Origin of the sequence: Spirosoma foliorum (genome assembly GCF_014117325.1) — a bacterium.
Taxonomy (GTDB): Bacteria; Bacteroidota; Bacteroidia; order Cytophagales; family Spirosomataceae; genus Spirosoma; species Spirosoma foliorum.
This window is the reverse complement of record NZ_CP059732.1, coordinates 3,686,785-4,148,157: the sequence shown is the minus strand read 5'-3', so window position 1 is coordinate 4,148,157 and position 461,373 is coordinate 3,686,785. Positions and strand designations below refer to the sequence as shown.

The following is a 461,373-nucleotide window of genomic DNA, read 5'->3' as shown; positions in this document are numbered from 1 at the left end:
AGCGGAATTGAGTGCCCACACGTGGAGTCGGTTGACTTTCGGGAGCCGTCGATTTCTGTTCAACAACGTCTGTAACCGCCGGTGTCCACGCCTGGCGTATACGTTTTGAGCGCTGTGCCATTAGAGCGCTCCAATTAACCGTTTTGGTCGACAAGGAACGACTGTTAGCCAGTTCATAACTTGCTGATGCCACCGATTGCTCCGCTGATGCAGAAGTCCTGTTCGTAGAAGCAGTCGGGTCGTTGGGCGGTAAATTGGTGTTTCTGGTCTGGTTAATAGCCGATTGTCCCGCATACGATTCAGATTCGTATAAGTTGTTTCGGTTGGTGTCGCGACCTTTTTGTCTACGTCCTGCACGTCTATTACCTGCCAGTCGATTCGATTCGTTGCCGCTCATTTCTGAAGAGTAGGTCGAATTCTTCTCACTGGCTGACGGCGCATTGGTCGTGCCTGTCAGGGTTGGAGAGGCAAGATCTGAAGTATTCCTGTCACTGGTTAAAGGAGTAGAAGAAACGCCATATGAATCAGTTTTCTGGTTGGAGTTTAGGTCATTTTGTTGGCGTGATAAACCGGAGTTGACAGGAGCACGGCCCGTCTCAGCATATCGTTGATCAGGTGGCGTTTCTGTCCTAACATCATGACGCTCTTCTGAGTGATCGAATTGCGAGCGAGAAGGTACCTGCACATAGCGGGTTATATAAACCGTGTCGCGTTGGCCGGAAATATTTTGAGCCGCTGCTGATTCCTGATTTTGTGAAGGCTGAACAGCGTTATCTGCTTTGGCCAATGTTGGCTGTTCCTGCGCTGGCGACATTGGAGCCACCTGTGTTGAATCAGACTTCTGTTTTAGTTGGCCAACGGTTTTCTGTAGATCGCTGATCTGGCTCCGTTGCCAGACGCTGAATGAGATCAATGCAGCTGTACCAACAGAAGCAGCAGCCATGAACCAGGGGTGAGTCGACCAGACACTGCCACTGAACGGCTGACCCGCTCCAGCCGAACCAGGCAGGGGAGGGCTAGCCTGCTGAAGCGTGGCTTGCATTCGCGTCCAGTCTTTTTCAGTAAACTCCGGCCGAATACTTTCCAGTTTTCGCCGGATAATATCGGAAAATCGGTCAGTTTTCATGATATGGTATAGTAGCCCCAGGGCTAGAATTTTCGTAAAAAGGATAGGCTTGTTTAATGAGTACCTGTAATTTCTGCCGGGCACGAGCATAATTCGAGCGCACCGTTGCCTCGTTATGACTCAAGATCCCGGCAATTTCGTGGAGCGTATAACCATCCACCACGTGCATCATAAATACAGTTCGGTAGGTTGGGGTAAGTTGCTGCACAAGGGCCAGAATCTCCTCCGCTGCAATCTGATCGACAATGTTTTCGTCGAAAGTGACCTGCTCACCCGCTTCGAGCGATGTATGTTGTTCGAACCGATGATTCTTACGATAATGGCTTATGGCTGTATTGACCAGGATAGTCCGTAGCCAGGCCTTGAACGGTAATGTTTCGTCATAGCTGTCTAAATGTTGAAATGCTTTAAGAAATCCTTCGTTCAGAACATCTTCGGCTTCTTCGGAACTTGACGTATAGCGCAGACAAATACTTTTGGCATAGCCAAAAAACTGCTTAAACAGCGTTCGTTGGGCTCGTGGGTCATTGACACGACAAGCCCGAATGACGCTTAGCAGATCATTATCAGCAAACGGAGACGATTTTCGGAAAAACAAAGTTCGATCGGATTTACGTTAACAACCTGACTCTATCCTACTCTACGCGTTTCAAACGTAGAACGTTGCAATTATTGTTTTGGTTGATAATTATTTTTCTGAGTTGGTTGCCACAGTTGGCCTACTACCTACGTAAAGGGATAAAACGGGTTTATTCGCCCCGTTTTTGTTGACTGATGAACGTGTTAGTAATTGGCGATGAACATACCTACGGCTTTGGTCTGGAGGGAGGAAACTTAAGTTATATCGGGCATTTTATTCGTCAGGTCAGCCTTGCCGGGCAGGCGGTGTCGGTAGAAGCCTATGCGCATCTGACAATGGCACAAATGTCGTCAACACTCGCGCAGTTACCGCTTAATCGTTATGACTTAATCGTACTGCAATTGGATCACCGGATTCTGCAACCGTCAGCATTTAATTCGATTGACGTGCCTTGTTTGGCTGCGCCAGTTTTGCTACAACCCTTTGATTTGAAGTTAGATAGCACCGGGACTCAGGTGTTGAGTCCGCTTAAGGCTGCGAAGACGTTACTAGCCTCGCTACTCCGTTCTCGTCGTGCTATGGCCTTGTCTATGTTATTGAAACAATTACGGCCTTATCGACATAATGTGCTGATTATAACACCATTTCCTCATCTGAATCGGGCTAATCAGTGGGTTCGGCAGCGGAGCCGGAATGTGCTATTGGATGAAGCGGATAAGCAGTTATTTAGTGTGTTCGACTCCGATTCGATTATTCGTCCGCAAGAGGAATATTTTTTAGTAAATGACCCCCAACACCTGAATGCGATCAGTCATGAGTTATTGGGCCGTTCTTTATTCGATTTTTATCTATCTGCTCCAACCATTGTTACCATTCAGGCGATTAGGCGCTATTATTAAATAGTTTTTGACAGGATTTACAGGATGAACAGGATTTGTTTGTCGAAATAAATCCTGTTCATCCTGTAAATCCTGTCAAAAACTATTAGTTCTATATCGATTACGAACGGAAAGCTGACTTTTTCCGGAGCGCATCGTAACGCAGTAACGCTTCCAGATAGTAGTAATCCGCGTAGATGATTGGTGTGTCGACTTCGCTTTTTTGAGGTTTATGACCTACGCTATGCTTCAGAATAAAATTGTTGTTTTCCCCCAGATTAGCCTTGTAAGCCGGGCTAGACAGGCTCTGCAGCATTTTCACGGCCGACTGATAGTACGTTTTTGCCGACGGGCCGCCGTAGGTGCATAGTTCGAGTAAAGCCGACGCTGTAATGGCACCTGCCGAAGCATCCCGCTCTTCGTTTGGAATATTGGGCGCATTGAAATCCCAGTATGGAATTTTATCGGCTGGCAGGTTTGGGTGATTCAAATAGAAATCAGCAATGTGACGGGCGAAATCCAGGTATTTCTTGTCTTTCGTTTCGCGATACATAACCGTGAATCCGTACAGACCCCACGCTTGTCCCCGTGCCCAGGCGGAATTATCGGCATAGCCCTGCGCCGTTTTCTTGGCAGCCACCGTACCATCTGGATTATAGCAAACCACATGGTAGCTGCTGTAATCAGGCCGATAGTGGTTTTTCATGGTGTTGTCGGCGTGCGTAACGGATAGGTTATAGAACTCCTTATTCCCCGATGTTTTTGCCGCCCAGAACAGGAACTCCAGATTCATCATGTTATCGATGATAACCGGGTACGTATAGTTCTGGAATTTATTCCACGATTTAATAACCCCAACCTTAGGATCGAAACGGGTAGACAGTGATTTTGCGCCAGTGAGTAAAATAGGCGGATACGCTGGATTTTTGGTGAGTCGGTAACCATTGCCGAAGGGGCAGTAGAGCATGAATCCCAGATCGTGCGTGCCGGTATTGTACTGCTCTTTGGCTACGGCCATCGTCCATTTGTTGGCAGCCTCTTTCCAGACGGGAGCTTTGGTGCGCTCATAGATGTGCCAAAGCGACCCACCAAAGAAACCACTACACCACCAGTCTGATTTTCGGTCGTCAGGCGTACCGTCGGGTTTTGTCGACTGAGGGAATTTAGTTGTGTCGGGGTGGCTTTTCAGCATTAATTCGTATTGCTTGGCGGCAAACGCAAATTCGTTATCGACTTTTAAGGGCGTTTGGGCAAAAGCAATTGGCCCAAGTAATAGTAGAAAAAGATAAATGTGTCGTTTCATCCGGATTTAGTGAGGAGCCAATTGTTAGTGAAAGAGCCCCCAAAATGAGATAAGAATAAAAAGGATTGTTTATAACCGATGCAGGGAATGTTTTTATTGAGAGGGAAGAACGCTACCTGACTTCTAAACGAATCAGGGGTGAACCTGATTTACAGATCCACCCCTGATTCATATGACAACAATGGCTAAATATGTACGACTGCGGGTTTCGGTTTTGGCGTATTGTCCTGTTGAGGTTCTTCAGGCTTTACATCCTTCCGACGACTCATATAGGTGTAAATAACCGGCACGACATAAAGCGTCAAAACGAGCGAGAAGATAAGCCCACCCACGATAACAATACCAAGTGGCACTCGGCTTTTTGAGGCCGACCCCAACGCCATAGCCAATGGTAATGCACCAAAAGCTGCTACAAGAGTTGTCATCAAAATAGGACGCAAGCGCATCGCTGCCGATTCGGCGGCTGCCTCAAATTTATTCTTACCCGTCAGGCGTTGTTCGTTCGCAAACTCCACAATCAGAATCCCGTTTTTAGTAACCAGCCCTACCAGCATGATGATACCAATCTGACTGAAAATATTCAGTGTCTGATTAAACATCCAAAGCGAGAAAACTGCTCCGGCCAGCGCCAACGGTACCGTAATCATGATAATGAGCGGATCGACAAACGAATCGAACTGGGCGGCCAGGACTAAGTAAACCAGAATCAGCGCCAGACCGAAGGCAAACAGCGTGTTTGACGAACTTTCAGCATAGTCACGCGAAGGACCGGAAAGGGCCGTCTGGAACGTTTGATCAAGTGTTCGGGCGGCAATCGCGCGCATGGCATCTACACCGTCGCCAATCGTTTTACCAGGAGCCAGACTAGCCGATACAGTCGCTGATTTAAACCGATTGAAGTGATACACTTGCGGGGGGCTACTGACCTCCTGGAATTTAACCAGGTTATCTAACTGAATTAGTTGACCATTATTGGAGCGCACGTAAAACGAGGCTAAATCAACAGGAGCGTCGCGGTCTGCCCGGTCTACCTGACCAATAACCTGATACTGCTTGCCGTTCATCAGGAAGTAAGCCAGACGACGGTTACTAAGCGCTAGTTGCAGTGTTTGAGCAACATCCTGCACTGAAACCCCCAGGTTGGTCGCTTTCTCCCGCTCGATGGTGATGTTCAGCTCCGGTTTATTAAACTTTAGATCGACATCAGAAGTCTGGAAGGTAGGATCTTTCTGCACTTCATCCAGGAAGGTCGGTAACTTCTCCCGGAGCTTCTCAAAATTCAGGTTTTGAATAACGAACTGCACCGGCAAGCCACCTCCGCGTCCAACCTGAATGGTCTGATCCTGCGTCGCAAACATGCGGGCCTCGCTGAACTTTTTAAGATTCTTCGTTAGGTAATCCACAATGTCCTGCTGTGATCGCTTCCGATCAGCAGCATCGACCATGTTCAACATCACAAAGGATGAGTTAACCGCTCCTGCTCCTGAAAAACCAGGTGCTACAACGCTAAAAGCCAGTTTGTTTTCTGGGATGGAGTCAAGTACAAACTGTAGGACACGGTCGGTTAGCGCAGATTGGGCTTCAAAGCTGGTACCTTCTGGCGATGTAATCGAGATCCGGGTTCGGCCTCGGTCTTCGAGTGGGGCTAACTCCGATTTAAGCATCGAGCCCAGACCGAAAATCAGTGCTAAACAGGCAACAATCATGGCAAAAGCCCAACCTCGCTTGCGCATGAAGCCCATGAGCGACTCGCGATAGGAGTCGTCCAGCCATTTGAAAAATGGTTCTGTTTTTCGATAAAACCAGGACTGTCCGTGATCCTTACTGGTTAGTTTGACACTTAATACCGGGGTCAGCGTAAGCGATACAAAAGCCGAAATTAATACGGCTCCAGCCACCACAATCCCAAACTCACGGAACAGCCGCCCAACGAAACCTTGCAGGAAGATAATCGGCAGGAATACAATGGCCAGCGTGATCGACGTCGAGATAACCGCAAAGAAGATTTCATTCGAGCCTTCTTTAGCCGCTTCTTCGGTATCCATGCCCTCTTCAATCTTCTTGAAGATATTTTCCGTGACTACGATACCATCATCCACCACAAGCCCAGTTGCCAGTACGATTCCCAACAGCGTTAGGACGTTAATACTGAAATCGGCCAGGTACATGATAAAGAAGGCACCGATCAGCGATACGGGAATATCGATCAGTGGGCGGAACGCAATCAGCCAGTCGCGGAAGAAGAAATAAATAACCAGTACAACCAGTACGAATGAAATAAGCAGCGTTTCACCTACTTCTTCAATGGCTCGTCGAATGAAGATACTTCGATCAGTACCAACAAAGACAATGATATCCGGTGGAAGATCTTTCTTCAGCTGATCAAACCGATTATAAAACTCATCAGCGATACTTACGTAGTTGGCACCTGGCTGAGGAATCAGCGCCAGAATAACCCCTACGGCTCCGTTCTGCTTGGAGTTTGTTTCTTCATTTTCAGCGCCTAATACCGCATATCCAACATCTTTGAAACGGATGATCTGGTTGCTCGTTTGCCGAAGAATCAGGTTGTTAAAATCATCTTCAGTTGTTAACCGGCCAACCGCTTTTACTGTTAACTCAGTTGCATTGCCATACACTTTACCACCAGGTAATTCGACGTTTTGCGAGGTCAGCGCATTCTGGATGTCCTGCGAGGTTAGTCGGTAAGCCGATAGTTTGATTGGATCAATCCATAAACGCATCGCCTGGCGCTTGAGCCCGTAGATATTGGCCTGGCTAACGCCTGGAATGGTTTGCAAGCGCTCCTGAAGTACGTTTTCGGCATAGTCCGACAATTGCGTTGCGCTACGGGTTGTACTCTGAACGTTCATGAAAATGATCGGTTCCGAGTTAGCATCCGCTTTGGTAACAACCGGTGGCGCATCAATATCCTGAGGAAGCTGTCGCTGAGCCTGCGATACCTTGTCACGCACATCGTTGGCAGCTTGTTCCAGATTCGCGTCAAGGTTAAACTCAACGGTAATCGTGCTAGCTCCTAAAGCACTGATCGATGAAATCGTTCGAATCCCTTCGATACTGTTCAGCGACTTCTCAATAGGCTCCGTAATCTGCGACTCAATAATTTCGGGGTTTGCGCCTGTATAGTTCGTTCGGACCGAAATGACCGGAGGGTCAATAGCCGGATATTCACGTACACCTAGAAACGTGAATCCGATAACGCCGAACAGCACGATCACGATGGACATCACCATCGCGAAAACGGGCCTGTTTAAGCTTAATTCGGGTAGACTCATTTTCTTTGTTGAGCTTGAAACAGTGAACGTAATTTATTTGATAGCCACTTTAGGTGTCCCGGATACGGTGATGACTTTGCCGATTTTAACTGGCGCATCGGGTTTTAAAAACAGCAAACCCGTTGTTGCTACCGTATCACCAACGCTCAGACCCGACAGGATTTGAATAACCCCTTCTGTACGAAGTCCTGTTTTCACATCTTTAAACTGCGCTTTGCCATTTTTTACGACAATCACCTGATTGGTACGTGTTTGTGGAATAACGGCCTGCGTTGGCACTACCAGGCTGTTGTTGTTCTGAACCGTTAACGTGACCCGAGCAAACGCGCCAGGCCGGAATTTGGCTGATGCATTATTAACTCGTGCCCGAATCTTCAGGTTACGGGTTTGCTCTTCTACACCTGGTTCAATTGCATATACCACACCCTGGCTTGGCTCCGAAACGCCATCTACATTAAACGAAATCTGACTGCCATTGTGTACAGCCTGCCCATATTTTTCTGGAATCGAAAAATCGAGTTTGAGCGACGAAATTTGCTGCAACCGGGCAATGAGTGTGTTAGGTGATACAACAGCACCATTACTTACATTTCGCAGGCCAATAACCCCTGAAAAGGGTGCATGGATTTCTGTTCGTTGCAGATTGGCTTTAACCAACTCAATGTCGGCCAGAGACGAACGAAGGTTGGTCGTTACAATATCATATTCCTGTTGGCTGATACCGCCACGTTCCAGCAATTGCTTGTTCCGTTCTTCGGTACGCTTGGCATTATCAGCCTGCGCCTGAAGCTTTAACAATTGTGCTCTCAGATCAGCATCGAAGAGCTTCACCAGCAAAGCACCTTTGGTTACTGCATGACCTTCCTGAATGTTAAGCTGAGTAATACGGGCTGATATTTCGGGGTAAATATCGACCTGCTCGGCGGCTAATAACGAGCCTCCAGATACGATATCTTCTCGAAGTTGTTGTGATACGACTACAAAACCATTAACGCTGGCAGGAGCGCCACCACCGGGTCCGCCTTTGCCTCCCGGTCCACCTTTTCCGTCACCTCCGCCTTTTCCGCCCCCACCAGGGCCACCGCCCGCAGCCCCAGGAGCCGGGTGTAATACTTTGTTGTAGTAAATAATCCCGCCGAGTACAGCAGCGACGAGAGCGAGAGCAATCCATCTTTTCACAGGGTAATAATTTGCAAGAGGAAACTTGATTTTTAACGATTAAAAGTCCGTGCGTGTTTTTAAACATGCAAAGCTATTAATGTTGACGACTTTATCAATCGTACCTACTTGAAAATGAGTGGTTTTTTGCGCTTCAGGCTGCTCAATAAGTTAGGGGGTTTTGTCCGTAAAAACCCTTACTCGAGGGTAGTTGATTGGCTGGTTTTTTCGGGAGAAAACAAATGGTATAGTTTTCATAATGAACTAGATAAATGGCAATGCCTATGCATAGTTGGCCTCGTTTTTTTATGTTACTGTTCAGGAAGTACTTAGTTTACTTATTTCGCGCCGATTTAAAAAAAAGTGTTTATGCACATACTCTTTTTTTTTTAGCCACACCAGTGATGAAATAAGCCGATCAAAAACGTAGACTGATTAGCTCGCCAGATAACTATCAATAAGCCCCTTCTTTACGCCTGCAGGCGCATTTCTGCTATGATCAATGAGGCCGTTTATGGTGGGATGTATTGTAAGGCTACGCATCAATAACCATCAGTAATTCGCTAATCATCATGGCTGTAGCCCCCCAAACCCGATAACCCTGAACTTGATAAAATGGTGCATCGATGAGTACTCCCCGGACTTCAATCTGACTATCGCCAACAATAGTCTCGTCCAAAAGTGTGTCTAAGTTGACCTCGACAACTGCTTCGACTTCGCGCGGGTCGGGGTAAAAGTCTGGTCGATAGGGGAGAACACCAACGACGGGTTGGACATAAAAATTACTCGGCGGAATAAACAACTCTGTTAGTAGTCCCAGCACTTTTACGTCTGATACGCGAATACCTACTTCTTCCTGGGCTTCGCGAAGAGCTGTACGCGTCAAATTTTCATCGATACGCTCCATACGACCACCCGGAAAAGCCATTTGGCCAGCATGAACGCCATCATATTGAGGCCGAAGAATAAGCGGCAGGTAAATAGAATGCTGATAAGGATAAAAGCAAATCAACACTGCCGACCGACGAGTACGCTCATTGGGTTTGAACCCCTGCCGATACCGATTTGCCGACGCCATTTTTTTGTGCGCTGTTTCGCCCGGAAGTGGCTTTTGAAGGCGTTTCCGCAGGTCTTCGGTAAAGTTCTGAAATGAGGTGTCGATCATTACTGGTTTGAGGTTTGAGGTTTATGGCAATCGGTCTACGGTGGGTTCGTGCAAGAGCTGTTGACACTGGTTCACCGTGAACCAAATACTGTAAACTGTAAACCTATTTATACAACTTAACTAATTCCTCTGCGCAACGTTCACCGTCCATAGCTGCCGATACAATGCCACCTGCATAGCCAGCCCCTTCGCCACAGGGAAATAACCGTTTTACGTCCACATGTTCACAAGTCTCCCGATCTCGCGGGATACGAACGGGCGATGATGTTCGGCTTTCGACACCAATAATCTGCCCGTCGTTACTTAAATAACCACGCATCTTTCGCCCGAAATCGCGAAGTCCCTGTTGCAAGGGATGGGCAATGTGATCGGGCAGTACGTCGCTCATATCGACCGATACCAGTCCTGGCTGATAGGAGGTTGGCAGGAGGTCCTTCGAGACGCGCCCGTCCACAAAATCAACAATGCGTTGGGCCGGTGCTGTTTGAGAGTGATCCACTCCCGACAGGTTTCCCATCTTACAGGCCCATCGCTCAAGGTCCTGTTGCAATGCCAGCCCTGCCAGTGGCCCCTCATCGGCGTAGGGCCGTAAATCATTGTCTGAAATGGCAACGACCAGCCCTGAATTGGCATACTGCGAATCCCGACGGGAAGGCGACATCCCATTGACAACTAACTCTCCAGGAGCCGTTGCTGCCGGAACAATAAAGCCCCCCCGGACACATACAAAACGAAAAAACGCCCCGTTCTACCCCTTTGAAACGGGTTTGTGTCACTAAACTATATGACGCTGCTGGCAAATAATCGCCCCGATTAGGGCGATGGTATTGAAACTGATCAATCAGCGACTGCTGATGTTCGATCCGAACACCCATCGCAAACGATTTCGCTTCGATACGAATCTGATGGTCATGTAACAGGTAAAAAATATCCCGTGCCGAGTGCCCTGTAGCTAAAATGACACCAACTCCCAATACGGTTTCGCCATTCGCTAAAACCACACCTTTCAGTTCATTTCCGGATACAATCAGGTCGGTTACCTTGGTGTCAAACCGGACTTCGCCACCAGCATTCAGGATGCTTTCGCGGAGGTCGGCAACCACATTGGGGAGTTTGTTGGTGCCGATATGCGGGTGTGCATCCACCAAAATCTGCTCAGTAGCGCCGTGGGCGACAAAGATTTCGAGAATCCGCCGGACATCGCCCCGTTTGGTTGAACGCGTATAGAGCTTACCATCAGAGTAGGTGCCCGCTCCGCCTTCACCGAAACAATAATTCGATTCAGGGTTAACGATGTGGTCTTTATTAATGGCGGCCAGGTCGCGTCGGCGGTTCCGCACATCACTGCCTCGTTCGAGTACGATCGGTTTTATGCCTAATTCAATCAGCCGAAGAGCTGCAAATAGTCCGGCTGGACCAGCACCTACAACAACCGCCTGTGGAGCATGGCTTATATCCATTTGCGGTTTGCGGTAATTGATGAGCTGAGGGGGCGTTTCGCCAGCAAACACGTCGGCCTCGACCTGTACGCGTACCTGGCGATTTCGGGCATCAATCGATTGACGACGTTTCCGTACTACAATATCTTCTGTATTGGGTAAGCCAAGCTTGGTCAACACCTGCTCCCGAAAAGCCAGGTCATCAAGAGCTAGTTCAGGGGGTAAGGCAAGCGAAAGTTGATGAATCATGATGAAAGTGGCCGGGTTGTTCCGGGTGTACGGTCAGTCGGCAGATCAGTAAGCGAAACTACTTAAAGTTACTCAATTGTTAACAGGGATGGGCTGATTTGGGTTCTTTCCGATTATTCCTAAATATTTTCATTGGGGAAAGAGTATGGTCTTACGTTGAGCAACTATTTCCTTTGTTAAGCGTAGTGGCCACATTCTCAGTGAGCAGGTTTGTAATACTGCTTCCGACCGTGGTCTGTTACCATAGAAATCAATCCTAAATCGACCAGTTCTGGTATCAAGTAAGAAATAATGACAAAAAAAGTAAGTCTTTTCAGTACACTGCTGCTAGTCAGTCAGGTCTTGTTGGCCCAAACGCCCTGGTCGCAGCGTATGGTTGCATCGATCATGGCCAACAATCCAGATTCCATTTCGTACAAGCGAGAAGATGGGACGAAGGGTGTGGCCCACTGGGAATACGAAACGGGCGTTCTTTTGGAAGGTGTCAAACAAGTTTGGTACCGTACGGCCGACGATCGTTATTTCAACTACATCCAGAAAAACATGGATCGGTATGTAACGGCCGACGGCAACATTCGAACCTATAAGTTGGAAGATTATAACCTGGATTTTATCACGCCGGGTCGGTCGCTGTTGCTGCTGGCTCAGCAAACGATACCTGGAAGAGAAAAGTATCGGAAAGCTGCCGATCTGCTGCATAAACAACTAATCGAACAGCCTCGCACCAAAGAAGGAGGCTACTGGCATAAAAAGCGGTATCCGTACCAGATGTGGCTCGATGGTTTGTACATGGCGGAGCCATTTGCAGTCGAATACAACTCGTTATACGGCGACTCGAAGCACTACGACGATATTATCAATGAGTTTGTATGGATGGAAAAACACGCTCGTGATACGAAAACGGGTTTGATCTATCACGGTTGGGACGAAAGTCGGGAGCAGAAGTGGGCAAATCCCAAAACCGGAAACTCACCTAACTTCTGGAGCCGGGCGATGGGCTGGTATGCTATGGCGCTGGTTGATGTACTGGATTATATTCCTCAATCGAATCCGCGCCGTGGTGAATTGGTAGCCATTCTACAACGATTTATGCCCGCTTTGGTAAAGTATCAGGACCCGAAATCGGGCTGCTGGTATCAGGTAACCGACCGCATGGGCGATAAAGGTAACTATCTTGAGGCATCGGGTTCGGCCATGTTTGTGTATGCCTTGGCGAAGGGTGTGCGGATGGGTTATTTGCCCGCTTCAATGATGGCAGCCGCTCGTAAAGGCTATGATGGTATGCTGAAAACCTTCATTTCGACCGATGCCAAAGGACTGATTCACCTGGAGAAAACCGTTGTTGTTGGTGGATTGGGTGGAACGCCTTATCGGGATGGCAGCTACGAATATTATCTGAGCGAACCCATTCGTCAGGATGATTTGAAAGGTGTAGGGCCGTTTATTATGGCCAGTGTTGAAATGGAAATTGCCGCCGAAGACGGGCTTGGGAAAGGTAAAACAGTTGCCGTTGATAACTACTTTAACCACGAGTCCCGGAAAGGTAATGTACATACAGATGGATCGGTGGAGCAGGAGCCCTTTCATTATACCTGGGATGATCGCCAGCATTCGGGGTTTTTCTGGTGGAAGAATATCTTTAACGATCTGGGCGCGAAAACAACCACGATAACGGGTGCTCCCACAGCGGCTTCATTGAAAGGTGTTAATGTGTATATCATCGTTGATCCCGATACACCGAAAGAAACGCCAAAACCGAACTACGTCACTGAAGCTGACATCAATGCCATTGCCAATTGGGTGCAGGCTGGAGGAACACTGGTGTTGATGGCCAACGATACATCGAACTGTGAACATACCCATTTCAATCAACTGGCGGCCCGGTTTGGTATGCAGTTTTTGCCCAAAAACCGGAATATGGTACAGGGAAATCAATTTGAGCAGGGAAAAATCAGTATACCTTCTGGAAACCAGGTGTTTCCCAATACTCGGATGGTTTACATTAAAGAATTATCTCCGCTTGGGATAAAGGCGCCGGCCAAAGCAGCAGTAACCGATTCGGGCGATGTTATTATGGGCGTTGCTAAAGTAGGAAAGGGAACCGTCTTCGCTGTGGGCGATCCCTGGCTATACAACGAATACGTTGACGGGCGTAAAATTCCTGCCCAATACCAAAATTTCCAGGCAGCCAAAGATCTGGCAACCTGGTTATTAAGTCAGGGCTCGTCAGCGGGAGCAAATAAGCGTTAATTTTTTTGTCATTCCGACGAAAGGAGGAATCTTAAAGTATCCTTGCTAGAGAACTAAGAAGCCCTAAGATTCCTCCTTTCGTCGGAATGACAAAAAACTCATCCTGGGTCTATAACCTCATAGTTTGAACTATGGGCTGATATCAATACTTACAACGTCAACGCCTTCATTTGTTTCACCGCATAATTGGCGGCTCGGGCGGTGAGGGCCATGTAAGTCAATGAGGGATTTTGGGTGCTGGTCGAGGTCATGCAGGCACCGTCGGTTACAAAGACATTTTTGCAGTGATGCAGTTGATTCCAGCTATTGAGCAGTGATGTTTTTGGCTCGCGGCCCATACGAACACCACCCATTTCATGATTTTCACTGCCGGGTAAACGCCCGGTATCTTGTGTGCGGATGTTTTTGAACCCTGCCTTCGTGTACATTTCGGTGAACTGCTCGAAGAAATCCTTGAGAATTTTCTCGTCGTTCTCATCATAACCGACCGAAACCCGCAACTGAGGTATTCCCCAATTGTCTGTCAACGTCGAGTCAAGTCGTACTGTGCTATTTGCTTTGGGAATGGTTTCGGCCATCATGGCAGAACCAACCTGCCAATCGCCCAGTGTGGGATTAATCAGGTTTTGTTTCAACGAGGCCCCAATGCCATCCTGATTCTGAAGCTCCGCCCTCGACGAATAGAACGTAGCAGCGTACCCCCTCAAGAAATCAGTTTCTTGCTTAAACACATTCCGAAATCGGGGAATATAACTGCTATTCGGGCGACGACCATCGGTGGTGGAATCCAGATTACCGTCGTAGATTGCCGTAACGCGCCCTCGGTAACTATGGAACGCCATGTGCGTGCCCATTAGCCCATTGTCATTTCCCAATCCGTTTGGAAATCGATTGGAGGTTGAATTCAACAGAATTAGGTTGGTATGTAGTGCCGATGCATTCACAAAAATAATGCGGGCGTAATACTCAGTCATTTGCCGGGTTTGAGTATCAATAACACGAACTCCTGTTGCCTTATTTTTATGCTCGTCGTAGATAATTGAATGGACAACCGAATTGGACTGAAGTGTGAGTTTTCCTGTACGGAGTGCCCAGGGAATCGTCGAAGCATTGCTGCTGTAGTAACCGCCGTAGGGACAGCCGCGCTCACACAAGGTTCGATGTTGACACTTTGCACGACCTTGTTGATAGTGAATGGGTTGAGGCTGGGTAAGGTGAGCCGCCCGGCCAATAATGACATGCCGATCTTTGTAACTAGCCGCAACCTGTTTTTTGAAATAAGTCTCAGCACACGACATTTCATGGGGCGGCAAAAACTCGCCATCGGGTAGTGTCGCCAGGCCATCTTTGTTACCCGTAATGCCCACAAACTTCTCGACACGACTGTACCAGGGCGCAATGTCGGCGTAACGAATTGGCCAATCGACCGCAAAACCGTCGCGGGCAGGACCGCCAAAATCGAAATCACTCCACCGCTGCGTTTGCCGTCCCCAGGTTAGTGACCTCCCGCCCACCTGATAACCATGCATCCAGTCGTAGGGCTTTTCCTGTACGTATGGTTGCTCGCTGTCTTTAGCGAAAAAATGCATGGTCTCTTCGTGGAAGGCATAGTTCCGGCTGGCAATCGAGTACTCCTGCCGAATATGAAGTGGCACCTGACCGCGGTGCTCAAACTCCCAAGGATTGAGCACCGCGGTCGGATAATCCGTTACGTGCTTCACCTCCCGACCCCGTTCGAGCATTAATGTATGAAGGCCATGTTCAGTAAGTTCTTTTGCGGCCCAACCGCCACTCATCCCCGAACCGATGACAATGGCATCGTATGTGCGATCTTTTACACTATCAATGAGCAGATTGGCCATAGTAAAATTGTTCAGCCCGTAGGTACAATTAAAAAGTGTAAAACCTCAGCTTTTTAACTATACTGGGCGTTCTGCCATTTGCTTTATCACAGCATCTAAACGCTCCTGAACGGTGTAATCGCCACGTAATTCAAGAATGGGGCAGCTAAGTTTTTTCATCCAGTTTTCGTGCACGACCAATGATCGTCTGGTCGATAAGGGATTGTCGTAGCCTGATGCCCAGCTAATAAACTCTTCGAAGAGCTGATTTCGATGCTCATCTTCATAGATCACACTTCCGTATCGGGTAAATTCTCGTTTTCGTAATCGATCGAGTCGTATATCGGGTGGAATCCAGAGAAAAACGGCCAGATCAAACGCCGAGAACCACTCGTCACCCCAACTCACTAACGAGCCGCCGACAATGAAACCAGGGCGCTTTTCTAGGGCACTACGCAACTGATTGTTCCGTTTGATGGGATCTCGTTTGACGGTAAATGGCGGGTCGGAAGGCTCCCAGAAAAAAAGAATCTGTGTCAAAATAAGGCAAGCCGGTTTGGTTAGCCAGGGCGTTTCCCAGCGTGGTTACCCCCGAACCTGACGCTCCGAAAATATGGACTTTCATACTTGCTAATTTATGCCGTCATTCGGTAAGAAAATAGCGGGCTGAGCCAGCCTACTGTTTTTTCTGAAGCTTGACAAAAATACCCATTCCTACAACAAGATGCCCTTTTCTGGGTTAACTCCCTATGCAAGCCCCCTCCCTAACTCCGCCCCGAAATAAGGTTGATTCGTTTGAGTCGCCTGATTTCTATTGCATTGATGACCTGCTCACGGCCGAACACAAATTAGTTCGGTCGGCTGTACGAACGTTTGTGAAACGAGAGATTACGCCCATTGTTGAAGAGTGTGCCCAACGAGGTGAATTCCCTGACCATCTGGTTAAGAAGTTCGGACAGATCGGTGCCTTTGGTGCTACTATTCCGGTTGAATACGGAGGGGGAGGCCTGGACCAGATTTCCTACGGTCTGATGACTCAGGAAATTGAGCGGGGTGATTCAGGTATGCGCTCCTGCGTGTCGGTACAGAATTCACTGGTGATGTACCCAATTTTGACCTTCGGGTCAGAAGAACAGAAGAAAAAGTACCTACCTAAACTGGCAAAAGGCGAGCTACTAGGCTGCTTCGGCTTAACAGAACCCAATCATGGCTCCGATCCGGGTGGTATGGAAACCAGCTTTATCGAACGCAGTGATTACTATTTGCTCAATGGGTCAAAACTCTGGATTACCAACGCCAACATTGCTGATATCGCGATTGTCTGGGCCCGAAACGAGCATGGTAAGGTTCGGGGGTTGATTCTGGAACGGGGCATGGAAGGATTTACAACCGCCGAAATCGGCAATAAATGGTCGCTGCGGGCGAGTAGTACGGGGGAGCTGATTTTTCGGGATGTGCAGGTTCCGAAAGAAAACATACTCCCTGAAGCGTATGGCTTGAAAAGCGCCCTGAAATGTCTGGAGCAGGCCCGTTATGGCATTTGCTGGGGTGCCTTAGGAGCCGCTATGGAATGTTACGAAGTAGCCCGACGCTATTCCCTCGAACGCATTCAGTTCAATAAACCTATTGCGAGCTTTCAATTAGTGCAGAAGAAACTGGCTGAAATGCTGACCGATATTACGCAGGCGCAATTACTCTGCTGGCGACTAGGTACGCTCAAAAATGAGGACCGGGCGACGGTCGCGCAGATTTCGCTGGCCAAGCGGAACAACGTTGAAATTGCCTTGAAGACTGCTCGTGAGGCCCGCCAGATTCTGGGCGCTATGGGCATATCGGGTGAATATCCCATCATGCGCCACCTGATGAATCTTGAATCGGTGAGTACGTATGAAGGTACACACGATATTCAACTGCTAATTCTGGGTGCCGAAATTACGGGGATTCCGGCGTTTAAATAACCTTGGAGCGTTCTGGCGCGAGCGTTTGCTCGTGCTTGCCAATATAAGCGAGTATATACTCGCGCTCATGAATAGGCACGGGCAAATGCCCGCGCCAGAACGTCCACCTCCGACACAAAAACTACTGTTCCGCAATTTCCTTGATCTGTTTCAGGAAATCGCTCATGCCGTTTACAGAGTGATTATAGCCTTCTTCGGTGGCGTATCCCTGTTGCGTCCAGGTGAACTCGGTCTGATTGTCGTTTTCGGCTCTTAACGTGTAAGTTACAGTCGAGTAATTTTCAGGCTTATCTTCCAGGCCAGAAAAACCACTCCAGTAGCTATAACTGAGGAGTTTGTTGGGCACGTTTTCCAGGATCACCCCTTTATCCCGATACGTTTGCTCGCCGTATTCGCCCTGAAAGATAATCTCACTCCCAATTTTCCAATCGGTTACGGTTTCGGTGCCGAATAGATATTCTTTGATAAGATCAGGGGTCGTCAATACGTCCCACACTCTGGCTGGGCTGGCGTTGATGTCGATAGATTGGGATACAATAAGGTCGTTGCGCATGGTCGTTGACTAAATGAAAATTGATGGCAAAGGTTCGTAAACTCACTGACAACAGTGTGTCAGTAGCGTTTTAGCCAGCTATAGGTTGTGCTGCGTAATGTGCCTGTATTTCATCGGCTAGTTGCTGCATCATAGTTCGTAATGATTCAGGGTGTTCAATCGTCACAGAACTGCCGTACATAAGCAGCCAACGGGCCAGACCTTCTATGTAAGGCGTTTGGAAATATACCCGAACGTGTTCGCCGAGATCTTCCTCGCTCTCAAAACCATAGGCGTATTTCTGCTCCTGCATATAACGGGCAGCCGATTTAGGGAATAAAACAGTCGCGTTATTTACGGGCCAATCCTGCCCCATTCGATTAAGATATTCCTGTAAGGATAGGCGTTCGGGACGAGAAAAGCGTTGCCCGGTGTTGGTCAGTTCTCGAATGCGATCCACCCGGAAATCGCGGTAGTCTTGCCGGATGCGACAAAAGGCGATCAAGTGCCAGCACATGCGGTAATGATGGAGGCCAACTGGCTCAACTTCCCGTTCGGTTTCGGCGTCGTTATACTGCGAATGATACTGGAGCAATAACACTTGGTTTTGGGCGATGGCGTGCTGAATATGCGTCAATAAGCCATCGGAATAGGGCTGGCGATTTCGGGGTTTGGCCACCGAAATGTGCGCATCCAGATCGTCGAGCCGCTCTTGATCTGTGCGTTTGAGAACCGATTTTATTTTGAACAGGGCCGATTCAAATTCGGTCCGAACCGATTCATCAGCCCATTTTTCAATTAACTTGCCGCCCATCAAAAGTGCGCTGGCTTCGGCACTAGTGAACATGACGGGAGGCAGGTGATAGTCGGTCAGGAAATAGCCCACACCTGCTTCGGCTCCGATAGGAACGCCCGCTTCTTCCAGTGATCGAACGTCCCGATATACTGTTCGTAGGCTGATACCGAATCGTTGCGCTAACTCTTGAGCACGAACAACGCGCTTGGTTTGCAGATGAATCAGGATGGCAGTCAGGCGGTCAAGACGGTTCATTATGATGCTGTAAAAAAGACACGCGCAAATTACAATAGACCGCTGATTTTTAAGAGCAATCTGATTTAGTTATGATTTTGTATCCAGTGGAATAAACAATTGACTTTATTTTGCCCGCAAACTCATGTAATCATAATCGCTCCTATCATTCATAAAAATCTGCGGTCTATTAAAATTTGAACAAGTAGCCCTTTTTTTGCGTAGAGTCATATAACAAAACCCAACACGTATACAAATGAGTACTATTCACAACAATACCCACCAACACCGCTTCGAACTGGAAACTGACGGAAAGTTGTCTTTTGTAGAATATCAGTCCGTAAATGATGAAACCCTAGCGCTGGTTCATACCGAGGTTGATCCTAGTTTAGAAGGACACGGTGTTGGCTCAAAACTGGTAGAAGGCGTTTTGGCCTATGTCGAAGATCATAATCTGACGATTGTACCCCTTTGCCCTTTTGTATCGGCCTACCTGAAGCGCCATCCCGACTGGAATCGAGTTGTCTCGACTTCGTATACAACGACTGGTTTCTGAGTTTAACCATGAAGCGTTTTGTGTTTGCGTTAAGTCTGTCCGTTTTAAGTAGCCTGACTACTTTCGGACAGCTAGCGAATTACCGTGTGTTTTTTGGGCTTACGAATCAGCAACCTCGTCAGGTTGTCCTACGCCAGTGGAAGCAAGGCCAGCAAATTCGTTATTTGGTACTTAACCCACACACGCTCGAAACAGCTATAGTCAACCTGCCTCCGACTAGTGTTCGGGAATTGCCCTGGCCGAATCTGTTAGAGCAAATCAGTCAAACACCCTATGCCCAAGCGCTTCGACTTGAGCAAACGCGGGACTACAATTTGCAGGATGCGGGTATTGAGCGGGCCGATACAACTGAACGTGGTTTCAGTCTGACCATTGACTTGTGTCCATCTACAAAACCGCTGACTCGGACTGTATTTGAGCAACTGATTCGGGCGTTTGAACCGGAGGAGAAACCAATTCCTATTACCATTACAATTACCGGACTTTGGATGGAAAGCCATCTGGCGGACTTGGCTTATCTGAAAAGTCTGGTTAGCCGGGGTGATCTGGACATTACATGGGTCAATCATTCGTACCACCACCGATACAATCCACGGTTGCCACTCCCCATGAATTTCCTGCTCGAAGCGGCTACTAACCTGAACGATGAGGTACTCCTGAACGAGCAGGCCATGCTTAAAAATGGGCTGACACCGTCTATCTTCTTCCGATTCCCTGGCCTCGTTTCCGACAAGGCAGTATTCGATCGGATATTGGCTTTTGGCTTATTGCCCATTGGTAGCGATGCCTGGTTAGCTAAAAATCAGCAGCCCAAACAGGGTAGTTTGGTTCTCATTCACGCTAACGGAAACGAACCACTGGGCATCGCCGATTTTATTAACCTGATCCGCCAGAAATCAGCTGTTATTGAAAACAAAACCTGGCTATTGTACGACCTGCCAGCTAGTGTGGCAAAGGAGAAGTGAGTTGATGTAAGATGTATAATGTAGGGTATATGCTATACGATTTGTAATTACCTTGGTTTATAGTATATATCTTACATTATATATCCTACATCATGTATCTCTTCGCTTTTCTAACTCCTCGATTTTCTTCCGAAGTTGCCGCACCTCATTGATGAGAATTTTTACGTCGCTATCGGTTTGTTCCTGATCGTCTTCTACAAAAAAGTTAGCTACGTACCCTGTAAACGTACCAAACAGACCAACACCGGCAATCATTAAAACGGCGGCAATCAGTCGCCCAAAGGTTGTGATGGGAAATTTGTCGCCGTAGCCAACGGTGGTAATGGTAACGAATGCCCACCAAAGTGCGTCGGAAGGGGTTTTGATATTGGCTTCGGGTACACGTTCGGCGTAAAGAATGGCTACTGCGCCAAAAATCATCAGTAAAATAGAACTGAGCAGTACAACGGCCAGCGTCCCATTGGCTCGATTACGGAAGAGATAATTCAGGAAACTACGTATCGAACGAAACGAACGAATCATTCGCAAAATCCGGACTACCCGAACCAGTTGGCCTAGTCGAAACCAGTCGAGGGCTGGAATACTGGCTAACAAATCAATCCAGCCCCATTGCAGAAACGCCCATTTGTTCGGAGCCTGATAAAGTCGGAGAAAGAAATCGTAGAGAAAATAAATACAGATGCCTGTATCGATCTGATCGAGCAACTGCCTGGTTTGCTGGTGCATAGGCACTAACTCCCGAACAAGCAAGGCAACGACAATATAGACCGATAACACAAGCATGATCACTTCATGCAACGTGAGTTTGGGCGAAACCGGCTTTTTGCGGGTACTCATGGTTTTCGAGGTACGGGCGGGTGCAAGGGCGAAATTCGATCTTTTTTGCGTATCCACCGCCAAACGTCCGTTAGGAAAGCTGGATAGAGTGAAACACCAATGCTATAGTAACTTCCGTTGAAATTCTGATCGATGGCGGTTTGGAAGATCGAAACCCGGTAGCCGATCTGAGCACTTAAACCGACCCAGCGAGTGGCCCGCCATTGCCCATAAGCACCGACCTGGAGCGGTACAAAAAAATCTCGACGAGATCGGTCAACTGGCACATTCTGGCTCAAATTGAGCGGTATAGCATAGGCAACTCCACCGCCCAGCTCTACCGGTAAACTAACTAGCCAACGTTTATTATTGACCATATTCCACCAATACATCGAACTGATAAACCACATATCAGTGCGGGTGTAATAGTTGAGGTTGATTCGTTGGGCAGCACTCCGTCGCCAGTCGATCAGGCGGAGGTAGGTTGCATAATTTAACCAGTAATACCCAATTGTTAGTTGATGTCGTTTGCGCCCATAGGTAAATCCCGCATTAACGCCCCATACGTTAATATGCTGACGTTCGAGAAAAGAATCCCGAAAATCGAGATTAAAAGCAGGTTTTAGAGCAGGCGGCTTTGGCCGGACCGAATCAGTTGGTGGTAATGAGTCGGGCAGTGTAAGTAACGACGAAAAGGCGAGTAAGCAAGCAGCAAGCATAATGCTCTACAAACCCGAAAAACAGCTTTTGAGTTACTAATGCTCGTTTCTATTGATTCTGTGGATTCGATATTAGCCTAATCGGCCTTTTTTGTGGTGTCAGCTGTTTGCTCCGTTCAGCGTAGTCTGTGACTACGCAGTCGCGTTATCCGGTCTCCGACCGGCGTTTAAATGAATAGAATAGATACGTATTGGATAGATCAACTGCTCCAAGGATCGTTATTATAGGAATTTATCAAACCGGTCGGAGACCGGATAACACTCTGGCGTAGTCTCAGACTACGCCAAACGAAGCTACTGCACCTAGCTAGCTCAATCAAAACTCAACGTGTGTTCGTAAGGCAAACAAATTGACTGGTCCTCGATCACCATTATAGCCCGGATTTTGAACCAGCTGGTAGTCTAATGTCAGATAAAGTGTGTGAGCAAGACGGGCTTTATAGAACATTTCGAGGCTATTTTCGGGCTTATAATTTGGCAAACTTCCATCGCCGAGCATAAAACCTGAGCCTCCCGCATTTAAGAACGCAATATGTTCGGCCGAGATACCATTTTGGGCTAACGCTATTCCTACCACATCGTTTTGCCGATGCCAGCGCGTTCCACCAATGTAAGCGCCTAACGAAAAGCTGCGGTCTATTTCAGTAAAGGCCCAGGTAGCCGTTTGCCCATTGTTCCAGCTAGCTCGACCAAACACACCACCAACGTCACCAAGCGGTTGCTCGAAATTCAGGCCGAAACCGTATTTGACTCCACCGTAGTTTGTGCCCGTAAGAATGTAGGCAGGATCGGTGGGGTAGGTGCCCGCCTGTAGTAATTGCGTGGCGGAAGCATAGGTGGGTGCTTTTGTAACGTTCCGAAATCCCAGTAACCGGACGGTTCCGGCCCTGCGTAACACCTGGAATTTGTGTTCAAGTTCAAGCGTGAGCGCATTGGATTTTCCAACATTCCAGTCCAGCACGTTGCCATTTGCCACAATAGGCATCAACGAAGCCGCTACCCGAACCGCATACGTTGGCCTAATATATTCGGTAGCTAAACTCCAGGTGTACCCGCGTGTATTGGCCGGATAATCCCAGGCTCCCATATTCATGAGCGTCCAATTGAAAAACTGACTTCGGGGGTCGTGGGCGTAGGCGTTGTTATCGAAGATATCGGCAATCGAGAATTTCCCGGCAGTGATCACCAGCCTGGATGCTGGAATAGGTTCTTCTACCTGATTCGCATCAGATTGGGCTTCCTTAGTAGGACTTTTATCGAGCCGAATAATCTGTTCGATGTAAAAACGGGCGATATAGAGAGCTGGGCGGGCACTCCCAATCCGAAAGGTTTCGCCATTGGGGAAGCCCGCTATGCCAACCGCGGGCGCATACAAGCTTTCATCGTAGGGAGACTGGCTATTGCGATGCCCTACACCGCGCCCCCCGGCAAGTTCTGGATTGAGATAAACGGCCGCACCTTTCCATAAACGACGGCCCAGAAAAAGGGTTGTGGTAACTGATAAAGCCGTGTCGGGTTGGGCGCTGAGTGTATTCCGGCCATCATATCCGGCACCTTTGAAACCCGTATGTCCCTGGGCAATAGTCGTAAACTGAAAATGCAAACTCCAGTTCTGGAGCGAGTCGAGGTAGTTGTTGTTATTATCCTGTTGTGCCTGAGCGGTTCCCGTTACCAAGAGAAAAAACAGGCCAAACCAATGGTGCGTTCTTGAGTTGTGTTGCATGAAGAGTATAAGCAGAATCAGGGGCTTGTTTTTTAGATGATAGATAATGAATAATAGGTAATGAATAATGTAAAATGAATAATGAGTTAGTGGCTAGAAGTTCATTACCCATTATTCATTATCCATTTTACATTATTCATTACCCATTCACTTATACCCCTGATTTAAGAAGGTAACCCAAACCCATAGTGGTATGAATGAGCTTATGGTCAAATCCGTGATCAATTTTTTTGCGTAGAAAGTTGATGTATACCTCTACCTTGTTCGTGTTCGACGACATAGTACTGTCCCACACTTTCTCCAGAATTTGGGCTTTTGTGACAACGCGCCCGGCATTTTCGACCAGAAAAGACAGTAGTTGGAACTCCCGTGCGGTCAGGCTAATGCGTTTGCTGGCACGATAGGCGGCTTTCTCAGCTACATTCAGCTGGAGATTATCGACACTGAGGATAGTGGGCGAGTTGAACCCTCCGATTCGTCGGCGATGCAATGCATAAATACGGGCGAGTAATTCAGTTGGGTCGCAGGGGCTCACCAGATAATCGTCGGCGCCTGCATATAAACCTCTGGCTTTATCGGCCGGGGTACTTTGAGTTGAGAACAGTAAAATCGGAGTCGAATCGTTCTCCTGCCGAAGCCGCCGAATGAGGTCGAAGCCATCCAGATGGGGAAGTTGGGTATCCAGTAAGATTAAATCAAACCGCCCATGAAGAGCCATGGTAAGACCCGTAAGCCCGTCGGTTGCGATTTTTATAATATACTCTCGTTCCACTAAAATCCGATTGAGGAAGTCGATAGAGGTATAATCCTGTTGAATCAGTAAAATTTTCATAGGCCAATAACCCATTGGGTTTATTTGGCCCCAAAAGTGTTGGTCCAACTTTAAATCGGTTTTAAAGGCGAATTAAAACTCGTTTAAATTTGAGTTAACCTATTAAGTATTAATACCGATAAGTTGATAAATAACTGGCCGTAACTGATTGCCCTTATTTTTAAGCAATAATTAATAACGCTTTAACAACGCCTTAACGGTAGAGTGGCTATTTGCCGACCAATCAGCCGGATTAATTTAGTATCCCGCGTTTATCTTATGGCTCATTTTCGATTTCCCACTTTTCTTCGCATCAGTATTTTTCTGGGTTGGTTAGGTATAATTTCGCCTGTCGTGGCCCAGCCAACTTCCACGCCCCCCAGTACGTTGCCAGTTGCTGACACAATTCGGCAAAGCCTGCCACAACTCGAACAATTATTCGTGGAGCGTAATTTCCAATTGCTTGCGCAACGGTATCAGATCGATATTGCCGATGCGGCTATTACGCAGGCTGGCTTACGTCCAAATCCGAACCTGTGGTTTCAGGGCAATTTGTATAACCCGAATACGCACAAGATTTTGCCCTTTAAGACCCCTTCTCAGGCCGACCAGAACGCGGGTATCTACAATAGTGGCTATTTTGCTGTTCAGTTGCAACAGGTAATTTTACTGGCAGGGAAGCGGAGCAAGCTGGTAGCCCTGGCCGAAAGCAACAAATCATTGGCCCGACTGGCCTTTCGCGATATCATGCGAACGCTGCATTATCAGCTCTACACAACCTACACCAATTTATACTACGACCTCCAGGGGCTGAAGTTGTTCGAGGATGAACTAGGTCGGCAGCAACGATTGCTCGAATCGTACCGAATAGCGCTTCAATCCGGGGGCGTAGCGCCCTATGAGGTAACCCGACTGGAGGTGGCGATTCGGGACTTACAAGCCAATAGTGCTAATTACCAGACACAAATTGCTGATGATCAGGCAACCCTACGCATATTGTTACGACAATCAGCTAAATCGTTCATACTACCTACTGAGTTGCCACCCTTAAGAACGACACTCCCAGCTTTGGCAACAGCACTCGATTCGGCTCAGACCAATCGACCCGATATTGGCTTATCGCAGGAACAGATCAACAATGCCGAGCGTAGTTTATCGCTGGAAAAAGCCCGGCGAACCCCCGATTTAACAACGGGTGTGCTTTATGAGCGATACGGGAATGCGTATAGCAACTTTACAGGCTTTCAATTGTCGATGGACTTACCCGTTCGAAATCGAAATCAGGGCGCTATCCGATCGGCAGAAACGACGCTGAAAAGTGTAACCAGTGGCCTGGAAAATCAGCAGGTTGTGGTGCAAAGTGATGTGTTGAACGCCTTCGATAAGCTCAATACGTACTATGCCCAACTGGCGGCCCGGCCAGCGGGTTATCTGGATCGGATTCAGAATATTTCGGTCGAAGCGACCAAAGCCTATAACTCACGTTCCATTGGTCTGCTGGATTATCTGGATAAAATACGGACCTACCAACAGGCTCAATTGAATAACCTTAACCTGCTGAATAACCTCTATAACACGCAGCAGTTACTGAATTATACCACCAACACACGATTTTTTTAGTTTATGAAAAAGGTGCTGTATATCGTAGCCCTTGGGCTAGCTGTGGCTGCGTGCGGTCATAAAAATACGGAGACTGAAAAAGCCCCCACATCAAGTGCTGATTCGAGCAGTAGTTACCTCACGGATTCGGTTCGGCGGATGAATCCCGAAGACGAACTGACTCTGAACGGCACGGTTACCTTCGATCAGGATAATGTCGTGCGCGTGTTCCCGTTAGTGAGCGGGAACGTCGAAAAAACGACTGCTTCGCTGGGTGCTTATGTTCAGAAAGGGCAGGATTTAGCGCTGATTCGATCGGGAGATATTTCTACGTATACAAATGATTACCAAGCTGATAAGTCCGATTTGGAAGTTGCTCAACAGCAACTGAAAAACGTATCGGCACAGTATAAATCGGGATTTGCTTCGGAAACGGATTTCCTGACGGCCAAGAATAACGTTAAAAAAGCGGAAGATGAACTGAGCAAATCGGGCAATATTCTGCGTGTTTATGGGGGCAGTACGTCTGGCACGGGGCAGCCTTACTTCTCGGTTAAAGCACCCATTGCTGGCTACATCGTAGAGAAAAATGTTAACACGGGTCAGGATCTTCGATCGGATAATCAGAATCCACTGTATACCATTTCAAGTCTTCAGCAAATCTGGGTTCTGGCCAATGTGTACGAGCAGGATATTCCGGAAATTAAACAAGGGCAACCTGTTGATTTACAGGTGCTGGCCTATCCAGATAAGACCTTTAAAGGTGTCATCAGCAATATCAGCAGTGTGCTCGATGAGCAGGCTCGCGTCCTGAAAGTCCGCATTGTACTCCCGAATCAGGATGGTCTGCTGAAGCCGGATATGTTTGCCACCATTCACGTACACTTGCCAAATATGAGTGCTGCCGAGGGCGCCAAATCGCTGGCTGTTTCGCAGAAAGCCGTGGTTTTCGACCGCGATCATTATTACGTGATTCTACAAACCGGCAAGGATAAATACGAAGTCCGGGAGGTGAAGGTATTGAAAAATACAACCCGCTATGCGTTCATAGAAGGGGGTAATCTCAAACCCGGCGATATCGTCGTAACCGAAGGTAGTTTATTGTTATACAATGATTTAACGGACTAAATTAATTGTGAATGATTGAATGAGTGAATGATAGAATGTGTCAGATGGACTATTCATTCATTCTATCATTCACTCATTCAACATTATTCTCACCATGAATAAATTCATTCGCAGTATAATCACCTTCGCACTGACGAATCGGTTTGCCGTATTTTTTGGCATTGCGATCATCATCGTTGGGGGCGTGGTCGCCTTTCTGAATACGCCCGTCGAAACCTTCCCTGACGTTACGAATACCAACGTTATTGTGATTACACAATGGCCCGGTCGGTCAGCGGAAGAGGTGGAACGTTTTGTTACGTTACCGCTCGAAACCGAACTGAACTCGGTGCCCCGCAAGAGTACGCTGCGATCTGTATCGTTGTTTGGTCTGTCGGTGGTGACTATGATTTTCGAAGATGGGGTCGACAATTTTACGGCTCAAACCAATGTCGCCAACCGGATTGCCAGCGTTGACCTGCCCGATGGCGTCAGTGCCGAAGTTGAGCCGCCGTATGGCCCTACGGGTGAGATTTACCGCTTTACGCTGGAGAGTAAAACCAAAGACATTACCGAACTCAAGACGATTCAGGACTGGGTTATTGAGCGGCAGATCAAGAGTGTAGCGGGCATTGCCGATGTGGTGAGTTTTGGAGGTAAGGTAAAAACGATTGAAGTCGATCTGAACCCAATCCTACTAGCGAACTACGGCTTCACCGCAATCGATGTCGATCAGGCGATTCAGTCAAGCAATATAAACGTAGGTGGCGATGTCATTAAGCAGGGCAACCAATCGCTGGTTGTTCGAGGTATTGGCTTGCTGACCAAACCCGAAGATGTGGCCGGCATTATCATTGATAACGTGAAAGGTGTGCCCATTAAAGTACGGGATGTCGCCACGGTCAAAGAAGGATTCCAACCTCGATTGGGGATCGTTGGTCGCGATAAACAGGACGATGTGGTGGAGTGTATCGTGGTGATGCGTAAGGGCGAAAACCCGAACGATGTAATTCCGGCGTTGAAGGCGAAGATCGATGAGCTAAACAACAGTATTCTGCCCAAAGACGTCAAAATCAAGACGTTCTACGACCGGACAACGCTCAATAATTATACCCTGCACACGGTCGGCGAAAACGTACTGACGGGTATTTTCCTGGTCACGCTCATCCTGTTGATCTTCCTGGCCGACTGGCGTACTACGCTTACCGTGGCGATTGTGATTCCATTGGCCTTATTGTTTGCCTTTATCTGCCTGCGTCTGAAAGGCATGACGGCTAACCTGCTCAGTATCGGGGCGTTGGATTTTGGTATCATCATCGATGGAGCGGTGGTAATGGTCGAAGGGTTGTTTGTGATGCTGGCCCATCGAGCGGAGCAAATGGGCATGATGAAATTCAATCGTCGTTCCAAATTGAGCTGGATTGCCCAGAATGCCACCGAGTTAGGTAAATCCATCTTCACCTCGAAGATTATCATCATTACCGCTTTACTGCCCATTTTTACCTTCCAAAAGGTAGAAGGAAAGTTGTTCAGTCCCCTGGCCTGGACCATTGGCTTTGCCCTGACGGGTTCGCTGATTGTGAGTCTTACGCTGATTCCGTTGCTGTGTAGTTTGTTACTGAACAAACAGGTGCGTGAACGGCACAACCCGGTGGTTAATGGGCTGGAAAGAGCCTATGTGCCCGCCTTGAACTGGGCCATTCGTCAGCCCGCTTCCATCATGGGTATTGCGCTTGGTTCGCTTGGCTTATCGGTTTATCTGTTCCTGTTTCACATTGGTTCGGAATTCCTGCCGCAGTTGAACGAAGGCTCTATTTACGTACGGGCGAGTTTGCCTTACTCGGTTGCCTTAGACGAAAGCTATACCTACACCCGCAAGTTTCGGGCAATTTTTGAGGAGTTTCCTGAGGTGCGGGGCGTTATTTCGCAAACCGGCCGCCCGAACGACGGTACCGATCCAACGGGCTTTTTCAACAACGAATTTTTCGTTGATCTCTACCCGAAAGAAGAGTGGAAGCGAGACATCACTAAGGATGAACTTGTTGAGCAGATGCAGAAGAAACTGGCTCGATTTAAGGGGATTTCCTTCAACTTTTCGCAGCCTATTTCCGACAACGTAGAAGAAGCTGTATCGGGGGTAAAAGGCTCGATGGCCATTAAAATTGTGGGTCAGGATCTGGACGTGCTGGACAAAGAAGCCACCAAAGTCTTTAACGTCATGAAAAAAGTGCCTGGCGTAAGCGATCTGGGCGTGTTTCGAAATCTGGGGCAACCGGAGTTTCGGATTCAACTCGATCCGCAGAAACTGGCTTTGTATAACGTTCCCACCGATGTTGCCCAGTCGGTTATTGAAACGGCGATTGGTGGTAAAGCCGTGACGCAGTTCTACGAAGGCGAGCGCCATTTCGATATTAAGGTTCGGTACGATGAACGGTTCCGATATTCACCAGAACTGATTGAAAACTTGATGGTTCCCACGCGTTCGGGTAGTAAAATTCCGCTTAAGGAATTGGCCGATATTGGTACACGCTCAGGACCAGCCTTTGTCTATCGGGAAAACAACGCCCGGTTTATTGCTATCAAATTCTCCGTTCGTGATCGCGATTTGGGCAGCACGATTGCCGATGCCCAAAAACAGGTGGCAGATCAGATTAAATTACCGCAGGGATTCCAGATGCGTTGGGCGGGGGAGTTCGAAAACCAGACCCGTGCTGAGAGACAATTAGCGATTGTTGTCCCCATCAGTATTACCATCATCTTCCTGATTCTGCTGTTTACGTTCGGTAGTGCACTCGATGCCACGTTGATTATCCTGAATGTACCGTTTGCATTGATTGGCGGTATGCTGGCCCTCTGGATCACGGGCATCAATTTTAGTATCTCGGCGGGGGTAGGATTCATCTGTCTGTTTGGTGTATCGGTGCAGGATGGGGTTATTCTGATCAACCGGTTTAAGGAAAACCTGCATAATAAACTGCCTATCAGCGAAGCCATTCGGGAGGGGGCGCTCACACGGGTTCGACCGGTGGTGATGACGGCTCTCATGGCCTCGTTAGGGCTTTTACCCGCAGCCTTATCGACCGGGATTGGCTCCGAAACCCAGAAACCATTGGCTACGGTTATGATTGGGGGACTGATGACCTGTACGGTGCTGTCGCTCCTGATTCTGCCCGTCACTTACGAACTCATTCACAGTCGACGCGCTCGAAAAGAGTTAGCCCGTCACGAATCGAAAACGGTTGATTTGCCAAATCATCCCTAAAACCAAAGAGGGGTCAGGTTTTCAAACCTGACCCCTCTTCATTTATACTATTTTCTTATCGCCAATAGCCATTAACCCAGACATTGCCCCGACGTCGGTGTACCCAATAGCCAGGTACCCAAACGGCACGGTGTCGAGGTGCCCAGTAGCCAGCCCGATAGCGGTAATTTGGACGGTAAGGCCGAGCAACCCATGCCTGACGATGATATTGCATAGGTGGGCGCGCGATAACGACACGAGTTCTGGGTGGCATAGGCCGGCGTACATAGACCTGTGCATCCGCATAGACAATTGAACACAAAAGTAAACCGGAGAAAAGCAGACTTTTAAGGATGGTTTTCATAACGATTTAGAATTAAGGTATCACTTGTTGAAAGGATTCCAGCTTAAGCGTATTGGTATAGTCGGCTACGTTTAAATTGGAGACTCACTACTATGTAACTGCATAATACCGCTTAGAGTTAGAATTGGCCTGTAGGTTTAATGGAAAGTAAATCTGTTAAGAATTTAAATTTCATGTGACCAAAGTAGTATCATGACGATCGTCACTTACACTAGTTGAAAGGATAACATCTGGTATTAGTAGTTTAATGAGCATAGCAGATCGATATACAATGCGTACTAAAGCGTTCCTACTGGCGGTATTGATGGTAATTACCGTGACCTCGACTTTTTCGCAAAACCGAGTGCCAGTATTTAAGGAAGATGTGCCTCTGGATTCTATTCGCCTAAGCGATCCGTTTATTTTGGCCGACAAGGCTACCTCAACCTACTACATGACCGGGACAGGTGGGCTGTTGTGGAAAAGTAAAGACCTGAAAAAATGGGCAGGCCCGGTCGTCATTGTCAAAACAGATCCGAATTCCTGGATGGGAAAGAATCCTATGATCTGGGCCGCCGAACTGCATCAATACAAAGGCAAGTACTATTATTTTGCCACCTTCACGAACCGGGACGTAAAAATTGATACAGTCGGTGAGAATATTATCGAACGCCGTGCCAGCCACGTTTTAGTCAGCGACAAAGCCGAGGGGCCTTATGTTCCCATGCAGGATGCCACCTACCTGCCCGCCGATAAGCCTACGTTAGACGGTACTTTCTGGATAGATAAAGATGGAAAGCCTTATATGGTTTATTGTTATGAGTGGCTGCAAAATCTGAATGGAACTATTGAAAAGATAGAGTTGAAACCCGATTTAAGTGGGTCGATAGGCGAGGGGAAGCTGCTTTTTCGGGCGAGTGACAGCCCGTGGAGTCGCGAGAAAGTGAATGATAAAGTTGGTCCGAATAAAGTAACGGATGGGCCTTATTTATTCAAGACAGGCTCCGGCAGGCTGGGCATGATCTGGACCAGCTGGATCTACGATGTGTATACTCAGGGTGTTGCTTACTCGAAAAGTGGCACGCTGGATGGCCCCTGGATACAGGAAGCCAATCCGATAACTCCGCCGAATTATGGGCATGGCATGTTGTTTCAAACACTGGATGGCAAGTGGTTAATGTCGCTTCACAGTCATAGAAAGAGCAATGGTCGTACAGTACGGGTTCCTCACCTGATAGAGGTAGACTTTTCTGGCGATAAGCTGGTGGTTGGTAAGCCTTATATACCTTAACTGGTTCGGGAAATTAAACGAGTGTCCATTTTTATTCATCCCCTTAAAACCTTCACTCATCCGGCGAATGTCGATGTTCGGAAGCTTTGATTTTCAGGACTTCAGGGTTGAATCTACTTTTGATTCGTCAAACAAAAACACGTAAACAATAGACAAATCATGAAAAAGATTCTTCTTCTGATTGCAGGACTGGTAGCCAGTTCAGCATCGTTCGCTAATCAACCTGTTGCTCAGCCTTCAGCTCCTCAGACGCATGTAATAATGACTCCTGAGCATAAAATCAAACTTTATGTTCAGCCTTTGCAAACAAAAGGTCAGGTTACCATTCTGGATGCTAACGGTCAGCCGGTATACACATCAAACGTAGCATTGCAAAAAGGGTTGAGTCAGCAGTTCGACCTGTCTAACCTAAGTTATGGTACGTATCGATTATCCCTGGCAACGGGTTCGCAAACGCAGACGAAGACGTTTGTTGTGCAACCCAATCCGAATGAGAGCTTTGTTGTTCAGGATTAATCATTGCCACGCATCGATAGGAAATAAGGTAATATAAATAATTAGCCCTGGACAGAAACAAGCATCGACCGATGTCTGCCTAGGGCTAATTTGTGTTTATTGTAAATAGGAAGAGAAACGTGGCGAAGAAGTAGCCAGTTGGCCTAGTTTTCTTTTTACTAATCAATTATGGTCGCAAAGCTAACGTACCGGCAAAGATGGCAATTAGCCATTCGGCTGCTGTTTCTGTATTCACCCCTTACGCTCTATATCAACCTGCCCGAATCGGTTCGGAGTCTGGGCAAGGTGGTCGAATTACTACCATTTATAGCTGCTATTTTCCTGATTGCACTGGGTTTATACTTCATCTGGATTTCGGCTACGGACTGGATTCAAAATCAACTATTTCAACGATTTGGCGAGGAGTTTTTGCTCGATTTCAACTGGCGGGCACTGATATTGACCATGCTTATTTCGCTAGGATTGGCTGTGTTGTACGCTCTGGTTTTTCAGCTGATCATCACTGGGTTATTTAAGCTAATTTTTTACGTTGGGCTGATTCCCCAACACTCAGAGAAATCCCAGCCGTTTACGCCCGAAGTGTTTGCTTATCTGCATCGGGTAAACAATGTGTTTAACCTGGTTATCATGTTATCGGCCTTTTATCTGACACTTATTTCACGATCGTACCAGCAGTTAAAAGATGTGCAGCTCCGCGCCGAACGGTCGGAAAAAGAAGCTGCGCTGAGTCAGGTCGAAGCCCTGAAACATCAACTGAGCCCGCATTTTCTGTTCAACAGCCTGAGTATTCTTACGTCGATGGTGCATGAGGATGCCGATCTGTCCGAAAAGTTTATCAAGCAACTCTCCAAAGTGTATCGCTACATTCTTGAGCAACGGGATCAGGAACTAGTTGCTCTGAAAACCGAAATAGAGTTTATCAGAGCCTATACATTTCTGCTCCAGATTCGTTTCGAAAACAAGTTCGATGTGCTGATTGAGATTACGCCAGCGGAGGAAGAACAGTATAAAATTGCCCCCTTATCGCTTCAACTGTTGGTCGAAAATGCAGTGAAGCATAATCGGATGTCGATAACCGAGCCATTGCAGGTGCGTATCTATTGCAAAGGCGATGTGCTGGTGGTAGAGAACCCCTGGTTACCGCGCAATCAGCCTGATTTCTCGACTGGTATCGGCTTGAAAAATATAATCAATCGCTATGCGCTGCTAACACCCAGACCGGTATCGCATGGTCGGCAAGATCAATCGTTTGTTGTTGAAATTCCCCTTTTATCATGAACGTCGTCATTATTGAAGATGAAGATCGCAATGCGCGCCAACTGGAGCGTATGCTGAAAAAATATGATCCCACCATTCATATTCTGACACAATTGCCATCGGTAAAAGATGCGGTTGAGTGGTTCAGCACGCACCCAGCACCCGATTTGGCATTCATGGACATTCACCTCGAAGACGGGCTCGTTTTCCGGCTTTTCGAGCAACTAACCTTAACGCTGCCCATTATTTTCACGACGGCCTACGAGGAGTACATGATCAAGGCCTTCAAGGTAAACAGCATCGACTATCTGCTCAAACCAGTTGATTACGACGAATTGGTGGCTGCTCTCGAGAAGTTCAAAACGATTCGATCGAAGCCGGAGCTTTCGGACTTGAGCGCGCTTTTTCAGATGATGCAAAAACCGCAGGAAAGCCGGTTTCGAGAGCGATTTATGATTAGCATTGGGACGAAAATTCATAGCGTGGAGGTGACGAGCACAGCCTACTTTTTTTCGGAAGAAAAGGCCACCTTTCTCGTGAACAAAGACGGCCATTTTCTGCCACTCGAATATAGTCTTGACCAGCTGGCAGGCATGCTAGACCCCAATCAATTCTTCCGCGTCAACAGACAATTTCTCGTCGCGCGATCGGCAATTCAAACCATTCACGCCTTTTCGGCAGGGAAACTAAAGCTGGATTTGCTGCCACCCGCCCGCTTAGAGGTATTTGTCAGCATGAGCCGTATGTCGGAGTTTAAAGACTGGCTGGGGCGTTAAGGTTGGTTCTACATCTAAATCAACGAACTTAAAATTGGATTAACCATAATTTAGGCAGGACGGCTTTGGTTATTTTGTTATATTGTTGGTATTCAGTGGTATGTAATTTTTCGCAGTAGCCTGTGGTATTAAAAAAGAATTAAACTGTTGTTCTGCTAGTAAAAAATGTTCTACAAGGGTAGCCCACGAGCCAATAAAAAAAGCCACTCTAAGTGGCTTTTTTTATTGGCTCGTGGGCATAATCATATCCGAGTAGATGCGCTTTCTGAAAAGAAAATTTAAGGGTTGCGCAACCCTTCTAAATAAGCTTCCGTATTGCTTCTATAAAAATAGAAAATAGTTCACGGACTGATTGTAGTAGGCAACCCTTTTTATGAGGGCAATGGATTGTATTTTCTGTTTTTTTAATCAACTGGTATAAATACTCAACCTATTGGCTAGTGAATTCACAATGGTAACAGCTAGGTCCAATCCACTTAATTGGGAAGTTAAGAAACGAGATACGTTAAATATTCTTGTTTATTCTCATATTTTTCAATATCCTCTCTCTGAGAAAGAAATTTTCGAACGAGGTAAAATAGAGGCTGATGAATTAGTCGTATGTCTTTCAGAACTTGTTAGGGAAAGAAAGATTTTTTTGATAGACAATTTCTATTGTTTACGTAATGATAAAACAATCATTGAAAGGCGAAAAAATCGTAACAATAGAGCACTGAAATATATGAAAATAGCTCGAATTGTTACTCGAATTATAATTAATTTCCCTTATATCCGTGCTGTATTCCTATCGGGGTCTATCTCTAAAGACTGTGTGGACCCTGATAGTGATATTGATTTTTTTATAATTACTGAACCTAAGCGATTATGGATTGTTAATTTTTTTTGTAGCTGTTTCAGACGATTCTTTTTGCTGAATCAATCTAAGTTTTTCTGCTATAATTATTTGATTGATAGTAAGCATTTGTCTATCGATGAACGTAGTTTATATACAGCTATCGAGCTTAAGACATTAGTGCCTCTATTTGGTTATAAATACTATAAAGAAATGGCTTTAGAAAACTCGTGGGCAGCTGATTTTTTTCCAAGATTTTCACTCTTGCCAGATAAGGATGTTACAAAAAAACAGTCATTTATTCAGAAGGTGTTAGAAAAATGTTTTAATAATGATTTGGGAGAAAAGATGGATAAGTGGTTGTTAGATTATTCTATAAAAAAAAGGAAGAGGAAATTTAACCCCATACTTTTCGAGCAACCTAATTATTACATAGACCTGCAAAGACATGTAGCCAAGTCTCATATTCTTGCTAAATACCCTAAAATTATGAATAGTTACACGCAAGGTATTAGTGAGATTGCATAGTTTAATAGCAAATGAAAAGGAAGGTATTACTGACTAACACCTATTTCTATCGCTTTGACAAAAAGCAATGGAAAGCACAGAAACCATATCCTCCTTATGGGACGATTCTGGCTGCTGCCATATTGCGTAAAGCGGGCTACGACGTTTCTCTTTTCGATACAAACTTAGCGAAGTCAACGGCCGAGATTGATCCTTATCTTACGAATACAAAGCCAGATTATCTGGTCATTTTTGATGATAATTTTAATTACCTCAGTAAAATGTGCCTCACGGTTATGCGAGAGGCTTGTTTCGATTTGATTCGATACGGGAAAGCTGCTGGCTGCCAGATAATTGTTAACAGTTCTGACGCTACGGATCATTATGAAAAATACCTTCAGGCTGGTGCTGATGTTGTTTTATTAGGTGAATCAGAGCAAATGCTTCAAACAGTTTTAGGCAGAGATTTAGCTAATCTTGGCGAACTGAAAGGAGTGGCCTTTATGAAAGATCAGTATGTTGTGCATATTCCTAAAGGAGCCAGTTTGCCTGCTCTGGATGAATACCCAACGCCAGCTTGGGATCTCGTACGGCTTAGTGATTATGAAAAAATCTGGCAGCAATCGCATGGCTATTTCTCTCTGAATATTGCTACTACACGAGGTTGCCCTTTTAAATGTAACTGGTGTGCAAAACCCATCTATGGTAAGCGCTACAATTCCCGATCTCCGCAAAAAGTGGCCGATGAATTGAGCTATCTGGTTAGCCAGGGAGCCTCTCATTTTTGGGTATGTGACGATATTTTTGGACTAAAACCTGGTTGGGTAAAGGAGTTCAGGCAAATTATTAAGGAGAGAAAGCTGAATCTTAAGCTGAAAATTCAGTCGAGAGCGGATTTGTTAGTAAAAGAAGATACGATTCAGGATTTAATCGATGTGGGCCTTGATGAAGTTTGGATAGGAGCGGAGAGCGGTTCGCAAAAGATTCTGGATGCTATGGATAAGGGCATTACCATTGCTGAAATAGAACAAGCTACACAAGGTTTGCAGCAGAGAGGAGTTAAAGTAGCTTTCTTTTTACAATATGGTTATTTAGGCGAACAGTGGGAGGATATCCAAAAGACCCTGACTATGGTGAAACGGCTCTTACCTGATGATATAGGTATTTCCGTCTCGTATCCATTGCCAGGAACTGGGTTTTACGAGAAAGTAAAAGCGCAACTTCAACGTAAGCAAAATTGGGAAGATTCTGATGATTTGGCTATGCTTTATAAAGCAACATTCTCAGCCAAATTCTATCGACGCTTGCACGAATACACGCATCGGGTTTATCGGAAAGAGAAAGCAGTTAGAGGTTGGCAAAAGAGCTCTGCAAAGGCCTTGCTGAAGCTACCATACTTATGGGCACGTGAGCGGCTGAGCTTTCAGGGAGTGAAGCTACTTCTACCTTAGACCAAAGACGATGATGCGATATCTGGACTATCTGGCTCAACAGAATAAACCTTATCTCCACGCAAAAGGTGAGCTAGCGACTGAACACCTGATCCAGTGGCTTGATTGTCAGCCAGAAGAGCAGATTTTAGAGTTTGGTGTTGGGACAGGTGGCACGTTGGTCAAAGTTGTATCTCGATATAGGCAGACAACTTTTTGGGCTGTCGACAAGTCTAAGATAATGATTAAGAAAGCTTCGAAACGATTGGCTTTTTGCTTGCTTAAAGACCGAGCCACTATTAAGAGAATCGGTCAAAACCAACTGAATGATTTCGCGGATAACTCTTTCGATAAGGTCTATGTTGAGTCAGTTTTGGGCATACAAAATGGCCCGACATTATGTGAACTGATAGCTCAATTTAGTCGCTTATTAAAGCCTGCTGGTAAATTGATTTTTAATGAAACCATTTGGCTAATGAGTACCGATATGATAGAAGCCACGGCATTCAATATATCTGCTATTGAACAATTTGGCCTTCCTCAGGCAAGCACGGATTATCCGTATCTGAACGATTGGAAAGCGTTGTTGGAAAAACATCATTTTACGGTTCTAAAAATTGAAAAAGTAGATGTATTAAATAGGATTCAAGTGAAGGAGAAAATCAATGAGAAACTTTCTCATCTGTTTACCACATTGGGTAATCTTTACGGAAAAATGTTTTTAATGAAAAGAACCCAGATTTTTGAACAAAGTTTTAATCTGTTTGCATCTGAACGAAAACTGATGGAAGGGTATCTGGTTATGGCTTTAAATAATAAATGAATTGCTTGAAATTATGCTGAATCATCTCATCGAAAATGAAGCCGCTAAAATGGCATTTACAAAACAGTCAACTGTTTTCGATCAGACGTATGGTGATAATGAAATTGTTCAATATAAGCGGATGAAAATTCGCAATCATTTTGAAAAACAGTTAAAATCAGGCAGCTCTATTTTAGAATTGAATGCTGGTACCGGGGAAGATTCTATTTATTTGGCACGTCAAGGACATTATGTACATGCTACTGATGTTTCGGAGGGGATGCTACGTCAGCTAAGCCAGAAAATAATATCCGCTCAACTATCAGATTCGGTTACCTATGAACAAACATCTTTTCTTGCTTTAGAGAACCTGACAAAAAGTGGGCCTTATGATGCTATTTTTTCAAATTTTGGTGGGCTGAACTGTACAAATCAACTTGATAAAGTATTACACTCGTTTAGTACTCTAGTAAAATCAGGTGGAGTTGTAACGCTAACGATTATGCCACCTTTTTGCCTATGGGAATTTTTACATGTATTTAGAGGATATTTTAAAGTAGCTTTTCGTCGACTGTTTGCTAAGAAAGGAGCTAAAGCACATATTGATGGCATTCATTTTTTATGTTGGTATTATCAACCTTCGTATATTATTGAGCACTTAAAAGAAGAATTTGAATTGATTGAATTAGAAGGAATATGTACCATTGTTCCACCTTCGTACATGGAGACTTTTCCTGAGCGATACCCAATGTTGTGGGATTTTCTGAAAAGAGCAGAAAATAGCTTTAATCGTTTTTACCCGTTCAATAGGATTGGTGATTATTATACGATCACATTGAAGAAACGTACTGCATAAATAGAACGCAGATAATTATGATTAACACTGATTAAATCATAATTATCATAAGAGGCTGCGCTCTATTGTAAATAAAATGTAAACGGATGGATATTATAAAGCGTACGCGAAAAACGTTTGGAAAATGGGTGCTCATACCCATTACCCGATATTATTTGTCCAAAGAGAGAAAAGTAACAGTTGGTACTATTCAGCTAAAAATTCCGCCTGGCGTATTTCATCCGACCTTATTTTCAAGTACGCTTCTTTTACTGGAATTTACTGCTACCCAATTAATAGGAGGGCTAAAGGCGCTTGAATTAGGGGCTGGATCTGGACTATTATCTATTGCGATGGCACAGAAAGGAGCCAATGTCACAGCTTCAGATATTAATCCATTAGCGTGTACTGCAATTAAAGATAATGCACAGATAAACTCAGTAAATATTGATATCGTTCATTCGGATTTGTTTGCCAAGCTTAGCGGCCGATTGTTTGATATAATCCTCATTAATCCTCCCTACTATCCTAGAGACCCGAAAAATGATGCTGAAAAAGCCTGGTTTTGCGGTATTGATCATCTATATTTTAAAAATTTATTCCTTCAACTAGCCTATTTCTTAACCGATACGGGCTATGCGATGATGGTGCTTTCAGAAGATTGTCACATTGATAGAATCCAGCAATTAGCTATTGAAGGGAATTATCGGTGGGAGCTCTACGCAACTCCGAAAAGAAAAGGCGAGATGTATTATTTAATTAAACTATCCGCTTAGGTAATCTGTCAGGGCCAATCGATACTCAAACGTTATCGTAATGAAAGTCAGAACGAAGGTTATACTTTTTAATCCACTTGTAACTAAGTACAAGCCTAGAATTCCACTGTCTATTTTGCAAGTGGCAGCGTCTATTTATGGAAAATATGACTTTGTTTTGGTGGATGGCAATCGCGAAAGTGATCCCTGGAGTAAACTGAAAAATTATCTGGATACGGGAGAATATGCCTATTTCGGCTGCACAGTTATGCCCGGTCCGCAGTTGCGCCAGGCTATTCCGTTTACGAAGAAAATAAGGGAAGAATACCCGCATATCATAACCATATGGGGCGGTTATTTTGCCTCCAATCAATACAAAGTATCGCTGGATTCTGGGTATGTCGATTATATCGTAAATGGGATCGGTGATTTGGCGTTTCCGGCTTTGCTGGATGCGTTGGAAAACACGCAAGATCTGCGTCGAATCAATAACTTAATTTTTATCGATAAAGGGACGCTGGTCAAAACCCATAAAATCACCTCGATTGATATGGATTCACTGCCTGTGCTTCCTTATCATGAACTCGAGAAATTTTATCCCATTCAGTCTTATTTCGGAAAGACGCATCTGGGACGAAAGACTACCTTATATCATAGCAGCTTCGGTTGCCCGTTTACCTGTTCGTTCTGTGGCATTGTGCCTATTTTTGAAGCACGATGGAAAGGCTCATCGGCCGAACGGCTGTATCAGGATGTCAAATATTTGAAAGATACTTATGGTGTCGATTCAGTTGAGTTCTGCGATAATAACTTCTTTGTCTCCGAAAAGCGCGTTCGGACGTTTTGTGAACTGATTGAACAAGACCGTATTCAATGGTGGGGCGAAGCACGCATTGATACCCTTGACAAGTTTTCGGACGATACACTGGCCCTGATGAGTCGGGCGGGTTGCCGGATGATTTTCCTCGGTGCCGAGACAGGTAATGAAGATACGCTGAAAGCCATCGATAAAGGCGGTACACAAAATGCAGCGCAGATGATTCGCTTTGCCGAGAGACTGGGCCGGTTTAATATCATTCCTGAGTATTCGTTCGTACTCGGTTTCCCCGCCGAAACGCAGCAGCAGGTGATGGCCATGATTGATGACGACATTGAGTTTATCAAAAAGGTAAAACAGGCGAATCCGGCTACTGAAATCATCATGTATGTATACAGTCCGGTGCTCACCGAAGGCAGCGATTTATATGAGAAAGTGAAGGCCAGTGGGTTTGTTTTTCCGCAGAAGCTAGAGGATTGGCTGGCCCAGGAATGGAAAGGGTTTGATCTTCGCAAAAATCCGCTTACGCCCTGGCTGAGGGCGTCAATGGTCGACAAGATTCGCAATTTTGAAGTAGTGTTGAATGCCCGTTTTCCGACAGCACAGGATGTGAAGTTAAGTTCGTTTCAGCGGAAAGCTATTTCGGTTCTTTCGAAGCTTCGATACCGAACAAATTTCTTTCATTTTCCCCTTGAACTTAAACTGCTACAACGATTTTGGCTTCGATACCGGCAACCAGAAACAGAAGGAGCTACAATGCTTTAATGCGTACTATGGCTATTCATCAATGCATAGAACAATCGCCTACTATGGAAGGCGTTTATTTGCTCTCGCCTTATATGCCTGAATGTACGCACGAAGAAGCCTATCTGCAGGTTCGAACAAAAGAGGATCGGGTGATGAGTGACGATTTAGTTAACCTACTGCCTGACTTACCCGATGGCACTCCACATGCTCAGGAATGGCAACTTCGAAAACAAACGGCCAATCGTTTTTGCCTGGATTTAGCTCAGTCCCAAACTACTACGCGCATTCTGGATTTAGGCTGCGGTAATGGCTGGTTTTCAGCAAAAATGACTGCCTTACCTCAGGTATATGTGGTAGGCCTGGACCTGAACCTGCCGGAACTGCAGCAGGCACAAAAGCTCTTTGGCAGCCCTAAACTGACTTTCTGCTATGGCGATATCTTGACGGGCTTATTCACCCCTGAAAGTTTTGACAGAGTGGTACTGAACGCTGCCTGCCAATATTTCCCTTCCATCGAAAAACTCGTAACGGTACTGTTTGATGTGTTAACACCGACCGGCGAAATCCATATTCTGGATAGTCCTTTTTATGAATCTCAGGACGTGGAAAGCGCCCGTAAACGAACACAGGCCTATTACCAACAGTTGGGCCATCCGGAAATGGCACACTATTATTTCCACCATACATTTCAGGAATTAGCGCCTTATTCTCCGATTTATAAGTATAGAAAAGCGAGCATCTGGCAACGGTTATTAAGACAGAATCGGAGCCAGTTTCCCTGGGTTGTTATTCGGAAAAAAAGGGAGTGAATGGGAGTTATTTTTTAACCGCAAAGAACGCTAGGGCCATTTACAAAGGTCGCAGAGGGTCTGGGGATTTTGTGATCTCTGCGGTAAAAATATAGCTAAATCGCTGCTAACATCTGATATAAGCCACTATAGCATTGGTACTGGATTTTCCAATCATGACGTTTGCTCCAGGCAATGCCGTTTTTTCTTAACTCCTCATAATGAGTAGGATCATCTACTAACTGAAGCACTTTTTGCGCTAACTCATTAGCATCGCCTACTGCTGCAGCTATTGTAGCGGTTCCCTCAAGGTCGGCAATCAGGCCTACTCGGGTACCACATACCACCACGCCTGACGCTATAGCTTCATTGACCACCACCGCCTGCGATTCCCATAGGGATGTATGCAATAGAATATGGGTCTTCGCCAGCCATTCTTGAAGCTGGTTATTGGGCTGGTAGCCATGGAAATAAACAGTATCGGCCAACCCTAGCTTCTTCGCTAACAACTGCATTTCTCCGTGCAAGGTATCCAGGCCAATCAAGTCCAAACGTGCGTCTACCTGTTGACTAATTCTCTGAAAGGTGTGGAGTAGCGTCGGAATGTCTTTGACTCGATTTAAATTGCCCACATACAGAAAACGATAAGGCGGCTTAAGGAGTTTGGGAACAATAGAAAACTGCGCTAAATCTACACCAAAGGGGATGACTACCAGCTGCTTTACAGTGAGCTTAGTGGTGATTTTTCGAGAGTGGTGCTGAGTTAAGGCTACAACAACATTGGCGTGCCGAGCAATTTGCTGAATCAGTTTTCGCTTAAACGTGGTCTGGTAAAGGCCATAGTTGATCGAAGATAGATTGGCTACTTCGCCCCCCATAAATGTTACAATGGTTTTAAGTCGCAGGAAATTCGCCAACTGTATGGCCCAGAAACCCGCCGGATAAGCCCAGAAAGCGTGTATAATGGAATACTTTTTTTGCCGATGCTGCTGAAGCATCTTAAAGCCGATGTAGGCCATCCGAACTAAAGTGCTGCGTTTTTCGCTGAAGGGTGTGCCAATCAGCTGGTATCCGTTGGGTTGGTAATTGTCGTCAATCCGGACCATCGAAAACACGGTCAGGTCGTAATCCCTAGCAATAGTTTCGCAGAGTTTAACCAGGCAGACTACACCTTCAGAACCTATGCCTACACCCACTCCGCCGTAAATCAGTACCGCAATTCGTTTTCTGGCCATTGGGTTGCAAGTAGTTTTTTACCTAGTTCCACAATCATTGCGGGGTCGTACCGACTTAAGCAGGGCGGCACTGTGCCGAAAGAACAATCGACTTGCATACAATTGCCACAAGGTAGATCGTCCGAATTGAGAATAACCATATGAGTGCCTTCCTGCGCGCTCCGATACTTATGGGTTGACCCAATCAAGGCAATTGTTGGTCGTTTCAGTGCCCAGGCCATCTGCATGAGTCCGGAGTCTTCGGAAATGACAAGGCTCGTTTTGGCCAGAATCGTAAAGGCTTCTGAGAGCGTTGTTTGGCCGACCAGATTAATCAAGGCGTCACCCAGTTCCTGTTTAAAAAAAACGGCTTTCTCGGCGATTTTCGGAGTACCCAGCACCAGAAACTGAGCATTCGGATAGCTGGCCAACCAGAGTCGGGCAAATAGAACATAGTTTTCGGGCGCCCAATGACGACTGGCAAAAGCGCCTGCTGGATTCAGGACAATTAACTGTTTTTGACTATCCCAACCCTGTTCAGCGAGCATCGATAGGCCCAGCTTGTTATCCTTAAGCACTAAAACAGGATGTTTAAAATGACTAATTAACCCCGTTTGCTGAATCGCTCTCAGGTTGCGCTCGGCGGCAGTAAAGGGCGTAAATCGCTCAAATTCCGTGAAGGTTTTACCCACAAAACTGCGACTAATAATCTTCGAAAATGTATTGGCCTGTAAGTCTAAAACAGCGTCGTATCGCCTTAAAAGCAGTTGGGGTAACAGACGCAGTGTGCAGGCGAGTTGACGCCATCGACGATGACTATCTGTAAACGTAATTACCTTGTTGACAGCCGTTATATGGCGAGCCAGATCGACTTGATTGGCTCGGGTTAAAAAGTCAATGCGCGTATTTGGGTACTGATCCTTAAGTTGTTGTACAAACGGAAACGTAATGATGACATCGCCAATGGCCTGAAGCCGAATCACTAAAATCCGTTTAGGACTAAATGGGTGATTCCACTTTTTTGCCTTGGCTGCGAAAAGCATATATATGACTTAAGTGTATAGAAAGCGTTGAAAGGTATTAGCAGAAATCTTAATGCCTTTGTCTGTACGGAGAAGCTGACTGTTCAGTTGCGTTGGTGTTACAACAACCTGCCCTTAAAGAGTTGATGGCAATGCGCAAAAGCTATCGCAAAATAGGACTACTGATTTTCGCCCAATTCAAACAGACTAGCCTTTATTAAAAACACTTGTAATTTTTCCATGAAAAAATAGTGGAAAATGGGTAAGTATAGGCTAGCTGCAATGAGAATCCCCTTTACCTTTAATGCGTAAACAATACATATTGGCGATTAGACGTAGGCAATTACCCTTGTTTCTTAGTGCCTAGCTATTACTTCCTTTAACCGATTGAGTCAATTAATATGAACAAAAAAGTACTCCTGGCTTGCTTGCTTCCCGTGCTTGCTGCAGGGCAGCCCGCTCCACTCCAACAAGGCTTTCAGACTCCGCCAAATGCGGCTCAACCGCGCGTTTGGTGGCATTGGATGAACGGTAATATCACCAAAGAGGGCATTACCAAAGACCTTGAGTGGATGAAACGCGTTGGTATTGGCGGCTTTCAGAACTTCGACGCCAGCCTGTTTACGCCCAACGTTACCCCAAAGAAGCTCGTGTTCATGACACCCGAATGGAAAGACGCTTTTAAACACACGACCAATCTGGCAAAAACGCTGGGTCTCGAAATGGCCATTGCCGGTTCGCCGGGCTGGAGCGTGACGGGCGGCCCGTGGGTGGAGCCCAGAGATGGAATGAAAAAATACGTCTGGACCGAAACCGTAGTTGAGGGAAATAAACCTTTTTCGGGAAAACTGCCGCAACCCTCATCGGCTGCGGGTAAATTCCAGAACGTACCCCTGGCTTCAGCGAATGTACTGGGCGGGCCACCGAAAGAAATACCAAGTTATTACGCCGATGCAGCTGTAATTGCCTATCGGTTACCGGCTGCCGAAAAGCCATTATCAGCCCTGAATCCGAAGATTACGTCGAGTGGAGGCACTTTCGCACTGGCTGATCTAACCGATGGCGATTTGGCTAAAACGACGATGCTGCCCCCTATGGAAGTGGGGCAGGATATGTGGATTCAGTTTGAGTTCGACCAGCCGCAGACGTTCAAAGCATTTACCATCGTAGGGGCACCCGTTGCTGGTGAGTTGGCCGAATTTCGGGGAATGCCCGATAATCGGGGCCTGAAAGTAAGTGACGATGGCGTAAACTTCCGTGATGTCGTGATTATTCGGGGCAGCACCGTATCGCAGAGCACAATGGGAATTTTGCCTACAACGGCTAAAATTTTCCGTTTCACATTCAAAACTGAAAAACCGGAAGGTAGCCCGTTTGCAGCTATGTTCGGGGGTAGTTCGGCACCGGGTAAGCCGCAGGGTGTCCCTGTCGCTGAGCTAGTGCTGCATAACACCGACCGGATTGACCTTTTTGAACAGAAAGCCGGTTTTGCTGCCTGGAAAGAAAGCACGCACTCGCTCGTGAAAGCTGATGCTGACGCTATTCCATCTACCGATGTGGTGGATCTAAGCACGAAAATGAACGCCGATGGCACCTTGAACTGGACACCGCCAGCGGGCAAATGGGTAGTTATGCGGCTGGGCTACTCGCTCACAGGCCGGGAAAATCACCCTGCATCACCCGAAGCCACTGGCCTGGAAGTTGACAAGCTGGACAAGATCGCTGTTCGGAAATATATCGACACCTATCTGGATATGTATAAAGACGCCACTGGTGGCCAAATGGGCGCTCAGGGACTGCAATATATGGTACTAGACAGTTATGAGGCTGGCCATATGACCTGGACGAAGGATATGCCTGCTGAGTTTCAGAAACGACGGGGGTATAGCCTCACGCCCTGGCTACCCGTTCTGGCGGGCCGGATAATACAGAGTGCCGAAGCCAGCGAGAAATTCCTGTGGGATTTTCGCAAAACCATCGGTGAACTGATTGTCGAAAATCACTACGAAGTAATTGGTGATGCACTGCACGCCAGAGGGATGAAACGGTATACCGAATCGCACGAAAACGGCCGGATTTACCTGGCCGATGGTATGGACGTAAAGCGCCTGGCCGAGATTCCCATGTCGGCGATGTGGACGCCGGGTAGTCTTGCTGGAGGTAGTAATGAGGAAGTTCGGAGTGAGGCCGATATCCGGGAAGCGGCTTCAGTAGCGCACATCTATGGTCAACCGTTTGTTGCGGCTGAGTCGATGACATCTGTTGGAAATGGGTTTAGCTGGCATCCTGAAAAACTGAAACGGACAGCCGATCTGGAAATGGCCTCGGGGCTCAATCGCTTTGTGATCCATACATCTGTCCACCAGCCACTTGATGACAAGAAACCAGGGTTCTCGCTTGGGCCTTTCGGGCAGTATTTCACCCGACAGGAAACCTGGGCTGAACAGGCGAAAGCCTGGACAGATTATCTGGGTCGGAGTTGCTTCCTACTTCAGCAAGGAAGACCTGTTGTGGATGTGCTGTACTATTATGGGGAGAACAACAATATCACGCAAATTTGTGCGGAAAAACTCCCCGATATTCCTGCTGGTTACGCATTCGACTTTGTTAACGCTACAGCGCTGAAAAATGCATTGCGGGTTGAGGGAGGAAAGATTGTTGCGCAAAGTGGTCAGCAGTACCGCCTATTAGTGTTGGATGGATCGGCTAAACTGATGACGTTACCCGTATTGAAAAAGCTAGGCGAACTGGTGAAAGCTGGACTGAAGGTAGTAGGCGAAAAACCGGAACGCTCCCCAAGTTTAAGCGATAACCCGGCGGAGTTTACGACGTTGGTTAACCAAATCTGGAGCAACCCAAATGTGTCGACCAAACCAATAGGGACGCTATTAGGTGAGATGGGCGTGCAAAAAGATATGGATATACTTCATGCGAACTCCAAAATCCTATATGTGCATCGCCAAACTAACGACAGCGACATTTATTGGCTGGATAGCCGGAGTGAGAATCCAAGCGAAGCCCAAATCAGCTTTCGGGTAACTGGAAAAGTGCCTCAATTGTGGAATCCGCAAACGGGTAAACTGGAGAAAGTATCGTACCAGCAAAAGGACGGCCGGACAATTATACCACTTACGTTTGAGTCGTGGGGAGCCTATTTCATTGTTTTCCATGATAAATCGACAGTGGCTTCGTATACTACCCCTGCCGTTACTGAATCGCCGGTTGCCAGCATAACGGGAACCTGGAACGTTCATTTCCAGGAAGGCCGGGGCGCTCCGCAACAGACCACAATGACTTCGTTGGCATCGTTGACGGAGAGTGCAGAGCCGGGTATTAAATATTTCTCCGGCACGGCTACTTACGACAATTCGTTCGATTTGCCAGCGAGAAGTAAAAACGCATCTTATCTGCTCGATTTGGGCGATGTGAAAAACATTGCTGAGGTGATTGTCAATGGTAAATCGGTGGGAACTGTCTGGAAGAAACCGTTTCGGGTCGATATCAGCGGGGCTTTGAAACCAGGTCGTAATTCGGTACAGGTTAAGGTGACCAACTTATGGGTAAATCGCCTGATTGGTGATGCGCAACCGGGCGTAACCAACAAAATTACCTATACCACTTTGCCGTTTTATCGAGCCGATTCGCCAGTGTTGTCGTCGGGTTTGCTGGGGCCAGTGCGCGTGTTGTCCGTTACGACGGCTAAATAATGTGGGCTATATTTTTGTCATCCCGACGAAGGAGGGATCTTAAAGTATCCCCAGTTGAGCGTAGTATTAACTACGTTCGAGTGTTATCCGGTCTCTGACCGGGGGAAATAAATTGGAAAACCGGTCGGAGACCGGATAACAACACGGCGTAGTCCAGAGACTACGCCCAACAAAGTGATTGCTATTTTTTGTCATTCCGACAAAGGAGGAATCTTAAAGCCCCCTTGTTAGATCAGCAAGAGACCTTAAGATCCCTCCTTTGTCGGAATGACAAAAAATAGCTAAATTTTTATTACTCCCTTATGCCACTACTTATCGAACTGTCTGTTTGAGAGCGGTATAGCGCTTTTTTAACGCTGCTTTCTTCGAAGCATAAGCTGGATTATAGGCCAGATTTGTGGTTTCGTGTGGATCGTGAGCCGTGTCGTACAACTCTTCGTATTCATGTTCGATAAAATTCATGTACTTGAATGTAGGCGTCACAACTCCCTCCACTTTTGGGAGTCGGGGACTGCCCATAAAGGTGTGCTCATAGAAAAAGTCTGGTCGAGCCGCTACTTTCTTTTGTGCCAGCTTAATTAGGTCGACACCCTGCATATCAGGCGGAGTAGCAACTCCAGCCAGCGCCAGAATCGTAGGAGCAATGTCGATGTTGAGCGCCATTTGCGTGGGCCGGGAGCCTTTCAGCGTTGCAGGTAATGAGGAACCATAGACCAGAAGCGGCACTCGAATGGATTCTTCGTGACCATACCACTTCCCTTCCAGGCCATGTTCGCCCAGATAAAAGCCATTGTCGCCCATAAAAACAATGACCGTGTTTTTGTCCAGATTCAGGCTTTTAAGTTGGGCTACAAGCTTCCCAACTACCTCGTCCACACCTGTAATCAGCCGATAGTAGTTCCTAACAGTTTCCTGCCGACGTTCGGAGGTAGAGAAAAGGGGCTTCCACCGATCTCTGGCTATGTTCTGATCCGTCTTGAAAAAAGCCGGAAACCGTTCCCAGTAGATCGGGGAGGCTGTTACAGGCTCAGGAATTGTGACATCGCTGTACAGATTTTTGTAGCGGGCCTGTACAGGATAGGTTGGCGGATTACCGTCTAACTCGTGAGGTGCTTTAAAACTAACCGATAGGCAAAATGGCCCCGGCCGTGATGGACTTTTTGACCCATAGGTTTCCAGAAATTTCTGGATATCGTGTTGCACGCTATCCGTATGATGGACGAGCTGACCCGATGCGTTAATAAACTCATAAGGCGGCTGCCCTTCTTTCCCGCACGACCAGTAATCATAGAACTGGCTGGGGTGGTCTTTCCCTTCGCCAACACCATATTTACCGATGAATCCGATGGTATAGCCAGCCTTTTTCAACAGCAGAGGATAGGTTTTGGCCAATGCTTCGGGGGTAAAAGGCGTCGTAAAATCATTGATTCCATGCCGGGATTCGTATTGACCACGTAAAATACTGGCCCGACTAACGCAGCAGATTGCCGTTGTTACGTAAGCGTTCTTAAAGAGAATCCCTTTATTCGCCAGCGCATCCAGATTTGGCGTTTTAATGATCGAGTTTCCCATCGCCCCGAGTGCATCCCAGCGGTGATCGTCTGTCAGCAGAAAGATGATGTTGGGGCGTTTCTGAGTAGGTATTTTCTGGGCAAGCAATGGGTTGAACCTGTTGCTGAACCAAAGAATACCTACCATTAGGATAGTCGCAAAACAAGGATTGGTTAGTCGTTTCATCACGGACTAGTACTAAATAATTCTAAGGATTACTCCGATTTGACTTTTTCTGTCGCAAGAGTAGCCCCTTTATGAAGCAAAGCCGCCAGTTCTTTTACCGTTCCTGCGTGTTCAGGTTTGCCGGATAGATTTGTGAACTCATCAGGATCGGTCTGATGATCGTAGAGTTCAACGCCAGCTTTGCCTTCGTCCCATTCGGTATAGCGCCAGCGTTCGGTGCGGACACTACGCCCAAAAATTTTATTCCGTAATACCTGCGAGTAGGCCGGTTTTGCCCAGGATGCATTCGGGTTTTTGAGTAAAGGCGTTAGGCTTTTGCCTGCCAGATCAACTGGTGCTGGTAAGCTACATAAGTCTGCCAGGGTAGGGTAGAGGTCCACTAATTCTACCGTTCGGCCGGAGGCTTTCCCGGTCACGCCACCGGGTACCGAAATTAACAGGGGTACGCGGGCCGAGTTTTCGAACAGACTCTGTTTCATCCATTGGCCATGCTGACCAACGTTATAGCCGTGATCGCTCCAGAGTACAATGATGGTGTTGTCTGACAGTTTCAGATGGTCCAGCGCATCCAGCAACTTGCCAACCTGAGCGTCCATGAAGGAAATAGTGGCGTAGTAAGCCCGTTGTGCCTCCCGCCGTTCGGCTTCGCCAAGACCCCAATGTGGAGGTTTCGTGAACAGGGCTGCTTCCGGAATATCGTCCAGATCATTGGCCTGCTCTTTAGGCAGTGGGATTTTATCCAGCGGATATTGGTCGAAATATTTCTTAGGCGCAACGTAGGGTGTGTGAGGCCTGAAAAAACCTACGGCCAGAAAGAATGGTTCGTCTTTTTTCTGCTCCAGTAACCGAACCGCTTCGTTGGCAATCAGGCCATCCGTTTGTTCATCGTCTGTCCCTTCTGCTTCATAATAACAAAGGGCGCTACCCAACGGCCGACCTGGCGTTAGATTCTTAATCTTTGATTCTTCGACCTTATCGCGCCCTTTGGGGTTAATGACCTGGTTCCAGGAAATAGGATCATCAAGACCATCTGTACCAATCTGCGCTGGTACGCCATAGTGGAAAATCTTACCAATACGCGCGCTGAAGTAGGCGTTATTTTTGAACAACTGCGGCAGGGTTACTACATCAGGCAGATTCTTTCGGAAGTGCGTTTGCAGTTCGTAAATCCCGGTTTTGTCGGGACGGTAACCCGTCAATAAGGACGAGCGGCTGGGACTGCAAAGTGGGTATTGGGTATAGGCCCGATCAAACTTGACACCCCGTTTGGCTAACCGATCAATATTCGGCGATTGTACAAATGTGTTTCCATAACAACCCAGATCGTTGTTCAGATCGTCGACGGCAATGAAGAGTACGTTGTACTTTTTCTTGGCGGGAGGGTCAATGGATTTGAAACCAGTTAGAGTGGCCAGACTCACAAGGCCATAAGCAATGAAACGTAGGGATTCTCTTTTCATGACTAATTGGGCTTATTCGGTGAAACTTTTTAGCGGTTCCAGACCGGGCAGAATAGATTTGGGTTGCCCCGGATCACCGGGTTTCCAGGGGGGAAGTTTACGGAACTCAGCTGCAAAAACTTGCCGGATTTTCTCGGCTTCGGGCGAACCTTTGCCAAGAGCAATGGGGCTGGTTTCTTCCAGATCCTGACTTAAATCGTAGAAACGACCGTCCTGATACAGTTTATAGCGATGATCCCGGAAAAAGCGGGCCGAATGCTTGTCGGCCGCTGGCGAATGGATGGGGCTGTAATGGGAGAAAATCCATTGGCGGGGCTTACCTTTCTCGCCTTTGATCTGTGGATAAATACTAGTGCCGTCTATATTCCAGGCCTTTGGGACAGGCACATTCATGATATCGGCAAAGGTGGGCAGGAAGTCCGTAAAGTCAACCAGGTCGTTGGTTTCGTGTTGTTTGTACCGATTGCTTCCCCAGTTGACAATCAGCGGGACGTGGTGACCCCGATCGAGGGTGAGCCCTTTTCCTCCGGGAATCCGGGTGCCATCTTTAAGCGTCGTAATCACTTCATGGCCAGTGCCATTATCACCCGTAAAAATAATGATGGTGTTCTCGTACAGATTCAGCTTTTTTAGCCTTTGGATAATCTTGCCTACGTTCTTATCCGTGTAGGCAACCATGTCCCGGAAGTTAAGCGTGTCTTTGGTTTGTCGCCCGGCTGGATTCGTTTTCCAACTCTTACTATCGGGCGTTGGCAGGAACGGTTCGTGCACCAACGCCATGGGATAATAGGCAAAAAACTTCCGGTCTTTATTCGTCTCGATAAAATTGAGCAGGTAGTCTACGAAAATATCTGGGCCGTAATCATCGTCGGTGCTGCTGAGTAGCTTACCGTCCTGTTCAATCAGCGGTTTGGCGTATCGTTCGCCTTTTTTACGAGGCTGAGTTAGTTGCCACAGACAATACTTATCGAACCCAAAATGATTCGGAAGTCCCTGATTTGGACCCAGTTGCCATTTTCCGGCAATAGCCGTTGTGTAACCCGCATCCCGAGCCAGGTGCGCGAAGGTTTTCTCATTCTGATTCAGAAATCCGAACTGTGTATAGTTTTTGTAATTGTATTTGCCCGTCATGAGCTGAACCCGAGAGGGCGTACAAAGCGGCTGAGAAAAGCCGTAATTGAACTTCAGCCCGTCCTGAGCGAGTTGGTCGATAATGGGCGTTTGATAGGTACTGCCATAAGTACCAATGCATTCTTTACCCATATCATCGGCTAGTATCAGAATGATATTTGGCGATTCTTTTTTTGGCCGAAGCCGACTTTGTGGATTGGGCGCTGACTGATAGCGTAAGTCCCAGTAGGCCAAACAGAAATAAGCAATTTTTCATAATGTAAGTATTTGGAATAAAATACATTAGCTTGATTTTTTTGTCATGCTGACGAAGGAAGCATCTTCGGTAACTTAATAATTGCCTTATCCGAAGATGCTTCCTTCGTCAGCATGACAAAAACAAATAAGTAGCCAGTTGATTTTGTCCGTGAGCGAGCCGACTTAACGAGTTGCCGTTGGTGCACCTGGTATGGTCCAGTTTGTGGGGGGGGAGCCAGCCTTTGGGTTGAGAAGGAAAAGGGAATGGAATAACAAATTTTTTGAAGTCTGTGAGCGCATTCGTTAACTGAGTAAACTCGGCTGGGTGCGAAGCCGCTACGTTCGTTGTTTCGGAGTTGTCCTGACTAAGATCGAACAGTTGTCCTTCATTTAATTTCCATCGTTTTGTCACGACAGCCTCATGGCCCAGGAAGAGCGTCCGGTCGGGCAATGTTTCGCCCTGGAGTGCGCGGATCACGTCGATACCATCCGTTTTAGGAATATTGGGTGCCTTAGCCAGACGAGTCAGTGTGGGAAGTACATCAATGAAGCCAATAACTTCATTGATCTTTTGGCCTCCCTCGATTTTGCTTTTCCAGTAAACAACAGAAGATGAGCGAACTCCGCCTTCCCACTCCGTATGTTTGGTGCCTCGTAACGGATCGTTGTTGCCGCCAAAGGTGGGGATGCCACCGTTGTCACTCAGAAACCAGATGATCGTGTTGTCGGCAATGCCTTTCTCATCAATGGCTTTCAGGATCTGGCCCAGTGCATTGTCCATACCGGTCACCATGGCGGTGTAGGTTTGCCGAAGGTTGTTTCCCCGACCTTTTTTACCATAATCAGGCGTGTTGAATTCGCCCGGTTGACCACCACCACTTGTGAACCCTTCCTGTGATTTCGACGGGTCGTAGCCGTTTTTCAATAAATCACTTGCCTTTGCCTGAAGAGGAGCGTGAACCCCATTGAAAGCCACGTAGGCCAAAAACGGCTTCGAGGTTGGCGAGTCCTGAATAAACTTGACGGCTTCTCGCGCGACCAAATCAACAGAATAGCCCGTATCGGCACTGGTTTCGAAGTTTCGGTGCCAGTCGAGCGCACCATTTCTGAAATGGGAGTAATAATCAATAGCACCATTGTAATGGCCGTAGAACGATGTAAAACCCCGGTTCAGTGGATGGTATTTTGCATCGGAATGACCCAGGTGCCATTTCCCAAAGGCGCCCCGACGATCGTACCCGGCTTTGGCCAGCACATTGGCCAGTGTTTGTTCTTCAGGTGGTAAGCCACCAATGGTATTGGGTCGGATAACTTCATTCCGAATACCAAACCGATCGGGATATTTGCCTGTCAGTAAGCCCGATCGGGTGGGACTGCAAATAGCGGCTACGTAAAATCGGGAGAGTTCCCGACCTTTCTTCGCCAGCGCATTCAGGTTCGGCGAAATGATTTTCGGGTTATGAAACCCGACATCATTCCACCCCAAATCATCGGCCACAACAATGACGATGTTCGGGGTTCCTGGCCGTTGTGCATATACCTGTGGAGTCGACAGAAGAGCACAAATTACCCAACTAAGTGGTAAACTTTTTGAGAGCAGACGGTTCATTGGAGAGTATAGATTAATGATTATGAACAATGAGTAATGAATAATGAGTAATGGATAATGCTTAGTGCATGGATTAGTGTATTGAAATTCAGTACTTTATCGGTTTTTGTTATCCATTACTCATTGTTCATTATCCATTATTTATCAATTACCAGCCCGGATTTTGGGTCAGTTTGGGGTTAAGGTCAATTTCCCGTTGTGGAACAGGATGGAGGTAGTGCTTTTCTGCCGCATTCGGCTTACCTGCTGCATGCAGGGCCGTAATCATGCGTTTGGTACGGATGAGGTCGAACCAGCGCTGAAATTCGAACATCAACTCTAGTCGACGTTCGGTGTAGACCGCTTCGCGGAACTGCGACTGAGTCAGATTTTCTAATGCAGCAAGACCAGCCCGTTTCCGTACCCGGTTAATGGCCGTGTACGCTTCTGTAGTGGGCGAACCCGCTTCGTTCAACGCTTCGGCATAAATCAGCAGAATTTCGGCAAACCGGATGACGGGAATATTCTTAGCCGATTCGGTTGGGTTAGCCGTCTGAGCTGGATCGAAATATTTGAAAAATCGGGGATCAAACGTAACGGCCTTTCCTGTTGTCGGGCTAACCAGCGAGGTGAAGAAGGTAACATCCCGTCGCTTGTCAGTTGCTGAATACAGTTTATAGACATCCGGTTGGGGTTCGTCGGTACCAGCCGATGCAACACCTGCAATGCCCACCGGCGTAGCCGACGACGCCAACCGATTTCCCTGACCATTGACATTTGATTTACACTGAACAGAGAAAATATGCTCCTTCCCGTTCTTGGTGGCCACATTAAAGACATCGGCGAAGTTTTCGAACAGATCGTACCCATACGGGCCGTTGATAACCTCCAGACTCTTGGTCGCGGCTTTGCTCCATTCCTGCCGGGTTAGGTAAACTTTGGCTAAAATGGCTTTAGCAGCACCACCCGTTGCCCTGCCCGCATCAGCACCGCTATACGAATTGGGTAACGCTTCGGCATCGGTCAGGTCACTGATAATCTGCTGATAAACCTGCTCTGCTGGTGTGCGGCTCACCTGAATTGCTTCTTTCTCCAATGAGCCTGTTTCCTGGACTATAAGCGGTACATCGCCCCACAAACGTACCAGAGTGAAGTAGGTTAAGGCGCGCAGAAATTTAGCTTCGTTGATCAGCCTGGTTCGCAGGGTTTCGTTCATTGAAATCGCCGGAATGCGGGCAATCGCAATATTGGCGCGGTTAATGGCGGTATAGCTTTCTTTCCACAATTCATCGACGCGGTCGTTAGTGGTCGAGTGAGCTAGTACTGCAATAGAGCGAACGTCGGCATTGGTCACCCGAAGACCCGCAATGGCATCATCCGACATGATTTCGAAAGCGAGGTGAAACAGCCGATTGTACATCGTTAGGCCACCATTGTTGAGGGCACCGTTGTACACACTATTCACGGCCGATATCGCATCACTTTCGGTTTTGTAAAATTGCTCTGCAGTGAGCAGGGCCTGGGGATTCTCATTTAAATCGGTGCAGGAGGTCAGAGCCAACAGCCCAATCGAAAAGATCAGTGCCTTTTTCATGCGTAAAATGAAGACAGTAAGTCGATTAAAATGAAATACTTAAGCCAGCCAGATAGGCTTTGCTGCTGGGATAAACACTGTAGTCGATGCCCAGATTAAGCGTACTTTGCTCATTACGGCTTACCTCGGGGTCGTAACCGCTGTAGCTCGTGAAGGTGAATAGGTTTTGAGCCGTCACGTACACTCTAACCTGGCTGGATCGAATTTTCGACGCGATGCTTTTGGGTAAATGATAACCCAGCGACAGATTTTTAAGCCGTAAATACGACGCATCTTCTACATACCGACTCGTGTTTACCGGGGCCGGGTCTTCAAACGCACGTTGGATTGTATTACTTGGGTTAGTAGGCGTCCACCGATCCAATGCCGTTATGGAAGCATTCTGCTGACCGGTCAGAAGCTCAAGCTGCTGTTTGTTCTGGTTGAAGAGTTGATTGCCGTACGAACCCTGGAAGAAAATGCTCAAATCGAAGTTTGCGTACGAGAAATTGTTCGTCAAGCCGCCAATAAACTTGGGCTGGGCATTGCCAATAATCGTCCGGTCGTCGGTTTGCGTAATTTTTCCGTCGCCATTAATATCGACATACCGACGATCTCCGGGTTTAGTTTTCGTGGGATCAATGGTTGGCAGCTCGGCAATATTATCGGTAGTCTGGAAAATACCGTTCGTCTGGTAGCCATAGAAAGACCCCAGCGGTTCGCCAACTTTAGCAATATTGGCCCCCGAAATGATATAGCTGGCCCCATCGCCCAGACTGACAACCTTATTGCGGTTGAGCGAGAACACCAGATTCGTATTCCAGGAAAATCTGCCGCGTAGATTTTGCGAGTTAATTCCCAGTTCAATTCCCTTATTATCAACCGTTCCATAGTTCTGCAATGAAGTTGATTGACCAGTTGTGTAAGGGATTGGCACGTTCAGGAGCAGATTCGTGGTTCGTTTGTAGTAGGCGTCAAAAACGATACTCAGGCGATTCTTAAATAAGCCTAAATCTATCCCCGCATCGTATTGAGCAGTTGTTTCCCAACCCAGATCAGGATTGGAAATTCGGCTCGGAGCAAAGCCAATTACCGTCTGATTACCAAAGAAGTACGTGTTCGTTGCTAAAGTCGCCAACGATAGATACTGCCCGATTTCCTGGTTTCCGGTAATACCAGCGCTCAGTCGAAGTTTCAGATTGCTAACCGAGGGTACTGAGGCTAAAAATGATTCCCGACTCACGTTCCAGGCAAATGCCGCCGATGGGAAATAACCCCATTTCTTGTCTTTCCCGAAACGGGAAGAACCGTCTGCCCGTCCACTGATGGTCAGGATATATTTCTGATCGAACGAATAATTGACTCTCCCTAAAAATGAATTTAAGGCCCATTGAGTCGCGCTGGAAGAAGGTTGCGTATAGACTGATCCACTTCCTAAGTCGTTGTAAGTCAGTTGGTCGGTAACGAATTGTTGCGAGCCAGCTATAACGCTTTCGTTCTGATAAGCCTGTTGCGTATACCCAACAACCGCGTTGATCGAATGCCGCCCACCCAGGCTACGGCTGTAGCTTAACGTGTTTTCATTCAGCCAGCTCGACGCAAATTTACTACCTACAGAGGCCGTACCCGTTGCGCTTGCATTAGCTCCCTGATAGATTGTAGATGGTACATAGCGATTCTGTTTGTTATTGATAATGTCGGCGCCAAACGAGATTTTAGCCACCAGCCCTTCGGCCAGCGTGTATTCGCCAAATACGTTGCCTAACAGACGATACGTAGTTGTTTTATTGATCTCTTTTTCGAGTGTGGCGATGGGATTCCCTAGCGGTGTCTCAAATTCACTTTGGTAGGTATACTCGCCCGTAGCAGTCCGGATAGGAACCGTAGGTGGCATGGACAAAAGCGCATTCACGATGCCCGCATTGGCAATCCGGGCAGAAACCTTACTTGCGGTAAAGTTTGTCCCAACCCTGAATTTTGCCGAGAAATCACGGTCGAGGTTGATGCGAATAGAATAGCGATCGAAGTCGGTATGGCGGAGAATACCGTCCTGTTTAAAGTAGTTTCCCGAAATCGCATAACGCGTACGGTCGTCACCACCCGTCATGCTCAGTTGGTGATTTTGAATCAGAGCCGACGTAAAAGCCTCTTTTTGCCAATCAGTGCCGCCCGTCAATGCCTGAAGTTGGGCATCGGTATAATAAGGCGCTTTTCCTGAATTAGCCCGAGCGTCGTTTTTTAGAAGGGCCCAATCGCGGGCGCTTGTGAGCACATCAACAGTTTTTAGAACACTCTGCTGGCCATAATACGTCTCATAGGTTATGCTGTTTTGGCCCGCTCTCCCTTTTTTGGTAGTAATCAAAACAACGCCATTGGCACCTCGTGAGCCATAAATAGCCGTCGCCGAGGCATCTTTCAGCACTTCCATTGACTCAATGTCGCTGGGATTCAGACTGGCCAGCGCGTTGATGCTTGGGCCACTGACAACGCCAGCGTTTGCATCGGTATTATTGTTATAAACCGGGAAACCATCGATTACGTACAAGGGCTCATTACCGCCTGTAATCGAATTGCCACCCCTAATTCGAATGCTGATGGCACTACCTGGCTGGCCCGAGGTTTGAGTTACCTGAACACCGGCTGCCCGGCCCGCCAGCGCCTGATCGAGCGATGAATTGATGGTTTTGTTAATCTGTTCGGTATTTATTGACGAGACAGAACCAGTCAGATCCGTTTTTCGCACCGTACCGTAGCCAATCACAACAACTTCGGAGAGTTGTTTGGAATCGGCTGCCAGTTCAATATTGACTGGATTACCTTCGGCAATAATTTCTTTTGACTGATAGCCAATAAAGCTGATAATCAGTGAAAATGGAAGTTTTTGGCCCGTTTTGAGCGTAAACTGGCCGTTGGTGTCGGCCGTTCCTCCGTTGGTTGTTCCTTTAATTAAGACGGTAGCTCCAATGAGAGGTTCACCTGTTCGCTGGTCGGTTATTCGGCCGCTGAGCGTGGTATTAATGGTTGGCGGAATGGGCTGCGCCAATACTACAGCCGGAATTAATAGACTTAATCCCCAAAGAAGCCGGACGCGGCCCGATAGAGTTTTTATCATTACTTTGCATTGGTTACGTGAGAAATGAGGCAGGCCAGCTGATGTTGGTAGCATCTGAAGGCTCTGAGAATTGCTTCGGCAGTTTCTGTCTTGTTGTGACTATCCGGGACGGTTGGCGCCGTTCCGGATTTTTTATGTGCCGAGCTGGTGGCAATTACTGCCGCTGGTATTTTGGGTTGTTAGGTAATCATATCAGTTGAGGTGAAAAATTGACATATATTCTATGGGGTTAATAGAATATAAATTAATGAACTAGATTGCGTTGAAGTCCTGTACTACGTAATTTGATGAAGGGTCTAGAGCGATGAAGTAACTGCGTAGACTTGGTAAGAAAGGGCGTTACGGCTGTGTAATGGCTTAGCAGCAACAGCTTATAAAGACAGAAAGGGTTCTGTTTTTATAAAAGCCGGAATGGGTACGGGTAGTGAAAAGATTGACTGCTTTCATATATATGCTTTATTCCACAGAGTAGTTGGCGATACTCTTGTAGTTTGATTGGCAAAGGTGACTAGCGATTTTTCTATTTCCAAGAATTTTTACAAAAATCTGATAAACAGCTATTTACCTAATACTCTATCGAGATATACTGTTATAGACTACTATTCCTACAGAATAGAATTTATTTGAGTCTGGCTTTAGTTTTACCCAGAAATCAGGCTATTGGAGTGCGAGTGATTGGGCAAACTAATTTTTAGAAAGTTAGAGGTTCGACCTTTGTCTGGGCCAAGCTCCAGCTTGGCCATTGTTTACTAGAATTGAACAGGCCAAGTTGGAGCTTGGCCCAGACAAGGCCACTAGCTTTTATGTAATAGAGTGGTAGCGTGAAGTTTAAGTAAGCTCAGTAACTTCCTCTTTCTTTTCCCGAAGTTGTTTCGTCGTTTTTCGTGAACCATCATGACTCCAGCCGGGAGGTCCGAAAATATAACCCAAGGCAGCCCGAAGTGATGTTGCCCGCCGAATGTCCTGCCCAATCGCTACCCACTCGTGAAAAGCAATCCGGACGGGATTATGCGAATTGACATTCGTGACCAGACCGTACGTTGGCCGATTCCGCTCTATTTCAAACGTACCGAACATACGATCCCAGATAATAAGGATACCCGCGTGGTTTTTGTCCAGATAATCGAGGTCGGAGCCATGATGTACCCGGTGATGGGAGGGTGTGTTGAAAATAAACTCAATCGGTTTGGGAAACTTGTCGATGAGTTCGGTGTGAATCCAGAACTGGTATAGCAGGCTGATCGACTGCATGGTCATGATCGCTATGGGCGAGAAGCCAGCTAAGGGAAGCCATATCCAGAAAATGAAAGCGCCTGATAAGTTACCTGTCCAGGTTTGACGTAGGGCCGTACCGAGATTGTATTTCATGGACGAGTGATGCACTACGTGCGATGCCCAAAAATATCGGCTACTGTGGCTGATCCGGTGAAACCAGTAGTAGCTAAAATCATCGGCAAAAAACAGGATTGCCCAGGCCCACCACTGAGTCATATCAATCGTAAACAGTCGAAATTGATAGGCTAGTGTAAAGGCACCCAGAACCATAGCTTTCCCAATGACGGCGCTGATAATAACGTTACCAATTCCCATCGACAAACTGCTGGCCGTGTCTTTAGATACGTAATAATCTTTCTGTTGTTTGACCGTTACAATAATTTCGACAACCAGCAGAATAACAAAACCTGGAATAGCATACTGAATCAGATCTCTCATAATTTTTCTGACTTTTATGCAAGTTAGTATCTTTTAAACACAGAGAGCACGGAGGATTACACGGAGCACACAGATTTATTTTTCTGTGAACTCTGTGCGATTCTCCGTGCTCTCTGTGTTTAAAAAATTAAACCTTTTTACCGATTCATCGACGTTAAAAACTCTTCGTTGTTCCGGGTGCCTTTCATGTGGCCAAGCAGGAAGTCCATGCTTTCCATTGGATTCATATCGGCCATGTGCTTACGAAGAATCCAGACACGTTGTAGCGTTTCTTTGTCTAGCAGCAAATCTTCCCGACGTGTGCCCGATGCCATAACATCAATAGCAGGATAAACCCGTTTGTTGGCTAGTTTGCGGTCTAACTGGAGTTCCATGTTGCCGGTTCCTTTGAATTCTTCAAAGATAACCTCATCCATTTTCGAACCTGTATCGATCAGCGCCGTAGCAATAATGGTCAGCGAGCCGCCATTTTCTACATTACGGGCTGCCCCAAAGAATCGCTTAGGTCGGTGAAGTGCGTTTGCATCGACACCACCCGACAGAATTTTGCCCGATGAAGGAACGACCGTGTTATACGCCCGTGCCAGACGAGTGATCGAGTCGAGCAGAATCACGACATCATGGCCGCATTCAACCATGCGTTTGGCTTTTTCGAGCACCATGCTCGATACTTTTACGTGACGGTCGGCCTGCTCATCGAAGGTGGATGAAATTACTTCGGCATTCACGCTACGGGCCATGTCGGTCACCTCTTCAGGGCGTTCATCGATCAGGAGTACGATTAAGTATACTTCTGGATGATTCCGGGTAATGGCATTGGCAATTTCCTTCAACAGAACAGTCTTACCTGTTTTGGGTTGAGCCACAATCATACCCCGTTGACCTTTTCCGATCGGCGCAAATAAATCCAGTACCCGCGACGAATAATTGTCGGGTCGGTTGCTGAGATGAAGTTGCTCTTCGGGGAAAAGGGGAGTCAGGTATTCGAATGGAATCCGGTCGCGGATTTCTTCGGTTGTTTTCCCGTTGACGGTCGATACGCGCAGGAGAGCAAAATATTTTTCGCCTTCTTTGGGCGGACGGATAGCACCGCGTACCGTATCGCCCGTTTTCAGACCAAATAATTTAATCTGCGAGGGCGAGACATAAATATCATCGGGGCTGGCCAGGTAGTTATAATCTGCTGAACGAAGGAAACCGTAGCCACCGTCCTGCATAATTTCCAGAACACCCTCGTTGTCGATAATACCATCGAACTCCCGAATGTGCTGGTTATACTGCCGACGAATACGGTTTTGATATTCCTGAGCTTCACGAGCGGGTTGGCTCAATTGGGGTTGGGGAGCCTGACCACCTTCTGCCTGGGCAGGTTGATCCGCTTGCGTTTCGGTAGGTGTAGTTGTCTGCTCAACGGTTGCATCGGTAGCAACTGCGGCTGGTTCTGCAGTCGACTGAATATTGGCTGCATTCTCTTCCGAAACAACGGTTGGTGTCAAAAACTCATCGTCAGCCTGACCACCGTAGTTTATAGCTGTTTCGTCCGTAACAATCCGCTGGGTTCTTGGGCGTTGGTCGCGACGCTGGTTATTGTCTCGTAGATCCCGTGGGTTGTTTGAGCCTTGCCCCGCATCGTTGCGTTGCCGATTATCCCGTTGTCCATCTGGACGTAGGTTCCGCTGCTGATTTTGGTCAGGGCGGGTGCTTCGATCTCTATCGTTACGAGGGGCACCTTGTCGGAATGAACGATCGGCAGATGAATTACCTTCGTCGCCATCGCGTCGGTTTTCGATACGATTCCGACCAGGTTGGGTAAATTGACCATTCCGCTGACCGGGCTCACGGTTAACGCGAGATTGCGGAACAGGGGTAGTTGTCTGTATAGGAGCGGCTGCTTCTGTTGCGACTGGCGTTTCCGCAGGTACACTTTCGGCAGTTGCCGGGGTGCTAATTTCAGGTGCCGGGGTCGGAGCCGTTTCAACTACTGGGGTAGGAACACTCTGCGCTACTTCATCTGCTGCGCTTGGCTTGGTTTCGACACGCTCACGTTTGACACGTTGACGTGGCTGGGCACTCGGTATACTATCGGGCACAGGCGTAACATCGACTGAGACCGGTTGGCTTTCCTGAACGGGAACCTCATCAGCCACGGCAGCGGGCGCTTTGACACGTCGATTACGCTTCGGTGCTTCTTCAGGCTGAGCCGTTTCTTCGGGACCGGGACGTTCCGACTGTTGTTTTATGATTTCGTAAACCAGTTTTTCTTTTGTGAATTTGGCGATATTACGAATGCCAAATTGCTCGGCAATTGGGTGAAGCTCGGAGAGAAGCTTCATGTCTAATTCTTCTTTCTTAAACATAGAGGTCAGGTTAGCGATAAACCTTGAAAGGACCGCCTGAGCGGTAAGGATATAAGTTGAGGATTGTTGATAGTAAGAAACCGCTGTTTTGGTAGGCGCGTTAAGAGACCTGGTTGGTCTGGTTGTGGGGTTATTGATTAATGAACCAAACTAACCTCAACAAATTCAAGTGATTACGTATTGAAAAATAAACCAAAAATATAACTTGGAGTGATTGCCTGATCCAAACTTCACCGTCTGGTGGGGCCAGATGTAGTGTTTACTAAAAACGTTTGGAAAATGGCGGTTCGCCGTTGCGATTATCAGCTGTCGTTATGGGTTGTATCTATTTCTGAAGAACCCAAACCTGCCAACTAGATTGATGGTAACAAAGGTAATGTTTTGTTGCGGTATTATCAAGGAAACGTTATTCTGTCAGAAATGTTTCCTGAATATTGAATAAAAAAAGATTTTAATTGAAAGTTCATGCCTTGGTAGCAGGCAATCATCATGCCGATTCGTTGTAGCTACACCATACGTTCAAAAGTTCTTTTGTGTGCCTTGATTGTCATATACGATAACGATAGCCTTGGTAAAGGGGAAAGCGTGATTCTGTCGTTAAAAAAACTTAAAACCTCCAGGCTGAATAAATTTTGTTCGCTACATGAGCGTTGCATTTTCAACTATGGATCGAACAGATACGTCCTATCATAATCTGCAAGTTTCTCCAACCCTGGTTATCGACTGGGGGAATACCAGCCTGAAAGCCGGCTGGTTTGTTGGGTCGATGCTGGTTGAAACAGGTCGTTATGCTTCACCCGACGAACTGTTTTTTGCGCTTGCCAACCGCACCAGTGAGCATGTTTTGGTTTCGTCGACTAGCCGTCCGGCCGATGAAATTCGGACTCGATTAGTAGGGTTACAGACTGATTTCTGGGTGCTGGACAGCCAAACGCCTATACCCATACGCAAGGCATACGATACGCCTAACACCCTTGGAGCCGACCGGGTTGCGGCTGCAGTAGGTGCTATGACGTTATTTCCGGATCAGGACTGTCTGATTCTGGATCTCGGAACCTGCCTAACTGCCGACCTGATTGATCGCGATGCTGTATTTCAGGGTGGGCTGATTTCGCCGGGTTTACACATGCGCTTTCGGGCCATGCACGAGCAAACGGCCCGGCTGCCATTAGTTGACTCCGCCGAGGAGTGGCCTGACTTGACGGCTAAAAATACAAGAGCGGCCATGCAGAGTGGCGTGATGAACGGACTGGCCTTTGAACTGAACGGAATCATCGACTTATATCGTCAGGAACGACCCGATATTAGGGTGATCCTTTGCGGTGGCGATGCTCCTGCCTTTGAAAGTCGTCTTAAACAGCCGATATTTGCAGTGCCCGAATTGGTGCTGACTGGATTGAATCGAATTTTACGCTATAATGTTGAGAATTTACAAGCGGATACGTCGGACGTTAACGCATAGTTTGCTGGCCGTTGCCGCAACATCGCCGATGGTATTGGCGCAAGGATTGGGTAATTCACCCTATTCGTCTCTGGGTATCGGAGAAATGTACAGTCCAGGCAATGCGACCAATATGGGCATGGGCGGTGTTGGGGTAAGTAATGCCAGCGGTTTCTATCTGAATCTTCAAAATCCGGCATTGTTGGCTCAACGCAGACGCTTTACTGTCTTTGAAGTAGGCTTGATCGGAAAATCGGCAGGCCTTAGCCAGAACATTAGTAATACAGAACAGAGCCAGAGTAATGTGGCCGGAAATCTGGGTTACCTGGCATTGGCATTTCCGGCTAGTTCTCGCTGGAACATATCTTTAAGTTTAAAGCCGTACACGTTTGTTAATTACAACACACAGGAAAATACGGCTGTGCCCGGCACACAGTATCTGGCCTCGTATAATTACACCGGGCGTGGAGGCTTGAACAAAGCAACGTTTGCGAATGGATATCGGATTACCAATAACTTCTATTTAGGCGCTGAAGCTTCATTCCTGTTTGGTAACGTTACCAATTCGGCCGATTCGAGAGCTGTTACCAGTACGACCGATTTGTTGGTGACGCACTTAAATCGGGTTAACTATAGTGATGTCGTCTTTAAACTGGGTGGTGCATGGCGCCCTAAACTAAGCGATAAATGGACGCTTAATTTGGGAGCTACCTACGAACCAAAAGCGCGCATCAAAGCACAGCAGACAGATATTTATCAACAAACATCCTTGTCTGGGCTTGCCATTACTGCCCCTGATACAATTCGACTCAACTCAAACAGTAAAGCAACCTTGCCCCAGCAGATGCATTTTGGGATTAGTCTGGAAAAGGCGAATCAGTCATTATTGGTGGGCGTTGATGTTGGCCTGCAGAAGTGGAGTGAGTATCGTACCGCTGATAATAAAGCGGGTGGCCTGTTTGATGCGATGACGTTTGCCTCTGGGATTGAGTACACGCCTAAACCGACTTCAAACCGTTACCGTGATCTGATCACCTACCGTGCAGGTTTCCAGTATAACCAAATGCCCTATAAAATAGGGGGCCAGGCCATTAATGATGTCAATGGGAGTATCGGCCTTTCGCTACCACTAGGGTATAACCTGGTTAACCACATAACCTTAGCCTTGGTGGCGGGCCAGCGAGGTGTATTGACGGCTAATCAGATTCGCGAGCGCTATGTGCAGATTGCACTAGGCTTCTCGTTGAACGACTGGTGGTTCATTAAGCGGGCTGTTGACTAAATGATAATGAATGATGAATAATGAAAAATGGAAAATGACGAGTAGGAAAATGATTTTGCTGGCGACAAGAAGCCAGTATCTTCGGAAATCTTTCTATTATTCATTACTCATTATTCATTGTTCATTAATACTACTGGCCTGCGGAGAACGTAAGCAGATTAAGAAAGTAGAGCCCTATAGTGGCCCTATTGAAGAAATCAATGACGTAAAGCTGCTTTATAGTGAAGCGGCTTTACTAAAAGTGAAGCTGACAACGGCTAAACAACTCCGCTATCTTAACGAAAATCGACGTTACCCCAATCCTGTTAATATTTCGTTTTTTAACCCCATGGGCGATGAAATAACAACGATTCGCTCCGATTCTGGCCGTTATGATAAAGCGAAGGATATATATGTGGTAATGGGCAACGTTGTGGTCATTAACAAGCAAAAGCAGGAAAAGCTTCTCACGCCTGAATTAACCTGGAGTCCCGTAACCAAGAAAGTATATACAGACAAACGGGTAACAATTCTGAGCCAGTTGACGGGCGAAAAACTCTACGGAATGGGCTTAGATGCGAATCAGGATTTCTCCAAATATGCCATACGGAAAGTAACCGGTGTTTTCAATGTACAAACCGGGATATAAAGTCGTTTTAAATAGATTTTTATAGATACTGTGAAGTTCTGTTAATTCTATTCCATGGATTCTTTTTTTGTTAACCAATGGAATAGAATCAACAGAATCTTATAGCGTCACTAGAATCTGTTTTGGTAACTGAGATCTGCATTATTTACACGCTTCCAGAATAGGTTTTATCGATTTGACGTCTGTCAATTTGGTTTCGTTTCCCCACTCATTGTAGATATACGTAGCTAGCTCGGCAATTTCCAGGTCACTTAATTGTGGTTGCGGAGGCATTGGACGATTATAGGGTTTACCATTCACCACTATAGGTCCTTGTTGGCCATACCGCATCAGACAGATAACTTTGTTTTTATCCCCTAGAAAATCTGATTTAGCAATTGGCGGATAAAGCGAAGCGAGACCTTCGCCTTTGCTCTGATGGCAATTGGCACAATTGTTTTTATAGACCAGAATCCCCTCCGTAATATATCGTTGCCGCTTTATTTCTTCTTCGCTTTGGCACGATACTAGGCCAATAAGAATACCAAAAAAGCCGAAAAGGCTGGTGAGTCGAATCATGGTTTGTACTCAGCCAAGAGCCGAGTCATATCGGTCATTAATTTATCGACACCGGCTTCTGTTGTGCCATCATAGATGCCTCGTATGTGTTTTTCCTTGTCGACCAAAATAAATGCACCGCTATGAATGACACCTCCGGGGGCTGTGCTATCTGCCTGTGCCGTAACCATATAACTACTCTGCCCGAGATCGTAAATCTTGTCGCGGTCGCCAGTTACAAACAGCCATTGACGGCCTGTTACGCCTAAGTTTTGCGCAAACTCTTTCAGCACAGCCACCGAGTCATGTGCTGGGTCGATGGTATGCGATAACAACATGACATCTGGATTGCCCTTGAATTTCTCGTAAACCCGCTTTAGTTGCACCTTCATTTTTGGACAAATGGTTGGACAACTGGTAAAAAAGAAATCGGCTACATAAATTTTATTGTCGAGTGTTCGGGCCGTTACCGTGTCGCCATATTGGCTAACGAATTTGAAATCCGGAATGGATTGATAGACAGAGTCTGTCTCTTCTTTCCCATTCACCACCTTGGTAACAGCTTCCCGCTGGCCTAGAATAGGCAGTTTATCCGTCGACGAATTACCACAGCCCCATAGAGAAGAAATAAAGCCAATTACGACAATCCACCCACTATTTTTTCTCCAAAAACTGCTTGGCTTGTTCAATGCTGGTATTAACTTTTTTCTTGACATCCGTAATTTGATCTTTTTGTGCGGCCAGATAATTCAGCGCTTCGTCGGAAGAGAGTTTTGCGAGTGTATCGCCATTGTATTGAGCCATCCAATTGTTCATAAGGCTATCAGCAACGAGCAGATCCTGGTTCAGTCGAGTCACTTGTGCTTTTTCCTCATCGACTCGTACGGTGGCTGCGGCTGAGCCATTGGCCTTCAGGCTATCGAGCGATGTGCCACGCTGATTCAATTGTTTCTTCAATTTGACGAGATCGCCCATTACTTTAGGCATAATCTCATCATGAATGGCAAATACCTCGTTTTCTGCCTTTTTAACGGCCTCTTCTCCCGAATTACAGGACCAGAAAGCACCGCTAAGGGCAACTAAGATGGCAAGTGTCTGTGTAGTTTTGTTCATAGAATGGAGTTATGTATAATTGGTATATGAGGTAAGATATATGATATAGGGTATATGATGTATTTTGGGAATCTATATCATACATCCTACACCATACATCATTACTTTACTGTTGCGCGTTTTTTCAGGATTTCACGAGCATTTTTGAGGACGCTCGCCGACGGATTTTTACCACCAATCATTTGGGCGATTTCGTTGATGCGTTCGTCCAACGTTAGTTTTTTAATTCGGCTAACCGTTTTGTCGGACGAGTGATCTTTGTAAACGAAATAATGCGCAGTGCCTTGTCCGGCTATCTGATGGAGATGAGTAATGGCAATAATCTGGTGACTGTGCGACATATCGTGCATCATGTTGCCCATTTTAATGGCAATTTCGCCCGATACTCCCGTATCAATCTCATCGAAAATAATAGTCGGTAGTGATCGTTTACTAGCCAGAATATATTTAATCGCCATCATCAATCGCGAAAATTCACCACCAGAAGCCACATTTTTCAGTTGCTGAGGTTTCATTCCCTTATTGGCACTGAACAAAAACGATATCGTATCGACTCCCGCGAGGGTTGGTTTACTTGTTTCAGCCTGAATCTTTAGCGATGCGTTTGGCATGCCCAAGTCATACAACAAGGTGCCAATTTCCTGCTCGATAGGGGAGAGCACAGCTTGCCGGGAAGCCGACAAGGCTTCGGCAGAGATTTGCAATTGAGCGTATGCGGCTGAGGCTTGTGCTTTGGCTTCGCCAAGGGCATCGTCCAGGTTCAGCACTTTGCTCACTTTCTGGGCCAATTCGTTCCGTAAAGCAATCAAGGCTTGCACATCTTTAACCTGATGCTTGGTCTGGAGTTGGTACAGTAAATTCAGGCGTTCGCGAATAGTTTCCGCACGAACATCGTCCACTTCTACCTGATCTTGCTCCGTGCTGATTTCATCGGCTAAATCACGTAACTCAATCAGACTGCTTTGCGCCCGTTGCTGCAATTGTTCATACTGATCCGAAAGCTTACTGATGTAGGCCAGATTACTAACCGCACCCTTTAAAAAGTCAATGACGGATTGTTCGGTATTGTCGAGGTATTCGTAGGCGAGTTGCAGACGTTCCTTTATTTCCTCCGCATTCTCCAGAATTGTCAACTCTTGTTCGAGCGATTCCTGCTCATCGGGTTGCAGTTGTGCTTTGACTAATTCTTCGTACAGAAAGTTATTGTAATCAAACTCTTTTCGCATCGACGCGGCTTCCGATTGCAACTGATCATAAGCAGCCTTCTTCGTTCGATAAGTTTGATAATCAGTACGATAGCTGCGTAATAAATTGTCGTTCTGGGCGTACGTATCAATAATTTCCAATTGATACTCATTAGACCCAAGCAGAACAGAATCGTGTTGAGAGTGAATGTCCATCATCTGGCTTGTTACCCGACGAAGGGTTTCCAGATTGACCGGTGTGTCATTGACAAACGCCCGCGATTTACCACTCACACTAATTTCCCGACGAACAATGCAGGTATTGGAATAGTCTAATTCTTCTTCATCGAAAATACGTTCGATGGCGTAACCAGTTACACCAAATGTACCTTCAATAACACATTTCTGTTCAGGATTATATAAAGCGCGGGTATCTGCCCGGTTACCTAACAGCAACCCAATAGCCCCTAACATGATTGACTTTCCAGCTCCTGTTTCGCCCGTGATAATATTCAACTCACGGTCGGGCATGAGTTCGAGTTCGTCAATCAGTGCATAGTTTTTTATTAGTAAATGCGATAACAAAATCAGAAACAGTTAACAGTGAGCAAGTACCAGATTAAGCTACTAAATGGAATAAGCAGCCATACATAAGTAACAGGAATAGTGGTCGTTGTTGTTCGCTCACTGAATTAATTTTCGGTAATTTTCTGTCTTGGCCGGGTCCAGATACGAAAGTAAATCGAAGGCTTTCTGACGCTCGGTAGGGGTGCCTTCGAATAGAATATTATAGAGTTCCTGCGACTTAGCGTCAAAAAACGAATTAAGCAGTACCGAATTGGGCATCTGAAGGCCAATGGTACGAATCGTAGCCAGTAAATCAAGGATCTGTTTTCGTACCTGTACGGGGTTGCCTGCAAACATATCTAATCCCAAGCGGTGGTAGGTGTACATGCCATCGCGAAAAGGAATTAATTGCTGATTCTGCAGATTCTCGATGAGCCAATACCGGTTACGTCGGTCACCCCCGGCTTGCCAGGCCCCATTGGATGATCCCTGCTGAGCCAGATTCGTAATGCTATAAGCTTTTTGTATAAACTGACTCCCGCCTTCTTTGCTAAATGTGTCATAATCAACGGCCAAAATGACATTAGCATAGTAAGCCAGTAACGAAGTCAGGTCGTCTGAGAATTGATTTTCCCGAAAGTAGACCGGCGTTGTTGGTAGGTAAACAAAGTTGAAGGCCCGGTCTACGTAGCTAAAAATGGTCGTTTCGTAGTTGGTACCATAAACCGGGCGAGTAACAACAATTTGGGCCGTGGCTTCGAATACTCCCTGCGACAATGATTTCACCAGGTTGATGTTCATGGAGCAGTTAATACGCTCGTTAACGGCAAACTGTTCGTTGCTCCAGCGCCGGTTGTTCATAAACTCCGTAATGATGCCCTTCAACTGGCTTACGTAGGCAAAATCTGTTTTCTGCTGGGCAAACAACTGGTCAGAGTTAACTGTCACCTGACAGTTCAACTCTTGTGCCTGAGCAAAGGCAGACAAAAAGAGTAGCAAAAATAGAGTATGTACCGTTCGCATTCGAAATGATTTGCTGTATAAATTATGCTTTTTCTCCATTATAAACAAATGATAGAGAGCGCATTAGGGTTAGGTAGGGCTTTGCAACGGGTTGAGCTTTTGGACAACTAAGTTCACCAAATCCTGTGCCACATCATCTTTCGATTTTAGCGCAAATTCGTGTGTTTGTCCCTCTTTGTCAATAACGGTGATTTTATTCGTATCGTGTCCAAAACCAGCACCAGCATCGCGTAATGAATTTAGCACAATCCAGTCCAGATTCTTTGCATGAAGTTTCTTTATTGCGTTTTCATACTCATTATCTGTCTCCAGAGCGAATCCCATCATCAATTGATTGGGTTGTTTCTGGGTTCCGAGCGTGGCAGCAATGTCGGTGGTTTTAGTGAGTTCGAGGGAAAAGAAGGTTTCTTTTTTCTTGATTTTCCGATCGGCGGGGTGAGCTGGTGTATAATCGGCAACAGCCGCACTTAGTACAACGATGTCGGCTTCACCGAAAGCTAGTAGTGCAGCTTCAAACATCTCCTGAGCTGATCGAACCTGAATCCGCTGGATGCCTGGATGAGCGATTGATAGGGTAGTAGGGCCACTAACTAACGTGACGATGGCTCCGGCCATCGCAAAAGCACTGGCAATGGCATACCCCATTTTTCCGGTCGAATGATTGCTAATGTAGCGGACGGGATCGATGGGCTCTTGGGTAGGTCCCGCTGTGATTAAAACACGTTTCCCCGCCAAATTACCTATTTCTTGAGGGCTGTCTTTTTTCTCAAAAAACTCGTGGAGCAATTGTACAATCGTTTCGGGCTCGGCGAGTCGGCCTTCTCCAATTAGGCCACTGGCCAATTCGCCGTGTTCAGCCTGGATAATGTGATTGCCAAATGATTCGAGTCGACGCAGGTTTTCGACTGTTGTTGGATGACGATACATATCGACATCCATAGCGGGCGCGAAAAATACCGGGCATCGAGTAGACAAATAAACCGCTGCCAATAGGTTATTGCATAAACCTGTTGCGCAACGAGCCAGTGTATTTGCCGAAGCAGGAGCGATAACAATCGCATCTGCCCACAAACCCAACTCTACATGATTGTTCCAGCTACCATTGCCTGATTGCCCCGATTCGGAAGATACGAAGGTTGACAGAGCTGGCCGCTTTGATAAGGTAGCGAGAGTCAATGGAGTAATAAAAGCCTGAGCGGCTTCGGTCATGACAACCTGAACTTCGGCTCCTGCCTTAACAAGCAGGCGAACTAACAGGGCCGATTTGTAGGCTGAAATACTGCCTGTTACACCAACAAGGATATGTTTCCCCGCTATTGACATGGATTTAGGAGGTCGCTAGGCAAGCGTCGATACACATTCACTTCCCACTAGAATAGGAGTGTATGCTCATAGACTATTTATTGTGGGTATCGTTAAACACTAAAAACCGCACGGTGAATCTACCGTGCGGTCCTGAAAACAGAAAACAAAGCAAGCTTATTGCTGAGCTTCTTCGTTAGAACGCCAGTAAACTTTTCCTTCCAGAAATTCATCCGTAGCAATCGAAGTTGGCTTCGGCATGCGCTCGTAGAATTTCGAGATTTCAATTTGTTCGCGGTTTTCGAAAACCTCTTCGAGGTTGTCAACTGCCGAAACAAACTCGGAAAGTTTGTTGCTTAACTCTTCTTTATTTTTGGTGGCAATCTGCCGGGCACGTTTAGAGATGATCGAAACCGATTCGTATAAGTTGCCCGTTTGAGCGGCAATCTTATCGTTATTTCGGGTAATGATGGATTGATTTGTGGCCATGTTTTGATTTATGGTTTAATAATTACGAGCCGGGCCGCCGGAGCGGTACGATTTCAAATTACATTCCTGGGCTAGCCATAATTAACGTAATTCGTAAATCGCAATTCATAATTTAATTTGCGGCTGTCACTTTTGCCGGAAGATTCTTAAGCTTTTCTTTTTCCTTTTCACGTGCCTGTTCTGCTTTATCCAACCGATCGATTTCCTTCTGGCTGGTCTCGAACATTTTTTCGGCTTGTTTCAGGTACTTACTATTCGGATACTTATCAATGAATGCCTGGTGATAACTAATCGCTTCCTGATAACGTTCCTTTTGCTTGTTTTCCAAACTATTTTGAGCCAGGCTAAATTCTGCATCCACTTTCAGATACGCCAATTCCTCATTGTATTCAGAATCGGGGAATTCTTTCTGAAAGTTGTTAATAGCAATGACCGACGATTTATAGGAAGCGATGTTAAAGCCGCTGGTTTTATAATAAAGCTTGGCTTTTTCGTAAGCTTTTCGTTCCAGCTTACCCCGTAAATCCAGAATCTGCTTCGTAGCGTCATCCCGGTACTTACTGTCAGGGTAGGCATTGATAAAATCCTGTAAAGCTGATGTTGCCGTCAGGGTATTCGACTGATCCAGATTAAAGGAAGGCGTATCGCGATAGAGCGAATAGGCGTACATATACATGGCTTCCTGGGCATAATCTGACCGGGCGAAGGTTTCATAGAACTTCTTGAACAATGTTGAGCTTAACAAATACTGTCCTTGCTGATACTGTGTATACGCATAATAAAATTGAGCCATTTCCGACTCATTACTGCCTTTCAGTACAGGAATTAATTCTTCAAACAGGAGTCCAGCGCGGTACCAGTCTCCTTTTTTATAATAAGCAATAGCTCCTTTGTACTTAGCATCATCGCTACCACTTTTCTGCAATTTTGAGAATGGGCTACACGAACCCAGTAAAAATACTACCCCAATTCCCAGCAGAATCTTACCCAAATGACGTTGTTGCATATGCTTGCAAAGATACAAAAAAAATACAGGCTACACCGTTTTAACGACGACGCAGCCTGTGATAGTGCTGAAAATAAACAGTAAATAAGGCTGTTTAAACTATTTTAACAAATCAGGCCGGGCTATTACTGATGGCGAACAAGCAAGCGTTTAGTCGCTACTTTCTTCCCATCAACGGTGAGCTGATAGAGATAATACCCGGTATCTAGCGGGCGGGTAATAATCCGAACTTTGCGATCATTACGATCTAGTTCTATCTGCTCATATCCAGCTACAGGTGTTCCCAATATATTCAGTAGGACCAACTTTGCTTCCGTAGCCGTGCCGCTGAACTGATAGTCTAACTCAGCCACATCATCGGCTGGGTTAGGGTAGGCGTTCGAAATCCATAGCTTATCGTTGGAAAACAGACGGTTATCAGTTTTACCTTCCTGTGCAGGGGCTGATCGTAGTTCAGTAGCCTGAGCCGACACTTCTGCCGACGACGCACGGGCAGTTGGCTTAGAGCCTGCGTTCGGAAGCAACAGGGATCGATAATGTTCGTTGATCGCCGAGTTTTTATTGAGCGTTATTGACCGATCAAGTCCCGACAAGGTCGGGTTAGGCATAATCGCAAACCGTTGAGACGGTAGTCGAGATGCACTGGTTTTCTGTGGCGATGACGTTCGGCCCAGTTCGAGTCGGCTCCCTTTCCGGACATCCGTATCCCGCGGAGCGACCTGCGCTCGGAGCGGGATAGTTGCCGTTAGCAAGCCCGTCAATACACCAATAAGTATAAATTTCTTCATGTAAGTCTATTCAGGTACACACCTATTCACCACAAACCTATTCAGCTTAAAAGACAAAGTCAACTCACTATTGTCTAAAAAATTGTTAAAAAGCTTAATTATTAACTTTTCGAACCAATTTTTGAGCCAAAGGTTTGTTTTGGCCCTTCTTTTTTAATGGTTTTTTCACGGCTGGTTTTTCAGTTGGTGGAGTTTCGAGCCATAAAACCTGCCCCTTGGTAGGCTTTTCTGCTTCACGCCACCGAAAACCATCCAACTCTTTCGTCTCACCAGTTATTTCCTTGGGGGGAATTAGTTGAGAATCCGGGTGACCGTAAAATCGAATTCGACCAACTTTATTATCGGTGAATTCGATGTTCATCCGACTACACTCAACGTGATTCAACCCAATTAATTTATTTTTCTCATTCAGGGCATAATAGATACTCTGCCCATTCCCATCAACAATAACCCGTTCCAAGGTGGTCTGTTCCTGCAGTCGAACGGAATCGGGTGTTGTTGATTCGTTTTTTCTAGTGGATACGCCTTTGGGTAGGGTATTCGTTGCAGAGGCTACTGCATTTTTGATCGTATTTGTCTGCGCGTTTCGTTTTTTGTTTGGCTGTACTTCATTGGAAGCCACCGAAATAGTGTCAGGATTTACCAGTTTTGTGGCAAAATAAGCGGTAATGGTACGCCCTTTAACCTGATTGAAATTTTTAAGCGTATCGAGCGAAATGACGAATGATTTTGCTTTCAGATACATCGTATGAATCCGATTATTTTTGAGTAAAACGGTCATCGAATCGGCCTCCATCTGGTACTTATTCTGGCTCCAGAGAATGGGTTTTTTATAAAAATAAATTGTCGAATCGGCCATGTCATAAATGAGCGAATCGCATTTACTTTGCATGTCTGATTTATAGACAAAAACATTTTTTTGACCCACCAGTCGACGGGTGTTGGTTACCTTATTATCGAAGGAAAATAACGTATCTGCTCGCAAATAGAGGGTGTCATTTGTTGTTTCGTTCGCGAGACTTTTAGCAACCGCGTGGCCCGTAACCCGCGAGATTCCTGCTTTTCCATTATAGCGAACATGATCGCCCAGAATGACGGCTTTACGGTCTTTCGCAACCATAATTACCTTGCCTTTGGCAATGCCTAATTCGGATACATTGTCGTAATAAAGGGAATCTCCAGTGAGCCGATATTTCGGGGTTTCAACAGTTGCCCGGCGCTGGAAATTCGAGATGCCCGTTGTGGTATTGTATTGACCTGCAACGGCTGTCAGAACACCATCTTTGTTCTTGATACGGGTTGGCCCCTGAAATGTGGCCAGCCGAGTGAGCGAATTATAAAGCAGCGAATCGCCAGTGAGCGTACCTTTGGTATTTACTAAACGAACATTCCGGCGAAATGTAGAAAGCTTGGTTCGGGTATCATAGTAGCCTTCGAGGCTGGTCAATACGTTTTCTTTATCGACAATACGGCCGGGGACAGGGTAGTGCGCAATACCCGATACCATATCGTAATCGAGTTGAGCGGTGGTTAGGGTCATTTTGCGGTCGCGCATGACAACGTGCCCCCGCATATTTGCCTGGCGGGTGTTACCATAATAAAACATCGTGTCGCCCCGCACATTGATCGTGTCACCCTGAACCAATCGAACGTTACCATAGGCTTCGATTACGTTAGTCGTCACGTTCTGGATCGCAAGGTTGCAGTACATAAGTACACCTTTGTGCCGCAGCCGCACGTTATTATGCAACTTTCGAACGACTTGACCAGGTATATTAAGCACAACCAAACTATCGGCGTGGAATAGCTCGACTTTATCGCCAGGACCAGCAGCTACAGATGCTCCGCCTACCTGAGCCAGGGCATCAGTAGAAGAAACCAGAAAAAAGAGCCAGATGAATGTGAATAAAATACGAGAAAATAAACGAATCATAAGACAAAACTACGGCTTTGGGCCGACACCGGATGTTAGAGCAGCGTTTTTTAGCATTTATTAACGACAATCAATTGTTCGGCTCCAATGATCGTGTGTTGTTAGCAATTAGTGGTGGTATTGACTCGATGGTGATGGCCGAATTGTTTCACCGAATTAACCAACCAGTTGCAATAGCCCACGTTAATTTTGGTTTACGAGGGGCAGAATCTGAGGCTGATGCCCTTTTTGTTCAGAACAAGGCCGAACAGTATGGGGTTCCGTTTCATGGCACTCGTTTCGACACCAAAGCTGTGGCTGCCGAACGTGGCGTTTCGATCCAAATGGTTGCTCGAGAACTTCGGTATACCTGGTTTGCTCAACTTCTCGACGAATATAAATATGCTTGTCTGGCCACAGCCCATCATCTGAATGATACCCTGGAAACCCTGCTGCTTAATCTGACACGAGGTACGGGATTAGCTGGCCTGCATGGTATCGCCAGCAATCAGAATGGCATTGTTCGGCCATTGCTATTTGCAACTCGCCCTCAGTTAGTTGCTTACGCAGATGAACGAGAGCTGCTTTATCGAGAAGATAGTTCGAATAGCGACGATAAGTACGCACGCAATCGGATTCGGCATCATGTTGTCCCTGTATTGACGAGTCTGAACCCCGGTTTATGGCAAACGTTGCCCCGTACTATTGAGCGTTTGAGAGCTGCCGAAACAGTAATGCAGGCTGAGCTTGAGCGATCCTGGCAGCAAACAGCCGAAGTGAAGGGACAGCAGATTAGTTTGCCAACAACTAAGTTAAAGGCGTTGCCGGAACTTGATTTTCGACTGGCAAATTGGCTGAAACCATTTGGCTTTACAGATGACCAAGCAAATCAGATCGCAAACGCTTTAAATCGACCCATCGGGCAAGTGTTTAGCTCAACAACACATCGGATTAGCCACGAACGAGAAGGATTATTGCTCGAACCGTTGCCATCGCAGCTATATCCCGAAATTACGTTAACCACCCTGGCGAGCGGTCTGGTAGAAGTAGGTGGGGCGTTTTCGCTGACCATCGACGAAATTGAAAAGTCAGCCGACTTTCGCCCACCTGCCGATTCCGCCATCGCTTGCCTGGATGCGGATAAATTACAACTCCCGCTGACCATTCGCCCCTGGCGACAGGGTGACCGTTTTCGACCGCTTGGGTTAAATGGGCATAAACTAGTCAGTGATTTATTAAACGATCTGAAATTGAGTCGTACTGAGCGAGAACAAACGGCGGTACTGCTTTCCGGCGATCAGATTGCGTGGGTCATCGGTTACCGCATCGACCATCGGTTTCGGGTGCAGGCAGAAACTAAACGAATAGGTCGATTTTTGTTGAATTCAAAAGCTGATTCCTAGCTTGAGTAGCTATTCGAGAAATTGTATTTTAGTGTGATAAAACGCGTTTCATGTCCTTTTAGAACTGATCTTAAGCATGATTTTATAAAATTGGCATCCTATTTGATATGTTTCCGGCGAGACTAACTCACTAATACCATGAACCGAATTGTACGAGTCCTACTACTAACAGGACTAGCCTTCTGGAGTCTGAATGCCCAGGCACAAAGTGCACGGCTACGAGCGGCTAATAAGCAATTTGATAATCTTAGCTATGTAAGCGCAGTACGGGCATACGAAGAGTTTTTACGGGTCGATAAAAAGAAAGATCCCGCCGAAACTCGCGATGCCCTGATTAAGCTCGGCTATAGCTATCGTAAGTTGCAGGATACCCGAAATGCTGAGCGTGTGTATGGCGAACTGGTTAAATCATATACCGATTTAGACAGCGAAGTTTACCTCTATTATGCACAATCGCTGGCGGCTAATGGTAAGTACCGGGAGTCGCAGAAAATGTATAGCCAGTATGGTGAAAAACAGGGCCAGGACCTACGTGGACGCCGATTTACGGTGTCTTATATGGATATGAGCCGGTTCTATCAGGATTCATCCTCGTACCGGATGTACAACCTGCCAATCAACTCTCGTCAGGCCGATTTTAGCCCGATGTATTATAAGGGTGGAATTGTTTTCGTGTCGGCGCGTGATGAGTCGGGGGTAGTAAAACGGGTGTTCAACTGGAACCAGACGCCATTCCTGGATCTCTATTTTCATCCTGACACAAACCAGCTTCGTGTTCCGGGAGCTGATCTGAATCGCTCAGTTAACTCGTCTATTTTGGGGGGTGGTAGCGATGCGAAAGCGGGAAATACGGAAGCTTCTGCCGATGCACAACCCTTGTCGAAAGCCGAGATTTTTAGCCGTACGCTCAATACCAAATACCACGAGGGACCAATGACCTTCACGAAGGATCAAAACTTTATCGTCTTTACCCGAAACAATACAAGTAAGGGAAAAGCTGGTAAAAGCTCGGATGGTGTAAAAAAATTGAAATTGTACTCTTCCGTGAATAAGAATGGTAAATGGGTTGATATCCAGGAGGTGCCATTCAACAGTAGTGAATACTCTGTCGGTCACCCTGCATTCTCGGCTGACAACACCAAAATGTACTTTGCTTCAGATATGCCGGGCGGTTATGGCGGCACAGATATTTACGTAGTCGAATTTAATAACGGCCAGTGGGGAACACCCGTAAATATGGGTAAGGAAATTAATACGGAAGGTAACGAAATGTTTCCATATGCTACAGAGGGTGATGACTTGTACTTCTCATCCGACGGACATGAAGGTCTGGGTGGCTTGGATGTATTTGTGGCCGAACTAAAAGATGGTATCGCCTATAAAGGCGTTCAAAATGTAGGCGCACCAATCAACTCCGAAAAAGATGACTTTGGTTTCATTACGGATAAAAACCGCACGACAGGTTTTGTGAGTAGTAACCGTAAGAAAGGGGTAAGCGACGATGATATCTATTCGTTCCGACGCACCTGTAAGCAGCTGAACATTCTGGTATATGACGCCAAAACCAATGTCCCACTCGAAAACGCCGACGTTCGGATTTTACGGAATGGTGTCAATCAGGACCTGCGACTAACGAATGTACAGGGACGCACGGATTTGTGTGTGGATTCGAACACCGAATACGAATTCAAGGCGATCAAGGAAGGGTATGCCATGAACAGCGTTCGCTTCTCGACTCTAACCCAATCACCAAAACCAGTCATGAACGTGTCGATTTACTTAGAGAAGTCGGAGAATACGTTGGTGAAGGGAGTTATCAAAACCGAGGTGAACCAGCAGCCTGCCAATGGCGTGAAAGTTACGCTGCGGAACGAGAAAGACAAATCTGAGCAAACCGTAACGACTGGCCCTGATGGTGGCTACGAATTCGATGTAAAACCGAACGCACCTTATACGATTACGGCTCAGAAAGACCGGTATGCAACTAAAAGAGCCCAGTATGGCAAAACGAAGCGCAAGTCGAAAGTTGTTACCGATTCGCTGGGTTTATATGGCGTAGGCGACGTGTTCCAACTCAAGAACATTTACTACGACCTGAACAAGTTCTTTATTCGGGCCGATGCGGCACATGAACTCGATCACGTACTGGCAATTCTGAAAGAATATCCACAAATGCAGATCGAATTGCGCTCGCATACCGATGCTCGTGCTACCGATGCGTACAATATTCGCCTGTCGGAGAGTCGTGCCCGTGCTGCGATGGATTATTTAGTAGCAAGAGGGATTCCGGCTAATCGATTAGTGGCGCGTGGATATGGAGAATCGGAAATTTTGAACGGTTGCGTCGATGGGGTGAATTGCACGGAAAACGAACACCAGCAAAATCGCCGGACAGAGTTTAAAGTCTTAGCTGTGCAGTAAAGAATCAAATCATATAAAACCTATAAGGTTTCCAAAACCTTATAGGTTTGAAGCAAAAGCGGCCCGTTGAAAAACGGGCCGCTTTTGCTTTTTAGAAACTCACTTACGATTGCTTAACATGTTTCTTATGCACCGCTGACGTCGTGGTTTTAGACTTCATTGACGGCGCCGTGGTTTTCTTCACCGTTGTGGTTTTTGATACGGGTTTGTCTTGCGAAGGTGTGTTAGCAAACGTGCTATTGATACAAAGAGAGGCTACTACGAAAGCAGCCAAAATGGATTTTTTCATGAGCTTACGAATGGTTTTAGTACAAAGCGCACCTTTTAGGTGAACTTCCTGAATGAAAGTTCGACTCCTAGTCTGAAGAGCCGATGAATGATAACTTAAAAGGGAGTTAAACTGTTATCACACGCACCGTAACCGATAGCTGCCCTACATGCCGCATCGTGTGTTCGGCGGAGTGTGTTAGTAAGCCAATCACGGTTGATGGTAGCTGCGCCCGTCCAACGCCACGTACTTCGGTTAGGGTTTGTTCATCGGTACTACGAAGCTGGCCAATCGCTTTTTCAACCTGCTCCGCAAACGAACTCACTAATTCCTGAACAGATAGATGTACTGCGCCCGGTTTGCCTTCTGATGCTAAGAACGCTAACTGGTCGGGCGAAAGGGCTTCCTGTCGCGCATACGTGAAGAGCCGATCCAGTACGCCCGTTAGGTGTTGCAGATGAAAACCGACGGAGGCTACGTTTGCGGGCCGTTCCCAAAGCAAATGTTCTGGAAAATCGTGCATCAGGGCGCTTACCTCTTCGCGAGCCTGCATCAGCGCGTGCGCTATGGGTTGAACGAGGGGCGGTATATTAGATAAAGGACCGCGGAGCCAGACTTCACGCGTTTCAATGGGAGGTTGCATAGGTGTACTTACTTAACTGGGCCGACGAATGGACCAACTATAGGCAAAATAGGACCAAAAATTTTATTTACAACGACTTTCCTTTTTGTACCTACGCCTATATAGCTAAACAACGTCTGATGGTTTCACCAGTTAAACACCTATTGTATGCGACTCAACTTTAGCATTTGTCTTAGTATTTTAGCACTGTTTGTAACACTTACATCCTGCGAAGATCACCGAATTCCAGCAGCTCCGCGATTTCGGCTAAAAAAAAGTTACCTATACATCGTCGACCTCAACGTCCTATTCCTATAGCATGTATAATTATGACGATAGTGGCCGCTTAATGAGTATAATCGACAATACGGTTATACCTACTGTAACCTCTTATGCATTTGGCCGGACGACTATGGAATATGATAGTCAGGGCAGATTATCACAAATAGAAAACCTGATAGAACCCACCAACAACAACCCCGTCCTTACTTTTTACTACAGAACGACGTATGACTATGATGCTAACAGCAATATCGTTGCTATAAAAAAATATAAAGTTTTCAAGTCCGATCCTGCCCATCCATTTCTTCAGGAAGATAGTAAGCTAACGTATGGAAGCACAGTGTTTCCCGTAAAAATAGACACGAAAATTAACGATGGATCTCAATTTGACCCAGAGCTTGACTTTACTCAAGAGTATACGTATAGCGCAGGTAATGTGGTTGAGGTAAAGCGTACCGATAGACCAACCCATTACAACGGTTATAATACCTATACGACTAGTCAGGTACTTCAATACGATGATAAACCCAATCCGTTTTACGGGTTAATTATAGGAAGCCCTGATGTCAGCACCTTCAGCAAGAATAACGTCATAGAAAGTACCAGACTTTACACTTATGATACCAATGGCTTATTAAGCAAGATTGCGCTACGCGATGGTACCTCTGAAACTACTTATGAATACGAATCTTACTAATGTATGTAGTTTGTAAAGGGAAATCACCTTACTCAAATCACAGTCCCCCCCGTCGGCATAGAACAAGCTTCCGGTGCTATACGATGAGGCATCGGAGGCCAGAAAGAGCGCCAATGGGCTGATTTCGTCGGTGGTACCCATACGGGCAATGGGAATATGTTTGGTGAAGCGAGCCAGCGTTTTTTCGTCCTGCCAGAGTGCCTGACTGAACTTGGTTTTGATCAGGCCGGGACAAATGGCATTCACGCGGATACCGTCAGTGCCCCATTCCTTCGCCAGTACTTTGGTGAGCATATTCAAGGACGCTTTGCTGACGCTGTACATGCCCAAACCAGGGTCGGGCGTGTGACCTGCAATGCTGCTGATCATAATAATGCTGCCACCTCCACGGGCTTTCATGCTGGGATAGCAGAGTTTGCTTAGCTCAAAAGGAGCCTTTACGTTGGCTTGCATGATTTTGTCGAAAGCCGCACCATCGCAATCGAGCGAAGGACCAAAAACAGGGTTTGACGCTGCATTGTTGACCAGAATATCAATGCCGCCGTAGGTTGCAATCGTCTTGTCGACTAGCTGCTGAAGCTGGACCATATCACCAACGTGGGCAGCAATGCCGGTTGCCTCGCCCCCCTGAGCTTTGATGTCGTTGGCGAGGGCATCACAGGCATCTTGTTTCCGGCTGCTAATCACAACCTTTGCACCAAACCGGGCAAACACACGGACCATGTCTTCACCGATGCCTTTACTAGCCCCGGTAATGATGGCGACTTTTCCAGTAAGGTCAAAAAAGGATTTTTCGGAAGGGAGTATGTCTTTCATAAAGGTTTACGGTTTGAGGTATTCGGTTTACAGTGACCCGGCTAGCGACAAACCACCGTAAACCGAATACCTCAAACCAAACACCATTTATTACTTTTCAAAGAAGCAGACTGAACCACCGACCCAGTCTTTGTTTTTGTTGAAGTTAACCCCAATCATTTCGCCCCGACTCAGGCGACTAAGGTTTGTAATTAGCGTTGGTTTTGGGTCTTCTTTAGGCCAGATAAACAGCATTCGAATCTCGCACTTCACCAAACCATCCAGCGACTGAATAACGGGCTCGTATTTCACCTTTCGCTGAAGCAGATACCCATCGCGCTGATTGGCTGGAATAGCATCGAGATCGGCCGTGGTGATGTTCAGTTTAACACCGCTACCAGCGAAAGAGAACAGCGGTTTTAGAACGTAATTTTCTAAATCAGCCGGATATTCACTCAAATCCGACAGATAATAACTGGCAGGAACGTACGGGCTTTTTAGCAATGGAAGCGTGTACTTGCTGACTCGGAAAAACCAGTTTGGATGACCCACCCATTCCACATCCACATCATCGGTGAGATGAAAGTCGCTTTTTAAGTCAGGAAAATTCTGTAAGTCGTCAAAAATCAGGCGGTTGTAAATGCGCTTGATTCGTATTTGCCGACCATCCTTTTCGTAAAACAGCGCACGCCCTTCTTTTCTGATTTTAGTCAGGCAGACGGGTGCAACGCCCAGCGCCTGTTCTGTCAGGACAAAGTCAATGCGTGTTTTTTGCTTTTCGGGATAGATTTCCAGTAAAATGACTTCTTCGGGCTGGCAATCACCCACGATCATTTGACGGAGTTGTTCCAGATATTCCGCATTCGTATCGACGTTGAACAAATGTGATAGATTATCAGGAATGGCATAAATCGTACGGAAAAGATTGGCTACATAAGGCTGAAACCCGTATAGTGACGGGAAGCCCTGTAGTTCAATAAGTTGGGGCGTCAGTTCTCCGTGTTCATCTTTACAGACGGCAAAATCGACCGCCAGAAACTGGGTATGTGCATCTTCGTTCGGGACTTCCTGACCATCTGGAATCGCTTTTTCAGTCAGCTTTTTGAAGTCATCACGGGTAATCACGCTGACAATGTCATCGCAAGCTTGCAGAAGCTTGTCTGTCAGTATTTTCGGTACAAAAACAGGCGTTTCGGCTACACGAAAATCGAGTTGATCGGGCAGATCAGCGTTTATTTTATCCAAAAAAGCCCGGTAAGTTTCCGGGCTAAAAGCTTGGTTGAAAGTTTCTCGAACGGATTGTATCATAGATTTTTTATGACAAGCTTAATTCTGTTCTATAAACTGTTCGGTCAGGTCCAATGCCTGAATGGCTTGACTTAAAAAGCTGGGCAGAATAACCGACTCGGTGAGCGCAATTTTATCGGGGTCCTGTAAATAGGCCACCATGTCGTTGTACTTCTCCTGACCGAAATTTGAGATGATGTGATTCCGTTTTTCGTCTTGTAGAAAATACCGTAACATCCCCTGATTATCCGCTTCGGGGTGAAATTGGGTACCAATAATTTCGGGCGAAAAACGAATAGCCATCACTGCGCGATCAAGCAGAACGTGCGGGCGGATCTTTTCCAGACACAAAATTGTAGCTCCCATTTCGTCCAGATGCTCTGCATTTGGCTCTGTAATCTGGTAGTCTCGCGAATCAACCGCGTAAAACGGATCAGGTAAGCCCTCAAAAAGAGGCTCTTCGGCACCCTCATCAGTTTTATGAACCGGAAAAATACCGAACGAAGTAGACCGGCGACGACTCAGTAAGCCCAGATCAAGATGGCGAACCACCAGTTGGAACGAGTGACAAATCAGGAAAACAAACTTCTTGCGATCGTTAGTTTGATTCCAGTTGATAATCTGGTCGATCAGGTCGAAATAACGAGCTTCCCATTCTTCTGATGAAGCTAATGGACTACCTGGGCCACCCGACGAAATATAGATATCGTACTCTAAATCAGGGATTTCGTTTTTTGATCGGACATCGAATACGTCATAACTAAGTTCGTCCTGCGTATTCCCCTGCATGTTCCGAATCTGTTGTAGAATACAACGCATACCTTCGTTGGCGTGGTTGTTATTCATGTCCAGAACGGCAATTTTTACTAAATTCATAGGTTGTAGTTACGGCTAATTGTTGATGATAGTCGTTCGGAAAATAACTGTCAGATACCCAAAGAAGTTTCTTCGATAATATAATCCATAACACTCTTAAAGCTATTTGTCTCTTGAAAAACAGCCAGTTGACGGTCGGCACCAGTACCCATTTCGAGGATTTTGAGCACGTATTCGCATTCTTCGCGGCTGCCAAGCTCGTCTACAACGTCGTCGATAAAACTTAGTAATTCGTGAATCAGCTGGTGGGTAGGAACCTCTTCCTGCTTCCCAAAATCAATCAGTTTTCCTTCGATACCATAGCGGGCAGCCCGCCATTTGTTTTCATTGATCAGGATGCGTCGGTAGGGGCGGAAGTTCAGATTTTGCTTGTGAAGCTTATAAATTTTGGCCACCAGTGCCTGCATAATAGCCGCCAAACAAATGGTTTCGTCGATACGCATTGGTACGTCACAAATGCGGAACTCAATGGTATCGAAGAAGGGATGTAAGCGAATATCCCACCAGATTTTCTTCCCGTTGTCGATACAGCCCGTTTTTATCAGCAGGTTGATGTATTCGTCATACTCAGCCGCTGACGAGAAAAAGTCAGGAATACCCGTACGTGGAAACTTGTCGAATACTTTGGAACGATATGACTTGAACCCCGTATTCCGACCTCTCCAGAATGGCGAATTGGTGGAGAGCGCGTAAATGTGGGGTAGAAAATACCGCACAGCATTCATGATCTGAATACCCTCATTCCGACTTTCAATGCCAACGTGGACGTGTAAACCAAAAATGAGGTTTGAGCGGGCCACGTCACGCATTTCTTCAATCAGTCGATCGTAGCGTTCGTTCGGCGTAATAAGCTGCTCCTGCCAGTCTGAAAATGGGTGTGTTCCGGCAGCCGCAATCTTTAACCCCTGCTTTTCGGCCAGCTCGATAATCATCTTGCGGAGATACGTAACTTCCTGGCGTGCTTCCTGAATATTGGTGCAGATATTAGTGCCTACTTCAACCACCGCCTGGTGCATTTCGGCCTTTACGCGCTCCTGGAGAACTATTTGACCACCGTCAACGATCTTCGACATGTGCGAACGAAGCTCGCCCGTGTTGGGGTCAATTGTCTGAAACTCTTCTTCAATACCAAGGGTGAATACGGGCATTAGTGTCGTGGGTTAGAAAAATGCAGTTTCGTATTAGTTGAGAAACGAAGAGGTAAGATAATAGTTTTTCGATTGGTGCGCTATGGCCTGCAACGACAATTCAATTTTTTTTATTAACCAATTATAAACGCTGGCGGCCAGCAGATAATTTGCGCAACATATTATCGATAGCCCCAATATCATTGAATTGGAATCAGCTTAAAGGTTCGATCAAGCGCATAATGCACTGTATCGGCTGTTTTTTTTGTACCCATTGTAGCACTCAGATAGGTTTTTGAATAATAATAGATCTTGGGGTCCTGCCATCTGTTCGCAATTTGTAGGGTTGTTAGCGAATCTAGTTTCGAATAGTAATTGATCGAGTCCAGATCCGCTTTGGCGGTATTACCAGAGGCCGTGTATCGTTTTGAAAAATAGGCCATCTTCTTGCCATAGCTTTCCTTGCTAAGGGTATCCAGACGCCCCGCGCCAATCATAACGAAGTCAGTGGTTTTTAATGCATGGATGGCTAGGTCTTTGTTTGATTTTTCAAGATAACGGCGGATGCTGTCGTCCATTTTACCGCAAATTTTCTCCTTGCTAGGCGCACAGGCAGCTAATAAAAAGAGGAAACAGACAGGGGAAATATATCTCATGGTTGCTGTTTTAGACTGCGAAACTAATCGTAGGTCAGGTAAAGTACGGCTTTGTTACTGGAATTAAACGGTTAATTTTCGACAGGACTACAGGAGTAGATAGGATATCGTTGACTAAAATCCTGTCTACTCCTGTAGTCCTGTCGAAAAAAAGAGATACAGCCTGTGTTACAATTCAGGCATAATAAACTTGTTCTACAACCGACCATCTTTATCTACGACCTTCCATTGATTTTGTGGTTATCGGGGTCGCTGGTTTTTGCACTAATTAAATCGACATTGGGTTTCTCTTGCAACGTCAATCGATTAATCAACAGGTATTAACCACGAAGACTGGATACGTGATCTAAAACGCGGCACATATAGCCTGTAAACTTCAAGTAGCGCTACATGACAACCCGTTCATCAATCTATACCGCGCTTAGTAGTAAGATGGCAGACCCACCTAAACGAAATATTATCGAAACCGTGAAGCAGTACGGAAATCGGCTGTCGCGCTTTATTCGTGGACAGGTGAAATCCGAAGAGGACGCGGAAGATATTTTGCAGGATGTCTGGTATCAACTCAGCAAAGTAGTTGATCTCGATGGAATCGAAAGCATTAGTGGTTGGTTGTTTCAGGTGGCTCGCAATCGAATAACAGACACGTATCGGAAGAAAAAAGAAGATCCCTTATCGGAGTTAATGATTGAAGATGACGAAGGGGAGATCAATTTTCGGGAGATTCTATTAGCTGATGCGCAAACGCCCGAAGACCAGTTCTTTAAAGATATTTTCTGGGACGAATTAATGCGGGCACTGGATGAGTTGCCCGAAAATCAGCGGAGTGTGTTTGTTCAAAATGAGCTGGAAGATCGCACCTTGCAGGAAATTGCGGATGAAACCGGCGAAAACCTGAAAACGATAATTTCGCGAAAACGGTACGCTGTGCAACACTTGCGGAAGCGGCTACAATCCCTGTATAACGAACTCAATAACCTGTAAGACAATGAGAAATTACCCTGGCCGAAGACGATTTCGTTTCTTCTTTCCGGTGTTCATCCTGATGGCCTTATTCTTTTTTTCGTTTGTGGTCTATTGGCTCTGGAATAGAGTACTGGTTGCGGTTGTTCCCGTGAAAGCCGTTACCTACTGGCAGGCAATGGGCTTACTGGTTTTGAGTCGAATCTTGCTGGGAGGATTTAAAGCGGGCCCATCGGGTGGGCGCTCGTTTGATGGCGGAGGTCCTGCCTGGCGCGAGAAGTGGCGCCAAATGAGCGACGAAGACCGAGCGAAATTCAAAAATGAATGGCGACGACGGAGCGAAGATCGCTCGTAGCTGTTGTACATAAACCTAGTGATAAGCCCTCATCAGATGCATCTGGTGAGGGTTTTTAGTTTAACATGATTAATGGATAGAATCTGAAATTATCAACTGATTGTCAGTTATTTATAATATCATTTTTTGTCATCCCGACGCCAGGAGGGATCTTCGGTAAATAACCAGTTGCCGAAGATCCCTCCTGGCGTCGGGATTGTAAGTTTGCTCTGAACAAATAATCTTTGGTTCTCCAGGTCATACCTACGTCGGGATGGTCTAAAAGACCGGTTGTCATGATCGGTAGCCTGGAGAGCCAATCTCATGGAACCCGGACAGTTCAGTGGGCATATAGCCCGTTTCACAATGATGTCGAGAGCATGAGTAGTATCCCGCTTTTTTCGTTTTTAGCATGAACCAACCAGCTATCTATTACGGGGTTGATGTCAGTAAAGAGACCTTACACATCAGCTACCAAATCGGAATCGATGCCAATGGGCAACCCCAATGGGCCTATCAAACCCTGCCCAACCAAGCGGACTCCATTGAGCAATGGGCTGCTGAACTGCCCGCCAATAGCCACCTCATTTTCGAGCATACAGGTACCTATTCGGCTCGATTAGCTTGGGTATTAGCCCTGCAAAATCGCCCCTTTAGCCTCCTTACGCCCAACCAAAGCAAAGGCTTTGCCGCCACTCTGAAGTCTATCAGCAAGACCGACCGGAGCGATGCGGCACTATTGGCGCGCTACGGACAAGTCTTTCAGCCCCAGCCTTCGCAACTGGCCGATGAGTCTCTACATCAGCTTCGCCAACAGCACAAACACCTCAACGACCTGCGAATCAGTCAGCAAGCGGTGGCTAATCAGCTTCATGCGCTGTCGTTCGACCCCCGGGCCAGTCAGAAAGTCAAGGCTAGCCTGCTGGTTCTCCAACAGAGCTACCTGACTCAGATTGCGCTCTTTGAAGAGGAACTGGATCAGCTGAGTCAACAGGAGTTGCAGGCCATTTCGGAGCGGATGCAGCGGGTCAAGGGGATTGGGCCGGCTTCCTCTCAAGCCTTGTGCACGGCCACCAATGGGCTGGCTGGATTCGAGTCAGCCAAAGCGGTAGCTAAGTTCGTGGGCATTGCCCCCAGTCAAACTCAATCGGGCAGTTCGGTTCGTCGGCGTGGTCGGATGGCCCGCACGGGTTTAGGGTATGTACGGGGCCTTTTATACATGGCAGCTCGTTCGGCCCGTAAATACAATTTGGGCTGTAAAGCGCTTTATGATCGGCTACGGGCCAAGGGTAAATGCCACAAAGTGGCGATGGTGGCGGTGATGAATAAGTTGTTGCATCAGGTGTTTGTGGTGGTGAAGAAGAATATTGAATTCGTCAATGGGTTCAGCCTATCCAAACAAAATTTGGCTTAAAACTTGTTTTTTGACACAGTTCATGACAAAAAACTAGTATAATTCTATTCGTAAATCGGCCATAATTTACGTTAGTGTACAGGGTTTATTGTGAAGTCAGGTTCCAAAACCCGACTTGGTGAGGTTTCTCAAAACGGACACACTTTACAAGTTTTTTTAGCCTTGGTAAAGTAATCTCTTCTCTGATCCGTCATCCTTAATACAACAACAAATAACTAGATAACGACAATGAACAATAACCTTGTAAAATCAATTGCTGCCGGTGTACTACTGGGAGCCGCTTTATTCATCATGCCTTTTTTCCTGATTCGGCTGGTGGTTTTCTTCCTGATTATCGGGGCTTTGTTCCGCCTTTTTGGGGGTAGGCGTTTCAGGAGGGGTGGATGGGGGCAAGGTCGAGGCTACGGTTATATGCCCGCCTTTGCCGACCGAATTCGCCAGATGAGTGACGAAGAATACAATCAGTTCAAACAACGTTTCGAGCAGGGTGGTCGCTGTGGTGATTATTTCAACCAGAAAGGCACTGGAAATTCGACGAACGACACCTCAGCAAACGTATAACTAATCGCAACAAATGAGACAACGCTTAAACCCCTGGGCCGTGATCATTACGGCCGGGCTTACCTTCGGGAGCCTGATGACGTTCATCGGTCCTCATGCCTATAGCCATCGAGGTTGGGGCTGTTATAGTTATCAGAATCATCACGATTGGCACAATCATGGTGGCTGCAAAGGACATCATATCGATAAACAACTAACCCAGTTTCGGCTCTACCCAAAGAGCCGTAAAACAACCCAATAATAACACCAGCCAGACCCAGTTGGGGAGTTGAGCGGTGGTTGTTCGGGCAGTAGTTCCTTCAAGGGATGAAGACAACGAATGGGCTAGCATAAACTGACCGACAAGTGTCCGATTCGCAATTGGATCGTTGGGTGTCAGTCGATTGACGTACAACGCTAATGAGTCCTGCACCGATTGCCAACCCGATTTGCTGAACGATGAGGTTCCCGTTGCCGAGCGGTCATTCATTGGAGAGTAACGTAGGCGAAGCGTATCCTGCCCAACACGAAGGCTCGTTAACCGGTTGGTGGGGTTATTGACGGAAATCGTGTGCCGAATACCGCTGTATACAGGCGCATCTACCTGAACTGTATTTTGGTCCGATTCCGATAAGCGAGCCAGTACGGCTGTCCAAACCCGATTGTAAGTGACACTATCACCGCTCAGCGACAGGGGGTAAGTTTCGCTCAACAGGCTAACACCCACTCGTCCGGTTGTTTGCTGAGCCGCAATTGGGTAGCCTGCTACTGAAAACTGATTGGGGCTATCGGCAAATCGATAGGGGAGGGCGTTCAGACCGTTGCCCAGTGGAATAAGTGGTTCGTTGTTGATTTTACGTACCTGCCAACGACTTCCCAATGCCAGGTTAATGGTGCGACAATCGACTTCCGGATTTGTCAGATTAATAAAAAGAACCGCTTTCCCATCAGCAATGGCTTTTTTGACTACTGTGCTGGCTGCGTTGATGGGTTCGGTGATGATCAGATCGGGCGTAGTTTTACCTCCTGATTTTCCCGCCTTGTTAATGCTTACCTGACTACTGATAGCTTTCGACAGCGCGGCCGATACCGTTACCGTGTATCCTTGCTTACCCAGCCAATCGGCTAAAGTCTTGCTCTCAAAATCGGGGTTATTGAGCAAAATCTGAACCGTGAGTGGATCGGTTGGCCGAGTAAAGAAATTAAGCGTGTCGAGCGTAGTGGTTCCGAGTACGATTTCTGCCTGACTATGGCCTTTGGTAAATGCTGGAAATTGAAATGTAAAGGCGTTTGCTCCTTCGTGCAGCGCCACACTATCCAATGTCTTGTTACCAAACCGGACCTGGAGCGATTGCTTTTTTGAGGATTGAAGCCGACCCGTCACCTGCTGCATTTCGCCCAACCGAACGATACCTTTCCAATGAAGAGCCTCAAGCTGATCGGGTTGATTATAAGGAATCCACTGGACTTGTGCGTTACTCAGTTGCGTCAAGGTTTCAGTCGGAAATTGCTGACCAATCAATGTGATCGAATCATAGTTCGCTTTTATGGTCCGACTGTTAAAACTCTCGTCAATATGCAGGCTGTCTTTCAGGTGTCGGGCAACTGAAGCCGGAACGTCGTCGCCAACTAGCAAAGCGTGCGTTGTTGCTCGGGAAATAGGCCATTGAATTTGTAGAAAATAAGCAACCAGAACCAGCCAAAGCAAACTATTTAACCCCGCCCGAATCCACTTTCGATTACTGGAAAGAGAATCATTGCGAATAATGAGCCAAAGCTGAACAACAAGTAAGGCCAGCAAGGCTACCGCAATAAGCCAGGAAATAGGTGTAGTCCAGTTGATGGTAGTGTGCATTTCTATTAATGGATAATGTAAAATGAATAATGGATAATGTAAAATGGATGGGACACATTATTCATTTTACATTATTCATTATCCATTATTTCAAATGCCGCCAGAAGGCTTGTTGCAATTTACGGTCGCTTACGTACGATGCGCCGGTTCGTTCCGACGCTCCTGTTAAGGCGTATAGCTTTGTTTTTAGTCCTGTTTTCTCTGCTGAAGAAATCGACTTGCCGCCTGCTAATTTCTGAAGTGTAGCCAGCGCCGACCAGTTTTGCAGATTTCCGTTTATCGTAGGATCAGACAGGGCGTTGCTAAGCTGCTGTGTTGTTAGCCGTTGTTGATTGCTGAGTGTTGGTAAATCCAGATAGCCCAGAACGGTGGCTACCAGCGATTCAATTCGTTGCTGGCTGTAGTTACGCTCCTGCTTGAACGCGTCCGTAACGTTTTTGAACTCGCCTGTTAAGCGGGTTTCTTTTTCCTTCGTTTGCGGAGGATCGAATCCTGTTTTCTTCACATACGTCCGGGCTTTCTGCTGCGACAGTTTCAGGAATTTAAGGGCTTCCTGCTCATACGGCAAGGCTTTTTCGGGCTCATACATGCGCAGATGTAATTCCGATTGCCACATATTTTCGAGCGCCGTTTTCAACAATGCCCGCGTCGATTGTTCGTGGAACGTGTTCGTTTCTGCATCGTCGTGGTTATGTACGTATTGCTCCATTAGCGCGGCTAGCGGATCTTTACTATCATCAGCCGCTCCATGACTATGGCCATGATCATGATCGTCGTCGTCGTCATGATGCGCTTGGGCCGGACCGCTGTGATCGCCTTCGCCCTCGTCGTGTTTGTGCATGTACGCGTCGATGGACGCCATGCCTGACACGGGGGCTGCATCGCTATGCGCATGACTATCTCCACCAATGGACTTCTCAAACTCTTCGCCCAGAAACTGGCCATAACGTAGTCGTAAGGCTTTTTGATCGAAGCCAATTTCATTCGACTGGCTTTTGAACGCGTGCGTTGGATTTGACTTGTCCACCATTTTCTTGCGGGTGGCAATCAATTTTTCGGTGTCGATAATAATCTGCCGTTGACTCCGGAAATACTCAGGCATAATGTTCACCGCCATTGTTGCCAATTCACTTTCTTCGACCTTGGTTGTGTCTTTGTAAACGACAAAATAGGTATCTGACTTGGTGAAATTCGGTTCGGGCTGGCGATTGTCGAAAGCGGCCCAGTAATAGTAGAGTTCATCGCCGGGTGTGAAATTGAGCGCTTTCAGATCAATGGCTTTCGTCAGTCGGGCTTCCTTGAAGTTTGTTGGACTGAGCGGGAATTTCATTTCCCGGAACTTTACATTTTCGCCGGAACCTCGCGCAACGGTGGCTACAATAAAGGCTTGCGAAATGCTGAAATCATCGGAAAACTTGGCTCCGATGTTCATTACTTTCGGGTCTTTAAGATAGTGGAACTGATACAATACTTTTGAATCGGGTTCGATCTTAGGAGCTAGGTCTGGCTTGGCTTCAAGTCGGTAAAAATCAGATTGATAAATGACTGAATCTTTGTTTTCAGCCGTTCGCCAGTAGGCTTTGATTGCGTATAACCCCGAGCTAATGAGCCGATCCTGATACGTAAACCCATCACCCGCCTGTTTAAAGGCTAACTCCTGCCCGCGACTACCAACAAGCCGGACGGATACGTGCTGATTATGACTAAATGCTACTTGCCATGTCAGGTTTGACCCAACAATCGACGATGCGTTTAGATTTGTTGAGTTTGTTTCGGGCAACCGTGTATAAGCTGGTGGTTGAATTCGTAGACTTGCCGACTCGAAGGTGGGCGGAGCAGGTTTACTTTCTGGTATAATGGTCGCCAGAAATCCACTCTTTTTAGGGCCCGATTTTGGCCCGTTTTTCAACATCGGAAAACCGATATAAACAGCCAGCGCACCCAAAAGAAACAGGCCATATACCCCTGCTTTCGACAAGACGACAACTGGTACCTGAACATGTTGAATTTGCTGATTCAAGCGGTCAAGCTGGAGTTGCTCGGCCAGATTGAGCTGAGGCTTGGTTAACAGGGGCAGGCTGTATTCGGTATCACCGACCGTCTGGTGAATAAGCCGAATGGCAACGGGCTTTTTGTCCTGATAGAGTTTGTTGAGGACGGCCCCGATCCCAAACCCAACCAGACCTGCTGCAATAGGCCAAATAGACGGTCCGGTAAACGTGACTGTCAGCAAATAGGCCGAAGTGGCCAGCAGAAGACAACGCAGCAGGGCGTTGGCATACAACTGGTACGTGACCGACGAGATAAGGCGTTTCAGTTCGTTCATGCGTTTTTAGTCAAAGCAAGCCAGCGTTCGAGTAATACTAAAACGATAAACAACAGAAGTAGTGCGTTTTGAAGGCTCGCATGTTGTTCCGTTGTTGGTTTGGTTGAGGGTATAAATAATGTCTTCAAGTCACTGTGAGTCAGTGGCTGTGCCGTTGCTATCACGTTATAGTGCTGTAGTAACTGTTCGCCCAGCCATTCGGGTAGCTGCCCATTTTCAACACGCTCAGATGTTTGAGGTGTTAGAGTTTCGTTGGTCAAAATGACGTTAGAAAAGGCGGTAGGTTGCACGTTCCCAGAGACGATAAACAACGTTTGTGGCGATGACTTTGCGGGCACTTGATCGCTGAGTACCCAGTCGTATACCTGATTAGGGCTTTGTTTGTCGTCAATTACCAAATCCAGGCCATATACATCGGTCAGGGCAGCAAGAGCAGCCGCAACCGTTTGTTTTTCGTGTGCGTTACGATAGCTCAGTAGCGTTCGGATGGGTCCTGAATGCGTAGGCTCCGATTGGAATTTTAACGAAGGGTCCAGCGAAGGACTGCTCGTTAGTTTACCTGTTCGATTGATAAATAGTTTTTTGCTGTCTTTTAGAAGCAGGTAAGCACGAGGCTGACTTGTCGAATCAGGTATACTGTGCAATTGAAACCGCGCCGGAACCGAAATGGCCGGAACCTCAGCAAGCGCCTGATTATTACCGATATAAAGATGTAGTTCGTTATGTTGTACATCCAGCTGATTAATAGCTGTTTGCAACCGTAACGGGTCAAGCTCGGTTACGTTAGAAAAGTTGTAGGACTTGCCATCCATTTTTTCCAGATGTTCATCCGCCCAAACAACCTTTTCGCCTTTCTTGACTGCTTCCGTTAGCTCAAACTTGAAATTATCAGCAACTGCTGAACTAGGTTGTACTAAATGGATTTTCTGGACTTCTGATGGCTTTGTAAACCAGTTCAGAAGCGGCTGGGCAAGTAAAATAGCCAGTAAAATGAGGAGCAAACACCGAACAATCAGTAGTAAAACGTTATCAAGCTGAAGCCCCCTACTTTGTTGCTGTTGTTTTTCGACAAGCCATTGCGTAGCCGCCCAAGGCAAGGGTTTGCCATGCTTCTGATGCCAGAAGTGGATGATGACCGGAATAATAACGGCCAACGCACCCCACAGGAAAAGTGGCTCAACAAAGGGCATAAATGTGTGTTTGGTTTATGTTGGTATTGGGTTTATGGTTTTCGGTATTCAGTTTACGGTTGGCTGAGGCACGTCTAGCTAACGCGTCAGCCAACCGTAAACTGAATACCGAAAACCTAATACTATAAACCTATTTTCAACTTGTCAAAAACTGTTTCAAAACAATGGCTATCGGATCGCTTAAGCGAACGCGAATCAGCCGGACATGCGGGATGCGGAGACTGACGTCCAAATTGGACAGATAATCTGTTGCTCGCTGGCGAACGGTATCCCGAATGGCATCGGCTTGTAGTTCAATTTCTTTTCCTGATTCCAGATCCTGAAACCGGTAGAATCCACTGATCGAAAAATCGACTTCCTGATCGCCCAGGAGCTGAAAAATGACAATTTCCCGTCGAGGTCCGGCCACTTTTTGAATCAGATTCACCCACTCATCATTCACCTGGAGAAAGTCGGAAACAATAACGAGCATCTCACTTTGCTTACGACTGAACTCCGGGAATGAAGTGGCCGTGCTCGTCCATGGGCCGTTTGCCTGGGCGGCTTCAAGCGTTGCTACGAGTTTTAGAAAAGCCTGTTTGCCCGCCGGAACCAGCGTATGTATCGCGCCATCCTTCAAACTGTACAGGCTTATCTGATCGCTCTGTCGATTGGCCAGATAGGCCAGCGAAGCCAGCAGAATTTTAGCGTATTGCAATCTACTGATGCCCGCTTCCGTGTAGTTCATCGAGCCCGACAAATCAATCACAAAGCGAATCTGCTGGTTACTTTCCGTCGCCGATTCGCGAACCAGGTATTGATTCGACTTCGCAAATAATTTCCAGTCTATCCGTTTCGGATCATCGCCCGGTGTATAATGCCGGAATTGTTCGAACTCAGTTCCAATACCCGATCGCTGGCTGGCCTGAATACCCAATAACGACTCATCGCTGACTAATTTTCCAGCCAGTTGCAGATTATTGAGCTTGATGAGATCAGTTGTGAGCATAATTATACGGTACGTGGTTTACAGTATGCGGTTTATGGTTTACGGCGGTTCGTGGCTACGGAAGCTATGCGAGAATATGCGGGCTTCAACCACCGTAAACTGTAAACCATAAACCGCATACTGTAAACCGTAAATCTTTACGCCAGTCTAAGCTCCGTTAATAATTGCTTGATCACCTTGTCGGTCGTGATACCTTCGGCTTCGGCACGGAAATTAAGGGCAATGCGGTGACGTAGAATGGGATAAGCCAACGACTGGATATCGTCGGGAATAACCGAAAAACGTTCGTTGAGCACCGCACGGGCTTTTGCGCACAACACCAGCGCCTGTCCGGCACGAGGCCCAGCCCCCCATTGGCACCACTGTTTTACGTACGACGAAGGAGAACCATCGGGACGGGTAGCCCGCACGAGTTTATTGATGTAGCTAATCAGTTCATCGCTGATATGTACTTCGCGAGTCAGTTTTTGCAGTTGAATAATATCCTCATCCGAAAGTACCGTTTTCAACTCAGGACGAGCAGTGCCTGTCGTGCTTTTCAGGACGTTTAATTCCTCTAGCTCACCGGGATAGCTAAGTTTGATGTACAGCAGAAAGCGGTCTAACTGGGCTTCGGGTAGGGGATAAGTACCGGCCTGTTCGATTGGGTTTTGCGTCGCAATAATCAGGAAAGGCTTCGGCAAGGGATAGTTTTTGCCACCATAAGTAACCTTATACTCCTGCATGGCTTCGAGCATTGCCGCCTGTGTTTTAGGCGGAGTCCGGTTGATCTCATCGGCCAGTACGACGTTGGCAAAAATTGGCCCCTGATTGAAGACGAAGACTTTATGGCCCGTTTCCAGATCGTCTTCCAGAATCTCCGTCCCGACAATGTCACCGGGCATCAGATCGGGCGTGAACTGAATACGCTTGAAACGCATGGCCAGGGCATCCGACATGGTTTTTACCATCAGTGTCTTCGCAAGTCCAGGAACACCTTCCAGTAAGCAATGGCCACCCGCCAGAAGCGAGATCAAAACCTCACCAATGGCATCTTCCTGTCCAATAATGACCTTTCCAATTTCTTTTCGTAGCTGAGGCAGCTTTGCCACCAGCGCTTTGTAGTGAGTTAAGTCTGTTGATTCCAACTTGCTATGTGTATCAGGTTGTATGAAGTGATGTATGATATAAGATGTATGAAGTATGGTTGTCAATACATCATAGATCATACATCCTATATAAACTCATGCTGTTAATGCGTATGTCACAATATTGACTCCGAATTTAGTGTTGTCTTCGGCCAGAAAACGCTTGTTTCGGAAGTCGTAATCCCACTCGCAACCGTAATCTTTGTTGCTATACAGAACGCCAATTCGACCATTTATCATGATGGCTTTCAGGTAATCATGCACCAAATCATCGCCCCAGCCATTCAACTCAAACGAGGTTGTGGGCGGGCCTTCTGGAAACTTAAAAAAGCAGGTATAGATGGGGTGTGAATTAGGTATTTTCTGCAAGGCTTTCGGTCCAAATGTACGGGCCATTTCCTGCTCAAATGACTTGGCAAAAAGGCCGTCGACATCGTGGTTGCAATCGTCGACAAAGACGAAGCCACCGTTCTGGACATAGCGCTTGAAGTGGTCACGCTCCTGTGCCGAAAATTCAACCAGTTTGTGTCCGCTGAGGTAGCAAAACGGGCTTTTGAACAGGTCTGGACTGCTCAGCTGCACCACTTTTTCTTTCTGATCAACCGGCAAAGTTGTGTACTCCACCAGCGAGTGCATCAGGTTCGATGGCATCCGCTGGTCCGTTTCCCAGTCACCAGAAGTGTATTGGATTCGAGTGAAAAAAAAAAGGTTTCAAGCGCGTTTGTTGATGATGAAAGTATGCCAGTATAAATACTGTCAGTTGTTAATCAATCTGCCGATATTACTATTAGCAGTTAATATTATATTCATTTTAGGGGCTGTTTGTAAAACGTGGATAAACAGCTCAAAACCTACATTTTATGCTTAAAAATACATGTTTTGCCGTTAAATAACTAAGGATTTAGCGGTTTTTCCATCACAAAATCTTCCATAAGGAAGCCATCGCCAATATCGATGTCTTCGGTACCAACTACCGAAAATCCCATTCGCTCGTAGAACTGAATAGCCTTATTATACCGATTGACGTTTAAGCCCAGATGGGTATTGTGATGAGCCGTAGCAATGTGGCCAACCTGATCGATCAATAATCGGCCAACGCCCTTGCCCTGGCTGGCTGGGAGTAAATAAATTTTGTGGATTTTGGTGAGGGGCTTACCAGTGTAATCTAACTCGTAAGAAACATAGCCAAGATACTCAGTGCTATCGGTGTTTTTCGCGATCAAGAAAACGTGCTTTTTTTCGTTGATCTGGGTAGTTAGTGCATCCTGGCTATACATCATTTCGAGCATGTAGCTAATCTGATCGGGCGACAAAATTTCTCCAAACGTATTGGGCCAGGTCTGATAGGCAATGTCGCGAATGAGGGGTAAGTCTTGTTCGGTGGCTTGGATAATGGTGATCATTGGAGAATACCATTGTTGGTTTCTGTAGTCAATTGAATTGCCTCAAGAATCTGTTCTTTAGTCATTCGTGCCAAAAGCTGGTAGCTTCCTTAAAATGAATAATCAACTGACTGGCTTGCTATCTAAGTAAAGCGTATCCGGATCCAAGTCAAGGTCATTAGGCCAAACAATTGATCCATTGAAAGCCCTGATCCCATTAAATAAAGAGGTGTCCTGTAATTCCTGAAAAATACCAATGGACAGGTATGGCTTTACGTCAAATAGCCTACGTTCTTTATTTGTAAATTGAAGTTCAAGACAGTAATTATCAAGAGGCTTTACAGCTGTCACACGAGGGTTCATGCTTATTTATTTTAAAGGGTCGATGGGGAATATTCGCTGCCCGTTAATGGCTAATTGCCAATCGGCCATGAGATTTTCTTCGATCCAGGCATCAACTAATTTTATTTTCCCTTTCGGTAGCTTGCCTTCCAGGAGCTCGCCACTTTCTATCGCGAAAACGGCTTCCATTTCATCATAACGAACATGAATATGGGGCAGATGGTGTTGTTTATTATCAAGATAGTATAGACTGACAATCAGCCCGTAAAACATTGATATAACCGGCATAAATAGATAATTCAGTAGTATAGAAGAATTTGACCTTTAGGCGAAACTATACTTACTTGACTATAAAGATAGCTAAAAGAAAAATTGGGTAGCCCAGTCAGATATTGACCAGACTACCCAATAAATTTACACTGCATCCGACAAACTCGTAAACGTAAACTCTCGAATTTTCATCGGCGGCACGAGGTAGTTGCGATCGGTTTCGGTACTGACTACCCGCTCCGGTTTGCCCAATGATTCGAGGTTGTTGAGCATGATGATCGGGCTTTCGTTGAACCGGAAATTCTTGATCGGATGCTTGATCTTGCCGTTTTCAATGTAGAACGTCCCGTCGCGGGTAAGGCCGGTGAGCAGGATGGTCTGCGGATCAACTTCCCGAATGTACCAGAGTTTCGTGACGAGAATGCCGCGCTGAGTACTCTTGATCATGTCTTCTAAGGATGAATTACCCCCCATCATGATCATGTTATTCGGGTAAGGAATGGCTTTTTTGCCCTGTTTCTGCGCCCAATACCGTTCGTAAGACAGATTTTTGACAACGCCTTTTTCAATCCACATCATCTTTTCCTGTGGACGGCCATCCCCTGACCAGGGCGATGCGGGTAATTCTGGATTCGTAGGATCGGAGTAGATCGTAACCCGTTCGTCCACAATCTTGTCCCCGATTCGAGATTTGCCTCCTGCCTTGCTGAAATACGACCGCCCTTCGTCGGCGGAGCGAGCATCCATGTTGAAATAGATGTTTTCGAGCAAGACAACAGCGGCTGTTGGTTCCAGAATTACCGTGTATTTACCAGGCTCAATGGCCCGCGCTTCGGCAGAACCCTGCGCCTTCTGGATTGCAATACGCGTTGCGGCTGCAGTATCCAGCTTGGAAAAATCGCTATAGCCCCTTGCTACATAACCCGACCCTTTTCCATCAGGTGTACGGACGGTTAAGGAGAAATTGACGCTGGTACTTGGGTAGTAAGCAAACAGGCCTTTGGAATTCATCATGGCATTGTAGCCATAATTGTCCTGCAAAAAGCCAGCAGCCGTTAAGTTCTTTTCCCGCGAGAGTTGCAGACTTTTATCAACTGCAGTGGCACGGGTATCGGGTGTAATTTTGGCGGTTGAATCAAAGAAACCACTCGATTTTACATATTGCTGGGGTCCTAAGATGCCTACATATTCAGGGTTTTCGGGCGCGAGTTTGGCTAACTCTTCGGACCGGCGTACCACTTTTTCGAGCGATGCATCATCGAATTCGTCGATGGTTGCGGTGCCAACGCGTTTGCCGTAGGCCGATTGTACGACTAAATTTTTATTGATAAGCGAGCCGCTGGTTGAGACTTCGTTACGGGCGTAACGGAGGTTTCCCCGTTCTTCGCCCAGGAGGTTCACTTCGCACTCGTCGGCTTTCGAGTAGCTGAGAACTTTGGTGAGCAGTGCTTTCGCTTCTGCTTCAGTAAGGATGATGGCCATATTGATTTACGAATTACGGTTTACGAATTACGATTTGTGACGAATGATAAAATGAATTGCTGAGGCTCATTTATGATTCGTAAATCGTAATTCGCACATCGTAAATGAATTAGATTTTCCGGGCTGTATTGATCACATTGACACCATTGAAGCGGGCGGTGCTGCTACCGTGCGAAACGGCACTCGATTGCGGAGGCTGACCTTTTCCGTCGAAGAAGGACCCGCCGAGCCGGTAATCGTTCTCGTCGCAGACGGCAACGCATGAGTTCCAGAACTCCTGGGTGTTCGATTGATAGGCTACGTCTTTGAGCATGCCCGCAATCTGACCGTCTTTGATTTCATAGAACAACTGACCGCCGAACTGGAAGTTGTAGCGTTGCTGATCGATCGAGAACGAACCATCACCAATGATGTAAATGCCTTTTTTGACATCCTTAATCATATCCTGAACCGATAAGGGCGTTTTGCCAGCGGCCAGCGATACGTTGGCCATGCGTTGAAACTGCACCGAACTCCAGCTATCGGCATAGCAGCAGCCTTGTGATTCTTTCTCACCAATGATGTGCACCTGATCCCGAATAGCCTGGTAGTTCACCAGCGTGCCATCTTTAACCAAATCCCATTTTTTAGTGGCAACGCCTTCATCGTCATAACCAACCGCACCCAATGAACCAACTTGAGTTTTGTCGGCAATCAGGTTCACTTGTTTACTGCCGTAGTTGAAATTCTTCGATTGCCATTTATCCAGCGTAGCGAAGCTGGTTCCGGCAAAATTGGCTTCGTAGCCTAATACGCGGTCGAGTTCAAGGGGGTGACCTACTGATTCGTGGATGGTGAGCCAGAGGTGTGAGGGATCGAGTACAAGGTCATATTTACCGGCTTCAACCGACTTCGCCGTATGTTTGGCCCGCGCTTGTTTGGCGGCTGCGGTCACATCTTCGAGCATATCATAGCCCTTGTTGTAGCGAGTAGTGATACCCGTTACTTTGTCGGCGGGATTTACTTGCAGATAATCATAGCCCATGCCCATGGGCGCACTCAGGGCATTTCGGGTTTCAAATTTTCCGCTTTTCGGATCAATGGCTGTCACGTTGAAAATTGGCCAGATCCGGTGAATATCCTGATCGGCATAAGTGCCATCGGTCGAGGCAAAGTATTTCTGCTCGTTAACCATGAACAGAACGGAATTGACGTAGTTAGCCCCGTTTTTTAGCGCGGCATCATTGACCGAAAGCAGTAAATCAACCTTTTCTTTGATGGGCACTTCGAACGCATTGCGTTTGATAGGTGCTTTCCAGCTTACTTCGCCATAGCCTTTTTGAGCAGCGAGTTGAACGGGTTGCTTCATCAGTTTGGCATTTGCTTTCGCAATAGCCACTGCTTTTTCGGCCGCCTGAGCGGTGTCGGCTTCACTTTTGGCGTCAACTACGGCAGCAAAACCCCAACAGCCATCGGCAATGACGCGAACGCCAACTCCGTATGACTCAGTGTTTACGATGTTCTGCACCTTGTCTTCACGCGTGATAACGTACTGGTTCAGATAGCGCCCAATCCGAACATCGGCGTAGCTGGCACCTTTACTTTTGGCCGCATTCATGGCCGCATCGGCCAAACGTTTTTTTACGGCTACATCCAGGCCCGGTTCCAACAGTACTTCGGGACTGACGGTACGAGAAAAAGCGGGCGGTTTAGGCAACAGGATACCAGCGGTTCCCATGCCAATAAGTTGGTTGAAATCTCGACGATTCAATGTTTGGTTCTCCTATTTATTGAATTAAGTGAAGCGTAATTAAAAGCACGGCCAAGATACAGGTTAACGCCTGAAATCTAGAATTTAACATCATAATTCACGCCAATCACCAATAGTTATTGATGAATTGCGAATAAAAGCCAAATCATTAAAAGTTGCCCGACTTAATTTTTGGATGGTAAAAGATTAATTTAAACGGTAATCCAAGGCAAAAAATAAAGGAGCCACACCAGTAGTATGTCTCCCTTGTCCTTGAAAAGATTAACTACAGAGGCACAGAGAACACAGATATCTTTCTACTAGTTGTTCTCCGTACCTCTGTAGTTAAATTTAAACCGCGTCTGATAAACTTGTGAACGTAAAGTCGCGGGCTTTTACGGGTGGGATCAGGTTGCCCCCCACTCGTATTGGGGCACCCAGGGCTTCCACATTATTCAGGACAATGACCGCACTTTCGTTGAAGCGGAAGTTCTTGATTGGGAACTTGATCTGCCCATTTTCGATGTAAAACGTCCCATCGCGAGTGAGGCCCGTTTGTAACAACGTTTTGGGGTCGACCATCCGAACGTACCACAAACGGGTTACCAGAATACCCTTATCCGTGCTTTTGATCAAATCGGCCAGCGATTGATTACCACCTGCCATAATGAAACCTGTAGGCGGAGGTACCGCTTTAACGCCCTTCTTATCGGCCCAGAAACGGGAATAGCTCATATTTTTGACTACCCCGTTTTCAAACCACGTTATTTTTTCTTGTGGACGTCCGTCACTAACGGCACCCCCTCCACCGAGAAAGGAACCTGTACGATTCCGGCCTTCGCCAGCAAAGGGTTCACTGGGGGCTTCCAGGTTCATTGGATCAGAATAAATGGTGACACGTTCATCCAGCATTTTTTCGCCCAGACGAGTACCGCCCCCTTTTTTGCTAAGGAAACTCCGGCCTTCGTCGGCCAGCCGGGTATCCATGCCGCCCATCATACTCTGTAATAAAGTACCCATTGCGGTAGGTTCCAGAATTACGGTATACTTGCCTGGTTCTAAGGCTCGTGCGTTCGTCGAGGCCAATGCTTTCTGCATGGCAATACCTGTTACCGAGCGGGTCTTTAGTTTCGAGATGTCGTTGAAATCGCGGGTGACATAGCCCGAGCCAGTGGCATCGGCTGTTCGGACGGTAACGGAAAAGTCGACCGACGTGGCTTTATTGTATCCAAACAATCCCTTGCTATTCGCGATAGCCGAAAAGCCCGCCGAGTCCTGCATGAATCCTGCTGCACTCAGATTTTTTTGTTCGCAGGCGTCAACGCTGTCAAAAGCGACCTGAGCCCGGTATTCAGCGTCCATCTTGGCCGTATTTTCGGAATACATGGGCGTTTCAAGATAGGTCTGCGGCCCAATCATGGGCATATATTCGGAGTTTTCGGGGGCTAGACGGGCAATTTCCTCGGCCCGCCGAACGGTTCGTTCAATAGCCTTATCGTTGAACTCGTTGATGGTTGCCGAACCCATCCGTTTGCCGATTCCAGCTGTGATTAACAGCGACATGTTGTCGAATTCACCACCGGAGGAGACGCTATTTAGAGCATAGCGAATATTACTCGTTCGGCCTCCGCCCAGGCTGACACTCATTTCGTCGGCTTTAGAAAAAGACAACGCTTTATCCAGAATTTTCTTTGCTTCTTCTTTAGATATGATGGCCATAAAGAGTTTTCGGTTTGTGGTTTACGGTTTTCAGTTTATGGTTGGTTGATGCATGAGTTACAGACGCGTAAGCTCCCCGTAAACCATAAACCGAAAACCGTAAACAATTTTATATTTTCCGTCCCGTGTTGAGTACGTTTACGCCGTTGAAGCGTGCTGTTGAGCTGCCGTGCGACACCGAGTTGATTTGAGCGGGCTGACCTTTGCCGTCGAAGAAAGTGCCCCCCATACGGTAGTCGCGTTCGTCGCATACTTTTACGCAGGAGTTCCAGAATTCCTGTGTATTGGACTGGTAAGCCACATCCCGAAGCATTCCGACAATTTGGCCATCCTTGATTTCGTAGAATAACTGACCGCCAAACTGGAAGTTATACCGCTGTTGGTCAATGGAATAGGAGCCGTCGCCGATGATGTAAATGCCTTTTTTGACATCCTTGATCATCTCATCGACTGAAAGTCGCTCTTTACCCGGTGCCAATGAAATATTCGCCATGCGCTGGAACTGAACGGTGCTCCAGCTATCGGCATAGCAACACCCCTGCGACTCGGTTTCGCCCAGCATATGAACCTGGTCGCGGATGGCTTGATAGTTGACCAGAATGCCGTCCTTAATAATATCCCATTTCTTGGTTTTTACGCCTTCGTCATCCCAACCTACGTCGCCCAGCGAGCCCGGTTGCGTTTTGTCGGCGAAGAAATTGACGACCGGACTACCGTAATTGAAGTTTTTGGACTTCCATTTATCGATGGTGGCAAATGAAGTTCCGGCCAGATTCGCTTCATAGCCCAATACCCGATCCAGCTCGGTCGCGTGTCCAACTGATTCGTGAATCGTTAAATAGGTATGCGATGGGTCGAGTACTAAATCCCATTTGCCGGGTTCTACAGTCTTGGCCTTTAGCTTCAGGCGAGCCTGTTTAGCGGCTGCTTCGGCATCTTCAAGCATATCGTAGCCCTGATTGTAGCGAGTTGTCACGCCAGTCAACCGATCGGGAGGGGCTGTTTGGAGGTAATCGTAGCTTCGACCCATTGGCGCGCTTAGGGAATCGCGGGTTGCCATAAGACCGCTTGCTTTGTCGACCGCCGTAACGGTGAAATTGGGCCAGATCCGATGAACATCCTGATCAATATAGGAGCCATCGGTCGAAGCAAAATATTTCTGTTCATTGATCATGAACAAGGTATTGTTGATAAAGCTAGCCCCATTTTGCATGGCGATACCATTGGCTGTCAACAACAATTCCACTTTCTCTTTAACCGGAATTTCAAACGAATTCTTCTCGACTTTCGTCTTCCAAGAGACCTCGCCAAAGCCTTTCTGCGGGGCCAGTTGAATTGGTTTTTTCATGAGCCTGGAATGGGCTTTCGCAAAAGCGACCGCTTTTTCGGCGGTTCGGGCTACATCTTCCTCGCTTTGCGTATCGCCAATAGCGGCAAATCCCCAGCATCCATTGGCAATTACCCGAACGCCCACGCCAAACGACTCCGTGTTAATGATGTTCTGCACTTTGTCTTCTCGGGTCATCACGTACTGATTCAGGTAGCGACCAATACGAACATCGGCATAAGTTGCTCCTTTCGCGGTGGCAGCGTGTAAACCAGCGTCGGCGAGCCGTTTCTTAATGGCGATATCCAGGCCGGGTTCCAGTAATTCTTCGGCGGTGACAGTGCGAGCGAGGGCTGGTATTTTGGGCATGAAAAGCCCGGCAGCACCTAGCCCCAAGGTTTGAGTAAAGTCTCGACGATTCAAGTTGTATTTCTCCTATATGGTTAAATTGAGCAAAAACGAGTAGTCGACTTTAGTAGCAATGGAAGTGGAGAGATGTAGGCGATTTATTTTAAAATCGATTTAAATTATGAAATTAAATACCTATAAAAAATAAATTTCATATAATTAATTTTGAATTAATGTATATAGTCAACTAATTATTTGTTAATTGATAAAACAGGGGAAATTAGTTGTAAAACTCAACTGAACGGCAGTTTATGGCCGCTCGAATTAAGGGTTATCTGACGTAACGTGTTTATGTATAGGTAATTACTTAGCGCCTATATCGGGGACACGAAACGAGGATACGACCAGAGTTTAGCCCAGACAAAAACAAAAAAGCGAAGGCCGTTATCTCCCGATAATGGCCTTCGCTTTTGTACAAAATGAATCAACTAAATCTACACGGCATCTGACAGGCTCGTGAACGTAAAGTCCCGAATCTTCATGGGTGGGATCAAATTACCACCTGCCCGAACGGGTTTGCCCAAGGCTTCTACGTTGTTGAGCATTATAACCGGACTTTCGTTGAACCGGAAATTCTTGATCGGGAACTTGATCTGACCGTTTTCGATGTAGAACGTCCCATCGCGGGTAAGGCCCGTGTACAATTGCGTTTGTGGGTCAACAGCGCGGATGTACCAGAACCGGGTTACCAGAATGCCTTTATCTGTGCTCTTGATCAGGTCGGCCAATGATTGGGTACCACCCAGCATGATGAAACCGCCCGGTGCCGGAATTGGCTTAACACCTTTCTTATCAGCCCAGTAGCGAGAATAGTACATGTTCTTAACAACACCATTCTCAATCCAGGTCCGTTTTTCCTGGGGCAGACCATCGCCACCACCGCCACCAAAGCGGCCCTGGCCACCGCCACCACCTCCTCCGCCAAATGGCGATAGGGGTAATTCGGGATTCATTGGGTCGGAGATGAAGGTAACACGCTCATCGAAGAGTTTTTCACCCAGACGAGTGCCGCCCCCTTTCTTGCTCAGGAAGCTCCGGCCTTCGTCGGCATTCCGGGCATCCATGCTCCGCATCATATTCTGGAGTAATTCCACCGAAGCGGTTGGTTCCAGAATAACCGTGTATTTACCCGGCTCCAACGCCCGTGCACTTGCCGATGCCAATGCTTTTTGCATGGCAATTTCGGTGGTTACTTTGGTATTGAGCTTGCTAACGTCGTTTACATCTGGGTTAGCATAACCTGAACCCAGGCCGTCGGCGGTACGGACAGTAATGGAAAAATCGACTCCTGTAGACCGATTGTACCCGAATAACCCCTTACTGTTGCCGATGCAGGCGAAGCCAGTGGTGTCTTCCATATAACCCGCAGCCGTCAGATTTTTCTTTTTACAAGGATCAATGCTATCGAAGGCAGCTTTGGCCCGGAACTCAGGGTCAATTTTAGCCGTGCTCTCCGAGTACGTTCCCGTCTCCAGATACGTCTGAGGTCCCAGCATAGGCATGTACTCTGGGTTTTCGGGGGCTAGTTTGGCAATTTCTTCGGCCCGCCGAACGGTCTTTTCCAGCGATGCGTCATCAAACTCGTTGATGGTTGCCGTGCCCGAACGCTTGCCATATACGGCGGTGACTGCCAGCGACAAGTTGTCCGATTCGCCACTGGTCGAAACCGAGTTGCGCGCGTAACGAATGTTACCTGTCCGGTTTCCGTTCAGGCTGACACTCATTTCGTCGGCTTTCGAATAAGCCAGTACTTTATCGACTATTTTTTTTGCTTCTTCTTTCGTTAAGATGGCCATAATGATTTACGAATTACGGTTTACGAATTGCGAGTTTCGCATACGATGTATCTACTTGTGAGTTCATGATTGCCCTATTAAATCGAACATCGTAATGCGTACATCGTAAATCCTTATATTTTTCTTGCTGTATTGATCACGTTAACACCGTTGAAACGCGCTGTTGCACTGCCGTGCGATACCGCGCTCGATTGTGGTGGCTGACCTTTTCCATCGTTAAAGGCACCACCAAGGCGGTAATCGCTCTGGTCGCATACAGCTACGCAGGAATTCCAGAATTCGCGTGTGTTCGCCTGATAGGCCACATCTTTCAGCATACCAACGATCTGGCCATCTTTGATTTCGTAGAATAATTGACCGCCGAACTGGAAGTTATAGCGTTGTTGGTCAATGGAGAACGAACCGTCGCCGATGATGTAAATGCCTTTTTTTACATCCTTAATCATCTCATCAACCGAAAGCTTTTTCTTACCCGCTTCCAACGATACGTTAGCCATACGCTGGAATTGCACTGAACTCCAGTTATCGGCGTAGCAGCAACCCTGCGATTCTTTCTCGCCAATGATGTGCACCTGATCGCGAATGGCCTGGTAGTTGACCAAAATGCCATCTCTGACCAGATCCCATTTCTTGGTTTTCACCCCTTCATCATCCCAGCCAACTGCACCCAGCGAGTATTCCTGCGTTTTGTCGGCCACCAGATTTACTTCTTTGCTACCGTAGTTGAAGGTTTTCGTTTGCCACTTATCGAGGGTAGCGAAGCTGGTTCCGGCATAGTTGGCTTCGTAGCCCAATACACGGTCGAGTTCGAGCGGGTGACCTACGGATTCGTGAATGGTTAACCACAAGTGGGATGGGTCAAGAACAAGATCATACTTACCCGCTTCAACCGACTTCGCTGTCAGTTTGTCTTTGGCTTGTTTGGCGGCTGCGGTAATGTCTTCGAGCATGTCATAACCCTTGTTATAGCGAGTCGTAACACCGGTTTGCTTGTCGGCAGGGTTTACTTGTAAGTAATCATAGCCCATACCCATTGGCGAACTCAACGAATTACGCGTCGAGAACTTTCCACTTTGTGCATCAACGGCAGTTACAGTGAAACTTGGTCCAATCCGGTGAATATCCTGATCGGCATAGGTGCCGTCTGTTGAGGCAAAATACTTCTGCTCGTTAACCTGGAACAGCACGTTGTTCACGAAATTGGCACCGTTTTGCATAGCCGCAGCGTTGCAGGAGAGCAACAAATCGACTTTTTCCTTAACCGGAACTTCAAAGGCGTTTCGTTTGATGGGCGCTTTCCAGCTTACTTCGCCGAAGCCTTTCTGTGGGGCTAATTGCACCGGCTCGGTTAGCAGTCGAGCATTCGCTTTTGCAATAGATACGGCTGTTTTAGCTGCTTTCGCGACAACAGATTCATCGCGGGCATCGCCTACTGAAGCAAAGCCCCAGCAACCGTTGACAATAACACGAATCCCAACGCCGAATGATTCGGAATTGATAATACCCTGCACCTTGTTTTCACGGGTCAGAACAAACTGATTCAGGTAGCGACCAATACGCACATCGGCGTAGGTGGCTCCCATTGATTTAGCTGCGTTCAGAGCGGCATCGGCCAGGCGTTTCTTTACAGCCACATCCAGGCCTGGTTCCAGCAGGGCCTCGGCAGATACAGTACGGGAAAAAGCAGGAAGGGAAGGCATCATAATGCCTGCGGCTCCCATGCCCAATAGTTGGTTAAAATCGCGACGATTCATGTGTTTTTAGTCGATAGTAAGTAGTCGGTAGTCGTAAGCTGAAAAAGTGCCAATCAATAGTCTTTCTAGCAACTATTGACTGACGACTAACGACTTTTATACGGCGTCTGATAAGCTGGTGAAGGTGAAGTCTCTGATTTTCAAGGGGGGGACTAAATTTCCTCCGATTCGAACGGGTTTACCCATGGCTTCGAGGTTGTTGAGCATGATGACCGGGCTTTCGTTGAAGCGGAAATTCTTGACCGGAAACTTAATCTGACCGTTTTCAATGTAGAACGTCCCGTCGCGGGTCAGGCCCGTATAGAGTAACGTCTGTGGATCGACTGGACGGATGTACCAAAGGCGAGTAACCAGAATCCCTTTCTCCGTGCTTTTGATCATATCGGCCAGCGATTGCGTACCGCCTTCCATAATGAAGTTACCGCCCGCGGGAGTGGCATGTACACCTTTCTTCTCGGCCCAATAACGGGAGTAAGGCATGTTTTTTACGACTCCTTTTTCAATCCAGGTTACTTTTTCCTGCGGACGCCCATCGCCACTGAATGCACCGTTCGGTACTTCGAGATTGGTAGGGTCAGAATAGATCGTAACGCGTTCATCGAAAAGTTTTTCGCCCAGACGAGTGCCACCACCTTTCTTGCTCAAAAAGGAACGGCCTTCATCGGCATTCCGCGCATCCATCGACCGAACCAAGGCAACCATCAGCGATGCATCGACGTTTGAAACAAGCGCTGCCGGTTCCAGAATAACCGTGTATTTGCCCGGTTCCAATGCTCGTGCGCTCGACGATGCCATTGCCTTCTGCATAGCAATTTCGGTCATGTTTTTCGTGCTAAGCTTCGATACGTCGGTTACGTCCTGCGTAGCGTAGCCAGAACCCATGCCGTCGGCTGTGCGCACGGTAATCGAAAACTCAACCGAGGTTTCCCGGTTGTACGCAAAGAGCCCTTTGGTATTCCCGATGGCATTGAACCGGGTTGAGTCCTCCATATAACCCGCAGCCGTCAGGTTCTTTTTCCGGCAGGGATCAAGACTTTCGAAGGTTGCCTGAGCCCGAAAGTTCGGGTCCATTTTGGCGGTATTTTCGGAATAAGGGTCCGTATTCAGGTACGTCTGAGGCCCCAACATAGGCATATACTCCGGGTTTTCGGGAGCTAGTTTGGCAATTTCTTCGGCCCGTCGAACGGTCTTTTCCAGCGATGCGTCATCAAATTCATTGATGGTCGCTGTACCGGAGCGTTTTCCGTAAACTGAGGTTACGCCTAGCGACAAGTTAGTGCTTTCGCCACTGGTCGAAACCGAGTTACGTGCATATCGGATATTTCCTGTACGCCCACCCGACAAGTTGACACTCATCTCATCGGACTTCGAGTACGAGAGCACCTTGTCAATTATCTTCTTTGCTTCTTCTTTGGTTAGGATGATTGCCATATTGATTTGCGAATTACGGTTTACGAGTTACGATTTTCTACGAATGGTAACTCGTAAACCGTAATTCGTACATCGTAAATTCTCTTAAATTTTCCGTCCAGTATTGATTACGTTAACGCCGTTGAAACGGGTAGTTGCACTGCCGTGCGAAACGGCGCTGACCTGCGAGGGCTGGCCTTTACCATCGAAGAACGAACCGAATGTGCGGTAGTCATCTTTGTCGCAAAGCTGGGCGCAGGAGTTCCAGAATTCCTGGGTGTTCGATTGGTAAGCTACATCGTCGAGCATACCAACGATTTCGCCATTCTTGATTTCGTAGAATAATTGACCGCCGAACTGGAAGTTATAGCGTTGCTGGTCAATGGAATACGAACCCCGGCCAATGATGTAAATGCCTTTGTCGACACCTTTAATCATGTCGAAAACCGAGCGTTTTTCAGTACCTGGCTGTAGTGATACGTTCGGCATGCGCTGGAACTGCACCGAATCCCAATTGTCGGCATAGCAGCAACCGTTTGATTCCTTTTCGCCCAGAATAGCCGCCTGATCACGGATAGCCTGGTAGTTCACCAGAATGCCATCTTTAATCAAGTCCCACTTTTTGCAGGGAACGCCTTCGTCGTCATAGCCAACGGTTCCGAGTGTGTAAGGCTGCGTTTTATCGGCTACAATGTTGACTAATTTGCTGCCGTAGTTGAAGGTTTTGGTTTTCCACTTATCTAAGGTGGCAAAACTGGTTCCGGCGTAGTTGGCTTCGTAACCTAACACCCGATCGAGTTCGGTGGGGTGACCAACCGATTCGTGGATGGTCAGGCCGAGGTGATTGGGATCTAGTACAAGGTCATACTTACCCGGCTGGACGGTTTTGGCGGTTAATTTTTCCTTGGCCTGTTTGGACGCCATAATGGCATCCTCCACCATGTCGTAGGAGTTTCGGTAACCAATTAGTCCGTTAGGCGCTTTGATTTTCTCCGAATCCAGGCCGTCGAGGTATTCATACCCCATACCCATCGGCGAACTAATGGCATCGCGGGTTTTAAACTTTCCGGCTGCCCGGTCAACAACCGATACCGTAAACGTTGGCCAGATCCGGTGAACATCCTGATCGATGTATGAGCCATCGGTCGAGGCAAAATACTTTTGCTCGTTGATGAAAAACAGGTTCGAGGTAACGAAAGCCGCTCCGTTTTTCATTGCTTCTCCATTCACATTCATCAGCAGATCAATCTTCTGCTGAACCGGAATGTCGAAGGCGTTTTTCTTGATGGGCGTCTTCCAGCTTACTTCACCAACACCTTTCTGTGGTGCCAAGACAACCGGCTCCGTTTGAAGTTTGGCATTCGCTTTGGCAATGGCTACGGCTGTTTCGGCACATTTGGCAATGGCGTCTGGCGTGACATTGCTGGTGGCGGCAAAACCCCAGGTTCCATTAGCAATAACCCGGATACCTACGCCAAATGATTCGGCGCTAGTGATGTTCTGTACTTTGGTTTCGCGGGTGAAAACGAATTGTTGTAGATAGCGTCCAATTCGAACGTCGGTGTAGGTGGCCCCTTTACTTTTGGCTGCGTTAAGAGCGATGTCGGCTAAGCGTTTCTTGGCGGCTGTATCGATGCCTACGCCCCGGCCGCTGGCTTCACGCAGGTACTCGGCTGATACTGAATTGCCGAACACGGGGACACCAGCTGTTAGCAGGCCACCAATGCCTAAGCCAGACAACTGGATAAAATCTCGTCTTTGCATGTACTCAGAAGAAGATGATTGTTGATGAGAGAGCTTAATATACTCCCGGAAAAAGCACGAATATGGCTAAAAAACGTGAACTGATTAATATAGAAGTTTTATTTTGTGACAAACGGTGAACCATAAGTGGGCTAATATTCCCAATATTATTCGGTAAAATTGCTCATACGCAGTTTATTCGGAAAGAACAGAAACCGGGAAATTTGCGCTTGTTTATGGCTATTTATACTCAACAGTTGGCGGAGCATTTTGAGGGCTCGTTAATTTTGATTCACGCCAGCATTCGCGATCTGGAAGAGAAGAAAATCTTTGCCGACTGAACCGCCGGACTGTCTTGAATGGATGGGATTTCGCTGTCCCCGCTGAGCGTAGCTTCTGGCCTACGCCAAATAAAGATGACTTTTAGTCATGTATGCATTGAAACACGAGCTGAAGCCCGTGGGTACAATTAACCCCTTAACAAATCTAGTTAGTAAGTCGTACCAATGTTCGGGTAGCGGTAGCAGGATGACGGAATCCAACTTCAAAGAAATTGTCGAGGTATAGCTCATTCCCCTTTTGCTCGATGTAAAAGGGGGCGTAATAAATAGTGCTAGCGTACATGTCGTAAACACTGATCGTATCACCCTTTAGGTAGTATCGGTAGAAGCCACTACCGAGTTTTGGGGCAAGATAGCCCGCTGGGTTAATCTCTCTACCTCGGTTAACCAATAGCGTGTTTGCTGATGAACTGCCAGTTTGATCAAGGTTAAAGATAATCGTGTCCTTTCGAGCAGATTTCTCAATCCAGGTGCCAGTCAGTCCATCGGCCGAAGGTGCAACAGGGGCAGATTGTTTACAGCCTGTAAAGCCTATACTCAGCGCGGCTAGATAGAACAATGGGCGCATAGGTAAAATGGATAATGTACAATGGATAATGAATGATGAGGTTGTGCTGATAACCAATAGGTTAATTTACATTATCCATTATCCATTATCCATTAGCCATTATCCATTGTACCACTACTTCTTACTCTTCTTTGGCTTCTCTTCTTTTACTTTCTCGGCCTTAGGTGCTTTTTCTTCTTTGGGCGCTTCCTTCGTTTTGGGGCTCTTTGATGATTTCGCTTCCGGAGTCGTCTCTACCGCTTCCTGACTCATCACCGATCCGCGTACAAATGTTCCCCAGGTAAGGTTGTCTTTACCTTTCTGCAATTTTTTAGCCCGTTCGATCGCCATGTTAGCAGCCGCTTCGACTACCCAATCGAAATTCTCCTGTCCAACCGAGTGGATATCGGCATCAGGAGCCGGATTGCAGAAATCAATAGCGATGGGGATACCGTCGCGCACGGCAAACTCAACCGTATTGAAATCGTACCCGAGTCCGTGGTTTAATTTCAGTACGTAATCGGTCATGGTGGCGAGGAGTTTCTTGCCCGCGTCGCCAGTGGTTTTCATTTCGGCGGCATACCGTAGGTGATGCGGGTTACGAGGTTCGTAAGGCATAATGCGCACATCTTTGCCACCAATGCAATAGCATCGGAAATAATCGGTAAAGTCTATGGCTTCCTGGTACAGCATAACTAGCTGACCTGTTTCGTCATAGGCTTTAAACATCTCATCTGGATTATCGACTTTATAGACGCTTTTCCAGCCACCGCCCGCATGAGGTTTCATGAAGGCAGGGAAGCCAATATGCTGAAAAATACCATCCCAGTTCATGTGTTTCAGGTTACGAAACGAGTTATGGTTGGTATCGTCTGGTCGTTCTTTAGAGGGTAGCAAAATGGTTTTTGGAACCGGAACCCCGAGTTGAACGGCGAGAGCATTATTGAAAAATTTCTCATCGGCACTCCACCAGAATGGGTTATTGACTACAGCTGTGCCAGTTAAAGCTGCATTTTTTAAGAATGCCTTATAAAAAGGTACATCCTGCGAAATCCGGTCGATGATAACGGCATAATCGGTTGGCACGCTTTGTTCAACCTGATCAATACTGACAAATTCGGCCGGAAAGGCACTTTGCTTTTCGTTGACTCGATCGATAAAGGCCTGTGGGAATGTGTTCTCTTGACCGAATAAAATACCTATTTTGGATTTGGGGCTCATAGTGAATTAGTTAAGTGCTGAGTAAAGTGATGTTGGTAAAACGATAAGATGGCAAGTTGATTACTTAACTAAGGCAAGTTGCAGTTGTTAAGGCAGAAAAACAAAAAGCCTCGTTTATGACTAACGAGGCTTGGGGAAGATCTGGAACAGAAATCAATTGTAAAATGCCGAGCATACATATTGACTTAATATGAAACCTTGTTCATTACTGCGTTGAATGTACATGTGTAACCCTTGAGGGGTTGTACGAAAATTGGGTCGAACAAGTGAAAAAGTTAACATAGAGGAAAAAAATATGCTTAAGTCTTTTTACTAGCAAGCAACTATTATACCGATTTAGTGATACAAATAGATTAAAAAGAAATTAAAATCAGGTGTTTTACTATATAAATTGCTTAAAATAATGTCTTTAAGTGATGCTCCAGGTGTAAAATATAATCTTCGATAAGCCATGCTAATGACTTATTGACAGTGTTGCCGCTTATCTGAACCGGATTTGTTAAGGTGTCGGAAGGTATTGCATCAACAATATGCAAAACCTGTGTGTTAAGACTGGCCCAAAGTGTTAACAAGTGCGTTACAGGAAGCTGTTGGTATTGGTTAACACCAACTAATTTGTTCTGGTTGTAGGGCTGAATAAGGTAGGGCCCATCTGCAAATTGGGCATCCGTAAACCGCTTCAAGTTATTGATTGCCGAATCAATTAAATGACCGAGAATCTCCTTTCGAGACCATTTTCCTGGAGCATGTTGGGTTAACTCGCTTTCGGATAAAGCGCTCAGCTGGTCTGGCACTTCGTAAATGTAAGCACGCAGACGGTCGAGAGCGCTGCTTAGAGTGTCTGTTGGAAGCATGAGAAATGGAAGCCGCGTAAGCAATTGTGCAAGTAAAACCTATAAGGTATTAGAGACCTTATAGGTTTATTGTCAACTAATTAGCCTGAACTATAAAAAGAGCTAAATCTGGCTTAAATAGCGGGGGAACTGATCCTTCCAAACGGGCCAGTCATGATTTCCCCAGGGCGTTACATCTAATTGGTGACGGATTCCCTTACGACTCAGAATTCCCGACATCTGATAATTGTCTTCTTTACAGAAATCGTACTCCGAAGTTCCCAAAACGATATTCATGTGGTAGAACTGATCGTTATGCGCATTGGGCAGAAAATCGGGTGGGTTATTGAAATAGACGTTATCATCGTAATAGCCACCCAAAAATGACCGAATATTGAATGCCGCGCCCATAGTGAGCAGATGCCCAACCTGTTCTGGGTGGCGGAAGGCAAAGTTCAGTGCGTGGTACCCACCAAACGAAGCGCCCGAAACGCCAATCTTCTGCACATTACACTCCCGTTGAATACCCGGAACGAGTTCCTCGTGTAAAAAACGATCGTAAAGAACATGGTTCCAGATACGAGTGCCGGGATGTAGGTGTTTGGCGTACCAGCTATCGCGATCAATACTGTCGATGCAATACAATTTGACTTTGCCCGTCTCTACAAACCAACGTGCAGTTTCGGTTAAACCAAAGTCTTTGTATTCATAATAATGGCCCATAGAGGTCGGGAACAGCAGTACAGGGTAACCCCAGTTGCCGTAAACCAGCATCTCAATATCCCGGCCGAGGTGATGCGAATACCATTTGCGATAATCTTCCTGCACGGTGTTAATTGGTTGATGAAAACGTTGAAAATTTCGGTTGAAAATAGAACAAATAGCTGGCTCAGGCAAAAAAGACAGGCTCATGAATCGAAAAAAATGCCTACTTTGTGGTTTGTGAAGAGTATCATTTCGTTATTTCTTGTATTTATGGCTGACTTTATACCAGCTTCAACCTGTGCTGAACCACCCACCGTAACGGTTCGGCACGACGATTCATTATTTTCTGTTCCTCTCAAGCGAATCGTTCATTTAGATATTATCTTGCCCCCTGATTATCAGGCTTCCAATAAAGTGTACCCTGTTTTATACCTCAATGATGGCCAGGATCTGGAGCGGCTGAGAATGACCACAGTCCTAGACTCACTTTATCAGAAAAAAGCTATTCAACCGTTTGTACTGATTGCAATCCATGCCGGCGACCGAATTCAGGAGTACGGCACAGCAGCACAGGCTGATTATATGAATCGGGGGAGTAAGGCTGGTTTGTACACCGATTTTCTACTGACTGAACTGATACCGTATATCAAAAAGCAGTATCATATCAGCGTCGAACCTGCACAGTCTGTAGTGGCTGGCTTCTCATTGGGTGGTTTGTCGGCCTTTGATATTGTCTTTCATCACCCCGAGCGGTTTTCTAAGGCGGGCGTTTTTTCGGGTTCATTCTGGTGGCGTAGCAAAAGCACAGCAGATGGCTATCGGGATGAAACCGACCGCATTATGCACGACCTCGTTCGGAAAGGAAACTATAGCAAAGGGCTGAAGTTTTGGTTCGAGACTGGCACCGAAGATGAAACCAGCGATCGCAATAACAACGGTGTTATCGACGCCATCGACGATACGCTGGACCTGATGAGTGAACTGGTTAAAAAGGGCTATCGCTATGATACTGATGACGATCATCAGTCCGACATTCGCTATGTTGAAATCAAGGGTGGCAAACATAATCAGGAAACCTGGAGCGCTATAATGCCTGATTTCCTGACGTGGGCATTTCCTGCAAGCGAAAGAGCAAAAGATTGAAAAAGTGGTTTACCAGTACGATAAAGAAATTCACTAGCTTACGACGCTATGAAAATATTGCTGATAATGAAGGTGCTAGCCCTGGCTATCTTACTAGCCTGCAAAGCCCCAGACCTAACTATTCCTGGTAGTACGACTACTCTGTCTACTGCTCCCAAACTCATCTGGTCGGATGAATTTACGAAATCGGGACTACCCGATTCAACGAAGTGGGTTTATGAAGTAGGGGGAAATGGTTGGGGAAATAATGAGCTGGAATATTACACAGCCCGACGTCCGGAGAACGCCCGTATCGAAAACGGAAAACTCATTATTGAGGCCCGTAAGGAAGCCTACGAGGGAAAAAACTACACATCGGCCCGCTTACTGACTAAAGCCAGATGGGAACATGGCCGGATTGAAGCTCTGGCTAAATTGCCTTCCGGTCGTGGTACCTGGCCTGCTATCTGGATGCTAGGCGAAAAGGTCGCTACGGCTGGCTGGCCGCTCGGTGGCGAAATCGATATTATGGAGCACGTGGGTTTCGATGAAGGCGTTGTGCATGGCACGGTACATACAGAAGCGTACAATCATGTAAAAGGTACGCAAAAAGGACAGCAGGTAACAATTAAAGATGCGACAAGTGCCTTTCACCTATACGCCATTGAGTGGACGGCCGATAAAATCGATTTCTTCGTTGATAATCAGAAATACTACACGGTTGAAAAATCAGTTTTGGGCAGTGAGGTGGCTCAGTGGCCTTTCGAACAACCGTTTTATCTGATTCTGAACATGGCGGTCGGCGGAAATTGGGGCGGCCAAAAAGGCGTTGACGAGACGATTTGGCCCCGGCGTATGGAGGTAGATTATGTGCGGGTTTATCAGTAAGGAAGCCTAAATTGATTTCCTCTAAAATCAATTAGGTAACAGCGTCAAGAATTGCCAAATTCAGTATCTTACCTGCTGTAAATCAACCTGAACTTCCTCATGAACTATCGGCTACTTCTTATTTTACTAGGGCTACTCAGTGTGGGCGTCCATGCCCAGCCCAACGCTGGCTCGACAACGTTTTCTGTTTCGTTTCCGAGTACCCAGAGTAAGGCCGCGTTAGATGGGCGTGTATTGCTTATTCTGGCTAAAACCAATAAGCCGGAACCTCGGTCTCAGGTGAGTGATGCAGTTGAAACGGCGCAACTGTTTGGTCTGGATGTGAACGACTTACAACCTGGCCAGGCAGCCGTGGTCGATGCCAGTGCCTTTGGTTATCCAAAGCGGAGTTTGAAAGACCTTGCACCCGGCGATTATTATGTGCAGGCCGTTTTACACAAATACGAAACGTTTAAGCGCAGCGATGGCCACACAGTGAAACTGCCAATGGATAGGGGAGAAGGCCAGAATTGGCGAACAGCACCCGGAAATTTGTTTAGTAAGCCACTAAAAGTCAGTATAATAGCGAAAACTAAGCAACGTATTTCGGTGGTGATGGATCAGGTAAATCCGGCCATCCCCGAACCCAAAGACACAAAGTTTATCAAGCACATCAAAATTCAGAGCAAACGCCTGACTGAGTTTTGGGGGCGCCCGATGTATCTGGGGGCTAATGTGTTGTTGCCCGCCGGTTTTGATGAACACCCTGAAAGCAAGTATCCGCTCTGTTTGTTTCATGGCCATTTTCCCGCTGATTTCGACGGCTTTAGCGAAACCCCGCCACCAGCCAACATGGATACTACCGATTACATCGAACGGTTTCATGTTCATGGTTATAAAAAGATTGTAGCTCAGGAAGCCTATGATTTTTATGAAAAATGGACAGGCAAAGACTTTCCTCGGATGTTAATTGTAGAAATCCAACATGCCAACCCTTATTATGACGATTCCTATGCCGTAAACTCTCAGAATCTTGGTCCCTACGGCGATGCGATCATGTATGAACTCCTGCCCGAAATCGAAAAGCGATTCAGGGGAATAGGGCAAGGATGGGCCCGGTTTACGTATGGCGGTAGCACGGGTGGTTGGGAGGCTCTGGCGGCACAGGTATTTTATCCCGACGAGTTCAATGGTTGTTTTGCCGCCTGTCCAGACCCCATCGCGTTTGATGCTTATACAGTATTCAACCTTTATAAAGATAAAAACGCCTATTATTCGGAAGGGCCATTTCGTCGGACACCCCGACCAAGTCAGCGTAATTACCTTGGACAGGTGAAGGTTACGATGGAAGAAACCAACCATCGGGAGTTGGCTATTGGTACGCACAATCGCTCTGGCGATCAGTTTGATATTTGGGAGGCTGTTTACTCACCCGTTGGCGAAGATGGATACCCCAAGCGAGTATGGAATAAACTAACGGGCGAAATCGATTCGACGGTGGCAGCCTATTGGCGTCAGAACTATGATCTGATGCATATTTTGAAGCGTGACTGGAAAACGCTTGGACCCAAAGTAGCCGGTAAGATTCATATCTACTGCGGAGATATGGATAATTACTATCTCAACAATGCAGTTTACTTAATGGAGGATTTCCTGAAAACGGTTAAAGAGCCTGCTGCCAACAGCGAAGTAGCCTATGGCGACCGAGCTGAACACTGCTGGAATGGCGACCCTACCCAGCCAAATTATATTAGTCGTCTGCGTTACAATACAATGTACGTGGATAAAATTCTGAAACGTATTGAAACATCGGCTCCCCAAGGAGCTGATTTGAAAAGCTGGCGCTATTAAATGCGTTTCAGGAAGTTGTAAGGTTATCGAGTTGTGAAGTTTAAGTAAGCGTAAGCCAACTTTACAACTCGATAACCTTACAACTTTATAAGGTTGATAAAAAGGCCATTGTATCTACACCATCGGCATAATCACTTAAGCCAGGGCGTTGAGTTTGACCAAAAGCAACGCTGTTAGGATACCATCCCTTTGCCGAAGCTACGACCTGAATCTGGCTGGCATGGTCAGTTAACCAGGCCGATGCGTCGTCCTGAGTTTGGTAGGTCTGGAAGTAAAGAACAGAGATAGGCGATACCAACCCCGGATTTTCGGTTACCAGCAGAAAGCCATTATCGAAGTGAGGAACTGCATTGATCAGATAAATCGATTTATTGTAATCGTAGTTATTCTGATACTTGTGATTATTGAGGTAAAAAGAGATCTGCGGTTCCAACGCGCGTAAAAGAGGGACAAAGTCGTAACCATCCGGAACTAATATAGTAGATACATTGCGGCAGCCAAGCCCAAAATAATCTAAAACATCGTGCCCAAGTTTCAGAAACTCTTCTTCATTCTCTTCACCCATTAACAGCCCAACTGATGTGCGATTTTTACGGATCAGATGCGGCTTCTTGGCAAAATAGTATTCGAAATAGCGGGCTGTATTGTTACTACCAGTGGCAATGTAAACATCGGCGGCATTTAACCGTTCGGCTTCTTCAATCCACGGATCGAACGATGGGTTGATCTCCTTTATTTTTTGTATTAAATAGTGAATTAATACAAAATCCTGTGAGCTAAGCTTCGCTAAAAGCCGATTACCACTCATGAGTACACAAAGTAGATCATGAAAGCCAACGGCCGGGATATTACCCGCCATAACAACCCCGACTGTGCGGGCGGGCGTATTCAGAGCCTCTGTTTTGAGCGACGGATACTGGTCAATCCAGGCAGTGAGTTTATCGACCGACAGGAACTGGTCTGCAATAGCCCGCAGCGCATTTAACGAGTTAGCAGGCGTGAAAAAATTATTTTTGTGATAGGCCCGTTGGGCAATTTCGTCCAGTTCGGGCTGTGAACTGGCTGAGCGAAGAAAGTCGCCCAAAGCCACGAACGTTTGCAGGCGTTCTGATTGAAGCATGAATTAGATAAACAAATGGAATACACCATCAACTAATGTAATGAAATATTAGTTTGCCGCCAACCTTTAAATAGTTATATTTGTTGTTCAATTTAAGAAGTCATATTTTTAGCGTATATAAATCAGACTGCTCATGGCAATCATGATCACCGACGAGTGCATCAACTGTGGTGCCTGCGAACCCGAATGCCCAAACACGGCTATTTACGAAGGCGGGGTTGAATGGACCTGGGGTGGAGGAACCGAATTAACCGAAGTCGATTTTGGCGATGGTACAGTTGTGAGCGGCAAAGCTCCCCAAACGCCTGTCTCAAACGAATTCTATTATATTGTATCGGATAAGTGTACCGAATGTGTAGGCTTTCATGAAGAGCCTCAATGTGCAGCCGTTTGTCCGGTAGATTGCTGTGTACCCGATCCAGACGTTGTTGAGGAAGAAGAAACCTTACTAGCTAAAAAAGCATGGTTACACGCCGAAGCTTAATAGTATAGTCGATTAAGAAAAATCTGGCAAAGCCCGATCAGTCCGCTGATCGGGCTTTGCTGCTTTATACGCGTTTATTGGCTCCAAATCGTGGATAATAGCCCCAAAATCTGATAATTTTCTACAAGAAGAATATTTGGTAAATTGATTTATAAGCCAAATAAATTAAAAAATTTTATTTTAAGTCATTTTCAGTATTTCTAATAGAATTAATAGTCTATTTTCAATAATATTGACTAAAAAACACAAAAACGAGTGTTTTTTTTGCACTATAACTTGCATACAATAATTTCTATGACAACATTTGCTCAGAAATATAACCTACGTCGGATCTTTACCCCGCCAAATTATTAGTATGAAAAAAGCAATTTTACTTATTAACTGTTTGTTTCTTGGTTTTGTCGCTCAGGCGCAGGATTCTACAAGTGCCACTCCTGGAAAGTTCACCTTCTCTGGTTACATGGACACCTATTATTTTGGAAACTTTAATAATCCAAAAAGCCAGTCGAACTTAGGTTTGAATGGTTCAGGTGTTGGAAATGCTCGCGCATTTGATCAGAAGGCTGGTCAATTCGGAATTGGCTTGATTCAGGCTAAAGCGGTTTACTCGGCTAGCAAAGTAGATGCTGTAATGGACCTGACATTTGGAACATTCGCTGATCTGGGAAACTATGGTAACAACGTAGGTTTACTTGGAACTCCTGGTTCAACGGCTTTAGCTATTAAACAAGCGTACATTGTTTTTAAAGCAACCGACAAACTGTCGTTCACGGCTGGTCAGTTTGGTACGCACATCGGTTATGAGGTGATCGACGCTCCGATTAACTATAACTACTCGCTCTCTAACCTATTCAACAACGGTCCCTTCTATCATATCGGCTTGAAAGCTCAATATGCATTCAGCGATAAGGCTTCGTTAATGTTAGGTTTGGTTAACAACGTTGATAACCTGGTTGATAACAACAAAAAGAAAGGCCTGATCGGTCAGTTCTTCTTCTCGCCAGTTGCTGGCTGGAGTGTTTACCTGAACGGTATTATCTCAAACGAAGCATCGAAAGACATTACCAACACAAATGGCACTGTGGCTGTTTCGGCTGATGATGCTATGTATCAACTCTTCGACCTGACAACTACTTACCAGATTACCTCTAAATTCTTCTTGGGTCTGAATGCTGCCGCTGGTTCACAAAAGGGTGATTATCAGGGTGTAGGCGGTCCAGTTACGTCGAAAAGCTGGGGTGGTGTTGCTGGTTATGCTAACTACGCATTCACCGACAAATTTGGCTTAGGCGTTCGTTACGAAACATTCGACAACAAAAACGGCGCTCGTGCCCTGACAGACGCTGCAGGCAACGGTGCTAGCGTTAACTCGATCACGGTTACCGGCAATATCACAGCTGCGGATGGCCACGTCCTCCTCAAGCCTGAACTGCGCATTGACAGCTACTCGGCTAACAAATTCGAGAAAAACGACGGATCGCTCTCAAAATCACAAGCTACCCTCGGTATGGCTGCCATCTTTAAATTCTAGTACGCGTACCACGTTTTCTTAACCTAATTTAATTTTTAACTAGTACAACAAAAAACCTCGATTACCATGCAAAAGCCCAATTACATTCCTCTAGTTCTGTTGGGAATTGTCGCCATTCTTGGTGTAATTCCCGGTTTCAACTCCGTTCCGACGCAAATCGTGACGGAAGGCATCAACTCAGGTGATACCGCCTGGATGCTTGTCGCTACTGCCCTGGTTCTGCTGATGACGCCTGGTCTGGCGTATTTCTACGGTGGAATGGTTAACAACAAAAACGTTATTTCTACAATGCTCCAAAGCTTCGTAGCGATGGGTGTGATCAGTATTTTGTGGGTAGTTGTTGGATTTAGCCTGGCATTTGGCTCATCGATTGGCGGTTTCATTGGTAACCCAATGGATCACTTCATGTTCAAAGGCGTACTGGATGGTAAGCCTTGGTCGTTAGCAGCTTCGATTCCACTGGTTGTATTCGCTTTCTTCCAATTGAAGTTTGCGGTTATTACACCGGCTCTGGTAACGGGTTCGATGGCTGAGCGCATCAACTTTCGCTCGTATGTTCTGTTCATGATTCTTTTCAGCTTGTTCGTATATGCACCATTAGCACACATGACCTGGCATCCAGATGGTATCCTGTTCAAATTAGGTGTGCTTGACTTTGCTGGTGGAACAGTTGTTCACATGTCGGCGGGTTGGGCTGCTCTGGCTGGTGCTTTATATCTGAAACGTCGGAAGTCGCATCTCGAAGCTAGCTACTTTCCACCAGCTAACATTCCATTTGTATTGTTAGGCACAGGTCTGCTGTGGTTTGGCTGGTTTGGTTTCAACGCTGGTTCGGCGGTTGCTGCCTCACCACTTGCTGCTTCTGCTTTCGCTACTACGAATACGGCTGCTGCAGCTGCTGGTCTGGCATGGGTATTATTCGATGCTGCTAAAGGCAAGAAAGTATCTGCTCTTGGTTTCTGTATCGGTGCTGTTGTTGGTCTGGTAGCTATTACGCCAGCCGCTGGATTTGTTACTATTCCGAATGCCATTTTCATCGGGACGGTTGGTGCAATGATATCGAACTATGTAGCTCATCTACGTTCAAAATCTACGCTCGACGATACACTTGACGTATTCCCTTGCCACGGTGTTGGTGGTATGGTAGGTATGGTGATGACGGGTATTTTCGCAAGCAAAGGTGTTAACTCGGCCGTTGTTGACGAAGGTCTTGCATTTGGCCAAACGACGCTGTTCGTTAACCACATGATCGCCCTGGTTGGTGTTTCAGTTTTTGCCTTCGTTTTATCGTATGCTTTGCTTAAAGTAACAGATTTGATTCTCCCACTTCGTGTAACCGAAGAGGACGAGAAGTCTGGTCTGGACGTAAGCCAGCACGACGAATTCCTCATCGAAGCTTAATAATGTATGATGTATGATATAGGATGTATGGCCTTTCGTCAGCAGTCTATATCATACATCCTATATCATAGATACTTCAACAGAGCCACAGGCACCTGTCTGGCCTATGTCTGGCAGCTTTATCTGTGGTTTTGTTGTACTCATGGAGCCGTTCCCGCCTGGGAGCGGTTTCCTATTTTGTAGGAAATTGACTTGTTAAATAGCTCGCATACGATTGTTTTTGGGATTGTGCTCAACTTCGGCCAGTCCCAACACCTCCATAAGCGGAGGAATATACATGCCGAAACGACCGCGAAGCCCTTTCTTTAAGCCATACCATCCTCCAGCCGGATTATCGACCGATCGTCCCCAGGCTTCAACGGTTCCTTCTTTCGCTGGTTTTTGTTCATCAGCAGCACCCAGTTCCATCCAGTCGCCGTGCGCCTTGAGCATCTTGTGCAGATCTGCCAGACAACGGTAGTCGTAGTGTAAGACGGTTTTGCCGACCGTACATACCAAAATATCGCTACCGTCTTTCTCCGCTTTATACATGGTGTATTCGGCAGTGCCTGGGGGAGTCTTCAACCGCCAGGGACTTTCTTTTATACCGTTACCGTGTTCCATTCTTGAAGGTATTTAGGAAAGTAAAACAGCCAGTAAGGCTATGATTGCTGGAAGTGCCTGCACGAAAAGGATGGATTTCTGAGCGGTTAGCGCACCGTAAATACCGGCAACAATAACACATCCAAGGAAAAAATAGGCAACGTTTACACGCCATGCACTATCGTCAATCAATAAAGACCAGATGAGCCCAGCGGCTAAAAAGCCATTGTAAAGCCCCTGATTAGCGGCCAGTGCTTTGGTGGGCTCAAACAGTTCCGGAGCAAGGGATCGGAATGTTTTGCGTCCTCGGGTTGTCCAGGCAAACATCTCAAGCCATAAGATATAGATGTGCTCTATGGCAACAACGCCGATCAGAATTTCAGCAACTAGTTTCATGAGGTAAAGGAAGTGTTGGTTTACTCGAGTCTAGAGAAACAAAAAAGGCCGGTAGTTATACCGGCCCAAGTTGCTTAAAAATCAGTGGTGTTCCAATACTGTGGCATGTTCTTCTGCCTCCATTAGCCCTTCGGCGTTGATGGCCGTGAGCCGTACAGGTAGTGTTTCGTTAATGCGTAATGGATCGTATTGCGCAACTACTCGAACGTAGTTTTCGGTGAATCCCTGCATTTTACCATCTTCGATGTCTTCCTCAAAGAGTACCGTAGCATCCCGACCAATCTGCGACTCATAAAAAGCCCGTCGTTTTTTGTCTGACAGGATATGAAGCATTTTCGATCGCTCGGCTCGCACATGACCGGGTACTACTGGCTTAATACCAATTGCCGTTGTATTAGGTCGCTCGGAATAGGTAAACACGTGCAGGTACGAGATGGGAAGTTCGTTCAGAAACAGGTAGGTTTCTTTAAACTCGGTATCGGTTTCGCCAGGATGTCCAACAATGACATCTACTCCAATGCAGGCATGAGGCATCAGCTCCTTTATTTTCTGTACCCGATCAGCATACAGTTCGCGTTTGTACCGACGACGCATTAGACCCAATACACGGTTGCTACCCGATTGGAGGGGCACATGAAAATGGGGTACAAATCGCTTTGATTGGGCAACAAACTCAATAACTTCGTCGGTGAGCAGGTTTGGCTCGATGCTCGAAATTCTGAATCGTTCAATTCCGTCGACCTCGTCTAAAGCTCGTACCAGATCAAAAAAAGTTTCCTGACGCTGGCCATCGACCAACCCAAAATCACCAATATTTACCCCGGTTAAAACGATCTCCTTAACCGCACCGGCGGACCGTCCCCGTTCCGCAATTTCCTTCGCAGCGCGAACTACGTTGGCAACCGTATCGGAGCGGCTTTTGCCGCGGGCCAGAGGAATGGTGCAGTAAGCGCAAGGGTAATCGCAACCATCCTGAACTTTCAGGAACGTACGTGTCCGATCGTTGAGCGAGTAGGAGGCATGGTATTCAATCGCTTCTTCAATAGGTGAGTTGAATACTTGCGCTGGTTGGCCACTTGGCACTTTCTCGAATGTAGGCATGAGTTCATGCAACCGGAATTTCTCCGATGCACCCAAAACCGCATCAACACCCGGAATCTCCGAAATTTCTTTGGGCTTCAACTGGGCATAACACCCCAGAATAGCCACGTAACCATCGGGGTTTATTTTCTGCGCTTCGCGAACAATCTTCCGGCATTTTTTGTCGGCATTGTCGGTCACAGAGCAGGTGTTGATGATGAAGATGTCGGGCTGTTGATTGAATTCCACGCGCTCGTAACCATGCTGTTCCATCAGGCGGGCCAGGGTCGAGGTTTCGGAGAAGTTCAATTTACAACCGAGTGTATAGAAAGCGACTTTTTTCACAGTTAGTAATATATCCTGCAAAATTACAAAAAAATGGCGGGGCCGGTTCCGTTTTAACGTTGGATGACAGTACTTCCGGGCGATGTTGTCAGTAAATAACGACTGTCATCCATTGAGTCTGTATTTTTGTCTTACGTATGCACTTATTCTATCAACCCGGCCTGGATGGCCCCAACCCGCCTGAGTATTTAAGCGAAGATGATTCGCGCCATGCTATTAAAACGCTTCGACTTGGAATTGGCGAGCTAATTGCTGTAACTGACGGACAAGGAAACCGTTATGCGGCCGTTATTACAAAAGCCGATGCTCGACGGTGCGCCTTTCGAATAACCGAAACGCAAACAACAGCGCCGAGACCATTTTCTATTCGAATTTGTGTGGCCCCGACCAAAAATCTGGATCGCATCGAATGGTTTGTGGAAAAAGCCGTAGAGATTGGCATTGAGCGGATTAGTTTCTTTTTTGGGCAACATTCTGAACGGCGGGTACTGAAACTGGAACGAATCGAAAAGATTGCCGTATCGGCCATGAAACAGTCATTGCAATCGTTTTTGCCTATATTAGATGAAGCGATTCCATTTGGCGATCTGTTGAAAACCATCTCGGAGGAGCAACGATTTATTGCTCATTTGCCAGCCAACGAACCACCTGTGCATTTGGCTAAGGCGGCAACAGTAAACGGAAAGTACACCGTGTTGATTGGCCCAGAGGGTGATTTTTCGGAAAAAGAGATTCAACAGGCTATTGAGGCTAATTTTAAGATGGTAACGCTTGGACCTAATCGACTGCGTACCGAAACAGCCGCTTTAACGGCTTGCCAACTATTGAACTTTATAAACGCATGAAAAAGCTATTGCTGACAGTATTCATTATTCACTGTTCATTATGCATTGCCCAGGGTCAATATGCCTATAAAATTGCCAAGTTGAAATACAATGGCGGGGGAGACTGGTATGCCAACAAAACCTCGTTGCCGAACCTGATAAAGTTTGTCAATGCTAATTTGCGGATGAATATCTTCCCGGAAGAGGACATTGTTGAACCCGGTAGCCCCGATCTTTTTGGCTATCCGTTTGTTCATATGACGGGCCACGGCAACATTACATTTAGCGATGCCGATGTACAGAATATGCGCCGTTATCTGATGTCGGGTGGTTTTTTACACATCGACGATAACTATGGATTGGATAAGTTCATTCGTCGGGAAATGAAGAAAGTGTTTCCCGAACTCAATTTTGTTGAGCTTCCTTTCAACCATCCCGTCTATCAGCAGAAGTTCAAATTTGCGAGTGGTTTACCTAAAGTGCATGAGCATGATGGCAAAGCCCCACAGGGTTTCGGCCTGATTTATCAGGGTAGATTAATCTGTTTTTACAGCTATGAGTGCGATTTGGGTAATGGTTGGGAGGATCAGAGTGTTTATAATGACCCCGAGCCGGTTCGTCAGCAGGCTTTACGTATGGGCGCCAATCTATTACAATATGCGACGACCACAAATTAATTAAAGTATTATTTGGGGAAAGAAACCCAAACCGGTCGAAAAATCGTTAGTTTTGTAGTAATATTCTTAGTGACTCGTCTTGTTCACCTTTTAATTCATTAAGCTTGTGATTGTACTGGCCGCATTTCTTGGACATTGGTATCTGTCCCTGTTCTGCCAAACATTTTTTCTACACCGTTATTCTGCCCATAAAATGTTCTCGATGAGCAAATTCTGGGAGCGTTTTTTCTATGCCTTAACGTATGTATCGCAAGGTTCATCTTACCTAAGCCCACGGGCGTATGCCGTGTTGCACCGGATGCACCACGCGTTCAGCGATACTGAAAAAGATCCACATTCTCCGCATCACACTAAGAATGTGTTCACGATGATGTGGAAGACCAAAGATATTTATAACGCTGTTCTGCACCGCAAGCAGGCCATCGAAAAACAATTTGATCGGAATTATCCAGAATGGAATTTCATCGAAAAGTTGGGTGATTCGTGGGTATCGCGGGCAAGCTGGGGTGTTCTATATACCATATTCTACGTCTTTGCCTTTATCTATCTGGATATGCACTGGGCGTTTTTCTTCCTGTTGCCTGTTCACTTTGTAATGGGACCCGTGCATGGTGCTATTATCAACTGGAGTGGTCATAAATATGGTTACGCCAACTTCGACAATCAGGATAAGTCGAAAAATTCGCTGATTCTGGATGTTGTTATGATGGGGGAATTATTCCAGAATAACCACCACAAACGCCCCAATTCGGCAAACTTTGGTGCTAAGTGGTTCGAATTTGATCCAACTTTCCCACTCATTGGCATTCTACACAAGCTACACGTTGTTCGGTTAAGACCGTCGGCTGAAGCGAAGAAAGCACAATATGAAGTAGGCCACGATCGCCGGGTTGAGGTTGAGGAGGTTGAAAAAGAAATAGAGGCTTAAGCCAATTTAATTTCTCGACATAAATAAAAAAGCTCCGAGTACTCGGAGCTTTTTTATTTATGTCATTCCGACGTCAGGAGGAATCTTAAACCTCCCAATAAGTCAACCTTGAGATTCCTCCTGACGTCGGAATGACATAAAAGACTATAACAACACTTTCGCTACATCCTGCCAGGATTTCACGCGCCTGAACTGGTTGTCCTCCCGATTGTGTAAGGCATCAAAAAGCAATCCTTCACCCTGAAAGGTGCGAAGGTTGCGGGGCATGTCATCGATCAGATAAGCCGTGTTCAGAACGCTCTTATCACCCATGAAAATGTAGTTGTGCCACGAGATAGCTGGAAAATGCTCTTGGAGCCAATCCCATTTTTCACGCAATGAGTTTGGAAACTCCTGCGCTGCCGATGCGATGAAAATGTCGTATTTCTTCATCAGATCGGCAATCACATCCTGAGCGCCTTCCATTACCGGAATATCCCGAAAGAATCCAGGTTCGTAGACTCGCTTCGAAATGGCGTCGTATTCGTTCTCGTCGAATAATTCGTGAAATGATTTTTCTTTCAGTTCCTCGAGTGTGTAGCGAGGCATTTCGCCTTCCAGATAAAGCCGGATAAATTTGGCGTGCGTGTCGGCCATGACATCGTCCATGTCAATAGCAATGCGTTGTTTCATAAGGGTTGTCTGAACCGGGATTTATTTGATTTAACTGATTGACTTTGATTCTAGCTCATTGATTTTACTTGGAAAGAAAGCTGGGTATGAAAATCAAAGTCAGTCAGTTAAATCAAATAAATCCCGGTTCAGATTTTTAAGGTTGTATCAAATTTTTCTAAATAATCGGCTACGCGCCGTACGAACTGGCCGCCTAACGACCCATCGACAACACGATGATCATAGGAATGCGAAAGGAACATTAATTGTCGGATGCCGATAAAATCACCTTGTGGCGTTTCGATAACAGCTGGTTTTTTAACAATCGCTCCGAAGGCCATAATGGCTACCTGAGGCTGCACAATAATAGGTGTACCCATCAGGTTGCCGAACATTCCGATATTGGAGAACGTATAGGTTCCACCCGCCAAATCATCGGCAGTAAGCTTATTTTCTCGAGCCCGTTTGGTAAGGTCATTCACTTTTTTAGTCAAGCCGACCAGATTATATTGGTCAGCGTTGTGAATGACGGGGACAATCAGATTGCCACTTGGTAGGGCTACTGCCATGCCAATATTGATAGCTTTTTTTACTAAGATCTGGTCACCCTCCACCGAAATGTTAATCATCGGAAAGTCTTTAATCGCTTTCACGATGGCTTCAAGCAGAATAGGCGTGTACGTTAGATTTTCGCCGGTTTGTTGCTTAAATCGATCTTTGATCTTCGTACGCCATTCAACAACAGGCGTCAGATCGGCTTCGACAAACGAGCTGACGTGCGGGGAAATCTGCTTCGACTCCACCATACGCTGTGCAATCATTTTCCGCATACGATCCATCTGAATAATATCAGTCTGGCCGTTTAGGGAGCGTGGGGCAGGGGGCAGGGAGCTCGGTGCTGGGTGTTGGGATGGCGTAGTCTGGAAGCCAGTACTCCGCGCTCCTTGCCCCGCGCTCCCTATGCCTGGCAATCTTCCTTCTGCCCGATCAATGACGTAGGCAAGTATATCCTTTTTAGTAACCCGATTTTCGGCGCCAGAGCCCGGAATCCGATCAAGCTCATCGCGGGAAATACGTTCCTCCTTCGCGATATTCAGCACTAAAGGTGAGTAGAAGCGATCAGGGAAAGCGGTTGCATTGGCTACCACCGTTGCGGGGCGGCTGCTCATAGCCGAAATAGTGGCTTCCAACTCGCGGGCCGATTCGGTTATTTCAATGCTTTCGGTTTCGGCAGGTACATTGGCGATGTCTCCAATTCCTTTGGGTGTCTGATCCGCATCATCCGAGGCCGTTTCGTTGGGTTGCGACCCACCAGCAACAGGCTCTGACTCAGTTATAGCGGACTCCTCGGCTTCAATCCGGGCAATAGGGGCTCCAACGGCAACGACATCGCCATCTTTTACCAACAACTCTTTCAAAATGCCATTGCAGGGAGCGGGGACTTCAGTATCCACTTTGTCGGTCGCTACTTCCAATACCGATTCGTCGGTTTCAATGCGGTCACCAGGTTTTTTCAACCAGGTGATGACCGTACATTCCATTATACTTTCGCCCATTTTGGGCATGACCATATCGATGAGAGCCATTTTTGATGTATGAAGTATGATGTAGGATGTAGGATGTATTATATATGATGTATTCAGGAAAACTATACTATATCACATATTATACATCCTACATCCTACATCATATATTTAAAAGTTCTTCCCGCAGCATATTTAGCAAATACGTGCTGGTGAGTTGAATATTCTGGTCGCGGTATTGGCCAAGTTTCAGGAGCCGGGTAACGGTGCGCTGATCGGTGGAGCAGGCAATCCAGATGGTACCAACTGGTTTATCGGGTGTACCACCGTCGGGGCCAGCAATGCCGCTTGTGGCAATGCCAACGTTTGTGCCCAATGCCTTTCGGACTCCTTCGGCCATTTGACGAATCGTTTCTTCACTGACAGCTCCGTATTGATCCAGTGTTTCGGGTTTAACCCCTAAGGCGCTTACTTTTACGGCATTGCTATAACTGACAATGCTTCCCCAAAAATAGGCCGATGCGCCCGGCACCTTGGTAATTTGAGAGGAAACATAGCCACCTGTGCAGCTTTCGGCTATACCTAGTGAAAGGTTTTTGTCTTTCAGAAGTTTGCCAATAACCTCTTCCAGTTCGTCGTTATCGAAGCCAAATACATTTTTTTCGATCAAGGGCATAACCTTCTGAACTTGTTCGGCTAACTCTTGATCGAGTAACGCGTTGTCGTCGCCAGTGGCGGTTAAACGCAGTTTTACACCACCGAAGCTAGGAAGGTAAGCGAGCTTGATATGATCGGGTAATGCGTCTTCCCAGGCTTCAATACGTTCGGCCAGAAACGACTCGCCAATGCCAACCGTCCGAATCATCTTATGCTTGATGATTGGGGTCTGGAAATGCTCGGTCAATTTGGGTAAAAACCGATTGGTCATGAGGTGTTTCATCTCAAATGGTACTCCCGGTAATGAGATGTAGACCCGTCCCTGATGCTCGAACCACATGCCGGGAGCCGTTCCCCAATCGTTTTGGATGTAAACAGCATTGGCAGGTAGGTCGGCCTGGGCGCGATTGAGGTCGGTCATGGCGCGGCCCCGCTTCTCAAAAAAACTCGTTACAAACGCCAAGGCGGTTTCGTTGCGAACCATGCCGACACCAAAATAGGTGCAAAGCGTTTTCTTGGTAATATCATCTTTGGTGGGGCCAAGGCCACCAGTAATGATGATTACGTCGGCACGCTGATGGGCTTCGTTCAGAATTTGTAAAATGGCATCAGTCTGATCGCCTACTGATGACTTGCGAACAGGGCGTATACCAATGTTGGTGAGTTCGGTACCAATCCACTGCGTATTCGTGTCGGTAATTTGTCCGAAAAGAATTTCGTCGCCGATCGTAATGATTTCGGCACGGATCATGTTGGTCATTCGCGTTACATGGATCGCATGATCCAGTCTTAAGTAGCTAGAACGGATAACGAGTTCTATTAAACCTTCGTTTCGGCTAGCGGTCAAAAGTACGAAAAAACGATTTAGCGCCGTTGACCGTTATAAAATGGCAACCTGATTAATTCCAATTATGAAAAAAACTGTTCTCGTAACCTCATTACTGGCTCTGACACTCAACCAGGCTAGTTTTGCTCAGGATTCAACTCGTCAGAAGTCAACGGGAGGGGGGATTTTCGGCAAAATCATTAATGCCGTTAGTCAACCCGCTGGTGCATCAGGTAGCCTGACCAACACCGATATCGCATCTGGGTTGAAAGAAGCACTGCGTATTGGTGTAACCAATGGTTCGGCTCAGGCGTCGGCGCTGGATGGTTATTTTAAAAACCCACTCCTCAAAATAGCCTTTCCGCCCGAAGCGCAAAATGTAGCCGCCAAACTTCGGCAGATAGGATTCAGTAAACAGGTGGATCAGTTTGAGTTATCGCTGAACCGGGCGGCCGAAGATGCTGCCAAAAAAGCCGCTCCTGTGTTTGTGAAGGCGATTACGTCGATGAGTATTCAGGACGCCGTTGGTATTTTACAGGGCCAAAAGGATGCCGCCACGCAGTACCTCCGCCGAACATCGGGCCAGCAGTTGGTGACAGAGTTTACGCCGATCATCGATAGTACGCTTAAGAAAAACAATGCAACCAAGTACTATAGCGACTTGGTGAATACCTACAATAAAATCCCCTTTGTTCAGAAGGCTAATCCCAATCTGACAGCCTATGCAACGGGCAAAGCTGTTGATGGATTGTTTATTCTAGTGGCACAGGAAGAAGAAAAAATTCGGGAGAACCCAGCCGCCCGGGTTACGGATTTGCTGAAGAAAGTATTTAGTAAGCAATAAGTAACGTGGACCTCTGGTCCGCATTGCCAGAAGCTAGCATTAGTTTTCAGCAATGCGGACAGGATGTCCGCGCTACTCCATATACGAGTCGTTATTGATGTACTCCAGTTTGTTATTCCATACTAGCGCAATCTGAGTCGCGCGCTGCCGTACCTGTTCGGCAGTTTCTCCTGTGAAATTTTCGGTTATTGTTTGGGAAAATAGCTGCAACCAGCGCTCAAAATGATCGATGGTGAGCGTATGCTTCTGGTTTACGATTAAGTGCGGGCGGAAAGGATGTCCATCATAAGCGTTATTTCCCAGGATAATCGACTCCCAGAACGCATACATTTTGGGTAAGTGTTTCGACCAGTCTACCTGTGCCACATCGGTGAAAACGGGGGCAAGCAGTGCATCTATTTGTACTTTCTCGTAAAATGAATCCACCAGCAACTTGACTGCTTCTGGGGAATCCAATACTATTTTGGACATATTGTTACGGTTTCAGTTTTCGACAGGATTGTCACTCAGAACCGTGGCACGGCTCTGAGTGACAATCCTGTCGAAAGAACCCCAAGTTAACCCGGAAACGTTTCACTATAAGCGTCGGGTTTAAAGCCCAGCGCCACAATTTGTCCATTTTCTTCAATTAATGGCCGACGAATCACGGATGGTTTTTCAATCATCAGGGCAATGGCCGCTTCGGCGTTGGTTGGCTTTTTTTCATCGGGTAATTGCTTCCAGGTCATGCCAGATCGGTTTACCAGCTCTTCCCAAGGCTTTTGTGTAAGCCAGTGTTCAATCGTTTTTTTGTCAATTCCCTGTTTTTTGTAATCGTGAAACTGGTACTCAACGCCGTGTTCGGCGAGCCAGACGCGGGCTTTTTTTACAGTATCGCAATTGGGAATAGCGTATAAGGTATACATGTTAGTAGATTTCTTGGATGGACAAATTTAGTAGCGAGCTGTGAAACCCACACCGTATTAATGTTTGTTGCCAATCAAATCGCGGGTTTCCAACCGCACTATGTATTTTTGCCTCATGAAAAAATCAGACATTCACTTCGCAGTTGAACTGGATAATCAGAATATCCCCGAAAAAATATACTGGGAAGCCACCGACAATCCGAACGAAGGACTTAGCGATACCCGTGCCATTGCCATTGCCCTCTGGGACAATTACCATAATAGTACGCTAAAAATCGACCTCTGGACAAAAGAAATGGAAGTGGTCGATATGAAACGCTTCCTGATTGAAATAATGAGTGGTATTGCCGATACAGCTATTAATGCAACGGGCGATAAACGGATGGCCACCGATATCGAAAATACCTGCCGAGTGCTAAGTAAGCGGCTTGAAGAAGAAATTAAAGAGCAGCAAAAACAGCAATAGTAAACACGAAGCCAACATATTGGCCGTTAATTTGCTGATGCCTGTTTACCAATGATTTTACGATTCATGAAAAAAATTCTGCTGCTGCTCTTTGTGGCAACGAGCGCCCTTGCACAAAAAGGAATTCAGTTTAAACCCGTACCGGTTGAGAAGGTATTTCAGGAGGCAAGACGAGCGGGGAAACCCGTTTTTATCGAGATTTTTTCGCCCACCTGTCACGTTTGCGAAAGCTTCAAACCGACGCTGGCCGATGCGCGAGTAGGGAAGTTCTATAACGATAAGTTCCTAAATACGCAGTTAGACATTAATCAGCCATCAACACGGGCGTTTTTAGATAGCCGTCGGTTGTTTGTGCCGTCGTTACCACTTTTTCTGTACTTCGATCCGCAGCAGAATTTGATTCACTTTGCCATGAGTAATAACTCAACGGATGAAGTGATTCGGCATGGAAACAATGCCCTTGACCCAAAAACGCGAAGCCAAACCATGAAATCGCGTTATCAACAGGGCGAACGATCGGCTAATTTCCTGATCGACTATGCTATGTACAGCCGTGTGACGAAGGACACGGTCGCGAATATGGCTGCCATGAACGACTATGCCAGGCAGCAATCGGCTGCAACGTTTGCCAATCAGACAAACTGGCTGGCGCTGCAAAAGCTTGTTCTTGATTCCGAAAATCCCATTTTTCAGTATATGCTGAGCCATATGGATACTTATCGAAAGGCGTATGGAGTTCAGGAAGCACAACAGGTTGCAGAAAATATATTGATGTCGTCGTTGTTCAGCGGCCGGGGCGCTCAGTTCCCTATTTCGCGCATTCTTGATATTCGGCAGGATCTGGTTAAAATTGGAATCGACCCTAAGGTAGCGGCTAACCGGACGTTACTGCCCGAAGTGAACGCCTATTTTCGGGCTCGTCAGACGGGAAAAGCGGTAGAACGAATGGATAACCAGGTCAATTCTAATCAGTTGACGGTTTTGGAATACCAATATATTTCACATCTTTTTAACCGGAGTAGCCCCGATGCCAGTGATGTACCAACCGTGGTAAAGTGGATTAACAAAGGGCTTGCCCTAAAACCTGGTCCGAAAGAACAGGGTGATTTATATTACGAATTGGCTGAAGCTTATCGGCGTGCTGGTAAAACTGCCGATGCGCAGAAGGCCGCTCAAAAATCGATGGAACTAGCCCAGGCGAGCCATAACGATACGCGTAAGAACGTTGAACAACTGGGGAAATTGAAGTAGATCAATACAGAAGAGTCAACAAAAAGGGGCTTCCATTGTAATGGAAGCCCCTTTCTGTTGACTCTTCTGTGTGAAGGTATTATTGAACTATGGCAACCGCACATCATAATTTTTTAATTTGGAGTGAGCCTCTTTTTATTTTTGCTGAGTAAAAAAGCTTATAAATGATTGCTATCCGTAACCTTTTCTGGGGATTTGTACTTACTTGTATTTTTCAGGTTACTCTTTTTGCTCAATCTCGTTCACTCCAAATACGTTTACAGGAAGCCAATCAGCAGGCTGTACTGGGAGCTACCTTACAACTGACTGATCGGGCTGATACGACCCGCAAGTTGTATGCCCTCAGTGATACCGCCGGGAAGGCCGTCTTTTCTATCGCTGCTGGCCATTCTTATCGTTTAGTCGTCACGTCAGTTGGCTACAAACCGATTCGCAGAGAGCCGTTACCTGGCGTTGGACAAGCTGCTGTGACGCTGATAATGACGCCCGATAACGTGCAATTGCAGGCCGTTTCTGTAACAGCTGCCAAAGCGCTCGTTCGTCAGGAAGATGATAAAACCATTGTTGACCCCGAACCGATTGCTGCCACCAGTACCAGTGCTTACGAATTGCTGGAGAAAACACCCGGCCTTTTTCTGGACCCCGATGGTAATGTGTACCTAAGTAGCACAACACCCGCCACGATCTATATTAATGGCCGGGAGCAGAAAATGAGTGCCGCCGATATTGCGTCTATTCTGAAAAGTCTGCCCCCAAACAGTATTGCCCGGATGGAGATTCTCCGGACGCCCTCGGCCCGTTACGATGCCAGCAGTAGTGGTGGTATTGTCAATATTGTGCTGAAAAAGGGAATTAGTCTTGGCTTAACGGGTTCCGTCAATGCGGGGTTTAATCAGGGTCGTTTTGGAAATCAGTTTGTTGGGTTGAATCTTAACAATAGTCAGGGCAAACGGTCATCTTACCTGAACTTGAATTATACACGAAGAAATTTGTATGAGCAAGTTCAGACAAACCGAGCGTTTGCACCCGATTCCATTTTGCGGCAAGACGCCTATACAACCTATCCCGCTCAGGTTTTTTATGCTGGTTATGGCCTAGGGTTTGAGCTTTCCAAAAAATGGGATCTTAATCTCGACGGACGTTTTTCCTGGAACGAATCGTCGTCATCGGCCAGTAACAGTAATCAGATCAGCCAAATTAGTACGAATCGTTTAGCGTCGGATAACCTGAACCTGACGGATGGCAGTAACCGGATGCTGTCAATCAGTCAGGGGCTAAATACGAAATACAAAATCGACACACTTGGCTCTGAACTAATTACCGATGTGTCCTATAATTTCACGGGCAATCGGGGCGATCAGGTTTTTTCGACCCAATACCTCCAGCCTGAGGGTGCCACTACATTTGGTGATGGCAACTTTGATTCACAACGACATCTTATAACAGCTCAGTCGGACTTAAAATATAAGCTATCGAAATCCATTACGCTCGAAACAGGGGTGAAGTCCACCTGGCAAAACTTTACCAGTCAGCAGAATTATTTTAGTTTGATTAACACGCAGCGTCTGCCCAATACCGCCCGTACGAATGCCTTTGAGTATCGCGAGAATATAAATTCAGGTTACGCGCAGGTGTCAAAAACCTTTGGTTTGTTCATGTTGAAAGGCGGGCTGAGGCTGGAAAACACGAATATGGATGGCCACCAACGTATACCAACCGATACGTCGTTCAAAATCAACCGGACAGACTTGTTTCCGTATGTCTACCTGAGTCGCCGGGTTGCCAAGATTGCTGGTTATGAATTACGGAGTTATCTGGTATATCGTCGCTCGATTACGCGTCCGGCTTATGATTACCTGAACCCGGCTGCCCGCTATGTGGATCAGTACCTATACGACCGGGGAAATCCGGCTTTACGACCCCAGTTTACCGAAAATTATGAAGTGAATATCAGCGTCGAGGACAGACCATTGTTTGCGATTGGCCAGAATAATACACGGGATATTTTTACCAATGTCGTGTATCAGGACCCTACAAACCGCAGCCTGGCTTATCGAACCTACGATAATCTGGGAACCAATAAGGAGACCTACTTTCGACTACTAGCCGGTATTCCACCCATCAAACGCTATTTCTTTGTGTTTGGCGCTCAGTATAACCATAACCAGTATTCGGGTGTCTACGAAAACAAACCCCTGAATTTCTCGCGGGGAAGCTGGTCGTTTTTTACCTACCATTCCTTGAAAATCGATCCTCGGTCTACGGTAACGCTTAACGGATTTATCCGGACTCGTGGTCAACTTCAATTTTATGAACTGAGCAATTTTGGGGGGCTGAACTTAAGTCTGAATCGGAAATTTATGGATAATAAGTTGCTGGTGACTTTTACCGCCAACGACATATTCTTTACCAATTTTTATGAATTTACCCTACAGCAAGGTAGTGTATCGGCCACGGGCTTACGGCGGAATGATACGCGTCGATTTGGGATGACCCTGCGCTATAATTTTGGGGTTCGTAAGAAAGAAGAGCGAGTCAACATGTTCAATGTTGATGCACAGCCTCAATAGTAACGCGGTGGTGCGGCATTCCGACATCTTTTCCGCAATGCTAGAGCGATGCGGAAAAGATGTCCGCGTTACAACTATCGCTGATAGACTGGCCGTGTGAAAGGTGGCTGAAGGAGAATATGAAACGAATTTTCATCGCCGAGCGCAACAGCCCGACGAAGATCGTTTTCGGCCTGTGGTAGTTGTCGGAGTTGAATCCGGGCTAAAGCGCGCCAACGGTAGGCATCGGGTTGTTCGTCCCGGAAATGCCAGACGGCCTTATCAAACTCCCGAAATGCCTGTTGAAACTCGTTGGTATAATAGAGTGCAATACCACGATCTAAATAACAATCTGCCAAGGTGTTATCCCGGCTAATGGCTTCCGTTAGGTCGTAAATGGCGGAGTAGTAATTCTCCTGAATAAGCTGGCATTTGCCTCGATAGGCATAAGCAACAGCCGATTTTGGGTACTGCTGAACGGCCTCATTGAAGTAAGGATAAGCTTCAGTAGCATTGCGTTTTTGAACTAACTCAATACCTTTTCTGAATCGTTTCCGGTCTTTATCGGCAATAGTATCGTGATCGACCATGAAATATCGGATGGTCAGATAAAGCCCAAAAAGCAGACCTAACAATACAACTTCCATATCCCCTTCTGGTTTATTCTACCCAGTCAATAGACCGCAGATTTTAGGAAAAATATGATTTCAAAAAATCATATTTTGTTGACTAACGTATCAAATTAAGTTTTGATCAATACTTGTTAAAAATTGTATTTGATCTTAACGATCATGACAATCAGCGTTCCAGTCAACCTTTGCGAATTTAGTTGTTCAGGGCTGATTCGACAAGTAAATAACTCAGTTTAATGTAGCCTGAATGGCTTTGGGTAAACTTTTTCGAACGAGTTCATACGAATGATCAATCCACTCCTGAAGTTCTGATGTACGAATGCTGCCATCAACCGTAACCGTGTTCCAGTGGGTCTTATTCATGTGGTAACCGGGCGTTACGGCAGCATATTCTTCGCGAAGCTGTACAGCCCGTTCAGGGTCACACTTTAGGTTAATTGTCGTCGGTCGACTTTCGGTCGACAGTAGAGCAAACATCTTTCCTCCGACTTTAAAAACCAGCGCATCGCCACCAAAGGGAAACGACTCCGTAACGCCCGGTTTGGCAATGCAATAGTCACGTATTGTTTCGGTATTCATCGGGTGCAATGACGAACGCTATAGACAATGATGGCAATCAAAAACATGACAATCGAAACCCGGTTGATGCCGTGCATCATGCGCAGGTTTACGCTAGTCGGCTGGTTTGGATCAGGCTTGCGAAATACGCGGATGAAATAGGCGAAAACAGGCCCAATTTTGAGGTAATCGATGAATCTGTTCACAATAGTTGGGTTTTCGGTATTCGGTTTTTGGTATTCGGTTTACGGTTGGCTGGCGCATGAGAGCTTACGCGCCAGCCAACCGTAAACCGAATACCAAAAACCGTAAACTATTATTCATTCACTAAACTTGGTTCAATCCAACGGTCGTCTTCCCGGATGAGTTCGATCAACTCATCGACGGCCCGATCAGCAGGGACCGATTTCTTGATAACCTGCTGACCCCGGTACAAGGCAATTTTGTCACGTCCAATACCTACATAGCCGTAGTCGGCATCGGCCATTTCGCCGGGACCGTTCACGATACAGCCCATAATCCCGATTTTAACGCCTTTCAGGTGATCGGTGCGCTGCCGAATGTGAGCCGTCGTTTCCTGCAAATCAAACAGAGTCCGACCACACGATGGGCAGGATATATATTCGGTTTTGGTAATACGCGTTCGGGCTGCCTGTAAAATGCCAAATGACAGGCTGTTGAGGGTCTTAAGTGTGTTAGTCTGTGGTGTCGGGTTCTCAAACCCGACACTATTGCTGACGCGATTTTGTCGGGTTTGAGAACCCGACACCACAGACGCCACACTCGACAACATAATCCCATCACCCAGGCCGTCGATCAGTAATCCACCGACATCGGTTGCTGCGTAAAGCGGAATATCTTCAGAAGGAATGTTTTCATAAACACGCTGCACCACAACCGGTGTTGTCAAGCCTTGATTGATAAGTTCAACAAACAACCGGCGTAACTCTGGCATCGCATGTGCATTATCTGTTTTAATCAGGAGCACAACCGTTTTATCGAAACGGAGTTGTTCGAGTAGTTCGGCAGAAAGTTTGGGTAGCGTTAGTTGAACAAAGTTTAACCGTTCCTGAAGCTGCCCTTTTTTGGCATTTGCTTGCAGATACGCATCGATAGTCAGGAGCGGAAACGTGTTGATTTTGTCTGAAACAGTTTGCCAGACGGCATAATCCAGAATTTGTTTCAGTCCATTGGGCAACATGAACTCCGCTGGATGCGAACCGGTGTAAATATAGTCGGCACCCAGATCATTCATCCGCCACTTGTCGGGTTCGGGTAAATAAAAATGACCGATTGGCTTTAAATCATCGTGTTCCCGAACGGGCGTCTGACTGAAATCGGCAATGACACGCGGTACATTCTGACCACCGAAATTGGCCACTTCATGAGTAGTCCGACGCGTGTATTGAAATGGATTGATCGGATATGAGTTTACCGCTGGAATAGGCTTACTTTCCGCTGCCCGATTGGTGTACCGGTCAATGAGAGCCTGAGCAACGGGAGCTTCCCGTTCGGGTTCTTCGGTTAATGAGACTCGAACCGTATCACCAATGCCATCTTCGAGCAGTGTTCCAATACCTAGTGCCGATTTGATACGACCGTCTTCGGCTTCACCCGCTTCAGTCACGCCAAGGTGTAACGGATAGGGCTTTAGTCCTTCTTCATCTAGTCGTTGCACCAGCAATCGATAAGCCTGCACCATTACCTGCGGGTTGCTCGACTTCATCGACAATGTAATGTTATAATAATTCTCGTCTTCGCAAATCCGTAGAAATTCCAGGGCCGATTCCACCATACCAGCAGGCGTATCGCCGTAGCGACTTAGAATCCGATCAGAAAGAGAGCCGTGGTTAGTGCCAATCCGCATGGCTGTGCCATATTCTTTGCAAATGCGAATCAGCGGTAGAAATTTCGCCCGAATACGCTCTAGCTCAGAGGCATAGGCTTCGTCGGTATAATCAATAAATTCAAAGCGCTTGCGGTCGGCGTAATTGCCGGGATTGATGCGGACTTTCTCTACAATCCGAGCAGCCAATTCTGCGGCATTGGGAGTGAAGTGAATATCGGCCACCAGTGGCGTAGTGTATCCCCGTGCCCGAAGTTCTTTGCGAATATTCTCCAGATTCTGCGCTTCCTTCACACTGGGAGCTGTGATCCGTATGTACTCACAACCGGCCTCAATCATCCGGATACTTTGCTCCACCGAACCAAGCGTATCCATTGTATCGACGGTTGTCATGGATTGAACCCGAATTGGGTAATCAGATCCCATCGGTACATCGCCAATATTGACCGTGATGGTTTTCCGGCGGATATACTCTGTTAGCGAAGGGGTATATAGAACAGGTGAATCTGGCAATGTTGCCAATGAAGAAGGAGTAAGCAGCGAATCGAGCATACAGGTAGCGGCAGAGCCGTTTGACAGAACAAAGGTACGGAAAAAGCGGCTTTCCGGTTTTACCTCTATTCAATTGGCAAACGTAAGGTTGACGCTAAATGTTCGCTTAAATGGCTCATTTATAAAACCAAAATAAGCCTGACAGTGAGACTGTTAAATTATTTTTAATAAACAATAATCTGTGCATCCTGTTAAAGATACCAGCAAGATGCTCAAACTTTCAATTAGTTTGGGTGATCACTGAAAACGAACAATACATTTTAGTTGACAACTCAAAAACGTTATGAAAACCAAGCTATTAAGTGCGTTTGCACTTGCCTTTTTGCTTAGTGTCGGTGCTTACGCACAGGACTCTACAGCCACAATGAGTAAGAAAGAAATGCGGAAGCAGGAGAAAGCTGAGCGGAAAGCACGTCTGAAAGACGATCTTAAAAATACAGGCCGAGCTGCCGGTGAAACGACAAGGGAAGTAGGGCAGGGTATTAAAAGTAAAGCAAAAGTAGCCGGAGAGGCAATTGATACAACCGCCCAACGAACGGGCAGGGCAGTCAATAGAGGCTTAGACAATGCGTCTGATGCAATTTCTACAGAAGCCCGAAAAGTAAAAGATAAACGGGATTCAACGAGAGCTGAGAAAGCCCGTCGGGATTCGTTGTAATTAATTTGTTCTAAGGTTAATGTTTCAGGTTCTAAGTTGACTCATACACAGGGTAGTACGCGTTAACTTGGAACCCGAAACATTAAATTTGAAACAGTTTTTACTCAAGTTTCGCACACACTTTGGCATATTTCCCGCGCCAGTGTTTCCACCGTTTGTGCGACCAGAGCCAGTCGGAGGGGTGCTTACAGATGCTGGCTTGTAGTTTATCTCGGTAGTCTTCCAGAATAGCCCCCTGCGGCAGATTGGTATAAGGAGGCTCTGCAATGAGCTTGAACGTTCCTTCGTAATAGCCCCGGCGCACCCGAATCAATTCCAGAAAAAACACAGGTAAGTTACGACTACGGGCCAGTCGTTCGGTACCCGGATAGAAAGGCGTGTCGCGGTGTAGAAAATCCATCCAATAGCCCTGTTCCGGTACATCAGGCACCTGATCGGCGACAAGCGCAATGACACGCGGAATGTCTTTGCGCACGACCATCTGGCGAGGTAGCAAGTTCATTGGTGTTGGAACGGCACCATGACTGGCGCGAACCTCCTGCATGATCTTCTCCATTTTGGGGCTGGTTAACGGCTTATAGACACTGTCGACTGGAATATCAATAATGACCGCTGCCGACGGTACCCACTCCCAATTGCACTGATGCGAACCAGTACAGATTACGGTTTGCCCTTCAGTCAGAAAATTCTTAATTAACTCTGGATTAGTATAGTGAAACCGCTTTTTTAATTCACAAGGAGAGATAGAAGATAGCTTGATCGTTTCGACGAGTATATCAGTCAGGTTACGATAAAAATCGTTTGCAATTAAACGAATGGCTGCCGGAGATTTCTCAGGAAACGAGAGCCGTAAATTTTCCAGAACGACCTGTTGACGATAGCGAACTACGTAGACAATAACAAAGTATAAGACATCCGAAATGCCATACAGAATACCGAAAGGCAAACGGGACAAAAGTCGAAAAAATATCATTTAGGCGTACAGTACGGACGTAAGTATAAGACCCCTTACTGCCCTAAATATAAAAAATACTAAATTATTGATCAAAAATCATATTGTTATTCTGAGAAATAACGTACTTTCTGGTCGAAAAAACACATTAAAATAGCATTAATTAAGTACAGTTACTCCAGCTTTGCGCCCACTTTCGCGTATTTCCCGCGCCAATGTTTCCACCGTTTATGCGACCAAAGCCAGTCGGAGGGATATTTTTTTATCGTATCTTCAATCCGGTCACGGTAACGTTCTAAAATTGTTCCAGGCGGCAAATCGGTATACGGCGGCTCTGCAAGAAGCTGAATCGAAATTTCGTAATAGCCCCTGCGTACGCGCACGGGTTCCATATAAAATACTGGTAGATTTCGGCTGCGAGCCAGTCGTTCGGCACCTGGGTAAAAGGGTGTATCGCGGTGTAAGAAATCAGTCCAGTAGGCTTGCTCAGGAACGTCAGGTACCTGATCCGACATAAGGCCAATGAGCCGGGGTGTATCTTTACGGGCTACCATCTGCCGTGGCAACAAATGCATATCGGTAGGGACAGCACCAAAACTGGACCTGATTTTATACATCAGATCATTGAAAAATGGATTTGTTAGTGGTTTGTATACACTATCGACAGGGATTCCCTTAAGTACAAAAGGGCCTGGAAGCCACTCCCAGTTTCCCTGATGGGATGTCATCGCAATCGCTGTCTTTCCGGCTTGTATCTGTTCCAGAACTAACTCCGGATTGATAACCCGAACATGTTGCTGTAATTCATCGGGCGAGAAGGTGGGTAGTTTGAGGGTTTCAACAAATAAATCGGCCAGATTATGGTAAAACCCCTTCATAATCAATCGGATCTCAGCAGGGGACTTCTCGGGAAAAGAATGTTCTAAATTGTCGAGAATAACCTGACGTCGATAGCGGATTACTCGGAATAGTAAAAAGTACAAAACATCAGAAATGCCATAAAGTACTTTTAAGGGCAAACGGGATAATAATCGAAAAAAGATCATTTAAGTAACGTAGAGCCTACAAAAGTCGAAACTTCTGTTTTATCGAAAATTAAAAAAATACTAAAACTCGTTGGTGGTATTGAATTTTTGCTTTATTTGTGAACGGATACTTTATGTAATCATTGGAAAAGCATTCATTGGGGTCTCATCCGACCAGTTTACTAGTTGAATTACACTATTTGCCCTGTTTAGATTATATGTCGGGGCTGTTGCGGTTTGGAAGAGTACACATTGAAGCATACGAGCATTACCAGAAACAAAGTTTTCGAAATCGGTGCACGGTTAAGACGGTTAACAAAGTTGATGCCTTAACAGTGCCCGTTCAACACGGAACTCGTCATCAGCCCATTCGGGATCTTCAGATTGCGAATGATCAAAATTGGCAGTTGCACCACTGGCGATGCTTACAGGCAGCTTATGGGAAAGCTCCTTTTTTCGAATATTACGCTCCTTATTTTGAGCCGGTCTATCAAAAAAAATGGACGTTTTTATTCGATTTAAATTATGAACTGCTGACAATTTGTCTGAAATTGCTACAGTGGCGACTACCATTGAACCTGACAGAATGGTACGAAAAAACAGCAACGGTCGGTCTATTTGACGCTCGATCGAAGCTAAATCCGGGAAATAGCCCTGAAACGTATGTATTCCATCAGCCAGTGGTCTATCCACAAAATTTTGGCGTTGATTTTGTACCAAATCTTAGTATTGTAGACCTGTTGTTTTGCCAGGGACCGTCCGCATCAGACGTGTTGAAGGCCGGCCTTCGGGAGTGAACAAATCCTTAAAACTCTTCGTTAGGCCAGTATAGTAGCTTACCTAAGGAGACCCTAAAACGAATGGAAGCAAAATTCTCAAACCGCGTAAAGGAAGTCATCACGCTGAGTCGGGAGGAAGCCTTACGCTTAGGCCACGATTATATCGGCACGGAACACCTCTTGCTGGGTATGATTCGTGAGGGTGAGGGTGTGGCAGTGGGCTTACTGAAAAAACTCGGTATCTCACTCGACGAACTCCGGGTCACTATTGAACAGGCCACGAAAGGAACGGCTACCAACAACGTGAAAAATTTAGCGAATATCCCACTGACTCGTCAGTCGGAGAAGACGTTGAAGATCACTTATCTGGAAGCTAAGATTTTCAAAAGCCCGCTCATTGGTACGGAGCACCTGTTACTGTCGATTCTGCGCGATGAAGACAATGTCGCCACGCAGATTCTCAATAAATTCAATATTAATTACGAAGTCATTAAGGAGATGCTCGAATATCAATCTTCGGGAACCCGCCCGGTGATGGGACCCGAAACCGACGATGACGACAACGACCGTGGCATGTTTGGCGGAAGCAGTTCCGGTTCAGGCAAAGACCCAAAAGGTTCCGAAAAATCTCGGACACCTGTGTTGGATAACTTTGGCCGAGACCTGACTAAACTAGCTGAAGTTGGCAAACTCGATCCCATTGTTGGTCGCGAAAAGGAAATTGAACGTGTGGCCCAGATTCTGAGCCGCCGGAAGAAAAACAACCCGATCCTGATTGGTGAGCCAGGGGTTGGTAAAACCGCCATCGCCGAAGGACTGGCTCTGCGCATTGTGCAGAAGAAAGTTTCGCGGGTGCTGTTTGGTAAGCGCGTTGTTACGCTTGATTTAGCTTCTCTTGTGGCCGGTACAAAATACCGTGGCCAGTTTGAAGAGCGAATGAAAGCCGTAATGAACGAGCTTGAAAAATCACCGGAAGTAATCCTGTTCATCGATGAGTTGCACACAATTGTAGGTGCAGGCGGTGCCTCAGGTTCACTCGATGCGTCGAATATGTTCAAACCAGCTTTAGCGCGGGGCGACATTCAATGTATTGGTGCCACAACCCTCGATGAATATCGTCAGTACATTGAGAAAGACGGCGCTTTGGCCCGTCGTTTCCAGATGGTAATGGTCGATGCTACGTCGATTGATGAAACCATCGAAATTCTGAACAACATCAAGGACAAATACGAAGATCACCACCACGTCGATTACACCAAAGAAGCTATTGAGGCTGCGGTGAAACTGTCGGAACGGTATATCTCGGATCGGTTCCTGCCTGATAAAGCAATCGACGTAATGGACGAAGTGGGTGCTCGTGTGCACATTTCGAACATCACCGTTCCTGAAGATATTCTGAAGCTTGAAGAGCAGATTGAGAATATCAAGAAGGAGAAAAATCAGGTTGTTAAAAGCCAGAAGTACGAAGAAGCTGCTCAGCTTCGCGATAAGGAAAAACGCCTGATCGATCAACTTGAGCGGGCAAAACAACTCTGGGAAGAAGATACCAAGAAACGTCGTTATAAAGTTACCGAGGAGAATGTGGCCGAAGTTGTGGCTATGATGACCGGTATCCCTGTAACGAGCGTATCGAACGATGAAGGCAAGAAGCTTGTCAACATGGGTGATGAACTGAAAGGCCGCGTAATTGGTCAACAGTCAGCCATCGACAAGCTGGTGAAAGCCATTCAGCGAACACGCGTTGGTCTGAAAGATCCGAAGAAACCAATTGGTTCGTTTATCTTCCTTGGCCCAACGGGCGTAGGTAAAACGGAGCTTGCGAAAGTATTAGCTACGTACCTGTTCGACAAAGACGATGCACTGGTTCGTATCGACATGTCGGAATACATGGAGAAATTCAGCGTAAGCCGTTTGGTTGGTGCACCTCCGGGCTACGTCGGTTATGAAGAAGGCGGTCAGTTGACGGAGAAAATTCGTCGGAAACCATACAGTGTTGTGTTGTTGGACGAAATCGAAAAAGCACACCCAGATGTATTCAACATTCTGTTACAAGTGCTTGACGATGGTATCCTGACCGACGGTCTGGGTCGCCGGGTTGATTTCCGAAACACGATCATCATCATGACCTCGAACATTGGGGTTCGTGATCTGAAAGACTTTGGTGCAGGTATTGGTTTCTCAACCAAGAAATCGGCCGAAACGCAGGACGAATTGATGAAGAGCACGATTCAAAGTGCGCTCCGTAAAGCGTTCTCGCCTGAGTTCCTGAACCGTCTGGATGATGTGATTGTGTTTAACTCGCTCCAACGCGAAGACATCCACAAAATCATTGACCTGATGTTGGGCAAGCTCCTGAGCCGTGTTACGAACCTGGGCTATACCGTTGAACTAACAGAAAAAGCGAAAGACTTCCTGGCCGAAAAAGGATACGATCCTCAATACGGTGCTCGTCCGTTGAGCCGTGCTATCCAGCGCTACCTCGAAGATCCCGTTGCAGAAGAAATTCTGAAAGGGGAGTTGAAAGAAGGCGACGTAATTCTGGCCGACTACAGTGGCGAAGGCGAAACACTAACAATTACAGTGAAGAAGCCTGAAGCAGTGGTTGAATAATCGATTACTGATTTATACAAAAAGGGGCTGACTTCTAGAAGTCAGCCCCTTTTTTTATTAGTAGCGCGGACATCTTGTCCGCATAGCCATTTGCTTTTTGCTATGCGGACAAGATGTCCGCGCTACTTAAATATTCTTCTGTTTCACTTGATCAATCAGATACTCGCTCGTACGCATAGCACTGGCCAAGATGGTCCAGGTTACGTTTTTGTCGCCCTGTGACACAAATGGAGCGGCATCGACAACGAACAGGTTTTTCACATCGTGCGCTTGTTGGAATTTGTTCAGCGCCGATTTTTGTGGGTCGTTGCCCATGCGAACTGTACCGACTTCATGGATAATCCGTCCAGGAGCGGCTAGACCGTATCCGTGTGCTGTGTTAGGACCTGGTTTGGGACCTAGTGGAGTGCCGCCCATTGCATGGATAATTTCTTCGAAGGTATCCTGCATATGTTTAGCTTGCTTCACTTCATAATCCGACCATTTGTAGTGAAAACGCAGAGTCGGAATGCCGTACTTATCAACCTTGTTCGGATCGATTTCACAATAGTTACTTTCGAGAGGGACTGGCTCACCCCTTCCCGACATGCTAACGTAAGCGCCGTAGAATCGACGGTAATCGTCTTTGAGGCCTGCGCCATAGCCACCAGCGGGTTTCATTTTTCCATCACGACCTGCAATCGAACCGTTCTGTGATTCTATTCCTCCACCATAGCCTGCACCAGGCATTCCCATACCACCGCCGTACTCAATATGGTACCCACGGGGGAAGTCTAACTTCTTGTTGTCCAACCACCAGGGCGTAAACACGTGCATGCCGCCAACGCCATCTTCGTTGTAGCGCTTACGATCCATTAAAGCAGGTATAAAACCAGATCGGCTGGCACCCGTTGAATCGTTTAGGTATTTTCCTACGACACCACTGCTGTTAGCTAAGCCATTAGGGAATCGAGGAGATTTAGAATTAAGAAGTATCCGGGCCGATTCGCAGGTGCTGGCTCCCAGCATCACAGCTTTAGCCTTTACGGTAATTTCCTGTAACGAACCCTTGTCTACATAACTAATGCCCGTTGCCAGACCCGTTTGTGGATCGGTAAGCACTTCACGGACCATGGCTCCGTTGACAAGCGTTACATTTCCAGTCTTAACGGCTGGAATACAGAGTACCGACGAAGCCGAAAAATCGGCATAAGCCTGGCAGCCCCGATTACATTGGCGACAATAAAAACAGGAGCCCCGTTCTTTGTTTATCGGTTTGGTCAGAATACTTAGTCGTGATGGAATAACCGGAATCCCGATGCTTCTGGCCCCTTTCCGAATCATCAACTCATGGAGACGTGGCTTGGGAGGAGGAAGAAAAATGCCATCGGGTTCATTCGGAAAGTTCTCAACAGATCCAAAAACACCGATCAGACGGTCTACCCGGTCATAAAAAGGTTTAAGATCTTCATACGCAATTGGCCAGTCGTCGCCAACACCCGATAGCGAACGGCGCCGAAAATCGTCGGGACCAAATCGCATGGAGATACGGCCCCAGTGGTTTGTTCTTCCCCCGAGCATTCTGGACCGAAACCACCCAAATTCGGTACCATCTTTGGCCGAATAAGGCTCGCCATCAATTTCCCAACCACCCCAGGCCGCATCAAAATCGCCACCCGAACGGAACTCGGTACTTGCGCCACGCCGGGGGGACTCCCAGGGCCATTTGAGTTGGGTAATGTATTTTGGGTCAGCTGGGTCGTAATAGCCACCTGCTTCGAGCAGAATCACTTTTGCGCCTGCTTTGGCCAGCATGTAAGCGGCCATACCGCCACCCGCACCCGAACCAACAATCGCAACGTCGTAGGTAACAGGAGCCTTTTTGATTTGTGGGATGTCCATTAGAAAAGGGGAGTGCTTAGGAACGTTATTAACTACTGGTTAAAGTAAGGAAGCTGGTAAGTTTACTGCTATTCAGGCTGAATGGGCTATTATGAACATGTCCCCTTACCGTAAACGTTGAGTGGCTATCGTATGGCTTCAACACACTCGGCCACTTTATCCGTATTAATGATATCGACCCCTAATTTCTTTAGCTGTTTCCAGCCATTTGGCGTGTCGGGAATGGCCCAGAAGCGGATCGGTTTATTATCACTGTGGGCACGTTTGATTACCCGTTTGAGCTTGTCCCGGTCTGCGTCGGGAATATCGCCAATGCCGTTCCATCGTGAATACGATTGGAAGTTGTCGCTGATAAGAGCTACTCGCTGAAGGGTTTCTGAATCGTACACTTCGCTGGGCCTTCCGTCAAATTGAAGCAAAGGGTAGTCGAAGTAAACGGGTATTTTAGGCCGCTCTCCACTGATAACCACCTGTACTGCCTTGGTATTGGCCGCCCGGTTAAAGACCGGTAAATTTTCCTGAAGTAGTGTTATCAATGCAGGCAGCACTTCGGCAGGGTTTTCTTTTACATCGATCATCAGGTTAAACGTGTAGTCTCGATCAGGACTCGGTTTGTCTTTATTCTGCAAAAACAATCGTACAATAGGCTTCAGATAGAGCGAATCGAGGGTTGGAGCATTGGCGGTCGGTTTCTCATGCGAAACAACCAGTTTACCATTCAACAGCCAGACATCGGCCTCAATAAAATCGGCACGCTTTTCGTAGGCATTTACAAAAGGCTGAGGTTGTGCGTAATCGTTGTGAGCTTGTATTTTCTGAGCATAGGTTACTGCTGTAGTCAACCATAGCAAGGCAGGTAGGATGTAGGAGCGCATAATAAATGGCTTAATTTGAGGTAAATTAACGCAGCTTACTCGCTAAACCAAAACCCGGAGTTACCTTGTCGTTTCGGACCAAACCGCTAATTTTGACAAAACTTATTAAAATAAAAATGTAAAATGAATAATGTAAAATGTATAACGATAAAGTAGGCTTCATCTGCTTTACTATACATTATTCATTTTACATTGCTTTTATCAATGGATTTACTGAAAGGAAAAGTTGCCCTCATTACCGGAGCCTCACGCGGAATTGGGCGGGCTATGGCACAGAAATTTGCGCAGGAAGGTGCTGCCGTTGCCTTCACGTATTTATCAAGCGTAGAAAAAGGGCAGGCGCTGGAAGAAGAACTTCGTGCATTTGGTGGCCAGGTTAAAGGATATCGTTCAGATGCCTCGAACTATCAGGCTGCTGAAGAACTCGTCAATCAGGTGATCGCCGATTTCGGCAAACTGGATGTACTCATCAATAATGCCGGTATTACCAAAGACGGTTTGCTCATGCGTATGACCGAAGAACAATGGGATACCGTAATTACCGTTAATTTAAAGTCGGTATTTAACCTGACGAAAGCAGTGACCAAGCCTATGATGAAGGCAAAGTCGGGCTCAATCATTAACCTGACATCTGTAGTGGGTATTCGGGGGAATGCAGGTCAGGCTAACTATGCCGCATCCAAAGCAGGAATCATTGGGTTTACCAAATCGGTTGCGCTGGAGTTGGGCTCACGGAATATCCGTTCCAATGCTATTGCACCGGGCTTTATCGAAACCGAAATGACAGGCGAAATCAATGAGAAGGCACTCGAAGATTGGAAACAGCAAATTCCGATGAAACGAGGTGGTCAACCCGGGGAAGTAGCCGACTGTGCCGTTTTCTTAGCTTCCGACCTTTCCCGCTATATTACCGGGCAAGTGTTGCAGGTAGATGGCGGAATGCTAACCTAATGGATTTACGATTTACGAATTACGATGTACGATTTCGTTACAGATTGCGTAATTGGTAAGTCGTACATCGTAATTCGTAAATCGTAAATGACCTTCTTTTTTCAATCCTCGCCCTGGTGGATTTTGGTTTGCCTGCTTGTGGGAGCAGCCTATGCGTTTGCCATGTACCAGCCACTGCCTCGCCTTGTAGGTAGTGGTGTAACGGTTGGTGGTTTCGACAAGCGAACGACATATGGGCTGGCCGCATTGCGGTTTGTAATCGTAAGCTTCCTATGCTTTCTGCTGCTCAACCCCCTGATCCGTAGTCTCAGAACGCTCACCGAAAAACCCAAGGTCGTGCTCGCTGTCGATAATTCAGAGTCGGTGGCAGCGGCAGGGCGTCCGGCACTGAACAAGGCGCTGGCTGGTTTGCAAACGCTACGGCAGCAGTTGACCGACAAAGGATTGGATGTGGCGATACGAACGTTTGGAGATAGCGTTACGGATGCCGATCTTACCCAAATTCCCTTTACGCGACGCACCACAGATTTATCGGGCTTATTGTCGGGTATTCGTTCTGACTACGAAGGGCGTAACCTGACAGATGTTGTACTAGTGTCGGATGGGATTTTCAATCAGGGCATGTCGCCTACGTTTGGCCAATATCCATTTGCTGTTCAAACAGTCGGCCTTGGCGATACGATTCCCAAAAAAGACATTCAGCTTAAAGGAATCGTTGCGAACCGGATTGCTTACCTGGGTAATCAGTTTCCGGTCCAGGCCGAGATTGTTAGCAATGGATTTCAGGGGCGAAGTGCAACGGTTGTGTTGCGACAAAATGGTAAGGAGCTTGGTCGTCAGTCTGTCAATTTTGGCAAAAACGATACGTTCAACCAATTGACGTTTCAGGCGACGGCAACCCAAAAAGGCGTTCAGCATTTTGTGGTAGAGGTACTGCCACAACCGGGCGAATTCAGTACACTCAATAATCGCCAGGATGTTTATCTGGATGTGATTGATGGCAAAGAGAAAGTTTTGCTGTTGGCATTAGCTCCTCACCCTGATATAAAAGCCATTCGCAACATTCTGGAGCGAAACCAGAATTACGAACTTGATATCCGGATTCTGACCGGAACACCCGCAGAGGCCACTCCACCAGCAGAAAAGACGTATGATCTGATTATCCTGCATCAGATTCCCGATAATGGAGGGGTAGGTACTCCATTGATTCAAAAGTATTTGGCGAAAAATACGCCTGTATTATTTGTATTGGGAAATCAGTCTTCACTTGGGCCGTTTAACAACTCAAACTCGGTAATGCAAGTGTCGGCTCAGCCCAATCAGAGCGATAAAGTAACGGGGGCATTCAATCAGGAGTTTAAACAGTTGAACTTCGACCCGGCCCGGCTCGATATTTTATCCAAACTACCTCCTCTCTTGACGCCTTATGGCGAATACAGATTACAGCCTGGTACTGAAGTGGTGCTTTGGCAACAGGTGGGTAGTATTCGTACTACCAAGCCCTTGCTGGCGTTGAATGTGACCAGCCCACGCAAAACGGCCGTACTGGCAGGAGAGGGGTTATGGGCCTGGCGTCTGGAGGAATATGCCTTGACCAATAAGCAGGAAGTTGTTGATGAACTGATCCAGAAAGTTATTCAGCTGATTTCGGTAAAAGAAGATCGCCGGAAGTTGCGCGTATATCCTATTCGCAATGAGTTTGTTGCTGGCGAAAAAGTTGTTTTCGAAACCGAGCTCTATAACGACATTTATGAACGGGTATTTGATAAGCCCGTTCGTCTGGAAATCAGTGATGAGAAGGGCGTAACTCGTTCGTTCAATTATACGCCCACAGCCGCTAACAGTCGGTTCGAGATCAGCCGTTTGCCCGAAGGAGCCTATCGGTTCAAGGCGAGTGTAACGGTCAATGAGAAGGCTGAACAATCGTCGGGGCAGTTTGTCGTGCGCGATCTGCAACTCGAAGCCCTTAATACCACAGCCGACCACGGTATACTTCGCCAACTGGCCCAGCAAACAGGTGGCCAATTCTTTACTGCCAACCAAACCGACGAACTCGTTCGGAAATTAACAGCTCAATCACACCCAGCCCGGCTGACAAGCACGGAAGAAATGAATGAGCTAATTAACTGGCGTTGGCTGTTCTTTGTCGTACTGACACTGGCTGCTGTTGAGTGGGGTCTGCGGAAGTTTTATGGTGGGTATTGATCCACTAATTTTAGTAATTAACATTCCTAAACTTTTATACATAAAATCAGTGTTTTCTGCTCATAAGGCAGAAACCTTATCTTCTTTTGTTCGTCTCATAAACAATGACTACGATGGAAACGCCAACCAAACCCATGACCGCCCGCGAAAAAATCCGCAAACTTGTGGAAGTTAAAGAACAGGTGCAGAGGGAAGCGCGTGAACGATACCAGAATGATCCTGAGTATCGGGCAGTATTTGAACGACTGAGAAAAGAAAATGCCGAAAGACGCGCCAAGAAGTAATTATAAATTTGTTTGGGTCGGAGGAGACCATAACGTTTATGCCTTTACGACCAATGGAGAAATTGGTTATGAAATTAGATTCGTGCCGTCTGCGTACTTATTTGTAGATTATATTGACGAGCATGTTAATGCCTTTGAAATGGTAATCGCGGTGGCGGATAATCCAACAGGTGGTCGAATTGCCTATGATCCGCTTACTGAAGATACAATCCGGGCTATTTTTAAGGACTTCTTCCGTTCGCTTGAGCATGTGATTATCTATATCTGCGATAGCTCGGATGGCCGTGAGAAAGCCCGCTTCAGAAAATTTACCAGCTGGTATTACAAGGATATTGAGACTATGCCCGTGGATCTGTTTAAGATGGATGCCTATCTCCCAGATGGCGATCGAACTACCATTCTCTCGGGTATTTTGAGTACAAAGCATCCTCACTTCAGCCAGTTTGTCGAGCTGTTCAAAAATTTGTCAGAAGCGGAGAAATAAACTCCATTACGCCCCACTTGCTTCGGCTTCTGCTCGCATGGCGTATTGAACAAACCGAATATCGCTGAACGATACATCATTGCCCAGACTCTGCCGGACCTCGGTCAGTGTTTCAGAAGGATAATTCTCGAGGTATGATCGTATAGTGGCAATTTTTTTTGCGGGTAATAACGCATCAACAGTTAAGTCGCCAGTACCAACGTATTTGACTAAGTGGCTTTCGACAGTAGAAACGGCTAAACTGCGTTCTGCAGCAATCTCTGCAATAGTTTTTCCAGATTGGAAAAAGGCTAGTGTGATAGCAGGCGATAGTTCCTTCGGCTCTTTGGGCGGTTTCGGTTCTTTAGGTGTCTTTACTTTTGGGGTTGATGAACTCGCTACGCGCCCGACTGGGTTTTCCTGAACAATGCGGAGGATTGCAGCGCCGATTTGTCTTACTTTCGTTTTCCCAAATCCCTTGACGGCCAATAATTCTGCCTCTGTCGTGGGGCGGACACGAGCCAGTTCGACGATGGTTTTCTGAGGCAATACCATAAAGCCCGACGTGTTATGTTCACCAGCCAGATCATTTCGCCACTTCATTAAGGCTCCATAAAGTCCACCACGAGAAGACCCATCAGAGGCCGCTTTCTCGGCAGCCTGAGGCTCATGTTTTTTACGTTCAGGCTGGAAATCCAACTCGGCCCGATTGCGGGTTTGCAAATAGGCTAAGGCATTGAAGCCTTCCCGACAGGTTTCAAAACTGCGCAGTTTAGTAAAAAGCTCCTTTTCCAATTCGTCCAGTGATTCCAGCATCAGATCACGTACTTTCTTGTTATCGCAATCGGTAGGAAAGCGGTGCAGCAAAGGAAGCAATTCGGTGCTGAGCAGGGCTTGAAAGTAGTTCCCCGCCTTTCGGACGCGCTCCTGTAATTGTGGATTGGCTTCCGGTAACTGGTCACTAGCGAAGTAACTCGGCAATTGTTGTAGAAAACGCTGAGTCACATCTCGGGCTTTATCGCGCAGGAGATCAGTGAGTTGAGTGATGATCGGGCTGGCTTCTGCATCTAAACTACTGGCGTGTTCGTTAACAGTCCGTCGGCAGCGATACAATAACGAGTTGGCACGTTCGAACGAAAATAATTCCTGTAATAAGCCTTGCTGATTAGTTCGTTTGGCCTGATACAGATGCTGTTCATTTGGAGTTTGTTGCTGAACCTGTTCGTGAAAATCTTCTAGCTTAAGTTCCGTTTTGATGCTGTGTGATGGAATCGGAGCCCGCAAAACCAGCCCATCGAGCGTTTTGCAGCGACTTAGGGCCACATAGACTTGCCCATGTGCAAAAGCGGCTGAAGCATCGATAATTGCTTTTTCGAACGTAAGTCCCTGACTTTTATGGATGGTAATGGCCCAGGCCAGCTTGAGTGGAAACTGCCGGAACGTGCCAATAACTTCACCTTTAATTTCTTTGGTAGTTGGATCAAGGGTGTATTTGATGTTCGTCCAATCGGCCGGGTACACGGTAATTACCTCGCCATCCTGCTGACTCGTGACATAAATGACATCCTCATCCATATCCGTTATCCGGCCAATTTTTCCGTTGTAATACAGCTTTTCCCGTGCAATATCATTCTTAACAAACATTACCTGAGCCCCAACTTTCAGATCGAGACTAATTTCAGTAGGGTAGGCATGAGCCGGGAAATCCCCTTCAACTGTTGCCGTAAAGGTTCGTAATGGCTTTTTGAGGCTTTGTAATTTCGTGCTGTTGATCTGCTGAGCCGTCGTGTTGTGGGTCGAAAGGGTAATATAGCCTTCGGTATCACTGGGCGAAAAATCCGGAATGTAGCGTTGATTGAGATCGGCGAGTTGTGCCTGCGTGACGGTTTTTTCGCGGATGCTGTTGAGTAGGCTAATAAATCGCTGGTCGGATTGACGATATATGTGGGTTAGTTCAATCGATACGTAAGGCGTCTGACGGAGAGCACGACTACTGAAAAAATAACCAGTGTCGTAATACGGTTGCAGCAACTCCCATTCGTCGTCTTTAATGACGGGAGGCAACTGTTGCATATCGCCAATCAGCAGCAACTGCACGCCACCAAATGGCCCTGAATTAGATCGGTACCGCCGAAGTACTTCGTCGATCCCATCAAGCACATCGGCCCGAACCATACTGATTTCGTCGATGACGAGTAAATCGAGGGTACGCAATAAATTGATTTTCTCTTTGTTAAACTTCTTGCCTTCGCGTTGAGCAGTACCCGGTGTCAACGGCCCAAATGGAAGCTGAAAGAGCGAATGGATCGTAACTCCACCGGCGTTGATGGCAGCCACACCTGTTGGCGCTACCACCGCGAGACGCTTGGCACTGAGTTGCTTAACCTGTTGCAGGAAGGTTGTTTTACCAGTCCCCGCTTTACCAGTCAGGAAGATATTCTGGTTCGTGTGCAGAACAAAATTGTGAGCAAGGGCAAGCTTTTCGTTTACGGGAGCGGGCATAAAAACACACAGGAGATAAATAACAAAGATACTTATTTCAATAGAACGCTGATTTTTATGGTGGTGAAGATTTATACTGATTTTTAATTTAAAAGGTATGATATCCATTCCTTCGTACAGCTTTACCTTGTCATATAGATCATAAAAATCAGCATTCTATTTTTCGTTTTATAGACGATTTCTTAGGTTAAACGTCATCCGATAGTAGCTTATCATCCTTTTGCAAGGGCAATCGTAAGGGCTCCAGCAGCCATCATCACGGCTCCTGCAATAACCTGCCAACTCAATTTTTCTTTCAGGAACACGGCGGCCAGGATGATAGAAAAGACAAGTGAGAAATTGGTCAACGGTGATACCTGAGACGCATTTCCTAGTTTTAACGCACGAAAGGAAAGGAGAGACGATACGCACGTTAGTACACCCGCAATAAGTAAGTAAATCCAGACACGTCGTTCAATCCGCGCTAGGTCAGGGAGATTACCCTGGGCGATCACCACCGTCCATGATACCACTACAATCAGTACCGACTGAATGGCAAATGCCAGACTGGAATCAACATGTTTGATACCTGCCTTTGAGAGTGTAACTACAGTGGCGGCAGCTAAAGCGGCTGATAAGGCAAAAACAATCCACATAAAATTGAAAGACAGTGTATAGCCTATAAAGCCGAAAGTATGGCGAAATGATTTGAAAAACTTTCAGTACAAGTTACGACTGCTCAAGGCTCAGCCCACATCACTCGCTTAGTAAACCTAAAAGTCCGACTTGTAGGCAATCGTAACGCTTACTAGTTGATACCGTTTACGTTTATGTTAAGTAATTATTGATTTAATATTATTTCTATAAAGGACATTTTATTAAAATTTAATAATTTAAAAAGCAGAAATATCGGTATTTAATATAAGTAAATAGGCAGATTTATAATAAAAACTACAATTCTGTGCAAACGTTTGTCTAGGGTATTGCAAACGTTTGCACAGCCGATTCTCGACCAGTGAGCAGGCCTTCCCCCAAATTTTCTGTTGAGTCCGGAGCCTTATCTCCCTAGCTTTAATCTTGTTTTAACTTGAATGTTAAGCAAATGTTAACAAATCTGGTTGCATATCGGCAGATGGTTTTCTCGTTGTGCTGAGCACCTAGCGACATTCATTAACGGCCTCAACGTACCCATCAATTTGTAGTCTTCCTATTTTCTAACTAACTGTACAACCTGCATATGGTACACTCTCTACAAGACTGTAGATCATCCCTCATGTTCGCAAGGAGCTTCCGCATTCCGTTGCTGATTCTCCTCACCTGCCTGACATTTTACTCGACGTACGCCGGTACAATCAAGATGGCCAATTCGGTAGTAGTCAATAGGGCTGAAACGCCAGCCGACATTACCATTACGGGTGTTGTCAATGATGTAAAAGGGAATATCCCTCTGCCGGGCGTAAACGTAACGATCAAAGGCACCACCCGTGGCGCAACTACTGATGCGCAGGGTAGATATCGAATCAACGTAGCGGGTGCTGCGGATGTACTGGTCTTTTCATTCATTGGCTATGTGAACAAAGAAGAAATCGTTGGTAATCGCACAGAGATCAACGTAACAATGGCCGACGACCAGAAGCAGCTCGACGAAGTTGTGGTAACGGCTCTGGGGGTGAAGCGTGAAGAACGCTCCCTGGGTTATGCTGTTCAGAAAGTATCAGGTGCTACCCTGCAAACCGTGAAAGGTGTGAACGCGGCTACATCGTTAACGGGTAAGGTGGCCGGGCTTTGGATTAAAAATAGTACTGAATTCAACGAAGCGCCATCACTCTTACTCCGGGGTGAAACGCCTTTGTTGGTGATCGATGGCGTGCCCTATGGGAACATGACGATCGGGAACATTCCGCAGGATGATATCGAAAGTATCGACGTCCTGAAAGGACCAACGGCTGCGGCTTTATACGGTTCGCGTGGGGGGAGCGGTGCCGTTATTGTGACAACCAAACGCGGAGCTGGTTCGAAGGGGCTAACGGTAACAGTCAACTCCAACAACATGGTTAATGCGGGGTTCCTGATGTTGCCAGAAGTGCAGCATTCGTACAGCGCTGGTCTGGGTGGCGTATATGACCCAACCGACTATGTATGGGGGGCCAAACTGGATATTGGCAAACGGGCCATGCAGTGGAATCCAATCTCTAAACAGATGGAAGACATGGAGTTGGCCTCGCGTGGCAAGAACAATTTTCAGGATTTCCTGGTACCGGGCGGTATCACAAACAACACTGTGAGCATCTCACAAAGTGGAGAGAATGGGAGCTTCCGGGTTTCGCTGAACCATATTTATAACAAAGGCCAATTCCCGAATTTGAAATCCAATGCGATGAATTTCTCCGTTTCGGGCGAAATGAAGGTCGGGAACAAATTCACGTTGTCGAGCCAGATGGGGTACAACCGGAAAACAGCCCCTCAAATCTCGGGATCAGGTTATTCCGCGCAGGGCTACATCTACAATATCCTGATCTGGATGGGACCTGAATATGACCTGAGTCTCTACAAGGATAACTACTGGCTAACGCCGAACGTACAGCAAAACTGGCATTACAAGGCCTGGTATGATAACCCATACCTGATGGCGTACGAAAAACTGAACGGCATCGAGCAGAATAAAGTAAACACCAATCTGACGGCTACGTATGAAGTGTTTCCAGGCGCCAAAATCATTGTTCGTCCGGGGTTTGATATGTTCTTCAATAATGAGACCCGACGCAATCCGCCCAATATCCTGTCGACTCGTGGCTGGACAGCCAATGGGATGTATTCAATCGATCAACGGAATGGCTATAGTTTCAATGGCGATGCCTTGTTGACCTACAACAAATCCGTTGGCAAGCTGGATATCGATGCGCTGGCAGGCGGAACAATTTATACCTATGGCAACAAGGAACTCTACAGTTCCACTCGCGGAGGGATTGTGGTACCGGGCTATTATTCGCTGAATAACTCAATCGAACGGCCTGACGTAGTCGTTAACCCGAACCCAAGTACACAAGCGTCACTCTTTACAATTACTGATGGTACGCCTTATGGGAGAAAACAGGTCAACAGTGTATATGGTAAGCTAACGCTCGGCTATATGAATGCGCTCTTTCTGGATGTAACCGCCCGAAATGACTGGAGTTCGACCATGCCGCAGAGTTCACGTTCGTACTTCTACCCATCGGCCGGGGGGAGCATAGTGATGAGCGAATTCCTTAAGATGCCTACTGGTATTGATTTCTGGAAAATCCGGGGTTCCTGGACGCTCTCTAAAACCGACTTGGGCGTATTTGCCAACAACCAAACCTATTCGACCACAACGGCTGATTGGGACAACTTCAACTCGGCAACCTACCCAACAACCATTCGGAACAGCGCGGTGAATCCGGAAACCAACCGTACCTGGGAGATTGGTACGTCGGCTTACTTCCTGGGCAAACGATTTAAGCTCGATGTAGCTTACTTCAATAAGTACAACTATAACATTCAGACGAGTGCCACGGTCTCATCAGCATCCGGCTTCACATCTACCCTCATCAACACGGGCCAAAGCTACATTCGCAAGGGTGTAGAAGTAAGTCTGGACGCTATGTTAGTCAAGACGGGTAGTTTCCAGTGGAATGCAGTTGCCAATTATTCCTTCAATCACCGGTACTTTAAAGACCTTGACCCCGTTTACTCAGCCGTTAACCTATGGACCATACCCGGTGGACGAACCGACACCTATACGGGCCGGACCTGGGTTACCGACCGCTCGGGCAATTTAGTTCACCAGGCTAGTGGTTTGCCGCTGGCCAGCAATTACAACTACCTGTATGGCTATACCGACCCTAAGTTTATCTGGGGCCTGGCCAACAATTTTAAATGGAACAATTTCACACTTGGCCTGAGCTTCGACGGACGCGTTGGCGGTCTATTGAACAACTATAGCTCCTACAAAATGTGGGATACCGGTTCGCACCCAGACAGCGACAACCAGTGGCGTTACGATGAGGTGGTGAACGGCAATAAATCGTATGTGGGTCAGGGTGTGAAAGTTACGGGCGGAACCATCACGTACGATAACCTCGGTCAGGTTACCAGCGATACCCGTGAATTTGCTCCGAATGATATTAAAGTATCGTACCAAAGCTATGCCCGTACCTACGGCGATGGCACACGGGGCGTAACCAATGCGACCTTCCTGAAGCTACGCGAGGTCTCGATTGGTTATACGCTTCCCAGCGCATTTGCCAGCCGCATTGGTGCCCGTACGGCCAGTATTTCACTAACGGGACAGAACGTGCTGATGTGGGCGAAAGCATTCCGCTTTGCTGATCCAGACAAAGCCGATGACACCCAGCTTACCTCGCCTTCGGTTCGCTACGTAGGGGCTAATATTCAACTTACGTTTTAATCATGATCAACGCCTTTCGAATGAAAACGACTTATAAACACTGTATACTCGCTGGGCTGTTGATGATAGCATCGACCAGCTGTTCCCATTTCGATGAATTAAACGCCAACCCCGACGCGGCTGTAAATGCTACCGCACCCATGTTGGCAACTAAGCTCATTCTGAATATTACGGACGAGACAATCAGTACCAATAAAACGTTTATGCAGCCGGGTATGCTGGGTAAAACGATCCTTTACACCGAGTTTGCGGAGGATATGCAGTACAACAACCTGGGCCGTACCAGTTATGACGTACTGCCCGTGCTGACGAACGTGGAGAAAATGCTGAATTACTCCGTAGCGGGTTCGGTGAAAAACTCGTACACGGCACTCGGGCATTTTGTGCGGGCCTGGAAGTTCTTCAACCTAACGATGCGGGTGGGTGATATTCCTTACAGCAACGCGTTGAAGGGCGAAAGTAATAATGTGGCGCCAACCTATGACACCCAGAAGCAGGTGTTTCAGGGTATCTTAAATGAGTTGGACGAAGCCGATAAATTGTTCGCTCAAGGGGCAACGTTCGATGGAGATCCTGTTTACGCGGGTAATGTTACGAAGTGGCGTAAACTGGTCAATACGTTTGAGTTACAGGTGTTGCTCAATCTGTATAAGAAAACCAGCGATACCGACCTGAAAGTAACGGAGCGGTTTAAAGATATTGTCAATAATCGGCCTGTTTTTACAAGTAACGCCGATAATTTTCAGCTGGTTTATTCCGACAAAGCGAGTCAACGGTATCCGTTTTATAAACTGAATAATCAGGCGATGATCTACACGATGGTCTCGAGCACATTAACCGATAAGCTAAAAGCGCTGGACGACCGTCGGTTGTATTATTATGCGAACCCATCGACTGTGCAACTAGCGAAAGGCAAAGCGGTTAATGACCCGACGGCTTACATCGGCACTGATCCGTCGATGGTTTACGCTGACGTAAGTAAAATCTATGCGACTAAAGATTTCTCGAACGTCAATAGCCGCTACATGGAATTGCCCGCCAGCGAACCCGTTTATTTACTAAGCTATGCGCAGTTAAAGTTTATACTGGCTGAGGCAACCGTTCGGGGGTGGATTTCGGGGACAACGGCAGCGGCCTATTATACAGACGGTATTACGGCAGCTATGAAGTTTGTGATGGATAACACGCCCAACGATCCGGCTTATCACCATAACATGCCAATCACTGCCGATTACATCAGCAGCTATGTGGCATCGGATAAAGTGAAATTAGCGGGTACGTCAGAGCAGCAGATTGAGCAGATAATTACGCAGCAATTCCTGAGTACGTTTTTACAGGCTCAGTACAATGCATTCTTCGAAAATCGTCGGACAGGCTATCCTGTTTTTCCGGTTAATCCGGCGTCAAACATGAACGTACCGGGTAATAAGCTGCCCGTGCGCTGGCTATATCCGCAAAGTGAACTGGATTACAACGGTACGAACGTAAAGCTGGCACTGACCAATCAGTATAATGGCAATGACAACACCAATGAGCAAATGTGGATTTTGAAGTAATAAATCTTGAAATGACTGGCGCGGGTTTGAACCCGTGCCTTTTCATTTCGTCAGTATTCACTGCCACGGGTTCAAATCGCGCCAGCGCCTTATTATTAAATCATCAATTACTGAATAAAGAATCGGTAAAAACGGGTACTTTTTGGACCTTTAATCGTATCTTGATAAACAGTTACTGACTAGTATGGATTCCAGACGGGATTTTCTTAAAAAAGCAGCTTTACTCTCAACGGGTTTATCGGGCATCCTTCCCGAGTCGATTCAAAAAGCGTTTGCGATTGATCCACACCCCGGCACCACCTATCTGGATGCTGAACATGTGGTTATTTTGATGCAGGAAAACCGCTCGTTCGATCATACATACGGCATGCTTCAGGGCGTCCGGGGGTTCAACGATCCCCGAGCGATTAATCTGCCGAACAAAAACAAAGTCTGGCTGCAAACCAACGCAGCGAATGAAACTTACGCTCCGTTTCGACTAAATCTGAAGGATACGAAAGCTACCTGGATGAGTTCGTTGCCGCATTCCTGGGAAAATCAGGTCGATGCCCGCAACGGAGGGAAGCAGGATAAGTGGCTGGATGCCAAGAAATCGGGCAATAAAGAATACGCGAAAATGCCCCTCACAATGGGGTACTACAACCGAGAAGACCTTCCGTTTTATTACGCGCTGGCCGATGCCTTTACGGTGTGTGATCAGAATTTCTGCTCGTCGCTAACGGGAACCACACCGAACCGATTATACTTCTGGACGGGGGCTCTTCGCGATCCGCGCGATCCGAAGGCAATGGCTAACGTACGCAACGAAAATGTAGATTACGATTCGGAAGTTGATTGGACCACGTTCCCTGAACGACTGGAAGACCTCGGGATTTCCTGGCGGATTTACCAGAATGAGATCAGTTTATCGACCGGACTTCAGGGCAAGCAGGACGAATGGCTAAGTAACTTCACCGATAACCCAATCGAGTGGTTTTCGCAGCACCAGGTTCGTTTCCATCCGGCTTACTATCCCTTTATTCAGAAGGAAGAGAAAGCTCTTCCCGAACGTATTCAGGCGTTGGAGGCCAAATTGAAAGCTCTGCCCGAAACCGATAAGGACTACGTTCATACGAAACGGGACTTGGCTAATCAGCAGGAGTGGCAGAAAATCGTCAAAGCTGATTTGGTGAAATATACGCCCGAAGCCTACAAGAAGCTGTCGCAACGGGAAAAGAATCTACACGAAAAGGCATTTACCACTAACGTAAACGATCCTGATTATCGGACGCTAACCACAAAAACGTATCAGGATGGTAGTGTTGAGCGCAAATTGGAAGTACCGAAAGGCGATGTATTGCATCAGTTTCGCGTTGATGTAAAAAACAAGAAGCTGCCTACCGTTTCCTGGCTGGTGGCTCCCGAAAACTTTTCCGATCACCCCGGAGCCCCCTGGTATGGTGCCTGGTATATTTCGGAGGTGATGGATATCCTGACCCAGAATCCGGATGTCTGGAAAAAGACGATTTTCATACTGGCCTACGACGAAAACGATGGCTATTTCGACCACGTTCCACCGTTCGTTCCAGCCCATCCCGATCAGCCAGAAACCGGTTTAACCAGCAAAGGCATTGATACACGCTTGGAGTTTGTTACCAAGGAGCAGGAGGATAAACGCCCCAATAAAGGCCGAACCGGGCCAATTGGGCTAGGCTTCCGGGTACCCCTGGTAATTGCATCGCCCTGGAGTCGGGGTGGATTTGTGTGCTCGGAAGTGTTCGATCATACGTCTACGCTTCAATTTCTGGAGAAGTTTCTGAGTCATAAAAAAAGCCAGAAAGTCGAAGAACCTAACATCAGCGCGTGGCGCCGGACTGTTTGTGGTGACCTAACTTCCGCCTTCCGACCCTATCAGGGTGAGAAGATCAAACTGCCTGAATTTGTTGCCAAAGAAGCCTTTATCGAGAGCATACATAAGGCGCAGTTTAAACCCGTACCTAGTGGTTACAAAGCATTTAGTGCGGATGAAATTCGGGAGATCAATCAGAACCCGGTAGCTTCTTCGCATATACCTACGCAGGAAAAAGGAATACGTCTCGCCAATGCCTTGCCCTACGAATTATATGTTGATGGCCACACCAGTGGAAAGCAATTCACCCTAACGTTAGCGGCTAAAAACGAAGCTTTTGGCAAACGAGCACTGGGCGCTCCTTTTCAGGTTTATCAGGTTCTACCTGATGATGTGAAAATTCGGTCATACACCGTTGTCGCTGGCGATCAGCTCAGTGGCTCCTGGTCATTGGATGGGCCTTACCATCTCTGTGCATATGGGCCAAACGGGTTCCTGCGCGAATTCAAAGGAGCCGCGAATAACCCGGCTATCGAAATTTCATGCGCTTATGAACGAGATGCTAAAAAGCAACTAACGGGTAATGTGCTGGTGAAACTCAAGAACCTAGACCCGCAACGTTCTCATGTTGTCCAGCTTACCGATAATGCTTACCATGCAAAAGGAGAGCAGAAAACGTTGGATAAGTCGGGGACGAAAGGTGCCCAGCAGACCATTGTGATGAACCTAAAAAATAGCCACAACTGGTATGATTTCAGTGTAAAAGTTGCCGGAGTTGATAACTTCGAACAACGATATGCTGGCCGTGTCGAGACGGGTAAGGTTGGTTATAGCGATCCCTTGATGGGAATGGTTATCAGTTGAACTGCTCTGAATGGCGCGAGTATTTACTCGTGCCTATTATAAAGGCCAGCATTCGCTGGCGTATAAGTCAGACATTCATTGCGCCAGCGAATGCTGGCCTTTATAATAGGCACGAGTAAATACTCGCGCCAGATAGAATCCAACAATGACAGAAAACCCACCGGCACTAAAAAAAGCGTTAAAGCCTATTCACTTGTGGGCTATCGGGGTAGGACTCGTTATATCCGGTGAATATTTTGGCTGGAATTATGGCTGGGGTGTAGCCGGTACGGTGGGTCTGCTGATCGCTACACTCATTATTACAGTACTCTATTTCACATTTATTTTCAGTTTTACCGAGCTAACTACGGCCATACCAAACGCGGGTGGGCCGTTCGCTTATGCGTTGCAGGCATTTGGCCCGCTCGGAGCGTTGGTGGCAGGTTACGCAACGCTGATTGAATTTCTGTTTGCCACGCCCGCTATTGGTTTGGCCCTCGGGAGTTATGTTCACTTTCTATACCCTTCGATTCCGGTAGTCTGGTGTTCGGTTGCGTCGTTTGTGGTTTTCACGGTTATCAATCTATTGGGGATAAAAGAAGCGGCCTGGTTTTCACTGATAATGACAATCATTGCTATCGGTGAATTACTGCTTTTTATCGGCGTTGTGTATCCGCATACCAGCCTGGATACGTTCATGCACAATCCGATGCCCTTTGGTTGGCCGGGCGTGTTTGCTGCGTTGCCGTTTGCCATTTGGCTGTTTGTCTGTCTGGAAGGCATCGCTATGGTTGCCGAAGAGGTAAAAGAGGGCAGTAATGCCATTGCCAAAGGTTACATCTCAGCCGTATTGACCCTTGCTTTTCTGGCTCTAACCGTCATGGTCAGCGTGGGCGGCATTACCGAATGGGAAAAACTAGACCATCTCGATTATCCGATGCCCGAGGCCATTGCGATTGTACTCGGGCGACAAAATCCACTAACCAAATTCTTTGCCAGCGTTGGTTTGTTTGGTTTGATTGCTTCGTTTCATGGGATTATCATAAGCTATTCCCGGCAGATTTTCGCGTTGGCACGCAGCGGTTATTTACCGCATGCTCTTTCAGGGGTGAGTAAAACCCGTCAGGTCCCTTATTGGGCTTTACTGGTCGGAGCGATCTTTGGTATTGTGGCGCTTATTGCGTTGGATACAAGTAAGTTGGTTGTTCTGTCAACGATTGGTGCTGTAGTTGTTTACGTCATTAGCATGTTGTCGTTGTTCAAACTGAGGCAGAGTCAGCCTACGATGTTGCGACCGTTCAAGGCGCCATTTTATCCGGTTGTTCCTGCCATTGCACTCTTGCTGGCACTCGTAGCCCTGTGTGCGATGATCTATTTTTACAGCTGGTTGAGCTTGTTGTTTTTTTGCGGTTTAGTGGCTGTTATGGGTTTATTTTATGTATCAGGTCGGTATCGGAAAATAAAAGAGGAATGGGAGTTACCCCACCCCCGGCCCCTCCCCTGAAAACAGGAGAGGGGAGAAGGCTCTCCCTATAATATTCCTCACTCGGCAAAACCAAGCGAGAATGTAAGTCGACTTCTGTCTTTAGCCCCTCTCCTTGAAATAAGGAGAGGGGTTGGGGTGAGGTAAATCATTATTAATCATGGACTATCATTGCACTATCGGCAATTTCAGGTATAGGTTCAACGACCTGAAGGAACTGCTTGCCAAAGCGAGTCCATTGCGGTCGGGAGATGTACTGGCTGGGTTGACGGCTGAAAGCTACGAAGAACGGGTGGCTGCTCAAATGACACTGGCCGATGTGCCGTTAGTGACCTTTCTGAGTGAGGTTGTCATTCCTTATGAGACAGATGATGTTACCCGCCTGATTATCGACACACACAACAAAGCCGCTTTTTCACTTATCAGCCATTTTACGGTAGGTGATTTGCGGGATTGGTTATTGAGCGACGATGCTGATACCATAACACTCCAACAAATTGCTGGTGGCCTTACCCCCGAAATGGTGGCTGCTGTATCGAAATTGATGCGGAATCAGGATCTGATTCTGGTCTCGAAAAAGTGCGAAGTCGTCACCCGATTCAGAAATACGCTGGGCTTACGGGGACATTTGTCCGTTCGTCTGCAACCCAATCACCCCACCGACGATGCTAAGGGAGTTGCCGCCAGTATTATCGATGGATTGCTTTACGGAAGTGGAGATGCCACAATTGGTATCAACCCCGCAACCGACAGTCCGGCGGCAACGTCGCGCTTGTTACACATGATCGATGGGGTACGGGAACGCTTTGCTATCCCAACTCAGAGTTGTGTATTAAGCCATATCACAACAACACTGGAGCTTATTGAACAGAATGTGCCCGTCGATCTGGTTTTTCAATCTATTGCCGGTACCGAAAAAGCCAATGCCAGTTTTGGCGTCAGCCTACCATTGTTGCAGGAAGCTTACGAGGCCGGTTTGTCGCTGAAACGGGGTACGGTTGGCAACAATATCATGTATTTTGAAACTGGCCAGGGGAGTGCTCTATCATCCGGAGCACATCATAACGTTGACCAGCAAACCTGCGAAGTTCGAGCGTATGCCGTTGCCCGACAGTACAATCCATTCCTGGTTAATTCGGTGGTTGGGTTCATTGGGCCCGAATATCTGTTCGATGGAAAACAGATTATCCGGGCTGGCCTTGAAGATCATTTTTGTGGGAAACTGATGGGCTTGCCAATGGGCATGGACATTTGCTACACTAACCACGCACAGGCCGATCAGGATGACATGGATACACTGCTGACGCTTCTGGGCGTAGCGGGCATTAATTTCATTATGGGAATTCCGGGTGCCGATGATATTATGCTGAACTATCAGTCGACATCATTCCACGATGCCTTGTATCTTCGTCGGGTACTTGGCCTGCGACCAGCCCCCGAATTTGAAGAATGGCTGTTACGGCAAGGTATCATGGATTCGGTAGGCAATCGATTATCAACAGGATTACAAAAACAACTTTATACGACTTTGGTGGGGTAATTAGCGAGGAGCAGGGTGCCTGGAGCTGGGAAAAGTACTGCCCTGAGCCCCTGCCCCGTACTCCATCCCCCTGATTTTCCGCATGAGCGACATAAAAAAAATAGGGATAGAGCCTGACGAATGGGAGCCACTCAAGGCGTATACGAATGCCCGAATTGCACTTGGTAAAACTGGTATTTCTATTCCGCTGAAGGAGTCGCTTCAATTCAAAATGGCGCACGCCCATGCAAAAGACGCCGTTTATTCTCATCTGAATTTGGCTGGTTTACAGGCTGATCTGGAAAAAACGGGCCTACCTATTCACCATCTACAAAGTCAGGCGGAAAACCGGGATATTTATTTGCAACGGCCAGATCTGGGCCGTTTATTGGCCAGCCATTCTGCGGATAAACTTCGCCAACTTAATGCCGCTCCTGCTGACATTAGTATTATCATTGCCGATGGGTTATCGGCAACCGCGATTAATAAATACACTAGCCCTGTCGTCAATAGGTTAGTCGAAAAAGCCCGTCTGGCTGGGTATTCGCTGGCTCCTCTGGTACTGGTTGAGCAAGGGCGGGTAGCCATTACCGATGCTATTGGTGGAATTCTTCGTCCCCGATTGGCCATCATTTTGATAGGTGAACGACCCGGCTTGAGTGCGTTCGATAGCATGGGTGCATATATTACCTACGACCCCCAGCCCGGTCTTACCGACGAACGTCGAAATTGTGTGTCGAACATTCGCGACCTAGGGTTGCCGCCAGAACTAGCTGTGGATAAACTTATGTATCTTATCGATTCAGCTTTCCGATTGCAGATAACAGGTGTAGCGTTGAAAGACAACAATGGGCTGTTGGATAGTTAGGCAGGCTTGGTTGATTGTTAGTCAGGTTTGGTCAAGGATTGTCAGGTTTAGTCAAGAATAGTCAGGTAGTAGTCAGCAATACTTGACCAAACCTGACAATCCTTAACCACACCTGACTAACAATCAACCCCTCAAGTTTCTGACAACCAGTTCTGGTTGGAGCATTATCTGATGAAATCGCTTTCCATGAAGATCCATATCCTGATTGGTGACTGATAATAAGATTTCCGCAGCCTTACGGCCAATCTGGTAGGGATATTGTTCGATTGACGCTAAAGGTGGGTTTTCTAAATAGGCGGTAAGCGGCAAATTGGAAAAACTAACGAACGAAATATCCTTATTTATCTGAAGACCATACTCTCGACAGACTTTTATTGCATCCAGCGCTACATAATCGTTAAATGCCAGTACGGCATCGGGTGGGGTCGCAGAGGTTAATAGTTGCGTCATTTTCTCCGTAATATCCTGCGTGGTTAAGTCAACCCGCTTAACCAGGGCATTTTCTATAGGCAAGTTATCTTCAAGGAGCGCCTTGATATAGCCACGATAGCGTTCTTCGCTGGATACCAATGGGTGCGGTCCATTCAGAAGGGCAATTCGTTTGAATCCCTGAACGGCTAACCATTTCGTTGCTTCATAAGCCCCCTTTTCGATAGCACAGCCGACCTGATGCGTTTCTATCTTAGGCGGAATTCGATCAAAAAGTACCACAGGAATCCCCCGATCAATCAAATCCTGTACATGCTGGAAGTTTTCCGATTCTTTAGCCACAGATAGCAAAACCCCTTCCACCTGATTGGCGGCCAGCACGGCCAGAATTTGTTTCTCCCGCTCAAACAGATCGTGCGATTGGTACAACGCAACGGTGTACTGATTGGCAAAAACCAACTCCTCCACCCCGTTAATAACTTCCGAAAAAAAGTTTTCCCGAATTTCTGGTAACACTACAGCAAACACACCCGTTTTACCCCGTTGTAGATTACGGGCGGTTGTGTTAGGACAGTATTTCAGCCGGGTAGCGAGTTTCTGAACGGCTTCGCGGGTTTTTTGACTAATGCGTGGATTGTCTTGAAGTGCTCTGGAAACGGTAGAAGGTGATATCGCTAACTGTCGGGCAATTCCTTTAATTGTAACTGTATCTTTCATAGCGTTTGGTGCGCAATTGGTCAAAATAGGCCATTTTAGCAGATTGAGCAATAAAATCGCCGTTTATCTCTCGACTTATTATTACTTGAATCAGTGTTTTTAACTCTATCTAGGTTTTCTATAACGAAGGGTAGATAAGCTGCTGAAATGATTTATAAAATTGATGGAAGGGATTTTTGACTATCTGCGTTATACTTTTGGCATTTTATAAGTAGTAGTCGATAATCGTCAGTCAAGAGTCACTGGTAAATGACTCCTAAAACTGACGACTATCGACTCGTGACTAATGACTATTATGAATATTGGGGATAAAGTCCGGCTTCTCCGGGCAAAAGAACAGGGAGTGGTGTCGCGGTTTTTGCCGGGCAACATGATTGAAATTGAAATTGAAGACGGATTCCGCATTCCGGTGATGCGGTCAGAGCTGGTGCTGGTTTCGCCGATGGAAGCTGAACGGTTGCTGAAGCCGAGTATTTATGAGCCACAAAAAACGGTGACGCCTGCTGCGCCAGTCATTCTGTCGAATCAGGGTATTTATCTGGCGTTTGTTCCAGTCAATGATCGAGAATATACGCTACACCTCATCAATAATACCGACTGGGAGTTTCCGTATACATTAGGCGAAGAGTCGGCTGGTGTTGGGGGAGGAGTACAATTTCGTGGACTGCACAGTGGTTTGTTGAAACCCAAGTCGCAGCAGAAAATGAATGACCTGTATGCCCACGCCAAATTTGAAGAATGGCCAACGTTTGTTGTACAGGGGTTGTGGTTCCGGGCTGGAAAGTCCTCGTTACGACAACCATTAATGAAGCGATTTAAAGCTCGCGCAACCACGCTGTTCAAAAGCAAAACAACCGTGCCTGTTCTAAATCAGCCCGGTTTTCTGACGCAGTTGGATGCTGAGGCTGTAGAACAGCCGACTCCTGCGAGTCAACAGCCGAAGCCAACGACTATCCGGCCTGATGAGTTGAAAGCTGAAATGTTCAAGTCGAAAGCAGAACCGACGAATGTTTCCATTGACCGACCTACTGCCGTTGTGGATTTACATGTCGAAGAGCTTTTGCCCAAAGGTCCAGGCAATCGTACGCCCGCCGATCTGCTAAAACTCCAATTGGATACATTCGAGAAAACCCTCGAAAACGCTATTGCGAGCGGCATGCGTGACATTACGTTTATTCATGGGGTTGGAAGCGGGTCTCTACGAACAGAACTTCACAAGCGATTGGGGCAGCACGCCAATGTTAAATTCTTTGAAGACGCTCAGAAACAGAAATTTGGCTATGGCGCCACGAAGGTTACGCTTAAATAGTTGGACGGCGCAAGGCTCTTGCCTTGCGCCTGCTATTCCTCGGCCTCTGTTTCTGTACGGGCTATCCCTGTGTTTCTGTTTTTTTCTGTTAAGTTGCGGTCAGCCAGCCAGCAATCGATTAAATCCCAAAGCACCTAAAGAAGCCTATAACATCACTGAAATGGAAGTCCGAAATGAACGCTTTTTATCGACCGTCCACGTTCCTGTGTCCATTGCATTGGGTGATGTTGAGCGACAGATCAATGCGCAGGTCAATGGTCTGATTTACGAGGATAATAGCCTGGAAGACAATAACCGTGATCAATTCATGACGAAAGTCTGGAAACGCGGTACTATTCTCGTGACGGCGGAGGACAGCCTGTTTCATTTCACAGTTCCGTTGCGCATCTGGGTGAAAGCTGGTGTATCAGTATTGGGTTTTACGCAGTATAAGGAAACCGAATTTGAGATTGATCTTCGGTTCAAAACCAAATTTGACCTCGATAAAGATTGGTCGGTTCATACCCAAACACAGGCCGATGGCTACGGCTGGGTGCGTAAGCCAACGGTGAGCGTTGTGGGTGTAAATATTCCGATTACGAACTTCGTGAGCCGAATGATCGACAAAAATTTAGGCACTATTACTAAAACAATCGATCAGCAGGTGCGCCGGAATGTAGACATCCGAACCCCTGTCCTGAAAGTCTGGAATACCCTTCGTGAGCCTTATCTGTTATCTGAAAAATACCGGACTTATCTACAGGTTGTTCCTAAACGGGTCCTCATTACGCCTTTGCGTTTCGAAGGGCGAATTATTCGGGCTACGATTGGTATTGAAGGGTTTACGCTGACAACTACCGGGGCCAAACCAGAAGTTCATCCGGCGGTATCATTGCCCGATTTAACGGTGGTATCTCAGGTAAAGGATGATTTTCAGATTGGTTTATTGAGCGAAGCGACGTATCCGGAAGTGGCTAAGATTGCCGCTGAAGAGTTTGTCGGAAAATCATTTTCATTCAATGAAAACCGCTATCATGTTACAATCACCAGCATCGACTTGTATGGGCAAAATGAGAACTTGATTATAAAGGCCGGCTTGAAAGGAACGATCAATGGCGATATTTATCTGCGCGGACGCCCTTACTACGATGCCCACGATCAAACGATCTCGTTAAAAGATCTGCACTTTGATTTAGATACGAAAAACATACTGGCACAATCGGCAAGTTGGTTATTGAAAGGCACCTTTGCCCGAACACTCGAAAAGCAACTTACCATCCCGGTTGGTTCTCAGATTGCCGACATGCAGAAACTCTTGCAGCAGCAGCTCAAAAATAATCAGTTGGCCAAAGGGGTCGTTATCAATGGGCAGATTGATGAAATCAGGCCTGATCAGGTTTATTTGACTCCAACGGCCATGTTAGCCGTTGTAAATGCTCACGGACGGCTTGATGTAAAAGTGGAGGGATTGCAATAACTCCGCAATAGGAAATACAAGTGTCATTTGGCCTCTATAAACGCGGGCCAGGGTCTGGTTAATCGAAGGGGATACCCACGATAACCAAATCCTGGCCCGCGTTTTTTGTTTCCGTACTACTTCGCTAAATATAAATCTAGTTAAATGGTACTATTAAATTCTGTCATTTATATGAAAATACATATAATCTAAGGTTGTTTTGTGAAAATTAAATTTAAAGGTTAAAATCTTGTTAAAATGCCATTAATTCTTTGGTTGTGAATGTAAAATCGAAATTTTTTGAGTGTTTATACTTAAAAATACTGTGTTTTGATATCAAGGTTAAATAATGATTAAATTTGTACTATACTAATAATAGACGATTATAGAATTTGATATTTAATTGATTTGATGATTAGTTTATATTGTAATAATATGATTTATAATTTCATTATTACTTAATTTATTGGAACTATAGTTCAATAGTGTGCATAATTCAGAATTATATTTTGTTGTGTAAATAAATGCCGATGCGGATATTTATATAATATTTTTAATACGAAATTTTGAATTGAATCATCGGGAATATAGTTTTGTCGAATGATCATAGCTAAGTACTATAACCTAGCATGGTATTAACTTAATCAACACTAACTTGTATATGAGGAAAACTATACTGCTGAGCCTCTTCTTGATGTGCTCAACGCTGGCAGTCTCCTGGGCTCAGGAACGGAAAATTACAGGTACAGTAACGTCTGCCGAAGACGGTAGCTCACTCCCAGGCGTATCGGTCGTTGTGAAGGGAACCACAGTGGGGGCGGTTACAGATGCGGGTGGTGGCTATTCAATTGCTGTTCCTGCAAAAAGTACATTAGTGTTCTCCTTCATTGGGATGGCAACGAAGGAAGTTGAACTGGGGGCTAGCTCAGTAGTGAATGTTAAATTAGCTACCGACACGAAGCAACTCGCTGAGATTGTGGTAACTGGGGTAGGGGTTGCTACCGATAAACGGAAGATTGCCATATCGGTTGAATCGGTTTCTGGCAAAGATTTACCCCAAACGCCATCTGCTTCCGTCGACCAGGCGCTGATCGGTAAAATTCCAGGTGCGCAGATCACCAGCCGGAGTGGTACACCGGGTGCCGACGTAAACATTCTGCTACGGGGTATCAATACCATCAACCGGGGTACGCAACCAATGATCCTGATCGATGGGATTCAGATGGGAGCTACCAGCCTGCAAACCATTGACTTAAACTCAATTGAACGCGTTGAGGTAGTTCAGGGTGCAGCTGCCGCTACTATTTATGGTGCGCAGGGTGCTAACGGGGTTATTCAGTTGTTTACCAAAAAAGGTAAGAATGGCACGATGAACATCGATTTCTCGTCCAGCATTGCTGAGAATACGTATTTAAATAATGGTGGCGTGAGCAAGGCGAAATTCCACGCGTTTGCTACCGATGCCAGTAACAATATCATCGGTTCGTCGGGTAAGCCAATCGTGTATGATGCTGTGAATGGGATTTATTCGGAAAACGTACAGTATAACTCGACAGATCCGACCGCTACCAATAGCAAGCCTTACGACGCCAACCTGCAATATCACGATCACTTCTCGTATTTCTTCAAACCGGCGAATACGATCAACAACAGTGTCGCTATTACGGGCGGAGGTCCGAAAGCTGACTTCGGCATATCGGCATCGAACAGCCATCAGGAAAGTAACATTCGGGATAATGGCTATTGGGATCGGAGTAACTTATCCGCTAACATTGGTGCGCAACTGGCAAAAGGATTGACGTTACGTTCGATCACACAGTTAGCGTACACGAGGAGTACCCTGAAATCATCGGACCGGACTATTCTGTACAACTTGTTGAATGCCTATCCATTAGCTGATTTTGATCTGAGAACTACAGATGGGTCTATTCCGCTGAACATGAACCAGACGATTGGTATCAACGCGTCGAACCCATCGTATCGGCAGGCTTATACCCGGAACAACGACAATAAGGTTGACATCATTCAGAACTTCAACCTGAACTATAAGTTTCCGAAATATGTAGACCTGGACCTGAAATACGGTCTTAACTTCCAGACCCAAAACCGTGATCTGGAATACGCTAACCAGGCCAATAATGCGAACAACAAATATTGGTTAACCCAGGGCTCTACGAACTATATTTCTAATTACAACACTACGAATACAGGTGATCTGACGAAGTATGTAAATAGTAAAGTGTTCCAGAACTTCCTGGCTACAGCTACGGCTACGTTTGATTTTAAAGAAGATTTCCACCTGAACCTGCCAATCAAATCGACTACGCAGGCGTTGTTTGACTGGCGTAACAGCAAGGTGAAAGAATATACCGTTGCGTCTATTGGTTTACCTGCTGCGTATAGTCCTTACAATGCAGCTAACACAACCTCGTGGCGTGTGTATCGGGATTACGTAGAGCCTTTCATTACGTACGGTTACCTAGTGAACCAACGGTTTGAAATCGGTGAATTTGCGGGTATTTCGGGCGGTTTCCGAAGCGATTATTCGTCGGCATTTGGGCAGGGTTCCAAGCCATTTACCTTCCCACGTGGCGACGCTTACTTACGTATTTCTTCGCTTAAATTCTGGCAAAATAGCCCCGTCAACTCCTTCCTGCCTGAGTTAAAGCTACGGGCGGCTTATGGACAAGCGGGTATTCAGCCTCAGCCTTTTGACCGATACGTGACCATTACACCATCAACGGTAGGGAACACAACGGCGTTCTATTATGCTAACCAACAAAGTAACCCAGCTCTGGGGGTAGAGGTGTCGGAAGAATTGGAAATTGGTACCGACATGGTATTCAGTTTATTCAAGGGTAGCAGCTGGTTAAATGCCATTGCTTTATCGGCTACTTATTGGGATCGGAAAACGAAAGACGCTATCTATCAGGTAGATGTGGCTCCTTCGGTTGGTTTGGGTAAATTGACGGATAACGCCTTTACATTAGGATCGAATGGTCTTCAGATGTCGTTGAACTCAACGGTTTATCAGGGTTCTAATTTCAAATGGAATACGACCATCAACTTCGGTAAACAAAGCTCTCAAATACTTGCTGTTCGGGGTGATGCGCCGATCGTGGTTACGTCGAACGCTGGTAGCACAAACTATGTGTTGAAAGCCGGTGAAAAAATTGGTCAGTTGTACGGCTACAAATCCCTGCACAGTGTTGATGCTCGCGATGCGAACGGTAACCCATTTATCCCAGTAGCTGAACAAGAGCAATACACCCTGGCCAGCAATGGCTATGTGGTGAACAAAGCCACCAAGCAGCCTTACTTTACGGCCGACAAATTCAGTTTTGGTGATCCAAACCCGAAATTCAATATGTCGTTCATCAACGATGTAACGTTCAAAAACTTCCTGACTTTCGGCGTTCAGTTTGACTGGGTTAACGGGAATCACCTGTACAACCAAACCAAAGAGTGGATGTATCGCGATGGTATCCACAGTGAATATGCCAACCCATTCACAATTGATGGACAAACGGGTGCCTGGACGGCTTTCTATCGGGGTGTTTATGCGCAACGCACAGCCAATGGTACGAAAGATTACTTCTACGAAGATGCTTCGTTCCTGCGCCTGAGAAACATCTCTATCGGTGTTGATTTTGCTAAAGTGTTCAAGATTCCAGCGGTTAAACGTCTTCAACTGGTTCTGTCGGGCCGTAACCTCTGGACACTCACCAAGTACACCGGTTTCGATCCTGAAATTAGCTCAGGAACATCCAACTCGGCCTGGGACCGTGGAACTGACCACAGCACGATGCCAAACTTCAGGTCGTATCAGGCTGCTTTAAACTTCGGATTTTAAGGGAACCCCATCGTAAAAAACTGATCGTATGAATAAGTTAAAAATATATGCCTTAACGCTGGTCTTCTCCGGGTTTATGGCGTCCTGTAAAGAACAACTGGACGTTCAGAACCCTAACCAGCCCTCTTCGCCAGCCTTGAAAACCGAAACGGGTCTGATCTCGTTTGGTGAAGGCTTCTACATTACCGGGTTCAGGGACGTAAAATATTACGATGGTGTTCCGGGCTATTTCTGGTCGGGCGCTATTGGCAATCATGAATTGATGGGTGACGTAATCGGAACCGACATTGCCAACGTCTTTATTAACCAGATCGGCGCACCCAATCAGGTTACGCTCGACGACGGTACCATATTGGTCAACCCAAATTCACCCAGCAAACAGATCGATTTTCTGCGCATTACGGCTAACGTTAACTCGACAGGTTTCCAGAACTCCACCTATTACGAGTGGGCGTATATGTACAACCTGAACAATGCGGCTAATACCCTATTGGCGAACATTGATGCAACGACCTTTTCGGGTGAGGCCGATACGAAAAAAGGTGTCCTGAAAGCCTGGGCTTACTGGTGGAAAGGCTATGCCTATTCACACATTGGCTCGATGTATTACGCTGGCATTATCAACGATAAGGCAAATGGCGAAGTACTGAACGGTACCAACGGCAATTATGTAACGAAAGAAGCGATCATTGCTGAGTCGAATAAAAACTTTGATGCTGCTGCTACAATTCTGGGAAGCTTAACGGCCAGCGCCGATTATACCGCTACAATGACGGGCTTGATTCCTAGTTTCAACCGGGTTGGTAAAGGTGGCATCCTGACGCCAGCTATGTGGGTGCGTAACATCAACACGATGAAAGCCCGGAATATACTGGTAAATACACGGGTTAGCGCCATGACTGATGCTCAGTGGGCCAGCATTCTGACACTTACCAATAGCGGTATCCTGGCTTCTGACCTTGTTTTTACAGGGCGTTCCAACGCTGCTGGCGATTTCCTATCGCCAACGGCAGGCACTGTTTCTGCAAAAACAACAGGCGCTAACAACACCTATAAAATCTCTGAGCGCCTGATTCAGGATTTTAAAACAGGTGACCTGCGGTTCTCTAATAACTTCGTGCAACGTAGTTCGCCTTACATCGGTGAAACGTCTCGTGGTAACGCATTCTTTACCCGGTTTAACCTGATTAACCGGGGCGCATCTGGCTCAGAAGGTAGTGCGTCTGTTATCACGTATTCAAATACGAATGCAGGTGGCTACGAATTATACCTGGCTAGCTCGTACGAAGAGAACCAGTTAATGAAAGCCGAAGCACTGATTTACACGAGCAAAATAGAAGAAGGTCTGGCTCTAATCGATGAAGTTCGTAAAGCACAGGGCGCTGGTTTAACCGCTGTTGCCGGAACGAGTCTGTCGCTTGACGCAGCCAAAGAAGAACTACGTCGGGAGCGTCGGATTGGCTTATTATTCCGGGCCTTGTCGTTCTACGATGCTCGTCGCTGGGGTCTTCTGGAAACCGGTCGTACGAAAGCGGTGGCACTTAGCCGCACGGGGGTTGTTAGCACAAATGCAACTATCTCCTATGGATACCTGGATTATTGGGATGTACCGGATAACGAAATCGCGTATAACCCACCAGTAGCGGGTAGTGCCGCCACAAAAAATCCGAAGACTAACTAGATTTAGTACGCTATTTTGTAAAAAGACTCCCGGTTGGCAGTAGGAAACTACTGATGCCGGGAGTCTTTGTTTTTAGCTACCTTTGTGGTCCCTGATCAATACGAGTTGGCTTATCGCGTCTGAGCAATTGGGCGAGGAAAGTCCGGGCAGCATAGGGCACCCTACTTCCTAACGGGAAGGAGGATGGTTGGGAACGACCATTCGACAGCCAGTGTCACAGAAAATATACCGCCAGATTTGAGTTGTAGAGTTGTTCAGTCGGAAAGTTGTAAAGTTTTATTAGCACAGCAATAAACTTTATAACTCGTTAACCTTACAACTTTACAACTCAACCTTGGTAAGGGTGAAAAGGTGGGGTAAGAGCCTACCGCCCAACGGGCGACCGGTGGGGCAGGATAAACCTTAGGGGCTGAAAGACCAAATAAGCGTCGGACGTGGGGCGGCTCGTTCCCGTTCTGGAGAAATCCCATCCGGGACGATCCAGATGCCGACGCGGGTAGGTCGAACGAGGTGGCCGGTGACGACCATCCCAGATAAATGATAAGCCATTCCACGCTTGTGGGAGGACAGAACCCGGCTTATAGACTCGTGTTGAAAAGGGTTTTTAAACGTTTCAGGTTTCAGGTTCCGTGTTTCAGGTTTATTTGATCGTCAGACATTTAAACTTAAAACATTGAACTTGAAACCTGAAACTTTTTTCGTACCTTTGCGGCCACGTTTTACAGGGGGGATGCGTCTCCCATCAAAACCAATCAAGCACAAATGAGTGTTAAAATTCGTTTAGCGCGTCGTGGACGCAAAAGAAGAGCGATTTACGATATCGTGATTGCAGAGTCAACCTCTCCTCGCGATGGCCGTTTCATTGAAAAAATCGGTTCGTACAATCCCAACACTGACCCTTCGACTGTTGTATTGAAGTCGGAGCGGGCTGTTTACTGGCTCATGGTTGGTGCTCAGCCGACTGATACCGCGCGTTCGGTATTGTCGCACGAAGGCATCATGTATCGCAAGCACCTTCAGGTGGGTGTGAACAAAGGTGCTATCACACAAGAACAGGCCGATGCGAAATTCACGACCTGGCAAGAAGAAAAACAAGGCCGTAAAACCGGTGCTGCTGAAACCAAATCGCAATCGAAAGAGCAAGATCGCGCTGCTCGTTTAGAAGCGGAGAAAAAGGTGAACGAAGCTCGCGCTGAAGCTATTGCTAAGAAAAACAAAGTAGAAGAGCCTGTTGCAGAAACTCCAGTAGCTGAAGAAGCTCCTGCAGAAGATGCTGCTCCTGCTGAAGAAGCACCTGCTGCGGAATAATTTTTTCGCCGGTTCCTGGGTAACCAGTACTTCAGTAAATTTGTAAAGAAAGAGCCTGTTCGTTTCTGGACAGGCTCTTTTTATAAGTAATGCGGCTGGAAAGCCGTGCTTTTGGGTTTAAAAGTGGCTTCCCAGCCGCATTCCCTATGACAAAAGACGATTGTTATCAAGTAGGTCATATCACCAAGACGCATGGCGTTAGTGGTGAACTAGTGCTTTTTCTGGATGTCGATAACCCTGCCGAATACGCAGATCTGGAGTCGGTATTGCTGGAAGTGAAAGGTGAATTGATTCCATATTTTATCGAATCAATCGCCATCGTGAAAGGTAGTCGGGCCATTATTGCTTTCGACGATGTGGACACCATCGAACAGGCGGAGCGTTTAATTAACTGTGGTGCCTATTTGCCATTGGATGAATTAGAACCGATCACCGACGAAACCCGTTTTTATTTTCACGAAATTGTTGGTTATCAGATTGTCGATGCCGAAGCTGGTGCATTAGGCATTGTGCAGGGCGTGTACGCTATGAATGCGCAAGACCTGATTGCTATGGATTACGAAGGTAAAGAGGTCCTGATTCCAATCAATAGTGATATTGTTAGGACAATCGATCGTGCCAATCAAAAGCTTAATGTCGCTTTACCCGACGGTCTTCTCGCTATTTACATGGAAGATAATAGTAAGGATGAAAGTTCAGAAATAAACGGCGACGAAGCGGACGACGATACCGATGAGGATTGATATTATTACCTGTCTGCCGAAGCTTCTGGAGAGCTTTTTCGCCCATTCTATTCTACAGCGGGCACAACAGGGCGGTTATGTGGAAGTCGTTGTCCACGACCTGCGCGATTATACGCTGGATAAACATCGGCGAGTAGATGATTATGCCTTTGGTGGCGCAGCGGGCATGGTGATGCAAATCGAACCGATTGCCCGATGTATTCGTGCGCTACAGGCAGATCGGGCTTACGACGAGATTATTTATATGACGCCAGATGGTGAGCGATTGAATCAGAAAACGACCAATACACTCTCGTTGCGGCAAAATCTGATTATTCTCTGCGGGCACTACAAAGGTGTAGATGAACGTGTTCGGGAGCTGTTTATCACTAAAGAAATCAGCATTGGCGATTACGTGCTTTCGGGTGGTGAACTTGCCGCCTGCGTGCTTTCAGATGCTATTATCCGTTTGTTGCCAGGAGTTCTGAATGATGAAACATCGGCACTAACCGATTCATTTCAGGATAATCTTTTAGCGCCCCCAGTCTACACTCGTCCGGCCGAATTCGAAGGCCACCGGGTGCCCGACATTCTACTATCGGGTCACGAAGCCAAAATTGACGAGTGGCGTCACGAACAGGCCTTGGCTCGAACCCAGGCAAGACGCCCTGATTTGCTGGAAGAATAACCGTAGACCTAAGTTAATAAACCGAATGGCTGATATTGAGTTATAGACGTACTCAATATCAGCCATTTTTTATGCAACTGTTAGTCGTAGGAGCTACCGGGGGAACTGGTAAACAAGCCGTTGAACAGGCACTGCAACGGGGATACTATGTCACGGCTTTCGTGCGCGATCCGGCGAAACTAGCGATTAAGCATCCGAATCTAACAGTACTGACCGGTGATGTTCTCAAGCCAGACACGTTACTTCATGCTGTTCGACGACAGGACGCTGTTTTCTGTGCATTGGGTAGTCGCCCTGGCCAGAACAACCCTGTTGTAGCGGATGGTACGAAAAATCTAATCACAGCCATGCGACAGGCAGGGGTACGCAGATTGCTGGTGGTATCGTCGCTGGGTGTTGGAACAAGCTATGAAGAAGCGTCTTTGCCCAGTAAATTCTTTATCAAATTAGTACTCAAGGGCGTTATTGCCGAAAAGGAAATACAGGAACAAGCCATTCGGCAGAGCAAACTTGATTGGGTCATTGCTCGCCCAACCCGACTGACAAACGGGCCACTTACGGGCAAGTATCGATTAGGTGAACATTTACCCTTTTCGCTATTTGCATTGCCTAAAATCAGCCGTGCCGATGTTGCTGCTTTCCTGCTTGATCAGTTGGATAAAGATGAGTACTTGGGTAAAGCTGTTACGATTACGGGAAAATAAGATGCCTTGAAAATCTATTAGTCTGGTTGTGAGCTGACGATCTTGCAATCGCACCGCTTGGTCTCGGCTGGTAAGGTAACGGGTTTATCGAAACTACTATTAGGGGCCAGTGTGCGGGTAAACGTGGTATATTTCTCTTTAAGCTGATTGCCGGCTTCGTCGAAGGCAATTATTTTTACCGATACATCTTTATGAGAACGGGATGAGTGGTTTTTTACAACCACGTTAACCGTCGATGTTACCAGTACATTGTCTATCTCCGAACAATCGACGCCTAAATCAATTGTTTTGGTTGAAAGCGATGTATGGTTCAGTTTTGAGATAACGAAAAGAGAAATCCCCCCGAAAATAACGACAAGCAGAATCAATCGCACTAATGCTTTCATAAGTACAGTTAGGGGTTATTGGCTTCCAGAGCCTTTTTCGCTTCTTTTTCCCGTCGCTTTTGCTCCCGTCGTTCCTGCCGAAGTTGCTTGCGGGTTTTAACAGTGTCGGTAGGGGCTGGTTCGTTCGTGATGACGTCAGGTGTTGATCGGCGTTCAGGCTGAACCGTTGATTGCTCCTCATCCGTTCGTTTCTCATCGGCTTTTTTGCCTTTAAATAATCGGCGGAAGAAGTTCCCGATTCCGGTACCTCCTTCGCTGTCGTCGTCGGCATCAACATCTGCCGGATCTGTCATTAGGCTGTCGCTTTGGAATAAGGAATCTACAGGAGCAACCTGACGACGAAGTCCTTCGCGAAGGCGAACGCCATAAAAACCGTAAGCGCCGGAGTCCGGTGCCGTCAGGCCACGTCGGGACATAATCCGACCAATAAGTCTAAAGTACCCACGTACGTTTCGTACCTGAAGGGTGCCATCTGGCACGAACCAGTTTAAAGCGGCTTTAGGACGGGGTACTACAAAGGCTAGAAAAATACTTTCGCCCAGATCAAGTTCAGAGGGACTTTTGGCAAAGTAATAGCGGGCAGCTTCTCCAATGCCGTAAATATTTTTTCCCCACTCAATAATATTGAGATAGACCTCATACATCCGTTCTTTGGGAATGATATGCTGGTTCTCGATCAGCCAGACAATCAGGATCTCTTCAACCTTGCGAGAAATCGTCTTATTTCGATTTAGGAAGACGTTTTTTACCAACTGCATCGAAATCGTACTGGCTCCTCGTTTAAATGATTTCTCTTTAAAATTGGTCGCAATAGAGACGCGGAAAGCTTTCTCGTTGAATCCCTTATGCGTAAAGAAGTTATAATCTTCCGAGGTTAACAACGCGTTCCGAAGATCAGGCGAAATCTGGTCGATAGGGGTGTAGTCCGGATTTTCGGGGCCAACAACAATATCCCGAACGGGTTTGCCTTTCTCGTAAGGAGTATAAATAAACGGCTGGTTGATGGCCGCGAAATCCGTGCGACCCATTTGCAAAATCTGGAAGCCTTCGGAGGTTAAACCAGAATCAAATTTTACGGAATCGGGAAGCGAGGAATCTAATTGGAAATCAACATCATACCGGAGCTTGCCGGAGACTTTCATCCCTTCAAGCGATTCAAACAATCCTTGCGGAAATGAATTGAACAGCGCCTGAGCGTCCATAGGGCCCGTATGTAACTGGGCCTCATAAATTTTCGTTGGCTTGAGCGTATATTTTAGGAAAGGATGGGCGCTGACTTCTCCTAAGTGTAAGGTTGATGAGCTATCGACACCCACATAATTTTCGCCAACAAACAGGTGTGCATCTATAGCTGCCCTTGGCACCAGCACATCAGCGCGGGCAATGGCCGGATGGTTAATCCGTAAATTCTGAACAGAACCCGCTCCTTCAAGCCGAAACTCACCACCCGAACGATCAACCTCATGAAGTTCGGCCCGTAAGGTATCAGCCTGGAGCTTTAAGTTAAATTTCTTCTGAATATAAGGGAGTTCAATTGGCTTCCCTTCGGCATATAGGGCCAGATTATATTCCCGGCTGGCAGGATCAGCGGTACCTGTCACGTGCCAGGTTGCCTGATTGCCGTTTAGTTTTAGTGTTGAGGCTACGTCTTCGTCTTTAATAACCGCTGTTTGGGTTAGCAGACTTAGAGTATCGTCCGTATCCATAGCCCGAAACTCCAGATTGCTGATATTCAGATCATCGGGAATCTTAGACAGAATATTGTCGATCAGGTTTTCGGTTACATCAGCCAGATTTGTACGCTGGGATGATTCAGCCGAACGGTCAGCAGTTGCTGTAGAATCGCGTTTTTTGTGAAGCAGGAAGTCAATATTCGTGAGCGAATCACGCTTTACAACCTGAACAAGACCATTTTCGAGGGTCATGCCCGACAAGCCGATTTTACCAGTCAGTAACGGCCAGAACCGGACTGCCAGTTCAACCCGTTGGATACGAGCCAGACTGTCGCGCTGTTCAGGCACGACTGAAATATCCGTGAATGCCAGCGAGCTTAATCCGGTAAATTTGGCTGAGCCAATCCGAACATCAAGATGATAATCCCGTTTTGCTTTACGGATTCCTCGTTCGAGGGCAGTTTTTAACAGGCTTTCGCGCTTGAAATAAGCCACGCCAGCACCTACACAGGCCAATAAAAAAATACTCAGAAATATCCAGCCAGCGATACGCAGAGCCTTCTGTTGACGATCCGTCATGCTTAGTCACTATTCTCGAATCGCAAAGATAGGGAATTGGGAGGAGGAAAGGGAATTAGAAGGAGGAAAGGGACCAAGGGGAGGAGAGGGAAAAAAGGGACAAGAAGATAAAATAGTATTCTTTTATCATTTCAAACCTCTCTTCCCTTTCGTCCCTTTCCTCCTTCTAATTCCCTTTCCTTCTTTTTAAAAATCCAGATGACAGTTCGTCCAGCCGTCGTCGAAGCGGGTACCAAACTGCTTATAAAAGCCAATAGCAGGCTCATTCCAGTCCAAAACTTGCCACATCATACCGGTGCAATGGGTTTCTTTGGCCGTTTCAATGGTAGCATCCAGTAGGAGTTTTCCGACGCCATAGCCTCGAAAATCTTCCGTCACAATAATATCTTCCAGGTACAGACGCTTGCCTTTCCAGGTCGAATAGCGGAAGAAGTACAGGGCCATACCGACAATATTTTTGGTGTCTGAGTCTTCGGCCATAATCATCCCAAAAAGAGGGTTGGGGCCAAAGCCGTCAAGCGCCATTTGTTCAACGGTGTTGCTAACCTGATCGGCAGCTCGTTCGTAAACGGCTAATTCCATTACTAAAGCAAACGCTTCAGGGATATCCTCAAGGGTGCCAGGTCGAATTGAAATCATTTTTTAATGATGAATGATGAATGATGAATGATGAATGATGAATGATGAATGATGAATGATGAATGATGAATGATGAATATTTTTGCTCTCAGCGATTACTCTTTGCGGTGAGAATAATGCTACGGATTAATTTTAGTAATTCGTTGGCATCCTGATAAATGCTTTCAAATTCGGCTATAGTTAGATAGTCTGTTGCATTCAATAACTCAAGCCAATATAATGTCTCGTCGGCTTCTTTCTGAGCAACACCCATTTTGTGAATGAAATCAGCTTTACTTTCTGCATTATTGCCTTCACGTACATTTGCTCCTACCGATGTTCCAGATCGTAGCATCTGTTTGCTCAGCACAAATTCTTTTTTAGTGTCTTTAAGATGCTGATAAAGTCGGATAATGCGAATGGCAAAACGAAAACTCTTATCAAGAACAATATTATCCTTTTTCATGGTACAAGTAGGGCAAAGCGGGTAAAATTCATCATTCATCATTCATCATTCATCATTTTCCACTTTCTCCATTTATTAAGGGCTGCCTGGAAATCGTCGGGTAGGTCCGAGTCGAACTGGAGCCATTCTTTCGTTCGGGGGTGGGTAAAGCCCAATGATTTAGCGTGGAGAGCTTGCCGGGGTAATAGCTTGAAGGCATTTTCAACGAAGGCTTTGTAACTTCCAACCGGATTGCCTCGTAAAATACGATCTCCACCATACATGGCATCGTTGAATAACGGATGCCCAATGTGCTTTAGATGCGCCCGAATCTGATGGGTGCGGCCCGTCTCGAGATTACACTGTACCAACGCAACATAACGTAACTCTTCCAGGGTTTTATAATGCGTAATGGCCCATTTTCCCTTGGTCTCATCGTCGTAAATTACCTGCACTTTCCGATCTTTTATTGATCGACCAATGAAACCCGTAATGGTGCCATCAAGTGGATTGGGAACGCCCCAGGTAAGGGCGTTGTAGGTACGCTCAATCGTATGCTCGAAGAATTGCCGGGCCAGATGCGTCATGGCATACTCGGTTTTGGCAATCACCATTAACCCCGACGTGTCTTTGTCGATTCGGTGTACTAAACCCGGACGGATTTCTCCGTTACGCGATGTGGGTAGATTCTGGAAGTGATAGACCAATGCATTGACCAGCGTACCATCCCAGTTTCCATGAGCGGGGTGAACAACCATGCCCGCAACCTTATTGATGACCAGCAGATCGTCGTCCTCAAAGACAATATTGATCGGGATATTTTCAGGCTTGACATCGGTATCACGAGGTGGATGAGCTAACGAAATCGTTATGACATCCAACGGTTTTATTTTGTAACTGGCTTTGGTGAGTTTATCATTTACCCGAACCGATTCGGCATCAATAGCTGCCTGAATTTTGGTTCGGGTTGCGTTTTGCAGCCGATCCATCAGGAAGCGATCAATCCGCAATAGTCCCTGGCCTTTATCCACCACAATTCGATGGTGTTCGTATAATTCGTCGTCTTCTGGTAATTCGTCGTCTAGTTCTGCCATTTTCTCAACTAAAACCTATAAGATTTCTTCAAACCTCCTAGGTTTGTACAAGACAAAATTACGGATTATGAACGAACTTGCCCGCCAGTTAGCTCATTTGGTGGGAAACTCGCCACTTCAGCTAGTTGAAGATCCTTTTCCTGAGCCCGTTACGATCCGTTTATTCCTAAAACGTGACGATTTGTTGCATCCGCAGGTATCGGGCAATAAGTGGCGTAAACTCAAGTATAATCTTCTGGCTGCCCGCAATCAGGGTTTTTCAACCTTGTTAACCTTTGGCGGAGCCTATTCCAATCATTTATATGCGACGGCTGCGGCTGGGCATGTGTTCGGTTTTAAAACGATTGGCCTTGTTCGGGGCGAAGAGCTTGCCGATAAGCCGCTCAATCAAACCCTCGCTTTTTGCCGACAAAGCGGTATGCAGTTACAGTTTATTAGTCGAGCCGATTATCGACGAAAAGAGGAGCCTGATTTTCTGAATGCGTTATTTGCCGAATTCGGCCCCTGCTATAATTTGCCGGAAGGCGGTACAAACGAACTGGCTATTCGGGGCACGGCTGAAATTATTCCAGAAATTAGTACACAGTTAAGCTATACGCCCGATTTTGTATGCTGCCCGGTTGGCACAGGCGGTACTGTAGAAGGGCTGGCCAAGTCGGCATCCGAAGAAACAAAAGTCTTAGGCGTGATGGCGTTAAAAATTCCTGATGTCGACAAGCAGGGAAATTGGCGGCAACTGAACGATTATCATTTCGGTGGATACGCTAAAACCACGCCTGAGTTGATTCAGTTCATTCAGACGTTTGAACGAAAAACAGGTGTCTTACTCGAGCAGATTTATACCGGAAAAATGCTTTATGGTATTTATGATCTGGCCCGAAAAGGATTCTTCCCGGATAACGCAACTGTTGTGGCCGTTCATACAGGCGGGTTGCAGGGGAGGAGTGTGGAGTTGACTATGACGAATCAATAAAAATCCCCTATTTTTCCAATATGGAAACGATTTTCACGACCGAGCGAGTCAGGCCCTTATTGGCGCGAGTTCAGGAATTTGTTCAATACGAATTGATTCCGCTCGAAGACGGATTTTCGCATAACAATCTTGGCGCTATTATTCCCATTCTTGATCAGAAACGGAAGTTGGTCAAAGCTGCCGGTTTGTGGGGATTGCATCTGTCAAAAGAGGAAGGGGGACATGGTCTTACGTTGTGCGAATTTGGTCAGATTAGTGAAGCATTGGCGCATGCGCCCTTTTTCGGACATTATGTGTTTGGGTGTCAGGCACCTGACATCGGCAATACCGAATTACTTCACAAATTCGCTTCGGAAGAGCTGAAAGAACGGTATTTGAAACCACTGATGGCAGGCGAAATTCGTTCCTGTTTCTCAATGACCGAACCCGAGTTTGCGGGCTCAAACCCTACCCGAATGGCCACCTTAGCCGTACGCGATGGAAACGACTACGTGATAAATGGGCGTAAGTGGTTCACATCCTCGGCCGATGGTGCTGCTTTTGCGGTGGTAATGGCTGTAACAAATCCGGATGCCGCCCCGCACCAGCGAGCCAGTATGATTATCGTTCCAACCGATACGCCTGGCTTCAACATTGAACGTAATATTCCCGTTTTTGGCGAAGCGGGTGAAGGCTGGTTTAGCCATGCCGAAGTGACGTATACCAACTGTCGGGTTCCGGCTGCAAACGTGATTGCAGGCGAAGGTATGGGTTTTCGACTGGCGCAGGAACGGTTGGGGCCCGGACGCGTTCACCACTGCATGCGTTGGGTTGGTAATGCCGAAAAGGCGCTGGATTTGATGTGCAAACGGGCTGCCACTCGTGAGATTGAAGAGGGCGTGATGCTGGGCGAAAAGCAGTTTATTCAGGATTTCATTGCCGAAAGTCGAGCCGAAATTGATGCCTGCCGATTGTATGTACTGAACACCGCTCACATGATCGATACGGTCGGCGTAAGCAATGTTCGGGATGCTGTTTCGGCCATAAAATTCTACGTGGCCAATGCTTTTCTGCGCGTACTCGACCGGGCCATTCAGGTGCATGGTGCCCTGGGCGTTACGGACGATACCGTGCTTTCTGCTATGTATCGGCATGAACGAGGAGCCCGTATCTGGGACGGAGCCGATGAAGTACATAAGCAAAATCTGGCAACCAATATTCTGAAAAAATATGGACTGGACATTAAGCAAAAAGCAAAAGAGCTGCGTCAGTTTCGGCAAATGATGGCAGCCGAGTCATCTCTATAAAATACTGTAAACGATTGATTAATAGGGTTGGATAGTATATACCCTATATCATACATCCTATATCAAATGCTTTCTCTCGATGCGCCCCGCGCTGTTCGCTCTGGCGAAGAACTTGATCTGAATCTGTTGCATGAGTACCTCCGGCAGGTTGCTCCTTCGGTAGGCGAAATTCAGGAAGTACGGCAATTTGCGAACGGCTTCTCTAATCTGACGTATTGGCTTAAAACCAGCACTCAAGAGTATGTACTGCGCCGACCGCCGTTTGGGGCCAACATTAAAGGAGGGCACGACATGGGCCGTGAGTTTCGGGTATTGTCGCTGTTAAAAGGGCATTACGATAAAATTCCAGAGCCTATTGTTTACTGCGAGTCAGCGGATATAATTGGCGCGCCATTTTATATCATGACGCGTATTTCAGGCATCATTTTGCGTGCGCACATGGCCCCAACCTTGAACCTTGACCCTGCCTGGATGCGTGAGTTATCGGAGGCATTGGTCGATAATTTGGTAGCTATTCATCGTTTAGACATTGAGAAAACGGGACTCATCCAGTTGGGCAAACCAAACGGCTACGTACAAAGGCAAGTGGAAGGCTGGAACCAACGCTATCGGACTGCCGAAACCGATAAAATTGAATCCATGAATAGCGTTGGCTATTGGCTTCAACAGAATTACCCTATCGATCACGCGCCTGCTTTTCTGCACAACGACTACAAATTTGACAATGTCCTATTCGCTGCTAACGAAGCCACAGGCGATCCGCTACCGCTTATTAAAGGTGTATTGGATTGGGAAATGGCAACCGTCGGCGACCCGTTGATGGATTTGGGGGCTACCCTTGCCTATTGGTCCGAAGCGGAAGACAGCCCAGCGTATAAAAACTTCAACCTGACCTGGCTACCGGGCAATTTAACCCGGCAGGAAGTGGTGGCTCGTTATGCCGAACAAAGCGGGCGAGACTTGAGCCAAATTCTGTTTTATTACGTATTCGGACTGTATAAGAACGCCGTAATTGCCCAGCAGATTTATACTCGCTGGAAACAGGGACATACTAAAGACGCTCGCTTTGGGCATTTGCTGCCCATGATTATTGAGTTGGCAGATAATTCAGCAAAGGCTATCGAGCGTGGGGAGATTTAACTTACTTTCTAGAGTCAGTTAGTAAATCATCGAAAGCCAAAAGTAAGCGACGACGGTAAGGGTTATCTAGTCTGAGAATCAGGGAGATAAAATAATGCTCGCCCGCTTCGTCGGTTAAGGTGTCGTTGAATTGGAAATAATCAACGCCTTTATAATAATGGAACCAGCTTAAAAACTTGCGTTGCCTTATACGGCCACGCTGGTCGGATATATCGCATATATAGACAACAATTCGCTCATGTTGCTCAAAAAAATTACTAAATATCCGAGCAATCGTTGGAGGAACTAATGGATCTCCTGGTGGGCGTTTCCCCAAAGGATTGTCGATAACGGCAATAGTTATCTCAAAAACAAATGGCTGAAGGTCGGGGTCGTTAGCAAAAATATAGCCGCTCGGCCTAAAACTGACCTCGTAAAGAATTCTATTGCTTGTTCTAAACAGAAAAGAATCTGTTTTTTCATTCGTTACCTCATAACCGAACAATGGGCGTTCCTCTTTCTGCATTCTTACGATCCAGTTCGGCCACTAGGGCTTGTTTGGCGGGATTGTTTTTATAATCTTCAATAGCCTGTTTTTCAGCTTCTTTCTTATTGGCTACCATTTGTTTGACAATAGCTAAAGCCCGCTCATGCCGTTCTCCTTTTTTAGGTTTTTCTGTTGTCATGGCTTATGTATTTTTAACGCTTAAAGCTAAAACCAATTTTGGGATAAAAAAATGCCAGTGACCTCTAGTGTACACTCGCCCGCCGGAGTCGATCGTTCATAGCCCAACCTAGTCCCTGATTGGGTAGGGGTTCAGCGTAAATAATGTCGATGGGGAGCGTGTCTAAGGCACGCAGGTGCGCGAAGAGATTTTTAGCCGCTTCGTTCAGATCGCCTGTGGGGGAGAGAATTCGCTGATGGTCAGTTGAAATGCCGCCGAATGGTTCCCGAAACACTAAAGCGCCTGCCCGCTCATTCGGTTCAGGAGTATGTCCCGCAGCAACCAGAATTAGCGGTTTGCGGGGGGCATAGTGACTGCTTAACATGCCCGGCGCTTTCGGGTTCGAGGTCGAATGGGTTTGTACGGAAACGGGCCCAACTACTTGCTCGATTTGTTCTAAAGCCATACCCCCCAGCCGAAATACGGTGGCCTGGTTGTTCTCAAAACCTACAATCGTTGATTCAATACCAACACCTGCCGGACCACCATCCAGAATATAGGGTATTTGATCGCCTAGTTGATCGGCGACGTGCTGTGCAGTAGTTGGGCTGATATAGCCAAATGGATTAGCACTCGGTGCGGCCAGGGGAAAATCGAGCGAACGCAGTAAATCGAGCGTAAGTGGATGATTCGGAATCCGAACCGCAACAGAAGGTAAGCCTGCTGTGACGAGGTCTGGAATTAAGTCGCGTTTGGGAAGAAGCAGCGTTAACGGACCGGGCCAGTAGACCTCTGCTAGTTTTTGGGCTGGCTCAGGAATGTCGGTCACAAATTGGTCGAGCTTTTCGAGCGAGTCCGTATGAATAATGAGCGGATCGAAAGAGGGGCGATTCTTGACCTGGAAAATTTTCAGGACAGCATCCAGATTAAATGCATTTCCGGCTAATCCATATACTGTTTCGGTAGGGATGCCCACCACGTTTCCTGCCTCCAGAAACTCCTTCGCTAGCTGCGTATTTGTACCAATCTGTGCCATGGTACAAAGATAAGGGAGAAAGGAGGAAGAGGACGAGAGGGCAGAAAGGATTGGTCTATTTTCCCTTTACTCCCTCTCGCCCCCTTCCTCCTTTCTCCCTTCTTTTAATGATGATGATGACCATCTGGGCCATGCGCATGGCCATGCGTTAGTTCATCCTCTGTGGCATCCCGAACGTCGATTACTTCGACATCGAAATAAAGACTCTGATCGGCAAGGGGGTGATTTGCATCGACCGTTACCGTATCAGGGCCAACTTCAGTTACGGTAACAACCTGACCCTCATTGGTCTCAAATTGCATCCCAACCTCAATCTTCTGGCCGCCAAATGCCCGAAGAGGAACAGCTTCTACCAATCGGGAATCACGTTTGCCATACCCTTTCTCGGGAGAAACGTCTATCTGAAAATGGTCGCCTTTCGTACGACCTTCCAGTCCTTCTTCCATACCCGGAATGAGGTTATTGGCCCCATGTAGATAATATAATGGATCTTGTCCCTGGCTGGAATCTAAAATGTTACCACTACTATCACGAAGGGTGTAGTGAATAGAAGCTACTTTGTTTTTTGTAATATTCATATGGTTTTCTAGTGAACTAGGTTCGTTCTTCACCGACAACAAGCGAAGAAATAAAGGTGCTTGTGGTTTAGATTTAATTGATAATCCCGCTTAGGCCTGATAAGTTTGGTTGATAGAAACTTTTTTTACTTTCTGCCTGATTTAAGCCTATCTGGGACTCTCGTAAAATGACGCTTCCAGTAGGTTAAGCTAGACTGTGATTACTTCTCGCAAGGCTTTTTCTTTGGCGAGAATATCCTCCATTCCTTGACGATGAAAATCCGTCGGTCATCTTTATAATCTCCTTCCAGTAGTCCAGATGTGTGTAGAAGGCAACAGCCAGAAATCGCTATCTTTGCTTTATGAATGAGCGCTTCAAATTTTGGCTCAAGCGCGTTGGCTGGCTGGGCTTTTTCTTCTTCCTTATCAAAGGCCTCCTTTGGCTGTTGATTCCATATCTTATTGCAAAGGGCGTTTTCTCTAAATAAATAACGTTGTCCCTTTCGCTCATTTTCTGACTTTCTGGGCAATTTTCTGCTGTTAACCTACCGTTTACTCAATAAATCGGGGCGATTGCTTCGGGCTTATCTTGTGGTAAGCTGTATGTTTCATTTCCAACTAGACTCAATTAGCATGAAAAAGAAACTCGGTTTGAGTGGGGTAGTGGCGTGTGTACTGCTCTCTGGACTTTTTGTAGCAGCTAATGCACAAACGCAGAATTCGGCGGGCCAATTGGCCACAAGTACGACATCCGAAGCTAATTCGGTATTGAAACCAAGTCATTCGGTGACGAATAAAGACTTGGCGATCAGTGCTGCCAGATCGGCCAGGCACACGACGTTGTTTAGGGCTATGCGTGTATCAGGCCTGACGGAGCAGGCGAGCAGTAAAGGCCCATATACCGTGTTTGCACCTACGAATGAAGCCTTCGATAAACTCCCCGCCGGAACACTGGATGAGTTAATGAAACCTGCTGCTAAAGCTAAGCTACAGAAGTTGTTAGCTTATCACGTCGTGAAAGGTAAATACACGGCCGATCAGTTGCAGGATGGACAGAAGCTTAAAACGGTAACGGGAGGCACTCTGACTGTCGGCAAGCAAGGTGAAACGCTAAGCATCACCGACGGAGCAGGCAACACAGCCACCATCGATCAAGGGGATGCTGAAGCGACTAATGGCTTAGTGTATTCAATTGATTCCGTATTAATGCCAGGCACGAAATGATGTTAAACTCTGGCGCGAGTATGTACTCCTGCCTTTTTGATAGAGCAAGCATTCGCTTGCGTCAGTGGATACTGACTTATTAACAGGCACGAGTACATACTCGCGCCAGAGTTTAATAAACAATACTCTAGCTTACTAGTTTGATAGACTAATGATTAGATAGAAACTTTACAGGTAAGATTGTTATGGAAAATCAGGAAAAAGAAGATATCATCCGGGCCAAGCAAGCCATTTCGCCCGCCGGTTTGGCAAACCAATCGATTGAAGGCAATAGTGGCCCAGGTAGTCAGATTGACGCAGAGGAGTTAGAGCCCGATGCGTTGGAAGAAGACTATATGGATGGCGACAACATAGCTGCCAACGTGCGGATGACGCATCCAAATCGAAACCCCAACCCTAAGCCGAATATTGACAAGCCGGCGTATAGCTAATCAACGAAACGGGCAACTTGATCAGGGTTGCCCGTTTCGTTGTTGGGCAATTCAGGAAAAAACAAAGGTAGGTTTGACTAGTTGTTGTACTAGTGAAACACAACAATACGCATGGATAACCTGGATAAACGAAGAATTGGAATTGGTGTTGCGGTAGTAGCCAGTCTGGTACTCCTGTTCTTTGTGGGTAAGTGGTTTATTAAACAGAAAGCAACAAAGAAAGAACAGGCTAAAGTTGAACAGACTCGTCAACAAGCGGAAAAGAAAGCAAAACAAGCACTCGTAACGCTACACTCTGTCTGCCGTTATGCCGATTCGGTTGGCATTGATACGACCCGATTTGGGACTAAAGCTGGACTTGATCAGGCTGAAACCGAAGAAAAGCTGGCTGACCTCCTTCTCGAAATTCGTTATGGGAAAAAGCCTTCCCGACTAGAGTTTAGTGGACTAAAGGAAGCTGTTGACTCTAGTTGGACTCAAAATGTATACGAGGCCAGTAAGCCCACGGCTTTGGTAAAGCTTGCACCGTTTGGGCCTTACAATCAGTTGGTGGGGCACTATAGCCGTCTGCGAAAATTAGCCAGATCGAATCCTGCATTAGCCGACTCACTGCGATTAATTCGACAGACGCTTAACTTCTATCGGTATGTCAATCGCTTCGATGCCGACCGGTTTGTACTCGTCAATATTCCGGCGGGCGAATTGAACGTATTTGGTCGAGCAGGCGAACGGCTATTACCCATGCAGGTTATTGCCGGAAAGCCCGATAAGCGCACACCCTGTATGACCACCTATGTGCAGGATATTGTGGCCTATCCGTACTGGAATGTACCACAGAACATCGCACTGGATGAAATGCTACCTCGCATGAAACGGAACATTGCGTTCATCTACAATCAAAATCTTCAAATTCTGAATGATAAGAATCAGGAAATCGACCCCGAAGAAATAGATTGGGATAGCTTATCGACAACTAATTTTCCCTATCGTGTTCGGCAGGCATCAGGTTGTGAGAATTCGCTGGGGCTATTAAAATTTGATTTGGCTAATCCACTGGCCATTTACCTGCACGATACCAATAGCCGGGACTTATTTACGCAAACCGCCGATCGCTGGCGAAGTCATGGCTGCGTTCGGGTGCAGAAACCAGTTGAACTAGCGAATCTGATTTTAGGTAGTCAGACATTTGATGCTGCGTTTATGACTAAATGCCTGGTCGACCAGAAACCGCGCACATTGAGCATTCCAAAGCCGTTCCCGGTTTTTATTGCCTATAACATTGCCGATGTCGACGCGACGGGAAAACTACGGTTTTACAAGGACGTGTACGCACTTGACAAATAAGCCGACTGTTTCAGATAATCGGGGTTAGGAGCATACACAAATAAGCACGAACCGCCTTTAACCGCCTGAATAATGCCTTTAGAATCGGCGTACGGCACAGCTGGGCATCCCTGACTACGACCTAACCGACCTGTTTTACGAATAATATCTTCACAGACGTAATCGGCACCGTGTAGCACAATATTTCGGTTGAAGACATTGTCGTTGAAGCCTTTTTCCAGCCCTTTTAATTGCAGAGAAAGGCCATGTTTACCCATGTAGGTATTGAGCGTCTGGTAAAAGCCTAAACTGCTCTGGAACGATGATTGCGTATTCGAAAACTGATTGGGAACCAGATCGCCGGAGTTGCGACCGTGAGCTACATAGGTGTTAAAAACCAGCTTTTTGTTGAACAAATCGACAACGTATAGCCGTTTATGGTTTGATGGCTGGCTTAAATCAACAATCGTTAGCATCGATTTGGCCGTATCCATTTTCTGCCAACCGCGCAGGGCATATTCGAAAACAGCTCGTTGTAAACCAGTTTGACTTAGATTAAGCTCATCGTAGATGCCAAGGCGTCCAACAGCTTTAATCGTTTTAGGGGCCGAGACAGGGGCAGCAGTTACAACGTTACGGGTAGAATTGAGTCCGGTGGTAGCAAAATAAATAACTACTAAACCAACCAGAAGCAAAAGAACATTCTTCATACCGACAAATAGGCGTGTTTTATGGGTTTATGAGGATGTATATTGACAACAGACTCATAGGTGTTTTAATTCGATGAAGATACTACTTTTTCTCTAAAAAAATTATCGTATGACCGCTTACGAACAAGCTGTTCGAAATGAATTGACGCGCTGGCAGCAGGCTATGCAAAAGCAACCATCGACTTTTGGTAAGCTTTCTACATCGCTTCAACATCGGATTAATCGTATCATTCCCAGTCGCGTACATGCTATTATTACAGCCACGATCAAGCAAATGACGCGCGCTGTTTTGTTCGGGGCGAAGTTTCTTACGCGTACTCCTGTGCTTGGCGAAACACTGGCTCAGCGCGATTCAGCTGTAGCCAAACGAATTGATTTTTATCGGAAAACCAGCGCTGCCGAAGGGGGTGTTACGGGCGCTGGGGGCTTTTGGCTAAGCATGGCCGATTTTCCGATATTGCTCGGTCTGAAAATGAAAATGCTGTTTGAGATTGCCAGTTTGTATGGTTTCTCGGTGAGTGATTACCGCGAGCGCGTTTTCATCCTTTATGTTTTTCAGTTGGCTTTTTCGAGCCAGGAACGTCGGCAAGTGATTTATGAGTATGTAGCTAACTGGCCCGAACATAGTCGACAACTACCGGAAGATATCAATCAGTTCGACTGGCTAACATTTCAGCAGGAGTATCGTGATTATATTGATCTGGCAAAAATGGCGCAATTGATTCCCGGTATCGGGGCTGCGGTTGGGGTAGTGGTCAACTATCGACTCGTTAACCAGTTGGGTCGAACCGCCATGAATGCCTACCGAATGCGGCTACTGGCTGAGAATCCTGCGTTGTTGCAAGGGTGATGTCTCATCAGAACTTTATTTATCGAACATACTGAGCATGTTGGCAAGGCCATTTTGGGAGTGTAAGGAGGCCGTTTGCTCTAATGTGATTCCGCCAATTTCAGCAAATCTAACCAACATCTGTTTCTCATACTTGGCAATGGCTGTTTGCACATCCGGGAATTCACTGCTGGTCAGACACTTGCTCAGTTCTAACGCGTCGAGCATAGCCATATTGACGCCTTCGCCTGCGTAAGGGGGCATCAGGTGGGCGGCATCGCCCAACATGGTAAGGTTTGGTAGCGTATTCCAATGCTGATCTAAGGGCATGCAATACTGTGGGCGGGGTATGAACGGAGCGTCTGCTTTTTCGAATAGTTCGAGCCAACTACTATCCCAGCCTGCAAACTCCCGTTGAAACCAGGCCAATACCTGCGCGTTATCATTGAAATCGATGCCACTCGTGTGAGCCCAATTCTCATCGGTTTTACTTCCGGTGTAAAATACAAGACTTCCATCTCCCTTAGAGCTGACAATCAATGTTTTTTCGTCGCTAATGGCAAATATTTTACCTCCGTTTAAAAGCGTATGAATACCCGGAGCTGTGGTTGCAGAGTCATAGACTTTGCCTTCAACAACGGTAATGCCTGAATAAAAAGGCTTGATAGGAGTAATAAGTGGACGTATTTTTGAATTGGCTCCATCGGCAGCAATAACAATGTCGGCAAGAGCAGACGTACCGTTTTGAAAATCAAGTTTCCAGCCATCGCCAACGGGCAATAGCGAAAGAAGGTAGCTATCCCACACAACCGTATCTGGTTGTAAGGATTCCAGCAGAATTTTTCTTAGAGGCCCTCGGTCGATTTCGGGCCGGGATGTTTCGTGGTTTTCCTTTGTATCGTCGTCGTAGAGGATCGTTGCGTGTTTATCGACAATGCGAGTTTTGTCGGCTCCTGGGCGGAAATTGGCATTGAAGGCATCCGTCAAACCAGCTTCCTGAAGGGCCAATAGTCCTGAGTCATCGTGAAGATCAAGGGTTGCCCCTTGTACCCGAACATCTTTATTTACATCTCGTTCGTAGACGTTTACATTGGCTCCCCGCTGTTGTAACAGGCGGGCGAGTGTCAATCCGCCGGGGCCTCCGCCCACAATGGCTATTTGTTTATTCGTAATCAACATGGCTGAATTCGTTTATTGTGGCACAAAACTACTTTCAGGGCAATGTTGAAAATTGTATAAATCGGTCGTTTTTGTTTTTGGTGAGTTCCTTTGGCGTAACCCCCGAGAACTTCTTAACTTCTTTAATAAAGTGAGCCTGATCGGTAAAATAGTGTTCGGGAAAAAGCTTTCCTTCTTTAATTTGGGTAAACGACGATTTATAGCGTAAAATAGTACAAAAAGTTTTCAGCGAAAGGCCAAACCGCTGACTAAAGTATCGATTGATCTGGCGACTGTTCCAGTGAACGGATTCGGAAAGTTCATGGACAGATAAAGCCCCTTCTGAGCTATAAATCAGGTCAAATAATTTTCGTTTTCGCTCGTCTACATTGCCTTTTAGTTGGCCAATCATCTTGCTGGAGACTTTAGTGCAAAAACTGCTAAAATCACCCAAGTCGTCCTGAGTAATTCCCCAAAAGTCGTTCGGTAAATAGTCGACTTTGTTTACCAGCGACGAAATCGTTGTATCGAGGAGATAATCGATTGCCAGTAATTTAAAACTGATCGCAAAAATGATGGATTGAGGGGCAATGGCGCTTTGGGAAGGCTCACTCGCTAAGCCAGCGATTGTGACATGGAAGGGTTCATTGATTGAATATGAGAAGAAGATATCGAATCGACCATCTGGTAGAACAACTACTTCCTTTTCGACATTGGTAGGATTGGCAAGCATCCAGAAACTTTCCACAAAATCGGAAAGCACCGGATCGGGTTGGATGAGTTGGTAGTCGAGGTCAAAGTCTGCCACTAAAGTCCAGAAGTTTCAAGTAAGACAGTCGATTAGGTTAATGGGCTGCCTGATAATACCAGCAACAGCCATGAAGAACAGTATCCTGCACCCGAACAATTATCCTTACTCATCAACTGTTAACTGCCGATAAGATGTCTAAAACGTATACGCCAATTGCGTTACTAAACTAAGCTCGAAAGACGAATCATTGGTAGTGGCGCCACCCAATTGGCCAAACTTATACGTCCAGGTGGGTTGTGCCATGAGCGTGTAGCGATTATTTACTTTATAGCGGGCACCGGCACCGAGCATTCCATTGAAAATAGGGCGGGGCGACGATAAAAGCCGTAGATATTGCGTTGGCTCATCTCCTCGTCGGACAACCACTTGGGAGGTAATTGGTAAATCAACAAAGACACCAAGCGAAAAATACGGAGATAAGCGCTGAGTCGACGAATAGTAGTTCAGTAAAAGTGGAAAGCGAATCACTCGGTTATGTACTGTCACGGTTCCGGGCCCTGCTAGGGCTTGACGCGCCTGACGAAGGCTCTGCTGTTGAAACCAAATACCTGATGATACCGACCAGCCGGGAGTGTAGTTATACAAAATTGATAGGCCCGCAGAGAAACCGGTCGACCATCGGCTGCCACTTATATAGACCGGCTCTACAATTTGCCCATCACTTTCAGGATAGAAATAGCGGTAGTTATAAACTGTGTGGGAAAACGCTGGCGACAGTGTAGGTGCAATCGATAATGTCGGCTGACTCCGGGCTAGCGCAGCCGAAAAAAGCAGGAGAGCAACCAGAAAACGTAAACGCATGTTCATAACAAAGCGGCCAGTTGAGTAGCGGAAAGATACACCGACAAACCGAATCGAGCAGTTAACTTCGCCCCAAAATTACCAGCCCACGTCTGTACTCATGCTCTTTTTAGGTCTTAGTATACTGCTTTCGGTACTGTTGCTATTGAATTTTCGGATATTTCCTCGTTACGAAGTCAATACGTTTCAGGCAATTGTATTCAACTATCCCGTTTGCTTTATGACGGGCCTGTTGTTGCTACCCGCGGGCCAATCGTTCGCCATTGATTTTTCACAAACCTGGACCTGGCTGGCGTTCGGACTAGGCGTGGGTTTTATTTTGACCTTTCTGCTCTCGGGAGCATCTACGCAGCGGATGGGTATCACGGCTACATCGTTAGCCAATAACCTGTCGTTAGTTATTCCGGTCTGTTTTAGTCTTTTCGTTTTCCAGACGGGCGGTAAAACCTTTGATCTCTTAAATTATCTGGGGCTGATTCTGGCCGTTGTTGCGGTAGGGCTGAGTACCTATAAAAAGGAACCGCCAACTGTTGAAGCAGATTCGTCAGCTAAACCCACATCGCGCCGATTGGGGGCAAATGTATTGTTGCCAGTTGCTGTATTTTTGTTTTATGGAGCAACCAACACGATGATCAATTACATGAACATCCGCTATATTCCTTCGGCTGATAAAACCATTCAGGTAACACTGACGATGGTACTGGGAGCTATTGTAGCTGGATTGCTGATGCTAGTTGTGCGGATCATTCAGGGGAAAGAAAAAATTCAAGTCAAGAGTCTGATTGGCGCTGTAACACTCGGCGTCCCCAATTTTCTGAGCTTCTATACCCTGTTGTTGGCGTTGTCGGCTTTTGGCAGCAACGGCGCTTTTGTGTATCCGCTTTATAATATTGGCGTTATTCTGGTGGCTGCGATGATGGCTGCCCTGTTTTTTAAAGAGCAACTTTCTACTGCGAATAAAATTGGTCTGGCTTTAGCCATTCTGGCCATTGGACTGATTTCGTGGCAGGAACTAACAGCACTTATATAGCGGACGTTTCGCCCCAAAATTGCTCGATTACCGACCAGGCTGAACCAGAATCGACGTTTACGGAAGTAAAAACAAAGTTGCCAGTGCTTACCAATGCGCGGAGAGAATAATAATCTTTGCGTATCCTTTTGCGTTTAAACACATGAGAACAAATCGTTTCTATTTACTAGCTGGCTTACTTCTGGCAGTAGCCTTCATAACGCTCTCGGCGTATTCGATAAAAAAGCTGGAGACACCTTCGACACCACCGCCCCTTACTCGTCCGAATGCCGTCCGGCCCAATATTATCTTTATTTTTTCGGATGATCATACGCATCAGGCCATCAGCGCTTATGGGAGCAAACTGGCTAAAACACCGAACATTGATCGGATTGCGAATGAAGGTGCCATTCTGCATACCAACATCGTCACTAATTCGATTTGCGGACCCAGTCGGGCTACGTTGCTGACGGGACAATTCAGTCACGTGAATGGCTATAAACTCAACGAGAAAGTATTTGATGTTCGGCAGTCGGTATTTCCGGAAGAATTGCAGAAAAATGGGTACCAGACGGCCTGGGTTGGGAAAATGCACCTGGGGGCACTTCCTCATGGATTCGATTACCTGAATGTATTGCCAGGGCACGGGCATTATTACAACTCAGACTTTGTGAATTCGAAAAACGAGACGGTTCGGTATCCGGGTTATGTGACCAACGTGATTACCAAACTTTCGCTCGACTGGCTGAAGCAGCGCGATGAGTCGAAACCGTTTTTTCTGGTTGTCGGACACAAAGCCACCCACCGCGAATGGCTGCCCGATATTCCCGATCTGGGCGCTTATGACAACAAAACATTCCCGTTACCATCGACCTTCTACGATGATTACAAAGGGCGTTTAGCCGCTCAGGATCAGGACATGACGATTGATAAAACCATGCGCCTGCAAGAAGATCTGAAAGTGCATATCGACTACGAAAAGAGTGGTACTTATAATCGGTTTACGCCCGAGCAACGTAAGCCTTTTCAGGCCTATTATGATAAAATAAGTCAGGAGTTTGATGCGAAGAAGCTGACCGGCAAGGCATTGGTCGAATGGAAATACCAGCGCTATCTAAAAGATTATCTGTCAGTTGCCAATTCGCTGGACCGGAATATTGGGGAGTTACTCGCTTACCTGGATAAAACAGGTCTGGCTAAAAATACGGTGGTGGTGTACGCATCTGATCAGGGCTTTTACATGGGTGAGCACGGTTGGTTCGACAAACGCTGGATTTACGAAGAATCCCTGAGAACGCCTTTCGTGATCCGGTATCCAGGCGTGGTCAAACCACACACGCACATCAACCAACTGGTTTCTAATATCGACTGGGCACCCACGTTACTCAGCCTGACGGGTACAGCTATTCCAAAGTATATTCAGGGCGAATCGTTTCTGCCGTTATTGAAAGGAGAAAAGACGAATTGGCGAAAAGAAGCGTATTATCATTATTACGAGTTCCCGCAGCCGCACCACGTATCCCCGCATTTCGGCATTCGAACCGAACAGTACACATTGGCTCGGTTTTACGGACCGAAAGATTTCTGGGAATTGTACGACATTAAAAAAGATCCGCACAATCTGCATAATTTATACGGTTCAAAAGGTTACGAAGCGATTACGGCTGATTTAAAAGGAAAACTAAAGAAGGAGATTCTGAAGTATAAGGATGAAGAAGCGCTTAAGATTTTGGAAAGTAACTAGTGAAAAAATAACCTCACCCCCGGCCCCTCTCCTGAAAACAGGAGAGGGGGGAATAAGGACGCTTATTTCAGATTTAGGAAATGAGAAAATGGGTACCCATTCTTTAATCCCTCCATCGTTTTCAGGCCGGGCCGACGTTCGGGAGGGGTTGGGCGGTCGGCTGCTGCCGTGGGGTAGCCTTCTCCTCTCAGCTTGTCTATTCGGTTTTAGCTTAACAAGCTGCCAAACGTCCTCCAAATCAGCCGAAGAACAGGCAAAGGCATCCGCCGATTCTGCCGCTGCCTGTATTGCAAAGGGAATGCCATCGCGATCGGCTGCTATTCGGAACGCTGCTTCCGGACCTGAATCGGGCACTGGAACTACGGAAGGGATGGTTCTGATTCCGGGGGGTACGTTTCTAATGGGTGCTGATGAGTTTGTAGATGCGCGGCCCGTTCATTCCGTAACGGTGAAAGGTTTCTGGATGGATGAACACGAAGTTACCAACGCTGAATTTGCCAGGTTTGTAGCGGCAACGGGTTACCAAACCATCGCCGAACGACCCTTGAATCCGGCAGATTATCCTAATGTGCCCGTTGAGCAATTAGTACCTGGTTCGGCAGTATTTAAGCCAACAGCTCAAAAAGTGTCACTTACGAATCCGTTGCAGTGGTGGGAATACGTAAAAGGCGCTAGCTGGCAACATCCAAAAGGAGCTAATAGCTCGATCAAAGGGCATGAAAACGAGCCTGTAGTTCATGTAAGTTATGACGATGCGCTTGCTTACGCGAAGTGGGCTGGAAAACGCTTACCAACCGAAGCCGAGTGGGAGTTTGCCGCTCAGGGTGGCAAAGGAAATCATACTTACTATTGGGGAAATGAATTGAAACCGGCTGGTAAATGGGTCGCCAATATTTACCAGGGCAGTTTTCCCGATCATAACACAACCGAAGATGGTTTTGTGGATGTCGCCCCCGTGAAGTCATTCCCCGCAAATCCATATGGACTGTACGATATGGACGGTAATGTCTGGGAGTGGTGTCAGGATTTTTATCGACCCGATTACTACACAAAATTGGTTACTAATAATCCACAAGGCCCAACCGACAGTTACGATCCCGATGAACCCGGTGCCGTGAAGCGTGTACAACGGGGAGGCTCGTTCTTATGTAGCGATGAGTACTGCATTCGGTACAAAGCAGGTAGCCGGGGCAAAGGCGAAGTAAGCAGCGGAAGTAATAACCTTGGCTTTCGCTGTGTTCGGGATAAATAAACGGTAGAACCGCACGGGCGGCCCCGGCGGATTGAGATGATTAGTATGATTTACACAGATAAAAATCTTTTCAGATCATAGTAATCACTCAATCCGTGTTCCATCTTATCCCCCAAATCCCGCTAAAATTTCGTACCTTTGTAGTTCAATCTGAACGAAAAACCACGACATGCTATCGGTACAAAACGTCTCACTTCGCTACGGTAAGCGAGTTCTTTTCGACGACGTAACTATAAAATTTACACCCGGTAACTGCTTCGGTGTTATCGGCGCTAATGGAGCTGGTAAATCAACACTATTGAAAATTCTGTCGGGTGAAATTGAGCCGCAAACTGGCTCAGTAACCATGAGTCCTGGCGAACGTATGTCGGTGCTGAACCAGAACCAGTCTGCCTACGATGAATTTCCTGTTCTACAAACCGTCATTATGGGCAACAAACGCCTGTATGACATTATGCAGGAGAAAGATATCCTGTATGCCAAAGAAGAGTTTACCGACGCCGACGGCGAAAAAGCGGCTGAACTCGAATCGGAATTTGCCGAGATGAATGGTTGGGATGCTGAATCAGACGCGGCCACTTTATTATCGGGACTGGGCATTAAGGAAGACCTACACTACTCGTTGATGAGCGATATCAACGGTTCTGAAAAAGTGCGGGTACTATTAGCGCAGGCGCTCTTTGGTAACCCCGACGTGCTACTGCTTGACGAGCCGACCAACAACCTCGATGTTGAATCGGTGATCTGGCTCGAAAACTTCCTGGCTAATTTCAATAACACCGTTATCGTGGTTTCCCACGACCGGCACTTCCTGGATCAGGTTTGTACGCAAATTGTAGACGTTGACTTCAGCAAAGTGAAGCTCTTTGCGGGTAACTACTCATTCTGGTATGAATCGAGTCAACTGGCGTTGAAACAACGGCAGGATCAGAACAAGAAAACGGAGGATAAGCGGAAAGAACTGGAAGAGTTTATCCGGCGATTCTCGGCCAACGCGTCGAAATCGAAACAGGCTACCAGCCGGGCTAAATTGCTTGAAAAACTCACGCTGGAGGATATTCAGCCGTCATCCCGGAAATATCCGTACGTAAACTTCAAACCCGAACGTGAACCCGGCGATCAGATTCTGACGGTCGACAATCTGACCTATACTTCTGAAGACGGCACGAAGCTGTTTGAAAATCTATCGTTTACCATGAACCGGGGCGATAAGATTTTCCTCTATAGCCGCGATGGGCTTGCCGTTTCAGCTTTGTTGGATATTCTGGCTGGCGAACGCAAAGCCGATTCGGGTACATTCCGTTGGGGAATTACCATTACCATGTCGTATTTCCCGACAGATGCTGAGAAGGAAAAATTCTTCCAGACCGATCTTAACTTAGTTGACTGGCTACGGCAGTATTCGGTTGAAAAAGATGAAAGCTTTATTCGAGGTTTCCTGGGTCGTATGTTGTTCTCGGGCGAAGAATCACTGAAGAAAGCTACTGTATTAAGTGGGGGCGAAAAAGTGCGGTGTATGCTATCGAAAATGATGCTGTCGGGCGCCAACGTCCTGATGCTCGACGAGCCTACCAACCACCTTGACCTCGAATCGATCGAATCGTTGAACAATGGCCTGATTGACTTTAAAGGCCCGATTCTGTTTACCTCGCACGATCACCAGTTTGTACAGACGATTGCGACGCGTATCATCGAAATCACCCCGGCTGGTATCCTTGACAAATTGATGACCTACGATGAATTCATCTCTGACGATCGTGTGAAAGCACAGCGCGAGGAGTTGTACGCAGCAGTAGCATAGGAAGAATACTAAACAAAAAACAAGGGAGTGGATATTTTAAAATATCCACTCCCTTGTTTTTTGTTTATTTAAGCTATGTTTGCCTGACAGATAGATTGCTTTTCATGAATTACCCGAGTTATGATGTTGCTGTTTCTAAAAATAAGTCGCGCTACGAATTTATTAGCGTAGGTAGGAAAGGACATATCCGGAAAATTGTAGAGTACTCTTATCTTGACGGTCTTAATCTTTGGAATCTTGGCTTTGGTGATTTTGATCCAATTAGTAATAAAATTGACGATGAAGTAATTTCAGACAATGGAGATGGCCGAAAAGTCATTAAAACTGTTGCATTGACATTGGTCCAATTCTTAGAGGCATACCCGAAAGAAACTGTAATCTTTATGGGAAGCGACTCGCGCAGAACCTTACTTTACAATCGTATAGTATCACAATTTTATAACGAATTTTCAGAAAAGCTACTAATTTCGGGATGGAGTCAGGAAGGTATTGAAATTGATATTGAAACTGGCAAACAATACATTGCGTTTATTATTCGTAAATCCAGTTAAGTAAACAATCGGATGACTATGAAGAATTTAAAAGGAAAAATCGAGGGTAAGTTCACTATTGATCCCACAATGGATGAACGATATGGTGATAAGCCGCTCTTTCCACATAAAATTGAGCGAATTAAAAACCTGCTTAAAGGCACTAAATTAGACCCTGCTACATTGAATCAAAGAACCGAAGTTTAAAGTCAAACACATACTAATTAATGTCCTTGATAAATTGATATACTAATTGTTTGTCATTGAAGGATTGTCGACTAACACACAAAGAATCGTATGCAACGATAGCGTAAAGCATCCTATTAACAACTTACAAACGGGGAATCTGGTAAATCTGCCAGATTCCCCGTTTTCTTTTTAGCCATTACCCTGTATTTACTAGTTATATCCTAAAAACTACCAGACACTATTCTATGCAGTCTTTTGATGTTATTGTTATTGGTACAGGATCGGCCGGAAAAACGGTGGCTGAAGCTGTTCGTCAGGCGGGTAAAACGGTGGCTATTATCGATAAATTACCTTTTGGAGGGACTTGTTCGCAACGTGGGTGCGATCCTAAAAAAGTGTTGGTAGGAGCGGCCGAAGTTATTGCCCGATCAGAACAGTTGGTTGGAAAGGGAATCAAGGCCAAGGCTGCTATTAACTGGCCGGACCTGATTCAATTCAAAAAAACATTTACAGAATCAATACCGGATCGAACCGAGAAACAGTTCGCGGATGAGGGCATTATTTCCTTTCATGGGGCGGCTACATTCTTGTCAACGAATACGATCCGCGTAGGGCAAAACGAGCTACAAGGTACCCATATAGTTATTGCAACTGGCCAACGCCCCAAAACACTTAACATTCCTGGGGAGGAGTTGCTCACAAATAGTACTGGCTTTATGGAGCTTGCCCAGCTTCCTAAGAAAATCGTGATGATTGGGGGCGGTTACATTGCTTTTGAATTCGCGCACATTGCTGCTCGTGCTGGCGCGAAAGTGACGATTCTTCATCAGGGCAAACGCCCACTTGAGGCTTTTGATGCCGATTTAGTGAAGCTTTTAGTAAAGGCTATGGAAGCGATTGGCATTAAGATCATTCTGGAAGCAAGCGTAACGTCAGTAAAAGGTAAAGAGGGTAATCTTACCGTTAGTTATCGACAAGGCAGGAAAATTCATTCGATCTCGACGCAATTGGCGGTTCATGGAGCTGGGCGTGTAGCCGATGTTGCCGAGCTGGCGCTGGAGAAGGCGCATGTTGATGTGAATGAGAAAGGAATAACCGTCAACGAATACCTGCAAAGTGAGTCAAATCCTGCAGTTTACGTTTGTGGAGATGCATCAGATAAAGGACCGCCCTTAACACCCCTGGCATCTTATGAAGGGAAGATTGTTGCTGATAATATCCTAAAGGGCAATCGACGTACCTATGATGACGCGCCAATTCCATCGGCTGTTTTCACGGTGCCGACGTTGGCGTCTGTTGGCTTAACGGAAGAGCAAGCCAAGGAGCAGGGACGCAACGTAAAGGTGCTATTTCAGGAAACGACCGACTGGTATGTTAGCCGACGTATTAACGAGCCATATACAGGCTTCAAAACGCTTGTTGATGCGGATACGGGTCAACTAATAGGAGCGCATTTACTTGGCTCGGGCAGCGATGATCTCATTAACCTGTTCACACTCGCCATGAAGCATGGCATTTCGGCAAAAGACCTAGTTGGTACGTTATTGGCTTACCCCACGCATGGGTCTGATTTGAGTTCGATGCTGCCGGAGTAATGCATTGTTGTAGATAGTTGGTTCTTAGCGAGGAAATACTCGCTGAAGAGCCCCCCAGAGTCGTTTCTTTAAGTTTTGATCCGCTTCAATAGTAGGCAACGAGTCTGCCATCAGGAACGTTATGCCTTCGAACCGAACAGGCGAATAGCGATCCATCATAATATCGAGGTTTATTCGCTCAAAGGGTACCCCAAACGTAATGAAGTGATTGATGTATTTGCCGCGCAACAGTTCGGGGAAGTCCATATCTCGCACGCCATGCAGGTTGAGTAAATCAACTCCTTCGACGTTCAGATTGACAGCTTTTAAAATTTTCTCCAAGAATAATAAGTTACTAGGATCTAACTCTTCATCGGCCAATAAAAGAACTTTATGGTTGAGCTGTGGTAGTCGAGGTTGCTGAGTGGGGGGTAGTACAGAAGGAGTTGTTGGTCTTGGGGCTGGTTGAGGCAATGGTTCTGGCGTATGAATTAAAACAACAGGTTCAGGTTGCGCAATAACTGGAGGAGTAATAGATTCGATTGGTGCCGGAGCGATTATTTTCGAGTCCACTTGAACCAGCAATGTCTCTGCGGATAAGGTATCCAACTCGGCTAACAAGTCAATAGGCTCTGTTACATCCTGGGAAATGGTGAGAACTGTATCAACCGAATTAGACTGTAAAGCAGCTGATGTATCCCAAGGTTCGCCGGGGAGTTTAAAGAGCGAATCGTTCTGATAAAGAGTTTGATAAAAATTCTTGGCGGACATAATTTGGCGGCACCCCTGGTTCGGTTGGTCAAAAATACGCAAAAAAGCCGCCCCTGCTTGTTTGTGAACAGGGGCGACTTCAGCTCAATGCTAGTTAACTATTCAATAATTGATCTCTTGTTTGCTGGTTGAAATGTTGAATAAATCGTAAATCCAGCAATAACGCGTTACACAACTAATAAAAAGGACTATCGAAAAGCTAATGAACAGATAAGAAACAATCTCAGACAAAAGCCCTAACAAACAAGGTGCTAGCAAATCAACAATGAGTATGGCCCGCACAATTTGGTCCACAAAACTGATATTTTTTTTGAATAGCATAAGTTAAGATAGTTACAGAGGAAAGTGAAAGTAATTAAAAAATTATATAAACACAATATAAGGATATGATTATCAGATTATTTCAACAAAAAAAGCCCTCGTGTACACGAGGGCTTTTTTTGTGTATAATTAATGTATAAAATTAAGCAATCACGGCGCGCCGATGGATTATGGCTTCACGGTCAGGGCTTGTCGAGATGAAATTGATCGGTAAGCCTAACACATCTTCCAGGAAATATACATAGTCTGCCAACTCAGCAGGTACTTCCTCGAAAGAGCGCATATTCGTCAGGTCGGTCTGCCAGCCTTTAAATGATTTGTAGATAGGGGTTACCGCCGTATCGCAAAGATCATAGGGCATCTGTTCTGTTGTACTTCCGTCTGGCAATTCATAGTGCGTACACACCTTGATTTCGTCGAAGATGTTGAGCACATCAACTTTCATCATCACCAGTTGAGTCACGCCATTAATCATAATCGCATACTTCAGAGCAGGCAAATCGAGCCAGCCACAACGGCGAGGACGACCCGTAGTTGCGCCAAACTCGCGACCTTCTGCCCGAATGCGTTCGCCCGTTTCGTCAGAAAGTTCTGTAGGGAAGGGGCCACTACCAACGCGAGTACAATAGGCTTTGAAAATGCCGAATACTTCACCAATCTGACGGGGAGCTACGCCCAGACCTGTACAAGCTCCGGCAGTCATCGTGCTCGATGAGGTTACGAATGGGTAAGACCCGAAGTCAATATCAAGCAACGAACCCTGAGCGCCTTCGGCCAGAATTTTCTTGCCGCTTTGTATCGCATCGTTTATCGCATATTCACTGTCGCTCAGTTGGAATTCCTTCATGAACTCGACAGCACCAAAGAACTCGGCTTCGGCCTGAGGTAGTACCGACGAATAATCGAAATTGTTTTGATCCAGAATGACTTTATGAATCGCGACCAGCTTGTCGTATTTAGCACGAAAGTTTGGTGATTCTACATCGCCAACCCGTAAACCCAGCCGAGCAACTTTATCCTGATAGGTTGGGCCAATACCACGGAGCGTTGAGCCAATTTTCGACTCACCTTTGGCTTGCTCGTAAGCAGCGTCAAGGAGTCGGTGAGTTGGGATAATGATGGAGGCTTTGCGGGAAATCTGTAGATTCTGGGTTAAGGATAGATTGTACTTTGCCAGTCCGTCGATTTCTTTTTTAAACACAATCGGATCAAGCACTACGCCATTCCCTATAATGTTGAGGATATCGTCACGAAAAATACCGGATGGAATTTGGTGTAACACATGCTTCAAGCCATTAAATTCAAGCGTATGGCCAGCATTTGGACCACCCTGAAACCGGGCTACCACCTGGTACTGTGGAGCCAGTACGTCCACAATTTTACCTTTTCCTTCGTCGCCCCACTGGAGGCCTAATAAAACATCAATCATTCTGAATGAGCCGCTAGCGCGGTTATAGTTATACTGATTCTCTATGGAGAGTGAAACTTACGTTCGGTATCGGTCGTATTTTACCGATTTCTGGAAGATAGGCAAGCCTCTACTGATGAACGATACGGGTTATGTTTAGGCCCGAATAGCACACATCCTATAGCATACCTAAACATTTACTCTTCCATAGCTACAGCAACCTCCTGTGTCTCGTTCGGAATATCCTTTTTGTTCTCGCAGAAATCGCGGGCGCAGGAACCGTAAAAGATCAGGGAGTGGTGCATCACGTTGAATTTCAGCATATCGCCAACCATGTTCTGGATATTCTGAACGCGTGGGTCACAGAATTCCATCACCTTATGGCAATCGGTGCAAATCAAGTGGTCGTGCTGACGGAAACCGTACGATTTTTCATATTGCGCCAGGTTTCGACCAAACTGGTGCTTAATAACTAAATCACAGTCAACGAGTACGTCGAGGGTATTGTAGACGGTGGCCCGGCTAACCCGGTACTTCTTATTCTTCATGGAGATATACAACTCGTCCACATCGAAGTGGTCTTTGCGATTGTAAATCTCTTCCAGAATAGCAAAACGTTCGGGCGTTTTTCTGAGGCCCTTCCGCTCGAGATAAGCCCTGAAAATCATCTGGGCGGCCTCTAAATTCGTTTGTGTCGGCGCAGGCATATCCGGTTCCGATTAGGTGAAAGTGCAAATGTAAGTAAGTTTGGTTCAAGGTTTCATGTTCTAGTCGATAAACATGAAACCTTGAACCTGAAACACGTTAAGAGTCGAAGCGAACGACTTCAAAGACACCCTGAACGCGCTCTAATTTGCGCATCAGGATTTCGAGGTGGCTTGTATCGTGGACGTAGAGCCGAATATTGCCTTCAAAAATTCCATCCTTCGAATCAATCGCCACAGAGCGCATGTTAATGTGCAGCTCGTTGCTGATAACGCGAGTGACATCGTTGATTAAGCCTACCCGGTCGGTACCCGTAATGCGAAGGCCAGCCAAAAACGCCAGTTCTTTCTGGGACGTCCACTTGGCCTTGATAATCCGATTGCCATGATTCGACATCAGTTCAACGGCATTGGGGCAGGTAACTCGGTGAATTTTAATGCCTTCGTTGATTGTCACGAAGCCAAAAACGTCATCGCCTGAAATCGGGTTACAACATTTCGAGAGCGTATAGTCGATCTTATCCATGTCCTCGCCAATGAGGAGCATGTCGGCATCAGCCCGCTCGCCGTGAATTTTTTTGAGTTCTTTTACAAACGCCTTCGCGTCGGGCAGAGCATCCGTATTGAGCTTATTGGTACGATTTTCCTTGGCTTCTTTATCGGCTTTGAATTTCTTGAGTTCGCCAACATCGATATGTCCTTTACCAACCCGATAGAAGAAATCATCCGTTGTTTTAGAGCCAAAATAGGCCCGCAACTGATTGATGATTTCATTGGTCATCTCGATCCGAAGTAAGCGCAACTTTTTGTTGACCGCTTCCCGGCCATCGGTCACGTAGCGCTTATTTTCTTCCTTGATTAAGTCTTTAATCTTTGTCTTCGCCTTCGAGGTGACAACGAAGCGCAACCAGTCTTCATTGGGCTTTTGCCGGTTCGATGTGATGACCTCAACCTGATCGCCGTTTTGCAGGACGTAACTTAGGGGCACGAGCGTATTGTTGACTTTGGCCGCCATGCACCGTGCACCAATCTGGGTATGGATATCAAAGGCAAAGTCGAGGGCCGTTGCGCCCCGTTGTAACACCTGAAGATCGCCTTTAGGGGTAAAAACGAAGACCTCTTCGCTATACAGGTTGCTCCTAAAATCGTCGACAAACTCGATGGCAGCCTTTTTGTCGCCACTACCTGCCGACTCAATCATATCGCGAACCTGGCTAATCCAGGCTTCAATCCCGGCGCCGGTCTGCGTATCGTTACCTTTATATTTCCAGTGAGCCGCGTAGCCTTTTTCCGCAATTTCGTTCATCCGTTCCGTACGAATCTGCACTTCTACCCACTGCCCCAGCTTACTCATAACGGTTGTATGAAGCGATTCATAACCGTTGGTGCGCGGTGTACTGATCCAGTCTTTCAACCGATCGGGGTTAGGCTTGTAGTGATCCGTAACGATGGAATAAGCACGCCAACAAGCTGCTTTTTCCTCATCGGGCGGTACATCCAGGATAATCCGGACGGCAAACAAATCATAAATTTCCTCAAACGGTTTTTTCGATTTGTTCAACTTGGTCCAGATCGAGTAAATAGACTTCGGGCGACCTTTAATGATGTATTTAATCCCTGTTTCGGCGAGATCTTTCTCAATAGGCTCGATAAATCGGCCAATAAATCGATCGCGGGCGAGTCGGGTTTCCCGTAGTTTCTTCGCGATATCTTTATAGGCTTCTGGCTCTACGTGCTTTAGATAAAGGTCTTCAAGTTCTGATTTGATCGTATACAAACCTAACCGGTGCGCCAGCGGAGCATAGATATAAATCGTTTCGGAGGCAATCTTCAACTGCTTGTCGCGGGGCATCGAATCCAGCGTTCGCATGTTATGAAGACGGTCGGCGAGCTTAATCAGAATCACTCGAACATCATCTGACAGTGTCAGCAACATTTTTCGGAAATTCTCCGCCTGTTGTGAGGAGCCGTACTCAAAAAAGCCCGAGATCTTGGTCAGGCCGTCAATAATTCGGGCCACTTTGGGGCCAAAGGCCCGGTCAATGTCGGCAATTGTGGTATCCGTATCTTCAACAACATCATGTAGGAGGGCGGCTACTATACTCGTCGTTCCGAGACCAATTTCTTCAACAGCAATTTGGGCAACAGCCAGGGGATGATATATATAAGGTTCCCCTGACCGGCGACGCATGTTTTTGTGAGCCTCTGCCGAGGTATTAAACGCCTTCTTAATCAGTTTAGCGTCATCTCCCTTAAGCATTGGCTTGGCCGCCCGCAGCAATCGCCGGTAGCGTTTCAGGATTTCCTGTCGTTCCAGCTCTAAATCAATTACGGGCTCGGTATCAGATTGACGTTCGACTGCATTCATCATAGGGGTGTCTTTGGTGGGCCTTGCCCTTCAGTTGTACTCTACTACCAAGATAACAAAATAATAATCGAAAAATGAGCGAAGATTAGCTAAAAATAAAACCTTCTGTAATTTTTCTTGGAGAGTTAAAATCTTTTCGTACTTTTGCAGTCCCAAACCGATGCATAATGTAAGATGCATGATGAATAAGGGCGGTTACGCATACTACATTATTCATTCTACATTGTTCATTGACGGCTACCTGCGGGCGTGGCGAAATTGGTAGACGTGCCAGACTTAGGATCTGGTGCCGCAAGGCATGGGGGTTCGAGTCCCTCCGCCCGTACAAAGTTTAAAAGCGAAAGAGTGAAAGAGCGAAAGAGCGTTGTCTGTAACAATTCACTCTTTCGCTTTTTCACTCTTTCGCTCTTTCATTTTAAACCGACACAAACGTGGATATTACGCTCGAAAAAGCAAGCGACACTAATGCTTCGCTGAAGATTACCCTGACCCCAGCTGACTATAAGCCAGAAGTAGATAAAAAGTTAAAAGATTACGGCCGTAAAGTTCAGCTTAAGGGCTTCCGTCCTGGCCACGTTCCGGCTTCGCTGGTTCAGAAAATGTACGGTAAAAGCATTTTGGTCGATGAGATCAACGCGATGCTGAGTAAAACCGTTAGTGACTATATCCGCGAAAACAAACTGCAGGTTGTAGGTGACCCTGTTCCAGATCGTGATTCAGCCGATGCGATCGATTGGGATAGCCAAACCGATTTCGCATTTAGCTATACACTGGGCCTTGCTTCAGAATTTGATATTGATTTTAGTGATCTGCCAACTGTAAACCAGTATGAAATTCAGGCTGGTGAAGCAGAGGTAGATACAACAATTGCCGAGTTGCAGGAGCGTTTTCATGCCCACGCACATGGCGAGGAAGTTGGCGAAGGCGACACCATCTATGGCGAATTAAAGCAAATTAGTGGTGGCGAGTTTACAGCCAAAACAGCTTTTCCAATGAACCAGATGGCCGAAGAGGCTAAAGGTCAGTTTGTTGGCAAGAAAAAAGGGGATGTGGTTACCTTCGTATTGGAACAGGCATTCCCAGATGAAAAAGCTCGTGCCAATGCTACCGGCGTGAAAAAAGAAGAAGCCGCTGATCTGACCGGTGAGTTCACCTTTGAAATTGACGATATTACCCGCCACGAGCCTGCTGCCCTGAATCAGGAGTTCTTTGATAAAGTACTTGGCGTAGGTGCTGTTGAAAATGAAGAGCAGTTCCGGACGAAAGTAGCTGAGATTATTAAGAGCAACTACGGCCGTGAGTCGGAGCAACTGTTGCGGTTGGACATTGAGAAAATGCTGATTGACAACACCCCGATTTTACTGCCCGACGAGTTTTTGAAAAACTGGTTGATGGAAGTAAACGAGGGTAAGTTTACACCAGAGCAAATTGACGAGCAATACGACGACTTCACGAAGTCGGTTAAATTGCAGCTCATCAAAAATAAAATTGCTGATAAAGCTGACATTAAAGTTGACTTCGAAGAAGTATTGAATGCAACTCGTCAGATGGTGCGTGAGCAGTTTGGTTTTGCCGGTAGCGAAGATGAGGAGATGAACAAAACCATCGACCGCATTGCCCGTAACTACCTCATGGATGAAAAGAACAATGGTCAGAATTACACCAGCACCTTTAACCGGGTGTTTGATGATAAAGTAATTGGCTATGCTAAAACTCAACTGACAACTGCCTCGCAGGATATTACAGTTGATGAGTTCAAAGCACTGGTAGAAAATCGTTAATCGATTTCCTGCACTTAACAAAACGGCCCGATCTATTTTAGATCGGGCCGTTTTGTTTTAATTAAGGTGTATTAAAAATGGCTCAGCTTCCTCGATAGCGCGGCCCAATTGGCGATTTAAATAAATTCGCTGATCATCAATGTAAAAGGCAAGTTCGCCATCGAATTCGCCGGTGAAAAAATAACCATTGGCGAAGTAGCCTGTTCCCCGATCAAAATAGCGATTTAAGCGTTGGGTAGTCAATTGACTTGCTAAATCGTCAACTGACTTAGGCAAGCGCCCCCGCATCCATTCGACTAGTGAGGTGATATCCTGGATCTTGCCCGTAACGCCAACACCCTCGTAAAAATCAATGCGGTGCCCTAGCTCCGACGATTGACTCAATAATTCATCGCTGACCATAATTAGCTCGGCGAAGGCTACTTTCCAGAAGCTATCGTCAAGTGATTTTGGGTCAAACAGGGGAGACTTTAACAACTGGTGTACTCGATTTAAACGCTGCTTAATCTGATCGGCGGTGTATAACATAACTCGACTGGGTTTTGTAAAAGCCGGCCACGGTTCTTACATGATATTGGGATAAACCACGGTGCGCCGTTGCGATAGCACGGCTTTTTGCAAAACCTTGGCAAAAGAGTTGACTTTTATCTGTGCCTATCGTGCATAAGCCCTGTTCTGATTGACTTATCCGGCCGTTGAGACTGAACAATTACCGGGCGAAACGTCCGGTCGGATAGCGTACCCCAACCAATTTGCTGGACCATTCTGACGAGTTGAACAATTAATTTCTGTATCATTTTTTGCTGCTTTAAGCAGGGTTATGTAAGCGTGTATTGTATAAGGTAGAGTGAACAGGAAATGATCTTCTCAACAATTTATTAATCTGCCAAACCATTAATCGTATGGATTCCTTCTTGAATATCAACCTCTAAGCTTTTGCCTACCCATTGATGAAGGTCAATGCCATTTAAATTAAGTGCATCCAGATTGATGCCTTTCTTCAGTAATGCTCCCCGCTGAATACGGATCGGAACGCGGGTTATAAAGCCATCGCCGATTTGGGTAAAAAGGTAATTAAAGATAATTGTCATGAAAGGCTTGGGTAGCCGCATAGCTGTATATCGAATCCTTAACTTCCTAAAGGCAATCGCCCAAATTGTGGAATCAGATCAGATCGTTTGGCTGCTTGCTCTTCGGTTAAAAATAAGATAGTTCGGGTGGTGCCTTTGGCAATGTAAGGCTTCTTACTGGCTTCGGCTAGCTGATGAGCCGCGCGCTGACGTTCCTGGGCTGTTAACTTTGGCGGATGACTCATGGGGCTTATTTTTTACGTTTTAAAATAGGGATTTGACGGGTAATGACTCTAAAAGGCTGATTCATGCTGGTCATAGCAATGTACGCTGGCGTACCTGAAATTAGTTAGCGAAGTGGTTAGTGGCTGGTGAGGCCCCAAGATGGAGGAGAGAAGTGCTAATCGCGACGAGTTGCGTACCTTGTTTCTACTTGCATTGGCGTAATCGTCCATTATCATTGGCATTTTACTGCCCGTAAGCAAGTGCACAACAAGGGTTATTCTAGTTCAACACGTTTTTCGACGAAAAGATTGTAAATAGTTGAAATACTTATTTTTACGTCGGTTATTCGTCAGGTAAACGCGTCAATGTATTGGTGTAGGTAAGCACTGTTTCTGCAAGACCCGCCGTACCTGTTAGTGGTGCTGCGCTGGCTGGGTTCGAGGTACAAGCCAATGGAATGTGGCCCTCAGTAGCCAGCATCCCCGACGTGGGATCAAGGCCAATCCAGCCTGCACCAGGAATATATACTTCTGCCCAGGCATGTAAGGCAAGCAAATTGCGTTCTTCAGGATTATCGGAATTGGCTTCCTTCGTTTTTTCGAGGCCCACCTGAGCTAAATAGCCTGAGACAAAACGAGCCGCCAAACCCAGATTCCGCAGAATTTGTACCAATAACCAACCTGAATCCCGACAGGAACCTATGGCTAATTTTAAGGTTTCGTCGGGTGTTTGTACACCCGGCTCCATGCGGATACTATAGGCTATATCCTGGTTAACCTGCTTGTTCAGATTAATCAAAAAATCGATCGTATTCTGTTTTGATCGATCAATCTTCTGCAGCCATTGGCTTAAATAAGGGCCTTGCTCTTCGGTCTCCAGGTAGGGGATAAGGTCTTTTTTTAGCTGATCCTCATACACAAATGGGAACGAATTAGCGTAGGTATCCAGAAAAAAATCGAAGGGGTTGACTGGTGCTAACGTAGCCACAATCTCCACATCAATGGACATCAATTGCATTGACTCCCAGAAGTCGACCCGGGCGATGAAATTGCCAAAGGGGTCTTGTTGCCAGTGAAGTGTGTGGTTCGTTGGGCGAATCGTTAGTGAATAGGATTCAATAATAGCCGGACAGTGGGCTGCCGGTTTAAGCCGGATAAAATGAGGAGACAGAAAAACCGCCCGATCGTAGTCGTATTGAGTATGGTGATGAATAGCGACGCGAACGGCCATAGTGATGAAGGGCTAGTATAATGAATTTGTCCACAGAGGTACAGCGAGCACAAAGGTGTAAAATTCTGAAAATGAAATTTTTAATTCTTTGTGTTTCCCGTGCTTCTATGGACAAAAGTGCTGTATAATCTTTCCTGATTACACTTTTTCGAACACTAGGCGGTAGTGCTCCATAGTCTCATTCTGAAAACAAACCCGATTGGGGCTTACTCTGAATACAGCAATCAGGTCCTGGAAAGGCTTATTCGTCAATAATTTAGGCAACAGCGAAGCATACAAAAAGTACTTCTGTAAGTTGAACGCCCGGAACCGTTTGCGCCACTGGCCAATGGTTTCGATATAATCCAGTCGACCACTACTTTGCGATACGAGCTTAAAATACGGCTTGGCATTGCGAATTACCTGCTCAGGACCATAGGGGAGCCACGAACCTGGGAATTGAGCAATCATGAGTGCCAACGCGTAGGAAGGAGAGTCTTTAGGGGCATCCAGGCTGATTTCCTCAAATGGAATCATATTTTTACCGAACACCATGGTCTGCATGTAGAAACGACCGCCCACAGGTAGCAGATCATTGAGTTTGGTAAAGAAATCGGCATATACCTGATCCTGCTGACCTGCCTGATATTGCTCCACCGAACAGAAATGTTCCATACCACCAATGCAGCTAACCGCATCGAACGTGCCATAATCGGCGGGGGTAATCAGTCGGCAATCTTTAATCTCAACCTCCAGACCATTTGCCCGACAGGCTTCGGCTTGTCCTTTAGAAAGGGTCACCCCACGACCATTGGCCCCACGCCCTTTAACGAAGGTCAGAAAGGGCCCCCATCCGCAACCCATGTCGAGGATACGTGTTCCTTTGCCAACACGCAGGCTATCGGCAATAAAGGCATGTTTCTGACGCTGTGCCTCTTCCAGCGTCAAAGAGAAATCTCCGTTATACATAGCCCCGCTATAATCGCCGGTTTCCCCTACGCTTAGGCGAAAAATCTTATCAATGGTCGTGTACGTGAAGTCAAGGTCTTGTTGTGAGGCCATAAAGCGGAGAGGAAATGGGAGTAGAGGATGAGTTAAGAAATGATGTAATTCAACACTGTTGGAATGGGCCTATCGTGAACTGGATAAAATAGGCTTCGCTGTCGGCGTTGGGTTTTGGCGGGCCATCGAATGTGCTTTTGCCGATACGGTTACAGCGTCGGGCTGACGACCCAGTTTTTGTAAAAGCCGGAAATGTGACGATAAGGCTGAACCGAAGCTTTGATTTTCGATATAAGGGAGTCCAAACTCGTGGGCTGTACTCTTGACAATGTTGGTAATGGCCGGGTAATGGATATGGCAAACCTTAGGGAACAGATGGTGTTCAATCTGTCGATTTAACCCTCCGCAGAGAAAAGCAGCCATGGCACTGCGGGGTGCGAAGTTAGCCGTTGTATGCATCTGATGGATGGCCCAGGCATTTTGAATATCTCCGTGTTCATCTGGCAAGGGGAAATCAGTACCTTCAACAGCGTGAGCTAGTTGAAAAACAAGGCCTAATACTAAGCCTTCGGCGAGGTGCATCAGAACAAAGCCAATAAGGATTTGCCACCAGGCCAAATCAAGTACCAGAAAAGGCAGTACTAGAAAAAAGAAATAATAGATCGCTTTAGACGCAAATAACTTGATGTACTCGCTACGGGGATGTGTTGAGTTGTCATGATGGCCAATCTGGCTCTTGAAGAACTTTACATAATCCTTCCGGAACACCCAGGATAAGGACGCTAATGCGTACAATGGAAATGTGTACCACTGCTGGTAACGATGCCAGGGCTGAAGCTCTTCGCCGGGATCTAACCGTACGAGGCCGGGAGCAAGGTCAATATCTTCATCATGACCGGGAATATTGGTATAAGTATGATGGACAACGTTGTGTGTGATTTTCCAGATATACGGATTGGCTCCCAACAGATAAAAACTGTTACCCAATAGCCGGTTGACCCAACTGTGAGCCGAAAATGCACCGTGTAAACCATCGTGGGAGACATTGAACCCAATGAACGCAGCGAACATACCCAATACAATGGCCATGCCCAGCATTGGCAAAAGGGTAAACTGGTTCGACATAATCAGGACGTAGAGTACGGTATAGCCAACTAAAAAGAAACTGGCCTTGGCCCACATAGCGCCATTGGCATGTGGCGACAGAGACCTCTCGGTAAAATAGGCGTCAACTCGTTTTCGAACTGTTGGATAAAACTGTGATCGACTCGTATCCTTAAACTTTAATGGGGTTCGCATTAATAAAATCAATTAAATAGTTGACCGATATCCTGAATTTGGCTCAGAATCGGTAAGGCTAACCGGCCCTTCTTTGATAATTTATACTCTACACGCGGAGGCATTTCTGCATATGCCTTTCGTTTCATTACGCCCAGTGCTACCAGTGCTTTTAATTCGCCAGCCAAGACTTTCTCGCTGATGCCGGGCAGTAACTCACTGAGCTGAGTGTACCGGAGCGTTTGCTCTCCCAAAAGCAGGATAATATACAATCTCCATTTTCCGCTAACCATTGCCAGCGCTTTGTTAATCAGGCGTAAATCTGGTTTTTTGAGGCCCTCATGCCGGTTAATTGACATGGCTATCGTTCGTCAATAGAACTGTATGGACACAATTATCCAGGGCAGTGAAATCAGGGAAATCGTAAATATGTACGATAGAGGTAGTATGTAAAAGATGAAAAAGACTGGACTGAAAGTTGAGAAGGGTTAACCTAGATGGGAAACCTTGTTGAGTAGAGCAAACCGTTGCAAGATATACAATACTATCATTACTCAAACCAACCACTTAAAAACTTAACGAACAAAAACGAAAGCAATTATAGAATAGCCTATACTATATTTTAGGTAATTAGCTTACACGCAGGTAAGTTTTTGTAAAACTGATGATAACTGTCAGAAAATCAGTGATTAACTGGATATATATACGCTGGATTATTTTTTCTGGATTTTACAAAATAATAATCCCCGGATAGTTTATGCCATTCCGGAATGGCATAAACTATCCGGGGATTGTCAAAAAGAGTTTGATCTACTGATATTGGATATACATCGGTTTGGGCGTCAGTGCCAGCACCTCTTCGGGCGTCATAATACGAGAGCCTGGTTTGCGGAAGTCATTGTCATAAAACAGTTTGAATCCGGTATACTGTACAGGCTCTTTCTGGATGTAATCGTGGTAGGAGTCCTTCTTAAGAACAGGCGGTCCCCAGCCGTCCATATCCATCACAATCTGGACATTGGGATCGAGCTTGATGTTTTTGTAATTTTTGATCATTCCTTGCGTGAATCGGTGAACGACCAGCACTTTAGGAGGTAAATTGTTTTCCTTAACAATCTTGCTTAAAAATTGCACGGCCTGGTTAACATCAGCAGCATCGTAAGACCCAATTTTGGTGCCTGGTTTTGCACCCGTTACCATCGAGAATTCAGGATCGATGCCCAGGTGAACAAACGGAAGTTTCAGGTATTTTTTCAGGTATTCCATTTCAGGACCAAGCGGAGCATGCCCACGCTGAATGTCCAGAAATACAATAGATTTATGGTCGTTCCCCCATTTTATAACCTTTTTGATCGTCTTGTCAGACATACGGAGTCGGTAACCACCGTCTTTGCCGGGAGCGCCCTGCGCTGATATAGACACTAAATGCAAAGCTGACTGAATCGGGGTAGCTGGATCGGCTTTTTGCCAGTTCTTAATTTCATTGTCGAGCCGTTCCAGCATTTCCTCTTTAGGATATTTGCCCAGAATCCCCATTTTCTTGGAATGTGGGTTGCCGTAATAAGCAAAGATTCGGTATTTAGGTATCAGCGGGCCAGCAGGAGGAGCAAAGGTTAGCGAGTCGAGGGTAGAGTCTCCGGTGCTAACACCACGGGTTGACGCAACGGGTTCTGCGGCTGGTTTGCCCGACGAGTCTGGCGCTGTTTCGGCTGGTTTCGCGCTGGCTTCGGTAGTAAGTTTTCCCGTTTTTGACGAATCATCCTGTTTTGATTGCGAAGAACAGCTGGTAAGCTGACAAACCGCTAATAATGAGAGCGCGGCTAAAGAAAAGCGCATACTATAAAAATGAGTTAAAAGTTGATTCGTAAAAAAAGGGTTAGACTCCGGTGCGAAGGAGTATTAACCCTACGGTGCAAGTATAGAATCTTATTGTAACTTTTCAAAGCACTAATTCACCTAAACCTTGACGGACAACGGCGAACTCGTCATCTGTAGCGTCAACAATTGTAGAAGGAACGTTGCCTCCATAGCCGCCGTCAATGACGATATCGACCAGATTCTGAAATTTCTCGAAAATTAATTCTGGATCAGTGGAGTACTCAATTATTTCATCTTCATCCCGAATCGATGTTGTAATAATTGGGTTGCCAAGCTGATGGACAATCTGACGTGGAATATCATTGTCCGGTACACGAATACCCACCGTTTTCTTGTTGGTATTGAGTAACTTAGGTACGTTGTTTGTTGCTTGGAGAATGAACGTAAACGGGCCAGGGAGCAGGCTTTTCATTAACTTAAACGCCTGATTGCTTACGCGGGCATAATCGGCAATATGGCTCAGGTCGTAACAGATAAATGAGAAGTCGTTTTTGGTAGGCTTGATGCCTTTAATGCGGGCTACTCGTTCAACGGCCCGGGCATTATGAATATCGCAACCCATACCATAAATCGTGTCGGTTGGGTAAATAATCACAGCACCATCACGCAGGGCTTTCACGATATAGTCAATCCGGCGTGGGTCAGGATTTTTTGGATAAAGCTTAATAAATTCAGCAGACATAGTAACCTACTAACGAAAAACTACCCCGCTCGGTTTCGCCAACCACGAACAGGTTGCCATTGGTGGTAAATTCGATAAAATAGATTGACCGGGAAATGGAATCGGCTCAGTAGCAGAATGAGCCGGGTTAGCAGATCAGGTTGCGTAATTTGTTGAAGAAGCTTGCCAAATTGCGCAACCAGCTCGAATTGCTGGGCGTAAAACGCTTTCCGGACAAATGTTTGGATTCGAGCGGCCAGGGCCTGAAATTCATCGGGCGTAGCACAAAGGGTAAAGGCTTTCTGACAAACAATTAGCGTTGAGGGTAGGAGGTGGTTATAGGGCTGTATAACCTGGGTTGATAGCGCAGTAGGAAGGAGCCGTTTTAAGGTCAAAACTGCATCGATATACGCATATTGATAAGTCCGCGCGGATCGTACCCACAGGTCAAAATCCTCGTAGCTAAGTGTCTCGTCGTAGCCGCCCAGTTCAATGAGCATATTTCGTCGCATCATCATGGTTGGTGTACAAATAAAATAAGCTTTCAGAAGGTGCATGAAAACGAATCCGATTGGCACATCCACAAGTGTATGGCCGTTGCTGTCGACGGGATAATGAACACCTGTTTTTTTTCCACCTGCATCGATGTAGGCGGCATTAGAAAAGACAACGCCATAGGTAGCTGGCAATTGCTCGAGTACGTTCACCTGCCTGCTTATACGGTGGGGCAGTAATAAATCATCCGCCGAAAGATCAATAATATATTGCCCCTGAGCGAGCGCCAATCCCTGATTGAATGCTCGATTTAAGCCTACATTGACCGCATTCCTGATAAATCGGATGGTTGGAAATAATTGAACAAATTCGCCAATACGGGTTGAAGAAAGGTCGGTGCTGGCATTGTCAATGACGATCAATTCTATAGTTGGATAGTCCTGTTCAATTACCGATTTCAGCGCCTGCAACACATAATCCTGGTGATTATGGCAGATACAAATAACCGTTACCCAGGGCAGTAATTGAGTTTGGCAAGAATTTAGTGGTGGGTAGCTTAAATCGTTTGCCAAAACAGTTATAAAAAAAAGTTGCGACCCTTGCAGCTACCGCCCTTTCCCTAAAGGGCCTGATAGTTAGGGGTCTATGTTTCGGACGGATAGACACCCAGTTCGTCATCGGTCAAATTTTTAAAATATTTTTCCCTTAGATGTAAGATTGGCTCGATTTTTGGGATTTTCTGACCGAACGCGTTTTGGTCGTACCATTCGTGGTGCTTGACCGAAGCGTGTGCTTTTACATTTATGGGTTAGGTTTTGCAAACGTCATCTCAAGTCTCTGAGGTGGCGTTTGTTGTTTTTGCCGCTACACTCGGGTGTTTATCCCCTTCAAGATTGTAGAGCGACACGTTCATTTCAAACCCAAGAATGAGTAATAACGAGATCAGGTTGATCCAGATCATCAACGCAATCAGTGTGCCAATAGAGCCATATACTTTGTTATACGATCCGAAATTGGAGACGTAATAGGAAAACCCGAAGGTGGTCAGCACAATCAGAACCGAGGCTGTAATGGCTCCCGGCATAATAAAAATCCAGTTCATATTGACGTTCGGCCCGAAGCGATAAATGACCGTAATAGCCCCCACAAACACAGCAAAGACAACCAGGTACCGGCCAATAGCGAGTAGATTGATGAAAACAACGTTGTTCAGGATGCCAAAATGAAGGAGGTAGTCGCTCACGATGCCTCCGATAATTAAGACAACAATGGCCAGAATTAAAGCGAAGGCCAGCGTGAAGGTGAGACCAATGGCAATAGCTCTGATTTTAAAGAAACTCCGCTTTTCGGCCGAATGATAGGAAGAGTTAAAGGCCTGCATTAACGCAACCAATCCACTGGTGGCCGAATACAACGCCAGGACAAAGCCGAAGGAAAGTACACCGCTTCGGGGCCGACTAATGATATCCTGAATTGTGGTGTCGACTGTACTGAATGTATCTCCTGGCAGCAATTCCTGGAAGAATTTCATGATCTGATTCTGAAGATCAGGAATGAAGCTGATATAAGGAATTAGGGTAAAGAAGAAAATAACGGTTGGGAAAACGGCCAGAATAAGACTATAGGATACAGAAGCGGCCCGCTCGCTGGTGTCGTTGTCAGTAATCTGAGCGAGCATCCGTTTTAAAAACGAATACCAGGTCGTTTTTGAATTGAACGGATGATTGGCATGTAGCCAGACCCGAACACCACGTAATGCTTTAAATCCTAAAAGTTTGTCGAACATAAGCTAAAAGTCGTTAGTCGCAGGTGGGGTACAACCATCAATACAAATAGTCGATAATAGCTCAGTGAGCAGACTAATTAGCGACTATCAACTTTTAAAACCTACTGATCAAAGAAAGGTTTGGCCGCTTCGACCAGATCTGTTGGGGCTGCACAAGGTCGACCGGTTTCTGTTCGGACAAATACAAGGGTTGTCTGGCCCGTATTTAATAGTTGGCCCTCCTGATTAAATATCTCATAATCAAACATCAGTCGGGTTTTAGGAAGTTGCGGAATAGTTACCCGGATCGTGAGTAGATCATCGTATTTGGCAGGACGGATGAAGCGGGACGTAAGATCATAGACCGGCATTGAAATGCCATCCTCTTCCATTTTTTTGTAGGCCAGCCCTAAATGTCGGAGTGCTTCAACCCGTCCGATTTCGTAAAAACGAGCATAATTCCCGTAATAGACAATGCCCATCTGGTCGGTGTCGTAATAACGAACCCGAATATTCGTAACGTCGTGGATAATCATAAAATAGGGAGGAGAGGGAAGAAGGGGAGTAGCGGGAAGAAAAGGAGGAAGGGGCAACGACCAACGGTCAATCCTTCCTCCCTCTCTTCCCGCTACTCCCCTTCTTCCGTTTATTTCATAATCTTCATGCGTGTCAGGGCCTGCTGATACAGACGCGCGTTAGCCAGGTGTTCGGCCAGCGTTTTGGAAAACGTATGGTAGCCGTTGAAACGAGCATCGACCACGAAATAAAGATAATCGTGCTGTTCGGCGTTCAGAACGGCATCGATGGTAGTTGGAGCAGGCAGGTTGATTGGACCAGGAGGCAAACCTGCATACCGATAGGTATTATACGGCGAATCGACGGTCAGCTGCTTATTTAATAACCGACGGATGGTAAAATCACGCAGGGCAAAAATTACGGTTGGATCGGCTTCCAGCTTAATGCCACGTTTCAGACGGTTCAGGTACACGCCTGCCACGCGAGGTTGCTCGTCACGTTTGTTGGTTTCAGAAGCCACAATAGAAGCAAGTACCTGCACTTGCGTTTGACTCATACCCAATGCTTTCGCTTTGGCCTGACGTTCGGGCGTCCAGAACTTTTTGTATTCGGTACCCATACGCTCCAGAAATGCTTCAGGTTTGATTGTCCAGAACATCTCATAAGTGTTTGGCAAGAACAGGCAAACAATCGTAGTGGTATCGAAACCGAACTTCTGACAGGTGGCCGGATCGTTGAGCAATTTGCCGAGTGCTTCGGGACCAAATTCAAACTTGCTGCCGACTCGTTGAATAAGATCGCTTTTTTGCCGCATGCTGGTGAAGGTCACGGGCATAGCATCCTGATTGCCACTACGAAGTTTAACCAGCGCTTCCCGGTTGCCCATGAGCGGCTTAATCTCATAACGACCTTCTTTGACTAGTTCAGGGTATTTCATCATTTTGGCCAGAAACCGAAAGGACGTCTCATCGTTGATAACCTTATGCGTTTTTAGCGTATCCATGACCGACTCAAACGTAGCTCCTCGTGGAATGAGCAGCGCAAACGTTTTATCGCCATCGTTTACCTGAAGGTTCGGACTTCTGAAAACCTGCCAGAAATAAAACGAAAATGTCGTTAGCAGGATAGAAACGGTGAGGAAAAGAGCAATTTTTAAATTACGAGACATAATAAATGATGAATGATAAATGATGAATTATGGTCGGACTGGCGTTTCAGAGACGAATGACATGGAAATAATTCATCATTTATCATTCATCATTCATAATTCAGTTTGCAAATTTACGCCAAATCATAACTAATCATCCTACTGCACATGAAGTCTGCATTATCACTCATACTACTTTTAGGATTGACAGCCTCTTGCCGTACACAGGTCGATAGCCCACGCTCCATGAATCCGGCGGCCGCCGTCCGTCAGAAAGCCATCGACGAGATTCGGGAGGCAGACCAGAATTTTAGTATTATGTCTGAAAAACAGGGTATGGCGAAAGCCTTTACGACCTATGCTAGCGATGATGTGATTAAGCTCAACGACGGGACCGCTCCCACGATTGGATTTGATTCGCTGAGGGCTCAGATGAGTCGCCTGCCAGCCAATGGACCCGTTTTGACCTGGCAAGTCCTGAAGGCCGATGCGGCTACATCGGGTGATTTAGGCTATACGTTTGGTCAATGGATGCTCACGAAAAAAGACGATGCCGGAAAACGGAGTGCCCAATATGGTGTTTACGTAACGGTCTGGAAGCGCCAGCGCAACGGCCAATGGCGGTTTGTGGTCGATGGAGGCAATAGCACACCCGAGCCGAAATAGAGTTTGTAGTTCGAGGTTTGTGGTTTGAAGTTCGTGGTTCGTTATTAATGACACGCCAGCAACTACAAACCTCGAACTACGAACCTCAACTTCACCTAATTTCAAAAATGAATGTGTAAATTTGAGCGAACCAAATCCAGTCACTTTGGACGTTCGTTCACTTTTCTCTCGACGTAGCCCCAGCGGCCCCTCTCTTTACACGTTCTCCTTTTGGTTACTCTCGGTTAGTAACTTCCTGTTTTCGGCCAGTTTTTCGATGATGATTCCTGAGTTGCCCGCCTATTTGGAAAAAATGGGAGGACGGGAATATGTTGGGTTGATTATCGCGCTCTTTACATTTACGGCTGGTGTATCGCGGCCATTCAGCGGAAAAATTACGGATACCGTCGGGCGTGTTCCGGTTATGGCCTTCGGCTCGGTTGTCTGCTTCGTTTGCGGATTGCTCTATCCCTATTTGCTCACGGTCTGGGGTTTTCTAACGCTCCGACTCATTCACGGTTTTTCTACAGGAACAAAACCCACAGCTACCTCGGCCTATATAGCCGATGTGGTTCCGGCCAATCGCCGGGGCGAAGCAATGGGTATGCTGGGTTTGTTTACGGCCATGGGTATGTCGTTGGGACCCGCCATTGGCAGTTGGTTAGCCACCGATTTTTCCATGAATATTATGTTCTGGACATCGTCCGCCTTTGCACTGATGTCAATCGGTATCCTGCTCCGAATGCCCGAAACACTCAAGCAGACACAACCCTTTCGACTCGGATTACTTCGTCTGAAAAAAGACGAAATTTTCGACAAAAATGCCATTCCTCCTTTTCTGGTTCTGCTGTTACAATCCTTTTCGTCGGGCGTTATCCTGACGGTCATTTCCTCGTTTAGTGCGTCGCTGGGCGTTACAAACAAAGGGTTGTTTTTTACGGTATATACAGTTGCTTCCTTAGCTATTCGGCTGGTTTTCAGTCGGACATCAGATCGCTATGGCCGCATTCCGGTACTGTTTATTTCAACAATCGTGCTGGCGTTTTCGATGGGGTTATTAATCTTAACCGATTCAACGTTTTTATTCTGGACAGCGGCCATTTTTTACGGTATGTCGTGGGGGATGAATTCACCAACGGTAACCGCCTGGACGGCTGATCTAAGTGACGAGAAGACGCGGGGACGAGCGATGGCTACGATGTACATCGCGCTCGAAGCGGGCATTGGGTTAGGTGCTTTGGGAGCGGGCTGGGTGTTGAATCACTTTGACGGTGAGTCGGGAATCGACGCTTCTTTTGCTGTTTCGGGGGTATTAGCCCTTGTGGCCGTTGTGTACCTGGGATGGTTATGGCGGAAGGACGTTCCATTGCAATCGCATCAGATTGACGAAGCCGACGAGGTGGCATTATTGGACGGGGAACCCTGATGGAAGCTATTGAACCCAAAATTCGCCCACTGGTCGATGTGTTAAATAGTACGGGGCTTATTCGCACGTTTTCAAGTTGCGAGGGTCATTTTTTGCCCGAAGATCAAACACTTGTTGATCGCAATCACGCCGAAGTCCGGTTTTTGCCTGCCGATGGGATTTCAATTGAAGAAGTTGAGAAATGGCTGACTTCTATAGTAATCCGCTTCAAAACCAGACATGGGCTGATCCCCGTAAAGGTGACTGCTTATAAACTGTACACACCTATTGGTGACGAAGCTGTTGAAGAAACGTTTGTTCTCCAGTTAACGCCTTTTAATCGTTTTGAGCCACCTGATCGGAAGCGGGCTGATATTGATCGGGCCATTGGACAGGTTGTGGTATTGGTGTAGCGTGGACATCCTGTCCGCATAGCCGAGGGCTAATAAAATTCAGCTTAAAAATTAGCCTTCGGCTACGCGGATAGGATGTCCACGCTACACAAGTCATTACAAAATGAACTGACTCAAATCCCGGTTTTTTACCAGCCCATTCAGCCGTTCGTTTACTAAATCTTTGGTTATAACAACTTGTGCATTAGCGCCAATAACGTCCGGAATATCGAACATGAAGTCGTTCATGAGATGGCTTAACACGGTTTGTAGCCGTCGGGCGCCAATGTTTTCGACGTCGCTATTGACTTCAAAAGCAATCCGGGCCAGTTCGCGAAGGGCATCATCCTGAAAGGCCAGGCTAACGTTTTCGGCTTGCAACATGGCTTCGTATTGTTTGGTTAGTGCGTTCTTGGGCTCTTTTAAAATCTGATAGAAATCATTCTCCGACAGACTTTGTAATTCGACCCGAATTGGGAAACGCCCTTGTAATTCAGGAATCAGATCGCTGGGTTTAGCTACGTGGAAAGCTCCAGCGGCAATGAACAAGATATGATCGGTATGGATGACGCCATATTTTGTGTTTACGGCACTCCCTTCTACAATCGGAAGCAAGTCGCGTTGTACACCTTCGCGGCTAACATCCGGACCTCCTCCGCCATTACCTGAACGGGCAGACGCTACTTTATCGATCTCATCAATAAAAATAATGCCCGCATCTTCGGCCTTGCGAATGGCTTCATCTTTTACTTCGTCCATGTCGATGAGCTTGGCCGCTTCGTCTTCGAGCATGATTTTACGCGCTTCGGCAATGCTTACTTTGCGCTTCTTACCCCGCTTGGGCATCATGCCGCCAATCATCTCCTGAATATTCATCATTGATAGATCATCGACCGAACCACCCATAATACCGATGTTGGGCGTTTGGCTTTGCTGCACATCGATCTCGATTCTCCGATCGTCCATTTCACCTGATCGGATTTTTTCGCGGAAGCGTTCGCGGGTGCGTTCGTTTAGCTCAGCATCCGAATCTTTTTTCTCATTCTCGAAACCCAGTTGGCCGTTGGCAGGCTTTACGGGAGGAATCAGAATATCCAGAATCGCATCTTCAACTAGTTGTTGAGCTTTGGCCTGCACCGCTTCTTTTTTGGCAGCCCGTACCATATTGACGGCCTGTTCAACTAAATCGCGCACCATGCTTTCAACATCGCGACCAACATAACCGACTTCGGTAAACTTCGACGCTTCCACTTTAATAAAGGGTGCATCGGCCAGTTTTGCTAGTCGACGGGCGATTTCGGTTTTACCAACGCCGGTTGCCCCAATCATTAGGATATTATTCGGCGTAATTTCGCGTTGCATATCGGCGGGGCTGTTCATTCGGCGCCAACGGTTACGGAGCGCAATGGCTACGTTTCGCTTGGCATCCTGCTGGCCGATAATGTACTGGTCCAACTCGGCAACGATTTGCCGGGGGGTAAGGTCTTTGAGTGAGTGGGTCATTGAAAAAAATGGAGCGTATTTGCGCTCCCTTTTATAGAAACACAGGAAACATGAAATTGTGCCAAAAGAACGACGAAATTTGGGTTTTAGACACGTACATTAAAATCATAAGCAAATTCACTTTACTTCTTAATCATCAATTACACGCAGCATGAATCTTAGTCGACTACTAGTTTTTAGTCTTTTTATTGTCACGGCGCAGGCCCAGTCGCCCATTAATTTAATTCCCCAACCTGTTAGTGTTCAGCCTCAAGCTGGTGTATTTACACTTACAAAAGGAACTACAATTCACTATAATCAGGCCGAAGGAAAAGCCGTTGCTGACATGCTTAGTCAGCAACTGAATACGCCAACGGGCTTTGGATTAGCGGCAAAATCAGGTAAAACGGGCAAGATTCAACTAAACCTGACCGAAACCCCTAACGTGCAACTGGGTCAGGAAGGGTATACGCTCGAAGCCTCGCCGAAAGGGGTTGTGATTACAGCTAACCGCCCGGCCGGATTGTTTTACGGCATGCAAACCCTGACTCAACTTTTGCCTAAAGAAATTGCGGGTAAGGTTGTCGTGACGAAGAACTGGACGGTGCCTGCCGTTAAAATTACAGATTACCCGCGCTTTGGCTGGCGGGGAATTATGTTTGATGTAAGCCGCCATTTCTTCACAAAAGCCGAAGTAAAACAGTATATCGATCAGCTGGCCAAGTTGAAATACAACACCTTTCACTGGCATTTGACCGACGATAACGGCTGGCGAATTGAAATCAAATCGCTGCCGAAACTCACTTCTGTAGGTGCCTGGCGTGTAGCACGAGCAGGCCACTATGGCGATCGAGCCGAACCTAAACCCGGTGAACCAACGCCTTATGGTGGATTTTACACACAGGACGACATTCGGGAGGTGATTGCCTATGCCCAGGCGCGTAACGTAACCATTGTTCCCGAAATTGATGTGCCTGGTCATAGCATGGCAGCTTTAGCGGCTTATCCTGAACTGAGTTGCACCAAAGCCATCGTGAGCGTTAATCCAGGAACGGCGTTTTCGGATTGGTACGGTAATGGGACGTTCAAAATGAAGGTTGAGAATACGCTGAACCCATCCGATGAGAAGGTGTATGAGTTTTTAGATAAGGTATTTACCGAAGTGGCCGCGCTCTTTCCAAACCCATACATTCATGTTGGTGGCGATGAGTGTTACAAAGGTTACTGGGCGAATGATCCGGGTTGTCAGGCGCTGATGAAGCAACTGAATATCCGGCACGTTGAAGATTTACAGGGTTATTTTATGGGGCGCGTGGAGAAAATCCTGACAGCGAAAGGCAAAAAACTGCTGGGTTGGGATGAGATTTTGGAAGGGGGGATTTCGCCAACGGCTACCGTTATGAGCTGGAGGGGTATAAAAGGTGGTATCGAAGCCGCCAAGGAAGGCCATAATGTGGTGATGACTCCTACAACCTTCGCGTATCTGGATTATAATCAGGGCGACCCAACGGTTGACCCCCCAATTTATGCCTTCCTGCGAACCCAGAAAAGCTACAGTTACGAGCCGGTTCCAGATGGCGTGGACGCCAAATATATTCTGGGTGGGCAGGGTAACCTTTGGACCGAACAAATACCCTCACTGCGGTATGCTGAATACATGACATATCCACGGGCCTGGGCACTGTCGGAGGTGTATTGGTCGCCAAAGGAGGTCAAAAACTGGCCAAATTTTGTGCAACGCATGGAAAGCCATTTTGAGCGGGCCGATCTGGCCGAAATCAATTATTCGAAAGCGATATACGATGCCATCGTAAAAACAAGCATGAACGATGGTAAACTGCGATTGGAACTAGCCAGTGAAGCGCCGGGTCTGGATATTTTCTATTCGATCGACGATACGATGCCCGACCAGTTTTCTACGCGCTATACTCAACCCGTAGATCTGCCAGAAGGACCTATTAATCTTCGCGTAATCACCTATCGCGCAGGGAAACCCATTGGGCATCTGATTACCCTCTCACGAGATGCATTGCAGAAGCGGATTGGGCGATTTTAATTGAAATAGAACGCAGATTTTTATGATAACTATGATGGCAATAGTTTTGAGAAATCTTAATAATCATAAAGATCTGCGTTCTATTTCATCAGAAAACGCCTTCATATACATCACCAACTTGCATTGTAATACTAAGTGCGCGGATGTCAAAGGAATCTGTTAGGCTTGTATAAAATGCGTACTCCCACTTGCTCCCTGTGCGTTGGTAAACTTCAACCAGCGGCTCGGCTTGAGAAACAATCAGATAGCACTCAATAGATGACAGGGCGATGTATTCGTGGAATTTCTCGTCGTGATCGACGCCCGAGGAGTTTTCCGAAGTCACTTCAACGGTTACTACAGCACGATGAACGATGTGCGTATCGTCAACATCATCCGTCGGAACAACCATAATATCCGGGTAACGATACTTTCGGCCAGGAACAGTACGGAGTTTAACGTCGTGGTTATATACCTTGAAAGGCTTTCCCTTCAATGCTACTCGTAAGGTTAGATAAATATTACCTCCGATTTCATTTGCTTTCTTTGACTCGCCGGGCATCTCAATTAGAATTCCATCTACAAACTCGTGCTTTACCTCTGAATTCGCTTCGAATTCGAGGTATTCATCAACTGTGTAGATGCGCTTTTGAATTTCTTCCGCTATCATATTGAGTTGCTTTTGGTTGACTAAAAGTAGCTAGTATTTGTGTGAGATCAAATCGGTGATAAGATTTATTTGGTTACTTAAGCCACCTATCCAAATCAATTCGCAATGACAACTGACTGGTTCCGGCAGTGGGTACCGATGTGAATCGGGCGTAGGTTAATTGGAAGCCTTTTGCCTGTACTGATGCTCCGAAAGAAATACCTGCGCCCACTCCGCCGGTTGTCAGCTTGCCTTCCTGGTGTTTCTGGTGATTGTAGCCTACTAACAGATTGACGTTTCGGTGAACTAATAGTTCGACACCCACATTGAGATGCCGGGCTATTTTCTCGGTTACACTGGTTGTTTGCGGAATAGGATTGCCACTCAAGTCATAACGAACATTCAGGTTTGGGTCGTTATAGCTGATATCGAAACGCTGAAGATGATGCGCTGTCAAGGTTAGCCGAATAGGAGCGTGCTCAGGTTTGAGCGTTACACCTGCCTGTAAATCAAACGGTAGATCGGCATCGAGAGAACCGTAATTTTTGATCAGATACCCCACATTCTTAGCGACTAGTCCGAAAGTGAGATCCTTTTTGGGATGTCGCCAAACCCCGCCCAAATCGGCCAGAATACCAAAGGCTGAATACATTTCAATGCTGGAACCAACCGCTTTAATGGTTGCCCCCAATGTGAAGTTACCTTCGGTACGAGCGTGGGTGATACTTAGGGCGTAATCATTGGCCGAGAAGGTGCCCATGGTATTGCCTGCCGGGTCGGTCATGGTAAACTGACCATAGCTTAAATACTGCAACCCAGCTGCCCACTTTCCCTGCGACTTTATGGGTAAACCATAGTGTAAGGTGTAATATTTGGCCGCTGCCAGATACGGCATCAGGCTAATAGCCAGTTGGTTATCCTTGACCGAATCGGCTAAAGCAGGATTGTTGAGGTGATATGAGCCATCGGGACTTGTGGCTGTAGCGATTTGCCCGCCCAATGCAGCTACCCGAGCATGAGTAGGCAGGTCGAGAAATGAAAAAATACGCTGTCCACTCAACGGTTGAGCGACTGTTAGAATGGGCCAAAGCAAGGCCAGAAACAACGAAATGAAACAGGCTTTCAAGCGGACGTCAGGCGCAGTTTTTTACAAAGAAAGCCATTTTTTAACCCAGCAACCGCATGTGTGTCAACATTCAGACGAAAAGACCATTAACTGACTCAAAACGAATACCCAAACTTGATACCGTATGAAATACTGAGCGTTGGGCGAATGGGTGTTGAAAAAGGATCAAGCAGAATGGTCCTGTACGAATCATAAAAAGAAAGGCCGTCTGGAACGTGAGAGCGGTCGAGATCGTACCAACGAATGCCAAGTCCACCATAAAAATCGCCCAGAAATCGATTGTTGCGGGAAAGTGGAAACTGACGGCCAAACTTGAGGTGACCAGCCCAAACTCGTTTGCTGATAGGTGCCGAATACATCTGGTAATATTGGCAAGGTCCAGTGTCGCAGCCTTTGCCAACAGTGCCATTTTCGAAGGCATTTGTTTGCTTAAAAAGCCCTTCCAGAGCGATATATGATCCAACAGGGCCGCCCCGCCAGTAATACCGCCACTCGGCCCGCCCTCGCCAGATTTTCATGTCTGTATAGCGAGATCGTTGAGAAACATCCCAGAGATTCATGCCTTGCCAACCATAGCCAAATTCAGCCTGTATAGATTGGTGTTGACCCACAAGTCGCTCGACGCCAAACTGAATAGTATTGCTGGGGTCGATTAAGCTGGTTGGGGCAAACTTAACCACCCAACGCTGACTCTGTTCGGCATAAAATGGATGTAAGGGCAGCGGTTTTTCTGACTGAGCTAAGGCCGACGTAACGCCTATCGCCAGAAAAACCAGTAAGTCTATTATACAATTTCTCATGGCTGAACGGGGATCGTGCTGAGTAGCTTCAGCTGTTTGAGGTTAGCGTAGCTGTACTCATAAATCCCCTTCGGCCCCGTTACAATCAGTATTTTTTTTGAGGGAATGACGTCGTATGTTTTCGTGTCGTAGAAATACTCCAGTTCCTTAACGTTGGTCGGGTCACTGATGTCCATTAGCCGCAAACCATAATCGCCCTCACCAACGAACAATAAAGTACTATCGACACCGAGGCCACGAGGGTTTGTCATCGGATAGCTCTGTAGCAATCTCGGATTAGATAAATTACTAATGTCAATGACGTCCAGCGTATTAGCTATTATTGATTGGTTTCGGCAGTTGGTGCCACTTCGTAGCGTTACATAAGCATACTTACCCTGAACGACCACCGGGTCGCAGCTTAACACGTGGTTGTAGATACCGACCAATTTTGGGGCATTCGGTTGATTGATGTCATAGATATACATGCCCGTCTGAGTGCCAATAAACAGGTTGTTCTGGTAAGGAAATATCGTTTCAACACCGATGCCAAGATTCGTTTTGCTTCCTTTCTTGGGGTCGCTGCTGTTCGAAATATCGTAAGCCTGTAGGTCTGTATTATTGACCATGTAGAGCGTATTGCCGCTGACCGTAAACCGGGCCGTTGAGCCACCTGTTCCTGCTCCCGGCGTGGGGCCAACACTACTGCTATTCGAGCAGGAGGTCAGGATCACTAAAGTAATAAGCGCGTAGAGAAATAATTTCATGGGGATCATCAGGTAAGGGACCGCAGATTTTTTAGGATGATTTTAATGCTCATCGTAAGCTTAAACATCAGCGAGTTATTGTCAGGAGACGTTTTACCGATAGCATTGTGGATTCTCAACCGTAGCCTTTTCCCAACGGACAACCGCGCCTTTATTCGGGTCAGCACATTCGAAGCGGACATTTGTTGCGATGGGGTAAGCCGCGTATGCGAATGCATTTTCGATACGTTTGACAACTCGGACGTTTAGTGGATTGGCAATATTGAGAGCCACCAGATCCGTTACATTGTCGGCATAAAGGATGCTGTCTTTAATGGCTAACTCCTGATTGCCGATAATGGAGATAAAGGCCAGTTGTACAGGCTTTTCCGGGTCTTGATTATCCAGAATATGAATGCCGGCACCTATGTCGTTGATAAACAGGTAATTGTCTTTGAGGTAAATCTTTCCGACATTTTTGAGCGGTTGAGGAGGCAACGTCTGTATCGTTCGAATATCGGCGTAGGAGGCATAGATTGGGCGATAGGTATCGCTCGTAGCGGATGGGGGCGGAGGTGTATAAGGGTGCCCGCATCCATCGAGCAGGAGGCAGCAAGCGAGTAAGAAGAAGGCGTGAGAAAGTCGATTCATGGTGCAAATGTGTTTGGTGGCTTTAGGATACAAAATCAATCCAGGCCGTTGTAATTCGTAAGAAAAATTAACTTTGTCTATACTTGATTTCACGAAGCCAAATTATATGCAACCGGAAGCTCATCCAGAGGCCAGTCAGGCCAATTCCCTGCGATTGTCTAAAACCGAAATTCTATCTGCTAAAAATGCCGAAGCCGAATTGGGTGGTGGGCAGAAACGGATTGATGCTCAGCACAAAAAGGGGAAATTGACCGCTCGCGAACGAATCGCGCTTCTGGTAGACGAAGGGTCATTTGAGGAAATTGGAAAGTTTGTCATGCACCGCACCCGCGACTTCGGCATGGACAAAGAGCATTACCTCGGTGATGGCGTTGTGACCGGTTATGGTACGGTTGATGGGCGACTTGTTTATGTATTTGCTCAGGACTTTACCGTTTTCGGTGGAGCCTTATCAGAAACCCACGCCGAAAAGATATGCAAATTGATGGATCTGGCGATGCAAAACGGCGCGCCGATAATCGGTCTGAACGATTCGGGTGGTGCCCGGATTCAGGAAGGAGTTTTGTCGCTGGCCGGTTATGCCGATATTTTTTACCGCAATACACGGGCTTCCGGCGTGATTCCGCAATTATCGGCCATTATGGGGCCGTGCGCTGGGGGAGCCGTCTATAGCCCTGCCATTACCGACTTTATTTTCATGGTCGAGAATACGAGCTATATGTTTGTGACTGGACCTAACGTCGTGAAAACCGTTACACACGAGACGGTCACGGCCGAAGAATTAGGAGGAGCGAGTACACATAGCACTAAATCGGGAGTCACCCATTTCTCTTGTGCGAATGAACTAGCTTGTATTCAGTCGCTTAAGCAACTGCTTAGTTATATCCCCCAAAACTGTGAAGATGAACCGCCGATGCTGGCCTACGAGCCATCCGACGAAACTCGATCTGCGTTGAATACTCTGATTCCTGATAACCCAAACCAACCTTACGACATGCGCGAGGTAATCGACGAACTGGTGGACGCCGGTAGTTTCATGGAGGTTCACAAGAATTTTGCTGAGAACATTGTCGTCGGATTTGCGCGAATTGGTGGACGAAGCATTGGTATTGTGGGTAACCAACCGGCTGTTTTGGCAGGTGTACTGGATATCAATGCCAGTACGAAAGCGGCTCGTTTTGTGCGTTTCTGCGACTGCTTTAATGTTCCCTTGTTGGTTTTGGAAGATGTTCCGGGTTTCCTGCCCGGTACTGATCAGGAGTGGAATGGCATCATTAGCAACGGAGCTAAATTATTATTTGCCTTCTGCGAAGCGACCGTACCGCGCGTAACGGTCATCACCCGAAAAGCCTATGGTGGAGCCTACGATGTGATGAATTCCAAGCACATTGGTGCCGATATGAACTATGCGTGGCCATCGGCCGAAATTGCGGTAATGGGAGCGAGCGGAGCTGCCGAGATTATTTTCAAGCGCGAAATTGCCGAAGCCGAAGACCCACAAGCCAAGTTACAGGAGAAAGTACTGGACTATACCGAGAAATTCGCCAATCCGTACCGGGCTGCACATCGGGGCTACATCGATGAGGTGATCATGCCCGATCAGACTCGCCAGAAACTCATCCGGGCGTTTAAGATGCTGGAAAACAAAGTCGCTAGCATGCCCAAGAAAAAACACGGGAATATCCCGTTGTAACAGATTTGCCTTACGCATTCATCAATAACCTATGAAAATAACGTTACTAACCAGTAGCTTTCTTGCTCTTTCTCTAGCGACACAGGCACAGCAACGGCCTGCACTGACTGCCAGCCAGTATGAACAGGCCCAGCGATTTCTTGGGTCGAACGTTGAGTCGTTTGTTGATCATAGTAGTGTTCGCCCCAACTGGTTGCCGGGTGATCGATTCTGGTACCGCGATTTAAACGCCAAAGGCAGTGAATTTATCCTGGTAGACCCGGCGAAAGGAACCCGGTCAGCTGCGTTTGATCATCAAAAACTAGCCGATGCCCTGTCAAAAGCAACGGGTAAGACATACGAGGCCGCCAAACTGCCGTTTCAGCAGTTTAGTTATTCGCCGGATAATACGTCAATTATTATTCAGGCTGATGGTAAACAGTGGAAATATGAGCTTCAATCCGGTCAGTTGACGGCGGATGCGTCTGTGATTCCATCCATGCCCAGCGCCGAAGGCCGACGTGGCGGAGGAAATGAAGTACTGTCGCCCGACAGGAAACAAGCGGCTTATATCAAAGACTATAATTTATGGGTTCGTACGGTGCAAACCGGTGCCCAAAAGCAGTTGACTACCGATGGTATAAAGGATTTTGGGTATGCCACCGATAACGCTGGCTGGCGTTCGAGTGATCGGCCTGTATTAGCCTGGTCGCCGGATTCGAAGAAAATTGCCACGTTTAAGCAGGATCAGCGTACTGTAAGTGATATGTATCTGGTGACTACGAACGTGGGGAAGCCTACGTTAAAGCAATGGAAATATCCGTTACCGGGCGATAAAGACATCGCTACCATTCAGCGTGTCATTATCAATGTCGATGAGCCGAAGGTGATTTCGTTGCAGATTCCCGCTGATCCTCACCGGGCTACATTAAGCGATGATATATCCAGTAGTGGAACGTTCGACGATGTAAACTGGACTGCCGACGGTGCAAAGCTGGCATTTGTATCGACCTCACGCGATCATAAACAGGAAAAGGTTCGGCTGGCTGATGCCGTTACAGGAGCTGTACGTGAACTATTCGAAGAAACAGTTCCCACGCAATATGAATCGGGCTGGGGATCTATTAACTGGCGCTACCTGGATAAAACCAACGAATTTATCTGGTTTTCGGAGCGAGATAATTGGGGACATCTCTATTTGTATGATGCCGCCACCGGAAAGCTGAAAAACCAGATTACCAAAGGAGACTGGTTGGTTACGAAGTTGGTAAAGGTTGATGAAGCAAAACGAATGGTGTACTTCATGGCCAATGGTCGGCAGGCAGCTAATCCCTATTTTAGTCAGTTCTGTCAGATTGGATTTGATGGTAAACACTTCGCTGTGCTTACACCCGAAGAAGAGAATCATCAGGTAACACTTTCGCCATCAGGTACTTATTTTATCGATAGTTATTCTAAACCCAATACTCCCGCAGTCACGGTTGTACGGGCGTTGGATGGAAAGATGAGCGTCGGCCTTGAGAAAACGGACATTTCACGGCTGACAGCTACTGGCTGGAAACCTCCGATGCCAGTTACAGTAAAGGCCCACGATGGTAAAACCGATCTATATGGATTGCTGTACATGCCGACACACCTTGATGCCAGCAAGAAATATCCGATAATCGATTACATTTATCCCGGCCCACAGGGCGGAAGTGTAGGCAGCTGGTCATTTTCGGCTGCCAGAGGTGATAATCAGGCATTGGCTGAACTTGGGTTTATTGTCTTTCAACTCGAAGGAACCAGCAATCCCTTACGCTCCAAAAGTTTCCATGATATGAGCTATGGAAATATGGCCGACAATACATTAACCGATCAGATAACCGGCATCCGGCAACTGGCGCAAACCTACGCCTATATCGACACCACACGCGTGGGTATCTGGGGGCACTCAGGGGGAGGATTTGCCACCGCTACAGCCATGTTTCGGTACCCTGATTTCTTTAAAGTTGGTATTTCAGAATCGGGTAACCACGACAACCGCAACTACGAGGACGACTGGGGCGAACGGTATAATGGTTTAACGTCTGCCTCTGACTACGCTGCGCAGGCTAATCAGGTGTATGCTAAAAATCTGAAAGGTAAACTAATGCTGGCGCATGGGATGATGGACGACAATGTACCACCTTACAATACCTTGCTCGTTGTTGAAGCCCTTGAAAAAGCGAACAAAGACTATGACCTGATTGTGTTTCCCAATAGTGCCCACGGATATGGCAGCTATTCGCCTTACATGACCCGTCGGCGTTGGGATTACTTTGTGAAAAACCTGTTAGGAGCTGAGCCGCCGAAAGAGTATCTGCTAGAAATAAAGCCTGACCAACGTAATAGTGGTAGGTAATTGACTGATTAATGAACTGTAACCCCGTGAAACCATATGGCAACACCTACACCAGAAAAACCGGGCAGCTTATTGAGAACTGTATTGATCGGACTGCTGATTATTTTCAGTCTGGCTCTCGTAGTCGGCACGTTGACGGTTATATTTCCTTAAGAGTAATTGATGACAGTCAGTTATGCCATATCTTCTAAGGTATGGCATAACTGACTGTCCTTAAATTGAATCCAGAATAATGGCGCAGGCTTCCCGAATCTGATCTTCTGTAATGATTAAGGGCGGTGCAATCCGCATCGAATTGTTGCAGAACAGAAACCAATCGGTGATGACGCCCGGCCCGGAAGGCCCTTTTTCAATAGCCCGGTCGATGACAGGCTTCAGTACGTCGAACGAGTCAAATTCAATGGCGAGCATTAACCCTTTTCCCCGTATTTGCCGAATAGCCGAGTGCTGTAATAACTGCCGAAATAATTGACCTTTAGCTTCGGCCTGTTCATGCAATTTCTGCTCCTGAATCACTTGAAGGGTGGCCAGTGAAGCAGCCGCCGAAACTGGATGCCCGCCAAACGTAGTGATGTGTCCTAGAATTGGGTTGTTTTTGAAGACACTCATCTTCTCTGCCGAGCTTATAAATGCCCCAATGGGCATGCCTCCCCCCATCCCTTTAGCGCATAGTAAAATATCGGGTATGGTATTTACCCCTTCAAAGGCCCAGAACGTTCCGGTCCTACCAAAGCCCGTCTGAATTTCGTCGAAAATCAGTAACGCACCTACTTCGGTGCAGCGTTGTCGGAGAGTTTGGAAATAAGTCGCGTCGGCTAAGCGAACGCCGGCCTCACCAGCCACGACTTCTATAATAACAGCCGCTGTTCGCGACGTGATTTTCTCAATATCGTCCAGATTTCCATGTTGAATATGCCGGACATCGGGGAGGAGCGGACGGTAATTTTGTTTGAAATTTTCATCGCCCGAGAGCGAAAGGGAACCTTGTGTAGAGCCGTGATACGCGTTGAAGCAACTGATAAATTCGGAGCGCCCCGTGTAGCGTTTCGCCAATTTCATCGCCCCCTCAACAGCCTCTGTACCTGAGTTGGTGAAATAGACATTATCTAAGCCAGCGGGCAGGGTTTGGGCCAGCGCATGAGCCAGTTGAGTCTGAGGAGTCTGAATGTATTCGCCATAAACCATCAGGTGCAGGTATTTATCCAACTGGTTCTGAATGGCTTCTAGTACCTTTGGATGCCGATGGCCAACATTGCTTACGCCAATGCCCGAAATCAGATCCATGTATGGTTTTTGGTCGCCCTGCCGGAAAAGATAAATGCCTTCGGCTCGGTCAATTTCCAACCCTAAGGGGAAATCGGAGGTCTGGGCTATATGCTGGAAAAATAATTGTCGGTGTGTAACCGTTGGCATAATAAATCTATCAATAGTACTTCTCCGATCCTAACACCGTCAACCAGTATGTCAGTATGACGGTGTTAGGATTTGAGAAACAGTTAGTTAATGCTTGCATTCCGGAATGCAGTAAAACAATGGTCAAACCAATTGATCTATTACTGTCCAAAATCACCCCAAAGGTAGGCCTTTTGTTATTGCGGCAAGTCAGGATAGAGCCATTGTCCAATTTCATTCGGATTGATCTCCGCCAGTAATGGAAATACTTCCGATCTGACCAGGTAGACCAGCTGGCGTAAGACTTTACCTGGAAAGCCATCATAATCTACATAACCTACAAACGGGATCATCGCCACCGTGTACTCGACCGGCTCAGATAAGGCAGGCATAGCAATACTATGCTTCGTACCATAATAGTAGTGTTCAGAGAAAAGCGCTTTCATGTCCATCCAAATCGCTTCTCCCAGCGGCTCGGCATGCGAACGGTTGACATCCGTGTAAACCATAAACTGGACGTAACCGGCCAGCTTTCCCATTTCTTCAACATCATCCTGAATAAAATTCATAACATAATTGATTTGTGTTATATATATTTGATTTGAAATATAAAAGTAAAGAAAATAGGATAGCTAATGTGCCATATCAGTAAATAATGGCTAAAATTGGTTGGCCTTTTTGGTGAATTTTATGAGTGAAAAAGAGTTTGCTGTAGCGGTACTGGCCGTTAACTCATTGCCATTTGTGGACACGGTGAATGTCCCCGCAAATGTTGGTATAGCTTTCGTCGAATTATCGCCCCGACTAACCGAAGTGTTACCGCCGGCGCGGAGTGTTCTGCAAATCAACAGGGATGATTTCTCAGTTGAGGAGGTAATTCGGCTCTACAATGTTTATGTCGTCGAACATCTGAATGAAGTAGCGGGCTTAGCTCATCAATTGCTGAGGGAGGCCCAATACCAGCAACGAAAAAAACGCCAGCCCCAATGAGGCCGGCGTTTCCGCTTCTATCCACACCTATCATGACCCAAAGGCACATGAAGATCTTCAAAACTAATTGTTTGTTGTCGGAAAGACGGCGATTACCAATGCCTTTCTTAGAATACTAGCCTTTTTATTATCCAGTAGGAATTCATATTCAATTTGACCATTGGCAAGTATCGTTCTGGACCCTTGCATCATCTCAATTTCCATGAATTGAAATACTTCACCCTTAAATGTCTTTTCCGCTTCTGGATTAAGGGTAATGGTTGTTTTGTGTGGACCAACTGGCTGCCTGTTATGGTCAAGCTCGCAGGTCATATTTATCAGATTTATCATGGCTGCTTAAGTGAGTTCAATCAAAAATGGCTTTATATAATGCGATGACCAGACCGACCGCGAAACCTAGCAAACCCAGTACCGTCCATTTGCCCTGAAGTGTAGCGGGTCGAAATTGAAAGCAGATCAGCAGGATGCCGATGCAGAAAATGATGGTAAAAACAGGGTGCGCTTTGATGATTGAGTAGTTGTGAAACATTGAGTTGAAGTTGTATCAGGTTTCGAAATGCGTACAAAACCTAGCGTAATCGTACATTTTTTCTCTGTACAGGGTTAGCCTTCGGCATAATCCCCACTTTTAAGCATTTCGGCGTAGGTATCCTTGGCCTCCTTTACGTCGTTAAACTTTCTGAGGTATCGCCAGCCCGTTGCACCGTCGCCTTTAGTCTGTATTTTGATAATAGACTCTCCACCACCATAACTGATCTGAAGCCGTATTAATGATTGATTCTTTGCCGCTGCAGCCTCTAACTTATCTTGAACACGGGTGTAAGATTCGACAGGTTTATCAAAGGCTGGAACTAAGGGCCGGAAATCATAAAACAAATTGAGTTGATCAGGATCGTATGCTTTCATAAGTCATTCTAAAAGATTTCAGGAAACTCCTCGTAATTCTTCCAGGTCAATTGTCCAATCTTTTTACCTTCCCGGAGGGCGTTCCATGCTTTGATGGTAAGCGCCATCCGCTCAGCTGGAGTAAAATTGAACCGACCATCACGTGCCAGCTGCAGCTTCGTTCGAAGTAAAAAGACCGGATGTCCTTCGGTCAGGTTGAGGCCAGTACTGATCTGATTCAGAAAATCAGTAGCCTGTTTGGAGTCGACTCCGCTTAACAGGTGATGCAGGGCTGTCCACTCGCCAGGATTCAATAGTTTACAACGTTTTACCCAGGCATGGGCTTTAGTTGTTGATTCCTCCAGATCATATTTCCGGGCAAAGTCAAGAATTTCAGCATGGGTGATCACCTTCACTTTTCCGCCCATCGTTGGCAATGAGCCCCGCTCTTTGAGAATCAATAGTTTTATGGCAGCGGCCATGCAGGTAAAGTTTTTCATGCCCGACGTGGCTAGTACATCACTCGCCGATCGGGCACGGCCAGTGTCCAGTACTGAGAAAATCTCCTCCTCGCAATGGCGGGCTACGTAGACATGTTGGGCCGTTTCACTGAGCAGGATTGCCCGGAGCCGATGTTGTCCATCGAGGAGCCGACCGCTGGCGCTGATCTTGATGGGATCACCTGTCACCTGCCAATCGCCAGAACGCATTTGGTCCGCCAAAAACTTAACGTGGCGCTCTTTGCAGGGCCGGTTGTCGGTATTGCCATCGAGGATTTGCTGGGCCAGCTCGGGCGTGATGAGTTCAAGTTGAATTGTCATATTGTGCGGGGGGGGGGGGGGGGGTAATTCCTGACTTTTTCGAGACAACTCGGTCGGGATTTTTGAAAAAGGTGATTTCCATGCTATTGGGTTTTTTCCTGTTTACGTTTCTCAATCTCCTGATCAATAGCCTCCAGATGCAGATGCGCCCATGTCGGGTCCCAAGGGGTGACAGACCTCGCTGTTCGACTGGCCATCTCCTCCCGCCACTTGCCGAGCCAGTGGTCGGTCATTTTTACGTAACTCTGAGCGATGAGCGGGTAATCTGCCAAACTTTTTGGCGCACTCGATTCGGGTTGGTTAGCGTCCATTGGTACGGGAGAGAGTTTAAAGTTGTAGATCCACTGGTGTCGTTGCATGAGCCATTCCACTAGTTGCAACCAGGCTGAGGCTTCGTCAAGTGTGGCGTTCATGAGTTGCATAGCATCGATGATATACGGCCTTCGATTGGTAATCACCCCGTCCTGATCAGGCGGGTGCAGGAGCGTATAGAAGTTGCGGTTAGGCACCTTACCTGCCCACTGCCAGGATTGAACGTCCCAGTCAGTGGGCAGGTAGATGGTTGCACCAAGGGGCAGGGTGTCCAGCTCTTGGATCGTCATAGTGGTTCGAAGACTATGCGGAATCCCCAGTTCGCTGGCAGAAAGTCCTTAATTTCCGGATCAGCGGTAGACGAACCATTCCAGTAAATGCGGGGCACAAAAAACTGATTTCGGGATTCTTCGTCAGTCAGTCCGTGCGTTTTCAAAATGGCCGTTTTGCCCGTAACCGGATGGCGGAAAATGAATGTCCATCGGCCATCTGCACAAACGGGATCTGGGTCTATAAAGACCTCCTTCATGCCCTGATCGTGAATGCCATTCAGGAAAACCTGTGCGTTGATTCTGGCCTGTTCCAAAGTGCCACCTTCAACCTGGGAGCCGGGATTAATGAGTAGCATCAACAGGCAGGTTTAGCAGTTCAGGATTTTCATAGATATTGCCAACAACGACACAATAATGATCCATTGGGAAGGTGCCTTTCTCCGGACTTATAAGCTCGATAGTCCTAAAACCACCTTGATTGTCTTCGTAAACTACTTTATGCAAACAGCGTGTGCCGTCCGAAATAGCCCCGATATAAGAGCCAAAATCTAGTATGTCACCTTCGTAGATGTCCTGACCGTTTTTATCCCGGAGTCCAGTAAATTCTAAGGGCATCATAACATCACGCGGAATGATGGACGATAGGCGAGTATGAACTCCACTGACGTTTATAAATTGGCCTGTTGTCAGTAAGGTCAGTTGATCAGCGGCCATTTGTTCGGCGGAGAACATTTTGCCGACTTTGAAATGCCAGGCTCTAAATTTTATTTGTCTCATTTGGCTTTTGGATTGGCTGAAAGCAAGGTTGAGAATTGTACGACTCGACGAGTCGAACCCTATAGCCCGGATGACTCCGGGCTGTGATATTGGTTGCGGTTGTGTAAGCACTGGCGGCTTTGTCCTTCACTTCGACGCGGCCAGTGATCAGGTTGTCTTTTTCCCTGAACTGTTCGATGTAGTAGTGCATAGCTACATGGTGATGTTAGGATCGTAGCGGGGTGTTACTGCATAGGGAGTCAAACCCTGTGAATTGGTACTTTCACCGCATTTTTCACACTTCATATCCGGAATGACGTTTATGTAAAAATTGGCGTCGTCATAGCAGCTGTTGTCAGTCTGCTGGTGGCCACAGGCCTCGCATTCAAACGTAGCTGAGAAGTCCCGCCGAAGCCAGTTAAAGGTTTTAAGGATTTTCATCGTCTTATACTTCGAAATGCTAATTCACGATAGAGTTCAACTTGACACTCGGCGGTTAATTGCTGACGGGCTGGATGACAAACCACCTCACCGCTTTGGGCGTTTAAGATTCCAATCAACCTGTCGCCATTCATTAGTGTATGATTAGCTACTTTCTCGTTGGCCAGCATCACTAGGTCAGTTGGAACAACCAAATACATAAAATCGGTATACCCCAAGTAGTCGGCAATCTTGACATCAGCCAGCAAATCGGATTTGGTTACCTTAATTTCAAATCCAACCGTAAACAATTCATCTCCCCAAGCTCTGTAATGAGGCTTAACGACGGCTACTGCATCGAACCGTCGACGCTGCGGCTTAGGCCTATTAAAACGGGTCTTCTGATCGGTTGGAATACGAATCGTTACTTCTCGCTCTACGTTAAATTGGGCTTTGGTGGACATTTGGGCAGTAAATGGAAAAGCTGCCAATACGAGCGGATCAACCCACCAGCGGCCATTGAGCCAAGCCAATGCATCTTGTGCGGTCATTGCTTCGTAGCTGGTTTTGCGTGTTCAGGTTTCAGCACAACGACATCACGCACCGCCCCGCCAGCGTTGAGTTTCTCCACCATTTTATCAAGCAATGGGGTCGCCCAGTCGGGAATGTATTTGTCGGTGGTCTGAATCAGCACTTTTGGGAATTCGTACAGTCCCCGACCCAAACCAAACTGAACAGCGGCCCGTTTCATGGCATCACTGATGCCACCCTTCACCGGCTCGATACCGGTTCGGGACGCGCCGTCGGTCTTCCGGATCATTTCGCCACCGGGCAGAATGGCCGTGATCGTGCAGAGAAAACCGCCGTCGATTTCCTTGATTTCGTTCTGCCAGCCCGCCCAGCCAAACTGATCGTCGAAGCGTTGCATCACACAGCGATTGGTGATGTACGGCACCACAATGATCTTCTGACCATCCTTGGTTTGAGATTGCACCCTCCACTCAATTTCGTGAATGGTCAAAGGAGCACTTAATACGTTTAAGTCCATTAGGATTGTGAGGGCTATTTGTTGAGTTCTTCTATAAGGGCATCAGCCAAAGCCACTGCGCTTGATACAATTGATTTGGTCGTGTATTGATTGTTAACATCCTGGGCTATGATGCCGACCATTGCCTTAGCAGCAAAGTATTCGCGTATAGTCAAACCAAGTTGTGCCATACCTTCACCTAGGTCGAGCGGAAAGGCGTTTTGATCTCCGTTATTTTCCATATAAAAAGTTGAATTATGGCCCGACCAGACGGCCGGGCCGTTTTAGTTTATCACTTATGGGTTAGGCTTTGCAAACCGGTCCGCCGGTGCGGTCAAGGATCAACCGGTCAGCCCGGAATGATCGCCAGCCATCGGCCAGCGTATCGTAGTACGGAATGGCCAGTACCGATTTGGCCGGTTTGGGTGCGGTGGTCGTGGCCGGTGCGGCTCCGTAATAGCCGACGGCAAATCGTTCCTCCCCTTTTTCTTTCAGATAGAAAAAGCTCACTGGCTTGATCAGCATTTCGGCTTTCAGGCGGATAGTCACCCATGCCCGTTTTTGAGCTTCCCCAAACGAAAGCCCCGTTTTTCTCAGCGCATGCGCCAGAATCATTGCTTGCTTTCTCATTGCGCAGAAGAGGTTAACATGGCCAATTCCGTTTCGAACTGCTCAATCATCCCTGCGCAGTAATCAATCTGTACAGCTGTCTCGTGTGAGGGCTCCACCTCATTCTTTTTGCTGAGTAGCGTGTGCATGTCACGCCAGCCCTCCAGCTGACGTTTTAGGAGCTCGGCCGGGGTAACGGGAGCCGGGGTTTGTGTTGAATTTTCCATTTATGTTATCTTTTAGATTTATTGTAAAATAAGGCATTGTAAGGCTAAAAAACAACAAAAAGAACAAAAAAATAAAATGTAAATTGTTGTATATATTTGTCGAAACCCTCTTATTATGAAGTCAGAAAAGATTTCCAGCATCAAACCGGATCAGCGTAATGCCAATAAAGGCACCGTTGAGGGGACGAAGCTGTTAAACAAGTCACTTAAGGAACTCGGTGCCGGCCGCTCAATCCTCGCCGATGAGGCTGGCAATGTCATCGCCGGCAATAAGACCCTCCAGGCGGCAATCGATTCAGGCATGGAGGACGTCATCGTCGTCGAAACCGATGGAACCAAGCTCGTCGTTGTCAAACGGACCGACCTGACCATTGACTCTCCGGAGGGGCGAAAGTTGGCGCTACTCGATAACAAAGTCAGCCAGGTAAATCTGGATTTTGATGTAGAGGTCATTGAATCGCTGGCGGTAGACTTCGACATCGATCTGGACGACATCGGCTTTGGTAAAAAAGGCGCGGGTATTCAACAAAACGAGGGTGGCCTCACCAAACGTTTTATTGTTCCGCCCTTCAGTATTCTCGATACCCGTCAGGGCTACTGGAAAGAGCGAAAGGAACACTGGCGTACACGCATCGGTGATTACGGTGAAAGTCGAAACGCTACGCTTCGAAAGTCAAAATCTGCGGATGATCCGAGCTACTATCGCCAAAAGACCGCCGTCGAGCAAAAATTAGGGAGAATGCTCGATAATGCAGAATTTGAAGCCAATCATTATGTCCGATCGACAAACCTACCCGTCGGCGTATCACTGCTCGATCCGGTTTTAGCGGAGGTGGTTGTTCAATGGTTCGGAATTGATGGTGGCCAGGCCTTTGACCCCTTCGCGGGTGATTCGGTGTTCGGCTTTGTCTGTTCAGCTTCGGGCATAAGCTTTACCGGCATTGAACTGCGGGCTGAGCAGGCCGATCTGAATCAGGCCCGAGTGGATACTGAAAGCCTGCCAGCCAAATACATCTGCGCTGACGGCCGACAGGTGGCCACGTATCTGGAGCCCGAAAGTCAGGATCTGCTGTTTTCTTGTCCGCCTTATTTTGACCTGGAAGTTTACAGTGATCTGGAGAATGATGCCAGCAATCAGAAGACCTACGCGCAGTTTTACCAGATCCTCGACGAGGCCTTTCTGCATTCAGTGGCCTGTTTGAAACAAAACCGGTTCGCGGTCATCGTCGTCGGCGACATCCGTCATAAATCGACCGGCGCTTACTACGGCTTTCACCTGGATATTATCAACACCATGCGCTCGTTCGGTTTACACTTCTATAACGAATGCATTCTGATCGAGCAGGCCGGTAATGCCGCTATCCGGGCCAGTGGCCAGATGAAACACCGGAAAGTGGTTAAGACCCACCAACAGGTTCTTGTTTTTTATAAAGGCGATCCTCGTCAAATTAAAACCCATTTTCCCGAAATCGTTTATGAGCCCGAAGATTTGGAATCATTCGGTATGGATACCGATCACCAATCCGAAGACGCTGAAGGAGGAATTTGACCGAATCCTCACCCTGGCGACCTTCAACGTCCTGCATTTTACAGAACATCACTTTGAGCCTGAGGGCTGGACTGCGCTTTGGCTACTTGGCGAGTCCCATTTGGCCATTCATACTTTTCCGGAGCACTGCACCTCGTACGTCGAACTCTCCAGCTGTATGATGGATAAGTATGTCGTTTTTTTAGAATGGCTTGAAAAGCTTCCTGAAAATCTGGAGAAAGGTCCAATGGTGAATTTAAATCTTCCTCTAGATTACCGGGAAAGACTAAGGCTACTGCAGGGAGATTGGAAACCCAAATGACAATAAGATTACCGCCTGAGAACAGGCGAATAACAGGCGCAGGCTATGCCAATTCCGAATCAAGAGCTGAATCAATTTAAGCCAGGTCAATCTGGTAATCCGGGTGGTCGGCCAAAAGGCCCGATTACTCAGTTTTTGCGCGAACTGGGGGATAGTGATGAATTGGAAATTACGCTCGTTAAAACCAAAAATGGGGAACGGGGAGATCCGGTAAAGTCTACTCTTTCGACCAATGGTGAGCAGACCATCAATCAATTTATTGCAGCCAGACTTCTGCAAATGGCAATGGGTGGCGATATCAAAGCCATCAAAGAAGTGCTGAACCGCACAGAGGGCCGGGTTCCTCAGCCTATCAAACTGGGTGGCGATGCTAATAATCCGCTGGGCGTTATGCTGATGCTACCTGAAAACGGCCGATTAGACCCACCACCTTCTAACATTCCGCCGGCACAAGAACCCAATGAGTAATTATCAGGTCGCACCGTCGGACGGTCGAAAAGTCATTCAGCCCCAGCCCGGTTTTCAATATCAGTTCATGGCCTCCAGAGCTGATATTACGATTGCCGGTGCGGCCGCTGGTGTAGGCAAAACCTACGCCATGCTGATTGATCCGCTTCGGTACTGCGCTAAACTACCTGATTTTGAATCCGTCTTTTTCCGGAGAACTTACCCCGAAATTACCAACCCTGGGGCCATTCTACCGACCTCCAACACCATCTACCCGCTTTGTGGTGGTCGGTTGTCGGACATGGACTGGACGTTTTACAACGGCTCTAAAGTTGTATTTCGACACCTCCAGCACGAGAAAGATATTCATGCCTGGCAGGGCTCGCAGATTCCGGCCATTTATTTTGACGAGCTCACCCACTTTACCCGTACTCAATTCTTCTACATGCTTTCCCGAAATCGTAACCCACATGCCAATGGGTTACGCTCGTTTATGAAAGCTACGTGTAATCCCGATCCGGATAGTTTTGTCGCTGAACTAATCGAGTGGTGGATTGACCAGGTAGAAAATCTGGCGGACAGTTCGCCCAATCCGAATTATGGCTACCCCATTCAGGAGCGTATAGGTGTCCTTCGTTACCTGGCCGTCGATAAGGACGAAATGATCTGGGGAGATACCGCCGAGGAGGTTATTGAAAAAGCCCCCCACCTGTTCGAAGGTGAAAACGCCGGCGTTCGGCCTAAGTCCATCACGTTCATACCTGGTAAGATTTACGATAATAAAATCTTACTTCAGAATGATCCAGGCTACCTGGCGGCTTTGATGTCTTTACCCGAGGCTGAGCAAAACAAGCTCTTAAAGGGGAACTGGAAGGTTCGTTTTGATGGAGCCGCCCTCTATAATCCGGCCTCGGTTTCGTCCATCTTTGGCAACTACCTGATTTCACCCCTGGGCAGCGCGCCCCCTGCGCGCTACATCACGGCCGATATCGCCAAATTCGGCCGGGACTGGACGGTAATCTATGCCTGGATAGGCTGGGAAATTGTCGGCTGTGTGGTGTTAAAGGTGAATGACTCAGTCGAGGCTGTTGCGGCCATTGAGTTTTTACGGTCAAAGTTTGGCATTCAGGAACACAACGTGCTCGTCGATCAGAACGGGGTCGGCGGTGACGTGCTGGGGTTGAAGCCCCGCTACGTTGGTTTTTTAAATAATGGCAAGCCGCTCGATGATCCCCAAATCCGGGAAAAAGAAAACTATGAAAACCTCAAAACCCAGGTCTATTATCGAAATGCAAACCGGATCAATGGGGGAGCTATGCGGGTTAGTCTGAATGCTGATAACACATGGATTTATGAAAGTGTAGAAACGGGCATGTTTGTTTCCGGCGTGGCTACCTACAACCACAACCGCCATAACACGACTAAAACCAAGCTAAAGGGTAAAGTCGTCGACATTCGTGATCTGATTGTGGCGGACCTGCGAGCCATCCGCAAAATAGCGGTTGACCCAACAAAGCGCCTTCGCATTAACAATAAGGATGAACAGAAGATCCTTCTGGGGGGCCGTTCCCCTGACTTTGGCGACGCAATCGCTATGCGCGAATTCTTCGAACTGAATCGTAAACGGCCCGACTTCAAAGGGGCCGACTATTCCTAGAATATCAATAATTTTAAGTAAGCCTTATTAACAATTGTTTTTTATTATATTTTTGCCCTATAACACATGCCCCACTACGGACGGTGCGGCAACTGACTCTCAGTTTATCTCCAAACCGTCATGAAATTTCTCTCCTGCAATGCCATCACTGGCACGGCTGCTCAGATTACGGCGTCTAACTGCATGACCCTGCTCGGGCAGGCCAAACGCATCGGTTATTTCGAGTTACCCCAAACGGCCGCCATTGGCGACGCCACCTCAACCTTAGCGCAGGGTACCTACACAGCCCTGCAGGCCGCATCGGATATCAGTAAAATGATTCTGCCCAAGCCCAAAATCTACGGCCCTGAGCTAACCGGTACTGAACCTGTCACGGTGGGGAGCAATGACAACACCACGCCCGACGGCATCACCATTATGCGTGGTCAGACTGTGCCGACTTTTACGGGTAAGTATACCGGTCTCAATCCAACCCAATACGGCCAGTTTGAGGACCTGTTTGCCCGCGGCAATCAAAACGCTGACTTTGATACCCTCGGCGGTATCTTCTTTTTGGGCGATCGGCAGGTCATCATGACCGATGACTTTAAACCCATTCCGTTTCACTCGATCTTCATCGGTGACCCAACGGGTATGCAGCTGCACGATTTGACGCAGTTCATGTTCCGCTTCGAGATGGAAAAAGGCTGGTACCGCTCTTGCAAAGTGTTTGATCTCAACTTCAACCATAAGCTGTTGTGAAAAAACTGCGTATGACCCAGCCAGCTGAAGGCCCACACCTGGCTATTGTTCGAGAGTTTGAGGATGCCCATGCTGAGGCCATCCTGGAGGCCCAAAAGCTACCCGGCGCTACTGTTTGCTGGGAGGCCGTGACCAACAAAACGGCCACAACTGAGGGGTATTCGTTAGTGCCTACCCTTTCCCAACCCACAGAGGATACCCCCGCCGAGTAGATGCTTACGCCCAACGATCCAATAGTTAAAAAGGCCGATTCGAAGCTGCTCCGTCAGGCCCTGCTCGACGATCAGCGCCACCGGTTACACGCCGAAGCTGCCCCCGACGCGGCTTCGGCGTCGCCCTATTGGAAGAAATGGGTAGCCGAGTACCTCGAACCGACTATTCCGTCGATTTCGACGCTTGATCAGTTAAAGCGCGATATCGTATGGCCACTGGTGAGCAATGAGCTCGTCGATGATATTTCTGATTCGGCTGCCGCTGTGCACGGGGCTCAGGATCGTTACATCGCCATCGAGCTATCCGATGAAAAGTTGCAGATGGATGCCGAGCAGTACATCGAGCGAATTGACATAAACGGCTTTGTAACCCGCAAATGTCACAATGCGTTGTTTAACGCGCCGAACTCGCTGATTGTCATTGATCTGCCTGCCGAGCAGAAAACGGATTTTCCTGAGCCGTACCCGTATCTATTGCGAACCGATAAAATCCAGAAAGCTGAAGCCGCTAGTGGCCCCAACAAAGAAGGATTGATGAAGTTCGCCTATTTCGATACGGATACGCGGAACCAACGAGCACTCTTCGACGAGTCCGATTTTGCGATTTTCCAGAAAGTTGATGGGTCAGCTGAATGGAAGGAGATTCTGCGCGAACCCCACAACCTGGGCTTTTGTCCTGCCTTCAAAGTGTGGGCTGACGTCGACGATACCAACCCACTGGCCTCCAATACGCTGATTCGCCCCAGTCTGGGCCTGTTGGATCGGTATATTTTCGGCGATGGCGCCATGCACAGCAATGACCTCAAAGCGGCCTTTGCCAACTTCTGGCATATGGAAGAAGAGGCCAGAAGTTGCGACTATCAGACGGAAGAGGGATACCGTTGCCAGAATGGCTATGTTGAATATCCTAGCTTGGATGGGCGTGGAGAGATTCGGGCTGATGTAGAGCCTATTCGCCGTAAGTGTCCACGGTGTAAGAAAAAACGGCCACCGGGTGGACCGGGCGGTCGCATCCCGATTCCAGTGCCCAAAGACAAGGAAGACGCTGATCTGCGTCCACCGGCTGGCTGGATCGATGCGCCACTGCTGAGTCTGGAGTACATTCAGAAAAAAGTCGCGGCCCTGCGCGCTCAGATTCGGCGGACGGCGACCGGTAGCGAAGCTGGTCCACAGAATGACCAGGCGCTCAATGAATCGCAGATCTTATCGATTCTCGAAGCCGCCCGGCAGGTAGGCGAATATCTGGCTGAATACTTTGAGATCACCCACAAGCGCATCTTGGACGGTGTATTGCGGCTACGATACGGCGCTGCCTACATCGGTTGTACCGTGAATTACGGCCGGCGCTTTGCAGCCCTGTCGGGTGATCTGCTGATGAAGCTCTACGAGATGGCGCAAGGCATCGGCTCTCCCTGGCTACTGGAAGAAATCGACGGTATGCTCCAGGACTATTATGCCCGGTCTGACTCATCCCGCGCACTCCGTTTTAAGCTGATCAATAAGCTCAATCCGTACCCATTCATGTCACCCGAACAGCTGAGTACGATTGGCATCGATCTACTAGACCCAAAAGGCTACGCGTTGAGCGTCGGCCTTATGGGTTTTATCAACCGTTTCGAGCGGGACGAATCCATTCCCATCGAGCGCTTTGGTATTCAAACGCCTTTTTCAAATCGTGTTTCCCAAATTTTAGATTCCTTAAAAAGCTATGTCGACGAAATCGAACCAGCAAAGCCCCCCACCAGCGATCCCGCCAGTGGGGGAAACCCAAACCCAAGGTCAGGCAAGTCAGGACAGCCAAACCCCGCCAACCGAAAACCAGCAGGAGCCGGCAAGTGAACCGCCTTCTGAGCCAATGGTGCCCCTTAGCCAGGTGACCTCTATTGTGGAGGAGCATGTAGCGAGAGCCCTGGCTAAACGTGACGAGGAAGCGGCTGAACTGGCCAAAACCAAGGCTTTGGAGGTGAGTGCTCTGGCAACTCAAGCTGTTGCCCCGCCTGCCAACAGCAACTTCCCCTTCGGCAATCAGGACGATGACGAAGAGTTTGATTTGTCAAAGTTGCTGCCTGGTAGCACTGAGTTTCCAGCTGATAAAGTGACCATCGTTATTCAAACCTACTTCAGTAAGCCTTCGGGTAAAGAATTAGAGGATGAAGATGAGCGTCGAGTTCAATTTATCGATCCTCAGGATTTTGCGGCCAATACTAAACCCGATAAAGAAACAGGGATTTCCACCTACGATTTAATGGGGCTTCGGTTTACGGTCATCAATAAGCCTGTTGGCAAATAGTCAACTTTTTAACGAGTAATCATCAGTCAATTTTAACTAGTCTACGGACGGACACAACCAATGCCAATCACAGTCGACGAAATCAATGCGCTCACCGATGAGCAGATTACCCCCGAAATCGAAGCAGCTCTGTTTCCGAAAATCGAAGCCCGCGCCACCGCTTATTTGACCGGAAAAGGTCATATCGTCAAGCCCAAAACGGAATATGATACGGAATTTGCCAACGAACTCGAGAAGAAAAAGAAAGAGTTTGCAGACAGCGAAGCCCCCCGGTTTTACGGTGCGATGGACAAAATGCTGGAGGCCGTAGGCTACAAAAAGCCCGACGGTATGTCAACAGCTTCTTACGTGGAAAAGCTCTCGAATGAGGGCAAATTGCCATTTACGGCGGCTCAGTTAGAGAAACTGGAAAAGATGCTCAAAGGGGAGGGCGGTTCATCGACGGCTGAAGAATTGATTCGCCAGGCAAAAAAAGACCTGGATGATTACAAGGATACCGTCAAGAAGGAGAAGGAGGGCGATTTTGCCAAACAGGTAAAGCGTGTTGTTGATTCTTCGCTCAAAGCGGCACCGGTGCCCGTGAATCCAAATCTGAAAACAGACGCTGAAAAAGCCTCAGCTAAGAAAGCAGATATTGAAACGATCACGGCCACGTTCAACACCGTTTATGAAGCTGCTGAAGACAAGGATGGTGTGTTGTTTTTCAAAAAGAAGGGTACGGACACCCCTCTGATGAATGCGACCACTGGCGAGCCAATGACTCCGCTCGAGATCATTCAGAAAAATCACTCCATTTTCCTTGCTCCTCAGAACCATCAGCAGAAAGGTGGTGGCACCGGTGGCGGTGGTGGTGCTGGCGGTGGTGGTGCCAAATCATTGGCAGACATTTTCACGGCTGCCAGTGAAGCGGGACACAAGACCAACTCACCCGCCTGGAAAACCTTCGTCAACGACGAAAAACAAAAGGCAGGCCTGGTATAGGTCTGTTGATTTAAAACGGTCAGGCCTCCCGGAACGGTTCCGGCTGACCCCGACACTACGGACGGTGCGGTTCAACGAGGTTTAGTTACCCTCAAAACCCGAATACAGTATGTCACTTACTGCATTAACCCTGCCCGAAATGATCCTGGGCGTGGACACCGGCGAATTCGGGGCCTACGAAAAGCGCATGTCGCATTACGGAGCCCTGAACGCGTTTGTGAATAATACGACCAAATTATTTGGTGCCGATGCGCTGGCCAAAATTCGTAAACAGCCATTTACCCGCACGATTAAAATTCCGCTGCTCAACAAGTACTCGGCTACAGTGCTAACCGTGCGCAGCTGTACGATTTCCCCACCGAGCATTTCGCCAACGCTCAAAAGTCTGACCCGCATTCACATGGCGGTGGATATGGGCGTAGTGCCCGATGATTTCGAGGATAATTATACGACCCCTCAGCAGGCTCTGCGCCATCAGTACATCATGGCCCGGAAAGAAATCCTGCGCCAATTGGATACGGTTGCGGCCGCTACGTTGGATACCAACAAGGACACCGTGATCAACTCGTGGGATGCCAATCATCCACTGTATACGCGTTCGGCCGGTGGCTCTTATCAGTTACCAGCAAGCAAGCCCGAAGATTTCTATATCAACATGACGACGATCATGGACGAAATGGATGTCAGCGGACCTTACTTCGATATCGCATCGACGATCGCTAAAGCCGATAAACTGCGCCTGCAGTATCCCGGTGGTGGTTCGGCACTCGATACCCGTTCTCTGATGGGCGAAGCCGGAATTCAGGAGTTCGAGACCTCGAACCGGATTGCCCGTGGTACCAACCGCACTGTTCACTACGTCGGTCCAATGGGTTCGATTGGCGTGGTTAACATCATCGACAAAGCGTACCGGAATGCGCCGGAAATTGGCTCAGCGGCCGATATCGCACAATGGGAAAAAGCAGGCAATATGTCCGATATCAACCTATGGGGCCGGATGTCCGATGACCTGTTTGAAGGTTGGGAATGGGGTGTATTACAGCGGGTTGACTGCGTCGACGAAAAGATTGCGTATTCGACCAAATTATCGGCCGATTTCTGCTTCGCCACCGACTTTACGTCTGATAATACGACGCCGATCAAGCGCTTTGAAATGGTTCAATCGCCTATTTAGTCAATTTTAGGGAGGGTCGAAAGGCCTTCCCTACCTGCTTTTTAGGTTAATATTCACTTCTTATTTATTTCAAACTTTATGAAGTTCTTACTTGGAATCATAGCTGCCATTGTTGTCGTTGCATTCGTGGCGGCCGACACGGTGCCTTATGTTACATACCCAACGACGAATCGAATTGTCTATTCGACAAACGCTATCGAATTACAGGATTCGACGACCAAATACGTGGCCACCATTGAAAAAGGCACCGTTCGGGTGCTCACCCGTGGTACTGGGGTTGGCGCAACAGCTGCCTTTATCGATCCGCATGGCCAGGCCGTGCTCTGGAAAGGCACCGTGGCCAGTATTCGAATTGTGGGGATCGCTAATAGCGACTCCCTGAAGGTCCTGTCGCTCAAGTCAACGCCGTTTAAGTAGGTCTGGGTTTACTGTTTAGGTTGGTTTGTTTAAAACCCTCTCTATTGTTGGAGGGGGTTTTTTTATCAGAAAAAACGATGGGTGTACTAGAAAAAACTAAGACTACCGACAAGGAGTCTGCTGATCAGATCAAAGGCGCAAAGCAAATTCTGTTTGGCGCTAAACAACAGGGCCTCAAATACGGACGGGAACGCTTTTTTGAGTTTGGCGAACTGGCGGTTATTGAGTTTGATGTTCCAATCAATAAACGGCTGATTCGGCTCCAGTATCGTTACGATCCGCTGAATGACTCACTAATCCCAATTGCTTAGCCATTATGCTCGATACCAAAGAATTATCTAAATCGTTGGCCGGTGTGGTTGGTCTGTACGCTGGGTTTCTCTCCAATCCAGATCTGCCGGCGGCTGTTCACGCCAATCCGGAAGTCTATCTGTCCGATGCGCACAAGCTGCTTCGCCCTGAAATACTGTCCGCACTTGGCCCAAACCTGGCTAAGTACGATTTTGCTGCCTACAGCCAGGAAAAACCGTATAATCTGTATGATCTGGTTTGGGTAACTCAGGAGGGAGGAGCAGGAAAATTGTACGAAAGCCTGGCTTCCAATAATTCCGGCCATGACGTGACAGATGCCGATTATTGGCAGGAAACCAGCCTACTATCGGCCTGGTACAGCCGGATCGAACGGGGAGCCATTAATAAACTGGCTCGTGCGCTTGCCCAGAATCCACCAGCACCCGCTCTGTTGCAGCTGCAGCCGCTCTACAACAAAGAAGCCAATTTGCAGGGTGCTATTAACAAAGCCGGGCGTTTTGTCGGGCATCGGTTGCGGATCAAGGGCAGAAATACGGCCTTTCTTATCGGCCGGTTAGGCCTCCAGCTGACCGGTGGCGGAACCCTGACCAATATGCCCATTTACCTGTTTCACTCGGAACAGGCTGAGCCAATCGGCGTCTTCTATTTATCGGGCACGGTTACGGGGCGCAGCCTGTGGGTCGATGTTAATCAATACCTGTACTGGCGCAGAGGAGGCTACTATACGATCGGTTACTTTGAAACAGATTTGCCGATGGGTGTGTCGGCCGTTGGGGCCCAGCGTGGTTTTTCGGTCGGAACCTGTTCCTCCTGCTTAGGCGTCGATTTTGTGTACGCGCAAAACCGGGTGCCGTTCGTGCATATTCAGCCCATATATGTCATGGGCAATCTGACTTCGGGCGTTCAGTCATGGGTCGACGAATCCGAAGTTTCGCTTCAGACCTGGGGAATCAACCTGACGATTGAAGCCCGGTGCGACGTGACGCAAACCCTGCTTATCAACCGGGATATGCTCACCAATGCACTGTTGCATGTAATTGCCTGTGATGTACTGGAGGAAATAAGTACATCCGATCGGATCAATGGGACAGCCGCGCAGTTCAAAAGCCAGGCGTACGTGGCGCTCTATGGGCAATCCAATAGTAAAACGGATTTTGGCTTGAGTACAGCCAAAAACAAGTTGATTACCGATCTGAAAGCGGTTATGGCTAAGCAATCGCCTACCTGTATGCCCAGCGAAGCCCCCAGAAAAGGGATTCGATTTGCATCGATGTTTGACGATGAATAACGATGGCCAGACGGAAAATAGACCTGCGTACCTGCTTTATTACGCCACTGCTCAAAATTACACCGGAGTTATTGCACCGGATCATGGGCGAAGTCATCGAAGCGAACGCGGCCTTTATCGAAAACCTGAACCGGGCGCAACTCTTTGACGGCAAACGGCCCGATGGCTCCGATATCACGCCCGAGTATACCGAAACAACGGAGTTTATAAAAAAAGAGAAGGGGCAGCGCTACGATCGGGTGACTATTCACGATACGGGTGCCACCTACGAATCGATTTTTACCGAAGTGTTTGCCGATCGCTTTGAGCTGGAGGCCGATGATCCCAAAGTGCCGGAACTAGTTGCCAAGTACGGCGATCTATTCGGACTGACAGAAGAATCGAAAACCAAGCTCATCATCTTTATCAAACCTCAGTTTATTGCCAAACTAAAAGCAGCCATTGGATTATGAGCGAAGCCTTAAACATTCCAACCGAAATAGAAGAAAATGAAGCTGGCCTAAATGGGATCGTGACGATCATTCAGTCTGAGTTGATGGGGTTGGAATGGTTGCAAAAAAACGCATTGGGTCGCCTGAAGCCCCAGTTGGTAGCTGGTAAGCTGGAGCCTTGGATTCAGCGTTCGGCTGACAGTGCCGAATACTACCCGGCGTATCCCAACGATACGGTCGATTCGTTTTCGTGTCTGTATTTCCATGATGATGAGGAGTGTTTTAATGAAATATATGTCAAACGAACGCTGTCAATTATTGTATGGGCTAATCTGCAGGCCATCAAATTATCGAAAGAGGAGTTAAAAAGGGACGTAAGAGGCCTGCTTCGGGAGTTGGACTGTGTTATGGAGCTTGGTCGATCAGTTGATCAGACCGTTACCGGTGCCCAGTCTATTTATCCCGGTTTTGACGTGTCTGGACTCGAGGAGCGTTACAACACCTATCCGTATACCGCATTTCGCCTGGAATGCATTGTTTATTTCGCCGACCTATGCTACTAAACCTTATTTTGACCGCCCTCGTCGGCGCAGCTGGAGTAATCCTATGCGAAAAATGGAAGATCGACGATTACTTTAATACACACGGATTTTGGTGTAAATATTGGCCCGCTGAGCCGTGCTTGCTTTGCCGGGGTTTCTGGATTGGCTGTGTTGTTTTTGCCATTCTGAACCTAATACCGTATAGTGTTTATGTATTTGTTCCTTTTGCCGCTATTCCCATTCAGGTCTGTCTGTCTAGCATTTTATCTAATAAAATCTAATGCAAATACTAACTCTGCCATCGGCCACTATCACTGTTCACGACTCCCCGCGCACTCTTCCCGAGTCACGCAGGGTGGAGTGTGATTACTATTCTCTGATCGAGAGTTCTGTGGGATCAACTCAGGACGACATCGATCGTCATTTTGAAGTAATGGCCGGCCTGGTGGGGTGTGACGATCCCAATGCCCAGCTGACGGCCATTAATAATACCCGTTTTTTATTCGCCAACCTGCTGGGCAAACAGTACTCGGCCCGATCGTTGGCATTTTGCTGTTTAGTTGAAAAAATCGACGACAAGCCCTGGGAAGATTATTCTCCGGAAGGCATCGAGGAGCTGGCCAGAGTCTTATCGGCCAAAGGTTTGACCGACGAACTGCTGCTGCAGACATGGGGGCCCGTAAAAAAAAAACTTTATAGTGAGCTGACCCAGTTCGACCCCGAGCGCTTTCCTGATATGGAAGAGCCCAATTTTATACTCCAGCAAAAAGCGTTGTTGATTGAACTCGATAGCCTGATAGACCCCGATGATCCCGCCCTTGCCTATCAGATTGATGCGCTGAATCAGGAAATTCAGGAAAGTATAAAACCGGCCCAGCTAACCGGCCCCAATAATCAGCTGGAGATAATCCGGGAGTCCTACGTAAGCAATAAAATTGCCATGCAGATGGAAGGACTACCGGTTGACGATAAAACGTCGACCATTGCCTTTTGGCAGTATGTAAAAGCACTGGAAGCTAAGTATAAACGCAATACTCCTACGAATCATGAACTTGTGGAATAGATACGGATTTGTTGTTTTCAATCACAGCGGCCCAGAGCCAGCAGATTTGTTCGACTTGCCGGACGGTAACGTGTTTGGCCCGTCAGCCGCCAGCGTCTTGCTAGTACCGGGCGAAACATATTCGACTTACTTGGCGATCAACGATATTTCGATCAATAGCAACGTAGTTGATTTGGTTTATGACAAAACCCATACCGTTGCTTTAGCTGCAGTCGGCACGTTGACCGACATCGAAACTTCACCAACGACTAAAAACTTTACGCTTTCATTTGGCTTACCTGGTAACTCAACGCTCATCGATGGCTATTATCGACTTCGTATTAGCTTGATCGCTGGCGGCCCAATTTACTCGAATCGATTATGGCTCAATAAATCGAGTTATCAGGCCATTTCAACCCTATTTTCATACCGAAACACCCGGCCAATAGGCCCCATTGCCTATGATCTGGCATCAATGGATGATTTTCGGAACGTATTACGGCTGAAGTGTTACGCAGATCTACCCAAGACGGACACGAGCGTTGAAGAGTATGAGCGCATTACAACGGGCGTAAAAGTTATGGTCGAAGCGCACGCCCATCAATATGTTGCTTTTCATACTCCCAATACCGACCCGATCGGCAGGGAAGGTTGGCGAACACTGCTGCTGCACAAAGAATTATTGATCAATGGATTCCCCTATTCACTCAAAACGGGCTATTCCGAAGGTGAGGGAAATAGTATGCTGGCGACGGGTAGTTTTGAGGTTTGGGAGTCCGCTTATTCAATAGTAAATAGGTGCTGATTCTTTTTTAATATATTCGGCGCAAAAACGCGCCATGAGATTCACTCCAAAAGACAGTAATGAAGGATTCCGCTGGATACTAAGGGCAGTTGTGATTGCTTTTGTCTTGGTTATAGTTTATCAACTAGGTACTAAAAAACAAATTGACGGGCCAATGACAACCGCTGATCTTTTCGGGCCTGATGGATCTAGCTATATTGTTGAGGAGGCTATCAAAAAAAAAGATGCACGACCCTGATAGTTACGAACACGTTGAAACGACTCATTCCGTAAAAGGTCAGGAGATTTATGTAACAACATCCTTTCGTGGTAAAAATAAGTTTGGTGCAAAAGCTCTGAGTAAAGCCGAAGCAGTCCTGGATAAATCAGACGGCCATGTTATCACTTTGAATTTCATTGAATAATTCACACCATGAAAAAACTTTCCTGTTACTTGGTCCTCTTTTCCCTTTTAGGCTGCGAATCTCTAGGCCTTACTAAAAAACAATGCTATTCGTGTACGATTACAACTTTGTATTATAGTACCAAGGCACCTTCGCAGACTATTACAACTAAAGAAGATGTGTGTGGCGAAGATGAGTATAAACGCGAATATGAAAAACAAGGAATAGGTACTCCAGTTGTGACTGGAGGAATAACAGTGAATTCATCGACTTCTGTCAGTTGCGTTAAAAAGTAGCCTGGGTAGTTTTCCAGGCTTTTTTATTAGTTTTGTTTTCCCCACTACGGACGGTGCGGCCTGTATTTCTGCCCAATACACCCCGTCCATGAATGCTGGCACAACAAACAAACTTTCGCCTAATTATTAGCCCAATGCTTATTATTTACTACTCTATCAATAGTCGAAAGAGATACCCCATACTGCCTTGCTAGTTCGGCCCTACTAAAAGACTTAGCATACTTACCACGTATATCAATAACAGTATCTTTGGTTAGCTTCGAGTGTGGATTCCTTTCGCCACAGAGCTTGCCTTTCGGCCTAACTAAATCAATAATTGCCCTTTTTCTTGCTAAAAACAGACTAGCAGACGTGTAAAGGTAGTCTCCAAGTAGACGGCAGTTAATTGAACCGCATATGTAACAGCGCAGAATGCCCTCACTTACACAATGCTTTCTTGTTGTGACTTTTATGCTAAGAGATTCAGCTATTAGAGTTGAGGTACTATTGATGAATGAGTCAGAACCAAGCATACCAATGGTAGGTTGTTTGGTAGTCTTCCCTATTGTTACCCATCCATCACCGTCAAAATATCCCCGAAGAAAATGGTGAACCAGAATCTTTGGCACTGCCGTTGGAAATGTCAGTACCAAAGATTTTTTTCTCACGCAGCCTATTTCACTTAGTCGAGCGCACATTTTTTTGCTTGATACAACAAGTGTACATACATTTTGATTTGATGGACTACAGTGCAATGGCCCCTCATATTGTAAGACTTCTTTGAAGGCTTCCAGAATGTGTCTGTCTCTCAATTGGAGACCAATAGCGAAGAACCTATTGCTATTATAGCCATCAGCATATAAGAGACCTAGGAAATAAGCCTTTGCTTCTGTGTTTATCTCATCAAAAAAGCTTTCATCTACGTAATATTTCCTCTGCTGCTCAGAGTGCGTCCTTTTGCTCAATCCAACCCTAAGGAGCGCACCGGAAATATACCTCCTATTGCAACCAAACTTGGCTGCAATAGATAGGATTGTGTCTCCTGATTTATATAAATCTGCTATTTCGCCCTCCCTACCAAATGTCTTATCCGAAAGTGGTGCTCTAGTTATTACACCTTGTTCAAGTAAAAGATTTTTTATGGCACTTTCGGATATATCAAAATTTCTGGAAAGGGCTTTAATACTCACTTGATTATTGTATTCGGAAACGATTATGTCTGTTTCTTCTTGAGTGAAAATTCTCTTTACTGGCATTGGTTTGGAGCTTTTTCTTAAAGTTATTCGGAAAGCTATCTGTATTCTCATGGCACGAGCGGCATAGTGTTCGCCCGTTATTAGTATCCCAAAGAGGTAAACATTGCCTTGCCTCTGCGATAGATTTTATTTGATTTTCTTTGACAAGAACACCTATGCCTATTACTGTACGTCGTCAAATGAAAGTGGACAAAAGGGGTGAAAATGAGAAGAGACAATTCAGTAAATTGTTTCACTCAAACCTCCTTAATTATGTCCAATTCGGCTAAAACCTCCAAAGCCAAGCGCACAGCCTCGCAATCTCCCACCTCTGCCGAGCGCAAGCCTGCTTTATCCATCATCAAAGACATTCAGCGACAAACCCGACGCCAATACACCGCTGAAGAAAAGATTCGCATTGTGCTAGAAGGCTTGCAAGGCGAACAGTCAGTAGCTGAGATCTGTCGGCGGGAAGGGCTCAACACCAACATTTATTACCGCTGGAGTAAAGAGTTTCTCGAAGCGGGTAAGAAACGACTGGCGGGTGATACAACTCGAGAAGCCACCGCTCCCGAAGTGCAGTCCATCAAGTCCGAAAATGAGGCTCTTAAACAGCTGGTAGCCGAACTGAGCTTAGAGAATCGGGTATTAAAAAAAAAGCCTTAAGGCCGACGATTAACCCCGATCATCACATGACTCAGTCCGAGAAAATGGAGATTATAAGCTTAGTCGAACAGTCACCCATCAGTGTAAAGGCCACGTTACAGGAACTGGGGATCAACCGAGCTACTTTTTACAGCTGGTATAAGCGTTATTTAAGCGCTGGCTTTGATGGCTTGGCCGATCAACCTTGCCGTCGTACAAGCATCTGGAATCAACTACCAATCGGCGAAAAAAATCGGATTGTTGAGCTAGCTTTAGATCGACCTGACCTTTCCAGTCGCGAACTGGCTTGCTATATCGTTGATAATGAGCAGTGGTTTGTCTCCGAATCCACCGTTTACCGGGTTCTCAAAAGTCGGGGGCTAATCACTACCCCTGCTTATCGGTTGATGGAAGCGGCTGACCACTTCTATAATCCGACCACGGCTCCCAATCAACTCTGGCAGACTGACTTCACCTATTTCAAGATCAAGCACTGGGGTTGGTATTATCTGTCGACGGTATTGGATGATTATTCTCGGTACATCTTAGCTTGGGAATTATGTCCGGGCATGCAAGCGACAGATGTAGAGCGAACCGTGCAAGCTGCTCTGAAAGCGAGTAGTCTGAAAAGTGGTCAGCGGCCTCGTATGCTCTCCGACAATGGTTCGGCTTATGTATCTCGCTATCTAAAGGATTATCTGAAAGGAGAAAGCATCGATCATATTCGTAGCGCTCCCTTTCATCCGATGACCCAAGGAAAGATCGAGCGGTATCATCGATCCATGAAAAACGTGCTGTTATTAGAACACTACTATAGTCCGGATGAGTTGAGAGAACGCCTAACGGAGTGGGTAGACTATTATAATCATCAACGCTACCATGAATCACTGGACAACGTACGGCCAGCCGATGCGTACTGGGGTCGTCAAGAGCAGATCTTGGCTAGTCGGCAAAAAACGAAGCAGCTAAGTTTGTCCCAACGCCGGAAAAATCATATTTTTCAGCGAGCCCAAAGTGGCTAAAACCATCTCTTCTCTTTTCACCCGCGTCTGTCCACTTTCATTTGACGACATACACTATTACGTGATCTGCCTCGATGATCGGCTTCCTACCATTTCTTTTTCCGCAATGCTGACATTGGAAGTGATCACGAATAAAGACCGCCCGTTTCCAAGATTCGTATTCTGGTAACTTACGAATTAGTTTAATGAGGGCGGTAATAGACCCACCCTCAATTACTACAGTGTCCATGAAGAATTTAGGCTTGGAGGTGAGGGTTGATCTAATGCCGCCAAAAGCAATTCTAAATGCCAAATCTGATGCTGGCAAACATTAAGTTGCGGGGAAGATGCGCCCTGAGTTATAAGCCAATTTTGTAATTCCCTCCATTCTGAAAGTTGGCGACTTACCATCATTAAAGTATCTTCAGGTAGCGAAGTAACCTCAGTAGGGGCTTGGGGCGGGGTGTCAGAAGGAGATACCCGTTTCGATTCAAACACTTCTGCGTAGCTAACTCCTAAGGCATCCAATATTGCCTCTCGGGTGGGCTTCTTTAGTGTGTGAGTCCGAAAGTAATCCCCTATGGTAGATTTTTTTTTACCTAGTTTATCCGCTAACCAACTGGCAGCGATTTTTTTGCGCCTTAAGTACGCCTTTAGGTGAGAACCTTCGTCAGTTAGAGGGCCACCCACTGGTTTGAAAAATTCTTCCCAACTAATCCCTAAAACAGCCAGTAGGGCCTTTCGATTTCTTAAGGATAAGGTCTTCATGTGTGTATAACGGTTGATATTGGCCGTTGTCATGTTCATTTGCTGCGCCAATTCGGCTTGGCTAATCTGATGGTATAGCAAGTAGTCCCGTAACTGATGACCTTCATGGAAAAGGGTCTGGCTAGTTTGAGATTCGTTCATGAGCTTATTATCTTAAGGACAAGAGAGAGCGTGACAGGCACCTGCTTCTCTCTTTAAGGTACTATAGTTTAACTTATCTATTGTTATAGAGTTGCCAATCGGATGGGTGTATTTATGCCTACCCGATTGGCCCAATTGATATTAGTTCCCTATCACGTTTAGTTCCGCCTTTAGTCGCTCAATCTGAGTCTGACAATACTTAATCTGATCGGCAGGGGCTTGCCTGTCCTCAAACTCGGCTAGTAGATTTTGCCAGTCTGAGAGCTGGCGATTTAATAAGGCAAGGGTGGAAATATAAGCGGGTTGTTGTTTTGATGATTCCATGATTATTGGAGGTTTTAAGCTCCAACCGTTTCCGGTTATTTACCCGATAAATAGCCCACTGAACGCTACAGACGGCCAGTAGAAACCACAATGCGGCTACCGCAAAAGGTCGGAGCGACTGATGATTCATTGTGGTTACTGTTCTTCCGGGAAAATCAATTCAGCGCTAATCAGAGAATAGATGCGCTCTAAGTGTCCGTCTCGCTCGGCGGCATCTATAAGTGACTCCCTTTCGTTTCTCGGTAATGTGTATACGTTAACTCCCCAAATCTGGTAGAGTCGCTTGTAGAGGTAGGCGTACGTCTGGGTTGACTGGGCTTTGTGATACTCGCAGTATTCCTTTACTTTTCGATCGACTATCTGACGCAGATGGCTAGGGTTTGCCAAAACCAAACCTCGTTCGTTAATGGCAATGACGATTAGATTATTCATTGCCCTGCTCGCTTTCAGCTATTTTGATGTAATCCGTATAAATGTCAAAGCACTCGAAGGCCCCTTTTAGCTTGGTCAAAAAGACAACGAGACTCATCATGTCACGCAATACAAGTCTCTGCTCAGAAAGGTTGATGTAAGGCTGAGTTATATACCCGTTAAACATCTCGCCAATGGAAGGAATAATACTGCCTGAATCCAGAAGATCATGAATCAATTCAAGTAGGCCGAACAAATATTCCTTGCTACCGCTACTCTTCATTACCTCCAACAGAAAGGAGTCTCGCCAGTCATCCGGCGTAGGGGAAGTTGGGACCGCATTTTGGGCCGGTGGTGTAGGCGGGATTGCATTATTCCCCCCACCCACGTAGTTTTGCTCCGTGTTCATTTGAAACTTACCGTTTTAGTGTGACACATCGCCCCTTCGCTCGTTCCGCCAAGTCTGTAGCGTTGGGGTTTTGCTTTGATTATTGTCTATCAACTCATTACATACTGTCCAGCGGGCAACCTCCTCGGTACTATATCGCCTTTTCTGCCTCTCATTGACTATACAAATATAGTAAAAGCTAAGATATATACAAGTTTTTGGAACAAAAAAAAGACCTATTTAAATACAGTTGAAAAAGTCACTCCTATAGCCTCTGCGATTTTATGGAGAGTTTCTATAGTTAAATTTTGCTTTCCAGATTCATACTGAGTTACGGTCGAATCAGAGACACCCAGTTTATCACCTAACTCCTTTTGAGTCATACCTTTTGACTTTCTTGCTTCTTTTATTTGGGTGCCTACTTTCTCTTTAATGTCTGACATGATGAGTAGTTTATAATTCTGTAAAAATAACGACCTATGGTTGTATTGGACAAGTGGTTACGTATAGGCGGTTATTTAATAAGGCGAGTAAATTCATGGACTGGTAGAATTGTCAAGTTCACTCCGCTGGAAGATTATCCTCACTGGTGTTACCTTTCTTAGGAGATTTGACTTTGGGGCGGGATAAGGTTTCCACTTTTGCTGAACTTCTATTTAAAGGTGTGCCACTATAAATTTGGGTATTAGCCTTTATGGCCTCAGTAATAGAGTTAAACCCAGCTAAAGAGTCTGTCATAGACCGCATTGCCTCTAAAGTGCCAGCAGAAATACCGGGAATTTTTCCAAGTTCAGCAAGCTTACCAAGAGTCGAGTTATTGGGAAGTCCCGGAAACCCTTTTATCCCTTCTAATCCTTTCGCTAATTCAGAGATTTTGGGGTAATAACCCGGCAGAGTAACGTATTTAATTACTTCCTTTATTTCATTTTTGTCTTCCTGAGTAATTTCTGGTTTGTCCAAAATGGCTTGCAACCTTTCTATTTCCTGCTGATTAGACAAAATCTTTTCTTTATTAGCGGTAATTTCTGCTCGAAGCAAATTAATGAAAGTCCCCATCTCATCTGACATTCCGGCCAGACGATTCAGTATAGACGAAAATTCTTTATATAAAAGATTGTCTAATTCATAAGGATACCTTACACTGTGATCAATTTCGCTCCATCCTTCTTCAAAGATTGTCCTAACTTGAATTTCAGTGAAGAACTCTATTTTAGCAGGCTTGGTGATAGTTATATAGTGAATGGATCGGTAGCCACGTTTATGTACTTCAACTGAAAGGCCCTGATCTGTAAATGCTTGTCGATATACCTCATTGTCGCCTTCTCTTATGTAGGCTTTGGCCGTTTCTTTAAGATTCCAGGTTTGGTCGATAACATCATGAATAGGCTTCCAATCTTCTTTAAAGAGGTGTATTGCCCTTAAACCAACTAAATCAGTAATCTCAGTTGTATAATTCTTTATATCAATTATCCGATCAGGTTTCTCTATGCGTTTACGGATAATTTTTTCAATTAAATGTTCTTCATCCTTTATCCTATACCTAACTGAATGTACTTTCTTTATTTTCATGAGTCGGTTTGACATAGTCTGACCGATACTTTCCAAATCTGGTTTTATATCTAAATAATGTAAGAAAAGAGTTTCCAAATCGTTCCAGAGAAGACCTGTAGCATTAAACTCATCCTCATTGACACGATATTTCCCTAAAAATTCCTTCTGGTTCAATAGAGTTTGCATATCTGGCGGAACTTACGAAAATTTGGTATTTAACTTTATGCATGTGATTCAGCTAGCAAAGAGATTGCTAATAGCCGTTCAATATAGAAAATCTCTCTCTGAACTTACCGCCAATTTATTAATCGTCACACTTCCCCCAACCCCTCCGGCAATCCAAACCCTCCCCACTCGCTTTCCCGCGCCACGAACACCTCGTACACGATTCGCTTCTTACCGGGCCGGTCAGGGTCGGGTTCCTGTAGGATATGCGGAAAGTGAGCGACTACATACGTAGGCCAGGTGGCCGGATCGTCGGCATCGTCCCCTATTAGTAAAGGCTGGCCATAGCTGTAGTGGGGCGGGTTCTCCACTACAATATCAGCCTGGAGCAAGCTATAAGTCTGACGACTGGGGCCGTCGTAGAGTTGGATGCGAAGGAGTTGAGGCACGGAAGGTAGAATATAAGATTCAATTTAGCCATTTTTCAAATCCATTACTGTCTATTTACCGGACATTTTATTCGTCTATGCTTGTTCTAGTTAAGTTATAGATTTAATTCTACAATTCTTCTGTCTAAACTAAAGCCTAAATATTACGGGAGATCTCCCTTTAAAAAAGGGTGATTTTCCCGTATGATATATTTGATTTAAGACACTATTTGCACCCCGTTTAGAAAAAAAGGAAGTCCATTTGGGGTTAAATGACATAATAGCTACAAAAAATGGCTTTACAATCTTCAAACGAGAGTGATGCGACTGTATCAAGAAATATAAAAAAGTATACACAGAATGGACTTTTATATTTTCTCTAAGTTTTTATAACAATAAGTTGTTTACTATAAGATGAAAGCATTTTTTACATGGTTTTTGAAAGATGTATTATTGCCATTAGCTCCTGTTATATGTGGAACAATAGTTCGATTTGTAAACTCTGGCGAAATAGAATTTGAAATTACGGAGTTGTCCTTTAGTATGGCCATATTATTCATGTTTCAATTAAAGAGCATAGGAAAAAAGGCGACAACAAGTACTGATAAGCCTCTGATCGATGGTTTAATATCGGGAGCTATGATCGCTATAATTATATGTTTATTAATATTTATTTTATCTGTTTTATATAAACTACAAGCGGAGAAGTCACTTAAAGATTACATAGAGTCTATAATAGAAAATATTAATAATAACGCTCAACTGATTGATCTGAAAAAAATTGCTAAAAATTATGGTCAAATTAAGTCACTTGACCAATCAGTTAGATTAAAATATTGTATGTATATTTTAACTATAGTCTCAATTCCAGTTGCTGCCCTTTTTAAATTTTACTATAAACTAGAGGACTAATGAATAATAGAAATTTTGAAGTATATATTGTTACTTTAATAATTGCTATATTTTTAATTTTTGAAGTAGGCAAAATATTTAATTTATCTGAATTCGAAAGGCTAGGTTCAATTTATAAGTTTGCCAACTTGGTAGACATTGTATTGCCATTGTTTTTAGTCTTATATTCTATAAATTTAATTCGAACAATTAATCGAAACCCTAAATCATTTTCCATCGCATTACTCGGATTTCCTAATACAGGAAAGACAGTATACTTAACAGTCTTGTTTGACTTACTTCAACGAAAAAAAACTCGAAGCCTAATTTTTTCGCCATATGGAGCCGAAACAATCGAGCAAGTAGCAAAAGATTACAATACCCTTGTAAGTAATAATTGGCTTCCCAGAACTAGTGTTAATAAAGTTTTTTTTTATAGAGCTTATGCTACATTGAAGAGAAGTCCTAGTTTTTTACTTTCAAAAAGATTTAAAATTGAAGTTGGTGATTTTGCAGGTGAAAAATTTGATGAATTAAATCCTACTTCGAGCTCATGGTTACATAGGTCAGAATATTTTGATTATGTAATAACTAGTGATGCAATATTTTTGACATTAGATGTAATGTATATTCTAGATGAAAAAGAAGAAAAAATTCTAGAATATCAGAATTCGTTTATCGTTGCATTGAATATATATGCGGAGAAAAAGGGCTTGTTTGAAAATAAGAAAATAGACATTCCAGTATCTATTCTTTTCCTTAAGTCAGACATTTTGTCTTTGAGAGATGTAAAGGAGGTTGCTATTATTGACAAAGTCAGTAGGCTTTTAGAGGTCTGTAGAATCAAATGCCAGTATTTTGACTATTTTTTTGTCTCTTCAATTGGACATACCCAGTATAACAAAGATCAATTTGTACATCTTCCACCAACTCAAATTGAGCCCGATAATGTCATAGAACCATTATATTGGACTTTAAGACACAGTCCATTACCTGCAATTATATAAAGAGCCTATTTTTTTCTTGATAATTAATTGGACAGAAAATTATCATTTTGTTGCGTTTATACGCTTTAACTTCTGTAAAACGCCTTTAAATAGACGAATACTACCTTTCTCATACTATGCTTGGTAAATTTCTTGATTGGTGAAAAGTACTAGGATACTTGATTGGCTCATTTATACGTACCTACATCAATTGGCTCGACTGATGTAACTAGTGTAGTTACCTTTCCCTTGCTAACTTGGCGTTCTCCTTCCGCCGAATGATAAATACGAGTTAAATCCTCCCCAAAAAGGGGTTTTTCCCCGTAATAGGATTGCCGCAAAACCTATACTTTGTAGCGCGACAAATCCTGTCACTTATGGGACAGGATTTGTCGCCAAATTGACACCTTCCTCTTTTTTTAGCCTAGTAGTTTTACGACACTAATAAACCTCCCTAACTGAATGAAATCGTTCAATCGACCCTCAAAAATCACGGCAAAGCCTGCTATCGTTCAACGCAAAAGCCAACCGACCAAAGGCCTTATTGACAACCGACCCACGGCGGTTATTCAGCGTAAGCTGCAACACGTAGCCAATGCCTCACCGCGTGTGCTACAGGCCAAATTTGGCAAAGGGTTACCCGATCAGCTAAAAGCAAACCTAGAGGCTCAGTCGGGCTTTTCACTCGATGACGTGCAGGTGCATTATAACTCTAGCAAACCGGCAGAAGTGGGGGCGCTGGCCTATGCGCAGGGGAGTGACATTTACTTAGGCCCCGGTCAGGAGAAGCACCTGGCTCATGAAGCGTGGCACGTAGTACAGCAAAAGCAGGGACGGGTAAGGCCGACAATGCAATTAAAAGGGGGTGTGGGGGTCAATGATAATGTTGGTTTAGAGCAGGAAGCGGATCGGATGGGACAACGTTCCGCTCTGCCAATGCAACGAAAAAGTTCGTATAGCCAGTCAAATGCCGATCGTCAGGCGGCAGAAGTTAGTCAGCTTAAGTCGAAAGGATGGCAAAAGAGTAGTCAGGTAATTCAGAGAGCAATAGAAATTGAGGGTGTAGTATACGAGAAGCCCAAACAACGAGAATTAATAAATGAAATTCAACTTAACCTACCACATTATGGGTACACGGTAACTAAAAAGCTATTATTGGAGACTGTAAAAGGGCTGGAAGGAAAAACAGACTTGGCAGGACCATTCGGTTCATTGGATGATTTTTTTGAAAAGGCTATTGCACTAGGGTTGACCGAAGCCAGGATAAAAACCAATTCAAATACTCATCGTCCGAAAAACCTTGGAATAAGGCCCGCTTTTATTCCAGTTATTAATGAAATACGAACTAGCACAAGAAACGAATTTCAAGAGGAAGCAGAAACAAATGAGAAAATTGTACTAGCAGCAAGACATGTAATACCGTCTCATTTATTAGGTCATGCTGCTGAAAAGTTGGAGGCAGATTTGGAGAGTATGCAAGATTGGATTAAAAAGACTCTTAATAAATTGGAAAAAAAAGATCCTATTCTGATTGGAAAATTAGGCGAAGAGAAGACGAGCAATAAACAAGAATGTAAACGATTAATATGGAAAATCCTGCATAACCATCTTGGTAATTTATGGGTCGGTGATAGTTTGGATAATACAGCAATTGGATTTTTATCGGGCACGATTGAAAAAAATATAAAAACGCTATGTAAATCCGATAATCCTTTGAGGGATATCGATACGGTCTTTACTGGCACAGAAGGCAAGTCAGGATTAGCTGAACAAATGGAGAGTATTAAGAATATTATAAAAGTTGCTTTTGAAGCAAGTATTAAAGAACATCAGGAATTATCAGAAGTATATAAAAAATTAGAGTATAATGAGGACGAACTGAAAGAAATTTTGGAAAATGAACTACAGGCTGACTTAACAGAAGTTTGGGATCAAATTGAGAGCGATCCAGCTAGCATTGGTGATTTTAAAGATGCTGAGGACTTTTTAAATAAGTTTCGGAATAATCCCTCTCTCGACTTATTTACTGATTTCTTAGACCATAATTTTCAAGGTTCAATTTTAGATCAACAAAATACTGATAAGTTCAAGGTTCAAGCATCAACCCCTAAAAAAGGGATGAAAACTCCTTATAATATTATGCGAACTCCAGAATCTAAAAAAACACAACTGGAGATGCCCGGTGCACCTAAAATACAGAGAGAGGTACCGCGAATAGGTCCAGATGGCAAGGGCATAAAGTATAATAATGTGAACTTGTAATGAATCCTATCGCTTTTTTATGAAAGAGAGTTTGCAACAGGTCCGGGGTTTCCTCCAAAATTTGATTTGGCTAAGAAGCGCTGTGGTTAGCTCCTCCAAGTTGGAAACACCTGATTCTTTTGACTACAATAGGGTAAGGGTTGATATTTGCCAAAAACCTCCCTTTTACGCCATGAAAAAGTACCTTTATCTGTCCTTACTATTCCTTATGGGTTGTAGTAAAAACTCAAACCCAGTTTCCTATATAAAGGATGTAGTGGCTTTAAGGGAGGGGGATGGTTTTCAGGTTTATTTTGTTCTGGCCGATGCTTCGGGGTTACCCACTGCGATTAGCGGAGCGGCTGTACTTAATTTTGAAGTAAAAGACCCTGAAACTGGGATATACAGGTCAATCTATACGGATAAGCGTAGTCCAAGGGTTGATGATTTTGAGGTTACTACTGTGGGGCGTGGGCCATTTGAAAAGGAGACAGTACTATTTAATTTTGGAAGATACCCAGACGCAATGCTCCAAAGAATGGGTGTAAAGTCGGGTGACTTTGGGAGAGCAAGAGTAACATTTAGTGAAGATCACGGAGGTAAAACGGTTGGCGGAGAATCTCCGATAAACTTCTAATCGGCTTGATCGGTAAACTATTTTGGCTCGGACAGATTCCGGGCTTTTTTTATTAGTTTTACATCAACCTCACTACGGACGGTGCGGCCCCCAACCGCTATTGATGCCGTCCAATGAATGCCGTATTATTTGAAGACCTTGCCAATACTGGTGATATTATAAAGAGTATTGCCAAACTTGAAGCTGCTAACGCAAAGTTTGCTGATTCGGCTGTTGCTCAGAATGAGCGTGTCGCTCAATCATTGAAAAGTGTTCGTGATGAAGCAATTGCTCTTCGTGAGCAAATTAGCAATCAATCTTCGGCAAAAATCGGCGGTAATTCTGGGTTATCCGGTCTTAAGGATGATGTAAAGAAGCTGACCCAAGCCGAAAAGGATTATCAGGCCGTCTTAAGTCGTAATCAGCAACTACTTAACCTTAATTCTGCATCGGTTGCCGCGATGAAAAAGCGGGTGGCCGACCTTAAAACAGAGTACAATAATCTTGATCGGGCTGAGGAAAAAAATGTAGCGAGGCAAAAAGAAATTTCTAAAGAGCTACGACAAACATCTACCGTCCTCAATACATTAACTAAAGTTACCCTAGAAGCTACAAAAGCAAATATTGTTGCCCAAAACTCCTATAACTCTTTAGATCGAGCTACCCAAAAACTTCGTCAGGATTTAAAAAACCTTGAAAATGGGTTTGATCCGCTGACAGGTAAGATCAATCAGCATAATCGGATTGCTGTTGAGATGCAGAAGCAGATCGACAAAAACAGCAAGGCGCTGTTGAATGCTGATCGCCAGATGGGTTTATCTCAGCGCAATGTCGGTAATTATGCTAGTGTAGTAAAAGAGATTGCCGGAGAACTTGTTGGATTTAGCTCTTTAGCTGGCGGGGTGGCCATTGCCTTTGAAGCCATAAAAGTCGGCGTGACAATTATGGGGGAAATGGAGCGGGCCAATCAGGGCTTAAAAGCTGCCAGTAGAGATAATGCCGACTTTGTACGTTCCCAGCAGTTTTTAATTTCTTTGGCTGATAAATTGGGTGTGGAGTATCACACCCTGATTGATAATTATAAAAAACTTAAAGGAGCCACTAGGGATACGGTACTAGAAGGTCGTGCAACCGAAAAAATATTTACTGCAATTAGTACGGCAGGCGCTAAACTCGGATTGACAACCGAAACCATAGAAGGCACACTGAAAGCCTTGACGGATATGATCTCTAAAGGGTCTATTCAAGCTGAGGAATTAAAAGGGCAACTTGGCGACCGACTTCCCGGTGCCCTGCGCCTTCTTAGCGAGGCTCTTGGAGTTAGTCAGACTAAACTACTGAAGATGATGGAAAGTGGCGAATTGTTAGCCACGGACGTATTGCCAAAATTGGCTGGAAAGTTAGGCGAAACTTACTCGCTAGACACCAATCAAAAAATTGAAAACATGGCCGCTGGGGTGGCTCGCGTTAAGAATGAAACAGCCCTACTGCTTGATACATTCAATAATAACAGCAGAATCACCTCCTTTTTTGGTGCAATCAGTACGGGTATCGCTAATGTACTGCGCGATGCGAGATTAGCCCTACAGGATGGTTCACTAGGGGACTTCCTGTTGATGTTTACCCCCGCCCACCTATTAAGTTCCTCACTTGGTGATCGGATTGGCAGGCGCAGAGCTGCCGATCAAACAATGAGCGACTTTAACGGGATGGAGCCAGCCAAACGCAAAAAATTAATTCAAGACCTAATCACTCAGGAGGCCGATTTGAGGAGGGAAGGTGAGACTAAGATGGCTGAGGACATTCAATCTCTTCGACTAAGACTTCAGCGTCAAAACATTAAGTTAGAGTTGGCCGAACGACAAGCCGCATCAAGACAAGAATCTATTGAAGCCAGAGCCAACGTTGAACGAAACGAGGCCGATTTGGCGCGGTTTCAGGCTCAGTCCGTCAAGAAACGAACGGCTGAGATTATCGCATTGGAAAAGCAATTGGCCGCTGACCCTAAAAATGAGGTTTTGAAAGCCAAACTAGACGTTTATAGGCGATTAGATGCTGAGCAAAAAGCAAAGGATAAAGAGGTCAAGGATCGGCTTAAACCCGCAAACGATGATACTGAACTTGAAAAATTAGACAAACAAATCAAGGATATCGAAAAAACGCTTCAATCCCAGGCGTTAGCTGATTTAAAAGCGGGGCGGGCTATTACCATTGATCAGAAACTAGTCGACCGGGTAACTGAACTGAAGCGTCAGTTTGAGGCCATTAAGGAGACAATGGAGCAGGTTGAAAATGGCACTTACAACAAAAAACGGGTTACCTCAACCATCAATCCAATCGCAACCTCTGATTTAGATCGAATCGGGGAGCGTCCGTACGTGGATTATAGCCTGACGCGGCAGGGGAAACAATTGACTGAGGCCGAAATTCGGGATGCAGCCGCAAAACGCCTGGCTGATCAAACAAAGAATCTAGCAGATCAGGCGGGTATTATGGTCGAGTACGATACCAAACGCCGGCGCCTGGAATATGACTTCAATAATGATTTGCATGGGCTAACCCAACAGCGTAAAGTTGACTTAATGACGTTGCTCGCTCAGATGGAAGAGGCTGAACGAAAAGGTGATAAAGATGAAGTGCAGCGGCTAAAAGATAAGTATGCCCAAATGATGGAGGCCGATAGGGACTACCTCCAGACTAAACAGCAAATTCAGGAAAAATACTATGAAGTTGGAGCTTCGTTAATCAATGGTCTTTTTGATATCGAGCAGCAAAAAAACCAGAATCGACTGACGGCCCTCGAAAAACAGAAGGAATATGAACTGAGTACGGTCGGTGACAATGAAGCGGCCAAAGCTGCAATCGAGAAAAAATACGATGCTCAGAGTAAACAAATTCAGCATCAGCAGGATGTAGCCGCCCGAAATCAGGCTTTGTTCAATATCGCAATTTCAACGGCAGTCGAAGTCAGTAAATCACTTTCAAAGCCAGGCTTGGCTATAGCCATCGCTTTACTGGGCGCCGTTCAGGCGGGTATTGTCCTGGCTAAACCCCTGCCTCAATACAAAGACGGTAAAAACGTATCTGATCTATACGAAGGACCGGCTGAGGTTGGCGAGGCTGGTCGGGAACTGTTGTTTAGAGATGGTCAGCCTACCCTAATCGACAAACCCTCGATTATTCAGGTCAAACGTAGGGATATCATTCTACCCAATCCATTGACGGAGCGAATGCTTTCTGATGAGCGTGCCTGGGAAGCAAACGGACTACTTCATCGTAGCAATTTACAGAAGCAAGCCGTGGCCAGTTTAAGCCAAAACAGGGAGCTTTATCAAACCCGAATGATATCGGCGGCTATGGGCTTTAGGGGGCCATCGGCCGGAGCGATCGGTAAGGCGGTGGGCAATGAGATTGCCAAGCACCCTAAAAACCTGCTTTCATGGGATAAGCATGGCTTTAATGTTAGTGTACAGGAAGCGAATACGCGCCGAAAAATTCAGAAAGACAAGCATCGGTTATCATGAGCCAAACTATTTTCAGACTAAAAACGGCAGTAAAATCCGTAGGGGTGACAGAGCCAGTGGTGATCATGCCCGATATTGCTGAGCCCGTCAAGTGGTCCGACGTTCCGCTTGTGGGCTCTGTCGACGAACGCTACCACGGATTCAACTACAATTACTCCGATGGGGATTTGAAACTGGACTTTACCTGTGAATCCTCCCACGAATTACTCTCCAGTCAATACTACACCTATGGCACTGACGCTGTTGTTGAATTTATCGTGGTTGACATTGCGCGGGATGGTACCGAAACAATCGATTACGACGGTAAAATTGATTTTGAAACCATCGATATCCAACCGGGTCGGGTGTCGGTCAGTATCGTAACCAATGATGATCACAGTAAAGTGAATGCCCGGTGGGAATCGCCGATTGCGTTGGATTCAGTGTTAACGTTGGATAATGTACAGATCGATCCTACGCCCGTCACGGAAATTCCCATGTATGGCCAGACGCTACACGAAGTTGGTCAGTTTGCCCGTCAGGGCCTCGATTCAGAAAGTAAAGTATTTTCGGCGGGAGAGGGCTTTGAGTTAGGGGGATCGTTCTATTTGCTGCCCAAAATGACCTACCCGGCACCGGCTGTCGTGGCCACGGTTGCCAGCAACACCACTCCGGAGCTTTCAACGCTCAGTGGAATCTCCTATTTGTATGGCGATGTCAGCCCACTAGGGGTTGTTGAGCCGCCAGCATTATTAACGGTCGATGCCAATACGGCAGGTAGTTACCATGTTGAAATTGACTGGCTTTTTCGGGTAAACGTGGCCATTACCAAGAGTGGTTTACTGGGAAAGGCCCAGTTTGCTATTCTGCGTTTTGAGCCGGTGGTTATTCTGACTCAGCCTGGTAAGGCTAACCAGACAATAGCCCTGTGTCCACCCAAATCGGGGGATGGGTATGTAAACAGTGTGGAGCACTCGTTTGAGGGGTCCTATCACGCTGATCTGGAATTGCCCGTTGGTGCTCAGCTATTTCCATTCTGTAAAATTGTTGCCTTTACCGTCAACCGGATCAAGCAAATAGAATTCTACGTCGAAGTGGCTAATCTGCGCATCCTGATCGATCGAAAAACGCGGGCAGCCGCGACCATCACAAAGGCTTATTTACTACCGGACGCACTACGTCACGTGTTTGGGGCCATTACATCTAGCCTGGTAAATTCACCCAAAACCGGGGCTGTACATGGTAGTCTGATCGATAAGGCGAGTGTTGATCAGATGATGGATGGTTACGCGACCGAATACGCCATCACGTCGGGCTATCAGCTACGTGGAATTGACAAAGCGCCCACTTTTACAGCTAAAATGCTGATGGATACGCTCTGGAGCCAACACGCTGCGGGCATTTTGTACGAAAAGGATTTAACGACGGGTGAGCATTCGATGCGCATCGAAGCGGGGGAGTGGTTTTACCGGGGTGCAGAAATTGCCGTGATCGACGAAATCTTTGAGTATTCGGAAGAGCCTGATCTGGATTTGCTGTATAATCAGATCGATGTAGGCTACGAAAAGTATCCTGATTCCGGAACGGGGGTTGCCGAGGAATTTAATACGGTGCACACCTACCAGACCCCGCTGATCAGCCGGGATTCCAAACTCGACATTCTGTGCCCCTTAATTGCCGCCGGCACGGCGATCGAGGAGGCACGGCGATTGGGTATCAAAAAAACCGTCGATGGCAAAGAGGTGTCAACGACTACCGATGCCGGCACGTATGACGACGAGGGGTTTCTGTTGCACGTGGTCGCCTTTGGGCATGCCGACAGCATCCGGTTTATTGTCGAGAATCCAACACCTGTTAAGCCCTACACGGCCCATTACATTCAGTTTTCAAATGCGGTCATCAACCCAGGAGCGGCTGGCGTTGTGTTGAATTACGGTGATCTGTTGACCTTCTCGGGCACTGGCACAACCAACGACGGCAAAACCTATAAGGTGGTGGGCATCAAGCTGGATATTACTGATTTTGCGGCCACACCCACCTATGAGGTTGACTCGGTTACGTCCATGGTCGCCGGCGGTCCCTTCAGCTGCAGTTGGCAGGTCGGCACGCAGGCGGTCAAACTACGCACCAGCGAACGGTTAACCATCACCGGTGTAGCAGATCCCGAGACGGTGATCAATGCGGAGCTCACGCCAGCCCGGATGCTCTTTCGGCATGCTCCCTTCATTAATTCAGGCCTGGCCTATAAGCAGAATATTGATGAGCTTAAGTGCACCGCCTATAAACAAAACGGCAAGGTGACCACGCAGGTCAAAATGGGGCTTAGTCCCTTACCGGGTGATCCGGACAAACAATTAATCCGCGAAACGGGGAGCATTGCCCTGGGCGCTTTTCAGCGTTTCGATCGCGTATTTCAACCGGAATTAATCAAGGTAAAAGGAAGAATTACGAAAGAAACCCGGCGTAAAATCTTTGCCGCCTTGAAAAATCAAGGACCTGAGGAAACACGTTGTGGTTTTTTAACCATCATCAACCCTGACGGGAATCCAGTAAACGGGTTTCTTAAATCAATCACTTATAATAATTCATCTGAAGTGGTTGATCTGGTAGTACGAAAAAAACGGCCAACTGACCCCAATGCGCCTAATTGTCAGGCTTATTATGACTGGGTATATAACCAGTTTTCGAACAATCCATTGGCTGACCCAAATATTTATCGCTTTTGCCGTCTGTTGGATTTTCAGCCGGCCTAGTTTGAGGATAAGCTATTTATCTATATTTTTGATTCATTAAGGTCTTCACTACGGACGGTGTTGCCTGCTGATACGATTCCTGCATTCAGCCGCGCACCGCTCCAATGGCAATCCAAAACTTAGATGGTGGCGATTTCGTCAACCAGGGCGTCGATAAAATCAACGAGGCCTTTGGCGAGATACCCGTTTCGTATGTTCCCACGCCCGACGGTAACCTGATCGTCACCAAGCACAACGGTCAGACAATAACGGTGCCCCTCAAAAATTTCTTCGCCCTTTTAACGACCGCTTTCGGGTCGTTGGCGGTGGCTATGGCCACTGCTGAGCAGGCGGGGAAAGTGCTTCTGGTCGACAGTGACAAACCCGAGCAGTTTCAAAGTACCGGGCGCGTGCTGACGGCCGCACAGGTGGCTGAGCTAATCAGTTCCGCAGTCGACTCCCTGGACATTCCGCAGTACGACATAGGTCGGGCCTTCATTGGCACCGACTATACCGAGTTTGGCTCCATCGAATTTTCCTCCCCTGATTTCTTCTCCTAATTATGGCTGATGCACCACTCTTTTTACGGGTAAGAGACCGGCTTCGCAAGAAGTTCGTTTTCACGCCCTGGCCTATGAACGCGCTGGGCAGGCCGGTCATGGCGTTTATGGCCAATGTGCTTTTTCGGGAAAATCCTAACCCGGAGATTTTCGACGCTATTCCTGACGGCGCGGTCGGTCAGACGACTTTCGAAACGGAAGGGTGGCAGGGTGTAACCAATCAAGGCAACGTTACGGCGGATTGGGTTGAAGCGGCTGGGTACGCCATGGACAGTTCCCCGGCACCAGTGGCACCAACGGGTCTAGTAGCCTTGTCCCAAATTAGTGTTGCAGATTACAACCGGGGGCAAGTGATCAAAAAGCTGTTGGGCGAAATGACCTGGGCAGAAATTGCGGTTCAGCTAAAGCCTTATTTCAACAGTACAACGCCTGGAACCGGACCAACAGTACTGAATCCGATTCCGGATCAGACGGTAACGATCGCCGGTGATTCGGCCTTTGCCTTTGCCGCTAATACGTTTTCGGGAACCGATAACTCCTATACGGCAACGAAGTCAGACGGGTCGACCCTGCCTTTTAGCTTTAATAGTTCTACCCGCTCCTTTATCTGGTGGGGCACCGTACCGAACGGAACGTATCGGATAAAGGTGACTGGCGCCAACGGTGCTGGGTCGGCTTCGACTGAGTTTAATGTAACGATCGACCGGGTACAGGTTCCTTATATCATCTCGATTCTTCGGAAGTACGATCCAGTTATAAGAACATTCTATTATTTGGTGAAGCACAGCTTTACGGGTAATGATGATACAAAACAGCCCGTTGCGCGCGGTAAACTAGCGAATGAAACGGCCTGGCGTACTGGTGGTCAATTGTTCTATCCGATCTATGAAAATACACTCTTCCCGGATGATTTAGCGAATGGGTATCAGTACTATTATTATGCAAACATGTATAATGGTACACCCACTACGAATACGGTAGTGCAGTTCAAGCCGTATTACGATGCCCCCGACAGTGCGATCATTCAATTAGAGTATACCCTGCCTACGACGCAGGATTATGGCACCGAAGTCTATCATTATACGCCGGGTACCAAAATTACGGAAGCCTACACGGGCCGCATTGCGGGGACTGAAAAATACCTCAGCTGCTATGCGAATGGTACAGGTACTATCAAAACGGTGCTTGTGGCTACTGGCAGCACACCCCCTTATGCGAACGGTGAGAAGGTCATGACCACGGCAGACGGGCCTTACGACAATGCGAGCCTATTCACCGGTACCAAGCCGTACGGTTCACTGTATAGGGATGTGGTCAACGGTACTTACACCCTAAGTTTCGTGGACGATAACGGAAATTCGTTGGCGTACCCAATTACCGTTACCGATTCGGGACCCATCAGCGTGCTGAAAGCGCCGACAGGTAGCGGTGGCGGAGGTGGTGATAGTGATTTGACGACAGCCTACGCGTTTACGGGCACACCCACCGGTGGGCATCGCTCGACTGACCCAACGGTACTGAGTATGGCGTATGACTTCAGTGGGGGCCGACTCCGCAACATTCGCAATACAGTCACCAAATCCTTCTCCTCGGGCTATGCGGCCCGGTACGTGATTAACAATCGATGGTACGCCTACAATGCCGGCAACTGGTACCGGGTGTTGCCCGACAAGAGCCTTAGTTCGACGCCAACAATCCTGACGGCCTCCCCGGAATTAGGGCTGCTGGTTCAGTATTACGAAGTCGAGCTGAGCCGGGCGATTTCATACTGGCGGGATAATCCGGTTACTAACGCTTCTCAACTCGTCCGTTCCTTATAACCAGTCCTCCCATGAGCATCACAAAGATTCATATACCGCCTTTACAGTTTGGGTTTGCCTCAACTTACTGGGCAACACGCTCTTTTAGCCTGGCAGGACTGGGTCGGTCGTTTAATTACACCCCCCGCATTGCCCTTCCTCCCCAGACCTTTGTCGATAAAGGCTGCAGCACAGTCAACATCAACGCTGGCTATGCCGGCGGGCCGTCTGGTCACGTCGGTGAATACACGTCCGTCAACCGGGCGAACCGAAGCGTTTTTCTTGGGCCTGAATACATTCAGGACTCAATGGGCATGAAACACTTTTCCGATTTTACGCTGGACGACTGTCGGACAGCCGCCAATTACGCGTGGAATCGGGCGAATGGGTACGGAGTCATCACCAGCGGGGCGCAGGAGGGGCGGTTTGATAATGATTACTGGGCGCAACTGACGGCCTATAGTCTGGATGCCTACAAGAATTTATCACGGGCCTGGGGTGAGTTAATGGTGGCCAATCCGGGGATGATGTACGTCGGCTGTTATGACGGCATTGTCTATCTGGACATGAGCGATACGCAGGCTAATTTTCGCAATGCCCTCTCCAGCAATGCGAATGCGCTGGCCTACATGATTGCCCATAATTACGGGCCGAACCCCTATTTTCAACAGGGTCTCTATGCGTATCACCCCCCACTGCTAAACCTATACTTCCGTTCCTCAACGGATTTAAACCAAAAGTACGCCGAGGTTCGACTGGCCATTCAGCTGGCCAAAATGGCGCTGGCGGCCGTTGGCAAATCGTGGCCAGTAACGGTTTTTGTGTTCCCTGGCAAAACGGAGTTTGTCTCCCATGTTGGAGAGGGCTATTCTGAACTCATGAAGCGCGACACGCCGGGCGGAGGCACGATGGAAGAGTACGGCTTCCCTGGCTATTCACACGCCTTTCAGTGGGACCAAACCTTTACGGCCCTGGCCAATGCCGAAATATACTACGGCTGGGAAGATACGCTCATCTGGGGAACAGATCCGTCAATCGTTCCACCGGACATCATTCGCGGGGATGGTATTGCCATTCGTAAACACTACGGCGGTACGGTGACTGTGCAGGCAGTAGGACCGACTCCTTATCAGGATGGCGTGACCTATCCGTTTTCTCCGAACTACGAGGGGCATAGTGATTTGGCTCCGATTGCCGCTGAAATGTACGCGTACGTTGCCCGGTACGGTGGGCAGAACGCGCAGCTAGTCCGGCATCGCAAAGCGGGAACGTCGACCTGGTGTTCGAACGATTATGGCTACCTGGCCGACCGCTATTTTGCCAAAGAGCCGGTTGTCGATTGTGCCAGAACGGGAAACCTGGGCTGGGTTAAAGTCTCGGATTACTGTTCCGAAATGACCGACCCGTACGATTTGGAAATCGATGTTGGGTCGGGTCAAACGGTTACGGTCCCGGTCGATTCGCACGGGGTTAATCTATTCACCTTCAATCTGGCAAGCTAATGGCAACCTACAGACGATTTCACAAACCTGCTTTTGACGAGAACGGGACTCCAAACCTGTCAATGGTCAATATGTCTCGTGTTTTGTCAGGCAACAGTACACGCCCTCAGATCGTCGAGGCTGTGCAGTGGCATACGGGAGAGGATACGTTAGGGCTGTCGGAACGCTGGCTGGAACAGCTGGAGGATGGGGATTACATCGTGATCGATGCCCCAGAATTCCCCTATGTGTGGAAGAAAGAGGATTTCGAGGCTAACACTGAATTCATCGCTGACTAATGGCAATCTATTCCTTCTCTGGTCTTCGTAATCTGATCACCGCCAAGCTGTCCCCTTCCGGTGGTGATAAGATCGTGGCCAGTGAACTACGCGATACGCTTAAGGCAATTGTCGATTCGACAGAAGCCTATTCGGGAGCAGCACAGGCAATTCTGGAATCAACAACCTCCCATGCGGCTACAGTGGCCACGGCAACGGGGCCGGCGGCCAAACTGATCATTGAAACTGTGAGCGGGGTGATGACCCTGTACATCTATTCGCCAACAGCAAGCCCCACTTTACAACGTTTTTTAACATTCAGTTAACCCCAAAAATTAAGCTATGGCAGACCTGGTTGATACAATTAAAGGAATTCTAGGCTATTCAGGCAATCCGTTTTTTGCTGACGCTGATCGACTAAATGTCGATAAAAAGCCTACTACCGTCGTAGACATTACGAGTCTAGGCGCTATGGTCAGGGGTAATATTACGAGTGCTATTGTTGGTGGAGATAACTTTTTCTATGCCTCCAATGGATACACAGTTGATAATGGTACTGTGTTTGCCGCTAATGGTGGTGGCTACTGGGTTCGAAAACTAGGTAGTTTTTTAACACCTGAAATGTTTGGCGGAGGAATTGGAGTAGCTGATAATAGAGTCTCACTTCAGGCTGCGATTGATTCGGCTAACGCCCTTGGCATCAAGGAGGTTCGATTGCAGGCAGGTACCTATACGTGCTCGGCAGCGGCCTATTCGACAGTAATAGCCTGCGTCGCAATGCGAAGCAATATTAAGTTAATTGGGGCACCAGGTGGCACCACCATTAAAGTTGCCAATGGTAGCTTCACGCTTATGGCATCGACCAAAAACAGAATCATAATCAACGATGGCTACAATCGCAATACAGGATTCGACCATGACATTTCGATTGAAAATATCACCTTCGATGCCAATCCCGCCAATCAAACAGCAGATGCGATTTTCGGGGTCGTCTTCACGAGAGTGATTAATGCGAAACTCAAAAACGTAAGCGCATTGAACTGCCCTGGTACGGGCACCATGACCTCTGGCTCCCTTGTTGAGAGTTTTGCAATACTATTTTCTGTATGTAAAAATGTGGATGTCGATAATTGCTACGGCTCATCGACGGGCATTCCAAGTGCATCGGGTATGGGCGATGCGTATACAACAGATATTACCTACCGAAATTGTGTAACAGAAGGTTTCCGTGCGCAGGGTTATGCCTCCTACCTCTCCGCGAACGTGCGGTACAACAATTGCAATGCCTATAATATCCAGAGTATAGGCTTCAACCAGGAACAGTGTTTTGATGCCTATTATACGAATTGCCAGGCAGGGGGAAACACGGTAAAATTACTAGGTGATGGTTTTGAGACTGGGGCTGCTCCGTTCACTCTCGACCAGAACCGGGCAGGTACGCCAGGTGCGCTACAAAGCGAGAGTTACGGCTTTCGCATGTACAATACCAGAGGGGGGAATCGCATCCAGCTTGTAGGGTGTTCTGCAACAGGGTGGTCAACCGGAACGGGCTACAACGCAGGCTTACTCATTCAGGGTGTTCCCGGTCAGGCAACTGTTACTGCTGTTTCCTCAAACACAGTTACAGTCAGCACTGCCCTCTTCGAAAAACACATGGAGTCGAGAAAGGTGTTCTTTTTTGGACTGGTTCTTCGTATTAAGCAGTTCATTTCGCCTACCCAAGTTATTCTTAATAACGCGCCCTCTGGGTCGGCTGTTGGCCAGACAATAACTGTTTTAGGGGCTGAGGTAAGCGTAATCGGTGGAACCTTCGTAGGCAACGATGTAAATATCCGCTTCAGTGAAACGGCAAACGGGCTAATTCGCTATGCCTGTCGAACGACTAGGATTGATGGTAATGTGAACTATTCGTACAACGCGAGAACCGCCACGCCATATAGCCTGATCGGCCCCTGTGGCCCTAACGTGCAGTATACGCAGGCTAGTGGGATGCCCGTCGACGCGTTTTTGAGTAGCATTACTCTGGCTAATCAGCCCGCCGTCCCGGCTTCGGGAAGTCTGATGTTTAATGATTTCCCCTTTGATATAATTATCTACCTATCAGGTGGTACGAACGTAGTGGCGAGTGTAAGCGGAGCGGATGCCTATTATAATGCCCAATATGGAAGCGTATCGTCAGGCCAGATAAAAGTACCAGCAGGAGGACGTATTAAGCTAACCTATGACACTCAGCCGGCCTGGCAAGCGTGGGCAGGCATTTAATTAACAGCAAGGATGAAAAACAGGGTCCTATTGTATGGGCTGCTTGTTGGCCTCCAGGTGAACGTGTTTGCTAATAGGCATAGTATAGCGAATGGTTTCACCTGTTGGAGCATTCAACACAACAGAATTAGTGTTCGCATACCTATCCAATTGGATGCGCCCATTAGTTATTGTTCCCCCACCAGACTGCTTACCAAAATACCAGGTGTTTTCATACTTCGTGCTCTCCTGTACAGGCTCTACGCTACAGTTTGTGCCAGCACTGGTAACCTGGTAAGCAAGCGTGTAACTCGACGTTTTTTCTCTGAAATAATAGGTATCCTCCTCTTCGCCAGCATAAACCGTCAGCGTGCCCGATACAGGCGCAGAGGAAACATTACCGTTTATGGTGTAGGAAGTCGTTCCCGTGATTTTGTACTCGCCAGCCACGGTAACCGCATTAGGGTCTTTCTGAATGGTAAGCACATTCTCGCAGCTCATTAGAAGTGCAGACAGGGAAATGGAGAGGGCAAGGATGCCAAAGCGGATGAAGTTAAATGAGGCTTTCATATTTCTGGGTTGTTACGGTATATGTAGAAACATCAATTAAAGCGTATCGAATGGCTACTTAGGTAATTATCTGGATACCCTTCTGAATATTCTACTACTCTATAGATGCAGATACGTTTAAAAAGTCACGAACGGTTACAAAATATTTTAGGCTAACATGACACTCGCAGCCATCAAACTCTTTTTCAGCAAAGCCTGGTATTTTCTTGGAAACACAGCCCTTCGCTGGCTCGTCAATGGATTTCGCTGGATCAGCAATAATCCATTTGTATTGGTCATGGTCCTGATCGCTTGTCTGATCCTGGCGCTGTACAGTAACAAGCAAAAGGAAACTAAGCTCAGGCAGGCCAAACAGGATCTGCACGTTGCCGGCACCCTCGTTTCCCGCCTTCGGGAGGATTCAACCGCATTGAAGACTACCATTAACACGGCTACGGCCACAATCAAAATCAACTATGAACAACAAGCTCAGGTACTGGCCAAAGACAGTGTTCACGCTGCTAGTCTTTCTGATGCTGACCTCGATGCTGAAACCGACAGCATTTTGTCAGCCAACCGACAGTTTATCAACCAGAGAGCGCAAAGAAGAAATCAATCGGCAGCTAACTGATTACGGGCGATTGTTGGTCGAGAATCCGAAACTGATAACGAAAAGTGCCTTTTGTGATGCGCTGGTTGATGATGTGCGACATGCGCTGTATGAACCGGTTGGCTGGTTTCCGCTCTGGAGGTTGAAGCGCCAACGAGCCAAAGTAGAAAAAGTGCTCAGGCGCATCGAAGGAAAGCCCTAGTCAATAGTCATAGTACCCACTCAACCCAACCGTGAAAAATGAACAAAGAATCTTGGGACGCATTTTGGGAGGCCATGCCGCCAGAAATGAAACTGTTGTTGGGTGTGGTGGCTGGAGCAACCGTCCATTTCTTGCGAAACCGGGCGGTACCGATTCGGGAAGGGCTGGCCAGTGCCCTGATCGCCATCATCGCCGGCTACATCATCACGTTTGGGGTATGCTACGTCAGGCACTGGGACATGGGCGAATGGTGGTTTGCGGGTAGCGGCCTGGCGTTTATGGCCAATTTCTTTTTAGGTGGCATGGAGACCGTGGGAAAGCAGTTTCAAACAACGCCCATCAAGGTGATCATTGAAACATTACTAGACGCATACGACACGATTAAAGCACGACTTAAACCGAAAGAATAACATGATACAGGAAGAGATTCTGTTCCGACTATTACAGGGTTCAACCGCAACCGGTTTCGTTGCCCTTCTCATTACCTGCATGAGTATGCATGAGGTCAAATGGTGGTTACCTATCCCCATTTACCTCTTATCGTTTATGTGCCTAGTGACATTTCTGACCACGTTTTTCATGCGACGATTCACGTTTGAAGTGGCCGTAGTGACCATGTTCGTGCTGGCCATAACGGCCGTTACGACTGCCCTGCATGGCTATATCCGACCATTACCAACGAGTAAACGCGAAGCTCTGAACCGTCGGCTGCTGTGGTTTATCCTGCCGATTCTGGGACTACTCTTCACGGTTTGGTGCGTCGGGTCAGTCTACGAGGGTGGGGTTAGTTTCCTGCTTCGCTTCGAGCAGAAACTAAACTATGCGATCCGGAATCAGGACGAGATGAAAAGCCAGCTGGAGTCGCAAAAAGCGGAAATCGTTGACCTGAAGCGAAATTATGCCAAACAGGATGCGACCTCGGCGGCCTACCGGCAGAAGCTAGATAAAAATCTGGATGAGGTCAATTCGCGCCTGACGGATCAGAGTTTGCGGCTTCATCGAATTACGACCAATCAGCAGAAAGAGCGAAACTAACATGAAAGCGATCCAAACCAAACCCATGCTGTATGCTCACTTTCTAAACCTGATGCAGGAAAAGGCGAGGGAGATGGGCTATAACCTGGTGCTGCATGGGAGTATGAACCGGGACTGTGATCTGATCGCTATTCCCTGGGTTAATAATCCGAAACCTCACCTGGAGCTAATCCAGCAGTTTGATTATATCCTGACAGGCCGAGGGGAGGCCGCGTACAAGGAGCCAACTTATTATATGTATAGCGTTTTGCCCGGTGGCAGACATTCGTACGTCATTAACATTTACCGGGGTGGGTATCATCCGGATAAAGAAGGCTACACCCCCGATCCACAATTTTACCTGGACATTTCTGTAACACCATTAATCAACTAACCCATACGAACATGGAAACACTTGCACAGCAAATCGAAAAAGCCCGAAACTGGCAGGAAAAGATGACACTCATTTCCGCACAAGGTGATGTAGCCCTTGGACGGGATAAACAACCACAAAGCGAATGAAACCACTAACCGTTGATATTCTTGTTACCTGCGGTGCCGATCGAAAGTCGGCCGCTAAATACGTAGATTGGCTGAATGTATTAATCGTGCAATATCAGATCAATACATTCCTCAGACTCGCTCACTTTCTGGCTCAGATGCTACACGAAAGCGACCGAATGAAAGCGACCGAAGAGTATGCATCCGGAGCCGCTTACGAAGGACGAAAGGATCTGGGTAATACCGTGAAAGGCTACGGGATCAAGTTCAAAGGTCGGGGAGGTTTTCAAACCACAGGTTATAAAAACTACCTGGCCTTTTCGCGCAGACACAATATTGATTGTGTCGATAATCCGGAACTACTGGAAGAGCCGCAGTGGTGGGTAACCTCCGCCTGTGACTACTGGAAGGATCGAAGTTTGTCGATCTATGCTGACAGGGATCAGGTATGGCAGATATCCTGCATTGTCAATATTGGTCATATCCCCAAACCCACGGAGAAGCGCCAGTTTCCGAATGGCTGGGTTGAGCGTCAGGCATTTTTAGCCAAATGTAAAATTGCACTGGCTGTACTGTTTTGATTGAGTAGTTTTTGATTAAAAAAGAGGAAGGTTCGAAAATGCCCGGTCGATTGAACCGGGCATTTTTTATTCTTACTGCACAGGCTACCAAATCGCCAAATAATCAACTTATGCTATTCTGTTTAAAAAATTGAAGTCATGTTTTTATTTTCGGCATACAAATAAACCTTCCTTATATATGCTCTCTATAAAAGAAAACAAGTTCTCCATTTACCGGTATATGGTGTTCCTAGGCAGCCAGTATCTAAATCAGTTTCAAACTATGGATGAGGCAAACCAGTACATTAATGGCATTTCTGTAAAAGCCTGAATGTTTTTAAGTCAGTAATTAGTATGAGTTTAAGCCCGAATTCAATTATTAAAAATGCCTTGTTCAACAGACGAGGCATTTTTAATAAATCGATGTGTCCAAAGGCACATCGATCGTATTGTTAGCATTATTTTCTAACAATTGCTTAGTTCGAATTGCTTTTTCAATCAAAACACGTTCTTTTCCAAGTACTACAGTTCTTCCAAGGATAAGGTAATCGTCGTTCATAGCATTCCTCAAATTCATTTTTGCAATAATTTGATTCTTTTCTTTATTTTGGGTCCGAGCATCAATATATTCAACAGAGATTACAACATAAGCCTTTGAAAAGTACATTTTAGCTGCAGCAACATTGCTAAAATCAAAAGTATATGTAGTAATTTGTTGTGTATCTAAAGGTTCTGGATAATTTTTCCCTCCCCTAGTCTTGAATTGAATTTTACCATCATTAATCAAAAACCAGTTAATCCTTAGTTGAATATTTTTTGCTTGCCGCTGGCCATAGTTTTGTATTCCTATCTGTATCCGTGAAGCACTAGGGTCTGGCAATGTTACAAGATAGATCTCTGGGTTAATTCTAAGTATAGGCTTTGTAGCCGCCAATTCCTCCTTAGTCTGTTCTTGTATCGATATTGTTTGCCTAGTAAGTAAACTCAGTGAATGATTTTGACTAACTAGTAGTTCTCGATTTTGATTAGCGAGCATCTTACTTTGGGCCGCAAGAGTTTTTAAAAAGCTTATGGATGAATCTTGTTTAATTAGCAAATCGCTCATCCCCTTAATGTCCGCCTGTTGAAAAAACGTAAGTAGGGCCAAGGCTCCAGAAAAGAAAGCTAAGACTATACTTGCAATCATATTTACTTTCTGAAACCCATTTGAAGGAGCATTTTCCTTCCATTTTTGACTCCATGTCTGAGTTGATTGCAAAGGAGAAGCCGCATGGGTATTCGTTGCCGTTGATTGTGTAGCAACTGGTGAACAGACTGGATTTGGCGGAGTTGGAGCTTGATTTGCGCTTTGTGATCTAGATCTTTTTCTTGCCATTGTTTAGTAGCGACTACTGCTTAAACAAATGTACACCAAGCTCTTAGAAGTAATGTGGCTTTTGTAATAACGGGCGCAATAAATGACTGACGGACTTAAACCCTTATAACTTCTTTCACACAGAGGCCTTCATCGTCCCCGGATCAATCGTCACTTCCCGGTCAAAGTCGGCCATTGCTTCGTCCGCAGAAACATACACTGGCCAGCCCGTTCGATTATTGTACTGCTCGATCGATTCCCGTTTTGCATACTGAGGTTTAATTTCTGAATAAACGAGCCCTTCATTTCTGAGTACATATAAATGTCCGGACTTACCGACAAAAGCAATTGTATGTTTTGACATGCACGAATTTAATAAATGTAATTAGTGGAAACTTTGTAAAAGTGGCTCTAGGCTTAAGGTTTGGGGTTGTTATAAAAAAGATTGACAAGGATTTTGGCCTGCTCAAACACCGTGCCAAAATGGTTAGTTTTTTGTTTTTATACATATAAATTTTTTTGTATAAAATTAGTTCTGACCTTTGGTTCATGGGTACGCCAAAAAGAAGGCGTAACCAGTGGTTAGTCTGGTTACGCCGGGTTGCTGAGGTACTAGGAGTACTTATCAGCTTGGAAGTAGCCACCCAAGGAGGAATAGATTTGGCGATCAGAATCCTTGAGTTGCTCAACTACTAACAATCGCTCGGTGCCGTTGGTACCGAGCTTTTTGTTTTTACTAGTAGGCATTACTAAGTAGTGTCTACTGAGTAACAATTACAATGCAAATATTGCATAATCAATTTTAAGATTCATAGTTTTATTAATCTTATAATAGTTATCTAATAGTATAATCAACGAGAGATAGACCAACTATCGCTATTTCAGCACCATAAATCATCGTCTTCAGAACAACCTGATTTATGATTCTCCTGCGTTCTTTAATAGATTAAAACGGCAACCCATCCTCCTCTTGATTAGCTTCCTCCTTAATTGCTTGCTCAACTTTAAGACGAACAGGAGCACTTGGGGCTGGAGCACCAGCGGGTACAGGATACAACAGATAATCATCGTATTTGCTCCGTTTCAAAAAAGCCGGTCGGTAATTCGGCAAATCCTTCTTTCTGACCTTATACTCTCTCTGCAGCTTCGTGATTGATACGAATCCCTCTGGCCAGCCGTCGGCGATCGGCACCCAGTCGACTCCTTCCGTAAGTTGATTAGGATCATATAGCGGCTCCAGGCTCCCGCGCGAATTGACGTACATCGCCACGGGCTTTGGGTAATCAGTCTGCTGGGCAGGCTCCAAATAAATAGGCTGCCAACTACGAAGCATGTACCAGGTACGGTCGGTTCGGGTTTTCCATGTCTCAGGAAATTGACCTGACCGAACTTTTGGCAACCGGCACCATTTATACCAGGTATTCCACTCCTCCAATGGATAGCCCGTCGCCACCCGGCAAAACACAGCTGCTGACTCTTTGGCTTGATGGCCATAATACTGCTCTCGTCGAATACCCAAAAAGGGGTAATTGCGTTCCTCCCAGGCTTTATTGACAACGTTCAGGCGCGCCGTTTCTTTTTGCTCCAGCTCCTCGATAAACCATCTGACCTGACGCTGATCTGCTTCATCCTGCCAGCGCTTGTCGCGCAGAAGCTTAACTTCCTCCATTCGGCCCGGAACGGTCAGGTATTGCCAGACAGCCCGGCAGGCCAACGCATCCCATAGCGCCCGGTGTGGGTTGGAGCCTTCAAAACGAAACTCTGCTTCATCGGCCGCCACTGTGAGTTTTTTAAACTTATAATTACCCCAGTACTCGGAATAGTCGTCATAATGAACAGCGTACTTATCCTGACAGCAATGAACTTCTGTTTTGGATAGATCGACGCCGGCTTCGCTGAGATAATACCGATCGAAGGCAACGTTGTAAATGATCAGCGTATGGCCAGCTAAAATACTGGAGAGTTGAGGAGCCAAATCAGCAAGCGTTGGCAGATCATCTCGTAAAACATCAGCTGGAGCAATACCATGAATGCGCTGGGCTCCGGGCCATTCTGTGTTCTGTAACGGCCGACAAAGTGTATTGATAACGGTATTTCCATCATCATCAACGAGAGCGATTTCAATCACTTCATCAGTAACTTCAAGGCCTGTAGTTTCGGTGTCGAGATAGTAGTTCATAAACAAATGAATGTCAGCCAGGACGTAATCTTTTTACGTTTTCTGCAATTAATCCCCCTCATACTTGATGTAGAGATCGCATATCTTCGGCGCAAACATTCGGGGGATTGGTTGATTGGCTGGCAGATGAGCAGCGAAATAATCGCGATGCCTGGCGCAGTCATTTCGAACTGGACATTCCCGAAAGTTATCATCCGGATTGCCCGAGTCGCCAGTACACCGGGTAATATCAGCAGCTAGTTTTGTCATAGCTTTCTTAACAGTCGACCGATAACGTTCGCCGTCCGGCCCGAATCGAAGACAACGAGCATGTTGCCGTTTTTCCCCCGAATACATTTGCCGTTTTCCTGCAGGACGGCCGTGCATGACTGATCTTTCAGGGTCGGGTCAGTCATGCGATCGCCGAGGTATTGGTATCGTTTCATCCACAAAACGTTGTTATCGGAAATCCATCTTCGTGCTCGGGACCTTCCTCGTACAGGAATTTATTGAAGTCCAAGTTTATGCTCCAGACTATGCTCATTACGCAGTAGCCAGGCTCAATACCAAACTGACCACCAGGTAACACGTAGGCTACGTCTACCAGCACACTATCGCCCGAATAGCCAGATTCCTCACTCCATTCCTCCAGTAGCAATTCGTCGCCTACCTGGTAGTTACGGTCATTCAGTCGGCACTCAAAACCTTTATAGCCCGCCTTGACTTCCTGGAAGAATTCAGGTAGACACTTCAGTTTATGGCGAGGTTTAGGTGTTGGTTCCGGCATCTCAAGCGTTTCGTCCGGATCGCCAATGGTGCGGAAGGCCAAACCACCCGCTTCAATATGCTGGCGCATCGACATATTTTCGTAACGTTCCGGATGAGCCGGCCTATACCATTCGTGGGTTGGCGTTAGCGTTTGATCAACTCGATACATGCCGGATTGGGCCATAGCACCACAGGTTGGGCAGCCTTTCATAAAAGGCGTTACCCCTTCATCCAAATCATGTGTAACCATCACGTGGCCAGCCGGGCAGGTATAGGTATTGATTTTGTTTTCTGACATGACTAAACCCGTTTAGCGTGTAACTGATGATACAATTCGGCCTTCTCGTCAGGTAGCCGGACCTGGGAGGCCTGCCAGATCTCGTTCTGATTCGTCTTACGCAGACTAACCCAGCTATTATCCGCATGCCAGTAAAACAGCCACGGCTCACCATCCCACAACCGAATCCAATAGGGCCGATTGCCGCCATCCAGAAAGACAAACCCTTTTTCATCTAACAGTTCAGGTACTTTAGGCTTATGGGCTATGCCACCTTCAGGAACGGGCATCTGATTATAGAGCTCCTGCAGTGATCGCATTAACGAACTGATGCTGTCCCGATCGGAAAAGGCCAGCACTACGGTTGGTTTGACCGGCGTGTCATCGGTATTCGTGCCTTTAGCATAGGCGGGGTCTTTCACCACAGCCCAGTCCTCTTTAGGCTTTGGTGAATGCTGAATAAGCCAGAGTTGATTTTCGTAATCTTTATCCAGGTCACGACAGCCATTGATCAGGATGTCGCCGGTACCGAAATCGACTTGTTGTACTACTTGATTTTCACCTCGTGGGTGATTGAGTAAAATAGGCATTGGTTTACTGTTTAAAGGTTGAGAGAAAAAGCCGATCGTCGATCCCACTTCGAGACGCCTGGTATCTCTCGACGATCGGCAGGCCTGGCACTGGAGGACCGCGCAGGTGTAAGTCGGTCATGGCTATTTCAAAGCATCGACGATTGATTGAAATAGCTTATCCTTCTTTTGTTGAAAGAGGGGCAATTCCTCAAATGGCACTAAACAGGGGTGTGTTTTTGCCACAGCATCTTTCGTCTCACCATACACCCACCCGTCGGCAACCTTATCGGCCGACCAGGCATCATGCTGGGCTGATTGAGGTGCCTGGGGATTGGCTAGGCGAAACTCGACGCCCTTTATGGCTGAGTCCCGTTGCCATTGTTCGGCCTCATCCCAATGTTTTTGTGAATAATCGCCATCGAGCTGACACCAAACGCGGTTGGCCTCGTGGCAGGCTTTGGCAATAACAAGCTTTGCCAGTGAATCGTAACCTGGTAATCCTTCCATATATAATTGATTAAATTGTTGCTCGTTAATTGACATTATCTAAATCGGTGATTTTCTCGTAGGCCTTCTCAGCCACAATCAACTCGTACAGCTGGGCCGCTTTGGTAAAGCCTTTGGTTTGGCCCCTGGCATTGCAGTCGATGAACTTGCCGCGCTTCATGCTGACTTCTTTAGAAACGGGTTTACCGTTTTGCATCACGACAAATGTGATTTTGATGATATCGTCTGGGCTGACGCCCGGCGCATAGTCTGACATATGGTTTGGGGTTAAATCCTGTTTTTGGGAGCAATCCATTTCTCACCCAGCCAGTCGAAAAATTCCTTCTCTGACTGCCAGGCTGGGGGTAAGGTCGGGTTGGGCCGGACTACCTTCCAGCCCGACTTGGTTTCTTCGCAATCGTTTATTAGCCTTAGGCCGTCATGCGTGCCACACCAACCTTTTTTCTTCCAGCTGCCGGCAATGTGTTTGGCCGAATACTCGGCTGAGCCGGTGCGGATCGCAAACTGTCGGTAGTAATCCGTACCGACGGGCATGAACAGATCCAGCTTGATGCCCGACGGCAGATCGATCTGCATGTGCCGGCCGTCGGGCTTTCCCTTGATGGGCGTACCGAGCATGCCGACCATTCGACGAAAAGCGGGGATGATCTGCGCTGGTTGGGATTTGCCGCCAAACAAGCTGAAATCAGTTTCCTGAAAGAGCTTGGGTTGACAGACGATTTCGATATCCTTCACCTGGGGCTTTAGCCGGCGAATCGAACCGGCAATGTGAATTTTATCGCAGAGATCCTCCAGCAAAACCACCAAGTCCTCCGCAATCCGCTGCGCCTTCGATAGATCCATTTTAGGAGCTTCGGCGGTAGCTCCTGCAGCCGTGGCCACCGGTTCAGGTTTGGTTTTTTCTGGAGCAGGTTCGTCGACTACTTTTCGGCTCAAAATGGTCTTTATCGCATTCGATGCGCTCAGCCCGTTCGACCTCACCCATACCCGGTACGGCCTTGCCATCACGCAGGGTATCGTAATACAGCTGCAGCTGGCCGATGCTGTAGAATTCCTGGTGGTAATCGACCAGGCTTTGGCCAGGCCTTCGGTGCGGATATCCCATCAGTTCAACCGGCTATAGCTGACATTCGACCCCCGGTTTTTGCCCTTGTTGCGGTAGCTTCGGTTGCCTTTACCGGTGCGTTTTTTGCCTGACTTGCTGAGCTTGTTGCCGAACATATCGCGTGGCGCATCGTCGTCGTTTTCCTCGCCTTCGCCACTTTCCCCCTCTTGGTCGGTCACGTCGTTGGCATCAGGCATACGTTTGCCTTCCGCGTAATAGCGATCCATCCGATTCCACCAGTCACCCATCCACAAATCAGAGGCAGAGCTCCAGACGGCCAGAATATCAGATTCTTTGATATCCAGTAGCCGCCAGTCGGCGCTGGTCGTCCCCATGTAGGCTTTTATGCGCTCGATCGCCTGTTCAGGCCCAACGGCCGGGAGCAGATAGGTATAGGTCGTTTTTTTGTTATCCTCCCATTCACCAATTTTCAGTTCGAAGAAAAAATCATCTTCCTGCATGCCGAAAAAGATCACCTTCGTAAAGCGGACTTTAGCGGCACTGTCAACCATTTCAATGCCGGTGGTGATGCGTTTGCTGAGGTTTTTGGCGCATTGTTCTTCGACGTCACCGAGCGAAATCGATTCGTGCAGATAGTGTTCGGTAAACGTTTTACGCTCCCGGTTCACCATGCCCTCATAGATCACTTTTGATTTACGCCACATGGGAAGTAGGGGTTAGCGGTTGATGAGCCGTAATCTCTTCCGGAGTCGCAAAGCGAAAGGTTTGCCCTTTGACGTTACCCCGTTTGTATTTGCCCCGTTTGAGCGTGCCGTTCAGGTGGGTGATCATATCCGGCAAATGCGCACCGATCGCGCTGGCGGCCGCTGAGGCACTGGGGAAATACTCGCCTGTAGCAGTGTTGACAACAGCTTTAGCGTTATGGCCACCCATCTGTTTTTTCTCAGCCTTCGCAATTGGGATGAGCTTACGTTTTGGGGATTTCTCGGCTTTAGGGCTTTCCGCTTTGGCGGCCGGTTTAGTCGTTTCCGTTCGCCAGAGCGGTTCGACCGTGGCGGTACCGACGGCCGCTGGCTGCATGGGGATATCGCCGTTTAGCGCGCGAAATGCCTTGCCGTACTTTTTCTTCAGGTAAGGTAGTTTACTAGGCGAAAACGTGACTGTAGCGGGACTGATCCCGTCGTAAAGGATTCCGTACATGGTATGAAGATTTAGAGGTGATACTTAGAAGGGTATGTCGTCGTTGGGGTCGCGCTGACCGCGAACGGGAAAGCTATTGGACAGAGTTTGCATGGGCCGCTCATCGGCAACTCGGTTAATGGCCACGTCGGCCCAGACCACAGCCGTTCCGATACTGCCATCCCGGCTTTTGACAAGGCCGAGCTCGAGTTGCTGATCGTAGATGGGTTCTACGTAATTGTTGTCCGACGATTCGGCCGCGTCACGGGCCGCTTTTTCTTTGTAATAATCATCCCGGTAGAGCATGATGATCACCGTGGCGTCCTGCTTAAACTGGCCAGTGCTGCGCAGATCAGACATGCCCGCACGCTTACTGCCATGCCTGCCTTCCACGGCCCGGTTCAACTGGGCTAGTTCGATAATGGGAATTTGAAGGCGTCGCTGGAGCGTCTGCAGCTTGTTGGAAACGCTGGTTAAGACGGCGTATTCGTCGGCCGTTTTGATAGTCCGGTCGGTCATTTTTTGTACGTAATCGATAATGACCAGACCGATCTTGTGCTTTTTCTTCCAGTGCAGCAGCTTATACGACAGATCATTTATATCCTTATTGGGTTCATCATAAAAGTGAATGGGCAGCTTTTCGATGCGGCCCATGGCGTTATGAACCTGCACCACTTCAGCCTCGCTTAAATCACCTATTTTGATGCGTCCGTAAGGAATGCCCGTCTCGTGGGCAATGATGCGATTCATCAACGACCAGGATGGCATTTCGAGCGATAAAAACCCAACAGGCACGCCTTCTTTGGCAGCTGCAATTGCGTGAAAAACACCCATCACACTCTTACCCATACCCGGCCGGCCGGCGATCATAATCACATCTGAATTTTGCCAGCCGCCCAGACTCCGGTTCAGTTTACCAAGGCCCGTTTGTACCCCCGTCAGGGTGCCAGGCTTTGAAAGGGCAGCTTCAATATTGTCCAGCGACTGACGAAGTATATCGGACATAGTTGGTTCCGTGCCGATCGACAGACCCGCCGAAACGGCCTCCGCAGCAGAGGTGATTTTGTCGACGAGTTGACTAACGGTTTCCCCTGATCGGACACTGGAGAGAATTTGACTGGCTGATTCGACAGCTGTACGTTTGACCCACAAACTGCGCAGGTAAACGGCCGTGTCGATAAATTCAGTACTTCTTCCCTCTGCGGGTAGATTCTGCAGGCTGATGCCCAATTCGATAAGCCGATCGTAGTGCCCCTTGGCTCTTAGCTCCTGTACGACAGTGCCTAGTTTGATGGTTCTTCCTTCGTCGTAGAGTGTGGTTAAGATGGAAAACAAAATCTGGTAACCTTCCTGGGTTAGCACCTCACCTGAGCCAAGGAGCTCCAGGGCGTCAGCCATCAGGTCGGGATTATCGAGCAGTGTGGCGATTAGTGCCCGCTCAGCGGCAACGTCAGTGGGTAACGAAAAATCAAAATCGGGCTTATTTGTAGCCACGTTTGGCTTGTAGCCGTTCGAGCTCTTGTTCGTACTCATAAATCAATATTTCTTCGTCAAGCTCTTCGGGGGTCAATACAAATTCGGTTAGGTCGGGCGTAGCTTTCAGGCGCTTATAGGTGCGTTGCCTGGTAGCCCGGTCAATCTTGGGCGCAGTCAGGTTGTGGCTCATGTGAGTTCCCGGAATGGCTTATTGGTGGTCGTGACGTGCGTGCTCGTTGTGGGGTAAGCCGGGCGGGTGTTAGTGGCGGGAGCGCTGCTGTCGGCTTCGCGCCGGGCCTGCTGATCCTGGGCGTCTACTTTCATCGAGGCCCATTTCACGCAGTTAGCGAAATCGGAGGTTTTTAAAGTGCCCCCCTGTTCGGTTTTGTAGACCGATACCAACAGTAGCATCCGCCTGACTTTTTCGGGGCCGAAGGTTAAGAGCAAGTTTGTCTCTTCGTCTTCCGAAAGAACAATGTTTTTGGGTTTAGGAAACGTGGTTGAAACCATCCCGACCGTCTGACCAAACCCCTGACCAACCTCTTCGCGTGTCTGTCTAGTCTGGTCAGGAATAATATTATTTACTTCTATAGGGGGGTATGGGGGGGGGAGAAAAACGCGACGTTGAGTCTACACCCTGGCTACTACCCCCGTTACCACCCTGTGTACTTACCCCCGTACCGACCCCAGTACTACCCCCCTTACCCCCCGCGATTCCGGGTTGTAGATTTTGGGCTTCAGAAACGCTGATTTCTGGAAATTCGGGTACATTGATTGAGATTTCGGCCGGAGCATTTTTGCCTTTCCCTCTAAAATAAAGAATCAGTCCAGCGTGGTCGAGCCAATTCAGGGACTCGTAATAGGCATCTTCGGAGAGTCTCAATAGGCCATTCAGGTGGGCATATTTAAGCGTTATTGTCCGACGACGGGACTCTGATAGCAGATGGATAATGCCACTAAACGTAGCTGCATACATAGGCTTATAGCCTCGTATGTCGGGCGCTTTTACAAAGAAATCGGTCAGCGACTGGAAATAATTTAAGTTCATGGTTTTGCTTAGTTACTTGTGAAAGAAAGCCAGCAACTGGAGGCAATAGGGGTCAATAGCAATAGCCAGCGCACCCAGGGCAAACAGGACAAAAACAGGCCAGATGATAGGCTCAGGGCGTCTATGGGACATGGCCAACGTAGTGAGAATAGTAGGCTAGAAACCGGCCAACGGAGTAGAGCGCCAGACCCAGCGCCATAGCCATCAGGATCCAGTCCAGCTGAGAAAATGTGGGCTTTCCAGACATGGCTAATTCAGGATTAAGGGTAGGGAAAGCGAAACGAAATCGTCCTGATCACAGTAGCCGCGGTCTTTCTGGCCAGTGCTCCAGGTCATGGCCCGTATAGCGCCGGTTAAGGCGACGTAATGGCCCGCGTGGAGGGATTCGACCGTCAGAAAATCGACCGGGTTATCACTGGCAGGCCGAGGTGAATTAGTCACGGGCTTCTTCGGGTAGTGTCCGGCAACCATCAGCATCGCCTTAGAGAGCATAAAACAAAACCAGGCTTTATCCTCCAATAGATGATGTTTCTGATGCAGATGCGTGTAGTAATAACGCTCGGCTTCCTGACTAACCAGGCGTATCATTGTGGTTGGCCGTACGTTCTGGTGAAGCTGCTTATTAACCAGGTAGAAACCCAGTAGCCAACCGCGAAAATGGGGCTCCATCTGGGCGGGCTCACTCAGCGAAAATTCGTCGAATAGCTCCGCTGTCAGCCAGTGGGCACAGGTGCGTATGATTTTGGGGATAGCTGGCTGGCTCATCAGTACGAAGCGTTTATAAAGTGAAAGGCCAGATAGCCAAGTGCGTAAATCACCGCCATAATCAGCACTTCTTGCCAGGTGGGCAGGCGTCGAAGAATGCGCTGGAATTTTGCGTGCAGATAGACCCGAAAGTCCGGATCGTCGCGTAAGAATCGGTACGTGCTGGGGCCAAAACAGATCACAAAGGCCAGAAGGCCAAGCAGGAATAGGGAGCCCACAATGGCCAGGCTAAGTTTGACGGTTTCCATCAGGCGAAACGGTTTTGGTCAATCCCCCGAATCTCCATTGCTAGTAATCTTGCTACCATATCGAGCGTCATGCCAGAATGAACGGGTACCGATACGATCTCTTTATGCTTTGCCGTCACAGCGACCGCCACACCGCAATCGTTTTCCCACCCGCCGGTATAGACTTCCGTCTCGATCCGATAGAAAATGTGCCGTTTGGCACCGTAGGAAATGCTGTCGTCGTAGAATTCATAGCTGCTGCAGTGGCCTCCGCCGTGCCTGCCGACGAGTTCGTCTAAGGGTCCTGTGCCGTCGGCAAAATCGATGTCGGCCAGCGTCAGCGGCTTTTCAAGGCGTTGCAGTATAGTCTGCGCTATTGCAAACCGCGCCTGATTGTCCAATCGGGCATTTGTAGGGGTGAGCGCCATTTTCATATCTTTGTTCTTATCTTTTAGATTATGTTGTAAAATAAGGTATTGTAAGGTTTAAAAACAACGAAAAGAACAAAAAAATAATTTGTTTATCGTTGTCTTATGACCTTGTTTGACAACATTTAAACCGGATCTGGCACTTGCTGGTCCGGTTTTTTCTTGTTGAATAAGGATTATCGATGTAAACAGGCTCCCATAAGCCGGTAGTTGATTTCCTGTTCATCAACTTTTTTTCCTAATAAGTAGGACCGTACAGAAGAAATATTACACAGGGATTTGCTGCCCTCTTTTCGATTAACCAGCTTATTGGAATCAATTAGGCGGGTTACCGTGCGCTGGGAGCAACGACAGGCCTTGGCAACCTGGGCAACCGTTAACCATTGCAGGTCGGTTACCACTGTTCGCAAATATTCATTTTCCCGCTCCAGTACTTCAAGTCGCTTAAGAGCATCGGCAAAATCCTCATAGGAAGGCACTTTGGTCATACTTGTGCGTCGGCTAATATTTTACGACTTCGCTCCAGACTCACTTTGTCGGCCACCTGAATGTGTTCCTGATGCGCCTTTATACTTTTATCGACGAGTTCTTCCAGTCGTTCGCCCCCTCGATCCAAACGACAATAGTTATGTATGCTTTCGTGAGAAAGAAAGCCATAGGTCGCCAATTTTCGGGCACCTATTCGCTTAATGATCGCCACCTTTTTAGGAAACTCTACTGGATCTTTCTGGGTGCCGGTTAGCTCCTGCTTGTTTCGTCCCATAGTTTTGTTATTTTCGTTGTTATTAGACCTTACAAATAGCGTATAAGCCGTTTGTAATAATTTGTAACAAACCTAATTATAGTAAGGCTTATTTACAACAAAAAACACAAAAATATAAGCCTTTCTATGAAAACGCCTGACTACCATACGAGACTTATGGCCAGAATACCGCGCCCAGACGATCAGGAAGGTATCCGTAAGCGTATCAAGGAGGTCATCCTGGAGCGCTTTAACGATCGACAAGGGGAGTTAGCACACAAAGCTGAACTCCAGCCTGCTGCTGTTTCCAACATATTAAATGGCAAGGCTGAGGTTTCAGTAAAGCAGTTGCGCGCCATAGAAGCGGCCAGTCGTGCCCGATTTGAGTGGTTAGCTACGGGTGAGGAGCCTATGTACCATCCGATCGGATGGAAACCTCTCAGCTTTGAACCCGAAAAAGAGGGGGAGCACTTTCGCACCTTCATGGAACGGCATAAATCTATATTTACCCAAAAGCAGCTGGGTGATGAGTTGGGCGTAACGAAAGGATCGATCACCGACTATTTCAATTCCGCAAGCCTAAAGGTTCAAACTCGTATTTCAATCCTGAGGGCAGTACGGAAATTGTTGGATGACCCTGATCTGACCGAAGAGGAAGTATTTGGGCCGCTCGATCCAAATGTTGAGCTCGTTCAACCCCTTCGTCATATTGGTAACTTTTCGGCAGAACCGATTATGCATCTGCCTTTTGTTCCCAGGTCCGCCCGCGCTGGTATTCCGACACCCGCTTTTTGGGAGGAGCCGCTGGAGACAGTCCGCATTATGCGCGCTGTCCTGGCTGACTATGAACCAAACCCTTTTCGGCCCACCAAGGACTGGTGGATAATTGAAGTTGATGGGGACAGTATGGAGCCTCAGCTTCGAAGCCGGGCTAGAGTGTTGGGTTACTATGTTGGTAACCGAATCGCCCGCAACCACTGGGAGGTTGATTTAGAAAAACTATATCGCTTAAAGCCTGGCGTCTGGGCTGTACAGTATGATGATGATTTTGTTATAAAGCGAGTCAAAGAAAACACCCTGGAGCGCGATAAGGAAATACAGTTACACTCAGATAATCCACCTCCGGGGCCTTTTATTATCCGAGTGGATTCGATTCGGCATGTCTGGTATATAGAATCATCAGTGAATAATCCAGTTCGATAGTGTATGGGCAGAGTGACGTTGGCCGTTCGACTGAAGCCTGAAGTAAACCGGGAGGGCGAACACGTAATTCGAATCCGGATTACAAAAGATCGCGTTGTGGCAAATTGGGCGCTCAATATGGCTGTGCCCGAAAAGCATTTCAATGAGAAGGGAAGCACACAACTAGAAAACTGGATTCGCAGAGCCAACAATAGTCATAGTAATTATAACAGACGTATCAAGGTTGCTTATGAACAGGCCGAGGATGCGGTTGCTTTTTTCGAAAATCGCAAGCAAGCCTATTCCGCCACGGAGGTACGAGATTATCTTGAACGAGGAGGTTTACCAAACTACTTGTTATCCTTTTTCGCCCACCACATTGCTGAACGGTTTAAAGCAGCTGGAGACGATCTGGGCAAAATTCAAACGGCTGGCGGTTATTTAGATACCTTAAAGGTTCTGCGCTGGTATTTGAGGGAAACCCGCCATGTTGCCGATACTGTGCCAGATGATCAGCTTGACACCCGCTTTTGGCTACTGAGTAATATCACAAAGAATGATGTAGTTGATTTTAAGCAATGGCTCAGTAAGAACTACGGTGAGAATACAGTCAGTACTCATCTTTCCAAATTGCGACATGTGCTTAATAAAGCCGCAGATGCAGGCCTTATTTCGTTTGATACCTTCCCAATGCGGGGCATTAGTTTCGGTTTTAAGCGCAAAAAAGTTGCCCGTTTACGCGACGACGACATTGAGCTACTGGCTAGTGCTGCGGTCACAAAAAAGAGACGCGGTGGCGGCCATATCGTAACTAACCCCGCACATGCCCGACCGCTGGCCATGATGATGTACCTGGCGCATGGGGCTCGGCTGGGCGATACAGTGATCTGGCGCATGAAAGATTACGTCATCGAGGGTGAGGAGCATCGACTACGATACATCACAGGCAAGAATAAGCGTGCTATGAGTGTGCTCCTGGATGAGGAGGCTATCGAGATCATGGCACCCTACCGAGTCCATGCCGATGGCTCGCCCAAACAGCCCCAGGAGTTTTTATTCCCCTATCTGCCCACTAATTGGGATAAATTGCCGGCGGCCGAAAAACATATTGAATTACGAAAAGCCAAAGGACGGGCGCGTCACCAGATCACGCAGTTAGGGTTGAAAATTGGCCTTGATAAACATCTGACGCCCCACGTGATGAGACACTCATTCGCCGATATGATGCGTAGGGGAGGGGTTCCTTTGGAAACTCGACAGGAGGCTCTTGGTCACTCTGACATTAAAACGACTCGCAACTACGAAGATCAATTTGATCAGGAGCAGGTAGACAAAGTGAGCATGTTATACCAAAATCGACGAAAAAAAACGAGGGAAAACACTGGTAAAACAGACATGTAAATTTTCCCTGTAGAAATTCGGACATTTTATACTAAGAAAGGGTCTATGGAGTTATGTTGTCAAAAAGTACTATCCATTATTTGACAAACCATACCTTTCAACCATGAAAACAGTTCTGCTTTTCCTATTGCTATGCCCATTCGTTGTCCGGGCTCAATTATTCAAAATTTCTCCTGAAGACACCCAGCGTAAGCACTCGTACATCCTCATGCGCGATGGCTCCGTAGTGCGGGGTCAGGTGCTTCGTCAGGATTCTACTGTCATTTCAATCCGGAAAGGAAACGGCGACATGACGTTTGTAGAGGCCGATCAGATCGTCCGTATTTCGGCAGGACACATTGCGCAGGTATCCGAAAATTCGGCAGTCGGTTCTACCGTTTTTGTCCTGAAAGACGGCACACAATTACCCGGTACTTTTATTCGGCGCGATAACACAATGATTACGGTGCGTAAGAGTAACGGACAACTGACTTACTTCGAGCCGGAGTTGCTGTTGCGAGTTGACACCGTACGAACTGCGGGAAATAATACTGGCTTCACTGTATCGGGCAAACCCGCTTACGCCAACCGATTTTCTCCCTTTTTACTCGTAAATCCAACCGCATTTAATCCTGAAAAAGGACGATTTTATTACCGAAATACCTTATTAGTGCTCAATGAACTAGATTATGGCATTACTCAAAATTGGAGTATTGGGTTAAATGTCAACCCCGTTTTTGGCCAGTTCCAACCTGATAATACTGCACGAGAAACGATTTTTGGAGCCAATGTGCGCTTCTTGTCTAAACTAAGCTTTCCGATTGGGGAGCAGTTCCGATTTGGTATAAACACGACCTACCAGCCCAAACAAAAAGGATATTTTTCCTCGATTAGCCAGCAGTTAACGTTGCATGGACTACTATCCTTTGGAGACAGCCAGCGGAATGCGACCTTAGGATATGGTTTGCTTATACATCCTGATTATACCACTAACAACACAGTTCCATTTATTACGGCAGGGGTTATGCACAAAATTTCGCGAAACCTGACCATCCTGAGCGACAACACGTTTTACCCCAATCCTTTCTATGGCGGTAAAAGTGCCGATTTGTCAATTGCGCTACGCTTTGATCGTTTGCGGCATGCGTTTGATATTGGTGTATTTTCGTCGCTTATGCCGTATTATAATTACTACGCCAGCTATCCTGGCGGATCGAAAACGCAGGCTTATTTCTATCCGTATCTTGCTTATAATCTGATTATCGGTAAACCCTGACGAATGAAACACCTATTCATGCTCTTACTAGCGCTGTTGCCCTTATTGGCAACAGCACAGGATGATTATTACCAAAAGACGAACAAGTCGACTTCCACCGGGCAAACCTATTCGATTTTGTTGAAAGATGGCACCCGGCTTCGTGGACAAATTGTCAAACAGGACAGTGTAGAGGCTGTTATTCGTACCAAAGAACTGGGCGAAGTTCGACTAAAAGCAGATCAGATTGTCAGGATAGAACAGGAGGGAAGTCAGACAGATGGCGCTGGCTTTCCCAACCAATTTCCGCAAACGATGCGGTTGGTACCAACCGCGTTTTCTGCCGAGAAAAATAGACTCTACTACCGGAATTATTTGGTGTATTTCAGTCAGTTTGAATATGGTATTACCGACAATTGGAGTGTGGGTACTACGTTCTTTACGTTTATCCCAACGGCTATTTTTAATTTTTCGACTAAGCTATCACTACCGGTTAGTGATCGGGTTCGGTTGGGCGTAAGCGCCCAATATTTGGGGGTTCGTTTAAATGGATTACTAGGTAATAGTGGTCCCGGAACCCTGGAAGGTGCTGGGTATATACAGGGGATCGTTACGACTGGCGATCGGCAAAATAATACAAGCTACGGGCTGGGCTGGAGCTTGTCGAATGGTGAATTGTCCCGAAATGTTGTCGGGTCTTTTGGACTGGTTCGTAAGGTCAGTCCTAAACTCTCGTTTATTAGCGAAAACTTTGTGCTATTCGGTAGCGGGGGAGTTGATTTCGCGGGCATATTGTCGGGCGGTATACGATTCGACCGGCGTCGCCATGCGTTCGACCTGGCAGCCTATGTGCCTCTGGTCATTGGTCGAAATGTCTCGACACCCATCACCTTTATTCCCTATGCGAGCTACCACGTCAGGATCGGGAAATGAGCTGTTTATTTTAAGGGATTAACTGGCATGGCACGGTTTCTGATCAGGTAAGACGAACGGGGAAAAGCGTTTTATTAGTCGATAGAGTTATCATTCATGTGATAATTGAAGTCGATACATCAATTTCAGCTAATTTCGCCGTTATAGTGAGACAACCCATTCCTACATGCCTGAGACCCCTACCGATCTTCCACCGTTTGTTCGTTCGTGGCCGCAATTATATGCTATCGTTATTGGTAGCCTGGTTGCCGAAATTGTCCTGTTCTATGTGTTAATGCGCTGGCTATCATGAGTATTCTTGATTGGAGCGTCTTAGGATTGACGCTGCTGGGCATTATCGTATATGGTATCGTTCGGAGCCGGGGAAGTCGTAGTATGGACGATTACCTGCTGGCGGGTCACTCGTTGCCCTGGTATCATGTGGGACTGTCGGTCATGGCAACCCAGGCTAGCGCGATCACCTTTTTGTCGGCGCCAGGGCAGGGTTTTGCCGATGGAATGCGGTTCGTTCAGTTTTACTTCGGACTTCCGCTGGCGATGGTCGTTTTAGCAGTGACCTTCGTGCCGATTTTTCACAGACTGAAAATCTTTACAGCCTACGAATTCCTCGAAGATCGGTTCGATATTCGGGTTAGAACGTTGACGGCTAGCTTGTTCCTGCTTCAGCGCGGCCTGTCGACCGGCCTTTCGATTTATGCACCAGCTATTATTCTGTCGACTATTTTGGGTTGGAATATTTACTGGACAAACCTGCTGATGGGCGGTATCGTGCTCGTATATACCGTAACGGGCGGTACAAAAGCGATCTCGTACACACACCTGCAACAAATGGCCATCGTGACCTTTGCGATGGCACTGGCTGGGTATCTTACCGTAAAGTTATTGCCCGAAGGCGTTGGCTTTGTCGATGCGTTGCATGTAGCAGGTAAGGCTGGCCGGATGAACCTGATCGATTTAAAATTTGATCCCAATAGTCGTTATAACCTCTGGTCTGGTCTGATCGGTGGGTTCTTCCTGCAATTGTCCTACTTCGGTACTGATCAGTCGCAGGTGGGGCGTTATTTGACGGGCGAAACAATAGGGCAAAGCCGATTGGGATTGCTCATGAATGGCTTGCTGAAAGTGCCCATGCAGTTTCTGATTTTGCTGGTGGGAGTACTGGTATTTGTGTTCTATCAGTTCAACCCATCGCCCACGTTTTTTAACAAGCAGGAAACCGATCTGCTTAAAAAGAGTCCGTATGCAAAGGACTATCAACTGGCCGAAATTAAGCATCAGAACCTGGCCACACAGCGTCAACGGGCTGTCATTGATATGCAGGTTGCCCTCAAGGCCGACGACGAAGCCGGGCAAGACGCGGCAGGGAATATTCTTCGCGAAACAGACGAAGCCCTAAAAGTAGTGAAGGCCGATGTTGAAAAGCTGATCAAAAAGAATCATCCGGCAGCCGATACCAACGATGTCAATTACGTGTTCCTCCGTTTTGTGCTGGATTACCTGCCACACGGACTGATCGGCTTGCTGATTGCCGTAATTTTTAGTGCTTCGATGGGGTCAATTGCTTCGGCCTACAACTCGCTGGCTTCCACCACCGTTATTGATGTATACAAGCGATTGATTAAGAAGGAGGGGAGCGATCAGCACTATTTGCAGGCTTCTCGTTGGGCAACCATTGGCTGGGGTATTTTCTGCATTGTGGTCGCTCAGTTTGCCAACCAGTTAGGTAGTATGATTGAGGCCGTCAATATTCTGGGATCGCTGTTTTACGGAGTCATTCTGGGCGTATTCGTCGTGGCTTTCTACGTCAAATCGGTGGGCGGACGGGCCACACTCTGGGCAACGATTATCGGCGAACTCCTCGTTATTGTGAGCTGGTATCTGAACCTGACTGCTTTTCTCTGGCTGAATGTTATTGGCTGTCTATTGGTGGTGGGGATTGCCTGGGTGTTGCAAAAAACGGTATATCGGCAAACGGTATAAGCTAGGAAGCTGTTTGATTTTTCTTGTTCCTATTGAATTTGAATCTTTTTTTGTCATTCTGACGTCAGGAGGAATCTTAACTTTCGTATTAGCCAAGCTTGAGACTCCTCCTGATGTCGGAATGACAAAAAACTATATTTTCTTAGTAAAGAAAAGCTTAACCGGACACATTACCCCGGCTGAGTAGAGTCGCGTTTATGCCATTGGTACGCCTTAATCGAATTCTTCCAGAAGTACTTTTCCGCCAAAGGCTGGCCTTTGCTCATAAAGTAGTCACGAACCAATCGTAGGCCGACATTGAAGGGCAACCATTGGTCGCTGTTGGGCCAGTCACTGCCGTACAACAATCGATTTTCTCCAAAGCGGTCAAAAAGTTCATCCAGGTGAGCGCGATAGAAACTGACTGTCTGCGGTATTTTTCCATCCACTCGGCGCAGGACTTCCGAAATCTTTACGTATACCTGAGGGCGCTGACCTAACTCGTGTAAATATGTTTCACAGGCCTTCTGCGTTTTTGTGTCCTGTGGAGTTGCCATTTGGGGAAGGTGATCGATGATTACCCGCAGTGTGGGCACTTGATCCGTCAACCGGACGATGGCTGCCAGTAAGGCCGGGTTTGGGTTCGCGGTATCCAGCACGAGGCCAGCCTGAGCCAGAAGCTGAAGATCCGATACGAACCTGGAATTCGACAATTGACCCGCTAAATCCCGATCCCAAAGGTTTCCGTACCGAATACCGCGAAACAGTGGATTGGGTTGGAAACGCTCAAGTTGCTGGCGGAAGTTAGGTTGCCCCGGCTCAAGATTGCCGATGATGCCAACGATGATCTTGTCCTGTGCCGCCTGATCGAGAACCCACTGATTGTCTTCCAGCCAAGGGCTAGCTTCGACAACCACTGCCCCCACAACACCTAACGGAACGGCAATTTTTCGATAGCGGGCTGGAAGCGCTGGCTGATACAGAATACCATCTTTTTTAGTCGGCCAGGGCACGCCTTGCGGGCGAGTTGGATCGAACAAATGAATATGGGTGTCGATGATGGGGATTGCAGGAGCGGTTCCCCAATCGAATGAACTAAGCCCAACGGTGGCGGAAGCGCCAGCCGTTAGGGCTAGAAAATGTCTGCGATTCATGGGCAGCACCTTGATTGAACAAATGCTTAACGAAAAGAAAGGCTATTTTAACGAAACCGTCTTTCCCGACTTGGCCGACAGCTTGGCCGCTTCTAAAATCTCAACGGCTGTTACATTAATCGGTAGCTCGTATAAATCGTTTTGATCTAACTTCAGTCGTCCCTGAACTACGTCTGCCAATACCGAAAAGGGATCGGTGAATGGGGCAGGGCGAGGGTCTATTTTCTTGCGCTCTTCGGGGTCTTTGTTTTGCAACCGCTCTCGAATGGTGGTTGCGTCTACGGCAACAGCGTACCCTTTTGTACCGTAGACTTCCATATCTTTCCGGGCAAATGTCCAGTTCCACGAGCCCTGAATAATGCATTGGGCCGATGGATACTGCAACACAATCGTGGCTTCGTCGTCGACTTTAGGGTAAATGTCGGGTTTGTTTTGGTGGGTAACGGCGGTTACGGTCAGTGGCTTTTGCCCTTTCATTAACCAGGTCATCAGATTAGCCCCGTAACACCCAAAGTCTACTAAGGCGCCAGCGCCATTTTTTGCCGGGTCGGTCAGAATAGCAAAGAATTCATTACTAACACCAATTTCTTTGGGCCCCTGATGCCCATCATTGATCATCACTTTCTTGATCTCACCCAATTTGCCTGCCTCATAAAGCTCATGAACGTATTGATTACTGGCATACCAGGACGTTTCGAAGTTCGTCAGTACTTTAATGTTATTCTTTTGCGCCAGGCTTTGGATTTCTTTGGCATCAGCAAAGGTAGTGGCGAGCGGTTTTTCGACCATTACGTTGATCTTTCTCGGCGCACATGCACGGACAATACCAATGTGATCGCTGATAGCCCCAAACGCAGAAACGGCGTCCGGCTTTGTTTGGTCAAGCATCTTGCCCAGGTCACTGAAAAATAGCTTTCTATCCAGTTTGTAACGATTGACAAACCGATCGACCAAAGCCTGGTCGGTTTCATAAATACCAACGAGTTCAGTGTCTTTTTTATCGGGACGGTTAAATACCCAGCCTACATGGCCATGACTTAATCCGGCAATGGCGAGTCGAAGAGGAGTTTGAGCTTGGCTGGAAATTAGCAGCAATAAACAAAAAGCAGTAGTGGTTAAAAGCTTCATTAGTTTGGCTTAACGGGTTGACCCATCCAGAAGTTATTTTTGGGCTTCCTATACTTGGTGCTTTGTACTTTGTGAGTAGGGTATCAACGAGCGTCTTAAGAATAGACCGCCTAGTTTTGTTTAGTAGAACTAGTTGCTGCCGCTTTAGGAAGGTTTAGCGCCCTGGCCACGTCAATCGGGTAATCAGACTCCAGAATGCTCGCTCCATCCTCAATAATAGCCTGATAAGCCTTTAACCGTTCCGGCTCATCGGGCAACTTATCGTAACTCGATGCGGCCGAAATCATACACATAATCCTTTTGCCATTGAGGAGCTGGTAAAGCTCTTTGTTCTCTGGTTTGATCGTTGGGCCGATGTAAGCAATCATGCTGCTTGCTGGAATGCCCGCTTTTTCGTAGGCCTCCAGTTCCTGTTTGTTTTTGATGAAAGCGGAAAACATCAAGTCTTTATTATCCCTGTAATAGTACACAGCCTGCTCTGGTGAATGAACCGTGAGCATCACAAAAGCTGTGGCCTTGTGCTTGCGTATGATGGCTGCTGTCATGGAAGGGGGCACATCTTTTCGGTCCAGATTAAGTACCGTTTTACCCCTTGCCCATTCGATAGCTTCCTCCAACGTTGGAATCCGTTGTTGGGTTAGATTCCCCTGAATATCTTTCAAACGGAGCTTTTTGAGGTCTTCCCAGGTGTAGTCGGAGAGCTTGCCGGTACCATTGGTCATTCGCTCCAGGGTAGCATCGTGGAGTAGCACGATGACACTGTCTTTGGTGAGCCGAGGGTCAGTTTCAAAAAAAGCGGGCGTGTATTTTAGGGTGTTTTCAAAGGACGCCAGAGAGTTTTCGGCAAACCCGTTCACCATGCCTCCTCGGTGCCCACTAATGATAGGCTGTTTCTTGTCGGACCATTTAAAATAAGCATGAAGGTCTTGCACCGTCTTTATAGGGAGTCGATGCAGTGGTTGCGCGTGTAGGTGAGTCGGGTGAGTAAACGCCAACAGGATTGATAGTATGGGGAGAAGAAGTCGGGATTTCATTCGTTGATTTTTTAGGTGAATCTGTTTAAGTTTTTATTTTTCGATCAAAAATCAGCGTGAATTTGTCATTCCGACGTCAGGAGGAATCTCAACGTTGCGTATTAGTCAAACTCGAGATTCCTCCTGACGTCGGAATGACAAATTCAATATCCAATCAATAGTAGTTGTAAAAGTTTAAACAGGCTCATTGGGTAAAAAAGATTGCAATTCATGTGATGGGGTAAAACCAACAAAAGGCGACATTGAGTGCCGCCTTTTGTTGATCTACAGAATCAAAACTCATTACGCTTTCTTTTTGCCTTTTCCTGCTTTCACAGCTGGTACAGCAGGGACTTTCGAGGTATATTCTGCAATGCTTTTCTCGATGCCATCCTTGAAAAATGGGAACGCGCCATCGTTCGATGATTGTCCCATGGTAAGGGCTTTCTGCGCGAGGGGAAGGGCATCGCTATACTTGCCCATTTTCGCCAGAATCTGCGATTTTACGTATAGATTCCGGTAGTTTTCCCCCTTCGCAATTGATCGGTCGATCCAGCCTAAGGACTGCTCCAGGTTACGCCCTTTCGAGAGGTTGTAGCTGGCGGCAGCCTGTAAAACGGCAGCATCATCGGGTTTGTCGGCTACGGCCTTGTCTACATTGGCAGCTGCGTTCGCACTGACATTAACTTTCAGGTCGGCGCTGGCTTTTACATTCGCCCACATGAAATTCAGCTTCGCGGTGCTGTCGGTCAGGTCGCTAAAGTTAATGGTGAACGTTTCCACCTTATCGCTGATTTCGGCAGGTGTCATCTCTACCCGCAGAGCATCATCCGCCTGTTTGTATTCCGCTTCAGAAACCGTTTTGTTTTTGCTGAAAATCAAGGTAGCACTACTTTCGGCAGGAATCGTCAAAATAGCATACGTTCCGGCGGGTAGGGTTTTTCCGTTGACCATCAGGTCGGTTGTGGTAGTAATATTGGTTGCGGCATTGGCACCCGTTCGCCAAACTTTTCCGAGGGGAACAAACGAATCGGTGAAGGGTTGACGTCCTTTCAGGCTTGGGCGCGAGTAGGTTACGGTTAAATCGGTTGTGCCTATGGTTTGCATGACCGAGGCACCAGGGCTAGGCGAAGGCAATTTAATTTGAGCAGTAGCTAACTGGGCTACAAGACAGAGTGTAACACCGCTCAGTACGAGTTTACGCATGACTTTAGAATAAATTGGTTTTAGGTGTTTATGAAAAACAGCACCAAATTGCGGCTTTTTAGGCAAAAACCCAATTCATGTATCGACAACCCTTGCTTCAGTTGCTTCATCAGCACACACCTGCCGATCCGAATGAACAAGCTATGACTCAGGCTACTATTGCCTTTGTGGAGCAATATCCCGACTGCTTTGAGCGGTCGTTACTCATTGGGCACGTAACAGGATCGGCCTGGATTGTTAGTCCCGATCGTACGCAAACGCTTCTGATCCACCACCGTAAGCTCGATCGTTGGCTCCAGCCCGGTGGCCATGCCGATGGCGACCCGGACGTAGCGGCTGTTGCGCTCCGTGAAGCGCAGGAAGAAACCGGTTTAAGTTCGGTTCGATTACTATCGCCCGCTATTTTCGATGTCGATGTACATCAAATTCCAGCTCGGAAAGAGGTACTTGAGCATCTGCACTACGACATTCGATTTTTGCTGGAAGCGGACCCGAATGAACTGTTTGGGGATTCTGATGAAATTAATAACATCCGGTGGTTTTCATTAGAAAATGCCTCCGAATTGACTGATTCGGAGTCTATTTTGCGATTAATTCGAAAAAAACTGGCCTAACTATAAGAATAGTAGATGTTTTCGTTGTTCTATTGTCATACAGAGTACTAACTTTGTTGTACAACAAAACCATAGAAACGTCATGAAATCAATAGCCTTTTTGCTCGTCGGGGTCAGTATTCTGGCTGCGTCGGGGCAAGCCTTTTCGCAGGATGACGGACAGCGAAAACCTCTAAATAACCCGATGTACTCAACCGGTAATTACAAACATCCGGGTATGGCAGCTTCGGCAAGCCGCTGGGAACGAAAGACAACGGTAGCTGTTAAAACGACGACACCAGCTGAGGGGCAATTAGCCAATTACAAACACCAGATGCCTACTACACAGCCAGTAGGCGGTATTACGGCAGAACATGTACCCTCGAATAACCTTGCTGATCGGAATTATAAAATTCAGCGGATAAGCGAGCCACAAAATCAGGCCGCCAACGAATATTACGTGTCGAAACAACGTAAGAAAGACAGTACGACCATCGAGATTGGTCAATAATTGCCTCTTGGGGCATAAATGCAGCGAGCTACCAGTCCGAAGGGTAGTCTCGCTGCTTTTGTTTAAAGGGGGGCTAAAGTAGAAGACTGGAATATGTTTATTTTAGTAGAAAAAATCGCCCCGTTCTCGTTCGCTACTCTCCATGCTCTTCTGTCCAAAGCTCCGCCGTATGGTTTCTCGGTTTTCGACATACTGTGGATTGATGCTCTTGATTAGCGTATCGGTCAACTGTTGGGGGCAATTCAATTCTGGTGGCTTTCATATTGATCGGCTCTCGGCGCAGAATGGCCTTTCGCATAATTCTATCTTGTGTATCTGGCAGGATTCCGACGGGTTTTTGTGGCTGGGTACCAAAGATGGCCTGAATAAATACGATGGTTATTCCTTTACCGTCTATAAACCCGACCCTGCTGATCCAGCTAATACCTTAAGCCATAACTGGATATCTGGCATTTGCCAGGACCGAAAAGGGCGTATGTGGTTAACGACCCTAGGAGGAGGTCTTCATTTATTTGACCGACAGACCGGTAAGACCATCACCTACCGAATTGACCCTGCCCGAATTTCGCTGCGAAATGCCATGTTTTCGATTATTGAGGACAGGGAGGGTATACTCTGGATTGCTTCTCGGGAAGGGTTGAACCGATTCGATCCTGAAACCCGAAAGTTTACGTTGTTTCCGTCGCCTAATCCCGAACGACCTGATGTGTACACAGTTAAGGAGGACCGACAAGGGCGATTATGGATTGGCACGAACAGCGGATTGTATCAACTTGATCGCCGAACGGGCGTTTATAGCCGTTTCAAATTAAGCCAGGGAACTACAGATACAACAGGGGCCGTATCGCTGATTTACCCTGATCCCACGGGTGCACTATGGATTGGCACGATGTCGGGGCAATTCTATCAATTAACCGCGGCAGGGAAACTTCAGATAATATATACCTATCAGCCTAAAGGGCGGGAAATTAATCGATACTATCCGTTTGGAGCTCTTCAGATGGATAGAGCCGGTAATTTATGGGGCACGCTTCCTGGCCATGATGGCTTGATTCATGTGAACGCAAAAACGGGAAAACTGACTCGTGTATTAGCCAGTCCTACACAAGCCGGAGGGCTGAGTAGCCATACGATTTTTTCCCTCGGACTAGGCAGAGAAGGAATTTTGTGGATCGGTACCGACAATGGGCTTGACAAGTACGTAGCGCAGCCTAAAAAATTTCATACGTTTCAGTTAGTTCCCAACAACAACATTGTTCGATTGCCGGAAAACAGCATTCGTACCATATGTCAGGATCGCTCGGGCATTGTCTGGTTCAGTAATGATCTGGGCGATTTGTATTCGTTTCATCGGGAAACAGGTCGTTATCAGCGGTATACGCTTGGGCCAGCTTCAGTCAGTCATGTATTTAATGATGGCGTGACGGCTATTTTCGAAGACCGAGCGGGGCAGTTATGGGTAAGTGCTGGTCTTTACTTGCATCGACTGGATCGAAAAACGGGCTTGTTTTCTGCATATCCTTGTCAGGTTCGGGTGCGATGTATTCGGGAAGATGCGAGCGGGAAACTGTGGATGGCAGGTCGGGGGCTGGCCTGCTTTGATCCCCAAACCCACCAGTTTACCTATTATCACCATGATCCAAAAAATCCCAATAGCCTGGGCGACGAATCGTTGGTCGCGGTATTGCCTACTCGAGATGGAACCATATGGGCCGCTTCTACCCGAAGAGGACTTAGCCGACTTTATCCAAAAACAGGAAGCTTTATCCATTACCAGCCTCATTATCAGCATGCCCCGGGTTATTTAACGGATAAGGATATTCGGAGCCTGTATGAAGATCGTCAGGGACAGTTGTGGGTGGGGACCAATCAGGGCGGTTTAAACCGATATGATGCCCGAACCCATTCATTCACCGCCTTTACGACCAACGATGGACTTCCGAATAATCATATCGTTGGTATTGTGGAAGATAGAGCAGACAACCTGTGGCTGTCGACCAATCAGGGAGTATGTCGGTTTAATCCCAAAACCAAGGTATGTCGCAATTACGATGAAAGCGATGGTTTACAATCCAATGAGTTTTTTGATGCCTGCGCAACCGGGATGAATGGCCAGTTGGTATTTGGTGGGCCAAATGGGTTCAATATTTTTGATCCGTCAACTATTCAGGAAAATCCTCTGATTCCGCCCGTTCGCATTACACGGGTTCAGATCCAGAATATGACCGAACAATTACCTATCGAAACGCTTGAACTCCCGTATCAGGAAAATGACCTTTCATTCGACTTTGTGGCGCTCAATTTTATCATGCCTGAGAAGAATCAGTATGCTTACCAATTAACGGGTGTCGATAAAGGGTGGGTGTATTGTGGTACCCGGCGTTTTGTGAGTTATACCAATCTGGAATCAGGAACCTATACGTTTCGGGTAAAGGCTTCGAATAACGATGGAGTCTGGAATGAGCAAGGAACACATTTTCACATTATTATTCAGGCTCCTTTTTGGCAAACCTGGTGGTTCAAAGGGTTATTATTGCTACTTGTTTTAGGCCTTATTTATGGGGGGCTACAATATCGAATTCGCCAGGTTAAGCACCAGGAAGAGCAAAAAACGGCTTTCAATAAGCAGTTAGCAGCAATGGAAATGCAGGCACTCAGGGCGCAGATGAACCCTCATTTTATTTTCAACAGCCTTAACTCAATTAACCGATTCATCATGAAAAATGAATCGGAGAAAGCATCGGATTATTTATCTAAATTCTCAAAACTGATCCGACTGATTCTGCATCATTCGAGTATGCCTGTGGTCACGCTGGAAAGCGAACTCGAATCGCTACAACTCTACCTGACGCTCGAATCGCTTCGGTTCGATAATCAGTTCACGTTTTCGATTCAGGTTGGCAAGGAAGTTGAACCCGCCTACACCGAATTGCCGCCTATGATTATTCAACCGTATGTTGAAAATGCTATTTGGCATGGACTCATGCACAAAGAGGGGGGAGGCTGCATAACGATTAACTGGCAGGTGGAGAAAGATGTCCTGATTTGCACGATTGAGGATAATGGTATTGGCCGGAAAAAATCGGCCGAGTTGAAGAGCAAATCGGCTACCCGAACGAAATCATTGGGGATGCAGATTACCTCGAACCGATTAAAACTTAGTCAGCTGTTAGATGGTAGACAACCAACCGTGCACATTCGGGATCTGGTTGATCCAGACGGTGAACCCGCCGGTACAAGTGTAACGGTACGAATCCCGATTAGCTAATTGATAACTAGAACGCAGATTTCTATGATCAGATTCCGATTCTTGAGGAAACAACTGTTGGTGAATTTTATGCTTTTATAATCATCTCTAAATCAGATTTATCATAAAAATCTGCGTTCTATCTATTCATGATAAAAGCAATAATTATTGACGACGAAGCCCATTGCCGGGAAACACTATCCATGCAGTTGGCTAAATATTGTCCGCAGGTAATCATGCTGGCTGAGTGTCGTTCGGCAGCCGAAGGACTGAAAGCGATAGCCGAACATACCCCTGATTTACTCTTTCTGGATGTAGAAATGCCGCTGATGAATGGCTTCGAAATGCTGGAAGAACTTACAAGTATTCCGTTCGATGTGATCTTCACCACTGGCTATGATACCTATGCCATAAAAGCCATTCGATTTAGTGCGCTGGATTACCTGCTGAAACCCATTGATAAGGATGATTTGCTAAAAGCCGTTGCCAAAGTCAACCCGCAAGCAGAACCACATATGGCTCAGCAGATTGAGCTATTGCTTCAGAAACTGGGTCACAAACCCGCCTTACAGAAAATAGCGCTGCCCAGCTTACAAGGCTTTGAACTGGTGATGATCGACACCATTATCCGTTGTGAGGCCGATAACAACTATACGCACGTTTTCCTCAAATCGCGCCAGTCGCTACTTGTTTCCAGAACCCTAAAGGAGATCGAAGAAATGCTGGAGGAGAGTTCGTTTTTACGGGTTCACCAATCTCATCTGATTAATTTGAACGAAATTATCCGATACGTTCGGGGCGAAGGGGGGTATGTTGTCATGAGCGACAACTCGACCGTACACGTGTCCCGAAGCCGGAAAGATGAGTTACTGAAGATCTTTCGGTAAAATTCTGCCCTTCCCAATACCATCTCTAATCGGTCAATTGCTCACCCAAATCGGTTTAATACTCATTTTGGGTAGGATTTCCTCTTTCCCGAATGGTAGTTTATAGCAGCTAAGGCGTATCAGAATGGGAAAGCGATAGCACAGTTGCTTGTTTATCGAAGCAACCTATTCATATAGATATTGACGAATGATAAAAGTCACTGGATTTAAGTAATAGTTAATTGTTAAGGAAAGCAGTCTCCGTCTTGAGAGCCTGCTTTTTTGTGATAAGAGCCTTTGCCAATTACTTAATGGGAATAATGGATGGAGCCTGAGATAAGTAACTGTTTGTCAGTTATTAATAATATTATTTTTTGTCATCCCGACGTCAGGAGGGATGACAAAAAACTAGTATAATTTTATTCGTAAATCCTCCATAATTCATGTTAATTACAGAAGATTACTTGAGCAATTGCTGATACAGCAAAAAGTTGTCAGCTTCAAAGCATACAAAAAGTACCTCTTGAACTGAGGTAGGCTGTTCCAGGCATTGCTGAATTGTTGTGATGGCTACCTCCGCTGCCTTATCTTTGGGATAACCATAAATTCCGGTACTGATATTCGGAAAGGCCAGGCTCGTTAGATTGTGCGCTGTCGCGATTTCCATAGCCCGGCGATAGCAACTGGCCAACAAGTCAGGCTCGTTATGCTGACCACCTCGCCAAACGGGACCAACGGCATGAATGATGTATTTAGCAGGAAGTCGATACCCTTTTGTGATCTTGGCATCGCCGGTTTTACAGCCGTGCAACATTCGGCACTCAAAAACCAGTTCTGGTCCAGCCGCGCGATGAATGGCTCCATCAACGCCCCCGCCCCCTAGCAAACTTGTATTGGCCGCGTTGACAATGGCGTCAACTGCTTGTTTGGTGATATCGCCCTGAATAGCCTGGATCGTTGTCATAGGTTTGGGTTTTTGTACTGGCGCGGGTATTCACCCGTGTCTATTCATACAGCCAGCATTTGCTGGCATTTACGTAAATAATTAGTCTGTCAGCGAATGCTGACTAAATGAGTGGGCACGGGTGAATACCCGCGCCAGCCTGAAAACCACAAACCGAAACCTACTGTTTCACCAGCTTCAGCGTCTTTTTCTTGTCGCCGGCCACGAGCGTCATGATATACACACCAGCGGATAGGTTCAGGTTGGGTAATACGAATGCTGCCAGGCCCGGCGACGTATACCGATTTTGCCAGATCACCCGACCTGCTGTATTAAACAAGGTGGCATCCAGGGGTACATTGGCCTCAATTTCACCCCATTGAACGCCTAACGATTGGACATCGCTAAACGGATTAGGATAAACCAGCAATTGTCCGAACGAATCTGCCAGAATTGACGCCCGTTCGAAATTGGGAATTCCGTATCCTAATTGGTCATCCGGCGCGCCAAACTGACTCCCTGACCGACGTAAGGCTTCTGTTACCTGGGCAGCTGTCAATCGAGGATGAGCTTGCCAGAAGCCCGTTGCCAGACCTGCCAGCAACGGGGTCGCATACGATGTTCCGTTGCCTGTGGCAATCTGCCCATTGGGGAGACCAATTACAGTGCCCTGACCTCGGGCCGCTAAATCAGGTTTTACCCGGCCATCGGCCGAGGGACCGAATGAGCTAAAGGAAGCCCGCGTACCTGCTTGTGTAACGGCAGCGACGGCAAGCACCGATACGGCATCGGATGGAGCCGAAATATAGTGCCAGGCATTGCTTCCCTCATTACCCGCAGCGACTACGACCACCATACCCGTTTGGGTCGCAATTTGGGCCGCACGGCTGCAAAGTGCCGTTTTGCCATCCATATTCTGATAGGTATAGCTAGTGGTTGGATCGTCGAACTGAGTATATCCGAGTGATGAGCTGATTACATCGACACCGGCACTATCAGCGTATTCGGCACCGAAAAGCCAGTTTGCCTCTTCAATCTGTTTTTCACTGTTCGCGTCTTCAGTTCGGAGTAGAATGAAAGAGGCTTTGTAGGCTGTTCCGTAAAGCTGATTATCGACTGTAGCTGCAATGGTTGATAGACAGGATAATCCATGCGAATCGTCTTCATACACACTGGTTTCTTTTTTAACGAAGTCATAGGTAGCGAGCACTCGTTTTTCGTCGAACACGGGCTTCAGAAAAGCAACGTTATTGGCGTTCAGAAAGCCTGCATCCAGCACGCCAATGAGCATGCCTTCGCCGTGGTAACCCTGCTCGTGCATTTTATCAGCCCCTAATTGGGCCACCTGACTTTGTGAAGTGCCATAATTAAGGGGTGTATCGACGGTACCAAATTTGCTGAAACTATCCGATGTATAGGATACCGTCTGCTGGACTTCTGTAGCACCCACGCGGGCATTGGCCAACGATCGATTAAACTCCAGCCCGGTTACGAAGGGTAATTGCTGGATGGCTGCAATAGTTGCATCAGTAGCCTCGACCAGTACCGCATTCATCCAACGGGACGGAAACCAGATTTTTGCTCCAGCCTGTTGAAGTTGCGTGATGTAGGTTGGATTGACGGGGAGATCACGCTCCAGAATGGATATATTCTGTTTCTGCCGACGCAGAATAGACCGTTGAGATAAAAACTGCTCGGGCTTACTAACGCTGTAGGGCGAATTAACCTTATCCCGTAATAGCACCAGGTATTTACGCGTTTGCCCGAAACTGTTGAATTGGCAGAGCACTAACAGAAGAACTAACCAGGCAATTTTATTGGGTGCCGTAGTCCCGAATGCGATATATTTGTTGAGTACCATAATCGATCTGGTTGTGCCCTATGCAGGCTGAAGAGGCTGTGCAAAATTGTAGATTAATTCGCTCTCTGTAAATCAAGCCAATTTGCCGGGCATATACGGCCACGTATTTTGTTTGCGCAATGAGCGTTGAATCATTCTGACCTAAAACGGTAACCGTTTGTTCAAATTGTTTAGTCAGTACGCGGTAAAACTGATCTACGTTGCGTGCCGTATAGGGAGATGGCCCCAGCGAATTAAGCCGGTTACCATCCCAGCTTAGTTGATTGCTGACTGGAAAAAGGAGTTGAACAAAATCCCTACCGTTTTCAGTCCGGATAAATTCATTATTGACCAGGCGAGCCGACCAGACCGAATCGGCCTGCCAGGGCTGGGTTTCGGTGGTGCGCCGGAAGCGGATTAAACGATAAGCCGTTTGTCCGGTAACGTCGGTGTATGGTTGCCCTATGACTTCTTTGAGCTGGTAGTTTACCTGATTGGGCGCACTCGTGAGTGAGTACCGATTCTCCTGTACGTCGTAAATAACGTAACGACCCGTTTCGAGGTGGGCATAATCCTGAGGTGACGTATCCGGTTCGGTTAATGCCGATTGGCAACTGGCAAGGAAGACGAAAATACAACTAATTGCGGGTAGCAAATGGCCCATAAATCAACGAAAGATGATTTTTCGAAGATAAGAGGCTAACGTGATTTCGGCAAATTATATGACAATCAACCCCAATAATCAATTTAACACAGGGGTGCGCCGTTGCGGCACTGAAATCTAATCAGGAAAAGCTAGTTATTTTTTTTCATTCCGACGTCAGGAGGGATCTTCAGGTAAGCCTGTGAAATGACCCTCACCCGAAGATCCCTCCTGTGTCGGGATGATAAAAAACGCCAATTATGACTCGACTACAGAAAGTTTAACTAGGTTCAGCTTCTTCAAAAGATCCGGCTCCAGGCGAAGCGGATAATTAGCAAAAGAGCAATGAACCCGACGACAATGTAGGTGAAAGGAACGTAGGTAATGGCGTAAATACGGGTTCGGTCAATAAACCACAAAATGCCCATGACGGCGGCCAACAGCGTCAGAAAACTCGATAATTTCCCGAATCCTGGAATATAATTGAACGGAATTTTACGGCGTATCAGGAACAAGGTTCCAACCATTGTCAGAATAGGCAGCACCTGCAAGGCAAGGTTCATATCCCAAATACTCTGCCGTTCAAACAGAAAGAGATAAATATTGAGCGTAACGGCAAAAATGCCTGGAATACAAGCCAGGTAAACCAGCGTGGAATAGACATACTTCCACTTTATTATTTCCTCCGCCGTTTCGCCCGACCACAGATTCACTAAAAAAGCTGCCGTTGGGACAGAAGCTAAAAGCAGAAACAGGAAAGCAGGCTGCCCCGAAACAGCAGCAAATACATCGCGGAGGGTCATGAGGGGGGAATGATTGAGTGATAGAATGAGTGAATGATTGAATAGGGCGTTCGTAAGCTATTCAATCATTCACTCATTCTATCACTCAATCATTATTTAAGCGTCAATAAATAGCCAATCGTGAAGTTGGCGTCCCAGTCGAATACAAACTGATTGCAACCGGTAGCGTCGGCAATCGATTTATAGATGTTCAGGCCCGCTTTTGATTTGGCGTTTTCGAGTTTGTAGGCCGATGGCGCATCGAGAACTGTATAGCGCTCTTTCCCTTTCCGTACACTTTTGGCTAGTTCAAACGGCACCCCGCCGATAATAAAACAGGTTTTCCGGTGATCGCTGGGCACTTGTTTGGCTTTAGCTTTTACATCAGCAGCTACTGTTTCGTCGCTGGTTCCATTGCCATAATATTTGGCTCCGTAGGTTTCCAGGGCTTTGGTGAAACTACCTTCTTTCCACGAAATCTTGGTGTTTCCCGAGCCAATATCAGCTACAAACGAATTGTCGTAATATTCGGTCGGTAATACAGCGCGCAAGGCCAGTGAACCTTCCTGTTCTGGTGTAACCGTGTTGACAACGTAGTTCAGCGTTTTCAGGGCTTTGATGATCTTCTGGGTGCTTTCTATTTTAACAGCGCCTGAACTTACCACAAACTGAATGTTGCGACCACCTACACCAAAGTCAAGCATCTTGCCGATGTAGGATTTAAGACCTGCCCGGATGTCTTCGTCGCTGGCCATGTTTTCCTGAACGAGACTATTGCCAAACTCGGCCTTTTCGAGTTTCCAGCGCTTCTGATCGTCAATCCGAACAATGAACGAGTTGAAACCACTGGCCCCCATTTCGACCACACCTTTAAGAACGCCGTTTTGTGGTTCGGGCGCTGTGTACGTAAACGCGGGACCTGGCTGACTACTGCTGGCTTCGTCCGATGAGCCTGATGACGAAGCCGTTGATTCTTCGGCTGCTGGCTCGGTTGTTTTATCATCGGCACTGGGTAGCGTTTGCGACTCAGCTGCTTCTTTGTCTTTCGGCGCAAGTTTGCGCAGCGCTTCGTTGCCACCGAAGTAGCGGAATGCGAAGAAAATACCAGCCAGAATCAGGGCCGTGATAAGCAGCCGACCGGCTACAGTTAAACGTTGCATCTTTTGTGAGTTTTAAGGTTATATAGTTATAGGGTTATAAAGTTGTAGAGCTATTAGTCAGTGTTAACACTTTATAACTATGTGACCCTACAACTCTATAACTTCAATTAGTCGAGCAAATTCTTATACCCAGCGTCTTTTTGCGGAGCGGGTCCCAGGTTGAGCGGTTGCGCAGGAGCATCCAGTTGGACGATCTTGAACTCGCCTTTGTTGTAGGCCTCAAGCAGAGCTTCCCCTTTATCAGACAGGATACCGTTCTGAATATCCACCCCATTGATGAAATCCATCGACAGGTCCATCGCGCGTTTCATTTCGCCGAGTTTCATGCTCATGTCGTCCTGAATGTATTCCATCGACTGGTCGAAGTAGAACTTCTTGTCAGGATCGCCTTTGAAGATACTTACAGCCGTTTTAAGCGCATTGGAGCTATCTTTAACGATCTGGTATTCAGTTTCTTTTAGGCGAACCTTGATTTCGGTTTCTTTGATAATGTAATCGGCGCTCTGGTTCACTTTTTCCATGAAAGCCAGCACGTTTTTCATATTCCGCTGGAGGGGCAGCAGTTTTTCGTTCATTTCCTGCAAGCCTGCCCCTTCGATGGTGGCCAACTGCGCAGCTTCCCGCATACCGGGCTTGTCGCTCATCGAATTGGCCTTGTTCGCTTCAGCAAACTTTTGCTTGATCGTGTCGTTGTTCTCGGTGATTTTCTTGTTCAGTTTCACCAGTTGACCGGCCAGAATGTTAATCTGCCCCTGCATTTTTTCGCGTTTCTCCCGCAAATCCTGAATATAGATTTTCATGATAGCGATGGGGTTCAGTTGGATAACGGTTCCCGTAATACTCCGCATCAATGATTTAAACAGGAAGAAGACAGCGGTACGAACGTCTTTGCTGGTAAATAGGAAAATCAATACCCCTAATGCACCCAGCAGAAGAGCCAATTCGAGGATGTTCGAGGTAGCCCGAATCAGAAATTCGATAATTCGATTGAAGTAAACCAGGCCGAAGCCAGCTATACCAGCCAGCGTAATCATACCCAGAATACCTTCGGGACGACTCCAGAACGACTTTTTTTCGGGTTCTGAGCCACCGCCAAGTTGAGAAAAATCAGGTGTTGCCATTGTTGAGGAGTTATAAAGTTATAGGTTATAAGGTTGTAAAGTTGATCGTAGAAAACACAGCTAGCGTCAGCTAACTATAGAACTCTATGACTGTGCAACTTTATAACTTCATTTTAAGTATTGACCGATTTTAGCAATGTCATCTTTAATTTGATCCGTAAAATGCACGAACGTCGTTTCGTAGTTCTGCTTATTCTGCGTGATCTTGGCACTTTGCTCACTAATATCACCACCAATGGCCGATAGTCGGCTTGTGTTGGCATCGATCTGTTTTTGAATCTCAGCCAACTGTTTTGTCAGCGATTCGTTCTCCGTTTGCAGCCGTTTCTGTTCGTTCTGTAACCCGCCCACTCGCTCAGCTAAAGCGGCCTCGACACTTTTGCCAAAGGCGTCCCGATCTTTGTTCAGCGCTGCAATATACTGATTCGCCGTATTGGTCAACGTTGCCATGTCTGCACTGCCACCGAGCGCTTTGAAGCTCGCCCAGGCTGCCTGATATTGCTTATCTTCAGGAAGACCCAGGTTCATCAGACTACGCAGCGTTTCGCGAAACTCGAAATAATCGGGACCGGGCGGGTTATTCTGAGCCAGCACGGTTGCAAAATGCTCCGCAAACTTTGAATCGACCGAACCGGCAGGTGACGCTGGTGCTACGGGCGTTGGCGTTGCGGCAGATGGCGTACTCGCTGGACGAGGAGCAGTCGATGCTGGCGCAGGTGATGTTCCGGTTGCGACACCGGGGTCTTCTTCTTTTACGAAGAAACTCAAGATTTTACGTCCAATCGATTTATCTGGTTCTGGCATAGTTGTGTATCAGTTGCGGGGCTACCCGTGCGTGAAATACTGAACAATGTTACGAGGTTCGGTTCAATCCCACAATATCAGATTTGGCCGAACGGTTGCGGGACTTGACAACGTGTTGCAGGGCGGGCCGAATGTTTGATTGTTGATGCTCTTGTCGTGGTGTCGGGTTCTTAAACCCGACACAGTTGCTGACGCGAATAGTCGGGTTTGAGAACCCGACACCACAATCCACCACAACTAATCCTCCTTCAACTTCCCCTCCATCGCGTCCCGAAATTTCTCCACTTTCGCTTTTGATACAAGCTGAAGGTATAAGTTGTTATACAGATTATGTTGGTAATAGTCCTGATGATACACTTCGGCAGGGTAAAATACCTTAAATGGTTCGACTTGGGTAACAACCGGGGCTTTGTGATGACCGGATGCATTTTCGCGACGGATAGCGGCTTCAATACGGGCTTTTTCGTCGGGAGTTCGGTAAAAAACGGCGGAACGATAATGCTTGCCAATGTCGGGCCCTTGTCGATTTAGTTGCGTGGCATCATGACCGGCAAAGAAGGCGTCGAGTAGTACATCGTAGGAAAGTACCTTCGGATCGAAATAGATCTGTACGGTTTCGGCATGCCCGGTTTGGTCAGTGCCGACTTGTTCATAAGTTGGATACGCCAAATCACCACCTGCATAACCCGAAATGGCGACCCGAACTCCTTTCAATAACTTCATTTCTTCCTGAACGGCCCAGAAACAACCACCCGCTACGGTTGCAACTGCTTCGCCAGGACGTACGGTTGGCAGTTTCGCCGGGTTGATGTCGATGACAGTGCTGTTTTTTTGAGCGGGCTGTTGGTCACAGCTTGTCAGCAGGCTTGCAGAAAGAAACAGTAGTGTAAGGGGAATAAGCAGTTTCATGAATTGGATTCTATACGTCAATAACACAAAACGACCTATTTAGTTGTCAATCGTCTCATTGCCCCCTCGTTTGTATCTTTGCCTACCGACTGACTACTATCGACTACTGACTTTCGACTTATGTCGCTCACAACTTTAGGACTCGAACTACCAACCGACCCGCGCTGGGTCAATATTGCCGAAATGAATATCGGCGAAATTCTGATCGACCATGCCTGGTGCGAACAAAAGGCCGCTTCGTCGTGCATCTCGCTCATTGTCATGTATACAGACAAGGAAAAATTGGTGGAAGTCCTGACACCCATCGTGACCGAAGAATGGGGTCATTTTCAACGGGTGCTTAAAGAACTCAAGAAACGGAATATTCCGCTTACCCGCCAGCGGAAGGATGAATACGTAAATCAACTCCGCACCCGGATTCTCCAGACGAGTGGTGATCGGCAGGGACAGATGATGGACAATTTGCTTATAAACGCCCTCGTTGAAGCCCGAAGTTGTGAACGATTCAAACTCCTCTCGGAACACCTCGCCGACGAAAGTCTACAGAAGTTCTATCGGGAACTGATGATTTCGGAAGCAGGCCACTACCGCACCTTTATCGATCTCGCTGAAACCTACTTACCTGCCGATCGAGTCCGGAAACGCTGGAAGGAGTTTCTGACCATCGAAGCTGATATTATGGCTAAGCTGGAGGTGCGAAGTGATCGAATGCACTGAGATAATGAATAATGGATAATGAATAATGAAGGCGTGGCGTATTCTACATTATTCATTATCCATTATTCATTAACTATTAACCATATACTGCTGCCAGGCGCTTTTGAGGAATTCACTTAGCTCCTGAACTAAGGAGGTCGGACTAATCACTTTTACCGAATTACCTAGTCGGGCCAGTTCGAATACCAGTTCTTTATTGACGATAATCGATAGCTTCACCCGAAGTTCATGCTCGCTGTCGACCAGGACATCTTCTTCCTGAAACGGATAAAAGGGTTGTGCCCGAAAAATCAAACCCTGCTGGCGTGTGAAGGAAAGAATAACCTCTTCGGGGGGATTGTCATACGCGGCTACACCCAATGCCTGATGGAAATAGATGTTCGCATCGAATTCGGGTGCATCGTACGATTCGTTGGTAATCTGTACGGAACCATCGACAATCCGATCTAACCCAAATACACGGATTAACTGATAATCCAGTTGCCAGCCTACCACATACCATCGATTCCGGTGTTCTTTAATGACATACGGAAAGAGCCGATGCGGTTTCGTTTTCTCCGTATCGAATCGCTGGTGGGCGAATTCCACTACACATTGAGCATGAATGGCCCGCAGAAATACGTCGACCCACTCACTGCCTTTTACAAACGGGACTGATTCAAACAGAATGTATTGACCGTAATCATCGGCCGCATTGGTACGAAACCGGACGGCCTTGTCAATCTTATCGACCGTTCCGCGCAGGTCGTCGAATAAATGTAGGTGCTGGTACTGATTCAACGTGGCAACAGCCGCATGAAGTGCCGTCAGGTCTTTGTCGGTTAGTGTAATTGAAGCGGCTAGATTGAACGGGCGAGTGTAGTAATAGCCTTTCGGTTTGCGACTGTACTCAATGGGCGCATCGTGAACCTCTTTCAGATAAGCAATATCCTGCTTAATGGTCGATTGAGCTACCTGGCATAAAGCAGCCAGCTCTTCGGTTGTGGCGGGGCGATTCCCCCAACGGTTTAGGCGGCTGTTGATGGCCTGTAACCGCTCTTCGCGATTCTTGACAATGGGCATGGTAGCTAAATGGTGTAGAAAATTTCGCAAATATGGGATTCGATTTGCTTGCGTATACATAGGCTGTACGGAAGCAAATCTACTTTTACACCGTTAACTAAAGTCAAAGGAAAAAAATAGTAGAAAAACGGGAAAGCCTCATTCAACTTTCAATCCCCACCGCTATAAAGACATATGCAGTTCAAGTTAACCCTCCGCCCGGTTGCCCGCCAGACTCTGGTACCCTTCAATTATGCGTACCGACTCAGTGCGTTCATTTATGGCGTGCTAGCCGATGCCGATAAGCAATATGCCGAGTTCCTGCACTCGCAAGGATATCAATTTTCGCCTACCCGACGATTCAAACTGTTTACGTTTTCGGATTTGATTATGCCCAATGTGAAGGTCGATGTACGGGCGGGAGGCATGTGGGTAAACTCCCTACATATAGAGTGGATCGTTAGTTTCTACATCGACAAAGCTGCCCAGCATTTTATTATGGGTTTGTTCCAGGATCAACGTTGTGTGATAGCCTCTCCCCGGCATCTCGCGGAGTTCATTATTGAGCGCGTAGAAGCCGTGCCTGTAGAGATTACTGGTGAAACCGTTCAATTACGTACCCTATCGCCAGTCGTGATTGCGGAGAAAGACGAACGAAGCATCGATCAATATTTACATCCTGCCGACGAGCAATTTGGTCCGTTGCTCATCACGAATCTATTGGCCAAATACGGCAGTATTCAAACCGCAGTGCCAGCCGGAACCGCATTTATGGACGAATTTGATACGTCGTCTGTAGCCTATCGCTTATTACCAGCCCAGGGGCGAAACGCAGCCCAACCCAAATCCCGACTGGTAACGATCAAGGAAGGCTCACGGGAAGAGACCCGAATAAAAGGCTATTACAACTTCCAGTTTGAACTAAGCGGCCCGAGGGAGTTGCTAGAATTAGCTGTGCTAGCTGGTGTGGGGAGATATAACGCGGAAGGATTTGGGGCCGTGGGGGTGAGTATGTAAGTAGTTGGTGATATTTCAACCTATCAATGTACTACTATGAAAACAACTAATTATCTTTGCAATCAACTGATAGGTTTGATTGTCTGCATAACTCAGCTCATGTTGGGGGTTGCCAGTATTGGCACGGGGACAAAGAGATTTATCAGTTTTTTTATTGCCCTAAAAATGGGCTGGCTTTCTCTAAGCGAAACGGCTTCTCTATTCCAGAATATATATTTCCTGCCAAATTCTGGTGGTCATACAAATCCAGCACACTTACCACTTTATGTTCAACTGATTCCCAAAAACGTATTTCGTTTTGGTAGATGTATCGCTGCAATGCCCAAAGGAAATAGTCAACAACGCTCAGTTCTGGCATTTCCGAGCTTGGCACAATACTACATCTGTAATTGGGGGCTCCCTGTAATTTTTCCTGTTGTATATCGGCTACAATTGTCTGGTCGACTGCTTTCACAAATCGATCTTGGCTATTCTTCTGCTTTTGAGCCAAATAAATATTATAACTGTAATCAAACTGAAATCGCCCATTCAGGAGGTGATGGACAATATCAAAGTAAAACTCTGACGGATTGCTATTGTGCTTCCGGTTAAAAATAGATAAGTCTTTTCTAGCTATAACTGCGTGAAAACGAATATCTGGGTAGCTCCGTAGGAATTTAAAAAATTCGCCCCTGATTTCGGGATGATCTGCGCGAGCATGTAAGAACCAGCCGGACTTTTGAACAGAATAGATACTTCGATAAAGCGAATCGGCTAATATCTGTTGCTGAAATGCAAGAACTGCCTGTTTTAATGATTTACGATCCGTCGTTTCAACTAAGCCAAGGATCAGCAGTGGCTGGTAGCCAGGTTCGCCGACTAGTAACTTCTTACGTTTCCCATAGAATTCCGGGTCTCCGCATTCGTCAATGAAAAGGTAATTATGGAGCATGTGGGATAGGTGGTAAAAATGACTTGGACTGGTACGATTTAGGAGCCTTTCGGCAAGCTTTTAATGTTTTCAATTCCCTTGTCTAAGTATGGTTTGCAAAACTATACTTTTATATATTCTATTTAGCTTATAATGTGACAAAATATTAATGTATGCTTAAAGAAATCGTCCAATTCACACAATCCCTTAAAGAACAGGAGATGAACAACATCGGTGTAGTCCCCAAAGAAGGGCTACACATCGTTCTGACTCTTAAACAGGAAGATAATCAGGTCTACTGGCCACCTGATGGGTTTATTTCAGAAATCTACACGAAGAAAATGGTAGGACTGACCTCGTTTCTTCAGGAGTGCGCTGCTTGGGCACAGGCGGCTTGGATGGTCAATACCAATAAGTGCTTCGACTTGCCAGCTAAAGGAATTCACTCCTGTTCGCCGTATTGCCTGGCTTTCAAACGAGAGTCCCTGAAAGGTGGCGCTAAATATGCCGATGCCAAGACAAAACTGCCGGAGCGTGTTAACGCGTATTTTGCCAAAGCCCTTGACTTGCTGGACGATGAATCCGAAAAGCAACGTATCGAAGTCTTCAAATATGCATTGAACAGCGAAGAAAAGCTGGACGCTATTTTGAGTCAGATTCCAGAATATGAGTCGCTGAAAGATGCGAACTACATTGTCTTTTACCTGAATGATCCGCTGGAAGCTTACCAAAAGACTAATACGAAGTATTTAGCTGATAAACTATTCAATACGAATCAATTCAATCTGTCAGTTGATGATGTGGTGTACGGTACAAGCGATTTTATTAATGGCTTTTCAACTAAGAAGGCGTACCGATTGCACCAAACAGCTTCATTCGACATTGCCGGCCGTATTTCGTCTGTCGAGGCTCGTACTTTATTCGAATTTCACGACATCATTGATCGTGGGATTCTACCAAGACCGTTGCCCATTTTTGTCGATCGCGATGAATTGAAGAAGGATGCTGTTGCACTGTTTAAAAAAGGTGCAGAAGACGGCGAGCGAATTGGCTACAAAGAGATTATCGAAACGCTGAATGAAAAGCATAATGACGATGTAGGAAACTACTATCTCCTGTTCTATCTGGCTGGTGAAATCAAGGATTTTGACTTTGTTTCCAAGTTTGACTATTACCTGAACGACGAAGCGGGTAAACCGTGGAAAGTAGCTGATTACTTCTCTATTAATTACCAGCCAACGGTCAAAAATGTCTTCGACTTTCAGTACTCTATTCTAGTATCCATTCTGAACAACTCGCTAGTTGTCAAAACAAAAGCGGGCGGATTTCAATACAAATTCTTCGACGATATTGATGCAAAGTATTGCAAATCAGACAATACCTATCTGCTGGTCATGAAGTATCGTAAAGCCTTTTATGATTTTATCTATAAATCAAAAAGACAGGCAGTTACGCAGCTGATGTTCGATGATATTTTACAGACCAGCATTCTTGACGATCTACGGCTGGATGAAATCAAAAATAATCGGCATACCCAAGAATATTCGATTCGCCAAAAGCTAAATATCTGGTTCAGCCTTTCCGAGAACTTTGAGCGTAAATATAAACCCGTTGAAACTATGGCCAATAAGTTACAGACACACCGAAAATTCATTCAGCAGCTTACTAAAAATGAAGCCACCATTGAGACCGACGAGCAATATGCTTTTACAGTTGGGCAGGTCATCTACTATCTGCTGACTAAAAGTAAAACCAGCGATACCAGCTACAAACGACTGGAACCCTTTCTGCAACAGGTTCATGCGAAGGAATTGAATAAGGCCATTGCCCGCTTATTCGATACGTATAAGCACGAAACGTTCTCGTCCAATTTTCGTACGCCGTTTGCTGAAGTCATGGCATATGAGACAAAAGCCAGTATTCGTGACTTGATGCCAACTACGCTAGCGGGGATTTTCTCCCAAAATGCGCTATTCAGCGACAAGGAGAAAAAAGAGGAAATAGAAACTGAGTCAACTCCAACCGAAGAATAAAATCAACCTTCAACCACCCAATTAAACAACTACCATGAGTCAATCCTTTAAGAATCGCGTTTTTGGCTGTGCCATTATTAAATCAATTAATTCGAATTATAACGCGGATTTTACGCACCAGCCCCGCACTCTTCCCGATGGTACAGTTTACGCCACCGATAAAGCGTTAAAATATTCTATTCGTAATTACTTCGTGAAGCACTTAGGTGAAGAGCGTGTTTTTTACTTCAAAAGTTTGAGTGACGAAATGCAGCCTCGTGATCTTGACCAGACGTACATTAAGCATTTTACCGCTTTTCCAACGGCTGAAAAAGGCAAAGATGCTGCGGTAAAAGTCCGTAAGCAGATTCTCGAAAATCTATTAAAATGCATTGATATACGGCTGTTTGGTGGCACGTTTGCCAGTTCAGGAGCCAATCTTTCATTACATGGCACAGTGCAGTTTACGCATGGTGTTAACCGCTTCCCGGAGGGAATTATTTACTCGGAGCAGATTTCGTCGCCGTTCCGGAATTCCAACGATAAAAGTGCCGATTCAATGCAGACGACCCTTGGAACTCAGTTTAAGTTGCGCGAAGGTCACTACGTTCATCACCTGTCAGTCAATCCCCGAAATCTGGAAGACATGGCATCGTTGGTCAGTAATGATGGCGTCACAGAGGAGGATATTGTTAAATTGAAGCAGGCACTACGTTCGGGTGTTACATTGTACGATTCATCTGCCAAAGCCGGTACCGAAAACGAATTATTACTTTGGGTACAACTCAAGGCTGATTCCAAGTTAGTCTTACCATCGTTTGTGGAATTGGTGAGTGTGACTGTTGGCGAGAATGAAAGCCGGGAAATCGACTTGACTAAAGTGAGTGCCATTCTTGGTCGGGAACATATCAAAAGCCAGATCGAGAAAATTGAGCTTTACTATGATCAGGCTGTAACGACCGTATTGAATGCGCCCGCAGGTGCTGAGGTTCTGGAACTAAATTAACTCGGCAATGGCGAACCAGAAACTGATTTCGTTCGACTTGCGGGCAGACTTCGGGTTTTTCAAGAAACCCGATTACAACGATGGTATTCTGTTGTCGTATAACATGCTCCATAAGCCGGCTTTGCTAGGAATCCTTGGGGCTATTATTGGCCTGAAAGGATATAGTAAAAAAGGCGAGTTTCCGGAATATTATCAACGGCTAAAGGAATTGCCTATTGGTATTCAGCCGCTGGATCATGAAAAGGGGAATTTCCAGAAAACCAGCGTTAAATATACCAACACCGTTGGCTACGCTAATGATGATGGCAATTTGCTGGTAGAGGAAATGATGTTGATTCAACCGGCCTACCGTTGCTATTTGTTGCTGGATATAGAAAACCCCGACCACAGTAAGTTGTATGAATATCTGAAAAATGGTCAGGCTGAATACATTCCATATTTGGGTAAAAATGAATTTCAGGCGTGGTGGTTGATGGACAATGATGGAAGTGTATCGCTAAAAGAATATAACCATGAGGCTTTTTTGCCTGGTCAGGATTTCCTGCTAAACACACTATTCATTAAAAGCAATCCATTAAAAGACGAGCAAGTAACTGTCAAGATTTCGTTCAGGAACAGAACTATATCGAACCAGGCTACTTTCTCCTACTTCGAGCGACTGCCAGTGAATTTTCATGAAACGTTGGTTCAATACCAGCTTTATGATTTTGCTTACACAGATTTTACTCTCTCGCAGGAATCCACCATTAACAATCTCTTTCAGATTGAAGATGAGCAGGGTACTAAAGCTGTCGTCCAACTTTTCTGACGTATGATTTCTATCCACACTTTATACCAAGAACGAGCAACAATTGCCGCCTTGCTCCAAGTACATGAACAGTACTGGGCGCATCTACCTGCTAAAGGCGAAGAAGCCCTCAAACAGCCTGAAAAACTGTTCGAACATTGTGATTTAGTAAACGACTATTTTGAAAAAATTTGTGATGCCCATGGATTAGAGCCCGTTATCAACCGGCTCATCCTTAACCTCACAAAGGATTCTTTCAAAAAGGAAAGTAAGGTTAATGATTGGATTAAACGCCTTTTCGTCAATACCATTGCCTTCCATGACTTTGGGAAAGTAAACGAAGATTTTCAGGCTTCCCGAATGCGGAACCCGATGTTTAAGCCAAACCCGCAGAGTCCGTTTACACCAGCACATGGCCACTCCTGGTTAGGTGCGTATATGTATGTAGGTTATTTTCTTAGTCAAATTGAGCAAGACAATGAATTAGATGAAAGAGAATTGCAGTATTTGACTGTTCTCATCCTGCAATTCTCCTACACGATTATAAAGCACCATAGTCCTTATGTAGATGAGGTTAAAGCAGGTGTACAGAAAGCTGATTTTGGAAGTTTCTATGCTCAGGTTCAGCATTATCTACGACTTTATAATTTCTCGTTTGAACAAGGGTTGTCTGAGTTTGTTTTTAGCGATTTTGAGACTTTTTGGGCTGAATTTGAACGGGTTTCTGGTTCATCATTTGCGCTTTTTGCCCTTTTGAAACTCAACTTCTCCTTGCTTACGGCGTCGGATTATCTGGCAACGCACGAGTATATGAGTGGCGATGTGACTAATGACTTGGGTGTATTGAATGACCGTGATCGCATCGAGGCAATTATCCAAAACCTTCGCCAATTTGAGCATAACAAAGACACCTTTGAACAACTGGAGTCTGGTTATGTATTTCAGGAGCAATCCTTACGGGAAAAGTCTAGAGGGAATTTGAACAAGCTGCGCCGGGAAATGGCCATCGAGTTGCTTCAAACTATTCGCAAATTTTCGGATAAGCGACTTTATTATATTGAAGCCCCGACGGGTGGTGGGAAAACCAATCTGTCGATGATTGCCCTGACAGAGTTATTAGATAAGAACCCAGAGCTGCAAAAGGTATTCTATGTTTTTCCGTTCACAACGCTAATTACGCAGACCTATAAAGCCGTACAGTCAACGCTACAATTGACTAATCTGGAATTAGTTGAACTTCATTCAAAGGCTGGTTTTCAGAGTAAAAGCGAGGCAAAGAAAGAAGATGATGTGTATGGTCGAGACAAGAAAGATTATATCGACAATCTGTTTGCACTTTATCCGGTTACGCTGCTTTCTCATGTGAAGTTCTTTGATATTCTGAAAACCAATTCAAAAGAAACTAATTACCTGTTGCACCGACTGGCTAATTCGGTGGTGATTATTGATGAACTGCAATCCTATAACCCCAAAATATGGGATAAGATGTTGTACTTCATTAGCCAATATGCAGAGGCTTTCAACATCCGATTTATCCTGATGTCTGCTACGTTGCCCAAACTGGATAAGCTGGATTTGAAACTTAGACCTTTGCCCGTATTTCAGGAGCTTCTACCAAATGCACAGAAATACCTTCAAAATCCAAATTTTGCTGAGCGAGTACATTTTAACTTTGAGCTATACGACCGTCAGTTTGACGCCAAAAACGAAGATGATTGGAATGGATTAGCCAAGACAGTTATTGATAAGTCAACGCAGTTTGCGGAGCAGAACAAACAACATGGTAGCGTTCACACGATTATTGAGTTCATTTATAAGAAATCGGCTTCTACGTTTAAGCAGGTTATTGAAAAAGCCGATCACCCGTTTGATGAGATATTTGTTTTGTCAGGCACTATTCTTGAGTTTAGACGACGCCAGATTATCAATCAGTTAAAGAATCCAATTTATCGAAGAAAAAATGTTTTGCTAATTACTACACAGGTTGTAGAAGCGGGTGTAGATATCGATATGGATTTAGGATTCAAGAATATCTCGCTTCTGGATAGTGATGAGCAACTGGCGGGACGCGTTAATCGCAATGCTAGTAAAGGCCTTTGCGAGGTTTATTTATTTCGGTTAGATGATTCGAGAGTTTTGTACGGGTCTGATTATAGATACAAAGTGATTCAGGAAGGTAAAATTTCTAAGGAAATAGCTCAGGAAATACTTTCGGAAAAGCGATTCGATAAACTATATCAGGAGGTTTTTAGCAAGATTGATGGCTTTAACAAGGGTGCATACGCTGATAATTTTTCTGGTGAAATCCTGGATCACTTAAATCGGTTAAATTTCACTCAAATCGATAGAAATTTTAGAATAATTGATCAGCAGAATGAATCCGTTTTTGTACCTATTGATATTCCCGTTTGGATCGAATCGGCAGAAGAAGGCAAACTTGAACCGATGTTTTCCGAGGATGATCTTGCATTCCTAATTCATTATGGTGCTTATAGAGACGGGGATGAATTTATTAATGGAGAATCGGTGTGGAGATGTTATGAGCGATTTATTTGGCAGGACATTGCTAATAGAAAAGCAGGAAAAGGATTTGATTTAAATGATCGAATTAATTTCAAAACGTTACAAAGCATTTTAGGGAAGTTTACTTTTTCACTTATGGCCCATTCAAAGACCGTAGACAAAATGAAAAGCTTTTGCCTGAATGCAGATACGACGTATGGCTATTGGTATTTGTCCCATCACAATAAGGTGTATAAGACAGATGCAGGTTTGATGGAAGATGCATTTGATGACTCTGCAAACTCATTCCTTTAGACTATGAATGTCACCGGCTCACTCATCGGCATGTATCACATCTGCAAACGTGAACTTTGGCTGCACGTCAACCACATTCGTATGGAGCATAATTCCGAGCTGGTAGCCCAAGGCAAACAACTACATGAACAGGCCTACCCGCAACGCGCTGAACGCTACCGCGAAATCACGCTCGACGGGTCGAAAATCGACTTTTACGATCCGTATGATAAGGTGATCCATGAGATTAAGAAATCGGACAAGTTTGAGCACTCGCACATTGCTCAGGTGCAGTTCTATCTGTATCTGTTACGAAAAAACGGCGTAGAAGGTGCTACGGGGCTGATTGAATATCCTAAGTTGCGTCAGACCGAACGCGTCCAGCTTGAGGAAGCCGATGTTCCAATGGTAGAAAGCTGGATACGTGACATCGAGCGGATTGTGGAAAGCGAGCAGTGCCCCGGTCGTATCGAAAAGTCGAAATGCCGATCGTGCAGTTACTTTGATTTTTGCTGGATTGAAGAAGAGTAACGTACTTGCCTTGTATCAATAAAACCATGCTTTACATGAACTATCCACGTCGTTTATCATCGGGAGCCAACAATACGGTCATTGTGCTGTCGGATACAGAAGTGGCTAAACTCTTCACGGGCGATACGCGCTCTGATATCGGTTCGGAGGCAGAGAAAATGAGATTTGCCAATACAGTCAATGATCTGGTGGTCAAATTCGTCAGGCTTGATTACAGCGATGAATTGCAGGCCGAAATGCTGATTATGGAACGTATTCGCCCCATAGACTATCGGGCCTATGAAATTGAACGTCGGGAACTCTGGTATGATGTCTTTGCCGACGAACTGACTCAGTTACATCAGGCTGGGTTTGTGCATCGGGATCTCAAAAGACCCTCTGATTTAGATGGCCTTGCATTCGACAATATCCTACTAACCGAGCAGGGATTGAGGTTGATCGACGTGGGAATTTCAGCCCTGAAAACGCAGGTAGGTGAACGGATTTTTGAAAAGTATCTGGACGTTGAACGAGACGAATTAATCAAATTCCGTGACTACTTCCTGAATCGGTGACCAAAGCAATCGGACTTACTTATTTTTTTAATCCACCCATCTTATGAAACAACCTAAATACCTCTTCAACGCGGGTCGGATGAGCCGGAAAGACAACACGCTGAAGTTTACACCAGTCGACGAAGACGGCACCGAAGGGCAACCCCGTTACCTGCCCATTGAACAGGTTGGCGATTTGTATGTATTTGGGAGTCTGGATGCTAATAGCGCCCTGTATAACTTTCTGGGGCAGGAAGGTATTGCCGTCCATTTCTTCAATTACTACGAGCATTACACGGGCTCATTCATGCCGCGCGAGTATCTGCTGGCGGGTAAGATGCAGGTCGACCAGACGAAGCATTACATGTCGGCCAAAAAGCGTATCGATATTGCCCGCCGATTTGTGGAAGGAGCGGCCAATAATATCCTTCGGGTCCTGAAGTATTACGACAACCGAGACAAAGCGAAAGAGTTAACCGATGCCATCGTAACCATCGAACGTTTATTGAGTACCGTTCCGACCACTACAGACATCCCGATGCTCATGGGCACTGAAGGCAATATCCGCCAAACGTATTACGGCTGCTTCGATGCCATTGTTGGGCAAACCTTTTGCATGGACGGTCGCAGCAAACGCCCACCCCAAAACGAACTCAATGCGCTCATTTCGTTCGGCAACACGCTATGTTATACGGCCTGCCTGAGCACCATTTACCACACGCAACTCAACCCGACGATCAGCTTTTTGCACGAGCCGGGCGCGCGACGGTATTCCCTGGCGCTGGATCTGGCAGAAGTATTCAAGCCCATATTGGTCGACCGGTTAATCTTTCGGATGGTCAACAAACGGCAACTGCAACCATCCGATTTTCGGTCGGAAGTGGGCGGATGCGTCATGAAAGAAGCCGCCCGGAAGCGATTTGTACAGGGTTTCGACGAACAATTGAAGGAAACCATTAAACATCGGGCGTTGGGTCGAAGCGTGAGCTACCGGCATTTAGTCAAGCTGGAATGTTACAAACTACAAAAGCATCTGCTGGGCCTTGAAGAGTATCGACCATTTAAGGCGTGGTGGTAAGTTTAATGTTGACGGGGCCGCCCGCGCGGTGATTGAGTGATAGAATTAATGAATAATTCTGTACCATCTATTCAATTACTCAATCATTCTATCATTCAAAATTGTGCTATGTACGTAATTCTAGTCTATGACATGGGGCAGAAGCGTGTCGGGAAGATGCTGAAACTCTGTCGGAAGTATATGAACTGGATTCAGAATTCGGTGTTCGAAGGCGAGATGACAGATGTGCAGCTAAATGAGTTGCTCTACGAAGCCCGGCGTATTATGAAAGATGATGAAGACAGTCTGATCCTGTTCAAAAACCGCGACAAGAAGTGGTTGGATAAGCAGATTGTAGGTAAGGAACGGCAATCGACCGATGATTTTCTATAAGGGTGTGGCGTTCCGATTGTCGTCAATCGCCTTTATCTGTTCATTGACTTATGGTAAAGTGCTATCTCATGGCGGTGTTTTTCTGTCTATTCTGTTGACTGTCAGTAAGTCGTCGATCGGCGGCTATTTTCGTAGTTTTACCGGTTGACGACTTTCTAGTCAGAAATTGCATCGCAAAAACTGTGTCAGGGCTGTCCAAAGCCCTTTTTTTAGTCGTAAATTCACGGCTTCTAATCGTACCTGTGAGGAATTGAAATCTGCTTTTAAAAAATCCGATACGGTCACATCCGGCTTCTAATCGTACCTGTGAGGAATTGAAATCCAGTGCGGCTACGCTCTCCGGCGGCTTTGCTGAACTTCTAATCGTACCTGTGAGGAATTGAAATGTGGATGATACGGTACCCAATATCGTGCGCACAATCTTCTAATCGTACCTGTGAGGAATTGAAATGCGGTTAACAAAGAGGGGCGGTGTGAAAAAGTGTTCCTTCTAATCGTACCTGTGAGGAATTGAAATGCGATTCGGGGGGCTACACTCGTGTGGACTACATCCCTTCTAATCGTACCTGTGAGGAATTGAAATGTAGCAAAATTGTAATGCGCGAATTTTTCTAATTCTCTTCTAATCGTACCTGTGAGGAATTGAAATATTGCTATCGGATGAAAGTCGTCGTATTCCGATTGGCTTCTAATCGTACCTGTGAGGAATTGAAATCCGGCAGTAGCTTATACTGGTCGATTTCGGCCAGGCCTTCTAATCGTACCTGTGAGGAATTGAAATAGGGATCACTCGCGCCATTTACTATCTGAGGAGTTACTTCTAATCGTACCTGTGAGGAATTGAAATATTTGTAATACAGGCTGTATTACAGGCTGGACAGCCTTCTAATCGTACCTGTGAGGAATTGAAATACCTCCTGTAAGTAATCAATTCGCTTAGCGGGCTCCTTCTAATCGTACCTGTGAGGAATTGAAATACGCCTATGTGGATAGTGTCAACACCTACCTGGCTGCTTCTAATCGTACCTGTGAGGAATTGAAATCGATAAACCGATTGAATCCAGGGAATTGCAGTTTAACTTCTAATCGTACCTGTGAGGAATTGAAATCAGTTAAGCCGTGAGTTTGAGAAACGCAAGAATGAACTTCTAATCGTACCTGTGAGGAATTGAAATTCGGTAAAGGTGTTGTAACGAAAATCCGCAGGATTGTCTTCTAATCGTACCTGTGAGGAATTGAAATACGATAGGTGTTTCTTCGGTCGGACTCATGGGTTTGTCTTCTAATCGTACCTGTGAGGAATTGAAATATCGTGCGTCCCTTGCACTCTTGTAAAAGGTACTCTCTTCTAATCGTACCTGTGAGGAATTGAAATAGGTGAGTGGGGCTGACTTGCTTACAGTGTTGGATCCTTCTAATCGTACCTGTGAGGAATTGAAATTCGTTAAAAGTTATCAAGTTGTTACACATTAATAATTCTTCTAATCGTACCTGTGAGGAATTGAAATAAAGTAAGGTTTTAGGTGTATGGCATCCCCATAATCTTCTAATCGTACCTGTGAGGAATTGAAATGGCTACAAAGACAAGCTGAAGGAATTACACGCTTTCTTCTAATCGTACCTGTGAGGAATTGAAATATCGAAGGAGTGTGTATCACTCCGTTCGGTAGTCATCTTCTAATCGTACCTGTGAGAAATTGGGATTTTATTTTAAATCTAAACTGATCGTCTAAGCGTACCAACCAGAGGAGAGGTCTGGCAAACGACCAACTTCGTCAGCAATCGCATTTGCTTATAACCATAGGCTAACAAAAAAAGGTTTGGCCATCGATTTTACATTCCAATTGCGTGTAGACTTGTTAATGAGGTCAGAGTATAGTAACCCATTAAAATGCTAGAATTTGAAACCTTAATCCTTATGCGAGTTAATCTAGCAGCAGGGATAGCCATATTTGGCTTTGCATATGGCTATCCGGTTTACCTTGGAAAACCAGGTTTAGGTAGTGGCTTTATCTACCCCTTACTCCTTTTCATTGTACTGTTTTTAGCTTCTTTCTTTATTCCAGTTAAAAAACCTTTCCGACTCGAGCGCTTGCGGAAGTTTCGCCGATTAAAGCGAAATCGGGTGTAGTGGATCCTAATCGTTTCCTTTGCAGTTGTGAATTGCTCCCTATCAATAAGTCTTGAGAGGACACAATACAGCTACTCTCGAAGATCAATTTCAGGAATTGTCGGCCTAGTTAGGTAATTGTCCTTTTGGGGAGGGTTATCTTTACAGTCCGATTTGTATACCGCTAATGACTTTTCTTCAGCAAACAGCTAAACGAGTTTTTGACCAGCATGGCCCTAGCCTGAGTGATGTTTGGGTAATTCTGCCCACACGTCGGGCCGTGTCGGTATTTCTGGACGACTTAGCTGCCCTTTCGGATCGACCTTTTCTGGCTCCTCATGCCCTGGCCGTCGATGATTTTATTACGCAGGCGGCTGGTGTACAATTAATTGACTCGGTTAGCTTGCTGTTTGAACTCTATGATGTTTTCAAGGAAATTGACCCACAAGTTGAGTTTGAACAGTTTATTGGGTGGGCGTCGGTGCTCCTGGCCGACTTCGACCGTATTGACCAATATCTGGTTAGCCCAACCGAACTCTTTAGCTACTTAACAGCGGCCAAAGCCCTCGAACGCTGGCAGGTCGATAGGCCCTCTTCGGCACAACCCATTGTTGAAACGCCCGGCACAAGCCGCTATTTCAAACTCTTTGAGAATCTGCATACTGCTTATGATGCGTTGCATGAACGCCTGACGGAACAGCGGTTAGCGTATCGTGGGATGGCTTACCGATTGCTGGCTCAGAACGTAGAGGTATTGATTCGGGATAATCTGGCCTATGAGCGCATCTACTTTGTAGGGTTTAACGCCCTTAGCCGTGCGGAGGAACAGATTATTCGCGTGTTGGTTGAAGCTCAGAAAGCCGAACTGATCTGGGATGCCGATCAGTATTACATCCGGGATAAAGGGCAGGAGGCCGGTGAATTTCTACGTCGATACCGCGACAACGGCTGGTTTTTCTCGAAACAAAATCGGGAAGACCTCGCTCAGCTATCCAATAATCTGCTGGGTACAGAGAAAAACATTCGTGTTGTAGGCGTGCCCAATGCCAGTATGCAAGCCAAAGTTGCCGGGAAGATTTATAGTGATTGGCAGGGGGAAGCGGGTGTGGAGCAGGGAGAAAACTCCGCGTCTGATGCACCGCGCTCCATGCCCAAAACCGCTATCGTGCTGGCCGATGAAACGTTACTCATCCCCGTTTTGTATGCGCTCGACGAAAACGTTACCGATCTGAATGTAACGATGGGCTTATCGTTACGATCGTCGTTGCTGTTTACGCTGGTCGATACATTATTTGAGATGCAGCGGACGGTACACGAATTTCGGACGAAAGATGGTCGGGATCTTAAGATTCCGAAATACCACCACCGCCATGTGGTGAAGGTACTCAACCATCCGTTTGTGAAGCAATACGAGCGAATTAAGGGGCTTATGTGGCCAGGCGAATCGTTGGAATCGGGAGAGGTTTTACCGCCAGAACCGCTGTTTCAATGGATTGCCAAAGTTATTGTAAAAGACCAGCGCGTTTACCTGACCGAAAAAGAAATGCGGGAGTTAGGGCAAGACGATCCGCTTGTCCGGGTTTTGTTTTCGCGCTGGCCCAATGAGGCTCCCCTGAAAGCCATACAGACTTTTTACAGCTTGATCGAACTGTTGCGCGATGTGTATCGAGTTAGTCAGGATGCCATTGAAATTGAATACCTCTATTTGTTTTTTACCCTGCTTAAGCAACTGGAAGCAACGCTGGAGGGTGTGCAAGAGGGGCGAAGCCCGGAGCAGCGAGCGAAGAGCAAGAGGCAGGGAGCAGGACGAAATGGGTATAACGCCCAACTGACGCTCGACTTCACGACCTTCGGTTCCGTGCCCCATGCTCCCGGCTCTGCCCCCCCTGCCATTACCGTACGGAGTTTTCGACAGTTTCTGTACGAATTGATTCGGCAAACGAGTATCCCCTTCACGAGCGAAGGCAAGAGTCAATTGCAAATCATGGGGATGCTCGAAACGCGGGCGCTGGATTTTGATCGGGTCATCATTCTGTCAGTTAACGAAGGGGTGTTGCCACAGTCGCGAAAGCTGAACTCGTTGATTCCGTTCGACATTGCTTCTGAGCTCCACTTGCCTACGTATCGGGAGCAGGAGGCCGTCATGGCCTATCACTTTTACCGATTGTTGCAGCGTGCCAAAGAAATCGTATTGCTCCACACCACATCGACCGACGCCTATGGGAACAGCAAAGGCGAGCCGAGCCGATTTATCCGGCAGATTGAGCATGAGTTGGTTCCCCGTTCAAAAGGCCTGATTCGGCTTAGTCATCCAACGGTTCGTCTGGGGCGAAGTGGTACGAATACGGTAGCCGATTTGACGGATCTCCGTGTGCCGAAAACCGAAGCAATTCGTGCCGAACTCATCAATACCTTAACGACGCGCGGGTTGTATCCGTCGTATCTGAACCAGTTTGTGAGCTGTTCCATGCGCTTCTATTTCAGCCGGGTCGTCAATATTAGCGAGGAGGAAGATATTGAAGAGAAGATGGGAGCCGCCGAATTTGGGAGCTGGCTCCACATGGTGCTGGAACGGTTGGATAAAGAATATCGCTTGCTGGAACGGCCCATCGATGAGGCAACGATCAAGAACCTCCTGGAAGAAGAGTTTGCGAAGTCGATGAAAGGGCGGGTTATTGAGTCGGGAATGAATTTGCTGCTGTACGAACTGGCGCAGAAACTCATGCTCGATTTTCAGCGGGAACAGAGCAAGCTGGCAGGGTTGACAGTGATCGGGACGGAACAAACCCTAGAAACACGCTTAAATGTGCCGCTCAATGGGGGAGAGGAAATTTCAGTGCGTATTGCGGGTAAAGTGGACCGAATCGAGAAATTCGGCGATCAGATCCGTATCGTCGATTACAAAACGGGCAGCGTTAAATTGCCCGAGAAGACCCCCGCCGATTTAACCGAAAAATTACTGAAAGACGGAGCTGAGGAGAAAATGAGGCAGCTCTGGATGTATCGATACCTGGCGCTCAAGAATATCAGCGAGTACGGCGGATTGCCGCGTGACAAAGCCAAGCGAGACATTTTTCCGGCAAAAGGATTACCTGTCGAAGCGGGTTTCTATTCGTTCCGGGATATCAATGGCGGCTTCAAAACCAACCCCGTCCGATTCGATACCAACGACGATCCTGAGCAGTATATTAAAGATTCAGAAGAGTTATTGCGCCAACTGATTCGCCAGCTACTCGACCCGGCAGAACCGTTCAAGAAAACCGATAAACTCGAAACCTGCCAATACTGCGATTTTAAAGGGATTTGTGGGCGGTAATATGATTTTACCAGATTGGGAACTAGATTCTATAAATTAGAGGTTACCAATTTGGTAACTTATTCTCGGAAGTATATCCACCATTGTAGAATCATAGCAGATGAAGAAGAGTTTTATGCGAGTGATTAAAATCAAAACATTGAGGGATTATTGGGAACGGGAACCTAATGCAAAAGTGGGATTACAGTTATGGTATAAAAAGATAATAAGTCGTCGTTGGGCGAATTCAAATGAAGTTATCGAAAACTTTCCTGGTGCTGATACCGTAGGTAATAACCGGATTGTTTTTAACATTCGCCGTAACGATTATAGGCTGATTGTTAAGTTTCAATACGAAATCCAAACATGCTATGTTCGTTTTATCGATACTCACAAAGAGTATGATAAGATTAAAGATGCGAGTACGATTTAGAATGATATATTAGTTGATAAAGTCGTTTGAGTTTTTCCTAATATGACTTCGAGCATTTTGATAAAGTGGCTTTTTTTGTCATTCCGACGCCAGGAGGAATCTCAACGTTGTGTATTAGTCAAGCTTGACCGGGCCGCCGGAGCGGATTCCTCCTGGCGTCGGAATGACAAAAAAAGCCACTTGTGGAAAGTTTAAATTTCCCTTGAAGGGAATCTTAAACTTCTAATCGTACCTGTGAGGAATTGAAATTAGTTAATAACCGGTTGAACGTAATACAATAGAGACATGGAAGTTTTTGCACCAATGAACTACGTTGCTCGATCTATTAAAACAGAGCAACAGTATAACGAAGCGATTGCGTTGATTGAAACACTGATTGATGCTGAACCCGGCACCCCCGAAATGGATTTGCTGGAACTGGTCAGCATTTTAGTCCATGATTACGAACAACGGGAATTTCCTATAGAGACTTTAGACCCCATTGAAGCCATTAAATACCAAATGGAAGAACTTGGCGTAACGACAGTTGAAATGGCAGAACTAATAGGCGGTAAAAGCCGCCTATCAGAACTACTCCATAAAAAACGTCCACTATCTATACGGCAGATTAAGGCTATATCGGCCCGTTTAGATATACCGGCTGATATTTTATTGGCGATTGCATAACCCTTCTTAACGTGAATCATGGAGGATTTACGAATAAAATTATATTAGTTTTTTGTCATCCCGACGCAAGGAGGGATCTTCGGCAACTGGTTACTTACCGAAGATCCCTCCTGACGTCGGGATGATAAAAAACTAATATTGTAACTAACTGACAATCAGCTGATAATTTCAGGATCTATCCATAATTCACGTTTCTTACAACGCCAGCTCTTTCTCCGTCACAATCGTAAGTACTTCTGGGTCTTTCAGGCGCACCGCCAGCCCCAGCGTTTTCGGCACTTCATAGTGGAAGAAAAACTTCATTGTGTGAATTTTGCCTTCGTAGAAAGACTGCTCATCGCCCTGTGGATTTTGGGTAAGCAGTGTTTGTTTCGCCACTACTGCTTGCTTGAGCCACTGCCACGCAACCACAACGATGCCAAATAGCTCCAGGAACAAGGTCGCGTCGGAGAGGTATCGTTCGATTTCTCCCTGTTGAGCAAAGGGCAGCAGGCTGGCCAATACCTCCTGAATGCGCTTAAGTTCAGTGGTAAGCTGATCGGCATAGGGTTTAAGGTCGTCGTGCGTGCTGGCTTCTGCAATCGTTTTACTTATTTCGGCGAATAGCAACTGAGGAGCCTTACCACCTTTCATGGTTATTTTACGCCCTAGTAAATCCTGCGCCTGAATCCCCGTTGTGCCTTCGTAAATAGGCGTAATTCGAATATCGCGGTAGAGTTGCTCAACCGGAAAATCTTCCGTAAAGCCGTATCCCCCAAAGGTTTGAACACTCTGACTGACCGACTGAACGCCCATTTCAGATGGGTACGATTTAGCCACGGGCATCAGCAAATCGAGAAGCAAAAAGGCGTTTTCTTTTTCTTCTCCTTCGGCAACTTCACTGATGTCGTAGAGACGTGCTGCTTCGAGAAGTAATGACAGGGAACCCTCCGTTACAGCTTTTTGAAACAACAACATCCGCCGAACGTCGGGGTGATTGATAATTGGTGTTTGGGGTGAATCCAGCAGATTTTTCTGGTTCAATCGCCGGCTCTGCGGACGCTCTTTAGCATATTCGAGTGCTGCGTAGTAAGCCGCTGTCGAAATAGCCGCAGCTGTCATCCCAACGCCAATTCGGGCCTCGTTCATCATTTGGAACATATAAGGCAAGCCCTGATGCGGTTGCCCAACGAGGTAGCCAATTGTATTGTCGTTAGACCCCATTGTGAGATGCATGGCTGGAACCCCTTTCTGGCCCATTTTATGGTACACACCCGTCGACGTCACGTCATTATCGACAAAATTCCCCTGACCATCTGGACGATATTTGGGAACCACAAACAACGAAATACCCTTGGTGCCTTTAGGAGCTCCGTCAATACGGGCCAGCATCAGGTGAATAATATTCTCGGCCGCATCGTGATCACCCGCCGAGATAAACACTTTTTGTCCCTGAATTTTATAGCTTCCGTCGGGCAGGGGTGTAGCGGATGTCGTTACGTCGGAAAGCGACGAACCTGCCTGCGGTTCCGTAAGCGCCATCGTACCCTGCCAGGTACCAGCTAGCAGATTGGGTACGTAGGCTTCGTTCAGTTCAGGCGAGCCAAAAGACGTAATCAGGTGAGCAGCCCCAGAGGTAAGTCCGGTGTACATCATGCCGTTGTTGGCGGCCATAATAATGAAGCCTACGCATGAGCTAATCATTTCGGGAAGTTGCTGGCCACCATGCTCAAACGAGAAACCTGCGCCAATTAGCCCCGCTTCGCCCATTGCTTTCAGATACTCCCTGATCTTTGGGTGAACCGTGACCTGCCCGTTTTTGAGTTCAGGCTGATTTCGGTCAACTTCCTTTAAGTACGGGTGCATAAGGGTATCGGCGATGTAGGTTGCCGAGTCAATCACAAGATTAAACGTTTCGCGGTCGTGGGCGCTGAAATAATCGTATTTGGTTAGCTCTTCCGCCTTGAAAACTTCATGGAGCAGAAAGTGCAGATTGCGTTTGCTGAAATAGGTCGTTGCCATGAGGGCATTCGGGTTAAAATAGGTAAACTTATTCTATGACTAGCGGGCTAAAAATACCACCTTTGGCTCACTATTTGTATAACGATTCCCAAACTATCATTTACTCTACGCCGTTAGTATACGGTGATCAATCAAATTAATTGTCAAACATGAAAAACCTGATTGCAGTATTCGTTCTTTTGCTAACAATGACTCCGTTAGTAAAAGCACAGGAAAAAACGCCAGCGAGCCCGAAGATAACGGTCGCAAGTCCGGATAAGAGTATTTCAGTTGTGTATGGTCAGCCTTCCAAGAAAGGTCGGGTTATTTTTGGGCCTGAAGGGTCGAGTAGCTTGGAGAAATACGGTAAGGTGTGGCGTACAGGTGCTAACAACGCTACCGAAGTGACGTTCAAAAACGACGTTATGTTTGCGGGTAAAATGGTGAAAGCCGGAACGTATACGCTGTTCACGATTCCAGGAGAAAAAGAATGGAGCGTAATTTTGAATAGCACACTGGGTCAGTGGGGCGCTTATGACTACGAAAAAATTAAAGGTACTGATGTAGCTATCGTTAAAGTACCTGTTTCTATGAATAAGACCCCCATCGAAAAGTTGACCATTACCCCCGCCAATAGCAGTATTGCCATTGCCTGGGATAACATGACAATTTCGGTGCCTGTTACCAAACACGGTTAAGCTGACCCGCCCGATTTGGGCAGGGAACGTATGGAATAAACAGGTACAACGCTCAGCCAAAAGGCTGGGCGTTGTTGTTTTAGAGTGACTTATTTGCTACCATTTCGGGTTGAAACTGAAAAATTTAATGTAGGCGGTTTGGAGAAAATAGCCTTATAATAGATTATCTGATAATTTAATCAACCATTAATGAAAAATTAGGCGATAAGTAGTTAACAAACAAACGTTTATCGCGTTATTTGCGAAATACCTAGCCAATACTCGATGATGAAACGCTACTTGCTGTATGTGCTGTTTGGCTTAGCCGTATTGCCTGCTTTGGGTCAGGGCGTTACGGATTACTACCGGGTATCCGATAATAGTCAGCAATATAACCGCCTGCTAACTCGTTATGGCGGGCCTCAAATTCGCGATCGTTGGTATGTAGCGCTCGATGGTTTCGTCAGAACTGACCGCGCCCAACTCGATAATTCTATAAACGGTCTGGTTGAAAGTACGCTCGTCGGCAAAGTTGGCTGGGGTGTTGTGCTTGGCTGGTCGTATCGGGAGCGTTGGATGGTAGAAGGGGGGTACGCCCGGATGCCCATTCATACCCAATTGGCGATTAACAACACCAGTCCACCCTTGTCATTACGGGCCACCAACGATCGAAACGCCTTTATTCTACGGGGTAAACGGCTTCTGTTATCGACAAGTAAACCCTGGTTACGATCAGGCTTTTGGGTCAGTGGCGGTATGTGGGCGATTCCGAACAGCGGACAGGAAGAAAACCGGGTTTCTGTAAATGGTTACCGATTTCAGGGACGCTGGGAAACACCGGAATATTTCCGTTTGACTAGTGAATCCCGCAATAGCTCGCAAATGACAGCTTTAGCTGAATTGGGCGTTGAATACAATGTTCGACTAAGTAATGCGCTTGATTTAGGTATTTCGGCTCGTAAACTCTGGGGGCTTGGCGACGCTGTTACCACTGATGTGACATACACAGCTAATCGTATGGCTTCGCAGCAGGCGCAGCTTTTAGGAGCGGGTACGGGTATGAGCTACGGCCTGACGCTTCGTTATTCCTATGCTGCCCGACGCCATCAGTCGAATGTGCTGGAAATCCAGGGTAAAAGCCGTTTAGGAAAAAACTGATTAGTTACAATAAACTTTAAGGGAGTAGGCGGCTTGAATGGCCGCCTTTTTTGTGCGTATCCAATACGCGTATACACAACGTTCATTCAACCCCTGAATACACATGAATCGATTGACCTGCTTTTTCTTCTCCCTAAGTTTTATACTAACGCAAACTTCCTTTGCCGATGTGCGACTGCCGAAGGTTTTTGGCTCGCATATGGTTCTACAACGTCGTAAACCAGTACCTGTGTGGGGTTGGGCAGATCCCGGCGAGAAAGTAACTGTAACGCTGAATGCGCAGGTCAAAACCATAAAAGCAGACAAAGATGGGAAATGGCGTGTTTCGCTGGACCCAATGGAAGCGGGTGGACCTTATCAGCTATCGGTAAAAGGAAAGAAAAATACCGTTACGTTCGACGATGTATTGACGGGTGAAGTTTGGGTATGCTCTGGGCAATCGAACATGGAGTACCAATTGCGCTCAGCTGCGAATGCTAAAACCGAAATTCCGACGGCCAATTACCCGAAAATACGGCAACTGCTAGTCAAAAAAGACATTAGCTTAACGCCCAAAGATGATATCGAAGGCGACTGGGCAGTATGTACTCCCGAAACGGCTCCAAACTTTACAGCGGTCGGGTATTTCTTTGCCAAACAACTTCAGAAGGAATTAAACGTACCCATTGGCCTGATTAATACCTCCTGGGGTGGTACTCATTCCGAAACCTGGACGAGTCGCGAAGCGATGAATCAGAATGATGAGCTTCGACTCGTGGCTAATAAGCTTCCCGGCTCCTACGAAGAGGTGATGAAAAGTGGCCAGGAACGCACACAACTATTGATTAAAAACCAACAAGGGAGTCTACCCACCAGTGCCGAAGAATGGACTTGGTCGGCGGCTGATCTCGATGATAGCCAATGGAAGTCGATGACGATGCCGAGTGATTGGGAGTGGAGAGGCTTGCCCACCCTTGATGGCGTGGTCTGGCTTCGTCAGGAAGTGATGATTCCAGAAGGCAAAAAGTTACAGAAGATGGTCCTGCACATGGGCTCTGTAGACGATCAGGATTCAACGTTCGTAAATGGTAGACTTGTTGGCACTAAAAAAGGCGGAGGGAATCGCGACTATTCGCTGCCCGATGACTTGTTGAAACCAGGTCGGAATGTGATTGCTGTTCGCGTAACCGATACAGGTGGAGCAGGGGGCCTAATGGGAAGTTTAGCCGATTTTCATATTTCGGGCGATAATATCGATATTCCCCTAACAGGACAGTGGAAATACCGGGTCGCTACTGTTTTTGCTTCGTCTTATAAGCCAGGGCCTAATACATACGCCACGCAATTGTTTAATGCCATGCTGAACCCGCTGATTCCGTACGCCATAGAAGGAGCTATCTGGTATCAGGGGGAGTCGAATGCAGGTCGGGCCTATCAGTATCGAAAAACGTTTCCATTGATGATTCAGGATTGGCGAAAGCATTGGGGCTACGATTTCCCTTTTCTGTTTGTTCAGTTGGCCAGCTTCAATTCGGCAAATGGCGATAGCCGACGCGGAAGTACCTGGGGTGAACTCCGGGAGGCTCAGACGATGACTTTGCAATTGCCCAATACCGGTATGGCCGTTACGTCAGATATTGGTGAACGATCAGATATTCACCCCAAAAATAAAGAAGACGTGGGCAAGCGCTTAGCCGCCGAAGCCATGCGCATAGCCTACCAAAAACCGGGCGTCAGCGCTGGACCGCAGTTCGAGAAAATGACCGTTGACGGAAATCGGGCCATCTTAACCTTTACAAGCGTAGGAAGTGGTTTGTCTGTGAAAGATAAATATGGTTACCTGAAAGGTTTTGAAGTAGCGGGTGCCGATCATAAGTTTTATTTTGCCAAGGCTGAAATTCAGGGTAATACCGTAGTTGTTCATGCCGATTCGGTAAGTGCTCCGGTAGCTGTGCATTATGGATGGGCTGATGATAATGGGGAGGTAAATCTGTATAATCAGGAAGGCTTTCCGGCTGTCCCTTTTCGTACAGATACCTGGAAAGGAATCACCGAAGCTGTTAAATTTGGTGAACAGTAATATGGACACATGCAAAAGCGATTCTATCTCTATCTGGTTGGTCTACTGCTAGTCACAGGAGGCTATGTACAGGCGCAACTGAGTATAACGTCATCGGGGTCGAATACAAATCAGGCTATTCGATTATATGACCCACTCGTAACGCGCTATTCCAATATAGAAGGATCGCCTTATGTGCCGTCAGACTCCGTGCAGCAGGGGTGGCTGGTAATCAATAATAAGCGGACGCCAACCAAGCTACGGTATAATAGCCAGACTGGAGAAGTTGAATATATACAGGATAATAGAGTAGTAACGCCAATCAACCCGGTTTCCGAATTTACTATTCTGTCTGCCGATACGCTGCTATTTCGGAAAGGGTTTCCGGCAATCGGCCTGTGGACGCCCAATGAATTTTACCAGCTGCTGTATAATGGGCGTAAGGCTAAATTAGTGAAGCATATCCGGTCTGATATTAAAGCAAATACGGATCAGATGCAGAATGATTATGGTAAAGAGCGATTTCGGAAACAGGAAGACTATTACGTCTGGATGGCAGCCGTAAAACCACCCGCCGAGAATTATTTTGAGAAATTGTCTGATGGGGAAATGAAGTCGGTGGTAGCTAGTAAAAAGGCGCTGGTGAGCTTGTTCCCGCAGCAATCGGATCAGATCGATCGGTATTTAACAGAGAAGAAACTCAAGCTCAAATCCTGGGCTGATTTCGCGAGTGTGTTGCGGTTTTTAGATACGCTGTAATCATAACCGCATGGGCGGCCCCGCAGGATTTTTTTGATTTGACTGAATAGCCTTGATTTTATTAGTTGGCATTCGCCCAACATGCTTTAACTTTTAGAACTAAATAGATTTTTTTGTCATTTCGACGCAGGAGAAATCTCAAACCTACCTACTAATCGAACTTGAGATTTCTCCTGCGTCGAAATGACAAGAAAGCAACCTAATTTTTCATTTTATAAGGGAAATACAAACAGCTTCAAAATCAAAGTCAGTCAGTTAAATCAAAAAAATCCCGGTTATGACTAATCAATTTTTTGCTGGACTCATTACGCTGGCAGTACTGACGGGAACATTCGCTCAGGCTCAGGTTGATTATAGTAGTGCCCAGAATGTTCGAATTTCGGCACCAACATTTACCAATTATCATGGGGTAGAAGGTTCGCCTTATATACCGAGCGATACAGTAAAGAATGGCTGGATAATGTTGGGCAACAAGCGAGTACCTACTAAGCTACGCTATAATACCCAAACCGGTGAGGTAGAATATGTGCAGGGCGATCGTATTCTGGCACCCGTTAATCAGGTATCTGCTTTCGTGATTCTAGCTCCCGACACCTTGCATTTTCAAAAAGGCTTTCCGGCCGTTGGCACACGTTCTGCCACAGATTTTTACCAGATACTTTTCGAAGGACGCAAAACGAAGCTTGTCCGGTACATCTATGCGAATGTTAAAAGCAATACAGACGCGATGTCCATTGATTACGGACAGAAAAAATATAGTAAACGGGAGGAGTATTATGTCTGGCTTCCGAAGGGGCAACCAACCGCTGAAAACTATTTTCTGAAAGTAACGGATGGGGAACTGAAACCCGTTACGGCAAACAAGAAGACATTAATCAGTCTGTTTCCCCAACAGGCCGATCAGATCGACAAATACATAGCCGACCAAAAACTTAAACTCAAATCCTGGGCCGAATTTGCCAGCGTGCTGCGATGGGTGGACGCGCAGTAATCTGAACCGGGATTTTTTTGATTTGACTGACCGACTTTGATTTTCGAAGGATATAGAGTCGGCTTCTCTAGCCCCTCCCCTGGTTTTCAGGGGAGGGGTTGGGGTGGGGTAAGCAAATAAGTCCCACTTAGGACTAAGCTTTCGTAGAAAGCAAAATCATAGCCGGTCAATCAAATCAAAAAAATCCTGGTTAAAGATCCTCAAGCCGTTCCAGCATCAGAATGGAACCCTGTGGCACAATAACATATTTTTCGCCTTCATACTCCAGGTCAATGGCATTGCGTTGCAGGTAAAGGGCAACATCACCTTCCTGAGCCTGAAGTGGCATATATTTCACTTTTTCTTCGGTTTCTTTCCAGGGTTCGTCTTCCATAGGCGACGGAATCGGATAGCCCGGTCCAACTTTAATAACGTGGCCAGCCTGAACCTGTTCTTTTTCCTGTACAGTCGGGGGTAAGTATAATCCGCTCAATGTGCGGTCGGTGGGGTCTTTAGGCTTAATCAATACCCGGTCGCCTACAACAATCAGGCGTTTGAGTTTATTATCGGCAGTAATCCCAATCATAATAGTGTCAGTCAATAGTCGAAAGTCGTTTGTCAAAAATCGGGCGAGTTAACGATTCAGGCCAAATTGTCATAGCCTGTTAGCCACTACTGACTGCCAGCTTTTGATTACCGACTAATCTACGGTACTGGATCATAGCCATGACCACCCCAGGGATGACAACGACTGATCCGTTTCAAGCCCATCCAACCACCCCGAATGGCGCCATGTTTGCCAATCGCTTCGATGGTGTATTGCGAACAGGTAGGCGTGTACCGACAGGCGTTTGGAAAGTAAGGTGACACAATGGCTTGATAAACCTTAACCAGTCCAATAAGAATTGATTTCATCATACACGCATAAACAGCAAAACCGACAAAAACTTTCCCGCAATATGTATCTTTGCCAATCATCGTTATTTGATCTACTGTTTGAGGTTTGCAGTTTGTAGTTTGAGGTTCGTCATGCTACCTATAAATGCTAAACTTCAAACGACGAACTTCAAACGTATTAACTCATTTTATGCTTCAATACATTATTTGGGAAGTCAATCCCGAAATTTTTCACATTGGCTCGTTTTCGGTACGTTGGTATGGGTTACTGTTTGCACTGGGGTTCCTGATTGGCATGCAGATTATGGGTTACATTTTCAAAAAAGAAGATAAGCCCGTTGCCGATACCGATACATTGCTGATTTACATGGTTGTCTCCACCATTTTAGGGGCCCGGATTGGCCATTTCCTTTTTTATGAACCCGAAGTGCTATTGCATAATCCTTTAACGGTCATTACTCCCCCATTTGCCGGATTGGCCAGTCACGGGGCAACCATCGGGATTCTGACAGGACTGTGGCTCTATTCGCGCCGGAAAGAAAGCCTGCGGACCAACCAGACCTTTCTGTGGGTGACCGACCGGATTGTTATTGTGGTGGCATTGGCAGGAGCCTGCATTCGGTTTGGTAATCTGATGAACTCCGAGATTGTTGGGCGTCCAACCGATGTGCCCTGGGCGTTTGTGTTTATGAATAACAACGAGTACGCGAAAATCCCTCGTCACCCCGCCCAATTGTACGAATCGCTGTCATGTCTGGTGTTATTCTTCATTCTGCTTTGGTTCTGGAATCGCAAGAAAGAGCTAACCCCGCGCGGTAGTATGTTGGGTATTTTTCTGATCTGGGTCTTTGGCCTCCGCTTCTTTTACGAATACCTGAAAGAAAATCAGGTTCCGTTTGAAGATAGTCTGCCATTAAACGTAGGTCAGCTTCTGAGTATTCCAGCTGTACTTATGGGCGTTTACTTCATAGTTCGGAGTTACCGAAGTCCGGTCGTCATACCCGCTCGAGACGAGCCGAAAGAAATAGAATCGTAGTTACCGACAGTCCTCACGCATACAAAAGCCGATTCTTATAGAATTTCTGTAAGAATCGGCTTTTCTGTTGATTGTTGGATAAGCTTCTGATAATTATTTGGTTAATTGGGTTGATGCTAATGGTTTGTCTTATTTTTTGTCATTCCGACGAAGGAGGAATCTTAAAATTCCCAAGCAGATGGGTGAGGATACGTTAAGATTTCTCCTTCGTCGGAATGACAAAAACCTACTATGAGAACTCGGAAAATGCTGTATTTTTGATGGTAACTTATACCAACTCTACACTTCATCTGTGAGCCTATCTTATTTTGTTTCGCCCAGAAACCTGTTTATTCTTGTTACACTGCTGAGCACTCGCCTATCAACTGCGCAGGTGCCCGGTCGGCAAATGCACTGGACTGCTAATGGAAATGCTTATGTTACCAGTACGCAGGGAGACCTTGTCCAGACCGACATTCGGACAGGGAATAAAACCGTATTAATTCCGCAGGATAAATTACGCGCACCCGGAAGTGGGCAGCGCATGGCGATTTCTGATTTTGTGTTTACCCCCGATAGCGCCAATGTGCTGATTTTTACGAACACAGCTCGTGTCTGGCGTTACAACACCCGTGGTGATTATTATCTGGTCAATCGCTCATCGGGGCAGGTTCGACAAGTGGGTAAGGATCGACCTTCACAGTCATTGATGTTCGCTAAGTTATCGCCCAATGGCACAACTGTAGGTTATGTCAGTGAACACAACCTGTTTGTAGAAGATGTGGCAACGGGTCAGGTAACCCAACTGACAACAGACGGCACTCGGAAACGCATCAACGGTACGTTCGACTGGGTATATGAAGAGGAGTTTGGTTGTCGGGATGGATTTCGCTGGAGCCCTGACAGCAAACAAATTGCTTATTGGCAGATAGATGCGACCAAAATTCGGGATTACCTGATGTTGAACACCACCGATTCGATATACTCTCACGTTATACCAGTTGAGTACCCGAAAGTAGGCGAGGCTCCATCGCCAACCCGCATTGGCGTTGTTTCAGCAACAGGAGGAGCCACGACTTGGTTAGCCATTCCGGGCGATCCGCAACAGCACTACTTGAACCGGATGGATTGGATACCTAACAGCGCGAGCCTGTTCATTCAGCAACTGAATCGGAAGCAGAACGAAAGTAAACTATTTGTTTGCAACACGGCTACCCAATCGATTACGCCGATTTATACCGAAACCGATAAAGCCTGGGTCGATGTTAGGGAACGGAACAATACCGATCCCAATGGTGGAGAATGGCTCAATGGCGGGAAATCCTTTGTGTGGGTTTCTGAAAAAGATGGCTGGCGGCACATTTATCGGGTGACGACCGATGGGAAAAATGAAGTCCTACTAACGCCCGGTTCGTATGATATTGAATCGATTAGCCATATTGACGAGGCTACTGGACAGATTTATTTTATTGCATCGCCCCAGAACACAAACCAGCGTTACCTGTACCGAACCCGGCTAGATGGGAAAGGAAAAGCTGAGCGACTAACCCCGGCTGGTTTGGACGGTACGCACAATTACGTGATTTCGCCCAATGGGAAGCTGGCACAGCATTCATTCATGAATTACCAGACGCCACCCGTTCAGGAGTGGATAACTCTGCCTGATCATAAGCCAATCAACGCGTCTGAGAGCATTGCGACACGGATGAAACCTGTGTCAAAATCCAACGTTAGTTTCTTCAAAGTGACCACAGACGATGGCGTTACGGTAGATGGCTGGATGGCGAAACCAACGAATTTTGATAGCACGAAAAAGTACCCCATTGTTTTTTACGTCTACGGTGAACCCGCTTCCAGCACGGTTAATGACGTGTTTTCCATTGGTCAGAATCGGTTGTTTCAGGGCGATATGGCTAATGCAGGCTACCTCTATGTAGCGCTCGACAACCGAGGAACACCCAACCTGAAAGGGGCCGCCTGGCGTAAGTCGATTTATCGGCAAATAGGCCGGATCAATATCCGCGATCAGGCAATGGCGGCTAAGAAATTGTTCTCGCAACACGCCTATATCGATACCAGCCGCGTGGCCGTTTGGGGATGGAGTGGGGGAGGGTCAACAACCCTTCACTTATTATTTCAATACCCCGAGATTTACAAAACAGGTATTTCCATAGCGGCCGTTGGGAATCAGTTATTTTACGACAATATTTACCAAGAACGCTACATGGGGTTGCCGCAGGAAAATCGGGAGGATTTCGTGGCCGGGTCGCCGGTGACGTATGCGAAAAACTTACGCGGAAATCTTCTTTACATTCACGGTACGGGCGACGATAACGTGCATTATGACAATGCGGAATTGTTGATTAATGAGCTGGTTAAATACAACAAGCAATTCCAGGTAATGCCCTATCCGAACCGGTCGCACGGAATTTCAGAGGGAGAAGGAACACAACAGCATCTGAGAACGCTCTACACAAACTATTTACGGACTCACTGCCCACCCGGACCACGGTAAAAGTAGCCTGGACGGCCACGTCCGGGTGAACAATAGCGCTTACTTTATACCCGGACGTGGCCGCCGGTATGCCGTACCACCAAGCTACAATCCATTGCACTATGCCGACTAAGGTGATAATAATCCGATTGTTGACCATAAGCCTGTTTCTTTTGCCCGGTATGGCTTCTGCACAACGTTATCAATTCACCCACGACGACACGTTACGAGGTTCTATAACCCCTGAACGATCGTGGTGGGATTTAACATTTTACCACCTCAAGGTGCGCGTTCAACCTACCGACAGTACCCTCAAAGGCTCTACTGAAATTCGGTATCGGGTACTGAAATCAAGCCAGATAATGCAGGTCGACTTACAACGCCCGCTAAGCATTGAACGTGTGGAGCAGGATGGGAAATCGCTCGAATTTCGTCGGGATGGCAACGCATTTTTCGTAACACTGGCGAAAAAGCAGCAACCTGGCCAGAACGAATCCGTAACGGTTTATTATGCCGGGAAACCCAAAGTAGCTAAGCGCCCGCCCTGGGATGGCGGCATGGTGTGGTCGCACGATAAGGAAGGCAACTGGTTTATTGCCACGGCTTGTCAGGGACTGGGAGCTAGCGTTTGGTGGCCCTGCAAAGACCATATGTACGATGAGCCTGATTCGATGGCAATCAGTGTAACGGTTCCCGAAGATTTGATGGATGTATCGAACGGTCGTTTGATCAAAACGACAACAAATCCAGATCATACCCGAACCTTCGACTGGTATGTTAAGAACCCGATCAACAACTACGGCGTCAACCTGAACATTGCCCGCTATGTCCATTGGGACGAAACCTATCCGGGAGAAAAAGGCACCCTTTCACTAAACTATTACGCCTTGCCCGAGCATGCCGATTCTGCCAAAAATCAGTTTCGGCAGGTGCCTAAAATGCTCAAAGCGTTTGAATACTGGTTTGGCCCCTATCCGTTTTATGAAGATGGCTATAAGCTCGTTGAAACCCCTTACCTGGGTATGGAACACCAGAGTTCAGTAACCTATGGTAACCGTTTTCGGAATGGCTATCTGGGCCGGGATCTCTCGCGTACGGGCTGGGGGCTCCTCTGGGATTTTATCATCGTTCATGAATCGGGCCATGAGTGGTTTGCCAACAATATTACGTATAAAGACGTAGCCGATATGTGGATTCACGAGAGTTTTACCAACTACTCGGAATGCCTCTTTACAGAGTACTATTATGGGAAAGATGCCGGAGCGACTTACGTAATCGGGTGTCGGGCCAACATCCGAAATGATAAGCCGATTATTGGGGTCTACAACGTAAACCACGAAGGGTCAAGCGATATGTATTACAAAGGGGGTAATATGCTGCACACCATTCGGCAACTCGTGGGCAATGATGCCAAGTGGCACCAATTGTTGCGGGATATGAACAAAACCTTCTACCATCAGACCGTTACGACCACACAAATTGAACAATACATGACGCAGCAAACGGGTGCCAATCTGAAACCTGTGTTCGATCAATATTTGCGTGACGTTCGGATTCCTGTACTTGAATACCGGTTGGTAGGAGCCGATATTCAGTATCGCTGGAGCCAGTGTGTACCTGGATTTGCAATGCCCGTGAAAATCTGTCTGGGTGAATCAGGTCCACTAAAACAAATTCAACCGACTTCGCAGTGGAAAACGATGCCTGCCAATGGGACTAAAACACTCACTGTCGATGCGAACTATTATGTTCTTTGCCAGCGAGTTAGCGAGTAAATAAAAGGATCGATTTACGTTTACTCAAAAGAATCGATATCCTATTGGAAGAAACTGTAGCTTGCCTGTAATTGACCTTTACCCCATTCTTATCTAAGTAAAACGACTATGCGAACGAATCTAAACTGGCTTTGGACCGGCTTACTCCCAGTGATGCTATTGGCTGGCTGTGGAAGTAAGGAAGAAGAGGAAGAAAAAGAGAAAAAAGACGAAGAAAGTGTATCGACTCTCGGCGCGGTGAGTGCCCTGAAAGAAATGGCAAGTCAGGCCGAGGAGATGGGAAAAAAAGGGCCCGTCGAAACAGTCGACTTTCGTAAGCTCAAAGAGCTTTTACCGAGTGATGCTGACGGACTAGCGCGTAAAGAAGCAACAGGTGAGAAAAATGGAACAGCGGGTTTCACGGTCTCGACCGCAACCGGTAAATATGGCAACGACGACAATAGCGAGAATATCGAACTGGCTATTATTGATGGGGGCGGTTCGGCTATGATGATCGGTCTGGCGGCCTGGTCGATGCTTGAGATTGACAAAGAGACCGAAAATGGCTACGAAAAAACCACCAAAATGGGTGATAACAAAGCGTATGAAAAATACGACAACGCCAGCAAAGATGGTGAAATAGCCGTGCTCGTCAACAAACGATTCATTGTGTCGGCTAAAGGTCACGGTATTAGTATGGATAAAATCAAAGCCGCCCTTGAAGACATTGATCTAGATAAATTGGCGGACGTGAAATGATAGAACCGCACGGGCGGCCCCGGCAGGTGCCGCTGATTTTTAAGATTTACACAGATTCTTTGTGAGGTCAGATTCTTAAATCTGACCTTCGTGAGGTTTCTTAAAACCGAATTGTAGCAATCGTTCGGTTTTAAGAAACCTCACTGAGGCAGGTTTAGGAACCTGCCTTCACAAAACACAGATAAAATCATGTTTAATCTTAAACAATCCGCGTCATCTGTGTGCTATATCCTACTCAAAATCAGCATAAATAAGCTTTCGATCTACTTTGTCAGGCAGTGGTCCCTGCCGGGTTAGTTTCATTTTGGCTAGGGCGGCACCCGCATGGGCGCAATTGCCGGGGGCATAGCCATCTAAATAAGCCGTAAGAAAACCTGCCCAATACGCATCGCCAGCGCCGGTAACATCCACCACATCAATCTTTTTGCCGGGGATTCGTGCTTGTTTCGCTCCACCATCATACGAAACCAGGCTTCCATCAGCGCCGAGCGTTAAGCAAATGGTTGTTGCGCCCATTTGATGGAAATCGCTCAGAATCCGTTCAGGAGTTTGTGGGGAACCATAAAGCCGTTCGGCATCATCTTCACTCACTTTTACGAGCGCACCCGCTGCAAAATAATCGGCTAACACACGCCAGGCCTGATCGCGATCGGGCCAGATGGTAGGTGCGTAATTGGCATCGATCGTAACCTGGCAACCAGCCGCCTGGGCTCGTTTTGCCGCATCGATAATGGTATCCTGAGCAGGTTGTTGACTTAAGGCAAAGCAGGTCGTATGAAATAGCTGCGTCTGAGCCAGTAACGAATCAGGTAATTGTTCGGGCTTGAGCTGACAGTCAGCATGGCGGTAGGCCACAAAATCGGGCGTACCAGCCGTTCGTGACACCAGTACAATCGTCGTCGGTTCGAGTGGGTCTGCTGTAATGTATTGGGTATCAACGCCAGATTCTTCAATCTGGCGAACCAGATACTTGCCAATATTATCATTGCCAACGCAGGAAACCAGGGCAACTTTACCGCCTAAACGGGCCATATTGGTTGCCATGTTGGCAGGGCTTCCACCCTGATACCGCCTGAAATCCTGCGCATCAAGTAAGCTGCTCGACACGTGGTGGCCAATCAAATCGGCTAGTAATTCGCCAACCGAAAGGAGGGCGTATGGACGGGGTGAATTTGTCATGTAATGAATTACGGCCGCGCGGGCGGCCCCGTTATGAGGTACGAATTACGATTTTCTCGGGCAAGAGCAAAAGTCACACATCGTATTCGTATTTTGTAATTTCTTTTAACCAAGCTCAACCGGGATGGCCGGCTCGTTCGTCTTTTTGACTTCTTTTACCAGGAAGCAGGATGCTGCTGCCAACAACAAACAAATACCTGCTAACACAAGTGCGTTGCGAGGATCGTCGCCCAGAAGTGGTTTGTAATAAAGCGGCACGGTAAGCATTCCAATAAACTGGGGTACACAGATAAAACCATTAAAAATGCCCATGTAAACCCCCATACGCTCTTTGGGGACCGCACTTGCCAGCAGTAGGTAGGGCATAGACATGATCGAACCCCAGGCAAAGCCGATGATCGTCATGCCGATGAGATAGATCATTTTATCGTTGGAGGTAAGTGTTAGGAAGAAACCCATTGACCCAATCGTCAGGAACAGGGCGTGGGTAGCTCGCGCACTACCAATAGCTTTGGCAATCCGTGGAATAAAGACCGAGATAACAGCACAGGAAATACTAAACATGGCAAAGCAAAGTCCTCCCCACTTGGTGCCTTCTTCAAAACCAGCCTTGTTCGAGATCGTATCAGGCGCATTGAACGCATATTTGGCCGCTGCCAGCGATAGATACTGCCACATGAGTGGTAGCCCGTACCAGGTGAAAAATTTGACCCACCAAAGCTGTTTCATCACTGTGGGCATGGCCGAAAGCGAAGCCAGTATTTCCTTGAAAATCGGCAGCATCAGCACCAGGTAACTACCGGCTAATACGCCAATGCCCCACAGCAAACCCGTTACCAAACCACCTATACGTGCAGCAAAAAAGAACGCCAAAATAGCACCTCCCAGCGCTAACGCCAGATGCCAGAACGCAATGGATTTTTTTTCTTCGTCCGTAAAAACATGCGGCTCTTTGTAGCTTTCATCGACGGGGGGGTATTCTTTGGTCGTGCGGATTGTCCAGAGTACGGACAGCACAACCGCACCAGCACCAATATAGAACGGATAACGCACTGAATTTGGAATCCCATTTGCTAATTGGTCGTCCGACATCACCATCGATATACCCAGAAGAGGCAACAGATAAGGCATCAAATTGGCTAACGTTTGGCCAAACCCAACCATGAATGATTGGATAGCAAAACCCGTAGGGCGCTGTTTATCATTGAGCATGTCGCCCACAAATGCCCGGAAAGGCTCCATAGCCGAATTAAGTCCTGCGTCAAGCATCCACATCAACCCGGCCGCCATCCAGACGTATGACGAATTTGGCATAAATATCATGGCAATACTACCCGCTAAGGCACCAATTAAAATAAACGGTTTCCGACGGCCCCAGCGCGGTGACCAACTGCGATCCGAAACGGCACCAATAATTGGCTGAAGTAATAATCCCGTGAGCGGCCCAGCGAGCCAAAGGCCCGGAATAGAGGCTTCATCGGCGCCCAGGTAACGATAAATGGGACTCATGTTAGCTTGTTGTAAACCAAAGCCATATTGAATTCCTAAAAAACCAAAACTCATATTCCAGATCTGCCAGAAGCTTAAACTAGGCTTGGCGGTGGTGGAGGTTTTCTGAACACTTCCCGTTTGCATGGATTGTCGTATATTTAAACAGTCATCATAGGTTCCTACTGAGTAGTCAACAATAATACGTACTGATTTGCAGGATATGGAGATATTCTTGTCTTATTTTTTTGAAAAGACGTACTTTTGAGAATGATTCCGAAAACGTGGCCAACCGTTATTCTGGCGCTAACGGTGTTTCTGTTGAGTTCTCTAGAGGCTTTTGCAGTTTTCCCGATTGACTCGACTCAGAAAGTTACTATCCGTTCTGTAATCCTTAAAGGAAATTACCGTACGCGTGATCGAATTATTCTTCGCGAAATGACTTTGCGGGTCGGTGACTCTGTTCGACTGTCCGATTTACCCGGTCGAATTGCCTGGGATCAACGGAATATCAACAACACCACGCTCTTTGTAACGGTTGATATTAGTACCCAACTGATACCATCTCCAGATTCTACCCGACTGTCCCAGCTCGATCTGACCGTAACCATGAAGGAACGATGGTATTTCGTTGCCTATCCGGTTTTTGATCTGGCCGACCGAAATTTTAATGAATGGTGGTATGATCGTGGGCACGACTTTAGCCGGGTTATTTACGGAGGGCATCTGAGTTATCGCAACATAACGGGCAATAACGACAAACTCCAGATAGCCTTTGAACGAGGCTTTTTACAGCGTACGGTTTTGTCGTACTCTAAACCGTACATTGATCGGGCGCAAAAAATTGGTTTACGGGTCGATATTGGCTACATGACCAATAAAGAAATCCCATATCGCACGCAATTTGATAAGTGGGTTTATGTAAAGTCAGAAGAAACGCTCCGCGAGCGTGCTTACGCAGCGCTAACCCTGACGCACCGCAGGGGGTTGTACCATTACCATACATTTGACACACGGTACACACGGTACTCTGTCGCTGATACCATTGTCCGACTGAATCCTGATTATTTTTTGGATAGCCGTACAAGCCTCCAGTTTATGGCGCTGACCTATAGTTACCGATACGACCGGCGCGATAACGTGGTTTACCCGCTTCAGGGCACGTTGATTTCGGGAGGAATCGGTGTTTCGGGTATTTTACCAAGCGATAATTTTCATTTCCTGGACATCTCAGCAGCCGCTACCCGGTATTGGTCATTAGGCAAACATTTCTACTATGCCGGGAGCCTGCGTGGGCGCTCGACCTGGCCTACACGGCAGCCTTATTTTAGTCTACGTGGACTGGGAAGTTCAAGCGATATGGTGCGCGGTTATGAGCTGTATGTGGTAGACGGACAACGAACTTTTATTTGGCGAAATAGCCTTCGTTATCAGCTATTTAATGTTCGGAAGCAGCTGAACTGGTTGCATGTCCGGCAGTTCAATACGGTACCCGTTGCTGCTTACCTGACGGTGTTTGCCGATGCAGGTTATGTTCATAGTACTGTGGCGGAGCAATACCAGAGCCTACTGGCGAACAAACCTCTGGCCGGTACGGGATTGAGCCTCGATGTGGTGAGTTTTTATAATCTGGTACTTCGATTCAGCGGCACCATTAACGCGCAAGGTAAGACCGGATTTTTCTTCAATCTGGCGCAGGAGTTGTAGATTAAGCCGCTCATCAAATCCCCTGCACAATTTTAGCTTTCTGTAACCAATCATCCTAATTCTGCTACGTTGAGATTAAGTTGCTTCTACATTTGACGTGTCATCTGACCAACTAATCGCTACTCCAATGTAGACGTATCATTCTGATTCCCCGCTTGCTAACTGAGTCATTCGACTCCGACTTTCTTTCACTTACTTTTCAGTTTCTTAACCGTTTAACACCAGTTCATTCATGGAATTTTTATCCCTTGTATCGACGTGGGGCTGGGTAGCCCTGCTCTTAATGGCCGTAGTGCTTTATAAATTAGTCCTACGCTTTCTGTTCGGGATGGTCATTGTTCCCGAAGACCGGATAGGTCTCGTAACCAAAAAATATGTGCTTGTTGGTACAGATCGGGGTTTACCCGATGGCCGGATCATTGCTACCAAAGGTGAGGCCGGTTATCAGGCACAAACGCTGGCACCTGGCTTGTATTGGTGGATGTGGCCCTGGCAGTACGGTATCACGATGCAGCCCTTTACGGTTGTACCAGAAGGTAAAATTGGCTTAGTGCTATCTAACGATGGAGCCGAATTGCCAACCGGTAATATCCTGGCTAGGCGTGTCGATTCCGATAATTTTCAGGATACTGAGCGCTTTCTGAGCAGTGGAGGCCAAAAGGGTCGGCAGACAGCTGTACTCACACCCGGTACCTATCGGATAAACCCCTATGCGTTCACGGTTACGATTGCCGATATGACCGTCATCAAGGAAAACATGGTTGGTATTATTACAACGCTGGATGGAGCGCCCTTACTGCCGGGGCAGATTGCTGGCCGGAACGTTGAAGGGCATAACAACTTCCAGAACGTCGATTTCTTCCTGCAAAATGGCGGTAATCGTGGACTTCAGCCGCAGGTGGTGCTGGCGGGCTCGTATTACATCAATCCCTGGGCCATTCAGATTGAAGAGATACCGATGACTGAAGTGCCGATTGGCCATGTTGGGGTTGTGATTTCGTACATAGGTGAAGATGGCGAAGACCTGACAGGTGAGTCATTTAAGCATGGGAATATTGTTCGACGTGGGTTCCGGGGTGTCTGGATGGAGCCGCTGGGACCAGGTAAATACCCTGTCAATACCTTTACGATGAAAGTTGAAGGCGTACCAACTACCAACCTTGTGCTAAACTGGGCAAACGCACGAACAGAAGCGCACGCCCTTGACCGAAACCTGTCGACCATTACAGTCCGCTCGAAAGATGGTTTCCCGTTCAACCTCGACGTAGCGCAGATTATTCACATTCCATCGGCCGAAGCCCCTAAAGTGATTGCCCGTTTTGGGAGCATGACTAACCTGGTTTCGCAGGTGCTGGAGCCAACCATTGGTAACTATTTCCGGAACTCAGCGCAGGACTCCGATGTAATTGCATTCTTAAGTACCCGTAAAGAAAGGCAGGAAGCCGCCCGTGAACACATTCGGGCTGTATTGGAAGTGTACAACGTAAATGCGGTCGATACGCTCATTGGCGACATCGTTCCTCCTGATAGTCTAATGAAAACCCTGACTGATCGGAAGATTGCGCAGGAAGAAGAAAAAACCTACGAAACCCAGCGGATGGCACAGGAAAAACGCCAGGGCATGGAACGCGAAACGGCATTAGCCGATATTCAGCGGGAAGTCGTGAAAGCGCAGCAAAGCGTTGAGATTGCCCAGCGTACAGCTGATGCAGCCGTGAAAAAATCGGAAGGGGAGGCTCGAAGCCTGAAATTACAGGTCGGTGCCGAATCGGAAGCCACGAAAATCAGAGCTGAGGCCAATGCCGAAGCCCGTCGTCGTCAGGCAGCTGCTGATGCTGAAGCTACAAAACTAACCGCCGATGCCGAAGCTGAACGGATTGCTAAAACTGGTAATGCCGAAGCCGAGAAAATTCTGGCAATAGGTCGTTCGACTGCCGAAGCCTACGAGTTGCAGGTTCGGGCTATGGGCGACGAAAACTTTACACGCTTCAAGATCACCGAAGAGATTGGCAAGGGGCATATCCGCGTCATCCCCGACATTGTTATCAACGGAGCAGGTAATGGTACCGAAGGATCAATGAATGGGCTTATGGGTCTGAAACTCCTTGAGCAAATTGAAGAACGGAAAACGGGGAAGGCCACCAAAATTGTTGATGTGACAACCCCGTTGGTAGATAAGACTGAGGACAAAAAGTAATAGTGTAACGCGGACATCCTGTCCGCATAGTTGAAACCCAATCTCATCTGGTTGATAGAGGTCTTTCATCTATGCGGACAGGATGTCCGCGTTACATATTTCAGTACCTTTGGGCTAACCTTCACCCAAGTCCAAAGCTCATCTTTGGGAAAAAGCTATGCCACAAAAAGAAGCTCCTAAAAAGCCTTCATCTTCTTTGTTGAGCCTGCTGAAACCGTATTCCAGAATGATTCTGTTGCTGATCCTTTTTGCGTTGATCAGCAATGGAGTGAACCTCATCTTACCGATGCTTATCTCACACGGTATTGATGATTATTCGGCAGGGAAATTTGAGCTGCGCACACTTGTTATCGAATTTCTGTCGGCAACGCTCTTCATTTTTGTGTTTACGTATCTGCAAAGTATCGTTCAAACCTATGCCTCTGAGCGTGTCGCACGAGATTTACGAACACAGTTAGCCGACAAAATATCACGCCAGAGCTTTATTTATATTCAGCAGACAAACCCATCGAAATTATTGACAAACCTGACGTCGGATATCGATTCGGTTAAGATGTTTGTCTCGCAGGCTATTGTTTCCATTGTTTCTTCGCTTTGCATTATCATTGGCGCGAGTATCCTGCTCATCAATATAAATTGGAAACTGGCGCTGGCTGTATTGACCATTGTGCCGATTATTGGCATTACGTTCTACCTGTTGCTGAAAAAAGTACGGGTATTATTTATGCGGAGTCGGGAGGTAATTGACTGGCTCAATAAGGTTATCAACGAAAGTATTCTGGGTTCGGCCTTGATTCGGGTTATTAACTCGCAACAGCTCGAATACGACAAATTCTTAGCCGCCAATACCGATGCAAAGGATTTAGGTATCGCTATTTTACGTCTGTTTGCGGCTCTGATTCCGGTAATCAGCTTCACCGCCAATATGGCCGGTTTGGCGATTCTGGTGCTGGGTGGACATTTTGTTATTACAGGCAGCATGTCGCTGGGCGATTTCGCGGCCTTCAACAGCTATCTCGCTCTGCTTGTTTTTCCGATCATTGTGATTGGATTTATGAGCAACGTGATTGCGCAGTCATCGGCTTCGTATGAACGTGTCAATGCGGTCTTGCAAGCACCCGAAACGGCGCAGACAGGCGCAGTAGAAGCAACCCTTAAAGGCGATATTGAGCTGAAAAATGTATCCATGTACTATGGCGACAAGCCGGCCTTAAAAGACGTTTCGTTTTCGGTAAAAGCGGGTACGCGAACCGCCATTGTAGGCCCAACGGCAGCCGGAAAAAGCCAGCTCTTGTTTTTGCTGACCGGATTGTTGAAACCCACTTCTGGAACCATCGAATACGACGGACTACCCATCGATTCCTATGACGAAGAGAATTTTCACCAGCAGGTTGGGTTTGTGTTTCAGGACAGCATCATGTTCAACCTGAGCCTTCGCGAAAACATAGCCTTTAGTGAAACGGTGACTGATGAATCGTTGAAAAAAGCCATTGATACGGCAGAACTACGAGAATTTGTTGAGTCATTGCCTGACAAACTCCAAAGCCTTGTTTCGGAACGGGGAGCTAGTTTGTCGGGGGGGCAGAAGCAACGAATTATGCTGGCTCGCGCATTGGCCTTAAATCCGAAAGTTTTGTTACTGGACGATTTCACCGCGCGGGTTGACTCCAATACCGAACAGAAGATTTTGGCGGGCGTTCAACAAAACTACCCGGAGCTAACCTTACTATCGGTAACGCAAAAGATTGCGCCGGTTGAAGAGTACGAGCAGATCATTCTGCTTATGGAAGGTGAAATTATTGCCAAGGGAACTCACCCTGAGTTGATGGCCACTAGCCCCGAATACGTTCAGATTTATCAGTCGCAACGCAGCACCAGCCAGTATGAACTACGATCTTAACCAGGCGACCGGGCAGAAAGAGGAAAAAAACGCTACCTACAAAGCCCTCCGAAAATTATTGGCTCTTATTCACGATGAACGCCCAACGCTGATCCTGGCGTTTGTGGCGATTCTGGTCAATTCGGGACTGACGCTTGTTGGGCCAATGCTGATTGGTCATACCATCGATAAGTACATTCAGACCAAACAATACGATGGTGTTTTGCGAAATGCTGGTATTCTGATTTGTCTTTATGTTGTTGCGTTCGGGACCAACTATCTACAAACTCGCATGATGGGTGAAGTAGGACAGCGCACACTATTCCGACTACGAAATGCCGTGTTCAATAAATTGCAGGAGTTGCCGGTTGCGTTCTTTAATCAAAATAAGGCGGGTGATCTGATTTCCCGGATCAACAACGACACGGACAAACTCAATCAGTTTTTCTCGCAGTCACTGATGCAGTTTGTGGGGAGTATTTTTATTATGTTCGGCGCGGGCATATTTCTATTGTCCATCGATCTTCCGCTCGGGGCGGCTGCTTTGTCGCCAGCTCTTTTGATGTGGGTGTTCACAGCATTGACTTCCGCCTGGGTGAAACGGAAGAATGCCAGTAACCTAAAAAGTGTCGGGAACTTGAGTGCCGAAATCCAGGAAAGCCTGAACAATTTCAAGGTCATTATTGCCTTTAATCGCCGGGATTATTTTCGGAGACGGTTTGATGAGGCTAATCAACAGAGCTATAGAACAGCCATTGGAGCTGGTTTGGCTAATAATATTATGGCACCCGTTATTGGCATGGTTGCCAATTTTGGGCAACTGATTGTGCTGACATTCGGTATTTACCTGATCGCAACGAATCGATTTACCATTGGGTTGCTAATTAGCTTTCTGTCGTATGTCAATAACTTTTACAATCCGCTTCGGCAACTGGCTGCCTTGTGGACAAACTTTCAGGTAGCTCTGGCGGGTTGGGATCGTATTTCGCACATGCTTGCCTTGCAAACCAACCTGACAACGGTTGAGCAGCCACTAACGATGCCGACTACTGCACTGCTATCGTTCCAGCATGTGTCCTTTAGTTATCCGAATGGGCAAGAGGTGTTGCACAACATCAATTTCGATCTGGAGCGTGGTAAAACCTATGCATTGGTTGGGCCAACGGGGGGCGGTAAAACAACGACGGCTTCGTTGATAGCCCGTTTATACGATCCAACCAGTGGAACCGTGTTACTGGATGGCAAAGATATTCGTGCTTATAGTCCCCAAGAGCGTACTCGTAAAATTGGGTTTATTTTGCAGGAACCTTTTTTGTTTACGGGTACCGTTCGGGATAATATTTTATATGGTAACGAGCAGTTTCAGAGCCACACAAACGAGCAATTGGCCGAGGTAATCCATGAGGCCAATCTGGAGGGTTTACTAGAGCGTTTTGATGATGGTCTGGATACCAAAGTTCAGACGAGTGCCGATGGCATTAGTTTAGGCCAAAAACAGCTTATTGCCTTTATGCGGGCTGTTTTACGCAATCCAGAGCTGCTTATTCTAGACGAAGCTACGGCTAACATCGATACTGTTACCGAGCAACTACTGGAAGAAATCTTGCAAAATCTACCTGAATCTACCACCCGAATTATCATTGCGCACCGCCTGAATACCATTGAAAGCGCCGATGAAATATTTTTTATCAACTCAGGGCAGGTTACCAGGGCCGGTTCACTCAATGATGCAGTCGATATGCTGCTGCATGATAAGCGGACGAGTTAATTGCCGAATCAGGCAGGAACTTCGGCTGTTTCGCCAGCCTCCTGTCGCTTTTTCTCTTCCGCGATTTTGATCGGGCTTCCGAAAATATAAAACAGTTTTTTGCGGATTCCCTTTGCCTTCCTGACATCCTCAACCATATCGGTGAGTTCGTGGAAATTGATAAAAATTGGATTTGCTTTATTCGGGATATTCGTCGTGATACCGTAAATAACAGGCTCGCCTTCAGGTTCGAAGGTGCCAAAAATACGATCCCAGAAAATAAATGTCGCGCCAAAATTTTTATCGATGTACTGCTCTTGTGAACCGTGATGGACTCGGTGATTGGAGGGCGTGGCAAAGATATACTCGACCCAGGCAGGCATTTTCCGGATATACTCCGTATGAACCCAAAACTGGAATAATACGGCAATCTGGTTGGTTACAAAGAAAATGATCGGGTGAAAACCCATAAAGGCTACAGGTAGAAAGAATATGATTTTGAGGTGTTGTATCCAGCTTAGGCGGTACGAGACGGTGAGGTTGTAAAATTCACCCGAGTGATGAACAACGTGGGTAGCCCACCAGAAGCGCTGTTCGTGCGAAACGCGATGAGCCCAGTAGCTGAAAAAGTCATAGATGATATAACATGGCAATAGAGTCCACCACTGCAATTCCATGCGCCAGGGAATCAGATTATAAATCCAGATACACAGGTAAAGTAATCCCAATTTAAGCGCTGCCGTAACGACCAAATTGCCCAAACCGACCAGAATTGACCCTATTGTTTCTTTTTTCTCATAAAACTCCCGCTCTTGATAATATGTAACGACCATTTCGATAGCCGTAAAAAACAACATCACCGGAACAGCCCACAGAATTATATTGGGGATGCTTTTTTCGATAGTGTGTACGTCGTTAAGGGGAATTTTGCTAGCACCGAACAGAGAAAAAGGCATAAGAATAGTCAATTCGCAATGCGTGTTAGATACTTATCAACTACTTTTTTTTTAGTTCAGTTTATATAGCTAGTTAATTGTTGGGATTTGTACAGAATTAAACTTTTAAAGTCCAATTTTACTGTTCGTAGGGCAATTTTTGGTATGCAGGCCCATTAATAGAGAGCAATCGTAAATGGGGGTAATGCATTACTTTTGCGGAACCAACTTCATACCCATGAAAATTCGTTATCTGGCAACAGTCTTTTACCTGTCAATACTTACGCTCAGTGCCTGCAACACGCGAAAGCAGGCAGATACACAAGGCACGGATTCAACTGCAATCGCAGCGACTTCCGGATTGACTACGGAGGTGGAAATCACAGAACGTTTGGCCGACTTGGGGTTAACGGCAGACACGGATTGGCGTGGCATTAATCTCGGTGATGAGTTTTCTAAAGTAAAAGGACTCGAAAAAGGGGAATCATTCGAAAGCGACGCTGATCATATCGGCTACACGATTGAGTTGAAAAATCTTGAGTCGGCAGATATGCTCTATTACCAGACCGATAAAAAAGTGTCTGCTATTGATGTGGACTTGTTTTTAAATAGCCAGCAGTCTGTAACAGACTTTCAGAAAGATCTCGGCGCTTACTTTACGGCTCGATTTGGAACCCCTAAGCCCAGTGATGACGGTACTGTCTGGGCTGGGCATCAGGAATATACAGTTAGTTTGAAAGATGTCTCGAAAGGCAAGGATTTTGGCTTGAAAATCAAAATGGGGCCAATAAGTGGGACTGCAACAGCTTCGGTGAAATAAGATCGAATAAAAAAGGCCAGCCCGTTTCCGAGCTGGCCTTCTAATTAATTTATCTTCAATACCGCCATAAAAGCTTCCTGCGGGATTTCGACATTACCGACTTGTCGCATGCGTTTCTTCCCTTTTTTCTGTTTGTCGAGCAGTTTACGCTTACGGGAAATATCGCCACCATAACACTTCGCCAATACGTCTTTGCGCAGGGCGCTTAGTGTTTCGCGGGCAATGATTTTCTGGCCGATAGCTGCCTGAATCGCAATTTCAAACTGTTGGCGGGGAATTAACTCACGTAACTTTTCGCACAGTTTTTTTCCCCATTCGTACGACTTCGAGCGGTGAACAATGGCGGAAAGGGCATCGACCTTATCGCCGTTGAGCATCACGTCGAGCTTCACCATGTCCGATTCACGGTTGTCCATAAACTCGTAATCGAGAGAGGCATATCCGCGCGAGATCGTCTTGAGTTTATCAAAAAAGTCGAACACGACTTCGGCCAATGGCATCTCGAACTGAAGTTCAACACGATCGGCGGTCAGGTATACCTGATTTTTAAGGATACTCCGTTTATCCATGCAGAGGCCCATAATGCCACCCACATACTCAGCCTTTGTGATGATCTGTGCCCGGATAAAGGGTTCCTCAATGTAGTCGATCAGGTTTGGCTCGGGCATTTCGGCAGGAGCTGATACCTGAAGTTCTTCGCCTTTGGTCGTCATCACCTCAAAACGTACCGATGGTACTGTGGTGATCACGGTCATGTCGAATTCACGCTCCAGGCGTTCCTGCACAATTTCCATATGAAGCATGCCCAGGAAGCCGCAGCGGAAACCAAAGCCTAAAGCTGCCGATGTTTCCGGCTCCCATACAAGGGCCGCATCATTGAGCTGGAGCTTTTCCATCGCATCGCGAAGGTCTTCGAATTCGCTGGTTTCTACCGGATAAATACCCGCAAACACCATTGGTTTTACTTCGGAGAAGCCTTGAATAGCCGCACTGGCAGGATTGTCGATCGTTGTAACGGTATCGCCAACTTTTACTTCTTTGGCCACTTTAATGCCCGAAATCAGATAGCCTACGTCGCCACATTCGATTACATCTTTCGGAACCTGTACCAGGCCGAGCGTTCCGACTTCATCCGCAAAATATTCTTTGCCGGTGTTCATGAACTTCACCTTGTCGCCTTTGCGAATACGGCCGTTCTTGACCCGGAATATAACCTCAATACCCCGATAGGAATTGAAGTGAGAATCGAAAATTAAGGCTTGCAATGGGCCCGCGGGTTCGCCTTTCGGGGCTGGAATCCGTTCAACAATAGCGGCCAGAATTTCAGGAACACCGATACCTTCTTTACCCGATGCCGGAATAATGTCATCCCGCTCACAACCGAGCAGGTCTACCATCTCGTCCTTAATCTCTTCGGGCATAGCGCCTGGGAGGTCGATCTTGTTCAGAACGGGAATAATAACCAGGTCGTTGTTCAGGGCCAGATACAGGTTGGAGATCGTCTGGGCTTCGGTTCCCTGCGACGCATCGACCAAAAGCAAAGCGCCTTCACAGGCTGCAATGGATCGAGAAACCTCATAGGAAAAGTCAACGTGCCCTGGGGTATCAATCAGGTTTAGGGTATATAATTCACCCTTGTACATGTACTCCATCTGGATGGCGTGGCTCTTGATCGTAATACCACGTTCACGCTCCAGGTCCATGTCGTCGAGCAATTGGGCCTGCATATCGCGGGCACCTACGGTCTTGGTAAATTCTAATAATCGGTCGGCCAGGGTGCTTTTACCGTGGTCGATGTGCGCAATAATGCAAAAATTACGGATATGTTTCACGTTGGAATAACGGAGGATTCTAGCAAATAAAAGGCAAAAATACGCAAAAAAGTCGGGCTTAAGTTCAGAAACAAAACGGCCCGAAAAAAACAAACGCCGGACTCATCGGGGAGCCGGCGTGTTCAATTACACTTCATCAACAAACTAAAAACCAAATGCTGTAGGAGGGGGACTCGAACCGCCCACGGTGCAGTTAGCTACAGTACAACTCTGGTGGTCAACCCCAGTCGCCACGAGGGCGGCATTATGCTGCGTTTATCCTTTATCACCACCCCCGAGACAGGAGGGCACGTCTGCCAATTTCGACATCCTACAGTGTGAGAAAAAAAGCCAAGAAGACCGGCGTGTGACCCCGCTCGATCAACTTGACAATACAAAGATAGCTTATGTGATCGGCCTATTGCAAATTTTACATAAAAATTTCTTAAAATTTACAATGTGTTCAAAAAAACGATACTTTTGGTATGACTCGTCGAAAATAAAACTAAAATGACCGAAAAAAATTTAGAAATTGATAATACTGATCTTAAAATATTGAGTTTACTAATGCAGGATGCCAATATGGCTTATACTGAAATCGGCAAACGAATCTTCGTATCGGGAGGAACCGTTCATGTTCGCATGAATAAACTGAAGCAAATGGGCATCGTACGAGGATCGCAGTTGGTGATCGATCATGCCAAGCTAGGTTGGGATATTAGTGCGTTTCTGGGGATTTACCTGGACAAAAGCTCACTTTATGAGGAAGTTTCCAAACAATTGGAAAAAATTCCTGAGGTTGTCAATGTTCACTATACAACGGGTATTTACAGCATCTTCGCCAAAATCGTTTGTCGGGATACCCAGCACTTGCGTGAAGTGCTCCACGATAAAATTCAGAAAGTGGCTGGTATTCAGAGAACGGAAACCTTTATTTCCCTCGAAGAAAGCGTCAACCGACCAATCCCGTTTGCAGAAAGCTAGTTTGACGTTTGTAGTTCGACGGTTGATGTTAGTTGATTTATAGGCTGGGATGCATTATCCAACGTCAAACATCGAACTACAAACGTCAAACTAAACGTTATACCCACCAATAACTCAAAATTCATGCTACCCAAAATTCATGCAACAACAGTGGTTGGGATTCGACACAATGGGCAGGTAGCCCTCGGTGCCGATGGTCAGGCCACAATGGGCAATACCGTTGCCAAAAGTAATGTTCGGAAAGTACGTGTGCTGATGGGCGGCAAAGTGCTGGCCGGTTTTGCAGGTTCTACTGCCGATGCGTTTACGCTGATCGAACGTTTTGAAGAAAAGCTGAATGCCTATGGGGGTAACCTTAAACGGGCCGCCATCGAACTGGCCAAGGATTGGCGTACAGATCGCTATCTACGAAAACTGGAAGCCATGCTGATTGTGGCCTCTAAAGAAGACCTTCTAATGATATCGGGTACCGGCGATGTAATTGAGCCTGACAGTGATGTTGCGGCCATTGGTTCTGGTGGCATGTATGCCCAGTCGGCGGCAATTGCTCTGAAAAAACACGCTACAGCACTATCGGCCGAGGAAATGGTTCGGGAGAGTCTGCATATTGCGGCAGATGTGTGTATCTATACCAACCATAATTTAGTAGTTGAATCGTTATAGAATAAGTTAACGAGATTGCCATCCTCCGAAACTCTTATGGTTGGCAGTTCTTTTTTACATTTGTTGGAACTACCCGACTATACGTTATGAAAATTGTTCCCCGGTTTGCACCTAAAGTAATGAACCGTCGCATTGCGCTCGGATTCATTATGGCCATGGTGCTCATTGCATCGGGGTTTATCATATCGTTTTATAGCTATAACCAGTATAGTGAGGACACAAAGCGGGTTCGGCATACGTACGAAGTGACAGGGACGCTTGAACGCATTTTGTCGTTAATGAAAGATGCTGAGACGGGTTCCAGGGGGTATGTGATTAGTCAGGATTCGACCTACATGTCTCCCTATAAAATGGCCTTACGGTTGTTACCGGAACAGATAAGGCAATTGCGAATCCTTTGCAATGACAATCGGGTTCAAATTCAGCGACGAGTTAGGTTAGAACAACTGATTGAGGATAAATTAGCCATAACAAAAGTTCGAATAGGCGTTAAGGTTACGGATAAGCAAAACTGGGCTGTAAACGTAGAAAGTAAGCGGACGATGGATGCCCTTAGGTCTCAGGTGACGCTGATGGTCGATACCGAACGGATACTGATGGATATGCGGAATCGGCAGGCAGAACGATCTTTTCGAAATACGCTTGTCATTATTTTCTCACTATCGTTACTGACGTTCATGGTTCTTGCCATTTCCTACCGTTTGCTGGAGCAGGAGCTGATTCATCGCCAAACAACTGAAGACCAGCTTCGTGAGTATGAGGGGCAATTGAAAGGGCAGATTCGCCAACTGGAAACATCGAATGAAGAACTGGAACGATTTGCGTTTGTAGCCAGTCATGATTTGCAGGAGCCTTTACGGAAAATACAATCGTTTTCGAATCTGATCACCGACCGCTACGGCAATCTGTTCGATGAAGATAGTATGCTGTTTATGAGCAAGATTTCGCACTCGGCGGAGCGAATGTCCAAGCTTATTAAAGATTTACTGAATTTCTCACGAATTTCTAATCATCAGGAAGACTTCAAACCAGTACCTTTGAGCGATATTGTCCAGCGTATTCTGGATGATCAGGAATTACGGATTAAAGGACTGGATGTTCGGATTGAAATAGGCGAGTTGCCCGTTATTCAGGCGGTGGCCAGTCAAATGGACCACCTGTTTAATAACCTTATTTCCAATGCGCTTAAATTTACCAGGCCCGGTGTACAACCTGTGCTACGGATTAAGTCAAGGCCAGTTAATGGAGAAGACTACGTTGGTTTAACTGCCGATCGATCTTATGTAGAAATTATCATTGAGGATAATGGAATTGGATTTGAGGAGAAATATTTAGACCACATCTTTAAAGTTTTTCAACGATTACATGGCAAAACTGCTTTTGAAGGAACGGGTATCGGTCTGGCCATTTGCAAACGTGTTGTTATGTACCACCATGGATTTATTACGGCCCGGAGCCAGCCCCAGGAAGGAGCTACTTTCGTAGTCGTGTTGCCCGAAAGCCAATTGCTACAACATTATGACAGACCAACCTCAATCGAAATTTATTCATATCCTACTCGTTGATGACGACGAAGATGATCGTTATCTCACGCGGGAGGCCTTTCATCAACATTATCCGGCCAGTCGTATTTCGTTTGCGGAAGACGGAGAAGACTTAATGGATTTCCTGACCTATAAAGGCCGGTATGCTGGTGCTAATCATACGTTGCCAGAACTAATTCTGCTGGATCTGAATATGCCCCGAAAAGATGGTCGGGAAGCCTTGCGGGAAATTAAGGCCGATGAGCAATTTCGGCATATTCCAATTGTGGTATTAACTACCTCTGATGCGAAAGACGATGTGGAAACATCCTATTTTAATGGAGCCAATAGTTTCATTACCAAGCCTCCAACCTTTCAGCGACTCAGTGAAGTAACCAAAGCTATTGGTCAGTACTGGTTCAATGTGGTAACCATCTGTGAACACGAAGAAGGTAAATAAAATAGCGCGGGCGGAAGCTCGCGCTATTTTATTTACCACTCAACCCAACTAATCCTACAAAAATTTTCTCTAGTTCATTGGTTACCGTACGGCTTTGACCGGGCGTGAATTTGTTAACCAATACGCAGAAGCTCATTTGTTCGCCATCTGCGGCTGTGAAATAACCCGCATAGGCTCGGACGCCTTCGATAGAGCCACTTTTCGCCCGAATATTGCCTGCTGCAATTGTTCCTCGTGCCAGACTACGCACAGTGCCGGTTTGTCCTACTACCGGAATCGTCTCATAAAATTGCGGAAACGATTTTTCACGACCCATAGCGCTTAGAATCCCGGTCATATTATCGGCTGTAAGAGCGCCAACGGTCGATAGGCCACTACCATCCCGAATCCGGAATCCATCCAGATTGACTCCTTTACTTTTCCAGAATGTATTTACTGCTTCCAGGCTACTGCCGGTCGATTTTACGTTTTTGTTCAGTGCCAATGCCGCTGTTCGCAAAAATGCTTCTGCATATAGATTGATACTCTGAAAATTCGTTTGTTGGACCAGATCGGTCAACGGGGGGGATTTATGCTGATTGAGAACAGTACGTTTACCAGTAGTTGAGAAGCTGGCAGGTAAGCCCCCGCCAATTGAAACGGGTGGGCTACTGATGGTAATGTTATCCTGCACCAATTGGTTTTGTAACGCATAGGCTGCAAAGTAAGCCGGATCGGGCAAAGACCCTTTCACACTGAATTCGTTGGCGGGCTCACCCATGGGCACTTTCCCGGTTAACCACTGCTGGTTCATGAAGGGTACGCCGTAAATATTTACCTGATCGCCAGTATGGGCAGCATCAGTCGTAACCGTATTGCGGAAGCTAAGGTAGGGGAGAAGTGGATCGGTACGTAGGACAGTTGTTGGTGTGCCAACTACTTTGCCGGGTCTGAAAAAGACACGAAATAAATTTTCATTGATATTTAAGGCACTCAAACTCGCTCCATAGTAGTTGCCTAAATCGCCAAAAGGCCAGGTGTCCGGTGTGGTCAAGTCATCATATAAGCTGGCATCGCCCACAACCATTCCCTGAATTTTGCGAATACCCGCTGACTTGACCGCGTCGGTCCAACTTTTTAACAGCGATGGCAGGTCATTGTAATTGATAAAGCGCCAACTCCCTAACGATGGGTCGCCTGTGCCCCGAATATATAGGTTCCCCGTTAAGATGCTGTCTTTGATGGTACCATCGTATTCGAGGGTAGTGGTGTAGGTATAAGTAGGGCCTAATACAGCTAAGGCTGTGGCTGTTGTGATGAGTTTTAGCGTTGAGGCCGAGGGTAAACTCATTCGGGCATTATAGCCAATTAATTCTTCACTATCGCGCACGCGCCGGACAGAGAGCGCAACTGTCCCGAAGCGTATAGCTGGGCTAGCCTGAAAGGATTCGACCAAACTCATTACATGTTGTGTAGCGAGTGAATCAGGCTGACGGGGAGCCTGCGCCAGCGTAGGTGCAGTTGAAAAATATATAAGTACACAAGTGGGTAAAATGAATGACAAATTGGCCGTAAAACGGGGAATACTGCGCATTTGGGAACAGTTAGGCGATTCGATGTGTATTTTGTACTTTTGCAAACTTACGGAATTCACACCACCAAACTTGCCTTAAGCCATCCTTCACAAAGTCATCGAACATACGATATTGATTAGTTAAAGTTGTACGCATGAAATTATCATTTCTGGGGGCAGCCCGGCAAGTAACAGGTAGTATGTACCTGCTGGAACTGGAGGATGATTACCGCATCCTGATTGACTGTGGCTCGGACATGGAACGATCCGGGCCACGAGAGGCCAGTTCGAACGGTCAGACGGCCCCCGCCGTTACTCATCCGGGATTTTTCCCTTTTGAGGCTTCAAGTATTAACCTGGTTCTACTGACACATGCGCACGTAGATCATTCGGGCAATCTACCCAACCTGTTTCGCGAAGGTTACGAAGGTCAGATTTTGTGTACCGAGCCAACCTTCGCATTGACCAATGTGCTTCTCAACGATGCAGCTTCGCTTAACCAAAAGCGGATTAATGAGCTGAACGCCAGTAAAAAACAGCGCGTGAGAGATCGTCAGGTACAGATGCAAAAAGATCTGTACTTGGGTCTGCAAGTTCGCGAAACAATGGAGAATGTAGTGCCCATTGGTTTCAACCGGAAGTTCAGAGTGGCCGATGGCGTAGACGTCACGTTTATTCCGGCGGGTCACTTACTGGGTGCAGCTCACATAGTGATCAACGTAATCGAAAATGGTGAGCGTAAAAGTATCTGCTTCTCGGGTGATATTGGTCGAAAAAACTACCCACTCTTAGTTGATCCCGGCACGGTGCCGAATGTCGATTATTTAGTTTGCGAAAGCACCTACGGTAATCGGCTTCATGAAAATACCATGTCGCCCGAAGACGCTTTGGCCGATATTATCCAGCGAACCTGCATCGATATTCCTGGCCGACTTATTATTCCATCTTTTAGCGTTGGTCGAACACAAGCTCTGCTCTATACGCTTAACCGGCTGTATACTGAACGGAATTTCCCGCCTATCCGGGTTTTCTCCGACAGCCCGATGGGGTACGAAAGTACCAAGATTTACATGCAGCATGTTAAAATGCTGAACACTGAAGCCAAAGAGTTTTACAAGGAGAACGAGACTCTTTTTGACTTCGAAAATTTCCAGTTTCTGGAATCGTCGAAGGCTAGCAAAGCGGTGTCTAACTTTGCTGAACCGTGCATAATCATCTCATCATCAGGCATGGTGCAGGGTGGCCGGGTTGAATACCACATTGCAGAAAACATCAGCAATCCATACGCGACTATTCTGATTATTGGTTATTGCGCCGAAGGAACGCTGGGCTGGCGATTATTGAATGGACAGCAAACGTTGAGTATAAAAGGAACGGATCATCAGGTACTAGCCAACATTGAGAAAATTGACGTGTTTAGTGGACACGGAGATCGCAATGACCTGATTAATTTTGTGGCAATGCAATCGCCCGAAACACTCAAGTCTATTTTCCTGGTTCATGGAGAATACGAGAGTATGGAGTCTTTCAAAGCTACGCTGGCCGAAGAAGGCTATCCGCAGGTGATCATTCCAAAAAAAGGCGAAAGCTTTGAATTATAATGATGAATGATGAATGATGAATGGTTGCCAGTTGGAATCATTCATCATTCATCATTCATAATTCATCATTTTATATGAGGACTTATCTAGATTTTGAAAAGCCCATTGCCGACCTCGAAGCGCGGCTGGAAGAGACGAAAAAATTGGCTCAAACCAGTAATGTCGACGTGAGCGAAGCCGTTGCTATTCTTGAACAAAGCATTGATAAGCTTCGGCTTGAGATTTTTCAAAACCTCACCCGTTGGCAGCGTGTTCAGCTATCGCGCCATCCTGATCGGCCCTATACCCTCGATTATATTTCCCTGATGTGCAATCAGTTTATCGAACTGCACGGAGATCGTACGGTTCGTGATGATCCGGCGATGGTGGGTGGTTTCTGCGAACTGGGCGATCAGACGGTCATGATTATCGGGCAGCAGAAAGGGCGAAATACCAAACAGCGGCAGTATCGGAACTTTGGTATGCCTAACCCCGAAGGTTATCGGAAAGCGTTGCGCCTGATGAAGCTGGCCGAAAAGTTTAACAAGCCCATCATTACGCTGATTGATACACCGGGTGCCTATCCGGGTCTGGAGGCCGAAGAGCGGGGACAGGGCGAAGCGATTGCCCGCAACCTGAAAGAAATGTTTATGCTGACGGTTCCCGTTATCTGTATCGTCATCGGCGAAGGGGCATCGGGTGGTGCGTTGGGTATTGCCATCGGCGATAAAGTATTTATGCTCGAAAACACCTGGTATTCGGTTATCTCGCCCGAAAACTGCTCGACTATTCTCTGGCGAAGCTGGAATTTCAAGGAGCAGGCTGCCGAAGCCATGAAGCTGACAGCTCGCGATATGAAGTTGAATAAGCTGGTGGATGAAATTGTAGAAGAACCGCTTGGTGGCGCGCATAACGACCATCAGGAAATGGCCAACCATCTGAAAGACGTCATTTTAAAAGCACTAGCTGAACTTAACGCGATCGACCCGCAGGAACGCATCAATCAACGGATTGAGAAATTCTGTGATATGGGTGTTGTTCTGGAGTAATTGGCTGGGCCAAGCTCTGGCTTGGCCCGTGTCAGAATATAAAGAAGGCCCTGATTAGCTAATCAGGGCCTTCTCTTTTAGGCAAAACGTTTGATATTGCCATGATACAAGGCCGATCCTAATTCTTCAAATTCTAGCCGATCATTCAGATCTGCGGCTGGTTTGGCTGGTCTTGCCGTTGTGCGCCCAACACAGGCATAGGCTTCAATGCGCTTTGTGGTAAACTCAAGCTGCTCCTGGAAATGTTGAATTGTTGCTTTGAGTTGCTCTTTTGCTTTCCGATAATGCTCAGACCGTTTGGCTGCGCTGTCAATTTCCTTGATTTCAACGAAGCAAAAAGTTTTGGAATCAAAAACAGCGCAATCACAACGCTGAATATGATCTCCGTCAGAAAAAATACATTTATCGATCGCCAAAAAGTGAATAGCACGACTGGTAGGATTTTCAACAGTGAAATGCTTTAGACCATCAGGGTCGAGTTGAATTTCGCACCGCTTTTTATCGGTATCAAAAATACAAAACTCTGTATCGGTTAGGGTTTGTAAGCAATTGCCAGTCGTTGTTCGTGGGAATGTCTGGCGGATAGTATCAAGCACGGGGGACGCTACGGCTAAGTTCAAATAATTGGTCCTGTTCTCCAGCTAAATCTTCCGATACATCATCCAGTTCATTATCGGCGATTAGCCCGGTTTTTTCATTGATAATACTTCTAACGGTGCCATTATCTACATAATAAGCGGCAAATTCATCCGGGTTAATCCAGCAACGAGATGGTATTATTTTCTCCACTTCTGCGCGTAGTTCATCACTCTTTTGCGCCACTTTGTAGGCCAACATTAATGTGTTGAACGAACTGAGTACGTAAGGACTATGTGTGGTGATAATCCATTCCGTATCAGGATAATCAACGTTAGGTAATAATCCTCCTACCATGTTATAAATTAGATCTTTCTGAGTACTAGGATAGAGATTAAGTTCAGGTTCTTCGATGATAAATCGTCGACTAGAACGCTGACGAGTTACTTCAACAACCAATAATAAAGGAATAATGGACTGATATCCACTAGCACTTTGACTCAAACTAATATGTCCAGTTTCATGTATTAAAATATCTTCACCTTGCTTATGCTCATAGGTAACATTTAAAAAGGGAATATGAAAGTCTATTATTTGATTGCGTATACGTTCGAAATTACTGGCAAATGAAAGGATGATTTTAGGGAAATCTATATCAGAGTTTATCAAGCTCCAAATAGATTTAGAAAGTACTGCAAGTAGCATTCTTTCGGATGGTATATATTCCTCAATTAGTGAGCTTGATGAACGCCATATATCAGGAATTTTATCTATTCTAAGAAGTAAATCTTTAATTAATTTTGATGTTTGAACATCATTACTAAATTCTGATATTTTTTGTAACTCCTCATATATATTGTTGTCCTCATTCGGCCAATCTTTGGGTGTAGAATCATTATTTGGCAGAACTGTAACTTGAGATAGTATATTACCTTTGTCATTTAACAAACTATAAAGTAATCCTTTGTCTTGTAAAGATGCTTGTAGATGTGTAGTGGAAAAGACTGCAGTTGATTCTTGTGTAACATAATTGTGAATATTATAATCACTAAATGTATAGTGGCTGAATTTATCTGTTTTTCTTGAAGATAAAATCGCAATCAACTTCGCGAGCGTGCTCTTCCCTGAACCTTGTGGGCCGATAAATATTGTGTGCTTTTTGACCTCTAACTCAGCCTCCCGAATCGGGCCGACGTTTTTTACCGTCAACTTTGCCATGCTATTTCACCGTTTGTCTGCAAATCTAACGTTATCTTTGGCTCCCGGTTCATCTAAGGCCTCAATCGAACCTGTGAACGGAGTTTATGTCTACCCAATCAACGCTTAAAAACCTCATTTTCGACCTCGGTGATGTGATCATCCCGATTGACCTGACCGCTCCGGTTCGAAATTTTGCCATGCTGGCGAATTTGTCAGAAGACGAAGTAATGGCGATCTGGAAGCAATTCGATATCATTGGCCAATATGAAACTGGCCTGGTCGATGATACTGCTTTCCGCGATCATGTCCGAAAATTGTTGAAAAATGATAGTTGGGCCGATGAGGTCATTGATACTGCCTGGAACACGGTTTTACTGGAACTGCCTGTTGAACGGGTCGAGCGGATTAAAGAGTTGAAACAGAACTACCGTTTGTTTCTTCTGAGCAATACCAGCCCCATTCATATTCGGCGGGTGAATCAAATGCTGACCAGTCTGAACCAGCCAACGTTGGAGGAATTGTTTGAACGGGTGTTCTATTCCTACGATGTTCGAATCGCAAAACCCTCTCCAGAAATTTATCAACACGTTTTGACAGAGGCTGGTCTAGTAGCCAAAGAAACTGCCTTCTTCGACGATAATGCCGCTAACATCGAGTCGGCTGCCAAGTTAGGTATCCAGGCTGTACGGGTGGAGCCGCCAATGACGATTCTTGATTACTTAAAAGATGTATAATTAGAATGTATGATGTATGATATAGGATGTATGATTTTTCTAGTTGGACATACATCCTATATCATACATTCTACATCATACACCATTCATGAGCCAACGTACCAAAACTTACCTCCTGCACGGAGGTCTTTTTTTTAATTACCCTTATTACGACCACACTGGCTGGAGCTGAGTGGATGTATGGGAGTCTCTTTATTCCGTTCGAGGGTATAACCAAGCCACTGGGTTGGTCGGAGTTTTTGGGTGGGTTTCAATTCTCGATCCCCTTTCTGGCTATTCTGACGGTTCATGAATTTGGCCATTACTTTACGGCTAAAGCAAACAAAGTTCGGGTGACGTTGCCCTATTACATTCCGCTCTGGTTGGGTATTGGCCAGAGCATTGGCACGTTGGGTGCTTTCATTCGGATCAAGGATTACATCAACAGTCGTCGGAAGTATTTTGATATTGGCATTGCTGGCCCGTTGGCTGGTTTTGTACTGGCGCTAGTCGTTTTGTGGTATGCTTTTTCACATCTGCCACCGCCTGAATTTATCTTTACCATTCACCCCGAGTACGCCAAGTGGGGCCTTGATTATGGGAAATATGCTTATAAGAACCTGCCAGAAGGTGCGGCTATTGGTCTGGGCGATAACCTGCTATTTAGCTTCTTCAAAACGTACGTAGCCGATCCAGCCCGTGTGCCGCATCCGTACGAAATGGTGCACTATCCGTATGTGATGGCAGGCTATCTGGCGTTGTTTTTTACATCCCTGAACCTGATTCCCATTGGACAGCTAGACGGTGGGCATATCCTCTATGGCCTTATCGGACGCAAACGATTTCAATGGGTGGCTCCTGCTTTGTTCATCGTCTTTGCTTTTTATGCGGGATTAGGCTCTTACAAACCCTCCGACTTTGCCGTACCGACCGATGAAGCTTTTTTTGAGGAGTTGGGAGAATTTGGGCTTTATGTAGGTTTTTTATATCTGGCATTTTCACGCATAAGCGAAAATTGGGTAACCTCACTACTCATTGCACTTAGCGTTGTAATAGCTCAATTGGCTGTATCTTGGGTGTGGCCAAATGCAGAAGGATATTCAAATTTCCTGGTTTTTGTCTTTGTCGTTGGGCGTTTTCTGGGCATTTACCATCCAGAAACGGAGCAGGATGAACCGCTCGATCTGAAGCGGCAGGTATTAGGCTGGCTCGCACTGATTATTTTTGTTTTGTGCTTCAGTCCTCGACCTTTCATACTGTAATGTGAATTATGGCCGATTTACGAATAGCATAATACTTGTTTTTTGTCATCCCGACGTCAGGAGGGATCTTCGGCAACTGGTTACTTACCGAAGATCCCTCCTGACGTCGGGATGACAAAAAAATACTATAAATAGCTAACAATCAGTTAATAAATCCAGATTTTATCCATAATTTACGTTACTTTAGGAACGATTAATGGATAATGATCACGCGCCTGCAATTGTCCATTACCCATTTCACATTATCCATTACTTATCACTACAGCTTCATTTGATTGCTCAGGGCAAAAACTTCTTTCAGGCATTTGGCTGTGAGTACCGAATCTTCCAGTGCATTGTGGAATCCGTCTTCGCGAGAAAATCCGAAGTAATTGGCAATTGCGGTCAGACTTAGCCGATCGGGAACTTTGCGACCGTTGGCTTTTAAGACCCGGAAGGTAAAATAAGCCAGTGTGTGCAAATCAAGCAGTACGCGCGAATAGGGCCACTTGAGCTTCTCATACCGGTAAGCCTCTTTTAGAAAATTGATGTCGTTAATCACGCTCTGACCGCAAATGATCACATCGCGCAGAAAAGGTGTTCGATCTAACTGACCTTTCGGAACGCGCAAGCCCAACTCTTTACAAATCCATTCTTCCATTTCAGGCAATACATCGTAGATCATGGGAGCATCTTCCAGATCGGCGAGGGAGAGATTGTGAATTTTTTCGGATGAGGAAGAGAACGCGTCTTTATTTTCTGGATAGACATTGGTAAGATATTGACCTTTTTCAACCCAGTTGTCGTCGAAAAGTACGGCACCGATTTGAATTATTTCGTTGTAATCTGGCTCTGGGCCGGTCATTTCAAGGTCGAGTACTAAATAAGGCATAGGGGACTAATGTTTCTGGAAAGGTATAAAAGGTTCATGAATTTTTATCTTCGAATTAAAATGAAAAATAATGGGACAATTTTTCAACGATGAAACATTTCGAGGCACACCGCCGTTTTACTATCATACTCGTTAACAAAGCCCCGACAGTCTATTCTGCCGGGGCTTTGTCGTTTAGGTCAGATATGTTCTGGTTGATCAATTGAAGGCTTACAGATTTTCTCCCCAGATGTATTTGCTGAACCATCGGTAGTTCTCTTCCATTACTTGGCGCATCGGTTTAGGTTTTGTGATTCCATGCCCAAAACCTTTGTAGACAACCATCTTAACGGGTACGCCTTTATCTTCTAAAGCCAGTCGTAATTCATAAGCATTGGCAATAGGAACACGTCGATCCAGCTCGCCATGTTGAATTAGGGTAGGCGTTTTAGCCCGGCTAACATAGCTAATGGGCGATGTTTTCTGATAAATATCCGCGTTGTCCCAGGGTGTGCCTTGTAAGTATTGGCGAGTAAAAGGCGTAATGTCGGTGTTCTGATAGTAGGTAGCCCAGTTTGAGATTCCGGCTCCCACTGAGGTTGCTTTGAATCGATCACTGTAAGTTGTGATGAAAGCCGAAATATAGCCTCCCTGACTCCAGCCCATAGCACCCACTTTATCTTTATCGACAATGCCTTTGCCAATCAGGTAATCAACGCCTGAGATGACATCGTCATAATCGCCTAATCCTAAGTTTTTTACATTCAGGGCTCTGAATTTACTGCCATACCCTGCCGACCCGCGATAGTTGGGGCGTAATACGAGCGCTCCTTTAGCTGTGAATTGCTCAATCGGATAATAACGATCAGCGGTAACGGATGGCAGATCAATTCCGGTTGGACCACCATGAATAACGACCAGAAGCGGATATTTTCGGGTAGGGTCAAAATTAGCGGGTTTAATCAAAATGCCTTCGATTACATTACCATCTACCGACTTCCAACTGACTACCTCGCGGGTTGAGATTTTGAACAGAGCTAACTGTTTTCCCAATGTCGTCAGAGTTTTGGGCGTAAATGTGCGAACAGATGAGATCTGAACTTCCGCATATTGGTTGGACAGCGCCCCAACGAACGTCATCTGCTGCCCATCTTTACTGAACGAAAACTGAGTGGCTATCAGGTTGTCTGGCTTAGTGAGTCGTTCTGTTTTCAGGGTTGCCGGGTCAATTCGGAATAAATGCGCGGCTGTTTTTTGATAGCCACTGAACAAAATACCATCGCTTGTCCACTCCAACAGATTGGCGTTTTCATCGAACGTATTGGTCAGGATTTTTGGCGTCCCACCCGAAGCAGGTATGGTGGCAATAAGCCGGTTTGTGTAGAAATAGAATTCGTTTTCGTTAGCTGTTGTGAAGGCAATTTGCTGACCGTCGGGCGACCAGACCGGGTTTTGATCAGGCCCTTTAAGCGATACTATTTTTCGGGTAATGGTATCGCCAAGCGTCAGAACATACAAATCAGAGGTGTGTCCATTGATGAGATCCGGGTTTTTCGAGGCATCGAACGCAATTTTCTTCCCATCGGGTGATACAACAAAACTACCGACTGAAAAACCAATTCCTTTGGTTAAGGCTTTGGCCTGGGCAGGTTTCTCATTGGTCAGGCTATCGAGCAGATACAGATGCGCCATCTTGTAGTCGTCGCGAACCACCTCATAATCACTGTATTTGTCCTTACGTTCTTTATCGACTTTGCTGTCGGGCACAGTGGCCGAAAATACAATCTGCTTTCCGGTTGGCGACCATTTAAAGGACGTTACGCCCGTTTCAAATTTGGTCAATGGGCGAGCTTCCCCACCGAAAGGACTGATCAGGTACAACTGGGATTTGTCGTCTCGTGTAGACAAAAAAGCCAGCCATTTTCCGTCGGGCGACCAGGCGGCACTGTTGTTCGATTTCTTGGAGTTTGTTAATTGAAAGTGATCTCCCGTGTTTGTGTTAGCCAGCCAAATATCGGTGTCGAATGTATTCTCATCCCAATTGGTTTTGGTAACCGTATAAGCAACCCACTTGCCATCGGGTGAGAGTTGGGGATTCGACACGCTTTTCATGTCGATTGATTGAACAATGCTTGGTGCTTGAGCCAATACACGGTTTGGACTAACCAGATAGGCTAGTAGAGCGAGGAAGTAAAGAGGTTTCATTGATGAATGTCTTGGTAGTATGAAACTCCAAGATATGGAATTTAGAGCAGATCGCGCCAGCCTCAGATTACTTATGCCGACTGATGGCGCTTTTTAATAATCTGCTCCCTTGTCATCAATCGCTCCACGATTTTGCCAATATCGCTGCTGACTTGCTGAATAAAATTAAGTTGTTCCAGTAATGAGGGATCAGTTAGTGAAGTAGCAGCCGTATTTATATCCAACGCATTTACATCCTGGCTTTGTTTGGCCGTGGTTGCGGAAATCTTGTGAAGGCTTTCCGTTAGTATTCGCAGGGCGCGTTTGACAGGACGCAGTAGCGGAGTCGCATAGACTTTAGGCTCATCGGTTAAGCGGGCCGAGGTAATCGTAGCAATGTTGGCCGATAAGACATGATTCAGGACCACAAACTCGTAAATGAGTTTTTCGTTGCGCTGCTTGTGTTTCGGTTCCGATAACATCCGATCGAACGCAGCCGATAAATTGGCCGACGTAACGTACACTTCCTTCCGGGCCAGCTTGTAGTCAACCAGGTTAATAGGTCGTCCAGACAAGCTATCTAGTAAGAGTTGGATATACCGGACGTTGGCTTTCAGAATAGCCTGCATGGGCTTTTTTAACTGCTCTGACTCCCATTGCGGGAAGAGTAAATAGCTGGCCATAAAGGCAATAACCCCACCTAGCAACGTGTCGAAGAAACGCTCTTCTGCAGCGCCTAAATAACTGACTCCCAGAAATTTGAAAAGAATTAAAATGAATGGGGTTACGCAAATGACCATCACAATGTAATTGATCCGTTGAGCACTATACGTACCCAGCATCAGTAACACCATAAAGGCAAACTGCACGTTCTTATTCGGGAAAAACGTGAGAATGAGTACACCAATTACCCCCCCCGCCAATGTGCCAAGAATACGTTCAATATTTCGTTGCTTGGTCAGGCTAAAAGCCGGCTTCAGAATGACCGAGATCGTGAGCAATACCCAGTAACTATGGTGGCCGTAGGGGAGGAGTTTGGTGATCACAAACCCGACCAGCATCGCAATGGCTACCCGTACCGAATGGCGAAATACCGACGAATCGAGTGTGAGGTTATCCAGAAACGACTTCAAATCGATTTCCTGATGGGAGACAAACCGACCGTATTCCATAGCCTCATTATCAATGGGGTTAAGGGTAGGCGATACAAGATTTTTTTGCAGGGCCGTTAGCCGTTGACTAACTGTTCGTAGGCTGACCAGCACTTTTTTTAGTACCAATGTGCTGCCATCCTGATCGCCGAGCGCGTCGATATGGCGTTTCAGTTCTTCCAGAATTGGGTTAATATCAATTGGCTTATGAAACGGAACGGGTAGCTGAATAGCAAGCCCAATATGATCAAGCTCGACTGATAACCGACGGATGGTGTGGGCAATCTGATCGAGTATTCTTGACTTGCCAAATCGCTCGCGGATATCAGAATAATCAAAATACATCGCAATGATCTGCTCATACAGATCGATCACATCCACAAAGGTGAGCAACAGTAATCGCCCCGTTCGGGTTGACTCCGTCACAATCCGGCGACTTTTAAACAGGACTTCCCGTACGGCATCCTGCTTTTCACTTACATCGACCTGTTGGGCAATCAAATGGCGGTAGTTGTCATCTAGCTGCGTCGATACGTCGTAAAAATCTGCTTTTATAGCCATCAGCTTGGCAATCTCGTGGATACACTGGCCTAATGCCTGTTGCGCCAACCGATAGGGTTGTAAGCGGGAGACCAATAAGCTGATGGTGCTATACCAGACGCTACCGGCCAATACCAGGCCGCTTTCGCGCAACACTCCGGCGGTATCCATGGGGCGGTCGATCATCAGAATCATGATCAGTAAAGCCGCCGTTCCGACCGATGTAGCCCGGTTGCCGTAGATGGCGAACATGGAAAAGAAAAAGCTGAACAACAGGATTTCGACGCCCATTGTATAGGGGCTCATACGGGCGAACCCTGTAATCAAGGTGACCGAGAAGCTGATAAGGGCACTGGACGCCATACCATTCCGCCGATGCATGACGGGACCTGGAGCATCGCTCAAACTAACGTTTAGGGCTCCTAACGACATGGCCATGCCTGCCTGAAGCTGGTCGAACTGGGCGAGTAGCAGAGACGGCAGCAAAATAGACAGCGTTATCCTGATCCCGTCCGAGAAATACTGACTGGATAGAAAATAACTGACTTCCCGACTCTGCTTATTCATGTTTTTTGTTCTGTGATGTCAGACGCTTACATCTGACATAGGGGAGGTTTCTCAAAACCTAATGTAATTGGTTAGGTTTCTTAAAACCTAACGTGTCGGTTATTAGTAACCAACATCACCAGGAACTTTTCCTGTATCCTCGTTGCCTCTGTGGTTACTAAATTTAAGATACCACCGCTCTTCGCTCGCCGATTTGCTGACGCCACATAGCATAATAAAGTCCTTTTTGAGAAATGAGTTCTTCATGACTGCCTGTTTCGACAATTTTACCCTTTTCCAGCACAAAAATCGTATTGGCGTGTAAAATCGTTGACAATCGATGCGCAATCAGAATCGTAATTTGCGAGCGCATGGCCGATACACTGCGAACAGTATCGGTTATTTCTTCTTCTGTAAGCGAATCCAGAGCCGATGTGGCTTCATCGAAAATCAATAATCGCGGGTTCCGGACTAAGGCGCGGGCAATGGAGAGCCGTTGCTTTTCGCCCCCCGACATCTTCAAACCCCCTTCGCCGATCTGGGTATCGAGCCCTTGTTCAGAGCGAGCCAGCAAATGATCGCAGGCGGCTTTGTCCAGGGCATCCAGCATCTCAGCTTCGGTAGCGTCGGGTTTAACGAATAAAAGGTTTTCGCGAATGGTGCCGGAAAAGAGGTGTGTGTCCTGGGTGACGAACCCAATTTGCCGACGCATCGGGTTGAACCGAATATCCTTTGTTGATATATCGTTGTAGTAAATTTCACCGCCCACGGGCCGATAAAGACCGACCAGTAACTTAACCATCGTTGATTTTCCCGAACCCGACGGGCCAACAAAGGCGATTGTATCACCGAGCGAAGCCTCAAACGAGACGCCATCAATCGCATTCTGATGGGCACCAATGTGTCGGAAAACAACGTCCTCGAACCGAAGCCGCTCAATTGGTCCTACTTCAATTGGTGATTCTGGATTGCGTTCAATAGGTTTCTGCATCAATTTCTCGAAACTAGCCAACCCGGCTTCGGCTTCGCGATAGGCCAGAATAATGTTGCCCAATTCCTGCAATGGATTGAAAATAGAAACTGAAATGAATTGCATCGAAATCAGCTCGCCTGTACTAAGCACATTCCGAAAAATGAGCCATAGCAAGGTGAACAGAACGGATTGCTTCAGAATATTCAACGTAGTGCTTTGCCAGAAAGACAGAAATCGAACCCGCCGAACTTTGAACATCTCCAGCTCGAAAATGCGGCCTGTCTGGGCTTTTAGTCGTCGGATTTCTGGGAAGGTCAATCCTAGACTTTTGATCAATTCAATATTGCGTAACGATTCGGTGATTACGCCCGATAGGAGAGCCGTTTCGCGGTTGATCGAGCGCTGGGTTGTTTTGATTTGTTTGCTGAGCAGCCCCGTTAGTCCGCCCAATAAAAGTACGCCAATCAAAAATACGGGAACCAGCGCCCAGTGTTTCGTAACGGCATACCAAATCAGGAAGCCCATGCCTACGATGGACGAAAAAAGAACATTGACAAACGAATTGATGAATTTCTCGGTGTCAGTACGAACTTTTTGAAGGATCGAGAGCGTGGCACCGCTGCTTTGGTCGCCAAATTCCTGATACGATAAGCGTAGGGTTTGTTTCAGGCCGTCGTTGAAAATATCTGTGCCAAATTTCTGAACAACCAGACGGGTTACATATTCCTGAAACGCCTTGGTTATATTCGACAAAACGGCTACGCCAACGGCGATGGCTAATAATTGCAGAACTCCTCTAACTTTTTCGGTTTCTGTTTTGGAGCCGGGATGGGTAGCATACTGATCAATGAGCTTCCCAAAGATGATTGGGTCGACCAGGGCGAGAATTTGAGCAATACCGGCCAGAACTAATGCCAGTACGGCCAACCAGCGATAAGGCTTAAGGTATTTCCAGAGAATCTGCATTGAGGTATGATATATGATGTAAGATGTATGCTACTGTACTGATAACTACATCTTACATCATATATCACACATCCTACATCAATAGTTATCTAATTCTTGAATTCGAGCCAGGTGGCGACCTCCTTCAAAAGGGGTATCGAGCCAGATTTGAACTAATTTCAGGGCGGTTTCTTCGCTCATCATGCGCTCGCCAAGTGAAATAACGTTGGCGTCGTTATGCTGCCGACACAGGCGTGCCGACTCTTCATTCCAGCACAACCCACACCGAACACCGCGCACACGGTTGGCCGCAATGGCCTCGCCGTTACCCGATCCGCCAAGTACCACACCACGTTCTACTTCGCCAGCCGCTACAGCTTCAGCTACAGGCCGGATAAAGAGCGGATAATCTACAGATGGCGTTGCGGCATAGGTGCCTTTATCGATAACCTCATGTCCGAGGCCAGTGAGCATTTCTTTGATGGCTTCTTTGTACTGGAAACCGGCATGGTCGGAACCAATGGCAATTTTCATTTGAAAGTTGAATTAGTCAGAAATTAGAAACAGCAACAAAGGTAGCCGATGTAATTGATTCCCTGAACGGATTAGTTGTTTAAGCTATCGTTTGGCGAAGTAATGACGTATTGATTAACAATTGTCTGAAGGGTGGCATTGGTGAGAGGCTTTGTATAATAGCCGTTCACATGGGCAATCATGGCCGCCCGTTGGGTATCGCGGGGGGCTAATGAGGTGGTGAATACCAAAACGGCCAGCCGACTTTTGAGCTGTTCATCCAGATGGTGATATTCTTCCAGAAATTCAAACCCATTCATTCCGGGCAAATTCACATCCGTCAGAATTAAATCTGGCCGGATATAATCGGGATGACTGGTGTTGGTTAAATAATGAAGAGCCTCCTTTGCGTTTTCAGCAACCCGAATGTTATCACACAATCCTGAATCATTAATAACTACCTGATGAAGAAAAATATCATCCGGGTCGTCGTCAATTAGCAGAATACAGTGTATCGGTTTGGGCATAGTGGTGCGTAGTTTTAATAACTTTTGGAATGGTAAAATTAAAGGTTGTACCTACATTAATTGTACTCTCGATCCATATTTGACCACCATAAATAGCAATAACTTTTTTGCAGGTGGCCAAACCAATGCCTGTTCCAGAGAATTCGTTACGTCCGTGGAGCCGCTGGAAAATCTGAAATACCCGCTCAAAATATTGCCGCTCAATTCCTATGCCATTATCGCTGATGGAGAAACAAAATTGATCTCCTTCGTCAATCGCCCGAATTTTTATGTAAGGAGGTACGGATGGTTTACGATATTTTAAGGCATTGGAAATCAGGTTCTGGAAGACCTGTTTGAAGTCGGTGTAATGTGCTGTCATGGTGGGGAGTGGCCCTACGTCAACCGTAGCACCACTTGTTCGGATCTCGACCTGTTGCTCTTCCAGAATTTCAGTAACCAACAGATTTAGATTGACTTGGGTAAAGGCGACTTCGTTACCTACGCGCGAGAAATTGAGCAAATCATTGATGAGCACCCGCATTCGCTCGGCCGCATTGGTCGATGTTTCAACGAGTTTATGCGCGTCGGCGGGTAACTGATCGCCGTATTTCGTATGGAGCAGTTTCAGGTAGTTCGAAATCGTCTTAAGGGGGGATTGAAGATCATGCGAAGCTACATAGGCAAACTGCTGTAGTTCTTCATTTGATCGTGTTAGTTCAGTTACTGCCTGTTGACGAAACAACAATTCGTGTTCGAATTCTTTGGAGGTACGCAGGCCCACGGCTTCGTCAAAATACCGAAAGAGGGCTATTACCGTTGCAATAGAAACCGCGCCTGTCAGAAAGCGAACCAGGGCACTAATTCGATAAATCGGTATCCAGAATATTATGGCATCAATCAGATGAGTAAGGCCACACAATAATATAAATGCACCGAAAAGCCAGAAGACGCCGGGTAAGGGTACTCCTTTTTTAACAAAAAGATAACGAACTAAAACAAGCGGAATGACCATATAAGCCAGCCAGATCATCAAGTCAGAAGTAATATAAAGCCAGCCATGGAAATCGGACCATTGACCACAATACCAACGTGGTGGCCAGTCACTTGTGTCGGTGAGACGGCTAAAAAACTCGATTAGCTGTTCCATACGAGCTTGCAGGAAAGGAAGTTAGGTGAAAAATAGAGGTACATATAACCGATAAAGATAATTCGTTAACTGAAATAAAATGGGGCGAACTGAACAAAAAAGTTCTCAGGAATGGTTTCTCGAAAAGTAGGAAGTTGTTTTGGCTTGCCGATGTCTTTTAAAAAGCCATACTACTCTAAAACTTGTTCAGTATTGGGCGTGTAGGTAATTTGCACCCCGTCAATACAATCGACTTATGATTCCAGCTACTAATCAGCGTCCGGCTGCTACTATTGTATTCATTTTTGGTGGAAGTGGCGATCTGAACCTTCGCAAACTTACACCAGCCCTCTACAATCTCTACCTCGACAAGTATTTGTCTGACCGTTTTGCGGTGGTTGGTTTAGGCCGAAGCTCCTATACAGATGAGTCTTTTCGCGAACGATTACTAGAGGGGGTGCAGTCATTTTCGCGACGGAAAAACGATTCTGATAATTCCTGGGGTGCATTTGCCCCTTCTGTGTCCTACCTGCAAATGGACGCTGGCGATAGCGCTTCCTACACAAAACTATCCGGCTTTGTATCTAAAAAAGAAGGGGAGTGGGGTGTACAGGCTAATGTAGTTTTCTATCTGGCGGTTGCTCCTCAATTGGTGCCTGATATTGCCACCAATCTGGGCAAGCTCGCACTCTGTGGTGATAAATCAAGAGTTAGAATTGTCGTTGAAAAACCGTTTGGTCACGATCTGAAAACGGCCATGGAGCTAAATGCGCTCTTGGGCGGCTTGTTTGCCGAAGAGCAGATTTACCGCATCGACCATTATCTGGGAAAAGAAACTGTACAAAATATTCTGGCACTTCGGTTCGCTAATTCGCTGTTTGAACCCATCTGGAATCGACGTTACGTTGAGTATGTCCAGATTACGGCTGCCGAAACAGTAGGGCTCGAAGGGCGTGGTGGCTATTATGAAGGTTCTGGTGCGCTGCGCGACATGATCCAGAATCACCTGCTCCAGATGCTATGTATGGTTGCTACCGAAGCGCCTATTTCCTTTGACGCCAACGAGGTACGCAACAAAAAAGTAGATGTACTGAATGCCATTCGTCGGATCAAACCCGAAGAAGTGAAAGACGTAGCTGTTCGGGGACAGTATGGACCTGGTAAAAAAGATGGAAAAGATATTCCGGGTTATCGGGAAGAAGAAGGCGTAAAACCTGATTCGGCAACTGAGACCTTTGCCGCCGTCAAACTCTTTGTCGACAACTGGCGATGGGAGGATGTTCCCTTCTACCTGCGTACTGGGAAATCGCTGCCCGAAAAAGCCACGATTATTACTGTTCAGTTTAAACCGGCACCCTATTACGCCTTCCCCGAAGAGGCTACCCAGAGCTGGCAATCAAACCGACTGACAATTGGTATTCAACCAGCTATGGATATCCGTTTACGGTTTCAGGCTAAACGCCCGGGCCAAACGTTGGCCATCGACCCAGTCGATATGGTTTTTAGCTATAAAGATGCCTATGCCGGACAGGAGCCAGAGGCCTACGAAACGCTATTACTTGATGTAATGACCGGCGATGCGACGCTCTTCATGCGGGCCGATCAGGTTGAAGCTGCCTGGAAAGTGGTTACGCCAATTCTGGAGGCCTGGGAAAACGAAACGCCTGACTTCCCAAATTATGAACCAGGCTCCTGGGGACCTGAAGCGGCCATGAAGCTCGTGGAGAAGGATGGATTTCATTGGATGGGGAAATAAAATTCAGTCAAGAGTCGTCAGTTTATAGTCATTAGTGCCTGACGAAGGTTTAACATTTTTGCGCCAGCCACTAATGACTATAAACTGACGACTCTTGACTATTTATGACAACTCAGCTTGCCGCTCTTTTTGTTGACGATGAAAGCCTGCCGTGGGAACAGGTAGCAGAAGGTGTAAAGCGTAAGATCATGACTTACGATGCTAACCTGATGATGGTCAAGGTGGCTTTTGAAACAGGTGGTATTGGCACAGCACATAGTCATTATCATACCCAGATGAGCTACGTGGCCAGTGGTGCATTTTCGATTCTGATTGGCGACAAAACCCAGATTGTTCGGGCAGGCGATGCTTATTACATTCCACCAAACGTTTGGCACGGAGCCGTTTGTGAAGAAGCCGGAGTACTGGTCGATATTTTTACGCCCATGCGTGAAGATTTTGTATAAACGGGCCTACTCCATTTTTTAGAGAGAAATTATTCTTTTGACAGGATAGACAAGATGAAGCAGGAATGGTTTTCCTGAGGAAATCCTGTTTATCCTGTCAATTCTGTCAAAAGAAGTTATGCAACTTATTATCAAGAAGAACCCAACTGATTTAGCTAAAGCAGCAGCCGATTTTATTGCGAACCGCATTAAAGAAGTGCTGAAAAAACAAGACCGCTTTACCATCGCTCTTTCAGGAGGAAGCACGCCAAAGGCATTGCACGAATTGCTGGCGAAATCGCCTTACGTTAACGAAATTCCCTGGTTACAATTACACGTGTTTTGGGGCGACGAACGCTATGTACCCATTGATGATGAGCAAAGTAACGCAGGTATGGCGTACGATACACTTCTAGGGCATGTGTATACGCCTGAAGATCAAATTCATGTTTGGCGTACCGATCTTGATCCCGATGCGGCTGCAGCCGACTATGATCGGATTTTGCACGACTATTTTGGCGAAACAGGCCCTACGTTCGATCTTGTTCTACTTGGCATGGGCGACGATGGGCACACACTGTCATTGTTTCCAGGTACAGAAGTGGTTCACGAACAAACTGCCTGGACAAAAGCTTATTTTCTGACCCAACAAAACATGTTTCGCCTGACGCTGACCGCTCCCATGGCAAACCGAGCCTCCTGTGTGCTATTTTTAGTAGCTGGGCCAAAAAAAGCTGAACCTTTGCATGAAGTTCTGGAAGGAGCTTATAATCCAGATAAATACCCATCTCAAGTAATTAAGCCAATTGATGGGGATTTAGTGTGGCTAGTTGATGAAAAGGCTGCCGCACTAATAAAGAAAGACTAACCCTGGAAAATCAATTCTTTTCCCTTTAGCTGGTATTTCGTGTTTATTTTCGCCAGACTAGGTATTTTTGCTCGATAAAATCTTTCCTGATGCGTTTTGCAACCCTTTGGCTGATTGTTTTATGGGTATTTGTTTCGTTCTCCCAAGCGTTTGGCCAACAAGATTCTCTGGCGAAGCCAACTCAAGCTTTTGCGGAGATTGGCGCTTTAGTGGCTTCTGGCCCAAGCGTGCCGTTCTGGCAACGAGCTAATCAATATGGAACTGTTCCGTTAGCAGGCTCATTTGGGACTGTACGAATTGGTTTATCATCTGATTATCGCCCGCAACATTCCCGGAAAGTTGATTGGGGGTATGGACTAGAGGTTGTCGGCAATGTTGGGTCGTTAAACCAGCAGGTAATTCTCCCTCAGGCGTACATTAAAGCTCGTTGGCGACAATTGGAAGTGTATGCTGGGCGTCGAAAAAACATTGTCGGCTTAGTGGATACACTACTTACTTCGGGATCGTATGCCATGTCGGGTAATGCCTTACCACTGCCTACTATTCAATTCGGTACCCGAGGCTATGCTCCTTTACCATTTACTAAAGGGTTTGTTAGTATCAATGCTTCGTTTGGGAATGCCATTTTTGAAAATGCGAATCGAAAGGTTATTAATACGTATTTGAATCAGTCTACTTTGTACGTTCGTTTGGGTAAACCAACAGCGTCATTTCGGCTCTATGCGGGCTTTAATCACCAGGTTGTTTGGGGAGGTTATTCACCTTACTTAGGTCCAGATGTGTCGAATAATGGCCATTTACCATCGAACTTTAAAGCATACCTTTATGCAATAACAGGTCTGGCCTATCCTGGTTCAAATGTAGATGGTAATGTTGCCTCAATCGATGAATTGAATCGTATTGGCAATCACCTCGGTTCGCTGGATTTGGGTGCAGAATTTGATGTTGGCAATTCTACTATTTTGGTTTATCGCCAAAATCCATACGATACAGGGGCTCTTTTTTACCTCACAACCATAGCAGATGGATTAAATGGCCTGAGTATTCGCCGGAAAACAAAAGGGACAGGCTTTATTTCGGTTGATCGCGGCTTAGTTGAATTTTTGTATACGGCCGATCAGGGAGGAGATGTGTTCGTTCTCGGCGTTTCACATTTACAAGGCCGGGTGAATTACTTTAACAGTTCCCAATTCATTGATGGCTGGACGACTCATGCGCATACGATAGGAACTCCTTTCCTGACGCCTGAAGGTGATATTCGACCAGGCATTCCTTATGGCCCTATCGTTAATAACCGGGTTTCTGTCCTTCATATAGGATTAAGTGGGACGGCTGGTGAGAAAGTTAATTGGCAAACCAAATTGTCATACAGCCATAATATGGGTACCTATGTTACGCCACTACCCGGCTCTCCGAATCAATTTTCTGGTCTATTGAAAGTGAATGCCCAATTGGAGCTGCCTTTATTAGGACCTACTGATGTAAACGCTTCGGTCGCTACAGATCTAGGATCATTATTGCCAAATTCAACGGGTGTCTACATTGGTTTGCGGAAAAATTGGCCTTCTACTGCAGCTAGACATGCGGAGCCTCGAAAAAAAATCGTTTCTCCACTTTTTCGTTGATTGACCAGTAAGTCAGTAAATTTTAGTCAATGTCGTTATAACCAAAAAGGCCTTCTGAACAGAAGGCCTTTTTGGTTGCTAATTGCTTGTTATGAGCAATTATTTAATCGAATCTTTCTTGGTTGTATCAGCCGACATGGTCGATGTCGAGTCCGTTTTTGTAGAATCGCTCGTCATTGATGTCGAATCCGTTACCGTCGTTGCTGTTTCGGTGGTTTCGGTTTTCGTGCTTGAGCAAGCTGTTGCTAAAGCCATCATGGAGAGAAGGAAGAAAGCAGATTTTGCCATGGTTGCGATGAATTTGAATTAGTCAGATCGTTTTGTTATTAATTCGCTGAAATGAAAAAAGTAACCCACGTTCTTTCATAAATTTTTGATTTGGCCGAAGATTTATCGTTCGGCCTTCATTTCAACGGCCCATGTTTGAAAATTAAGTTATTCATTGGCTTGATTTAAAAAGGACTTGCAGGCTTATACGGACAAATTTCATCAACGCCAGCTTTGTGTTTAAGTAACTGTTCGATTCTGGACTGTACAAACAACAACGCCAACTCATTTATGAGTTGGCGTTGTTGATAAACGAACGAATTCCGTTTATACACTTCGGCCCTGAATCAGGCGTAGTATAATCATAATGACGGCAATGACCAACAGAACGTGAATAAGCCCACCCATACCAAAACTGCCAAATCCTAAAAAGCCCAGAAGCCAGATAATAATCAGTACTACTGCAATGGTGTACAGGAGATTTCCCATGATCGTATTTTCTTAACGTTGAAATTAGGTGAATTATACTACTGAACTCAGCCTGTACTAAAATGTTACAAAATTGGATTAATCGGCCGATTAAGAAACAGTAAGTAAGATAGATATATCAATGGCAAGCGGTTTAAAGATGCGCAAAACAGCATGGAAACCTCGTTAAGAGTATGGTAAAAACACACGCGCCGACCTACCTTTGCAGAAAACATAATGAGTGAATTAATGAATGAGTGATTGAGCGAATAGGCTTCATTCCTCATTCACTCAATCACTCATTCACTAATTCGCTCATTTATTCATGGAATACCGTATCGAAAAAGACACGATGGGCCAGGTACAAGTACCGGCTAACGTTTATTGGGGCGCCCAAACCCAGCGCTCGATCGAAAATTTCAAAATAGCTCAGGACATCAACAAAATGCCTCGCGAAATTATTCGGGCATTTGCATACCTTAAAAAAGCGGCTGCGTTGACCAACCTCGATGCGGGCGTGCTACCACAAGAAAAAAGTGACCTGATCGGTCAGGCTTGCGACGAGATTCTGGAAGGTAAACTGGATGATCAATTCCCGCTGGTTGTTTGGCAAACGGGTTCGGGAACACAATCGAACATGAACGTTAATGAAGTGGTAGCTTATCGTGGGCATGTGTTGCATGGCGGTCAGTTGACAGACGAGAAGAAGTTCCTGCACCCTAACGATGATGTGAACAAGTCGCAGTCGAGTAACGATACGTTTCCGACAGCTATGCACATTGCCGCCTACAAAATCCTGCTCGACGTAACGATTCCCGGCATCACCAAGCTGCGTGATACGCTGGCAGCCAAGTCGAAGCAGTTCATGCACATTGTTAAAATAGGCCGGACACACTTCATGGATGCCACGCCGTTGACGGTTGGGCAGGAGTTCTCTGGTTATGTGTCGCAACTTGACCACGGTCTACGGGCTATCAATAACTCACTGGCTCACCTGAGCGAACTGGCTTTGGGCGGAACCGCCGTTGGAACCGGTATCAATACGCCCCCGAATTACTCGGAGAATGTGGCCAAACACATTGCTACGGTAACGGGCCTACCATTCATTACAGCCGAAAATAAATTTGAGGCCCTAGCAGCCCACGATGCTATTGTTGAAGCACACGGCGCGTTGAAAACCGTAGCGGCTAGCCTGATGAAAATTGGTAACGATATTCGGATGTTGTCGAGCGGTCCGCGTGCGGGAATTGGTGAATTACATATTCCGGATAACGAACCTGGTTCGTCGATCATGCCGGGTAAAGTGAACCCAACCCAGTGTGAAGCCATGACCATGGTGGCTGCGCAAGTGATGGGCAACGACGTAGCCATCAACTTTGGTGGTGCTATGGGGCATTTTGAGCTGAACGTGTTCAAGCCGGTCATGATTTACAACTTTCTGCACTCGGCCCGACTGATTGGCGACGTTTGCGTATCATTCAACGATAAGTGTGCGGAAGGCATCGAACCGATTGAAGCCAACATCAAAAAACACGTCGATTCGTCACTGATGCTGGTAACGGCTTTGAATACCAAAATTGGCTATTACAAAGCCGCCGAAATTGCTCAGACCGCTCACAAAACCGGTTCGACCCTGAAAGAAACTGCCCTGAAACTTGGCTATCTGACCGAAGACGAGTTTAATGAATGGGTGAAGCCAGAGGATATGGTTGGCGAGATTAAGTAGAGTTTAGCCCACTGCTAAAGCAGTGGGCTATTAAAAGTTCTCCTGTCAAAAGCCTCAGCAATGAGGCTTTTTTTGTATACAGTTCTGTATATATACAAAATTGTATAAACATGGCCTCTTACTTCTATCCCAAATACAATCAACTCACCGATACCCACTTCATAATCGCTGGCCCCCAATAATATAGGGTGAAAAAATAGGTGCCCAGAAGTAAAAAGCTAGTTGCGAAGAGTAGGATAAACGAAGCCGACAGCTTAAGCGTTGGCGACGCTTTGTATGATCCTGCCCGAACGAAAACTTCAACGACCAATAAGTTGGGAATGTAGAAGAAGAAATCCATTACCCGGTCAAAAGGCCCACTAAAGGCTTTGGTATGACCCAGTCCATCGGTGAGGAGTAGCCAGAATCCATAATCCATTCGATACAACCACGAGCCAATAGCCAGTGCGTATAGGCGTAGCGCCCACATCCGATGTTTGTCCAGATTTTTGGCTATCGCCTGCCGATACGTCGCTATAGCTGCTATAAACATGAGTACACCATAGAGTCCGAATCCAAGGCTCATTATTGATCCGCCTATAGTGCCTTTCGCTAAAATAAAGGCCAACCCGCCAATGGCTGCCAGTAGGCAGGCAACAATATACACACGCCCAATCCAGCGGTGTATAGCTGGATAGCGCACCCTGACTGAATCGATAAGCTGAATACTTCCGAGAATAAGAATAATCCCACCTGCGGCAAAATGAAGACCGATTCCGGTGGTTGCTGTAGTTGTGTTTGACTCATATAGTCGGGGTAACATCTGGTTCCAGCGCTCTGCCTGACCTTCATATAGTGCGGATGCGTAAAAAGCCAGAATATACAAGCCGAATAGCGCTGCACTACCCCAAACCGTCGTGACAAGCAACAGACCTGACCAGCGTATGGCTTTGTCACTCAAGCTGACTAGTCGTGGAGGCCTGGGAGATACGAGTATATCATCAATCATAAAGTCTGGTGTTTAAAGAGGAATAGAAGAGGCTAATCAGTCAGCTTCCGGGATACAATTTAGAGAACCTAAGGTTAAAAAAAGATTAAAAATTGAGTTCTGCGCAATAGCATTTGGGTTAATACAAGAGCCATTCGATTCAGAAATCCAATTGTATTATTCTAATGCAGAGATTTTATTGGATTAATAAAAGCTAATTCCTTTTGCAGACGCTAGAAACAGGCTTTCATGGTAAAATTCTATCGTTTAAACGAAATTTGTTTAAACAAATATTGGTTATACCTTTGACACGGCCAATGACACATGAAAGAGCACTTAGTAAACGAATACCACCGACTAATCAAGAATCTGCATCAAACGGATAGCTACATCTTCAACTACTTTGGACAAAAGCTAGCTCCCTTCGATTTGTCGGTTCAGCAATACGTCACCTTACGCCGTCTGTCGGAGGTTTATCCGAATAGTTTGACAGCCGGGGAACTGAAGGAAAAAATGACCGATATCAATTCTGATATGACCCGATTGACTGACCGGTTAGTGGCAAAAAATCTGATCGTTCGCGAGATAGATCCTCAAAATCGGCGGAAAGTCAATTTACGACTGACGGAAGAGTCTTATCGATTTGTCGAAACTGTAGCTGTAGAGTTCAGCAATTTTGAGTCGATCGTCAGTCATCTGACCGATGAAGAAGTAAGCACGATGAACACACTCCTGGAAAAAATTAGAAATCAATCAGTAAAATGAAAAAGTACATAATAGGAGCAGGGCTATGGGTACTGAGTCTGGGATGGGTGAAAGCCCAGTCAGCACCGGCGGTCATGCCACTGGACAAAGCCATTCAATTGGCTTTGCAAAACAACAAGGGAATTAAACTGGCTGATTTGCGCACCGAATCGGCTGAGTCGCGTTTGCAGGAAGCTAAGGATCGTAGCCTGCCAACAGCGAATGCATCATTGGCCTATTCTCGTTATAGTCTGACGGGCCCGTTTTCGTTTGGAAAAGATGCGGATGGAAAATCGTTGTTGACTATTCCAGCCGGGGCATTCAATGCAACGATGGGTGGCGCTACGATCAGTAAGACGATTTTTGGTGGATTTGCCGAAAAATCGGCTGAGAAATCAGCTGAGCTGTTGGCAAAGGCCAGCCATCTGGATGCCAAGCGCAACCGGTCAGAGCTGGTTTACACGGTATCGGATGCTTACTATAACATTGTCAAACTGGTTCGTTCGATTGGTGTAATTGAACAGAGTATCAAACAGTTCGATGAGAAAGAACGCGAAGCTCAAAATCTCCAGAAAGAGGGCGTAGTAACGGCCAACGAAGTATTAAAGATTCAGTTACAGAAAAATAACCTGCAACTGAGCCGCTTACAGGTTGAGAAAGCCCGCCAGACGGCCCTGTATAACTTTAATCTGCTGGTGGGTTTGCCCGAATCGCAGGTGATTGCTGTTGATACTGTTCTTGCCAATCCGGCTACAGTAGCTGAGCCGCTCGGTTCATTTATAGATAAAGCGGTACAGACTCGCCCCGAAGTAGAAGCCAATGCGTTACGAGTTCAATCGGCGCAGGAGTTGTTGCGAAATACCAAAAGTGTTATGTATCCGCACCTGGGGGCATCATTAGGCTACAACTACATTAATCCAACCGCCCGCGTTATTCCAGAAGCGAGTTCATTCATCAGTGCCTGGAATGTGGGTCTGGGGCTTTCGTACAATATCGGCTCTTTGTATAACATGAAGGGCAAAGTACACAGCGCTCAAACGGCCATCGATCAGGCTAGCTTACAAGGTCAGCAACAAAATGATCAGATTCGGTCAGAGGTCGTAACGGCCTACAACAACTATCAACTGGCTCTGGAACAGCAAAATGTGATTCGCACTGCGGTAGGTCAGGCACAGGAAAACTATCGTCTGACGGAGTCCCGTTTCCGGAATGGACTGGTTGGCTCAACCGATTTGCTGGAGGCCGATAGCTTTCTGCTTCAGGCTCAACTTAATGTAATCAATGCAACTGTAGATGCACAACTAGCCTATCAGCGCCTGTTGAAAGCTACGGGTAATAACCTCAATTAATTTAATGTATAATGAACAATGTAAAATGAATAATGAAGGACACACTCCGTAATTATCCTTTAGTGTACATTATCCATTTTACATTGTTCATTCTTCTTTAGTAAAAATCATGGACAAGAAAACTTTATTCCGTATAGGGGGCGTCATCATTCTGGCCGTAGCTCTCTTCTTTGGGTACAGCGAATTTAAGTACCTGCAACGTCATGAAACAACCGATGATGCCCAGATCGACGGTGATGTAAATCCAGTTATTCCGAAAGCAAGTGGGTATGTGAAAGCTATTCGCTTCCAAGACAATCAGTTTGTGAAAGAAGGTGATACACTGATCGTATTAGATGACGCTGATTATCGTATTCGGGTCGCTCAGGCTGAAGCCGCTATACAAAGTGCGATGGCTGCCGACCGGGTTTCACGTACGCAGGTAAGTGTTGCATCGGCCAGTGTACAAAGCTCGCAGGCAGGTGTGCAAACGGCTCGTAACCAAGTTGCTACTGCTCAGGCTAATTTAGTAGCAGCTCAGGTTCGTGCTCGTAAAGCGAGTCTTGATTTTGACCGCTACAGCCGATTGCTGGCTGAGAAAACCGTCCCACAACAGCAGTTTGATGCCATTCAGGCCGAACGCGATGCGGCTCAGGCACAAGTACAAGCGGCTCAGGCTCAGTTACAAACAGCGCAATCACAGGTAAATGCAGCAGGTACACAAACGGGCGTAACGAGTTCGCAACGTAAAGCAACCGAAGGCCAGATTACGGTAGCGCAAGCGGCTATTAAACAGCGTCAGACGGACCTGGATTTGGCTAAGTTACAACTATCCTACACGGTTGTGTTGGCCCCTGCTTCGGGCGTTGTTTCGAAGCGTTCAGTGCAAGTTGGTCAACTGGTTCAGGCTGGACAGGCCCTTTGCTCAATTGTTGGTAACTCTTCGTTGTGGGTGACCGCAAACTTCAAAGAAACACAGTTAAAGCAAATGCAACCTGGTCAAACGGTTGACATTGATGTGGATGCGTTCGAAGGCGAAAAACTGATTGGCCATGTTGGCTCATTTGCTGGGGCAACGGGTGCTAAATTCTCCCTGCTGCCTCCTGACAATGCAACGGGTAACTACGTGAAAGTAGTGCAACGGATTCCAGTTCGTATCGATCTGGATAAAAACAGCCCATTGTATGCGAAGCTTCGTCCAGGCATGAGCGCAACAGTGGCCGTGGATTTGCAGGGTAAATAAATTAATGGATAATGAATAATGTAGAATGAATAACGGTAATACATTGCAAGCAAAGTGCTCGTTTTGAGTAGGCTAGCATTCTACATTATTCATTATTCATTATCCATTAATTTTCTAGGTTATGAAATTAGGTTTTGAAAAATGGATCGTTGTTATAACAGTAACGACGGCCGCCCTGCTGCAAACCATCGACTCGTCGATTGTTAACGTGACGTTGAACCAGATGATGGGTAACCTTGGTGCATCGCTGGGGGATATTAGCTGGGTTGTTACGGGCTATGCAGCCGCCAGTGCGGTTATGATTACCATGTCGGGCTGGTTAACGGCCAAACTTGGGCGTCGGAATTACTTTGCTGCGTCGATCGTTATGTTCACCATTGCGTCGATATTCTGTGGTACGTCGACGAACGTGTGGGAGCTGGTATTTTTCCGGGTTGTACAGGGCATTGGTGGAGGTGGTTTATTGACCACGGCCCAATCCATTCTGATTCAGACCTTCCCGAAAGAGCAATTAGGCATTGCCAACGCCATTTTCGGGGTGGGGGTAATTATTGGCCCATCCATTGGCCCAACTCTTGGTGGATATATCACCGATAATCTGTCGTGGAACTGGGTATTTTATATTAACATTCCCTTTGGGATTCTAGCTACGTTCCTGACGTACACTTACATCAAGGAACCAGCCGAGAAGATAGCCGCGGGTAAGATGGACTGGCTCGCCTTGATCCTGTTGACGATGGGTATCGGTGGTTTACAGATCATCCTGGAAAAAGGTGAAGAAAAAGACTGGTTCGATTCGACCTTCATTGTAGGCATGTCTATTGCTGCAGTTGTTGGACTGATCGGCTTTATCTGGCGTCAGTTATCCGTTAAAATACCCATTCTGAACCTCCGATTATTACGCCAGCGTCGCTTTGCGGTAGGAACCCTGTTCAATTTCATCCTGGGTTTTGGTCTGTTTGCATCCGTCTTTATTATTCCTGTTTTCTGCCAGACAATCTTGGGCTTTACCGCTAGTCAAACAGGTTTATTGCTAATGCCTGGTTCCATTATGACGGGCATAATGATGCCGATTGTGGGTGGACTGATGGGTAAGAATTTCATTTCGCCCATCTGGTATGCAGCTATTGGTTTTCTAATGTTCTTCGGCTTCTGTTTCGATTTGTCGACGATTAACCTCGTGGCTGGTCCCGATGATTTCTTCTGGCCGTTGATTATTCGTGGTGTTGGTATGGGTCTGATTTTCATACCGTTGACCACAGTTACGCTGGCTGATTTGAAAAATATCGACATTCCTCAGGGGTCGGCGCTTACGGGTATGATTCGTCAGTTAGGTGGTACATTCGGTACGGCTATCATGACGACCTATATCTCGACACGCACCGTGTTTCATGCGTCGCGTTTGTCAGATAATATCTCGATATATAACCCACTATCAGTCGACCGAATCAAGCAATTTACAGGGCTGTTTCTCTCAAAAGGGGATGCCCTGATGGCAGCTACCGGCAAAGCCTATGGTATGATGCAGGGAGCGGTTATGCGGCAGGCATTGGTCATGACCTATGCCGATACCTTCTTGGTGATCGGGGCTTTCTTCCTGGTCTGTGTACCGTTACTATTGCTGTTTGTCGGTAAGAAAATCGAAGCGCCTGCTCATACCGAAATGGTCATGGAATAAGGTTGACTATTGAGTTTTTATTTGGTTCGATTGATAAAAGACCGGGGGATTTTCTCCCGGTTTTTTTGTGGGCGAAACAACAGGGCCGCCCGTGCGGCTCATCCATCGGGCCTGTACCATTGTGAGTCGGGGTGAAAATATGACAAAACTATAGGCCAGCCCTTGCTTAATCCATAGGAATCGGAGCGGGGGGATTGATTGTCAAAGCTTTCGGCCAAGTATTGCCTGCCAAAATAAGCATCATAAGGGCAGATGACAACCATCATAGATTGCCTATAGAAGGAGGAATAGATTTGTCGTCAATGCAACGAAAGTCCTTTGTTCGAGCTTCTTGTTTGAAAAACGCAAAGCGTTCACCTTTTGAACATACTGTCCTATTCGCTTCTCCCTGGTTAGCATCAACCAGCCTAATGATTAACATACTATTACTCAACAGTTTTATGAACCGGGTTAAACAAATACACGAACTGGGCCAAAGCATCTGGCTTGACTTTATTGACCGTCAATTAATGAATACAGGCGCTCTGCAAACCCTTATTCAGGAAGATGGTATTCGGGGGTTAACATCGAATCCGGCCATTTTTGAGAAAGCCATTAGCAGTAGTCAGGATTATGACGAGGACATAAAACGCCTTGCGCAGACAGAGCAGTCGAACGAAGCCATTTTCTACGGGGTCGCCGTGGTCGATATTCAGCGTGCAGCGGACTTGTTTGCACCTGTATATGACGACAAAATAAGTGGTGCTGATGGCTTTGTGAGCCTGGAAGTATCACCCTATTTTGCCCTTGATGCCGAAAAAACCATTCAGCAGGCGCGATTCTTGTGGCAGGCAGTAAACCGGCCCAACGTTATGATCAAAATACCGGGCACCGAGGCTTGTCTACCGGCTATTCGGCAGGCAATTAGCGAAGGTATTAATATCAACGTAACCCTGTTGTTTGGGCTGGATCGCTATAGAGCTGTTGCCGAAGCCTACATCGCTGGTTTGGAAGATCGTCTGCAGGCAGGCCAGCCCATCGACCAGCTGGCATCTGTAGCTAGTTTTTTCATCAGTCGAATTGACACGCTGGTTGACCCCCTGCTAAAGGAGCAGGATCTGACTGAATTGACGGGCGAAGTGGCCATAGCCTTAGCCAAACGAGCCTATGCCAGTTACGGTCAGCTATTCAGCAGCGAGCGGTTTAAAAAATTAGCCGACGCAGGGGCAGTTCCGCAACGGTTGCTCTGGGCTAGTACAGGAACCAAAGACCCGGCTTTTTCAGATGTTAAATACATGGAGGCTCTTATTGGACCTAAAACAGTCAATACTGTACCCATGGATACGCTGAACGCCTTTCGGGATCATGGTCAGGCTGCCCTAAGCCTAACGAGCCATGACGAAGAGGCTACGCAGGTACTGGAGCGGGTTCAACTGGCAGGTATTGATCTGAATGAGATAGCTCAGCAATTGGAAGACGAGGGCATCCAGAAATTTAATGCTCCGTATGCCAACTTGCTTCAGGCAATCGATCAGCAGCGAAACGCGTTAGTTTCGTCTTCAGATAAGCAGTAGAATTTGATCCCTTATTTACCTTTCCAGGCAATAGCTGTCATCAAACATCGGTGGAGTTCCAATTTTCAATTTGAAACCTTTATTTCCAGGGTAAATTTTCCTGGAATGAAATTTAATCGTCGAGCTTATCAATCACTTTGCAGCGTTATACAACCGCTCCGCGGCCTGTTAGTTATAGTAGTATACGCTCCTTTTTAGAGCGTACGAGGCTTGGTAACCTATTAACTTAACCAAGCCTCGTGCCGCTTCAAATACCCAGTGAAAACCAATGGTTCTGGTTGGTCACACCAAATCTTTCCTCTTTTACGCCTGTTTTTGGGCGTCAATTTTTGTCTGCAACTCGTCACATTGCCGTCTTACTGCTGCTAATTTCTCACGGTTTTCTTGTTGACGTTGCTCCAATTGATTCAACATGACTATTGCGTCCTCAGTTCTCTGAATCAGTCGTTTATAAACCAGTTCCAGGTAGTTCAGCCGTTCTGATTGGCTTTGGAATAGATGTTTCATCGATTCGTTTGATCTAACTATATTCTCGATTGACTAAATTGTTCAACGGCCTAGTACTTTAACAAAGTAGATTCTCGGGTTCGCCCGTGCGGTTGATTCTTTAGAATCTAAATTGGAAGAGTACTAGTGAATGGGCTGGAGAAAGATTTTTTAACCTAATGTGTAGGATGGAGGTTTTCCACCTAAGCATAAAAAATTAACCGAGCCTACTACCGGATAGGTTGGGTAGTATAACCAAGGGTAATTCCTCTATATTCGTAAGTGCAAGTCCACACCTAACCAAGCACTTCGACTCAAGTCGCATTCAGCTCCGCGTTAGTAGCCTGCCAGTAGCCGATCCGACAGACCACACTGCATCCTTGATATGGAAAAACGAAATATTATTGTCATAGGCGCATCGGCTGGTGGCTTCGAGGCCATTCAACAACTCATCGCCCATTTGCCTCCTGATCTGGACGCGGCCATTTTTATTGTCTGGCACATGGCACCTACGGTTCAGGGGGTCATGCCCCAGGCACTCCGTAAGCTAACGACTTTCCCCGTTGCCCATGCTGTTTCGAACGAGCTCATTCGGATGAATCGCATTTATATCGCGCCACCTGATCATCATTTGCTGCTGGAAAATGACCACGTCCGCCTGACCCATGGGCCCAAAGAAAATCGCTTTCGTCCTGCCATCGATCCGCTGTTTCGCTCAGCGGCCTATGCTTATGGCAACCGAGTCATCGGCGTGATCTTGTCCGGTGCTCTCGACGATGGTACGGCCGGTTTATGGACCATTAAGGAGTATGGCGGCATGGCCCTGGTGCAGGACCCCAAGGAAGCTCCGGTATCAGCCATGCCCGAAAGTGCTATCCGTCAGGTAACTATCGATGCAATTGCCCCCATCGCTCAATTAGCCACTTTATTGGTCCAACTGGTAGGGCAAGAGGTTGACCCGACATCATCCATACCTGTAAATCAGGATAAAAAAACGAAAACAGAGATTCGCATCGCGGCTGAAGACACGGCACTAGGTAATACAATGGCTCAATTTGGTCAGTTCAGTGCTTACGCCTGTCCTGACTGTCACGGGGTGATGATAAAGATTGAGGAGGGATCACTTGTCCGTTATCGTTGCCATACTGGTCATGCTTATTCGGCCGATTCCCTGCTAGCCAGCGTAACCGGAAAAATTGAGGAGAGTTTGTACAGTGCTCTGCGGGGTATGGATGAACGGGTTATACTGCTCAATCAGCTTGGCGACCAGTTTGCTGCAGCTAACAAACCCAGGCAGGCGGCCCTTTATTTTCAGCTAGCTCAGGTGGATCAACAGTGGAGTGAGTTGCTACGTCAGGCCGCACGAATTCAGCCTGCGCTAAAACCGGAAACCCCCGACGATCAACCTACCAGTTCCGACGGTATTGTGCCTGCCCTTTCCGCTCTTTTGTAATCTTCCATACCTAAACCACCTTCCTCTTGAGCAAGAAAAAAATAACCCCAGAAACACCAGATCAGATCCCGCCGTCAGAGACAATCATTGTAGGCATTGGAGCCTCTGCGGGGGGCGTTGAAGCGCTGACCCAGTTTTTTAAGCAGGTAACCCCCGATTCGGGCCTGGCTTACGTAGTGATTCTACACCTTTCGCCCGATTATGACTCCCAATTGACCCAAATCCTACAAGGCGTAACCAGCATTCCGGTTCATAAGGTAGAGCAGCGTGTGCTGGTCCTTGCTAATCACGTCTATGTTGTTCCCCCCGATAAGCATCTGCAAATGGATGACGAGCACTTGGTGGTGCTCCCCAATGCCCAGATCGAAGACCGACGGGCACCGGTGGATATTTTCTTTCGCACCCTGGCCGAGTCGCACATGGAGCGGGCTATTGGGGTAATTCTCTCGGGCACGGGAGCCAACGGCTCCATGGGCCTCAAGCGAATTAAGGAGCGGGGCGGAGCGGTCTTTGTACAGAATCCCCGTCAGGCCGCTTACAACGAGATGCCCCGCCATGCCATAGCGACTGATCTGGTGGATGATATCCTGCCTGTCGAGGAGATTCCGGCCCGATTGCGGGCGTATGCTCACAACTGGGTAGCTCTGGTTATCGCCGGAGGGCTCCAGCCTGGGTCTGACGAGCCCCAGCATGCTCTGCGGGAGGTGTTTACGCAGCTCCGCGTGCATACTGGCCACGACTTTACCAATTACAAGCGCCCTACGATGCTCAGGCGAATCGAGCGACGCATCAACGTGCATAACCTGACCGACCTGCCCGCTTACGTCACCTTCCTGCGGGCGCATCCTGAGGAAATCCAGGCTCTTCTAAAAGATCTGTTGATCTCGGTTACCAATTTTTTTCGAGACAAATCCGTCTTTACCACGTTGGAGCTGCTGCTAATGCCTTTATTAACCCAGGCCAAAACCCAGGACGATACCCTGCGCATCTGGGTGGCGGGCTGTGCTACGGGAGAAGAAGCCTATTCGCTGGCGATGCTTTGCGCTGAACGGACGTTGGATGTAGTTGATGCGCCAACGGTACAGATTTTCGCCACTGACCTGGATGAGACGGCGCTGGCAACCGCCCGTGAAGGGCTTTATACCCTCAATGATGCCGCCGACGTTTCACCCGAACGGCTCCGTCGCTTTTTTACCAAAGAGGGGGAGGAGTACCGCGTTCGGCCCGAAATTCGGGATATGGTGTTATTTGCCCACCACAATGTGCTCAAAGACCCGCCCTTTTCCCGGCTGAATCTGGTAAGCTGCCGAAATTTACTCATTTACTTCAATCAAACGGCACAGCAACGGGCACTGGAGACGTTTCACTTTGCCCTTAACCCTGGGGGCTATCTGCTGCTGGGTCTGGCCGAGAGCACCGACGGGAAAGGTGATCTGTATGCCCCCTTCAACCGAGAGCATCATCTCTTTCAAAGTCGGTCGGTGGTTACCCGCACCTACCCTGTGCCCGAGAGCAGTGCTGGGGTAGGCTCCATCCAGAAACGGGTGTCAGGTGCCAGCCATCCTAATGAGAATCCCGTTCACAGCCGCATGAGTTATGGCGAACTGCATCACCAGGTGCTTGAGCAATATGCCCCTCCCTCGATCCTGGTCAACGAGGCTTTTGATATCCTTCACCTGTCCGAGCGGGCGGGGCAGTACTTGCATATCGGGGGGGGGGCGAGCCGTCCAAAAATCTACTTCAACTCATCCTGCCCGATCTGCGTCTGGAACTTCGGTCTGCCTTCTACCAGGCTGCTCAGCAGCGAAACCCGGTGGTGGTGCCCCAACTTACGGTTCGTTTAGGGAACCAATATCAACTGATTACCCTCCATGTTCGTCCGGTATTAGGGGAGGGTAATCCAGCCCGTGGGTTTATGTTGGTTCTCTTTGAACCGACAACCCAGGAATCAGGCGAACCAACCCGTGAGCGTTTTGCCATCGAGCCTATGGCTCATCAACTGGAAGAAGAATTGATTCGAGTCAAGACGCAGTTACGGATGGCAAACGAGCAGCATGAACTGCAGGCAGAGGAACTGAAAGCGGCCAACGAAGAATTGCAGGCTATCAACGAGGAATTACGTTCATCAGCCGAAGAGTTAGAGACCAGCAAGGAAGAACTTCAATCGATCAACGAAGAACTCACCACCATAAACCAGGAGCTAAAAATAAAAGTAGAAGAGCTTTTGCTGGCCAGTAACAACCTGCAGAACTTGATCAATGCCACTGATATTGCCACCCTGTTTCTGGATCGGAGCCTTCGTGTCAACCTATTTACGCCAGCTTCACGGACTATTTTTAACTTGATTGCCACCGATGCGGGGAGGCCTTTAAGCGACATTACCGGTCGACTCGACTATCCTCAATGGCAGGTCGATGCGGAATCGGTACTGGACACTCTCCAACCTATTGAGCGAGAAGTAGGTACCAAGGATGGGCGCATATTTATGGGGCGAATGATACCTTACCGTACCGCTGACGACCGGATCAATGGCCTGGTGCTAACCTTTGTCGACATCACTCAACGTAAGAAAGCTGAAGAAGCTAACTATTTTCTGGCCTCTATTGTCGAATCATCCCAGGAATCGGTACTGACTGTTAATTTTGCGGGTCTGATAACCAGTTGGAACCAGGCGTCAGAAGCGCTTTATGGCTACTCATCGCAGGAAGTCATTGGTCAACCGCTGACCCAGCTTGCCCTGCCCCAGGGTCTGGCCAACGTAATAGGCGATATAAAGAAGATAAAACAAGCTCAGCAGCTGGATAGCTTTGAAACGGTTCACATCACCAAAACCGGGCAGATATTGACTCTGGAAGTAGCCCTCTCGCCGGTGAAGGATGCCTCTGGACAGGTTATTGGCGTCTCTACAGTGGCCCGTGATATTACCCGGCGCAAAGCTACCGAAGAAGTCTTGCGGGAGTCGGATCGACGAAAAGACGAATTTTTGGCCATGCTGGCTCATGAGCTACGCAATCCACTTGCCCCCGTTCGGCATGCGTTGCAAGTGATGACGCTAGACGCAGAACAAAATGAGTCGATGAGCTCTGTCCTTGCCGTGATGAGTCGTCAGGTGGATCATCTGGTTCGTTTGGTGGATGATTTACTGGATGTGAGTCGCATTAATCAGGGGAAAATCGTGCTGCAGCCAGCGCTACTCGATCTGGGAATAGTATTGGCTCATGCTGTCGAAAGCGTACAGTCTCTTTATGAATCGCTTTCCCGTGAATTGACGGTAGTTTTGCCAACCGAGCCTTTGCAGGTACTGGGTGATGCCACTCGCCTGACACAGGTAATCACCAATCTACTTACCAATGGTGCCCGGTACACGCTGGAAGGAGGGCAGGTTTGGGTCGATCTGGCTCTGGTGGATAACCAGGTTCGCTTGCGGGTGCGTGATAACGGTATTGGTCTGGCGGCTGATCAGCAGGAACGTATCTTCGAATTGTTTGCACAGGTCGACAATTCACTGGCCCGTTCCAAGGGTGGATTGGGCCTTGGGCTAACGCTGGTCAAACGCCTGGTTGATCTGCATGGTGGACGGGTAGAAGTTCGAAGTGATGGATTGGGTAAGGGGAGTGAATTTCTAGTTTATTTACCTGGTTTTACCGGATCTGCCCAAGCGCTGCCAATTCTCCCCGACTCGAATCTATCACCCTCCCCTGGTCGTCGGATTTTAGTGGTAGATGATAATCCCGACGCGGCTGATACGTTCGCCTTGCTTCTGGAGATGAGTGGTTACAAAGTTGATGTTCGCTATAATGGGCAGCAAGCGCTGGAGGCTGCTGAACATCTGCAGCCGGAGGTGATCCTGCTTGATATTGGTATGTCGGGTCTGGATGGCTATGAAACGGCGCGTCTGATTCGCCAGCAGCCTTGGGGGCGTGATTTGATTCTGATTGCTCTGACCGGTTATGGGCAAGCCGACGACAAACGCCGGAGTCGGGAAGCTGGTTTTACGGGGCATCTGGTCAAGCCTGTTTCACTGGAAGCGGTAACTGAGTTGCTGGATTCGATTTTGCCGTCCTGAAAGTCGAACTGGCGGTACTCGTTAGCAAGTAGGAGCCAAATTCCAACTGGTAGTTAGTAACTCCACTCCGGTTGTTTAGCTAATACTTTATTGATTAAATTGGTTTATTTAGAGGATTTATGAGATAATGGTAGGTTAATTAACTTTATTGTTTAATATTTAAGCAGTTAGTCCAGCGTTCTAAAGGACTAGGGTAAAGGTGAAACGAACGCAACTTTTCTTTGGACTCGGCGGGTGAAGAAAATTACAAGCCAATTCTGGCGGAGTGGCTACTGGCAATTGAGCTACTCGCTCACGGCTACAAACCAGTAAATTTGTTGATAGCTATGGGTCAGTCTCCCATTTTTCCGCCACTGATGGTTAGTCAACTTCGGCAGCATACGGTGCTTATATAGGACTTGAACCAGCGCATTCAGGATGCCCTTTGCTGGATCAGCCCAGCCCATAAAGCGTATCGATTTAACCTTAATTAACGTGCATCAACTCCATGGAAAAGGCAGCGGATACGTTTGAAACACTCCTGGAGAAATACATATTTACGGTATCTTCTGTCGTCATCGACCAGCTCGATTCCGCTCAGCAAAATCAACTCGTTCACTTGTTGATGAGCTGTAATAAAAGCCATATCGTTTCGCCCCCCGTGTCCGAATCTGAAAACCAACAGGTCATAAAGCGTTCTAAGGAGACAGAGAGTCAATCAGTTGAGGATAGGTTACGGGTGCAATGGCAGGTAGCCGTGAGCCTTCCGGGTAGGGATTATGTGGTTTATCAACAACGTCAGCTCGTAATTTATCAGACCCATATCGACTTATTGCTGTACCATATTTCCCGTCTGAGCAACCTACTTAAGCAGGCAACAGGAAGAGAAGCAACTAAATATGGCGAGTTGATCCGGCTAGCTCATTATCAAACTCTTCAGGATCGGTACATTGTTAAGGTAGCCAAGTTGCGGGCTGATCAACAAAAAGTAAGTGTCCAGTTGAATTTGTATTATGAATCCATTTCCTAAATTGATCCCAGAGGCAGTAAGCAACTCCGTAAAACTTATGATTCACCAACCTCTTCGAAAGGAGAATAGGCTAATAGTCTATTCAGAAGGTTCGAAGCAGCATTCACGTTTCGATGTAGCATATCCAGGTATTTAGCTCGGTCATCGGTCTTGAGTGGCCTTTGTAACAAGCTGGCTACTGTGGAAAGAATGCCGAAGGTACTACGGAGGTCATGCTCTACCTGCCGCAGTTGTTTGACGCGATGGATAGCCGATTCGGGGCGTGAATAATTATCACTATTGACCTGCTGCAACAACTGAAGTAGTTGACTAAATACCTGGGTAATGACTCTGGGCTGTATTTGAGGATGGTGTTCCAGAAACAACAGAATATGTTCACTCAAGACGTCATAGAAATTAGCTAGTGCCATAGCCCATTCTTCGAGGGAGTGTTTACCTTGCAAGTGGTGAAATTGACTGATCCGTTCACCCAGATCTCTTGTCTGGGACTCGTTTAGGACATTCTGGATAAATAGGGATAATAGTGCTCGTATCTCTTCCGTAAACTCCTGGTGTGAAAAACAGGCAAAGGGAAGTCGAGCTTCAGTTTGTAAGCATTTCATCATCCACCGCTCTACGATTGTCTCCTGTTGGGTTGATAAGTGGCTGGCCAGGCTCCTGCGTTGCGTTTTATCGTCGTCAGTTAATGAATCCATAAGTTGGCAGATTAGGTGGTTAGTCATTTAGGTTTAGATCGGTCATATCAAAACCAGACTGCTCTCGCAATTGACACCAAGTCTGATAGACCTCAAAGCCAGCCCGCCTGTATTGCCCAAGCAAGTAGTTAAAGTGTTGACCTGTTGAGGTATGATCAACCAATGGAATCTGATAGTTTTCGAGTAACTCGTCAGGACTATCCTGAAGTTGTTCCCAAAATGTCCAATCCTGCGGTGATAATTGCTGCTTCAGGTAAACATCAATTGAATGTTTACTACCCTGTAAAGGGTCAGCTACTTGTTGATCGAAGCGCTTGATAAGTTTAGTAATACGATCTAAAGCAGATAATTCGTCGCGAGCATGATTCATTGGTTGGTGCGGTCATAGAAATTTTAGATACTTTATAAGAGGCAGTGTGTAACCGGAATGGATAGGAACAGAATGCTTTGACTAGTTTAAATGCGTGTTATCCGATTGTGATGAACGAAAGGACAACGACGCCCGATCCCACCAAGAGCGTCGCAGCGTATAAAATGTTGTTAGCCATTGGTGATACGTACTCGGTTTACTAATAAAGGAGGCAATATTATAGGTATTGCATTCGATAATATCAGTATATTCTTTCGAGTTACTCAGGATAATGACCGGTACCTGTTGATAATAAGGGTGGCTTTGGAACCGTGATAACAGTGCCAGACCATCATCTCGTCGGGGTAAGTACAATTCCATCAGGATCAAGCTTGGAATATTGTTTTTTTTGAGCAAGCAGTGTTCCAGATACAAACAGTGTTCTAGGTACGTTGAACTTTGGGCTGGGTTATTGATCCATATAGGTTCTACCTCAGGAAAACATTTCGCCAGGGCCGAGCGGATCAGTAGCCACTGATTCGCATTGTCCTCAATTAGCAGGATTGAAACCCGTTTTTTCTTACGGCCTTTTGGGATAGTTGCCTGACCCATAGTGTACTATTCGTTTGTTGATGAAGTGATTGTAAACCTGAATGTCTTTCCTGGTAGATTATAATGGATCAAGAGCTACTAACGCCCAGTGCCCCCGGACCTCCTAATCGCTTCAGGAGTTGGTAATGGGAAATCAGCGCAGAATAAAAGGTTAGGTTCTCTATATACGGCAGCCCAAATTCATGTGCTGTCTGTTTAACAATAGGCGCAATGGCCGAATAGTGAATGTGGCAAATTTTGGGAAACAAATGGTGTTCAATCTGTCGGTTTAAGCCCCCACAGAAAAAAGTAGCCAGCCAGCTTTGGGGTGCGAAATTGGCCGTCGTTTGTAATTGGTGAATAGCCCAGGATTCATCAATGGTACCCCTTACGGTTGGCATCGGAAATGCGGTTCCTTCTACGATGTGAGCCAATTGAAAAACCAGCCCCAGCGCCAGCCCTTCTGTTACGTGCATAGCTACGAAACCGAGCAGCACTTGCCGCCAGGAAAGATCTAGCACAACGATCGGTAACACCAGGAAAAATCCATAATAGGCCGCTTTGTAGGCAAACAGGTTAATATACTCCGTTCGAGGGTGGTTCGTGTTGTCGAGTGGGCCAATCTTCGCCTGAAAAAATTTAACATAATCCTTTCGAAAGACCCAGGACAGGGAGGCCAGTCCGTAAAGGAAAAAAGCATAGATATGTTGAAGGCGTTGCCAGGGTCGGTGCGGTTCATCCCGATGCAGCCGAACCAGGCCCGGTGCCAATTCAATATCTTCGTCGTGGCCAGCAATATTGGTATAGGTATGATGAACGACATTATGCGTTAGTTTCCATAAGTAGGGGTTTGCTCCTAGTAGATAAAAACTTTTACTGAGCAGCCGATTGACCCAACCTTTTGCGGAAAATGCGCCATGAATGGCATCATGGGATATGTTGAAGCCTACTCCGGCAGCACAAAATCCCAAAAGCAGCGCAAAACCAAGCATCGCAAGTCCACCGAATTGATTAGACAGAATCAGGGCATATAGTAGGATATAGGTGAACAGAAAAAAAGCTGCTTTTTGCCACATTGCCCGGTTGGCATGGGGTGATAGGTTCCGCTGGGCAAAGTACGAATCGACCCGACTTCGGGCGGTGGCGAAGAATAAAGACTGTTGAACAGGGCTGAATTTTAGCGTTGTTTTCGGTTGAGTAGCGACATGAATCATAGGGCAAAATTGCCCGTCCAGGCCGACGAAACCAATGAGCGAAACCAGGCGATAAAAGATAGTTCGTAGGCCGCTTCCTGACAGATGTTACCTGAGAAGTTGACAATGGATAGGCTTCCTTGAATCTGTCTGTGTGCGCTTGGCTAACTGGCGATGGGTCTTCTTGATGATGCCCATCAGATTCGAGCCTGCCTATTGTCAGGTAATCAGCGTTTTAAGTTAATCAGCTTATCTATGTCGAGCAGGGTAATTTGACTGCCATTGATCTCGATCAACCCATCAGCCCGTAAATCGCCCAAAATACGAATGACTGTTTCGGTTGAAGCTCCTACCAGATCAGCCCAATTCTCGCGCGACAAGCTCATGGGTAGGGATTGGTTATGGGACCGATCACTTGGCATGTGACCTTCTGGCAGGCTAGCGTTGGGTTGGGGGTAAAACGTTCGCTGAACCAACAGGAGAGCTTCAGCCACCCGTTTACGAACCGATTGATAGGCTCCTTTTAAAAGCTTTTCCTGTAAATTGGCGACTTCGATGGCCAGCTTCTGACTTAACCGATTCGCCACAACTGGCTGATGGTCTAGCAGGGCTTTAATATCGACGGATGGAATCGTACAGACCAACGAATCCTCCAACAACTCGGCCGTATCGGTGTAAGGTCCTTGAGTTAACAGAGCCTGGTAACCCACAAAGTCTCCTGGACCAATTAACTTCGTGATGTACTGATTACCAGACGCATCAATTTTAACCAGTTTGCCTTTTCCCTGGCTTATAAAGTATACGGACGTTGGCCAGCTTCCAAATGCATACAGGCGGTGTTTTCGGTTAAATTGTGTGGTTGGGTAGTAATCACATAGGGACTGGCTGGCATTATTCTCCTCCAGAATAGCTTGCCTTAGATTCGTCAGGCGATCTGAACTCACAACTGCATCAGTCGCTAAAACTGGCCCTTTTTTTAGTCGGAGTTCCACAGCACCCAGCAGGCTTATGTCATCGAAGGGTTTGGTCAGGTAATCGTCTGCGCCCAGGTTCATCCCCACTCGAAAATCAGCAGCTTCGGCTAATGCCGTCAGGAAAATAAAGGGAACCGTGGCTAAGTCGGGATCTTTGCGAAGGATATGCAACACGCCGTAGCCATCCAGATCAGGCATTCGAATGTCGCACAGGATCAGATCAGGTCTGGTCTGGCGGGCTCGTTCAATGCCTTCTTTACCATTCGCTGCCTGCACCACCTGGTAAGGAGCCAGCTGAAGAATTTCGGCAATATTGGCCCGCATCGTCGGTACATCTTCAATGACTAGAATGGTTTTCATGGGCGCGGAGAAAACAAAGGAAGTTGAACGGTAAAAACGGTTCCTGTATCAAGCTGGTTGAAGGTAATCTGTCCGCCCAGCAAATCGACACAACGCTTGACTGCATATAGGCCCAGACCTATTCCGTCGACATTATTTACATTGCGCGCGCGGAAAAAATTTATAAACAGGTTGTCTTTATCTGCGTCCGGAATACCAATGCCTTCATCCTTGACAGTTAGTTGGAGTTTATCATCCCTAACGCTTGTGGTAAGCTCAATTTGTTTATTATCCGACGAATATTTACTGGCGTTGCTGAGCAGATTAATCAGGATTTGTTTGAGTAATTGTCCATCGAGCGCCAGCGTTGGCTCTCCCGATAGATGAGAATAGATAATATCCTGATTAGGTTTGAGCATGGTCCGCATGTGGTAGATGACCTCCTGGCAAAAGGTGATGATATTGATCGGGGTCGGTTTGGCACGCAGACTAGACTGTTCTAACTGACTCAGGGAGAGAAAATCCGTTAATAAGCCTGTCAGGCTTTGCACGGCTAGTTTAATGTGTTGCACGTGTCGTTCCCGTTTTTCTCCATCATCTGGCCCGTTATAGCGTCCGATCAGTGACGCTGAGGATAGAATCAGGCCCATGGGCGTACGAAATTCATGGGAGGCTAGGGTGATAAAGGTTGACTTTAGCTCATTAAGCTGTCGCTCCCGGATAAGTAACTGCTCCGTTTGCTGACGAGCAATGACCCGCTCAGTAACGTCGGTACACACCACCAGAATGCGATCAAGGCTCCCCTTGTCATTAATCAGGGGTTCATATACAAAATCAAAATAGCTTGTACTGAACTGCCCGTTTTGCCGCAGTTGCGTGGGGACTTCCTTGCCTTCATAGGCTTGCCCCGTCCGGTACACATACTCCAGAAAGGTTTCAAAGCCCTGACCAACTAATTCGGGTATCGCGTTGAGCAGCGGTTTCCCGACGAGTTGATCCACCGTTCGACTCGTGATGGCGCAGAAGAGTAGATTGGCCATTTCAAAACGAAAAGCCGGTCCTGCACCAACAATGGCTATGGCTACGGGTGCCCGTTCAAGTAAGGTTTGGAGTCGGTTGGCGTTTTCGGCCATAATCTGCCGCTCTTCCCTGGATTTGGTTACCTCCGTGGCCACGACCATAATACGATCAACCTCTCCCTCCGGACTACGCAATGGCTCGTAAATAAAATCGAAATAGACCGTCTTTAATTGCCCATCGCGGTAAAGTAGCGCTGGCTGATCGGTCCCCGTAACTGCCACGCCGGTCTGGCGCACGGTATCCAGCATGGCCTCGAAACCCTGCCCTTTTGATTCAGGAGATGCCACAAACAGGGGTTTCCCCAATAGCTCGTCCGGAGTATGATTCCAGAGTTGACACAACACCGGGTTAGCCCGTTCTATAATATAGTCAGGGCCATACCAAATACCCACGCCCAGGGGTGTTTGCCGAAACATGGCATCTAACACTCGCTCATTGGTCTCGATCTGCTGTCGGGCCCGTACCGCCGTGGTGACGTCGGTGAGGATAACGACTACCCCCGTAATGGTCTCCTCGCCGGTCACTTGATCGACAGACCGACGTGGCTGATAAATCTTGTCTACGTAGATCGTTTCCCACTGGCCGTTTCGAAGCAGTACCACTGGCAGTTCACGATTCACATAGGGAACTCCACTCGTCAGCACCTGCCTAACTACCTCCTGGATGCCCTGTTTGCCCAATTCGGGCATTGCCTCCAGCAATGGCTGGCCAATCAGACATTCGGGTATTCTCCCCACGAGATCGCAGTAGAATGGATTGGCCATTTCCAGGATAAAGTCGGGTTCCGGCCCAATGATCGCCACGCCAACAGCGGCTTGTTCAACTAAAGTAGCCAGATTTCGTTCGTGTTCTTGCCCAGCCCAAACCAGCTCTCCTTTTTGCCGCTCGGCCAATTGGGTGTCGGTCGTTTCAGTTGCCAGGCAAAAAATGCCCCCGACATCGCCAGATTCGTTATAAATCGGGCTATACGAAAAACTAAAGTAAGCTGCCTGGAGAACACCATCCCGATTAATTAACAGCCGTTGATTATCCAACCCGCTGGCTTGCTCCCAATGGCAAACGGCATTCAGCCTAGGCTCGAGCGTATCCCATAATTCTGGCCATACAGCCTGAGCTTTACTCCCCAGCACCTGAGGATGTTTTTCGCTAAGGATAAGTCGATAGGCATCATTGTAGAGCATAACCAGGTCAGCTCCCCAGCAGATCAGGATAGGAGCGGGTGAGTTCAGGCATATACCCAGGGATGACTGTAGGCTTTGGGGCCATTGCTCAGGCGGTCCAAGACTGGAAGTGGACCAGTCTTGGGTGCGAATGCGTTCTCCCAGCTCTCCGCCCCCAGCCAGAAAGGCTGGCGTAGTGGATTTTATTGCTCCCATTGTCCTTCGTTAATCAGCTTACCAAATCAGCCACTACACTACTTCTTACGTTGGTCGCCCTGTGACCCTACGTAAACTTACGTAAATCTCTATACGATTGGTTTAAGTTATTATCGACGGATAACTCGGTTGCCTAAGCTGAAAAACAGCTACGAATGGTCTGGGCAATCTGATCCAGCCCTGAATAGGATGTTGGTTTTTCCAGATACTGGCTGGCACCAGCCTGGTACGCAGTCGCTATTTGTACCGGTTGGGCGTCCGTAGAGAGGATGACCGTTGGAATGTGTCGAAGTAAGGGATTGGCTTTTAGGGCCATCAAGGTCTCCAGCCCATTTAGTTTTGGCATATTCATATCCAGAAGAATCACCTGAATTGGTTGGGCCGTTAGGGATTGGCTCCAGTTCCCCAGCAGAGTCAAGAGTTCAGCCCCGTCCTTCGCTTCGACAATGGTCACAGACGGATAGACGTGCTGAAGGGACTGACGCATAAAGTAGCGGTCATCAGCATCGTCGTCGGCCATATAAATCACGGGGTTTGCCTCGTTCATCAGGGAAGTTCTTTGTGCGGTAAACATACGTTAGCCAAAGTTGGAACAGCGCAAACAAGTTACCTATGACGATGGATAGGTTGGAACATGATCGTTTACGGCCTGGACTAAGGTGAAGTTTGGAATAGGTCCGATTTAGGTTAAGGCCCTGTTGATAGTGACTGGGTGTCAACAGGAACTAGTACCGAGCCTTAAGTCTTGTCCAAAAATTATTTGGACGTTTTCTGGAGTGGCTATGTGGTAGAGAGTTAGCCTAAAACTGGCTTTTTGGCGCTTAATAAAACCGTTCAGTTAGATAGTTCAATGTTTTTAAGTTTGTCGAAATTACCTGGACAGGAACGGGCAGTTCCTGTAGAAAGGACAATGAGTTTAATAACTTATCCTTTCATAATAGCGACTGCTTGGCCCTTTTATCCGCTTTCGGCTAAAAACCTAAATTTTTTAGAACGCTAATAGGTTGATCGTGTAATTAGCTAAGCACTAGATTGGACTCAGATGCCTTGGCTACATCAGGATTCCCTACCGCCATACTAACATCAAATGTTTAGCTCTTTACATCCATAAAATGTTCCGATCAATATCAGATAAAACGAGAATAAGTAAAGTTGATACCTTAAGTGTTATGTCTGTTACCATTGATGGCAAGCTGGCAAACCCTATAGAGGGGACTTTGCCTTTGCCACCAATAAAAGCGCAGATTCAATTGATCATTGGTGGCAAAACCATAATTGAAACTTTAGCGAACTGATCACTTAAAAAATAACGATTACAGAAATCATAGCACTACGATCAGCTTTCGTCTTTAATAGAGCAAGTGCCCTACATGTTTAGACTAGAAACTAAAAGACATAAAAAAACCAGTCAATCTTTCGGTTAACTGGTTAATTATTTGGGACTTTAGATGTCGGGGTGGCAGGATTCGAACCTACGACCTCCTGCTCCCAAAGCAGGCGCGATACCGGGCTACGCTACACCCCGAAGGATTACTCTGTACTCAGCGGAGAGAGAGGGATTCGAACCCTCGGTACCGTTACCAGTACGACAGTTTAGCAAACTGTTCCTTTCGGCCACTCAGGCATCTCTCCGAAGCCAACCAATTCCTTCTCGATTGATTGGGACACAAAGGTAGGGTGATTTTCGTCTTTTGTCAAGTAAAATTTTAAAAAATCTTTCTCTAATCGCTAATTTTGTCTTCTCTGCTGTGCGAGCCAAATACCTAAACTAGGTCAGTATCAGCCTGATATTTGCGTTAAATGAACTGGCTATATCCTCTTTCCCGAACCGATTTTTTTTTTCATTGTCCTGTTTATAGGGCTCTACGGACTATACATTTGGCGTACATTTCGGCTGGCTCGTCAATTAAATACATCAGCTTGGGGAGTCATTCCAAAGTTTTTTCTGCGCGGCAGCTACCTTACCTTGCTTATTGTTGCCCTACTTGGGCCATCGTTCGGCGAAGCCGAAGGCGACCTTAGCACAACCGACCACGACACATTCCTGGTTGTCGACATTTCTCGATCAATGGATGCCAGTGATATAGTGCCTACTCGACTGGAGCGGATCAAATACGATATTCAACAACTTTGCGATACCCTGCCCAATAGCCGATTCGGACTGGTATTAGCCTCTTCTGAATCGTTCGTCCTGTCACCCCTGACTGCCGACCAGGACGCGCTGAAGCAACTTATCCATGAAGTACATACCAATATTACTCCAACTGGTGGCACAGATTTATGTAATGCTATTGAATTAGCTTATCAAAAATTAGTAACTGACTCATCGACCCACCAGAGCGTTCGATCGATTGTTTTGTTTAGTGATGGAGAAAACTTTGGTTCCTGTGAGCGGGCTTCCTTGGCTCGTTTGCGTGCGCAGGGAATGCCCCTTATAACTATTGGCGTTGGAACAGAAGCGGGTTCGTCAATTCGGGAAGGGCGCGATTTTGTCCGCGATGATGATCACCAGATCGTTCGAAGTAGGCTGAACCGCCAGTTTTTGCAGGAATTAGCCCGTGATGGGCGAGGTAACTATATCGAAGCAGATGCTAATGGTCGGTATGTAAACGAGTTAGCCAGGGTATTGCGATCATTAAAAGGAGGAACTATTCATCAACACCACGTAGCTGTATCAACCAATAAGTACTATTATTTTCTATTGGTGGCGCTGGTATTTCTAGCCCTCGACATAATTCTGACTATCCGGACGTTCCGGCTGTGAGTTGATCTCAAGGTTTCATCTTATTTTTGGACGTTCGTTCGTTACGTGATTATGATTTACTTAGTCTTTGCGGCCTGGATCTGGTTGAATGAGCTGCTTCCGTTAAACCAGATTACCCAGAATAATCAGGCGCGACAAGAAGCACAGGCAGCCTATCAGGCTGGTCAATATAAGCATGCGCTGAAGTTGTATATCTACCTGAGTAACACCACTACAACGCTCGATCCAGGTGTTCGCCTTAACCTTGGCCATACCTATTTCAAACTGAAGCAATACCGAAAAGCGAAGCCGCAATATGAAACGTTGCTTCAATCCGATCGGTCAGATTTACGTACTGCGGCTGCTACGCAATTGGGTGTGATGGCTTGTCTGGAAGGTGACAGTGCAACTGCTTTAACGTTATTTCAGCAGGCTCTGCTCGAAAATCCCGATAATGAATCGGCCCGCTATAATTTTGAATTAATTAAAACCTATTATTCAGGGAGAGCTCCAGCCCCAAAAACGCATCAGCAGGCCTCAACTCAGCAGCCTAAGCTGGTGAATAAACCCCGGCCGATGGGTGGACAACAGGTTGAACGATCGGATCGTCAGGATGAAGTACTGCGCCGTTTCAAGCGCTTAAATCTGAGTGAAGAACAGGCACTTCAACTGCTGGATGCCATGCGGGGGGATGACCTCCCCTATGCATTAACACGATCTGCCCGACATGCCGAAACAAAGCCGAAAGAGGGGGAGAATCGTTGGTAAACCTGAAATATTAAACCTGAGTACAACAACTAGATGGCTATGAACGAAGTCGTTATCATTTCTGCGGTTCGAACACCTATTGGTGGATTTGGGGGTGTTTTGTCAACCCTAACGGCTATTGATCTGGGTGCAGCTGCCATTCGAGGTGCTCTGAGTCGCGCGGGCATACAACCCGATCAGGTTCAGGAAGTATATATGGGCAATGTGGTGTCGGCAAACGTTGGTCAGGCTCCGGCCAAACAGGCGGCTCTTAAAGCTGGTTTGCCCGCTACTATTCCCTGCACAACCATCAACAAAGTATGTGCATCGGGCACAAAATCAATTATGCTGGCCGCCCAGGCCATACAGCTCGGTCAGGCCGATGTTGTTGTGGCTGGTGGCATGGAAAGCATGTCAAATGCCCCGTATTACATTCCTAAGGCCCGTTTTGGCTATAAGTACGGCAACGCCGAACTAGTCGACGGTCTTGCCCGCGATGGTCTTGTAGATGCCTATGATCAGTGCGCTATGGGTGTTTTTGCCGACCAGACGGCCCAGCAGTATTCTATTAGCCGGGAAGAGCAGGACGCGTATACAGTGCAGTCCTATCGTCGGGCGGAAGCCAGTACGCAAAGCGGCCGATTCGCAGCGGAAATTGTCCCCGTTGACGTAGTGGGTCGAAAAGGTACCGTTACGGTCAGTGAAGACGAAGAATATAAGAACGTTATTTACGACAAAATTCCAACGCTGAAAGCGGCTTTTACACCCGGAGGGACAGTCACGCCTGCAAGTTCGTCGCCCATCAGTGACGGAGCTTCTGCGCTCGTAATCATGAGTCGACGAAAAGCAGATGAGCTAGGACTCAAACCACTTGCCCGCATTTTAGCCTATGCTGATGCCGAGCAGGAGCCTCAGTGGTTTACCACATCGCCAACCAAAGCCGTACCACTTGCCATTGAACGAGCCGGACTGAAGGCCGAAGACATCGATTTCTTTGAAGTAAATGAAGCTTTTTCGGTTGTTCCGTTGGTATTTAGTAAAGTGTTGAATGTACCGCAGGAAAAATTAAATGCGTTTGGAGGAGCCGTGTCGATCGGTCACCCGCTGGGTGCATCAGGGGCACGCATTGTAACAACGCTCACGAATGTATTGCAACAAAACGGTGGCCGCTATGGCGCTGTTGGCATTTGCAATGGGGGCGGTGGTGCATCAGCCATTATTATTGAAAAACTATAATTTGGCTTTTGGTTTACAGTTTTTGGTTTACGGTAGAGTTTCGTCCATTTATTAGTAATGCAGTAGCCTACCGTAAACCAAAAACTGTAAACCAAAAACTACAACCTAAGTTAAATGAACGCCATTCAAGAGACCAATTTTCAGTTTCCCGGCCAAACGGGCTTTTATCGCGGTAAAGTTCGGGACGTATACTCGTTTCCCGATAAACTTGTTATGATTGCATCAGACCGGATTTCGGCCTTCGATGTGGTATTACCCCGCCCTATTCCGTTCAAAGGACAGGTACTAAATCAAACGGCGGAACATTTCTTACGCGCCACCTCCGATATTGTTCCCAACTGGCTCCTCGACGTCCCCGACCCAAATGCGAGCGTCGGTCTGAAATGCGAGCCTTATGCCGTTGAAATGGTTGTTCGGGGTTATCTGGCCGGTCATGCCTGGCGAGAATACCGCGCTGGTCGCCGGATACTCTGCGGAGTTGCTTTACCCGAGGGCTTGCGTGAGAACGACCGCCTACCAACTCCAATTATTACACCGTCGACTAAAGCGCATGAGGGTCATGATGAGGATATTAGTCGCGAAGAAATTCTGGAACGGGGTATCGTTCAGGAAAGGGATTATGTGCAACTGGAAAAATATGCGCTGGCTCTTTTTGCCCGTGGCACCGAAATGGCTGCTAAACAGGGTTTAATTCTGGTCGATACGAAATATGAATTCGGCAACCTGGATGGCAAAGTGTATCTGATCGATGAGGTACATACCCCCGATTCATCCCGGTATTTTTATGCTGATACCTATGCGCAAAAGCAACAAGCCGGAGAATCGCAAAAACAATTATCGAAAGAGTTCGTTAGAGAATGGCTCATTGCGAATGGTTTTCAGGGAAAGACCGGCCAGACGGTCCCTGTTATGTCGGACGAATGGGTGAATCAGATTTCTAAACGCTATATTGAACTGTTTGAGACGGTTACGGGTCAGTCTTTCCAACCCGATCTTTCCACGGACCCACTCGTACGCATTGAAAATAATATTTTAGGGATACTTAATAAAATGTAAAATGGCCAATGAATAACGTAAAATGCGTTCCCCAAAACTATCAATAGTGTTTGAACGCGATTCATTTTACATGATTCATTATCCATTGATTAGTCTATGAATTACACAATAGAGAAAAACGAACAGTACGCTCTTATTCGATTAGCCGAAAGTGCATTTGGCGAAGAGGTCCCAGCCACGTTCGAAACCCTTAGCCGTGGTTTATTCCGCGAGGGTTACAGTAACATTATTGTGGATATGGCTCCTGTTCAATCGGTTGATCAGGCTGGTATTATGGTACTTCGGAAAATCAGTCGGCAATGCACGAATGAAGAAGGCTTGTTGGTTAGTGTCACTAAAAACGATGACCTGATCGAGCTTTTAGATAAGGCAAACCTCACCGATTTAACGATTATGCCAACGGTGGAAGAAGCAGTCGATGCTGTTTTTATGAATGAACTGGAAAATGATTTTCGAAGCGAAGAAGACGATGAGTACGACGTCGGCGGGAGCGTCGAAGCCTAATGTGGCCACAATGACTCATCACGAATCGGAACCTCATCGTTCAACTCATTTACCGTTTGCCCTCACCATATTGGGGGCAGGCTCTGCCACGCCTACACTCCGGCTTCATCAAACCGCCCAATTATTAAGCATTGGTAGCGATTACGTGCTGATCGATTGCGGAGAAGGTACCCAATTCCGGTTAATTGAGCAGAAAATACGCCCAGGGCGCTTACGCTATATTTTTATTAGTCACCTGCACGGCGACCATTATTTTGGACTTGCTCCGCTCCTGTCATCGCTGAATATGGCTGGTCGGACGGAAGACCTGTACCTCTTTGGCCCGCGCGGACTGGATGAAGTATTGACCACAATTTTTCGAGTGTCCGACTCTCGACTCGGCTTTAGGCTTCATTTTCAGATTGTTGAACCAAATCAAGCGACCTTTATTCTCGATCATCCACTCATGACCGTACAGTCGATTCCGCTTCAACACCGCATTGACTGCACGGGCTATCTCTTCCGGGAAAAACCAGCCAAGCCCCATTTACTTCGGGAGAAACTTCCGACCGATGTACCCATTGCCTATTTGAAACAGCTAAAGGATGGTCAGGATATTCTGGGTGCCGACGGGCAATTACTCTATGCCGCAGCCGAGTATACGGAGCCTGGCCCAGCTCCGCGTTCCTATGCATTTTGCTCTGATACCCGCTACGTAGAAGAACTCGTTCCGCAATTACAAGGGGTCAACTTGCTTTATCATGAAGCAACCTTTTTACAGGACAATGCATTAAGAGCCGCCGAAGTTTATCACTCTACTGCCGAGCAGGCAGCTACTATTGCAGCCAAAGCTGGTGTAGGGCGCTTACTAATTGGCCACTTCTCGTCGCGGTATAAACAGTTCGAGCCATTTCTGGATGAAGCACGGACGGTTTTCCCCGAAACATATCTGGCCCTGGAAGGCCAAACGATTGATATTTAAATCGTGAGGTACCTTTAGATTTTGTGGATTCTACAGATACTATTGAAGCCAAACGTTCGTGACAAATACGAGGTAATGATACAGTCGGAGTTGGTTAGTTTGTAAAACGGAGTGATACTCCGTTTTACAAACTAACCAACATTTTGGAGGGTATTATCCAATACCATAGAACCATTAGAATCTCTCTAGCTCAATGCGACCTCTGGTTGATATTGCCAATCAAGTACACACGCTTGAAAAAAAGGCCGGGAAAGACCAACAGTCTGGCAGCGCCTACAATCGTCCGCTCCAACGAATTCGGCAGGCACTACTGGAGCTTGGTGTAAGCTACCATAGTCCCGACGGCGAGCGCTATTCCGAAACGCGTACGGATATAGAGGCAAGCGTAACAGGCGATTCGACGGATAATCTGATCATTACCCAGGTTATCAAACCCATCGTTACCTACAACGGCCAAATTGTTCAGGCAGGCATTGTGATTGTCGAGAGCGTGTAACTTAACTCTTTATGCAAACGATCAATTTTGGAATTGATTTAGGAACCACGAACTCGCTCATTGCCCGTTTTACGGGCACTCAGGCCGATGTGTTCAAAAATCCAATTGGTTTAAAGGAGACCCTGCCAAGTTGTGTAGCCTTTCGTAAAGAGCGCGTGTTCGTCGGCGATAAAGCTCGTGAGTGGCTGTTGAAAGACCCACTGAATGTGTTTTCAAGCTTCAAGCGGAAGATGGGCACTAGTGAAACCTATCGTATTCAATCGCGTAACGAGGAGATTAGCCCGATTGAACTGTCGGCACTTGTCCTCAAAGAGCTTAAAAACTTTATTCATACGGGCGATATTCCCCAAAGTATTGTCGTCACGATTCCGGCTAGTTTTGATACCATCCAGAGTAACGCAACCAAACAGGCAGGCCTCGATGCGGGCTTTCAGGAAGTGGTTTTGTTACAGGAACCCATTGCTGCCTCACTGGCTTATTTCAATAAATATACGACCGAGAAAGAAGCAGGTAAGTGGCTGGTTTATGACCTTGGTGGCGGTACGTTCGATGTCGCGTTAATTGGTATAGAGGACAATGAAATGCGCGTTCTCGATCACCAGGGTGATAATTATCTCGGCGGACTTGACTTCGACCATAGTTTGGTGGTAGACGTTCTGCTACCTGAACTAATCCAACAGACTGGACAAACCGATCTCGCCAGTCAGGTATTGACCAGGAATTCTCGGTATGAAAAGCTCTATTACATTCTGCTCCTAAAAGCCGAAGAGGCTAAAAAGGAACTTAGCACTCGATCAACGACTGAAATCGAGCTAACGTTTGAAGGAGAAGATGGCGACGAACTCGACATCGTGATTCCCGTTGGGCGCGAAACGTTTAACGCCATCATCCGCGACCGGATCGACGCGACCATCGAGATGCTCGAGACGATTATGGTACGCAATAACCTAAACGCCGATGATATTACGGAGATCGTCCTGATTGGTGGGAGCACTTATATTCCATATGTCCGGGCAACACTGGCCGAACGAACAGGCTTGCCCATCAATACCGAAGCTGATCCGACTACAGCGGTGGCCGTTGGAGCCGCCTATTTTGCTGGCAACACACCCAGTCGGCAGGTAAGTCCACCCATTGATCAGGAAGCGAACCTGGCTAGTTCCTTACGAATTCAGACGGGTTATAGCAAAACGACGAAAGATCTGGAGGAATACATTTCGGCGAATGTGATCAATTTTCACGACGGGCTCTTTTATCGAATTACGCGTAGCGATGGTGGTTTTGATACGACTTTACGCCCGCTGACTCCGCGCTTTGGCGAATTTGTTACGCTGCTTCCGAATCGGATCAACACATTCACGATCAGCCTTTTCGACGCGTTCAACAACCCGGTATCGGCTCATGTCGAACCGGTTTCGATTACGCATGGATTATTTAGTCTGTACGGTCAGCCATTGCCCGAAGACATTTGCCTTGAGGTCGATGATCTGCATAATAATGCGACGCGTTGCGAACTGGTATTCAGCCGGAATAGTGTATTGCCACTTACCAAAACAATTTACCGGGAGATCAGTCGCACAATTCGAAAAGGGTCCGATGAAGTCCTGATTATTAATTTGTTAGAAGGCGATGCCACACAGCATCCGAGCACAAATAAGAATATTGGCGTCATTGAGGTTCGGGCAACGGATTTACCTGCCGATCTGATTAAAGGATCGGATGTGGAGCTGAAGATTGACATGAGCGAATCACGGGATGTAACCGTCAGTATTCACCTGGGCATGACCGACCAGCAATTTGATGAAGTGTTTAGTCCTACCCAGCGCTATGTGAGCCTAACCAAACTTCGTGACGAACTAACCGAGCTTCGGACTCAACTCGAGCTGGATTTAGACAAGGCACTTCACAATGAAGACTATGAAGCTGCTGCCCGGCTTCAGGAGTTGACCGATCGAACAAGAAAACTTCAGGAACAGGCCAAAACGCTGCAAACGACCTCGCTAACCGACGAGAAATACCAGCTCGATGAAGCCAAGCGTAAACTAGCGCGTCAACTTTATGCCAACGGTCCAGTTAGCAATCGGGTTTTGCGAACGAAAGAACTTTATTACAATCTGGTAGAATCGCTACAGTACTGGGCCGATACCTTGCAGGAACTATCGCCCAAATTGCGGGCTGAGATTCAGCAGTTGAAAGCAGATGAACCGGAAGCGATGCGGGGAAATAATTTCTTTCGGGTAGAAGGTCATTACGCCAAATGCCGCCGGATTTATAACAACGCTGTTCTATATACGCCAACTTTACTGGTTCACTTCTTTCACCTATACGCCAATCAGACGCCCGATGAGTTCACCGACTATCAGCGGGCGCAAGCCGAAATCAAACGAGGTGAAAAGGCACTAGATCGTCAGAACTATGACGAGTTGCGCAGTGTGCTTCTCAATCTGATCGGCTTAACTAAAAATAGTGAAGTTGTCGAAACCAAAATTAAAGGTACTGGCCTGGGTTAACCATTACTTTTTGTATGCCTTATCAATCGCCCTTACACTTATTAGACAGCCTGCAAATTGAACCAGACCAGCTAAACCCGGCTGGTCTGGTTCAGCTGCGAAAAAAGCTGTTGGCGGAGTTCAACCTGACTCCTGCTATTACCATTGCGATTGGGGATAAGCAGTACACGAAAGATGAAGCGTTGAAAGCAATCGATCAACTGAAAGAAATCCAGCATCTGGACGATCATGCCAGTATTTTTCAGGATAAACCCTTGTTGGCCTGGCTCGAAAATCCGACGATGGCCTTGTTTCCCTACAAATCAATTATTGACCTACATTGGAGCGGGCACAGTAATGATTTTTGCGATGAAATTCTGGCTGACGCTCTCCAGCCTTACTGTTCATTCTTACTAAAACAGCGACGGTTTTCGCCCCTTAAAGAACCGTTATCCGTCACTTTTTCCTTGCCGATTCATTATCAATACGGTATTCTGGAAGTCATCTACGAACAATTGGAGGATATTAATTCGCTGATTGATGAGGCAAAAAAAGCACCGAACTTCAAACAGGACCAGGCAACTTTTGGCTTTATCCTGTATGACGATTGGCCTGATTTTTTAAACAGTCTCCCCGAAGAAACCTTTGAGGGCATCATCAACTCCTTTTGTGTGGCGGCCATAAACTATACGGTAGCGGCCCAGCACGATCAACGGTATTTTGTGTATGACATTACCCATCAGTTAGTCAGAACTAACTGTGATGAAGGACTAAAAAAAACCATTCAGGGCAATTATCAGGTATACAAAGCAAATAATTCAAACGGCAAGGGTTGGTCTTCCTGGTGGTTCTGGGGTTTTATTGTGTTGGCCCAGTTCCTGGCTAGAGCTTGCGATAACTAACGCGCATAATCCATAAACTAGGAAGTTCTGTTTATCTTTAGCCCCGAAACTTTCTCCACTTGTTCATGCTGGCATTTCGCCTGGGATTTTTAGACATTGGTTGGCTCGACCTGCTCGATATTGGGTTGGTAGCTCTGCTGATTTATCAAATTTACAACCTCGTTCGGGGAAGCGTTGCCAGCCGGGTATTCGTGGGGTATCTGCTCGTTTATTTAGCCTATTTGCTCGTTAAAGCACTTGGGCTTAATCTGATGACAACCATTCTGGAGTATTTTATCAGCGTAGGGGCACTGGCGCTGATCATCATCTTCCAGCACGAGATCCGCCGTTTTCTGCTGCTGATTGGCAAATCGACCAACTTAACAAACAGTCGTTTGTTCAGGCGCTGGCTTCTACGGGACAATGATACGGTTGAAACACAGACGCCGTTAAAGCCCATTCTGGACACTTGTAAAGCGTTGAGTGGCGAATTTTCAGGCGGATTACTCGTATTACAAAAAAACGATGATCTGGAGAAATTTGCTCAATCAGGCGAGGTAATAGATGCCGATATATCGAAGCCGCTTCTCTTAGCCATTTTCAGCCAATACAGCCCATTGCACGATGGCGCGGTAATCATCAGCGAAGGGCGCATCCGGGCTGCCCGCTGTATTTTGCCAGTATCGGAAGACGATGAGTTGCCCCCGTCGCTGGGCTTTCGTCACCGGGCTGCGCTGGGTATGAGCGAAGCCACGGATGCCGCCGTGATTGCGGTTTCGGAAGAAAGTGGCCGCCTATCGTTGGCCCTAAATGGCGAACTATATACAAATTTGAGTCTACCTGAGTTAGAGACCCGGCTGGAGAATTATCTGCAGGAGCCCGGTATACCGACCTAGTCGAACATGAAAAAGGGGGCGTTAATACACCCCCTTTTTTAATATTCGAGCATTCTGGGCAGATTTTTAGCCTGTTCAACAAAATCACCAATTTGCTCAACAGAAGGTGGTCGCTGTGTAAATTGCCGAACACTATTAATCTGAATCAATTTAGCGTGCAGATTTGCGGCTGATCGTTGAGCTAGTTCTTTTACGGTATCAACGCCAGCTTCTTCCATAAGGTCGCTGTAAACCCGTCCAATGCCTTTGATACGGGCTAAGTCGGCACGATTGGCCAATTCCAGAATGATGGTTCCATCAACACCACTGGCAGCAGATAGATCTTTGCGATCTTTGGGTGTCTTAGTTGCTTCGAGTAGTGAATCACCATCACTAATGCCTTGTGCCTTCAGGGCATTCAGAACGGCATCTGTAATGCCACGTAGTTCTCCTAATGTAAGGCTCATGCAAGAAAGAAAAGTAGAGGATTAGAATACAATAGCAGCCTGACCTTCAGACTACTTAATACATTTTTAACGAACAAGGTACTTCCTTCGGGTATCATTCAAAAGAAATTTCTTTTGAGCGGTAAAGCTTTCCGGATGCATCTGTCCAAACGTATGCTTCCAGTCGTTAAACCGCGCTAATTCATTCTTTTGAAACAAGTCTACATCAATTTTTTTTTGACTCAAATATTCTTCGAAGGTCATACTATCCCTGCCATTTTAACAGAACTCAATACAAATTAAGCTACCAAGTTACTTAAAACAAACAACCATCTGCCCTAAAATGACAAAATGGCTGATAGGTAACTTGTTTGCCAACTCTACATTGCTCTGGAACAGATCGTGATAGCTAACTCAGCCATACTTAATAACTTATCGTATGGACACTCAATTTGTGACATTTTCCGATGTAACCTCGCAGCAAGCGGGTTCATTTGAGCAGGATGGTCCGTTGCTGGATGCCTATTCGGCTACCGTTGTAAACGTTGCTAAAAAAGTTAGCCAATCGGTTGTTCAGATAAAGGTTAGTGGTCGGGCAACCTCGAATCAGGGAGGTCGTACTCCAGTGCCTCCGCAACGCCGGGCACCTGGTCGGGACGATGCCGATGGTGGTTCAGGCTCGGGTTTTGTTATCTCTACCGACGGCTATATCATTACCAATAACCACGTGGTGGCCGGAGCGACCAAAATCATGGTTTCCCTGCCCGACTCCCGCGATTATGAAGCGACCCTCATTGGCCGAGATCCTGCTACCGATATCGCTGTGATTAAAATCTACGCCGATGGCCTCAAAGCCATTCGCTTTGCCGATTCGAAACAGGTTCAGGTTGGCCAGATTGCCATTGCGGTTGGCAATCCATATGGGTTTCAGTACTCACTGACGGCAGGCGTAGTCAGCGCGCTTGGCCGGACACTCCGTTCAGAATCGGGTCGGTTAATTGACGATGTTATTCAAACTGATGCTGCGTTGAATCCGGGCAACTCAGGTGGTCCGCTAGTCAATTCGAATGGTGATGTCATTGGCGTAAATACCGCCGTAATCTTGCCTGCTCAAGGTATCTGTTTTGCCGTTTCATCGAATTTGACAGCTTTAGTGGCGGGCAAACTCATTATGCATGGCCGCGTACGACGTGGGTATTTGGGCATTGGCGGTCAGCTGATTAACCTTACCGAGCGAATCAAGCAGTACAACCAACTGACGGCTAAAACAGGCGTAATGGTGGCAAGTGTAGAGCCCGACGGAATAGCCGGGAATGGCGAGTTGATGCAGGGCGATATTATTGTAGGGTTCAACGGTCAGCCTGTAACCAGTGTCGATGACCTACATTTACTGCTCACCGACGATACCATTGGTAAGCAAATTGCCGTTACGATACTTCGTCAGAATCGCCAGAAAGGCATTACAGTAATACCGGGAGAAATGAAATAAGCCATAGTATGCAATTAATAAAATTGGGTGACTAAAGTTTTTTTAAGCGTCTAACGATCCTGCAATCCAACTGGATTCGCTTAGACTTATTCATCCCTATTTTATTATTCATGAAAGCTTATCTATTTTCTCTGTTCATGCTGGCTGCTATTTCAGCTACCGCCCAGGAGTACAAACCATTTAAAGTAAATGTATCACTTGGCATAGCCAAACCAATAGGCTCAGGGGCATCGGGTGGCGTTTTATTTGCAATTGAGCCGAAGTACGGCCTGAGCGACCATGTTGACCTGGGCCTTCGCTTAGAATTGGCCGCTGTTGCTCGGGGCGTTGTCAGCAATGGAAATACTAGCTCTGGTGAAGTTGGCAGTTTTACGTCAGGCGTAATTACGGGTAATTATTTATTTGGTCAAGGCGGTGTCAGACCCTTTTTGGGCTTAGGTCTTGGACTCTATAATGTAGCATCGGGTGGTACAATTACAGTCGTTAATGGTCAGGGCCCTCAATCGATAACGTTGGTTGGCGAAACTAAATTTGGCGCTATGATTCGAGCAGGTATTAAAGCCGGGCATTTCGTTGTAGGTGTTGAATATAACGCTGTTCCTACAACAACGAGCACACTGTCAATAGGCTCAACCTCAGTTGAGAGCAAAAACACCTATCTGGGTATTAAACTGGGCTTCGATATTGGTGGCGGAAGGAAATAAAGAGTAAAAAAGATAAAGAGCGAATGAGTGCAAGAGTGAATGTGCGAAAAGTTTATCGCCATTTTTCACTCTTGCACTCATTCGCTCTTTCACTCTTTATTTCATTCTTTTGGCAAAATAAGCGGGTGAAACCGTAGTCCTTTTACGCGGTTAAACTCCAACGATGGGGCGGGAATTTTGAAAAACTGTGCCGTTCCAATGAACCGTTGAAGCGATGGCGAAAACGTACCGATGCGTGATAAGTCAGCATCGGGCGAGATAAAGAATTGGCGATAACGGGTGAATTTCACTTCGTTTCCGTCTTTATCAAACATCACCGGATTTTCGTGGCCACCCGTCATACCGCTTCCACTATACCCCAAATCCAGATTAAGCCAACGGGGGAAGCTAGGACCAACCGGCAACACCGACGCCAGATTGACCGACAGCCAATATTGTTGTCCATTGTAATCTTTGAGCATTTGTTGCCCTGTTGTTTTTCCCAATAAATTCGGTCGATAGGGCGGGAAAATCGTTTTCCGAAAGCCATACTTTAAACTAACTACCTGTTGACCAGCCCCGTATTGCTGTCCAACAAACAGCGCCGTTCCGGCCACATTGGCAAACATATCGCCCTTCGAAAACCCCCAGCCTTCGGCATGGCCGTCGTAGACTTCGAGGGTTGTTTGAAATAGCAGTGCCAGCAAACCGCCCGTCAGGATACTCGCTCGTTCATTAACACCACTCCAGCGCATCAGCTCGTAACCACCCCGACTCATGCAATAAGCCGTGGCGGCATGGCCAACCTTATCCATCTGGAGCCATTCGCCGTTATCATTGAAGGTATGAAAGGGCACTTTTTTCTTGTACCATTGCTTCCGAAGCATTAGGAGCGTAATCGTGTAGAAAGCTGCGGTTCCTACCAATACACCAATAAATCGCCCCTGATTAATGCCTGATTGGTCGGGAATGGCAGATGGCGCAGGGATCGGTTGCGCCTGAATAGTCTGGCAGAGCATGAGCCAGCATAAAGCAATCCATCCTACGCGCCGAATCTGTTCTTTCATCTGCCAAAAGTACCTAGAAAATAGTTTCAGGTTTAATGTTTCAGGTTTCAAGTTGGCTAACACACCACTATTGTTTGCATTAGTCAACTTGAAACCTGAAACATCAAACCTGGAACGTCAAACATCAAACGTCTTCCCCGTAACTTGCACCCAAATTACTTCACCACTAGTTATGAACCTTGTTCCTTCTCCTCCACTCACTCGCGCACAGGAATCGCGCGTAGCCATTGAGCGACTGTACATTACCATGCGGCACCTGTTCAACCGGGGATTTTATAAACCATCGGGGGTATCGGGCGAAGAAATTCGGCGGGCGTTACTTACGCTCCAACCCGAAATTTATGGGCTCGTTGGTGATCCACAACGGGTTGAGTTAGATGGGTTGGTCTATGTTATGGACCGACTCCCCAAAGGGATTGAGGCCTGTCGGGTTATTTCACTGGCCTCGCGCGAAGGCTTTGAGCACTCCCATTTTCCGGTATTGGTCCCGGCCAAACGTCGCCGGAACTGCTATCGGATTGATAATGAGCAGATGGTGATCGAAGTAACCAACGGTCGCAGCGAAATCTACGACATCCTGACTCACCTGACGTTTATGTTCATGGAAGCCGATAAAATTCGGCGGAATGCTTTTCAGGAGAAAGGGGGCCGAATTCGGGAATGGGAGAAACTGGAAGCTATCATTCAGTCGGGTGGGACAGTGAACGACGATGAACGAGAATTAGCGCTCACTTACCTGAGTTCGATTCTGGGTCGAACGTTTGAAGAAACCCAACAAGCCTATAGCCGATTTGAAGAAACAGCCGGAACCAACAATGGCCTGTTTCAGATCGTGTACGGTTTAGGAAGCGTATCCATGCGAGAGGTTGGCGAACCGAAACTGGGACGTGAAATCAACTTTACGCCTATGCTTCGCGAGCGCGTAGGCCAACACCTGTACGGCGAACGCTGGGCTACCCGCCTGAAGCAATACATCTGGGAGCATAACCTTCAGCATCGTCCGATCCACATTATCAGCGCCAATCCACACAGCGTTATGAATTGCCTGTATGCGCCTGGTGCCTTAGCCGGAACAACAACCTGGGATAATCTGTATGATCTGGCCTTAAAATTAAGCCAACCCACCCAACGGGAACTTCGGAAGCGGGTTACCGAATATGCTACTGAACACGGTATGCACACACTGGAAGATTTGGCAGGAACCAGTCTGATGGTGCAGCTAATTGATACCGCTCATCTGGATGCCAGCCAGTTAACCTCGGAAATTACGCATGATCCCGAACATATAAAAACGGTTCAGCCGCTTCTGTTGGTCATGGATTATGCATTTGGGGAGCAGGCTTTCGAAACGATGGATGAATTACTAAAACCTTTTGAGCACAATGAGGTAACGGCCCCGCTCAACGTAGCGTCCATTTCTATAGTTGGCAAAGCAGGTATTCTGACCGGCGAGAAAGGCGATCTCATGATTCCTACCTCGCATATCTTCGAAGGCACCGCCGATAATTACCCACTGGACAACGACTTCAAAAAAGAGGATTTTGAGGGACATGGCATTGATGTCTACGAAGGAGCCATGATTACAGTACTCGGCACGTCTTTACAAAACAAAGATGTACTGAGTTATTTCAGAAACTCTTCCTGGAAAGCCATTGGATTGGAGATGGAAGGTGCTCATTATCAGAAGGCTATTCAGGCTCAATCGAGAATTCGAGGTAGCGTTCCGAACAGCATAAAAGTGCGTTATGCTTATTACGCATCAGATAATCCGCTGCTTACGGGAGCTACGCTGGCATCGGGTAGTTTAGGTACGCTGGGTGTAAAACCCACTTATCTGATTACAATGAAATGCCTGGAGAAGATATTTCAGGCCGACTAAATCAGCCTTCGAACGGGGTTTTCAGGCAGGCAGTTCATAAAAGGAAATTTTAACAACTTCACGATAAAACAGGATTTATTAAATATCATATCAAAAAAAAGTTCAACACTTCGCCATCTTTCAGGTTAAATAACTGGAAAATATCCTATTTTATCGAAATTTGCGGAACAAGCTGCCTGCCAATTTTGTAAGTAATAGACGAATACATACCTGCCAAATTATATCATGGCGAAACGCAAAAAATCTACCGAAAAAGGCCCCGATGTTGTGTTAATCGGAGCTGGTATTATGAGTGCTACCCTGGGCGTGTTGCTGAAAGAACTGCAACCCGACCTGACCATTGACATTTACGAGCGCTTAGATAGCGCAGCCGCCGAGAGTTCCGACGCCTGGAACAATGCAGGCACCGGCCACTCGGCCTTCTGCGAACTGAATTATACGCCAGAAAAAGAAGACGGCTCTATCGATCCCGCTAAAGCAATTAAAATTGCTGAGTCGTTCGAGCAGTCGAAGCAGTTTTGGTCGTATCTGATTCAACAGGGTTTTCTGCATGACGCGCCTAACTTCATCCGGTCTATTCCGCATATGAGCTTTGTGTGGGGTACCGACAATGTAGAGTATCTCCGCAAACGGTTTGATGCGCTTCAGCAGAATTATCTCTTCCACGGAATGCAGTATTCCGAAGATCCGGCCCAACTAGCCGACTGGATGCCGATCGTTATGGAAGATCGCGACCCGGCACAGCCCGTGGCCGCAACGCGTATGGACATCGGTACCGACGTAAATTTTGGTGCATTGACCCGCGCTATGTTCCGTCGGCTCTATGATATGCCGGGGGTTCATCTGTACTTTGCCCACGATGTTCGCGATCTATGGCGTTCCAAATCGCTCGGCGGCTGGAAACTGAAGGTCGAGAATGTAACAACGAACCAGGAGCGTGAAATCCAGACCGACTTCCTGTTCATTGGTGCCGGTGGTGGTTCGTTGCGACTGCTCGAAAAGTCAGATATTCCCGAAAGTCGGGGTTTTGGTGGTTTCCCAGTAAGCGGCCAGTGGCTTAAGTGTGTAAATCGGGAAGTGGTTGAACGGCATCAGGCAAAAGTATACGGCAAAGCGTCGGTGGGTGCTCCCCCAATGTCGGTGCCGCACCTGGATACCCGTATGATTGATGGAAAACGCGAATTGCTATTCGGACCATACGCTGGTTTTTCGACCAAATTCCTGAAAAGCGGTTCTTATTTAGACCTGCCAAAATCCATTCAGTTGAGCAATATGGCTCCGATGCTGATGGCTGGTCTGCACAATGTTCCCCTGACGCGTTACCTCATTCAGCAGGTTATGCAATCGCCGGAAGATCGACTGAACGCCTTGAAAGAATATTACCCAGATGCTAAACTAGAGGATTGGGAGTTGGAAATTGCCGGTCAGCGCGTACAGGTTATCAAGAAAGACGAACATGAAGGGGGCGTACTGGAATTCGGTACCGAAGTCGTAAGTGCTGCCGATGGCAGTATTGCGGCTCTGCTGGGTGCCTCGCCCGGTGCATCAACGGCGGTTTCGATCATGCTCGACTTACTAAAACGTTGTTTCCCCGAAAAACTGGCAACCGAAGTGTGGCAAGCTAAATTGAAAGAAATGATCCCCAGTTACGGTCAGATTTTGGCCAATAACCCAGAACTCGGCAAGGAACTTCGTAAACAAACGAGCGAAGTGCTAGGTTTAGGCACGTACGAGTATACCAGTGAAGTATCGCAGTAAATTCGTGTAAGAAACTTTGAGTTACTCCTGTTGCTTCTAGTTGGATAGCAACAGGAGTTTTTTATTCGCCAGCCAATTGCTCCATAACGTAGCGTTTATAGACTCGGCCAATACGCAATTCTTTTGAACCAATCCAGAATGCATCTGGCTCTCGTTTCTCAACTTGAGTCAGATGTACAATATACGACCGACTAATGCGAATAAACTGTCGTTTCGGTAGTCGCTCCTCAGCTTCTTTCAGAGTCAGGCGGGTGATATAGACTTTCTGCTTTGTAAAAATCTTCAGGTAGTTTTCGAGGCTTTCAATGTACTGAATGTCTGCATAGGCAATGTTCTGGCGACTTCCATCGATCATACAGGAAAAATAACCCGTCTCTTCTATGCGCGGCACTGTTGACACAATTGGCTGAATAATCGTTTCCGCACGACTAGTCAGGTAGCGATAGGTGACGAAAACCCCTAAGCCCGTTACGGTATACACCCAATAATTGACCAGAAACGGCAATGATCTCGGAATGTTGAACTCGGTGTGCAGAATGAAATTCATGTTGAACGAACCGAGCACCATCAATAGAAATAGCCAGCCAAAATACATTCCTTTTTTATCGTGCAGGAACAGTCGATCAAACAGAATGCGGTTATGGAAAACGATCCAGCCATAGAGCAACAGCAGGTATAAATAAGGCGACACTTTTGAAAATCCCGGTCGCTGTTCAATCGCATAAAAGTCGGTGAGGTAGTGGACAGCCAATAAGGCTCCCAACCCAAGCAGGTTGCGAATGAGGAAATGATCCAGAAGTCGTGGCCGTTGCATGAGGCAATTTACGACCTGGAATTAGCAACACCACCAACTCCGTGACGAACGGCTTTCGTCACAGGCAACCGGATCTAGTCACGTTTGTCTTTTGCCTGGTTTTTTCTGAGGTCAATTTTGAAAACACTCCGCCAATTCACTAATCCCGGAGTCCTGTTTTCATGCAAACGCTTCACGCGCTCAATGTTGGTGTTCACGTACTTTTCGGCACCATTGGCCTGCTCATCGGCTTAGTCGCCCTTGCTTATCAAAACCAATCCCGGCAGCACATTCGCTACGGTCGTTACTTTCTCTATGTCTTCACTATCGTTGTTGGAACGGCTTTAACCGGGGTTCTCTTTTTTCGATCAAGTTCTTTTTTAGTCATTCTAACCCTGTTAGGCGGCTACGTGGGTTATTCAGGTTATCGCGCTGTCCAGCTTCGCGAACGCCCATCTTCTCCTCTCGATATCGTCATTGCGTTCGGTGTTCTAATAGCCGGTGGATTGTATTTGATTTCGATGCAATTGGCTGGTGGCAACTGGTCTCCGGCAGTCGTTTACCCAACCTTATCGGCCTTAGTACTCGTTGCAGGATACGATTTGCTAAAGTACTTCTGGCTCTACCAGCGACTCAAAACCTGGTGGTTGTACGAACATATTTACAAAATGCTATCAGCCTATAGCGCGCTTCTTTCTGCCTTTTCAGGTACGGTGTTGTCTCAGTATAAACCGTATAGCCAGATTCTACCCAGCGTTATTTGTGTAGGTGCCATTGTGTATTTCATCTGGCGGCAAGCCCGAAAACGATATTTATCGACAGGATTTACAGGATGAAACTGAATTAAGTAGCGAAAAGAAATCTTGTTTTATCCTGTAACTTGACTTTAGCCTTATGCTGCCCAAGCTAAGGCTTCCTGCCATAACTGGTACTGCTGTTGGCTCATTTTTACGTGGACAACCTCTGATCCAGAGATCGAAAAATTCATTTCTACCCATAAATACCTGCGTACACAAGCCAATGCATCACTAAAAGTTGGCTGCTTTTTCTCATACCAACTACTTATCTGGCTCTCTAACAAACTCTTTCCTTCAAGCCTATTAGCCACCAAGCTCACCACCGAAAACAAGCCCAGCAACACCGGCGTAGTGCGAGCAATGGCCCGATCACTCCACTGCCGTTGGGTCTCCACCCCCAAATGCGACCGCACTAAAGCAAACGTGGTTTCCATCGACCACCTGCGCACAAAATAGCTAATCATCTGCTCCCCACTCAGGGAGGCATCATTACTAACCAGACCCGTTAGTTGACCATCCAGACGTACCAATACCCATCGAATAGCAAGCGGCTTTTTGCCCCCGTGATACCAAAGAGCGGTACTTGTACAGTACTCCACCGCTTGCGAATGTCCCCCGTACCAATCTCCTACCACCAGTTTTTGCCAAACAGTAGTCCTGTCGTTGCCTACCATTGGCAGTGTAGGTAAGCGATCGCCTTTAAGCCGATTCCGCCCTCGTTGCCCTGGTGGCCGAACCGGAATTGGCCCATATAGGGCCGCATCTAAGCGTAGGCGACTAATCAGGCTTACCTGTCCTTGCAGTGCCAGCAGTAAATCAATCACGGCATAGCTACTGTCCCCCACGGCAACTATCTGACGATCAGGAAGCCATCGCTTCACTTGCAAAAGCAACTGTCTAGCCCAGTCGGTGAGCGTTTTATGAGTACGCGCCTTCTGGGCATAATAGGCTTGAGAGGGAGCCAGTGCCGTCAGGAAGGGTAAGGCCCAGACCCGTTTGGCCCACTCGATGCGGCACAAGATCATTACGCTTACCCACCGCAACCCACTACATTTGACCACGTACTTCTCACTACTACGGACTGCATCCCGATAGATACCCTTGGCTTTGATGGATTTACCCCATCGCCGTTCTAAGGTCTCATCAATACCCACCACCACAGGCCCCTGACCGACAAACATGCCCACGAGTTGGGTCAACAAAATCCGGCTGGCTTGCAAAGTTGACCACTCGACTTGACTCAGCACTCGATGGTACTTATGGAAGGCTTTGGTACTGGCCTGCCCCATAATACGCAGCACGGAGCTGACGGTTCGCTTGCCAGGGGTTAATATGGCCCCGGTGAGCAAGAGCTGGACATTGACAAAAACACGTTTGCAAAACAACCTTGCATAAGGTAGTATTACAGTCAGAAACTCGCTGGGTAGTGTAGGCATATGGATAAGAGTTTGGCGACCCAAATCTACATACCAAAGCCCCAGCGAGCTTCTGCTTAAAGGCTAAAGTCAAGTGTAAATCCTGTCAGAAAATAAGCATTTCGTTATCTTGTACCACGGCCTATCAACTGTGGCACAATCGTTTAGAACTTCATACAACCTCTTTATGAAAAAAAACGTACTCCTCTTCTGTTTTCTACTTAGTCTAGCCACGTCCACAGTCGCCCAGGACCGACTTTTGGGTAAAGCGTTCGCTACTCGTTCGGTTGTGATGGCGCAGCACGGCATGGTCTGTACATCGCACCCACTATCGACTCAGGCAGGTCTTGATGTGCTCCGATCGGGAGGTAACGCGATTGATGCAGCAATTGCGGCCAATGCTATGGAAGGGCTGGTTGAACCACACGTAAATGGTATTGGCGGTGATCTGTTCGCCATTGTCTGGGATGCCAAAACAAAAAAACTCTACGGGCTGAATGCATCGGGACGATCGCCATATAGCCTGACATTGGCCGAATTTCAGAAACGGGGGCTAACCCATATTCCATCAGATGGCCCTTTGCCCGTATCAACACCCGGTTGTGTAGATGGTTGGTTTGAGTTACATAAGCGTTTTGGGAAAACGCCCATGCCTAAAATCCTCTCCCATGCTATTCGCTACGCTCGTGAGGGCTATCCTGTTCACGATGAAGCGTCTGTTTACTGGGCTTCCATGGTTGCACGTTTCGGTAAATACCCAAACGTGAAGGAAACGTATGCCCCCACTGGAGCAGCTCCTAAACGAGGGGAAATCTTTAAAAATCCGGCCCTGGCCAATACACTGGAAAAAATTGCGAAAGGTGGTCGGGATGCGTTCTACAAGGGTGAAATTGCTCAGACAATTGATGCCTTCATGAAAAAAGTTGGTGGCTTCCTGAGCGCGAAAGACTTAGCCGATCATACCTCCGAATGGGTTGAGCCGGTTTCGACCAATTATCGGGGCTATGATGTATGGGAATTGCCACCAAACAGTCAGGGAATTGCAACGTTGCAGATGCTGAACCTGCTGGAACCTTACGATTTCTCGAAAGTAGCCTGGGGTAGTTCAGAACACATTCATCAGTTTGTAGAAGCTAAAAAGTTAGCCTTCGAAGATCGCGCCAAATACTATGCCGACCCCGCATTCGCGAAAATCCCAGTGAATGAGCTGATCAGCAAATCGTACGCAGCCGAACGTCGTAAACTCATCGACCCGAATCGGGCGGCCAGTCGTGTCGATGCTGGTAATCCAGCGCTGCGGCAGGGTGATACTATCTACTTAACCGTAGCAGATGAAGAAGGAAACATGGTTTCGCTCATTCAAAGTAATTACCGGGGCTTCGGATCAGGCATGGTGGCCGACGGGCTTGGATTTATGTTCCAGGATCGGGGGGAATTGTATAGCTTGATTGAGGGGCAGAATAATACGTTTGCCCCACATAAACGTCCGTTTCAGACCATTATTCCGGCGTTTATTACCAAAGATGGCCAGCCATTTATGAGCTTTGGCGTAATGGGCGGAAGCTTTCAACCTTTAGGTCATGTTGAGATCATTATGAACATGATCGATTTCGGCATGAACCCACAGGAAGCGGGCGACGCTCCCCGTATCGATCACCAGGGGTCATCGGAGCCAACGGGCGAAAAAATGGTCGATTCAGGCCAGATTACCCTGGAATCAGGCTATCCGTACGAAACCATCCGCGACCTGATGCGTAAGGGGCATAAAATAGGCTATGGCTTTGGTGGTTACGGTGGCTATCAGGCCATTATGTATGATGCCAAAAATAAAGTTTATCACGGTGCTACCGAGTCGAGAAAAGACGGGCAGGCGGCTGGATTTTAGTTTTCGTGTTGTTTACCCTGATCCTTCCCCTTGAAATAAGGAGAGGGGGCAGGGAAAGTAAAGAACTAGCCTCAGATTTCCTCAATAAAAGGGCTATGGCAGCGGAATCGACGTCTGTTCTGGTTTGATTCCAGTAAGTTTTAGTGACGTTTCCCAAAGTTCTTTCTGTAAATCCTGCCGGTAGGAATCTTCCGAAGATGGTATCTCTTTTTTCCCTTCAAAATACTTCCCAGTATACGCTTTGTAAGCATCTCCATAAGCCAGGTTCGCCAGGTTTTTTCCCGACTGTCGAGCCGTATGCACGTTTGGATGAAGTAGAATCAGAAGTTTAAAAATGTAATTGGAAATGAATTTCAAAAATGGGGAATAGCTTCGGGCTAAACCCGTTCCGGGAACGAAGCCTGGGTCGAAAGCATTAACCCGGATGTTGAGTTTTTCTATGCGTTTCTGCAACGCATACGTGGTCAGCACATTGCACAGCTTCGAGGTTGTATACCGTTTTTGGCCAACCGCTACAGGGCTTTCGTTCGTTTTGGCTGGATAGGCTAATTGCTCAGCGCTTGTATAAACAGGAGTGGGCATGCCTGTTGTCTGCTTCGGATCGTGCGTGCCACTGGCCGTGAAGGTAATGCTACTCCCGGCGCTCATAAAAGGTAAAAGCAGCAACGTCAGGTAAAAGGGAGCCAGGTGATTTACCCCAAACGTAGCCTCAAACCCGTCTCGGGTAGACCGGGTTTCGTCGGCATGCTGAATGCCTGCATTATTGAGCAAAGCAACCAACCCGCGATGAGGTTGCTCCGAAAATAACTGGACAAATTCGCGAACAGATTGAAGAGATTCCAAATCCAGCGGCATACAGATGACGTGCTGATGATTAGTCTGCTGCTGTATTTTTTTGACGACTTTTTGTCCCGATTGTAAGTTTCGGCAGGGAATAATAAGCTGTTTATCCGGTGCCATTCTGGCTAACTCCAGAGCGCATTCATACCCGATACCGCTGGTTGCCCCTGTGATGATGATTGTTTGCATACGTTGATTTTTTTAATGACGTTGCAAAGTTCAGAAGCGTCGTCGGGACGAAACTTGCCATTTGGCAAGAAGCGCTATTCGCTAATTTGCCGTCTGATGCGACTTAACGAGGTAGGAGTAATGCCCAAAAACGAGGCCAGGTATAGTTGAGGAATGCGATGAGCCAGATTCGGGAATGTCTTCATGAAATTCAGATAGCGTTCGGTCGCATCTTCGGCCAGCATTGGACTGATTCTGTTGACTTTATCCGCCATACCTTTGACGGTGATTTTGTTGATAATGGCGTCCCAACCGATGATCGTCATGGATAATTCCTCCATCGCTTCTCGGGAGATGATGACCAGCTCGCAGTCTGTGATAGCCTGCGCATATTCTACCGTCGGAATTTGGAGCGTATAACTGTTCACATCGACAACGAAATGATTCTCGTCCAGAAAGTACTTAGTAATTTCATCGCCATCGCGGTTGTAGTAGCAAATCCGGATAATGCCTTCGGTCAGAAAAGCCACTTCGCGCTGTACTTTTCCCGCTTCAAAATAGAAGTGATCGCGGGCCAACTTTTTTGTAATCGCCTTGCTTTTGATCAGGTCAATTTGGTGTGGGTTGAGTTGCCCGAACTGTAGCAGATAATTGATAAGGTTTTCCATGAAGCCAAATTACGATGTGCTCAGGTAAGCAGACTTGTCATTTGGCAAGATAGAAAACTAATTTTTAGCAGGATTTATAGTGTACCCACGGTCGGTAGTTAACTTTCACTCTCGCCGGATTAAAACCCGGTGCAAAAACATAGAAGAATCAGATGCGCTGGGTTTTAACCCGGCGAGAGTGAAAAAATATCAGCGATTAATTTCTTAGAATCTATGAGACCGTGGGTACAATCAACTCAATTAAACAGCAGCATTCTCAGTCGCAAAACCTGTCGAAACCGTAACCGCTTTCCAGGTTTCTAAATCGCTTTGAACGCTGTTGATTTTGGTGTAGGCCATGTCGTAAGCGTCCTGACCCAGGAATAAATGCAAGGGTGGGTTCTCTGCCGATGCTACTTGAATCAAAGCCGCAACTGCTTTTTCAGGATCGCCGGGTTGGTTACCGTTGATCTCGGCCTGGTGCGCCTGCTGACTGGCCCGAACGGCTTCATACGCGTCGATCTGACGAGAAGGAACGCCTAGTGAAGAAGCTGTCAGGAAATCAGTTCTAAAATAGCCGGGCGAAACAATTGTCACGTTGATGCCAAACGCTTTCGCTTCGGCAGCAAGTGATTCCGAAAAACCTTCGACGGCAAACTTGGTGGCGCAATAAATCCCAAAACCTGGGAAGTTACCCGTGAAACCGCCAATCGACGAGATGTTAAAAATATGCCCCGACTGTTGTTCCCGAAGATGAGGCATCACGGCCCGAATCACGTTCAGTGATCCAAATACATTGACGTCGAAATTTTCGCGCGCTTCCCGGTCGGTTAGTTCTTCAAGGCTGCCCAATAGTCCATAACCCGCATTGTTGACCACCACATCGATATGGCCAAACTGCGCAATGGTGGCATTAATCGCTTGATCGACACTGGTTTCGGTTTTTAGATCGACAGCTAATGGAAGGAAGCTTTCATTGTCAACACTAACAGCCCGGCGAAGGTCATCTTTGTTTCTGGAAGTAGCGGCCACCTGGAAACCTTGCTCCAATAATTGTTTTACTAATGAAAGTCCCAGGCCTTTTGACGCGCCTGTAACAAACCATACTTTTTTACTTGGTTGCAATGGAGTACTCATAATTATACTTGGCTTTAGTGTAATGGATTAGAAATCAGTTGATTTTGTTAGTTCTTCCTGGCTTGTAAATGCTTTGCCAAGCAGGTCGATTTTGGTTAGTGCCCGCTGATAGGCGTCACTACCTAAGAGTAAGTACAGCGGAGGATTTGCTTCATTTGCGATCTGGATCATGGCGGCTGCGGCTTTTGCTGGATCGCCTGCCTGTACCCCATCCATGCTCAGGTATTTGGCATGAGAAGCCCTAACCTGCTCATAGGCGTCGATGGGGTGTTTGGTCAAAAGCAGGGATTCTGTTGATAGGAAACTCGTCCGAAAAGCACCCGGAGCCACCACCGTTACGTTGATACCGAACGATTTAACATCATCGGCCAGCACTTCGGAAAGCCCCATGACGGCATACTTCGTAGCTGCATAAATAGCCCAGCCAGTATTGGCTGTTATTCCGGCAATGGACGAAATGTTAATGATATGTCCCGACTGCTGAGCGCGTAGAAAAGGCAGCACGTGGCGAATCACATTCAACGTACCAAATACGTTAATGTCAAAACTGTCGCGTGTTTCCTGATCGGTCAGCTCTTCAATGCTACCGCCAATGCCGTAACCTGCATTATTTACAACGACATCGATATGCTTAAACGTGTCGTGGGTTTTCTGAAGTGCCTGGGCTACACTTTGTTCATTGGCAAGGTCGACCTGTAGCGGTAGAAATTGAGCGCTTGTTGAACCAACCGCCTGAATCAGTTGATCAATGTTTCGGGAGGTGCCTGCTACGGAATGGCCTTCGGCTAGTAGTTGGTTAACCAGACTGAGTCCTAGTCCCTTAGAAGCGCCTGTAATAAACCATACTTTTTGAGTGTCCATAATTTTGCTCGTTTAACGAGGGCAAAATTAGGACTCCGGATAGGGGAGGGACTAGCGACATCCAAACCATTACTTACCAAATTCAAACATTTCGGAAAGCGGAAGGCGTTAGCTGGGTTTGTTTCTTGAAAAAGTAGTTGAAATGGGCTGGTTCGTCGAACCCTAGGCTGTAGCTGATTTCGGAAATATTCCAGTCCGTATGCTTTAATAAGGCTTTGGCTTCGCTGGCTACTCGTTCAGCAATGAAGTCAGTGGTTGTTTTACCCGTTGTTTCCCGAATCGACCGGTTTAGATGATTGACATGAACGGATAGCTGCTGGGCAAAATCGCTGGCCGAACGAAGTTTAAAGCGCTGGGAAGGTGATTCAATAGGAAACTGTCGCTCAAGCAACTCGGCAAAAACGGCCGTAATTCGGGATTTTGCATCCTGATGTTGGTAGAGTGTTTCAGAGGGTTGACTTTTTAACGCGTAATGAATCACCTCCATCACATAATTGCGCAGCAAATCATACTTGTATTGATAATCGGAGCCTATTTCATCAATCATTTTCAGGAACAAGGCACTAATGTGTTCATCCTGAATCGAGTTAAGAACATAGGCTGGTTTACTGCCAGCCATAAACATTGGTAGTTCGCTTAGGCTTCCCCGAATCTTTTCGGTGAAAAAGGCTTCTGTGAATATGCAGAAGAAGCCCGTTTTATCGTCCGATAATGATTCCCAGGTATAGGGTACGTGCGGGTTGAAAAACATGAGCGTCGTGCCGTTGATCTGGATACTTTTATCGGCGTAGTGATACACGTTTTTACCCCGTATCAAACTGACTTTGTAAAAGTCCCGACGGCTGTATTGCACGCCAGGAGAACCTAATCCCAGGCAATCCTCCAGCCGAAATACGTTGAAATGACCAATATCCTGTTGAAGATTTTCGGGTAGCCAGTTAAACTTCTTCTTGTAAAACTCTTCGAGGGTTTCGGTCTTTTCCATGCGGTAAAGTTACAGAATTCAAATCGTTTTTTGAATACTGGCACAAATGCGAATGCCTCTATGAGTTGCTTTACTCATAGAGGCATTCGCTTACTTGTGTACTCAATGGATAAGCCTCTTAGGACTAAACAACCTTCATTTGCAACTCTTCGGTGAGCTCGGCTGTTTCTTTCAGCTTCTTGTGATAGAAATAATACGAGCCAAAACCCAGCGCCACAAAAATGAAAATAGGCGCCCACTGGCCGATAGCTTTACCACTATTCGCGACGGAATACGTAGCACCCAGCAAATCGAAGATGAGCCCAGCATAGGCCCACTCTTTAAGGCGTGGAAATCCCGGAACCAGAATGGCAATTGCACCCAATAACTTGGCCCAGCCCAGAAACGGAATGATATAGGTTGGATACCCCATTTCATGAAAACCCTGTACCGACATTGGGTTGACCATAATGTTGGGAATCCCTGAACCTGCCATAACAAATGCAAACAAGCCCGTTAATATCCAATAAATGATTTTTGTCTTTTTCATAGCTTTAAAAGGTAAGTTGTTTGAATTGATTTGTGCCTTGTGTAGTTGTTGTTCGATTGGCTAACGATACAAATTTAACAGCCTGAAACCACTTCAATAGGGGGTATAAACGGCATTTTTAGGGTGAATCGCGACATTATAGTTTGCCTGCCAAGTTTCGTTTAATGGCACATGATTTTCCCGAAAAAGTAGCGTTCGAAGCAAATGAAATCCCTCACTAAATAGGATTTATTAGTGAGGGCTGCTGGAAATAAACCGATGTCTTTTATTCAGTGGATAGTCATGTGAAGTGTCATAGTTTACTCCACCCCTCTCCTTACTAGTAGCTTCAAATGAACGAAGCCCTGGTCACATCGATCAGGGCCTCGTTTAGTGCGGTCTGTGAGCAGTTGGTATATTACCTTGTCAAGTTGCGTTTACCCTCTCACTCGGTCAACAACACCTTCGGCCATGGCGATGGTCCGATCCCATTGATCGCTAATGCCGTCCGTTAAATCGCGGGCTTGTCTGTCTAGAACCTTAACAATCTTTTTGCGCGTTTTTTTGCCCGAATTAGGAGCTGTCAGATAGCCAATTAATAATCCGGCTGCGACACCGGTCAGGAGGCCTTGCAAGTAATTTTTCATAGCTAATGAAACTAATGGTGAATGGTTATGAACTGGTTTCTGTAAACCTATACCAGCCCTGAACAACGAACTAACAATACCTTCGGTAATCTAAACCGCTATTTCGACTGACGGTCTAGGTGGTAGGTAACTTTATAGGCGTTATTTAGTACCAAAAATGAGAATTTCTCAGGAAGACTAAAAGTAGATTCGAGCGGTTAAACTGAAATTAACGGTTTTTAATCGACTCAGCTGGCATTGTTAGTTGCTAAACCTGTATCCACGGTCTGTGTCCTCACCTAGAGTATATACAAATTTCTAGTGATGCTGTAGGCATCGAATGTTTTGGGGCCGCCCGTGCGGTAGAAAAGTAAATAATCCCCACCTCATTTTCGGTCGCGTAGCGATCGGACTTGGGCTTAATTCGGTCGCTAATTTATTTTCACTAATTAATCGAGGAAAATACTTTTCTATGTACTTTTCAATCTCACCGGGTTTTAACCCGGTGCAGTTCATTCATTCTATGTTTTTGCGCCGGGTTTTAACCCGGTGAGATTAAAAAATAAACCGCGTTTATTTAGTAAAACTCAATACGCGACCAGCATAAGGAGCCGATTGACTATTTTCTACAAACATTGGATCGCTACGCGACCGAAATAAGATGTGTATATACTGTGGGTGTCCTCATAGATCGAGGATACGGTGAAATAAGTTGGAAAAACCGGTCGGAGACCGGATAACACTCGAACGTAGTCTCAGGACTACACTCAACGGTCAAAGAGCCCTGCCAATTGCTTCGTTTTTTAGTTACTTTCTGATTTGATGGTAGAGGGGGGGATTCCACGTAACTGAGTATTTTATGGGGAATTATGACCCCATTTTTTATAGCTGATCTGGCTTATGGGACCAATGAACAGGGCACAGGTAATAATTCTGTCACTTTTTAGCTACTACAGGGTTGGTGGCACGATTTTATTATCGCTTTGCCTGTGAACTGCTTTATATGCACAAGTTATATAGGGTTGACCATCACAAAAATAGCCATTCTCTCCCTGTTTGCCTACATGAACATGACTACCTATCCCAACGAAGAAGTTCTGGTAAGTGCGCTGCAAAGTCATAAAGCCGCTGATTTCTCCCTGATTTATGATTCGTATTCACCAGCTTTATATGGTGTACTCCTTCGCTTGCTAAAAGATACCGCTCGTGCTGAAGATTTGCTTCAGGATGCTTTTGTCAAAATCTGGACAAATAGCCAACACTACAGCCCTAGCCAAGGCCGTCTGTTTACCTGGTTAATGGCCATTACCCGTAATCTGGCTATGGACGAACTTAGAGCCAGGAAAGTTCGAGCTACAGCTGCGGCCTATATTGGCGAACACGAAGTAACTGCAACCAACCTAAGGCTTGCTGAAGGCATGTTGAATCGGTCGCTGTTGAGTCAGTTAGCGCCCAAATATCAGGCTGTTGTTGAGCTCATGTATTATCGAAATTATACCAGCCAGGAGGCCGCCGATGACCTGAAACTGCCTATCGGTACCGTTAAAACACGAGCGCGGAAGGCGCTGCAAGAGCTGAAGCATTATTTCAATCAGGACATTCAGCATTACCACACCGAATATCGTGGCCTAAAGTCAGCCTAGCCTATCGTTTCTTATAAGCCGTTAAAAACTTAACGACTTCCCAACTGCTCTAACATACTAATGATGGCGTCGGTATCATCCACTTCGCCAAGGCGTGGGAAAATTAAGTTCAGGCTGTTTTCATGGGCACTATCAACTATATCGGCCATCGCATCCTGTGCAAAGGCGATGTTATAGCCTCGTTCACTGGCCGCTCGGGCAGTACTTTCTACCCCTCTGCTGGTGGCTACACCCGCTAGCACAATACCTGTAACACCTCGTTTCTTTAACTCTCCGTCAAGGTTGGTGTCATGAAATGCGCCCCAGGTGTGTTTGGTGATAAAAATGTCATCAAATTCCGTTTTTATCTCAGGTACTATTGCCAGAGCTTCGTCGGGTAAAGCAGAAAATGAAGGTGACTTGGCGTCCCGACGTATAGTAGACTCACCCGCTCGCCTGGGGTCGACCGTGACGATGACGATGGGCAAAGCGGCCTTCCGAAAAGCAGCTACCAGTTTGGCTGCCTTAGCCAGAATAACGTCCATCGGTGTTGAGGATGGAATCTTTACGATTGCGTTTTGCAAATCAATTAAAACAAGCGCCGTGTTCGGATCGAGTGCAGTTACCATGTGTGTTGAGAGTTAATTTGTTAGCTTGTTTGTCAGGCTGTTGGCGCTACTTCGGTAAGCATCGCTTCAGTTGATGGAGAGACTGGTTTCGTTGGCTTATTTTTTTGCAGATGACGGAAGTGTAGTAAACCGATGCCAAGCGCCAGAATCCCCTGACCAAGCACAGTTGCCTGTACACCAACATGCTCGGATATAGCTCCAACAATCAGACTACCAATAGGCAACGTGCTGGCATACACCATGACAAACATGCTGATGACTCGCCCGCGCATGGCCGGAGCCGCCTGCGTTTGCAGGAGCGTGTTGTTGATCGTAATCTGCGACATCATGCCGAAGGCGCCAATGGAGACAAAGAACAAGGCTAATGGATACCAGGCTGTGTAGGAAAATAAGATAAGCCCCGATCCAAAGACAAAGGTGTTGATTGTGAGTATTTTATTCAGGTTGGCGCTAGGTTTGAGGGAAGCCAGGAAAATAGCGCCAGCAAAGGCCCCAAGCCCAATGGCACTGTCGAGCAAACCGAATGTGGAGGCTGTTCCGTGAAATACATCTTTTGCGTAAACGGGCATCAGACTGGTAAACGGCAATACCAGTAAGCTAATCAGCGCCAGCATAAGGATGATGAACCGAATCGTCGGCGTTTCTTTCACGTAAACAAAGCCTTCGACCAACTCGCCCAGAATATTCTTCGTATGCAGTTTGGCGACGAATTTCGGCAGCTTCATGAGCAGGAGTGAGCTAATAACAGCTACAAAACTGAGGGCATTCAGCCCGAAACAGACTACTTCGCCTAAGTGCTCAATGGCAATACCGGCAATGGCTGGCCCGAGTAGTTTAGATAAATTGACCATCGATGAGTTCAGGGCCAGCGCATTGGGCAAGTCTTTTTTATCATCGACCAGTTCATACACCAGCGACTGCCGGGCGGGTACATCGAACGCATTGATTAGGCCCAGCACAACGCTCAACAGGATAATTTCCCAAACGGCATAACCCTTAAAGAAGACCACTGCGGTGAGTAGAATGGCCTGTAGCATAGATAAAACCTGTGTCAGCAACAACACCCGATACCGATTGTAGCGGTCGGAAATGACCCCGCCAACGGGTGTCAATAAGGCAGATGGGAACAGGGTGGCAAATACACTGACACCCAGCATAAACTTGGAGTGAGTTTGCGCGTAGATCACCCAGCTTACGGCTGTTTTCTGCATCCAGGTGCCTAGCAGCGAAATAGATTGTCCGGCAAAGAAAAGCCTGTAATTAGAACTCTTAAAGGCGTTGAATGTGGTTACGTTCATAACGTGAGTTTTGTTGGTACTAATCGCTAGTGTTTGAAAATCAAGGCTTCATCTTGTCTATGAATGAAATGCTGGCCATCAGGGAAAGACTCATAAATCCTAAAAACAACAGGAACATCAACACCTTGTTCTGGGGAGAAGCTTTACTTACCCGCAGCAAAACATAACCGATAAGCAGATTAAAACCGGCCCACAACACATTGATCATGAGTGAAGACAAACCCTTTCCGGGGGGATTGGCAAACGGACTCGGAAACGGGTCGCCGGAGACACCGTTGATATAATGGGGGACAACGTTTGCCAGAAAAGCACCGGCAAAAAATGCAGCTACATACTGATACCATTTCATAAGTTGATTATTAATTTTTATGTAAGATTCTTAAAATGAGTTGATTGTACCCTCTAATCGACTTCCAGTAGTTTGTTCAGGGGGCCTAATGCCTGACGCAGTACCGCCTTGTCGTCGGCCGAGCAGCTTTCCTGGATTGCCTTACCCAACCACTCGTCTACTTCATTCCGGACTGTGTGTAAAATGGCCTGCCCTGCCTCCGATAGCGAGATCATGACTTTACGTTTATCGGTTTCGGAAGGCTTTCGGGTAATGTAGCCGAGTGCCAGCAGATGGTTCAGAATCTGCGACATCGACTGCGTCGTCACCTTTTCCATTTTGGCGATTTCGTTGGGCAACATTTCTTTCTGCTTATCAAGCAGTTTAATGACCGATCGTTCGGTGAGGGATAGCTTTTGGTGAGTTGGCGATTCGCTCCGAAGCTTCTTAATGAGCCGGGTAATAACCGTTCGTAGTTCGATGGATAGTTCCTGGTCAGTTTGGGGTGGTGAGGTCATAATAGTAAAGTAAACTTGTTAAGTTACTTTACAAAAATAGATTTATTATCCTGCTCCGTCAAGCTCGAAAACCAGTATATGGACAGAATTAATAACTATTTAATGGCCACTGGGTAGCCAACAACGTATAGCCTTAGGTGTTATTCTTTGGTTAAATGACAGGTGAGTAAGATAGAACACTTACCTTTTCTGCTTTGATAGCTAACTTAAGAAACCCCGTTTAAAAATACTCCTGATGAAAAGACGTAAGTTCGTAAAGGCATCCCTGCTAACAGGTGCCATAACTAGTATTGTGTCACCGCTGAGCGAAGCTGCTGATAACCAACAAAATGCAAGCCAAGAGTTTTATGAACTTCGGATTTATAGTCTGAAAAATGCCCGGCAACGGAAAGCGGTCGAGACCTATCTTCAAAACGCGCTTATCCCGGCCCTTAACCGTTTAGGGAGTAAAAACATCGGGGTATTTACCGAATACCTTCCGCAGGGATTTACCAAACTGGTAGCCGTTATACCGTTTAATTCGCTGGAGGATTACTTCACTACACCCGACAAGTTGGCCAACGATACGGCTTACCAACAAGCGGGGGTAGATTATTTGACCGCCGAAGCGACAGCGCCTGCCTATGAACGCATTGACAGTTCGTTATTGAAAGCCTTCGCGCTTATGCCTAAACTGGAAGCGCCCGAAAAGAAGCCGCGTATTTTTGAATTGCGTCGCTACGAAAGCCACAACGAAACGGCAGGGAAGAAGAAGATCGAGATGTTTAATCAAGGTGGTGAAATCGCCATTTTTAAGCGCGTAGGCTTAACTCCAGTATTTTTCGGCGAAACGCTGATCGGCCCCATGCGTCCGAATCTAACGTATATGCTCACCTTCGATAACATGGAGGAGCACGATCAGAACTGGAAGGCCTTTGGTAGTGATCCTGAGTGGAAAAAGATAAGTTCGGTGCCCGAATTTACAGATGCCCGGATCGTG

General features: G+C 46.7%; 428 protein-coding genes, 3 tRNA genes, 1 other RNA gene, 2 pseudogenes and 1 CRISPR repeat array (2 of these 435 cut by a window edge). Of the genes and pseudogenes, 208 read left to right on the top strand and 226 right to left on the bottom strand.

Going from position 1 to position 461,373, the window contains the following annotated elements; translation table 11 throughout:
• Both H3H32_RS17715 and H3H32_RS17710 read right to left on the bottom strand, forming a co-directional pair.
• Positions 1-1,126, bottom strand: the 5' portion of a protein-coding gene (locus H3H32_RS17715) for a hypothetical protein (RefSeq protein WP_182463994.1). Its footprint begins 614 nt before the window's first position; only the first 1,126 of its 1,740 coding nucleotides appear in the window; the start codon lies at positions 1,124-1,126; its stop codon lies off the left edge, out of view.
• Positions 1,116-1,724, bottom strand: coding sequence for an RNA polymerase sigma factor (locus H3H32_RS17710; protein ID WP_182463993.1), 609 nt, complete (start codon positions 1,722-1,724; stop codon positions 1,116-1,118). The genes H3H32_RS17715 and H3H32_RS17710 overlap by 11 nt, the downstream gene beginning before the upstream one ends.
• Positions 1,725-1,900: 176 nt before the next feature.
• Here H3H32_RS17710 and H3H32_RS17705 point away from each other — a divergent pair, with 176 nt between their 5' ends.
• Entirely contained in the window at positions 1,901-2,605 is a 705-nt protein-coding gene (locus tag H3H32_RS17705) for an SGNH/GDSL hydrolase family protein (RefSeq protein ID WP_182463992.1), read from the top strand.
• Between the two features lie 100 nt (positions 2,606-2,705).
• Here H3H32_RS17705 and H3H32_RS17700 read toward each other — a convergent pair whose 3' ends face one another.
• The 5 genes and pseudogenes from H3H32_RS17700 to H3H32_RS17680 form a co-directional block, all read right to left on the bottom strand.
• Entirely contained in the window at positions 2,706-3,887 is a 1,182-nt protein-coding gene (locus H3H32_RS17700) for a glycoside hydrolase family 88 protein (RefSeq protein ID WP_182463991.1), read from the bottom strand.
• Positions 3,888-4,072: 185 nt separating this feature from the next.
• A complete protein-coding gene (locus H3H32_RS17695; RefSeq protein WP_182463990.1) occupies positions 4,073-7,183 on the bottom strand; it encodes an efflux RND transporter permease subunit in 3,111 nt (1,036 codons plus the stop codon).
• 33 nt (positions 7,184-7,216) lie between these two features.
• The gene (locus tag H3H32_RS17690; RefSeq protein ID WP_182463989.1) at positions 7,217-8,362 is read right to left on the bottom strand and encodes an efflux RND transporter periplasmic adaptor subunit; all 1,146 of its coding nucleotides are present in this window, start codon (positions 8,360-8,362) and stop codon (positions 7,217-7,219) included.
• Positions 8,363-8,876: 514 nt separating this feature from the next.
• On the bottom strand, positions 8,877-9,506 hold the full coding sequence (locus H3H32_RS17685) for an NUDIX hydrolase (RefSeq protein WP_182463988.1): 630 nt from the start codon (positions 9,504-9,506) through the stop codon (positions 8,877-8,879).
• 103 nt (positions 9,507-9,609) lie between these two features.
• Positions 9,610-11,194, bottom strand: a pseudogene (locus tag H3H32_RS17680) (NAD(P)/FAD-dependent oxidoreductase).
• 291 nt (positions 11,195-11,485) lie between these two features.
• Here H3H32_RS17680 and H3H32_RS17675 point away from each other — a divergent pair.
• Positions 11,486-13,444 (top strand): DUF4350 domain-containing protein, encoded by a 1,959-nt coding sequence (locus H3H32_RS17675; protein ID WP_182463987.1) that lies wholly within the window; start codon positions 11,486-11,488, stop codon positions 13,442-13,444.
• 149 nt (positions 13,445-13,593) lie between these two features.
• On the opposite strand, the gene H3H32_RS17670 is transcribed toward H3H32_RS17675, so the two are convergent.
• On the bottom strand, positions 13,594-15,306 hold the full coding sequence (locus H3H32_RS17670) for a GMC oxidoreductase (RefSeq protein ID WP_182463986.1): 1,713 nt from the start codon (positions 15,304-15,306) through the stop codon (positions 13,594-13,596).
• A 57-nt stretch (positions 15,307-15,363) separates the two neighbouring features.
• Complete coding sequence (locus H3H32_RS17665) at positions 15,364-15,825, bottom strand: P-loop NTPase family protein (protein WP_240543801.1); 462 nt, start codon at positions 15,823-15,825, stop codon at positions 15,364-15,366.
• A 209-nt stretch (positions 15,826-16,034) separates the two neighbouring features.
• On the opposite strand from H3H32_RS17665, the gene H3H32_RS17660 reads away from it, so the two are divergent.
• Positions 16,035-17,243, top strand: coding sequence for an acyl-CoA dehydrogenase family protein (locus H3H32_RS17660; RefSeq protein ID WP_182463985.1), 1,209 nt, complete (start codon positions 16,035-16,037; stop codon positions 17,241-17,243).
• A gap of 121 nt (positions 17,244-17,364) precedes the next feature.
• Here H3H32_RS17660 and H3H32_RS17655 read toward each other — a convergent pair whose 3' ends face one another.
• On the bottom strand, positions 17,365-17,796 hold the full coding sequence (locus H3H32_RS17655) for an SRPBCC family protein (RefSeq protein WP_182463984.1): 432 nt from the start codon (positions 17,794-17,796) through the stop codon (positions 17,365-17,367).
• Between the two features lie 70 nt (positions 17,797-17,866).
• A complete protein-coding gene (locus H3H32_RS17650; protein WP_182463983.1) occupies positions 17,867-18,826 on the bottom strand; it encodes a helix-turn-helix transcriptional regulator in 960 nt (319 codons plus the stop codon).
• 235 nt (positions 18,827-19,061) lie between these two features.
• Here H3H32_RS17650 and H3H32_RS17645 point away from each other — a divergent pair, with 235 nt between their 5' ends.
• Both H3H32_RS17645 and H3H32_RS17640 read left to right on the top strand, forming a co-directional pair.
• Positions 19,062-19,361 carry a GNAT family N-acetyltransferase gene (locus H3H32_RS17645; RefSeq protein ID WP_182463982.1) on the top strand — a complete coding sequence of 100 codons (300 nt, stop codon included), beginning with the start codon at positions 19,062-19,064 and terminating at the stop codon, positions 19,359-19,361.
• A gap of 8 nt (positions 19,362-19,369) precedes the next feature.
• Positions 19,370-20,326, top strand: coding sequence for a polysaccharide deacetylase family protein (locus H3H32_RS17640; protein WP_182463981.1), 957 nt, complete (start codon positions 19,370-19,372; stop codon positions 20,324-20,326).
• Between the two features lie 90 nt (positions 20,327-20,416).
• Here H3H32_RS17640 and H3H32_RS17635 read toward each other — a convergent pair whose 3' ends face one another.
• The 4 genes from H3H32_RS17635 to H3H32_RS17620 all read right to left on the bottom strand — a co-directional run bounded on the left by H3H32_RS17635 (position 20,417) and on the right by H3H32_RS17620 (position 24,416).
• Entirely contained in the window at positions 20,417-21,163 is a 747-nt protein-coding gene (locus tag H3H32_RS17635; RefSeq protein ID WP_182463980.1) for an ion transporter, read from the bottom strand.
• Positions 21,160-21,861 (bottom strand): hypothetical protein, encoded by a 702-nt coding sequence (locus H3H32_RS17630; protein ID WP_182463979.1) that lies wholly within the window; start codon positions 21,859-21,861, stop codon positions 21,160-21,162. The genes H3H32_RS17635 and H3H32_RS17630 overlap by 4 nt, the downstream gene beginning before the upstream one ends.
• Positions 21,862-22,177: 316 nt before the next feature.
• A complete protein-coding gene (locus H3H32_RS17625; protein ID WP_182463978.1) occupies positions 22,178-23,584 on the bottom strand; it encodes a carbohydrate porin in 1,407 nt (468 codons plus the stop codon).
• A gap of 151 nt (positions 23,585-23,735) precedes the next feature.
• Positions 23,736-24,416: a response regulator transcription factor gene (locus tag H3H32_RS17620; protein ID WP_182463977.1), complete on the bottom strand. Its 681-nt coding sequence runs from the start codon at positions 24,414-24,416 to the stop codon at positions 23,736-23,738.
• A gap of 258 nt (positions 24,417-24,674) precedes the next feature.
• Between H3H32_RS17620 and H3H32_RS17615 the strand changes: the two genes are divergently transcribed.
• The 3 genes from H3H32_RS17615 (at position 24,675) to H3H32_RS17605 (ending at position 30,363) form a co-directional block, all read left to right on the top strand.
• Positions 24,675-26,015: a TolC family protein gene (locus H3H32_RS17615; protein ID WP_182463976.1), complete on the top strand. Its 1,341-nt coding sequence runs from the start codon at positions 24,675-24,677 to the stop codon at positions 26,013-26,015.
• Between the two features lie 3 nt (positions 26,016-26,018).
• Positions 26,019-27,122, top strand: coding sequence for an efflux RND transporter periplasmic adaptor subunit (locus H3H32_RS17610; protein ID WP_182463975.1), 1,104 nt, complete (start codon positions 26,019-26,021; stop codon positions 27,120-27,122).
• Positions 27,123-27,216: 94 nt separating this feature from the next.
• A complete protein-coding gene (locus tag H3H32_RS17605) occupies positions 27,217-30,363 on the top strand; it encodes an efflux RND transporter permease subunit (RefSeq protein WP_182463974.1) in 3,147 nt (1,048 codons plus the stop codon).
• A gap of 55 nt (positions 30,364-30,418) precedes the next feature.
• Here H3H32_RS17605 and H3H32_RS17600 read toward each other — a convergent pair whose 3' ends face one another.
• Positions 30,419-30,706, bottom strand: coding sequence for a YXWGXW repeat-containing protein (locus H3H32_RS17600; RefSeq protein WP_182463973.1), 288 nt, complete (start codon positions 30,704-30,706; stop codon positions 30,419-30,421).
• Positions 30,707-30,977: 271 nt separating this feature from the next.
• Between H3H32_RS17600 and H3H32_RS17595 the strand changes: the two genes are divergently transcribed.
• The 11 genes from H3H32_RS17595 to H3H32_RS17545 all read left to right on the top strand — a co-directional run bounded on the left by H3H32_RS17595 (position 30,978) and on the right by H3H32_RS17545 (position 42,059).
• Positions 30,978-31,976, top strand: coding sequence for a glycoside hydrolase family 43 protein (locus H3H32_RS17595; protein WP_182463972.1), 999 nt, complete (start codon positions 30,978-30,980; stop codon positions 31,974-31,976).
• A 159-nt stretch (positions 31,977-32,135) separates the two neighbouring features.
• Complete coding sequence (locus H3H32_RS17590) at positions 32,136-32,492, top strand: T9SS type A sorting domain-containing protein (protein ID WP_182463971.1); 357 nt, start codon at positions 32,136-32,138, stop codon at positions 32,490-32,492.
• Between the two features lie 168 nt (positions 32,493-32,660).
• The gene (locus H3H32_RS17585) at positions 32,661-33,770 is read left to right on the top strand and encodes a sensor histidine kinase (RefSeq protein ID WP_182463970.1); all 1,110 of its coding nucleotides are present in this window, start codon (positions 32,661-32,663) and stop codon (positions 33,768-33,770) included.
• Positions 33,767-34,525 carry a LytR/AlgR family response regulator transcription factor gene (locus H3H32_RS17580; RefSeq protein WP_182463969.1) on the top strand — a complete coding sequence of 253 codons (759 nt, stop codon included), beginning with the start codon at positions 33,767-33,769 and terminating at the stop codon, positions 34,523-34,525. Before H3H32_RS17585 ends, H3H32_RS17580 begins: the two co-directional genes overlap by 4 nt.
• Before the next feature lie 433 nt (positions 34,526-34,958).
• The gene (locus H3H32_RS17575) at positions 34,959-35,885 is read left to right on the top strand and encodes a nucleotidyltransferase domain-containing protein (RefSeq protein WP_182463968.1); all 927 of its coding nucleotides are present in this window, start codon (positions 34,959-34,961) and stop codon (positions 35,883-35,885) included.
• A gap of 11 nt (positions 35,886-35,896) precedes the next feature.
• Positions 35,897-37,315 carry a B12-binding domain-containing radical SAM protein gene (locus H3H32_RS17570; RefSeq protein WP_182463967.1) on the top strand — a complete coding sequence of 473 codons (1,419 nt, stop codon included), beginning with the start codon at positions 35,897-35,899 and terminating at the stop codon, positions 37,313-37,315.
• Positions 37,316-37,325: 10 nt separating this feature from the next.
• On the top strand, positions 37,326-38,117 hold the full coding sequence (locus H3H32_RS17565) for a class I SAM-dependent methyltransferase (RefSeq protein ID WP_182463966.1): 792 nt from the start codon (positions 37,326-37,328) through the stop codon (positions 38,115-38,117).
• Positions 38,118-38,130: 13 nt separating this feature from the next.
• Entirely contained in the window at positions 38,131-38,952 is an 822-nt protein-coding gene (locus H3H32_RS17560; RefSeq protein WP_182463965.1) for a class I SAM-dependent methyltransferase, read from the top strand.
• Between the two features lie 86 nt (positions 38,953-39,038).
• The gene (locus H3H32_RS17555; RefSeq protein WP_182463964.1) at positions 39,039-39,707 is read left to right on the top strand and encodes a methyltransferase; all 669 of its coding nucleotides are present in this window, start codon (positions 39,039-39,041) and stop codon (positions 39,705-39,707) included.
• Between the two features lie 121 nt (positions 39,708-39,828).
• On the top strand, positions 39,829-41,268 hold the full coding sequence (locus H3H32_RS17550; protein ID WP_220472651.1) for a B12-binding domain-containing radical SAM protein: 1,440 nt from the start codon (positions 39,829-39,831) through the stop codon (positions 41,266-41,268).
• 8 nt (positions 41,269-41,276) lie between these two features.
• The gene (locus tag H3H32_RS17545; RefSeq protein ID WP_182463962.1) at positions 41,277-42,059 is read left to right on the top strand and encodes a class I SAM-dependent methyltransferase; all 783 of its coding nucleotides are present in this window, start codon (positions 41,277-41,279) and stop codon (positions 42,057-42,059) included.
• 95 nt (positions 42,060-42,154) lie between these two features.
• Here H3H32_RS17545 and H3H32_RS17540 read toward each other — a convergent pair whose 3' ends face one another.
• Both H3H32_RS17540 and H3H32_RS17535 read right to left on the bottom strand, forming a co-directional pair.
• Positions 42,155-43,273, bottom strand: coding sequence for a glycosyltransferase family 4 protein (locus H3H32_RS17540; RefSeq protein ID WP_182463961.1), 1,119 nt, complete (start codon positions 43,271-43,273; stop codon positions 42,155-42,157).
• Positions 43,246-44,295 carry a glycosyltransferase family 9 protein gene (locus H3H32_RS17535; RefSeq protein WP_182463960.1) on the bottom strand — a complete coding sequence of 350 codons (1,050 nt, stop codon included), beginning with the start codon at positions 44,293-44,295 and terminating at the stop codon, positions 43,246-43,248. Before H3H32_RS17535 ends, H3H32_RS17540 begins: the two co-directional genes overlap by 28 nt.
• Before the next feature lie 380 nt (positions 44,296-44,675).
• Here H3H32_RS17535 and H3H32_RS17530 point away from each other — a divergent pair, with 380 nt between their 5' ends.
• The gene (locus H3H32_RS17530) at positions 44,676-47,981 is read left to right on the top strand and encodes a glycosyl hydrolase (RefSeq protein WP_182463959.1); all 3,306 of its coding nucleotides are present in this window, start codon (positions 44,676-44,678) and stop codon (positions 47,979-47,981) included.
• A 312-nt stretch (positions 47,982-48,293) separates the two neighbouring features.
• Here the strand turns inward: H3H32_RS17530 and H3H32_RS17525 are convergent, their stop codons facing one another.
• The 8 genes from H3H32_RS17525 to rho all read right to left on the bottom strand — a co-directional run bounded on the left by H3H32_RS17525 (position 48,294) and on the right by rho (position 62,889).
• On the bottom strand, positions 48,294-49,718 hold the full coding sequence (locus H3H32_RS17525) for a sulfatase family protein (protein ID WP_182463958.1): 1,425 nt from the start codon (positions 49,716-49,718) through the stop codon (positions 48,294-48,296).
• A 29-nt stretch (positions 49,719-49,747) separates the two neighbouring features.
• Entirely contained in the window at positions 49,748-51,178 is a 1,431-nt protein-coding gene (locus tag H3H32_RS17520) for a sulfatase (protein WP_182463957.1), read from the bottom strand.
• 12 nt (positions 51,179-51,190) lie between these two features.
• Positions 51,191-52,543, bottom strand: a complete 1,353-nt coding sequence (locus tag H3H32_RS17515; protein ID WP_240543800.1) for a sulfatase family protein — start codon at positions 52,541-52,543, stop codon at positions 51,191-51,193.
• A 130-nt stretch (positions 52,544-52,673) separates the two neighbouring features.
• On the bottom strand, positions 52,674-54,155 hold the full coding sequence (locus H3H32_RS17510; protein WP_182463956.1) for an arylsulfatase B: 1,482 nt from the start codon (positions 54,153-54,155) through the stop codon (positions 52,674-52,676).
• Between the two features lie 148 nt (positions 54,156-54,303).
• On the bottom strand, positions 54,304-55,728 hold the full coding sequence (locus H3H32_RS17505; protein ID WP_182463955.1) for a RagB/SusD family nutrient uptake outer membrane protein: 1,425 nt from the start codon (positions 55,726-55,728) through the stop codon (positions 54,304-54,306).
• 25 nt (positions 55,729-55,753) lie between these two features.
• Positions 55,754-58,819 (bottom strand): SusC/RagA family TonB-linked outer membrane protein, encoded by a 3,066-nt coding sequence (locus H3H32_RS17500; protein ID WP_182463954.1) that lies wholly within the window; start codon positions 58,817-58,819, stop codon positions 55,754-55,756.
• 828 nt (positions 58,820-59,647) lie between these two features.
• Positions 59,648-60,532, bottom strand: a complete 885-nt coding sequence (locus tag H3H32_RS17495; RefSeq protein WP_182463953.1) for a sterol desaturase family protein — start codon at positions 60,530-60,532, stop codon at positions 59,648-59,650.
• Positions 60,533-60,669: 137 nt separating this feature from the next.
• Positions 60,670-62,889 (bottom strand): transcription termination factor Rho, encoded by a 2,220-nt coding sequence (rho, locus tag H3H32_RS17490; protein WP_182463952.1) that lies wholly within the window; start codon positions 62,887-62,889, stop codon positions 60,670-60,672.
• Positions 62,890-63,553: 664 nt separating this feature from the next.
• On the opposite strand from rho, the gene H3H32_RS17485 reads away from it, so the two are divergent.
• From H3H32_RS17485 to lptC, 3 genes are read left to right on the top strand one after another with little or no spacing between them, the layout of a single operon-like run.
• The gene (locus tag H3H32_RS17485) at positions 63,554-64,351 is read left to right on the top strand and encodes a type III pantothenate kinase (protein ID WP_182463951.1); all 798 of its coding nucleotides are present in this window, start codon (positions 63,554-63,556) and stop codon (positions 64,349-64,351) included.
• A complete protein-coding gene (gene bamG / locus H3H32_RS17480; protein WP_309547161.1) occupies positions 64,308-65,612 on the top strand; it encodes a BamG family beta-barrel-assembly machinery protein in 1,305 nt (434 codons plus the stop codon). Before H3H32_RS17485 ends, bamG begins: the two co-directional genes overlap by 44 nt.
• A gap of 34 nt (positions 65,613-65,646) precedes the next feature.
• Complete coding sequence (gene lptC / locus H3H32_RS17475) at positions 65,647-66,240, top strand: LPS export ABC transporter periplasmic protein LptC (protein WP_374191828.1); 594 nt, start codon at positions 65,647-65,649, stop codon at positions 66,238-66,240.
• A 141-nt stretch (positions 66,241-66,381) separates the two neighbouring features.
• Here lptC and H3H32_RS17470 read toward each other — a convergent pair whose 3' ends face one another.
• The 10 genes from H3H32_RS17470 to H3H32_RS17425 all read right to left on the bottom strand — a co-directional run bounded on the left by H3H32_RS17470 (position 66,382) and on the right by H3H32_RS17425 (position 76,182).
• Positions 66,382-66,798: a c-type cytochrome gene (locus tag H3H32_RS17470; protein WP_182463950.1), complete on the bottom strand. Its 417-nt coding sequence runs from the start codon at positions 66,796-66,798 to the stop codon at positions 66,382-66,384.
• Positions 66,795-67,424, bottom strand: coding sequence for an SCO family protein (locus H3H32_RS17465; RefSeq protein ID WP_240543830.1), 630 nt, complete (start codon positions 67,422-67,424; stop codon positions 66,795-66,797). Before H3H32_RS17465 ends, H3H32_RS17470 begins: the two co-directional genes overlap by 4 nt.
• 7 nt (positions 67,425-67,431) lie before the next feature.
• Entirely contained in the window at positions 67,432-67,890 is a 459-nt protein-coding gene (locus H3H32_RS17460; protein WP_182463948.1) for a viral A-type inclusion protein, read from the bottom strand.
• Positions 67,891-67,991: 101 nt separating this feature from the next.
• Positions 67,992-69,659, bottom strand: a complete 1,668-nt coding sequence (gene recN / locus H3H32_RS17455; RefSeq protein WP_182463947.1) for a DNA repair protein RecN — start codon at positions 69,657-69,659, stop codon at positions 67,992-67,994.
• Positions 69,660-69,758: 99 nt separating this feature from the next.
• A complete protein-coding gene (gene porD, locus H3H32_RS17450) occupies positions 69,759-70,664 on the bottom strand; it encodes a type IX secretion system protein PorD (RefSeq protein WP_182463946.1) in 906 nt (301 codons plus the stop codon).
• Between the two features lie 69 nt (positions 70,665-70,733).
• Positions 70,734-71,987, bottom strand: a complete 1,254-nt coding sequence (coaBC, locus tag H3H32_RS17445) for a bifunctional phosphopantothenoylcysteine decarboxylase/phosphopantothenate--cysteine ligase CoaBC (protein WP_182463945.1) — start codon at positions 71,985-71,987, stop codon at positions 70,734-70,736.
• A gap of 156 nt (positions 71,988-72,143) precedes the next feature.
• Positions 72,144-72,455: a DNA-directed RNA polymerase subunit omega gene (locus H3H32_RS17440; protein ID WP_182463944.1), complete on the bottom strand. Its 312-nt coding sequence runs from the start codon at positions 72,453-72,455 to the stop codon at positions 72,144-72,146.
• A 112-nt stretch (positions 72,456-72,567) separates the two neighbouring features.
• Complete coding sequence (locus tag H3H32_RS17435) at positions 72,568-73,461, bottom strand: outer membrane protein assembly factor BamD (protein WP_182463943.1); 894 nt, start codon at positions 73,459-73,461, stop codon at positions 72,568-72,570.
• Positions 73,462-73,586: 125 nt separating this feature from the next.
• Positions 73,587-74,249: a T9SS type A sorting domain-containing protein gene (locus tag H3H32_RS17430; RefSeq protein WP_182463942.1), complete on the bottom strand. Its 663-nt coding sequence runs from the start codon at positions 74,247-74,249 to the stop codon at positions 73,587-73,589.
• 94 nt (positions 74,250-74,343) lie between these two features.
• Complete coding sequence (locus H3H32_RS17425; RefSeq protein WP_182463941.1) at positions 74,344-76,182, bottom strand: OstA-like protein; 1,839 nt, start codon at positions 76,180-76,182, stop codon at positions 74,344-74,346.
• A gap of 32 nt (positions 76,183-76,214) precedes the next feature.
• Between H3H32_RS17425 and tilS the strand changes: the two genes are divergently transcribed.
• Both tilS and H3H32_RS17415 read left to right on the top strand, forming a co-directional pair.
• Positions 76,215-77,564 (top strand): tRNA lysidine(34) synthetase TilS, encoded by a 1,350-nt coding sequence (gene tilS / locus H3H32_RS17420; protein ID WP_182463940.1) that lies wholly within the window; start codon positions 76,215-76,217, stop codon positions 77,562-77,564.
• A gap of 138 nt (positions 77,565-77,702) precedes the next feature.
• Complete coding sequence (locus tag H3H32_RS17415) at positions 77,703-79,985, top strand: OmpA family protein (protein WP_182463939.1); 2,283 nt, start codon at positions 77,703-77,705, stop codon at positions 79,983-79,985.
• 103 nt (positions 79,986-80,088) lie between these two features.
• On the opposite strand, the gene H3H32_RS17410 is transcribed toward H3H32_RS17415, so the two are convergent.
• Both H3H32_RS17410 and H3H32_RS17405 read right to left on the bottom strand, forming a co-directional pair.
• Positions 80,089-80,274: a hypothetical protein gene (locus tag H3H32_RS17410; protein ID WP_182463938.1), complete on the bottom strand. Its 186-nt coding sequence runs from the start codon at positions 80,272-80,274 to the stop codon at positions 80,089-80,091.
• 106 nt (positions 80,275-80,380) lie between these two features.
• Positions 80,381-80,896: a DinB family protein gene (locus H3H32_RS17405; RefSeq protein WP_182463937.1), complete on the bottom strand. Its 516-nt coding sequence runs from the start codon at positions 80,894-80,896 to the stop codon at positions 80,381-80,383.
• A gap of 298 nt (positions 80,897-81,194) precedes the next feature.
• Here H3H32_RS17405 and H3H32_RS17400 point away from each other — a divergent pair, with 298 nt between their 5' ends.
• Positions 81,195-81,854, top strand: coding sequence for a hypothetical protein (locus H3H32_RS17400; RefSeq protein WP_182463936.1), 660 nt, complete (start codon positions 81,195-81,197; stop codon positions 81,852-81,854).
• On the opposite strand, the gene H3H32_RS17395 is transcribed toward H3H32_RS17400, so the two are convergent.
• The 5 genes from H3H32_RS17395 to H3H32_RS17375 form a co-directional block, all read right to left on the bottom strand.
• Positions 81,807-82,670, bottom strand: a complete 864-nt coding sequence (locus tag H3H32_RS17395; RefSeq protein WP_240543799.1) for an SDR family NAD(P)-dependent oxidoreductase — start codon at positions 82,668-82,670, stop codon at positions 81,807-81,809. The genes H3H32_RS17400 and H3H32_RS17395 overlap by 48 nt on opposite strands.
• 90 nt (positions 82,671-82,760) lie before the next feature.
• Positions 82,761-83,957 (bottom strand): hypothetical protein, encoded by a 1,197-nt coding sequence (locus H3H32_RS17390; protein ID WP_182463935.1) that lies wholly within the window; start codon positions 83,955-83,957, stop codon positions 82,761-82,763.
• Positions 83,958-83,975: 18 nt separating this feature from the next.
• The gene (locus H3H32_RS17385; protein ID WP_182463934.1) at positions 83,976-84,812 is read right to left on the bottom strand and encodes a type 1 glutamine amidotransferase; all 837 of its coding nucleotides are present in this window, start codon (positions 84,810-84,812) and stop codon (positions 83,976-83,978) included.
• A gap of 50 nt (positions 84,813-84,862) precedes the next feature.
• Positions 84,863-85,960, bottom strand: coding sequence for a carboxylate-amine ligase (locus H3H32_RS17380; RefSeq protein WP_182463933.1), 1,098 nt, complete (start codon positions 85,958-85,960; stop codon positions 84,863-84,865).
• Positions 85,961-86,139: 179 nt separating this feature from the next.
• Complete coding sequence (locus tag H3H32_RS17375) at positions 86,140-86,595, bottom strand: hypothetical protein (RefSeq protein WP_182463932.1); 456 nt, start codon at positions 86,593-86,595, stop codon at positions 86,140-86,142.
• A 432-nt stretch (positions 86,596-87,027) separates the two neighbouring features.
• Between H3H32_RS17375 and H3H32_RS17370 the strand changes: the two genes are divergently transcribed.
• The 5 genes from H3H32_RS17370 (at position 87,028) to H3H32_RS17350 (ending at position 90,108) form a co-directional block, all read left to right on the top strand.
• Positions 87,028-87,579 (top strand): RNA polymerase sigma factor, encoded by a 552-nt coding sequence (locus H3H32_RS17370; protein WP_182464376.1) that lies wholly within the window; start codon positions 87,028-87,030, stop codon positions 87,577-87,579.
• 4 nt (positions 87,580-87,583) lie between these two features.
• Positions 87,584-87,913 (top strand): hypothetical protein, encoded by a 330-nt coding sequence (locus tag H3H32_RS17365; protein ID WP_182463931.1) that lies wholly within the window; start codon positions 87,584-87,586, stop codon positions 87,911-87,913.
• 391 nt (positions 87,914-88,304) lie between these two features.
• The gene (locus H3H32_RS17360; RefSeq protein WP_182457633.1) at positions 88,305-89,306 is read left to right on the top strand and encodes an IS110 family RNA-guided transposase; all 1,002 of its coding nucleotides are present in this window, start codon (positions 88,305-88,307) and stop codon (positions 89,304-89,306) included.
• 228 nt (positions 89,307-89,534) lie between these two features.
• Positions 89,535-89,867, top strand: a complete 333-nt coding sequence (locus H3H32_RS17355; RefSeq protein ID WP_182463930.1) for a hypothetical protein — start codon at positions 89,535-89,537, stop codon at positions 89,865-89,867.
• A 13-nt stretch (positions 89,868-89,880) separates the two neighbouring features.
• Positions 89,881-90,108 carry a hypothetical protein gene (locus H3H32_RS17350; protein WP_182463929.1) on the top strand — a complete coding sequence of 76 codons (228 nt, stop codon included), beginning with the start codon at positions 89,881-89,883 and terminating at the stop codon, positions 90,106-90,108.
• Here the strand turns inward: H3H32_RS17350 and H3H32_RS17345 are convergent.
• The 21 genes from H3H32_RS17345 to H3H32_RS17245 all read right to left on the bottom strand — a co-directional run bounded on the left by H3H32_RS17345 (position 90,061) and on the right by H3H32_RS17245 (position 116,464).
• Positions 90,061-91,701, bottom strand: a complete 1,641-nt coding sequence (locus H3H32_RS17345) for a hypothetical protein (RefSeq protein ID WP_182463928.1) — start codon at positions 91,699-91,701, stop codon at positions 90,061-90,063. The two genes, H3H32_RS17350 and H3H32_RS17345, sit on opposite strands and share 48 nt — an antisense overlap.
• An 85-nt stretch (positions 91,702-91,786) precedes the next feature.
• Positions 91,787-94,027, bottom strand: coding sequence for a hypothetical protein (locus tag H3H32_RS17340; RefSeq protein WP_182463927.1), 2,241 nt, complete (start codon positions 94,025-94,027; stop codon positions 91,787-91,789).
• On the bottom strand, positions 94,024-95,217 hold the full coding sequence (locus H3H32_RS17335) for a BatA domain-containing protein (protein ID WP_182463926.1): 1,194 nt from the start codon (positions 95,215-95,217) through the stop codon (positions 94,024-94,026). Before H3H32_RS17335 ends, H3H32_RS17340 begins: the two co-directional genes overlap by 4 nt.
• Before the next feature lie 136 nt (positions 95,218-95,353).
• Positions 95,354-96,205 carry a DUF58 domain-containing protein gene (locus H3H32_RS17330; protein WP_182463925.1) on the bottom strand — a complete coding sequence of 284 codons (852 nt, stop codon included), beginning with the start codon at positions 96,203-96,205 and terminating at the stop codon, positions 95,354-95,356.
• Between the two features lie 137 nt (positions 96,206-96,342).
• Positions 96,343-97,332: an AAA family ATPase gene (locus H3H32_RS17325; RefSeq protein ID WP_182463924.1), complete on the bottom strand. Its 990-nt coding sequence runs from the start codon at positions 97,330-97,332 to the stop codon at positions 96,343-96,345.
• A 96-nt stretch (positions 97,333-97,428) separates the two neighbouring features.
• Complete coding sequence (locus H3H32_RS17320; RefSeq protein WP_182464375.1) at positions 97,429-98,022, bottom strand: DUF4159 domain-containing protein; 594 nt, start codon at positions 98,020-98,022, stop codon at positions 97,429-97,431.
• 203 nt (positions 98,023-98,225) lie between these two features.
• Positions 98,226-98,735 (bottom strand): GNAT family N-acetyltransferase, encoded by a 510-nt coding sequence (locus tag H3H32_RS17315; RefSeq protein ID WP_182463923.1) that lies wholly within the window; start codon positions 98,733-98,735, stop codon positions 98,226-98,228.
• 102 nt (positions 98,736-98,837) lie between these two features.
• Positions 98,838-99,077: a DUF2442 domain-containing protein gene (locus H3H32_RS17310; RefSeq protein ID WP_182463922.1), complete on the bottom strand. Its 240-nt coding sequence runs from the start codon at positions 99,075-99,077 to the stop codon at positions 98,838-98,840.
• Positions 99,078-99,083: 6 nt separating this feature from the next.
• Positions 99,084-99,344, bottom strand: a complete 261-nt coding sequence (locus H3H32_RS17305) for a DUF4160 domain-containing protein (protein WP_182463921.1) — start codon at positions 99,342-99,344, stop codon at positions 99,084-99,086.
• 126 nt (positions 99,345-99,470) lie between these two features.
• Positions 99,471-100,808, bottom strand: coding sequence for a TldD/PmbA family protein (locus tag H3H32_RS17300; RefSeq protein WP_182463920.1), 1,338 nt, complete (start codon positions 100,806-100,808; stop codon positions 99,471-99,473).
• A gap of 109 nt (positions 100,809-100,917) precedes the next feature.
• Positions 100,918-102,558 carry a TldD/PmbA family protein gene (locus H3H32_RS17295; protein ID WP_182463919.1) on the bottom strand — a complete coding sequence of 547 codons (1,641 nt, stop codon included), beginning with the start codon at positions 102,556-102,558 and terminating at the stop codon, positions 100,918-100,920.
• A gap of 330 nt (positions 102,559-102,888) precedes the next feature.
• The gene (locus tag H3H32_RS17290) at positions 102,889-104,256 is read right to left on the bottom strand and encodes a TldD/PmbA family protein (RefSeq protein ID WP_182463918.1); all 1,368 of its coding nucleotides are present in this window, start codon (positions 104,254-104,256) and stop codon (positions 102,889-102,891) included.
• 109 nt (positions 104,257-104,365) lie between these two features.
• The gene (locus H3H32_RS17285) at positions 104,366-106,006 is read right to left on the bottom strand and encodes a TldD/PmbA family protein (protein ID WP_182463917.1); all 1,641 of its coding nucleotides are present in this window, start codon (positions 106,004-106,006) and stop codon (positions 104,366-104,368) included.
• A gap of 419 nt (positions 106,007-106,425) precedes the next feature.
• Positions 106,426-107,787 carry a TldD/PmbA family protein gene (locus tag H3H32_RS17280; protein ID WP_182463916.1) on the bottom strand — a complete coding sequence of 454 codons (1,362 nt, stop codon included), beginning with the start codon at positions 107,785-107,787 and terminating at the stop codon, positions 106,426-106,428.
• A gap of 113 nt (positions 107,788-107,900) precedes the next feature.
• On the bottom strand, positions 107,901-109,541 hold the full coding sequence (locus H3H32_RS17275) for a TldD/PmbA family protein (protein ID WP_182463915.1): 1,641 nt from the start codon (positions 109,539-109,541) through the stop codon (positions 107,901-107,903).
• Positions 109,542-109,637: 96 nt separating this feature from the next.
• Positions 109,638-110,972, bottom strand: coding sequence for a TldD/PmbA family protein (locus tag H3H32_RS17270; RefSeq protein WP_182463914.1), 1,335 nt, complete (start codon positions 110,970-110,972; stop codon positions 109,638-109,640).
• Positions 110,973-111,056: 84 nt separating this feature from the next.
• Entirely contained in the window at positions 111,057-112,715 is a 1,659-nt protein-coding gene (locus H3H32_RS17265; protein WP_182463913.1) for a TldD/PmbA family protein, read from the bottom strand.
• Positions 112,716-113,180: 465 nt separating this feature from the next.
• Positions 113,181-113,603: a hypothetical protein gene (locus H3H32_RS17260; RefSeq protein ID WP_182463912.1), complete on the bottom strand. Its 423-nt coding sequence runs from the start codon at positions 113,601-113,603 to the stop codon at positions 113,181-113,183.
• A 114-nt stretch (positions 113,604-113,717) separates the two neighbouring features.
• A complete protein-coding gene (locus H3H32_RS17255; protein ID WP_182463911.1) occupies positions 113,718-114,803 on the bottom strand; it encodes an ATP-grasp domain-containing protein in 1,086 nt (361 codons plus the stop codon).
• A gap of 395 nt (positions 114,804-115,198) precedes the next feature.
• Complete coding sequence (locus tag H3H32_RS17250; RefSeq protein ID WP_182463910.1) at positions 115,199-115,657, bottom strand: DinB family protein; 459 nt, start codon at positions 115,655-115,657, stop codon at positions 115,199-115,201.
• A gap of 102 nt (positions 115,658-115,759) precedes the next feature.
• Complete coding sequence (locus H3H32_RS17245; protein WP_182463909.1) at positions 115,760-116,464, bottom strand: esterase family protein; 705 nt, start codon at positions 116,462-116,464, stop codon at positions 115,760-115,762.
• A gap of 147 nt (positions 116,465-116,611) precedes the next feature.
• Here H3H32_RS17245 and H3H32_RS17240 point away from each other — a divergent pair, with 147 nt between their 5' ends.
• The 3 genes from H3H32_RS17240 (at position 116,612) to H3H32_RS17230 (ending at position 120,181) form a co-directional block, all read left to right on the top strand.
• Entirely contained in the window at positions 116,612-117,484 is an 873-nt protein-coding gene (locus H3H32_RS17240) for an alpha/beta hydrolase (protein ID WP_182463908.1), read from the top strand.
• A 48-nt stretch (positions 117,485-117,532) separates the two neighbouring features.
• Positions 117,533-118,351, top strand: a complete 819-nt coding sequence (locus tag H3H32_RS17235; RefSeq protein WP_182463907.1) for a glycoside hydrolase family 16 protein — start codon at positions 117,533-117,535, stop codon at positions 118,349-118,351.
• Positions 118,352-118,450: 99 nt separating this feature from the next.
• Positions 118,451-120,181: an alpha/beta hydrolase gene (locus H3H32_RS17230; protein ID WP_182463906.1), complete on the top strand. Its 1,731-nt coding sequence runs from the start codon at positions 118,451-118,453 to the stop codon at positions 120,179-120,181.
• Between the two features lie 85 nt (positions 120,182-120,266).
• Here H3H32_RS17230 and H3H32_RS17225 read toward each other — a convergent pair whose 3' ends face one another.
• The gene (locus tag H3H32_RS17225; RefSeq protein WP_182463905.1) at positions 120,267-121,301 is read right to left on the bottom strand and encodes an aldehyde dehydrogenase family protein; all 1,035 of its coding nucleotides are present in this window, start codon (positions 121,299-121,301) and stop codon (positions 120,267-120,269) included.
• Between the two features lie 133 nt (positions 121,302-121,434).
• On the opposite strand from H3H32_RS17225, the gene H3H32_RS17220 reads away from it, so the two are divergent.
• The 3 genes from H3H32_RS17220 to H3H32_RS17210 all read left to right on the top strand — a co-directional run bounded on the left by H3H32_RS17220 (position 121,435) and on the right by H3H32_RS17210 (position 124,717).
• A complete protein-coding gene (locus tag H3H32_RS17220; RefSeq protein ID WP_182463904.1) occupies positions 121,435-121,785 on the top strand; it encodes a 4Fe-4S dicluster domain-containing protein in 351 nt (116 codons plus the stop codon).
• 355 nt (positions 121,786-122,140) lie between these two features.
• Positions 122,141-123,316: a porin gene (locus H3H32_RS17215; protein ID WP_182463902.1), complete on the top strand. Its 1,176-nt coding sequence runs from the start codon at positions 122,141-122,143 to the stop codon at positions 123,314-123,316.
• 66 nt (positions 123,317-123,382) lie between these two features.
• On the top strand, positions 123,383-124,717 hold the full coding sequence (locus H3H32_RS17210) for an ammonium transporter (RefSeq protein WP_182463901.1): 1,335 nt from the start codon (positions 123,383-123,385) through the stop codon (positions 124,715-124,717).
• A gap of 195 nt (positions 124,718-124,912) precedes the next feature.
• Here the strand turns inward: H3H32_RS17210 and H3H32_RS17205 are convergent, their stop codons facing one another.
• The 3 genes from H3H32_RS17205 to mtaB all read right to left on the bottom strand — a co-directional run bounded on the left by H3H32_RS17205 (position 124,913) and on the right by mtaB (position 127,120).
• Entirely contained in the window at positions 124,913-125,320 is a 408-nt protein-coding gene (locus tag H3H32_RS17205) for a DUF6855 family protein (RefSeq protein WP_182463899.1), read from the bottom strand.
• A 12-nt stretch (positions 125,321-125,332) separates the two neighbouring features.
• Positions 125,333-125,695, bottom strand: coding sequence for a DUF1304 domain-containing protein (locus tag H3H32_RS17200; RefSeq protein WP_182463898.1), 363 nt, complete (start codon positions 125,693-125,695; stop codon positions 125,333-125,335).
• An 81-nt stretch (positions 125,696-125,776) separates the two neighbouring features.
• Positions 125,777-127,120 carry a tRNA (N(6)-L-threonylcarbamoyladenosine(37)-C(2))-methylthiotransferase MtaB gene (gene mtaB, locus H3H32_RS17195; protein WP_182463897.1) on the bottom strand — a complete coding sequence of 448 codons (1,344 nt, stop codon included), beginning with the start codon at positions 127,118-127,120 and terminating at the stop codon, positions 125,777-125,779.
• Positions 127,121-127,257: 137 nt separating this feature from the next.
• On the opposite strand from mtaB, the gene H3H32_RS17190 reads away from it, so the two are divergent.
• The 3 genes from H3H32_RS17190 (at position 127,258) to H3H32_RS17180 (ending at position 129,549) form a co-directional block, all read left to right on the top strand.
• Positions 127,258-127,965: a 16S rRNA (uracil(1498)-N(3))-methyltransferase gene (locus tag H3H32_RS17190; protein ID WP_182463896.1), complete on the top strand. Its 708-nt coding sequence runs from the start codon at positions 127,258-127,260 to the stop codon at positions 127,963-127,965.
• The gene (locus H3H32_RS17185) at positions 127,962-128,621 is read left to right on the top strand and encodes a DUF4159 domain-containing protein (protein ID WP_182463895.1); all 660 of its coding nucleotides are present in this window, start codon (positions 127,962-127,964) and stop codon (positions 128,619-128,621) included. Before H3H32_RS17190 ends, H3H32_RS17185 begins: the two co-directional genes overlap by 4 nt.
• A 106-nt stretch (positions 128,622-128,727) precedes the next feature.
• Positions 128,728-129,549: an acyl-CoA desaturase gene (locus tag H3H32_RS17180; RefSeq protein ID WP_182463894.1), complete on the top strand. Its 822-nt coding sequence runs from the start codon at positions 128,728-128,730 to the stop codon at positions 129,547-129,549.
• 144 nt (positions 129,550-129,693) lie between these two features.
• On the opposite strand, the gene H3H32_RS17175 is transcribed toward H3H32_RS17180, so the two are convergent.
• The 3 genes from H3H32_RS17175 to H3H32_RS17165 form a co-directional block, all read right to left on the bottom strand.
• Positions 129,694-130,221 carry a 5' nucleotidase, NT5C type gene (locus H3H32_RS17175; protein WP_182463893.1) on the bottom strand — a complete coding sequence of 176 codons (528 nt, stop codon included), beginning with the start codon at positions 130,219-130,221 and terminating at the stop codon, positions 129,694-129,696.
• Between the two features lie 128 nt (positions 130,222-130,349).
• The gene (locus H3H32_RS17170) at positions 130,350-131,786 is read right to left on the bottom strand and encodes a dihydrolipoamide acetyltransferase family protein (protein ID WP_182463891.1); all 1,437 of its coding nucleotides are present in this window, start codon (positions 131,784-131,786) and stop codon (positions 130,350-130,352) included.
• Positions 131,787-131,886: 100 nt separating this feature from the next.
• The gene (locus H3H32_RS17165) at positions 131,887-133,140 is read right to left on the bottom strand and encodes a competence/damage-inducible protein A (protein ID WP_182463889.1); all 1,254 of its coding nucleotides are present in this window, start codon (positions 133,138-133,140) and stop codon (positions 131,887-131,889) included.
• Between the two features lie 148 nt (positions 133,141-133,288).
• Here H3H32_RS17165 and H3H32_RS17160 point away from each other — a divergent pair, with 148 nt between their 5' ends.
• Positions 133,289-134,050 carry a DUF4197 domain-containing protein gene (locus H3H32_RS17160; protein ID WP_182464374.1) on the top strand — a complete coding sequence of 254 codons (762 nt, stop codon included), beginning with the start codon at positions 133,289-133,291 and terminating at the stop codon, positions 134,048-134,050.
• A 72-nt stretch (positions 134,051-134,122) separates the two neighbouring features.
• On the opposite strand, the gene H3H32_RS17155 is transcribed toward H3H32_RS17160, so the two are convergent.
• Together H3H32_RS17155 and H3H32_RS17150 are read right to left on the bottom strand one after the other, a co-directional pair.
• Positions 134,123-134,521, bottom strand: a complete 399-nt coding sequence (locus H3H32_RS17155) for a group III truncated hemoglobin (RefSeq protein ID WP_182463888.1) — start codon at positions 134,519-134,521, stop codon at positions 134,123-134,125.
• Between the two features lie 86 nt (positions 134,522-134,607).
• Positions 134,608-134,955 carry an ArsC family reductase gene (locus H3H32_RS17150; protein ID WP_182463887.1) on the bottom strand — a complete coding sequence of 116 codons (348 nt, stop codon included), beginning with the start codon at positions 134,953-134,955 and terminating at the stop codon, positions 134,608-134,610.
• Positions 134,956-135,070: 115 nt separating this feature from the next.
• Between H3H32_RS17150 and gldC the strand changes: the two genes are divergently transcribed.
• From gldC to H3H32_RS17135, 3 genes are all read left to right on the top strand, one after another.
• Complete coding sequence (gldC, locus tag H3H32_RS17145) at positions 135,071-135,421, top strand: gliding motility protein GldC (protein ID WP_182463886.1); 351 nt, start codon at positions 135,071-135,073, stop codon at positions 135,419-135,421.
• A 66-nt stretch (positions 135,422-135,487) separates the two neighbouring features.
• The gene (locus tag H3H32_RS17140) at positions 135,488-136,672 is read left to right on the top strand and encodes a thioredoxin domain-containing protein (RefSeq protein WP_182463885.1); all 1,185 of its coding nucleotides are present in this window, start codon (positions 135,488-135,490) and stop codon (positions 136,670-136,672) included.
• A gap of 164 nt (positions 136,673-136,836) precedes the next feature.
• Positions 136,837-139,242: an outer membrane beta-barrel protein gene (locus tag H3H32_RS17135; RefSeq protein WP_182463884.1), complete on the top strand. Its 2,406-nt coding sequence runs from the start codon at positions 136,837-136,839 to the stop codon at positions 139,240-139,242.
• 74 nt (positions 139,243-139,316) lie between these two features.
• Here the strand turns inward: H3H32_RS17135 and H3H32_RS17130 are convergent, their stop codons facing one another.
• The 4 genes from H3H32_RS17130 to ispG form a co-directional block, all read right to left on the bottom strand.
• Positions 139,317-139,868 (bottom strand): tetratricopeptide repeat protein, encoded by a 552-nt coding sequence (locus tag H3H32_RS17130; RefSeq protein WP_182463882.1) that lies wholly within the window; start codon positions 139,866-139,868, stop codon positions 139,317-139,319.
• Between the two features lie 213 nt (positions 139,869-140,081).
• Positions 140,082-140,432 carry an MmcQ/YjbR family DNA-binding protein gene (locus H3H32_RS17125; RefSeq protein ID WP_182463880.1) on the bottom strand — a complete coding sequence of 117 codons (351 nt, stop codon included), beginning with the start codon at positions 140,430-140,432 and terminating at the stop codon, positions 140,082-140,084.
• Positions 140,429-140,617 carry a DUF6728 family protein gene (locus H3H32_RS17120; RefSeq protein WP_182463878.1) on the bottom strand — a complete coding sequence of 63 codons (189 nt, stop codon included), beginning with the start codon at positions 140,615-140,617 and terminating at the stop codon, positions 140,429-140,431. The genes H3H32_RS17125 and H3H32_RS17120 overlap by 4 nt, the downstream gene beginning before the upstream one ends.
• Before the next feature lie 110 nt (positions 140,618-140,727).
• Positions 140,728-142,809, bottom strand: coding sequence for a (E)-4-hydroxy-3-methylbut-2-enyl-diphosphate synthase (gene ispG, locus H3H32_RS17115; RefSeq protein ID WP_182463877.1), 2,082 nt, complete (start codon positions 142,807-142,809; stop codon positions 140,728-140,730).
• Positions 142,810-143,092: 283 nt separating this feature from the next.
• Here ispG and H3H32_RS17110 point away from each other — a divergent pair, with 283 nt between their 5' ends.
• Positions 143,093-143,467, top strand: coding sequence for a hypothetical protein (locus H3H32_RS17110; RefSeq protein WP_182463876.1), 375 nt, complete (start codon positions 143,093-143,095; stop codon positions 143,465-143,467).
• Between the two features lie 100 nt (positions 143,468-143,567).
• On the opposite strand, the gene H3H32_RS17105 is transcribed toward H3H32_RS17110, so the two are convergent.
• On the bottom strand, positions 143,568-144,440 hold the full coding sequence (locus tag H3H32_RS17105) for a lysophospholipid acyltransferase family protein (RefSeq protein WP_182463875.1): 873 nt from the start codon (positions 144,438-144,440) through the stop codon (positions 143,568-143,570).
• A gap of 152 nt (positions 144,441-144,592) precedes the next feature.
• Positions 144,593-145,465: a lysophospholipid acyltransferase family protein gene (locus H3H32_RS17100; RefSeq protein ID WP_182463874.1), complete on the bottom strand. Its 873-nt coding sequence runs from the start codon at positions 145,463-145,465 to the stop codon at positions 144,593-144,595.
• Between the two features lie 179 nt (positions 145,466-145,644).
• On the opposite strand from H3H32_RS17100, the gene H3H32_RS17095 reads away from it, so the two are divergent.
• Positions 145,645-146,241, top strand: coding sequence for a WbqC family protein (locus H3H32_RS17095; protein ID WP_240543797.1), 597 nt, complete (start codon positions 145,645-145,647; stop codon positions 146,239-146,241).
• A gap of 63 nt (positions 146,242-146,304) precedes the next feature.
• The gene (locus H3H32_RS17090; protein WP_182463872.1) at positions 146,305-148,833 is read left to right on the top strand and encodes an ATP-dependent Clp protease ATP-binding subunit; all 2,529 of its coding nucleotides are present in this window, start codon (positions 146,305-146,307) and stop codon (positions 148,831-148,833) included.
• A gap of 126 nt (positions 148,834-148,959) precedes the next feature.
• On the opposite strand, the gene H3H32_RS17085 is transcribed toward H3H32_RS17090, so the two are convergent.
• Together H3H32_RS17085 and H3H32_RS17080 are read right to left on the bottom strand one after the other, a co-directional pair.
• Complete coding sequence (locus H3H32_RS17085) at positions 148,960-150,714, bottom strand: GMC oxidoreductase (RefSeq protein ID WP_182463870.1); 1,755 nt, start codon at positions 150,712-150,714, stop codon at positions 148,960-148,962.
• Positions 150,715-150,839: 125 nt separating this feature from the next.
• On the bottom strand, positions 150,840-151,589 hold the full coding sequence (locus H3H32_RS17080) for a phosphatidylinositol-specific phospholipase C/glycerophosphodiester phosphodiesterase family protein (protein ID WP_182463869.1): 750 nt from the start codon (positions 151,587-151,589) through the stop codon (positions 150,840-150,842).
• A 204-nt stretch (positions 151,590-151,793) separates the two neighbouring features.
• On the opposite strand from H3H32_RS17080, the gene fabG reads away from it, so the two are divergent.
• The 4 genes from fabG (at position 151,794) to H3H32_RS17060 (ending at position 155,513) form a co-directional block, all read left to right on the top strand.
• Positions 151,794-152,540: a 3-oxoacyl-[acyl-carrier-protein] reductase gene (fabG, locus tag H3H32_RS17075; RefSeq protein WP_182463867.1), complete on the top strand. Its 747-nt coding sequence runs from the start codon at positions 151,794-151,796 to the stop codon at positions 152,538-152,540.
• 87 nt (positions 152,541-152,627) lie between these two features.
• On the top strand, positions 152,628-154,745 hold the full coding sequence (locus H3H32_RS17070) for a vWA domain-containing protein (RefSeq protein ID WP_182463865.1): 2,118 nt from the start codon (positions 152,628-152,630) through the stop codon (positions 154,743-154,745).
• A 113-nt stretch (positions 154,746-154,858) separates the two neighbouring features.
• Complete coding sequence (locus H3H32_RS17065) at positions 154,859-155,029, top strand: hypothetical protein (RefSeq protein WP_182463864.1); 171 nt, start codon at positions 154,859-154,861, stop codon at positions 155,027-155,029.
• Complete coding sequence (locus H3H32_RS17060; protein ID WP_182463863.1) at positions 155,004-155,513, top strand: DUF6169 family protein; 510 nt, start codon at positions 155,004-155,006, stop codon at positions 155,511-155,513. Before H3H32_RS17065 ends, H3H32_RS17060 begins: the two co-directional genes overlap by 26 nt.
• A 6-nt stretch (positions 155,514-155,519) precedes the next feature.
• Here H3H32_RS17060 and H3H32_RS17055 read toward each other — a convergent pair whose 3' ends face one another.
• Entirely contained in the window at positions 155,520-157,994 is a 2,475-nt protein-coding gene (locus H3H32_RS17055) for a helix-turn-helix domain-containing protein (RefSeq protein WP_182463862.1), read from the bottom strand.
• A gap of 212 nt (positions 157,995-158,206) precedes the next feature.
• Positions 158,207-158,629 (bottom strand): EamA family transporter, encoded by a 423-nt coding sequence (locus tag H3H32_RS17050; RefSeq protein WP_182463861.1) that lies wholly within the window; start codon positions 158,627-158,629, stop codon positions 158,207-158,209.
• 617 nt (positions 158,630-159,246) lie between these two features.
• On the opposite strand from H3H32_RS17050, the gene H3H32_RS17045 reads away from it, so the two are divergent.
• From H3H32_RS17045 to eutC, 6 genes are all read left to right on the top strand, one after another.
• On the top strand, positions 159,247-162,402 hold the full coding sequence (locus tag H3H32_RS17045; RefSeq protein ID WP_182463860.1) for a SusC/RagA family TonB-linked outer membrane protein: 3,156 nt from the start codon (positions 159,247-159,249) through the stop codon (positions 162,400-162,402).
• Positions 162,403-162,404: 2 nt separating this feature from the next.
• Positions 162,405-163,958, top strand: coding sequence for a SusD/RagB family nutrient-binding outer membrane lipoprotein (locus H3H32_RS17040; RefSeq protein ID WP_240543796.1), 1,554 nt, complete (start codon positions 162,405-162,407; stop codon positions 163,956-163,958).
• Positions 163,959-164,142: 184 nt separating this feature from the next.
• Positions 164,143-166,650 carry a phosphocholine-specific phospholipase C gene (locus H3H32_RS17035; RefSeq protein WP_182463859.1) on the top strand — a complete coding sequence of 836 codons (2,508 nt, stop codon included), beginning with the start codon at positions 164,143-164,145 and terminating at the stop codon, positions 166,648-166,650.
• A gap of 145 nt (positions 166,651-166,795) precedes the next feature.
• Entirely contained in the window at positions 166,796-168,133 is a 1,338-nt protein-coding gene (eat, locus tag H3H32_RS17030) for an ethanolamine permease (protein WP_182463858.1), read from the top strand.
• A 139-nt stretch (positions 168,134-168,272) separates the two neighbouring features.
• Positions 168,273-169,652, top strand: coding sequence for an ethanolamine ammonia-lyase subunit EutB (locus H3H32_RS17025; RefSeq protein ID WP_182463856.1), 1,380 nt, complete (start codon positions 168,273-168,275; stop codon positions 169,650-169,652).
• Between the two features lie 82 nt (positions 169,653-169,734).
• The gene (gene eutC / locus H3H32_RS17020; RefSeq protein ID WP_182463854.1) at positions 169,735-170,499 is read left to right on the top strand and encodes an ethanolamine ammonia-lyase subunit EutC; all 765 of its coding nucleotides are present in this window, start codon (positions 169,735-169,737) and stop codon (positions 170,497-170,499) included.
• A 123-nt stretch (positions 170,500-170,622) separates the two neighbouring features.
• Here eutC and H3H32_RS17015 read toward each other — a convergent pair whose 3' ends face one another.
• A complete protein-coding gene (locus H3H32_RS17015) occupies positions 170,623-171,645 on the bottom strand; it encodes a LacI family DNA-binding transcriptional regulator (RefSeq protein ID WP_182463852.1) in 1,023 nt (340 codons plus the stop codon).
• A 295-nt stretch (positions 171,646-171,940) separates the two neighbouring features.
• On the opposite strand from H3H32_RS17015, the gene H3H32_RS17010 reads away from it, so the two are divergent.
• The 9 genes from H3H32_RS17010 (at position 171,941) to H3H32_RS16970 (ending at position 183,345) form a co-directional block, all read left to right on the top strand.
• Positions 171,941-172,954, top strand: a complete 1,014-nt coding sequence (locus H3H32_RS17010; protein ID WP_182464372.1) for a Smr/MutS family protein — start codon at positions 171,941-171,943, stop codon at positions 172,952-172,954.
• The gene (locus tag H3H32_RS17005) at positions 172,926-174,410 is read left to right on the top strand and encodes a DUF4403 family protein (RefSeq protein ID WP_182463850.1); all 1,485 of its coding nucleotides are present in this window, start codon (positions 172,926-172,928) and stop codon (positions 174,408-174,410) included. Before H3H32_RS17010 ends, H3H32_RS17005 begins: the two co-directional genes overlap by 29 nt.
• 640 nt (positions 174,411-175,050) lie before the next feature.
• Positions 175,051-178,242 carry a SusC/RagA family TonB-linked outer membrane protein gene (locus tag H3H32_RS17000; RefSeq protein WP_182463849.1) on the top strand — a complete coding sequence of 1,064 codons (3,192 nt, stop codon included), beginning with the start codon at positions 175,051-175,053 and terminating at the stop codon, positions 178,240-178,242.
• 28 nt (positions 178,243-178,270) lie between these two features.
• On the top strand, positions 178,271-179,923 hold the full coding sequence (locus tag H3H32_RS16995) for a RagB/SusD family nutrient uptake outer membrane protein (RefSeq protein WP_182463847.1): 1,653 nt from the start codon (positions 178,271-178,273) through the stop codon (positions 179,921-179,923).
• A gap of 97 nt (positions 179,924-180,020) precedes the next feature.
• Positions 180,021-180,520: RNase P RNA component class A (gene rnpB, locus H3H32_RS16990), an RNA gene on the top strand.
• A gap of 165 nt (positions 180,521-180,685) precedes the next feature.
• A complete protein-coding gene (locus tag H3H32_RS16985; RefSeq protein ID WP_182463846.1) occupies positions 180,686-181,231 on the top strand; it encodes a 30S ribosomal protein S16 in 546 nt (181 codons plus the stop codon).
• Between the two features lie 146 nt (positions 181,232-181,377).
• The gene (gene rimM, locus H3H32_RS16980; protein WP_182463845.1) at positions 181,378-181,974 is read left to right on the top strand and encodes a ribosome maturation factor RimM; all 597 of its coding nucleotides are present in this window, start codon (positions 181,378-181,380) and stop codon (positions 181,972-181,974) included.
• Positions 181,964-182,641, top strand: a complete 678-nt coding sequence (gene trmD / locus H3H32_RS16975) for a tRNA (guanosine(37)-N1)-methyltransferase TrmD (protein WP_182463843.1) — start codon at positions 181,964-181,966, stop codon at positions 182,639-182,641. The genes rimM and trmD overlap by 11 nt, the downstream gene beginning before the upstream one ends.
• Before the next feature lie 71 nt (positions 182,642-182,712).
• Complete coding sequence (locus tag H3H32_RS16970; RefSeq protein ID WP_182463842.1) at positions 182,713-183,345, top strand: NAD(P)-dependent oxidoreductase; 633 nt, start codon at positions 182,713-182,715, stop codon at positions 183,343-183,345.
• A gap of 17 nt (positions 183,346-183,362) precedes the next feature.
• Here H3H32_RS16970 and H3H32_RS16965 read toward each other — a convergent pair whose 3' ends face one another.
• The 5 genes from H3H32_RS16965 to H3H32_RS16945 all read right to left on the bottom strand — a co-directional run bounded on the left by H3H32_RS16965 (position 183,363) and on the right by H3H32_RS16945 (position 188,140).
• Complete coding sequence (locus tag H3H32_RS16965; protein WP_182463840.1) at positions 183,363-183,731, bottom strand: FxLYD domain-containing protein; 369 nt, start codon at positions 183,729-183,731, stop codon at positions 183,363-183,365.
• 8 nt (positions 183,732-183,739) lie between these two features.
• Positions 183,740-185,983, bottom strand: a complete 2,244-nt coding sequence (locus H3H32_RS16960) for a transglycosylase domain-containing protein (RefSeq protein WP_182463838.1) — start codon at positions 185,981-185,983, stop codon at positions 183,740-183,742.
• 186 nt (positions 185,984-186,169) lie between these two features.
• Complete coding sequence (locus tag H3H32_RS16955; protein WP_182463834.1) at positions 186,170-186,622, bottom strand: GNAT family N-acetyltransferase; 453 nt, start codon at positions 186,620-186,622, stop codon at positions 186,170-186,172.
• Positions 186,623-186,710: 88 nt separating this feature from the next.
• On the bottom strand, positions 186,711-187,067 hold the full coding sequence (locus H3H32_RS16950) for a four helix bundle protein (protein ID WP_182463833.1): 357 nt from the start codon (positions 187,065-187,067) through the stop codon (positions 186,711-186,713).
• Positions 187,068-187,105: 38 nt separating this feature from the next.
• Positions 187,106-188,140, bottom strand: a complete 1,035-nt coding sequence (locus tag H3H32_RS16945) for an RluA family pseudouridine synthase (RefSeq protein WP_182463831.1) — start codon at positions 188,138-188,140, stop codon at positions 187,106-187,108.
• A gap of 67 nt (positions 188,141-188,207) precedes the next feature.
• Between H3H32_RS16945 and H3H32_RS16940 the strand changes: the two genes are divergently transcribed.
• The 3 genes from H3H32_RS16940 to H3H32_RS16930 all read left to right on the top strand — a co-directional run bounded on the left by H3H32_RS16940 (position 188,208) and on the right by H3H32_RS16930 (position 191,539).
• The gene (locus H3H32_RS16940) at positions 188,208-189,113 is read left to right on the top strand and encodes a 1-aminocyclopropane-1-carboxylate deaminase/D-cysteine desulfhydrase (protein ID WP_182463830.1); all 906 of its coding nucleotides are present in this window, start codon (positions 188,208-188,210) and stop codon (positions 189,111-189,113) included.
• A 20-nt stretch (positions 189,114-189,133) separates the two neighbouring features.
• Positions 189,134-190,399 carry an acyl-CoA dehydrogenase family protein gene (locus tag H3H32_RS16935; protein ID WP_182463828.1) on the top strand — a complete coding sequence of 422 codons (1,266 nt, stop codon included), beginning with the start codon at positions 189,134-189,136 and terminating at the stop codon, positions 190,397-190,399.
• Between the two features lie 66 nt (positions 190,400-190,465).
• Positions 190,466-191,539, top strand: a complete 1,074-nt coding sequence (locus H3H32_RS16930) for a phosphotransferase family protein (protein WP_182463827.1) — start codon at positions 190,466-190,468, stop codon at positions 191,537-191,539.
• A 1-nt stretch (position 191,540) separates the two neighbouring features.
• Here the strand turns inward: H3H32_RS16930 and H3H32_RS16925 are convergent, their stop codons facing one another.
• From H3H32_RS16925 to H3H32_RS16905, 5 genes are all read right to left on the bottom strand, one after another.
• Positions 191,541-192,044: a DUF6169 family protein gene (locus tag H3H32_RS16925; protein WP_182463826.1), complete on the bottom strand. Its 504-nt coding sequence runs from the start codon at positions 192,042-192,044 to the stop codon at positions 191,541-191,543.
• Entirely contained in the window at positions 192,010-192,204 is a 195-nt protein-coding gene (locus H3H32_RS16920; RefSeq protein WP_182463824.1) for a hypothetical protein, read from the bottom strand. The genes H3H32_RS16925 and H3H32_RS16920 overlap by 35 nt, the downstream gene beginning before the upstream one ends.
• A 64-nt stretch (positions 192,205-192,268) precedes the next feature.
• Positions 192,269-193,219: an L-threonylcarbamoyladenylate synthase gene (locus H3H32_RS16915; protein WP_182463822.1), complete on the bottom strand. Its 951-nt coding sequence runs from the start codon at positions 193,217-193,219 to the stop codon at positions 192,269-192,271.
• 104 nt (positions 193,220-193,323) lie between these two features.
• A complete protein-coding gene (locus H3H32_RS16910; RefSeq protein WP_182463821.1) occupies positions 193,324-193,797 on the bottom strand; it encodes an FKBP-type peptidyl-prolyl cis-trans isomerase in 474 nt (157 codons plus the stop codon).
• Between the two features lie 200 nt (positions 193,798-193,997).
• Entirely contained in the window at positions 193,998-194,306 is a 309-nt protein-coding gene (locus H3H32_RS16905; protein ID WP_182463819.1) for a hypothetical protein, read from the bottom strand.
• Between the two features lie 103 nt (positions 194,307-194,409).
• On the opposite strand from H3H32_RS16905, the gene H3H32_RS16900 reads away from it, so the two are divergent.
• The 3 genes from H3H32_RS16900 to H3H32_RS16890 all read left to right on the top strand — a co-directional run bounded on the left by H3H32_RS16900 (position 194,410) and on the right by H3H32_RS16890 (position 196,775).
• Positions 194,410-195,000, top strand: coding sequence for a fasciclin domain-containing protein (locus H3H32_RS16900; RefSeq protein WP_182463817.1), 591 nt, complete (start codon positions 194,410-194,412; stop codon positions 194,998-195,000).
• Between the two features lie 185 nt (positions 195,001-195,185).
• Positions 195,186-195,431, top strand: coding sequence for a hypothetical protein (locus H3H32_RS16895; RefSeq protein ID WP_182463815.1), 246 nt, complete (start codon positions 195,186-195,188; stop codon positions 195,429-195,431).
• Positions 195,432-195,542: 111 nt separating this feature from the next.
• Complete coding sequence (locus H3H32_RS16890; protein WP_182463814.1) at positions 195,543-196,775, top strand: L,D-transpeptidase family protein; 1,233 nt, start codon at positions 195,543-195,545, stop codon at positions 196,773-196,775.
• Here the strand turns inward: H3H32_RS16890 and H3H32_RS16885 are convergent.
• Positions 196,745-197,464: a murein L,D-transpeptidase catalytic domain family protein gene (locus H3H32_RS16885; RefSeq protein ID WP_182463812.1), complete on the bottom strand. Its 720-nt coding sequence runs from the start codon at positions 197,462-197,464 to the stop codon at positions 196,745-196,747. The two genes, H3H32_RS16890 and H3H32_RS16885, sit on opposite strands and share 31 nt — an antisense overlap.
• Before the next feature lie 109 nt (positions 197,465-197,573).
• On the opposite strand from H3H32_RS16885, the gene H3H32_RS16880 reads away from it, so the two are divergent.
• Entirely contained in the window at positions 197,574-198,314 is a 741-nt protein-coding gene (locus H3H32_RS16880) for an EcsC family protein (protein ID WP_182463811.1), read from the top strand.
• A 15-nt stretch (positions 198,315-198,329) separates the two neighbouring features.
• Here the strand turns inward: H3H32_RS16880 and H3H32_RS16875 are convergent, their stop codons facing one another.
• The 3 genes from H3H32_RS16875 to H3H32_RS16865 all read right to left on the bottom strand — a co-directional run bounded on the left by H3H32_RS16875 (position 198,330) and on the right by H3H32_RS16865 (position 201,069).
• The gene (locus H3H32_RS16875) at positions 198,330-199,472 is read right to left on the bottom strand and encodes an FAD-dependent oxidoreductase (RefSeq protein WP_182463810.1); all 1,143 of its coding nucleotides are present in this window, start codon (positions 199,470-199,472) and stop codon (positions 198,330-198,332) included.
• Between the two features lie 34 nt (positions 199,473-199,506).
• Positions 199,507-200,259 carry a helix-turn-helix domain-containing protein gene (locus H3H32_RS16870; protein ID WP_182463809.1) on the bottom strand — a complete coding sequence of 251 codons (753 nt, stop codon included), beginning with the start codon at positions 200,257-200,259 and terminating at the stop codon, positions 199,507-199,509.
• Positions 200,260-200,397: 138 nt separating this feature from the next.
• Positions 200,398-201,069 carry an outer membrane beta-barrel protein gene (locus H3H32_RS16865; protein WP_182463808.1) on the bottom strand — a complete coding sequence of 224 codons (672 nt, stop codon included), beginning with the start codon at positions 201,067-201,069 and terminating at the stop codon, positions 200,398-200,400.
• 94 nt (positions 201,070-201,163) lie between these two features.
• Here H3H32_RS16865 and H3H32_RS16860 point away from each other — a divergent pair, with 94 nt between their 5' ends.
• The 7 genes from H3H32_RS16860 to H3H32_RS16830 all read left to right on the top strand — a co-directional run bounded on the left by H3H32_RS16860 (position 201,164) and on the right by H3H32_RS16830 (position 209,183).
• Complete coding sequence (locus H3H32_RS16860) at positions 201,164-202,093, top strand: EamA/RhaT family transporter (RefSeq protein ID WP_182463807.1); 930 nt, start codon at positions 201,164-201,166, stop codon at positions 202,091-202,093.
• Between the two features lie 142 nt (positions 202,094-202,235).
• A complete protein-coding gene (locus tag H3H32_RS16855) occupies positions 202,236-203,816 on the top strand; it encodes a sulfatase family protein (RefSeq protein ID WP_182463806.1) in 1,581 nt (526 codons plus the stop codon).
• An 88-nt stretch (positions 203,817-203,904) separates the two neighbouring features.
• The gene (locus H3H32_RS16850) at positions 203,905-205,068 is read left to right on the top strand and encodes a formylglycine-generating enzyme family protein (RefSeq protein ID WP_182463805.1); all 1,164 of its coding nucleotides are present in this window, start codon (positions 203,905-203,907) and stop codon (positions 205,066-205,068) included.
• Positions 205,069-205,237: 169 nt separating this feature from the next.
• Positions 205,238-206,869: an ABC-F family ATP-binding cassette domain-containing protein gene (locus H3H32_RS16845; RefSeq protein WP_182463804.1), complete on the top strand. Its 1,632-nt coding sequence runs from the start codon at positions 205,238-205,240 to the stop codon at positions 206,867-206,869.
• A 104-nt stretch (positions 206,870-206,973) separates the two neighbouring features.
• Positions 206,974-207,420: a DUF6934 family protein gene (locus H3H32_RS16840; protein ID WP_182463803.1), complete on the top strand. Its 447-nt coding sequence runs from the start codon at positions 206,974-206,976 to the stop codon at positions 207,418-207,420.
• Positions 207,421-207,438: 18 nt separating this feature from the next.
• Positions 207,439-207,606 (top strand): hypothetical protein, encoded by a 168-nt coding sequence (locus H3H32_RS16835; RefSeq protein ID WP_182463802.1) that lies wholly within the window; start codon positions 207,439-207,441, stop codon positions 207,604-207,606.
• Between the two features lie 227 nt (positions 207,607-207,833).
• Positions 207,834-209,183 (top strand): dihydrolipoyl dehydrogenase family protein, encoded by a 1,350-nt coding sequence (locus H3H32_RS16830; protein WP_182463801.1) that lies wholly within the window; start codon positions 207,834-207,836, stop codon positions 209,181-209,183.
• Positions 209,184-209,207: 24 nt separating this feature from the next.
• On the opposite strand, the gene H3H32_RS16825 is transcribed toward H3H32_RS16830, so the two are convergent.
• The 5 genes from H3H32_RS16825 to H3H32_RS16805 all read right to left on the bottom strand — a co-directional run bounded on the left by H3H32_RS16825 (position 209,208) and on the right by H3H32_RS16805 (position 214,737).
• On the bottom strand, positions 209,208-209,933 hold the full coding sequence (locus H3H32_RS16825) for a hypothetical protein (protein ID WP_182463800.1): 726 nt from the start codon (positions 209,931-209,933) through the stop codon (positions 209,208-209,210).
• 102 nt (positions 209,934-210,035) lie between these two features.
• Positions 210,036-210,254 (bottom strand): YgaP family membrane protein, encoded by a 219-nt coding sequence (locus H3H32_RS16820; RefSeq protein WP_182463799.1) that lies wholly within the window; start codon positions 210,252-210,254, stop codon positions 210,036-210,038.
• Positions 210,255-210,396: 142 nt separating this feature from the next.
• Positions 210,397-211,683 (bottom strand): adenylosuccinate synthase, encoded by a 1,287-nt coding sequence (locus H3H32_RS16815; protein ID WP_182463798.1) that lies wholly within the window; start codon positions 211,681-211,683, stop codon positions 210,397-210,399.
• 176 nt (positions 211,684-211,859) lie between these two features.
• Positions 211,860-212,369, bottom strand: coding sequence for a Fur family transcriptional regulator (locus tag H3H32_RS16810; RefSeq protein WP_182463797.1), 510 nt, complete (start codon positions 212,367-212,369; stop codon positions 211,860-211,862).
• Positions 212,370-212,466: 97 nt separating this feature from the next.
• Positions 212,467-214,737: a RelA/SpoT family protein gene (locus H3H32_RS16805; protein ID WP_182463796.1), complete on the bottom strand. Its 2,271-nt coding sequence runs from the start codon at positions 214,735-214,737 to the stop codon at positions 212,467-212,469.
• A 240-nt stretch (positions 214,738-214,977) separates the two neighbouring features.
• Here H3H32_RS16805 and H3H32_RS16800 point away from each other — a divergent pair.
• Positions 214,978-215,059, top strand: a tRNA-Leu gene (locus tag H3H32_RS16800).
• Positions 215,060-215,165: 106 nt separating this feature from the next.
• The gene (gene tig, locus H3H32_RS16795) at positions 215,166-216,515 is read left to right on the top strand and encodes a trigger factor (RefSeq protein ID WP_182463795.1); all 1,350 of its coding nucleotides are present in this window, start codon (positions 215,166-215,168) and stop codon (positions 216,513-216,515) included.
• Positions 216,516-216,572: 57 nt separating this feature from the next.
• Here the strand turns inward: tig and H3H32_RS16790 are convergent, their stop codons facing one another.
• The 13 genes from H3H32_RS16790 to mltG form a co-directional block, all read right to left on the bottom strand.
• On the bottom strand, positions 216,573-217,043 hold the full coding sequence (locus tag H3H32_RS16790) for a hypothetical protein (RefSeq protein ID WP_182463794.1): 471 nt from the start codon (positions 217,041-217,043) through the stop codon (positions 216,573-216,575).
• A gap of 350 nt (positions 217,044-217,393) precedes the next feature.
• The gene (locus H3H32_RS16785; protein ID WP_182463793.1) at positions 217,394-217,606 is read right to left on the bottom strand and encodes a hypothetical protein; all 213 of its coding nucleotides are present in this window, start codon (positions 217,604-217,606) and stop codon (positions 217,394-217,396) included.
• A 38-nt stretch (positions 217,607-217,644) separates the two neighbouring features.
• On the bottom strand, positions 217,645-217,830 hold the full coding sequence (locus H3H32_RS16780) for a hypothetical protein (RefSeq protein WP_182463792.1): 186 nt from the start codon (positions 217,828-217,830) through the stop codon (positions 217,645-217,647).
• A gap of 322 nt (positions 217,831-218,152) precedes the next feature.
• Positions 218,153-219,040, bottom strand: coding sequence for a transglutaminase family protein (locus tag H3H32_RS16775; protein ID WP_182463791.1), 888 nt, complete (start codon positions 219,038-219,040; stop codon positions 218,153-218,155).
• 138 nt (positions 219,041-219,178) lie between these two features.
• Positions 219,179-220,081 carry an SAM-dependent methyltransferase gene (locus H3H32_RS16770; protein ID WP_182463790.1) on the bottom strand — a complete coding sequence of 301 codons (903 nt, stop codon included), beginning with the start codon at positions 220,079-220,081 and terminating at the stop codon, positions 219,179-219,181.
• A 69-nt stretch (positions 220,082-220,150) separates the two neighbouring features.
• Positions 220,151-221,320, bottom strand: coding sequence for a fatty acid desaturase family protein (locus tag H3H32_RS16765; RefSeq protein WP_182463789.1), 1,170 nt, complete (start codon positions 221,318-221,320; stop codon positions 220,151-220,153).
• A gap of 8 nt (positions 221,321-221,328) precedes the next feature.
• Positions 221,329-221,658: a winged helix-turn-helix transcriptional regulator gene (locus H3H32_RS16760; RefSeq protein WP_182463788.1), complete on the bottom strand. Its 330-nt coding sequence runs from the start codon at positions 221,656-221,658 to the stop codon at positions 221,329-221,331.
• Between the two features lie 451 nt (positions 221,659-222,109).
• A complete protein-coding gene (locus H3H32_RS16755; protein ID WP_182463787.1) occupies positions 222,110-223,135 on the bottom strand; it encodes a hypothetical protein in 1,026 nt (341 codons plus the stop codon).
• A gap of 103 nt (positions 223,136-223,238) precedes the next feature.
• Complete coding sequence (locus tag H3H32_RS16750) at positions 223,239-223,859, bottom strand: L-threonylcarbamoyladenylate synthase (RefSeq protein WP_182463786.1); 621 nt, start codon at positions 223,857-223,859, stop codon at positions 223,239-223,241.
• A 20-nt stretch (positions 223,860-223,879) separates the two neighbouring features.
• A complete protein-coding gene (locus H3H32_RS16745) occupies positions 223,880-224,905 on the bottom strand; it encodes a glycosyltransferase family 2 protein (protein ID WP_240543795.1) in 1,026 nt (341 codons plus the stop codon).
• A 257-nt stretch (positions 224,906-225,162) separates the two neighbouring features.
• Positions 225,163-226,119, bottom strand: coding sequence for a YihY/virulence factor BrkB family protein (locus tag H3H32_RS16740; protein ID WP_182463785.1), 957 nt, complete (start codon positions 226,117-226,119; stop codon positions 225,163-225,165).
• 101 nt (positions 226,120-226,220) lie between these two features.
• A complete protein-coding gene (locus H3H32_RS16735; RefSeq protein ID WP_182463784.1) occupies positions 226,221-226,634 on the bottom strand; it encodes an acyl-CoA thioesterase in 414 nt (137 codons plus the stop codon).
• Between the two features lie 110 nt (positions 226,635-226,744).
• Positions 226,745-227,782: an endolytic transglycosylase MltG gene (gene mltG, locus H3H32_RS16730; protein ID WP_182463783.1), complete on the bottom strand. Its 1,038-nt coding sequence runs from the start codon at positions 227,780-227,782 to the stop codon at positions 226,745-226,747.
• A gap of 147 nt (positions 227,783-227,929) precedes the next feature.
• Here mltG and H3H32_RS16725 point away from each other — a divergent pair, with 147 nt between their 5' ends.
• The 3 genes from H3H32_RS16725 (at position 227,930) to H3H32_RS16715 (ending at position 230,224) form a co-directional block, all read left to right on the top strand.
• Positions 227,930-228,427: a YybH family protein gene (locus H3H32_RS16725; RefSeq protein WP_240543794.1), complete on the top strand. Its 498-nt coding sequence runs from the start codon at positions 227,930-227,932 to the stop codon at positions 228,425-228,427.
• Positions 228,428-228,572: 145 nt separating this feature from the next.
• Complete coding sequence (locus tag H3H32_RS16720; RefSeq protein ID WP_182463782.1) at positions 228,573-229,832, top strand: MFS transporter; 1,260 nt, start codon at positions 228,573-228,575, stop codon at positions 229,830-229,832.
• Positions 229,832-230,224 (top strand): hypothetical protein, encoded by a 393-nt coding sequence (locus H3H32_RS16715; protein ID WP_182463781.1) that lies wholly within the window; start codon positions 229,832-229,834, stop codon positions 230,222-230,224. Before H3H32_RS16720 ends, H3H32_RS16715 begins: the two co-directional genes overlap by 1 nt.
• A gap of 96 nt (positions 230,225-230,320) precedes the next feature.
• Here H3H32_RS16715 and hslU read toward each other — a convergent pair whose 3' ends face one another.
• Positions 230,321-231,706: an ATP-dependent protease ATPase subunit HslU gene (gene hslU / locus H3H32_RS16710; RefSeq protein WP_182463780.1), complete on the bottom strand. Its 1,386-nt coding sequence runs from the start codon at positions 231,704-231,706 to the stop codon at positions 230,321-230,323.
• Between the two features lie 151 nt (positions 231,707-231,857).
• Between hslU and H3H32_RS16705 the strand changes: the two genes are divergently transcribed.
• On the top strand, positions 231,858-233,741 hold the full coding sequence (locus tag H3H32_RS16705) for a beta-N-acetylhexosaminidase (protein ID WP_182463779.1): 1,884 nt from the start codon (positions 231,858-231,860) through the stop codon (positions 233,739-233,741).
• 88 nt (positions 233,742-233,829) lie between these two features.
• Here H3H32_RS16705 and H3H32_RS16700 read toward each other — a convergent pair whose 3' ends face one another.
• The 5 genes from H3H32_RS16700 to H3H32_RS16680 form a co-directional block, all read right to left on the bottom strand.
• Entirely contained in the window at positions 233,830-234,390 is a 561-nt protein-coding gene (locus tag H3H32_RS16700) for a Uma2 family endonuclease (protein WP_182463778.1), read from the bottom strand.
• 73 nt (positions 234,391-234,463) lie between these two features.
• The gene (gene porQ, locus H3H32_RS16695) at positions 234,464-235,495 is read right to left on the bottom strand and encodes a type IX secretion system protein PorQ (protein WP_182463777.1); all 1,032 of its coding nucleotides are present in this window, start codon (positions 235,493-235,495) and stop codon (positions 234,464-234,466) included.
• A 95-nt stretch (positions 235,496-235,590) separates the two neighbouring features.
• The gene (locus H3H32_RS16690; protein WP_182463776.1) at positions 235,591-236,295 is read right to left on the bottom strand and encodes a DUF3575 domain-containing protein; all 705 of its coding nucleotides are present in this window, start codon (positions 236,293-236,295) and stop codon (positions 235,591-235,593) included.
• Positions 236,292-237,041: an LVIVD repeat-containing protein gene (locus H3H32_RS16685; RefSeq protein WP_182463775.1), complete on the bottom strand. Its 750-nt coding sequence runs from the start codon at positions 237,039-237,041 to the stop codon at positions 236,292-236,294. Before H3H32_RS16685 ends, H3H32_RS16690 begins: the two co-directional genes overlap by 4 nt.
• A 93-nt stretch (positions 237,042-237,134) precedes the next feature.
• Positions 237,135-237,671, bottom strand: a complete 537-nt coding sequence (locus H3H32_RS16680; protein WP_182463774.1) for an LVIVD repeat-containing protein — start codon at positions 237,669-237,671, stop codon at positions 237,135-237,137.
• 106 nt (positions 237,672-237,777) lie between these two features.
• Between H3H32_RS16680 and H3H32_RS16675 the strand changes: the two genes are divergently transcribed.
• A complete protein-coding gene (locus tag H3H32_RS16675; protein WP_182463773.1) occupies positions 237,778-239,364 on the top strand; it encodes an acyl-CoA carboxylase subunit beta in 1,587 nt (528 codons plus the stop codon).
• Between the two features lie 31 nt (positions 239,365-239,395).
• The gene (locus tag H3H32_RS16670) at positions 239,396-241,726 is read left to right on the top strand and encodes a S9 family peptidase (protein ID WP_182463772.1); all 2,331 of its coding nucleotides are present in this window, start codon (positions 239,396-239,398) and stop codon (positions 241,724-241,726) included.
• 213 nt (positions 241,727-241,939) lie between these two features.
• On the opposite strand, the gene H3H32_RS16665 is transcribed toward H3H32_RS16670, so the two are convergent.
• Both H3H32_RS16665 and H3H32_RS16660 read right to left on the bottom strand, forming a co-directional pair.
• Positions 241,940-243,139 carry an aspartate aminotransferase family protein gene (locus H3H32_RS16665; protein WP_182463771.1) on the bottom strand — a complete coding sequence of 400 codons (1,200 nt, stop codon included), beginning with the start codon at positions 243,137-243,139 and terminating at the stop codon, positions 241,940-241,942.
• Positions 243,140-243,315: 176 nt separating this feature from the next.
• Complete coding sequence (locus H3H32_RS16660) at positions 243,316-243,687, bottom strand: hypothetical protein (RefSeq protein ID WP_182463770.1); 372 nt, start codon at positions 243,685-243,687, stop codon at positions 243,316-243,318.
• 121 nt (positions 243,688-243,808) lie between these two features.
• On the opposite strand from H3H32_RS16660, the gene H3H32_RS16655 reads away from it, so the two are divergent.
• Positions 243,809-244,108, top strand: a complete 300-nt coding sequence (locus tag H3H32_RS16655) for a hypothetical protein (RefSeq protein ID WP_182463769.1) — start codon at positions 243,809-243,811, stop codon at positions 244,106-244,108.
• A gap of 63 nt (positions 244,109-244,171) precedes the next feature.
• Here H3H32_RS16655 and H3H32_RS16650 read toward each other — a convergent pair whose 3' ends face one another.
• The 13 genes from H3H32_RS16650 to H3H32_RS16590 form a co-directional block, all read right to left on the bottom strand.
• Positions 244,172-244,438 carry a hypothetical protein gene (locus H3H32_RS16650; RefSeq protein ID WP_182463768.1) on the bottom strand — a complete coding sequence of 89 codons (267 nt, stop codon included), beginning with the start codon at positions 244,436-244,438 and terminating at the stop codon, positions 244,172-244,174.
• Between the two features lie 16 nt (positions 244,439-244,454).
• Positions 244,455-244,637, bottom strand: a complete 183-nt coding sequence (locus H3H32_RS16645) for a hypothetical protein (RefSeq protein ID WP_182463767.1) — start codon at positions 244,635-244,637, stop codon at positions 244,455-244,457.
• A gap of 74 nt (positions 244,638-244,711) precedes the next feature.
• Positions 244,712-245,014: a hypothetical protein gene (locus H3H32_RS16640; protein WP_182463766.1), complete on the bottom strand. Its 303-nt coding sequence runs from the start codon at positions 245,012-245,014 to the stop codon at positions 244,712-244,714.
• Positions 245,015-245,022: 8 nt separating this feature from the next.
• Positions 245,023-245,814, bottom strand: a complete 792-nt coding sequence (locus H3H32_RS16635; RefSeq protein WP_182463765.1) for a hypothetical protein — start codon at positions 245,812-245,814, stop codon at positions 245,023-245,025.
• 83 nt (positions 245,815-245,897) lie between these two features.
• Positions 245,898-246,416, bottom strand: a complete 519-nt coding sequence (locus tag H3H32_RS16630; protein ID WP_182463764.1) for a hypothetical protein — start codon at positions 246,414-246,416, stop codon at positions 245,898-245,900.
• Positions 246,413-246,754, bottom strand: a complete 342-nt coding sequence (locus H3H32_RS16625; protein WP_182463763.1) for a hypothetical protein — start codon at positions 246,752-246,754, stop codon at positions 246,413-246,415. Before H3H32_RS16625 ends, H3H32_RS16630 begins: the two co-directional genes overlap by 4 nt.
• Positions 246,741-247,175, bottom strand: coding sequence for a YopX family phage-derived protein (locus H3H32_RS16620; protein ID WP_182463762.1), 435 nt, complete (start codon positions 247,173-247,175; stop codon positions 246,741-246,743). Before H3H32_RS16620 ends, H3H32_RS16625 begins: the two co-directional genes overlap by 14 nt.
• Positions 247,156-247,365, bottom strand: coding sequence for a hypothetical protein (locus H3H32_RS16615; RefSeq protein WP_182463761.1), 210 nt, complete (start codon positions 247,363-247,365; stop codon positions 247,156-247,158). Before H3H32_RS16615 ends, H3H32_RS16620 begins: the two co-directional genes overlap by 20 nt.
• 2 nt (positions 247,366-247,367) lie before the next feature.
• Complete coding sequence (locus H3H32_RS16610) at positions 247,368-247,595, bottom strand: hypothetical protein (protein WP_182463760.1); 228 nt, start codon at positions 247,593-247,595, stop codon at positions 247,368-247,370.
• Positions 247,592-248,125 carry a hypothetical protein gene (locus tag H3H32_RS16605; protein WP_182463759.1) on the bottom strand — a complete coding sequence of 178 codons (534 nt, stop codon included), beginning with the start codon at positions 248,123-248,125 and terminating at the stop codon, positions 247,592-247,594. The genes H3H32_RS16610 and H3H32_RS16605 overlap by 4 nt, the downstream gene beginning before the upstream one ends.
• Positions 248,122-248,622 (bottom strand): Rad52/Rad22 family DNA repair protein, encoded by a 501-nt coding sequence (locus H3H32_RS16600; RefSeq protein WP_182463758.1) that lies wholly within the window; start codon positions 248,620-248,622, stop codon positions 248,122-248,124. The genes H3H32_RS16605 and H3H32_RS16600 overlap by 4 nt, the downstream gene beginning before the upstream one ends.
• Before the next feature lie 14 nt (positions 248,623-248,636).
• Positions 248,637-248,843 (bottom strand): hypothetical protein, encoded by a 207-nt coding sequence (locus H3H32_RS16595; protein ID WP_182463757.1) that lies wholly within the window; start codon positions 248,841-248,843, stop codon positions 248,637-248,639.
• A 61-nt stretch (positions 248,844-248,904) separates the two neighbouring features.
• Positions 248,905-249,231, bottom strand: a complete 327-nt coding sequence (locus H3H32_RS16590) for an SH3 beta-barrel fold-containing protein (RefSeq protein ID WP_182463756.1) — start codon at positions 249,229-249,231, stop codon at positions 248,905-248,907.
• Positions 249,232-249,552: 321 nt separating this feature from the next.
• On the opposite strand from H3H32_RS16590, the gene H3H32_RS16585 reads away from it, so the two are divergent.
• From H3H32_RS16585 to H3H32_RS37170, 18 genes are all read left to right on the top strand, one after another.
• A complete protein-coding gene (locus tag H3H32_RS16585) occupies positions 249,553-250,986 on the top strand; it encodes a site-specific DNA-methyltransferase (RefSeq protein WP_182463755.1) in 1,434 nt (477 codons plus the stop codon).
• A complete protein-coding gene (locus tag H3H32_RS16580; protein WP_182463754.1) occupies positions 250,913-251,287 on the top strand; it encodes an S-adenosylmethionine decarboxylase family protein in 375 nt (124 codons plus the stop codon). The genes H3H32_RS16585 and H3H32_RS16580 overlap by 74 nt, the downstream gene beginning before the upstream one ends.
• A 45-nt stretch (positions 251,288-251,332) precedes the next feature.
• On the top strand, positions 251,333-251,755 hold the full coding sequence (locus tag H3H32_RS16575; RefSeq protein ID WP_182463753.1) for a DUF5681 domain-containing protein: 423 nt from the start codon (positions 251,333-251,335) through the stop codon (positions 251,753-251,755).
• Positions 251,748-253,391, top strand: a complete 1,644-nt coding sequence (locus H3H32_RS16570; RefSeq protein WP_182463752.1) for a terminase large subunit domain-containing protein — start codon at positions 251,748-251,750, stop codon at positions 253,389-253,391. Before H3H32_RS16575 ends, H3H32_RS16570 begins: the two co-directional genes overlap by 8 nt.
• A 120-nt stretch (positions 253,392-253,511) precedes the next feature.
• Positions 253,512-254,132 carry a hypothetical protein gene (locus H3H32_RS16565; RefSeq protein WP_182463751.1) on the top strand — a complete coding sequence of 207 codons (621 nt, stop codon included), beginning with the start codon at positions 253,512-253,514 and terminating at the stop codon, positions 254,130-254,132.
• Entirely contained in the window at positions 254,129-254,344 is a 216-nt protein-coding gene (locus H3H32_RS16560; protein ID WP_182463750.1) for a hypothetical protein, read from the top strand. Before H3H32_RS16565 ends, H3H32_RS16560 begins: the two co-directional genes overlap by 4 nt.
• Positions 254,345-256,183, top strand: a complete 1,839-nt coding sequence (locus H3H32_RS16555; RefSeq protein ID WP_182463749.1) for a hypothetical protein — start codon at positions 254,345-254,347, stop codon at positions 256,181-256,183.
• A 16-nt stretch (positions 256,184-256,199) separates the two neighbouring features.
• On the top strand, positions 256,200-256,634 hold the full coding sequence (locus H3H32_RS16550; protein WP_182463748.1) for a hypothetical protein: 435 nt from the start codon (positions 256,200-256,202) through the stop codon (positions 256,632-256,634).
• A gap of 60 nt (positions 256,635-256,694) precedes the next feature.
• Complete coding sequence (locus tag H3H32_RS16545; protein WP_182463747.1) at positions 256,695-257,615, top strand: hypothetical protein; 921 nt, start codon at positions 256,695-256,697, stop codon at positions 257,613-257,615.
• A 109-nt stretch (positions 257,616-257,724) separates the two neighbouring features.
• Complete coding sequence (locus H3H32_RS16540; RefSeq protein WP_182463746.1) at positions 257,725-258,789, top strand: hypothetical protein; 1,065 nt, start codon at positions 257,725-257,727, stop codon at positions 258,787-258,789.
• Between the two features lie 78 nt (positions 258,790-258,867).
• Positions 258,868-259,206, top strand: a complete 339-nt coding sequence (locus tag H3H32_RS16535) for a hypothetical protein (protein WP_182463745.1) — start codon at positions 258,868-258,870, stop codon at positions 259,204-259,206.
• 77 nt (positions 259,207-259,283) lie between these two features.
• Positions 259,284-259,517: a hypothetical protein gene (locus H3H32_RS16530; RefSeq protein WP_182463744.1), complete on the top strand. Its 234-nt coding sequence runs from the start codon at positions 259,284-259,286 to the stop codon at positions 259,515-259,517.
• 5 nt (positions 259,518-259,522) lie between these two features.
• Positions 259,523-260,806 (top strand): hypothetical protein, encoded by a 1,284-nt coding sequence (locus H3H32_RS16525; protein ID WP_182463743.1) that lies wholly within the window; start codon positions 259,523-259,525, stop codon positions 260,804-260,806.
• A 2-nt stretch (positions 260,807-260,808) separates the two neighbouring features.
• Positions 260,809-261,258, top strand: a complete 450-nt coding sequence (locus H3H32_RS16520) for a hypothetical protein (RefSeq protein ID WP_182463742.1) — start codon at positions 260,809-260,811, stop codon at positions 261,256-261,258.
• A complete protein-coding gene (locus H3H32_RS16515) occupies positions 261,255-261,800 on the top strand; it encodes a hypothetical protein (protein WP_182463741.1) in 546 nt (181 codons plus the stop codon). Before H3H32_RS16520 ends, H3H32_RS16515 begins: the two co-directional genes overlap by 4 nt.
• Positions 261,801-262,059: 259 nt before the next feature.
• Positions 262,060-262,842, top strand: coding sequence for a hypothetical protein (locus H3H32_RS16510; RefSeq protein WP_182463740.1), 783 nt, complete (start codon positions 262,060-262,062; stop codon positions 262,840-262,842).
• On the top strand, positions 262,826-263,626 hold the full coding sequence (locus H3H32_RS16505; RefSeq protein WP_182463739.1) for a hypothetical protein: 801 nt from the start codon (positions 262,826-262,828) through the stop codon (positions 263,624-263,626). Before H3H32_RS16510 ends, H3H32_RS16505 begins: the two co-directional genes overlap by 17 nt.
• Positions 263,627-263,660: 34 nt before the next feature.
• A complete protein-coding gene (locus tag H3H32_RS37170; protein ID WP_220472650.1) occupies positions 263,661-263,864 on the top strand; it encodes a hypothetical protein in 204 nt (67 codons plus the stop codon).
• A 560-nt stretch (positions 263,865-264,424) separates the two neighbouring features.
• Here the strand turns inward: H3H32_RS37170 and H3H32_RS16495 are convergent.
• Complete coding sequence (locus H3H32_RS16495) at positions 264,425-265,591, bottom strand: helix-turn-helix domain-containing protein (protein ID WP_182463737.1); 1,167 nt, start codon at positions 265,589-265,591, stop codon at positions 264,425-264,427.
• 201 nt (positions 265,592-265,792) lie between these two features.
• Between H3H32_RS16495 and H3H32_RS16490 the strand changes: the two genes are divergently transcribed.
• Positions 265,793-267,186, top strand: a protein-coding gene (locus H3H32_RS16490; protein WP_374191803.1) for an IS3 family transposase whose coding sequence is annotated in 2 segments (ribosomal slippage) — positions 265,793-266,180 and positions 266,180-267,186 — 1,395 coding nt in all. Because the reading frame shifts where the segments join, the coding sequence is not laid out codon by codon here.
• 216 nt (positions 267,187-267,402) lie between these two features.
• On the opposite strand, the gene H3H32_RS16485 is transcribed toward H3H32_RS16490, so the two are convergent.
• The 7 genes from H3H32_RS16485 to H3H32_RS16455 form a co-directional block, all read right to left on the bottom strand.
• Positions 267,403-268,074 (bottom strand): helix-turn-helix domain-containing protein, encoded by a 672-nt coding sequence (locus tag H3H32_RS16485; RefSeq protein WP_182463736.1) that lies wholly within the window; start codon positions 268,072-268,074, stop codon positions 267,403-267,405.
• A gap of 141 nt (positions 268,075-268,215) precedes the next feature.
• On the bottom strand, positions 268,216-268,398 hold the full coding sequence (locus tag H3H32_RS16480; protein WP_182463735.1) for a hypothetical protein: 183 nt from the start codon (positions 268,396-268,398) through the stop codon (positions 268,216-268,218).
• 135 nt (positions 268,399-268,533) lie between these two features.
• Positions 268,534-268,830 (bottom strand): hypothetical protein, encoded by a 297-nt coding sequence (locus H3H32_RS16475; protein ID WP_182463734.1) that lies wholly within the window; start codon positions 268,828-268,830, stop codon positions 268,534-268,536.
• Complete coding sequence (locus H3H32_RS16470) at positions 268,823-269,218, bottom strand: hypothetical protein (protein ID WP_182463733.1); 396 nt, start codon at positions 269,216-269,218, stop codon at positions 268,823-268,825. The genes H3H32_RS16475 and H3H32_RS16470 overlap by 8 nt, the downstream gene beginning before the upstream one ends.
• A 215-nt stretch (positions 269,219-269,433) precedes the next feature.
• Positions 269,434-269,640, bottom strand: a complete 207-nt coding sequence (locus H3H32_RS16465) for a helix-turn-helix domain-containing protein (RefSeq protein WP_182463732.1) — start codon at positions 269,638-269,640, stop codon at positions 269,434-269,436.
• A gap of 118 nt (positions 269,641-269,758) precedes the next feature.
• The gene (locus tag H3H32_RS16460) at positions 269,759-270,934 is read right to left on the bottom strand and encodes a RelA/SpoT domain-containing protein (protein WP_182463731.1); all 1,176 of its coding nucleotides are present in this window, start codon (positions 270,932-270,934) and stop codon (positions 269,759-269,761) included.
• Positions 270,935-271,059: 125 nt separating this feature from the next.
• Positions 271,060-271,362: a hypothetical protein gene (locus H3H32_RS16455; protein ID WP_182463730.1), complete on the bottom strand. Its 303-nt coding sequence runs from the start codon at positions 271,360-271,362 to the stop codon at positions 271,060-271,062.
• A 393-nt stretch (positions 271,363-271,755) separates the two neighbouring features.
• On the opposite strand from H3H32_RS16455, the gene H3H32_RS16450 reads away from it, so the two are divergent.
• The 12 genes from H3H32_RS16450 to H3H32_RS16395 all read left to right on the top strand — a co-directional run bounded on the left by H3H32_RS16450 (position 271,756) and on the right by H3H32_RS16395 (position 288,690).
• A complete protein-coding gene (locus H3H32_RS16450) occupies positions 271,756-272,253 on the top strand; it encodes a hypothetical protein (protein ID WP_182463729.1) in 498 nt (165 codons plus the stop codon).
• A complete protein-coding gene (locus H3H32_RS16445; protein WP_182463728.1) occupies positions 272,253-273,239 on the top strand; it encodes a hypothetical protein in 987 nt (328 codons plus the stop codon). Before H3H32_RS16450 ends, H3H32_RS16445 begins: the two co-directional genes overlap by 1 nt.
• A gap of 441 nt (positions 273,240-273,680) precedes the next feature.
• Positions 273,681-275,480, top strand: a complete 1,800-nt coding sequence (locus tag H3H32_RS16440) for an eCIS core domain-containing protein (RefSeq protein WP_182463727.1) — start codon at positions 273,681-273,683, stop codon at positions 275,478-275,480.
• 172 nt (positions 275,481-275,652) lie between these two features.
• On the top strand, positions 275,653-276,096 hold the full coding sequence (locus H3H32_RS16435; RefSeq protein WP_182463726.1) for a hypothetical protein: 444 nt from the start codon (positions 275,653-275,655) through the stop codon (positions 276,094-276,096).
• Between the two features lie 113 nt (positions 276,097-276,209).
• Positions 276,210-279,599, top strand: coding sequence for a tape measure protein (locus H3H32_RS16430; protein WP_182463725.1), 3,390 nt, complete (start codon positions 276,210-276,212; stop codon positions 279,597-279,599).
• Positions 279,596-282,331: a hypothetical protein gene (locus H3H32_RS16425; RefSeq protein WP_182463724.1), complete on the top strand. Its 2,736-nt coding sequence runs from the start codon at positions 279,596-279,598 to the stop codon at positions 282,329-282,331. Before H3H32_RS16430 ends, H3H32_RS16425 begins: the two co-directional genes overlap by 4 nt.
• Positions 282,332-282,435: 104 nt before the next feature.
• Positions 282,436-282,870, top strand: a complete 435-nt coding sequence (locus H3H32_RS16420; protein WP_182463723.1) for a hypothetical protein — start codon at positions 282,436-282,438, stop codon at positions 282,868-282,870.
• A 2-nt stretch (positions 282,871-282,872) separates the two neighbouring features.
• Positions 282,873-284,690: a hypothetical protein gene (locus tag H3H32_RS16415; protein WP_182463722.1), complete on the top strand. Its 1,818-nt coding sequence runs from the start codon at positions 282,873-282,875 to the stop codon at positions 284,688-284,690.
• Between the two features lie 11 nt (positions 284,691-284,701).
• On the top strand, positions 284,702-286,171 hold the full coding sequence (locus H3H32_RS16410) for a hypothetical protein (protein ID WP_182463721.1): 1,470 nt from the start codon (positions 284,702-284,704) through the stop codon (positions 286,169-286,171).
• Complete coding sequence (locus H3H32_RS16405; protein WP_182463720.1) at positions 286,171-286,449, top strand: hypothetical protein; 279 nt, start codon at positions 286,171-286,173, stop codon at positions 286,447-286,449. The genes H3H32_RS16410 and H3H32_RS16405 overlap by 1 nt, the downstream gene beginning before the upstream one ends.
• Positions 286,449-286,754, top strand: coding sequence for a hypothetical protein (locus H3H32_RS16400; RefSeq protein WP_182463719.1), 306 nt, complete (start codon positions 286,449-286,451; stop codon positions 286,752-286,754). The genes H3H32_RS16405 and H3H32_RS16400 overlap by 1 nt, the downstream gene beginning before the upstream one ends.
• Positions 286,755-286,770: 16 nt before the next feature.
• Positions 286,771-288,690 (top strand): glycosyl hydrolase family 28-related protein, encoded by a 1,920-nt coding sequence (locus H3H32_RS16395; protein WP_182463718.1) that lies wholly within the window; start codon positions 286,771-286,773, stop codon positions 288,688-288,690.
• Positions 288,691-288,717: 27 nt separating this feature from the next.
• Here the strand turns inward: H3H32_RS16395 and H3H32_RS16390 are convergent, their stop codons facing one another.
• A complete protein-coding gene (locus H3H32_RS16390) occupies positions 288,718-289,239 on the bottom strand; it encodes a hypothetical protein (RefSeq protein ID WP_182463717.1) in 522 nt (173 codons plus the stop codon).
• A gap of 157 nt (positions 289,240-289,396) precedes the next feature.
• On the opposite strand from H3H32_RS16390, the gene H3H32_RS16385 reads away from it, so the two are divergent.
• Complete coding sequence (locus H3H32_RS16385; RefSeq protein ID WP_182463716.1) at positions 289,397-289,849, top strand: hypothetical protein; 453 nt, start codon at positions 289,397-289,399, stop codon at positions 289,847-289,849.
• Here the strand turns inward: H3H32_RS16385 and H3H32_RS16380 are convergent.
• A complete protein-coding gene (locus tag H3H32_RS16380; protein WP_182463715.1) occupies positions 289,842-289,982 on the bottom strand; it encodes a hypothetical protein in 141 nt (46 codons plus the stop codon). The two genes, H3H32_RS16385 and H3H32_RS16380, sit on opposite strands and share 8 nt — an antisense overlap.
• Before the next feature lie 86 nt (positions 289,983-290,068).
• Between H3H32_RS16380 and H3H32_RS16375 the strand changes: the two genes are divergently transcribed.
• From H3H32_RS16375 to H3H32_RS16360, 4 genes are all read left to right on the top strand, one after another.
• The gene (locus H3H32_RS16375; RefSeq protein ID WP_182463714.1) at positions 290,069-290,440 is read left to right on the top strand and encodes a hypothetical protein; all 372 of its coding nucleotides are present in this window, start codon (positions 290,069-290,071) and stop codon (positions 290,438-290,440) included.
• A 1-nt stretch (position 290,441) separates the two neighbouring features.
• Complete coding sequence (locus H3H32_RS16370) at positions 290,442-291,065, top strand: hypothetical protein (RefSeq protein WP_182463713.1); 624 nt, start codon at positions 290,442-290,444, stop codon at positions 291,063-291,065.
• Position 291,066: 1 nt separating this feature from the next.
• Positions 291,067-291,438, top strand: coding sequence for a hypothetical protein (locus tag H3H32_RS16365; RefSeq protein WP_182463712.1), 372 nt, complete (start codon positions 291,067-291,069; stop codon positions 291,436-291,438).
• Positions 291,439-291,562: 124 nt separating this feature from the next.
• Entirely contained in the window at positions 291,563-292,126 is a 564-nt protein-coding gene (locus H3H32_RS16360) for a glycoside hydrolase family 19 protein (RefSeq protein WP_182463711.1), read from the top strand.
• Positions 292,127-292,517: 391 nt separating this feature from the next.
• Here H3H32_RS16360 and H3H32_RS16355 read toward each other — a convergent pair whose 3' ends face one another.
• The 4 genes from H3H32_RS16355 to H3H32_RS16345 form a co-directional block, all read right to left on the bottom strand.
• The gene (locus tag H3H32_RS16355) at positions 292,518-293,480 is read right to left on the bottom strand and encodes a hypothetical protein (protein WP_182463710.1); all 963 of its coding nucleotides are present in this window, start codon (positions 293,478-293,480) and stop codon (positions 292,518-292,520) included.
• Between the two features lie 115 nt (positions 293,481-293,595).
• The gene (locus H3H32_RS16350; protein WP_182463709.1) at positions 293,596-293,823 is read right to left on the bottom strand and encodes a hypothetical protein; all 228 of its coding nucleotides are present in this window, start codon (positions 293,821-293,823) and stop codon (positions 293,596-293,598) included.
• A gap of 248 nt (positions 293,824-294,071) precedes the next feature.
• Positions 294,072-294,206, bottom strand: a complete 135-nt coding sequence (locus H3H32_RS37875) for a hypothetical protein (RefSeq protein ID WP_256432998.1) — start codon at positions 294,204-294,206, stop codon at positions 294,072-294,074.
• Between the two features lie 199 nt (positions 294,207-294,405).
• Positions 294,406-295,638, bottom strand: coding sequence for a 3'-5' exonuclease (locus tag H3H32_RS16345; RefSeq protein ID WP_182463708.1), 1,233 nt, complete (start codon positions 295,636-295,638; stop codon positions 294,406-294,408).
• A 6-nt stretch (positions 295,639-295,644) separates the two neighbouring features.
• Between H3H32_RS16345 and H3H32_RS16340 the strand changes: the two genes are divergently transcribed.
• Entirely contained in the window at positions 295,645-295,878 is a 234-nt protein-coding gene (locus H3H32_RS16340) for a hypothetical protein (RefSeq protein WP_182463707.1), read from the top strand.
• Positions 295,879-295,883: 5 nt separating this feature from the next.
• Here the strand turns inward: H3H32_RS16340 and H3H32_RS16335 are convergent, their stop codons facing one another.
• The 17 genes from H3H32_RS16335 to H3H32_RS16255 all read right to left on the bottom strand — a co-directional run bounded on the left by H3H32_RS16335 (position 295,884) and on the right by H3H32_RS16255 (position 304,693).
• Positions 295,884-296,063 carry a hypothetical protein gene (locus H3H32_RS16335; RefSeq protein ID WP_182463706.1) on the bottom strand — a complete coding sequence of 60 codons (180 nt, stop codon included), beginning with the start codon at positions 296,061-296,063 and terminating at the stop codon, positions 295,884-295,886.
• Entirely contained in the window at positions 296,060-296,683 is a 624-nt protein-coding gene (locus H3H32_RS37165) for a DUF3850 domain-containing protein (RefSeq protein ID WP_220472649.1), read from the bottom strand. The genes H3H32_RS16335 and H3H32_RS37165 overlap by 4 nt, the downstream gene beginning before the upstream one ends.
• Before the next feature lie 2 nt (positions 296,684-296,685).
• Positions 296,686-297,252 (bottom strand): hypothetical protein, encoded by a 567-nt coding sequence (locus H3H32_RS16325; protein ID WP_182463705.1) that lies wholly within the window; start codon positions 297,250-297,252, stop codon positions 296,686-296,688.
• Between the two features lie 123 nt (positions 297,253-297,375).
• The gene (locus tag H3H32_RS16320; RefSeq protein WP_220472648.1) at positions 297,376-297,741 is read right to left on the bottom strand and encodes a RyR domain-containing protein; all 366 of its coding nucleotides are present in this window, start codon (positions 297,739-297,741) and stop codon (positions 297,376-297,378) included.
• A 25-nt stretch (positions 297,742-297,766) separates the two neighbouring features.
• Entirely contained in the window at positions 297,767-297,997 is a 231-nt protein-coding gene (locus H3H32_RS16315) for a hypothetical protein (RefSeq protein ID WP_182463704.1), read from the bottom strand.
• Between the two features lie 11 nt (positions 297,998-298,008).
• The gene (locus H3H32_RS16310) at positions 298,009-298,746 is read right to left on the bottom strand and encodes a nucleotidyltransferase family protein (protein WP_220472647.1); all 738 of its coding nucleotides are present in this window, start codon (positions 298,744-298,746) and stop codon (positions 298,009-298,011) included.
• Between the two features lie 99 nt (positions 298,747-298,845).
• Positions 298,846-299,511 (bottom strand): DUF4494 family protein, encoded by a 666-nt coding sequence (locus H3H32_RS16305; RefSeq protein WP_182463702.1) that lies wholly within the window; start codon positions 299,509-299,511, stop codon positions 298,846-298,848.
• Entirely contained in the window at positions 299,501-300,007 is a 507-nt protein-coding gene (locus tag H3H32_RS16300; protein ID WP_182463701.1) for a hypothetical protein, read from the bottom strand. The genes H3H32_RS16305 and H3H32_RS16300 overlap by 11 nt, the downstream gene beginning before the upstream one ends.
• Positions 300,008-300,031: 24 nt before the next feature.
• Positions 300,032-301,519, bottom strand: a complete 1,488-nt coding sequence (locus tag H3H32_RS16295; RefSeq protein WP_182463700.1) for a replicative DNA helicase — start codon at positions 301,517-301,519, stop codon at positions 300,032-300,034.
• Positions 301,467-301,652 (bottom strand): hypothetical protein, encoded by a 186-nt coding sequence (locus H3H32_RS16290; protein ID WP_182463699.1) that lies wholly within the window; start codon positions 301,650-301,652, stop codon positions 301,467-301,469. The genes H3H32_RS16295 and H3H32_RS16290 overlap by 53 nt, the downstream gene beginning before the upstream one ends.
• The gene (locus tag H3H32_RS16285) at positions 301,649-301,972 is read right to left on the bottom strand and encodes a hypothetical protein (RefSeq protein ID WP_182463698.1); all 324 of its coding nucleotides are present in this window, start codon (positions 301,970-301,972) and stop codon (positions 301,649-301,651) included. Before H3H32_RS16285 ends, H3H32_RS16290 begins: the two co-directional genes overlap by 4 nt.
• A 67-nt stretch (positions 301,973-302,039) precedes the next feature.
• Positions 302,040-302,510 carry a hypothetical protein gene (locus H3H32_RS16280; RefSeq protein WP_182463697.1) on the bottom strand — a complete coding sequence of 157 codons (471 nt, stop codon included), beginning with the start codon at positions 302,508-302,510 and terminating at the stop codon, positions 302,040-302,042.
• Between the two features lie 249 nt (positions 302,511-302,759).
• Positions 302,760-303,275 (bottom strand): hypothetical protein, encoded by a 516-nt coding sequence (locus tag H3H32_RS16275; protein ID WP_182463696.1) that lies wholly within the window; start codon positions 303,273-303,275, stop codon positions 302,760-302,762.
• Positions 303,275-303,523, bottom strand: coding sequence for a hypothetical protein (locus H3H32_RS16270; protein WP_182463695.1), 249 nt, complete (start codon positions 303,521-303,523; stop codon positions 303,275-303,277). The genes H3H32_RS16275 and H3H32_RS16270 overlap by 1 nt, the downstream gene beginning before the upstream one ends.
• Positions 303,523-303,936 (bottom strand): hypothetical protein, encoded by a 414-nt coding sequence (locus H3H32_RS16265; RefSeq protein ID WP_182463694.1) that lies wholly within the window; start codon positions 303,934-303,936, stop codon positions 303,523-303,525. The genes H3H32_RS16270 and H3H32_RS16265 overlap by 1 nt, the downstream gene beginning before the upstream one ends.
• Positions 303,937-304,106: 170 nt before the next feature.
• Positions 304,107-304,418, bottom strand: coding sequence for a helix-turn-helix domain-containing protein (locus H3H32_RS16260; RefSeq protein ID WP_182463693.1), 312 nt, complete (start codon positions 304,416-304,418; stop codon positions 304,107-304,109).
• Positions 304,415-304,693, bottom strand: a complete 279-nt coding sequence (locus H3H32_RS16255) for a hypothetical protein (RefSeq protein WP_182463692.1) — start codon at positions 304,691-304,693, stop codon at positions 304,415-304,417. Before H3H32_RS16255 ends, H3H32_RS16260 begins: the two co-directional genes overlap by 4 nt.
• 156 nt (positions 304,694-304,849) lie before the next feature.
• On the opposite strand from H3H32_RS16255, the gene H3H32_RS16250 reads away from it, so the two are divergent.
• The 6 genes from H3H32_RS16250 (at position 304,850) to H3H32_RS16230 (ending at position 311,402) form a co-directional block, all read left to right on the top strand.
• A complete protein-coding gene (locus H3H32_RS16250) occupies positions 304,850-305,875 on the top strand; it encodes a LexA family transcriptional regulator (RefSeq protein WP_182463691.1) in 1,026 nt (341 codons plus the stop codon).
• A gap of 3 nt (positions 305,876-305,878) precedes the next feature.
• Positions 305,879-307,255: a tyrosine-type recombinase/integrase gene (locus H3H32_RS16245; RefSeq protein ID WP_182463690.1), complete on the top strand. Its 1,377-nt coding sequence runs from the start codon at positions 305,879-305,881 to the stop codon at positions 307,253-307,255.
• Between the two features lie 103 nt (positions 307,256-307,358).
• Complete coding sequence (locus tag H3H32_RS16240; RefSeq protein ID WP_182463689.1) at positions 307,359-308,510, top strand: hypothetical protein; 1,152 nt, start codon at positions 307,359-307,361, stop codon at positions 308,508-308,510.
• Between the two features lie 3 nt (positions 308,511-308,513).
• Positions 308,514-309,422, top strand: a complete 909-nt coding sequence (locus H3H32_RS16235) for a hypothetical protein (protein WP_182463688.1) — start codon at positions 308,514-308,516, stop codon at positions 309,420-309,422.
• Positions 309,423-309,588: 166 nt separating this feature from the next.
• Positions 309,589-309,714 carry a hypothetical protein gene (locus H3H32_RS37870; RefSeq protein WP_256432997.1) on the top strand — a complete coding sequence of 42 codons (126 nt, stop codon included), beginning with the start codon at positions 309,589-309,591 and terminating at the stop codon, positions 309,712-309,714.
• Entirely contained in the window at positions 309,711-311,402 is a 1,692-nt protein-coding gene (locus H3H32_RS16230) for a sodium:solute symporter family protein (RefSeq protein WP_182463687.1), read from the top strand. The genes H3H32_RS37870 and H3H32_RS16230 overlap by 4 nt, the downstream gene beginning before the upstream one ends.
• Positions 311,403-311,572: 170 nt before the next feature.
• Here H3H32_RS16230 and H3H32_RS16225 read toward each other — a convergent pair whose 3' ends face one another.
• From H3H32_RS16225 to H3H32_RS16210, 4 genes are all read right to left on the bottom strand, one after another.
• Entirely contained in the window at positions 311,573-312,535 is a 963-nt protein-coding gene (locus H3H32_RS16225; RefSeq protein ID WP_182463686.1) for an amidohydrolase family protein, read from the bottom strand.
• 42 nt (positions 312,536-312,577) lie between these two features.
• Positions 312,578-313,663 carry a Gfo/Idh/MocA family protein gene (locus H3H32_RS16220; protein ID WP_182463685.1) on the bottom strand — a complete coding sequence of 362 codons (1,086 nt, stop codon included), beginning with the start codon at positions 313,661-313,663 and terminating at the stop codon, positions 312,578-312,580.
• A 110-nt stretch (positions 313,664-313,773) separates the two neighbouring features.
• A complete protein-coding gene (locus H3H32_RS16215) occupies positions 313,774-314,697 on the bottom strand; it encodes a glycerophosphodiester phosphodiesterase family protein (RefSeq protein WP_182463684.1) in 924 nt (307 codons plus the stop codon).
• Positions 314,698-314,979: 282 nt separating this feature from the next.
• On the bottom strand, positions 314,980-315,882 hold the full coding sequence (locus H3H32_RS16210; RefSeq protein ID WP_182463683.1) for a DUF2911 domain-containing protein: 903 nt from the start codon (positions 315,880-315,882) through the stop codon (positions 314,980-314,982).
• 77 nt (positions 315,883-315,959) lie between these two features.
• Between H3H32_RS16210 and H3H32_RS16205 the strand changes: the two genes are divergently transcribed.
• The 4 genes from H3H32_RS16205 to H3H32_RS16190 all read left to right on the top strand — a co-directional run bounded on the left by H3H32_RS16205 (position 315,960) and on the right by H3H32_RS16190 (position 321,120).
• Complete coding sequence (locus H3H32_RS16205; RefSeq protein ID WP_182463682.1) at positions 315,960-316,496, top strand: NUDIX hydrolase; 537 nt, start codon at positions 315,960-315,962, stop codon at positions 316,494-316,496.
• Positions 316,497-316,578: 82 nt separating this feature from the next.
• Positions 316,579-316,986: a hypothetical protein gene (locus H3H32_RS16200; RefSeq protein ID WP_182463681.1), complete on the top strand. Its 408-nt coding sequence runs from the start codon at positions 316,579-316,581 to the stop codon at positions 316,984-316,986.
• 202 nt (positions 316,987-317,188) lie between these two features.
• A complete protein-coding gene (locus tag H3H32_RS16195) occupies positions 317,189-320,254 on the top strand; it encodes a two-component regulator propeller domain-containing protein (RefSeq protein WP_182463680.1) in 3,066 nt (1,021 codons plus the stop codon).
• 128 nt (positions 320,255-320,382) lie between these two features.
• A complete protein-coding gene (locus tag H3H32_RS16190) occupies positions 320,383-321,120 on the top strand; it encodes a LytR/AlgR family response regulator transcription factor (protein ID WP_182463679.1) in 738 nt (245 codons plus the stop codon).
• Between the two features lie 439 nt (positions 321,121-321,559).
• On the opposite strand, the gene H3H32_RS16185 is transcribed toward H3H32_RS16190, so the two are convergent.
• The 8 genes from H3H32_RS16185 to msrA all read right to left on the bottom strand — a co-directional run bounded on the left by H3H32_RS16185 (position 321,560) and on the right by msrA (position 329,301).
• Positions 321,560-322,063, bottom strand: a complete 504-nt coding sequence (locus H3H32_RS16185; RefSeq protein ID WP_182463678.1) for an O-acetyl-ADP-ribose deacetylase — start codon at positions 322,061-322,063, stop codon at positions 321,560-321,562.
• A 160-nt stretch (positions 322,064-322,223) separates the two neighbouring features.
• Positions 322,224-323,903, bottom strand: a complete 1,680-nt coding sequence (locus H3H32_RS16180; protein WP_182463677.1) for a S8 family peptidase — start codon at positions 323,901-323,903, stop codon at positions 322,224-322,226.
• A complete protein-coding gene (locus H3H32_RS16175; protein WP_182463676.1) occupies positions 323,857-324,546 on the bottom strand; it encodes a hypothetical protein in 690 nt (229 codons plus the stop codon). The genes H3H32_RS16180 and H3H32_RS16175 overlap by 47 nt, the downstream gene beginning before the upstream one ends.
• Positions 324,547-324,824: 278 nt before the next feature.
• Positions 324,825-325,328: a hypothetical protein gene (locus H3H32_RS16170; protein WP_182463675.1), complete on the bottom strand. Its 504-nt coding sequence runs from the start codon at positions 325,326-325,328 to the stop codon at positions 324,825-324,827.
• Between the two features lie 92 nt (positions 325,329-325,420).
• The gene (locus H3H32_RS16165; protein ID WP_182463674.1) at positions 325,421-326,467 is read right to left on the bottom strand and encodes a hypothetical protein; all 1,047 of its coding nucleotides are present in this window, start codon (positions 326,465-326,467) and stop codon (positions 325,421-325,423) included.
• A gap of 107 nt (positions 326,468-326,574) precedes the next feature.
• The gene (locus tag H3H32_RS16160) at positions 326,575-327,588 is read right to left on the bottom strand and encodes a hypothetical protein (RefSeq protein ID WP_182463673.1); all 1,014 of its coding nucleotides are present in this window, start codon (positions 327,586-327,588) and stop codon (positions 326,575-326,577) included.
• A 108-nt stretch (positions 327,589-327,696) separates the two neighbouring features.
• On the bottom strand, positions 327,697-328,392 hold the full coding sequence (locus tag H3H32_RS16155) for a hypothetical protein (RefSeq protein ID WP_182463672.1): 696 nt from the start codon (positions 328,390-328,392) through the stop codon (positions 327,697-327,699).
• Between the two features lie 237 nt (positions 328,393-328,629).
• Positions 328,630-329,301, bottom strand: a complete 672-nt coding sequence (msrA, locus tag H3H32_RS16150; RefSeq protein ID WP_182463671.1) for a peptide-methionine (S)-S-oxide reductase MsrA — start codon at positions 329,299-329,301, stop codon at positions 328,630-328,632.
• Positions 329,302-329,421: 120 nt separating this feature from the next.
• On the opposite strand from msrA, the gene H3H32_RS16145 reads away from it, so the two are divergent.
• Positions 329,422-330,018 carry a MiaE family protein gene (locus tag H3H32_RS16145; protein ID WP_182463670.1) on the top strand — a complete coding sequence of 199 codons (597 nt, stop codon included), beginning with the start codon at positions 329,422-329,424 and terminating at the stop codon, positions 330,016-330,018.
• 69 nt (positions 330,019-330,087) lie between these two features.
• Here the strand turns inward: H3H32_RS16145 and H3H32_RS16140 are convergent, their stop codons facing one another.
• Positions 330,088-331,080, bottom strand: coding sequence for a helix-turn-helix transcriptional regulator (locus H3H32_RS16140; protein ID WP_182463669.1), 993 nt, complete (start codon positions 331,078-331,080; stop codon positions 330,088-330,090).
• Between the two features lie 174 nt (positions 331,081-331,254).
• Here H3H32_RS16140 and cas6 point away from each other — a divergent pair, with 174 nt between their 5' ends.
• From cas6 to H3H32_RS16065, 15 genes are all read left to right on the top strand, one after another.
• Positions 331,255-332,076: a CRISPR-associated endoribonuclease Cas6 gene (gene cas6 / locus H3H32_RS16135; RefSeq protein WP_182463668.1), complete on the top strand. Its 822-nt coding sequence runs from the start codon at positions 331,255-331,257 to the stop codon at positions 332,074-332,076.
• A 36-nt stretch (positions 332,077-332,112) separates the two neighbouring features.
• Complete coding sequence (locus H3H32_RS37535; RefSeq protein WP_240543793.1) at positions 332,113-332,667, top strand: hypothetical protein; 555 nt, start codon at positions 332,113-332,115, stop codon at positions 332,665-332,667.
• A 492-nt stretch (positions 332,668-333,159) separates the two neighbouring features.
• Positions 333,160-335,019: a hypothetical protein gene (locus H3H32_RS16125; protein WP_182463666.1), complete on the top strand. Its 1,860-nt coding sequence runs from the start codon at positions 333,160-333,162 to the stop codon at positions 335,017-335,019.
• A 34-nt stretch (positions 335,020-335,053) separates the two neighbouring features.
• Complete coding sequence (locus H3H32_RS16120; RefSeq protein ID WP_182463665.1) at positions 335,054-336,004, top strand: type I CRISPR-associated protein Cas7; 951 nt, start codon at positions 335,054-335,056, stop codon at positions 336,002-336,004.
• A 7-nt stretch (positions 336,005-336,011) separates the two neighbouring features.
• The gene (cas5b, locus tag H3H32_RS16115; RefSeq protein ID WP_182463664.1) at positions 336,012-336,812 is read left to right on the top strand and encodes a type I-B CRISPR-associated protein Cas5b; all 801 of its coding nucleotides are present in this window, start codon (positions 336,012-336,014) and stop codon (positions 336,810-336,812) included.
• A gap of 3 nt (positions 336,813-336,815) precedes the next feature.
• Complete coding sequence (gene cas3, locus H3H32_RS16110; protein ID WP_182463663.1) at positions 336,816-339,608, top strand: CRISPR-associated helicase Cas3'; 2,793 nt, start codon at positions 336,816-336,818, stop codon at positions 339,606-339,608.
• Positions 339,609-339,611: 3 nt separating this feature from the next.
• A complete protein-coding gene (gene cas4 / locus H3H32_RS16105; RefSeq protein WP_182463662.1) occupies positions 339,612-340,118 on the top strand; it encodes a CRISPR-associated protein Cas4 in 507 nt (168 codons plus the stop codon).
• 35 nt (positions 340,119-340,153) lie between these two features.
• The gene (locus tag H3H32_RS16100; RefSeq protein ID WP_182463661.1) at positions 340,154-340,672 is read left to right on the top strand and encodes a protein kinase family protein; all 519 of its coding nucleotides are present in this window, start codon (positions 340,154-340,156) and stop codon (positions 340,670-340,672) included.
• A 43-nt stretch (positions 340,673-340,715) separates the two neighbouring features.
• On the top strand, positions 340,716-341,729 hold the full coding sequence (gene cas1b / locus H3H32_RS16095; protein WP_182463660.1) for a type I-B CRISPR-associated endonuclease Cas1b: 1,014 nt from the start codon (positions 340,716-340,718) through the stop codon (positions 341,727-341,729).
• Between the two features lie 108 nt (positions 341,730-341,837).
• The gene (gene cas2 / locus H3H32_RS16090; protein WP_182463659.1) at positions 341,838-342,101 is read left to right on the top strand and encodes a CRISPR-associated endonuclease Cas2; all 264 of its coding nucleotides are present in this window, start codon (positions 341,838-341,840) and stop codon (positions 342,099-342,101) included.
• Positions 342,088-342,249 (top strand): hypothetical protein, encoded by a 162-nt coding sequence (locus tag H3H32_RS16085; protein ID WP_182463658.1) that lies wholly within the window; start codon positions 342,088-342,090, stop codon positions 342,247-342,249. The genes cas2 and H3H32_RS16085 overlap by 14 nt, the downstream gene beginning before the upstream one ends.
• 79 nt (positions 342,250-342,328) lie before the next feature.
• A CRISPR array of direct repeats spans positions 342,329-343,805; the repeat unit is 30 nt; unit sequence CTTCTAATCGTACCTGTGAGGAATTGAAAT.
• Between the two features lie 214 nt (positions 343,806-344,019).
• Complete coding sequence (locus H3H32_RS16080; RefSeq protein WP_182463657.1) at positions 344,020-344,232, top strand: hypothetical protein; 213 nt, start codon at positions 344,020-344,022, stop codon at positions 344,230-344,232.
• Positions 344,233-344,398: 166 nt separating this feature from the next.
• On the top strand, positions 344,399-347,527 hold the full coding sequence (locus H3H32_RS16075; protein ID WP_182463656.1) for a PD-(D/E)XK nuclease family protein: 3,129 nt from the start codon (positions 344,399-344,401) through the stop codon (positions 347,525-347,527).
• Positions 347,528-347,627: 100 nt separating this feature from the next.
• Entirely contained in the window at positions 347,628-347,939 is a 312-nt protein-coding gene (locus H3H32_RS16070) for a type II toxin-antitoxin system HigB family toxin (protein ID WP_182463655.1), read from the top strand.
• Positions 347,940-348,224: 285 nt separating this feature from the next.
• Complete coding sequence (locus tag H3H32_RS16065) at positions 348,225-348,605, top strand: helix-turn-helix domain-containing protein (protein WP_182463654.1); 381 nt, start codon at positions 348,225-348,227, stop codon at positions 348,603-348,605.
• A gap of 195 nt (positions 348,606-348,800) precedes the next feature.
• Here H3H32_RS16065 and H3H32_RS16060 read toward each other — a convergent pair whose 3' ends face one another.
• Positions 348,801-350,606 (bottom strand): acyl-CoA dehydrogenase, encoded by a 1,806-nt coding sequence (locus H3H32_RS16060; protein ID WP_182463653.1) that lies wholly within the window; start codon positions 350,604-350,606, stop codon positions 348,801-348,803.
• A gap of 149 nt (positions 350,607-350,755) precedes the next feature.
• Here H3H32_RS16060 and H3H32_RS16055 point away from each other — a divergent pair, with 149 nt between their 5' ends.
• The 5 genes from H3H32_RS16055 to H3H32_RS16035 all read left to right on the top strand — a co-directional run bounded on the left by H3H32_RS16055 (position 350,756) and on the right by H3H32_RS16035 (position 356,208).
• Positions 350,756-351,283 carry a DUF2911 domain-containing protein gene (locus H3H32_RS16055; RefSeq protein WP_182463652.1) on the top strand — a complete coding sequence of 176 codons (528 nt, stop codon included), beginning with the start codon at positions 350,756-350,758 and terminating at the stop codon, positions 351,281-351,283.
• Positions 351,284-351,547: 264 nt separating this feature from the next.
• Positions 351,548-352,420, top strand: coding sequence for a hypothetical protein (locus H3H32_RS16050; protein WP_182463651.1), 873 nt, complete (start codon positions 351,548-351,550; stop codon positions 352,418-352,420).
• 103 nt (positions 352,421-352,523) lie between these two features.
• Positions 352,524-354,479: a sialate O-acetylesterase gene (locus H3H32_RS16045; RefSeq protein ID WP_182463650.1), complete on the top strand. Its 1,956-nt coding sequence runs from the start codon at positions 352,524-352,526 to the stop codon at positions 354,477-354,479.
• Positions 354,480-354,488: 9 nt separating this feature from the next.
• Positions 354,489-355,217: a hypothetical protein gene (locus H3H32_RS16040; RefSeq protein ID WP_182463649.1), complete on the top strand. Its 729-nt coding sequence runs from the start codon at positions 354,489-354,491 to the stop codon at positions 355,215-355,217.
• 277 nt (positions 355,218-355,494) lie between these two features.
• A complete protein-coding gene (locus H3H32_RS16035; protein WP_182463648.1) occupies positions 355,495-356,208 on the top strand; it encodes a hypothetical protein in 714 nt (237 codons plus the stop codon).
• 190 nt (positions 356,209-356,398) lie between these two features.
• Here the strand turns inward: H3H32_RS16035 and H3H32_RS16030 are convergent, their stop codons facing one another.
• Together H3H32_RS16030 and yidD are read right to left on the bottom strand one after the other, a co-directional pair.
• Entirely contained in the window at positions 356,399-356,773 is a 375-nt protein-coding gene (locus tag H3H32_RS16030; RefSeq protein WP_182463647.1) for a co-chaperone GroES, read from the bottom strand.
• A gap of 119 nt (positions 356,774-356,892) precedes the next feature.
• Positions 356,893-357,102, bottom strand: a complete 210-nt coding sequence (gene yidD / locus H3H32_RS16025) for a membrane protein insertion efficiency factor YidD (RefSeq protein WP_182464367.1) — start codon at positions 357,100-357,102, stop codon at positions 356,893-356,895.
• Between the two features lie 172 nt (positions 357,103-357,274).
• Here yidD and lgt point away from each other — a divergent pair, with 172 nt between their 5' ends.
• The 4 genes from lgt (at position 357,275) to H3H32_RS16005 (ending at position 363,106) form a co-directional block, all read left to right on the top strand.
• The gene (gene lgt / locus H3H32_RS16020; RefSeq protein WP_182463646.1) at positions 357,275-358,120 is read left to right on the top strand and encodes a prolipoprotein diacylglyceryl transferase; all 846 of its coding nucleotides are present in this window, start codon (positions 357,275-357,277) and stop codon (positions 358,118-358,120) included.
• Positions 358,121-358,508: 388 nt separating this feature from the next.
• Entirely contained in the window at positions 358,509-360,614 is a 2,106-nt protein-coding gene (locus H3H32_RS16015; RefSeq protein WP_182464366.1) for a S9 family peptidase, read from the top strand.
• A 101-nt stretch (positions 360,615-360,715) separates the two neighbouring features.
• A complete protein-coding gene (locus H3H32_RS16010) occupies positions 360,716-362,368 on the top strand; it encodes a M1 family metallopeptidase (protein ID WP_182463645.1) in 1,653 nt (550 codons plus the stop codon).
• A 108-nt stretch (positions 362,369-362,476) separates the two neighbouring features.
• The gene (locus tag H3H32_RS16005; RefSeq protein ID WP_182463644.1) at positions 362,477-363,106 is read left to right on the top strand and encodes a transposase; all 630 of its coding nucleotides are present in this window, start codon (positions 362,477-362,479) and stop codon (positions 363,104-363,106) included.
• A 231-nt stretch (positions 363,107-363,337) separates the two neighbouring features.
• Here H3H32_RS16005 and H3H32_RS16000 read toward each other — a convergent pair whose 3' ends face one another.
• A complete protein-coding gene (locus tag H3H32_RS16000; RefSeq protein ID WP_182463643.1) occupies positions 363,338-364,285 on the bottom strand; it encodes a carbohydrate kinase family protein in 948 nt (315 codons plus the stop codon).
• Between the two features lie 105 nt (positions 364,286-364,390).
• Positions 364,391-365,920 carry an MFS transporter gene (locus H3H32_RS15995; protein WP_182463642.1) on the bottom strand — a complete coding sequence of 510 codons (1,530 nt, stop codon included), beginning with the start codon at positions 365,918-365,920 and terminating at the stop codon, positions 364,391-364,393.
• Positions 365,921-366,043: 123 nt separating this feature from the next.
• On the opposite strand from H3H32_RS15995, the gene H3H32_RS15990 reads away from it, so the two are divergent.
• The 4 genes from H3H32_RS15990 to H3H32_RS15975 all read left to right on the top strand — a co-directional run bounded on the left by H3H32_RS15990 (position 366,044) and on the right by H3H32_RS15975 (position 373,324).
• Positions 366,044-367,480, top strand: coding sequence for a BamA/TamA family outer membrane protein (locus tag H3H32_RS15990; protein ID WP_182463641.1), 1,437 nt, complete (start codon positions 366,044-366,046; stop codon positions 367,478-367,480).
• A 232-nt stretch (positions 367,481-367,712) separates the two neighbouring features.
• The gene (locus H3H32_RS15985) at positions 367,713-369,677 is read left to right on the top strand and encodes an SPFH domain-containing protein (protein ID WP_182463640.1); all 1,965 of its coding nucleotides are present in this window, start codon (positions 367,713-367,715) and stop codon (positions 369,675-369,677) included.
• Positions 369,678-369,834: 157 nt separating this feature from the next.
• The gene (locus H3H32_RS15980; protein ID WP_182463639.1) at positions 369,835-371,577 is read left to right on the top strand and encodes an ABC transporter ATP-binding protein; all 1,743 of its coding nucleotides are present in this window, start codon (positions 369,835-369,837) and stop codon (positions 371,575-371,577) included.
• Positions 371,561-373,324, top strand: a complete 1,764-nt coding sequence (locus tag H3H32_RS15975; protein ID WP_182463638.1) for an ABC transporter ATP-binding protein — start codon at positions 371,561-371,563, stop codon at positions 373,322-373,324. Before H3H32_RS15980 ends, H3H32_RS15975 begins: the two co-directional genes overlap by 17 nt.
• Before the next feature lie 8 nt (positions 373,325-373,332).
• On the opposite strand, the gene H3H32_RS15970 is transcribed toward H3H32_RS15975, so the two are convergent.
• Entirely contained in the window at positions 373,333-374,259 is a 927-nt protein-coding gene (locus H3H32_RS15970; protein ID WP_182463637.1) for a sterol desaturase family protein, read from the bottom strand.
• Positions 374,260-374,476: 217 nt separating this feature from the next.
• On the opposite strand from H3H32_RS15970, the gene H3H32_RS15965 reads away from it, so the two are divergent.
• Positions 374,477-375,058 (top strand): hypothetical protein, encoded by a 582-nt coding sequence (locus H3H32_RS15965; protein WP_182463636.1) that lies wholly within the window; start codon positions 374,477-374,479, stop codon positions 375,056-375,058.
• 44 nt (positions 375,059-375,102) lie between these two features.
• On the opposite strand, the gene lepA is transcribed toward H3H32_RS15965, so the two are convergent.
• Positions 375,103-376,890, bottom strand: a complete 1,788-nt coding sequence (gene lepA, locus H3H32_RS15960) for a translation elongation factor 4 (RefSeq protein WP_182463635.1) — start codon at positions 376,888-376,890, stop codon at positions 375,103-375,105.
• Positions 376,891-377,379: 489 nt separating this feature from the next.
• Here lepA and H3H32_RS15955 point away from each other — a divergent pair, with 489 nt between their 5' ends.
• From H3H32_RS15955 to H3H32_RS15940, 4 genes are all read left to right on the top strand, one after another.
• Positions 377,380-377,853 carry an Lrp/AsnC ligand binding domain-containing protein gene (locus H3H32_RS15955; protein WP_157589137.1) on the top strand — a complete coding sequence of 158 codons (474 nt, stop codon included), beginning with the start codon at positions 377,380-377,382 and terminating at the stop codon, positions 377,851-377,853.
• Between the two features lie 123 nt (positions 377,854-377,976).
• Positions 377,977-378,516, top strand: coding sequence for an ATP-dependent protease subunit HslV (gene hslV / locus H3H32_RS15950; RefSeq protein ID WP_182463634.1), 540 nt, complete (start codon positions 377,977-377,979; stop codon positions 378,514-378,516).
• Positions 378,517-378,602: 86 nt separating this feature from the next.
• Complete coding sequence (locus H3H32_RS15945; protein WP_240543792.1) at positions 378,603-380,081, top strand: sensor histidine kinase; 1,479 nt, start codon at positions 378,603-378,605, stop codon at positions 380,079-380,081.
• Positions 380,035-380,499 carry a response regulator gene (locus tag H3H32_RS15940; RefSeq protein WP_182463633.1) on the top strand — a complete coding sequence of 155 codons (465 nt, stop codon included), beginning with the start codon at positions 380,035-380,037 and terminating at the stop codon, positions 380,497-380,499. The genes H3H32_RS15945 and H3H32_RS15940 overlap by 47 nt, the downstream gene beginning before the upstream one ends.
• 28 nt (positions 380,500-380,527) lie before the next feature.
• Here H3H32_RS15940 and dacB read toward each other — a convergent pair whose 3' ends face one another.
• Positions 380,528-382,072, bottom strand: a complete 1,545-nt coding sequence (gene dacB / locus H3H32_RS15935) for a D-alanyl-D-alanine carboxypeptidase/D-alanyl-D-alanine endopeptidase (RefSeq protein ID WP_182463632.1) — start codon at positions 382,070-382,072, stop codon at positions 380,528-380,530.
• 134 nt (positions 382,073-382,206) lie between these two features.
• On the opposite strand from dacB, the gene H3H32_RS15930 reads away from it, so the two are divergent.
• Both H3H32_RS15930 and H3H32_RS15925 read left to right on the top strand, forming a co-directional pair.
• A complete protein-coding gene (locus tag H3H32_RS15930) occupies positions 382,207-383,652 on the top strand; it encodes an MBL fold metallo-hydrolase RNA specificity domain-containing protein (protein WP_182463631.1) in 1,446 nt (481 codons plus the stop codon).
• 74 nt (positions 383,653-383,726) lie between these two features.
• Positions 383,727-384,680, top strand: a complete 954-nt coding sequence (locus tag H3H32_RS15925; protein ID WP_182463630.1) for an acetyl-CoA carboxylase carboxyltransferase subunit alpha — start codon at positions 383,727-383,729, stop codon at positions 384,678-384,680.
• Between the two features lie 77 nt (positions 384,681-384,757).
• Here H3H32_RS15925 and H3H32_RS15920 read toward each other — a convergent pair whose 3' ends face one another.
• Together H3H32_RS15920 and H3H32_RS15915 are read right to left on the bottom strand one after the other, a co-directional pair.
• Positions 384,758-385,276, bottom strand: coding sequence for a hypothetical protein (locus tag H3H32_RS15920; protein WP_182463629.1), 519 nt, complete (start codon positions 385,274-385,276; stop codon positions 384,758-384,760).
• A complete protein-coding gene (locus H3H32_RS15915) occupies positions 385,269-386,474 on the bottom strand; it encodes an AAA family ATPase (protein ID WP_182463628.1) in 1,206 nt (401 codons plus the stop codon). The genes H3H32_RS15920 and H3H32_RS15915 overlap by 8 nt, the downstream gene beginning before the upstream one ends.
• Positions 386,475-386,560: 86 nt before the next feature.
• Here H3H32_RS15915 and H3H32_RS15910 point away from each other — a divergent pair, with 86 nt between their 5' ends.
• Positions 386,561-387,190: an HAD family hydrolase gene (locus H3H32_RS15910; protein WP_182463627.1), complete on the top strand. Its 630-nt coding sequence runs from the start codon at positions 386,561-386,563 to the stop codon at positions 387,188-387,190.
• A gap of 88 nt (positions 387,191-387,278) precedes the next feature.
• Positions 387,279-388,431 (top strand): annotated as a pseudogene (locus H3H32_RS15905) (site-2 protease family protein).
• A gap of 259 nt (positions 388,432-388,690) precedes the next feature.
• On the opposite strand, the gene H3H32_RS15900 reads toward H3H32_RS15905, so the two are convergent.
• The 7 genes from H3H32_RS15900 to H3H32_RS15870 all read right to left on the bottom strand — a co-directional run bounded on the left by H3H32_RS15900 (position 388,691) and on the right by H3H32_RS15870 (position 397,789).
• Complete coding sequence (locus H3H32_RS15900; protein WP_182463625.1) at positions 388,691-389,302, bottom strand: 3'-5' exonuclease; 612 nt, start codon at positions 389,300-389,302, stop codon at positions 388,691-388,693.
• 210 nt (positions 389,303-389,512) lie between these two features.
• A complete protein-coding gene (locus H3H32_RS15895; RefSeq protein WP_182463624.1) occupies positions 389,513-391,486 on the bottom strand; it encodes a S9 family peptidase in 1,974 nt (657 codons plus the stop codon).
• A 71-nt stretch (positions 391,487-391,557) separates the two neighbouring features.
• Entirely contained in the window at positions 391,558-393,723 is a 2,166-nt protein-coding gene (locus H3H32_RS15890; RefSeq protein WP_182463623.1) for an FUSC family protein, read from the bottom strand.
• Positions 393,724-393,886: 163 nt separating this feature from the next.
• Positions 393,887-395,641 (bottom strand): ABC transporter ATP-binding protein, encoded by a 1,755-nt coding sequence (locus tag H3H32_RS15885; protein WP_182463622.1) that lies wholly within the window; start codon positions 395,639-395,641, stop codon positions 393,887-393,889.
• A 78-nt stretch (positions 395,642-395,719) separates the two neighbouring features.
• Entirely contained in the window at positions 395,720-396,154 is a 435-nt protein-coding gene (locus H3H32_RS15880; protein ID WP_182463621.1) for a ribose-5-phosphate isomerase, read from the bottom strand.
• A 71-nt stretch (positions 396,155-396,225) separates the two neighbouring features.
• Positions 396,226-396,660, bottom strand: coding sequence for a response regulator (locus tag H3H32_RS15875; RefSeq protein ID WP_182463620.1), 435 nt, complete (start codon positions 396,658-396,660; stop codon positions 396,226-396,228).
• Positions 396,626-397,789, bottom strand: coding sequence for a sensor histidine kinase (locus H3H32_RS15870; RefSeq protein ID WP_182463619.1), 1,164 nt, complete (start codon positions 397,787-397,789; stop codon positions 396,626-396,628). Before H3H32_RS15870 ends, H3H32_RS15875 begins: the two co-directional genes overlap by 35 nt.
• 235 nt (positions 397,790-398,024) lie before the next feature.
• Here H3H32_RS15870 and zwf point away from each other — a divergent pair, with 235 nt between their 5' ends.
• The 4 genes from zwf to H3H32_RS15850 all read left to right on the top strand — a co-directional run bounded on the left by zwf (position 398,025) and on the right by H3H32_RS15850 (position 402,442).
• Complete coding sequence (gene zwf / locus H3H32_RS15865) at positions 398,025-399,524, top strand: glucose-6-phosphate dehydrogenase (RefSeq protein ID WP_182463618.1); 1,500 nt, start codon at positions 398,025-398,027, stop codon at positions 399,522-399,524.
• Between the two features lie 104 nt (positions 399,525-399,628).
• Complete coding sequence (locus H3H32_RS15860) at positions 399,629-399,970, top strand: cupin domain-containing protein (protein ID WP_182463617.1); 342 nt, start codon at positions 399,629-399,631, stop codon at positions 399,968-399,970.
• A gap of 118 nt (positions 399,971-400,088) precedes the next feature.
• Positions 400,089-400,817: a 6-phosphogluconolactonase gene (pgl, locus tag H3H32_RS15855; protein ID WP_182463616.1), complete on the top strand. Its 729-nt coding sequence runs from the start codon at positions 400,089-400,091 to the stop codon at positions 400,815-400,817.
• An 89-nt stretch (positions 400,818-400,906) separates the two neighbouring features.
• On the top strand, positions 400,907-402,442 hold the full coding sequence (locus tag H3H32_RS15850; RefSeq protein ID WP_182463615.1) for a capsule assembly Wzi family protein: 1,536 nt from the start codon (positions 400,907-400,909) through the stop codon (positions 402,440-402,442).
• Between the two features lie 99 nt (positions 402,443-402,541).
• Here H3H32_RS15850 and H3H32_RS15845 read toward each other — a convergent pair whose 3' ends face one another.
• Both H3H32_RS15845 and H3H32_RS15840 read right to left on the bottom strand, forming a co-directional pair.
• Positions 402,542-402,730, bottom strand: coding sequence for a hypothetical protein (locus H3H32_RS15845; RefSeq protein ID WP_182463614.1), 189 nt, complete (start codon positions 402,728-402,730; stop codon positions 402,542-402,544).
• Between the two features lie 306 nt (positions 402,731-403,036).
• Entirely contained in the window at positions 403,037-403,198 is a 162-nt protein-coding gene (locus tag H3H32_RS15840) for a lmo0937 family membrane protein (protein WP_111341267.1), read from the bottom strand.
• A gap of 304 nt (positions 403,199-403,502) precedes the next feature.
• Here H3H32_RS15840 and fumC point away from each other — a divergent pair, with 304 nt between their 5' ends.
• Entirely contained in the window at positions 403,503-404,903 is a 1,401-nt protein-coding gene (fumC, locus tag H3H32_RS15835; RefSeq protein WP_182463613.1) for a class II fumarate hydratase, read from the top strand.
• A 139-nt stretch (positions 404,904-405,042) separates the two neighbouring features.
• Here the strand turns inward: fumC and H3H32_RS15830 are convergent, their stop codons facing one another.
• Complete coding sequence (locus H3H32_RS15830) at positions 405,043-405,891, bottom strand: DUF2306 domain-containing protein (RefSeq protein ID WP_182463612.1); 849 nt, start codon at positions 405,889-405,891, stop codon at positions 405,043-405,045.
• 303 nt (positions 405,892-406,194) lie between these two features.
• Here H3H32_RS15830 and H3H32_RS15825 point away from each other — a divergent pair, with 303 nt between their 5' ends.
• The 5 genes from H3H32_RS15825 (at position 406,195) to tal (ending at position 412,416) form a co-directional block, all read left to right on the top strand.
• Positions 406,195-406,635 (top strand): MarR family winged helix-turn-helix transcriptional regulator, encoded by a 441-nt coding sequence (locus H3H32_RS15825; protein ID WP_182463611.1) that lies wholly within the window; start codon positions 406,195-406,197, stop codon positions 406,633-406,635.
• Positions 406,632-407,963, top strand: a complete 1,332-nt coding sequence (locus tag H3H32_RS15820) for a TolC family protein (protein WP_182463610.1) — start codon at positions 406,632-406,634, stop codon at positions 407,961-407,963. Before H3H32_RS15825 ends, H3H32_RS15820 begins: the two co-directional genes overlap by 4 nt.
• 109 nt (positions 407,964-408,072) lie before the next feature.
• Positions 408,073-409,185 (top strand): HlyD family secretion protein, encoded by a 1,113-nt coding sequence (locus tag H3H32_RS15815; protein ID WP_182463609.1) that lies wholly within the window; start codon positions 408,073-408,075, stop codon positions 409,183-409,185.
• Positions 409,186-409,306: 121 nt separating this feature from the next.
• On the top strand, positions 409,307-410,863 hold the full coding sequence (locus H3H32_RS15810) for a DHA2 family efflux MFS transporter permease subunit (RefSeq protein WP_182463608.1): 1,557 nt from the start codon (positions 409,307-409,309) through the stop codon (positions 410,861-410,863).
• A 410-nt stretch (positions 410,864-411,273) separates the two neighbouring features.
• On the top strand, positions 411,274-412,416 hold the full coding sequence (gene tal, locus H3H32_RS15805) for a transaldolase (protein WP_240543791.1): 1,143 nt from the start codon (positions 411,274-411,276) through the stop codon (positions 412,414-412,416).
• A 303-nt stretch (positions 412,417-412,719) separates the two neighbouring features.
• On the opposite strand, the gene H3H32_RS15800 is transcribed toward tal, so the two are convergent.
• The gene (locus H3H32_RS15800; protein ID WP_182463607.1) at positions 412,720-412,923 is read right to left on the bottom strand and encodes a hypothetical protein; all 204 of its coding nucleotides are present in this window, start codon (positions 412,921-412,923) and stop codon (positions 412,720-412,722) included.
• Positions 412,924-413,287: 364 nt separating this feature from the next.
• On the opposite strand from H3H32_RS15800, the gene H3H32_RS15795 reads away from it, so the two are divergent.
• The 5 genes from H3H32_RS15795 (at position 413,288) to H3H32_RS15765 (ending at position 419,430) form a co-directional block, all read left to right on the top strand.
• Positions 413,288-414,355 (top strand): chemotaxis protein CheB, encoded by a 1,068-nt coding sequence (locus H3H32_RS15795; protein WP_182463606.1) that lies wholly within the window; start codon positions 413,288-413,290, stop codon positions 414,353-414,355.
• Between the two features lie 26 nt (positions 414,356-414,381).
• A complete protein-coding gene (locus H3H32_RS15790; protein WP_220472646.1) occupies positions 414,382-416,199 on the top strand; it encodes a chemotaxis protein CheB in 1,818 nt (605 codons plus the stop codon).
• The gene (locus H3H32_RS37160) at positions 416,175-418,421 is read left to right on the top strand and encodes a PAS domain-containing protein (protein WP_220472645.1); all 2,247 of its coding nucleotides are present in this window, start codon (positions 416,175-416,177) and stop codon (positions 418,419-418,421) included. Before H3H32_RS15790 ends, H3H32_RS37160 begins: the two co-directional genes overlap by 25 nt.
• Before the next feature lie 221 nt (positions 418,422-418,642).
• Positions 418,643-418,816, top strand: a complete 174-nt coding sequence (locus H3H32_RS15770; protein ID WP_182463605.1) for a hypothetical protein — start codon at positions 418,643-418,645, stop codon at positions 418,814-418,816.
• 92 nt (positions 418,817-418,908) lie between these two features.
• A complete protein-coding gene (locus H3H32_RS15765) occupies positions 418,909-419,430 on the top strand; it encodes a hypothetical protein (protein ID WP_182463604.1) in 522 nt (173 codons plus the stop codon).
• A 35-nt stretch (positions 419,431-419,465) separates the two neighbouring features.
• Here H3H32_RS15765 and H3H32_RS15760 read toward each other — a convergent pair whose 3' ends face one another.
• From H3H32_RS15760 to H3H32_RS15730, 7 genes are all read right to left on the bottom strand, one after another.
• Complete coding sequence (locus H3H32_RS15760; RefSeq protein WP_182463603.1) at positions 419,466-420,125, bottom strand: ATP-binding protein; 660 nt, start codon at positions 420,123-420,125, stop codon at positions 419,466-419,468.
• Positions 420,126-420,144: 19 nt separating this feature from the next.
• Positions 420,145-420,495 carry a hypothetical protein gene (locus H3H32_RS15755; protein WP_182463602.1) on the bottom strand — a complete coding sequence of 117 codons (351 nt, stop codon included), beginning with the start codon at positions 420,493-420,495 and terminating at the stop codon, positions 420,145-420,147.
• A gap of 81 nt (positions 420,496-420,576) precedes the next feature.
• Positions 420,577-421,086 carry a response regulator gene (locus H3H32_RS15750; RefSeq protein WP_182463601.1) on the bottom strand — a complete coding sequence of 170 codons (510 nt, stop codon included), beginning with the start codon at positions 421,084-421,086 and terminating at the stop codon, positions 420,577-420,579.
• Between the two features lie 68 nt (positions 421,087-421,154).
• Positions 421,155-422,279, bottom strand: coding sequence for a fatty acid desaturase family protein (locus H3H32_RS15745; RefSeq protein ID WP_182463600.1), 1,125 nt, complete (start codon positions 422,277-422,279; stop codon positions 421,155-421,157).
• Positions 422,280-422,485: 206 nt separating this feature from the next.
• Entirely contained in the window at positions 422,486-423,592 is a 1,107-nt protein-coding gene (locus H3H32_RS15740) for a response regulator (protein WP_182463599.1), read from the bottom strand.
• Positions 423,589-426,027, bottom strand: coding sequence for a PAS domain-containing sensor histidine kinase (locus H3H32_RS15735; protein WP_182463598.1), 2,439 nt, complete (start codon positions 426,025-426,027; stop codon positions 423,589-423,591). The genes H3H32_RS15740 and H3H32_RS15735 overlap by 4 nt, the downstream gene beginning before the upstream one ends.
• Before the next feature lie 133 nt (positions 426,028-426,160).
• Positions 426,161-426,574 (bottom strand): response regulator, encoded by a 414-nt coding sequence (locus H3H32_RS15730; protein WP_182463597.1) that lies wholly within the window; start codon positions 426,572-426,574, stop codon positions 426,161-426,163.
• Positions 426,575-427,196: 622 nt separating this feature from the next.
• Between H3H32_RS15730 and H3H32_RS37865 the strand changes: the two genes are divergently transcribed.
• The gene (locus H3H32_RS37865; RefSeq protein WP_256432996.1) at positions 427,197-427,322 is read left to right on the top strand and encodes a hypothetical protein; all 126 of its coding nucleotides are present in this window, start codon (positions 427,197-427,199) and stop codon (positions 427,320-427,322) included.
• 156 nt (positions 427,323-427,478) lie between these two features.
• Here the strand turns inward: H3H32_RS37865 and H3H32_RS15725 are convergent.
• Together H3H32_RS15725 and H3H32_RS15720 are read right to left on the bottom strand one after the other, a co-directional pair.
• Positions 427,479-427,552 (bottom strand) — tRNA-Pro (locus H3H32_RS15725).
• A gap of 20 nt (positions 427,553-427,572) precedes the next feature.
• Positions 427,573-427,659: transfer RNA gene (locus H3H32_RS15720), tRNA-Ser, on the bottom strand.
• 334 nt (positions 427,660-427,993) lie between these two features.
• Between H3H32_RS15720 and H3H32_RS15715 the strand changes: the two genes are divergently transcribed.
• The 10 genes from H3H32_RS15715 (at position 427,994) to cdaA (ending at position 438,036) form a co-directional block, all read left to right on the top strand.
• Positions 427,994-428,791, top strand: a complete 798-nt coding sequence (locus H3H32_RS15715) for a vWA domain-containing protein (RefSeq protein ID WP_240543790.1) — start codon at positions 427,994-427,996, stop codon at positions 428,789-428,791.
• 51 nt (positions 428,792-428,842) lie between these two features.
• Complete coding sequence (locus tag H3H32_RS15710) at positions 428,843-429,538, top strand: tetratricopeptide repeat protein (RefSeq protein ID WP_182463596.1); 696 nt, start codon at positions 428,843-428,845, stop codon at positions 429,536-429,538.
• Positions 429,539-429,577: 39 nt separating this feature from the next.
• The gene (locus H3H32_RS15705) at positions 429,578-430,753 is read left to right on the top strand and encodes an acetyl-CoA C-acyltransferase (RefSeq protein ID WP_182463595.1); all 1,176 of its coding nucleotides are present in this window, start codon (positions 429,578-429,580) and stop codon (positions 430,751-430,753) included.
• Between the two features lie 114 nt (positions 430,754-430,867).
• On the top strand, positions 430,868-431,809 hold the full coding sequence (locus H3H32_RS15700; RefSeq protein ID WP_182463594.1) for a phosphoribosylaminoimidazolesuccinocarboxamide synthase: 942 nt from the start codon (positions 430,868-430,870) through the stop codon (positions 431,807-431,809).
• Between the two features lie 96 nt (positions 431,810-431,905).
• A complete protein-coding gene (locus H3H32_RS15695; protein WP_182463593.1) occupies positions 431,906-432,313 on the top strand; it encodes an STAS domain-containing protein in 408 nt (135 codons plus the stop codon).
• A 10-nt stretch (positions 432,314-432,323) separates the two neighbouring features.
• Entirely contained in the window at positions 432,324-433,274 is a 951-nt protein-coding gene (locus H3H32_RS15690; protein WP_182464362.1) for a ribonuclease Z, read from the top strand.
• 193 nt (positions 433,275-433,467) lie between these two features.
• Positions 433,468-433,770, top strand: coding sequence for a hypothetical protein (locus tag H3H32_RS15685; RefSeq protein WP_182463592.1), 303 nt, complete (start codon positions 433,468-433,470; stop codon positions 433,768-433,770).
• Positions 433,771-433,781: 11 nt separating this feature from the next.
• Positions 433,782-436,280, top strand: a complete 2,499-nt coding sequence (locus H3H32_RS15680) for an Hsp70 family protein (protein WP_182463591.1) — start codon at positions 433,782-433,784, stop codon at positions 436,278-436,280.
• A gap of 14 nt (positions 436,281-436,294) precedes the next feature.
• Positions 436,295-437,161: a hypothetical protein gene (locus H3H32_RS15675; RefSeq protein ID WP_182463590.1), complete on the top strand. Its 867-nt coding sequence runs from the start codon at positions 436,295-436,297 to the stop codon at positions 437,159-437,161.
• Positions 437,162-437,226: 65 nt separating this feature from the next.
• The gene (cdaA, locus tag H3H32_RS15670; protein WP_182463589.1) at positions 437,227-438,036 is read left to right on the top strand and encodes a diadenylate cyclase CdaA; all 810 of its coding nucleotides are present in this window, start codon (positions 437,227-437,229) and stop codon (positions 438,034-438,036) included.
• Between the two features lie 38 nt (positions 438,037-438,074).
• Here cdaA and H3H32_RS15665 read toward each other — a convergent pair whose 3' ends face one another.
• A complete protein-coding gene (locus H3H32_RS15665; protein ID WP_182463588.1) occupies positions 438,075-438,482 on the bottom strand; it encodes a DUF4332 domain-containing protein in 408 nt (135 codons plus the stop codon).
• Between the two features lie 418 nt (positions 438,483-438,900).
• On the opposite strand from H3H32_RS15665, the gene H3H32_RS15660 reads away from it, so the two are divergent.
• Both H3H32_RS15660 and H3H32_RS15655 read left to right on the top strand, forming a co-directional pair.
• Positions 438,901-439,950 carry a S1C family serine protease gene (locus tag H3H32_RS15660; protein WP_182463587.1) on the top strand — a complete coding sequence of 350 codons (1,050 nt, stop codon included), beginning with the start codon at positions 438,901-438,903 and terminating at the stop codon, positions 439,948-439,950.
• A gap of 110 nt (positions 439,951-440,060) precedes the next feature.
• Positions 440,061-440,654, top strand: coding sequence for a hypothetical protein (locus H3H32_RS15655; protein ID WP_182463586.1), 594 nt, complete (start codon positions 440,061-440,063; stop codon positions 440,652-440,654).
• A gap of 101 nt (positions 440,655-440,755) precedes the next feature.
• Here H3H32_RS15655 and H3H32_RS15650 read toward each other — a convergent pair whose 3' ends face one another.
• Positions 440,756-441,700, bottom strand: a complete 945-nt coding sequence (locus tag H3H32_RS15650) for a DUF2279 domain-containing protein (RefSeq protein ID WP_240543789.1) — start codon at positions 441,698-441,700, stop codon at positions 440,756-440,758.
• Between the two features lie 172 nt (positions 441,701-441,872).
• Between H3H32_RS15650 and H3H32_RS15645 the strand changes: the two genes are divergently transcribed.
• Together H3H32_RS15645 and H3H32_RS15640 are read left to right on the top strand one after the other, a co-directional pair.
• Positions 441,873-443,579, top strand: a complete 1,707-nt coding sequence (locus H3H32_RS15645; protein ID WP_182463585.1) for a DUF6909 family protein — start codon at positions 441,873-441,875, stop codon at positions 443,577-443,579.
• 225 nt (positions 443,580-443,804) lie between these two features.
• Entirely contained in the window at positions 443,805-445,337 is a 1,533-nt protein-coding gene (locus H3H32_RS15640) for a malate:quinone oxidoreductase (protein ID WP_182463584.1), read from the top strand.
• Between the two features lie 61 nt (positions 445,338-445,398).
• On the opposite strand, the gene H3H32_RS15635 is transcribed toward H3H32_RS15640, so the two are convergent.
• Positions 445,399-446,151 carry a LytR/AlgR family response regulator transcription factor gene (locus H3H32_RS15635; protein WP_182463583.1) on the bottom strand — a complete coding sequence of 251 codons (753 nt, stop codon included), beginning with the start codon at positions 446,149-446,151 and terminating at the stop codon, positions 445,399-445,401.
• 161 nt (positions 446,152-446,312) lie between these two features.
• Here H3H32_RS15635 and H3H32_RS15630 point away from each other — a divergent pair, with 161 nt between their 5' ends.
• On the top strand, positions 446,313-446,966 hold the full coding sequence (locus H3H32_RS15630) for a hypothetical protein (RefSeq protein WP_182463582.1): 654 nt from the start codon (positions 446,313-446,315) through the stop codon (positions 446,964-446,966).
• Positions 446,967-447,022: 56 nt separating this feature from the next.
• On the opposite strand, the gene H3H32_RS15625 is transcribed toward H3H32_RS15630, so the two are convergent.
• A complete protein-coding gene (locus tag H3H32_RS15625; protein WP_182458741.1) occupies positions 447,023-448,363 on the bottom strand; it encodes an IS701 family transposase in 1,341 nt (446 codons plus the stop codon).
• Between the two features lie 166 nt (positions 448,364-448,529).
• Between H3H32_RS15625 and ggt the strand changes: the two genes are divergently transcribed.
• Positions 448,530-450,227: a gamma-glutamyltransferase gene (gene ggt, locus H3H32_RS15620; protein ID WP_182463581.1), complete on the top strand. Its 1,698-nt coding sequence runs from the start codon at positions 448,530-448,532 to the stop codon at positions 450,225-450,227.
• A gap of 93 nt (positions 450,228-450,320) precedes the next feature.
• Here ggt and H3H32_RS15615 read toward each other — a convergent pair whose 3' ends face one another.
• The 7 genes from H3H32_RS15615 to H3H32_RS15585 form a co-directional block, all read right to left on the bottom strand.
• Positions 450,321-451,256: an SDR family NAD(P)-dependent oxidoreductase gene (locus H3H32_RS15615; protein WP_182463580.1), complete on the bottom strand. Its 936-nt coding sequence runs from the start codon at positions 451,254-451,256 to the stop codon at positions 450,321-450,323.
• A 74-nt stretch (positions 451,257-451,330) separates the two neighbouring features.
• Entirely contained in the window at positions 451,331-451,903 is a 573-nt protein-coding gene (locus H3H32_RS15610; RefSeq protein WP_182463579.1) for a Crp/Fnr family transcriptional regulator, read from the bottom strand.
• A gap of 240 nt (positions 451,904-452,143) precedes the next feature.
• Positions 452,144-453,019: an oxidoreductase gene (locus H3H32_RS15605; RefSeq protein ID WP_182463578.1), complete on the bottom strand. Its 876-nt coding sequence runs from the start codon at positions 453,017-453,019 to the stop codon at positions 452,144-452,146.
• 27 nt (positions 453,020-453,046) lie between these two features.
• The gene (locus H3H32_RS15600; RefSeq protein ID WP_182463577.1) at positions 453,047-453,880 is read right to left on the bottom strand and encodes an SDR family NAD(P)-dependent oxidoreductase; all 834 of its coding nucleotides are present in this window, start codon (positions 453,878-453,880) and stop codon (positions 453,047-453,049) included.
• An 82-nt stretch (positions 453,881-453,962) separates the two neighbouring features.
• Positions 453,963-454,865, bottom strand: coding sequence for a helix-turn-helix domain-containing protein (locus H3H32_RS15595; RefSeq protein ID WP_182463576.1), 903 nt, complete (start codon positions 454,863-454,865; stop codon positions 453,963-453,965).
• Between the two features lie 124 nt (positions 454,866-454,989).
• Positions 454,990-455,394: a DoxX family protein gene (locus H3H32_RS15590; RefSeq protein WP_182463575.1), complete on the bottom strand. Its 405-nt coding sequence runs from the start codon at positions 455,392-455,394 to the stop codon at positions 454,990-454,992.
• Between the two features lie 416 nt (positions 455,395-455,810).
• Complete coding sequence (locus tag H3H32_RS15585) at positions 455,811-456,020, bottom strand: YtxH domain-containing protein (RefSeq protein ID WP_182463574.1); 210 nt, start codon at positions 456,018-456,020, stop codon at positions 455,811-455,813.
• Between the two features lie 1,001 nt (positions 456,021-457,021).
• On the opposite strand from H3H32_RS15585, the gene H3H32_RS15580 reads away from it, so the two are divergent.
• Complete coding sequence (locus tag H3H32_RS15580; protein ID WP_240543788.1) at positions 457,022-457,642, top strand: RNA polymerase sigma factor; 621 nt, start codon at positions 457,022-457,024, stop codon at positions 457,640-457,642.
• A gap of 29 nt (positions 457,643-457,671) precedes the next feature.
• Here H3H32_RS15580 and H3H32_RS15575 read toward each other — a convergent pair whose 3' ends face one another.
• The 4 genes from H3H32_RS15575 to H3H32_RS15560 are packed head-to-tail and all read right to left on the bottom strand — an operon-like array spanning position 457,672 to position 460,394.
• A complete protein-coding gene (locus tag H3H32_RS15575) occupies positions 457,672-458,250 on the bottom strand; it encodes an isochorismatase family protein (RefSeq protein ID WP_182463573.1) in 579 nt (192 codons plus the stop codon).
• Positions 458,251-458,282: 32 nt separating this feature from the next.
• On the bottom strand, positions 458,283-459,548 hold the full coding sequence (locus H3H32_RS15570) for an MFS transporter (RefSeq protein WP_182463572.1): 1,266 nt from the start codon (positions 459,546-459,548) through the stop codon (positions 458,283-458,285).
• Between the two features lie 40 nt (positions 459,549-459,588).
• The gene (locus H3H32_RS15565) at positions 459,589-459,897 is read right to left on the bottom strand and encodes a hypothetical protein (RefSeq protein WP_182463571.1); all 309 of its coding nucleotides are present in this window, start codon (positions 459,895-459,897) and stop codon (positions 459,589-459,591) included.
• Positions 459,898-459,950: 53 nt separating this feature from the next.
• A complete protein-coding gene (locus tag H3H32_RS15560) occupies positions 459,951-460,394 on the bottom strand; it encodes a MarR family winged helix-turn-helix transcriptional regulator (RefSeq protein WP_182463570.1) in 444 nt (147 codons plus the stop codon).
• Between the two features lie 235 nt (positions 460,395-460,629).
• Here H3H32_RS15560 and H3H32_RS15555 point away from each other — a divergent pair, with 235 nt between their 5' ends.
• Positions 460,630-461,373, top strand: partial view of an NIPSNAP family protein gene (locus H3H32_RS15555; protein WP_182463569.1) — the 5' portion only. 51 nt of this gene lie beyond the right edge of the window; 744 of the gene's 795 nt are visible here — the first part of the coding sequence; its start codon is at positions 460,630-460,632; its stop codon lies off the right edge, out of view.

What these genes read in the sequence shown, in the direction of transcription:
- H3H32_RS16000 (WP_182463643.1), bottom strand. Translation starts at nt 364,285, where the DNA reads ATGACAAATTCACCCCGTCCATACGCCCTCCTTTCGGTTGGCGAATTA.
- H3H32_RS15840 (WP_111341267.1), bottom strand. Translation starts at nt 403,198, where the DNA reads ATGGGAAATCTCCTGTACACCATTGCAGTAGTACTGATTATTATCTGG.
- H3H32_RS17360 (WP_182457633.1), top strand. Translation starts at nt 88,305, where the DNA reads ATGAACCAACCAGCTATCTATTACGGGGTTGATGTCAGTAAAGAGACC.
- H3H32_RS17205 (WP_182463899.1), bottom strand. Translation starts at nt 125,320, where the DNA reads ATGGAACACGGTAACGGTATAAAAGAAAGTCCCTGGCGGTTGAAGACT.
- H3H32_RS16450 (WP_182463729.1), top strand. Translation starts at nt 271,756, where the DNA reads ATGAAAGCATTTTTTACATGGTTTTTGAAAGATGTATTATTGCCATTA.
- H3H32_RS15765 (WP_182463604.1), top strand. Translation starts at nt 418,909, where the DNA reads ATGGAAAAGGCAGCGGATACGTTTGAAACACTCCTGGAGAAATACATA.
- H3H32_RS16665 (WP_182463771.1), bottom strand. Translation starts at nt 243,139, where the DNA reads ATGCCAACGGTTACACACCGACAATTATTTTTCCAGCATATAGCCCAG.
- H3H32_RS16950 (WP_182463833.1), bottom strand. Translation starts at nt 187,067, where the DNA reads ATGAAAAAGGATAATATTGTTCTTGATAAGAGTTTTCGTTTTGCCATT.
- H3H32_RS15890 (WP_182463623.1), bottom strand. Translation starts at nt 393,723, where the DNA reads ATGAATAAGCAGAGTCGGGAAGTCAGTTATTTTCTATCCAGTCAGTAT.
- H3H32_RS16155 (WP_182463672.1), bottom strand. Translation starts at nt 328,392, where the DNA reads ATGCCAGAACCAGATAAATCGATTGGACGTAAAATCTTGAGTTTCTTC.
- H3H32_RS16825 (WP_182463800.1), bottom strand. Translation starts at nt 209,933, where the DNA reads ATGTCCGCCAAGAATTTTTATCAAACTCTTTATCAGAACGATTCGCTC.
- gldC (WP_182463886.1), top strand. Translation starts at nt 135,071, where the DNA reads ATGAAAAAATCAGACATTCACTTCGCAGTTGAACTGGATAATCAGAAT.
- H3H32_RS17545 (WP_182463962.1), top strand. Translation starts at nt 41,277, where the DNA reads ATGGCTATTCATCAATGCATAGAACAATCGCCTACTATGGAAGGCGTT.
- H3H32_RS16275 (WP_182463696.1), bottom strand. Translation starts at nt 303,275, where the DNA reads ATGAGCCAGCCAGCTATCCCCAAAATCATACGCACCTGTGCCCACTGG.
- H3H32_RS16070 (WP_182463655.1), top strand. Translation starts at nt 347,628, where the DNA reads ATGAAGAAGAGTTTTATGCGAGTGATTAAAATCAAAACATTGAGGGAT.
- H3H32_RS16395 (WP_182463718.1), top strand. Translation starts at nt 286,771, where the DNA reads ATGGCAGACCTGGTTGATACAATTAAAGGAATTCTAGGCTATTCAGGC.
- H3H32_RS17010 (WP_182464372.1), top strand. Translation starts at nt 171,941, where the DNA reads ATGAATATTGGGGATAAAGTCCGGCTTCTCCGGGCAAAAGAACAGGGA.
- H3H32_RS16675 (WP_182463773.1), top strand. Translation starts at nt 237,778, where the DNA reads ATGCAACCGGAAGCTCATCCAGAGGCCAGTCAGGCCAATTCCCTGCGA.
- H3H32_RS16325 (WP_182463705.1), bottom strand. Translation starts at nt 297,252, where the DNA reads ATGCCTATTTTACTCAATCACCCACGAGGTGAAAATCAAGTAGTACAA.
- H3H32_RS16840 (WP_182463803.1), top strand. Translation starts at nt 206,974, where the DNA reads ATGAATTACCCGAGTTATGATGTTGCTGTTTCTAAAAATAAGTCGCGC.
- H3H32_RS16310 (WP_220472647.1), bottom strand. Translation starts at nt 298,746, where the DNA reads ATGGCAAGGCCGTACCGGGTATGGGTGAGGTCGAACGGGCTGAGCGCA.
- H3H32_RS17540 (WP_182463961.1), bottom strand. Translation starts at nt 43,273, where the DNA reads ATGGCCAGAAAACGAATTGCGGTACTGATTTACGGCGGAGTGGGTGTA.
- H3H32_RS16270 (WP_182463695.1), bottom strand. Translation starts at nt 303,523, where the DNA reads ATGGAAACCGTCAAACTTAGCCTGGCCATTGTGGGCTCCCTATTCCTG.
- H3H32_RS16680 (WP_182463774.1), bottom strand. Translation starts at nt 237,671, where the DNA reads ATGAATCGACTTTCTCACGCCTTCTTCTTACTCGCTTGCTGCCTCCTG.
- H3H32_RS15745 (WP_182463600.1), bottom strand. Translation starts at nt 422,279, where the DNA reads ATGATTCATGTCGCTACTCAACCGAAAACAACGCTAAAATTCAGCCCT.
- H3H32_RS16535 (WP_182463745.1), top strand. Translation starts at nt 258,868, where the DNA reads ATGAAGTTCTTACTTGGAATCATAGCTGCCATTGTTGTCGTTGCATTC.
- H3H32_RS16460 (WP_182463731.1), bottom strand. Translation starts at nt 270,934, where the DNA reads ATGCAAACTCTATTGAACCAGAAGGAATTTTTAGGGAAATATCGTGTC.
- H3H32_RS16375 (WP_182463714.1), top strand. Translation starts at nt 290,069, where the DNA reads ATGAACAAAGAATCTTGGGACGCATTTTGGGAGGCCATGCCGCCAGAA.
- H3H32_RS16850 (WP_182463805.1), top strand. Translation starts at nt 203,905, where the DNA reads ATGGGTACCCATTCTTTAATCCCTCCATCGTTTTCAGGCCGGGCCGAC.
- H3H32_RS16600 (WP_182463758.1), bottom strand. Translation starts at nt 248,622, where the DNA reads ATGGACTTAAACGTATTAAGTGCTCCTTTGACCATTCACGAAATTGAG.
- H3H32_RS16855 (WP_182463806.1), top strand. Translation starts at nt 202,236, where the DNA reads ATGAGAACAAATCGTTTCTATTTACTAGCTGGCTTACTTCTGGCAGTA.
- H3H32_RS17090 (WP_182463872.1), top strand. Translation starts at nt 146,305, where the DNA reads ATGGAAGCAAAATTCTCAAACCGCGTAAAGGAAGTCATCACGCTGAGT.
- H3H32_RS16885 (WP_182463812.1), bottom strand. Translation starts at nt 197,464, where the DNA reads ATGAAGAATGTTCTTTTGCTTCTGGTTGGTTTAGTAGTTATTTATTTT.
- H3H32_RS17270 (WP_182463914.1), bottom strand. Translation starts at nt 110,972, where the DNA reads ATGGCAATCATCCTAACCAAAGAAGAAGCAAAGAAGATAATTGACAAG.
- H3H32_RS16880 (WP_182463811.1), top strand. Translation starts at nt 197,574, where the DNA reads ATGACCGCTTACGAACAAGCTGTTCGAAATGAATTGACGCGCTGGCAG.
- fumC (WP_182463613.1), top strand. Translation starts at nt 403,503, where the DNA reads ATGGAATACCGTATCGAAAAAGACACGATGGGCCAGGTACAAGTACCG.
- H3H32_RS37870 (WP_256432997.1), top strand. Translation starts at nt 309,589, where the DNA reads ATGCCTGAGACCCCTACCGATCTTCCACCGTTTGTTCGTTCGTGGCCG.
- H3H32_RS17530 (WP_182463959.1), top strand. Translation starts at nt 44,676, where the DNA reads ATGAACAAAAAAGTACTCCTGGCTTGCTTGCTTCCCGTGCTTGCTGCA.
- H3H32_RS17210 (WP_182463901.1), top strand. Translation starts at nt 123,383, where the DNA reads ATGCAAAAGCCCAATTACATTCCTCTAGTTCTGTTGGGAATTGTCGCC.
- H3H32_RS16890 (WP_182463814.1), top strand. Translation starts at nt 195,543, where the DNA reads ATGGATAACCTGGATAAACGAAGAATTGGAATTGGTGTTGCGGTAGTA.
- H3H32_RS16100 (WP_182463661.1), top strand. Translation starts at nt 340,154, where the DNA reads ATGAACTATCCACGTCGTTTATCATCGGGAGCCAACAATACGGTCATT.
- H3H32_RS16830 (WP_182463801.1), top strand. Translation starts at nt 207,834, where the DNA reads ATGCAGTCTTTTGATGTTATTGTTATTGGTACAGGATCGGCCGGAAAA.
- H3H32_RS16780 (WP_182463792.1), bottom strand. Translation starts at nt 217,830, where the DNA reads ATGAGTCATCCGCCAAAGTTAACAGCCCAGGAACGTCAGCGCGCGGCT.
- H3H32_RS17070 (WP_182463865.1), top strand. Translation starts at nt 152,628, where the DNA reads ATGACCTTCTTTTTTCAATCCTCGCCCTGGTGGATTTTGGTTTGCCTG.
- H3H32_RS17650 (WP_182463983.1), bottom strand. Translation starts at nt 18,826, where the DNA reads ATGAACCGTCTTGACCGCCTGACTGCCATCCTGATTCATCTGCAAACC.
- H3H32_RS17500 (WP_182463954.1), bottom strand. Translation starts at nt 58,819, where the DNA reads ATGATAAAAACTCTATCGGGCCGCGTCCGGCTTCTTTGGGGATTAAGT.
- H3H32_RS15675 (WP_182463590.1), top strand. Translation starts at nt 436,295, where the DNA reads ATGCCTTATCAATCGCCCTTACACTTATTAGACAGCCTGCAAATTGAA.
- H3H32_RS17670 (WP_182463986.1), bottom strand. Translation starts at nt 15,306, where the DNA reads ATGGCCAATCTGCTCATTGATAGTGTAAAAGATCGCACATACGATGCC.
- H3H32_RS16940 (WP_182463830.1), top strand. Translation starts at nt 188,208, where the DNA reads ATGAACGAACTTGCCCGCCAGTTAGCTCATTTGGTGGGAAACTCGCCA.
- H3H32_RS16700 (WP_182463778.1), bottom strand. Translation starts at nt 234,390, where the DNA reads ATGATAGCGGAAGAAATTCAAAAGCGCATCTACACAGTTGATGAATAC.
- H3H32_RS16955 (WP_182463834.1), bottom strand. Translation starts at nt 186,622, where the DNA reads ATGATTTCAATTCGACCTGGCACCCTTGAGGATATCCCTGAAGCGTTT.
- H3H32_RS15710 (WP_182463596.1), top strand. Translation starts at nt 428,843, where the DNA reads ATGATTTACTTAGTCTTTGCGGCCTGGATCTGGTTGAATGAGCTGCTT.
- H3H32_RS16755 (WP_182463787.1), bottom strand. Translation starts at nt 223,135, where the DNA reads ATGCGCTTTTCTTTAGCCGCGCTCTCATTATTAGCGGTTTGTCAGCTT.
- H3H32_RS16630 (WP_182463764.1), bottom strand. Translation starts at nt 246,416, where the DNA reads ATGACGATCCAAGAGCTGGACACCCTGCCCCTTGGTGCAACCATCTAC.
- H3H32_RS15650 (WP_240543789.1), bottom strand. Translation starts at nt 441,700, where the DNA reads ATGAAAGAACAGATTCGGCGCGTAGGATGGATTGCTTTATGCTGGCTC.
- H3H32_RS16705 (WP_182463779.1), top strand. Translation starts at nt 231,858, where the DNA reads ATGAATCTTAGTCGACTACTAGTTTTTAGTCTTTTTATTGTCACGGCG.
- H3H32_RS16715 (WP_182463781.1), top strand. Translation starts at nt 229,832, where the DNA reads ATGGAAGCTATTGAACCCAAAATTCGCCCACTGGTCGATGTGTTAAAT.
- H3H32_RS16040 (WP_182463649.1), top strand. Translation starts at nt 354,489, where the DNA reads ATGCAAAAGCGATTCTATCTCTATCTGGTTGGTCTACTGCTAGTCACA.
- H3H32_RS15795 (WP_182463606.1), top strand. Translation starts at nt 413,288, where the DNA reads ATGGAAAAACGAAATATTATTGTCATAGGCGCATCGGCTGGTGGCTTC.
- H3H32_RS16415 (WP_182463722.1), top strand. Translation starts at nt 282,873, where the DNA reads ATGGCTGATGCACCACTCTTTTTACGGGTAAGAGACCGGCTTCGCAAG.
- H3H32_RS15565 (WP_182463571.1), bottom strand. Translation starts at nt 459,897, where the DNA reads ATGAAATGGTATCAGTATGTAGCTGCATTTTTTGCCGGTGCTTTTCTG.
- H3H32_RS16555 (WP_182463749.1), top strand. Translation starts at nt 254,345, where the DNA reads ATGCTTACGCCCAACGATCCAATAGTTAAAAAGGCCGATTCGAAGCTG.
- H3H32_RS16075 (WP_182463656.1), top strand. Translation starts at nt 344,399, where the DNA reads ATGACTTTTCTTCAGCAAACAGCTAAACGAGTTTTTGACCAGCATGGC.
- H3H32_RS17175 (WP_182463893.1), bottom strand. Translation starts at nt 130,221, where the DNA reads ATGAAACAACGCATTGCTATTGACATGGACGATGTCATGGCCGACACG.
- H3H32_RS16815 (WP_182463798.1), bottom strand. Translation starts at nt 211,683, where the DNA reads ATGATTGATGTTTTATTAGGCCTCCAGTGGGGCGACGAAGGAAAAGGT.
- H3H32_RS17630 (WP_182463979.1), bottom strand. Translation starts at nt 21,861, where the DNA reads ATGCTTGCTGCTTGCTTACTCGCCTTTTCGTCGTTACTTACACTGCCC.
- H3H32_RS15900 (WP_182463625.1), bottom strand. Translation starts at nt 389,302, where the DNA reads ATGCCTTATTTAGTACTCGACCTTGAAATGACCGGCCCAGAGCCAGAT.
- H3H32_RS16280 (WP_182463697.1), bottom strand. Translation starts at nt 302,510, where the DNA reads ATGAACTTAAATTATTTCCAGTCGCTGACCGATTTCTTTGTAAAAGCG.
- H3H32_RS15705 (WP_182463595.1), top strand. Translation starts at nt 429,578, where the DNA reads ATGAACGAAGTCGTTATCATTTCTGCGGTTCGAACACCTATTGGTGGA.
- H3H32_RS37165 (WP_220472649.1), bottom strand. Translation starts at nt 296,683, where the DNA reads ATGTCAGAAAACAAAATCAATACCTATACCTGCCCGGCTGGCCACGTG.
- H3H32_RS16285 (WP_182463698.1), bottom strand. Translation starts at nt 301,972, where the DNA reads ATGGTTTCAACCACGTTTCCTAAACCCAAAAACATTGTTCTTTCGGAA.
- H3H32_RS16620 (WP_182463762.1), bottom strand. Translation starts at nt 247,175, where the DNA reads ATGAGACAAATAAAATTTAGAGCCTGGCATTTCAAAGTCGGCAAAATG.
- H3H32_RS16240 (WP_182463689.1), top strand. Translation starts at nt 307,359, where the DNA reads ATGAAAACAGTTCTGCTTTTCCTATTGCTATGCCCATTCGTTGTCCGG.
- H3H32_RS16610 (WP_182463760.1), bottom strand. Translation starts at nt 247,595, where the DNA reads ATGAAAATCCTTAAAACCTTTAACTGGCTTCGGCGGGACTTCTCAGCT.
- H3H32_RS17645 (WP_182463982.1), top strand. Translation starts at nt 19,062, where the DNA reads ATGAGTACTATTCACAACAATACCCACCAACACCGCTTCGAACTGGAA.
- H3H32_RS17485 (WP_182463951.1), top strand. Translation starts at nt 63,554, where the DNA reads ATGGATCGAACAGATACGTCCTATCATAATCTGCAAGTTTCTCCAACC.
- H3H32_RS17385 (WP_182463934.1), bottom strand. Translation starts at nt 84,812, where the DNA reads ATGAATTTAGTAAAAATTGCCGTTCTGGACATGAATAACAACCACGCC.
- H3H32_RS16925 (WP_182463826.1), bottom strand. Translation starts at nt 192,044, where the DNA reads ATGCAGAAAGAGGAACGCCCATTGTTCGGTTATGAGGTAACGAATGAA.
- H3H32_RS15630 (WP_182463582.1), top strand. Translation starts at nt 446,313, where the DNA reads ATGCAAACGCTTCACGCGCTCAATGTTGGTGTTCACGTACTTTTCGGC.
- H3H32_RS16005 (WP_182463644.1), top strand. Translation starts at nt 362,477, where the DNA reads ATGCGAACGAATCTAAACTGGCTTTGGACCGGCTTACTCCCAGTGATG.
- H3H32_RS17590 (WP_182463971.1), top strand. Translation starts at nt 32,136, where the DNA reads ATGAAAAAGATTCTTCTTCTGATTGCAGGACTGGTAGCCAGTTCAGCA.
- ggt (WP_182463581.1), top strand. Translation starts at nt 448,530, where the DNA reads ATGAAAAAAAACGTACTCCTCTTCTGTTTTCTACTTAGTCTAGCCACG.
- H3H32_RS16595 (WP_182463757.1), bottom strand. Translation starts at nt 248,843, where the DNA reads ATGGAAAATAACGGAGATCAAAACGCCTTTCCGCTCGACCTAGGTGAA.
- H3H32_RS17510 (WP_182463956.1), bottom strand. Translation starts at nt 54,155, where the DNA reads ATGAACCGTCTGCTCTCAAAAAGTTTACCACTTAGTTGGGTAATTTGT.
- H3H32_RS16670 (WP_182463772.1), top strand. Translation starts at nt 239,396, where the DNA reads ATGAAAATAACGTTACTAACCAGTAGCTTTCTTGCTCTTTCTCTAGCG.
- H3H32_RS17695 (WP_182463990.1), bottom strand. Translation starts at nt 7,183, where the DNA reads ATGAGTCTACCCGAATTAAGCTTAAACAGGCCCGTTTTCGCGATGGTG.
- H3H32_RS16340 (WP_182463707.1), top strand. Translation starts at nt 295,645, where the DNA reads ATGAATGTCAGCCAGGACGTAATCTTTTTACGTTTTCTGCAATTAATC.
- H3H32_RS17600 (WP_182463973.1), bottom strand. Translation starts at nt 30,706, where the DNA reads ATGAAAACCATCCTTAAAAGTCTGCTTTTCTCCGGTTTACTTTTGTGT.
- H3H32_RS15680 (WP_182463591.1), top strand. Translation starts at nt 433,782, where the DNA reads ATGCAAACGATCAATTTTGGAATTGATTTAGGAACCACGAACTCGCTC.
- H3H32_RS16235 (WP_182463688.1), top strand. Translation starts at nt 308,514, where the DNA reads ATGAAACACCTATTCATGCTCTTACTAGCGCTGTTGCCCTTATTGGCA.
- H3H32_RS15740 (WP_182463599.1), bottom strand. Translation starts at nt 423,592, where the DNA reads ATGAAAACCATTCTAGTCATTGAAGATGTACCGACGATGCGGGCCAAT.
- H3H32_RS16495 (WP_182463737.1), bottom strand. Translation starts at nt 265,591, where the DNA reads ATGAGAATACAGATAGCTTTCCGAATAACTTTAAGAAAAAGCTCCAAA.
- H3H32_RS16230 (WP_182463687.1), top strand. Translation starts at nt 309,711, where the DNA reads ATGAGTATTCTTGATTGGAGCGTCTTAGGATTGACGCTGCTGGGCATT.
- H3H32_RS16775 (WP_182463791.1), bottom strand. Translation starts at nt 219,040, where the DNA reads ATGGCCGTTCGCGTCGCTATTCATCACCATACTCAATACGACTACGAT.
- H3H32_RS15810 (WP_182463608.1), top strand. Translation starts at nt 409,307, where the DNA reads ATGAAATTAGGTTTTGAAAAATGGATCGTTGTTATAACAGTAACGACG.
- zwf (WP_182463618.1), top strand. Translation starts at nt 398,025, where the DNA reads ATGATTCCAGCTACTAATCAGCGTCCGGCTGCTACTATTGTATTCATT.
- H3H32_RS15895 (WP_182463624.1), bottom strand. Translation starts at nt 391,486, where the DNA reads ATGAAACCTCTTTACTTCCTCGCTCTACTAGCCTATCTGGTTAGTCCA.
- H3H32_RS37535 (WP_240543793.1), top strand. Translation starts at nt 332,113, where the DNA reads ATGAAAACAACTAATTATCTTTGCAATCAACTGATAGGTTTGATTGTC.
- H3H32_RS17150 (WP_182463887.1), bottom strand. Translation starts at nt 134,955, where the DNA reads ATGTATACCTTATACGCTATTCCCAATTGCGATACTGTAAAAAAAGCC.
- H3H32_RS16145 (WP_182463670.1), top strand. Translation starts at nt 329,422, where the DNA reads ATGTCGCTCACAACTTTAGGACTCGAACTACCAACCGACCCGCGCTGG.
- H3H32_RS16225 (WP_182463686.1), bottom strand. Translation starts at nt 312,535, where the DNA reads ATGAATCGCAGACATTTTCTAGCCCTAACGGCTGGCGCTTCCGCCACC.
- H3H32_RS17345 (WP_182463928.1), bottom strand. Translation starts at nt 91,701, where the DNA reads ATGCACACTACCATCAACTGGACTACACCTATTTCCTGGCTTATTGCG.
- H3H32_RS16470 (WP_182463733.1), bottom strand. Translation starts at nt 269,218, where the DNA reads ATGAACACGGAGCAAAACTACGTGGGTGGGGGGAATAATGCAATCCCG.
- H3H32_RS15760 (WP_182463603.1), bottom strand. Translation starts at nt 420,125, where the DNA reads ATGGATTCATTAACTGACGACGATAAAACGCAACGCAGGAGCCTGGCC.
- H3H32_RS16210 (WP_182463683.1), bottom strand. Translation starts at nt 315,882, where the DNA reads ATGCGTAAACTCGTACTGAGCGGTGTTACACTCTGTCTTGTAGCCCAG.
- H3H32_RS16915 (WP_182463822.1), bottom strand. Translation starts at nt 193,219, where the DNA reads ATGGCACAGATTGGTACAAATACGCAGCTAGCGAAGGAGTTTCTGGAG.
- H3H32_RS17560 (WP_182463965.1), top strand. Translation starts at nt 38,131, where the DNA reads ATGCTGAATCATCTCATCGAAAATGAAGCCGCTAAAATGGCATTTACA.
- H3H32_RS17220 (WP_182463904.1), top strand. Translation starts at nt 121,435, where the DNA reads ATGGCAATCATGATCACCGACGAGTGCATCAACTGTGGTGCCTGCGAA.
- bamG (WP_309547161.1), top strand. Translation starts at nt 64,308, where the DNA reads ATGTTGAGAATTTACAAGCGGATACGTCGGACGTTAACGCATAGTTTG.
- yidD (WP_182464367.1), bottom strand. Translation starts at nt 357,102, where the DNA reads ATGAAATCAATTCTTATTGGACTGGTTAAGGTTTATCAAGCCATTGTG.
- H3H32_RS16790 (WP_182463794.1), bottom strand. Translation starts at nt 217,043, where the DNA reads ATGTTATACACCGCCGATCAGATTAAGCAGCGTTTAAATCGAGTACAC.
- eutC (WP_182463854.1), top strand. Translation starts at nt 169,735, where the DNA reads ATGAGCGACATAAAAAAAATAGGGATAGAGCCTGACGAATGGGAGCCA.
- H3H32_RS15860 (WP_182463617.1), top strand. Translation starts at nt 399,629, where the DNA reads ATGACAACTCAGCTTGCCGCTCTTTTTGTTGACGATGAAAGCCTGCCG.
- H3H32_RS17365 (WP_182463931.1), top strand. Translation starts at nt 87,584, where the DNA reads ATGAGAAATTACCCTGGCCGAAGACGATTTCGTTTCTTCTTTCCGGTG.
- H3H32_RS17335 (WP_182463926.1), bottom strand. Translation starts at nt 95,217, where the DNA reads ATGCCCTTTGTTGAGCCACTTTTCCTGTGGGGTGCGTTGGCCGTTATT.
- H3H32_RS16085 (WP_182463658.1), top strand. Translation starts at nt 342,088, where the DNA reads ATGATTTTCTATAAGGGTGTGGCGTTCCGATTGTCGTCAATCGCCTTT.
- H3H32_RS17580 (WP_182463969.1), top strand. Translation starts at nt 33,767, where the DNA reads ATGAACGTCGTCATTATTGAAGATGAAGATCGCAATGCGCGCCAACTG.
- H3H32_RS16215 (WP_182463684.1), bottom strand. Translation starts at nt 314,697, where the DNA reads ATGAAATCCCGACTTCTTCTCCCCATACTATCAATCCTGTTGGCGTTT.
- H3H32_RS16615 (WP_182463761.1), bottom strand. Translation starts at nt 247,365, where the DNA reads ATGCACTACTACATCGAACAGTTCAGGGAAAAAGACAACCTGATCACT.
- H3H32_RS16410 (WP_182463721.1), top strand. Translation starts at nt 284,702, where the DNA reads ATGAGCATCACAAAGATTCATATACCGCCTTTACAGTTTGGGTTTGCC.
- H3H32_RS17595 (WP_182463972.1), top strand. Translation starts at nt 30,978, where the DNA reads ATGCGTACTAAAGCGTTCCTACTGGCGGTATTGATGGTAATTACCGTG.
- H3H32_RS17675 (WP_182463987.1), top strand. Translation starts at nt 11,486, where the DNA reads ATGACAAAAAAAGTAAGTCTTTTCAGTACACTGCTGCTAGTCAGTCAG.
- dacB (WP_182463632.1), bottom strand. Translation starts at nt 382,072, where the DNA reads ATGCGCAGTATTCCCCGTTTTACGGCCAATTTGTCATTCATTTTACCC.
- H3H32_RS15640 (WP_182463584.1), top strand. Translation starts at nt 443,805, where the DNA reads ATGGCGAAACGCAAAAAATCTACCGAAAAAGGCCCCGATGTTGTGTTA.
- H3H32_RS16485 (WP_182463736.1), bottom strand. Translation starts at nt 268,074, where the DNA reads ATGAACGAATCTCAAACTAGCCAGACCCTTTTCCATGAAGGTCATCAG.
- H3H32_RS17705 (WP_182463992.1), top strand. Translation starts at nt 1,901, where the DNA reads ATGAACGTGTTAGTAATTGGCGATGAACATACCTACGGCTTTGGTCTG.
- H3H32_RS17610 (WP_182463975.1), top strand. Translation starts at nt 26,019, where the DNA reads ATGAAAAAGGTGCTGTATATCGTAGCCCTTGGGCTAGCTGTGGCTGCG.
- lptC (WP_374191828.1), top strand. Translation starts at nt 65,647, where the DNA reads ATGACGAGTAGGAAAATGATTTTGCTGGCGACAAGAAGCCAGTATCTT.
- H3H32_RS15645 (WP_182463585.1), top strand. Translation starts at nt 441,873, where the DNA reads ATGAACCTTGTTCCTTCTCCTCCACTCACTCGCGCACAGGAATCGCGC.
- H3H32_RS16080 (WP_182463657.1), top strand. Translation starts at nt 344,020, where the DNA reads ATGCGAGTTAATCTAGCAGCAGGGATAGCCATATTTGGCTTTGCATAT.
- cas2 (WP_182463659.1), top strand. Translation starts at nt 341,838, where the DNA reads ATGTACGTAATTCTAGTCTATGACATGGGGCAGAAGCGTGTCGGGAAG.
- cdaA (WP_182463589.1), top strand. Translation starts at nt 437,227, where the DNA reads ATGCTGGCATTTCGCCTGGGATTTTTAGACATTGGTTGGCTCGACCTG.
- H3H32_RS16030 (WP_182463647.1), bottom strand. Translation starts at nt 356,773, where the DNA reads ATGATTGGGATTACTGCCGATAATAAACTCAAACGCCTGATTGTTGTA.
- H3H32_RS37875 (WP_256432998.1), bottom strand. Translation starts at nt 294,206, where the DNA reads ATGCCTACTAGTAAAAACAAAAAGCTCGGTACCAACGGCACCGAGCGA.
- H3H32_RS16185 (WP_182463678.1), bottom strand. Translation starts at nt 322,063, where the DNA reads ATGACAACGATCCAGGCTATTCAGGGCGATATCACCAAACAAGCAGTT.
- H3H32_RS16205 (WP_182463682.1), top strand. Translation starts at nt 315,960, where the DNA reads ATGTATCGACAACCCTTGCTTCAGTTGCTTCATCAGCACACACCTGCC.
- H3H32_RS15925 (WP_182463630.1), top strand. Translation starts at nt 383,727, where the DNA reads ATGAGGACTTATCTAGATTTTGAAAAGCCCATTGCCGACCTCGAAGCG.
- H3H32_RS16760 (WP_182463788.1), bottom strand. Translation starts at nt 221,658, where the DNA reads ATGTCAATTAACCGGCATGAGGGCCTCAAAAAACCAGATTTACGCCTG.
- H3H32_RS17250 (WP_182463910.1), bottom strand. Translation starts at nt 115,657, where the DNA reads ATGCTTCCAACAGACACTCTAAGCAGCGCTCTCGACCGTCTGCGTGCT.
- H3H32_RS17165 (WP_182463889.1), bottom strand. Translation starts at nt 133,140, where the DNA reads ATGACCAACATGATCCGTGCCGAAATCATTACGATCGGCGACGAAATT.
- H3H32_RS16045 (WP_182463650.1), top strand. Translation starts at nt 352,524, where the DNA reads ATGAATCGATTGACCTGCTTTTTCTTCTCCCTAAGTTTTATACTAACG.
- H3H32_RS16180 (WP_182463677.1), bottom strand. Translation starts at nt 323,903, where the DNA reads ATGGTACTCAACAAATATATCGCATTCGGGACTACGGCACCCAATAAA.
- H3H32_RS16435 (WP_182463726.1), top strand. Translation starts at nt 275,653, where the DNA reads ATGAAAAAGTACCTTTATCTGTCCTTACTATTCCTTATGGGTTGTAGT.
- H3H32_RS17300 (WP_182463920.1), bottom strand. Translation starts at nt 100,808, where the DNA reads ATGGCCATCATCCTTACTGAAGCAGAAGCGAAAGCACTGCTCACCAAA.
- H3H32_RS16660 (WP_182463770.1), bottom strand. Translation starts at nt 243,687, where the DNA reads ATGAATTTTATTCAGGATGATGTTGAAGAAATGGGAAAGCTGGCCGGT.
- H3H32_RS16365 (WP_182463712.1), top strand. Translation starts at nt 291,067, where the DNA reads ATGAAAGCGATCCAAACCAAACCCATGCTGTATGCTCACTTTCTAAAC.
- rimM (WP_182463845.1), top strand. Translation starts at nt 181,378, where the DNA reads ATGACAAAAGACGATTGTTATCAAGTAGGTCATATCACCAAGACGCAT.
- H3H32_RS16765 (WP_182463789.1), bottom strand. Translation starts at nt 221,320, where the DNA reads ATGCGAACCCCATTAAAGTTTAAGGATACGAGTCGATCACAGTTTTAT.
- H3H32_RS16725 (WP_240543794.1), top strand. Translation starts at nt 227,930, where the DNA reads ATGAAGTCTGCATTATCACTCATACTACTTTTAGGATTGACAGCCTCT.
- H3H32_RS16370 (WP_182463713.1), top strand. Translation starts at nt 290,442, where the DNA reads ATGATACAGGAAGAGATTCTGTTCCGACTATTACAGGGTTCAACCGCA.
- H3H32_RS17045 (WP_182463860.1), top strand. Translation starts at nt 159,247, where the DNA reads ATGTTCGCAAGGAGCTTCCGCATTCCGTTGCTGATTCTCCTCACCTGC.
- H3H32_RS16845 (WP_182463804.1), top strand. Translation starts at nt 205,238, where the DNA reads ATGCTATCGGTACAAAACGTCTCACTTCGCTACGGTAAGCGAGTTCTT.
- H3H32_RS17565 (WP_182463966.1), top strand. Translation starts at nt 37,326, where the DNA reads ATGATGCGATATCTGGACTATCTGGCTCAACAGAATAAACCTTATCTC.
- H3H32_RS16585 (WP_182463755.1), top strand. Translation starts at nt 249,553, where the DNA reads ATGAAGTCAGAAAAGATTTCCAGCATCAAACCGGATCAGCGTAATGCC.
- H3H32_RS15820 (WP_182463610.1), top strand. Translation starts at nt 406,632, where the DNA reads ATGAAAAAGTACATAATAGGAGCAGGGCTATGGGTACTGAGTCTGGGA.
- H3H32_RS16810 (WP_182463797.1), bottom strand. Translation starts at nt 212,369, where the DNA reads ATGCCTGCGCCGACACAAACGAATTTAGAGGCCGCCCAGATGATTTTC.
- H3H32_RS16165 (WP_182463674.1), bottom strand. Translation starts at nt 326,467, where the DNA reads ATGCAACGTTTAACTGTAGCCGGTCGGCTGCTTATCACGGCCCTGATT.
- H3H32_RS16405 (WP_182463720.1), top strand. Translation starts at nt 286,171, where the DNA reads ATGGCAACCTACAGACGATTTCACAAACCTGCTTTTGACGAGAACGGG.
- H3H32_RS15995 (WP_182463642.1), bottom strand. Translation starts at nt 365,920, where the DNA reads ATGCAAACGGGAAGTGTTCAGAAAACCTCCACCACCGCCAAGCCTAGT.
- H3H32_RS15955 (WP_157589137.1), top strand. Translation starts at nt 377,380, where the DNA reads ATGACCGAAAAAAATTTAGAAATTGATAATACTGATCTTAAAATATTG.
- H3H32_RS17130 (WP_182463882.1), bottom strand. Translation starts at nt 139,868, where the DNA reads ATGGAAGTTGTATTGTTAGGTCTGCTTTTTGGGCTTTATCTGACCATC.
- H3H32_RS17350 (WP_182463929.1), top strand. Translation starts at nt 89,881, where the DNA reads ATGAGACAACGCTTAAACCCCTGGGCCGTGATCATTACGGCCGGGCTT.
- H3H32_RS16245 (WP_182463690.1), top strand. Translation starts at nt 305,879, where the DNA reads ATGGGCAGAGTGACGTTGGCCGTTCGACTGAAGCCTGAAGTAAACCGG.
- H3H32_RS17340 (WP_182463927.1), bottom strand. Translation starts at nt 94,027, where the DNA reads ATGAACGAACTGAAACGCCTTATCTCGTCGGTCACGTACCAGTTGTAT.
- H3H32_RS17400 (WP_182463936.1), top strand. Translation starts at nt 81,195, where the DNA reads ATGTATAATTATGACGATAGTGGCCGCTTAATGAGTATAATCGACAAT.
- H3H32_RS17435 (WP_182463943.1), bottom strand. Translation starts at nt 73,461, where the DNA reads ATGCAACAACGTCATTTGGGTAAGATTCTGCTGGGAATTGGGGTAGTA.
- H3H32_RS17060 (WP_182463863.1), top strand. Translation starts at nt 155,004, where the DNA reads ATGCCGAAAGACGCGCCAAGAAGTAATTATAAATTTGTTTGGGTCGGA.
- H3H32_RS15570 (WP_182463572.1), bottom strand. Translation starts at nt 459,548, where the DNA reads ATGAACGTAACCACATTCAACGCCTTTAAGAGTTCTAATTACAGGCTT.
- H3H32_RS16910 (WP_182463821.1), bottom strand. Translation starts at nt 193,797, where the DNA reads ATGAATATTACAAAAAACAAAGTAGCTTCTATTCACTACACCCTTCGT.
- H3H32_RS15800 (WP_182463607.1), bottom strand. Translation starts at nt 412,923, where the DNA reads ATGAAACATCTATTCCAAAGCCAATCAGAACGGCTGAACTACCTGGAA.
- H3H32_RS17050 (WP_182463861.1), bottom strand. Translation starts at nt 158,629, where the DNA reads ATGTGGATTGTTTTTGCCTTATCAGCCGCTTTAGCTGCCGCCACTGTA.
- H3H32_RS16875 (WP_182463810.1), bottom strand. Translation starts at nt 199,472, where the DNA reads ATGTTGATTACGAATAAACAAATAGCCATTGTGGGCGGAGGCCCCGGC.
- H3H32_RS16125 (WP_182463666.1), top strand. Translation starts at nt 333,160, where the DNA reads ATGCTTAAAGAAATCGTCCAATTCACACAATCCCTTAAAGAACAGGAG.
- H3H32_RS17290 (WP_182463918.1), bottom strand. Translation starts at nt 104,256, where the DNA reads ATGGCCATCATATCTAAAGAAGAAGCAAAGAAAATTCTGGATAAAGCG.
- H3H32_RS17065 (WP_182463864.1), top strand. Translation starts at nt 154,859, where the DNA reads ATGGAAACGCCAACCAAACCCATGACCGCCCGCGAAAAAATCCGCAAA.
- H3H32_RS16640 (WP_182463766.1), bottom strand. Translation starts at nt 245,014, where the DNA reads ATGAAAGCATACGATCCTGATCAACTCAATTTGTTTTATGATTTCCGG.
- H3H32_RS16565 (WP_182463751.1), top strand. Translation starts at nt 253,512, where the DNA reads ATGAAATTTCTCTCCTGCAATGCCATCACTGGCACGGCTGCTCAGATT.
- H3H32_RS16175 (WP_182463676.1), bottom strand. Translation starts at nt 324,546, where the DNA reads ATGGGCCATTTGCTACCCGCAATTAGTTGTATTTTCGTCTTCCTTGCC.
- H3H32_RS16300 (WP_182463701.1), bottom strand. Translation starts at nt 300,007, where the DNA reads ATGTACGGAATCCTTTACGACGGGATCAGTCCCGCTACAGTCACGTTT.
- H3H32_RS15755 (WP_182463602.1), bottom strand. Translation starts at nt 420,495, where the DNA reads ATGAATCATGCTCGCGACGAATTATCTGCTTTAGATCGTATTACTAAA.
- fabG (WP_182463867.1), top strand. Translation starts at nt 151,794, where the DNA reads ATGGATTTACTGAAAGGAAAAGTTGCCCTCATTACCGGAGCCTCACGC.
- H3H32_RS17035 (WP_182463859.1), top strand. Translation starts at nt 164,143, where the DNA reads ATGGATTCCAGACGGGATTTTCTTAAAAAAGCAGCTTTACTCTCAACG.
- H3H32_RS15945 (WP_240543792.1), top strand. Translation starts at nt 378,603, where the DNA reads ATGAAAATTGTTCCCCGGTTTGCACCTAAAGTAATGAACCGTCGCATT.
- H3H32_RS16060 (WP_182463653.1), bottom strand. Translation starts at nt 350,606, where the DNA reads ATGGCAACGACCTATTTCAGCAAACGCAATCTGCACTTTCTGCTCCAT.
- H3H32_RS15560 (WP_182463570.1), bottom strand. Translation starts at nt 460,394, where the DNA reads ATGACCTCACCACCCCAAACTGACCAGGAACTATCCATCGAACTACGA.
- H3H32_RS16430 (WP_182463725.1), top strand. Translation starts at nt 276,210, where the DNA reads ATGAATGCCGTATTATTTGAAGACCTTGCCAATACTGGTGATATTATA.
- H3H32_RS15610 (WP_182463579.1), bottom strand. Translation starts at nt 451,903, where the DNA reads ATGGAAAACCTTATCAATTATCTGCTACAGTTCGGGCAACTCAACCCA.
- H3H32_RS17370 (WP_182464376.1), top strand. Translation starts at nt 87,028, where the DNA reads ATGGCAGACCCACCTAAACGAAATATTATCGAAACCGTGAAGCAGTAC.
- H3H32_RS16190 (WP_182463679.1), top strand. Translation starts at nt 320,383, where the DNA reads ATGATAAAAGCAATAATTATTGACGACGAAGCCCATTGCCGGGAAACA.
- H3H32_RS15825 (WP_182463611.1), top strand. Translation starts at nt 406,195, where the DNA reads ATGAAAGAGCACTTAGTAAACGAATACCACCGACTAATCAAGAATCTG.
- H3H32_RS16160 (WP_182463673.1), bottom strand. Translation starts at nt 327,588, where the DNA reads ATGGCAACACCTGATTTTTCTCAACTTGGCGGTGGCTCAGAACCCGAA.
- H3H32_RS16255 (WP_182463692.1), bottom strand. Translation starts at nt 304,693, where the DNA reads ATGGGACGAAACAAGCAGGAGCTAACCGGCACCCAGAAAGATCCAGTA.
- H3H32_RS16425 (WP_182463724.1), top strand. Translation starts at nt 279,596, where the DNA reads ATGAGCCAAACTATTTTCAGACTAAAAACGGCAGTAAAATCCGTAGGG.
- H3H32_RS17260 (WP_182463912.1), bottom strand. Translation starts at nt 113,603, where the DNA reads ATGCGCCCATTGTTCTATCTAGCCGCGCTGAGTATAGGCTTTACAGGC.
- H3H32_RS37170 (WP_220472650.1), top strand. Translation starts at nt 263,661, where the DNA reads ATGAGATTCACTCCAAAAGACAGTAATGAAGGATTCCGCTGGATACTA.
- H3H32_RS17700 (WP_182463991.1), bottom strand. Translation starts at nt 3,887, where the DNA reads ATGAAACGACACATTTATCTTTTTCTACTATTACTTGGGCCAATTGCT.
- H3H32_RS16590 (WP_182463756.1), bottom strand. Translation starts at nt 249,231, where the DNA reads ATGAGAAAGCAAGCAATGATTCTGGCGCATGCGCTGAGAAAAACGGGG.
- H3H32_RS16200 (WP_182463681.1), top strand. Translation starts at nt 316,579, where the DNA reads ATGAAATCAATAGCCTTTTTGCTCGTCGGGGTCAGTATTCTGGCTGCG.
- H3H32_RS15970 (WP_182463637.1), bottom strand. Translation starts at nt 374,259, where the DNA reads ATGCCTTTTTCTCTGTTCGGTGCTAGCAAAATTCCCCTTAACGACGTA.
- porD (WP_182463946.1), bottom strand. Translation starts at nt 70,664, where the DNA reads ATGCGAACGGTACATACTCTATTTTTGCTACTCTTTTTGTCTGCCTTT.
- H3H32_RS17355 (WP_182463930.1), top strand. Translation starts at nt 89,535, where the DNA reads ATGAACAATAACCTTGTAAAATCAATTGCTGCCGGTGTACTACTGGGA.
- H3H32_RS16505 (WP_182463739.1), top strand. Translation starts at nt 262,826, where the DNA reads ATGAACTTGTGGAATAGATACGGATTTGTTGTTTTCAATCACAGCGGC.
- H3H32_RS16655 (WP_182463769.1), top strand. Translation starts at nt 243,809, where the DNA reads ATGAGTGAAAAAGAGTTTGCTGTAGCGGTACTGGCCGTTAACTCATTG.
- H3H32_RS15845 (WP_182463614.1), bottom strand. Translation starts at nt 402,730, where the DNA reads ATGGCAAAATCTGCTTTCTTCCTTCTCTCCATGATGGCTTTAGCAACA.
- H3H32_RS17535 (WP_182463960.1), bottom strand. Translation starts at nt 44,295, where the DNA reads ATGCTTTTCGCAGCCAAGGCAAAAAAGTGGAATCACCCATTTAGTCCT.
- H3H32_RS15660 (WP_182463587.1), top strand. Translation starts at nt 438,901, where the DNA reads ATGGACACTCAATTTGTGACATTTTCCGATGTAACCTCGCAGCAAGCG.
- H3H32_RS37865 (WP_256432996.1), top strand. Translation starts at nt 427,197, where the DNA reads ATGTCTGTTACCATTGATGGCAAGCTGGCAAACCCTATAGAGGGGACT.
- H3H32_RS15880 (WP_182463621.1), bottom strand. Translation starts at nt 396,154, where the DNA reads ATGAAAATTGCCATTGGTTCCGACCATGCCGGTTTCCAGTACAAAGAA.
- H3H32_RS16865 (WP_182463808.1), bottom strand. Translation starts at nt 201,069, where the DNA reads ATGAACATGCGTTTACGTTTTCTGGTTGCTCTCCTGCTTTTTTCGGCT.
- H3H32_RS16360 (WP_182463711.1), top strand. Translation starts at nt 291,563, where the DNA reads ATGAAACCACTAACCGTTGATATTCTTGTTACCTGCGGTGCCGATCGA.
- H3H32_RS17135 (WP_182463884.1), top strand. Translation starts at nt 136,837, where the DNA reads ATGATTGCTATCCGTAACCTTTTCTGGGGATTTGTACTTACTTGTATT.
- H3H32_RS16265 (WP_182463694.1), bottom strand. Translation starts at nt 303,936, where the DNA reads ATGAAAATGGCGCTCACCCCTACAAATGCCCGATTGGACAATCAGGCG.
- H3H32_RS16650 (WP_182463768.1), bottom strand. Translation starts at nt 244,438, where the DNA reads ATGATAAATCTGATAAATATGACCTGCGAGCTTGACCATAACAGGCAG.
- H3H32_RS16510 (WP_182463740.1), top strand. Translation starts at nt 262,060, where the DNA reads ATGCAAATACTAACTCTGCCATCGGCCACTATCACTGTTCACGACTCC.
- H3H32_RS16335 (WP_182463706.1), bottom strand. Translation starts at nt 296,063, where the DNA reads ATGAAACGATACCAATACCTCGGCGATCGCATGACTGACCCGACCCTG.
- H3H32_RS17430 (WP_182463942.1), bottom strand. Translation starts at nt 74,249, where the DNA reads ATGAAGAAATTTATACTTATTGGTGTATTGACGGGCTTGCTAACGGCA.
- H3H32_RS16420 (WP_182463723.1), top strand. Translation starts at nt 282,436, where the DNA reads ATGGCAATCCAAAACTTAGATGGTGGCGATTTCGTCAACCAGGGCGTC.
- H3H32_RS17440 (WP_182463944.1), bottom strand. Translation starts at nt 72,455, where the DNA reads ATGGCCACAAATCAATCCATCATTACCCGAAATAACGATAAGATTGCC.
- H3H32_RS16515 (WP_182463741.1), top strand. Translation starts at nt 261,255, where the DNA reads ATGAGCGAAGCCTTAAACATTCCAACCGAAATAGAAGAAAATGAAGCT.
- cas3 (WP_182463663.1), top strand. Translation starts at nt 336,816, where the DNA reads ATGATTTCTATCCACACTTTATACCAAGAACGAGCAACAATTGCCGCC.
- H3H32_RS17460 (WP_182463948.1), bottom strand. Translation starts at nt 67,890, where the DNA reads ATGAACAAAACTACACAGACACTTGCCATCTTAGTTGCCCTTAGCGGT.
- H3H32_RS17025 (WP_182463856.1), top strand. Translation starts at nt 168,273, where the DNA reads ATGGACTATCATTGCACTATCGGCAATTTCAGGTATAGGTTCAACGAC.
- H3H32_RS17015 (WP_182463852.1), bottom strand. Translation starts at nt 171,645, where the DNA reads ATGAAAGATACAGTTACAATTAAAGGAATTGCCCGACAGTTAGCGATA.
- H3H32_RS17395 (WP_240543799.1), bottom strand. Translation starts at nt 82,670, where the DNA reads ATGAAAGACATACTCCCTTCCGAAAAATCCTTTTTTGACCTTACTGGA.
- H3H32_RS17570 (WP_182463967.1), top strand. Translation starts at nt 35,897, where the DNA reads ATGAAAAGGAAGGTATTACTGACTAACACCTATTTCTATCGCTTTGAC.
- H3H32_RS16995 (WP_182463847.1), top strand. Translation starts at nt 178,271, where the DNA reads ATGAATAAGTTAAAAATATATGCCTTAACGCTGGTCTTCTCCGGGTTT.
- H3H32_RS15690 (WP_182464362.1), top strand. Translation starts at nt 432,324, where the DNA reads ATGACTCATCACGAATCGGAACCTCATCGTTCAACTCATTTACCGTTT.
- H3H32_RS16820 (WP_182463799.1), bottom strand. Translation starts at nt 210,254, where the DNA reads ATGCTATTCAAAAAAAATATCAGTTTTGTGGACCAAATTGTGCGGGCC.
- H3H32_RS15875 (WP_182463620.1), bottom strand. Translation starts at nt 396,660, where the DNA reads ATGCCCAAACCGATACACTGTATTCTGCTAATTGACGACGACCCGGAT.
- H3H32_RS16345 (WP_182463708.1), bottom strand. Translation starts at nt 295,638, where the DNA reads ATGAACTACTATCTCGACACCGAAACTACAGGCCTTGAAGTTACTGAT.
- H3H32_RS16935 (WP_182463828.1), top strand. Translation starts at nt 189,134, where the DNA reads ATGGAAACGATTTTCACGACCGAGCGAGTCAGGCCCTTATTGGCGCGA.
- H3H32_RS17200 (WP_182463898.1), bottom strand. Translation starts at nt 125,695, where the DNA reads ATGAAACTAGTTGCTGAAATTCTGATCGGCGTTGTTGCCATAGAGCAC.
- H3H32_RS16250 (WP_182463691.1), top strand. Translation starts at nt 304,850, where the DNA reads ATGGCCAGAATACCGCGCCCAGACGATCAGGAAGGTATCCGTAAGCGT.
- H3H32_RS17100 (WP_182463874.1), bottom strand. Translation starts at nt 145,465, where the DNA reads ATGATCTTTTTTCGATTATTATCCCGTTTGCCCTTAAAAGTACTTTAT.
- H3H32_RS15870 (WP_182463619.1), bottom strand. Translation starts at nt 397,789, where the DNA reads ATGGAACAGCTAATCGAGTTTTTTAGCCGTCTCACCGACACAAGTGAC.
- H3H32_RS17155 (WP_182463888.1), bottom strand. Translation starts at nt 134,521, where the DNA reads ATGTCCAAAATAGTATTGGATTCCCCAGAAGCAGTCAAGTTGCTGGTG.
- H3H32_RS17110 (WP_182463876.1), top strand. Translation starts at nt 143,093, where the DNA reads ATGAAAACCAAGCTATTAAGTGCGTTTGCACTTGCCTTTTTGCTTAGT.
- H3H32_RS15700 (WP_182463594.1), top strand. Translation starts at nt 430,868, where the DNA reads ATGAACGCCATTCAAGAGACCAATTTTCAGTTTCCCGGCCAAACGGGC.
- H3H32_RS17055 (WP_182463862.1), bottom strand. Translation starts at nt 157,994, where the DNA reads ATGCCCGCTCCCGTAAACGAAAAGCTTGCCCTTGCTCACAATTTTGTT.
- H3H32_RS15980 (WP_182463639.1), top strand. Translation starts at nt 369,835, where the DNA reads ATGCCACAAAAAGAAGCTCCTAAAAAGCCTTCATCTTCTTTGTTGAGC.
- H3H32_RS16480 (WP_182463735.1), bottom strand. Translation starts at nt 268,398, where the DNA reads ATGGAATCATCAAAACAACAACCCGCTTATATTTCCACCCTTGCCTTA.
- H3H32_RS15665 (WP_182463588.1), bottom strand. Translation starts at nt 438,482, where the DNA reads ATGAGCCTTACATTAGGAGAACTACGTGGCATTACAGATGCCGTTCTG.
- H3H32_RS17520 (WP_182463957.1), bottom strand. Translation starts at nt 51,178, where the DNA reads ATGAAAAGAGAATCCCTACGTTTCATTGCTTATGGCCTTGTGAGTCTG.
- H3H32_RS17005 (WP_182463850.1), top strand. Translation starts at nt 172,926, where the DNA reads ATGGCGCCACGAAGGTTACGCTTAAATAGTTGGACGGCGCAAGGCTCT.
- H3H32_RS17410 (WP_182463938.1), bottom strand. Translation starts at nt 80,274, where the DNA reads ATGAAAAAATCCATTTTGGCTGCTTTCGTAGTAGCCTCTCTTTGTATC.
- H3H32_RS16805 (WP_182463796.1), bottom strand. Translation starts at nt 214,737, where the DNA reads ATGATGAATGCAGTCGAACGTCAATCTGATACCGAGCCCGTAATTGAT.
- H3H32_RS17640 (WP_182463981.1), top strand. Translation starts at nt 19,370, where the DNA reads ATGAAGCGTTTTGTGTTTGCGTTAAGTCTGTCCGTTTTAAGTAGCCTG.
- H3H32_RS16065 (WP_182463654.1), top strand. Translation starts at nt 348,225, where the DNA reads ATGGAAGTTTTTGCACCAATGAACTACGTTGCTCGATCTATTAAAACA.
- H3H32_RS16385 (WP_182463716.1), top strand. Translation starts at nt 289,397, where the DNA reads ATGACACTCGCAGCCATCAAACTCTTTTTCAGCAAAGCCTGGTATTTT.
- H3H32_RS15595 (WP_182463576.1), bottom strand. Translation starts at nt 454,865, where the DNA reads ATGGAAAAGACCGAAACCCTCGAAGAGTTTTACAAGAAGAAGTTTAAC.
- H3H32_RS15750 (WP_182463601.1), bottom strand. Translation starts at nt 421,086, where the DNA reads ATGGGTCAGGCAACTATCCCAAAAGGCCGTAAGAAAAAACGGGTTTCA.
- H3H32_RS17625 (WP_182463978.1), bottom strand. Translation starts at nt 23,584, where the DNA reads ATGCAACACAACTCAAGAACGCACCATTGGTTTGGCCTGTTTTTTCTC.
- eat (WP_182463858.1), top strand. Translation starts at nt 166,796, where the DNA reads ATGACAGAAAACCCACCGGCACTAAAAAAAGCGTTAAAGCCTATTCAC.
- H3H32_RS15735 (WP_182463598.1), bottom strand. Translation starts at nt 426,027, where the DNA reads ATGGGAGCAATAAAATCCACTACGCCAGCCTTTCTGGCTGGGGGCGGA.
- H3H32_RS16305 (WP_182463702.1), bottom strand. Translation starts at nt 299,511, where the DNA reads ATGTGGCGTAAATCAAAAGTGATCTATGAGGGCATGGTGAACCGGGAG.
- trmD (WP_182463843.1), top strand. Translation starts at nt 181,964, where the DNA reads ATGAGGATTGATATTATTACCTGTCTGCCGAAGCTTCTGGAGAGCTTT.
- H3H32_RS16985 (WP_182463846.1), top strand. Translation starts at nt 180,686, where the DNA reads ATGAGTGTTAAAATTCGTTTAGCGCGTCGTGGACGCAAAAGAAGAGCG.
- H3H32_RS16970 (WP_182463842.1), top strand. Translation starts at nt 182,713, where the DNA reads ATGCAACTGTTAGTCGTAGGAGCTACCGGGGGAACTGGTAAACAAGCC.
- H3H32_RS15815 (WP_182463609.1), top strand. Translation starts at nt 408,073, where the DNA reads ATGGACAAGAAAACTTTATTCCGTATAGGGGGCGTCATCATTCTGGCC.
- H3H32_RS16530 (WP_182463744.1), top strand. Translation starts at nt 259,284, where the DNA reads ATGGGTGTACTAGAAAAAACTAAGACTACCGACAAGGAGTCTGCTGAT.
- H3H32_RS16140 (WP_182463669.1), bottom strand. Translation starts at nt 331,080, where the DNA reads ATGCCCATTGTCAAGAATCGCGAAGAGCGGTTACAGGCCATCAACAGC.
- cas5b (WP_182463664.1), top strand. Translation starts at nt 336,012, where the DNA reads ATGGCGAACCAGAAACTGATTTCGTTCGACTTGCGGGCAGACTTCGGG.
- H3H32_RS15910 (WP_182463627.1), top strand. Translation starts at nt 386,561, where the DNA reads ATGTCTACCCAATCAACGCTTAAAAACCTCATTTTCGACCTCGGTGAT.
- H3H32_RS15965 (WP_182463636.1), top strand. Translation starts at nt 374,477, where the DNA reads ATGAAAATTCGTTATCTGGCAACAGTCTTTTACCTGTCAATACTTACG.
- H3H32_RS17585 (WP_182463970.1), top strand. Translation starts at nt 32,661, where the DNA reads ATGGTCGCAAAGCTAACGTACCGGCAAAGATGGCAATTAGCCATTCGG.
- H3H32_RS16400 (WP_182463719.1), top strand. Translation starts at nt 286,449, where the DNA reads ATGGCAATCTATTCCTTCTCTGGTCTTCGTAATCTGATCACCGCCAAG.
- H3H32_RS17125 (WP_182463880.1), bottom strand. Translation starts at nt 140,432, where the DNA reads ATGAATACCGAAACAATACGTGACTATTGCATTGCCAAACCGGGCGTT.
- H3H32_RS17140 (WP_182463885.1), top strand. Translation starts at nt 135,488, where the DNA reads ATGAAAAAAATTCTGCTGCTGCTCTTTGTGGCAACGAGCGCCCTTGCA.
- H3H32_RS16445 (WP_182463728.1), top strand. Translation starts at nt 272,253, where the DNA reads ATGAATAATAGAAATTTTGAAGTATATATTGTTACTTTAATAATTGCT.
- H3H32_RS15930 (WP_182463631.1), top strand. Translation starts at nt 382,207, where the DNA reads ATGAAATTATCATTTCTGGGGGCAGCCCGGCAAGTAACAGGTAGTATG.
- H3H32_RS17105 (WP_182463875.1), bottom strand. Translation starts at nt 144,440, where the DNA reads ATGATATTTTTTCGACTTTTGTCCCGTTTGCCTTTCGGTATTCTGTAT.
- H3H32_RS17605 (WP_182463974.1), top strand. Translation starts at nt 27,217, where the DNA reads ATGAATAAATTCATTCGCAGTATAATCACCTTCGCACTGACGAATCGG.
- H3H32_RS16350 (WP_182463709.1), bottom strand. Translation starts at nt 293,823, where the DNA reads ATGTCAAAACATACAATTGCTTTTGTCGGTAAGTCCGGACATTTATAT.
- H3H32_RS16690 (WP_182463776.1), bottom strand. Translation starts at nt 236,295, where the DNA reads ATGAGAAATTGTATAATAGACTTACTGGTTTTTCTGGCGATAGGCGTT.
- H3H32_RS17190 (WP_182463896.1), top strand. Translation starts at nt 127,258, where the DNA reads ATGCACTTATTCTATCAACCCGGCCTGGATGGCCCCAACCCGCCTGAG.
- pgl (WP_182463616.1), top strand. Translation starts at nt 400,089, where the DNA reads ATGCAACTTATTATCAAGAAGAACCCAACTGATTTAGCTAAAGCAGCA.
- coaBC (WP_182463945.1), bottom strand. Translation starts at nt 71,987, where the DNA reads ATGTCAATAGCGGGGAAACATATCCTTGTTGGTGTAACAGGCAGTATT.
- H3H32_RS15975 (WP_182463638.1), top strand. Translation starts at nt 371,561, where the DNA reads ATGAACTACGATCTTAACCAGGCGACCGGGCAGAAAGAGGAAAAAAAC.
- H3H32_RS17470 (WP_182463950.1), bottom strand. Translation starts at nt 66,798, where the DNA reads ATGATTCGACTCACCAGCCTTTTCGGCTTTTTTGGTATTCTTATTGGC.
- H3H32_RS17310 (WP_182463922.1), bottom strand. Translation starts at nt 99,077, where the DNA reads ATGAACCCTCGTGTGACAGCTGTAAAGCCTCTTGATAATTACTGTCTT.
- H3H32_RS15655 (WP_182463586.1), top strand. Translation starts at nt 440,061, where the DNA reads ATGAAAGCTTATCTATTTTCTCTGTTCATGCTGGCTGCTATTTCAGCT.
- H3H32_RS16320 (WP_220472648.1), bottom strand. Translation starts at nt 297,741, where the DNA reads ATGGAAGGATTACCAGGTTACGATTCACTGGCAAAGCTTGTTATTGCC.
- H3H32_RS17405 (WP_182463937.1), bottom strand. Translation starts at nt 80,896, where the DNA reads ATGCAACCTCCCATTGAAACGCGTGAAGTCTGGCTCCGCGGTCCTTTA.
- H3H32_RS15730 (WP_182463597.1), bottom strand. Translation starts at nt 426,574, where the DNA reads ATGAACGAGGCAAACCCCGTGATTTATATGGCCGACGACGATGCTGAT.
- tilS (WP_182463940.1), top strand. Translation starts at nt 76,215, where the DNA reads ATGTTAGAGCAGCGTTTTTTAGCATTTATTAACGACAATCAATTGTTC.
- H3H32_RS16770 (WP_182463790.1), bottom strand. Translation starts at nt 220,081, where the DNA reads ATGGCCTCACAACAAGACCTTGACTTCACGTACACGACCATTGATAAG.
- H3H32_RS17425 (WP_182463941.1), bottom strand. Translation starts at nt 76,182, where the DNA reads ATGATTCGTTTATTTTCTCGTATTTTATTCACATTCATCTGGCTCTTT.
- H3H32_RS17315 (WP_182463923.1), bottom strand. Translation starts at nt 98,735, where the DNA reads ATGATCACCATTATCCAAGCCACCGAACAAGACTTACCCCTCATTCGC.
- H3H32_RS17620 (WP_182463977.1), bottom strand. Translation starts at nt 24,416, where the DNA reads ATGAAAATTTTACTGATTCAACAGGATTATACCTCTATCGACTTCCTC.
- H3H32_RS16050 (WP_182463651.1), top strand. Translation starts at nt 351,548, where the DNA reads ATGATGAAACGCTACTTGCTGTATGTGCTGTTTGGCTTAGCCGTATTG.
- H3H32_RS16015 (WP_182464366.1), top strand. Translation starts at nt 358,509, where the DNA reads ATGCACTGGACTGCTAATGGAAATGCTTATGTTACCAGTACGCAGGGA.
- H3H32_RS17380 (WP_182463933.1), bottom strand. Translation starts at nt 85,960, where the DNA reads ATGCCCGTATTCACCCTTGGTATTGAAGAAGAGTTTCAGACAATTGAC.
- H3H32_RS17495 (WP_182463953.1), bottom strand. Translation starts at nt 60,532, where the DNA reads ATGAGAGATCTGATTCAGTATGCTATTCCAGGTTTTGTTATTCTGCTG.
- H3H32_RS16550 (WP_182463748.1), top strand. Translation starts at nt 256,200, where the DNA reads ATGGTGCCCCTTAGCCAGGTGACCTCTATTGTGGAGGAGCATGTAGCG.
- H3H32_RS16750 (WP_182463786.1), bottom strand. Translation starts at nt 223,859, where the DNA reads ATGTCTGCTGAATTTATTAAGCTTTATCCAAAAAATCCTGACCCACGC.
- H3H32_RS17390 (WP_182463935.1), bottom strand. Translation starts at nt 83,957, where the DNA reads ATGATACAATCCGTTCGAGAAACTTTCAACCAAGCTTTTAGCCCGGAA.
- H3H32_RS16785 (WP_182463793.1), bottom strand. Translation starts at nt 217,606, where the DNA reads ATGACAATTATCTTTAATTACCTTTTTACCCAAATCGGCGATGGCTTT.
- H3H32_RS17230 (WP_182463906.1), top strand. Translation starts at nt 118,451, where the DNA reads ATGAACTATCGGCTACTTCTTATTTTACTAGGGCTACTCAGTGTGGGC.
- H3H32_RS16315 (WP_182463704.1), bottom strand. Translation starts at nt 297,997, where the DNA reads ATGTCAGACTATGCGCCGGGCGTCAGCCCAGACGATATCATCAAAATC.
- H3H32_RS16170 (WP_182463675.1), bottom strand. Translation starts at nt 325,328, where the DNA reads ATGACCCTCCGCGATGTATTTGCTGCTGTTTCGGGGCAGCCTGCTTTC.
- H3H32_RS16930 (WP_182463827.1), top strand. Translation starts at nt 190,466, where the DNA reads ATGCTTTCTCTCGATGCGCCCCGCGCTGTTCGCTCTGGCGAAGAACTT.
- H3H32_RS17280 (WP_182463916.1), bottom strand. Translation starts at nt 107,787, where the DNA reads ATGGCCATCTTAACGAAAGAAGAAGCAAAAAAAATAGTCGATAAAGTA.
- H3H32_RS15600 (WP_182463577.1), bottom strand. Translation starts at nt 453,880, where the DNA reads ATGGACACTCAAAAAGTATGGTTTATTACAGGCGCTTCTAAGGGACTA.
- H3H32_RS15590 (WP_182463575.1), bottom strand. Translation starts at nt 455,394, where the DNA reads ATGAAAAAGACAAAAATCATTTATTGGATATTAACGGGCTTGTTTGCA.
- H3H32_RS16685 (WP_182463775.1), bottom strand. Translation starts at nt 237,041, where the DNA reads ATGAAATTATTTCTCTACGCGCTTATTACTTTAGTGATCCTGACCTCC.
- H3H32_RS16945 (WP_182463831.1), bottom strand. Translation starts at nt 188,140, where the DNA reads ATGGCAGAACTAGACGACGAATTACCAGAAGACGACGAATTATACGAA.
- H3H32_RS15885 (WP_182463622.1), bottom strand. Translation starts at nt 395,641, where the DNA reads ATGCAGATTCTCTGGAAATACCTTAAGCCTTATCGCTGGTTGGCCGTA.
- H3H32_RS17085 (WP_182463870.1), bottom strand. Translation starts at nt 150,714, where the DNA reads ATGGACATCCCACAAATCAAAAAGGCTCCTGTTACCTACGACGTTGCG.
- H3H32_RS15635 (WP_182463583.1), bottom strand. Translation starts at nt 446,151, where the DNA reads ATGCAACGGCCACGACTTCTGGATCATTTCCTCATTCGCAACCTGCTT.
- H3H32_RS16965 (WP_182463840.1), bottom strand. Translation starts at nt 183,731, where the DNA reads ATGAAAGCATTAGTGCGATTGATTCTGCTTGTCGTTATTTTCGGGGGG.
- H3H32_RS15585 (WP_182463574.1), bottom strand. Translation starts at nt 456,020, where the DNA reads ATGAAAAATTACTTGCAAGGCCTCCTGACCGGTGTCGCAGCCGGATTA.
- H3H32_RS16735 (WP_182463784.1), bottom strand. Translation starts at nt 226,634, where the DNA reads ATGATTATCCACGACGTTACGAATATTCGGGTTCGTTATTACGACACC.
- H3H32_RS17185 (WP_182463895.1), top strand. Translation starts at nt 127,962, where the DNA reads ATGAAAAAGCTATTGCTGACAGTATTCATTATTCACTGTTCATTATGC.
- H3H32_RS17555 (WP_182463964.1), top strand. Translation starts at nt 39,039, where the DNA reads ATGGATATTATAAAGCGTACGCGAAAAACGTTTGGAAAATGGGTGCTC.
- H3H32_RS16355 (WP_182463710.1), bottom strand. Translation starts at nt 293,480, where the DNA reads ATGGCAAGAAAAAGATCTAGATCACAAAGCGCAAATCAAGCTCCAACT.
- H3H32_RS16570 (WP_182463752.1), top strand. Translation starts at nt 251,748, where the DNA reads ATGAGTAATTATCAGGTCGCACCGTCGGACGGTCGAAAAGTCATTCAG.
- H3H32_RS17080 (WP_182463869.1), bottom strand. Translation starts at nt 151,589, where the DNA reads ATGCGCTCCTACATCCTACCTGCCTTGCTATGGTTGACTACAGCAGTA.
- H3H32_RS15940 (WP_182463633.1), top strand. Translation starts at nt 380,035, where the DNA reads ATGACAGACCAACCTCAATCGAAATTTATTCATATCCTACTCGTTGAT.
- H3H32_RS17000 (WP_182463849.1), top strand. Translation starts at nt 175,051, where the DNA reads ATGAGGAAAACTATACTGCTGAGCCTCTTCTTGATGTGCTCAACGCTG.
- H3H32_RS16635 (WP_182463765.1), bottom strand. Translation starts at nt 245,814, where the DNA reads ATGACAATTCAACTTGAACTCATCACGCCCGAGCTGGCCCAGCAAATC.
- H3H32_RS16520 (WP_182463742.1), top strand. Translation starts at nt 260,809, where the DNA reads ATGGCCAGACGGAAAATAGACCTGCGTACCTGCTTTATTACGCCACTG.
- H3H32_RS17225 (WP_182463905.1), bottom strand. Translation starts at nt 121,301, where the DNA reads ATGCTTCAATCAGAACGCCTGCAAACGTTCGTGGCTTTGGGCGACTTT.
- ispG (WP_182463877.1), bottom strand. Translation starts at nt 142,809, where the DNA reads ATGCTCGATTCGCTGCTTACTCCTTCTTCATTGGCAACATTGCCAGAT.
- H3H32_RS17265 (WP_182463913.1), bottom strand. Translation starts at nt 112,715, where the DNA reads ATGCAAAGACGAGATTTTATCCAGTTGTCTGGCTTAGGCATTGGTGGC.
- H3H32_RS16440 (WP_182463727.1), top strand. Translation starts at nt 273,681, where the DNA reads ATGAAATCGTTCAATCGACCCTCAAAAATCACGGCAAAGCCTGCTATC.
- H3H32_RS17655 (WP_182463984.1), bottom strand. Translation starts at nt 17,796, where the DNA reads ATGCGCAACGACCTTATTGTATCCCAATCTATCGACATCAACGCCAGC.
- H3H32_RS16860 (WP_182463807.1), top strand. Translation starts at nt 201,164, where the DNA reads ATGCTCTTTTTAGGTCTTAGTATACTGCTTTCGGTACTGTTGCTATTG.
- H3H32_RS15985 (WP_182463640.1), top strand. Translation starts at nt 367,713, where the DNA reads ATGGAATTTTTATCCCTTGTATCGACGTGGGGCTGGGTAGCCCTGCTC.
- H3H32_RS16260 (WP_182463693.1), bottom strand. Translation starts at nt 304,418, where the DNA reads ATGACCAAAGTGCCTTCCTATGAGGATTTTGCCGATGCTCTTAAGCGA.
- H3H32_RS17275 (WP_182463915.1), bottom strand. Translation starts at nt 109,541, where the DNA reads ATGAATCGTCGCGATTTTAACCAACTATTGGGCATGGGAGCCGCAGGC.
- cas1b (WP_182463660.1), top strand. Translation starts at nt 340,716, where the DNA reads ATGAAACAACCTAAATACCTCTTCAACGCGGGTCGGATGAGCCGGAAA.
- H3H32_RS16540 (WP_182463746.1), top strand. Translation starts at nt 257,725, where the DNA reads ATGTCACTTACTGCATTAACCCTGCCCGAAATGATCCTGGGCGTGGAC.
- H3H32_RS17525 (WP_182463958.1), bottom strand. Translation starts at nt 49,718, where the DNA reads ATGAAACGACTAACCAATCCTTGTTTTGCGACTATCCTAATGGTAGGT.
- H3H32_RS16290 (WP_182463699.1), bottom strand. Translation starts at nt 301,652, where the DNA reads ATGAGCCACAACCTGACTGCGCCCAAGATTGACCGGGCTACCAGGCAA.
- cas6 (WP_182463668.1), top strand. Translation starts at nt 331,255, where the DNA reads ATGCAGTTCAAGTTAACCCTCCGCCCGGTTGCCCGCCAGACTCTGGTA.
- cas4 (WP_182463662.1), top strand. Translation starts at nt 339,612, where the DNA reads ATGAATGTCACCGGCTCACTCATCGGCATGTATCACATCTGCAAACGT.
- H3H32_RS15685 (WP_182463592.1), top strand. Translation starts at nt 433,468, where the DNA reads ATGCGACCTCTGGTTGATATTGCCAATCAAGTACACACGCTTGAAAAA.
- lgt (WP_182463646.1), top strand. Translation starts at nt 357,275, where the DNA reads ATGCTTCAATACATTATTTGGGAAGTCAATCCCGAAATTTTTCACATT.
- H3H32_RS15990 (WP_182463641.1), top strand. Translation starts at nt 366,044, where the DNA reads ATGATTCCGAAAACGTGGCCAACCGTTATTCTGGCGCTAACGGTGTTT.
- H3H32_RS17255 (WP_182463911.1), bottom strand. Translation starts at nt 114,803, where the DNA reads ATGAGCCCCAAATCCAAAATAGGTATTTTATTCGGTCAAGAGAACACA.
- H3H32_RS16645 (WP_182463767.1), bottom strand. Translation starts at nt 244,637, where the DNA reads ATGTTTCACAACTACTCAATCATCAAAGCGCACCCTGTTTTTACCATC.
- hslU (WP_182463780.1), bottom strand. Translation starts at nt 231,706, where the DNA reads ATGACCCACTCACTCAAAGACCTTACCCCCCGGCAAATCGTTGCCGAG.
- H3H32_RS16545 (WP_182463747.1), top strand. Translation starts at nt 256,695, where the DNA reads ATGCCAATCACAGTCGACGAAATCAATGCGCTCACCGATGAGCAGATT.
- H3H32_RS17235 (WP_182463907.1), top strand. Translation starts at nt 117,533, where the DNA reads ATGAAAATATTGCTGATAATGAAGGTGCTAGCCCTGGCTATCTTACTA.
- H3H32_RS16390 (WP_182463717.1), bottom strand. Translation starts at nt 289,239, where the DNA reads ATGAAAGCCTCATTTAACTTCATCCGCTTTGGCATCCTTGCCCTCTCC.
- H3H32_RS15575 (WP_182463573.1), bottom strand. Translation starts at nt 458,250, where the DNA reads ATGGTAACTGCACTCGATCCGAACACGGCGCTTGTTTTAATTGATTTG.
- H3H32_RS15915 (WP_182463628.1), bottom strand. Translation starts at nt 386,474, where the DNA reads ATGGCAAAGTTGACGGTAAAAAACGTCGGCCCGATTCGGGAGGCTGAG.
- H3H32_RS16960 (WP_182463838.1), bottom strand. Translation starts at nt 185,983, where the DNA reads ATGACGGATCGTCAACAGAAGGCTCTGCGTATCGCTGGCTGGATATTT.
- hslV (WP_182463634.1), top strand. Translation starts at nt 377,977, where the DNA reads ATGCTACCCAAAATTCATGCAACAACAGTGGTTGGGATTCGACACAAT.
- H3H32_RS16900 (WP_182463817.1), top strand. Translation starts at nt 194,410, where the DNA reads ATGAAAAAGAAACTCGGTTTGAGTGGGGTAGTGGCGTGTGTACTGCTC.
- rho (WP_182463952.1), bottom strand. Translation starts at nt 62,889, where the DNA reads ATGTTTAAGAAAGAAGAATTAGACATGAAGCTTCTCTCCGAGCTTCAC.
- H3H32_RS17215 (WP_182463902.1), top strand. Translation starts at nt 122,141, where the DNA reads ATGAAAAAAGCAATTTTACTTATTAACTGTTTGTTTCTTGGTTTTGTC.
- H3H32_RS15615 (WP_182463580.1), bottom strand. Translation starts at nt 451,256, where the DNA reads ATGCAAACAATCATCATCACAGGGGCAACCAGCGGTATCGGGTATGAA.
- H3H32_RS16120 (WP_182463665.1), top strand. Translation starts at nt 335,054, where the DNA reads ATGAGTCAATCCTTTAAGAATCGCGTTTTTGGCTGTGCCATTATTAAA.
- H3H32_RS17330 (WP_182463925.1), bottom strand. Translation starts at nt 96,205, where the DNA reads ATGCTCACAACTGATCTCATCAAGCTCAATAATCTGCAACTGGCTGGA.
- H3H32_RS15695 (WP_182463593.1), top strand. Translation starts at nt 431,906, where the DNA reads ATGAATTACACAATAGAGAAAAACGAACAGTACGCTCTTATTCGATTA.
- H3H32_RS16295 (WP_182463700.1), bottom strand. Translation starts at nt 301,519, where the DNA reads ATGAGTACGAACAAGAGCTCGAACGGCTACAAGCCAAACGTGGCTACA.
- H3H32_RS17415 (WP_182463939.1), top strand. Translation starts at nt 77,703, where the DNA reads ATGAACCGAATTGTACGAGTCCTACTACTAACAGGACTAGCCTTCTGG.
- H3H32_RS17040 (WP_240543796.1), top strand. Translation starts at nt 162,405, where the DNA reads ATGATCAACGCCTTTCGAATGAAAACGACTTATAAACACTGTATACTC.
- H3H32_RS17375 (WP_182463932.1), bottom strand. Translation starts at nt 86,595, where the DNA reads ATGAGATATATTTCCCCTGTCTGTTTCCTCTTTTTATTAGCTGCCTGT.
- H3H32_RS16835 (WP_182463802.1), top strand. Translation starts at nt 207,439, where the DNA reads ATGAAGAATTTAAAAGGAAAAATCGAGGGTAAGTTCACTATTGATCCC.
- H3H32_RS16475 (WP_182463734.1), bottom strand. Translation starts at nt 268,830, where the DNA reads ATGAATAATCTAATCGTCATTGCCATTAACGAACGAGGTTTGGTTTTG.
- H3H32_RS16220 (WP_182463685.1), bottom strand. Translation starts at nt 313,663, where the DNA reads ATGAAGCTTTTAACCACTACTGCTTTTTGTTTATTGCTGCTAATTTCC.
- H3H32_RS17305 (WP_182463921.1), bottom strand. Translation starts at nt 99,344, where the DNA reads ATGCCGGTTATATCAATGTTTTACGGGCTGATTGTCAGTCTATACTAT.
- H3H32_RS16055 (WP_182463652.1), top strand. Translation starts at nt 350,756, where the DNA reads ATGAAAAACCTGATTGCAGTATTCGTTCTTTTGCTAACAATGACTCCG.
- H3H32_RS17635 (WP_182463980.1), bottom strand. Translation starts at nt 21,163, where the DNA reads ATGAGTACCCGCAAAAAGCCGGTTTCGCCCAAACTCACGTTGCATGAA.
- H3H32_RS16195 (WP_182463680.1), top strand. Translation starts at nt 317,189, where the DNA reads ATGCTCTTGATTAGCGTATCGGTCAACTGTTGGGGGCAATTCAATTCT.
- H3H32_RS16605 (WP_182463759.1), bottom strand. Translation starts at nt 248,125, where the DNA reads ATGACCGCACAAGATGCATTGGCTTGGCTCAATGGCCGCTGGTGGGTT.
- msrA (WP_182463671.1), bottom strand. Translation starts at nt 329,301, where the DNA reads ATGAAACTGCTTATTCCCCTTACACTACTGTTTCTTTCTGCAAGCCTG.
- mltG (WP_182463783.1), bottom strand. Translation starts at nt 227,782, where the DNA reads ATGTCTCGTAATTTAAAAATTGCTCTTTTCCTCACCGTTTCTATCCTG.
- H3H32_RS15605 (WP_182463578.1), bottom strand. Translation starts at nt 453,019, where the DNA reads ATGAGTACTCCATTGCAACCAAGTAAAAAAGTATGGTTTGTTACAGGC.
- H3H32_RS16465 (WP_182463732.1), bottom strand. Translation starts at nt 269,640, where the DNA reads ATGTCAGACATTAAAGAGAAAGTAGGCACCCAAATAAAAGAAGCAAGA.
- H3H32_RS17615 (WP_182463976.1), top strand. Translation starts at nt 24,675, where the DNA reads ATGGCTCATTTTCGATTTCCCACTTTTCTTCGCATCAGTATTTTTCTG.
- H3H32_RS16920 (WP_182463824.1), bottom strand. Translation starts at nt 192,204, where the DNA reads ATGACAACAGAAAAACCTAAAAAAGGAGAACGGCATGAGCGGGCTTTA.
- H3H32_RS17685 (WP_182463988.1), bottom strand. Translation starts at nt 9,506, where the DNA reads ATGATCGACACCTCATTTCAGAACTTTACCGAAGACCTGCGGAAACGC.
- H3H32_RS17660 (WP_182463985.1), top strand. Translation starts at nt 16,035, where the DNA reads ATGCAAGCCCCCTCCCTAACTCCGCCCCGAAATAAGGTTGATTCGTTT.
- H3H32_RS16575 (WP_182463753.1), top strand. Translation starts at nt 251,333, where the DNA reads ATGCCAATTCCGAATCAAGAGCTGAATCAATTTAAGCCAGGTCAATCT.
- H3H32_RS16740 (WP_182463785.1), bottom strand. Translation starts at nt 226,119, where the DNA reads ATGTTCGACAAACTTTTAGGATTTAAAGCATTACGTGGTGTTCGGGTC.
- H3H32_RS17240 (WP_182463908.1), top strand. Translation starts at nt 116,612, where the DNA reads ATGGCTGACTTTATACCAGCTTCAACCTGTGCTGAACCACCCACCGTA.
- H3H32_RS17170 (WP_182463891.1), bottom strand. Translation starts at nt 131,786, where the DNA reads ATGGCTCTCATCGATATGGTCATGCCCAAAATGGGCGAAAGTATAATG.
- H3H32_RS16580 (WP_182463754.1), top strand. Translation starts at nt 250,913, where the DNA reads ATGAGCCCGAAGATTTGGAATCATTCGGTATGGATACCGATCACCAAT.
- H3H32_RS16625 (WP_182463763.1), bottom strand. Translation starts at nt 246,754, where the DNA reads ATGCTACTCATTAATCCCGGCTCCCAGGTTGAAGGTGGCACTTTGGAA.
- H3H32_RS16895 (WP_182463815.1), top strand. Translation starts at nt 195,186, where the DNA reads ATGGAAAATCAGGAAAAAGAAGATATCATCCGGGCCAAGCAAGCCATT.
- H3H32_RS15625 (WP_182458741.1), bottom strand. Translation starts at nt 448,363, where the DNA reads ATGCCTACACTACCCAGCGAGTTTCTGACTGTAATACTACCTTATGCA.
- H3H32_RS16525 (WP_182463743.1), top strand. Translation starts at nt 259,523, where the DNA reads ATGCTCGATACCAAAGAATTATCTAAATCGTTGGCCGGTGTGGTTGGT.
- H3H32_RS16035 (WP_182463648.1), top strand. Translation starts at nt 355,495, where the DNA reads ATGACTAATCAATTTTTTGCTGGACTCATTACGCTGGCAGTACTGACG.
- H3H32_RS17505 (WP_182463955.1), bottom strand. Translation starts at nt 55,728, where the DNA reads ATGAAAAAGGCACTGATCTTTTCGATTGGGCTGTTGGCTCTGACCTCC.
- tal (WP_240543791.1), top strand. Translation starts at nt 411,274, where the DNA reads ATGATTAACATACTATTACTCAACAGTTTTATGAACCGGGTTAAACAA.
- H3H32_RS15830 (WP_182463612.1), bottom strand. Translation starts at nt 405,891, where the DNA reads ATGATTGATGATATACTCGTATCTCCCAGGCCTCCACGACTAGTCAGC.
- H3H32_RS16010 (WP_182463645.1), top strand. Translation starts at nt 360,716, where the DNA reads ATGCCGACTAAGGTGATAATAATCCGATTGTTGACCATAAGCCTGTTT.
- H3H32_RS15850 (WP_182463615.1), top strand. Translation starts at nt 400,907, where the DNA reads ATGCGTTTTGCAACCCTTTGGCTGATTGTTTTATGGGTATTTGTTTCG.